This window comes from Psychrobacter sp. H26 (genome assembly GCF_059073035.1).
Map to the genome: position 1 here is coordinate 1095758 of NZ_JCACRW010000001.1, position 461373 is coordinate 1557130.

374 protein-coding genes, 7 tRNA genes, 1 other RNA gene, 3 pseudogenes and 2 riboswitches (2 of these 387 only partly in view) are annotated in these 461373 nt (G+C 44.1%); of the genes and pseudogenes, 185 read left to right on the plus strand and 200 right to left on the minus strand.

All coding sequences use genetic code 11. From position 1 onward, the window contains the following. On the minus strand, positions 1-1510 hold the 5' portion of the coding sequence (locus AC5JPT_RS04455) for an acyl-CoA dehydrogenase family protein (RefSeq protein ID WP_493857260.1). It extends 296 nt beyond the left edge of the window; 1510 of the gene's 1806 nt are visible here — the first part of the coding sequence; its start codon is at positions 1508-1510; the stop codon falls past the left edge of the window. A 182-nt stretch (positions 1511-1692) separates the two neighbouring features. On the opposite strand from AC5JPT_RS04455, the gene AC5JPT_RS04460 reads away from it, so the two are divergent. Next, positions 1693-2715 carry a GlxA family transcriptional regulator gene (locus tag AC5JPT_RS04460; protein ID WP_493842946.1) on the plus strand — a complete coding sequence of 341 codons (1023 nt, stop codon included), beginning with the start codon at positions 1693-1695 and terminating at the stop codon, positions 2713-2715. Positions 2716-2825: 110 nt separating this feature from the next. Here the strand turns inward: AC5JPT_RS04460 and AC5JPT_RS04465 are convergent, their stop codons facing one another. Beyond that, complete coding sequence (locus AC5JPT_RS04465) at positions 2826-4100, minus strand: LD-carboxypeptidase (protein WP_493857261.1); 1275 nt, start codon at positions 4098-4100, stop codon at positions 2826-2828. Positions 4101-4362: 262 nt separating this feature from the next. Here AC5JPT_RS04465 and AC5JPT_RS04470 point away from each other — a divergent pair, with 262 nt between their 5' ends. Next, a complete protein-coding gene (locus tag AC5JPT_RS04470; RefSeq protein WP_443526318.1) occupies positions 4363-4875 on the plus strand; it encodes a YkvA family protein in 513 nt (170 codons plus the stop codon). A 159-nt stretch (positions 4876-5034) separates the two neighbouring features. On the opposite strand, the gene AC5JPT_RS04475 is transcribed toward AC5JPT_RS04470, so the two are convergent. Both AC5JPT_RS04475 and AC5JPT_RS04480 read right to left on the minus strand, forming a co-directional pair. Further along, on the minus strand, positions 5035-5340 hold the full coding sequence (locus AC5JPT_RS04475) for a hypothetical protein (RefSeq protein ID WP_493853011.1): 306 nt from the start codon (positions 5338-5340) through the stop codon (positions 5035-5037). 100 nt (positions 5341-5440) lie between these two features. After that, complete coding sequence (locus AC5JPT_RS04480) at positions 5441-5986, minus strand: hypothetical protein (protein ID WP_493857262.1); 546 nt, start codon at positions 5984-5986, stop codon at positions 5441-5443. Between the two features lie 405 nt (positions 5987-6391). Here AC5JPT_RS04480 and dnaQ point away from each other — a divergent pair, with 405 nt between their 5' ends. The 3 genes from dnaQ to nudC all read left to right on the plus strand — a co-directional run bounded on the left by dnaQ (position 6392) and on the right by nudC (position 11004). After that, positions 6392-8005 (plus strand): DNA polymerase III subunit epsilon, encoded by a 1614-nt coding sequence (gene dnaQ, locus AC5JPT_RS04485; RefSeq protein WP_493857263.1) that lies wholly within the window; start codon positions 6392-6394, stop codon positions 8003-8005. A gap of 259 nt (positions 8006-8264) precedes the next feature. Beyond that, the gene (locus tag AC5JPT_RS04490) at positions 8265-9947 is read left to right on the plus strand and encodes a hypothetical protein (RefSeq protein ID WP_319050476.1); all 1683 of its coding nucleotides are present in this window, start codon (positions 8265-8267) and stop codon (positions 9945-9947) included. A gap of 136 nt (positions 9948-10083) precedes the next feature. Next, a complete protein-coding gene (nudC, locus tag AC5JPT_RS04495) occupies positions 10084-11004 on the plus strand; it encodes an NAD(+) diphosphatase (protein ID WP_493857264.1) in 921 nt (306 codons plus the stop codon). 52 nt (positions 11005-11056) lie between these two features. On the opposite strand, the gene AC5JPT_RS04500 is transcribed toward nudC, so the two are convergent. Continuing rightward, positions 11057-11986 (minus strand): DMT family transporter, encoded by a 930-nt coding sequence (locus AC5JPT_RS04500; protein WP_493857265.1) that lies wholly within the window; start codon positions 11984-11986, stop codon positions 11057-11059. Between the two features lie 93 nt (positions 11987-12079). Here AC5JPT_RS04500 and AC5JPT_RS04505 point away from each other — a divergent pair, with 93 nt between their 5' ends. The 7 genes and pseudogenes from AC5JPT_RS04505 (at position 12080) to AC5JPT_RS04535 (ending at position 18124) form a co-directional block, all read left to right on the plus strand. Continuing rightward, positions 12080-12970: a LysR family transcriptional regulator gene (locus AC5JPT_RS04505; protein WP_493857266.1), complete on the plus strand. Its 891-nt coding sequence runs from the start codon at positions 12080-12082 to the stop codon at positions 12968-12970. 408 nt (positions 12971-13378) lie between these two features. Then, positions 13379-14266 (plus strand): RnfABCDGE type electron transport complex subunit B, encoded by an 888-nt coding sequence (locus tag AC5JPT_RS04510; protein ID WP_493857267.1) that lies wholly within the window; start codon positions 13379-13381, stop codon positions 14264-14266. A 91-nt stretch (positions 14267-14357) separates the two neighbouring features. Next, on the plus strand, positions 14358-15053 hold the full coding sequence (gene nth / locus AC5JPT_RS04515; protein WP_493857268.1) for an endonuclease III: 696 nt from the start codon (positions 14358-14360) through the stop codon (positions 15051-15053). Positions 15054-15207: 154 nt separating this feature from the next. Next, positions 15208-15804, plus strand: a pseudogene (locus tag AC5JPT_RS04520) (DJ-1/PfpI family protein). 162 nt (positions 15805-15966) lie between these two features. After that, positions 15967-17133 (plus strand): methionine adenosyltransferase, encoded by a 1167-nt coding sequence (gene metK, locus AC5JPT_RS04525; RefSeq protein ID WP_493857269.1) that lies wholly within the window; start codon positions 15967-15969, stop codon positions 17131-17133. 75 nt (positions 17134-17208) lie between these two features. After that, positions 17209-17568: a DUF3144 domain-containing protein gene (locus tag AC5JPT_RS04530; protein WP_493857270.1), complete on the plus strand. Its 360-nt coding sequence runs from the start codon at positions 17209-17211 to the stop codon at positions 17566-17568. Positions 17569-17779: 211 nt separating this feature from the next. Then, a complete protein-coding gene (locus tag AC5JPT_RS04535) occupies positions 17780-18124 on the plus strand; it encodes a hypothetical protein (RefSeq protein WP_493857271.1) in 345 nt (114 codons plus the stop codon). A gap of 129 nt (positions 18125-18253) precedes the next feature. Here the strand turns inward: AC5JPT_RS04535 and AC5JPT_RS04540 are convergent, their stop codons facing one another. From AC5JPT_RS04540 to AC5JPT_RS04595, 12 genes are all read right to left on the minus strand, one after another. Beyond that, positions 18254-19906: a BCCT family transporter gene (locus AC5JPT_RS04540; RefSeq protein ID WP_493857272.1), complete on the minus strand. Its 1653-nt coding sequence runs from the start codon at positions 19904-19906 to the stop codon at positions 18254-18256. Between the two features lie 228 nt (positions 19907-20134). Further along, positions 20135-21778: a BCCT family transporter gene (locus AC5JPT_RS04545; protein WP_319050486.1), complete on the minus strand. Its 1644-nt coding sequence runs from the start codon at positions 21776-21778 to the stop codon at positions 20135-20137. 166 nt (positions 21779-21944) lie between these two features. Then, entirely contained in the window at positions 21945-23210 is a 1266-nt protein-coding gene (locus AC5JPT_RS04550; RefSeq protein WP_493857273.1) for a PQQ-dependent sugar dehydrogenase, read from the minus strand. A gap of 203 nt (positions 23211-23413) precedes the next feature. Next, a complete protein-coding gene (clpB, locus tag AC5JPT_RS04555; protein WP_493857274.1) occupies positions 23414-26011 on the minus strand; it encodes an ATP-dependent chaperone ClpB in 2598 nt (865 codons plus the stop codon). A gap of 215 nt (positions 26012-26226) precedes the next feature. Next, positions 26227-26808 carry a L,D-transpeptidase family protein gene (locus AC5JPT_RS04560; RefSeq protein WP_493857275.1) on the minus strand — a complete coding sequence of 194 codons (582 nt, stop codon included), beginning with the start codon at positions 26806-26808 and terminating at the stop codon, positions 26227-26229. Positions 26809-26919: 111 nt separating this feature from the next. Beyond that, positions 26920-27726 (minus strand): SDR family NAD(P)-dependent oxidoreductase, encoded by an 807-nt coding sequence (locus tag AC5JPT_RS04565; RefSeq protein WP_493857276.1) that lies wholly within the window; start codon positions 27724-27726, stop codon positions 26920-26922. 71 nt (positions 27727-27797) lie between these two features. Next, on the minus strand, positions 27798-29513 hold the full coding sequence (locus AC5JPT_RS04570) for an AMP-binding protein (RefSeq protein ID WP_493857277.1): 1716 nt from the start codon (positions 29511-29513) through the stop codon (positions 27798-27800). Between the two features lie 345 nt (positions 29514-29858). Beyond that, positions 29859-30989 carry a DNA topoisomerase IB gene (locus tag AC5JPT_RS04575; RefSeq protein ID WP_493857278.1) on the minus strand — a complete coding sequence of 377 codons (1131 nt, stop codon included), beginning with the start codon at positions 30987-30989 and terminating at the stop codon, positions 29859-29861. Between the two features lie 211 nt (positions 30990-31200). Next, positions 31201-31485, minus strand: coding sequence for a pyrimidine/purine nucleoside phosphorylase (ppnP, locus tag AC5JPT_RS04580; protein WP_493857279.1), 285 nt, complete (start codon positions 31483-31485; stop codon positions 31201-31203). A 61-nt stretch (positions 31486-31546) separates the two neighbouring features. After that, positions 31547-32642, minus strand: a protein-coding gene (prfB, locus tag AC5JPT_RS04585) for a peptide chain release factor 2 (protein WP_102078362.1) whose coding sequence is annotated in 2 segments (ribosomal slippage) — positions 31547-32569 and positions 32571-32642 — 1095 coding nt in all. Because the reading frame shifts where the segments join, the coding sequence is not laid out codon by codon here. A 115-nt stretch (positions 32643-32757) separates the two neighbouring features. Continuing rightward, complete coding sequence (locus AC5JPT_RS04590) at positions 32758-33459, minus strand: HAD family hydrolase (RefSeq protein ID WP_493857280.1); 702 nt, start codon at positions 33457-33459, stop codon at positions 32758-32760. A gap of 182 nt (positions 33460-33641) precedes the next feature. Then, positions 33642-34178, minus strand: coding sequence for a gamma carbonic anhydrase family protein (locus AC5JPT_RS04595; RefSeq protein WP_319050497.1), 537 nt, complete (start codon positions 34176-34178; stop codon positions 33642-33644). A 521-nt stretch (positions 34179-34699) separates the two neighbouring features. Here AC5JPT_RS04595 and carA point away from each other — a divergent pair. The 7 genes from carA (at position 34700) to AC5JPT_RS04630 (ending at position 45678) form a co-directional block, all read left to right on the plus strand. After that, the gene (carA, locus tag AC5JPT_RS04600) at positions 34700-35941 is read left to right on the plus strand and encodes a glutamine-hydrolyzing carbamoyl-phosphate synthase small subunit (protein WP_493857281.1); all 1242 of its coding nucleotides are present in this window, start codon (positions 34700-34702) and stop codon (positions 35939-35941) included. A gap of 159 nt (positions 35942-36100) precedes the next feature. Further along, complete coding sequence (carB, locus tag AC5JPT_RS04605) at positions 36101-39355, plus strand: carbamoyl-phosphate synthase large subunit (RefSeq protein ID WP_493857282.1); 3255 nt, start codon at positions 36101-36103, stop codon at positions 39353-39355. 342 nt (positions 39356-39697) lie between these two features. Continuing rightward, on the plus strand, positions 39698-40174 hold the full coding sequence (gene greA, locus AC5JPT_RS04610; protein WP_057760725.1) for a transcription elongation factor GreA: 477 nt from the start codon (positions 39698-39700) through the stop codon (positions 40172-40174). A 551-nt stretch (positions 40175-40725) separates the two neighbouring features. Further along, positions 40726-41628, plus strand: a complete 903-nt coding sequence (locus AC5JPT_RS04615; protein WP_493857283.1) for a hypothetical protein — start codon at positions 40726-40728, stop codon at positions 41626-41628. A 304-nt stretch (positions 41629-41932) separates the two neighbouring features. Beyond that, positions 41933-43201: a putative DNA modification/repair radical SAM protein gene (locus AC5JPT_RS04620; protein ID WP_493857284.1), complete on the plus strand. Its 1269-nt coding sequence runs from the start codon at positions 41933-41935 to the stop codon at positions 43199-43201. Positions 43202-43291: 90 nt separating this feature from the next. Further along, positions 43292-44164: a TIGR03915 family putative DNA repair protein gene (locus AC5JPT_RS04625; protein WP_493857285.1), complete on the plus strand. Its 873-nt coding sequence runs from the start codon at positions 43292-43294 to the stop codon at positions 44162-44164. A gap of 149 nt (positions 44165-44313) precedes the next feature. Further along, positions 44314-45678, plus strand: coding sequence for a glycosyltransferase (locus tag AC5JPT_RS04630; protein WP_493842915.1), 1365 nt, complete (start codon positions 44314-44316; stop codon positions 45676-45678). 130 nt (positions 45679-45808) lie between these two features. On the opposite strand, the gene AC5JPT_RS04635 is transcribed toward AC5JPT_RS04630, so the two are convergent. From AC5JPT_RS04635 to AC5JPT_RS04645, 3 genes are all read right to left on the minus strand, one after another. Next, the gene (locus AC5JPT_RS04635) at positions 45809-47251 is read right to left on the minus strand and encodes an APC family permease (RefSeq protein WP_319050507.1); all 1443 of its coding nucleotides are present in this window, start codon (positions 47249-47251) and stop codon (positions 45809-45811) included. A 292-nt stretch (positions 47252-47543) separates the two neighbouring features. After that, on the minus strand, positions 47544-48803 hold the full coding sequence (gabT, locus tag AC5JPT_RS04640; protein ID WP_493842914.1) for a 4-aminobutyrate--2-oxoglutarate transaminase: 1260 nt from the start codon (positions 48801-48803) through the stop codon (positions 47544-47546). A gap of 136 nt (positions 48804-48939) precedes the next feature. Then, complete coding sequence (locus AC5JPT_RS04645; RefSeq protein WP_493857286.1) at positions 48940-50403, minus strand: NAD-dependent succinate-semialdehyde dehydrogenase; 1464 nt, start codon at positions 50401-50403, stop codon at positions 48940-48942. A gap of 214 nt (positions 50404-50617) precedes the next feature. Between AC5JPT_RS04645 and AC5JPT_RS04650 the strand changes: the two genes are divergently transcribed. Further along, entirely contained in the window at positions 50618-51388 is a 771-nt protein-coding gene (locus AC5JPT_RS04650; protein WP_493857287.1) for an IclR family transcriptional regulator, read from the plus strand. Positions 51389-51439: 51 nt separating this feature from the next. On the opposite strand, the gene AC5JPT_RS04655 is transcribed toward AC5JPT_RS04650, so the two are convergent. Both AC5JPT_RS04655 and AC5JPT_RS04660 read right to left on the minus strand, forming a co-directional pair. Then, a complete protein-coding gene (locus tag AC5JPT_RS04655) occupies positions 51440-52648 on the minus strand; it encodes a CaiB/BaiF CoA transferase family protein (RefSeq protein WP_493858429.1) in 1209 nt (402 codons plus the stop codon). Positions 52649-52853: 205 nt separating this feature from the next. After that, positions 52854-54038: an acyl-CoA dehydrogenase gene (locus AC5JPT_RS04660; protein WP_493857288.1), complete on the minus strand. Its 1185-nt coding sequence runs from the start codon at positions 54036-54038 to the stop codon at positions 52854-52856. A 205-nt stretch (positions 54039-54243) separates the two neighbouring features. Here AC5JPT_RS04660 and AC5JPT_RS04665 point away from each other — a divergent pair, with 205 nt between their 5' ends. After that, positions 54244-55071, plus strand: coding sequence for an IclR family transcriptional regulator (locus AC5JPT_RS04665; protein WP_493857289.1), 828 nt, complete (start codon positions 54244-54246; stop codon positions 55069-55071). Between the two features lie 75 nt (positions 55072-55146). Here the strand turns inward: AC5JPT_RS04665 and AC5JPT_RS04670 are convergent, their stop codons facing one another. The 3 genes from AC5JPT_RS04670 to AC5JPT_RS04680 are packed head-to-tail and all read right to left on the minus strand — an operon-like array spanning position 55147 to position 57361. Next, positions 55147-56139 carry a hypothetical protein gene (locus tag AC5JPT_RS04670; RefSeq protein ID WP_493857290.1) on the minus strand — a complete coding sequence of 331 codons (993 nt, stop codon included), beginning with the start codon at positions 56137-56139 and terminating at the stop codon, positions 55147-55149. Positions 56140-56163: 24 nt separating this feature from the next. After that, the gene (locus AC5JPT_RS04675) at positions 56164-57027 is read right to left on the minus strand and encodes a hypothetical protein (RefSeq protein WP_493857291.1); all 864 of its coding nucleotides are present in this window, start codon (positions 57025-57027) and stop codon (positions 56164-56166) included. Positions 57028-57073: 46 nt separating this feature from the next. Then, on the minus strand, positions 57074-57361 hold the full coding sequence (locus AC5JPT_RS04680; protein ID WP_493857292.1) for a hypothetical protein: 288 nt from the start codon (positions 57359-57361) through the stop codon (positions 57074-57076). A 177-nt stretch (positions 57362-57538) separates the two neighbouring features. Here AC5JPT_RS04680 and AC5JPT_RS04685 point away from each other — a divergent pair, with 177 nt between their 5' ends. Both AC5JPT_RS04685 and AC5JPT_RS04690 read left to right on the plus strand, forming a co-directional pair. Beyond that, positions 57539-59362, plus strand: a complete 1824-nt coding sequence (locus AC5JPT_RS04685; protein WP_493857293.1) for an FMN-binding glutamate synthase family protein — start codon at positions 57539-57541, stop codon at positions 59360-59362. A gap of 109 nt (positions 59363-59471) precedes the next feature. After that, entirely contained in the window at positions 59472-60284 is an 813-nt protein-coding gene (locus tag AC5JPT_RS04690) for a phosphodiester glycosidase family protein (RefSeq protein ID WP_493857294.1), read from the plus strand. A 130-nt stretch (positions 60285-60414) separates the two neighbouring features. On the opposite strand, the gene AC5JPT_RS04695 is transcribed toward AC5JPT_RS04690, so the two are convergent. From AC5JPT_RS04695 to AC5JPT_RS04710, 4 genes are all read right to left on the minus strand, one after another. Continuing rightward, positions 60415-61638, minus strand: a complete 1224-nt coding sequence (locus tag AC5JPT_RS04695; RefSeq protein ID WP_443526265.1) for a vWA domain-containing protein — start codon at positions 61636-61638, stop codon at positions 60415-60417. 56 nt (positions 61639-61694) lie between these two features. Beyond that, positions 61695-62543 carry an AAA family ATPase gene (locus tag AC5JPT_RS04700; protein ID WP_493857295.1) on the minus strand — a complete coding sequence of 283 codons (849 nt, stop codon included), beginning with the start codon at positions 62541-62543 and terminating at the stop codon, positions 61695-61697. 376 nt (positions 62544-62919) lie between these two features. Further along, complete coding sequence (locus AC5JPT_RS04705) at positions 62920-63597, minus strand: hypothetical protein (protein WP_493857296.1); 678 nt, start codon at positions 63595-63597, stop codon at positions 62920-62922. 269 nt (positions 63598-63866) lie between these two features. Further along, positions 63867-64187 (minus strand): YcgL domain-containing protein, encoded by a 321-nt coding sequence (locus AC5JPT_RS04710; RefSeq protein ID WP_319050517.1) that lies wholly within the window; start codon positions 64185-64187, stop codon positions 63867-63869. Between the two features lie 261 nt (positions 64188-64448). Beyond that, positions 64449-64600: riboswitch (glycine riboswitch) on the plus strand. A 76-nt stretch (positions 64601-64676) separates the two neighbouring features. Continuing rightward, positions 64677-64825: riboswitch (glycine riboswitch) on the plus strand. Positions 64826-64993: 168 nt separating this feature from the next. Here AC5JPT_RS04710 and gcvT point away from each other — a divergent pair. From gcvT to AC5JPT_RS04735, 5 genes are all read left to right on the plus strand, one after another. After that, on the plus strand, positions 64994-66166 hold the full coding sequence (gcvT, locus tag AC5JPT_RS04715; protein ID WP_493857297.1) for a glycine cleavage system aminomethyltransferase GcvT: 1173 nt from the start codon (positions 64994-64996) through the stop codon (positions 66164-66166). Between the two features lie 117 nt (positions 66167-66283). Then, on the plus strand, positions 66284-66664 hold the full coding sequence (gene gcvH / locus AC5JPT_RS04720; protein WP_057760766.1) for a glycine cleavage system protein GcvH: 381 nt from the start codon (positions 66284-66286) through the stop codon (positions 66662-66664). A 318-nt stretch (positions 66665-66982) separates the two neighbouring features. Beyond that, positions 66983-67756 carry a nitroreductase family protein gene (locus AC5JPT_RS04725; RefSeq protein ID WP_493857298.1) on the plus strand — a complete coding sequence of 258 codons (774 nt, stop codon included), beginning with the start codon at positions 66983-66985 and terminating at the stop codon, positions 67754-67756. A 64-nt stretch (positions 67757-67820) separates the two neighbouring features. Beyond that, the gene (gene gcvP / locus AC5JPT_RS04730) at positions 67821-70718 is read left to right on the plus strand and encodes an aminomethyl-transferring glycine dehydrogenase (RefSeq protein WP_493857299.1); all 2898 of its coding nucleotides are present in this window, start codon (positions 67821-67823) and stop codon (positions 70716-70718) included. 194 nt (positions 70719-70912) lie between these two features. Continuing rightward, positions 70913-71602, plus strand: coding sequence for an esterase/lipase family protein (locus tag AC5JPT_RS04735; protein WP_493857300.1), 690 nt, complete (start codon positions 70913-70915; stop codon positions 71600-71602). 48 nt (positions 71603-71650) lie between these two features. Here the strand turns inward: AC5JPT_RS04735 and AC5JPT_RS04740 are convergent, their stop codons facing one another. From AC5JPT_RS04740 to AC5JPT_RS04755, 4 genes are all read right to left on the minus strand, one after another. Then, positions 71651-72961: a ribonuclease D gene (locus tag AC5JPT_RS04740; RefSeq protein ID WP_493857301.1), complete on the minus strand. Its 1311-nt coding sequence runs from the start codon at positions 72959-72961 to the stop codon at positions 71651-71653. 124 nt (positions 72962-73085) lie between these two features. Beyond that, positions 73086-73679: a recombination mediator RecR gene (gene recR / locus AC5JPT_RS04745; RefSeq protein ID WP_319050523.1), complete on the minus strand. Its 594-nt coding sequence runs from the start codon at positions 73677-73679 to the stop codon at positions 73086-73088. Between the two features lie 118 nt (positions 73680-73797). After that, entirely contained in the window at positions 73798-74127 is a 330-nt protein-coding gene (locus AC5JPT_RS04750; RefSeq protein ID WP_319050524.1) for a YbaB/EbfC family nucleoid-associated protein, read from the minus strand. 111 nt (positions 74128-74238) lie between these two features. Beyond that, positions 74239-75546, minus strand: coding sequence for an O-succinylhomoserine sulfhydrylase (locus AC5JPT_RS04755; RefSeq protein WP_493857302.1), 1308 nt, complete (start codon positions 75544-75546; stop codon positions 74239-74241). A gap of 422 nt (positions 75547-75968) precedes the next feature. Here AC5JPT_RS04755 and AC5JPT_RS04760 point away from each other — a divergent pair, with 422 nt between their 5' ends. The 3 genes from AC5JPT_RS04760 (at position 75969) to dusA (ending at position 80238) form a co-directional block, all read left to right on the plus strand. Continuing rightward, positions 75969-77612, plus strand: coding sequence for a phospholipase D family protein (locus AC5JPT_RS04760; RefSeq protein ID WP_493857303.1), 1644 nt, complete (start codon positions 75969-75971; stop codon positions 77610-77612). A 224-nt stretch (positions 77613-77836) separates the two neighbouring features. Continuing rightward, entirely contained in the window at positions 77837-79141 is a 1305-nt protein-coding gene (locus AC5JPT_RS04765) for an MFS transporter (protein ID WP_427620360.1), read from the plus strand. 113 nt (positions 79142-79254) lie between these two features. Further along, positions 79255-80238 carry a tRNA dihydrouridine(20/20a) synthase DusA gene (gene dusA / locus AC5JPT_RS04770; protein WP_319050528.1) on the plus strand — a complete coding sequence of 328 codons (984 nt, stop codon included), beginning with the start codon at positions 79255-79257 and terminating at the stop codon, positions 80236-80238. 84 nt (positions 80239-80322) lie between these two features. Here the strand turns inward: dusA and AC5JPT_RS04775 are convergent, their stop codons facing one another. From AC5JPT_RS04775 to AC5JPT_RS04790, 4 genes are all read right to left on the minus strand, one after another. Further along, a complete protein-coding gene (locus tag AC5JPT_RS04775) occupies positions 80323-81126 on the minus strand; it encodes a CPBP family intramembrane glutamic endopeptidase (protein ID WP_493858430.1) in 804 nt (267 codons plus the stop codon). 100 nt (positions 81127-81226) lie between these two features. Next, complete coding sequence (locus tag AC5JPT_RS04780) at positions 81227-82117, minus strand: alpha/beta fold hydrolase (protein WP_493857304.1); 891 nt, start codon at positions 82115-82117, stop codon at positions 81227-81229. 264 nt (positions 82118-82381) lie between these two features. After that, complete coding sequence (sppA, locus tag AC5JPT_RS04785) at positions 82382-83437, minus strand: signal peptide peptidase SppA (protein ID WP_493852105.1); 1056 nt, start codon at positions 83435-83437, stop codon at positions 82382-82384. A gap of 190 nt (positions 83438-83627) precedes the next feature. Beyond that, the gene (locus AC5JPT_RS04790) at positions 83628-86549 is read right to left on the minus strand and encodes a ComEC/Rec2 family competence protein (RefSeq protein ID WP_493857305.1); all 2922 of its coding nucleotides are present in this window, start codon (positions 86547-86549) and stop codon (positions 83628-83630) included. Positions 86550-86848: 299 nt separating this feature from the next. Between AC5JPT_RS04790 and AC5JPT_RS04795 the strand changes: the two genes are divergently transcribed. Further along, positions 86849-87424, plus strand: a complete 576-nt coding sequence (locus AC5JPT_RS04795; protein WP_493857306.1) for a DUF2062 domain-containing protein — start codon at positions 86849-86851, stop codon at positions 87422-87424. A gap of 50 nt (positions 87425-87474) precedes the next feature. Here AC5JPT_RS04795 and AC5JPT_RS04800 read toward each other — a convergent pair whose 3' ends face one another. The 3 genes from AC5JPT_RS04800 to AC5JPT_RS04810 all read right to left on the minus strand — a co-directional run bounded on the left by AC5JPT_RS04800 (position 87475) and on the right by AC5JPT_RS04810 (position 89909). Next, a complete protein-coding gene (locus tag AC5JPT_RS04800) occupies positions 87475-87783 on the minus strand; it encodes a hypothetical protein (RefSeq protein ID WP_493857307.1) in 309 nt (102 codons plus the stop codon). A gap of 165 nt (positions 87784-87948) precedes the next feature. Continuing rightward, positions 87949-88629 carry a lipoprotein-releasing ABC transporter ATP-binding protein LolD gene (gene lolD, locus AC5JPT_RS04805; RefSeq protein WP_493842893.1) on the minus strand — a complete coding sequence of 227 codons (681 nt, stop codon included), beginning with the start codon at positions 88627-88629 and terminating at the stop codon, positions 87949-87951. A gap of 44 nt (positions 88630-88673) precedes the next feature. Continuing rightward, complete coding sequence (locus AC5JPT_RS04810) at positions 88674-89909, minus strand: lipoprotein-releasing ABC transporter permease subunit (protein ID WP_319050535.1); 1236 nt, start codon at positions 89907-89909, stop codon at positions 88674-88676. 443 nt (positions 89910-90352) lie between these two features. Here AC5JPT_RS04810 and AC5JPT_RS04815 point away from each other — a divergent pair, with 443 nt between their 5' ends. Then, complete coding sequence (locus AC5JPT_RS04815) at positions 90353-91327, plus strand: hypothetical protein (protein ID WP_493857308.1); 975 nt, start codon at positions 90353-90355, stop codon at positions 91325-91327. 140 nt (positions 91328-91467) lie between these two features. Here AC5JPT_RS04815 and AC5JPT_RS04820 read toward each other — a convergent pair whose 3' ends face one another. Continuing rightward, positions 91468-91857, minus strand: a complete 390-nt coding sequence (locus tag AC5JPT_RS04820) for an SCP2 sterol-binding domain-containing protein (protein ID WP_493857309.1) — start codon at positions 91855-91857, stop codon at positions 91468-91470. Positions 91858-92711: 854 nt separating this feature from the next. On the opposite strand from AC5JPT_RS04820, the gene ccoN reads away from it, so the two are divergent. The 7 genes from ccoN (at position 92712) to AC5JPT_RS04855 (ending at position 98760) form a co-directional block, all read left to right on the plus strand. Then, a complete protein-coding gene (gene ccoN, locus AC5JPT_RS04825; RefSeq protein WP_319050538.1) occupies positions 92712-94193 on the plus strand; it encodes a cytochrome-c oxidase, cbb3-type subunit I in 1482 nt (493 codons plus the stop codon). 9 nt (positions 94194-94202) lie between these two features. Next, a complete protein-coding gene (gene ccoO, locus AC5JPT_RS04830) occupies positions 94203-94841 on the plus strand; it encodes a cytochrome-c oxidase, cbb3-type subunit II (RefSeq protein WP_493857310.1) in 639 nt (212 codons plus the stop codon). After that, on the plus strand, positions 94841-95023 hold the full coding sequence (locus AC5JPT_RS04835; RefSeq protein WP_194197257.1) for a cbb3-type cytochrome oxidase subunit 3: 183 nt from the start codon (positions 94841-94843) through the stop codon (positions 95021-95023). The genes ccoO and AC5JPT_RS04835 overlap by 1 nt, the downstream gene beginning before the upstream one ends. Beyond that, a complete protein-coding gene (gene ccoP, locus AC5JPT_RS04840; protein WP_493842891.1) occupies positions 95020-96165 on the plus strand; it encodes a cytochrome-c oxidase, cbb3-type subunit III in 1146 nt (381 codons plus the stop codon). The genes AC5JPT_RS04835 and ccoP overlap by 4 nt, the downstream gene beginning before the upstream one ends. Before the next feature lie 142 nt (positions 96166-96307). Continuing rightward, the gene (locus AC5JPT_RS04845; protein ID WP_493852724.1) at positions 96308-96358 is read left to right on the plus strand and encodes a type I addiction module toxin, Fst family; all 51 of its coding nucleotides are present in this window, start codon (positions 96308-96310) and stop codon (positions 96356-96358) included. A gap of 229 nt (positions 96359-96587) precedes the next feature. Beyond that, entirely contained in the window at positions 96588-98000 is a 1413-nt protein-coding gene (gene ccoG, locus AC5JPT_RS04850) for a cytochrome c oxidase accessory protein CcoG (RefSeq protein ID WP_493857311.1), read from the plus strand. A gap of 178 nt (positions 98001-98178) precedes the next feature. Beyond that, positions 98179-98760 carry a FixH family protein gene (locus tag AC5JPT_RS04855; RefSeq protein WP_319050541.1) on the plus strand — a complete coding sequence of 194 codons (582 nt, stop codon included), beginning with the start codon at positions 98179-98181 and terminating at the stop codon, positions 98758-98760. A gap of 121 nt (positions 98761-98881) precedes the next feature. Here AC5JPT_RS04855 and ttcA read toward each other — a convergent pair whose 3' ends face one another. Next, a complete protein-coding gene (ttcA, locus tag AC5JPT_RS04860) occupies positions 98882-100060 on the minus strand; it encodes a tRNA 2-thiocytidine(32) synthetase TtcA (protein ID WP_493857312.1) in 1179 nt (392 codons plus the stop codon). Between the two features lie 279 nt (positions 100061-100339). On the opposite strand from ttcA, the gene queC reads away from it, so the two are divergent. The 12 genes from queC to AC5JPT_RS04920 all read left to right on the plus strand — a co-directional run bounded on the left by queC (position 100340) and on the right by AC5JPT_RS04920 (position 113534). Beyond that, entirely contained in the window at positions 100340-101122 is a 783-nt protein-coding gene (gene queC / locus AC5JPT_RS04865) for a 7-cyano-7-deazaguanine synthase QueC (protein ID WP_493857313.1), read from the plus strand. A gap of 230 nt (positions 101123-101352) precedes the next feature. Next, positions 101353-101682: a hypothetical protein gene (locus AC5JPT_RS04870; protein WP_493857314.1), complete on the plus strand. Its 330-nt coding sequence runs from the start codon at positions 101353-101355 to the stop codon at positions 101680-101682. A 163-nt stretch (positions 101683-101845) separates the two neighbouring features. Then, positions 101846-102343, plus strand: coding sequence for a peroxiredoxin (locus tag AC5JPT_RS04875; RefSeq protein WP_319050544.1), 498 nt, complete (start codon positions 101846-101848; stop codon positions 102341-102343). A gap of 136 nt (positions 102344-102479) precedes the next feature. Next, positions 102480-103967 (plus strand): dihydrolipoyl dehydrogenase, encoded by a 1488-nt coding sequence (locus tag AC5JPT_RS04880; RefSeq protein ID WP_493857315.1) that lies wholly within the window; start codon positions 102480-102482, stop codon positions 103965-103967. A 161-nt stretch (positions 103968-104128) separates the two neighbouring features. After that, positions 104129-105292 carry a mechanosensitive ion channel family protein gene (locus AC5JPT_RS04885; protein WP_493857316.1) on the plus strand — a complete coding sequence of 388 codons (1164 nt, stop codon included), beginning with the start codon at positions 104129-104131 and terminating at the stop codon, positions 105290-105292. Positions 105293-105486: 194 nt separating this feature from the next. Then, positions 105487-107793 (plus strand): bifunctional 23S rRNA (guanine(2069)-N(7))-methyltransferase RlmK/23S rRNA (guanine(2445)-N(2))-methyltransferase RlmL, encoded by a 2307-nt coding sequence (rlmKL, locus tag AC5JPT_RS04890; protein WP_493857317.1) that lies wholly within the window; start codon positions 105487-105489, stop codon positions 107791-107793. A gap of 233 nt (positions 107794-108026) precedes the next feature. After that, positions 108027-108602: a TerD family protein gene (locus AC5JPT_RS04895; protein WP_057760825.1), complete on the plus strand. Its 576-nt coding sequence runs from the start codon at positions 108027-108029 to the stop codon at positions 108600-108602. A gap of 237 nt (positions 108603-108839) precedes the next feature. Further along, the gene (locus AC5JPT_RS04900) at positions 108840-109907 is read left to right on the plus strand and encodes a DUF475 domain-containing protein (protein WP_493857318.1); all 1068 of its coding nucleotides are present in this window, start codon (positions 108840-108842) and stop codon (positions 109905-109907) included. A gap of 224 nt (positions 109908-110131) precedes the next feature. Beyond that, positions 110132-111061 carry a glutaminase gene (locus tag AC5JPT_RS04905; RefSeq protein WP_493842882.1) on the plus strand — a complete coding sequence of 310 codons (930 nt, stop codon included), beginning with the start codon at positions 110132-110134 and terminating at the stop codon, positions 111059-111061. 307 nt (positions 111062-111368) lie between these two features. After that, positions 111369-111944 carry a TerD family protein gene (locus AC5JPT_RS04910; protein WP_319050551.1) on the plus strand — a complete coding sequence of 192 codons (576 nt, stop codon included), beginning with the start codon at positions 111369-111371 and terminating at the stop codon, positions 111942-111944. 168 nt (positions 111945-112112) lie between these two features. Then, on the plus strand, positions 112113-112865 hold the full coding sequence (locus tag AC5JPT_RS04915) for a TIGR00266 family protein (RefSeq protein WP_319050552.1): 753 nt from the start codon (positions 112113-112115) through the stop codon (positions 112863-112865). 60 nt (positions 112866-112925) lie between these two features. Then, positions 112926-113534: a TerD family protein gene (locus AC5JPT_RS04920; RefSeq protein ID WP_319050553.1), complete on the plus strand. Its 609-nt coding sequence runs from the start codon at positions 112926-112928 to the stop codon at positions 113532-113534. Between the two features lie 150 nt (positions 113535-113684). On the opposite strand, the gene AC5JPT_RS04925 is transcribed toward AC5JPT_RS04920, so the two are convergent. After that, positions 113685-114959 carry a TerD family protein gene (locus AC5JPT_RS04925; protein ID WP_493857319.1) on the minus strand — a complete coding sequence of 425 codons (1275 nt, stop codon included), beginning with the start codon at positions 114957-114959 and terminating at the stop codon, positions 113685-113687. Between the two features lie 294 nt (positions 114960-115253). Between AC5JPT_RS04925 and AC5JPT_RS04930 the strand changes: the two genes are divergently transcribed. Next, entirely contained in the window at positions 115254-116393 is a 1140-nt protein-coding gene (locus AC5JPT_RS04930) for an ATP-grasp domain-containing protein (RefSeq protein WP_493857320.1), read from the plus strand. Positions 116394-116557: 164 nt separating this feature from the next. On the opposite strand, the gene AC5JPT_RS04935 is transcribed toward AC5JPT_RS04930, so the two are convergent. After that, positions 116558-117298, minus strand: coding sequence for an MHYT domain-containing protein (locus AC5JPT_RS04935; protein ID WP_493842879.1), 741 nt, complete (start codon positions 117296-117298; stop codon positions 116558-116560). 122 nt (positions 117299-117420) lie between these two features. Next, a complete protein-coding gene (locus AC5JPT_RS04940; protein WP_493842878.1) occupies positions 117421-118128 on the minus strand; it encodes a hypothetical protein in 708 nt (235 codons plus the stop codon). Between the two features lie 790 nt (positions 118129-118918). Between AC5JPT_RS04940 and AC5JPT_RS04945 the strand changes: the two genes are divergently transcribed. The 6 genes from AC5JPT_RS04945 (at position 118919) to AC5JPT_RS04970 (ending at position 126265) form a co-directional block, all read left to right on the plus strand. Continuing rightward, the gene (locus AC5JPT_RS04945; protein ID WP_493857321.1) at positions 118919-120145 is read left to right on the plus strand and encodes a S1 family peptidase; all 1227 of its coding nucleotides are present in this window, start codon (positions 118919-118921) and stop codon (positions 120143-120145) included. Positions 120146-120205: 60 nt separating this feature from the next. Beyond that, positions 120206-121663: an NYN domain-containing protein gene (locus AC5JPT_RS04950; protein ID WP_493857322.1), complete on the plus strand. Its 1458-nt coding sequence runs from the start codon at positions 120206-120208 to the stop codon at positions 121661-121663. After that, positions 121656-122999, plus strand: a complete 1344-nt coding sequence (locus AC5JPT_RS04955) for a phosphoribosyltransferase domain-containing protein (protein WP_493857323.1) — start codon at positions 121656-121658, stop codon at positions 122997-122999. Before AC5JPT_RS04950 ends, AC5JPT_RS04955 begins: the two co-directional genes overlap by 8 nt. Before the next feature lie 42 nt (positions 123000-123041). Beyond that, positions 123042-123872, plus strand: a complete 831-nt coding sequence (locus AC5JPT_RS04960) for an HAD hydrolase family protein (RefSeq protein WP_493857324.1) — start codon at positions 123042-123044, stop codon at positions 123870-123872. A 76-nt stretch (positions 123873-123948) separates the two neighbouring features. Then, positions 123949-125130 (plus strand): cysteine protease StiP domain-containing protein, encoded by a 1182-nt coding sequence (locus AC5JPT_RS04965; RefSeq protein ID WP_493857325.1) that lies wholly within the window; start codon positions 123949-123951, stop codon positions 125128-125130. A 70-nt stretch (positions 125131-125200) separates the two neighbouring features. Beyond that, a complete protein-coding gene (locus AC5JPT_RS04970) occupies positions 125201-126265 on the plus strand; it encodes an HpcH/HpaI aldolase/citrate lyase family protein (protein WP_493857326.1) in 1065 nt (354 codons plus the stop codon). A 146-nt stretch (positions 126266-126411) separates the two neighbouring features. On the opposite strand, the gene AC5JPT_RS04975 is transcribed toward AC5JPT_RS04970, so the two are convergent. Further along, a complete protein-coding gene (locus AC5JPT_RS04975) occupies positions 126412-127224 on the minus strand; it encodes an alpha/beta fold hydrolase (protein ID WP_319050565.1) in 813 nt (270 codons plus the stop codon). A 327-nt stretch (positions 127225-127551) separates the two neighbouring features. Between AC5JPT_RS04975 and AC5JPT_RS04980 the strand changes: the two genes are divergently transcribed. Continuing rightward, the gene (locus tag AC5JPT_RS04980; protein ID WP_493857327.1) at positions 127552-128349 is read left to right on the plus strand and encodes an enoyl-CoA hydratase/isomerase family protein; all 798 of its coding nucleotides are present in this window, start codon (positions 127552-127554) and stop codon (positions 128347-128349) included. A 157-nt stretch (positions 128350-128506) separates the two neighbouring features. On the opposite strand, the gene AC5JPT_RS04985 is transcribed toward AC5JPT_RS04980, so the two are convergent. From AC5JPT_RS04985 to acnB, 3 genes are all read right to left on the minus strand, one after another. Then, positions 128507-128950 carry a PACE efflux transporter gene (locus AC5JPT_RS04985; protein ID WP_493857328.1) on the minus strand — a complete coding sequence of 148 codons (444 nt, stop codon included), beginning with the start codon at positions 128948-128950 and terminating at the stop codon, positions 128507-128509. A 279-nt stretch (positions 128951-129229) separates the two neighbouring features. Beyond that, a complete protein-coding gene (locus tag AC5JPT_RS04990) occupies positions 129230-130180 on the minus strand; it encodes a hypothetical protein (protein ID WP_493857329.1) in 951 nt (316 codons plus the stop codon). A gap of 205 nt (positions 130181-130385) precedes the next feature. Further along, a complete protein-coding gene (acnB, locus tag AC5JPT_RS04995; protein WP_493857330.1) occupies positions 130386-132989 on the minus strand; it encodes a bifunctional aconitate hydratase 2/2-methylisocitrate dehydratase in 2604 nt (867 codons plus the stop codon). 325 nt (positions 132990-133314) lie between these two features. Between acnB and AC5JPT_RS05000 the strand changes: the two genes are divergently transcribed. Further along, entirely contained in the window at positions 133315-133725 is a 411-nt protein-coding gene (locus AC5JPT_RS05000) for a carboxymuconolactone decarboxylase family protein (protein WP_372887394.1), read from the plus strand. A 148-nt stretch (positions 133726-133873) separates the two neighbouring features. Next, complete coding sequence (gene lipA / locus AC5JPT_RS05005; protein WP_372887392.1) at positions 133874-134917, plus strand: lipoyl synthase; 1044 nt, start codon at positions 133874-133876, stop codon at positions 134915-134917. Between the two features lie 146 nt (positions 134918-135063). Here lipA and AC5JPT_RS05010 read toward each other — a convergent pair whose 3' ends face one another. Genes AC5JPT_RS05010 through AC5JPT_RS05020 form a run of 3 tightly spaced genes read right to left on the minus strand, consistent with a single transcriptional unit; the run spans position 135064 to position 138632 of the window. Next, the gene (locus tag AC5JPT_RS05010; protein WP_493857331.1) at positions 135064-137100 is read right to left on the minus strand and encodes a TRAP transporter permease; all 2037 of its coding nucleotides are present in this window, start codon (positions 137098-137100) and stop codon (positions 135064-135066) included. Beyond that, positions 137072-137632 (minus strand): DUF1850 domain-containing protein, encoded by a 561-nt coding sequence (locus tag AC5JPT_RS05015; protein ID WP_493857332.1) that lies wholly within the window; start codon positions 137630-137632, stop codon positions 137072-137074. Before AC5JPT_RS05015 ends, AC5JPT_RS05010 begins: the two co-directional genes overlap by 29 nt. After that, the gene (locus tag AC5JPT_RS05020) at positions 137610-138632 is read right to left on the minus strand and encodes a TAXI family TRAP transporter solute-binding subunit (protein ID WP_493857333.1); all 1023 of its coding nucleotides are present in this window, start codon (positions 138630-138632) and stop codon (positions 137610-137612) included. The genes AC5JPT_RS05015 and AC5JPT_RS05020 overlap by 23 nt, the downstream gene beginning before the upstream one ends. Before the next feature lie 493 nt (positions 138633-139125). Here AC5JPT_RS05020 and mtnP point away from each other — a divergent pair, with 493 nt between their 5' ends. Next, the gene (gene mtnP / locus AC5JPT_RS05025) at positions 139126-140019 is read left to right on the plus strand and encodes an S-methyl-5'-thioadenosine phosphorylase (protein WP_493857334.1); all 894 of its coding nucleotides are present in this window, start codon (positions 139126-139128) and stop codon (positions 140017-140019) included. Positions 140020-140148: 129 nt separating this feature from the next. Here mtnP and AC5JPT_RS05030 read toward each other — a convergent pair whose 3' ends face one another. The 6 genes from AC5JPT_RS05030 to AC5JPT_RS05055 form a co-directional block, all read right to left on the minus strand. Further along, positions 140149-141192, minus strand: a complete 1044-nt coding sequence (locus AC5JPT_RS05030) for a methyltransferase domain-containing protein (protein WP_493857335.1) — start codon at positions 141190-141192, stop codon at positions 140149-140151. A gap of 72 nt (positions 141193-141264) precedes the next feature. Further along, positions 141265-141942 (minus strand): TIGR04282 family arsenosugar biosynthesis glycosyltransferase, encoded by a 678-nt coding sequence (locus AC5JPT_RS05035; protein ID WP_493857336.1) that lies wholly within the window; start codon positions 141940-141942, stop codon positions 141265-141267. 106 nt (positions 141943-142048) lie between these two features. Next, complete coding sequence (locus AC5JPT_RS05040) at positions 142049-142780, minus strand: TIGR04283 family arsenosugar biosynthesis glycosyltransferase (RefSeq protein ID WP_493857337.1); 732 nt, start codon at positions 142778-142780, stop codon at positions 142049-142051. Positions 142781-142819: 39 nt separating this feature from the next. Then, positions 142820-143641, minus strand: coding sequence for a DUF547 domain-containing protein (locus AC5JPT_RS05045; protein WP_493857338.1), 822 nt, complete (start codon positions 143639-143641; stop codon positions 142820-142822). A gap of 210 nt (positions 143642-143851) precedes the next feature. Continuing rightward, a complete protein-coding gene (arsS, locus tag AC5JPT_RS05050) occupies positions 143852-144847 on the minus strand; it encodes an arsenosugar biosynthesis radical SAM (seleno)protein ArsS (RefSeq protein WP_493857339.1) in 996 nt (331 codons plus the stop codon). Between the two features lie 221 nt (positions 144848-145068). Then, entirely contained in the window at positions 145069-146223 is a 1155-nt protein-coding gene (locus tag AC5JPT_RS05055) for an FAD-dependent oxidoreductase (RefSeq protein ID WP_493857340.1), read from the minus strand. A 554-nt stretch (positions 146224-146777) separates the two neighbouring features. On the opposite strand from AC5JPT_RS05055, the gene AC5JPT_RS05060 reads away from it, so the two are divergent. The 6 genes from AC5JPT_RS05060 to AC5JPT_RS05085 all read left to right on the plus strand — a co-directional run bounded on the left by AC5JPT_RS05060 (position 146778) and on the right by AC5JPT_RS05085 (position 152486). After that, complete coding sequence (locus AC5JPT_RS05060) at positions 146778-147734, plus strand: alpha/beta fold hydrolase (RefSeq protein WP_493857341.1); 957 nt, start codon at positions 146778-146780, stop codon at positions 147732-147734. Between the two features lie 263 nt (positions 147735-147997). Continuing rightward, positions 147998-148819: a 2,3,4,5-tetrahydropyridine-2,6-dicarboxylate N-succinyltransferase gene (gene dapD / locus AC5JPT_RS05065; protein ID WP_319050581.1), complete on the plus strand. Its 822-nt coding sequence runs from the start codon at positions 147998-148000 to the stop codon at positions 148817-148819. Positions 148820-149054: 235 nt separating this feature from the next. Next, complete coding sequence (gene queE / locus AC5JPT_RS05070; protein WP_493857342.1) at positions 149055-149786, plus strand: 7-carboxy-7-deazaguanine synthase QueE; 732 nt, start codon at positions 149055-149057, stop codon at positions 149784-149786. Between the two features lie 69 nt (positions 149787-149855). Then, positions 149856-150956 carry a multidrug resistance efflux transporter family protein gene (locus tag AC5JPT_RS05075; protein WP_493857343.1) on the plus strand — a complete coding sequence of 367 codons (1101 nt, stop codon included), beginning with the start codon at positions 149856-149858 and terminating at the stop codon, positions 150954-150956. Between the two features lie 105 nt (positions 150957-151061). Next, the gene (locus AC5JPT_RS05080) at positions 151062-151697 is read left to right on the plus strand and encodes a trimeric intracellular cation channel family protein (RefSeq protein ID WP_319050584.1); all 636 of its coding nucleotides are present in this window, start codon (positions 151062-151064) and stop codon (positions 151695-151697) included. Positions 151698-151820: 123 nt separating this feature from the next. Then, positions 151821-152486, plus strand: coding sequence for a trimeric intracellular cation channel family protein (locus AC5JPT_RS05085; RefSeq protein WP_319050585.1), 666 nt, complete (start codon positions 151821-151823; stop codon positions 152484-152486). A 68-nt stretch (positions 152487-152554) separates the two neighbouring features. On the opposite strand, the gene recJ is transcribed toward AC5JPT_RS05085, so the two are convergent. Beyond that, positions 152555-154423, minus strand: coding sequence for a single-stranded-DNA-specific exonuclease RecJ (gene recJ, locus AC5JPT_RS05090; protein WP_493857344.1), 1869 nt, complete (start codon positions 154421-154423; stop codon positions 152555-152557). Between the two features lie 339 nt (positions 154424-154762). Between recJ and AC5JPT_RS05095 the strand changes: the two genes are divergently transcribed. Beyond that, positions 154763-155278 (plus strand): hypothetical protein, encoded by a 516-nt coding sequence (locus AC5JPT_RS05095; RefSeq protein WP_319050587.1) that lies wholly within the window; start codon positions 154763-154765, stop codon positions 155276-155278. A 169-nt stretch (positions 155279-155447) separates the two neighbouring features. Beyond that, a complete protein-coding gene (locus AC5JPT_RS05100) occupies positions 155448-155837 on the plus strand; it encodes a hypothetical protein (protein WP_493857345.1) in 390 nt (129 codons plus the stop codon). An 89-nt stretch (positions 155838-155926) separates the two neighbouring features. Here the strand turns inward: AC5JPT_RS05100 and AC5JPT_RS05105 are convergent, their stop codons facing one another. The 3 genes from AC5JPT_RS05105 to uvrB form a co-directional block, all read right to left on the minus strand. Beyond that, the gene (locus tag AC5JPT_RS05105; RefSeq protein WP_319050589.1) at positions 155927-156304 is read right to left on the minus strand and encodes a hypothetical protein; all 378 of its coding nucleotides are present in this window, start codon (positions 156302-156304) and stop codon (positions 155927-155929) included. A 288-nt stretch (positions 156305-156592) separates the two neighbouring features. Beyond that, the gene (locus AC5JPT_RS05110) at positions 156593-157645 is read right to left on the minus strand and encodes a pyridoxal phosphate-dependent aminotransferase (protein ID WP_493857346.1); all 1053 of its coding nucleotides are present in this window, start codon (positions 157643-157645) and stop codon (positions 156593-156595) included. A 229-nt stretch (positions 157646-157874) separates the two neighbouring features. Further along, positions 157875-159986 carry an excinuclease ABC subunit UvrB gene (gene uvrB, locus AC5JPT_RS05115; protein ID WP_319050591.1) on the minus strand — a complete coding sequence of 704 codons (2112 nt, stop codon included), beginning with the start codon at positions 159984-159986 and terminating at the stop codon, positions 157875-157877. Positions 159987-160430: 444 nt separating this feature from the next. Here uvrB and dps point away from each other — a divergent pair, with 444 nt between their 5' ends. Then, on the plus strand, positions 160431-160913 hold the full coding sequence (dps, locus tag AC5JPT_RS05120; protein WP_319050592.1) for a DNA starvation/stationary phase protection protein Dps: 483 nt from the start codon (positions 160431-160433) through the stop codon (positions 160911-160913). 143 nt (positions 160914-161056) lie between these two features. Here the strand turns inward: dps and AC5JPT_RS05125 are convergent, their stop codons facing one another. The 5 genes from AC5JPT_RS05125 to AC5JPT_RS05145 form a co-directional block, all read right to left on the minus strand. Further along, on the minus strand, positions 161057-161614 hold the full coding sequence (locus AC5JPT_RS05125; RefSeq protein ID WP_493857347.1) for a DUF2059 domain-containing protein: 558 nt from the start codon (positions 161612-161614) through the stop codon (positions 161057-161059). 30 nt (positions 161615-161644) lie between these two features. Then, on the minus strand, positions 161645-162739 hold the full coding sequence (locus tag AC5JPT_RS05130; RefSeq protein WP_493857348.1) for a cation diffusion facilitator family transporter: 1095 nt from the start codon (positions 162737-162739) through the stop codon (positions 161645-161647). 184 nt (positions 162740-162923) lie between these two features. Further along, a complete protein-coding gene (locus AC5JPT_RS05135) occupies positions 162924-163475 on the minus strand; it encodes an acyl-CoA thioesterase (RefSeq protein ID WP_443526156.1) in 552 nt (183 codons plus the stop codon). A 184-nt stretch (positions 163476-163659) separates the two neighbouring features. Further along, a complete protein-coding gene (locus AC5JPT_RS05140) occupies positions 163660-164070 on the minus strand; it encodes a DUF2177 family protein (protein WP_319050595.1) in 411 nt (136 codons plus the stop codon). A 29-nt stretch (positions 164071-164099) separates the two neighbouring features. Beyond that, entirely contained in the window at positions 164100-164987 is an 888-nt protein-coding gene (locus AC5JPT_RS05145) for a LysR substrate-binding domain-containing protein (RefSeq protein ID WP_493857349.1), read from the minus strand. 108 nt (positions 164988-165095) lie between these two features. Between AC5JPT_RS05145 and AC5JPT_RS05150 the strand changes: the two genes are divergently transcribed. Continuing rightward, positions 165096-166268 carry an MFS transporter gene (locus AC5JPT_RS05150; protein ID WP_443526153.1) on the plus strand — a complete coding sequence of 391 codons (1173 nt, stop codon included), beginning with the start codon at positions 165096-165098 and terminating at the stop codon, positions 166266-166268. Positions 166269-166343: 75 nt separating this feature from the next. Here AC5JPT_RS05150 and AC5JPT_RS05155 read toward each other — a convergent pair whose 3' ends face one another. From AC5JPT_RS05155 to AC5JPT_RS05170, 4 genes are all read right to left on the minus strand, one after another. Continuing rightward, the gene (locus AC5JPT_RS05155) at positions 166344-167798 is read right to left on the minus strand and encodes a class I SAM-dependent methyltransferase (RefSeq protein ID WP_493857350.1); all 1455 of its coding nucleotides are present in this window, start codon (positions 167796-167798) and stop codon (positions 166344-166346) included. 144 nt (positions 167799-167942) lie between these two features. Beyond that, positions 167943-168962 (minus strand): DUF1365 domain-containing protein, encoded by a 1020-nt coding sequence (locus tag AC5JPT_RS05160; RefSeq protein WP_493857351.1) that lies wholly within the window; start codon positions 168960-168962, stop codon positions 167943-167945. A gap of 60 nt (positions 168963-169022) precedes the next feature. Next, the gene (locus AC5JPT_RS05165) at positions 169023-170726 is read right to left on the minus strand and encodes an NAD(P)/FAD-dependent oxidoreductase (protein ID WP_493857352.1); all 1704 of its coding nucleotides are present in this window, start codon (positions 170724-170726) and stop codon (positions 169023-169025) included. Between the two features lie 57 nt (positions 170727-170783). Continuing rightward, entirely contained in the window at positions 170784-171521 is a 738-nt protein-coding gene (locus AC5JPT_RS05170; RefSeq protein ID WP_319050600.1) for an SDR family NAD(P)-dependent oxidoreductase, read from the minus strand. 619 nt (positions 171522-172140) lie between these two features. Here AC5JPT_RS05170 and AC5JPT_RS05175 point away from each other — a divergent pair. Beyond that, the gene (locus AC5JPT_RS05175; protein ID WP_493857353.1) at positions 172141-173343 is read left to right on the plus strand and encodes a pyridoxal phosphate-dependent aminotransferase; all 1203 of its coding nucleotides are present in this window, start codon (positions 172141-172143) and stop codon (positions 173341-173343) included. 277 nt (positions 173344-173620) lie between these two features. Then, positions 173621-173696: transfer RNA gene (locus tag AC5JPT_RS05180), tRNA-Asn, on the plus strand. A gap of 114 nt (positions 173697-173810) precedes the next feature. On the opposite strand, the gene AC5JPT_RS05185 is transcribed toward AC5JPT_RS05180, so the two are convergent. The 7 genes from AC5JPT_RS05185 to AC5JPT_RS05215 form a co-directional block, all read right to left on the minus strand. Continuing rightward, entirely contained in the window at positions 173811-174278 is a 468-nt protein-coding gene (locus AC5JPT_RS05185) for a DUF305 domain-containing protein (RefSeq protein ID WP_493857354.1), read from the minus strand. An 81-nt stretch (positions 174279-174359) separates the two neighbouring features. After that, on the minus strand, positions 174360-174929 hold the full coding sequence (locus AC5JPT_RS05190; RefSeq protein WP_493858431.1) for a DUF411 domain-containing protein: 570 nt from the start codon (positions 174927-174929) through the stop codon (positions 174360-174362). Positions 174930-175103: 174 nt separating this feature from the next. Next, positions 175104-176411: an arsenic transporter gene (locus AC5JPT_RS05195; RefSeq protein WP_493857355.1), complete on the minus strand. Its 1308-nt coding sequence runs from the start codon at positions 176409-176411 to the stop codon at positions 175104-175106. Between the two features lie 50 nt (positions 176412-176461). Next, on the minus strand, positions 176462-177187 hold the full coding sequence (gene arsH, locus AC5JPT_RS05200; protein WP_493857356.1) for an arsenical resistance protein ArsH: 726 nt from the start codon (positions 177185-177187) through the stop codon (positions 176462-176464). Positions 177188-177203: 16 nt separating this feature from the next. Continuing rightward, complete coding sequence (gene arsC / locus AC5JPT_RS05205; protein ID WP_493842841.1) at positions 177204-177611, minus strand: arsenate reductase (glutaredoxin); 408 nt, start codon at positions 177609-177611, stop codon at positions 177204-177206. Positions 177612-177689: 78 nt separating this feature from the next. Continuing rightward, positions 177690-178052 carry an ArsR/SmtB family transcription factor gene (locus tag AC5JPT_RS05210; protein ID WP_493857357.1) on the minus strand — a complete coding sequence of 121 codons (363 nt, stop codon included), beginning with the start codon at positions 178050-178052 and terminating at the stop codon, positions 177690-177692. Positions 178053-178275: 223 nt separating this feature from the next. Continuing rightward, complete coding sequence (locus AC5JPT_RS05215; RefSeq protein ID WP_493857358.1) at positions 178276-178539, minus strand: YrhK family protein; 264 nt, start codon at positions 178537-178539, stop codon at positions 178276-178278. A 376-nt stretch (positions 178540-178915) separates the two neighbouring features. On the opposite strand from AC5JPT_RS05215, the gene AC5JPT_RS05220 reads away from it, so the two are divergent. Next, on the plus strand, positions 178916-180265 hold the full coding sequence (locus AC5JPT_RS05220; RefSeq protein WP_493857359.1) for an MBL fold metallo-hydrolase: 1350 nt from the start codon (positions 178916-178918) through the stop codon (positions 180263-180265). Positions 180266-180617: 352 nt separating this feature from the next. On the opposite strand, the gene AC5JPT_RS05225 is transcribed toward AC5JPT_RS05220, so the two are convergent. The 4 genes from AC5JPT_RS05225 to msrB form a co-directional block, all read right to left on the minus strand. Further along, a tRNA-Asp gene (locus AC5JPT_RS05225) sits at positions 180618-180694 on the minus strand. Between the two features lie 52 nt (positions 180695-180746). Next, positions 180747-180822: transfer RNA gene (locus AC5JPT_RS05230), tRNA-Val, on the minus strand. Between the two features lie 223 nt (positions 180823-181045). Then, positions 181046-181531 (minus strand): glutathione peroxidase, encoded by a 486-nt coding sequence (locus tag AC5JPT_RS05235; protein ID WP_443526142.1) that lies wholly within the window; start codon positions 181529-181531, stop codon positions 181046-181048. Between the two features lie 135 nt (positions 181532-181666). Next, positions 181667-182092: a peptide-methionine (R)-S-oxide reductase MsrB gene (msrB, locus tag AC5JPT_RS05240; RefSeq protein WP_319050608.1), complete on the minus strand. Its 426-nt coding sequence runs from the start codon at positions 182090-182092 to the stop codon at positions 181667-181669. A 430-nt stretch (positions 182093-182522) separates the two neighbouring features. On the opposite strand from msrB, the gene AC5JPT_RS05245 reads away from it, so the two are divergent. Next, a complete protein-coding gene (locus AC5JPT_RS05245; protein WP_493857360.1) occupies positions 182523-184196 on the plus strand; it encodes an aminotransferase class I/II-fold pyridoxal phosphate-dependent enzyme in 1674 nt (557 codons plus the stop codon). 108 nt (positions 184197-184304) lie between these two features. Here AC5JPT_RS05245 and AC5JPT_RS05250 read toward each other — a convergent pair whose 3' ends face one another. After that, positions 184305-185912, minus strand: a complete 1608-nt coding sequence (locus AC5JPT_RS05250) for an inorganic phosphate transporter (RefSeq protein WP_493857361.1) — start codon at positions 185910-185912, stop codon at positions 184305-184307. Between the two features lie 788 nt (positions 185913-186700). Next, on the minus strand, positions 186701-188371 hold the full coding sequence (locus AC5JPT_RS05255; protein ID WP_493857362.1) for an ATPase: 1671 nt from the start codon (positions 188369-188371) through the stop codon (positions 186701-186703). Positions 188372-188799: 428 nt separating this feature from the next. Between AC5JPT_RS05255 and AC5JPT_RS05260 the strand changes: the two genes are divergently transcribed. The 5 genes from AC5JPT_RS05260 (at position 188800) to AC5JPT_RS05280 (ending at position 194776) form a co-directional block, all read left to right on the plus strand. After that, the gene (locus tag AC5JPT_RS05260) at positions 188800-189504 is read left to right on the plus strand and encodes an FFLEELY motif protein (RefSeq protein WP_493857363.1); all 705 of its coding nucleotides are present in this window, start codon (positions 188800-188802) and stop codon (positions 189502-189504) included. An 80-nt stretch (positions 189505-189584) separates the two neighbouring features. Beyond that, positions 189585-190685 (plus strand): bifunctional demethylmenaquinone methyltransferase/2-methoxy-6-polyprenyl-1,4-benzoquinol methylase UbiE, encoded by a 1101-nt coding sequence (ubiE, locus tag AC5JPT_RS05265; RefSeq protein ID WP_493857364.1) that lies wholly within the window; start codon positions 189585-189587, stop codon positions 190683-190685. A gap of 89 nt (positions 190686-190774) precedes the next feature. Further along, on the plus strand, positions 190775-191479 hold the full coding sequence (locus AC5JPT_RS05270) for a ubiquinone biosynthesis accessory factor UbiJ (RefSeq protein ID WP_493842832.1): 705 nt from the start codon (positions 190775-190777) through the stop codon (positions 191477-191479). A 115-nt stretch (positions 191480-191594) separates the two neighbouring features. Beyond that, on the plus strand, positions 191595-193253 hold the full coding sequence (locus tag AC5JPT_RS05275; RefSeq protein ID WP_493857365.1) for an ABC1 kinase family protein: 1659 nt from the start codon (positions 191595-191597) through the stop codon (positions 193251-193253). Positions 193254-193348: 95 nt separating this feature from the next. Next, the gene (locus AC5JPT_RS05280; protein ID WP_493857366.1) at positions 193349-194776 is read left to right on the plus strand and encodes an FAD-binding oxidoreductase; all 1428 of its coding nucleotides are present in this window, start codon (positions 193349-193351) and stop codon (positions 194774-194776) included. Positions 194777-194874: 98 nt separating this feature from the next. Here the strand turns inward: AC5JPT_RS05280 and ruvB are convergent, their stop codons facing one another. The 5 genes from ruvB to AC5JPT_RS05305 form a co-directional block, all read right to left on the minus strand. Beyond that, the gene (ruvB, locus tag AC5JPT_RS05285) at positions 194875-195855 is read right to left on the minus strand and encodes a Holliday junction branch migration DNA helicase RuvB (protein WP_493858432.1); all 981 of its coding nucleotides are present in this window, start codon (positions 195853-195855) and stop codon (positions 194875-194877) included. 170 nt (positions 195856-196025) lie between these two features. Continuing rightward, a complete protein-coding gene (gene ruvA, locus AC5JPT_RS05290; protein WP_493857367.1) occupies positions 196026-196646 on the minus strand; it encodes a Holliday junction branch migration protein RuvA in 621 nt (206 codons plus the stop codon). Between the two features lie 87 nt (positions 196647-196733). Continuing rightward, positions 196734-197771: a class II fructose-bisphosphate aldolase gene (fba, locus tag AC5JPT_RS05295; protein ID WP_443526129.1), complete on the minus strand. Its 1038-nt coding sequence runs from the start codon at positions 197769-197771 to the stop codon at positions 196734-196736. Between the two features lie 438 nt (positions 197772-198209). Next, entirely contained in the window at positions 198210-198596 is a 387-nt protein-coding gene (locus AC5JPT_RS05300; protein WP_443526127.1) for a hypothetical protein, read from the minus strand. A 254-nt stretch (positions 198597-198850) separates the two neighbouring features. Beyond that, complete coding sequence (locus tag AC5JPT_RS05305; RefSeq protein WP_493857368.1) at positions 198851-200065, minus strand: phosphoglycerate kinase; 1215 nt, start codon at positions 200063-200065, stop codon at positions 198851-198853. A gap of 439 nt (positions 200066-200504) precedes the next feature. Between AC5JPT_RS05305 and AC5JPT_RS05310 the strand changes: the two genes are divergently transcribed. Beyond that, a complete protein-coding gene (locus AC5JPT_RS05310) occupies positions 200505-200834 on the plus strand; it encodes a TraR/DksA family transcriptional regulator (RefSeq protein ID WP_493857369.1) in 330 nt (109 codons plus the stop codon). Between the two features lie 72 nt (positions 200835-200906). Here the strand turns inward: AC5JPT_RS05310 and AC5JPT_RS05315 are convergent, their stop codons facing one another. Further along, on the minus strand, positions 200907-201566 hold the full coding sequence (locus AC5JPT_RS05315) for a thiamine phosphate synthase (RefSeq protein WP_493857370.1): 660 nt from the start codon (positions 201564-201566) through the stop codon (positions 200907-200909). A gap of 88 nt (positions 201567-201654) precedes the next feature. Beyond that, on the minus strand, positions 201655-202737 hold the full coding sequence (locus tag AC5JPT_RS05320; RefSeq protein ID WP_493842825.1) for a serine hydrolase: 1083 nt from the start codon (positions 202735-202737) through the stop codon (positions 201655-201657). 437 nt (positions 202738-203174) lie between these two features. Between AC5JPT_RS05320 and AC5JPT_RS05325 the strand changes: the two genes are divergently transcribed. From AC5JPT_RS05325 to AC5JPT_RS05335, 3 genes are all read left to right on the plus strand, one after another. Continuing rightward, the gene (locus tag AC5JPT_RS05325; RefSeq protein ID WP_319050626.1) at positions 203175-203810 is read left to right on the plus strand and encodes a response regulator; all 636 of its coding nucleotides are present in this window, start codon (positions 203175-203177) and stop codon (positions 203808-203810) included. A gap of 35 nt (positions 203811-203845) precedes the next feature. Then, the gene (locus AC5JPT_RS05330) at positions 203846-205591 is read left to right on the plus strand and encodes a sensor histidine kinase (RefSeq protein ID WP_493857371.1); all 1746 of its coding nucleotides are present in this window, start codon (positions 203846-203848) and stop codon (positions 205589-205591) included. A gap of 174 nt (positions 205592-205765) precedes the next feature. After that, a complete protein-coding gene (locus AC5JPT_RS05335) occupies positions 205766-207511 on the plus strand; it encodes a sigma 54-interacting transcriptional regulator (protein WP_493857372.1) in 1746 nt (581 codons plus the stop codon). 102 nt (positions 207512-207613) lie between these two features. On the opposite strand, the gene AC5JPT_RS05340 is transcribed toward AC5JPT_RS05335, so the two are convergent. After that, positions 207614-209092: a S41 family peptidase gene (locus AC5JPT_RS05340; protein WP_493857373.1), complete on the minus strand. Its 1479-nt coding sequence runs from the start codon at positions 209090-209092 to the stop codon at positions 207614-207616. A gap of 231 nt (positions 209093-209323) precedes the next feature. Continuing rightward, the gene (gpmI, locus tag AC5JPT_RS05345) at positions 209324-210982 is read right to left on the minus strand and encodes a 2,3-bisphosphoglycerate-independent phosphoglycerate mutase (protein ID WP_493857374.1); all 1659 of its coding nucleotides are present in this window, start codon (positions 210980-210982) and stop codon (positions 209324-209326) included. 246 nt (positions 210983-211228) lie between these two features. Between gpmI and ssrS the strand changes: the two genes are divergently transcribed. Then, positions 211229-211424, plus strand: a non-coding RNA gene (gene ssrS, locus AC5JPT_RS05350) — 6S RNA. Positions 211425-211543: 119 nt separating this feature from the next. Here the strand turns inward: ssrS and AC5JPT_RS05355 are convergent. Further along, positions 211544-212167: an FxsA family protein gene (locus AC5JPT_RS05355; RefSeq protein WP_443526112.1), complete on the minus strand. Its 624-nt coding sequence runs from the start codon at positions 212165-212167 to the stop codon at positions 211544-211546. Between the two features lie 153 nt (positions 212168-212320). On the opposite strand from AC5JPT_RS05355, the gene ruvC reads away from it, so the two are divergent. Next, a complete protein-coding gene (gene ruvC, locus AC5JPT_RS05360; RefSeq protein ID WP_443526110.1) occupies positions 212321-212905 on the plus strand; it encodes a crossover junction endodeoxyribonuclease RuvC in 585 nt (194 codons plus the stop codon). Positions 212906-213141: 236 nt separating this feature from the next. Here the strand turns inward: ruvC and AC5JPT_RS05365 are convergent, their stop codons facing one another. The 5 genes from AC5JPT_RS05365 to AC5JPT_RS05385 all read right to left on the minus strand — a co-directional run bounded on the left by AC5JPT_RS05365 (position 213142) and on the right by AC5JPT_RS05385 (position 218777). Then, positions 213142-214023, minus strand: coding sequence for an META domain-containing protein (locus AC5JPT_RS05365; protein WP_493857375.1), 882 nt, complete (start codon positions 214021-214023; stop codon positions 213142-213144). Positions 214024-214398: 375 nt separating this feature from the next. After that, entirely contained in the window at positions 214399-215049 is a 651-nt protein-coding gene (locus AC5JPT_RS05370) for a glutathione S-transferase family protein (protein ID WP_493857376.1), read from the minus strand. A gap of 221 nt (positions 215050-215270) precedes the next feature. After that, a complete protein-coding gene (locus AC5JPT_RS05375) occupies positions 215271-215909 on the minus strand; it encodes a peroxiredoxin (protein ID WP_443526107.1) in 639 nt (212 codons plus the stop codon). 211 nt (positions 215910-216120) lie between these two features. Beyond that, entirely contained in the window at positions 216121-216873 is a 753-nt protein-coding gene (locus AC5JPT_RS05380; RefSeq protein WP_493857377.1) for a phospholipase D family protein, read from the minus strand. Positions 216874-217037: 164 nt separating this feature from the next. Then, positions 217038-218777 (minus strand): glutamine--tRNA ligase/YqeY domain fusion protein, encoded by a 1740-nt coding sequence (locus tag AC5JPT_RS05385; RefSeq protein WP_493857378.1) that lies wholly within the window; start codon positions 218775-218777, stop codon positions 217038-217040. Positions 218778-219089: 312 nt separating this feature from the next. Between AC5JPT_RS05385 and AC5JPT_RS05390 the strand changes: the two genes are divergently transcribed. Both AC5JPT_RS05390 and AC5JPT_RS05395 read left to right on the plus strand, forming a co-directional pair. Further along, entirely contained in the window at positions 219090-219605 is a 516-nt protein-coding gene (locus AC5JPT_RS05390; protein ID WP_057760980.1) for a peptidylprolyl isomerase, read from the plus strand. Positions 219606-219728: 123 nt separating this feature from the next. Beyond that, positions 219729-220616, plus strand: a complete 888-nt coding sequence (locus tag AC5JPT_RS05395) for a UDP-2,3-diacylglucosamine diphosphatase (protein WP_493857379.1) — start codon at positions 219729-219731, stop codon at positions 220614-220616. Between the two features lie 145 nt (positions 220617-220761). Here the strand turns inward: AC5JPT_RS05395 and orn are convergent, their stop codons facing one another. Beyond that, positions 220762-221349, minus strand: coding sequence for an oligoribonuclease (gene orn / locus AC5JPT_RS05400; RefSeq protein ID WP_493857380.1), 588 nt, complete (start codon positions 221347-221349; stop codon positions 220762-220764). A 233-nt stretch (positions 221350-221582) separates the two neighbouring features. Here orn and rsgA point away from each other — a divergent pair, with 233 nt between their 5' ends. From rsgA to secB, 4 genes are all read left to right on the plus strand, one after another. Beyond that, entirely contained in the window at positions 221583-222686 is a 1104-nt protein-coding gene (rsgA, locus tag AC5JPT_RS05405; protein ID WP_493857381.1) for a ribosome small subunit-dependent GTPase A, read from the plus strand. Positions 222687-222907: 221 nt separating this feature from the next. Further along, positions 222908-223360, plus strand: coding sequence for a rhodanese-like domain-containing protein (locus AC5JPT_RS05410; RefSeq protein WP_493857382.1), 453 nt, complete (start codon positions 222908-222910; stop codon positions 223358-223360). 330 nt (positions 223361-223690) lie between these two features. Further along, entirely contained in the window at positions 223691-223954 is a 264-nt protein-coding gene (grxC, locus tag AC5JPT_RS05415; RefSeq protein WP_319050641.1) for a glutaredoxin 3, read from the plus strand. 216 nt (positions 223955-224170) lie between these two features. Further along, a complete protein-coding gene (gene secB / locus AC5JPT_RS05420; protein WP_493857383.1) occupies positions 224171-224623 on the plus strand; it encodes a protein-export chaperone SecB in 453 nt (150 codons plus the stop codon). A gap of 209 nt (positions 224624-224832) precedes the next feature. On the opposite strand, the gene adk is transcribed toward secB, so the two are convergent. The 6 genes from adk to AC5JPT_RS05450 all read right to left on the minus strand — a co-directional run bounded on the left by adk (position 224833) and on the right by AC5JPT_RS05450 (position 232055). After that, entirely contained in the window at positions 224833-225486 is a 654-nt protein-coding gene (gene adk / locus AC5JPT_RS05425; protein WP_319050671.1) for an adenylate kinase, read from the minus strand. A gap of 338 nt (positions 225487-225824) precedes the next feature. Next, the gene (gene ccmI / locus AC5JPT_RS05430) at positions 225825-227105 is read right to left on the minus strand and encodes a c-type cytochrome biogenesis protein CcmI (RefSeq protein WP_493857384.1); all 1281 of its coding nucleotides are present in this window, start codon (positions 227103-227105) and stop codon (positions 225825-225827) included. Further along, entirely contained in the window at positions 227102-227590 is a 489-nt protein-coding gene (locus AC5JPT_RS05435) for a cytochrome c-type biogenesis protein (RefSeq protein WP_442967645.1), read from the minus strand. The genes ccmI and AC5JPT_RS05435 overlap by 4 nt, the downstream gene beginning before the upstream one ends. Positions 227591-227655: 65 nt before the next feature. Beyond that, positions 227656-228321, minus strand: a complete 666-nt coding sequence (locus tag AC5JPT_RS05440) for a DsbE family thiol:disulfide interchange protein (protein ID WP_493857385.1) — start codon at positions 228319-228321, stop codon at positions 227656-227658. A gap of 1 nt (position 228322) precedes the next feature. Continuing rightward, on the minus strand, positions 228323-230353 hold the full coding sequence (locus AC5JPT_RS05445; RefSeq protein ID WP_493857386.1) for a heme lyase CcmF/NrfE family subunit: 2031 nt from the start codon (positions 230351-230353) through the stop codon (positions 228323-228325). Between the two features lie 367 nt (positions 230354-230720). Next, positions 230721-232055 carry a DUF445 domain-containing protein gene (locus tag AC5JPT_RS05450; protein WP_319050646.1) on the minus strand — a complete coding sequence of 445 codons (1335 nt, stop codon included), beginning with the start codon at positions 232053-232055 and terminating at the stop codon, positions 230721-230723. Positions 232056-232560: 505 nt separating this feature from the next. On the opposite strand from AC5JPT_RS05450, the gene mrdA reads away from it, so the two are divergent. From mrdA to scpB, 8 genes are all read left to right on the plus strand, one after another. Beyond that, positions 232561-234558: a penicillin-binding protein 2 gene (gene mrdA, locus AC5JPT_RS05455; RefSeq protein WP_493857387.1), complete on the plus strand. Its 1998-nt coding sequence runs from the start codon at positions 232561-232563 to the stop codon at positions 234556-234558. Positions 234559-234663: 105 nt separating this feature from the next. Beyond that, the gene (gene rsmD / locus AC5JPT_RS05460; RefSeq protein WP_493857388.1) at positions 234664-235365 is read left to right on the plus strand and encodes a 16S rRNA (guanine(966)-N(2))-methyltransferase RsmD; all 702 of its coding nucleotides are present in this window, start codon (positions 234664-234666) and stop codon (positions 235363-235365) included. A gap of 253 nt (positions 235366-235618) precedes the next feature. Beyond that, positions 235619-236047, plus strand: a complete 429-nt coding sequence (gene rplM, locus AC5JPT_RS05465; protein ID WP_057761004.1) for a 50S ribosomal protein L13 — start codon at positions 235619-235621, stop codon at positions 236045-236047. A gap of 10 nt (positions 236048-236057) precedes the next feature. Beyond that, the gene (gene rpsI / locus AC5JPT_RS05470) at positions 236058-236444 is read left to right on the plus strand and encodes a 30S ribosomal protein S9 (protein WP_021813618.1); all 387 of its coding nucleotides are present in this window, start codon (positions 236058-236060) and stop codon (positions 236442-236444) included. A gap of 375 nt (positions 236445-236819) precedes the next feature. After that, positions 236820-237911, plus strand: a complete 1092-nt coding sequence (locus tag AC5JPT_RS05475) for an LpxL/LpxP family acyltransferase (protein WP_493857389.1) — start codon at positions 236820-236822, stop codon at positions 237909-237911. A 116-nt stretch (positions 237912-238027) separates the two neighbouring features. After that, a complete protein-coding gene (locus AC5JPT_RS05480) occupies positions 238028-239113 on the plus strand; it encodes a tryptophan--tRNA ligase (RefSeq protein WP_493857390.1) in 1086 nt (361 codons plus the stop codon). Between the two features lie 141 nt (positions 239114-239254). Further along, entirely contained in the window at positions 239255-240115 is an 861-nt protein-coding gene (locus AC5JPT_RS05485) for a segregation and condensation protein A (protein WP_493858433.1), read from the plus strand. A gap of 62 nt (positions 240116-240177) precedes the next feature. Next, the gene (gene scpB / locus AC5JPT_RS05490; RefSeq protein ID WP_493857391.1) at positions 240178-240789 is read left to right on the plus strand and encodes an SMC-Scp complex subunit ScpB; all 612 of its coding nucleotides are present in this window, start codon (positions 240178-240180) and stop codon (positions 240787-240789) included. A gap of 143 nt (positions 240790-240932) precedes the next feature. On the opposite strand, the gene lolA is transcribed toward scpB, so the two are convergent. The 3 genes from lolA to rplU all read right to left on the minus strand — a co-directional run bounded on the left by lolA (position 240933) and on the right by rplU (position 242777). Beyond that, positions 240933-241577 carry an outer membrane lipoprotein periplasmic chaperone LolA gene (lolA, locus tag AC5JPT_RS05495; RefSeq protein WP_493844410.1) on the minus strand — a complete coding sequence of 215 codons (645 nt, stop codon included), beginning with the start codon at positions 241575-241577 and terminating at the stop codon, positions 240933-240935. A gap of 539 nt (positions 241578-242116) precedes the next feature. After that, entirely contained in the window at positions 242117-242374 is a 258-nt protein-coding gene (gene rpmA, locus AC5JPT_RS05500) for a 50S ribosomal protein L27 (protein WP_319050653.1), read from the minus strand. A gap of 91 nt (positions 242375-242465) precedes the next feature. Beyond that, complete coding sequence (rplU, locus tag AC5JPT_RS05505; RefSeq protein WP_057761012.1) at positions 242466-242777, minus strand: 50S ribosomal protein L21; 312 nt, start codon at positions 242775-242777, stop codon at positions 242466-242468. A 569-nt stretch (positions 242778-243346) separates the two neighbouring features. Here rplU and AC5JPT_RS05510 point away from each other — a divergent pair. The 5 genes from AC5JPT_RS05510 to hemB all read left to right on the plus strand — a co-directional run bounded on the left by AC5JPT_RS05510 (position 243347) and on the right by hemB (position 252963). After that, positions 243347-244372, plus strand: coding sequence for a polyprenyl synthetase family protein (locus tag AC5JPT_RS05510; protein WP_493857392.1), 1026 nt, complete (start codon positions 243347-243349; stop codon positions 244370-244372). An 822-nt stretch (positions 244373-245194) separates the two neighbouring features. Then, entirely contained in the window at positions 245195-246598 is a 1404-nt protein-coding gene (locus AC5JPT_RS05515; RefSeq protein WP_493857393.1) for an efflux RND transporter periplasmic adaptor subunit, read from the plus strand. A gap of 35 nt (positions 246599-246633) precedes the next feature. After that, a complete protein-coding gene (locus AC5JPT_RS05520; RefSeq protein ID WP_493857394.1) occupies positions 246634-249873 on the plus strand; it encodes an efflux RND transporter permease subunit in 3240 nt (1079 codons plus the stop codon). Beyond that, positions 249873-251687 carry an efflux transporter outer membrane subunit gene (locus AC5JPT_RS05525; protein ID WP_493857395.1) on the plus strand — a complete coding sequence of 605 codons (1815 nt, stop codon included), beginning with the start codon at positions 249873-249875 and terminating at the stop codon, positions 251685-251687. Before AC5JPT_RS05520 ends, AC5JPT_RS05525 begins: the two co-directional genes overlap by 1 nt. A gap of 268 nt (positions 251688-251955) precedes the next feature. Next, complete coding sequence (hemB, locus tag AC5JPT_RS05530) at positions 251956-252963, plus strand: porphobilinogen synthase (RefSeq protein ID WP_493857396.1); 1008 nt, start codon at positions 251956-251958, stop codon at positions 252961-252963. 169 nt (positions 252964-253132) lie between these two features. On the opposite strand, the gene AC5JPT_RS05535 is transcribed toward hemB, so the two are convergent. Continuing rightward, on the minus strand, positions 253133-254110 hold the full coding sequence (locus AC5JPT_RS05535; protein WP_493857397.1) for a glutathione S-transferase family protein: 978 nt from the start codon (positions 254108-254110) through the stop codon (positions 253133-253135). Between the two features lie 284 nt (positions 254111-254394). Here AC5JPT_RS05535 and AC5JPT_RS05540 point away from each other — a divergent pair. The 3 genes from AC5JPT_RS05540 (at position 254395) to AC5JPT_RS05550 (ending at position 255812) form a co-directional block, all read left to right on the plus strand. Beyond that, a tRNA-Val gene (locus AC5JPT_RS05540) sits at positions 254395-254471 on the plus strand. Positions 254472-254795: 324 nt separating this feature from the next. Further along, a complete protein-coding gene (locus AC5JPT_RS05545) occupies positions 254796-255212 on the plus strand; it encodes a hypothetical protein (RefSeq protein ID WP_493857398.1) in 417 nt (138 codons plus the stop codon). 39 nt (positions 255213-255251) lie between these two features. Continuing rightward, on the plus strand, positions 255252-255812 hold the full coding sequence (locus AC5JPT_RS05550) for a hypothetical protein (protein WP_493857399.1): 561 nt from the start codon (positions 255252-255254) through the stop codon (positions 255810-255812). 439 nt (positions 255813-256251) lie between these two features. On the opposite strand, the gene AC5JPT_RS05555 is transcribed toward AC5JPT_RS05550, so the two are convergent. Then, entirely contained in the window at positions 256252-256689 is a 438-nt protein-coding gene (locus AC5JPT_RS05555) for a hypothetical protein (RefSeq protein ID WP_201549437.1), read from the minus strand. A gap of 248 nt (positions 256690-256937) precedes the next feature. Between AC5JPT_RS05555 and AC5JPT_RS05560 the strand changes: the two genes are divergently transcribed. Further along, on the plus strand, positions 256938-258044 hold the full coding sequence (locus AC5JPT_RS05560; RefSeq protein ID WP_201578822.1) for a Hint domain-containing protein: 1107 nt from the start codon (positions 256938-256940) through the stop codon (positions 258042-258044). Positions 258045-258391: 347 nt separating this feature from the next. Here AC5JPT_RS05560 and cobA read toward each other — a convergent pair whose 3' ends face one another. From cobA to AC5JPT_RS05585, 5 genes are all read right to left on the minus strand, one after another. Further along, positions 258392-259324, minus strand: a complete 933-nt coding sequence (gene cobA, locus AC5JPT_RS05565; protein WP_493857400.1) for a uroporphyrinogen-III C-methyltransferase — start codon at positions 259322-259324, stop codon at positions 258392-258394. 137 nt (positions 259325-259461) lie between these two features. Further along, a complete protein-coding gene (locus tag AC5JPT_RS05570) occupies positions 259462-262641 on the minus strand; it encodes a molybdopterin-dependent oxidoreductase (RefSeq protein WP_493857401.1) in 3180 nt (1059 codons plus the stop codon). After that, positions 262638-264065 carry an NAD(P)/FAD-dependent oxidoreductase gene (locus tag AC5JPT_RS05575; RefSeq protein WP_493857402.1) on the minus strand — a complete coding sequence of 476 codons (1428 nt, stop codon included), beginning with the start codon at positions 264063-264065 and terminating at the stop codon, positions 262638-262640. The genes AC5JPT_RS05570 and AC5JPT_RS05575 overlap by 4 nt, the downstream gene beginning before the upstream one ends. A 76-nt stretch (positions 264066-264141) precedes the next feature. Continuing rightward, positions 264142-266256, minus strand: a complete 2115-nt coding sequence (locus tag AC5JPT_RS05580) for a bifunctional protein-serine/threonine kinase/phosphatase (protein ID WP_493857403.1) — start codon at positions 266254-266256, stop codon at positions 264142-264144. A 3-nt stretch (positions 266257-266259) separates the two neighbouring features. Continuing rightward, positions 266260-267762 (minus strand): NarK family nitrate/nitrite MFS transporter, encoded by a 1503-nt coding sequence (locus tag AC5JPT_RS05585; protein WP_493857404.1) that lies wholly within the window; start codon positions 267760-267762, stop codon positions 266260-266262. A 610-nt stretch (positions 267763-268372) separates the two neighbouring features. Here AC5JPT_RS05585 and nirB point away from each other — a divergent pair. Further along, positions 268373-270958 (plus strand): nitrite reductase large subunit NirB, encoded by a 2586-nt coding sequence (gene nirB, locus AC5JPT_RS05590; protein ID WP_493857405.1) that lies wholly within the window; start codon positions 268373-268375, stop codon positions 270956-270958. A gap of 90 nt (positions 270959-271048) precedes the next feature. Further along, complete coding sequence (nirD, locus tag AC5JPT_RS05595; protein WP_238036651.1) at positions 271049-271399, plus strand: nitrite reductase small subunit NirD; 351 nt, start codon at positions 271049-271051, stop codon at positions 271397-271399. 522 nt (positions 271400-271921) lie between these two features. On the opposite strand, the gene AC5JPT_RS05600 is transcribed toward nirD, so the two are convergent. The 3 genes from AC5JPT_RS05600 to AC5JPT_RS05610 form a co-directional block, all read right to left on the minus strand. Further along, positions 271922-272731 (minus strand): Fic family protein, encoded by an 810-nt coding sequence (locus AC5JPT_RS05600; protein ID WP_493857406.1) that lies wholly within the window; start codon positions 272729-272731, stop codon positions 271922-271924. After that, positions 272732-273043 carry a DUF4172 domain-containing protein gene (locus AC5JPT_RS05605; RefSeq protein WP_493857407.1) on the minus strand — a complete coding sequence of 104 codons (312 nt, stop codon included), beginning with the start codon at positions 273041-273043 and terminating at the stop codon, positions 272732-272734. Positions 273044-273570: 527 nt separating this feature from the next. Next, on the minus strand, positions 273571-274671 hold the full coding sequence (locus AC5JPT_RS05610) for an L-dopachrome tautomerase-related protein (protein ID WP_493857408.1): 1101 nt from the start codon (positions 274669-274671) through the stop codon (positions 273571-273573). A gap of 436 nt (positions 274672-275107) precedes the next feature. Between AC5JPT_RS05610 and AC5JPT_RS05615 the strand changes: the two genes are divergently transcribed. Then, positions 275108-275446: a hypothetical protein gene (locus AC5JPT_RS05615; protein ID WP_493857409.1), complete on the plus strand. Its 339-nt coding sequence runs from the start codon at positions 275108-275110 to the stop codon at positions 275444-275446. A 188-nt stretch (positions 275447-275634) separates the two neighbouring features. On the opposite strand, the gene AC5JPT_RS05620 is transcribed toward AC5JPT_RS05615, so the two are convergent. The 3 genes from AC5JPT_RS05620 to ocd all read right to left on the minus strand — a co-directional run bounded on the left by AC5JPT_RS05620 (position 275635) and on the right by ocd (position 279246). Continuing rightward, positions 275635-277038 (minus strand): YjiH family protein, encoded by a 1404-nt coding sequence (locus AC5JPT_RS05620; protein ID WP_493857410.1) that lies wholly within the window; start codon positions 277036-277038, stop codon positions 275635-275637. An 86-nt stretch (positions 277039-277124) separates the two neighbouring features. Beyond that, positions 277125-278084, minus strand: coding sequence for an arginase (locus AC5JPT_RS05625; protein WP_493852166.1), 960 nt, complete (start codon positions 278082-278084; stop codon positions 277125-277127). Between the two features lie 67 nt (positions 278085-278151). Beyond that, a complete protein-coding gene (gene ocd / locus AC5JPT_RS05630) occupies positions 278152-279246 on the minus strand; it encodes an ornithine cyclodeaminase (RefSeq protein ID WP_493857411.1) in 1095 nt (364 codons plus the stop codon). 169 nt (positions 279247-279415) lie between these two features. Here ocd and AC5JPT_RS05635 point away from each other — a divergent pair, with 169 nt between their 5' ends. From AC5JPT_RS05635 to AC5JPT_RS05670, 8 genes and pseudogenes are all read left to right on the plus strand, one after another. Next, complete coding sequence (locus AC5JPT_RS05635; protein WP_443527125.1) at positions 279416-279847, plus strand: Lrp/AsnC family transcriptional regulator; 432 nt, start codon at positions 279416-279418, stop codon at positions 279845-279847. A 178-nt stretch (positions 279848-280025) separates the two neighbouring features. Beyond that, a pseudogene (locus AC5JPT_RS05640) lies at positions 280026-280145 on the plus strand (TetR/AcrR family transcriptional regulator); the annotation flags it as partial. 150 nt (positions 280146-280295) lie between these two features. Continuing rightward, a complete protein-coding gene (locus tag AC5JPT_RS05645) occupies positions 280296-280523 on the plus strand; it encodes a hypothetical protein (RefSeq protein WP_493852168.1) in 228 nt (75 codons plus the stop codon). Then, a complete protein-coding gene (locus AC5JPT_RS05650) occupies positions 280520-281578 on the plus strand; it encodes an alcohol dehydrogenase family protein (RefSeq protein WP_493857412.1) in 1059 nt (352 codons plus the stop codon). The genes AC5JPT_RS05645 and AC5JPT_RS05650 overlap by 4 nt, the downstream gene beginning before the upstream one ends. Positions 281579-281835: 257 nt before the next feature. Continuing rightward, on the plus strand, positions 281836-282021 hold the full coding sequence (locus tag AC5JPT_RS05655; protein ID WP_493857413.1) for a hypothetical protein: 186 nt from the start codon (positions 281836-281838) through the stop codon (positions 282019-282021). 46 nt (positions 282022-282067) lie between these two features. After that, positions 282068-282709: an alpha/beta fold hydrolase gene (locus AC5JPT_RS05660; RefSeq protein ID WP_493857414.1), complete on the plus strand. Its 642-nt coding sequence runs from the start codon at positions 282068-282070 to the stop codon at positions 282707-282709. Between the two features lie 3 nt (positions 282710-282712). Beyond that, complete coding sequence (locus tag AC5JPT_RS05665; RefSeq protein WP_493857415.1) at positions 282713-282961, plus strand: alpha/beta fold hydrolase; 249 nt, start codon at positions 282713-282715, stop codon at positions 282959-282961. 281 nt (positions 282962-283242) lie between these two features. Beyond that, complete coding sequence (locus AC5JPT_RS05670; RefSeq protein ID WP_493857416.1) at positions 283243-283842, plus strand: BLUF domain-containing protein; 600 nt, start codon at positions 283243-283245, stop codon at positions 283840-283842. A 231-nt stretch (positions 283843-284073) separates the two neighbouring features. On the opposite strand, the gene AC5JPT_RS05675 is transcribed toward AC5JPT_RS05670, so the two are convergent. Continuing rightward, the gene (locus AC5JPT_RS05675; RefSeq protein ID WP_493857417.1) at positions 284074-284799 is read right to left on the minus strand and encodes a GntR family transcriptional regulator; all 726 of its coding nucleotides are present in this window, start codon (positions 284797-284799) and stop codon (positions 284074-284076) included. Between the two features lie 333 nt (positions 284800-285132). On the opposite strand from AC5JPT_RS05675, the gene AC5JPT_RS05680 reads away from it, so the two are divergent. From AC5JPT_RS05680 to AC5JPT_RS05705, 6 genes are all read left to right on the plus strand, one after another. Beyond that, positions 285133-286422, plus strand: a complete 1290-nt coding sequence (locus AC5JPT_RS05680; protein ID WP_493857418.1) for an SLC13 family permease — start codon at positions 285133-285135, stop codon at positions 286420-286422. A 565-nt stretch (positions 286423-286987) separates the two neighbouring features. Next, complete coding sequence (locus AC5JPT_RS05685; protein ID WP_493857419.1) at positions 286988-288001, plus strand: Bug family tripartite tricarboxylate transporter substrate binding protein; 1014 nt, start codon at positions 286988-286990, stop codon at positions 287999-288001. Positions 288002-288117: 116 nt separating this feature from the next. Continuing rightward, entirely contained in the window at positions 288118-288573 is a 456-nt protein-coding gene (locus AC5JPT_RS05690) for a tripartite tricarboxylate transporter TctB family protein (RefSeq protein WP_443527117.1), read from the plus strand. A gap of 5 nt (positions 288574-288578) precedes the next feature. Next, on the plus strand, positions 288579-290084 hold the full coding sequence (locus tag AC5JPT_RS05695; RefSeq protein ID WP_443527116.1) for a tripartite tricarboxylate transporter permease: 1506 nt from the start codon (positions 288579-288581) through the stop codon (positions 290082-290084). A 185-nt stretch (positions 290085-290269) separates the two neighbouring features. After that, positions 290270-291043, plus strand: a complete 774-nt coding sequence (locus AC5JPT_RS05700) for a sulfite exporter TauE/SafE family protein (protein ID WP_493852174.1) — start codon at positions 290270-290272, stop codon at positions 291041-291043. 115 nt (positions 291044-291158) lie between these two features. Then, entirely contained in the window at positions 291159-291437 is a 279-nt protein-coding gene (locus tag AC5JPT_RS05705; protein ID WP_493857420.1) for a peptidylprolyl isomerase, read from the plus strand. A 227-nt stretch (positions 291438-291664) separates the two neighbouring features. Here AC5JPT_RS05705 and AC5JPT_RS05710 read toward each other — a convergent pair whose 3' ends face one another. The 9 genes and pseudogenes from AC5JPT_RS05710 to rutA all read right to left on the minus strand — a co-directional run bounded on the left by AC5JPT_RS05710 (position 291665) and on the right by rutA (position 299906). Further along, positions 291665-292261: a malonic semialdehyde reductase gene (locus AC5JPT_RS05710; protein ID WP_493852175.1), complete on the minus strand. Its 597-nt coding sequence runs from the start codon at positions 292259-292261 to the stop codon at positions 291665-291667. A gap of 18 nt (positions 292262-292279) precedes the next feature. Next, positions 292280-293056, minus strand: coding sequence for a pyrimidine utilization protein D (rutD, locus tag AC5JPT_RS05715; protein WP_493857421.1), 777 nt, complete (start codon positions 293054-293056; stop codon positions 292280-292282). Positions 293057-293238: 182 nt separating this feature from the next. Then, positions 293239-293847: pseudogene (ribB, locus tag AC5JPT_RS05720) on the minus strand (3,4-dihydroxy-2-butanone-4-phosphate synthase); the annotation flags it as partial. A 119-nt stretch (positions 293848-293966) separates the two neighbouring features. Next, positions 293967-295466 carry a CoA-acylating methylmalonate-semialdehyde dehydrogenase gene (locus AC5JPT_RS05725; RefSeq protein ID WP_493857422.1) on the minus strand — a complete coding sequence of 500 codons (1500 nt, stop codon included), beginning with the start codon at positions 295464-295466 and terminating at the stop codon, positions 293967-293969. A 40-nt stretch (positions 295467-295506) separates the two neighbouring features. After that, on the minus strand, positions 295507-296865 hold the full coding sequence (locus tag AC5JPT_RS05730) for a solute carrier family 23 protein (protein ID WP_493857423.1): 1359 nt from the start codon (positions 296863-296865) through the stop codon (positions 295507-295509). 33 nt (positions 296866-296898) lie between these two features. Further along, positions 296899-297480, minus strand: a complete 582-nt coding sequence (gene rutF / locus AC5JPT_RS05735; RefSeq protein WP_493857424.1) for an NADH-dependent FMN reductase RutF — start codon at positions 297478-297480, stop codon at positions 296899-296901. Positions 297481-297610: 130 nt separating this feature from the next. Then, positions 297611-297994: a pyrimidine utilization protein C gene (gene rutC, locus AC5JPT_RS05740; protein WP_493852178.1), complete on the minus strand. Its 384-nt coding sequence runs from the start codon at positions 297992-297994 to the stop codon at positions 297611-297613. Positions 297995-298068: 74 nt separating this feature from the next. Continuing rightward, on the minus strand, positions 298069-298788 hold the full coding sequence (rutB, locus tag AC5JPT_RS05745; protein ID WP_493852179.1) for a pyrimidine utilization protein B: 720 nt from the start codon (positions 298786-298788) through the stop codon (positions 298069-298071). A gap of 14 nt (positions 298789-298802) precedes the next feature. Next, the gene (gene rutA / locus AC5JPT_RS05750) at positions 298803-299906 is read right to left on the minus strand and encodes a pyrimidine utilization protein A (RefSeq protein ID WP_493857425.1); all 1104 of its coding nucleotides are present in this window, start codon (positions 299904-299906) and stop codon (positions 298803-298805) included. A 473-nt stretch (positions 299907-300379) separates the two neighbouring features. Between rutA and AC5JPT_RS05755 the strand changes: the two genes are divergently transcribed. Next, positions 300380-301015, plus strand: coding sequence for a TetR family transcriptional regulator C-terminal domain-containing protein (locus AC5JPT_RS05755; protein WP_493857426.1), 636 nt, complete (start codon positions 300380-300382; stop codon positions 301013-301015). Between the two features lie 185 nt (positions 301016-301200). Here AC5JPT_RS05755 and AC5JPT_RS05760 read toward each other — a convergent pair whose 3' ends face one another. Together AC5JPT_RS05760 and AC5JPT_RS05765 are read right to left on the minus strand one after the other, a co-directional pair. Next, positions 301201-302070: an alpha/beta fold hydrolase gene (locus AC5JPT_RS05760; RefSeq protein ID WP_493857427.1), complete on the minus strand. Its 870-nt coding sequence runs from the start codon at positions 302068-302070 to the stop codon at positions 301201-301203. A gap of 7 nt (positions 302071-302077) precedes the next feature. Next, entirely contained in the window at positions 302078-302869 is a 792-nt protein-coding gene (locus AC5JPT_RS05765) for a class II aldolase/adducin family protein (protein WP_493857428.1), read from the minus strand. Positions 302870-302954: 85 nt separating this feature from the next. Here AC5JPT_RS05765 and AC5JPT_RS05770 point away from each other — a divergent pair, with 85 nt between their 5' ends. From AC5JPT_RS05770 to AC5JPT_RS05815, 10 genes are all read left to right on the plus strand, one after another. After that, positions 302955-303644, plus strand: a complete 690-nt coding sequence (locus AC5JPT_RS05770) for a Crp/Fnr family transcriptional regulator (RefSeq protein ID WP_493852184.1) — start codon at positions 302955-302957, stop codon at positions 303642-303644. A 173-nt stretch (positions 303645-303817) separates the two neighbouring features. Beyond that, positions 303818-305506, plus strand: a complete 1689-nt coding sequence (locus tag AC5JPT_RS05775) for a phosphoethanolamine transferase (RefSeq protein ID WP_493857429.1) — start codon at positions 303818-303820, stop codon at positions 305504-305506. 55 nt (positions 305507-305561) lie between these two features. Then, positions 305562-306242 (plus strand): response regulator transcription factor, encoded by a 681-nt coding sequence (locus tag AC5JPT_RS05780; protein WP_493857430.1) that lies wholly within the window; start codon positions 305562-305564, stop codon positions 306240-306242. A 94-nt stretch (positions 306243-306336) separates the two neighbouring features. Then, positions 306337-307698 (plus strand): sensor histidine kinase, encoded by a 1362-nt coding sequence (locus AC5JPT_RS05785; protein WP_493857431.1) that lies wholly within the window; start codon positions 306337-306339, stop codon positions 307696-307698. Between the two features lie 222 nt (positions 307699-307920). After that, positions 307921-308382, plus strand: a complete 462-nt coding sequence (locus tag AC5JPT_RS05790) for a diacylglycerol kinase (protein WP_493858434.1) — start codon at positions 307921-307923, stop codon at positions 308380-308382. Between the two features lie 211 nt (positions 308383-308593). After that, the gene (locus tag AC5JPT_RS05795) at positions 308594-309328 is read left to right on the plus strand and encodes a PAP2 family lipid A phosphatase (protein WP_493857432.1); all 735 of its coding nucleotides are present in this window, start codon (positions 308594-308596) and stop codon (positions 309326-309328) included. Positions 309329-309509: 181 nt separating this feature from the next. Continuing rightward, positions 309510-310121, plus strand: coding sequence for a YceI family protein (locus AC5JPT_RS05800; RefSeq protein ID WP_493857433.1), 612 nt, complete (start codon positions 309510-309512; stop codon positions 310119-310121). Between the two features lie 111 nt (positions 310122-310232). Further along, positions 310233-311657 carry a c-type cytochrome gene (locus AC5JPT_RS05805; protein WP_493857434.1) on the plus strand — a complete coding sequence of 475 codons (1425 nt, stop codon included), beginning with the start codon at positions 310233-310235 and terminating at the stop codon, positions 311655-311657. 94 nt (positions 311658-311751) lie between these two features. Continuing rightward, positions 311752-313371, plus strand: coding sequence for a flavin monoamine oxidase family protein (locus AC5JPT_RS05810; RefSeq protein WP_493857435.1), 1620 nt, complete (start codon positions 311752-311754; stop codon positions 313369-313371). Positions 313372-313443: 72 nt separating this feature from the next. Next, entirely contained in the window at positions 313444-314124 is a 681-nt protein-coding gene (locus AC5JPT_RS05815) for a c-type cytochrome (protein ID WP_493853959.1), read from the plus strand. A gap of 147 nt (positions 314125-314271) precedes the next feature. On the opposite strand, the gene AC5JPT_RS05820 is transcribed toward AC5JPT_RS05815, so the two are convergent. From AC5JPT_RS05820 to AC5JPT_RS05890, 15 genes are all read right to left on the minus strand, one after another. Further along, on the minus strand, positions 314272-332718 hold the full coding sequence (locus AC5JPT_RS05820; RefSeq protein ID WP_493857436.1) for a Calx-beta domain-containing protein: 18447 nt from the start codon (positions 332716-332718) through the stop codon (positions 314272-314274). A gap of 141 nt (positions 332719-332859) precedes the next feature. Then, positions 332860-333831, minus strand: coding sequence for an OmpA family protein (locus AC5JPT_RS05825; RefSeq protein ID WP_493857437.1), 972 nt, complete (start codon positions 333829-333831; stop codon positions 332860-332862). A 612-nt stretch (positions 333832-334443) separates the two neighbouring features. Beyond that, complete coding sequence (locus AC5JPT_RS05830; RefSeq protein ID WP_493852192.1) at positions 334444-334857, minus strand: PaaI family thioesterase; 414 nt, start codon at positions 334855-334857, stop codon at positions 334444-334446. A 137-nt stretch (positions 334858-334994) separates the two neighbouring features. Beyond that, entirely contained in the window at positions 334995-335537 is a 543-nt protein-coding gene (locus AC5JPT_RS05835) for a DUF3124 domain-containing protein (protein ID WP_493857438.1), read from the minus strand. A 43-nt stretch (positions 335538-335580) separates the two neighbouring features. Continuing rightward, positions 335581-336282: a potassium channel family protein gene (locus AC5JPT_RS05840; protein ID WP_290175978.1), complete on the minus strand. Its 702-nt coding sequence runs from the start codon at positions 336280-336282 to the stop codon at positions 335581-335583. A gap of 67 nt (positions 336283-336349) precedes the next feature. Next, a complete protein-coding gene (locus AC5JPT_RS05845; protein WP_493857439.1) occupies positions 336350-338110 on the minus strand; it encodes a TrkH family potassium uptake protein in 1761 nt (586 codons plus the stop codon). A gap of 200 nt (positions 338111-338310) precedes the next feature. Further along, positions 338311-339252 carry a DMT family transporter gene (locus tag AC5JPT_RS05850; RefSeq protein ID WP_493857440.1) on the minus strand — a complete coding sequence of 314 codons (942 nt, stop codon included), beginning with the start codon at positions 339250-339252 and terminating at the stop codon, positions 338311-338313. Positions 339253-339308: 56 nt separating this feature from the next. Next, on the minus strand, positions 339309-340457 hold the full coding sequence (locus tag AC5JPT_RS05855; protein ID WP_493857441.1) for a flavin monoamine oxidase family protein: 1149 nt from the start codon (positions 340455-340457) through the stop codon (positions 339309-339311). A 41-nt stretch (positions 340458-340498) separates the two neighbouring features. Further along, positions 340499-340921, minus strand: coding sequence for a tetratricopeptide repeat protein (locus tag AC5JPT_RS05860; protein WP_493857442.1), 423 nt, complete (start codon positions 340919-340921; stop codon positions 340499-340501). Positions 340922-341097: 176 nt separating this feature from the next. Continuing rightward, positions 341098-341586 carry a M48 family metallopeptidase gene (locus AC5JPT_RS05865; RefSeq protein WP_319052195.1) on the minus strand — a complete coding sequence of 163 codons (489 nt, stop codon included), beginning with the start codon at positions 341584-341586 and terminating at the stop codon, positions 341098-341100. A 258-nt stretch (positions 341587-341844) separates the two neighbouring features. Next, the gene (gene betT / locus AC5JPT_RS05870; protein ID WP_493857443.1) at positions 341845-343890 is read right to left on the minus strand and encodes a choline BCCT transporter BetT; all 2046 of its coding nucleotides are present in this window, start codon (positions 343888-343890) and stop codon (positions 341845-341847) included. A 280-nt stretch (positions 343891-344170) separates the two neighbouring features. After that, the gene (gene betA / locus AC5JPT_RS05875) at positions 344171-345871 is read right to left on the minus strand and encodes a choline dehydrogenase (RefSeq protein WP_493857444.1); all 1701 of its coding nucleotides are present in this window, start codon (positions 345869-345871) and stop codon (positions 344171-344173) included. Between the two features lie 104 nt (positions 345872-345975). After that, entirely contained in the window at positions 345976-347478 is a 1503-nt protein-coding gene (gene betB, locus AC5JPT_RS05880) for a betaine-aldehyde dehydrogenase (protein ID WP_493857445.1), read from the minus strand. A gap of 117 nt (positions 347479-347595) precedes the next feature. Further along, positions 347596-348186 carry a TetR/AcrR family transcriptional regulator gene (locus AC5JPT_RS05885; protein ID WP_493857446.1) on the minus strand — a complete coding sequence of 197 codons (591 nt, stop codon included), beginning with the start codon at positions 348184-348186 and terminating at the stop codon, positions 347596-347598. Between the two features lies 1 nt (position 348187). Further along, on the minus strand, positions 348188-348553 hold the full coding sequence (locus tag AC5JPT_RS05890) for a DMT family transporter (protein ID WP_443526030.1): 366 nt from the start codon (positions 348551-348553) through the stop codon (positions 348188-348190). A 464-nt stretch (positions 348554-349017) separates the two neighbouring features. Here AC5JPT_RS05890 and AC5JPT_RS05895 point away from each other — a divergent pair. The 3 genes from AC5JPT_RS05895 (at position 349018) to AC5JPT_RS05905 (ending at position 350738) form a co-directional block, all read left to right on the plus strand. Then, a tRNA-Asn gene (locus AC5JPT_RS05895) sits at positions 349018-349093 on the plus strand. 217 nt (positions 349094-349310) lie between these two features. Beyond that, complete coding sequence (locus AC5JPT_RS05900; RefSeq protein ID WP_319052189.1) at positions 349311-349643, plus strand: CopG family transcriptional regulator; 333 nt, start codon at positions 349311-349313, stop codon at positions 349641-349643. 363 nt (positions 349644-350006) lie between these two features. Next, the gene (locus AC5JPT_RS05905) at positions 350007-350738 is read left to right on the plus strand and encodes a hypothetical protein (protein ID WP_493857447.1); all 732 of its coding nucleotides are present in this window, start codon (positions 350007-350009) and stop codon (positions 350736-350738) included. Between the two features lie 100 nt (positions 350739-350838). On the opposite strand, the gene AC5JPT_RS05910 is transcribed toward AC5JPT_RS05905, so the two are convergent. The 3 genes from AC5JPT_RS05910 to AC5JPT_RS05920 form a co-directional block, all read right to left on the minus strand. After that, positions 350839-350929 (minus strand) — tRNA-Ser (locus AC5JPT_RS05910). A gap of 92 nt (positions 350930-351021) precedes the next feature. Continuing rightward, entirely contained in the window at positions 351022-352119 is a 1098-nt protein-coding gene (locus AC5JPT_RS05915; protein WP_493858435.1) for a type I glyceraldehyde-3-phosphate dehydrogenase, read from the minus strand. 200 nt (positions 352120-352319) lie between these two features. Next, complete coding sequence (locus tag AC5JPT_RS05920) at positions 352320-354260, minus strand: AAA family ATPase (RefSeq protein ID WP_493857448.1); 1941 nt, start codon at positions 354258-354260, stop codon at positions 352320-352322. A gap of 324 nt (positions 354261-354584) precedes the next feature. On the opposite strand from AC5JPT_RS05920, the gene exaC reads away from it, so the two are divergent. The 8 genes from exaC to AC5JPT_RS05960 all read left to right on the plus strand — a co-directional run bounded on the left by exaC (position 354585) and on the right by AC5JPT_RS05960 (position 364912). Then, on the plus strand, positions 354585-356111 hold the full coding sequence (gene exaC, locus AC5JPT_RS05925) for an acetaldehyde dehydrogenase ExaC (RefSeq protein WP_493857449.1): 1527 nt from the start codon (positions 354585-354587) through the stop codon (positions 356109-356111). A gap of 177 nt (positions 356112-356288) precedes the next feature. Further along, positions 356289-356618 carry a DUF779 domain-containing protein gene (locus AC5JPT_RS05930; RefSeq protein ID WP_493857450.1) on the plus strand — a complete coding sequence of 110 codons (330 nt, stop codon included), beginning with the start codon at positions 356289-356291 and terminating at the stop codon, positions 356616-356618. A gap of 211 nt (positions 356619-356829) precedes the next feature. Then, entirely contained in the window at positions 356830-358473 is a 1644-nt protein-coding gene (locus AC5JPT_RS05935; protein WP_493842731.1) for a GMC family oxidoreductase, read from the plus strand. 485 nt (positions 358474-358958) lie between these two features. After that, a complete protein-coding gene (locus AC5JPT_RS05940) occupies positions 358959-360599 on the plus strand; it encodes an ABC transporter substrate-binding protein (protein ID WP_493857451.1) in 1641 nt (546 codons plus the stop codon). Positions 360600-360798: 199 nt separating this feature from the next. Beyond that, positions 360799-361815: an ABC transporter permease gene (locus tag AC5JPT_RS05945; protein WP_493857452.1), complete on the plus strand. Its 1017-nt coding sequence runs from the start codon at positions 360799-360801 to the stop codon at positions 361813-361815. Between the two features lie 139 nt (positions 361816-361954). Then, positions 361955-362869 carry an ABC transporter permease gene (locus AC5JPT_RS05950; protein WP_319052179.1) on the plus strand — a complete coding sequence of 305 codons (915 nt, stop codon included), beginning with the start codon at positions 361955-361957 and terminating at the stop codon, positions 362867-362869. Between the two features lies 1 nt (position 362870). After that, entirely contained in the window at positions 362871-363944 is a 1074-nt protein-coding gene (locus AC5JPT_RS05955; RefSeq protein ID WP_493857453.1) for an ABC transporter ATP-binding protein, read from the plus strand. Then, a complete protein-coding gene (locus tag AC5JPT_RS05960; RefSeq protein ID WP_443526012.1) occupies positions 363941-364912 on the plus strand; it encodes a peptide ABC transporter ATP-binding protein in 972 nt (323 codons plus the stop codon). Before AC5JPT_RS05955 ends, AC5JPT_RS05960 begins: the two co-directional genes overlap by 4 nt. Positions 364913-364939: 27 nt before the next feature. Here the strand turns inward: AC5JPT_RS05960 and AC5JPT_RS05965 are convergent, their stop codons facing one another. From AC5JPT_RS05965 to serS, 6 genes are all read right to left on the minus strand, one after another. Beyond that, positions 364940-365935, minus strand: coding sequence for an NERD domain-containing protein (locus tag AC5JPT_RS05965; RefSeq protein ID WP_493857454.1), 996 nt, complete (start codon positions 365933-365935; stop codon positions 364940-364942). A gap of 40 nt (positions 365936-365975) precedes the next feature. Further along, complete coding sequence (locus tag AC5JPT_RS05970) at positions 365976-366725, minus strand: DUF3239 domain-containing protein (RefSeq protein WP_493857455.1); 750 nt, start codon at positions 366723-366725, stop codon at positions 365976-365978. 153 nt (positions 366726-366878) lie between these two features. Further along, positions 366879-368222: a hypothetical protein gene (locus AC5JPT_RS05975; protein WP_493857456.1), complete on the minus strand. Its 1344-nt coding sequence runs from the start codon at positions 368220-368222 to the stop codon at positions 366879-366881. Positions 368223-368439: 217 nt separating this feature from the next. Then, complete coding sequence (gene tkt, locus AC5JPT_RS05980; RefSeq protein WP_493857457.1) at positions 368440-370437, minus strand: transketolase; 1998 nt, start codon at positions 370435-370437, stop codon at positions 368440-368442. Between the two features lie 93 nt (positions 370438-370530). Continuing rightward, entirely contained in the window at positions 370531-370911 is a 381-nt protein-coding gene (locus AC5JPT_RS05985) for a hypothetical protein (RefSeq protein WP_474726158.1), read from the minus strand. 13 nt (positions 370912-370924) lie between these two features. Continuing rightward, positions 370925-372211, minus strand: coding sequence for a serine--tRNA ligase (gene serS / locus AC5JPT_RS05990; RefSeq protein ID WP_493857458.1), 1287 nt, complete (start codon positions 372209-372211; stop codon positions 370925-370927). Between the two features lie 467 nt (positions 372212-372678). On the opposite strand from serS, the gene AC5JPT_RS05995 reads away from it, so the two are divergent. Further along, on the plus strand, positions 372679-373338 hold the full coding sequence (locus AC5JPT_RS05995; RefSeq protein ID WP_319051247.1) for a YcxB family protein: 660 nt from the start codon (positions 372679-372681) through the stop codon (positions 373336-373338). 279 nt (positions 373339-373617) lie between these two features. Then, the gene (locus AC5JPT_RS06000) at positions 373618-374103 is read left to right on the plus strand and encodes a Dps family protein (RefSeq protein WP_319051248.1); all 486 of its coding nucleotides are present in this window, start codon (positions 373618-373620) and stop codon (positions 374101-374103) included. A gap of 97 nt (positions 374104-374200) precedes the next feature. On the opposite strand, the gene AC5JPT_RS06005 is transcribed toward AC5JPT_RS06000, so the two are convergent. From AC5JPT_RS06005 to AC5JPT_RS06015, 3 genes are all read right to left on the minus strand, one after another. Beyond that, positions 374201-374911: a DUF2057 family protein gene (locus tag AC5JPT_RS06005; RefSeq protein WP_493857459.1), complete on the minus strand. Its 711-nt coding sequence runs from the start codon at positions 374909-374911 to the stop codon at positions 374201-374203. A gap of 103 nt (positions 374912-375014) precedes the next feature. Then, entirely contained in the window at positions 375015-375818 is an 804-nt protein-coding gene (gene hda, locus AC5JPT_RS06010) for a DnaA regulatory inactivator Hda (protein WP_319051250.1), read from the minus strand. A gap of 358 nt (positions 375819-376176) precedes the next feature. Beyond that, entirely contained in the window at positions 376177-377283 is a 1107-nt protein-coding gene (locus AC5JPT_RS06015; RefSeq protein ID WP_319051251.1) for an AI-2E family transporter, read from the minus strand. Positions 377284-377750: 467 nt separating this feature from the next. Here AC5JPT_RS06015 and purM point away from each other — a divergent pair, with 467 nt between their 5' ends. Beyond that, positions 377751-378812, plus strand: coding sequence for a phosphoribosylformylglycinamidine cyclo-ligase (gene purM / locus AC5JPT_RS06020; RefSeq protein ID WP_493857460.1), 1062 nt, complete (start codon positions 377751-377753; stop codon positions 378810-378812). Then, a complete protein-coding gene (gene purN / locus AC5JPT_RS06025) occupies positions 378812-379504 on the plus strand; it encodes a phosphoribosylglycinamide formyltransferase (RefSeq protein WP_493857461.1) in 693 nt (230 codons plus the stop codon). Before purM ends, purN begins: the two co-directional genes overlap by 1 nt. Positions 379505-379666: 162 nt before the next feature. Here the strand turns inward: purN and AC5JPT_RS06030 are convergent, their stop codons facing one another. Together AC5JPT_RS06030 and AC5JPT_RS06035 are read right to left on the minus strand one after the other, a co-directional pair. Beyond that, complete coding sequence (locus AC5JPT_RS06030) at positions 379667-381040, minus strand: NAD-dependent succinate-semialdehyde dehydrogenase (protein WP_493857462.1); 1374 nt, start codon at positions 381038-381040, stop codon at positions 379667-379669. Between the two features lie 322 nt (positions 381041-381362). Further along, positions 381363-382352 (minus strand): LysR family transcriptional regulator, encoded by a 990-nt coding sequence (locus AC5JPT_RS06035; RefSeq protein WP_058025743.1) that lies wholly within the window; start codon positions 382350-382352, stop codon positions 381363-381365. A gap of 706 nt (positions 382353-383058) precedes the next feature. On the opposite strand from AC5JPT_RS06035, the gene AC5JPT_RS06040 reads away from it, so the two are divergent. Both AC5JPT_RS06040 and AC5JPT_RS06045 read left to right on the plus strand, forming a co-directional pair. Next, positions 383059-384645, plus strand: coding sequence for an isocitrate lyase (locus AC5JPT_RS06040; RefSeq protein WP_319051255.1), 1587 nt, complete (start codon positions 383059-383061; stop codon positions 384643-384645). A 148-nt stretch (positions 384646-384793) separates the two neighbouring features. Then, positions 384794-386371: a CYTH and CHAD domain-containing protein gene (locus tag AC5JPT_RS06045; RefSeq protein ID WP_493857463.1), complete on the plus strand. Its 1578-nt coding sequence runs from the start codon at positions 384794-384796 to the stop codon at positions 386369-386371. A gap of 201 nt (positions 386372-386572) precedes the next feature. Here AC5JPT_RS06045 and AC5JPT_RS06050 read toward each other — a convergent pair whose 3' ends face one another. Then, positions 386573-387088 carry a L,D-transpeptidase family protein gene (locus AC5JPT_RS06050; protein ID WP_493857464.1) on the minus strand — a complete coding sequence of 172 codons (516 nt, stop codon included), beginning with the start codon at positions 387086-387088 and terminating at the stop codon, positions 386573-386575. Between the two features lie 140 nt (positions 387089-387228). Between AC5JPT_RS06050 and AC5JPT_RS06055 the strand changes: the two genes are divergently transcribed. Continuing rightward, positions 387229-388482, plus strand: a complete 1254-nt coding sequence (locus tag AC5JPT_RS06055; protein ID WP_493852221.1) for a hypothetical protein — start codon at positions 387229-387231, stop codon at positions 388480-388482. A gap of 154 nt (positions 388483-388636) precedes the next feature. Here the strand turns inward: AC5JPT_RS06055 and AC5JPT_RS06060 are convergent, their stop codons facing one another. Next, the gene (locus AC5JPT_RS06060) at positions 388637-389875 is read right to left on the minus strand and encodes an argininosuccinate synthase (protein WP_443525990.1); all 1239 of its coding nucleotides are present in this window, start codon (positions 389873-389875) and stop codon (positions 388637-388639) included. Positions 389876-390213: 338 nt separating this feature from the next. On the opposite strand from AC5JPT_RS06060, the gene pyrC reads away from it, so the two are divergent. From pyrC to AC5JPT_RS06080, 4 genes are all read left to right on the plus strand, one after another. After that, a complete protein-coding gene (pyrC, locus tag AC5JPT_RS06065) occupies positions 390214-391284 on the plus strand; it encodes a dihydroorotase (RefSeq protein ID WP_443525989.1) in 1071 nt (356 codons plus the stop codon). 281 nt (positions 391285-391565) lie between these two features. Next, the gene (rnt, locus tag AC5JPT_RS06070; protein WP_493858436.1) at positions 391566-392225 is read left to right on the plus strand and encodes a ribonuclease T; all 660 of its coding nucleotides are present in this window, start codon (positions 391566-391568) and stop codon (positions 392223-392225) included. A gap of 282 nt (positions 392226-392507) precedes the next feature. After that, positions 392508-392705: a hypothetical protein gene (locus AC5JPT_RS06075; protein ID WP_319051261.1), complete on the plus strand. Its 198-nt coding sequence runs from the start codon at positions 392508-392510 to the stop codon at positions 392703-392705. Between the two features lie 52 nt (positions 392706-392757). Beyond that, a tRNA-Glu gene (locus AC5JPT_RS06080) sits at positions 392758-392833 on the plus strand. Positions 392834-393053: 220 nt separating this feature from the next. Here the strand turns inward: AC5JPT_RS06080 and AC5JPT_RS06085 are convergent. The 12 genes from AC5JPT_RS06085 to AC5JPT_RS06140 form a co-directional block, all read right to left on the minus strand. Continuing rightward, complete coding sequence (locus tag AC5JPT_RS06085; protein WP_493842714.1) at positions 393054-393662, minus strand: BLUF domain-containing protein; 609 nt, start codon at positions 393660-393662, stop codon at positions 393054-393056. Positions 393663-394081: 419 nt separating this feature from the next. Further along, entirely contained in the window at positions 394082-394813 is a 732-nt protein-coding gene (gene ispD, locus AC5JPT_RS06090) for a 2-C-methyl-D-erythritol 4-phosphate cytidylyltransferase (protein ID WP_493857465.1), read from the minus strand. Positions 394814-394929: 116 nt separating this feature from the next. Further along, positions 394930-395238 (minus strand): septum formation initiator family protein, encoded by a 309-nt coding sequence (locus AC5JPT_RS06095; protein WP_319051264.1) that lies wholly within the window; start codon positions 395236-395238, stop codon positions 394930-394932. 161 nt (positions 395239-395399) lie between these two features. Continuing rightward, positions 395400-396716, minus strand: a complete 1317-nt coding sequence (eno, locus tag AC5JPT_RS06100) for a phosphopyruvate hydratase (RefSeq protein ID WP_493857466.1) — start codon at positions 396714-396716, stop codon at positions 395400-395402. Positions 396717-397050: 334 nt separating this feature from the next. Next, positions 397051-399411, minus strand: a complete 2361-nt coding sequence (locus tag AC5JPT_RS06105) for a heavy metal translocating P-type ATPase (protein WP_493857467.1) — start codon at positions 399409-399411, stop codon at positions 397051-397053. 338 nt (positions 399412-399749) lie between these two features. Further along, positions 399750-399974 (minus strand): heavy-metal-associated domain-containing protein, encoded by a 225-nt coding sequence (locus tag AC5JPT_RS06110; protein ID WP_493857468.1) that lies wholly within the window; start codon positions 399972-399974, stop codon positions 399750-399752. Positions 399975-400237: 263 nt separating this feature from the next. Further along, positions 400238-400492 (minus strand): heavy-metal-associated domain-containing protein, encoded by a 255-nt coding sequence (locus AC5JPT_RS06115; protein ID WP_493842709.1) that lies wholly within the window; start codon positions 400490-400492, stop codon positions 400238-400240. Positions 400493-400518: 26 nt separating this feature from the next. Then, positions 400519-401394: a 3-deoxy-8-phosphooctulonate synthase gene (kdsA, locus tag AC5JPT_RS06120; protein WP_493857469.1), complete on the minus strand. Its 876-nt coding sequence runs from the start codon at positions 401392-401394 to the stop codon at positions 400519-400521. Positions 401395-401635: 241 nt separating this feature from the next. Next, positions 401636-403270, minus strand: coding sequence for a CTP synthase (gene pyrG / locus AC5JPT_RS06125; RefSeq protein WP_493857470.1), 1635 nt, complete (start codon positions 403268-403270; stop codon positions 401636-401638). Positions 403271-403476: 206 nt separating this feature from the next. After that, the gene (locus AC5JPT_RS06130) at positions 403477-404601 is read right to left on the minus strand and encodes a porin (RefSeq protein ID WP_493857471.1); all 1125 of its coding nucleotides are present in this window, start codon (positions 404599-404601) and stop codon (positions 403477-403479) included. A 303-nt stretch (positions 404602-404904) separates the two neighbouring features. After that, entirely contained in the window at positions 404905-406014 is a 1110-nt protein-coding gene (locus AC5JPT_RS06135; RefSeq protein WP_493857472.1) for a porin, read from the minus strand. A 591-nt stretch (positions 406015-406605) separates the two neighbouring features. Further along, positions 406606-408804 carry a malate synthase G gene (locus AC5JPT_RS06140; protein ID WP_493857473.1) on the minus strand — a complete coding sequence of 733 codons (2199 nt, stop codon included), beginning with the start codon at positions 408802-408804 and terminating at the stop codon, positions 406606-406608. Positions 408805-409540: 736 nt separating this feature from the next. Here AC5JPT_RS06140 and AC5JPT_RS06145 point away from each other — a divergent pair. Next, positions 409541-410191, plus strand: a complete 651-nt coding sequence (locus AC5JPT_RS06145) for a MiaE family protein (protein ID WP_493858437.1) — start codon at positions 409541-409543, stop codon at positions 410189-410191. A 198-nt stretch (positions 410192-410389) separates the two neighbouring features. On the opposite strand, the gene AC5JPT_RS06150 is transcribed toward AC5JPT_RS06145, so the two are convergent. The 6 genes from AC5JPT_RS06150 to mtgA all read right to left on the minus strand — a co-directional run bounded on the left by AC5JPT_RS06150 (position 410390) and on the right by mtgA (position 415230). Beyond that, entirely contained in the window at positions 410390-410590 is a 201-nt protein-coding gene (locus AC5JPT_RS06150; protein WP_493852233.1) for a hypothetical protein, read from the minus strand. Between the two features lie 145 nt (positions 410591-410735). Next, on the minus strand, positions 410736-411095 hold the full coding sequence (locus AC5JPT_RS06155) for a hypothetical protein (RefSeq protein WP_493857474.1): 360 nt from the start codon (positions 411093-411095) through the stop codon (positions 410736-410738). 106 nt (positions 411096-411201) lie between these two features. Next, positions 411202-411450, minus strand: coding sequence for a hypothetical protein (locus AC5JPT_RS06160; RefSeq protein ID WP_493857475.1), 249 nt, complete (start codon positions 411448-411450; stop codon positions 411202-411204). 73 nt (positions 411451-411523) lie between these two features. After that, positions 411524-411694 carry a hypothetical protein gene (locus AC5JPT_RS06165; protein WP_319051273.1) on the minus strand — a complete coding sequence of 57 codons (171 nt, stop codon included), beginning with the start codon at positions 411692-411694 and terminating at the stop codon, positions 411524-411526. 361 nt (positions 411695-412055) lie between these two features. Continuing rightward, on the minus strand, positions 412056-414200 hold the full coding sequence (gene ppk1, locus AC5JPT_RS06170; protein ID WP_493858438.1) for a polyphosphate kinase 1: 2145 nt from the start codon (positions 414198-414200) through the stop codon (positions 412056-412058). Positions 414201-414543: 343 nt separating this feature from the next. Further along, complete coding sequence (gene mtgA / locus AC5JPT_RS06175; protein ID WP_443525961.1) at positions 414544-415230, minus strand: monofunctional biosynthetic peptidoglycan transglycosylase; 687 nt, start codon at positions 415228-415230, stop codon at positions 414544-414546. Between the two features lie 326 nt (positions 415231-415556). On the opposite strand from mtgA, the gene AC5JPT_RS06180 reads away from it, so the two are divergent. The 5 genes from AC5JPT_RS06180 (at position 415557) to AC5JPT_RS06200 (ending at position 420569) form a co-directional block, all read left to right on the plus strand. Beyond that, the gene (locus tag AC5JPT_RS06180; protein WP_493857476.1) at positions 415557-415916 is read left to right on the plus strand and encodes a glutaredoxin family protein; all 360 of its coding nucleotides are present in this window, start codon (positions 415557-415559) and stop codon (positions 415914-415916) included. 56 nt (positions 415917-415972) lie between these two features. Further along, complete coding sequence (locus tag AC5JPT_RS06185; RefSeq protein ID WP_493857477.1) at positions 415973-417160, plus strand: alpha-hydroxy acid oxidase; 1188 nt, start codon at positions 415973-415975, stop codon at positions 417158-417160. 184 nt (positions 417161-417344) lie between these two features. After that, complete coding sequence (locus AC5JPT_RS06190; RefSeq protein ID WP_493857478.1) at positions 417345-418481, plus strand: rhomboid family intramembrane serine protease; 1137 nt, start codon at positions 417345-417347, stop codon at positions 418479-418481. Between the two features lie 142 nt (positions 418482-418623). Further along, a complete protein-coding gene (locus AC5JPT_RS06195; RefSeq protein WP_493857479.1) occupies positions 418624-419433 on the plus strand; it encodes a MipA/OmpV family protein in 810 nt (269 codons plus the stop codon). 215 nt (positions 419434-419648) lie between these two features. Beyond that, the gene (locus AC5JPT_RS06200; protein WP_493857480.1) at positions 419649-420569 is read left to right on the plus strand and encodes a hypothetical protein; all 921 of its coding nucleotides are present in this window, start codon (positions 419649-419651) and stop codon (positions 420567-420569) included. Positions 420570-420754: 185 nt separating this feature from the next. Here AC5JPT_RS06200 and fumC read toward each other — a convergent pair whose 3' ends face one another. Then, positions 420755-422158, minus strand: a complete 1404-nt coding sequence (fumC, locus tag AC5JPT_RS06205; protein WP_290176021.1) for a class II fumarate hydratase — start codon at positions 422156-422158, stop codon at positions 420755-420757. A gap of 207 nt (positions 422159-422365) precedes the next feature. Between fumC and AC5JPT_RS06210 the strand changes: the two genes are divergently transcribed. Continuing rightward, positions 422366-423016, plus strand: coding sequence for a 5-formyltetrahydrofolate cyclo-ligase (locus tag AC5JPT_RS06210; RefSeq protein ID WP_493857481.1), 651 nt, complete (start codon positions 422366-422368; stop codon positions 423014-423016). Then, a complete protein-coding gene (locus tag AC5JPT_RS06215) occupies positions 423016-423270 on the plus strand; it encodes a hypothetical protein (RefSeq protein ID WP_493857482.1) in 255 nt (84 codons plus the stop codon). The genes AC5JPT_RS06210 and AC5JPT_RS06215 overlap by 1 nt, the downstream gene beginning before the upstream one ends. A gap of 113 nt (positions 423271-423383) precedes the next feature. On the opposite strand, the gene AC5JPT_RS06220 is transcribed toward AC5JPT_RS06215, so the two are convergent. After that, on the minus strand, positions 423384-424745 hold the full coding sequence (locus tag AC5JPT_RS06220) for a Na+/H+ antiporter family protein (RefSeq protein WP_493857483.1): 1362 nt from the start codon (positions 424743-424745) through the stop codon (positions 423384-423386). A 450-nt stretch (positions 424746-425195) separates the two neighbouring features. Here AC5JPT_RS06220 and lon point away from each other — a divergent pair, with 450 nt between their 5' ends. Both lon and AC5JPT_RS06230 read left to right on the plus strand, forming a co-directional pair. Beyond that, on the plus strand, positions 425196-427832 hold the full coding sequence (lon, locus tag AC5JPT_RS06225; RefSeq protein WP_493857484.1) for an endopeptidase La: 2637 nt from the start codon (positions 425196-425198) through the stop codon (positions 427830-427832). A gap of 387 nt (positions 427833-428219) precedes the next feature. After that, positions 428220-428777 (plus strand): superoxide dismutase family protein, encoded by a 558-nt coding sequence (locus AC5JPT_RS06230; protein WP_493857485.1) that lies wholly within the window; start codon positions 428220-428222, stop codon positions 428775-428777. Between the two features lie 83 nt (positions 428778-428860). Here the strand turns inward: AC5JPT_RS06230 and topA are convergent, their stop codons facing one another. Both topA and AC5JPT_RS06240 read right to left on the minus strand, forming a co-directional pair. Continuing rightward, the gene (gene topA, locus AC5JPT_RS06235; protein WP_493857486.1) at positions 428861-431527 is read right to left on the minus strand and encodes a type I DNA topoisomerase; all 2667 of its coding nucleotides are present in this window, start codon (positions 431525-431527) and stop codon (positions 428861-428863) included. Between the two features lie 276 nt (positions 431528-431803). After that, on the minus strand, positions 431804-432397 hold the full coding sequence (locus tag AC5JPT_RS06240; RefSeq protein ID WP_493857487.1) for a hypothetical protein: 594 nt from the start codon (positions 432395-432397) through the stop codon (positions 431804-431806). Positions 432398-432802: 405 nt separating this feature from the next. Between AC5JPT_RS06240 and AC5JPT_RS06245 the strand changes: the two genes are divergently transcribed. Continuing rightward, the gene (locus tag AC5JPT_RS06245; protein WP_493857488.1) at positions 432803-433342 is read left to right on the plus strand and encodes a DUF2799 domain-containing protein; all 540 of its coding nucleotides are present in this window, start codon (positions 432803-432805) and stop codon (positions 433340-433342) included. A 349-nt stretch (positions 433343-433691) separates the two neighbouring features. On the opposite strand, the gene AC5JPT_RS06250 is transcribed toward AC5JPT_RS06245, so the two are convergent. From AC5JPT_RS06250 to AC5JPT_RS06260, 3 genes are all read right to left on the minus strand, one after another. Further along, positions 433692-434093, minus strand: coding sequence for an ExbD/TolR family protein (locus AC5JPT_RS06250; RefSeq protein WP_493857489.1), 402 nt, complete (start codon positions 434091-434093; stop codon positions 433692-433694). Positions 434094-434226: 133 nt separating this feature from the next. Then, positions 434227-434898 (minus strand): MotA/TolQ/ExbB proton channel family protein, encoded by a 672-nt coding sequence (locus tag AC5JPT_RS06255; protein ID WP_493857490.1) that lies wholly within the window; start codon positions 434896-434898, stop codon positions 434227-434229. A gap of 108 nt (positions 434899-435006) precedes the next feature. Then, complete coding sequence (locus AC5JPT_RS06260) at positions 435007-436008, minus strand: energy transducer TonB (protein WP_493857491.1); 1002 nt, start codon at positions 436006-436008, stop codon at positions 435007-435009. Between the two features lie 565 nt (positions 436009-436573). Between AC5JPT_RS06260 and AC5JPT_RS06265 the strand changes: the two genes are divergently transcribed. The 4 genes from AC5JPT_RS06265 (at position 436574) to AC5JPT_RS06280 (ending at position 440833) form a co-directional block, all read left to right on the plus strand. Then, a complete protein-coding gene (locus AC5JPT_RS06265; RefSeq protein ID WP_493857492.1) occupies positions 436574-437629 on the plus strand; it encodes a siderophore ABC transporter substrate-binding protein in 1056 nt (351 codons plus the stop codon). Positions 437630-437741: 112 nt separating this feature from the next. Continuing rightward, a complete protein-coding gene (locus AC5JPT_RS06270; RefSeq protein WP_493857493.1) occupies positions 437742-438836 on the plus strand; it encodes an ABC transporter permease in 1095 nt (364 codons plus the stop codon). A 92-nt stretch (positions 438837-438928) separates the two neighbouring features. After that, a complete protein-coding gene (locus AC5JPT_RS06275; RefSeq protein ID WP_493857494.1) occupies positions 438929-440014 on the plus strand; it encodes an iron chelate uptake ABC transporter family permease subunit in 1086 nt (361 codons plus the stop codon). A gap of 60 nt (positions 440015-440074) precedes the next feature. Then, positions 440075-440833 carry an iron ABC transporter ATP-binding protein gene (locus AC5JPT_RS06280; protein WP_493857495.1) on the plus strand — a complete coding sequence of 253 codons (759 nt, stop codon included), beginning with the start codon at positions 440075-440077 and terminating at the stop codon, positions 440831-440833. Between the two features lie 145 nt (positions 440834-440978). Here AC5JPT_RS06280 and AC5JPT_RS06285 read toward each other — a convergent pair whose 3' ends face one another. Continuing rightward, complete coding sequence (locus AC5JPT_RS06285) at positions 440979-442310, minus strand: PepSY-associated TM helix domain-containing protein (RefSeq protein ID WP_493857496.1); 1332 nt, start codon at positions 442308-442310, stop codon at positions 440979-440981. 228 nt (positions 442311-442538) lie between these two features. Next, the gene (locus AC5JPT_RS06290; protein ID WP_493857497.1) at positions 442539-444626 is read right to left on the minus strand and encodes a TonB-dependent receptor domain-containing protein; all 2088 of its coding nucleotides are present in this window, start codon (positions 444624-444626) and stop codon (positions 442539-442541) included. Positions 444627-445171: 545 nt separating this feature from the next. Here AC5JPT_RS06290 and AC5JPT_RS06295 point away from each other — a divergent pair. The 4 genes from AC5JPT_RS06295 (at position 445172) to AC5JPT_RS06310 (ending at position 447968) form a co-directional block, all read left to right on the plus strand. Further along, positions 445172-445447: a Trp family transcriptional regulator gene (locus tag AC5JPT_RS06295; protein WP_493857498.1), complete on the plus strand. Its 276-nt coding sequence runs from the start codon at positions 445172-445174 to the stop codon at positions 445445-445447. 103 nt (positions 445448-445550) lie between these two features. Further along, positions 445551-446969, plus strand: a complete 1419-nt coding sequence (locus AC5JPT_RS06300) for an anthranilate synthase component I family protein (RefSeq protein WP_493857499.1) — start codon at positions 445551-445553, stop codon at positions 446967-446969. A gap of 33 nt (positions 446970-447002) precedes the next feature. Further along, complete coding sequence (locus tag AC5JPT_RS06305; protein ID WP_493857500.1) at positions 447003-447650, plus strand: anthranilate synthase component II; 648 nt, start codon at positions 447003-447005, stop codon at positions 447648-447650. 117 nt (positions 447651-447767) lie between these two features. Beyond that, entirely contained in the window at positions 447768-447968 is a 201-nt protein-coding gene (locus AC5JPT_RS06310) for a hypothetical protein (protein WP_493857501.1), read from the plus strand. A 222-nt stretch (positions 447969-448190) separates the two neighbouring features. Here the strand turns inward: AC5JPT_RS06310 and AC5JPT_RS06315 are convergent, their stop codons facing one another. The 4 genes from AC5JPT_RS06315 to AC5JPT_RS06330 all read right to left on the minus strand — a co-directional run bounded on the left by AC5JPT_RS06315 (position 448191) and on the right by AC5JPT_RS06330 (position 451065). Beyond that, positions 448191-448721: a hypothetical protein gene (locus AC5JPT_RS06315; RefSeq protein WP_493857502.1), complete on the minus strand. Its 531-nt coding sequence runs from the start codon at positions 448719-448721 to the stop codon at positions 448191-448193. Positions 448722-449042: 321 nt separating this feature from the next. After that, positions 449043-449693: a hypothetical protein gene (locus tag AC5JPT_RS06320; protein ID WP_493857503.1), complete on the minus strand. Its 651-nt coding sequence runs from the start codon at positions 449691-449693 to the stop codon at positions 449043-449045. A gap of 121 nt (positions 449694-449814) precedes the next feature. Next, on the minus strand, positions 449815-450465 hold the full coding sequence (locus AC5JPT_RS06325) for a hypothetical protein (protein WP_493857504.1): 651 nt from the start codon (positions 450463-450465) through the stop codon (positions 449815-449817). A gap of 165 nt (positions 450466-450630) precedes the next feature. Further along, positions 450631-451065 (minus strand): hypothetical protein, encoded by a 435-nt coding sequence (locus AC5JPT_RS06330; protein WP_493857505.1) that lies wholly within the window; start codon positions 451063-451065, stop codon positions 450631-450633. Positions 451066-451318: 253 nt separating this feature from the next. On the opposite strand from AC5JPT_RS06330, the gene AC5JPT_RS06335 reads away from it, so the two are divergent. Next, a complete protein-coding gene (locus AC5JPT_RS06335) occupies positions 451319-452275 on the plus strand; it encodes a DMT family transporter (protein WP_493857506.1) in 957 nt (318 codons plus the stop codon). Between the two features lie 200 nt (positions 452276-452475). On the opposite strand, the gene AC5JPT_RS06340 is transcribed toward AC5JPT_RS06335, so the two are convergent. The 4 genes from AC5JPT_RS06340 to AC5JPT_RS06355 all read right to left on the minus strand — a co-directional run bounded on the left by AC5JPT_RS06340 (position 452476) and on the right by AC5JPT_RS06355 (position 455947). Beyond that, positions 452476-453222 carry an amino acid ABC transporter ATP-binding protein gene (locus tag AC5JPT_RS06340; protein ID WP_493857507.1) on the minus strand — a complete coding sequence of 249 codons (747 nt, stop codon included), beginning with the start codon at positions 453220-453222 and terminating at the stop codon, positions 452476-452478. A gap of 69 nt (positions 453223-453291) precedes the next feature. Continuing rightward, the gene (locus AC5JPT_RS06345; protein WP_319051306.1) at positions 453292-454029 is read right to left on the minus strand and encodes an amino acid ABC transporter permease; all 738 of its coding nucleotides are present in this window, start codon (positions 454027-454029) and stop codon (positions 453292-453294) included. After that, a complete protein-coding gene (locus AC5JPT_RS06350; protein WP_319051307.1) occupies positions 454029-454865 on the minus strand; it encodes an amino acid ABC transporter substrate-binding protein in 837 nt (278 codons plus the stop codon). Before AC5JPT_RS06350 ends, AC5JPT_RS06345 begins: the two co-directional genes overlap by 1 nt. Positions 454866-455152: 287 nt before the next feature. Next, positions 455153-455947 carry a UTRA domain-containing protein gene (locus AC5JPT_RS06355; RefSeq protein ID WP_493857508.1) on the minus strand — a complete coding sequence of 265 codons (795 nt, stop codon included), beginning with the start codon at positions 455945-455947 and terminating at the stop codon, positions 455153-455155. Between the two features lie 305 nt (positions 455948-456252). On the opposite strand from AC5JPT_RS06355, the gene hutU reads away from it, so the two are divergent. The 4 genes from hutU to hutI form a co-directional block, all read left to right on the plus strand. Beyond that, a complete protein-coding gene (hutU, locus tag AC5JPT_RS06360; protein WP_493857509.1) occupies positions 456253-457974 on the plus strand; it encodes a urocanate hydratase in 1722 nt (573 codons plus the stop codon). A 63-nt stretch (positions 457975-458037) separates the two neighbouring features. Further along, complete coding sequence (gene hutH / locus AC5JPT_RS06365) at positions 458038-459600, plus strand: histidine ammonia-lyase (protein WP_493857510.1); 1563 nt, start codon at positions 458038-458040, stop codon at positions 459598-459600. 27 nt (positions 459601-459627) lie between these two features. Continuing rightward, a complete protein-coding gene (gene hutG, locus AC5JPT_RS06370) occupies positions 459628-460668 on the plus strand; it encodes a formimidoylglutamase (protein WP_493857511.1) in 1041 nt (346 codons plus the stop codon). Positions 460669-460727: 59 nt separating this feature from the next. After that, positions 460728-461373 carry the 5' portion of an imidazolonepropionase gene (gene hutI, locus AC5JPT_RS06375; RefSeq protein WP_493857512.1) on the plus strand. It continues 680 nt past the right edge of the window, so 646 of the gene's 1326 nt are visible here — the first part of the coding sequence; the start codon lies at positions 460728-460730; its stop codon lies off the right edge, out of view.

A 461373-nucleotide genomic window follows, 5' to 3' on the forward strand; every position in this document is an offset into this window, starting at 1 on the left:
CCAGTACTTCGTGCAGATGACCCATATAAGGTGTCAGTTTACCCGCAAGCGCTGCACTCTCAGGCGTGGTGATACTCTCTAGGTCTTGAGTGATTTCACGCTTTAGGATTTGAATACCCAAACCACCTTTTTGCCACAACTTACGAAATGACAAATCTAATGCCTGTACACCATTTGTGCCTTCATGAATCGGATTTAGGCGATTGTCACGCCAAAACTGCTCAGCATGATATTCACGCGTATAGCCTGCTCCGCCTAGTACTTGAATACCTAAGTCATTGGCTTTTGGGCCATATTCAGATGGCCATGCTTTTAGTACTGGCGTTAGCAAATCTAATAGTTCGGTGAGCTCATTTTTTAGTGTTTCATCTTCACAGGTATTGATACGGTCAATCAGATTTGAGCCGTATAGACATAATGAAATACCACCTTCAGAATAGGCTTTTTGTGCCAGTAGCATACGCTTGACATCGCCATGCTGAATGATAGCAGTGGCGTCGTCTTCAGGCTTGTTGTTCGGTGCGATGCGGCCTTGGGTACGGTCTTTGGCATAATCTAGCGAATACTGATAACCGCGATAGCCGATCATCGACGCACCAAAACCAACAGCAATACGGGCCTCATTCATCATCTTGAACATATAGCGCAAACCAAAGTGCTCATCACCAATCAGATAACCATAGCACTCGCCTTCATCACCGAAGCTCAATGCGGTAGAAGTCGCCCCTCTATAACCAAGCTTATGAATCAGTCCTGTCAGATGCACATCGTTACGCTCGCCAACAGACAAGTCATCGTTCAAGCGATATTTCGGTACTGCAAATAAAGAGATGCCTTTGACCCCACCTGGACCGCCTGGGATTTTGGCCAACACCAAATGCACGATATTGTCAGACAGTTCGTGATCGCCGCCTGAGATATAAATTTTGCTACCTTTGACTCGATATGAGCCGTCGTCTTGTTTGACTGCGGTGGTCTTGATATCAGCAAGTGATGAACCAGCATGTGGCTCTGTCAGCGCCATGGTTCCAGTGAACTCACCTGTCAGCATACGCGGCATAAAGGCAGCTTTTATCTCGTCGCTAGCAAAATGGGAGATAACGTTGATTGCGGCAGTGGTCAAAAATGGATAAGCCGTTGTCGACGGGTTGGCTGCCATGAAGTAGCCTGCCACGGCAGTCATGACGGTTTCAGGCAATTGCATGCCGCCATCTTCGAAACTATAACGACCGGCGATAAAGCCAGATTCGCGAAAGGCGTCAAAAGCAACTTTGACATCGCTTATCATGCTGACTTTTTTGCCATCGAACTGCGGCTCGTCCTTGTCTGCAATATGATTGTGCGGCAAAAACAAATCGGTTGCGATTTTGTTTGCGGTCTCTAATACTGCGTCAAACGTCTCGCGGCTATGTTCTGAAAACTTTGAGTGTTCGGTGAGTGTTTCAGTGCCTAGTACATCATACAACTGGAACGGTAACTCAAAATCATTGAGGAGTGTATCTGCTGCCATAGTGTTCTCGCTAACGAATTAAATGTGGTTATCAATTGATATTAATCTAATTTGACCTGCCTCCGTATTGTCATTTATGACATAATTATGGTCAAATAAGACATATATGGCGTATACAGTTGGACAAAAACACCAACCAAACGGCTGTTTTGGTACATATATCAATGGAGAATTAGTGACTGATGCCTTACTTCAAACCTTTTAAAATGATTATCCTTGGCTTCGATGGCGTACTTGGTAGTGTCCTCTCTGGCGCATTGGATTTATTTTCGTTTACAGGCGTTAGCTGGCAACGGTTCTCGAATGAGTCTGTAGAGCCTCGGTTTAACGTGCAGATAGCAAGTCTAGGCGGCGGGGATATTAGATGTAGTAACCGTTTGATCATGCAAGCTCACTGCGATATTCAAGATGTGACAGAGTGCGATTTATTGCTCGTCCCTACCATTGGAGATTCTATTGACAAAGTATTGACGCAAAACAGCGAGCTGCTACCACACCTAGTGCGGCTTGCAAATACCAATGCTGATATTGCGAGTAATTGTAGCGGGGCGTTTTTTTTGGCAAAGGCGGGATTATTGGATCACAAAGTAGCCACCACTCACTGGGGCTATGCCAACAAGTTTAAGGCAGATTTTCCACTGGTCGATTTGCAAGAAAACCAGTTTGTCACACAGTCAAGAAGTCAGTCGAGTACTCAATCAGGCAATATATTCTGTGCGGCAGGTGGTAGTGCTTTTTATGACCTAGGGCTTTTATTAATAGAGCGCTACTGTGGCCGTGAGATGTCTACGCAAGTGGCAAAGACCCAAATTATCGATAGTAAAAGAGGCAGTCAAAACAGCTATACCAATGTGACTTTACACAAACCACATTCGGATCATTTGATTAAACAAGTCCAAGACTACATAGAAGAAAACTTCCGCCAACCGTTACAGATCAGTAGCCTAGCTGCCATGATAAACATCACACCGCGGACGTTGAACAGACGCTTTCAGTCTTGCGTCGCGATGCGACCGATTGAGTATATTCAAGCTGTCAGAATCGAACAGGCCAAACGCTTACTAGAGTTGGGCGACGTCTCGATAAAATCACTGGCCTATCAAGTTGGTTATGAGGACATCTCGTCATTTACCCGACTATTCAAACGTGCAACAGAGCTCACTCCTAAGGAGTATCAAGATAAGTTTTCACGGTTGGCGATTTAGTAATGCTAATGATTATTGGTTTAAAGTTAGTAGTGAGAGACTAATGCCCAATGCTTAGTATAAGTACTTAATGCTTAGTCCTTAGTGCTAAGCGATCAAGGGCTCAAGGGCTAAGTAGGCTGCCACAAGCCCTCTACATGAATAGCGTCAGCCTTGATAGTTGGATAGTCGCTAAATACCAGCTGATAGCCACCATCTGTATCAGGGTTGAGCTGGCACGTGGCACCAAGTGGGAAGCTGTGCTTTTGGCCGATATGACCAAAACGCATACCACTATAAACCGGCAATCCTGTTAGTTCATGCAGTTGGCGAATGACTGTAGCAACATCATAGCGCTTGTCATAACTGTCCTCGCCTGCACCAGACAACGCCCCAAGTACAATCGCTTGTTGATGTTTGAAGACACCTGCTAGGTACAAGTCATACAACATACGCTCAATACGATATGCCTGCTCCCCCACATCTTCTAAGAACACAATACCACCATCAATGCGAGGCAGATACTCACTACCTGCCAATGCAGATACCACGCTCAAATTACCACCCCAGATAGTACCTGTTATTGGTTTTGGCTCACCGCTAGCTAAGATACTAGGCAAATTTTGACTGGTCAAAGATGCGTCTTGTATGCTGATGGTTAAGCGAGGATTGATTAGCGCTTCAGCAAACTGCCGACAACTGACATGGTCGGGCGCTGATTTGCCAAACTCACTATAGAGCATGGGGGCCGCCAGCGAGCTCATTGACCCTTTTGCCAGTAATGCACACTGAAGAGCTGTCACATCGCTAAACCCTGCGAGTATCGTGCCGCGCTCTTTTGTGATACGACCAAGTGTCACCCAGTCAACCATGGGCAATAGTCGCATCGCACCGTAACCACCGCGGACACCAAGTAGGAGTTTTGGTGCCGCTATCGCACCAGTAGCAATATTTTGAAAGTCACTTGCCCGCTGGAAGTCCGTACCCGAAAAGCGCAAATACTGACGATTGGTAATTGTAGGATTATTTACTTTAAACCCCGCACAAGCCATACGATCCAATGCCAATTGGTTACGATCGTCACTGCCGCCCACATTGGAGCTGGCAAAAATCCGTGTCTCAATAGTTGGGGTAATACAGCGCGTTTGGGTTAGTGACGACTGTGAGGGTAATGATGAGTGCTCATCCGATAGTGCCATCGGTAAATCGTCTTTGGTCAGCTGCGATATATTATTAGCATCGGCAGTACTCGCGGCAAGTACTTGAGAGATGCCTTGAGTCGCTAATGCAACTGTGCCCGCACCGATACCCACTTGACGCAAAAACTGCCGGCGGTTTAGTCTGGCGCTGATACTAGTCACTAGTTTTGAGCGCTCATTTCTAGCTAATAGAGTGTTTGAACCCATACGTTACTACTGCCTATATACTTTTATTTTTGTTGTTTATCTATGCTGTGCGATTTTGTACTGATATATATTTATCGCAAGACATACTTATGTCCATACCCGTTACTATAGTCGTGCGCTCATATTGTAACGTATCTCACCAGCAGACAAGTTGCCCAACCTTTACCTATATTTACTTTTTCGCTACCGAGACACACAATATAGGTTGATTGAATTTGTTACTGTAAATACGAATTCATCGAAAATAAAAAAGGCAAAATTTATGTTTAATAAAAAAACGAACAAAGATAAAGCGCTTGACTCTAATTTGGAATATTTACTTAGTAAAGAAAGCAAACTAAAAGAAAAGCTAGAAGACAGCGGATACCTTGAACCTTTTAGTGATGATCTGATGCTATTTATGAGTCTTGTCAAAGACTATTACAAAGGTGACTACCGTAAGATTCCTTTTAAAACCATTTCAGCTGGCGTTGTTGGTGCGATATATACGTTAAACCCAATTGATTTGATTCCTGATTCTATTCCATTCATCGGTCATATCGATGATGCACTGGTACTTAGATTTTGCTTAAAACAAGCCAAAAAAGATCTGCAAAAATACAAAGAATGGAAACAAGAACAATCAGATGCCAAAGCTAAGTCAGAAGCCAAAAAAGATGCCGATAAAAATAGTGACGACAAGGCTATTACTGATAAAGAAACTAACAGTGATAAGAAAGATGGCGACAAGAAAGACAGTGATGAAAACAGCGCCGACCTAAAAAAAGCATCATAGCCATTAATTAACTAATCCAAGTAATCAATCGATCAAGTTTTGTGACACATTAAATGCTAATAAAACTGTATTATCGAACAAGCTGATAAACCAAAGCCACGACCGTTCATTTAAGATTCGGTCGTGGCTTTTTGCTGTCAGCCCATCTACTGGCATGCTTTAATCAGGGACATCGTATCTCGCTTTTTCTGGATTGAGTCCGAACGAATAGACAAAGGTTGCCACCAAACTATTGATAATAATAAAAGGTAAATCAATCGAAGCATGACCAAGTGCATAACGACCAATCAACCACGAAACAATGAGCATAATGATAAAAAACCCACCCAAATATGCCAAAATAGCAGGGTGCTTTAGATTGTAGGGCTGTTCAGGTGTCGGCTGTTTTTCTAATACATAGGTTCTTATCGCCCAGCCCGCTGCATAAGAAAATCCGCCTAACACGACATAACTGAAAAAATTCATATTGCTTAACTCTAATGGTATGACTGTTTATAGCAAAATACGGTTTTAAGATACGATCTAAAAATACTGTCTTTTATCAATAATGCTGAAGGACATCGTTTTAGATACTCTCATTGACATTATCGATAATAATATCAGCATGGGGATTACCTAAAATATCCGTATTGATATCATCACACTCTACTCGGTAGATAGTGTTGGCACCTCGGTAAATATAAGACAAGTACTCACTGTCTAACAGTGGGTCGATATTTGCATAGGAGGGCTTGACATGGGCCAGTACCAGCACTCGATCAGGACGACCAATAACCGCATCAACGTTGTCAGGGTCAATAGAGAAGAACTGCGGTATATCACTATTTTCAATCACCTCTAATGTCTCAGGATTATCCCAAACACGTTTGGCTGTGGCCGGCTCTTTCATCTGCATCACCCAAGCGCCTTCTCGTTGACTAACCTTTATCTGGGCAGGCTCGTCTTGGCTCACGGTATAGCAACCCTCAAAGACAGACAGGTCTGTCGCAACCTCACTATCTGCTTGAGTACTGCTATCATTACAAGCACTCAAAAAGAGCGCGCTACTGGCAGTCACACTGAGCATCAGATAAGTCAGTCTTTTATAAGAAATGTTTGAGCGTAAGGACATAATAGGGTTACCCTGCAGTTATGTGTTAAAAGCTGTCTTTGAGCGAATCATTATTGCATAATCATCAAAGCGACGTTATCAAAGCAATATCAAGGAGCCATCTAGAACCAGTTACCTATAACTGGTCATCTATAACTAGTTATCTACAACTTAGTTTCGCTACTTTTTGCTACGGCGCTTGTGTGTGATGTTGCTGGCAGTACGCTAATGTTATTTTAACAGAAAACAATCAGGTTACTATTATGTTGTGAGTAGACAGAAGGGTTTTGCGATTTTGTGCGTGGTGATTGCCCCTATTTATTATAGATTTGCTATACTCACAACGTCAGCACTTGGTACATATAGCATGAACAAGATGCTTTAGCACAATGCTATGCCTATCCTTTATCAGGTCAATATTCTTTTATGTCAGACAACGGTAGTAACCCTATGCCATCCATCACAGACAATGCAACCAATCCACTAGCCGCCAAAGCAAATACCACCGTCGCCTATACTGATGGCGCCTGCAAAGGTAATCCTGGCGCTGGCGGTTGGGGCGCGCATCTTATATTCAGTGATGGCAATACACAAGACCTATATGGCGGCGATACCGAAACCACCAACAACCGCATGGAGCTAATGGGTGCGATACAGGCCCTGACGCATAGTCCACATGAGCAGAGGCTTGAGATTTGGACAGACTCCAGTTATGTCCAAAAAGGCATTACCGAATGGATTGAAGGTTGGAAGAAAAAAGGCTGGAAAACAGCCAGCAAAAAGCCCGTCGCGAACAAAGACCTATGGCAGCAACTAGATAAACTGTGCCAGATGCGCGATGTGAGCTGGAACTGGGTCAAGGGTCATGCTGGACATGCTGGTAACGAAAAAGCAGATGAGCTGGCAAATTTAGGAGTCACATCAGATAGTGGTCATACAGCAATAGCTGAATCGGACATCACTAAAAAAAAAGACCACGTGACGTCTGATAAGACCCAGAACTCATCTAATGATGATTGGCTGAAGTTCGACCCATTGGGTTTAGATATGGCAGACGATGAGTATGAAGAAGACACATTAGAGGATGAGTCGCCGGTTCATGACTCCCATCAAGCTACTACCAGCACTACCACAAATAAAGATGATCGCGCGCAGGCTACGCATCATCACAGCAACAGCAATACCCCGACGATTATCAATGATATGCCAGAGGTCAAAACATCTATGACTGATACCACCATAAATAGCGACACAATGAGTATAGATCCTGATGCTCCTAAGTTTGATGGGGATACGAGCCGTGCCAACCCTCATTTCAAACCGCTGCTACCAAAACCAATACATCGTCATGAGGCAGATCGCCAGCTCATTATGGATACGGAGACCACAGGACTTGATGCCCTAAAAGGTGACCGAGTCATTGAGGTGGGTATCGTAGAGATGGTTGGACGTAAATTCACTGGTGAGAAACTACACGTCTACATCAACCCGCAGCGCGGCATGGATGAAGAAGTCATTCGTATTCATGGTATCTCTGAGGCGTTTTTGACTGATAAGCCTACTTTTGATCAAGTGGCACAGGCCTTATATGATTTCATGGATGGCGCTGAGATTATCGCTCATAACGCCACGTTTGATATGAACTTCTTAAATATGGAGTTTGCGAAAGTTGGTTTGAATGACTTTGCCAATCGGGTACAAGTCACTGACTCCCTGGTCATGGCAAAGCAACAATACCCTGGGCAAAAGAACACCCTAGATGCCCTAGTGCGTCGCCTAAACGTTGGCAAGCAAGACCGTACCTTTCACGGCGCCTTACTGGATTCAGAGATTTTAGCCGAAGTGTATTTGGCAATGACAGGTGGACAGGTCACCCTCGCCATTGAAGAGGATACTCAAACAGATGGTGGACAGACCGCTCATGCAAATTTCGCTGATTTGGCAAATTTATTGCTAGCATCATCTACAGACGAGACCGCCAATCAAAGCTGGTATAGCGCTTTGGCAGAAGACTACCCTGCACTCAACGCCAATCTCTAGCTGATGTCTAGTTGACGTTTGGCAGCTGATCGTCGTTAACTCAGCGCAAACAAATATAGGCAGTCAAGTGCCGAAGCACGATGCATACTGTAAACAAAATTGTCTAATATTCTGTTGCCGTCGACTGACTCCACATCAACAATTGTACAATATAGTCTTGATTATTATTAAATAAAACGTTAAAACATCACTAACAACTATTTTATAATTCGAATTTATACCATTGTTATTCTCATCAGTACATTATGGAAAAATACTTATGGACCAGTCTGCGCAAATGAAGTTAACCGCCCCTACGCTTAGTGTTACTGATTTTAATCTACCCTCCCTTCATTTGTTGCATGATGAGGTTGTCGCCACACTTAAGGATACTGAGATTCACTTAAGTGAGTTCAACGACGATAACAGTCAAGCCCCTTTATTATTAGACTCTATTGGTGTCCTAAAACAGCTGTCCCGTATTTTTAAACTGATCTCTTTGGTCGGTGCAGAGCTGTTGAACGATGCCATCGTTGATGGTCTACAGCGTCTTTATGATAGTGGCGATAATAATGATGTCGATCTAATCATGGATCTATCAGAAGCCATCATGACGTTGGATCGCTATATCGAGTTTGTCCTACTAACTGAATCGGTAGAGCCGACTTTATTATTACCCGTGGTCAACAAGCTTAATGCTCACGGGCAGAAACCGCCTATGGTTGTCGAAGACTTTGCTGCCTTTGGCAGCAGTAGCGTCATTATCGCCAATCCGGAACAAAATTTCGAACCGCTCAGCTCACTTAATTTGGATACAGAACTACTCACTGATGCGTATCGCAGTGGTCTTGGAGTAGCGCTACTGAATCAAGATGGCGATATCGATGCCAACGAGCAGCAAAGACTCGATGCGATGAGCGCTGCCTGTGCATTGATAGCGTCACAGACCAATAGTTTATTTTGGCAAGCAGCGACGACTGCTGTTACTGATCTTGCAGCGGTTATGCCATTAAGTTTGAGCCAAAAACATACGTTAATTTATTTAGAGCAGCAATTTCACAGCTATTTACCAGTGATGGACACACGCTTTGCTGATTTGGTTAGCTTTGCCTGCCAGCGTGATAGCGCAGCGGCACAGCACTTGCGTGAGCAGTATGCAAGTAACCATTTAGAAGGTACTCAGCTTGATGAAATGAAGCGTTTCTTGTTTGGTCCCAATCGCGCGCTTACCGATACCTTAAATACTATTATTCAAACGCAGATTGGTTCGATCAAAGAAAATGTGGACAGCTATGCACGTGGTGACTCGATCAATCCAATCGATATGCATACCGCACAGATAATCGAAGCTTTGACTGAGCTTAGCTCAGCGCTACGTCTGCTTGGACTGTCAAATGCTGCCAATAGCCTTAGCACCGCAGCAGACGCTGTCAGTCATTGGCAAGCGCCGTCACCAGATGATTTTGACCATTTATTATTGGCATTAATGCATGCAGAGAACGCAGCCATTGCCATGGCAGAGATGCATACACCAGGGGCGATTTATCTACCGCTAAACAACCCTCACATCTCATTGCATCAGCTCAATACAGCCAACGATACGCTGATACAAGAGAGTCGTACTGCTATCGCAAGTGTCGAGCAAGCCATCAATGACTACTTGGCAGAGCCTGAGCGTGATATGTTAAATATTCAAAACGTCCCTGGCATGATGCGTCAAGTCGCAGGTGCAGTACGCTTCTTACAGCTGCCTACTCCTGCTAGTATGCTGAGTCAATTGGCTAACTATATCGAGCAACGTATAGAAAGCGAACGACGCATTGAAGACAGCACATTGGCCTGCATCGCTGATGTCATTATGGCCGTCGATCATCATTTAGATGGCTTTGAGAATAACCGTCCTGTTAGCAAGCAAGCCCTTGATATTGGTCAGCAAAGCCTGAGCCACTTACTTGCTGCGTGATAAAGTGGTCTGAATGTCATGGTTATAACGTTACCGCCATGACATTTATCTTAACTATCATCGATAAGATCATTTACTTTAAATAAGTCTGTATCTAAGCCGATGCAGGTTTATCTCAAACTGTTTGGAAAACTTTATGGCACATGCTTTTGTACTGAGTGGCGACACTGTTCTATGTCGTCAAATGCCAGATGGCTGGTGGCCGTGGCAAATTGAACTGCCCTCAAGTCGCAATAACTCAGATGAGCCTGGTTATCAGGTTGGTCATGTCACGCTACACGAAAGCCTGTCGCCGCATCATTGGCTGTCCAATAGTACTGCTGATAACGAAGACGCTCAAACTTTTACTGCCCAAGCAACCACTGCCATGACTTATAATTATGCAGTCGCGCACGGCGTAACGCTGCCTATCATCGCTGAAAGCAGTGATAGTGTATTTGTCCCTTATCGCCAGCTGATGACTCATTTGCCAGTTGCTTTGTCAGATCAGATTAGCCAAGCCATACAATTATTGGGCTGGCAAGCAGATACACGATTTTGTAGTCGCTGTGCTAGCCCTACGGTGCATGCCAACCAAGGCGAACGTGCTATGGTTTGCCCTGTATGTAGGCTGCGCCAGTATCCTCGCGTACAGCCGTGCGTCATTACTGCCATTACTCGCCCAAACCCAGTGACCGGCGAGCTACAAATCCTATTGGCTCATCACCATCGCCATGGACAGCAAAAACTGCCACCCATGTATGGTTTGATCGCAGGATTCGTAGAAGTTGGAGAGAGTCTAGAGCATGCAGTCGTCCGCGAAGTGGCAGAAGAGGTGCATATTAGCGTTTCAGACATCCGCTATGTGAGCAGTCAACCATGGCCGTTTCCCTCTAACTTAATGCTAGGGTTTCGCGCGTCTTATGCCGATGGTGATATCATCATTCAAGAAGAAGAGTTATCACATGCTGACTTTTTTGATCTATCTAATCTACCTAGAATCCCGCCAAAAGGTAGCATCGCTCGAGATTTGATCGATCAAATTGCTACCGAGCAAGGCGTCTTACTATTAGATTAGAATGCGCTGATATCAGCGTGATGCTGCATTATATTGAGAGTTCTGTAGTGGCTCATGCATTGCGCAAGCCCACACGCTGATACTGCCATTCTACCAGTCTAGGTATCAACAATCCTGCAATCACAATCGCCATGCCTAACAATTGCAAAGCAGTCACTTGCTGACCATAAGCAAACGCGGTGAGCGCGGCAAATACGGGTACAAAATTGAAAAATAAAGAGGCATTGGTAGCGCCTACTTGCTTAACACCAGAAATCCATAGTAGATAACCACCAACCGTACCAAAGATACCAATGAACATCAGGTCACCAAAGACACTGCGACTGATCGCTAGGCTCTCTTGTATAGGGTGCACATCTGCGCTAAACAATACCATAAGTGAGATCACCCCAAGCCCTGATAACATACCAACCAAAGTATAAGGAATCATTGGCATCCAGCGACTGATACCTTGGGTCAGATAGGTATATAGACTCCAGCACAGCATGCCCAAAAAGATAATTTGATCACCATGATTGAACTCAAACCCTAATAGTTTGGTAAATGCGCCATCGGTCAGTACCAGTAGTACCCCAGAGAGACAGACCACCAAACTAAACAATGCGCCTCTCGTAGGGAACTGGCGCTGCGCCACAGAACCAATCAAAGAAGTAACCAACGGACTCAGCGCCATAATCAAGGCGCCGTTGTTGGCATTGGTCTGCGCCAAGCCTGTGAATAGCCCCAAGTTTAAGCCGCCAACACCGATGATAGAGACGCCAATCGCCCATGCCCATTGTTTTGGTGTGAGCGTTGGCAGTGGCATGTGCTTGTATTTTGCATAGAGGTACAGACATACCGAGGCAATACCGAAACGCCACACGACCAAAGTCAAGGCATCGACCTCATTCAAAGCGTGTTTGCCAACGGGAAAACTTGCACCCCAAAAGAAAGTGCACAGTAGCAAACACAATACGGCGGTGGTATTCGCTGAACGGCTCATATGACTTCCAAAAAACTTGCGAAAAGATAAGCACCAGTGTATATATTTTAAATACGGTATAAACAAGCAATAACGAGAGCATAGATTCCGAATATGAAATTTAACTACTCCCTTGACGATATGCGCAGCTTTTGTGCGGTTGTACGCTATGGTAGCTTTCGCCAAGCCTCAGTGATGCTTGATATGCCACTATCCACCTTGAGCCGCCGCATTGCCAAATTAGAGACCGATCTGGGACTGAGATTGCTCAATCGTGATGCACATCGTGTCCAGCTAACCCATGCCGGACAGCTGTATTATAAAAGCAGTGCTCATCTCTTTGACGAGCTAGAAAATGTCGCATCTTGCTTGCTACAAGATAAAGACCAAGCCAAAGGCACTATCAGAATCAGTGCCCCTGTCAATTTTGGTAGTGATATTTTAGCGCCGCATTTCAACGCCTTTTTGAAGCAATATCCAGATATCAACTTAGATTTACGTTTGTCCAATCAAACCATTGATATTGATGCGCAGGCAATTGATATTGCTTTTCGTATTGGTGAGCATAGTGCCGATCACTGGATTGGACGACAGTTGACCCATATTCGTTTTATGATTTGTGCCGCTAGCAATATCGATGTATCTGATATCCAAGTGCCTAGCGATTTGGCGAAGCATCCTACGGTACTGTGCACGCCTATGTCGACTTGGCATCTACAACATCGTATGACTGGAGAAGTACACACATACCAGCCCATGAACGATGTACGTCTAAGGGTTGATAATATCAGCCTATTGACTGGAGCTATTGCTGATGGTATCGGTCTAGGCTTTATTCCTGATTATGATGCAAATCCTTTGATCAACTCAGGCAGTTTGCAATGGGTACTGCCTGAATGGAATAATCAGCCAAGAGGCTGCCAGATGCTCTATCGTGACCGTGATAACATGCCTCATCGTATGCATTTATTAATTGATTTTATCCTCAAACGTTTTGGCAAATAAGTGCTACGCAAACACTCGTTTTGTAATACCTACTAGTATTATTAGGTTTGAGCCGATGGCACTAAGTCGTAATCGTTAGGTTTGGGCTTATAATTTTTGAGGATACTGTGGCTTTAAGGCAGTGCTGTTTTTTTGATAATGCTGTCTTTTTAATGTTGCTATTTTGGTATTTGATCATGATGTTTTACGACTGCAAATATGTTAATCTTTTGCGGCGCAAGACAAGAGCGATTATTATAGATTGTGCAGATAAACCGTATAGATAGACTGGTTAGCTATTAAACGTATGATGCTGCTAGTTAGACCTGTGATATATCTATAGCACATCCGGCAAGTCACTACTTATCTACATATTGATCCCTATCAGTGACACTACTGACAATGACTGACATTAAGGCCAGTAATACCATGTCTCAGACCGACGACTATCCACAAGCAGCATCACGTGTCACTAAAAATGCTGAGCAGACACGTTTGACAGACTTACCGATTTTGTTTAAATCACTACATATCGATACCCTGCCCGCTGAGATACAGACAAAAATTGCACGCGTGGATGCTTGTCTACCGCAAACACAATGCGGACTTTGTGAGCATCCAGACGGATGCCTGCCGTATGCAGCTGCTATCGTATTGGAGGGAGAGGCGTACAACAAATGCGTGCCTGGTGGTCAGCCAGTGACTGATGCGATCGCTCAGACGATTGGGATAGACACTCAGAGCCATACCCTGAGCGCTGCGCCCTCACAGTGGCCGATAGATATGAAATCTGGTCGTCCAACAGAGGTTCGTGCGGTCATCCGTGAGGACGACTGTATTGGCTGCACCAAGTGTATCCCAGCGTGCCCAGTCGACGCTATTGTCGGTACGGGCAAACACATGCATACGATCTTTACCGATTTGTGTACGGGCTGCGAGCTGTGTATCGCGCCCTGCCCTGTCGACTGCATCGATTTGGTCACTATTGATCGCGAAGTATCTGCACCTGAAAGACTGGCCGAACAAGAAGATTTGAGACAGCGCTACCACACGCATCTCAAACGTGTGACAGAGCAACTGGCTGATACCAGCAATAGCAGACCTGTGGTCAGTATGGTCGAAGCCAAACTGAATAATGCAGCGAGCCAGTCTCTAAACATCAGCGAAGCACAAGCAAAAAACACCATTGCAGCTGCCAAACTACGTACCAAAATCAAAAAGTTAGAGAAACAGCTTAGCGTCCGTGCTAATGACAAAAAGCAAGTAGAGCTTGAGGCGCTACAAGCAGAACTCGACTCACTGCAAGTAGCCCTATGATTACGTGATTGATACCTTAATAAGCAATATAATTGGTCTCACTATCATATAATTTTGCATACTCACTTCATTAGATAATAGCCATAACACCATGAGTAAAACGGTCAAACATAAGACAGCTGATACCCCACCTTCACGGCGAATGCCCAACCGCGATGTGCGTCCATTCTTCGAAAAGTTAGAAGCGGCCATCGATGAGCCCGTCACTGAACTGCATTATAAAAGCAACTTTGAGCTGCTGATTGCGGTCATTTTATCCGCACAGGCTACCGATGTGAGCGTTAATATTGCCACTCAGCAACTATATCCTGTGGCAAATACACCTGAGGCGATACTCGCGCTAGGTGAAGAGGGTGTCAAATCTTATATCAAAAATATTGGTTTATATAATGCCAAGGCCAAAAACGTCATCAAAACCTGCCGCGATTTGATTGAGAAATTCAATAGCACCGTCCCTGATAATCGCAAAGATTTAGAATCACTAGCCGGCGTTGGACGTAAAACCGCCAATGTGGTGTTGAACACCGCTTTTGGTCAACCTACTATGGCGGTTGATACGCATATTTTTCGGGTGGGTAATCGTACCGGTCTTGCTACTGGTAAAAACGTGCTAATCGTCGAAAATAAGCTGGTTGAACGTATACCCGATGACTTCATAGTTGACGCCCATCATTATCTTATTTTACACGGGCGTTATACCTGTCAAGCACGCACACCCAAATGCGGTGCTTGCCCTGTCTATGAGGAGTGCATGTTCAAAGACAAAGCTAAATTTTTAGAACTATAATGACCATTGATTGTTTGCCGTTTGATCACTGTGTTTTACTTTTATGGACCGATAAAGTATTGATGGTGTGATGACATGTCATGATATGGTGTGACAAGCTGCCATAATACGATAGCTGTACTTTATAAGAGATACTTTCAAATAAGGGTGCCACATGCGTACGATTACCGCGCTAGTGTTCGATGATTTTGAGACCTTGGATTTATTCGGACCCGTTGAGATGTTTGGGAGCTTGCCTGAGCATTATCGTATCCAATTTGCCTCAATGGCTGGTGGCATCATCCGCAGTAAGCATAACGTACCTATGCAAACAGTCGCTGTCAGCGAATTAGCCTGTCAGACGGATATTGTTTTGGTACCAGGCGGGTTTGGTACACGCCAGCTAGTCTACGATTCATCCTTTTTGCAAACGCTAACAACTCTCACTGATGAGGCTGATTGGGTACTGAGCGTCTGTACTGGTAGCGCCTTGTTAGCAAAAAGCGGCGTGTTAAATGGCAAGCGAGCAACCTCTAATAAAATGGCATGGCAATGGGTGACTTGTCAGTCGGATCAAGTGAATTGGATCAAGCAAGCACGCTGAGTCATTGATGGTAAGTTTTATACCTCATCAGGGGTTAGCGCAGGCATGGATATGGCACTTGGTTTTATCGCTGATAGACATGGCGTCGAGAAAGCCTACCAAGTGGCGCAACATACTGAATTTCGTTGGCAAGAAAATAGCGACATTGATGACTTTTACCGCCCTTAATCCATCACCAGTTACCTCACAACACCATACATTGCTAGAGTTTTACCTCGATACACGGTAAAATATGCTAATTTTTTGATTCGTTTTCGTCTTTCATTTTTCTATACATTTAATAATGACTGAGTTTGTCGACTACAGTCCCTGCAATTAAGCGACCCCATTATGCGTGAATACAACTTATTTACCTCAGAATCTGTGAGCGAAGGTCATCCTGATAAAATGGCTGACCAAATATCAGACGCTATCCTCGATGCTATCTTACGTGAAGACCTACATGCCCGCGTAGCTTGCGAAACTTTAGTAAAAACAGGCGCGGTCATCCTTGCTGGCGAAATCACCACAACAGCAAACATCGATTTAGAGCGTCTGGTTCGTGATACGGTTAATGGTATTGGCTATCATCATTCAGATTTAGGGTTTGATGGCGAGACTTGTGCCGTCATCAACATGCTGGGCAAGCAGTCTCCTGAGATCGCTCAAGGTGTCGATCGTAGCGATCCTGAAGAGCAAGGTGCAGGCGATCAGGGCTTAATGTTCGGTTATGCCAGTAATGAAACGGACGTATTGATGCCCGCCCCTATCGAATATGCTCACCGTCTGATGGAGCGTCAGTCTGAGCTGCGCCGTGCAGGCGATCTACCGTGGTTGCGCCCCGATGCCAAAGCACAGGTCACTCTAAAATACGATGGCAATCGTCCTGTCGCTATCGATGCAGTCGTTCTATCGACACAGCATGACCCAAGTATCTCGCAATCAGATCTACAAGAAGCGGTGATGGAGTCTATTATCAAGCAGGTATTACCAGCTGATCTGTTACATGCTGGTACACGCTATCATATCAATCCAACAGGCAAATTTGTCATCGGTGGTCCTGTGGGTGATGCTGGTCTAACTGGACGTAAGATCATTGTTGATACATACGGCGGTATGGCACGTCATGGTGGCGGTGCATTCAGTGGTAAAGATCCCTCAAAAGTAGATCGCAGCGCCGCTTACGCAGTACGTTATGTGGCGAAGAACATCGTCGCCGCGGGTCTTGCTGATCGTTGTGAGATACAGGTCAGTTACGCCATTGGTGTGGCTGAGCCAACCTCTATCTCAGTCAATACTTTTGGGACGAATAAAATCAGCAACGATGAGATCATCCGCCTGATTCGTACCCATTTTGACTTGCGCCCATATGGCATCACTCGTATGTTGAACTTACTACAACCCATGTATCAGCAAACGTCTACCTTTGGTCATTTTGGTCGTCAAGGCTCAGAGACTGCCTTTACGTGGGAAAAAACAGACAAAGCTGACATCTTAAAAACTGACGCTGGATTATAAGCGTCACTGCCTTAGAGTCTTTACAACCCATTTTATATACTAAAAATTACCGACACTTATTACTAGGAGCAGCTTATGCCTCAGGACAATATTCAAGATGGCAACACTCAAGACAGCAATGTCGAAATCACTCCTGAAATGCAGGCGTTTTATCAGCGTGCTGACGCCATTATCGGCATCGCAAACAGTCAGTTAGGTCCTGATGCTCATTCAGGACAGGTAGGCGCTTCTCTGTTGTATGCAGCTGCTCGCTATAGCGCATCAGTTGCTTCTATTGGCTTTGTTAAAGGCGATGATTTTGCCAAAGAAAAAGACGATATTGTTGAGTTTTATGTTAAACAGTATCGCCAGATGCTAAGCGACAACTTGACAGATTATGCGCAAAACTTCGATAAGTATGTGCAGCTAAACCAAGATGATAAGCCAACTGAATAAGTAGGTCTTATCCTCTTAGGAACTTATATCTAAGCATGGCAGTAACCATCTTTATCAAATAAAAACCCAAGCTCATTAGGCTTGGGTTTTTTGTGAAAGATTATTGAGTAGACAGCTATAGATTGGCTATTATATGATTTAGCAGTCTCACTATATAGCTCATAGGCGATAACAGGACGCTATTGGACGACATAAACAAGGAATTAGCCTCATGCAACATAACCTACCTCAATTACCACTCTTAGCATTCGTTAACCCGTTTAAGTCATCATGGCTTATTTTGTCCCTCGCTCTTACATCGGTACTAATACTAACAGGTTGTAGCTATACTCCTGATAGCGTCAACCCTATTCAGTCAGGCACGGACAATATCGCAGATACGCTTACCCAGTGCCCAGCTTCTCCCTCTAACAACACCATATGCACCATGCAATATGAGCCTGTCTGCGTGAAAACTCAAACCGGTTCAGTGATAAACTACCGTACTGCGGGCAATGCCTGTTCAGCATGCAACCTACCTGAAGCCATCGGTTATACAGAAGGCGAGTGTCATTAACCATTAGGGCATTATTAGTAGCAACATCTACTCAAGCACACATAAAAATACCCAACTGTCATAAGCTGGGTATTTTTATGGCGGCGAAGACTAATGGCACCATTAACATTAAAACATTCGATTTAAGAATTAAACTTCTTTTTCAATGGCTGGTGGTCCTTTTAACAACTCTTCATCACGGAACTCATTGGCAGAGTTGTGCTCTGCTGACTCTTCGGTAGTGAACCACTGCTGATTGCGATACAGTATCAAACGATCTCGGCTCAGGCCACGTAATAAAGAATACATCATCACGACGATCACAATAGCGAACGGGAAACCTGAGACAATAGAGGCGGCTTGTAGTGCACTCAGTCCACCTGCTGCTAATAATACTGCAGCGATAACGCCTTCAGAGCCTGCCCAAAATAAACGCTGGATTTTTGGCGGGTTGGTATCGCCACCTGATGTCAACATATCGATAACGAAACTGGCTGAATCTGATGACGTGACAAACCACAATACAATCATTATTACGATAAGCAAATTGACCGCGCCCGTTAGCGGATAAGACTCCATCAACTTAAAGATAGCACTACCTGTATCTGCTTGTACCGCCTCGATAAGTCCTGGACTAGCAATACTGGGATCTGCTGCTGCCATAAGTTCCATATTTACTGCAGAACCACCAAACGCAGTAAACCATAAAAATAAAATCGTAACAGGAATGAACAGCACTCCTAATATGAACTCACGAATGGTGCGTCCTCGAGAGATACGGGCAATAAACACCCCAACGAATGGTGACCAGCTGATCCACCATGCCCAATAAAATATCGTCCAAGAGGACTGCCAGTTTTCTTCGCCCTTATAAGACTCTGTCCAAAGACCTAACGGCACAATTTGATGCAAATAATTACCAATATTCTCTATTAGACTATTAAAAATAAATTGAGTGGGCCCAAAAATAATCACAAAACTCAGTAATATAATAGTGAATAATATATTAATATCACTTAGGCGTTTGATACCTTTATCAAGTCCTACAAACAGAGACAACCCTGCTAGCATCGTGATAATACCTATCAAGATAATCTGCACCGTAATACTATTAGGAATACCAAATAAGGTCTCAAGACCTGAATTGATCTGTAGGACACCAAGACCTAACGTCGTGACCACCCCAAACATCGTACCGAATACTGCTAGTGTATCTACCGTATGACCCCAACCACCGTAGATCTTTTTACCCAACATTGGATATAGTGTCGAGCGTATCGCCAGTGGTAAGCCTACCCGGTAATGGAAATATGCCAGTGATAGCGCGACCATGCCATAAAGCCCCCATACATGAAAACAGTAATGAAGGAACGAGATGTTCATCGCTTGTTTTGCTGCAGTAACAGTTTCTGGTTCTCCTAATGGTGGCGCCATAAAGTGATACAGTGGCTCAGCGGTACCCCAATAGAGCAGGCCAATACCAATACCTGCCGAAAACAGCATACCAACCCAAGAAACAAGATTGTACGCAGGTCTCTCATTTTGATGACCAAGCCTGATATCGCCGTAGCGGCTAAATATCATATAAATACTCATGGCCAATGTTAAATTGACCACGACAATAAAGAACCAGCCAAAGCGCAAAGAAACAAATGCTTTTGCTTGATTAAATACTATTTCTGCTTGCTCGTTGAATAACGCGCCAAAGATAATAAAAGCAAGTATCAATATTGCTGACGTCAAAAATACAGGTTTGCTTACCCGCGGAAAAGGGCCTACTCGGCCAACTTTTACATGATCCATAGGTATTCCCCAAAAAAAAGTGCGTAACCATACCAAGGTATGAGCCAATTATCAAATATAACACTCAAAAAACAGTCGCTAATGTATAGGTATGGTATCGACACTTTGACAGCTGTTTTGACTAACGTTCATTTATTCTAAATAGTCCTCATTTATAGAGTCCAATAAAGAAGCCCCAATTTATTAAATTGGGGCTTCTTTGAACAAACTGAATAACAACTTTAGTGCTTAGTCACCTTTTACGATCTTAGGTGGACCTTTTAGTAAATGCTCATCGACGAACTCGTTAGCAGAGTTATGATCTGCTGACTCATCTGTGATAAATCGCTGCTGCGCACGGTACAAAATCAAACGATCTCGGCTAAGTCCGCGCAATAGCGCATACATAATGACAAATATCACTAGAGCAAACGGTAAGCCTGCGACAATAGCCGCCGCCTGTAGGGCAGAAAGTCCACCAGCTGCTAACAATATAGCAGCAATAATGCCTTCTGTCGTTGCCCAAAACAAGCGCTGGATTTTTGGTGGATTGGTATCACCACCAGCCGTCAGCATATCGATAACAAAACTGGCCGAATCCGATGACGTCACAAACCATAGCATGATCATAACCACAATTAATAGCGTGATAGGTTTTGCCAACGGATAGTACTCAACCAATTTGAAGATGGCACTACCACTGTCTGCTTGTACCGCTTCAACCAACCCTGGGCTAATACCTGTCACAGCAGAAGCAAGTTCCATGTGAATAGCAACGCCGCCAAAAGTCGTAAACCAGAAGAACAAGATAAGCATTGGGATTAACAATACCCCAAGCGTAAATTCACGAATGGTACGACCACGAGAAATACGGGCGATAAAGATACCAACGAATGGTGCCCAGCTAACCCACCATGCCCAGTAGAATACTGTCCAGCCGCTCTGCCAATCGGTTTCACTGTAAGACTCACCCCATGTACCTAGTGGTACAATCGCAGTCAGATAATTACCGATGTTTTCGATGAAGCTATCGAAGATAAAGAGCGTTGGTCCTAAAATGACCATAAACGCGAGCAATACAACTGTAAAACCGATGTTGATGTCACTAAGGCGCTTGATACCTTTGTCCAGTCCCATCATGACGGAAGCCGCTGCTAGCGCTGTGATGAAAGCGATCAGACCAAACTGTACTGTCAGACTATTTGGCGTACCAAATAGCTTTTCTAGTCCAGAGTTGATCTGCATGACGCCAAGTCCAAGTGAGGTAACCACACCAAACATCGTACCGAACACGGCCAAGATATCAACAGTGTGACCCCATCGGCCATAAATTCTTTTACCCAGTAAAGGATATAAAGTAGAGCGAATCGATAACGGTAGACCGCGGCGGAAATGGAAATATGCCAACGATAGCGCTACGATTGTATAGATCGCCCAAGCATGTAGTCCCCAATGCATAAACGAGATATTCATCGCTTGCTTGGCTGCTTCTACTGTCTCAGCCTCACCCAGTGGCGGTGCCATAAAGTGATATAGCGGCTCCGCTGTACCCCAATATACTAGGCCAATACCAATACCTGCGGAGAACAACATACCAATCCAAGAAAACAGATTGTACTGTGGTCGCTCCGTTTGGTTACCAAGCCTAATGTCACCATAACGACTCATCGCCAAGTAAATACAAAGTATAAGCGCGACGTTGACCAATATAATAAATAGCCAACCGAACTTATCAGTAATAAAGTTCTGTAAAAAACTAAAGACAGCCCCTGCTGTTTCGGTGAAAAGCGCACCGAAAATAATAAATCCAACAATCAACAGTGACGATGTAATAAACACAGGTTTGCTCACCCGTGGAAAAGGCCCTAATCTACCTACTTTTACTTCTTCCATGTGCAAGTCTCAAAATTCAAGGAATATTACCTTAACAAAATAGGCTTTAACTATCAATCAATTACAAAATAAAACTTGATAAAGCCTCTCGTTTATCCTAAATGATTTTATGCTTATTTTAGAATAACTACATAAAATCATGATAATAAGCCATCTGGTTCAGTGACTATTTCGGCATTAATCTGAGTAATTGCCCGCCATCACCATCCTCCAGCGCCCACACTTGTCCATCGACTGCCATCACGCTACGAATACGCTCGCCCATATCATAACGATAACGCTCAGTAGCACTATTATCTTCATCGACACTCACTACGATGAGCGCTTTTGAGGACAAACCACTGATTAGGAAATCACCTTGCAATGCTGGGAAGTCATTATGGCTACCTGCGGTATATAGACTTAGTGAAGATGGTGAGATAACAGGCGTCCATGTGATTTTAGGCATCTCGAACTCAGGACGAGTATCATGGTCTGGGATTGGTGTCCCTGAATAATTGCGACCATTTGAGACAATAGGCCAGCCGTAATTCTTCCCTTTTTCAATCAGATTAAATTCATCACCACCCTTTGGTCCCATCTCGTTAGCCCAAAGCCTGCCATTTTCATCGAATCTGATGCCGAGCACATTGCGATTGCCCATTGTCCAGAACTGAGAGGCAATATCATTGCTGTCACTGACAAATGGATTGTCCTTTGGTACAGAACCATCAGCATAAAGCCTAATGATTTTACCCAAATTCATACTCATATCTTGTGCTGGTTCTTTGTCTTGGCGTTCGCCTGAGCTGATATATAGATAGCGTCCATCTGGTGAAAATAGCAATCGATGACTGTAATGCCCTTGTCCTGTCACTTTTGGAAACTGCTCCCAAATGGGCGTGATGGATTGCAGCATGGGTGCGTTAGTACCTAGTCCTGCGAGCGTCGCCTTGATAACTTTTGCGCCAAATGTATTGCTCTCGCTTCCCATCCCCGCTTCTGCGTAGCTCAAATACACCGCATTAGAAGTCGCAAAATCTGGTGCTAGTATAATGTCTCCTAACCCACCTTGCCCACCATAAGCAACTTCAGGTACGCCTCCGACCTTTGTTTTGCTACCTGTTGCGGTATCCACAATGAATAACTCGCCTGTTTTTTGGGTGACCAGTAGCTGTGGCGATTTGTTGGTGGTACTGGGTAGTGCGGTCATGGCCCAAGGCTCATCAAAGGTGGCCACTGACTTTGTTGTAAACTCAGGCTTTTCTAGACTGACCTGAGCATCGCTTACCTGCATATCCGCTTTAGGCACTTGCACTTCTTTATACTCTGTCACTTTGTTGCTGGTGTTTACTGTTGAAGAGTTAGAGCAAGCTGCAGTGCTGAACAGTAAAGCTGCGATTACTAGTGGCAATGCTAAAGGTTTATTAATACGCTCGATATGAGTTGTCATTGTTTTTCCTCTTTATTCGGTTTGCACTTATATTGCTAGTCATTTATTTATAGCACAGTCCTGATAGTTAAGAGAGATTTAAAACGTAAAAGAATCGTAGCGTAAAATAATTGTCTAAACGAAAAACCCCTTACCTACGATTGTAGATAAGGGGTTGATTTAGCGTATATAGTAAGGTCAAACAGACATTAACGATAAAGTGGTTAGCTCATTCTTAGCTTATCAAAAGTTAATTTGTCATCGGCACCCACATCGACTTTGATAATGTCACCAGCGACAAAATCACCTGCTAATAGTTTCAATGACAATGGGTTTTCGATCTCTTGTTGAATGGCACGCTTGAGTGGACGCGCACCATAAACAGGATCGTAACCGACTGCCACGAGCTTATTCATGGCATCTGCCGACAGCTCAATATCCATCTCACGCTCTTGGATACGCTGACGCAAGCGATCTAATTGAATGTCGGCAATACCTGCCATCTGCGACATACCAAGCGGATGGAAGACTACAATTTCATCAATACGGTTGACGAACTCTGGACGGAAATGCTGCCCAACCGAATCCATCACTTCTGCCTTGATATCGTCATAGCTCTCACCTACCATCTCTTGAATCTTATGCGACCCTAAGTTACTGGTCATGATAATAACGGTGTTTTTGAAGTCTATCACCCGTCCTTGTGAGTCAGTCAAGCGACCATCGTCCAATACTTGCAGTAAGATATTAAACACATCGGGATGGGCTTTCTCCACTTCATCGAAGAGTATGACGCTATACGGCTTACGGCGTACCGCTTCCGTCAATGTACCGCCCTCTTCGTAACCGACATAACCTGGAGGCGCACCAACTAGGCGACTGACGCTGTGTTTTTCCATATATTCACTCATATCGATACGTACGATCGCATCCTCAGAATCAAATAGGAAGTTTGCCAGTGATTTGGTGAGCTCAGTTTTACCAACACCTGTAGGTCCCAAGAACAAGAACGAACCAGAAGGGCGATTGGGGTCAGACAAGCCTGCACGGCTACGACGTACCGCGTTTGCAACGGCTTCGACCGCTTCGTTCTGACCGATGACACGCTCATGGAGCTTTTCTTCCATGGCTATCATCTTATCACGCTCACCTTGCATCATTTTGCTGACTGGAATGCCCGTTGCCGCTGCCACGACTTCTGCGATTTCGTTGTCTGTTACCTTATTCCGTAGTAATTTGACACCGCTACCTTCACCTGTCTGCTCTTTTTGCTCAGCCAAGTCGGACTCATGGATACGGCGCTCAAGCTGCGGAATGGTCTCGTATTGCAGCTTACTCATGGTCTCGTAGTCACCTTCGCGGCTAGCCTTATCATAGGCAATACGAGCCTTATCCAACTCGTCTTTGAGCTGTTGACTGCCTTTGACCAGCGCCTTCTCTGCCTGCCACACTTCATTAAGATCGGCATATTCTTTTTCTAGCTCTGCGATTTGGGCATCGAGCACTTTGCGCTCGGCTTGCGCGCCAGCATCTTCCTCATTTTTGAGCACTTCGCGCTGCATTTTTAGCTGAATCAGGCGGCTATCAAGTTTGCCTAATGATTCAGGCTTGCTATCCATTTCCATACGCAAGCGACTGGCCGCCTCATCAATTAAATCAATCGCTTTATCAGGTAGCTTGCGATCCGTAATATAGCGATGACTCATACGTGCCGCCGCGATAATGGCACTGTCTTGAATATCGACGCCATGATGCAGCTCGTAACGCTCTTTTAGACCCCGTAATATCGCGATGGTATCTTCGACCGTTGGCTCATCGACTAGAACCTTTTGGAAACGACGCTCAAGTGCCGCATCTTTTTCGATGTACTTGCGATATTCATCTAACGTCGTGGCTCCAACACAATGTAGCTCACCGCGTGCTAGTGCTGGCTTTAGCATATTACCTGCATCCATCGCGCCGTCGCTTTTGCCCGCTCCAACCATGGTATGCAGCTCATCGATAAATAAGATGACGTTACCTTCTTGCTTTGCCAAGTCGCTCAATACGCTTTTGAGTCGCTCTTCGAATTCACCGCGGAATTTTGCCCCTGCAATGAGCGCTCCTAAATCTAACGACAGCACTTCTTTGCGGCGCAGACCCTCTGGTACGTCACCATTAATGATTTTTTGTGCCAAGCCTTCGACGATGGCGGTTTTACCAACGCCCGGCTCACCGATGAGCACTGGGTTATTTTTGGTACGGCGCGACAGTACTTGGATGGTACGGCGTATCTCTTCATCGCGGCCAATCACTGGATCCAACTTGCCAAGCTCTGCTTGTTCAGTCAGATTGATCGTATACTTATTGAGTGCATCGCGCTGATCTTCTGCGTTTTGGTTATTGACCGTATCATCACCGCGTAGCTGCTCAATGACCGCTTTTAGTTTGCTAGCCGTTACGCCGGCACTTTCAAATATCTTTTTGGTTTCGCCTTGCTCAGCGAGTGCCAACATCACCCATTCAGTAGCAATGAAATCATCGCCTTCTTTTTGAGCCTGACGATCTGCCAAGTTCAAGATTTTAACCGAGTTTGGGTTTAGATTAACATCTCCTGTTGGTTCCGCAATAGTCGCCTGATTGTCTAATGCTTTGGCAACGCCATTTTTTAACGCGGGTACAGAAGCACCCGCTTGTTGGCAAATAGATAAGTTAGATTCATCTTGCAGTAGTACGCCAAGCAAATGCACAGGATCGATACCCGTATGATCACGACCTAACGCTAGGCTTTGTGCTTCTTGAATTGCCGATTGCAGTTTTTGAGTAAATTTCTCAAATCTCATATGTATATCCTTTTATAATTCGTATTATCAGAGGTCATTTTAGACGCTAGTGCCCTCTGTTATCTGTCATTTATATAAGGTATATATACAATTATTTCAAGACAGTTACGCCATAAAACCTTACTAAAAACAATGATATTTAAAATAGGGAAAACTATCCTTTATAAAGCATCAATTTATACTTACATCTTATAATTATCATAAACTTAAACCGTTTACTCAACGATTTCAATTAAGGTGCCAACCTTAACGGCTGCCATAATGGTGTCCATCTCGTCATTGGTAACCGCGATACAGCCATCGGTCCAATCTCGGCTTTGGTTCAACCAGCCCAAATGCCCAAAGCCATTCATTTGTCCATGAATCATGATATCGCCGCCTGGGCTAACGCCTAGCGACTTTGCGTGTGCTTTGTCCGCCGCATTTGGATAGCTAATATGAATGGAACGATACGCAATAGAGTTCTCGTTTTTGTAATCTAAGGTATAAATACCTATCGGCGTACGCTGATCACCTTCTTGCTGTTTATGACCAACTGGGCTGTCGCCAAGCGCGATACGATATGACCGTATGACATTGCCCCGTGCCATGAGCTGTAAGACTCGATCTGATTTATCCACAAAAACTTTATCAATAACTGTCGAGGATGGCATAGGCTCATTGGGTGTTGAGGTGCTTTCACTATAGGCAATAGCGCTAGTGCTCGAAAAGAAAATGAGGCTAATACTGATAAGTATTAGCAACGAGCGCGGATATGATTCACTTAATTGGTAAGATTTTTTGCAAAAAAATGACATGAAACTTGATCCTTATCATCAACTCTCAAGAGTAATTAATAATACTGTATCAAAGAATCATGCCATATTATGTAGATCAATTTTGTGTGAAAATAATGAAAGCAACGAGAGCTAGACCATACGAATGGCACCATCTAAGCGAATGACTTCACCATTTAGATAGGCATTATCAATAATATGGGTCACCAATTTGGCAAACTCATTGGGAGCGCCCAAACGTTTAGGATAAGGCACGCCCGCCTCCAACTGTTCACGGGCTTTTTCTGGAATAGATTCCATCATCGGCGTAGCGAAGACACCCGGTGCGATAGTCATCACGCGTATACCGTGACGAGCCAGCTCGCGAGCAAGTGGTAAAGTTAATCCAACCACGCCTGCCTTGGACGATGAGTAACTGGCTTGGCCCACTTGACCATCAAAGGCGGCGATAGAGGCTGTGTTGATAATAATACCTTGATCCGCATTTTTTCCTACATGGTTCTTTTCTGCATTGGCATCTGTAGTGCTGTCACTAGCCAAACGCTTAGCAATACTTGCTGCGACCAAACGGGCAACATTGAATGAACCGACCAAATTAATATTGACCCCGCGGCTAAATGCTTCAAGGTCTGCCGGATTGTTATCACGATCTAGCAGCTTTTGTACGACTACGATACCAGCACAGTTGATTGAGCCTTGTAAGCCGCCAAAAGCTGACTCTGCCATCTCAACCGCTAATTGCACTTCATCACCGTTGGTGATATCACAACGCACAAAACGTGCACTATCACCTAGCTCAGTGACCAATGCTTGCCCTGCTGACTCATTCAGGTCAGCGATGACGACGTTACCACCTTGATCTACAATCGCTCGAGCCACTGACTCGCCCAAACCTGATGCACCGCCTGTGACCAAAAAGCTGTTTTGTTTAACTTGCATGATTATTCCTTTAGATTTTGCTTCTTATTAGATATTTTTCTATTAAATTTATGGATGCTTTATCAACTTATTTATGCAGCAGACAGACTACGTAGCAAAAAGCGTTGAATCTTACCGCTTGGCGTTTTGGGCAGTTCTGTCACAAACTCGACCTCACGCGGATACGCATGAGTAGATAAGCGTTTGCGTACTAACTCTTGGATTTCTTTGGCAATCTCATCGCTACCTTCGACACCGTCTTTTAGCACCACATAAGACTTGATGGTATGACCACGCACTTCATCCGGCACGCCCACGGCCGCAGACTCTGCAACGGCGTCATGCTCTAAGACGGTGTTTTCGACATCCGTAGGTCCGACGCGGTAACCTGCGGTAATAATAATGTCATCATCACGGCCTGAGAACCAGTAACTACCGTCACTATGACGCTCGACCACATCGCCTGTTAGATAGTAATCCTCTACAAAGGCTTGTTTTTCATTCCAGCTATAACCACGGAAATAGAACGCAGGCGACTGACTGACCACGACTGCTAACTGTCCTTGCTCACCATCTGGCAGTACAGTCATATCATCACCTAATACCACTAACGTATGACCTGGTAGTGCCATTCCCATTGATCCCACTGGAGACTCGTGCGTTAACGCATGATGCGCACAGCAAGTCATGCCTGTTTCTGTTTGCCCATATTGATCTTTTACCTGACAGCTCAAATAGGTCTCGACCCAGTTGACAACTTCGGTATTCAGTGTCTCCCCTGCTGAGTTGGCACAGCGCAAAGACAGCTTGGCATTATCATCTCTATAAGCACCTTCATCAACATTATCGAAAACGCCGCTGGATTTCATCATACGAAATGCGGTGGGTGAAGACGCTAAGTTGGTAATTTTATGACGCACCATAAAGTCACGAGTATTGGTCGCATCGAATCCTGCTTCATTAAAATAAGTGGTGATGCCCAGTAACATAGGTCCCGTGATGGCATAGTACAAACCATATGCCCAGCCGGGATCTGCCATGTTCCAGTACTGATCATCTTCGCGCAGATCGATGGCGTAACGCATATATAGATAAAAAGCAGGCAGTGCCGCTAACGGAACACTAACGCCTTTTGATTTACCGACTGTACCTGAGGTAAACATCTGCAAAAATGGCGCATCCGTATCGAGCGTGACTGCCTCTATCATTTGCGGTTGTGCTGCCATAGACTGGCTATAGTGATCATCACCCCATGTCTGAGCGTCCTCAGTACCACCAACCAATACCATTTTGGTTTGCGCGGCTAAGTCTTCAAACTTGCTGCGGTTCTCTAGATTGGTAAAAACAACTTTGGTGTCAGCCTTATCCATGCGGTATTTGATTGAGTCATAACCAAAAGCGGTGAATAATGGCTGATATACCGCGCCGATGCGCCATGTTGCCAATACAACGGTTAGTAGCTCGGGTGTACGCGGTAGCATTGTCGCCACCTTGTCTCCCGCTTTTACGCCGTACGACTGTAGCAAGTTAGCGATTTGAGCGCTTGCTTTGTCAAGCTCACCAAAGCTCATGCGCGTGATATTGCCTGCCGTATCTTCGTGTACTAGCGCAGCATGGTCAGCGCGGCCATCGCGTACATGACGACCACAGCACGCCATATAAGCATTTAGTCGATCGTCTACATGCTCGCTAAAGATTTCTGACAGCAGCGCATTCATATCAAAATTATTATAGTAATCGGTATAACTCTTTGGTGTGCTGGTAGTGTCTGTATCAACATTCGTAGGAGTTTGAGTGGCGGTATTCATAAGCTAATCCTTTAGCAATAGCAGGTAACTGTTAAAATGGTATGTATGATTGCAAAATGGTCACATCCTATAGACCGTTTTATACGTTCGTATTTATCATGCTCTATTAGTAACGCATTTTTACGCTTATTTCAATACATAACGTATCATTTTTATTTTATATAGATAAAATTTAACCATAGCTCATTATTATTAATGAGTTATGGTCTAGTGCTAAATACCTCAATAGTTATAGGTTATAGCTGTTTTTGAACCCTTTAGCTCGAAGCCTTCAGAAAGACATTGATACTGCAATATTAAGGCTTGAGCACCCGTATCCAAATACTTATCTATAAATGGCAATACTTAAACGGCAGCACTCAGAAAACCTAACAATGCTTTTTCTTCGCAGCTTTGGTACTTTTTCGTTCGGCCGCGACGCGCTTGCTTATAGCACTCAAAGAACTGCCCTGCTAAAAAACGCTGAATGACAATAGGATGAATATAAGACGCGCGGCAAACGGTTGGCGTGTTGCCCAGCTCTGCTGCCACACTTTTTACCATATCAACAACCAACTGCTGACGCTCAGTACTTTCTGGAGCACTTGCCAATATGCGCGCGCCTGTGGACGTTTGCAGCTCGTCATATAGGTAGCTTGCTGCAAGCACACTTGCCATCCACGTGCGAAAATCCTTTGCACTGTATAGCTTACTCTCACAATCTGTACCGCATGTATGCATGCGCAGATATTCGTTGATGTCGCTACTATCAACGACTTGTTTATGTCCGTCATCATCTAAGTATTTGAATATCTGATAACCCGGCAACTCTGAGCAGGCTTGTACGATATCAATCAATCGCTCATCTTGTAGCTCAATGTGATGCTCTTTTGCGCTCTTTCCTACAAAATCAAACGCGAGTCCAGTATCCGTTTCGCTCACATGCTTGCTACGTAGCGTACTCAGACCATAGCTTTTATTTTGCTTGGCATAGCGGCTATTACCGATACGAATCAGTGTCGTCTCAAGTAGTTTGACGATGGCTGCCAGTACATTGGTGCGTGACAGCGACTCGGCCTCTAGATCTATCTCAACTTGTGCGCGTAGGTTAGGTAGCACTTCTGCAAATCCTATCATCGCGTCAAATTTGGCTTGGTCACGAATATTATTCCATGAGGGATGATATAAGTATTGCTTACGTGACTTTTCGTCTCGTCCTGTTGATTGCAGATGTCCTTTTTCGTCTTGGCAGATCCACACCTCCGACCACATGGGCGGTATCACTAACGCATCAAAACGTTGACGCAGCGCTTTGTCTTTGACGGTCTTGCCTGTGGCATCACGATAAGTAAAACCGCGACCCCAGCGTCTACGCTCGTAGCCTGGTTCATCGTCACTCACATAGCGCAAATTAGCACGGCGTGCCAGATGCTCGTAATCGTGGCGCGCATCTTTTGTAATCGTCTGCTGACCTGCCTTTTCTGTTTCCTTTGTCATAACACTATATACCTTCGAGAATTCATGGTTTTAGCATAATTAATGACCGCTTTTTTTGCTGTTTGTTTGGCACAGACAAAGTGTAATGCTGTGTAAAATAGGGTTTTTAAAATGGTAGCTTGAACCTCATTTAAAATACGACACATAAAAAAACGCCAAGCATAAAATACTTGGCGTTTTTCGTTTTGATACTGCTATAACTTAGAGCTTACTATTTACCATACACGCATAAGTAAGCGGTTTCGACCTCTACTTTTACTTGGAACTTTTGATTGGCTTCAACCGTGAATTGCTCACCAGCATTAAACGTTTGCCACTCATCACTCTCTGGTAACTTGACGGTTAATGCACCGCTTACCACACTCATGGTTTCAAATTCGCTGGTGCCAAACTCATACTCACCACTTTCCATAACACCGACTGTCGCAGGTTTGGTCGCTGTTTGAAAGGCGATAGAAGTCACTTTATCATCAAAATAGTTATTAACGCTTGGCATAATTTTCCTTAATTAAATGTGGGTAGATATATTAAACAGTTATGAATATCTCGATTCTGTTTTATAGTCCTGCTTTTAGACTGGCTTCGATAAATTGATCGAGGTCGCCATCTAGCACAGCACCAGTATTGAAGGTTTCAACACCAGTGCGCAAGTCTTTGATACGAGAGTCATCGAGCACGTATGAGCGAATTTGACTGCCCCAGCCGACGTCAGACTTACCATCTTCGACCGCTTGCTGTGACTCCATACGTTTTTGCATCTCAAGCTCATAGAGCTTAGCCCGTAGCATCTTCATTGCGGTTGCTTTGTTGCCATGCTGACTACGCTCATTCTGACAGGTTACTACCACGCCCGACGGCTCATGGGTAATACGTACCGCAGAATCTGTGGTGTTTACGTGCTGACCACCCGCGCCAGATGAACGATAGGTATCGATACGCAAATCAGCTGGATTGATATCAATTTCGACATTATCGTCAATCTCAGGCGACACGAACACCGCAGCAAACGAGGTATGACGACCATTATTACTATCAAATGGTGACTTACGTACCAAACGATGGACACCAATTTCGGTGCGCAACCAACCAAAGGCATAATCGCCTTTGATCTCAATCGTCGCCGACTTAATACCAGCCACACTACCTGATGACACTTCAATCACGTCGACCTTAAAGCCATGCGCTTCCGCCCAGCGTGTATACATACGCAGTAGCATTTCTGCCCAATCTTGTGCTTCAGTGCCGCCACTGCCCGATTGGATATCCAAGTAGCAGTTGTTTGGATCCATCTCACCGCTGAACATTCGGCGGAACTCTAGATCAGCCACGCGTTTCTCAGCGCTATCTAGCTCGCTCTGCACGTCAGCTAGCAGTGACTCATCTTCTGCTTCGACAGCCAGCTCTAGCATGGCAGACGCGTCTTCTAGTGTGGTTTCAAGAGAGACTACCACATCGATGACACCATCAAGGTGACTCTTTTCTTTATTAATTTTGGTCGCGCGCTCTGGATCATTCCATAGCTCAGGGTTTTCTAATTCCAAATTAACTTCTTCTAAGCGTTCTTGCTTACCATCGAAGTCAAAGATACCTCCGTAAGTCCTGTCCACGCTCAGATAAGTCTTTGATCTGTTCTTGATACGGATTAATTTCCATAAATGTTCCTGTTTTTTCTAAAAAATAAATAACGAATACGGCGCTATTTTAAATGAGATTGAGACTAAATGGTTCGCTAATTATCGCTATTGCTAATATGGCTAGCTTAAATAATCTAGATTGACCAATCTTCTACTGCCCAGCGATGTGCCAAGGCATGCGCATGTAACGCATCATCAGGCGACACACAAACGGCCACATCAGCCCATTCGAGCAATGGGATATCATTTTTGGAATCTGAATAGGCGTATGTTTTTTCAAAGGTGATGCCAGCAGCTTGTTTATTATTCAGCCACTTGTCTAAATGGTAGATTTTGCCTGCTTGAAAGTTTGGTTTGTCAGTGAGCTTACCTGTATAGCGATCATCTTTAATCTCAAGCGGCGTTGCCAATACATTGGCGGCTTCAATACCAAAACGCTTGGCAATGGCGGATACCACAAAGTCATTGGTCGCAGAAATAATCACCACATGGTGCCCTTGCTCGATATGCTGACACAATACTTCCATCGCTTTTGGACGAATATGTGGCTCGATTTCGCTCTTGATATAATCTTCTCTTAACTCATCAAGTCGATCAAGTGGCAAACTGCTCAAAAATTGCGCGACAAACTCATTGTATTCTGTTGCGTCTAGCGTGCCCTCTATATAATCATTATAAAATTTCTGATTGGCAGTTCGGTACTGAGCCTCATCGACAAGGTCATGCTTGACGATATATTCGCCCCAGAGATAATCGCTATCGACATCGAGTAACGTATGATCTAAATCAAATAACGCCAGTTGCTTTTGTTGTTTTTGTGCTGGATCTGCCTGCATAGTGAGACCTTATCGTTAATTGCGAAAAAATATGAGTGATTTGATAAAAGTGATCTAATAAAAAAGTACAAGAAATGAGGGTGGTCACTAATTAAGAATGACAGCATCAAGCAAGCCCAGCTGCCACCTTATAATATTTTTTTAGAGTCTGCTTCGTCTATATAGACTGGTTTTGTCTGTCTTTAATCAGGCATCGCCACTTCTGTCAGTCCTGTTTTGAACTTCTGGCAACGCTCAGCATAATGTAGCGCTGACATTTTTAGCATAGCAGCTTGCTCATCGGTTAGTGTTTTGACAACTTTTGCAGGCGCGCCCATCACCAGAGAGTTATCTGGAATGACCTGCCCTTCAGTAACCAAGGCCTTTGCCCCTATGAGGCAGTTTTTACCAATCTTGACATTATTGAGCACCACGGCACCAATACCAATAAGACTGTTATCACCAATCTCACAGCCGTGTAGCATCGCCAGATGGCCGATGGTAACATAATTGCCAACTGTGACCTTTATGCCTGCATCAGTATGAATCACACTGTTCTCTTGAACATTACTATAATCACCGATATGAATGCGATCATTGTCACCGCGTATCACGGCACCAAACCAAACATTGGCTTGATGACCCAGATACACATCACCCATCACTTGCGCTGAATCTGCTACCCAACCATTGAATGGTGCGGCAAACTCAGGGGTTTTGTCCAAATACTGATAAATCATAACGACTCCTTGTTATCTTAATTGTTATCTTCATTATTGTTATAACAAACGATCATAAAAATTGAGTATATCGCTGCGCTGTTCATTGTGGCAAAGCCAACTGCTAAAATCCAGCGCTATTAATGGCTGATGAATATCAATGTTATTGAAGATGGTGCAAATTTGTTTTTTTAGTGCTTAGGCTATTTTACTCAGTCTGTATTTCTCATAAAAGCTCAATTTTCCTTTATGTAATGACTATTAATCCAAAGAATCGGCTAGCCATACTCGTCTATTTTATATATAATACGCAAAATCTGTGCCTAAGCGAGCGGACATGATGCAAGTTACCTATTCACTATCTAGTGGGTTTTGTAGTTTTCATCAATAATGTCTTCTCGCTTTTTTGTGGAAAATTTTTGTGTATCGCCCTTTTACAAGCTTTATGTGACAGTCGTCAGATGCCGTAAATAAAAGGATACGGAGCAATATATTGACTAGCGAAACATGATGGCACTCACCAATAATAGCGGAGGCAATCCTTGAATTCATCAGCAGAAACACAAGCAATTTTGGCACTAGCAGACGGTACAATTTTTCGCGGTGTCAGTATAGGCAGCCTAGGTCATCGTGTTGGTGAGGTCGTATTTAATACCGCCATGACAGGATACCAAGAAATCCTAACTGACCCAAGTTATGCACGCCAGCTGGTGACCCTAACGTATCCGCATATCGGTAACACAGGTACCAACGCTGAGGATACTGAGTCTGGTAATGGTCACAAGGTGTGGGCTGAAGGTCTAATCATTCGTGATGCAACGATGGTCACCTCTAATTTTCGCAACTCAGAATCTGTAAGCGACTATCTACAGCGTAATGAGACCGTTGCTATCGCTGAGATTGACACGCGTCAGTTGACACGCCTGTTACGTGATAAGGGTGCGCAAAGTGGCTGTATCATGACCGCATCAGATGGCGAGACTATCAGCACTGATGATGAGCAAAAAGCAATTGAGTTGGCTCAAGGCTTTGCTGGTCTAAAAGGTATGGATCTAGCAAAAGAATGCTGCACCACAGACCGTTTTGAGTGGACGGCAGGCACATGGGATCTATCAGATACCCTACTCAATCGTGATATTCCTGGTAGCCATGACAGCGGTACGGGCGGCTTCTTTAAGCAACTTGGCACCCATATTGATGCCAAATACAATGTCGTCGCTTATGACTTCGGTAGCAAAACCAATATCCTACGTATGCTCGTCGACCGTGGCTGTCACGTAACGGTTGTCCCAGCACAGACGCCTATTGCAGACGTGCTCGCTATGAACCCAGATGGCATCTTCTTATCAAATGGCCCTGGTGATCCTGCAGCTTGTGATTACGCGATCGATAGCGTGCGTCACATCATTGAAGAGACCGATGTGCCAACGTTTGGCATCTGCTTAGGTCATCAGCTGATTGGTCTGGCTAGCGGTGCAAATACCATCAAGATGAAAACGGGCCATCATGGTGCCAACCATCCCGTACAAGATCTAGCGACTGGCACGGTCATGATCACCAGTCAGAACCATGGTTTTGCCGTTGATGAAGACACGCTACCTGATAACGTTAAATCTACCCATCGCTCACTATTCGATGGTACTAACCAAGGTATCGAGCTGACCAACAAGCCTGTCTTTAGCTTCCAAGGTCACCCAGAAGCCAGCCCTGGTCCACATGACTGCGCGCCATTGTTTGATAAGTTTGCTGAGATGATGGAAGCGGCTAAAACTGCGAAAGCTTGAGTGGTTGCTTATTAATAAATAGTAAATGAAACCTTGAATCGCACATTGCGATTCAAGCGACACTGAATAAAAGTAAAACACTACAAGCATAAAACGCTAGACGCGTTATTGAAAATATAGATTACTCAAAATATCACCCAAACGAAGGTAGCTCTAATTATGCCAAAACGTACCGACATAAAAAGCATTCTTATCATTGGCGCAGGCCCTATCGTCATCGGCCAAGCATGTGAGTTTGACTACTCAGGCGCACAGGCGTGTAAAGCACTAAAAGAAGAAGGCTACCGTGTCATCTTGGTCAACTCAAACCCTGCGACCATCATGACCGATCCTGTCATGGCGGATGCCACCTATATCGAGCCGATCACGTGGCAGACGGTTGAGCAAATCATTGCCAAAGAGCGCCCTGATGCGATCTTACCAACCATGGGCGGACAGACTGCCCTAAACTGCGCACTAGACCTAGACAAGCACGGCGTATTAACCAAATATGACTGCGAGCTAATTGGCGCGACCAAAGACTCAATCGAGATGGCAGAAGATCGCGACTTATTTGACAAAGCGATGAAGCGTATCGGCCTTGAGTGTCCACGCGCTGAAACCGCTGAAACGATGGAAGAAGCCTTCGCAACCCAAGAAAAAATGGGTTATCCCTGTATCATTCGCCCTTCATTCACTATGGGCGGCTCGGGCGGCGGTATCGCCTATAACCGCGATGAGTTCATCGAGATTTGCGAGCGCGGTTTTGATCTATCACCAAACCATCAGCTGCTTATCGATGAGTCGTTAATCGGTTGGAAAGAGTACGAGATGGAAGTCGTTCGTGACAAAAACGATAACTGTATCATCATCTGTGCCATCGAAAACTTTGACCCAATGGGTGTGCATACAGGCGACTCAATTACTGTTGCTCCAGCACAGACATTGACGGATAAAGAATACCAAATCATGCGTAACGCATCGCTCGCGGTACTGCGTGAGATCGGTGTAGAAACAGGCGGCTCAAACGTACAGTTCGGTATCAACCCTGATACGGGCCGCATGGTCGTCATCGAGATGAACCCACGCGTATCGCGCTCATCTGCTCTCGCTTCAAAAGCCACTGGTTTCCCGATTGCCAAAATTGCAGCAAAACTGGCGATTGGTTATACGCTAGATGAATTGCAAAATGATATCACGGGTGGTAAAACGCCAGCCAGCTTTGAGCCTGCGCTTGATTATGTCGTGACCAAGATACCTCGCTTTAACTTTGAAAAATTCCCACAAGCAGACAATATCCTATCGACTCAGATGAAGTCAGTTGGCGAAGTGATGGCGATTGGTCGTAATTTCCAAGAGTCTATGCAAAAAGCCCTACGTGGTATGGAAACAGGCGCGGACGGTTTTGATGAGCAAGTGGATTTATCCAAAGTAGGTGCTGAGAAGGCTCGTAGCGAAATTATCAATCGCTTAACCATTCCAACCCCTGAACGCATCTACTATATCGCTGACGCCTTCCGCGTTGGTATGAGTGTCGATGAGGTATTTAATTATACCAAGATTGATCCATGGTTCTTGGTACAGATTGAAGACATCGTGAAAACTGAAGCAATCGTAAAATCACTCGGCTTTGGCGGGTTAACCGAGAAAAACCTACGTAGCTTTAAACGTAAAGGTTTATCAGATTTGCGTTTGGCTAAATTGCTTGGTATCTCACAAAAGCAACTACGTAAGAAACGCTGGGATCTGAACATTTACCCCGTCTATAAGCGTGTTGATACTTGTGCTGCAGAGTTTGCTACCAGCACCGCTTATATGTACTCAACCTATGATAACGAATGTGAAGCCAACCCAACCGACAAGAAAAAAATCATGGTTATCGGTGGCGGCCCTAACCGTATCGGTCAAGGTATTGAGTTTGATTACTGCTGTGTCCATGCAGCGCTTGCCATGCGTGAAGATGGTTTTGAAACCATCATGGTCAACTGTAACCCTGAAACGGTTTCAACCGATTATGACACTTCTGACCGTCTATACTTTGAGCCAATCACGTTAGAAGACGTGCTAGAAATCGTCCGTATCGAAAACCCAGACGGTGTGATTGTCCAGTTCGGTGGTCAAACGCCATTGAAACTGGCGCGCGCGTTAGAATCAGCAGGTGTAAAAATCATCGGTACGAGTCCTGATGCGATCGACCGCGCCGAAGACCGTGAGCGCTTCCAGCACATGATCCAACAGCTAAATCTTGTGCAACCTTCGAACGCCTTAGCAACGAGCTTGGAAGACGGCTTGGTTAAAGCAAAAGACGTGGGTTATCCATTGGTTGTACGTCCGTCGTATGTCCTTGGTGGCCGCGCGATGGAAATCGTCTATAACGAAGACGAGCTAAGACATTACCTACGTACCGCAGTTCAGGCTTCAAACGAAGCACCTGTCCTACTCGATCGTTTCTTAGACGATGCCATCGAAGTCGATGTTGACTGTGTATGTGACGGTACTGATGTCGTCATCGGCGGCATCATGCAGCATATCGAACAGGCGGGTGTCCACTCAGGTGACTCAGCATGTTCACTACCGCCATACTCACTATCTGACGAGCTATGTGACGTGATGCGCGCGCAAACAGTTGCAATGGCAAAAGAGCTTGGTGTTGTCGGTCTGATGAACGTTCAGTTTGCTGTCAAAGGTGAAACCGTATATATCCTAGAAGTGAACCCACGCGCTGCCCGTACCGTACCGTTTGTCTCTAAGTGCATCGGCACCTCATTAGCGCAGGTTGCGGCTCGCTGTATGGCAGGTACGTCGCTTAAAGACCAAGGCTTTACAACTGAGATTGTGCCTGCATTTTACGCCGTCAAAGAAGCAGTATTCCCGTTTGCTAAGTTCCCTGGTGTTGATCCAATCTTGAGTCCTGAGATGAAATCAACGGGCGAAGTCATGGGCGTGGGCAAGACCTTTGGCGAAGCATTCTACAAGGCCATTATCGGTAGTAACGAGCGTCTGCCAGGTCTGCCTACTGAAGGCGAGACAAAAACGGTCTTTATCTCAGTTCGTGATAGTGACAAAGCGCAAATCGCTCCAATCGCTCGTCAGCTGGTAGACTTTGGCTTCAAAATCGTCACAACGACTGGCACGAAAAAGGTACTGAGCGACGCTGGTATCGAATGTCAGCAAATCAACAAGGTCACTGAAGGTCGCCCGCATATCGTTGACGCCTTGAAAAACGGCAAAATTGACCTTATCATCAATACGACTGAAGGCAAGCAGGCACAAGAGGATTCGTTCTCTATTCGCCGCAGTGCGCTACAGGGCAAAGTATTCTATGTCACGACACTAGGTGCGGCAGATGCTGTTTGTAAATCTTACGCGATTGACTTACCGTTTGATGTCTATAAGTTACAAGATTTGCATGAGCAAGCAAAGTCTATTGGCTAGTTCTATTGACTTGGTAGAATAATTTCAGTAGATTAAGCATAACCATTAGGCTTGCCTAATCGCTCATAAAGGCATTGCTAAATACAACCGAGCGCTGCCAGAGAGCGACACCTTTATCATGATAGACCCAAAAGCATAGTGGCAATATTGCGACTATGCTTTTTATTACGTAAGCTTAAGTGTGGCTATGCTTGAATTGAGGTGAGATACACTCATAGATGATAGTCAGCTTACTTATTACGACGTCTTAATTATCATTCTTTTATATTTTATATCCATTGCAACAGCACTAACACCATCTCATTATGAGGTGGTGTGGTGTTATTGGTTTAAGGAAAAAACATGCAACGTTACCCAATGACTCCGCAAGGACATGCGGCTTTAGAAGCCGAATTAAAACAGTTAAAAAGTGTCGACCGTCCACGCATCACAGCATCAATTGCTGAAGCGCGTGAACATGGCGATCTAAAAGAGAACGCTGAATACCATGCTGCCCGCGAGCAACAAGGGTTTTGTGAAGCACGTATTCGTGATATCGAAGCCAAACTTGGTGGCGCTCAAGTCATCGATCCTTCAACACTACCAAAAGAAGGTCGTATTGTCTTTGGTGTCAGTGTCGTGATCGAAAATATGGACACTGAAGAAGAAAAGCAGTACAAAATCGTTGGTGATGATGAGGCTGATTTTAAAGCAGGTAAAATCTCAGTCAACTCACCAATCGCGCGCGGTCTGATTGGTAAGTTTGAAGGCGACGAAGTACGCATCGAAACACCAAAAGGCGTGGTTGAATACGAAGTTATGAAAGTTATCTACGATTAATCATACGCTCTGAATGGCAGGCAATTTAAGCAGTACATTATTAGTTAAGGCTTTATATTGCCAGACAATAAACATTTACTTTGTAAGTAGCCGCTCGATTCAATTGTAGACATTTTTCATCATCATAGATGCGACTTTCGATCTAGTGCATGTCCTCAATGCAACCCATGTCATAACGCAAAATGACATTACGCATTGATAGCATTTATACCGCTTTGGTTACACAATGCAGCTTTTATACATGATTTGTTTTGGCGCATAATTATTTGAGTTTATGAGTGCGCAATTATTGTGATATTGGGCATCGTTGATATTGAACACAGTCGACGATACGTCACATCTATGAGCTTTCGAATAAGTTCATACTGCGTTGCTTATTACTCAAGATAATGATGGTCTGATCATAGACACCGGCTATCGTCAGTACTGATACCCTCGTTATTTGGCATACTTTGTGGTGTCAATTGGCGAGGGTTTCGCTTATCTGGGCATTATTTATTACTGCTTTACTTACTGCTACTTTGTTTATTGATACTGCTAAGGAGTCTATCATGACCGTGAGAACTTATATACCAACAGCGCTAACCTCCACTGTATCTGCCATATTCGCAGGTACGATACTTGCCGCCTCTTCAGCACATGCTGCGCCTGAAATCGCTATCAGCTCATCTGTGGGCAGTAGCACTACCGTGGTTGAGCAATACTCCAATGGTCAAACAGCCACTATCACGGCAACACCGAACGGTATTACAATGCAAGATGGCATGCCTTATGCGGTGACGCAGGTCACGAACGTGCCACGCTATATCGTTCGCCAAGGTGCCAACAGCGCAGTCATCACTCAAGGCAGCACGACGGTGACAAGCGTACCCGTCACCAATCGAATGACCAACAGTGTTACTAAAGTAGATGTCATCGCCACACCTATCAATACCGTGACACAAGTATTACCTGTAACCAGAGCCACTCAGCTACCAGTCATAAACGCGCCAGCGACCACCGTCATTACCAATCAACCTACAACGAGTCAAGTAACTACGACTACCTTAGATACCCTGCAGTTGACCCCTACCTTTAGTACCCCTGGTATCGTAAACGCGAACACCAAAGTGATGAAAATCATGAAAAATGGTACTGGACGTGAAGTTGCTGTGCCTGCCAATCATATTGCTCCTGGCGATGTTATCGAGTATCACACCACCTATACCAATACCACAGCGCAGCCCGTTAATGATATCAATGCTATGATCTCACTCCCTAGCGGCGTGCAGTTGGTATCGTTGAATAGCCCGCTACCGACATTTGCCACCACTGGCGGCGACACCTATCAAACCATCCAGCAAGTTGGCAATACGGTCACCATACAAGAAAATTACTCTGGTCTGAAATGGAACTTGGCAAATCTTAATGCCAATGGCAATCAAACCGTCGTCATACGTGCGAAGGTTCAGTAAGCGTCTGCCTCGACTATAGCGTATGTTTTTTATACGTATCGCTCTAAAACAGGTCTTGGATGTTCAAGACCTGTTTTAACATATGACTCTTCTACTATTGGCATGGTATAACTGACTCTTAATCCTCTTTCCATAATTTACATCAATCAGTATTGATAATTACACCCATCACCTCCCTCCTAATCCCATTGTCGTATACGACACTATCTGTCGTGTTATTTTATTAATTTTCCTATTAATACAATGACTTAATACATATTTTGATAAAATAGTCGTTCATTAATTAATTGGTAATAACCGACTTATGGCAAACATCAATTATGAAAGATTACAGGGCAAACTCAATATTTTGGCAGATGCAGCAAAATACGATGTGTCTTGCTCATCCTCGGCTGGTACGCGCAAAAATCAAGGCGGCGGCTTAGGCGATGCCTCAGCTACTGGTATTTGCCACAGCTATACCGAAGACGGTCGCTGCGTCAGCTTGCTAAAGATTCTGTTGACCAACCACTGCATTTATGACTGCGCATACTGTACCTCACGTAAAAGCAACGACACCCCGCGTGCGGCGTTTAGTGTCGAAGAGGTCGTGGACTTGACCATGCAGTTTTATCGTCGCAACTATATCGAAGGCCTGTTCTTGAGCTCAGGTATCTTCAAAAATGGTGACTATACGATGGAGCGACTGGTCGAAGTCGCCAAACTCCTACGTACCCGCGAGCGTTTCAACGGTTATATTCATCTAAAGACCATCCCTGGCGCGTCAAAGGAACTGCTATTAGAGGCAGGGCTATATGCTGACCGCCTGAGCGTCAATATCGAGATTCCAACCAAATCAGGATTGGCTTTGCTTGCGCCAGAAAAATCACATGAGCAATTAAAAGCACCGATGGAAACGGTTAAAGAAGAGATTATCACTATCCGTGAGAGTCGTAAAACCCACAAAAAAGCACCTAAATTTACGCCCGCAGGTCAGACCAGTCAAATGATTGTTGGTGCGAGTAATGAGACTGACTTACAGGTGATACAGCTATCGAGTCATTTTTACAAAACCTATGATCTAAAGCGTGTCTACTATTCAGGTTATGTACCGATGCTCTCTGACAACCGCTTGCCTGCAATTGGCACCCCTGTGCCCATGGTACGAGAGAACCGCCTATATCAAGCAGATTGGTTAATGCGTTTTTATGGGTTTGGCGCACACGAGATTGTCGAGCCAGAGTCACCATTCTTGGATTTAGATTGTGATCCAAAACTGGCTTGGGCGATACGTCATCGCGAGCATTTCCCAGTCAATATTCAGACAGCGACCTATGAGATGATTGTACGTATACCAGGTATCGGTACCAAAACTGCCAAGAAAATTGTGAAGGCGCGCCGGTTCAACCAATTGACCATACATCACCTAAAAAAGATGGGCGCTGCGGTCAACCGTGCCAAATACTTTATCGCCACCACTGGCAAAAACGAGCATTTGGCTCACTTGACGCGCGATAATTTTCGTCAATATGTACTGGCACAAACACAGACCAAGTTTAAAGATCAACGTAGCGGACAGTTGGCTTTGTTTTAGATAGTGTTTGCTAAAAAAACAGCCTTTCCGCTACGGTATTTATGATGGTTATTTGCGATAACTATTTACCATAAAAACTTAGGACCAACCATGTCAGCACTTATGCAAAACGACGCTTACGCTATCGGTCAGTTAACGCCTAGTATCGTGCTATATGAACCAAGTTTTGAGGGGTGGCTCAGTGCGGTATTTTATGTCTATGCCAACCGATTGCAAAACGACATTTCATTAAAGCTCACCGCTCAAGATTGCTATGTGCCTTCATTGATAGCACAAGCGACTAGCGTTGCTATGGATGCAGACAACGCTGAGCGCGTGTTGGTAAAGCTAAATACGTTGCTAGGACGCTCTGGTATGCGCAATCTTTTATGGGGGTTCTTGTCGGAGAAGAATGATATCGGTACGACGTTGTTTCGTGTGGTCAAGTATGCCATCGACTACCCTAGCCGTCAGATCATGCAAGATTTAGGTCATTTAGACGTTCTAGAGTTAGCACAAACGGTCAAGTCGGTCGGGCGCGAAAAGCATCGTATGGAGGCATTTGTACGCTTTGAGCACACGACTGATGATATCTATTTTGCGCGGGTCGAGCCTGATTTTAATGTATTACCATTGATTGGTGAGCACTTTCGCCAGCGCTATCAAGACCAACACTGGGCCATCTATGATCTGACTCGTGGTTATGGCATTTATTATGATAAAAGTAATAGCACGCCTACTCGCCCTGCAGAGCTACAAACCATTACCGACCTCGATGATGCCGTCCTACGCAATCCTGCCAGTATTCATAGCCCTGATGAGCAGCGCTATCAAAAATTTTGGCAGGGTTATTTTACCAACGTCAATATCAAAGAGCGCAAAAACCCCAAGCTACATAGACAGTATCTCCCGCAGCGCTATTGGAAGTACTTGAGCGAGAAGCAAGTACTGCCTAATGCTGAACATCTACAAAAGCGTCGTTAATGAGTGTTAAGCATGTCGACCAGACAGGTATACTGATATATTTTAAGAAACCAAACCTCTTAGTCATGTTTGTATCTTGATGGTTGAGTTTTAATCGCTTTTAACTGACAATAGCAGCTCAATATTCTTAACCGGTGACCAACGCTATTATGAAGATTATGCGCTTACTGTCGTCTCTGAAGCATGATGAATCCGAGCGCGGTATTTTTCACCTTGGGCGTGCATTGGTCAAAAACGAGCATACCTCTATCATCGTCTCTAGTGCAGATGAGAGCAATGATCTGGTCAGACGGCTCAAGCGCGATGGTAATATCTATCATCAGCTACATATGAATAAAAAGTCTTGGTTGTCATTGCTGCAAGTCTCAGCACTACGGCACCTGATCGAAAAGTATGAACCTGATGTTATTCATATACATTCGCGTACCCCTGCATGGATACTGCATTTAGCGCTGCGACGTGCACGAGTTAAGCATTTCCCAAAGCTGGTCTCCACCATGTATGGGTTCTACCCCATCAATAAGTACTCCCAAGCGCTACTCAATGTCGATACCATTATTACCGTCTCTGATAGTGTCACCCAATATCTACACAAAGGCCTGCGCCGAGAAGAAGTAGACCCAAAAAAAGTCGTACGTATTCATCGCGGCATTGATACTCGGCGTTATCCTTATCGGCACAATCCTTCGGTCTATTGGCTACGTCATACGTTTGCCGAATATCCTGAGCTTGAGCACAAGAAGTGGCTCGTTTTTCCAACAGTTATCGGAAATGAGTATGGTCAAGAGTGGCTGATTGATATTTTGGGCAACCTGCAAGAGCAGTTTCCCAATATTCATGTCATTATTATGGATGATGATTACAGAGATGGTGATGTCATTCATGAAGACTTTCGTCAGCGTACCAATAGCTTGGGACTCTCTGAACGTATTACCTATGTGGGCAGCAAGCGTAATGACATGCGCGAATGGCTCTCAGCCGCCAACATCGTTATGGCGCTTGCCAATGAACCTGAATCAATTGGTATCAACGCCCTACAAGCGATCCACTTGGGCACACCTGTGATTGGTTGGGATCAGGCAGCTTTTAGTGAGATCCTACAACCGCTCTATCCGCAAGGACTGGTCAAAAAACACAATGCTAACTCGCTATGCAAAGCGGTACGCAATCAGTTAGAAAGTGTGACTCGTCCTGAAATGACCAACCAATTTACAATGCGTGAGATGATCGAAAAAACGCTTGCGGTCTATCAAAGCTTACATGAGGCGGCGATAGCGGAAGAGCAAGCCAGAGCCGATGCAATCGCCGTACGGCGAATCAAAAAAGTACTTAAAAAACCTGCTGTTGGTGCAGCGGTCAAGCATGTCGAACCTATCCCTAAGCGTCCAAAAGTCAAACTAATTAAGAAAAAATCAGATACAGCAGAACCAGATGCAGTAGAACCAAATAAAGTAGAAGCACCATCTAAAATAGACATAAACCCAGAAGCCTCTAAAGACAGTGAGAAGTCATAAGCTGATCGTGATAATTACCTTACACACAAACTCATTTATCCTGACTTTAAGAGACATGATTATTTGATTGAACAAATAAAAAGCCTAACGTTTGACGTTAGGCTTTTTTATATAGCGAATTCAGATACAACTAGTTTTTATATGGGTTTTCTTTTAGCCACTGCTGGTTAGCAATTTTTAGTTCATGTAGTTCATGATCCATGATCTCTTTACTCTTGCCAGGGTTTTTCATCGTAGCATAGCCATATAATGCAGCCCCTAAAACTGTCCAGCCAAGGAAGATCCACCACTCAATAGCGACGAGTGCTGACGGCATACCTGGTAGATAGAGTGCCAGCATACCCAGACTAAGCAGAATAGTAATGACGCCGACCAGCTTACCCGCTGGTACTTTAAACGGACGTACCATATTAGGTTCGCGGTAACGCAGCACTAAGAATGAAAGCGCCACACAAGTATAGGCGATGACGATACCGAATCCGCCCGCATCCACAATCCACACGAGCATTTTACGACCAAAGAGTGGCGCTAGTGTTGCAAGGCCACCGATCAACAAGATGGCATTGACTGGGGTGTTGTACTTAGGATGCAGTTTGCATAAGAACTGCGGTAGCATGTGCGTTTTACCCATTGCATATAGCAGACGACTACCACCAATAAGAAACGCATTCCAACTTGACAAAATACCAAGCACACCGCCAATAACCAGTAGCGTACCTGCCCATTTACCATTCCAAGCATTGGTCATCGCATCAGCGGTTGCCAATGTCGAATCTTGCGCTTGTAGTAGTGGCAAGGTTTTGCCCACACTCCATGCGACAGCAACGTACCAAAGCACGGCGATGATAATAGACACAATCAAGAACTTGCCGATGTTTGGACGAGATAAATTAATCTCTTCTGCAGCTTGCGGGATAACGTCGAAGCCCACAAACAAAAACGGTACCATTACCATCACCGTCATGATGCCGCCTATACCACCGATAAAGTTAGGCGCTTGCACGGTAGTAGACGTCTCAGCATTAAACAATAACGCCCCAACGAACAGTAATATGCCGACAAGAAAAATACCTACGACGGCGAGCTTTTGGAACCAAGCACTGACTTCTAGACCGCGAATATTGAGCCAGGTGACAATCACTGAGCCGAGCATACCGACAGCGACCCACGTGGCATAGACATCCCAGCCAGCGATATTCCAGAGATAGCCTTGGCTATAATTTGGAATAATATATTCAACAACGGTAGGCAATGCGACCGCCTCAAAAGCCACGACAGAGAAGTAACCGAATAAAATACTCCATGAGCAAATAAAGGAGATGTTTACTCCTAAGGCACGGTGGGTATATGTATGCTCGCCCCCAGTGATAGGCATGGATGCAGCCAACTCAGCATAGGTCACACCGATGAGCACAACGACCAAACCACCGATTAAAAAGGCACTGATGGCCCCCCATATGCCTGCCGAGATGATCCAACTGCCTGCCAGTACTACCCAGCCCCAACCAACCATCGCACCGAATGCAAGTGCAATGATGTCAAAAACACCTAACGATTTCTTTAATTCAGACATAACCTACTCCTTGTCTGTGTGTCATCCGTGTACGCCTTTTATAGCTACACTATTTCGATTTATTGGGATAAACCCATCATATTTACTGGTTTGCCCAGACCTTATCGTTTGATATTTTCTAATATTCAAAAAACAAAAACGGCGTCTTGACTGGCAAGACGCCGTTCAGAAACACACCATAAGTGAGTGCTACGAGGGCGGCCTTGCCATTATCTTAAATATAACTTTTTGACCAAAATCCGTGTTTGGTCAAAAGCGATCCATCGCTACAGTAAATGACACTCGGTAACTATTAAGCCGTTAGGATGTCTTTGATGATATCAAGACCTTCTTGTAGCACTTCATCTTCAACCGTTAATGGCACCATGACGCGAATGGCATTGCCATACATACCACAAGACGCTAATAGGAGACCTTTTTCAAATGATTTTGCTTTTAGGTTGGCTGCTGCTGCAGCATCGGGCTTGCCTTCGCTATCGATCAATTCAAACGCTAGCATAGCGCCTTTATAGCGGATATGACCGATACTGCTTAGGTTCAAACCTTTTAAGAACTCAGCAATAGTATCGCCAATCTCCACACTACGCTCTAGTAGGTTTTCTTCTTCAATCACTTCCATGACAGCAAGCGCAGCCACACAAGCCAGTGGGTTACCAGAGTACGTACCACCCAAACCGCCAACTTGCGGCGCATCCATTATATCAGCACGGCCGATGACCGCAGAGATAGGATAACCACCTGCCAAACTCTTCGCAGCCGTCATCAAGTCAGGCTCAACACCTAGCTGCTCAGTGGCAAACAACGTACCTGTACGGGCAAAACCACACTGTACTTCGTCAAAAATAAGCACGATGCCATGCTCATCACAGATTTCGCGTAGTGCCTTGGCAAATGATGGTGTCACCTGATGGAAACCGCCCTCGCCTTGGACTGGCTCAACGATCATTGCGGCCACTTCACTAGGATCGATGTCTGCTTGGAAGATCATATCAAGGCTATGTAGTGCTTGTGCTTCTGTGACGTTCAACTCTTCTGCAGGGAATAGCGCATGGAATACAGGTCCTGGCATCGGGCCAAAGTTCTTTTTGTATGGCAATACTTTACCAGTCAAGCTCATACACATCATCGTACGACCATGCCAGCCACCGACAAAAGAAATTACGCCTGGACGACGGGTTTTAGCACGCGCAATCTTGATGCAGTTTTCGACCGCTTCTGCGCCAGTGGTCAAAAAGAATGCCTTTGTATCACCGCTGATTGGCGCTTTTTCGCACAGCTTTTCTGCCAAGTCCACATAGCACTCATAGTTGATCATTTGTGCCGCAGTGTGCGTAAACTTGTCGAGCTGCTCATGGACACGCTGGGTGATTTTTGGATGGCTGTGACCGGTGTTCAATACTGAGATACCACCGACAAAGTCGATATAACGCTTGCCTTCGATGTCCCAAATTTCTGAGTTCTTTGCTCGTTCTGCAAAGATAGGAAAGGCAACCCCAAGTCCTGTTGGTAAAACAGCTTTGCGGCGCTCAAGTAATGATTGATTGGTAGTCATGGGAATGTCCTTTTCTGTGTTCGTAACATAGATGCCATCTAGGGATTGGCGGTTTGTAGTAAGGGGTGACTTAATTCATCCTTGTTGACTATCGAATGGCACCTTTTTTAAGGCACCAAAGATATTCAAAACTTTATTAGCTGATATCAGAGCACCAGTATTTGGTCGTGATATAGTCTTCGATACCGTATTTTGAGCCTTCACGGCCAAAGCCAGATTGCTTCACACCGCCAAATGGGGCAACTTCTGTAGAAATCAAACCAGTGTTGTGGCCGATGATGCCGTACTCCAGACCTTCGGTAACGCGCCATGAGCGGGCATAGTCACTACTATAAAAGTAAGCGGCCAAGCCATAAATCGTATCGTTAGCAGCACGGATAACTTCTGCATCGTCTTTGAACGTGAAGATTGTGGCAATCGGGCCAAAGATTTCTTCAGACGCAATGTCCATATCACTGCTGATATCAGTGATCACGGTTGGGTTATACGTCAGTTCCGAAGCATCATTGACACTACCGCCAGTAACCAGTTTGGCACCTTTGTCTAGAGCATCCTTGAGCAGGGCTTGTACTTTGTCCAATGCTTTTTGGTTGATTAGCGGGCCAATATCGACGCCCTCTTCCAAGCCATTGCCCACTTTTAGCGCAGCGACTTTTTTGACAAAGATATCTAAGAACTCGTCTTTAATGCTGTCCTGCACGTAGACACGGTTGGCGCACACACAGGTCTGACCTGCATTGCGGTATTTGGAAGCTATGAGACCTGCAGCGGCTTTCTCAAGATCGGCATCATCAAAAACGATAAATGGCGCGTTGCCACCCAGCTCTAATGACAGCTTTTTGATCGTTGGTGCGCATTGCGCCATGAGCGTACGACCGACTTCTGTAGAACCAGTGAATGACAATTTATAAATACGAGCGTCGCCCGTTAGGATTTCGCCAATGGTTGATGATTTGCCTGTCACGATCTGTAGTACGCCTGCAGGAATACCTGCTTGCTCTGCTAATGCGCCGAGCGCTAATGCTGAAAACGGTGTTTCGGTGGCAGGTTTGACGATAATCGTACAGCCTGCTGCCATTGCGGGTGCAACTTTGCGCGTGATCATTGCTGCTGGGAAGTTCCAAGGAGTGATCGCAGCACAAACACCGACTGGCTGCTTGAGCACAACGTGGCGAAGCTGGGTACTGTTGGCAGGAATAACATCACCATAAACACGCTTGCCTTCCTCGCTGAACCAGCGAATAAAGCTATTGGCATAGCCAATCTCACCACGTGACTCAGTGAGCGGCTTGCCTTGCTCAGCAGTCATAATGATTGCAAGATCTTCTTTATTGGCATCAATGAGATCTGCCCACTTTTGCAATAATTCCGCGCGCTCTTTAGCAGTTTTTGCAGCCCATTCTGCTTGTGCTTCATGTGCATAAGCAACGGCTTCATTGACATCATCGGTCGTGAGGCTTGGTACTGTACCGATGAGCTCGTCGTTGAAAGGATTGTTTACATCGAGTGAGGCGTTATCGCTAGCAGTATGCCAGCCGTCTTTAACGAAGCAAGATTGTTTGAGTAAATCTGGATTTGATAACTGTAGCGTATTTGACATGTTGACGCTCCTTGTCATATAGGTGGTATGTTTGTAAGAATAGGTATAATCGTAAATACTTATTGATAATTTTATTATTGTTCAATATACTGAACAGGTATTCTATATACGAGACATCATTATAAGAACGATAAGATGCGATTTGCAACCTTTAATCTCATTATTTTAATAATTACCTTGTATTTTTCTTTTATTTCACTGCTATAGGTTACTTATGAGCTCAACTGCCGTGCCTGCACTAGATAAAACGTTTCAGATTTTGGATTTGATTACCGATAGCTCACAGCCACTCACTGCGGCTCATATCGCAAAAGAGCTTGGGCTACCGCGCAGCTCCACCCACAATATTTTGCAGAGTCTGCTGACCAAGCATGTCATCTATAAAGATACTGACAGCCGCTTTCACCTTGGCTCTTATTTGATGTATTGGGCAGGTAAGTATGAGCAGCAGCAGGGTGTTGTACAGTTATTTAAAGATTTGATTGTGCAGTATCCAGTGCTACTGCAACACACGGTCACGTTGTCAAAGCTGGATTTGGGAGAAGTGGTGTTTTTGGCTTGTCATGAATCACCCGCCCCGCTTGGCTTTACGTTTCGTGCCGGCGTGCGCGTGCCTGCGGTGTTTTCAGCGACAGGTAAAGCCATGCTATCTACATTGTCTATGGGCAGCATAAAATCATTGTATGAAGAGAAGTTTCCGGTACCTATGACTCAGCATGGGGTCAATAATTTTGCGGACTTATCCGCTGAGCTTGAGGCAATTCGAGAGAGTCGAATATCACTCGATGATGGGCAACTGCGTGATGGGATGTATTGTTTGGGTACTTATATCCGCAATGCGTCAGGTACAGCGGTTGCCGGTATGGCAGTGAGTTTTTTGCAAGGAGAGTATGAGTCCAAACGAGCTGAGGTCAGTGCGGTACTGATAGAATTGGCGGAGCAGATTGAGCAGTGTTTGGGCTTTAATCCTAACGCTGAAAGATAGCGTTAGGGTTAAGTATCGGTGCAAAACTCAAAAACAATCTAAAAAATGCTATTAAACAATACCGTCGGCTTTTAGCTTAGCAATCATCCCACTATCATAACCCAAATCAGTAAGTGTACTGTCAGTATGCTCACTGAGCTGCGGTGGCGGTGTACGATACGTGACTGGCGATGCAGATAATTTGATAGGATTGCCGAGTGCTCTGACTGGGCTACCTTGCTCGGTGAAATTAACGATCATCTCTCGTGCTTGTGCTTGCGGCATTGCCAGTGCTTCAGCGACATTATGGATGGCGCCGCACGGAATACCCGCCTGATCCAGCACTTCTAGCCAGTATGTACGCGGTTGCTTGGCGAATTGCTGAGTCAATTCACCGCACAACAATTCTCGATTGGTCACACGTGTTGGGTTGGTCGCAAAACGCTCATCGGTATGCCAGTCAACTGCGAGCACATCGCACAGTTTGGCAAACTGACGGTCATTGCCGCAAGCTAGGATAAAGTGCTGCTCACCCTGACCGGCAAACACCTGATACGGCACGATATTGGGATGTTGATTGCCCAGTCTTGGCGGTATCTTACCTGATGCCAAATGATTCATACCGACATTGGCTAGCATAGACAGCGCACTGTCGAGCAACGCGACGTCTACGTGTTGTCCAGTGCCAGTATGTTGACGCGCCAATAGTGCCGCTTGAATACCAATTGTCAGCTGTAACCCTGCAAACAGATCAACAACTGCGACGCCAACTTTGTGCGGTTCGCCATCGCTAGGACCCGTGATACTCATCAGCCCTGACAACCCTTGAATAATATAATCATAACCCGGACGCGCCGCATCTGGTCCTGTCTGACCAAACCCTGTCAATGAGGCATAAATCAAACGCGGATGGTCTTGCTTGAGACTGTCATAGTCTAAGCCGTATTTTTTCAGACCACCAACTTTAAAGTTCTCGACCAAAATATCACTCTCAGCGATGAGCTGCTTAATAATGGTTTGCCCTATGGGCGTCGTGATATCTACCGTCAGTGATTTCTTATTGCGGTTAATGGTCGCGTAATAAGCTGAGGTATCGTCACTGAATACTGGCGGTGCCCAGTGCCGCGTCTCATCACCAATGTGTGGACGCTCAACTTTGATAACGTCTGCGCCCAGATCAGCCAGCACTTGCGTACAAGAAGGTCCTGCCAGTACTCTCGATAAATCAAGCACTTTTATACCGTGCAATGCGCCCTCTGGCATATTAGCTATATCAGTCATATCTGCCATAAAACTCCCTTATTGTGTCGCGTATTTTTTGATTTTTTAATCATAAAATTGTTATTCAGGATGTGATTACCAAGCAGTTATATCCCGAATAACAACTGAAAAACGTACGCTACTGCTTATATATGCTTCGTGAAAAGCCAAGCAGCAACGTACGTTAGGGCATGTTCCAAATCTGAACGTTTAACTTAAAGTCAGTTTAAAAGAACGCTTGGATACCTGTCTGTGCACGGCCTAGGATAAGCGCGTGGATATCATGTGTGCCTTCATAAGTATTGACCGCTTCCAAGTTCATCACGTGACGGATGATATGGAACTCATCAGAGATACCATTACCGCCATGCATATCACGAGCGATACGAGCGATATCTAAAGCCTTACCGCAGTTATTACGCTTGATCATGGAGATCATCTCAGGGGCGACATTGTTCTCATCCATCAGACGACCCACACGTAGCGCGGCTTGTAGACCTAGACTGATTTCTGTCTGCATATTGGCGAGCTTCAACTGTACCAACTGTGTTGCAGCAAGTGGACGACCGAACTGCTTACGATCTAGCGTATACTGGCGAGCAGCTTTCCAGCAGAATTCTGCTGCGCCCATCGAGCCCCAAGCGATACCATAACGGGCCTTGTTCAAGCAGCCAAATGGCCCTTTTAGACCACGGATGTCTGGGAAAGCATTGGCTTCAGGGACGAATACTTTGTCCATGACAATCTCACCAGTGACCGACGCACGTAGCGAGAATTTGCCTTCGATCTTGGGCGCAGATAATCCTTTCATGCCTTTGTCTAAAACAAAACCGCGAATCTCACCAGCATCATCTTTTGCCCACACGACAAACACATCAGCGATAGGACTGTTGGTAATCCACATTTTATTGCCCGTCAGCTCGTAACCACCATCAACGGCGCGCGCACGCGTTGACATCGATGACGGATCTGATCCTGAATCCGGCTCAGTCAGACCGAAGCAGCCGACATACTCACCTGTGGCAAGCTTTGGCAAATACTTCTCTCTCTGCTCTTCTGTGCCATACGCCCAAATAGGATGCATGACCAAGCTTGACTGTACGCTCATCGCTGAACGGTAGCCCGAATCAACGGCTTCTACTTCCTTAGCAATTAGGCCATAAGCAACACTCGATAAACCAGCACAGCCATAACCTTCAATCGTGACGCCAAGCAGACCCATCTCGCCCATTTGACGCATGATATTGCGATCAAAATTCTCATTACGATTGGCTTCAACGATGCCTGGCATCAGCTCTTTTTGAAAAAATTGGCGGGCGCTGTCGGTGACCATGCGTTCTTCTTCAGTGAGCTGGTCACGTAATAAAAAAGGATCTTCCCAATCAAAGCGCGGGCTGGTAGATGTTGCCATTTGGATCTCCTTGGTATCAGTCATCCTGACTGACAAATAGTGATTGATACATCATTTGGTTTAACAAGTGGTTGACTTCGTTATTCCGCTGTGCGAAACTTAGTTTCATAAATTAAAACTATTAAAACAAACTTTTGCCGCCCTGTAAACCCTTATCAAAAAATAGACATCAAAAGAGATAATCATTAAGACAAATGGAAATAAAATGACAAAACCCTTATCGACAGCTACGCCACTATTAGAACGCATGCATGGCATCATGAATCAGAGCAAAAAAGATAACGATCGCCAGTTTGTGATGGCACTAGGTCGTGGATTGGTCATCTTGGCTGCTTTTGAACATGATGAGCAACTCACCCATCAGCAATTGTGTCAGATGACAGATCTACCAAAAGCAACCATCACTCGCCTTATCCATACTTTGATTACGCTTGGGTTATTGCGTACGAATAAATACGGACAGTATCAATTGGGCAGTAGTGCGGTACGTCTTAGTGCGACTGCATGGAGTCGTCATGACATGGTGGCATACGCTGAGCCACTATTACGTCAGTTCGCTAGTGAAAATGAAGTATCAGTGAATCTAGCGACCGAAGTCGAAGGAGAAATGCGCTATCACGCCTGCTGTCGTAGCCCTGCTCGACTATCGGTCAACTTACAGGTTGGCTCCGCTGTACCCGTCGCACGCACTGCCATTGGACGTGCTTTTTATGCGGTAAGCTCGCAAGCGAGACAGACGGTCATTATTAGCAATCTACAAGAGAATTTATCTGTTGAGGAATTCAACCATGCACAAAGCGCTCTATCTAGCGCAGCGGAGCATTATGAAAAATACGGCTATACCGTGTCTGATGGAGAGTTTTCTACTGACATATTGGCAGTCGCGGTTGGGGTATATGATGTCGCTACGGGGCAATACGCGTATTCGCTCAATGCCAGTGTGCCAAGTGCCAACTGGGAAGCGGATGACTATGCTGCTATGATAGTGCCAAAGTTACAGATATTGGCTGAGCGGATTGGTGGCGGGGTTTAAAACAGTGACATGATGAAGATATAAGCCTTTTAGCCAGTCATAACACTTTTTTATTGATATAGGATAAAGGGCTGGTTAATTGGCTAGCTCTTTATCGTCCAACACCCACACCGCATCATGTCCAACAAAATACGTATGATGATCTGCCACTTCTATATTGTAGACATAGTCCTCATAAGGATTGGGGCAGACATCGTTATAGCGTCGCATCTGCTTATGAATACTTTCATCTGTTAATCCCATTGAATCGCCATACTTTTTGATACTGGCTAAAGCTTTTTTGAATAAACCTTCATCACCAATTCTATTTTCTTTGATTATTTTTCCCTCAAAGATTAGAGGTGAGTGCATCTCTCTTACAAACCTTTCTGCACTATGTGTCTTAGGCGCTATGTCTTGACGTAATCTTACATTCAATGTTTTATAAAGATCAGGGTCTATAATAAAGGGTGCCTTTTCATTGATGAGCAACTTGGCATCAGAAGTTTGCATATTGACGGTTTTGATCTCTTCTTTGAACGCTTCTTCTGTATTAGCTAAACTAACAAACTGATAGCCATTATCTGCAAACTTCACAAATTGAACCAGACCGTCCGTTTCCCATAAGTCATGTTCCTCAATACTCTGAGTATACGCTGTACCTTCGAGGAAGTTAGGTAAGGTGCGTACAGGGATAAACGAATAATCATCAAGCGCAATCGTATCACCATGAGCAGACGTTAGATATCCAGATGGCAAACACTCCGCCGATAGCCATTCACCTTCCTTATCTTCAGGCTGGCGAGTTACCCAGAATAGGTGATTGCTGGTACAAAAGATATAATTCCTACCCTTCTCACCTTGCTTGGCTACCGTTTCGTTAAAGTATTCAACTTTAAAGATTCTTTCCTTTTTCGGGGATGTAAACGTACTTATGACAGGCTGATACTCTATGTCACCACGACCACTTTCAAGCTTGGAGAGCACAGGTTTTGTTAAAATTAAGTCGCCCACTTTGATATCCTGAATCGGTACTAAACCTTTATCCGTATGGACTAAAGTACCTGAGGCAAATCCTGTGTTGTTCATCAACTTTCCTTTTTGCTTCTTTTATTATTCGTGGGACTGGTTGACCACGTTGGTGTTATGTACCCATAGTCCTGCTCGACCAATGAAGTAGGTATGGTTGTCTGCCACCTCAAAGTTATAGACGGTTGCCTGATATAAAATGTGCTCACCTTGCGCGTTGGTCAATTGATTGAACATCCGCATGGTGCCTCCATTATCTTCAATATGTTGGCCCAAATAGCCTTTCTCCTGATAAAAGCTAATGTCATCAACATATCCCATACCCTTATATTCTACTTCGCTGTAGTCGAGCATATGCGCTTCGGCATCTTGTACATAATCATCGTAGTAGTCTTCATGATAATGCTTTTTATACCAGTAATAATTTGGATTGGCTTCTAAGTTATCATTAGCGACTTGATAGGTAGGTTGCACACGCTCAACGGTATACATTACGCCATCAGTATTCACAGCAATTTCATACTGCTGTAGTTCGTCCACACGTTTAAAGTGAGGCCGGTCATAGAACTCAATATCTTCCTGTGGGTTCTCCATGGCACCGACTACCCAAACAGGGTGATTGGGCGTCGCTAGAAAATCACTGAAGCGACTAGCTGATTGAATTTTTTTATCAGCAAGCAGATAATTTTGAATATCAAAGTTTTCATCACCTGGTTTTAATCTATAAGGCGAAGTATTGTTTTTTTCTAGGCGCACGATCCACATCTCTTTGTCTTCATGCACAAAGGTCTTGACCACAGGCTTATACTCTATATCACCACTACCATCTTCAGGCTTGGAGAGTACAGGCTTTGATAAAACTAAGTCGCCCACTTTAATATCCTGAATCGGTACTAAACCTTTATCCGTATGAACGAGCGTGCCTGCCACGAATCCTGTGTTATTCATTGATTTTCCTTTTTTAAAAACTATTATTTAATCATCATGCATAATGTTAACTTAGCTCATCAAACCGCAGTCCAAATTTCATTAGATACTTACGCAATCTATCGCTATCGTTAGGGCTTTTTAGCTTATCGCGTGAATTAGCGTATAAATAACGCCCCACCGCTGCTTGGTTTTTATGACTAATACAAACTTCAATCATATACGCTAATTGCACCGCATCAAACGGATCAATAGTCGTCAGCATGTCTTCATCGAGATATTTTATTAAAATATTATGGCTACCCTTCTCAATGGTTTCACTATTTAAAGTAGTATATGGGCTATTTTTAATCACTTTATTGCATCTACTATCATTACTTGTTTATGCAACCGAACTAACGCAGCTCCTAACAACAATGATTTGGACAACCCTGTTACCCATTGATACCGACGTCGCGACCTCATACGTGTATGATGTACGCGACAAATGTAAGCATCTTATCTATCCAAAGAATAACTATTGAGCCTCGTTATGCCTGAATCTCGCACCAACCTAAATCCTGAAGTCAAAACCAGCTCACCGTATTTTATCGGATTATTGCTGCGTTATAGTATGTTTGGGGCAGCCATCTGTCTACTATTAGCAGGGTTGCTACTGATGCATGGCTGGCTGATTCTGATTGGCGGCTTAGGAGTTGCATTAGGCATTTATGATTTGACTCAATCCAAGCATTCAGTGCTAAAAAACTACCCAATAGCTGGACATATTCGCTATGTATTAGAAGATTTTCGCCCTGAGATTCGTCAGTATTTGCTTGAGGATGACAAAGAACAAGTACCGTTTTCACGCCAGCAGCGCGCTCTAGTCTATCAACGGGCAAAGAACGTCAGCGACACCAATGCGTTTGGTACGTTGGATAACCTCTATACTCATGGCAAAGAATGGTTTTTGCAGTCTGCTATCAGTGCCCCACTAGAAAGCAAAGACTTTCGTATCACAGTAGGCGGCGAGCGTTGTCAGCAGCCACACGATATGTCGGTATTTAATATCTCAGCGATGAGTTTTGGTAGTCTATCAGCGAACGCCATCATGGCGCTCAATCAAGGTGCAAAAATAGGCGGCTTTACGCATGATACGGGCGAAGGAGCTATCAGTCCTCATCATCGTAAGTTCGGTGGTGATTTGATTTGGGAGTTGGGCACTGGGTATTTTGGCTGTCGTGATGCCGAAGGTAATTTTGATCCACAGTCTTTTGCCGAAAAAGCCATCGATCCACAAGTTAAAATGATCGAAATCAAGCTGTCACAAGGCGCTAAGCCTGGTAAAGGTGGCGTGTTGCCATCGAGCAAAATCACGCAAGAGATTGCGGATACCCGTCAAGTGCCGACGGGTCAAGATTGCATCTCGCCCTCCTCGCACACTGCATTTAGCACACCGCGCGAGCTTGTCGCCTTTTGGCAGCAGCTACGTGACTTATCTGGCGGCAAGCCTGTTGGTTTTAAGCTATGTGTGGGTCAACCTTGGCAGTTTATGGCAATTGTCAAAGCCATGATTGAGACAGATAACTATCCTGATTTTATTGTCATTGATGGGGCTGAAGGCGGTACAGGTGCCGCGCCCGTCGAGTTCATGGACAATGTCGGTATGCCAATGGTTGAAGGGTTTCTGCTCGTTCATAATACTTTAGTCGGTGCAGGTATCCGTGACAAGATCAAGCTTGGCGTCAGTGGCAAGATTGTCTCAGGTTTTGATATTGCACGCATGATTGCGCTGGGTGCAGACTGGTGTAACTCAGCACGCGGCTTTATGTTTGCGGTTGGCTGTATCCAGTCGCGCTCTTGTCACACCAATACGTGTCCGACAGGTGTGGCAACTCAAGACCCATACCGTCAACAAGCACTCGATGTCCCAAGCAAAGCAGAACGCGTTGCCAGCTTCCACAAAAATACGCTAAAATCGCTCGCTAGCATCGTCGGTGCTGTTGGTTTACAGCATCCTAGCCAATTACAGCCTTATCATATCGCTCGTCGTCTCGATGATGGACAGATCAAGCTATTGTCCAAGTTTTTCTACTTTGCGGACAAAGACGCCCTGCTCGATCATAGCGCCCGTGCCGATATTTTTAATCAAATGTGGGTCATGGCAAACCCTGATAGCTTCTTAGCCAATAACGATGCGCTCATTGCTTATAACAAGGACTCACGTGATAAAGGTAAGGAGACGAGCGCGCCAACAGAGCATAGTACTGGATATAACGCTGAATACGACTCTGAACACTCGGATGCTACTAACGGCGGACAACTCATCGGCAATGTCAACAATACCTTTCGTAACTTCCCACCGACTGGCGATTGATAATTAATGATTAAAAGATGCTGATTATTGATAAGCGCCAATAAAAATTCGATATGCCAGCGAACCTTAGTAATCCCATACAACCACCCTGTTAAAAGACGCGTGATCGATGCCGACCTCTATTTTTACTCTATCGCTATCATTGGCAGTGCTTACGCTCAGCCTTAGTGCTTGTCAGCAAGAAGACACTGTTGTCTTGAGCACTGATACGGACAGCTGGTCTTGTCAGACAGCAGACTATCCCTTTACTTATAGCGTCTGCCGTGTGAATGCTAGCGCGTTGACAAGCGCCCGTTATTCGTTACAGTTATTTTGGCAGTCCACCAATAGTGCTCAGCCGCTATTGACCTTTGATGGATTGTTGGCAGCATTACCAGAAGACAAAACCCTCAATTTTGCGATGAATGCCGGTATGTATGATGAGCGATATGCGCCGATTGGCTACACTATCATTGAGGGCAAAGAGGTCAAGTCACTAAACCTAAAAGAAGGTGGCGGCAATTTTCATCTATTGCCTAATGGGGTGATGTGGTGGGACAAAGCTGGCAACGTGCAAATCACCGAAAGTAACGCGTTAAATGAACAGCTAAACAATGGTGATGTGCAGCCTTGGTATGCGACGCAATCTGGCCCCATGCTGGTCATCAATGATGAGATACATCCGCAATTCAACCCTGATAGTAGCTCAGTCAAACTGCGTAATGGCGCAGGCGTTTGTACTGATGGCAGCATACAATTTGTCAATAGCGATGCACCTGTGACCTTTTATCAGTTTGCAGAATTATTCAAGGATGAGCTGAGTTGTCCAAACGCACTGTTTTTAGATGGCGGCATTGCTTCAGCGTTATATGCGCCTAGTATCGACAAGCAAGACAAAAAAGAGATGGGCGTGATGATTGGACTGGTTGAAAACAAGAAATAGCCATAGTACTTATTATAAAATATGAACTTGCCATTTTTTATCACTATTTGTCACTCATTAAAAAAGCACTTAAGACGATGCTATCGTTCTAAGTGCTTTTTATTTTGCGCATACGAGCGTAGCAATAGCATTACCGCGCCATGTATTGAGTCATCTCCTCAACACCATGCAAGGTCATCGGGTACATTTTGTTTTCAAACAGCTTTTTGATCTCAACGATGGTTTGGGTGTACTGCCAGTAGCTTGGATTTTCAGGATTGAGCCAAGTTACTTTATCAAAATGCTCAAGTACGCGCTTGAGCCATACGATACCCGCCTCGTCATTCATATACTCGACACTGCCGCCTACTGTCATCAGCTCATAGGGTGACATAGAGGCATCACCGACGAAGATGACTCGATACTCGCGACCATATTTATTAAGTAACTCAAAAGTCGGCATCGGGGCGCTATGTCGACGGTTGTTATCCTTCCACACATAGTCATACAAGCAGTTATGAAAATAAAAGAACTCTAACGTTTGAAATTCATTCTTTGCTGCAGAAAACAGTTTTTCTAGTGCTTCAACGTGGATATCCATACTCCCACCCACATCGAACAGCATCAGTACTTTGACGCGGTTACGACGCTCCGCTTGCATATGAATATCAAGCACGCCCTTTTTTGCGGTACGTTTGATCGTTTCATGAATATCGAGCTCATCTGCACTGCCCGTACGTGCAAACTGACGTAGGTTACGTAGTGCCATCTGGATTTGACGGGTACCAAGCTGATTGTTGTCATCGAGGTTACGGTATTTACGCTGCTCCCAGACTTTTGCGGCGCTGCGTTTGCGAGATTCACCGCCGACACGTACGCCTTCTGGATGGTCGCCGTAAGCCCCAAATGGCGAAGTGCCACCTGTGCCGACCCATTTACTACCACCTTGGTGACGCTCTTTTTGCTCTTTTAACCGCTCTTCTAGCGCCTTCATCAACTCTTCTAATGAGCCATACTTCTTAAGCAGACGTCTTTGCTCTTCGGTTAGGTTTTTTGGATCCAGCTTTAGATCAAGCCATTCTTTGGGTACGTCTGTCAGTTTTGCCAAAAGCGCATCCATATCAAGGCTATCTACCCCTTCAAAGTAATCTGCCATTGCCCGATCAAATTTATCAAAATGACGCTCGTCTTTGACCATACACAGCCGAATCAACCGGTACATGTCTTCACGACTCGCAAAAGTAGTGAGTGCTGGGTCTTCAGGATGCGTCTGCATCATCAGCCCTTTATCTAAAGCGGCATTGAGATCAAGCAGTTCACGCGTACTGACTGGCACGCCATAGGTCCGCAAAGTATAGAATAGTTTTATAAACATAAGCACTGCACCACTAATTGACGTAAAACAAAAAAAGCATCTTCACCTATATGCGCTTAACGGCGCATCATATTGGCAAAACGCTGCAATAAATTCACATCCGCTTCGTTTTTGAGCAGCGCGCCATATAGCGGTGGAATAGACTTTTCGCCACGTAGGTTTTCTTCTAGCTCCTCTTGTGCCATGTCATCGGCCAGCAACAAGGTCAACCAATCAACCAATTCAGACGTTGATGGTGGTTTTTTGAGGCCTTGAATATTACGTAATTTATAGAATATATCCAAAGCATCGTTGACCAGTTTTTCTTGAATACCAGGGAAATGCACCTCGATGATTTGGCGCATGGTTTGCTCTTCTGGGAAGTCGATATAATGGAAAAAACAACGACGCAAAAAGGCATCTGGTAGCTCTTTTTCATTGTTTGAGGTGATGATCACGACAGGACGCTGCTCTGCGGTGATGGTCTCGCCCGTCTCATAAACATAAAAAGACATCTTATCCAGCTCATGTAGCAAATCATTTGGGAATTCAATATCTGCTTTATCGATCTCATCGATCAATAGTACGCTACGCTCTTTACTGGTAAAGGCATCCCATAGCTTGCCTGGCTTGATATAGTTACCAATCTCATAAACCTTGTCATCACCCAACTGCGAATCACGCAGGCGCGATACCGCATCATACTCATACAGACCTTGCTCGGCTTTGGTGGTCGACTTGATATGCCACGTAATCAGCGGCATACCTAAGCTTTCTGCGACCTCCTCGGCCAGCAGAGTCTTACCAGTCCCTGGCTCACCTTTGATCAGTAGTGGCTTTTGTAGTGTCATAGCCGCATTCACTGCCAGTTGCAGGTCATCTGTTGCGATATAGTTTTGTGTGCCTGTAAAGGTTTTGTCGGTCATAGTCAGATCTCGATTGTTGTTATAAATGAGGGGTTATAGATGAATGGATATGAAAAGTGGATAACAAATCAATATAATAAATTAGATTAGCACAGCCTGACGTATTGCCAAAATACTCATGCGTTCGCAGTTATTAACAATTGTTATGTGTGCCTAATAATGTGCCTAATAAAATGTCATTGTTGATATAACCTATAAATAGTCTTGCACACAAATAGTCTAGCGCGAAAGTAATATGCCACAAAATCAATCTGACACAAAAAAAGACACGCCTTGGTGTCTTTTTTATTTAATCTTTATATTCTGAACGTATGAGTCCATTGTGTAAGCAGGCACTACCTTTATGTCGCTTTCCAGATCTGTCACTTTCCAGATTTTATCGCTTTTCAGAGATTTTATTATCTGCTTTTTTGGACAGTGTACTGTCTTTCGTTAGACTAACATTATCTGCTTTTTCACTAACACCGTCTTTATAAATATTGTCTTTACGATGACTGGTTTCAGTATTAGCAGACAGTGTAGATTCATCAGACGGTTCACTCAGCGTAGCGCTGTCCGCCAAATAGCTGCCTGTCGTCAGTTGCATCGTCGCCTGTGTATCTTCTGCGCTGCGGCTACGTGCTTTATCCAGACTGGAGGCAAAAGCACCGCGTATCAGCTGCCACAAAAAACCGATGAATAATCCGAAAACCAATACCACTAATATCGGTAACATATTGGCAATCGCACCTGCAAAATCTTTCATCATGATAGCGTAGACCACACTGATGCTAGCTGGTGCAAGCTCACTGGCATCACCAAGCGCTGTACCTGGCGCTAATAGCACGGCAAACAATATCATCCAACTCATACCGCCTAGAGGCTTTGGTAGTACGCGTGCGACCAGTAGCCACAATACCAGCACCACAATAGCACCGCCAAGATAAGCATACATTGGCAGATCCGCGGGCGGTACGTTCTTCACCATCTGACCCCACCAAATAGCAATCTCGCCGAGAATGTCACTGATAGATTCTAATGGTAAGCTGTGTAAGATATTTTTTAACCAGTCCATGCGTGTGTTGTTACCTGCGTTTATCACCGATGACACATTGTGCCTAGCAGTGTATGGTGCGTGCTATCGTACCAAAATAAGACTCAATAAATAATCGATACATATCATCGGTGCCGATTATTTAATTCTCTATATAGATGTCGCGGACTGTCAGTTTATCACGACTCTCTACCCAAATGCATGTGAACGAATGTGTCACGGACGCTTTAACCATACCGCTGTAGAGACCACACTCTGGATCACTTTGCCATCATACCTCAACCAGCACACTAATCATAAATGCTGTCTTGTGCCTCGCGAGCGCGTAGCTCTGCTTGGCGACGCATCACATCTTGCGGTGGTAGCTGTACAAAATAGCCTTGAGACTGCAGTTTTGCCAGTACTTCCGCTTTATCAACACGTGCAAGTGTTGGCGTCGCTGCCAAATCCAAATGCATGACAAACTTACTACGACCTAACCCTGCACGAAAATCTTTTGGTAACACCCCAAGCCAGTCTTTTATTTCGTCAGTATCATCAGGATAATCAGGACGCGCAATGTAGACATACATGTCGTCATGTTTGGGAAATTTATAAATATCGCAATGCATAAAAACCACCTATCAGAAACTATGGGCGTAGGTTAGCATATTTCAGGTAAATACCAGTAGTTGCTTTGCGTTTTGCTATGGTAATTTTTGCGGTTATATATGGTTTGAAAGGGTTTAAAAACTGCTGATAGAGACAGAAAATACAATACTAACGCTCGCATACTGTCAGTAAACTGCCCAAACAAAATATAATTTTTGCTAAATTTATTGATTTTAATGGCGCGGATGACTTGTAAAAGCGCTTTGAACCTTTCATAATAAAAGCGTTTTTCAGGAGAGAGTTTGTGGGCATCCATTTTGTAGTGAACCGCATTGGTCATACAAATGGTGATATGAAAATCATAACTGCCACACAACCACCGAAGGCGCATCCACCCTGCCAATCGCTCAGGTAAAAGGACTGAAAAACGCATGTCACTGTTGTTTGATAGTGTCTGGTAGCATCACGCTCATAGCGCACTACCCCTTCAAAACACTTTAAACATAAGGCATAACAAATCTGGAGAGTGGTAAGAACGGACGACGTCTTACCCACCGAAGGGAAGAAAATACGCTATCATCGATTGTAGGGTTTATATCATTACCCATAAATGATGATTCGTGTTGAAAATCTCAGGTCACAGGACAGATGGGGCTTTAGCTCAAATTGACGTTCAGCGTCTATTTGGCTTACGTCTTTATCTTTGCTTTCTGTGTCACCCTTTGATGTAATATTTGCACCTTGCAGTATTGCTTCTCGCTACTTTTACGTTGCGCATTATGCCCAGCTCTACTGAGCTTGACTGATGTACACATAAGGATTTGTTATGACTGATACCCAAGATATTCACTCTAAAGCGCCTCAGCGTACCCCTTTTTACCAGTCTCACATTGATAGTGAAGGCAAACTGGTCGACTTCTCTGGTTGGGAATTGCCCATCAATTACGGTTCACAAATCGAAGAGCATGACGCTGTACGTACAGACGCAGGTATGTTTGATGTCTCACATATGGTTGTGACTGATATCAAAGGTGCTGATACTAAAGCATGGCTACAAAAGCTACTCGCCAACGATGTCAATAAACTCACTACCACTGGTAAAGCGCTGTATTCTGGTATGCTCAATGAGCAAGGCGGCGTCATTGATGATTTGATCGTCTATCTCATGAATGCAGAGGAAACTGAGTACCGTATTGTTTCTAACGCTGCCACTCGTGACAAAGACTTAGCACAGTTCAATAAAGTCGCTGCAGGTTTTGATATCGTGATTACTGAGCGTCCTGAACTTGCTATGCTTGCTGTTCAAGGTCCAAATGCTATTGCAAAACTGGCTCAAGCCAAACCAAGCTGGGCAGATACCTTAGCAGGACTAAAACCTTTCGTCGGTGCTGATTTAACAGACATTGAAGGTTCTGATTGGTTTGTGGCTCGTACTGGCTATACTGGTGAAGATGGCGTTGAAGTCATCATGCATGCTGACGACGCCCCTGCCTTCTTTGAGCAATTAAAAGCAAATGGTATCAAGCCTGCTGGTCTTGGCGCGCGTGATACGCTGCGTATGGAAGCTGGCATGAACCTGTATGGTCATGACATGGACGAGACCATCAGCCCTTACGAGTGCAACATGGGCTGGACGCTAGCACTAAAAGACGATCGCGACTTTGTCGGCCGTGAAGCACTGGTCAGCAAACGTAAGCAGTCAAGAGAAGACAACACCGCTATGAAGCAAGTGGGTCTGCTATTGACCACGCGTGGCGTATTGCGTGAAGGCATGACGGTGACTATCAATCAAGGCACTGATAACGAGCAAACTGGTATTATCACCAGCGGCACATTCTCCCCTAGCCTAAAAAATTCAATCGCGATTGCCCGTGTACCTGCCAGCCTATCAGAAGATGACAGCGTACAAGTCGATCTACGCGGCAAAGGTAAGTTCGTCGATGTACGCGTATTGAAGCTACCTTTTGTCCGCAACGGCAAGCAACAGTTTGACTCTTAGGTCTTATAAATTCTATCATTAGAGCGCGTTGTCATTTTGCACACGATTATAAAAATGACAACACGCCCAGCCTCCATTACTTTTGTTAATTAACCTCTATCATTTAGGAGAGAGACCATGAGCAACATCCCAGCAGAGCTAAAATATATTGCGAGCCATGAGTGGTTACGCTTAGAAGACGACGGTACGATCACTGTTGGTATCACTGACCATGCTCAAGACCTATTGGGTGATGTGGTATTCGTTGAGCTACCAGATGTGGGCGACATCATCGCTGTTGATGACGAAATCTCAGTGGTAGAGTCTGTAAAAGCGGCTTCTGACGTATATGCGCCTATCTCAGGTGAAGTTATTGCGATCAACGAAGCACTAGAAGATGATCCAGAAATCATCAACTCTGACCCATATGGCGAAGGTTGGTTCTTTAGAATGAAGCCTGACAATATCGCTGACTACGAAGCACTAATGACTGCTGATGAATACGAAAGCGACTTGTAAGACCTTAGAACTTATAAAATATTAGCTCATACAAATTATCAGCTCCGACTAAACGTTATAGATACTGGCACCAGCTGGTATCTATATTCTCTACTTCGATACCCTGTCTCATCAAAAGCGCTTAGTCGTTTTATGCGTTTGTTATATGAGAATAGTTGTACATAGATCATATAGACCGTCACAAATCATGATCGCTCGATGTTATTGCTCTCAAGCGTTATCTTATTGGCTCGTATTGCTCACATGTTTGACCTCTATTATAGATGTGCCTCAATACCGACTCGGACAGATGACCCAATTCCCAGCATGGATCCTAATATGAACTCAGACGCCGCCACCTTAGAGACCGACAATAAAGACCTCGTTGCCACGCCTACTCATACGCCAAACTTACAAGCGTTTCGCGATATTGTAGAGTCACGCCGTTCAGTACGCCGCTTCACTGACACACCTATTCCTGACAACGTATTGGCAGACTGTCTGCGCTTGGCCATGCTAGCGCCGAACTCTAGCAACCTGCAGCCGTGGGAGTTTTATGTTATCGATGATGCTGACAATAAGACACGTGCCATCAAAAACTGCATGAATCAAAACGCAGCAAAAACATCAGCACGTTTGATAGCCATCGTTGCCCGTACTGACATTTGGCACGACCACGCTCAGCAAGTACTGCGCGAATACCCTGACCAGCCAGTCCCAAAGAAAGTGAAAGACTACTACAACAAAGTCGTCACGATGGACTTTTTGCGCGGTCCAGCCAACGTAGTCTCAGCAGCCAAATGGGGCGCGACGCAAGTGGTCAGACGCGTAAAAGGGCCAATAAAATCGCCTTATTATACGTTTGAAGATACCAAAAACTGGGCAACCAATAACACCTCACTTGCTGCCGAAAACCTCATGCTAGCATTACGCGCTCATGGGTTTGATAGCTGTGCCATGGGCGGCTTTGATGAGCCTGCGATGAAACGCTTACTAGGCTTGGGCGACGATCAACACATCATTATGATGATTGGTGCTGGCGAGCGCGCTGACAATGGCGTGTACAACACTCAGTTCCGCTTTGATCAGACTCAGTTTGTGCATTACGTATAACGTACCGCTCACATTATTCCCTTAATTGCTATTTTGTTTATTACTCCCTTAACCAAGGATTGTCATGACTATCTCTCAAAACCCATCGTTTGATACCTTCCAAGGATTGTTCAACGAAGCTGAATTTGTCTATCGCCACTTAGGCTCAAATGAGACCAAGCAAGCTGACCTACTCAGCGCTGTTGGTTATAAAGATATGCAAAGCTTTATCAATGACACAGTGCCTGAACCAGTGCGCTTGCACAAAGAGTTGGATTTGCCAGTGGCGATGAGTGAGCATGCTGCACTTGCCAAACTGCGCACGATGGCAGACGACATCACTGTTAATAAAAGCTATATCGGCCAAGGCTACTCGCCTGTCCGTATGCCTGCTGTTATTCAGCGTAATGTCCTTGAAAATCCAGGTTGGTATACGGCTTATACGCCTTATCAAGCGGAAATCGCTCAAGGTCGTCTAGAAGCATTGCTAAACTTCCAGCAAGTATGTATCGATTTGACTGGTCTGGAGTTAGCTGGTGCCTCATTGCTTGATGAAGCGACGGCCGCTGCAGAAGCGATGGCCATGTCAAAGCGCGTAAGCAAAAGTAAATCAACACAGTATTTCGTTGATGAACGTGTCTATCCGCAGACGCTAGATGTGATTCATACGCGTGCGAAATACTTCGGTTGGGACGTGGTTGTTGGTGATTTTGAAACGGCTAAATCTGGTGATTATTTTGGCGCATTATTCCAGTATGTTGGCGTAGAAGGCGACGTTAAAGATTTAACAGATGTCATCAGTGCCGTAAAAGAAAACAAAACCTATGTGAGTGTCGTCAGCGACATCATGAGCTTGGTGCTACTTAAGTCACCTGCCGATATGGGTGCAGACGTGGCACTAGGTAGCACGCAGCGTTTTGGTATTCCAATGGGCTTTGGTGGTCCACATGCTGCTTTCTTTGCATTTTCTGATAAAGCCAAACGCTCAGCGCCTGGTCGTATCATTGGTGTATCAAAAGACTCGCAAGGCAATACCGCACTGCGTATGGCACTACAAACACGTGAGCAGCATATCCGCCGCGAAAAAGCCAACTCAAACATCTGTACGTCACAGGTATTACTAGCCAATCTCGCTGGTATGTACGCGGTCTATCATGGTCCAGGCGGCGTCAAACGCATTGCCACGCGTATTCATGCCTTTGCGACTGCTTTCGCTGATGCTATCAAAGAAGCCAATGACAGCAGCCTAAATGTAGTACACGATCAATTCTTTGATACCGTTGTGATTGATTGCGGTTCAGAAAAACTCGCTACTCAAATCTTCAAAAACGCAGACAACGTGGGCTACAACTTATGGCGTCTAAGCGACACCAAATTAAGCGTTGCTTTTAGTGAAACCAGCGATCAGCAAGATTTCAAAATCTTGACTCAGCTTTTTGTAAGTAAGTCTCACGAGCTACCTGAAACCGCTCGCGTTTCTCTCGATAGTGCGCATCTGCGTACAGATGATATCTTGTCACATCCAGTATTCAACTCGCATCATACCGAGCATGAAATGCTGCGTTATCTCAAGTCGCTCGAAGACAAAGATCTAGCGATGAACCGTAGCATGATTTCACTGGGCAGCTGCACCATGAAATTGAATGCCACCAGTGAGATGCTACCAATCACTTGGCCTGAATTTGCTAATGTGCATCCTTTTGCACCGCGTGACCAAGTCACAGGCTATATTGCGATGATTGATAGCTTGCAAGATCAATTAAAAGCAATCACTGGGTTTGATGATGTCTCTATGCAGCCAAACTCTGGCGCTTCTGGTGAATATGCTGGTCTACTCGCTATTCGCCGTTATCACGCGTCACTCGGCGAGACCGATCGCGATGTGTGCCTGATTCCAATGTCAGCACACGGTACCAACCCTGCTACTGCCATGATGATGGGCATGAAAGTCGTCGTCGTCAAAACCGATGAGAATGGCAACGTTGATATTGATGATCTGACAGCCAAATGTGAAGAGCACAGTGATCGTCTAGGTGCGCTAATGATCACTTATCCATCGACGCATGGTGTGTTTGAAGAAGGCATTCGCAATATCTGTGATTTGACTCATAAGCATGGCGGTCAGGTCTATATGGATGGCGCTAACATGAATGCTCAGGTTGGTATGATGCAGCCTGCAGACGTTGGTGCTGATGTCTTACATATGAACCTGCACAAAACCTTCTGTATCCCGCATGGTGGCGGTGGTCCAGGTATGGGTCCTATCGGTATGAAGGCGCATTTGGCACCATTTATGGCCAATCATACCTTGAGCCCTGTACACAATGCGCAAAAAGACTGCTCAGCAGTATCGGCAGCCCCTTATGGTTCAGCGAGCATCTTGCCTATCTCGTGGATGTACATTGCTATGATGGGCCGTGATGGTCTGCTAAAAGCGACAGAACTGGCATTACTAAACGCCAATTACGTAGCAGCCGAGCTAAAAGGCCACTACCCTGTCCTATATGCGGGTAAAAACGGCCGCGTGGCTCACGAATGTATTATTGATATTCGTCCGCTAAAAGAAGAGACTGGTATCACTGAAAGCGATATCGCTAAGCGCTTGATGGATTATGGTTTCCATTCACCAACGATGAGCTTCCCAGTCGCTGGTACGCTGATGATTGAACCGACAGAGTCTGAGTCAAAAGAAGAATTGGATCGCTTTATTAGCGCGCTAAAATCTATCAAAGCTGAAGCAATCAAAGCCAAAGCGGGCGAAGATAACTGGACGCTAGAAGACAACCCATTAGTCAATGCACCGCATACTGCTGCTATGATTACTGGCGAAGAGTGGACGCATCCATATAGCCGTGATACTGCTGCATTCCCGCTGCCATACATCCGCGCAAACAAGTTCTGGCCAAGTGTGGCACGCGTTGATGATGCATACGGTGATAAGAACCTAATGTGCTCTTGCCCAAGTATCGAAAACTATATGTAATCGTTACTGTTTAAACGCTACATGTATAAAAAACCTCCAAGCCAGCTACTGGCTTGGAGGTTTTTATTTTGCTGACTTTTTATATACTCGATTAACAGGTACTATTACTGATAGTAGTATTTATAAAAATGGAAAATGTATCCACAACGAGACACTTAACTTAGATTTTTCGAAGCAGTTAATTGGGCAATACTATGCAGCATAAATCACCTAAACGAAAGACGCGTGTCATCCTGATACATGGTTTACACCAGACAGCTTGGGTAATGCGCCCACTTGCCAAACGTTTGCAAGCCGCGGGGTTTGATACCTATCAATATAGCTACCGGAGCATGCGTGATAGTATCAAAACCAATAGCGCACGCTTAAACCACTGGTTAGAGAAAAACCATCATCCAGACCATCCTATAGATCTGGTCGGACACAGTTTGGGCGGTCTAATCATTCGTGATTTTGTCGCTCAATATCCTAAATGGCAGATTGGCCATTGTGTGACGCTAGGTACGCCGCATGTCGGCAGTGTTTGTGCCGATTATATCTGGCGACTGACCCCTGCTGTCGTTGGTCGCTCCTACATTGATGCCTTAGATGGTACTGTCGCACCACTACCACAGCATGTGACCCTTGGCGTGATCGCTGGCAATCGTCCTTATGGTTTGGGTCAAATGTTTTTGCAGTATCACAATCGCAAGCTGCGTAAATCAGATAAGCCACCACTCAAAGAGCATCTGGCACATGACGGAACCGTCTATATAGAGGAAACTAAGATTGAGGCGGCAGCAGATCATATCACCCTGCCTGTCTCTCATACTGGTATGCTCGTAAACCCAGAGGTCGCTGAGCAGACCAAATACTTCTTAGTGCACGGCATCTTTAAACGCTAACGATTAAACGCCATCTTAGATATCGGCTCTTAGCTTTACTAGACGTTATTAGGCATTGATGCCCATGCCTTGACGCAACTCAGTTTTGTGCTTTTCGATCACTGGTATCAAGGTTTGTATGACCCAGTCATTACGCCAGCCCTTCAGCCCTTGTGGCAATTGGCTAACATCTTTATCAAGAGCGACGACTTCATACAATTGTCCTAGCCATTTTTTGCGCATTAGTACGCTAGCAGGTACACCAGTCTCTCGTGCTTGCTCATCAATCGCTTGTTGCACCGCTTTGGACAGCACTTTATTTTTTGAGCGATATGGCGGCACTAGGCAGTCTGGATGCTCCGTGAGTGGCAAGCTTTTTGCCTCTCTTATTACTTTTAGCAACTCTTCACCATACAGACGCAGCATACTGCGGTGCATTGTTGTTTTGTGCGACAGCTCACGCATGCTGTTCGGTTTTTCGGTGACGATCTCACGTACCGCTTGTTTCTTAATGATAAAGGTACGCGGTTGATTGGTCGCACGTGCCAACTCTTCTCGCCACGTCGCCACTCCTTTGAGGATAGCCATTTGCTGTGATGTATAGCGATAGTCGGCCATCGTAAGATACATCGCATCGTCTTCGACATGCTGCGCATCATACAAGTCACTGGCATAGAGCTGACAATCAGCCCAGACATACTCGTACAGTCCTTGTGATTTTAGTGCATGCTCAATACTCAGATATAGTGCTGGCAAGTAGCGCACGTCATCAATTGCATACTGCTCTTGCTCATCTGTCAACGGGCGCTGTAGCCAGTCAGATTGACTGTGCTCTTTATCAATATGCATATCCAGTTGGTCGGCGAGCGCCTGCTGGTAGCCCATTTGCAATTGACCTGTTAAATAAGACAAGGCAATTTGCGTATCAAAGATATTGGTCAGTGGCGGACAACCAGACAGCAGATAAAAAATACCTAGATCTTCACCGCAAGCATGCCAAATAGCCACATCGACTTTACGCAGTGCTTCCCATAACTCTGCCAGCTGTAATTGCGGGGCATCCAGTAGATACACATGATCGCCAGTATTGAGTTGTACCAGTGCCAAACGTGGATAATAAGTGTCACGCTTGATAAATTCAGTATCTAATGCCACACGTCCGCAAGTCGCTAAGGCGTCAATAACCTCAACTAATTGATTCTGCTCACGCACCCAAGTAATCGCAACGTCATCAGCAATATCCAGCAATGCGTCAATGTCTAGTATATCAACGTCTAACGCTGCTGGTATCGTTTCAGTGCGAGCTGATTGCTCTGAGACATCAGTAGTCATGCTATCTGGATCAGGATGGGCTGAAGCGTTTGGAACATTATTGGACACGGGCAGATACCTGCATATATAAGAGAAAATAAAACGCTAACATGCATCTTATTAAGATTAAAGGAGAATACAATTATAACAACTTCATGAAACAAAGTGGCTAAGACTTAGTCTTTGTTAAATACTATAAAAAAGAGCGGTTCTGCATGGCTTGACCAAGTGTCATACTATCAAGATATTCAAGCTCGCCGCCCATCGGCACACCTTGTGCCAAACGCGTGACTCGGCTCACATGACGATTGACGGCTTCGCTAATAAAATGAGCAGTGGTCTGACCTTCAACGGTTGTGCCCGTTGCCAATATAATCTCTTCTACGGGTTCTTGCTTGACTCGCCACACCAGTTGGTCAATATTTAGATCATCAGCACTGATACCATCGATAGGTGATAAATGCCCGCCCAGCACAAAATAACGACCACGGTACCCTGCTGTCTGCTCAATGGCCATCACATCTGCCGCCGTCTCAACCACACATAGCAGACTGTCATCGCGCCTAGGGTCTTGGCACAGAGGACATACCTCTTCATCACTAAAGCTATGACAGCGCTGACACTCAACGATATCGCGCATGGCTTCATCGAGTGCTTGGGCAAGTGCCATACCCTGCGGGCGTTTTTTGCTGAGCAGATGTAACGCCATTCGCTGGGCGCTTTTTTGACCGACACCTGGCAAAATACGCAGCTGCTTGACTAGCTGATCAAATTTGGCTGTAAGCAAAGTGACTTTCCTTTAGTTGACTTTATTTAACTGAATTTATAAATCGTAGCTATAAAAATGGGGTCGTATCGTGTCGATAACAACCCCATTTTTGACTTCAGTACGACATATTTAGCGCTTAGAACATGCCTTGCATACCTGGTGGTAGACCCATACCTGAGGTCGCGCCTGCCATTGTTTCTTCATACAACTCGTCCGCTTGACGAACCGCATCATTGATGGCTGCCGCAATAAGATCTTCGATCATATCAGGCTCGTCTTCTAGCAAACTTGGATCAATAGTCAAACGCTTGACCACATGACGACCCGTCATGGTAACTTTAACCAGACCACTGCCCGCTTCGGCTTGTACTTCTTTGTTAGCCAGCTCTTTTTTAGCCGACTCGACGTTTGCTTCTACTTTCTTTTGCATCGTTTGTGCTTGTTGCATCAATGCTTGAATGTTCATAGTTGCCTCTTTATCTTTTATATTTGAATGTTATACGGTGCGCATCGTAATTAGTAGTCATGAACCACGTAAAGTTCATGTCATGCGTGAACAGTGATTATACCGCTATCTTTACAAACTGTCTAAACCGCGTGCCAAGTCTTTGATGATATCTTCGACATCTTCCAAACCGACTGATAGACGAATCAGACCATCTTTAACCCCCGCTTCAGCACGAGCTTCAGGAGTCAGGCGGAAATGCGTGGTCGTTGCAGGATGAGTAATCGTGGTTTTGGCATCACCCAAATTATTGGTGATAGAGACCATTTGGGTCGAGTCAATCACATGCCACGCTGCTTCTTTTGTATCGCGGCTGTTTGACTCACTACTATCAGACGCTTTGACTTCAAAACCCATGATAGCACCATAGCCACCTTTCATATGATGCTGACGTGTGGCAAGTTCGTGTGCGCTATGATCGATCAAGCCTGAGAAATGCACGGTGCTGACATTAGGATGATTGACCAAAAACTCTGCGACTTTATTAGCATTGTGACAATGCGCCTGCATACGTAATTTAAGTGTCTCAAGTCCTTTAGTAAATACCCATGCATTAAACGGGCTCATGCTGATACCGCCTGAGCGTACCACGGTAAATGCGTCTTGCATCAGCTTATCACTACCAACCAACGCACCGCCCAATACTCGCCCTTGTCCATCTAAATACTTAGTCGCCGAGTGAATAACCACGTCCGCACCCAAGTCTAGTGGGCGCTGTAATGCTGGCGTGGCAAAGCAGTTATCAACAACCAGTAAGATATCATTGGCTTTGCATAGCTCACTCAAGTAACCGATGTCACAAATCTGCGCTAGCGGATTGCTGGGACTTTCGCAATAAATAACTTTGGTGTTTGGTTGAACAGCATTTGCCCATGCGTCATTGTCAAAACAATCCACATAGCTGACTTCCACACCGAACTTGGCCATATAGTTGTTAAATAGGCCAATAGATGAGCCAAATAATTGATTGGCTGCGAGTAGATGATCGCCTGCTTTAAGGTACGCCAAACACATGGTCAAGATCGCGCCCATACCAGAGGCCGTCGCAACAGCACGCTCACCATTTTCTAATGCAGCCAACCGACGCTCAAAAGTACGTACACTTGGGTTGGTATGACGAGAGTAGACATTACCAGTTTTTGTACCGTCAAAATGAGCAGCAGCATCAGCAGCTGATTGGTAGACATAAGAGCTGGTAGTAAAGATAGGCTCTGAATGCTCACCCTCATCGGTACGGTGTTGACCTGCCCGTACAGCAATGGTTTGCATACCATAGTCAAGACCCAAATCTAAGGCATCATTGCGCCAGTTTGGATCCAACCCGTTGGTTGAGGCTTTTTGGTTCAAACTGCTTTCATCTTTCGTTTGCGACTGACTCATAGACGTTCCGTTGCTTTACTTTGGTTGGTATAAAATGACTGCTTATTTTTCTGATTATCAAGCAAATTCATCAAGGTTATCATATCATGTCGCCTTATTCTGCACATCTGGTTTCAGAGCACCCTGAAATATTATTATCATATACTGCACTGCTCACGTATACAGATTCTGTTATCGCGATATAAATTGGCTAGATTATAGTAAAAGCAGCCATTTCATCTAACAAAAATAACGTATTTATAATAGGCAGATATGCAAACAGCTGCTAAGCTGAGCGGCGATTTGGGTTTTGCCTTGGTGATATGATGATAGAGCATCCAATCAATGCTATCATCTCTAAAATAGCTGAACGATTTCAGCACATTACTTATTCATACATTTTATTTATCAGCATTATTTAGACTCACTAAGGTAAACTCGTTATGTCGACGTTCAGTATAAAAGCAAACACCTTATCGCTCAGTCTAACGCTTGGTCTGACTTTGGGTCTAAGTGCTTGCCAGAGTCTACCTGAGCAGCCGCACCTGTCTGATAGCCAAGAGCTATCTGCCCGAGTCAATGCATTATACCAACAGTCAGATAGCCCAGACTCTGAACCAGAAATTACAGCAGAGCCAAGTCCCACTGATCTGGTGACCGCCATCACTGCCCAGAATGAGATCCACCCTGACTTATCAGGCTACCATCCGATTGTTACTGGGGCAAATGCGTTTGCAGCGCGTAGTATCTTGACAGGTATGGCCACGCGCAATATCGATGCGCAGTACTATATTTGGCACAATGACCAAGCTGGGCAGTTACTTTTGAAAGACTTATGGGAAGCCGCTGAACGCGGTATCATCGTGCGTTTGTTGTTAGATGATTTTAATAACAGTGCAAAGTTTGATCAGCACTTGCTACGTTTTGCTAGCCACCCTAATATCGCAGTGCGCATCATCAACCCTTTGATGCACCGCAAAATGCCGACCTTAAACTACGTCACTGGTTTGCCGCGTATCAATCGCCGTATGCACAATAAGAGCATGACTTTTGATAAGCAAATCACCATCATTGGCGGACGTAATATCGGCAACGAATACCTAAGTAACGATCAAAGCAGTCAGTTTGCAGATTTGGATGTTTTGCTTATCGGAAAGGTGGTCGCAGACATTGACAATAGCTTTGGCAGTTACTGGTCATCTCCTTTGGCGTTTGATATTGAGACCTTAGCCGAATTTGATACTGACGTTACGCCTGACTTTTTAAAGGCTTTGGACAAGCTCGGTATCGATGAGCAAAACAACGAAGGCAGCAGTTTGACTGTCTATAAGGCTGCTATCGAAGACTCTACCATTGATACTGATCTGATCAACAAACAGGTGCCCTTTCGTTGGACGGACATGCAGTTCTTGAGTGATGATGTGGGCAAACTGTCTAAAAGCGTCTCCTCTGAAACCAATTTGGTTCACCAACTGCGTACGTTACTTGGTAGCCCAACCAAACAGCTGACCATTATCTCTTCTTATTTTGTGCCGACCAAAGATGGTGTCGATACGTTGGTGAAACTGGCTGAATCTGGTGTTGATATCAAAATCTTAACCAATTCATTTGATGCCACTGATGTCACTGCCGTTCACTCTGGCTATAGCCAATGGCGCCCTAACCTACTTCGCTCAGGTGTCAAAATATACGAGTTAAAATCAACGGCTGGTGAAGAAAAACGCGATAATAAACTGTGGCGAGCACGTAGCCAGTCATCGACCAGTTTGCATGCAAAAACCTTTGCAGTTGATGATTATCAAGTGTTTATTGGCTCATACAACGTTGACCCTCGCTCGGCCAATATCAACACCGAAATGGGTGTCATTATCAATGATGACGAGCTAGCAAGACAGCTACACGGTGCGCTTAGTGATGATTTGTTAAATCAGGCTTATGAGGTCAAGCTGCTAGACAATGGCAGTTTAGAGTGGCACACGATGGAAGATGGCAAAGAGGTCGTTTACGAGTCAGAGCCACGAGTTGATATGGGTGATCATATTTGGCTTACTATCATGTCTTGGCTACCCATCGATTGGCTGCTGTAGTATGTAAATTCTTTTCTAAATAGTCCTTAAAAGTACAGGATGTGCAGTTTCGCTTCTGGTAAAAGCCAGATCCTGTAATCAAAGTTCTTATTACAACACACACAAAATTACTGTTTCGGCAAATCATTGTTTATATACTTTGATTTGCCGGTTTTTATCATGGCCGATTATCTAAACGATGATCGTCTTAATGGCCACTTTACCCTGTGGAAGCGTGATCTATTATGCCGTCTCGTTCTCAATACGCCTTGATGTCTACAAAAGACAAAAATACCGTTATGTTCGTAAGCTTCATCAGTGCGATCGTCTTTTTTGACTTTTTGATTTACTTATACATTGCAGATATCGTGACCGCTGCGTTTTTTCCTGTTGATACTGACCCCAATGTCGCCAAACTACAAGGACTGGGGCTTTTTGTCATTGGTTACTTAGCTCGTCCGCTTGGGGGTATTCTGTTCGGGCGTTATGGTGATCTCAAAGGTCGAAAACCTACCCTTTTTCTGAGCATAATCGTCACGGCAGGTAGCTTGCTTGCGATGGCCTGTCTGCCTACTTATGCGCAGTGGGGCGCGCTTGCACCTGCGTTATTCATACTGCTGAGAATCATACAGGGCATGGCATTTGGTCTTTACGTACCGTTATCTTGGGTGTTTGTGGCGGAGCATGTGCCTAGACAGTATTTGTCAGTGGCTTGTAGCTACATTACCGCTAGCTTTTTGGTAGGGGTACTCTTCTCTAATGCGTTTTTTCTGTGGCTGACTGGCTTTATGACCACCGTACAGTTGACTGACTATGGCTGGCGTTTGCCGTTTTTTGTTGGTGCCTTACTAACCTGTCTACCATTGTTGGTATGGCGACTGGTTAAAGAGACCCCATTTTTCTTGGCGTTAGATAAGCCAAAAACTGGTAAGAATTTGGGTAGACCATTTACGGTGTTATTCAAGCGCTGCAAGCATTCTATCTTTGTCAGTATGGTACTGACTCTAGTGATATCTAGCATTACCTCTGTTATTGTCCTACTACTGCCAGATTTAATAGAAATCAACTTTACTTTAGACAGTGATTTGTTTAGCTTCTCTCACAGTTTGGGCATCGTATTTATGATTCTTGGCTGTGTCTTTTATGGCATGATCTCGACCCATGAGAACTTTGGTAAAATTTTGGTCATTGGTTCTGTTCTACTTATCGCTCAAACGTTGGCGTTCTTTTATCATTTGCAGGCGGGTGGCGATTATATATTGATTATGTATGCACTTTTGGGATTCTGTGCCGGTATCGTGGGCATGGTCCCTGCCATTTTAGTGCAGCTATTTCCGACCAATGTACGTCTCACAGGTATCGCTTTTTGTTATAATATTACCTACGGTATCGTTGGTGTACTGATCCCCTTTGGTCTTGGTTACGCCACGACGCTTATCAGCTTCTCACCAGCGCTATATATTGCCTTTGTAGGCTCTATCGGTATTATCATGGGGCTTTACTTCTATAATTTGCCCGAATTCAAAAAAATTGATCATGTTATTTTATAAATAATGGATCAGTCACTGATTTGAACAAAGTTTAAAACTAAGGTGCAATGGGATGTCTCGTCCATTGCACCTTATCCATTTATTTAAGACACAAATATTAAGGCTCAATAATCATGGTTGATATGACCAACAAACGCCTCTCCGTTGCGCCAATGATCGACTGGACAACGACAGATTATCGCTACTTTGCACGACTGTTCAATCCGCATACGTATCTATATACCGAGATGATCAGTACTGGTGCATTGATACATGGTAACCGAGCACGGCATCTACGTTTTGATACGCTCGAGCACCCGCTTGTATTACAGCTTGGCGGTGCAGACATCGATGAGATGACGCAGTGTGCTGAGTTTGCTCAGCAGTATGGCTATGACGAGGTCAATATCAATGTCGGCTGCCCCTCTGATCGCGTACAACATAATAAGATAGGTGCTTGTCTGATGGCAGAGCCCAAAACGGTTGCCGACTTGGTCAAGCACATGCAAGCAGCTGTCGACATTCCAGTGACAGTCAAACACCGTATTGGTATTGATGACTTTGACAGCTACGAGTTTATGGTCGATTTTGTGCAGACAGTAGCCGCTTCTGGCTGTACACGTTTTATTGTTCATGCACGTACGGCATGGCTACAAGGTCTTAGTCCTAAGCAAAATCGCGAGATACCACCGCTACGTTATGATGATGTCTATCGCTTAAAGCAAGACTTTCCTGAGCTAGATATCGAAATCAATGGCGGTATCGACACGATAGAAGACATCAAAATGCACCTGCAGCATATCGATGGCGTGATGATAGGACGAGCGTTTTATCATAACCCGTACCTATTAGCAGAGGCCAATAGCTTGTGGGGCGAGACAACACCCGAGACTATCCCTAAGCGCTCAGAAATCTTGGCACGGCTATATCCATATCTAGAAGAACAAATTGAAAAAGGCGAAGCACTCCCAACAATGACGCGACATTATTTGGGATTATTTCAGGGGTTGATGGGCGCACGTAAATGGCGACAAGCACTAAGCGGCAAACCTCAGCTTACTCTCGATGATGTCAAAAGAGCGGCAGATGAGGTATTGTTGTTAAATCCTGACGCATAGCACAGATTGGCATGCAGTCAATTTAACAGACTATAGATTTTAGTCACTACTGTCATATTGTCACTATTACAATGTCAATTTTGACTACGATACTTGTGAGAGATACTGCCACATCGCTGCCCCATTATTAATGATATGTAGTGCGATTGGCAGTAATAGTGACCCTGACTTAATACGGGCATAGCAAAATATCAGTGCCAGTACAGCAATAGTGCTGATCTCATAAATACCGTACTGCACATGGATAATAGCAAATATCAAACTTGTCACGATACTTGCTACTATCGCGCCGTGATGCACAGAGTATGACGGCGCTGTGAACTGCTCTGCAATCGCTGACCATAAGATGCCCCGAAAAATAACTTCTTCGTAAATTGGGGCAACGACTACCATCGCAAAGACCAACAGCCATATTGAGCTTACCGATTGATATAGTGGATCGACAAAAACCAGCGGTGTCATATCTAGCATATAGGTCAGCGCTTGACTGGCAATCATAAATATCAATAGCACGCCCAGCATACCCATACCTACCGCAAATGAAAACGGCTTCAATGTTAGGTACTGACGCACCTTACCGCCTCGTAGACGAATAACGAGAATACTGGTCGCTACCAACAGTATGCAGCCTATGACTATCGAGATACTTACGACCGTCCCATCATTACTACCAAAAAAGAATATATCCCCCATCGATGCATTTTTTGTAGCAGGTAATACCAGCTTGCCAGCAATATATACGCCTACCAATTGACTGATAAAAAACGCAAATACCATACCTACTGTTAATACAAATACTCCTAAGCGTGAAAACAATGGCGCACGATGAGGCAAGCGTTGCCTATCAGACGGTTCAGCTAGGTTATTTGGCGTAGAGTTTTTTGGCATAGGTTTGTTGGACACAGGGTTCTTGGACATATCAATATCACTTAGCAAATAGACAGTCAGCTCAGATCCAAGAGCCTGACGAGTTGATGGTACCTTACTTTTATTTTGGCAGTTGCTGCTCGATCAAGGCGAGCACCTGCATTGAGACAGACTCTGGATGCTCTAACGGGAACATATGACCCCCTTTATGAGTCTCATAAGGAATGCCTAAGCGCGACTGTATCTGCTGGGGAAAGCGGCGTTTTAAGAAGATACTGTCTTGACCTATAATTAAGGTAACAGGCACCTTCGGACCACGATTTGGGGCTAGCCAATACCAAGAAGGATTGGTGCGAAACACTTCGACTTCACTGGCTTTAGGAATGGCCAATGTGACCTTACCGTCTGCACGCTCGTGCAAGCCATGATTGATATACCCTTGAAAACTGCGTTCATCAAAGTTTTTAAAAAATCCTTTGTGGCGCATCTTTTCATAGGCCTCATCTCGGCTATCCCATACATCGCGGCGATGTTTGGACACACCTGCTGGTGATAGTTTGTCCATCAAGCGGTTATTCATAAGTGGCAATCTATCTGCTGTTTTTGCCAAATGCCACAATAAACTGACTTTGCCATAAATCCAAGGCGGATCCATCAGTACGGCTTGAGCAAATAGTTCTGGCCGACGGTACGTTGCCTGCAAGGTACACATGGCTCCTAGCGAATGCCCCACACCTACGACCTGCGCGACGCCATGCTTGTCACAGGCATCTTTTACACTGTCAATAATCTGCTGCGTTAGGCTACGCCAATGATCGTCTACGGGGTAATCGGGGGTATCGCCCAACATGGCGATATACTCAATCGTAAAGAACGCTGATAATTTCTCAAAGAATGGCTCGTAGACAGCGCTTGGCATCCCATTGGCATGGGCAAAATGTAGCACAGGTTTATTGGTGATCTTGGAGACAGGTAGCACCGCAAAGGTCTGCGAATTTATTTCATCACTCATAACAGGCTCTCGTTGAATCGTTTGGTTTGTCTATTATTTTTAATGGCTGTCATACTATTGCATTGTCGTATTGTTGCATTGCCAACATAAATACCAGACATGCTCTATAGCAAGTCTGATAATTGGCATATATGCGTCGCTTATCTGGTAATTCTTATAACTTTAAACCATATGTTTTATTTAAGGTTGCACAAAATTAAGGCTGAGCATAATTATATGCCCAGCCTTAACAATCATACACACTATATCTAAAACATAAAACGCTTAACGCATTTTTGCATCACCATCTTCTTGCGGTAAGAAACCATCAAGGCTGACGCTTGAGCCGATACCTGCCCCTAGTTTTACGGCAAAACGGTCCATAAACATTTGGAACGGGTCAGTTGGACTATAGCTGATTACAGTATCTAGCTCTAACTGACGACTCAAACTGGTAATGCTACCGTTGTCGTCCGCTAGTCCTAGCTCGATAGACTGCTCACCTGTCCAAAACAGCCCTGAAAACAGTTTGTTTTGTTCAGGGTTTTTGAGACGGTCGCCGCGACCTTCTTTTACTGCATTGATGAAATGCTTATGCGTATTAGCCAGCACTCCTTCAACATGCTTTTCTTCATAATCAGTCAATGGACGTGACAAGCTTAAGATGTCTTTATACTCACCAGCGGTAATCGTACGATCTTCTACACCAACTTTGTCCATCAGACCTTCGACATTGTAGCTTGGCATAATGACACCGATAGAGCCGACCAAGCTCGATGGGTTGACATAAATCTCATCTGCTGCAGAAGCAATATAGTAAGCACCTGATGCGCCGATATCACCGATCACTGCATAAAGCTTTTTGTCCGGATACTCTTCACGTAATTCCATCATAGTCTGCCAAATTTCATCAGACTGTACAGGTGAACCACCAGGTGAGTTAATATCTAATGCAACGGCTTTGGAGTTGCTGTTTTCAAAGGCACTTCTTAGCGCATCATTGACATCATAGGCGTTGGCTACATCATCGCTACTGATCACACCTTGCAGCTCCACTACAGCTAAATGCGGCGAGCTGGTATCTACGGCATCCATACCTGTTGGCGCGCTACTGCACCCGCGACCTAGGGTCAAAAATATCAATAAAATATAACCAAAGGTTAATAATTTAAAGAAAATGCTCCAGCGACGAGCGCGGCGCTGCTCGACCACACTAGCTAATAAGGTGTTTTCTAGCACCTTCCATTCTTGTCCACTCGGCGCGTTTGGTTGCTGCATTTGTGTTGGCTGATGTGGCGAATTATCAGGACGTTTGTTAGGGTCTGGTGGCCAGTTGGGCATATAACTTCCTAAGTCAGAAACAAGCTAAAACAATAAAAAGATGAGGTTGACAGATACCACTAGAAGTAATGGTCTCTATGTCAAATCAGTCATTGGTATTCATGGGGTGCTAAGTATGGTTGTATTTCGACCATGGTTCAATAGTATAACTGTGAAATATCACTATATTGTAACGCTGGTAGTATCAGCATTATTCTTGAGGGCGAACAGCTTCAATATCAACACTATTATCAAGCGTGTTCAACGACAATGCCACTGGTAATGGTTTATTATCGTAGGTCATGACAGTATCAACGCTTTGACGAACCATGACATCGGCTGCCACCTGAGAGGTACTATGACCTAGCCAGGTTGTATTTTTAAATACTGCGCGCTCGTCAGCCAGATCGGCCGTACATAGTAGCGACCACATTTGCCAGACGTGCTGGTGTGTATCGGTATCTAAAATCAGTCGTGAGCGAGAAGTGTCTATACGACTATCACCCAGATAGCTATTGGCCAATTGCAGGTGAGGATTTATAGGTGATGACTTGAGTGGATCAGCTGCATTGTATCTTCGTACTTGTATAGGTGTGCGGCTATCGATGGCAATTGTACAGTCCCAAACACTAGTGTCACCTATCTGACTCCAGCCTGTCATTGCCTGTATTGATATATCTCCGTTTGCAAGCTGCCATACACTTCCCTGCTCGCAGTTTTGGGCAATGATATTTGTTTGACTCTTGACACCGCTTGTTGTTTTGTATGCTTGCTGAAACGTAAGCCAATGCTCAGAGCGCCCTGCTTGCCAATATCGACTGATCGGTAGGCGCTCTCCCAAATGAATGACTGTTTTCGGTAATAACTCAGAGTTGTTGGTGCTAGAAATCATGCGTTGATTATCAGAGGTCAGCGTATCCGTCAGTCCGACGCTACTGCTCTGCACTATGACACTCTCCAAACGATTAACCGATAAGCTCCCCAGTTGCTGCTCTAAAGAAGCAGACAGTGTATCTGCTGTCAAGCTATTTGGCGTGGTTCGTGTAGAAGCGGGTCTGTGATCAGCTAAGAATAACCAGTTACTACTTTCCTTGTTTACGATAGGATATGTCAGCAATGCTGCCGTTGTATATGAATCACCCGTCGGTAGGACATACAGTGTCGGCACTATGGTCAGCGACTGCTGATTGGCATACACCGTCATCATTAATAGCGTCAATGGTGGCAGTATCAACCAACGACTGAGCAGACCTCTAGGCAATAACCAAGGCAAAATACTCAATACTACCATAAGCAATATAGCCATACTCACTGGTGTATAGAGCCATGCCTCTGACAGTGCTGGTAATGATGTTAGCCAATCAATCAGCTCATGTAAGCTGCTGACAATAGTAATCACTAGCGACCAAATACTATCGGCTACCATAGGTGATAACAGATAACACAGTCCTGCTAGTAGATTAAGCGGTACAATCACCCAACCAAAAAGCCCAATGGCAAATAAATTGACCACCAATCCCCATAATGAGGCCTTGCCAAATAAGACCAAGGTGATAGGCAATAAAGTAAAGAATAGCCAGAACTGTAGCTTAAGAATATGCCGGACAGCTCGCAAAGCATGCTTCAATAGCGCCGTGCTTACGTGAGTGCTTTTATTATTCGTATATGGCCCTGCCAACTCAGCGGTACTGTGCTGATGTAACGTATCGTCATATTTGAGCAATAGCGCTACTGCAATAAAGGACAACCAGTATCCTGCCTGCCAGAGCACATAAGGATCATACCATGCCATCAGTATGGCCAGCGCCAATAGTACTCGCATTGTACTAATAGGTAGCAATGTCACTCTCACAAGCCCAATCGCTAGTAGCATCCAAGCCGTACGAGCAGCAGGTACATCAAAACCTGTAAACAACGCGTAGATAAAGGCTGCGCCAATCATTGCCCACCAACGCACTTGCCAGCGCGGAATATAACGATAAAGCGCTGGACATAACTGATTAAGCAGCAGCACAATGAGACCACCTAGTACAATAGCCAAGAACAATACGTGCGTCCCTGAGATAGCCAGTAAATGAGAAATACCTGCCAGTTGATACAAATCTTTGGTATCTCGATTAATTAGACTACGATCGCCTGTGAGTAAGCTCAACGTGACAGCTTTAGCCTGCTGTTCTGCTGTCGTTTGTGCTGACCAGTCTCTATAAAAATGCTGTCTTAATTGCCAGCGCCCTATATCAATATGCAAGCGCAAGCGCTCAAGATACGAGTCAGAAGTCGGATCTTGATGTGACGCCTCATTCAGGCTAGCTTTGTTATTACTTACGGTTAGTGGGCTGATAGCCAAGATATTTGCGCTGCCATCAATATGCCGACCTCGCAACCAGCGATAGCTATCAAAACCAGAAGCGTTGTTGACTGCCTGATCGGAGTTCACCAATGGCGCCATTGCTAAGCTCATAAACAGCGTATCACCAGGCTGCAGATCATTTAGGATTGAGAGTGAGTTATCAGTCGATGTGCTTTTTGGATAAGCATGAAGTAATGCTCGGTACGTGACGTTACTGTCGTTATCTTGGTTAGAACGATTGGTATTGTTATTGCTTAGGCTATTTTTTGCTATATAGTCTCTTGTACTATTTGCCAAATCTTGAGGCGTTAATTCAGTTATTAATGGCGTTACATTTGCTAGCACGGCTACTTGTCGATACCCACTATCTGCGGTTGGACTATAGACACTATCGCTTAGCCCTTCAATACGAACAAGCGCTTGCACACGTATAGGATCGGTGATTTCTGCGGCTGCAGCTTTATGATGTGTCACTAACGCCTGTAGCGCGCTACCTGCTACCAACAAAGTGGCTAATATGGTAAATAAAAAGTACTTAACGATACGAGATGAGCGTTCAGCATTTTTTAATATGCTGCTTGAGGTGTGATGATTTGTTGCTGAGGAGACATGACACTGGGTAAGTGTCAGTAGAATAATAGAAAATAATATAAGTAAGATGAACAAACCAGACGTACTAGCCAGCCCTATCGAAAACAGTTCAGTAGGGATCGCCACCTTGTCTGCGACTGTCAAAGTCCCCATCATAGCAATAACGACGAGGCTGCCAATTAACCAATACACCAGCACTCCTTGCTTGATGGGCAAAATAAGATAACGTCGTTCGCTATGGTTATTTATGCCAATAAAGGCATAGACATAACTGCATTCGTAGACATATTGGAAGCAACTGAATGAGCATAGTTATGATGCAATAGCATTTATATTTATATTACCCTATACTGATGAGAAATACGAAGGTGATGCCTGTCTGACATCACTGCCCTATGTATACTCACTATTACTTTTTATCCATAATATTACTCTATACCAGCCCCTCAACATCATTGAGCGGACTGTGGTTAACGATTAAAGGCGATCCTGTGCCCCAAAAACGTCTAAAAGACTTACTTCCTACACCAGAAAAAGTCCTAGAAAGTCGCACCTTAAAATTATTCGCGCCGCATTTAGCAGACCCACGTTTATGGCATTTTAATCGCCATAGTCTCAACAAGGCGGTTTATATTGGTGTGCTCAGCGCGTTTTTTCCATTGCCAGGGCAGATGTTATTGGCCTTAATTGGCTCGCTTATTTTTCGAGCCAATGTGCCTATGGCGCTCGGTCTGACATGGATTACCAATCCACTGACTAGTCTACCAATCTTTTATGCTGGATATTATATCGGCGCAAAAATTATTGACGCACCTGTGATCAGTTTGCGGTTTATCGGTAGGATGATTGCAGACTTTAGCTTATGGGCGCTATCAGATGGTGCCAATCCATTTATTACCTATAAAGGCACAGTATCGCTGACAGCATTTTGTATCGGATTAACGCTTTTGGCGGTTGTAACCAGCATTATTTGTGGACTTGCCTTTAAGGCAGTGTGGCGCTATAAAACCGTTGCAAGTTGGCAAAAACGTCAGAAAAAACCCACTGACAAATTTTTTGAGCCTTAATACCGCTTATGTCAGTCCAGCGGTACTAAGGTTGTTTTTGATTGATACCGCTACTCTGCTTTGTTCTTATCTATGGCGGCTTTGAGCTTATCTGTAAAGTCTTTGTCCATAGAGACAATCTCAATAACTTCATCGTTTTTGCATAGCGTATAACGTTTACCAGTTGCGCTGTCTTGAACCTTGAGATCGAAATCAACCCCAGCTAGAGTAATCGCATCAAACACTGGCGAGATTAAATCCTTTTGCTCTTGTCTATCAATAGTCTCAAACACAGACGGATCGATATAAGGCTTTAATGGCTCATCACCTTCTTCAGCACTACCAAAAGCAGCGATTGGATCGTCATCTAAATTCATCATATGTGTTCCTATAAAATAGATACAGCAGCTGATTGGTAGCCGCCTCAGTATCTCTTGCTATTAAATATCTACTCGATAATACAACAATACATTTCGCTAGAATAGCCCTTATTAGCGCCAATAGACAATACTTATGTCAATCTGACATTCTCGTCATATGGAGGGTTAATACTGCTCCCAATGACCATTGCGCAGTAACAATTGACGGTCAGCAAGCGCCGCTAGATTGCGATCATGTGTGACCATCAATAATGCCGTTTGCATCGTGCTCTGTAGCTCTGACAACAGTCCAAAGACGCTTTGCGCATTGTCGTAGTCCAAGTTACCAGTTGGCTCATCTGCCAAGATAAGCGAGGGCTTGGTCACTAGCGCACGCGCAATCGCCACACGTTGACGCTCACCACCTGACAGCTCACCTGGTCTGTGCATCAGTCGATGCTCAAGACCGACATTCTCCAAAATCTCAATCGCTTGGGTGCGTGCCTGGGTCGTTGAGACTTCTGGACGCATGAGCAGCGGCATCGCAACGTTTTCAACAGCGGTAAACTCTGCCAACAAATGATGAAACTGGTAAATAAACCCCAAATGCTTGTTGCGCATGGCACCGCGTTCAGTCTCATTCATGCTATTTAGTAGCTGACCATGTAGCCATACTTCACCGCTGGTTGGTGTATCGAGACCACCAAGTAAATGCAGTAAGGTACTTTTTCCTGAGCCACTGGTGCCAACGATAGCGATGCGCTCACCTGCGTGAACCGTTAGATCGAGACCCGTCAATACTTGTGTACTGACTGCACCCTCATCATATATCTTGTTGATATTGGTCGCCTTCAAAATGGCAGACATAGCGCTTCCTTTATTTTATTTATTTTGATATTTGTGCGTTTAGGCTATTCGTAGCGTAGCGTTTGAGCTGGCTGAATCTTGGCCGCACGACGTGCTGGATAAATAGTGGCCAAAAAGCTCAGTACAAACGATGCCCCTGTAATCAATAACACATCAAGCAAACGCAGCTGTGAAGGCAAATAATTCACAAAATAAGCGTCAAAAAGATTCAGATTAAAGACTTGATTGATAAAGCCCAAAATATCGCTGACGGTCAGTGCAAATATCACACCCAATATCGTACCAGCAACCGTACCGATCACACCGATAACCACGCCTTGAACCATAAACACTTGGGTAATCAGTCGAGGTGATGCGCCAAAGGTCTTCAAGATCGCAATATCGGCTTTTTTATCAGTAACGAGCATCACAAGACTTGAGACAATATTGAAAGCGGCCACTAAGATGATCAAAAACAGCAGCAAACCGACCATAGCTTTTTCCATTTGAATCGCCCCAAATAGATTACCATGCGTCTGTGTCCAGTCGTTAGGATACAGTTGCTGAGGGGCAATAGCAGCGGCTTTCTCTGCTGCAGCTGGTGCCGTAAAGATGTCGTCCAGTTTCATACGTACGCCCTGCGCACCCTCAGGCAGACGTAATAGTTTGGCGGCATCACCCATCGGGATAAATGCCATGAGACTATCGACTTCTGGGCTAATAGTGAAGATGCCTGTCAAGGTGAAGCGCTTAAATCTCGGTATTACGCCTGCGGGTGACGGTGAGGCCTCTGGAAGCACTAGAGTCACCTTATCCCCTATCTGCAAGCCCAAAGACTGCACCATCTCCTCGCCCAAAACGATACTAAAGTCACCGCTTTGCAAGGTATCAATACTGCCTTCAATCATGTGCTCATTTATGATGGAGACATCTTTTTCGTATTCAGGCTCGACGCCAGTCACCATGATGCCTGCGACTTGACCGTTAGATGTCAGCATGCCCTGTAATTGGATAAAGGGTGCCACCGCCGCCACTTCTGGATCTTCTTTTATTTTATCCGCCAATTGTTCCCAATCGCCGATGATCTCAGTAGATACCACCGTGGCCTGCGGCACCATACCCAAAATACGGGTTTTTAGCTCGCGATCAAACCCATTCATGACTGATAGTACCGTAATCAATACGGCAACCCCAAGCGTCAAACCGATCATTGAGATGAGTGATATAAAGGAGATAAAGCCATTACTGCGCTCTGCTCGGGTGTATCGTAAGCCGATAAATAACGCTAAAGGACGAAACATATTCAAACTCTTTATCTTATCTACGTGCGACTTTATATAGGTTGGATAATGAGCAGCAGTCAATGCATCAGACATTTGCTACTGCTCACATATAAATCGAACACAAAAACAGGGTTTCAGACGAGCCAAAGACAGCCGTCAAAAGGGAGCTAGTTTGACACAATTTGGCTGATATGTGCCAGTCATTAGCAAGTACTGAGAGGATTTTTTACCAAAAAACCGGTTTCTGTTATTATTTTTGAGAGAGGGCTTGCTATTAGCCGTGTCCATACCTATATATTATATGCTAAAGACAATTGTCATTAACCCCACATTGTGATTTGTTCATGCTTTGCTGATCATATCGCTGACATCATAAACCAGTAATTTGAAATACTGAATGGTGTGTAAGTAACAGCAGTATTAGATACAAACCTCACGCTGACTTAATTTTGAGTATTTTCATGACCATAAATTATCAATATAAAAACATTCAATCTCCTACCAAGATCACGTTGACCGATGAGCAGTCTGCAGGTCACGGTGATCACTGGCGTATTTTGACCGATGACATGAGTCAAGATGTGCCAGAGTGGCTACAAAAAATGATTGAAGTCGCCGCCATGCCCAAAGGCCTGAATAACAATGTCAGTGCAAAAGACAGCTGTTTGTTGTTATCAGAAGATCAGCCTTGTCATATTAATCAAGTGCTAGCGATGAAAGATGGCAAGCCTGAGCGCTTTATCAATGCATATCCTTGCGTCGATAGCCCTTATGGTCTTGGCTGCAAAATCGAGCGCGTCATTGCCAATGACAACTCGCACGATGCAGTGTTACGCCTGCGTACTGCTGATGGCAGTATCATTTATGCATTTGATCAGCTCTATACGACCAACCGCCATCTGTATCAGCGCGATACCTCTTATTTTGTGAATTTTAGCGCATGGGCACATGAGATTAAGCTAAGCGAACAAAATGAGGTAATCATGGTAGAAGATCAAGAATCTATCCGCTATCACCGTGCCTTTAACGATATCGTTGCAGCAAATGACGGAAAAATTCCAGATGACTTACAAGCGCAAATCAGTGAGTGGAAACCTGAAACCAAAGAACAAATGGCGCCTGTCGAAATAAATCTAGGTCATATGTGCGCTTACTTGTTTGGCGATACCTTAGGACAAGAAGACGAGGCTTGGTGTCAAGGTCAAGTCCTTGGTAAACAAGAGACTGAATTTAATGGTAAATCCATTATTTTGTTTGATGTGGTGACGCTACGTGAGCAGGATGCAGATCCGTTTGTGGTGCGTATCGGTGCTCTAAACACACCAGAGACCGCCAGTATCAAAGTACACGACTATGTACAAGCCAATGTGTGGTTACAAGCAGCGATATATAAAGAAAATCAGCAAAGCGCAAAACAGCCATCAAAAGCCAGCTAATTACTAGATAGCTGACTGTATTACATGCTACGACTTGTCTTCACACAACAAAAATCCCCTAATTAGTATTAGGGGATTTTTTGTGTCTTATCGACTTTTGCCATTCAAAACTCTAGATTAAAAGTCGTACAAATACGTGATTAAGCCATTGTCGTCATTGATTTGATACGAGTATATAGCTCTTTTTGCTCTGCACTTGGGCGAGCAGTTTGTACTGCCATCAACTGTGACATATCACCTTCAACACGAATTTTGCCACTCATAAAGGCACCCATGATTTGGTTAGTGTCAAAATCAGTGATGATGGATTGTAGAATGCTGCGATCCAATAGCAATGTCGTGGTCGCATCGCTATTCAAACCGCGATGCAATAAGCCATTAGCAAAATTGGCTTCGATATCTTTTTCCGTATCAGATACTTTTAGGTTGATGATCATATTAGCCAGTGCTGGTGGCAAGTTTAACTCACCCGCTTCACTACCCATCTTCTCTACTTGCTCAAACCATTCATCTGTCAAAAAAACTGCCATGTTATTATCCTTAATTGGTATTTTGTTGGGTTAATACTACTATTTAGCGTATTGACCTCATTATCAATTTATTGAAATGATTGTTATTGATAGACTTATAAGACGTCGCTATCACTGATGTTCAGGCTCATTATAAGGGGCGATTTGATAATAAGTAAAACCTATTTGTATCGCTTGTAAGCCCATTGTTACAAAATTATTTTAGAAGCGCGTATTTACCTCTAATGAAGTTTGTCTTGGTTTGACACAGATACACATCTAGAATCGTGATAAAATTGAGTATAAAATAGGCAAATAGCGCAATAATAATAAGTTGCTTGCGAATTTTTATACCAAAGAGTTTGTATTTTGGCGCATAGTTCTGATGATATTTGATTAGGATTGCGTTACAATACCCTTAAACAGAGTCGGGAGTTTTAACCTAACATTACATAAAAATATTTTTTGTCAGCCGCCGCTAGCATACATCTATGGTCAGTGCGTTTTTATAGCCCTATAGTATGGGTATCTATCTTCATTAGTACCGATTTTTTCGTAATAATTAAGATATATATTTAGCCTTACAAGATGTTTGATGCTCAAAAACGGCGCGTCTTCTTATTTATCTCGATAATCTATTAACAATCCTACTATCGATTGGCTGTAAACAAGGTGCACAAAGCGCCTCTTTTTATCCATCAGTACCTACTGATATAAAACACCAGCCCATATTGATAGTTAATGAGATTATGGTGATAAGCACGGCAAAGAACAGTATGTACCGCAGCTATTATAGTTTATCAGTTTTTATAATACCTATAGCGCGGACTGTTGGTTAATTCTGTTGATAATTCGGGCTGTAAAGGAATCATCCAATGAGTTTACAAAACACAGCAGTCGCCCCAGTTGACCGTGAGTACGAAATTACTGTCGTAAGATTTTTTACGATTATGGCTGTCGTTTGGGGCATCTTCGGCATGAGTCTTGGTGTGTTCATTGCTTCACAGTTAGCATGGCCAGGACTCAACTTTGACATTCCATGGCTGACCTTTAGTCATCTAAGACCACTGCATACCAATGCGGTGATTTTTGCGTTCGGTGGTTCTGCCCTGTTCGCAACGTCTTATTACATCGTCCAGCGTACCTGTAAGACACGCTTATTTGCGCCGTATTTGGCGTGGTTCACCTTTTGGGGATGGCAGGCAGTTATTGTCGCAGCCATCATCACCCTACCGCTAGGTTTGACCACAAGTAAAGAGTACGCTGAGCTTGAGTGGCCTATCGATATCTTGATTGCTTTGGTATGGATCTCTTATGCCATTGTATTTTTTGGTACGCTCATCAAACGTAAAACCTCACATATCTATGTGGCTAACTGGTTCTTTGCCGCTTTCATCATTACGATTGCCCTACTACACATCGTAAACAGCATGGCGATTCCGGTTAGTGCGTTCAAATCTTATTCGCTATTTGGCGGTGCAACTGATGCGATGGTGCAGTGGTGGTACGGGCATAACGCGGTAGGTTTTTACTTAACGGCCGCCTTCCTTGGAATGATGTATTATTTCGTTCCTGTACAGATTGGTCGTCCTATCTATTCGTATCGTTTGTCTATCGTTCACTTTTGGGCATTGATTGCTTCATATATGTGGGCTGGTGGTCACCATTTGCATTATTCAGCGCTTCCTGATTGGACGCAGTCATTGGCAATGGTATTCTCTATCATTCTATTCGCGCCATCTTGGGGTGGTATGATTAATGGTGTACTCACGTTATCAGGCAGTTGGGATAAGTTGCGCACCGATCCGATCATCCGCTTTATGATTGTGGCATTGTCGTTCTACGCAATGTCGACGTTCGAAGGCCCAATGATGTCTATTAAGACAGTCAATGCGCTATCGCACAACACGGACTGGACAATTGGTCACGTACACTCAGGTGCACTTGGCTGGGTTGGTATGATTACTATTGGTTCGCTATACGTATTGTTACCACGTATTTATAACAAACCAAAGATGTACTCTATTAGCTTGATCACCACGCATTTTTGGCTGGCGACTGCAGGAACGATTTTCTATATCGTATCTATGTGGATCTCAGGTATTGGTCAAGGCATGATGTGGCTTGCTACGAACCCAGACGGTACTTTGGTATATAGCTTCGTTGATACTGTTGAATTCTCGCATTTCCCATATATCGGTCGTGCTTTTGGTGGCTTCTTGTATGTATCGGGTATGTTTGTTATGGCTTATAACTGCTATAAAACACTCAAGATGCCAGAAGGTAAGCCTGTAGATGTCGCTGATCCAACGGATCATGAACCTAGTGTCGAAAAACCTTCGACAGCTAACGTATAAGGAGCGATCATGGCTGGTACACCGCATGAAATTATTGAAAAAAATACAGGCTTGTTAGTCATTGGTATCGTGATTGCTATTAGTTTTGCAACGCTGGTTGAAATCGTACCATTGATCTATGATAACAAAGGCCCTGAAGAAGGTGGGGTGAATGCTCCCCTACCTGCTATGGAGCCTTGGACAGCGCTTGAATTCGAAGGTCGTGATATTTATATCCGTGAAGGATGTCACGTTTGTCATACGCAAATGGTTCGTCCACTACGCGCAGAAGTCGAACGTTATGGACCGTATTCGCGTGCCGCTGAGTCAACGTGGGATCACCCGTTCTTATGGGGATCGAAACGTACTGGACCAGATTTAGCACGTGTAGGTGGTCGTTATTCTGAAGACTGGCAAAGGCAGCATTTGATTGCGCCACGTTCGCTAGTGCCTGAATCAGTGATGCCTGGATTCCCCTGGCTTGCTGAAAATGAAGTAGATGGTGAAGACATTCAAGCTAAAATGCGTCTATTCCGCGATCGTTTTGGTGTTCCTTACACTGAAGAAGACATCGAAGGTGCTCCAGATGCTGTACTTGGTGCCACTGAGCTTGACGCTTTGGTTGCCTATCTACAGCAGTTAGGTACCGCAATGGAAGGACAGCGCTAATGGGTATTGGTGAATTACAAACAATTGCGACCGTTTCTGCCTTTATTGCCTTCGTAGGCGTTGCATGGTGGGCGTATTCGCCAAAAAACAAAAAACGCTTCGAAGAAGATGCACAACTTGCGCTTGATGACGAGGATATTAAATCCTTGTCTGAAGAGCAGCGCAATAAGGATAAACGATGACATTTTTTTGGAGTTCTTGGATCACGCTAATCAGTATCGGCTGCTGGGCTTTTATTCTTGGTGTCTTGTTGTTTGTTATCAAATACAAACCGAGCCTAGAAGACGACGGTACGACTGGTCATGAGTATGATGGCATCCGAGAATACGACAAAGCACTCCCTAAATGGTGGTTGGTAATCTTTTTTGGTTCAATCATTTGGGGCGTTGCTTATTGGGTATTTTTCCCAGCCATGTTCCCTAAACACTGGGAAGGTATCGCAACCGTAGAAGTCGATGGCGAAACAGTGCCTTGGACCTCTAAGAACGAGCTATTTAGTGAGCTTGAGAGCAACAACAAAGTATTTACAGATAACTTTGAAAAGAATATTTTGGTCAAAGCCGATGCAGCAGGTGCAACCGCGACGCTAGGGACACTGAATGAGTTGCAAGCGACTATGCGTCGTAGTGACAACCCACCAGCAGACTTACAGACTCAAATCGATGGTAAAGTAGCAGAACTTGCCCCCTATGTCGAAAAACTGTCTGAAAATCCAAATGCATTGAAAGTCGGTAGCCGTTTGTTCTTGCAGAACTGTGCGGTATGTCACGGCTCAAACGCTAAAGGTGCCACAGGCTACCCTAATCTGACCGACAATGATTGGTTATATGGTGGTGAAGCCAGCAATATCCTAACGACGTTACATAACGGGCGTGTCGGTGGTATGGCAGCATGGCGTGATCAGCTTGGTGAAGATGGCATACGTGCTGTTGCTGAATACGTCTTAGCGATGTCGGGCAACCAAAATGATTATGAACTTGATCAAACGAAAGTGGCTCAAGGTAAGGTTATTTTCAATGAGCCTACCAACTGTGTTCTTTGTCATGGACCAGATGGTAAAGGTATGATTTCAGCGGGTGCACCGAATTTGACTGATAACATCTGGCTATATGGTGGTGACCGCGAGACTATTCGTGAGACACTACGTTATGGTCGTGCTGGTGTGATGCCTAAGTGGGATACTAAACTAGGTAATGAGCGTATTATGCTGCTTGCTGCTTATATCTACTCACTATCAGACAAGACTGGTAAATCGCCTGAAGGCTCAATGGTTACTGCAGCAGCGACTCAGCCTGTAGCAACTGAAGAAGCAACTGCTAACTAAAATATAGTACTGTACATGGACGAGATTTAATGAAGGGAGAACTGTCATTACAGTTCTCCCTTTTTATATATCCTTGCAGAATTTTATTCAGAATGACTATGATAATTAATCATAGATAGTAAACATTATCACGATATAGTAATTGCTTTTCACGATTATAACCCCATTATTAGTAGGGATAATGTTAGAATAGCTGTCGTTCAAAATAGCCTGTTAAGTATGACGCTATAAAGTCCTAACTTAGTCTCTACTAATTTGATCTCTATAATCGACTATTTGGTAAGTGGATGAGACTGGTATTTGTCCAGTTCTCTACCCTCTATTTACTGACATTGATAACATCGTACACTCATATACTTCAACGCTAGAGGTATTTGTTCATCATGCCAGCAGACTGATTCTTTTTTTAAAGAGGCACGTTTATGTCAGCACAACAACCACCCAATAAAATTCCTGTCCAACAGATTGATCTTGATGCGACCAAGCATCGTGTCCACCCGAGGTTTGTCACAGGTTTTTATCAAAACATTCGTGTCATCACGATGTATGCGCTCTTAGCCGCTTTTTTACTTTTGCCGTGGCTGCGCTATAATGGTAGACAAGCAATATGGTTCGATGTGCCCTCACAGCACTACTATATTTTTGGCATGACTTTTTTGACTCAAGATTTTTATTTTATTGCCGCATTTGCCATCATTGCAGCGTTCACTTTGTTTATGGTGACTGTCTATGCAGGCCGTGTTTGGTGTGGTTATGCTTGTCCGCAAACGATTTGGACACATCTGTATCAGTATGTTGAAAAATGGGTCATTGGTGATCGCAATAAACGCATGAAATTTGACAAGGCACCCCTGAGTGCGAGTAAAATCTTCAAACGTACGGTGGTCTATTCGATTTGGTTTTTGCTTTCAGTTATCACAGCAGCGACTTTCGTCAGTTATGTGGCGGGCACAGAATCTCTGTATCATAGCTGGCAGACAGTAGGACTGATCCCTATACCTGATTGGCCTACATGGGTATGGGTATCGATGTTTATCTTTACCTTTGCCACTTATGCCAATGCAGGCTATATGCGTGAGCAGATGTGTGTACAGATTTGTCCTTATGGGCGTTTTCAGAGCGTGATGTTTGATAAAGATACCTTGATTGTCTCTTATGACTATGAGCGCGGTGAGCCGCGCGGTGCCCGCAAAAAAGGCACAAATCCTGAGCATCTAGGTGACTGTATCGAGTGTACTATGTGCGTACAGGTCTGCCCCACTGGTATCGATATTCGTGATGGCCTGCAAGTCGCCTGTATCCAATGCGCAGCCTGTATTGATGCGTGTAATGAGATCATGGATAAGGTTGGCTACCCGCGCGGGCTGATTCGTTATACAACCGAGCGTCAACTGGCAGAAAAAGAGCCTAGCCGCGTACTTCGCCCCAGACTGTTTGCTTATTTGGCTTTATTAGCGGTACTGTGTGGTGGGGTCATATATGCTCTAACAGATCGCGTGCCGTTAGAGATTGATATTCGCCGTGACCGCAATCAATTATCTTCCGTCAATACTGAAGGCATGATAGAAAACAGCTATATCGTTAAACTGACCAATAAAACACAAGATGCGCATGCTTATAAAATCACGCTAGCACCGCAAGATGGACTGAGTCTAGAGCTACGCTTTAATGATGTGCCATTAGAAGCAGGCGAAAGCTTTGATATGCCCGTTAGTATTTATGGTGACCCTGATGTGATTGAGTTTGGTCAAACGCCAGTGACCCTAAATGTGGTCAGTGAAGACGGTAAGTATCAGGTCAGTAAACAGAATGTCTTTACCACCCAAGGGCAGTAAACCTTTGGATTTTATATATTTCATTCGATAGTTAGCGATGCAGCCTATTATAAGCTATCGAATGAGGAATTTATTATTGAACTGGCAGCGCTTAGCCGTCAAATTATCCGTTGATACCTTTTATAGATATCTGATGTATAGATTTCTGATAAATAAGTATCTGATGAATAGGTATTTTATGTCTAATCAAGCACCGAACTTTAAGCATCAAGATACTCAGCCATGGTACAAGAACTATATGGTTGTTATCTTTGTCATAGGCATGCCAGCTGCGGTGGTAATCGCGTGCATCTGGTTCGTTTATTATTCCTACCAAATCCGTGACAGCGTGGTACGTGATGACTGGTATATGGATGGTAAGACGCTCTACCACGATGTATCACGTGACAAGCTCACTTATGATTTAGACTTGCATGGCGAAATGCAATTTGCAGATAATGGCGATATTGTGTTTTATCTTAATTATCCTGAGCAAAGCGTGCAGTCAGGCAAGCTACTAAACGGTGCACCACTCACCTATCCTGATACGCTGGATTTGTCTATCTCGCATGCAACCGATGTCAAAAAAGACCACGACGTCGTGCTACAGCATATCGAGGACAATAAATACAGCGCGCAAGTAGATCTTGATGTGGTAAAAGCCAAGTATTATTTGCAAGTGAGCAACGATGGTGAGGATGACTGGCGTATGCAAGATGTGGCAAAACTACCGCGCTCAACAGTTAGCTTTGACCCATTACCAGTCTTCGCTAAGAGTTAATGTTATTAAGTTATATCCTAGCTCTACTATCCATACGCAAAAAAACCAGCCACTCATAACAGTGGCTGGTTTTTTATGGTTTACTCAATGAGTATTTATTTATAAAGGTTAAATAATAAGGCTAAATAATAGGGTTAATCGTTGGGATTTTTTGGGCGGTACGCTCACTTTTTGAGGTACTGTCTGACGCTGAGTCCGACGCTACCGAATGTAACTTGTCGCTGGCGAACTTTGGATTGAACGTCTGCGTTCTTGGTGATACTGGCAAACCAATATCCGCCAAGCTATCAGTCTGCCCTGCCTGAATATTGTCACCCTCAAACAGACGCTCATCATTATCACGATCAAGACTCAGTGTTTCAAAGTCAAACAACTCACGGTCAGCTAATTGCGATGGCGCTACGTTTTGCATGGCCTTAAAGATAGAAGCCAAACGCTGCGGATGCGCATCATCCCATTCACGTAACATGTCATTAATAATAGCGCGTTGTAGATTGGTCTGACTACCACACAAATTACAAGGAATGATCGGAAATTCTTTTAATTTGGCATATTCAATGATGTCTTTTTCTTCGACATAGGCTAGCGGGCGAATCAGCATGTTTTGCTTGTCATCGCTCAACAATTTAGGTGGCATTGATTTGAGTGCACCGCCATGGAATAGGTTTAAAAAGAAAGTCGCAAGCATGTCGTCGCGATGATGCCCAAGCGCAATTTTGGTAGCACCGATTTGTTTGGCAAAACCATATAGTGAGCCTCGGCGCAGACGTGAGCACGCTGAACAGTAAGTTTTACCCTCTGGTACCACGCTTTTGACGATACTGTAGGTGTCTTTTTCTAAAATATAATGGGCAATGCCTTGCTCATTGAGATATGCAGGTAAAATATCTTCAGGGTAGCCAGGCTGCTTTTGATCCAGATTGACCGCGACGATGTCAAAATGAATGGGGGCAATGCGTTTTAATAACAATAAAATATCCAGTAAGGTATAGCTGTCTTTACCGCCTGAGACGCAGACCATCACCACATCACCATCTTCGATCATATTAAAATCACGAATGGCCCATGATACTTGACGGCGTAGCTTCTTTTGAAGCTTACGAAAGTATGCAGACGCAGTAGGCGCCTGAGTATCGGCAGCTTGCTTAGCAACGACATCCTCATTGCTAGACGCTTTAGCATCCGTGTCGGTATCGTCCTCTAGAACATAGCTACTAAATCCTGTTTCACCAGACATATGATCAGACATCTCATCAGAACTAGGAGCGATGTTTGGCGTAAATAAAGTTGCTGCGGTCATAAGTTACTCAATATCTTTATAAGAAGGGTTTTGCGATAAAACAGTTTGCAGTAAAGCACAGTGAATGATCTGTGGTGGCTAGTGCTTTTAAAGCGGCAATTATAGCAAATATTGCTAACAGATTGAAAAGAGGACAGTCATTTGGACTTTATTTTTATCAGCATACTGACCACGTTCGCCTTGGCTGCTTAATGATGCCTGATTGGTCGCTTCATGGTTCTGTAGTCGCTGGATTTTTGCTAAAATAGCCGTTTTCGTAAACCAATAATAGATATCACTATGACTAACGTTACTTTGCAGGATACTTCTCTCCCTCAATCCTCTGATACTGAGCTGGACGCTACTAACAAAAACCAAAACGCTGTTGTCCTATTATCGGGTGGTCTTGATTCGGTCACTTGTTTGTATTGGGCAAAAGCACGCTATGCCTCTGTAACAGCGGTCAGCTTTAATTATGGTCAACGTCACAACAGCGAGCTTGTCGCAGCAAAGACCATCGCAGAGACAGCGGGTGTTAATCATAGAATCATTGATATCGACATCGCTCAACTTGGTGGGTCGTCACTTACTGACCATAGCATGATCGTACCAGATGGTGACTCAGATAAGTTCCCTAGCAAAAAGCGTGACGAGATTGACAATGACGCTATCCCAAACACTTATGTGCCTGCACGTAATACTATTTTCTTGTCTTATGCACTAGCCGTTGCAGAAGTAACGGATGCCAACCATATTGTCATTGGGGTCAGCTCAGTCGACTACTCTGGCTACCCAGACTGTCGTCCAGAGTACATAGAAGCCTTTGAGCACATGGCCAATCTTGCCACAAAGGCTGGCGTTACCGGTCATCGCCTGTCTATTCAAACGCCACTACAGCAACTGTCTAAAGCACAAACGATTGAGCTTGGTCTGTCGTTGGGTGTCGATTATGGACAAACGATTTCTTGTTATCGTGCAGATGCGAATGGTTTGGCTTGCGGGGTTTGTGACAGCTGTGCATTACGTCGCCAAGGGTTTAGCCAAGCTGGCGTCACTGATCCTACTCATTATCAAGCAGGATAGAGACGACAGACTGCGGATCAAACAGTGCGATCAATCAACATTAGCGAAACATTCGCTTGCATTAACACAGCACGTCGCCATTGTATTTCAATCGATATAATTGCTATGGTATGAACGATTATCTTTGTCATCAGATGCAATTGATCGTTACAGTCAGCCATATACCGATGAGCTGATGACGCACTGAATACCAAATCTACAAAACTGACGCTACCTGTAAGAGGAAATTTATGAAGTTATTGCCAGTATTACCCCTAGCCTTGGCTGCCGTATTTGCCATGCCACAAGCCAATGCTACCGATATCAAGCAGGATAATATCAACTCTTGTGTCAATGGCGCAGTCAAATATAAAGTTGCTAGTAAAAACGACGCTACTAAACTGTGTAATTGTACTATCGGCGTGCGTAGTAATATGACGATTGGTCAGATGTGGGAAATCGAAAGCTACGCAAAAGACAAAAAGGACCCCTCTGGCTTGCCTTATGTAAAAATCATGCAAAAAGACTTGCAACAGTGTACGGTCGGGTTGGATTTGAAGCAGCCACAGAAACCTGCTTAACCGACTACTTATTTGATATACAAAAGACTGGCCATTGCCAGTCTTTTTTGTTGGCAATGAATGAGCAAAGTGTAAAACTGATTATTTATTTCTATTAATCTGCCTATAATAAGAACACGATAAATAAAACCAACATATAATCAAAACCAACAAGGATTTTACAATGGCCAAGCCAACCACAGAAACCATCGACCTACCTGACTTTCCAGTAACAATAGTACGCAAGCTCGCTGGTAACTTCATCCATGATGAAATCAGTCTAAAAGAGATGGTTGCCAATACGGACAAAGGTCTTATTCTCTATTTTTATCCAAAAGACAGCACCCCTGGCTGTACTACTCAAGCGACTGAGTTTACCGCTCATCTCCACGAATTTGATGATTTAGGTTATGACATCATTGGTGTCTCTCGTGATAGCGTCGAGTCTCACGAAAAGTTCATCGACAAGTATGATCTACAAATCCCGCTTATCAGTGACACTGATGAGCAGCTCTGCCAGTATTTTGAAGTTATTAAAGAAAAAAATATGTATGGCAAGATTACTTTAGGTCTAGTGCGCTCTGCATTTGTATTTGATAAAGACAGTCAATTGACTCATGCGCAGCGAAACCTACGTGCCAAAGACTACACCAGTCGCTTACTGACTATATTAGCATCATAAATTAGCCCCATAATCTATAAGCTGAGCCATTTAATCAGCAGTTACGCACTATCCATAAACATGATAGTCGCGTAAATAAAAAGGTCTTTGCCAATAAAACGCACTGCTACTACAACCCTTCCTACTAGAGAATAATATGAATAAACCGTCTGATACTGCTGATAATGCACCACATAACATCACACGCCACGTTTCTGTTGCCGTTATCGGCGCTGGTACCGCAGGTCAAAATGCATTTCGCCAAGCGAGCAAAATAAAGGACGACGTCGTCATTATCAATGAAGGGTTTTGGACAACAACTTGTATCGCAGTCGGTTGTATGCCCAGCAAGCTACTTATTGCGGCGGCTGATCGCGCACATGATGCCAATAACTCTAGCGAGTTCGGTGTTCATGCAACAGCAAAAATTGACGGCAAGCAGGTCATGCAGCGTGTGCGTGACGAGCGCAGTCATTTTGCCAGCTACATCAAAAAACAAGTAGACAGCTGGCCCGATCACAAAAAAATCGATGGACGTGCTCGTATTAATGAGCATGGATTGATTGAGGTAAATGACGAGATCATCTCAGCTGAACAAATCATTGTGGCGACAGGTAGCTCACCGTTTATTCCTGATGGCTGGGCAGACAAGCTTGGCGATACCATGCTCACCTCTAATAGCGTTTTTGAGCTGACAGATTTGCCCAAATCTATGGCCGTCGTCGGTGCTGGCGCTATCGGTCTAGAGCTTGCGCAGGCATTCACGCGTTTGGGCGTAGAGGTCACGCTCCTAAACCGAGTCAAGCAAGTAGCTGGTCTCAAAGATGAGGATATTAACCACAAAGCCATCGACTGCTTGAGTAGTGAGCTCACCATGCATTTGGGAAGCACCATCAACAATGTCGGTACAACATCAGATAGCGGTAACACGAGTGCGTTTATCGAATATGAGGATAGTGCAGGCACATCTCAGCGATGGCAAGGTGAGTATGTGCTGGTCGCTACTGGTCGCCGCAATAATATCAAGCAGCTCGGAGTCGAGAACTTAGGCGTTGAGCTTGATGATAAAAACCGTCCAAAAGACTTAAGTAAAAAGACGGGGCAAATTGGTGACTTGGATATCTATATTGTCGGTGACGCCAATGCCAATATTCCGCTGCTACATGTCGCTAGTGACGAAGGCTATAGTGCAGGCAATATGGTCTGCGAAAATACAGAAAACGCATATATCCGTCCACCTGCCCCGCCTTTTTCTATTGTTTTTTGCTCACCGCAAATCGTCAATATCGGTATGTCATTACCAGAAATCCAAAACGACTCAGAGCTTGAGTTTGTTATCGGTAGCGTGAGCTTTGACAATCAGGGCCGTAGCCGAGTGATGGGTGTCAATTGCGGATTGCTACATATCTATGGGTGCAAAAAAACCGATAGAATCTTGGGTGCTAGTATGGTCGGCCCTGATGCTGAATATATCGGTCATATATTAGCCACTGCGATTACCAATGATTTGTGTATCAAACAACTGTTAGACACGCCTTTTTATCATCCTACGATACTAGAGGGACTACGTACGGCGCTGCGTGATGTTCAGGATAAAATGAAAATTCCATATCAGTCTCAAGACACTCAGGAAGACAATTTTTAATTGATGACCAAGCAATCCTATGTAGTCATGAGCAGCATCTTATTAGATATAAGTCATGTTCAGTAGTAATATATTTGATTGCTTTGACCACTTGAGGTAATTTATTAGTAGATACCTCATATATAAAAATTTGTACAAACACACCCTGCATGGATGAGACAATGCCGATCGCCAGTGTTACCGACTTTTTTAAAGAGATCATTCGTGACCTGCATACTAGCCTCTACCTTGCTCTGGGTGGCTCTATAGATGAAGAGTCCCTTAACTGGTCTTCTCAGGCGGTAGAGCTGACAAGTACTGGCATCAAAATCCTAATACTGCTTGCAGTATTGGGGTTTTTTTATTGGTTGGCCAACTATATATTGAGACAAAGCAGAGCCAAAATTCATCTGAACGAGCGCCGTACCAAAATCGCTCGCTCAACACTACGTTACGTGTGGATTGTGGCGAGCCTGATTGCAATCATGAGTCAAATAAACTTTGAACCGGAAACGATCAAAGCCACAGTAAAAGCAAGCACTTGGGCTGGTATATACTACGTGCTCTGGGCATCATCAGGTCAAATCATTCATAAAGTATTGCAGCATTACGGTCTCAACGCCTCGATAGAGCAGCTGCTCAAAAATATTTTATCGGTGCTCATATTGGTACTCGGTCTTGCCAGCGTGATGGCACAATTTGGCTTTGATATCGTATCATTGGTTGCTGGTTTGGGCATTGTTGGCTTAGCAGTCGGCTTTGCAGCTCAGTCAACCCTTGCCAACTTTATTGCAGGTATTACGATTTTGCTAGAGCAGTCCTTTCAGGTTGGCGACTGGATTCATATCAATGATAACGAAGGGCGCGTGGTACTCATTGCTTTACGCACAACCCATATCCTGACGCGAGACAATATCACGGTCATTATCCCAAACTCCAACGTTGCCTCCTCTGAGGTAATCAATTTAACTTCCAAAAATTTCATCCGTTTTGATATACGTGTGCGTATTGCCTTCGAAGACGACATCGAGATGGCGCGCAAAGAGATTTTGCAAGTGCTCAGCAATACCGATGCGGTGCTCAATCGTCCTGAGACTTCCGCCACAGTGGCCGAAATCGGAGAATATGGCATATTTTTTATTGTACGTTTTTGGGTCAAACCAGCAGCCGTCGCCCGTATACCCAAGATAAAAGAAGTATTGCAAGAAGAGATCAAAGTTGCTTTTGATGCCGCTGAAATCTCGACGCCCTACCCGCATATGCGCCTGCTCATGCCAAAAGACGTTGACTACCCTATCGCAACCAAACCTTTTGCCACTACTACCCAAGTGGTGTCAGAAGAGTGACCTCTAGCAACAGATGAGTAGACACGTGACGTCTATAGACACATAACGTTATATGCCTGATCCGATTCTATGGGTTTGATCATATAGGTACGTCCTCATTTTGAACTATCCCACCGCGAATTATGGTAAAATTGCGGGTTACACCGTCCCTCTTATGATTTGCTTTTTTGTCAATTTAGCCCACAGGTATCCGTATGACCGAACAAACTGCCCCCGCATCTCTAGCAACCGCTACACCAGAGTTGATGCTTGATCTTATCATTACCTGTGCCGATGGGCTTGAGGCACCGCTGCAGACTGAGCTGACCAGCTTTGGTATTGAGAGCGACATCAAGAGTACGGGACGTCTTGCTGTCACTGGCAACTTGCGTGACTTATATACTATTTGCCTATGGTCCCGTGTCGCCTCACGAGTATTGATGCTCATCAAACGTCGAAACATCAACGCAGAATATGATGTCGCAGAGCAGCTCTATGGTTTGGCAAAATCGGTCAATTGGACAGAGCAGTTTAGCTTAGAGCAAACCTTTGCGATTCGTCTCTCTGTCGATAAGCGTGTCGCAGTAAGCCAGCAGTTTGCCATGCTACGTGTCAAAGATGCTATTGCAGACACTTTCAATGAAGTTTACGACAGCCGCCCTAATGTCGATAGTAAAAACCCAGATTTTTCTATTTTTGCGACCATCAATGACAAGCAAGCCGAGTTGTATCTAGATTTGTCAGGCACCAGTTTGCATCGCCGCGGTTATCGTGTGGCCATGACAGAAGCCCCACTAAAAGAAAACCTAGCGGCCGCCCTACTTTATAGTGCGGGCTGGCATAAGAAAAACGAGGCAGGCGATGCGCCTTACTACAATGCCTTGATCGATCCTATGTGCGGCTCTGGGACGTTTCTGATCGAAGCACTACTCATGCACTGCGATTACGCTGTGGGTATCGACAAAGCCGCCAATCAATTTGGATTTTATGAGTGGCAGCATCATGATGAGACGCTATGGCAAGAGATGATCGATGACGCTCAAACACGCTTTCGTGATGCCTTAGACATTGCCAATGAGCAACCAGATACCTTACCTCTTATACTAGGGTTTGATGCCGACAATGGCGCAATCATCGCCACCGAAAAAAACCTCATCGCCGCAGGATTACAAGACTTACTCCCGCTACTCGATATCGAAACCCGCGCCCTTGATCAACTGGGCAGCACGCTAAAACCACTAGTGAATGATGGGCGATTGAGTAATCCTCTAATCATTACCAACCCACCTTATGGTGAGCGTCTGGGTGATGAGGAAATGATTAAACCGTTATACCAAGCGATTGGGCTTATTGTACAAGACAGCTTTGCTGGTAGCGGTATCGACCCAATGCTCGGCATCCTAGCGTCTCGCGTTGAGCAAGTAGACATACTCCCTATCAAAGAGCCGCGTACCCTGCGCTGTCATAATGGTGCGATTACGGTTTATTTCCGTTACGGAACACTGATCTCTGGGCAAACGGGGCATCTTGTTAGTCAATTCGAGAAGCGTGAAATCGAAGTGGAAGAAGGACAGGATTTCATCAATCGTCTACAAAAGAATCTTGGCAAACTTAAAAAGCTTGCCAAGAAAGGCAACGTGAGTAACATTCGCGTATACGATGCTGATTTACCTGATTTCAAAGTAGCTATCGACTTATATGGTGATTACGCCCATGTACAAGAGTATGCACCGCCAAAAACTATCCCACCTGAGACGGCCAAAAAGCGCTTCAACTTGGCATTGATGGGTATTCGTGAAGTGTTTGATATTAACCGCGAACAAATCTTTATCAAAACACGGGCACGCCAGTCAGGTAATGATCAGTACAGCAAACAGAACACCACTGAAAAACGTGGCAAGTTTCATGTTGCCCGTGAAGATGGTGCCTATTTCTATGTTAACTTTACCGATTATTTAGATACAGGCTTGTTCATCGATCACCGTAATATGCGCGCACGCATCAAAGACAACAGTCGCGGTAAAGCTGTCCTCAATCTATTTGCTTACACGTGTACCGCTAGTGTCCATGCCGCTCTCGCTGGCGCTAAAAAAGTCACCAGCGTTGATTTGTCACAGAATTACCTAGATTGGGGCAAACAAAACTTTGTATTGAATGGTCTGGACGTTAGTCGAAACAAGTATCAATTTGTCGCGGCTGATATCTTTGAATGGATCAAAGACAATACCGAGCAATTCGACGTTATCTTTATTGATCCGCCGACATTTTCGAACTCTAAAAAATTCCAAGGTACCTTTGATGTGCAACGCGATCATGCCGCACTAATCAATCGTGCGATGAATCGTCTGACCTCCGATGGCGTCTTATACTTTTCTAATAACTTCACGCGCTTTGAGCTAGATGAGCAGTTGATAGAGCGCTACGATATCGTCGATATTACGCAAAAAACCATTGGCTTTGATTTTAATATCAAAAAGCCTATTCATCAGAGCTTTGAGATTCGTCATCGCCAGAGCCTATAATGTAGCAAATACGAAGGTTCTTTATATGAGTGGAGCAATGAGCAGTAGTCACATAACTGTCTGAAACGTAAGTTTTTTGCTCAATGTATATGAAATATAACCATGACCCAATCGGCTTTGATTGGGTCATTTTTTGTTGTTATGATAGAGCGTTACTAGGCGATGGGTTTGCGCAAATATAGCGTAACCATCGCCTTTTATTTCATAGTACTTCAAATAACAAGGATAACATTATGGCTTTATCACTCAATAAAGGCGGCAATCTATCACTCACAAAGACGGATCCAAACTTAACCAAGTTACTTATTGGTCTAGGTTGGGATGAGCGCGCCACCTCTGGTGCTGAATTTGATCTTGATGCCAGTGTGTTTTTGCTAAATGGTGCTGGCAAAGTACGCGGCGATCATGACTTTATCTTTTACAATCAGCTCAAATCTGACAATGGCGCGGTCGAGCACACCGGTGACAACCGTACTGGCGAGGGTGATGGCGATGATGAAGTCATCAAAGTCAATCTAACCCAAGTCCCTGCTGACGTAGACAAAGTGGTTGTGACTGTAACCATCCATGACGCTGCTGCGCGTAGCCAAAACTTTGGTCAGGTGGCAAACGCCTTTATCCGCGTAGTCAATGAAGAAACGGGCACCGAAGTGGTTCGTTTTGATCTAGCAGAAGATTATTCTGTTGAGACCGCAATGGTGTTTGGTGAAGTATATCGCCATAACGGCGAATGGAAATTCCGCGCGGTAGGTCAAGGTTACTCAGGTGGCCTACAAGCGATGTGTCAGCAGTACGGTGTCGACATCTAAAGGCATATCCGTAAAAGGCGTATCTATATTGGCATTTAGACCCTCATCGGTCCTAAGTATGACGTCCAAAACGTAGAGCAATCATCGTTGCAAATAGTCACAATTTTTAATGCTCAAATGACTAGTAATGCTTTACGTTTCGTTTAAAATTATGCATAAAAAGTGGTTAGCAATAACCACTTTTTTGCGGCTTGTGTCTATACTAGACCAGCTTTACGCAACCAGACAGGATGTGTCATGAGACATTTTTATTTAGATTTTATCTTTACCGCAATTGCGTTGGCAATCGCAGCATGGTGGGGATATTCACATGGCGGTATGGGTGGCTTGATAGCCACGCTCTCGATTACCGCTATTTTGGCCGTCATGGAGATTTCGTTGTCTTTTGATAACGCGGTGGTCAACGCCTCAGTCCTCAAAGGCTGGGACGAGTTTTGGAAAAAGATATTTTTGACCGTTGGTATTTTGATCGCAGTTTTCGGTATGCGCTTGGTATTCCCTATTGTCATCGTCGCTGTTACTGCTGACCTTGGTATGATGCAAGTAATCGATTTGGCATTGAACAACCCTCAAGAGTACTCAGCCAGACTGATGGCACATCATGCTGAAATATCAGCATTTGGTGGTATATTCTTATTACTGGTCTTCTTGAACTTTATATTTGATGACAAAGACGTACATTGGTTTAATTGGCTTGAGAGCCGCCTAGCAAAGCTTGGCAAAGTTGATGCTATGAGTGTGTTTGTTGCGCTTATCGTCTTGATGATTGCCGTATCGTGGGCTTCTGCTGAGCAATCAAGTGCTGTCTTGATCGCTGGTGTTTGGGGTATCTTGGTATACCTTGGTGTGCAAGTCGTATCAGGTATGCTTGAGGGTGACCTTGAAGCCGACTTAGAGAACGAAGAGAATGGCTCAGGTGCAGCTGCAACCAGCGCTATTATGAAAGGCGGTATCATTGGTTTCTTATACTTAGAAGTCCTTGATGCTTCATTCAGTTTCGATGGTGTGATTGGCGCATTCGCCATTACCAATGACGTTATCGTTATCATGCTGGGTCTTGCGATTGGTGCGATGTTCGTACGTTCTATGACTATCTTCTTAGTGGACAAAGGCACGCTTGATGAGTTTATCTATCTTGAGCATGGTGCACACTACGCTATCGGTGCCTTAGCAATCATCATGTTGTTGTCAGTCAAGTTCCATGTTCCAGAGATTATTACTGGTCTTATTGGTATTGCCTTTATTGGTTGGGCGCTGCTGGCATCACTGCAGCACCGTAAAGCTGAAAGAGCAAGCTTAAACTAAGACAGATTATTAGTATTGTATCTACTGTTACGCATTTAGGCAGGTCATATCATCAGGTATGACCTGCTTTTTTTCGTCACTTTTAGCGCGATATAACCCCATCCTTTATTCATGTATGCGTATACTACGAGTACGTCATTCTGTATGATGAGCGCTTGACTATAGGCACCCCGCTTCATTACCAAATGCCTCATCCTTCAACAATACGACAAAAATAAGACCTCATGATTGATATACAGCAAATTCTTGATGATATCGCCGCAGAAATGGCAGTTGAAACCGATCGCGGAAAAGTAGCAGACTACATACCTCAGCTGGCACATGTAGATGCAGACCAGTTTGGTATGGCAGTCGCTACCCCCGATGGACAGCTCTATACTGCAGGAGATGCTAGTACACTCTTCTCAATCCAAAGTATCTCTAAGGTATTTACCCTGACTATTGGTCTTGGCAAGCTAGGTGATGGGCTATGGACGCACGTTGGACGCGAACCATCTGGCGACCCCTTTAATTCGATTGTGATGCTCGAACATGAGACTGGTCGACCGCGCAATCCATTTATCAATGCCGGCGCTATTGCGGTAGTGGATGCTATTATGATGGGTCATAAACCCAAAGAGACATTGGGTGAGATTCTTCAATTTGTTCACCTCATTGCAGATGACGAGTCAATTCGCTTTGATCATAAAGTAGCGGCGTCTGAGATGGCGCACAAAGACCGGAACGCCTCTTTAGCACACTTTATGAAATCCTTTGGTCGTCTAAAACATGAGGTGGACAATGTATTAGGTACCTATTTTCATCAATGCTCGATTGCCATGAATTGCCAACAGTTAGCCAGTGCCGGTCTATACTTAGTCTCCAATGGGGTTGATAAGCACTCAGGAGTACGGGTGATCAATGAACACCGAGCACGGCGTATCAACTCACTAATGATGATGTGTGGTCATTACGATGGTTCTGGAGAGTTTGCTTACCGTGTGGGCTTACCTGGTAAAAGTGGTGTTGGTGGCGGTATTTTGACCATAGCGCCCGGTAAAGGCTCTATCGCGGTATGGTCACCAGGGCTTGATCATATAGGCAACTCTAAACTTGGATTAAAAGCGCTAGAGCGTTTTGTGCAGGAAACTGGTTGGTCAGTTTTTGCAGAATAAGCACGACATCTATACTTGCTTAGATTAGACATTTACTTTTCATAACAATGTCTTATCCACTATTGCTAAGATGATTAAAAAGTATCAAGTTTGCAGGGTTATTATGTCCCTTGGTAAGCATATAGTAAGCGCACAAAATACGCCTTGCTTAGTGAGCGAACGCTTAGTATAGTAAAACGTAATGATATACAGCATATAGCGTACAGCTCAGTTTTTTGCTGTTCTGGCTGATATATCAGTCACTGCACAACTTTTAATTTATTTTTTATAATTAATCCACTTAACTATTAATCCAAAGGATATTTGTATGGCTATTAGCTTAACAAAAGGCGGCAACGTAAACTTATCAAAAGAAGCGCCAGGTTTAACTAACATTACAGTCGGTCTAGGCTGGGATCCACGCGCAACTGACGGTCAAGAGTTTGACTTAGATGCCATTGGCTTTTTGATCAATGAAGCAGGAAAAGTCCGTAATGACCAAGATTTTATCTTTTTTAACAACCTAAAATCAGATAATGGCGCTGTTGAGCACACTGGTGACAACCGCACTGGTGAAGGCGATGGCGATGACGAAAAAATCAAAATCAATCTTGCTAACATCCCATCTGATGTAAACAAAGTAGCCATTTGTGCCATCATTTATGAAGGTCAGGCACGCAACCAAAACTTTGGTCAAGTTGGCGATGCTTATATCCGTGTCGTAAACGATAATGGCGAATCTGAAATCGCTCGTTACGACCTATCGGAAGATGGTAGTACTGAAACGGCTATGATCTTTGGTGAGTTATATCGTCATAACGGCGACTGGAAATTCCGTGCTGTTGGTCAAGGCTTCAGTGGTGGTCTTGGACCATTAGCAGCCTCTTATGGCGTCAACGTATAATATCAAAATAACGTAAACGTCTGACCAGCCAATTATCGCAATCACATGATTGCTTGCGATAATTATGAGCCATCAAGTGTGCCCTTTTAACGCATTTGATGGCTTTAAATTTAATTGGCTGACTAAAAAGCTATTTAAAAAAGATACTAGAATAAGGATTTGCCACCCATGTCCGCAACATTCAGTTTGATCGGTACTATTGAGCCTTTTTTACACTGTAATCTTAAAAAAGGTGATTCGATATATTGTGAAGCCAATGCAATGGTAATGATGGAGTCTAACCTTGAGTTAAAAGGTAAGCTCCAAGGTGGACTTATGCAGTCACTCATGCGCCGTTTCGCCAATGATGAATCATTGTTTCAGCAGCAGATTGAAGCGGTCAATGGTGAAGGCGATTGTCTGCTCGCGCCTACGCTAGATGGCGATATGCAAATCATCGAGGTCGGCAAACAACAATATACGCTCAGCGATGGTGCGTTTGTTGCCGCGCAGACAGGTGTCGATATTAGAGCCAATATTCAGCGTAATCTGGGCGGTGCCGTATTTGGGGATACTGGTGGCTTCATGGTCATGCAGACGCAAGGTCAAGGACAGGTCGTGGTATCTGGCTTTGGCTCACTATTTGAGATTGAGGTGACGCCAGACAAAGATGTCATTATTGATAACGGTCATGTCGTTTGCTGGGACTCGAACCTTGAGTATAAACTATCAGTTTCGACCAGTAAGAAAAAAGGCATTATGAGCAATATCATCAACTCTGTAACCAGTGGCGAAGGTATGGTTCTGAACTTTTCAGGAACGGGCAAAGTGATTATTTGCTCGCGCAATCGCGATAGCTATCAAGGTTGGTTACAGAGCGTACTAGGCAGTAGCTCAGGTGGACGCGGCGGCGGTGGCGGATTTTTAGATAATATTTTATAGCATTTTTTAATCACGTTTTTATTCGCAGTTTTTACTCACAATTATTATAAGGATACTCACATGGCAGTTAGTCTACAAAAAGGGCAGAAAATCTCCCTAAGCAAAGAAGCTGGCGGCGATCTGACTCAGGTTAAATTAGGTCTGGGCTGGGATGTCGCTCAAGGTCCACAAGATAAAAAAGGTGGCTTTTTAGGCAAACTATTCGGCGGCGGTAGTGGCGGCGACTCTATCGACTTAGATGCTTCATGCATTATGTTCGATGCCAATAAACAAGCAGTTGACGCTATTTGGTTCAGTCAGCTGAAGTCAAAAGATGGCAGTATCGTCCATACAGGTGATAACCGTACTGGTGACGGCGATGGTGATGATGAAGTTATCAATGTTGATCTCTCAAGAGTCCCTGCCAATGTAGTCTCTCTAGTATTCACGGTCAATAGCTTTACCGGTCAAACCTTTGAAACGGTAGAGAATGCATTTTGCCGTATCGTTAACGCTAACAATAATAGCGAAGTAGCACGTTATAATCTGTCAGCACAAGGTGGACATACCGCGATGGTAATGGCAAAAGTTTATCGTCATAACAACGAATGGAAAATGCATGCGATTGGTGAAACTGCCTCTGGTCGTACCTTCCATGACTTGATGCCTGCTATCACACCACATGCATAATTGACTTGATATTTTGATTGGATAATAATTTATCTGATTTATTGACTCATTTTATAATAAGAAAGCCCGTCTATTCACAGATGGGCTTTCTTATTTGCCCAGTCGCTTTTGTAGCGACGAGGGGTTTTTCGAGTAGTATGGTTCAAGCCATTACTTACGTCCACGCTTCCAACTAAAACCCCAGTTGAAGGCTTTATCCATTTCTTGATGACCTTTAAAGTATTGATTGATGCGCTCTACATTGATGCTGCCTTGTTGATTAACAAGGCGCGCAATGGCACACATTGGTAGATTACCCGCGCCTTCGGTCAAGCGGGTCTCAATCGGTGACTGGTCCGGTACATGAATGGTCACAACACCATCGGTTTTTTCCCAGTTTGGCGCGCCTTCATAAATAAAGGCGAAAATAAACACCTCTTCAATCTGTGACCACTGCTGACCATTGATATCGAGCCACTCACCGCCGCTCACCTGCCCCGTTCTATCATCGGCTCGCAAGCACACATACGGCGCTGTTTGCAGACTACCAAAACGGTCACCCAACGCTTGAATCAAAGTTTTTTCGCCGTTCTTTAGATGAATCATCGCGCCAACATCGAGATCAATACCGCTCGCTTGATGCTGTTTAAATAGATCTCCTAGGATGCCTTTTTTGGGAGCTGACTTGTTACTCTCTGGACGTTGGTTCCAATCTAAGTTCACTGAAATCTTACCAAAATTATCGCGTTTTTTAAGATTGATGCTTGATTGGTTTTTGGTTAACGTAATTTTGCTTAGATTAATCGACGGACTGGTAGGAATCGGTGGCGGAGTACTCGCTTGAGAGGTGTTGCCTGCTTTTTGCGTATTGATAGGTCGCTGCGTATTGATCGGTTGCGACTGATTTTGTACAGGGTTTTGCTGCTGCGCTGGCGCCTCATCTGCGATTTCGACTCCGAAATGTTCAGACAACGGTTTTAACCCACCCTCAAATCCTTGAGCAATAAAACGAAACTTCCAACTACCCTGACGACGGTAGCACTCCGCCAAAATAATGGCTTTTTCGTTACGCCCAGCAGCACTCAATTGGCAACTCATGAGTACCTGACTGTCTTGTAGGACTTGAATATCCACGTCGCCAACTTGGGCCAATGTCTGCGCGCTAGAAAATGCCAAAGCGATTTTTTCGACACTCGTAGGTTGTGCAGGTAAGTTGATATCAAAAAACCCATCACTATCGTGACCACGAAAGCTAACGCTGCCATCATCGCTACGGGTCTGTCCATAAAATATCATATCGCCATCGCCGCGTACTTTGCCATCTGTGGTTAGGCGATACGCCGCGCAGTCGATAGCGCTTTGGCTCAAGATACGAATACTGATATTGTCAGTTGGTAGCGGTGCATTGGCACCTGCCACCAATGTTTGGGGTTGCACTTGACTCATTATCTGTCCTTTGGATTATTTATTATTTCACTGTCGTTTTGATTACTATGTCCATCATCGTCATATAGTAGCATGGATATTATGAGAGTTTTGAACCGAGCAATCATACTTTGAGTCATAAAAACACTCTGAAAAACCCATGTGACTATTTCATGAGAGGCATTTATAAGAGGCGCCATTTGTATATAATACATGCTGCTAGATGATATCGTCTTGCCCTTATTGCTACCAGTTTTGCGGTAGCAATGCTGATTGATCCTGTTCCCTACACACAACGATAACGCTGAGAAAATTATGAATAACCTTGCTAACGATAGCGTCCACTCCACACCAGTAGCTGCTTGGTTAGCTGAAGGTCAGTCCAGCCAGCGCGATATGTTAGAGAGCCTGCAGACTCTAAAAAACCAGTTGAACGACTCTTTTAATATTATTGCCTCACACCGTCACAACCGTCCTGAGATTTTTGAATTTGCTGATAGCATCTATCGTGAGCCGTCTGAATCATTTATCAACGATGAAGCGCAAGCAATGAGTGCACCAGCTACGCCGCGCTGGCAATTTGTCTTAGAGCACGCCAAAGCAAAAAATGTCAAAGTATTGCTGACTGGGCGTAATGGCATTAATTACGAAGCACACCGTGAGATATTTGATGCGGTGGGTATTCGTTTGCTAACAGGAGCAACGAGCGTTGCAGCATTGGAGTCAATCGAAGATAAATTTGCCTTTATGCAGCAGTGTCATGAGCACAGTATTCCTGTCGCTGATGCTTGGCGCTTTGACAATACCGCTGAGCTTGAGGCTTTACTCGCTGAGCACGGTCATCAGCCCCTATGCGTCAAACCTGTCGTCGGTATTTTTGCCCAAGGATTTTGGCGCTTGGATACAGGTAAGTCTGAAGACAGTGCTTACGATAGCTTTGAGCATTTATACTTTACTGAAGAGAAAAAGATAAATACCGCGCAGTTTATCAATGCTTACAACAATAGCGTAATGGTACATAAGCGCCCTATTCCTATGTTGCTTATGCCTTATCTATCAGGGCAAGAGTACTCAATCGATGTGGTCTGTGAATACGGTGAAGTACTAGCGGCCGTTACTCGCTATAAGACAGGCAAGATCCAGCATATTGGCTATGAGCAATCAGTCATGGATGTGGTTATTCCATTGATTAAAGCCTTTGGCTGTGATGGTATCGTGAGTGTACAAACCAAAGCCGATGATGACGGACAGCACCGCGTCCTTGAGATTAATAGCCGCCCATCTGGTGGTATTGGTTACACCACGCATAGCGGGATCGATTTGACGCAGGTCGGTTTTGGCTATTGGCTTGGTTTAACCGAGAAACCAAAGCTGGCTGATATCACGCAGCAAATAGAACCGTGTCAAGTACGCTCTATCATGGTGAGTGTCAAAATTGAAGACACTACTGAGTAACTGAAGATGCTGCTGAATGCCTGATTGCATACTTAAAAATACGACGTGTCAATAACCACATGAGCAGGCTCAAAAAGTAGCCACAAAAAAAGGGTTTTAGATGATTATCTAAAACCCTTTATGCTGTATTCTTGTTATATCAATAGCAAAACAGCAACTTAAAACTAGTCACCAAATACCAGTGTTGCTTTTTTAGGTGCATTCTTAGATGCAATAAACCACAACAAGCCCAATACGATAGCCGAACCGATAAAAATCATAATCGATGAAGATATAGCACTGTCATGCGTATAACCCATATCCATCATATGACCAGTCATGTTCATCTCCATCGCTGCCATACCAACGTAATGCATACCGCAAACGGCGATACCCATAATAAACGCACTACCAAAACGCTGTAGCGTACCGCGTAGATTGAAGGCCAGCCATAGTGCCGCAATGGCAGCCACGATAGCAATCACAATAGATGTAATCAGAAGCGGTATGTTGTATGACATAGTCGCATCCATTTGCATCGAAGCCATACCAGTATAGTGCATGGCTGCAACACCCAAACCTGTCAAAACACCACCACCGATCAATCTACCGGTGCTAGAGTCGCCGCGTCCTACAATGATAATTCCTACAGCCACAAAGCCAACAGCCAGCAACATCGAGACAATCGTCAGACCTAAATCATACGTAACTGGCATTTTCATATCGACTGCCATCATGCCAATATAATGCATCGACCAAATAGCACCACCAATCGCAATCGAAGATAGCGCAACCCAAAAATAAAGGTCTGAACCTGGTTTTGCAGAGGGTACTCGAATGGCAAGGTTTAAACCAACATAAGAGCCAAATACTGCAATGGCATAAGAGACCAGTACCAAAAGTAAGTTATATTCAACTTCAATCATTTTTTTGCCTTTTGTGTTTAATAAAAACTGAGCCATATAACACTGATTTGGATCAACTGCAGGACATCATACGCTCGTTATTGGTTTACATAGACAGTGAGTTATCTATGCGTCGTGCTGACCTACCCGATGGTAAATTCGCAAATATTGGTACTACTGGCGCCGCAATTAGTCTCTTCGACTTGCACTCTATCTACAGCAGGGTTGCTTGCCAAAAACCCTTCTATGTATCCCACAACAAAGTGGCACCCTGAATGGTTGTGGTTTGCCGACTTGCAAAATGGACATTTGATTAAATAAATGACATTGTCTTTTGCTTTAATTTTGGACAACCCCTTCAGTGCTGGGACAAGCTCACGACTGATTGTCTTGGGCATTTTTAATGGGCTGCCCAGTGAGTAATCTCGCTGATAAATACCGCCACCCACCTTGCGTCCCAACTCTTGCAACGCTGTTACACGGCGATCAAAAGGTAGGCTTGCCTCATACTCACTAACAATGTCTGCTATCTTAGGATAATAGGCACCAATGGCGGATAGAACACTTTTTTCGTCTAAAACCTTTTGTGCAGGCGCGGTTGATGAGCTACTCTCGTCATCTATTTCTAAATTAAAAAGCGTGCACCCTTCAATCGAAGAAAGATCATCGATTAGTTCTTCTTGTGTCTTGGAGCCCATACTTCTCGCAATGACGTGGATGATATTGCCACCATTTCCTGATGACTCTTGTCTTTGGGAGACAAGTTGATAACCCGCTTTGATAAGTGGCGAGATGACATTAACCAAACGGACACGTTCAGAAGACGTCTCTAATGCACAAGAAAATTTCAAAGGTCACTCCTTTTCTAAAATACGACTAAGCTGCTATACCGAACCATTTATATATCAGGCAGCATGTCTGATGGAAGCATCGAGCTTCTATACCATTGACTATTGTGCAATATAGATATTATGGAAAGGCGATATGTAAAATTCTTTTTTAACCATGCTATTCAGCATAGAATGACTAAACCGTCTTATTTTTAATAACTGATAAACGTGTAGGCATAGTTATCAAACATGGTATTACTTGCAGCTGGGCAACTTTTAGCTTTTCGTATATTTAAAGATAAAAAGTGAGCTTTAAGATAAGATTGGAACGGCTGGTCTTGAGTACTTCAAGTACGTGGTTAATTAGTACTTAGTAAGTGGTTACTTTATAGCTTCTTCATTTACTTTGTTAACAGTAATCTGCAATAAAGTTACTAAACAGTAATGAATTTTAATCGCATTATCATGATATTTATCTAGTCAAGCAAGACTTATTGATAGATTGTCCGATGGATGGTGACTATATCCGATAGATGGCTATCTATTATATAAACAAACATTAGTCTGCTTAATACAACGTTTTAGCATTATCATTATGCTGTCTTCTATATATACTCTGATCTCTGTCATTTGTGCTTGCCACAGATCACCGTTGCTAGTAGATAAACATGCTGCTTATTCTAAAATATAGCGATACTTTTAATTTTCTATTTGTATCATGATGTATGAGCACTACTTTTTATGTCACTAGTACAACTACATTCAACACTATAATGACCGTGTGGATAAATAAAAAATCAATTAGGACTATATGATGACAGCACAGACCGCGCTCGTGTTAGGCGCCAACACCTTTATCACAAACGCGCAGTGCTCGATTACCTTCTCTACCGCCACTCCGCTTAAATTTGGACAGCAGCTTGGGCTACTATGGCTGCCTCTAGATGCGAATCGCAAAGCGGTTTGTAGCCCAGCCTATCTGCATGAACCGAAAGATTGGGCGACAATAAATAATTCAAAAGACCCAAATATATGGCAGCTTGACTTACCTACATTATTTGATAAAAAAGGCGTTTGTTTTTTACAGCTGATTGCTTATGTTTATCATGATCCTAATCTCAACCTACCTGCAGTTGAGCTAAAGGATGTTTGCTTAACGATCGATGATGGTGCCTTTCGCTATGACTTTACGGCGCGCGAACGTCACGTGAAAGCCGCTATCATCTTAGAGATATATCAGCGTAATGGACAATTCAAATGTCGGGCGCTTGGTGAATCATCGACCCAAGGATTGGCAAGTCTTGAGCGGCGCGCACAGGTCAGTCTCGATATGCGACCACCTGATACACATACACGTATTATGGAGGCCCAGCAACAGCACGCGCGTCCTAATAACGAAGTGCGTACGCCTCGTCAAGTGCAGTCAGGTGAGACGTGGACAGGCACGGCATTTGCCATTGATCCGTATCACCTGCTTACCTGTTATCATGTAATCGAGTCAGCCCAAATGATTGGTATACGCCAGCAGGGTCAGCCCGACCGCGAGGCACAAGTGGTACTCAGCGATATCGGTAGCGACTCCGCTATTATCAGAGTTAGCGACCCATTGCCTCACCATATTCCATTGGCGCAGCAGTGTAGTGATATATTGGGTGAAACCATTACAACGCTGGGATTCCCACTATCGGGACTCAGCAGTCAACTACAAGTGACGCAAGGCTGTATCTCAGGGCTAACGGGTTTGAATGATGATATCCGTTATCTTCAGTTTACCGCGCCCATTCAACCCGGCTCTAGTGGTAGTCCATTATTGCTACCAACTGGCGAGGTCGTCGGTATGGTGACTGCCAGTCTGGTCCATGAACACGCACAAAACATGAACTATGCGGTAAAATTTCAGTTATTATCTGCGCTGCTTGCAAGCGCTGGTATCAGCTTGGAGAATAGGACTGATAGATCAAGCGATATGACTTTAACCACACCGCAACTCAGCAAGCAAAGCCGTAGCGCGTTATGGCTGGTTGGCTGTCAGGGTTAATGGTCTACTACAATGATAAACTCAAAAGAAAAACGGTATTAAGAAAGGACTGTTATATCAATGAAACTCAAAAGCATAGCCGTTCTTATCGATGCCGATAATGCTTCAGCTAATAACATTAATTATATTTTACATAAGATAGAGGGCATTGGTCACATTGCTTGTAAAAAAATCTATGGTGACTGGGGCAACGTACATATTCAAGGTTGGCAAGAAGCACTGCTAAAGCATGCTATCGACCCAATACAACATTTCGCCTATGCTAAAGGTAAAAATACGACTGATATTGGTCTGGTTATTGAAGCTATGGACTTACTACATAGTAGACACTACGACGGTTTCTGCTTAGTATCTAGCGATAGTGATTTCACCGCTTTGGCGCTACGCATAAGAAAAAACGGTATTAAAGTCTTTGGTTTTGGCAAACAACAGACCGTCAAAGCGTTCACACAAGCCTGTGACAGTTTTTACTACGTGGAGGATCTAGTACCTTTACCAAAAGCACTACCCGTTAGCGAGCACAAAGATACGCCTAGCCTTGATATTAAGACAAAACCATTGCTGCCTGTCGCCGAATCCAAAACATCACCCGAAAAATGGACAACCAAAGCACTTCAGAAGCAGACACATCTTATTAGCGTTTTAAACAAGCTGATAAAAGAAGACCCAAATTCTGCCAAAGGCTGGTCAAATTTATCTTATCTTGCTAGCCATATTAAACAACACCATACAAATATCAAGTTAGATAGATACGGCTATGCAAAGTTTTCAGAATTAATTACCGCAATGGCGTTATATGACATCCGCACTGTGAACAAAGTGATGTCTATTAAACTAAAAGACGATTCACTGCCAACCTCGAGTGTAGCACCAAACGACAATGCCGCATCAGTATGTTCAAAAAAATCTAGAAATATAACGAATAGTAAAAAAATAGAGCGTCAACTGCCTAGTAAAAATAAGCAGGATAGTAATATAGAATCTAAAATTCATGCACCATTAATTATACCTCCATTTTTAACAAGCATTAAAATCCAAGCATCTAATATTATTGACGTTGCTTTATTCAAGCTTTATATGAAAGGACAGGCTAAGGATAATGATGACCTAATTTTTTGCGGTCAAACTCATGATAGATCTCATACTATAGAGCTGCGACAACAAAGCTGTTCTTCTATACTAATGACCCAAATTGAATGTGCTTTACATAAAATACCTAAAGAAGTAACTCAATTAATGGTTGTCTTGTCGACAAATGCACATCGTATATCAATAGATCAAAAAAACCCTCTTATTCATGTGCAGATACAAAACTATTGTCGAAATAATAAAGGTAGTACGGGTGATATTTTGTTTGAAAGTGACTTCGATATCAGTCAGAAAGATGGAAAAGGACTGAAACTATTTAACCTCACAAAAGTAAATGACGGGTGGAATTTTTCTGCTATTAATCAGGATGTAAAATACGGACTAAGACAAATGTGCGAACAATATGGAATAGAAATTAGCGATGAATAATCAATTATCAAAACCAGAACAAGCAAAACAAAGCACTTCCATCACCCTACCTCGTGGCACCCTTGATCTGGCCTATCAGACCAACTCAATGGCTAACAAGAGTAGCTTGGAACACAGCGACCACTATCAGCTAGAAGATCTGCTTGGATTTGCCCAGCGCATTAACCCAAAACGGGCGTTTTTGTTTGTCTCAAAAGTATTGGGTCGTCATATTCCCGTGGCACCCAGCACCATGCGGAATGCGTTTACTGATTTGGCCAATTTAGTTCCTAATGATTTGCCCGAGCCAATTTTAGTCATCGGTATGGCAGAGACTGCGGTTGGTCTATCGGCAGGCGTGCATCAAGCGCTACAAACACGCTATCCGCAGGCGCTGCTACTGAACTCTACTCGTCATGCCCAACATGATGAAAGCCTTGATCAGGGTAAACAAAGCGATACTAATGATGCTAATTCGTTATTAACGACTTTTTGTGAAGACCACAGTCATGCCAGCCAGCATTTGATTTATCAAAGTACAGATAGCATCACACAAGCACAGCTGCTCGCTAGCAGAACGCTAATCATGGTCGATGACGAAGCGTCAACAGGCAATACCTGTGTTAACGTCGTCACAGCCTTACGTAATGCAGGGCTGACACAATTAGAGCAAGTGCATCTAACGACTTTGGTTGATTGGTCATTGGATCAAGAGAATACAAACCAGCAGACAGATGACGCTCAGCCTGGGTGTATGGCGGATCGTTTGATTGGCATTGAGTTTCATCGTCATCACTTACTGTCTGGTGCATGGCAATGGACAGACGCGCCCAACCCAGAGCCTATCACTATGCCATCGGTTGATACTACCGCAGCAGGTAGTCAGGCGCTTGGGTTTACGGGCAACTGGGGACGCTTTCCTACATTAAATAGCACAGATGGCTTTGATAACTATCTTTCAAGTTTTAAGGCTACATTTGCACGCTTTCATGATCAAGACAGTTTTGATGTGAGTCAACTGCCCAAAAAAATATTGGTATTGGGCAGCAATGAGTTTGTTTGGTTGCCATTTTTATTGGCGGAATGGCTTGAGACAACATATCAAAACCTCAAAGCTGACACGGATACTATCGTGAAATTTAGTGCATTGACTCGCTCACCGATTGCGCTTGGCGGGGCCATCACTACCATGCTGAGCTTTCATGATAATTACGGATTGGGTATGACCAACTTTTCTTATAATGTTGGTCCCAATGAGTGGGACTTGATTGTGTTGTGTGTAGAAACGGCTGCTGATAGCGTCGATGCGATGTGGCGCGGTTTGGATAATGTTTTGGTGGTCAGTCCGACGACTTAAACCATTCTTTCACCTTCATATTTCCTGTTTATGGACGACGTCATGACTATCCCATTTTTCAAGCCCAACCACGATATTATCAAACCATATGCCTTAATGGATTTGGACGACACCCTTTTTCAAACCCAGCGTAAAATCGATGCATGGGACTTGCCTACTGCTGAGGCTGAAAACTTAGTATGTGCGACGGTTAATAAGCAAAACGAGCCACTCAGTTTTATGAGTCAACGCCAATCGGGCTTTTTTAACTGGTTATTGGCTAGTACCGACCTAATAGTCGTGACGGCACGTGACCGCAGTGAAATTAAGCGTGTTAAATTACCGTTCGACAGTTGGCAAGTATTGACTCATGGTGCCATTATTTTGACGGCTGATGGGCAGCTATTAAGCGCGTGGCAACAACATATGTATAACAAGCTTGCACCATTGCAAGATAAGTTAAACCAACTGAGCGAGCTGTTTGCTAGTCATAGCAAAAGTGAGCAGAGCCAGTTAGTATTTACGCCGCACATCGACCACTTTAACGATGGCTTTAACGATAAAAAATTAACGATTTATCTGGCGATCAAACACGCGCAAAAAGACTATCAAGCGTTAATAGATCTGGCTAAAAAACTGCCCACGTTAATACGTGATTTTGAGCAAGATTTTTATGTGCATGTCAATGCCAATAATCTAGCGATATTGCCCCATGCGGTTCACAAGCATCATGCCGTACAGTTTTTGTTAGACAATTATTTAGATCATCAGCGTCCCAGTTTTGGCTTTGGTGATAGCTTGGCGGACTTACCTTTTCTGCAACTGCTTGACTGGTACGGTATGCCAAGCCGCGGTCAGATGCATGAACACTATCAGTCTGAGCCATCTATTTAATTTTTTGGGCTAAACAATCAGTTCAAAAAAACAGACACATAACCTCATTATCATCACAAGTGCCATTATTCATACTATGACTTTACCTAATATACAGACCCATAGAGCCAATCTAAACAATTACGGCTCAGGTAGCTATCTTGACAGCGATGTGACGGTCCTACTCAATATCGTCGATAAAGACGCTGTTGCCGATGTGCCGGTCAGTCAAAAAGAAGCACTCATTCAAAGCGGGCAGCGTCACTACTCTGATATGTTGACCTTAGAGCAAGCGCCTACCGCGATGCACGAGCAGCTATACCGTCAAGCGTTGGCGCAAGGTGGTGAGAGAGCCGCAACTGATATTGCATACTTAGCGCACACCATACATGATGTCTTTGGTCATGATGTCAGTGATGAGGATCCGCTGGTCTTGGTGAGCTTGGTAAGGGCAGGTCTACCGATTGGCGTGCTATTGCAGCGCGCGTTGTCGGACACAGAGAGTAGCTACTATTTGCCGAGTATACATTATGGTATCAGTATCATTCGTGATCGCGGGCTTGATCCTGCGGCGCTGCAAATGCTGCTGGACGCGTACCCAAACAGTCCGATTGTATTCGTCGATGGCTGGACAGGCAAAGGCGCGATTTATCAGGAACTTGCGCGCAGCTTAGACGTATTTAATGACACGGCTCATCCTAGCTTTGCCAATATTTTTCACCAAGGCGCGAATGTTATTCCGCTATTGACTCTTGCCGATCCGGCGGGCGTTGCTTGGCTCGCAGCTAGCGCAGAAGATTGGTTGATTCCGTCTGGTCTGTTAAACAGCACCGTATCAGGGCTGATTTCGCGCAGCTTATATACCGAGCCGCAATCAGGTCTTCATCGCAGTGTTTTTTATGAGGATTTGATAGAGGCAGATCATAGCTTGGCATTTATCGATCATGTCGATGCAGCGAGACGCTCACTGACCGCGCCACCAGAGCCTTTGCCAACCTATCAGCAGCCGCGCTACCAGACAGCTGCATTGATAGATACGCTCGCAGCAGACTATAACATCACTAATCGCAACCGTATTAAGCCAACTATCGCCGAGGCGACGCGCGCTATCTTGCGCCGTGATCCGGAGCGTATATTGCTCGCGACCGCGGCGCATCCCGATACCGTACTACTGCGTCATTTATGTGAGCAACGAGGCATCACTATTGATGTATTAGGTGATAAAATACTGCCTTATCAAGCCATCACTCTGATCAAGCAACGCACGAAAGACAGTTAGTACCTGTAGCACAAATTCATCTCGCATGATTGAACGCTTGCCCCTTATTCCTCTATTTATGATGCCAACTATGTCAGATACCAAACACAATGAGTCAGAGCTTTACCACGATACCCAGTCTTATGCGCATCTGATTACTGAGCGTCATGCGATGGTCAGACCGCATACGCATCATCCCTATCAACTGGGTGCTAGCCTATACATGCCTGCTACTCGGCAAGATATTTGGCAAGTCATCAAGCGCGACAAGCTACCTACGATCAACAGTATTATTATTTGCCTAGAGGATGCTGTCAGTCATGAGGACGTTGAGCTAGCACTTGAGCGATTGCGTATATTGCTGGATACTTGGGCTGAACATGTCAACAGTATCAATGCGCCCTCTAGAGCCGCTGCTATTCGCGCACAGCATCCAACGCGACCATTGGTCTTTATACGTCCGCGTAGTCCATCGATGCTACAACAACTGGCGGACTATGCTCATATCGACCTGATCGACGGTTTTGTCATGCCAAAGGTCGATATGTATAGCTTATCGAACTGGCGGATGGCTTGTCAGAGCCTCAGTATCGACCACCTACTCATGCCCACACTCGAAACTGCCGCGCTGTTTAGTCCGCATCACAACCAAGAGCTGGCCATTGCTTTTAAGGAGGCCTTTAGTCAGCCTGTATTTGCACTCCGTATTGGTGGTAATGATCTATTTGCAGCGCTGCGTCTACGTCGGCCAAAAAGCAGCATTATCTATGATACGCCTATCGGCACCCTAGCCTATCAGCTGCTTGGCTGTTTCGTGCCGCATGGGTTTTATCTGAGCGCCCCTGTATTTGAATATCTGGATCAGCCAACACTGTTCATGCAAGAGCTAAACCATGATGTCAGCTTAGGTCTAGTGGGCAAAACGGTCATTCATCCAAGCCAAATCGCCTTAGTACAACAAGCCTACTGCGTGCCCCTCAGTACATTAGATGAAGCACAAGCCATTCTACATACTGACGCAAAAGCAGTATTTAAATACAACAACACCATGCTAGAGCCCGCGACCCATCGGGCATGGGCCACCGAAGTTGTCAACCGTGCAGAAGCTTTTGGCACTATTGATGATGGACATACGCCATATAGCTCGCGACGCTAGCCATCTGCTGATTATCATATCTACAGTACAAAAAGCCGATATCACATAAGCGATAGCGGCTTTTTTGTTAGGTTATTGAGTACTTTTCAATCAGCAAAGTACTGCCGTGCATCTGCTCGTTATCTATACTCTACTCGTTGTTTATACTAAGCACAACTTTCCAAGAACTTATTAAGCACTCGGTTGACCTGATCAGGCTCCTCTACTGTTGAGGTATGACCTGCTCCTTTGATAACCGCAAGCTTAGATCCAGCAATGGCAAAATGCATTCGTTCAGACTTATCATAAGGCGTTGCTGCGTCTTCATCCCCAACGATGATGAGTGTCGGTGTCGTAATCTCACCCAGTTGCTCATAGGTGCCTGTCCGCTCGATGACGCCCATGGTCGCCTTAACCACACCGCCTTTACGGTTACCCTGCAACATAGTGAGCCAGTGCTTACGGTCGGACTTGCGTAGCTTGTCCGTCAAAAACGTACTGCCAAACATAATCGGCATGACTTTGCTACTCACACGCTTTATACCGAGCCAACGAATAGCTTTTACCAGTTTACGATACTGCGGTATGTTTTTTGGATCTTCGGCGTCAGATGATGTCTCTAGTAAGCTGAGCGATAGCAGTAGTTCAGGACGCTTTATGGCGATACGCTGAGCCACAAACCCGCCCATGGATAGACCAACAAAATGACAGCGATCAATACCAAGCGCGTCGATTAGCCCAAGCGTATCTTCGGTCAGTGTCTCCATATCATAGCCAGATTTGGTAATCTGTGACTGACCCTGCCCGCGGAAGTCAAAAGCAATGCAGCGATAATCTGATTTAAAATATGCTACTTGTTTTTCGTACATCTGCGAGCTCCACAGCAGACCATGAGCAAACACAATGACAGGCTTTTGCGTATCGTTAGGCGCGCTGTCTTCGTAATAGATATCAGCATTATTGATATTGATAGTTGGCATAATCACATCCTTGTTTGATTCATTGAAAATTTATATGTCACATGACATTCTTCTATGCTCAGCTTAGAATATTAGCATAGTCTATAAATGCATTCGGCAATGACCTCCTTGCTAGATAATCACGTCCTTGGATAATCCTTATCAATTTATACGACAAAACAGCACTCTTGACCAGTGTATAGATGTGTCTTGAGCGCTCATAAAATGCCCTTTTATAATCCGAGCAAGCTGCTATAGTAATTGGCATTGAATCATTTTTACCTTTATCTTATAGCATTCTCACTGATACAAAATATTAAAACCGTCATTTAAATAAGGAAATCTATAATGTCAGAGCCTTTAGTCGATTATCAAGTTGAAAAACACATTGCGACCATTACCTTTAACGATCCAAAAAGCCTAAATGCTTTTGGTACCCCCCTAAAAAACCAAGTCTTGGTAGCACTAGACAAGGCTGAAGCAGACGATCAGGTACGAGTGATTATCTTGCAAGGCGCTGGCGGTAATTTCTCAAGTGGCGGCGATATCAAAGAGATGCTCTCTGAAGGGCTGGATAAAGAGGTTGTCTCTACCAAACTAAGAGGTATGGTAGAGGGTGCAGGAGAGGTCAGCTTAAAGCTACGCCATGTGCATAAACCTATCATTGCCAAACTAGAAGGCGCTGTAGCTGGTGCTGGTATGAACTTGGCACTTACTTGTGACTTCCGAATTGCCGCAGACAACGCAAAATTTGTACAAGCCTTTGTCAATATTGGCCTAGTGCCAGATGCAGGTGGTATTTATTTACTGAATCAATTGGTCGGTGCCGCAAAAGCAACTGAACTTGTGATGCTAGGTGATAAGTTAAAAGCAGAAGATATGGCGCGCTTAAATCTAGTAAATAACGTGGTGAGTGCTGATGAGCTAGATGCTACCGTACAAGCATTGGCGCTACGATTGAGCCAACTGCCAGGCAAAGCATTGGCTGCTATGAAAGAGAGCTTCAACGTACACGCCTTTGCTGGTTTGAGCGCAGCGCTAGATACGGAAGTAGAGCAACAGACAGTAATGGCAAAAACCGATGACTTTATAGAAGGGGTTAGCGCATTTATAGCAAAACGCAAACCTGTTTATCAAGGTAAGTAACAGGGTCAATGGCTAGGCAAGCTAAACGCCAAGTTAAATAACGAGACTGTAAGCACTTTAATCTGACAACTGAGTTTGTTTTGCTTAGATGGACTATAAGGATACTATCAAAAAAGGGCTGCCACTATGGCAGCCCTTTTCTATTCAGCGCCCTTTATCAAGAGGCCGTCGCGGGGTCATAATGATAAGGCAAGGTAAATATTTTATCGAAAATAAAGGTAAATACAAAGTTATATATTAAGAAGAAAACCATCAAAGCTGCCTCCATCATAAATGCTTCGATCAAGCCGACATCGTACCAGATGATGTATATTGGTAAGCAAATCAATACCAGACCGATTTCAAAAACTAGCGCATGCGCACTACGAATTAGCAGCGTACGCTCAGCTATACGCCTGCGCTGCTCCCAAGTCTCAAAAGCGGTGTTGTATAAGAAGTTCCAAATAATCGCAGCGAGCGATATCATCATAGCAGCGGGCAGCGATTCTGATGCATCACTATTGCTAAGCTTCATGAGTACAAAGGTAGAGGATATGATTGCCAGAATTTCAAACACAATCACATAGACAATACGGCGTTTAACTGGGGATAAGGTAATCAACCAAGACTCCAAAGCACCTGTATTTAAACAGCAAAGTGCATATCAAAGTATCGGTCCGTCCCGAGATAAAAAAGAGAGGTGAAATGCAGAGCCACGGTTTCCGCCTGCACTTATATTATACATAAGATGGAGAGAGAAGCCAGTTTTTGGTTATATTGAGAAGGCACTAGTTAAAAAGCGCTTTTATTTTTATGGTAACAAGCATTAGATTAGTGTAATACAACTCTTCGACATCGCTTTCAAATTGAATCTTTATCATAATTTTTAGATAATTTTAAATTATCTATCATCATTGATTTTATAAGTATGATTGAGTAGCAAAAAATTAATAAATCTATTGAATCTAGACTCAACATAAATCTCTTTATTTTTACTGAAATCTTGTATGTAGTCAAGGAGACTACTTCTAACTTCTGGGAAAATATAATACATCTCATAACCTAAAACTAATAAACTAAAACCTAAAGTAAAAAGCTGTTTGTATAGAACAGTAAAGTTTGACTCTATATTTCCTATAACTGAGCTGGGTTCTACAGTTTTTGCAATTAAAACGGCTACAAGTGAAAAGAGTGCAATCAATAGTGAAAGTATACGCACTAATGAGTTTCTATTAGCTACCATACTAAAAATATTAAACTTTCTAGTATCTGTAGAGTTTTCATAAATTGATTTCCAGTTAGCTACTTCTTTAGCAAATATAAACTTATCATTATTTATAAATATATTATCTAACCATATTTTTTTTATAATTTTTATATCCTCAATCCTTTTTTCGTAAGTACTTGAATACTCTTTAACATTTTCCCTAGAGTTATTATTACTCAAATCCTCTAAAATATAAGAGAATCTTTTTATTACTAATTTTTTATGATCTTCTTTTATACTTATATACATTACAAAAAGGCATAAGCATAAAGTAATAGTCAATATAATCGCACTAATTGAAGGAATTTTTGATATAACACTCATCTCTTTATCATATAGCAATAAGAAAGGTCTAATAATCATACAAATAAATATAATTAGTGTAGAAAAATACATTGCAACGAAAGTGCATTCTTTATATTTCTTTATCTCATAATCTCTCCATGAGATAAAATTATAATGATACTCATTTACAATTTCTGTTATTTTTATAGTTCTGTATTCACTTATTTCTGAGGTAAATTCCCCACCTTTTGGATCCTTTTCTTGCTCTTCTCTCATACGGTAATATTCTTCGAAATTCACAGAAAATCCCTCTAAAGGTAAAACTCTAGAACTACATTTTGAGGATGTGATTTTACTAGGTTATCTTCTGCCTAACAAGCAAACAAATATTGATTTAATCATTATATAATAAAGAAAACCCCGCATCATAACGATACGGGGTTATTTTTTACGTATAAAGTTTTTAGTATAAAGCTCTTAATTCTAAAAGCTTATGTACTCAAGACTAGCTCAATTGAGCAACGTTAATCTTATCTGCTTCTTCAGTATAGTCTTCCATACGGTCGAAGTTCATGTATTGATAGACTTCATCACCCATGCTGTTTAGCATGCCAGCATACTGCTGATACTCATCGTTGGTTGGCAATTTACCAAGTACCGCTGCAACTGCGGCAAGCTCTGCAGAAGCGAGATATACGTTAGCGCCTTGACCTAGACGGTTCGGGAAGTTACGAGTTGAGGTCGATACCGCAGTAGATTTCGGTGCGATACGTGCTTGGTTACCCATACATAGTGAACACCCTGGCATTTCAGTACGAGCGCCGGCTTGTGCATAGATATTGTAGTAACCTTCTTCCATCAACTGGCGTGCATCCATCTTAGTTGGTGGTGCAATCCATAGACGAGTTTTTAAGCTACCTGCTGGTACGTCTTGTAGCAGTTTACCAGCGGCACGGAAATGACCGATGTTGGTCATACATGAACCAATGAATACTTCATCAATGGTATCACCAGCGACGTCTGCTAGCGTTTTTGCATCATCTGGATCGTTCGGGCAGCAAAGAATTGGCTCTTTGATTTCGCTCATATCGATAGTGATGTCGATAGCGTATTCAGCATCATCATCAGCACGCATGAGGCTTGGGTTAGCCAACCACTCTTGCATTTGCTCAACACGGCGACTGATCGTACGCGCATCGCCATAGCCTTCTGAAATCATCCACTTAAGTAGCGTGATGTTTGAGTTTAGGTACTCAGTCACTGATGCTTCAGATAGCGTGATAGTACAACCAGCAGCACTACGCTCAGCTGAGGCATCAGACAATTCGAACGCTTGCTCAGCGGTCAAATCTTCTAGACCTTCGATTTCAAGAATACGACCGTTAAACTCGTTGATTTTGCCTTTCTTATCAACCGTCAAGTACCCTTCTTTGATCGCTTGATAAGGGATCGCATGTACGAGATCACGTAGGGTGATACCCGCTTGACGTTCACCAACGAAGCGAACACGAACAGATTCAGGCATATCAAGTGGCATGACACCAGTTGCAGCTGCGAACGCAACCAGGCCAGAACCCGCTGGGAACGAGATACCCATTGGGAAACGAGTATGCGAGTCACCACCAGTACCAACGGTATCTGGCAATAGCATACGGTTCAACCATGAGTGAATGATACCATCACCTGGACGTAAGCTGACGCCGCCACGGTTCATGATAAAGTCAGGTAGTGTATGCTGAGTCTCAACGTCAACTGGCTTTGGATAAGCAGCAGTATGGCAGAATGACTGCATGACTAGGTCTGCTTGGAAACCCAAACATGCCAAGTCTTTTAGCTCGTCACGCGTCATTGGACCAGTGGTATCCTGAGAGCCGACCGTAGTCATCTTAGGCTCACAGTACATACCTGGACGTACGCCTGTTAGACCACACGCTTTACCAACCATTTTCTGCGCTAGCGTAAAGCCTTTACCCGTATCGGCTGGCTCTTCTGGCTTAGCAAATACGTCTGAATGACCAAGACCCATATATTCACGAGCACGGTTAGTCAGGCCACGACCAACGATCAATGGGATACGGCCACCAGCACGTACTTCATCAAGCAATGTTGGCGAGTTTAATGCAAACGTTGATAGCACTTCGTCAGAATCATGCTTAGTGATTTTGCCTTCGTATGGATAGATGTCAAACACATCACCCATGTTTAGGTTATCAACGGCAACTTTTTCGATTGGCAATGCGCCAGAATCTTCCATGGTGTTAAAGAAGATAGGAGCGATATTGTTACCCAATACTAGACCGCCGCCACGTTTGTTTGGCACGTTAGGAATGTCTTCACCCATCAACCACAATACTGAGTTGGTGGCAGACTTACGGCTAGAACCCGTACCAACGACATCACCAACATAAGCTAGCGGATGGCCTTTTTCTTTTAATGCTTCGATTTGCTTCATTGGACCAACAACACCCTCTTCGTCAGCAGTGATGCCGTCGCGAGAGTTTTTGTGCATGGCTAGTGAATGCAATGGAATATCAGGACGGCTCCATGCGTCTTGCGCAGGCGACAAGTCATCTGTATTAGTCTCCCCAGTGACTTTGAACGTCGTATAAGTGGTTTTTTCTGGTACTGCATCACGGTTCAAGAACCATTCTGCGTCAGCCCAAGATTGAACCACTTCTTTAGCAATGGTGTTGCCCGCTTCAGCTTTTTCAGTCACGTCATTGAATGCGTCAAATACCAATAGCGTTTTCTTCAATGCTTCAGCAGCGTCTTGTGCAACTTCACTGTCATCAAGGGCAGCAACTAGTGGCTGAACGTTGTAGCCACCTTGCATCGTACCTAGGATTTCAACCGCTTTTTGCTTGCTAATAAGTGGCGATGACGTCTCACCCTTTAGGATAGCAGCCAAAAACGCAGCTTTTACGTAGGCTGCTTGGTCAACACCAGCAGGGATACGGTTTTCTAACAAGTTCATCAAAAATGCATCTTCGCCTGCTGGCGGGTTCTTTAGTAATTCAACCAACTCTGCTACTTGTTTTTCGTTCAATGGTAGCGGAACCGTTCCTAGCTCAGCACGTTCTTCGACATGTTTACGATAAGCTTCTAACACAATAGTCGTCCTCGTCAGTTGGGGTTTAGCACATTGCGTGGGTAGTCAGCATGACTGCCTGCGTCTATATACTATAGGGAATAATTATCCGTGCAATCATAGCTTAAATCGCTCTAAATGTTAATGGCTCAGTCCTGAAAAGGCGCATAGTAAGGCCATATCGAACATTTATTATAAAAATAGTGCCATCAATAATATGATTGTCATGCTCATTATAACTGGCATTTACTCAGGCACACGTATCAATAGGTGCTTGCTTTATGACTGAACAGACACCATATGACTGTTATACGCTTTTATAAGACATTATTAAGGACGACGAGATATGAACGATAGCAATACGGACAACAATACCAACTATGACAACGGTCTCAAAGTACGTACAGAGGTGATGGGTGAGCAGCATGTGAAGCGCTCGCTTGACGCGGCAACAGGATTTACTCAGCCACTACAAGACTGGATTATTGAACATGCTTGGGGCAGCACATGGCAAGATGATTCAGTGCTACCGCGCAAGTACCGCTCATTAATTACCATTGCCTTTTTGATTGCACAAAAAAGCCCGACCGAGCTAAAAGGACACATACGCGGTGCCATCAATAATGGGGCTAGTGTCGCTGAGATTCGAGAAGTCCTCATGCATAGCTTGCCATACTGCGGTGCACCTGCCACACAAGAAGCATTTCGTGCAGCCATAGATACCCTAAATGAGATGGAAATCGACATAGATATTTAAAACTATGGTCGCTAGAGCAATCGTAGTAACCTTAACGATATTGTACAAAAAATACCTGTTAAATTTCTGCTATAATATCGCCACTCATAAAACATTTTGATAATTCCATAAACCCTTATAATATAAAGGGTTAAGAGATAATTCTATTATGACAACTGCCGTACAAACACATGTACCTGCTGCTAAGGTCAAACCAAAAAAAGCCATCCAAGGCGAAAAGCTACGTGGCTACGATAAAGTTGCCCGTATCCCAATTAAAGTGATCCCGACCGTTGAGGCAAAGAAAAAGCCAGATTGGATTCGGGTAAAAATGTCATCACCTGCTGAAGTGGCACGTATCAAAGCCACTTTGCGTGAGCAAAAGCTCTACACCGTCTGTGAAGAAGCCGCCTGCCCTAACCTGCCACAGTGCTTCGCGGATGGTACAGCAACCTTTATGATTATGGGTGATATCTGTACCCGTCGCTGCCCGTTCTGTGATGTCGGTCACGGTCGACCTAACGAGCTAGATAAGGATGAGCCGCGTCATACCGCTGAGACCATCGAAGGTCTAAAGCTCAAATACGCGGTAATCACTTCTGTCGATCGTGATGATCTAAAAGATGGCGGTGCTGGACACTTCGTTGAAGTACTAAACGAATCAAGAGCCCTTAGCCCAAACTGCTTGATTGAAATCCTAGTACCCGATTTCCGTGGTCGTATGGATATCGCTTTGGACTTACTGACAGAGACCGCGCCTGATGTGTTCAACCACAATATCGAAACCGTGCCACGTCTCTATAAAGCCTTCCGTCCAGGCTCTGATTATCAGCATTCACTCGACTTGCTTAAAATTTACAAAGAGCGTCGTCCTGATATCGCAACCAAATGCGGCTTTATGGTCGGTCTTGGTGAGACTGAAGAAGAGATCTATGCCCTACTTGATGACCTAAAAGCGCATGACGTAGACATGATCACCATTGGTCAGTACTTACAGCCTAGTAAAAACCACGCGCCCGTCGATCGTTACGTCCATCCAGACGAGTTCCAGCGTTATATGGACTACGGCAAAAAAATTGGCTTCTTTAGCATTTGGGCAGGTCCAATGGTGCGCTCAAGCTACTTTGCGGATCGTCAGTACTACGGCGAAGATTGCCCAGCGCCTATCCGTAGCAAAAAAGCATTAGAAGCTGAAGGCAAACTTGGCTGCTAATCTAGCTACAAAGCGATGTAAAAGTAGTTATTAATAACATTTACTAAGAACAGTTTTTGAGAATACGAAAAAAGGGTGAATAACAAATTTGTTATTCACCCTTTTTTTCGCCTTGATAGATTATCAAAGGATTCAAACCCAACGTTTTACACGGTTAAAGTTGGCGTTGGCTTTCCAGCTGTTTTTATGTTGAGTACCGCAATACCTAGTACGATGATACCGCCGATGATACCCGTCAACATCTCAGGATAAATTAATAGCAAAGCACCAATCGCTAAGATGACACGAGTTACGGTATTCATCTGACCTCTAAAATACCCCTCAAGTGCTGAGCTTAGTGCAATCACACCTGTTACTGAGGTCACAACCACCGTGATGATATCTACAATAGGCGGTAGTGGGAAGTCTTTTGCCGTAACAGCGAGTCCAGTTGGGTCAATCATCAGCATCGTAGGATTATAGATGAACATAAACGGTACGATAAATCCAGCGAGTGCCAGTTTGAGTGACAAGAATCCTGTCTTCATCGGATCGCCGCCCGATATACCCGCACCAGCAAAGGCCGCTAGACACACAGGCGGAGTGATATTGGCAAAAATACCAAAATAAAAGACAAACATATGCGCTGACAAAATTGGAATATCAAAACCAGCCAACGCTGGCGCCGCCATCGTCGCCGTAATGATATAGGCAGGAATAGACGGTAATCCCATGCCTAATACCATAGATGCTAGCATGGTTAAAATAAGCGTAAAGAACAACGATCCCGCACCTAGCGTGACGATAGAGGATGTCATGACCGTACCGAAACTGGTCAGACTCACCACCCCAATGATAATACCAACGACCGCACAGGCCGCCATGACCGCAAGCGACTGACGCGCACCATCTTCTAATGCACCCAAAATATCAGAAAAGCTCATGCGTGTCTCAGCACGTAGCATACTGATGACAACCGTAAAACCAATGGTATAAGCGGCAGCATAACCGACAGGTACATTTTTGATTAACAAGAAAACCAAAAAAACAATCGGCAATAGCATATGACCACGTGCTTTTAGGACTGCTTTTACTGCTGGTAGGTTTTCTTTAGCGATACCTTTTAGATCGCGGCGACCAGCGCGGAAGTGTACCTGTGCAATCACACCCAAATAGTACAGCACGGCTGGTAATAAGGCTGCAAGCGCAATCGTACTATAAGGCAAACCTGTGGTCTCTGCCATGATGAACGCACTGGCACCCATAATTGGTGGCAAAATCTGCCCACCTACAGACGCACTCGCCTCAACTGCACCCGCGAAATCTTTGTGGTAGCCGACTTTTTTCATCAGCGGAATCGTAAAGGCACCAGTACTTACTACATTTGATAATGCAGAGCCGTTGATACTGCCCATAAAGCCACTAGAGATGACCGCTACTTTTGCAGGCCCGCCTTTCTTATGACCCGCAATGGCCAATGCCAGATCATTAAACAGCTGCCCCATCCCTGAGCGTGCTAAGAACGCACCGAATAAGATAAACAAGAAAATAAACGTCACTGACGCACCGATCGCTACAGAATATAAACCTTCTGTTTTTAGGAATAATTGACCAAAAATATCACCCATATCATAAGGGCGAGTCAAAAGCCTGTCAGGCATAAAATCCATGTGACTGACAAACGGATAGGCTAAGAATATCCCTGCCAATATCGGCAAAATCCAACCTGTAATACGGCGACTGCCCTCTAGCACACAGACCACAGTGATCAATGAGAATATCACGTCCATCTGGTTTGCCATACCGCCGCGTGAGGTCACAATGTCTTGATACTCGTAAATCAAGTAACCCATGCCAGATAAGGATAGCGCAAACCAAAGCCAGTCATACCATGCGACTCGACTGCGACTGCTTTTTTTGCTAGCTGGAAAAATCAAGAAAATCAATGCAAAACCAACACCCACGTGTACAGAGCGCTGTAGCAACGCTGGCATCGGGTTAAAGGTGATATACAAATGAAAGAGCGAATAAAGGATACAAATACCAGCGATAAAGTACTTCACTGGTCCTTGCGTGATATGACGTGTGATTGACTCTCGGTCGTATTTTTCCAATACCGCTCGGTTGACAGCCTCAGCATTTTTATCAACGTCAGCATCTGGCGTGGTATTCACGCTATCGTGATCCGTCACTTGGGAGTTCATGACAAAAGTCCTTTTTAAATCTATCAATTAAACCATACGTCTTAGGCATGATTACCACTTCAGAATAGTCTGGCACCCACTGGTGAATCAAGAAACGATGACCACCGTAATCGATCTCACCCTTGGTCAGTCTAGACACGACCCAATTGAGATTGGGCAGTTCTTCATTAATTTGATACCCAAGATAGCCAGGTTTTTGTATGGGAGCGAGTGGTTCAGTAGAGGGTGTACCAGCACCGAACGCTTCAAAGTAAGTGGTGGTGAGTAATAGCGTAGCACCCTCTGTACTGGTTTTATCTAGACGCTGATACTGCTCTTCCCACCACTGCTTTTCTACAGAATGTATCCAGCGCAGCTGAAAATCAGAGTCGGCGAAATAACAAACCTTGTCATCATCACCCTCGACGGCAACTCGCACTTCCACGACAGGTTGGAGCATCAAACCCATCCACAGCATAAAAAAAACCAGCGCTACAATGAATGCGGCGCCAGTTGATAACCACCATGAATTACTTGGCTGCTTGTTCGTCATAGTACTTCTTAGCACCAGGATGGATTGGAGCAACCATACCCTCACGAGCCGTTTCTAAGCTAATGTCATTAGCCGCTTGGTGTGCTGTTTTTAGACCGTCCAAATTATCAAACAAAGCCTTGGTTAGTTTGTAACCATCAGCTTCAGACAGATCAGAGCTAACCAACAACGCATTCATTATTGCTGCAGTTGGAATATCGGCTTCATTGCCATAAGTGCCCGCAGGAATTGCAAAGGTTTTGAAATAAGGCTTAGCCGCAATGATTTCTTTTAGCTTGTCTTGGTTGATAGTCACAATCTGTAAATCGAGGCCCTGCTCTAGCTCCATCAGAGACGAGTTTGGTAGACCACTACTAAAGAATGCCGCTTCAATCTTACCTGCTTTCATGCCATCAGCTGCTTCAGCAAACCCTAGATAATCAACAGTAACATCATCATAGGTGATACCAAACCCTTCTAGTAAGGTGCGAGCGTTTACTTCCGTACCAGATCCTTGATCACCAACAGCGATACGCTTACCGCGCAAGTCTTCAATGTTTTTGATACCCGATTTTTTCGAGGTGACGATTTGCACGACGTTAGGATATAGGACCGCAATCTGTTGAATGTTTGTGATTGGCTGCTCAAAGTTGTTTTTACCTTCGACTGCATCGGTAACCACATCACTCAATGCCAATACCATATCGACTTTGCCTTGGGTCAATAGATTAACGTTTTCAACCGATGCACCAGTGGTTTGGGTTTTTGAGTTAACGCCAAAGTTTTTGACATACACTTCAGACAGTGACGTACCGATGATGTTGTAAGGACCAGAGGCACCGCCGGTCGCGATAGTTACAAACTTTGTATCAAGCGTATCAGTGGCAGTAGCCTCAGTTGCCGTACTATCTGCCGCAGCGGTATCATCACCTTCTGAGCTTGGTGATGAGCATGCGGTTAGGCCTAGTGTGGCACTTAGCATGGCTGATAAAAGTAATGGAGACTTTAGAGAATTGAGCATTGAATTCATCCTTGAAGTAATCGATTTGATACATCTAACGGTATTAATAAACTGGCATTAATCCGTTACAGCTGAGTCATAATATAGCAATTTTTGTCATAAATAAACTAAAGTATTTTTTCTCTTTTGCTTTCAATGCCTTATATACAAAGCGCTTTGAGAAATTAGTCTTACTTTATTGTCTGGTTTATACCTTACAATGTTTCGCTAAGTGAAACCGTGTTTCATATATTTAATCAAAGTTTGTTTGCGTTGTAAACCTCTATCGCTATCAATTATTGCTATTAAACCAACAGCCTACCCTTATCTCATATTATTTATAACAAAATAATCGATACTAGCGCTTGGGTCAGATTTTCCGATTTATTTTTATTACTATTCAAGTTCTGCTATATTTCGTACAGACCTTTTTTATTGATGCAGCGTCTAAGATATATGCTTTATCAGCTAAAACAACATCATTGCTTTTTATAACCCAACTTGGATAACCTTTATGACAATATCTACAATAGAAGCATCAGAACCTTTGTCTGCTGATATCGCTATCATTGGCGGTAGTGGTCTTTATCAGATCCAAGCATTGACCAATAAACGCAGCATTACGATACAGACGCCTTATGGCAGTCCATCTGATGATATTGTTTTGGGTGAGCTAGAAGGTGTGACGGTTGCTTTTTTGACAAGGCATGGTCAAGGTCATAGATTAACCCCATCTGAAGTCCCGTATCGCGCCAATGTTTATGCCCTAAAGACACTGGGCGTACGCTATATCGTCTCGGTATCAGCCGTTGGCTCTCTACGAGAAACACTCAAACCGCTAGATATGGTCGTGCCCGATCAAATGATTGATATGACCAAGCAGCGAGTAAGTACGTTCTTTGGCGAAGGCGCAGTTGCTCATGTATCGATGGCAGATCCACTCTGCCCTGCTTTATCGGATATATTGACACGTGCCTATCACCAAGCAGATATTATTGAGGGTGACTGTCACTCGCAGGCAACTTATATCTGTATTGAAGGACCTCAGTTCTCAACTCGTGCGGAGTCAGAATGGTATCGTCAAATGCAAGCAGATATCATTGGCATGACCAACATGCCCGAAGCCAAATTGGCACGTGAAGCCAGCATGGCTTATGCAACATTGGCGTTAGTAACCGATTTTGATTGTTGGCACCCGACCGAAGAAGCTGTCAGTGCAGACTATGCGATAAAAAATCTGATGAAAAATGCTGAAAATGCTCAACAGGTGATCCAAAAAGCCGTTGCTTTGATTGCTGCTGAAATGCCTGAATCCATCGCTCATAGTGCCCTTGCACAAGCATTGGTCACCCCTATAGATATGATGGATGAACATACCAAAATCAGATTGGCAGCGTTACTAGCGTAGTCTTAAAGCGTATCCTCCATTGTGAACTGACTACTTCCAATCAAAAGAAAGGCTATTATCTCAAATAATAGCCTTTCTTTTGATTTAGCATATAGGTCTGAAATTTATACTAAATACACGCCTTTACTCTTAACAACAGCCGCCCATACCAGACGATGGCATCATAGCCTGATCAAATGGCATCAGTTCACCGCACCCTGCAAAAATACCATAGTGGCGACTGTCATCACCAATAAATTCAAAATGCGGTGCAAAGCGAGATTCTTGTAGCATCCGAAAGGTATTGCCGCAGACAGGAAATACCCGACCAGCCTCAATCGCATGATGCTTGTCTAGATCAAACCGATGCGGGGATTGCTCGATAGATCCTTTGTATATCACCGCTTGTCCATGATCTTCACAGGCATCTTCTAGCGCGGCAATCTTAAACAGGCGATAAGTGGCTGAGAAAAACTGTATATCACCGATTTTGGCAGCCAGTACTGGATCTGTAATCTCAAGCGGGCGATCTTCGACCAGACGTGGGTCTAAAAACCCTGCGCCTCTTGATAAACGAACAAAATCTTTCCAGTATAAAGCGCCACTTAAACACTCTCCATATAAGACAGGGTCATCGATTAGATGCTGCGGGATACGGCGATCAGCATAGACGTCAGAAAAATAAAATTCGCCGCCAGGCTTGAGCAGTCTCTGCACGCTCGCCATCACGGCAGCCTTATCTGGTGATAAATTGATAACACAGTTTGAGACGATAATATCAAAGCTACCATCAGCAAGATCCAATTCATCTAGTTTTTCGATATAACCATGCAAAAACGTCACATTGTCATAGCCAAACTGCTCAACATGATAGGCTTGATGTTCCTTTGCAACGGCTAATTGCTCGTCAGTCATGTCTACACCGACCACATGACCGCTCTCACCAACCAGTTGCGCGAGTGCATAGACATCGCGACCTGAACCACTGCCTAAATCCAAAATTCGGCAGCCCTCGAGCAATGCAGGACATACCAGACCGCAGCCGTAATAACGATTCAATACTTCATCATGGATGTTTGCGAGCAATGGCTTTAACCACACAGGCATATTGCTAATATCACAACATGCTGAGGTTTTTAGATCATCGGTACCTTGCAGCTCTTTTCCATAGTAATTTTGCACGACATCATGCATGACAATATCCTTATTAGTAGTAAGATCCAATTAAAAGTTAAGTGAATAACGGTAGAAAATCATATTTTATTTTTAGATTTTGTTGAGCGTATTGCACCAACCTGACGGTAAATTCTGTAAGTCTTCAGGCTCATCGATATCATGCAACGCTGGCAATAGCGCCAGTGTCCACCCTAATGCTGCGATACGTTGCTTGGTGACGTCAGCGACGCTCGCCGTACTCCAGCTGATGTCTGAAAAAAGGCTGCTATCAATCTGCTTGAACCCAAGCAACACATAACCTCCATCGGTTGCAGGAATCATCACCGTGTCATATTTCTCCAGCTGCTGTACGGCAGTCTGTATACGCTCTGCCGTGAGACTAGGACAGTCTGTCCCAATTAAGACAACTTTTTTATATTTTTCTAATACGTTCTGACTGGCTGTCAACATACGCATGCCCAAATCGCCCTCTGCCTGAGCAGACCATTGCATTGACTCGGGTAAGTCAAACGCTTGCCAGCAAGGGTTGTCTGGCGCGGGACTCACGCATAACTCGACCGCAAAGTCGGTAGCAACCGCTTGCTCTATACTATGTAGTAGCAGATTTTTTGCCATATGTGCAGCGCCATCAACACCTAATGCAGGCTGTAGACGAGTCTTTGCCATATTTGGTGCAGGATATTTAGCAAATAGAATAATGCCTATTTTTTGCTGGCGTGCTTGCGAGTCAGTTCTCGCGGTGTGAACAGTGCGAGGGCTTGAGTGCATCAGTAAAAGTCCCTTTCTTTTCTTGTCTACAATATCGATAAATTAAGTTGTTTTCTTTCGATTTAAATACTTATCGCAACCTCGATGTTGAATGCTTATCGCCATATTATCTGTGCTGCTTGTAATAGCGCTGTTTCAAAACATCAGGCGATACGCCGCGCCAGTAATCAAAACGCAAATGCCACATCAAAACAACCGTACGAACATTTCCATGTTGCTGCCAGCGCCGCGCTGATGTCGTCACTTTACTCTTTAGGCAAGCAGGTCTACTGATATTTTTTAGGCGCTTACATAGCTCAATATCTTCCATTAACGGCTGATCAACGTAACCTCCGAATTGTTCAAACACGGATCTTTTGACAAAGATGGCTTGATCACCTGTTGCAACACTGACCAAACGTGAGCGCTTATTAATCATTGCACCAACGACTTTAAGAAGCGGATGAGTGCTGTCCAAGCGCACATCAAAACGCCCCCATTTATGCTGACGCATTGCTATCTCTACCTTATCTATCGCGTCAGTCGGTAGCTGAGTATCTGCATGCAAAAACAGCAATACCTCACCCGTCGCTTGCCCAGCACCAGCATTCATTTGCCGCGCGCGTCCAGCGATAGACTCAATAACAAGCCAGTCAGTCAATGAGTGCGTCCTACTTGACACATCTTTTAGCAACTCTCTAGCGATAGAGACTGAACCATCATTTGAGCCACCATCGACTAGGATAACTTGCTGCGGAACCGGCCTAAGTCTACTGATATGACCAATAAGCTGCGGCAAGTTATCCGCTTCATTTAACAATGGAACAATGATAGAGAGGTTCAATGTATGTACCGTCATAGTAGGCAACTGCTAACCAATATCAATTGGAGCCTCGTCTTATTTTTTGTTCAGATTCCAATCATAATCAGTGTAGCTGATTTTTATCTTGCCCTGCTTTAGATCTGCTGTTTGCGCTTTGTTCAGCCCTAGAGATGAGCCATAACGACCCAAAAACCCTTCTAGATCATTGGTGCCACGCCAATTGGTAGCAAAGTCTTCTTTATACCATTTAAAAATCGGCGACACGCTTAGCGTACTTCCCTTTAGGCGGTTACGGCTACTGTCTGCCAAAAACTTAGAAGTTGCCTGCTCTAATTGACTGTTTAGACGTTTACCAGTAAAAGCATCATCTTGCAGTGCAGGACAGCCAATGCTGGCACAGTTGACCGCAAAATGAATACGCGGATCGTTGTAACGCTTGGAGCCACGAATGAGATTGTGCTCGATATCATCAAGCGAGCGTGTCTTACCTAATAGCGGAATAAAATCCTGTTTCCACGGCGAACCAAACAGACCACCGATATCTTTGATGGATTTAATATTCGGATATTTCGTCAATACCAAGTCGACCGTACCAGCATTATAGACATTGATCAAAAATGCCAACTGCTCGTTTTTGCTCCATCGATTAAACTCTGCTTGAGACACTTTACTCGTCGCCTCAAGGTAACTTGTCAGCTTACTCTTATCCGCCTTCATACCAGCATAATTGACCACAGAGGCTTTGCCACCATTGGTCATGGTCACATGTTTGTTTAATAAACTGTCCCAGCTTTGATGGTTAAAGTCAGCATAAGCGGCTGCACTTGATGATAAGATCGCGACCGCAAGGACTGGTTGCACGATTACCGTTTTCGCTGAAAAATTTAATCTTGACATAAAGCTAACTCCATTTGAGTCGATGATATTCTTTGTATAATTCTTTCGATGTGCTTTTTACAATTGTGTATATAAACGACAGACAGTATTGACTGCCAATAAGATCTTACTGCACGTAGATATTTACGGTACATAAGTGCTTATTACAGATAGGTGCTTATCTTTGCTAATCACTTCTGACCAGTTGTCATCTATTATGGGTATAGAATACTAAACAGCGGTATCTACTATCGTTTGATCTGTAATCTCTTCCTCTAGCGCACCGCCGCAACTACTGCCCTGTCCTGCTGTACAGCCGTAGCAATGATCAGCAATGGCAATGGCATCTCCAGAGGGGTCTTGAGTCAATAGATCACGTAGGTGCCGACGCGATTTATTGGGTACAGGAATCTCTAGTTGTTGATTGAAATCACAGTCAAACAATTCACCAAGCCAGTTGACACTGATGGTCGAGCGACACATCACCTCGGCTAAGTTGTCTGCCACGTAGTTTTCTTTGAGCAAGTCCATATAGGGATGAAATTCATTTTTGGCCAGTAGTACTGCACCAAAGCGCTGGATAGGCATATTGGTCAATGCAAACAGATGATTGAACTCGATATCGAAGTGCTCTTTTAGCTCACGCTTATAATCCGCTTCAAGCTGTTGCTGATTGGGCGGCAGCGTAGCACCTTGCGGATTATAGACCAGATTCAACGTTAGGTTTGAATCGGACTTACCGTAGCCTAACTGGTTGAGCTTTTGTAGCCCCAATATACTGTCGTCAAACGCACCCTTACCGCGCTGCTTATCTACGTTTTCTAGGGAGTAGCACGGCAGAGATGCGACTACCTCCACTTGATTGTCTGCTAAGAACTGCGCCATATCCTCATAGCCATCCTCCATGAGAATAGTCAGATTACAGCGATCTATCACTTTAACACCCAATGCACGAGCTGCTTTTACCAGATACTTAAAATCTTCATGCATCTCAGGCGCACCGCCCGTCAAATCAAGCGTATCTATATTTTGTGCTTGTAGCACCTTGGGTATCAACTCAACCAACTCACGCGACATCATTTCTGTACGATAAGGGCTGGCTGCCACATGGCAGTGCACGCAGGACATATTGCATAAATAGCCCATGTTGACTTGTAGTATTGTCAGTTCACGGCGTTTGATAGCTGGAAAGTCAGTATGCTCAAGTAATTCGATAGTCGATTTCATAATGGTATAAAACCCTGTTAGTCACACAACTAAAAAATAATAGCGCAAAGTCAAAAAAGCTTTAGACAAATACAAGTTACTGCTTTCGCTTACTATTTAAAAAATAGCACCTTGTATACTTCCCCGTTACTTTACGGTTTACCTAACCAATCATACCTCATTGTGAATCAATATTGACAACCAATATTATGGATATTATCTTTTATTCCAAATGAGCATGACTACGAATAGGATTTTACAAAGCGCTTATCAATATACCGTTTGAGATACCATAGCCCGCGACCTTGTAAGCTCCAGTCTCCCCAACTGGCAATGGCGTATTTGTCACCGCAAGACAATAGATACAACGTGCGTGCTTTTGGTTGATACTCTTGCATAGACTCGCCTTTTAGATATGCAAATAAATTATCAGCTTCTACCGCCCCGCCATGTACCGCATGAACACCTGAATGCGTCACCTCTTTATCTACGCGCGTGGCGACATCACCAACTGCAAACACATTGGGATGAGAGATGCTTTGTTGCAGATTATTAACTGCGACAAAGCCTCTATCTACTGTCTGAAGATCCGTGTTAGTCGTCCATGCAGCACCCACTACGCCAGTTGCAGCGATCACAGCATTCATCGGCAACGAGTCATGTGTCGTCGATAGGCAACCATTACGATAGTCAATCGCTCGCTCACGGACTATCTTAATACCGTGGCGCTGCAGCTGCTTAATAACGCGCTCTTGAAACCGTGTATTGAACCCTGACAGCAGCTGCTTACCGCACACCAAGGTCACTTGATGGTTATTGTTGATATGCTGTAGCGCGACTTGAGCGGCCATAACCAACTCGGTCGCGGCAGCCCCTGCGCCAACGATAGCCAGTTGATAGTTATCAGACTGCTGAGCATCCGCCAATATCTGCTGCCAGTGTGTGATGAATGCTGACAATGGACGAATAGCAATCACGCCTGCTGACGACTCTAACCACCTGATATCCGTATCTGCACCCGTGTTGAGTGACAGCACATCATAGTCGAGCGCTAACGCCTTATCATCAGCTAACGTCTCGTCACCAGTCGACATATCATTACCATCAGTCACTACAGTATTTGATGCGGCATGGACCTGAGTAATTGCCTGCTGAATAAATCGTACACCCGCACGCGCGCACAGTGATTTTGTATCGATACTGATGTCATCAAGTTGGTAATGTCCTGCCATCCAACCAGGTAGCATCCCAGAGTATATGGTCTGCGTCTGCTCACTAACCAAACAAATATCAATATCGCTCGTGTCTAGAGATGCGTCACTAATTTGGCGCAGCATACCAATATGAGCGTGACCCGCCCCTGCTAATAAGAGTTTCTTTATCGGTGAAGGTTTCATAGGCAACTTATCAAGGCTGACGGTGTGTTTAAGGGGTGTCTTAATAGACGACTTTAGGGCATATGGTTATTAGATATTTTCTAAAAGTAACATATAATTGAGAGTCTTCTGTTACGGGCAGACAGTAAGAGCGTAAACGGCTTAAAAAGCTCAACGTCTTTTAACAATATTGACCACACTTAGCTTTGTCGTTAAATTGTCCATGGCGTTTGTCCGGCTAACCATGAATTTTGTAAGCATACTGCTCGAAATAATATAAAATTATTTACCTACGCTGATGACAAAACACTTAGTATAGTGAGTCATAATAGAAGCCACGTGATAGAGTGATTTTTTAGAATGCTATTTTTCAAGTTTTCAAGTAGCTATTTTTGAGACATTATTTTGGAGCATTATTTTAAGATTTTTTCTTTAAAACATAGCTCTTTAAGATCTAACTCTTTGTGACCCTGCTTTGTAAGATACTGCTCTGTGAGATATTGCCCAATGCATTGTCACTCTCAAAACATATCAACAAAAAGTACAGACAATCAAAACCTGTCAAGGAACCTTATATGAGTACCCCTCTCGATACCAATAATCACCACATTCTCTCATCCGATAACACCCATTATTTACATCATGACTTCTTTGAACCTCGTGACAAAGGCATCGATATTCGCGCAACGTTACTGATCGTGCATGGAATGGCAGAGCATGGTGGTCGTTATGCAGATTTTGCGCAGTTTTTGGCGGACAATGGTATTGCGGTAGCAACCTATGATCACTTGGGTCATGGGCAAACTATCAAAACCGACGCGGATTTAGGTTTTTTTGGTGAAGAGCATCCCGTGCAGTCGCTATTAAAAGACGTAATTGTGATGGCAGACAACCTAAAAGCCCGCCATCCCGATGTGCCGCATTTTGTTATGGGTCATTCTATGGGCTCTTTTATCGTGCGCAACGTGCTCAAACATCACGCACATAACTTTACTGGGGCGATACTAATGGGCTCGGCAGACGCCAACCCACTGACCAAAGTTTTGCTTCCTATCAATAAGATATTAGCAAAAATAGCACCAAGACAGCCCAATACAGTGCTGGCAAATACCATGAATAAGATACTCAATAGCCAACTGAAAGATCGTACTGCATCATCGAAGTTTGCGTGGTTGAGTGAAAACACGGCTAACATTGAGGCCTATGAAGCCGACCCAAAAACAGGTTTTGACTTTACTAATAATGGCTTTATGACCCTATTTACCCTAATGGATACAGGACTAAATAAAGGCTGGGCAACCACCATCGCCAAGAATTTTCCAATGCTGTTTATTAGCGGTGAGGATGACCCTATTGGTAATATGGGACGCGGTATCCGCAAAGTTGTTGGCCGATTACACAAGCAAAAATTCAATCGTGTTGATATTCAGCTGTATCCCACTATGCGCCATGAAGTGCTACACGAAACAGACCACCAGACTGTTTATCAAGATATTTTAGCGTGGATAGACAACACCACGCCAGATGCTTAACAGTGGTAGCTGATTCTTTTTTACAGCATGTTTCAGGGATTTTATCGTCCGTACTTTCATCACGAGACACTGAACTTATTTGCTAAACGCTGCCAAATTAGCGACAATACGGCAAGTAAGTTTTTGACCCAGTGAATCCTATAAATAAGCCACACCTCAAAATCAATTATATTGTGAGGTATGGCCTATTTGAGATCGGGTCAAACCCGTTATATCACTATAATACTGAGTTACCTCCCCTTTCACTTATCTTAGGAATTTTTATGTCGTTACAACAAACTATCGAACAGGCTTTTGAAAATCGCAATGAGTATAGCCCAAGCACTATGCCACAAGACGTACGTGATGCTATCAGTCAAGTGCTTGAGCAGTTAGATAACGGTAGCCTACGCGTCGCAGAAAAGAAAGATGGCGAATGGGTCGTCAACCAATGGGCAAAAAAAGCCGTACTACTATCATTCCGCATGAACGACAACTATGTCCAGGCAGCAGGCGAGCATGTGCAGTTTTATGACAAAGTACCAACTAAGTTTGCTGACTGGACTGAAGCACAGTTCAAAGAAGCAGGCGTACGTGTGGTACCGCCAGCAGTTGCCCGTAAAGGCTCATATATCGCAGCAGGTGCAGTATTGATGCCATCATACGTCAACATTGGTGCCTATGTTGATCAAGGCGCTATGGTTGATACCTGGGCAACCGTTGGTTCATGTGCCCAAATCGGTAAAAACGTCCATCTATCAGGTGGCGTTGGTATCGGCGGCGTATTAGAGCCATTACAAGCCAACCCTACTATCATCGAAGACAACTGCTTCATCGGTGCACGCTCTGAGATCGTTGAAGGCGTGATCGTCGAAGAAGGCGCTGTTATCTCTATGGGTGTCTACATCGGTCAATCTACACGCATCTATGATCGCGAAACTGGTGAGATTCATCGTGGCCGTGTACCAGCAGGTTCTGTTGTCGTACCGGGTAGCTTGCCTTCAGAAGACGGCACGCACAGCTTGTACGCTGCAATCATCGTAAAAAAAGTCGATGCACAAACTCGTGCAAAAACATCAGTAAATGAGCTATTACGTTTAGCCTAGTATTTTTCATACTTATATTCTCGTACCCGAACGGTACAGACAGTAATAAATCTTCTTTATCAAAGACGCTGAAGCAAACTTCAGCGTCTTTTTTGCACCTTAATAGATACTGTTGCGTTATAATCCATTTTTTGGCTTTGTCCAAACAAAATCATCTATAACAAAACCTGCCTTTTTTACTACGATTGACAACGGCTTAATCGCTTTGTCAGCCTTTAACTGTATTTGACATATTATGAGTGAATCACTATTACGCAACGCCGCTATTCCTGTTACTGATCCTGAAGCCGGACTGCGTCTGACCGAGATTTTTTATTCTTTACAAGGTGAAGCAATAACATCAGGCTTACCGACGATATTTGTCCGTCTCACAGGCTGTCCGCTGCGCTGCGTTTATTGTGATACTGAATATGCTTTTACTGGTGGCGAACGTCAGTCTTTAGAGACGATTGTAGAAACCATCAAAAGCTATCCATGTAAGCGCATCTGCCTGACAGGCGGTGAACCATTAGCGCAGCCGAATGCTATCGAGCTGATGAAACGCTTGCTGAGCGATGGTTACGAGATATCTCTTGAGACAGCAGGTGCCCTCACCGTAGAGAATGTGCCGCCAGCAATTAGTAAAGTCATGGATCTCAAAACGCCTAGCTCAGGCGAAGTCGACAAAAACCTATGGTCAAACCTCGACTACCTCACCGAACATGACCAAATCAAATTTGTCATCATGAATCGTAAAGATTACGACTGGGCCAAAGAAAAATTAATAGAGCATAAGCTAGATGAGCTGGTCGGAACCGTTTGGTTTTCGCCAATGTTCAACGTTGCAGATGATATTGATGAGCAGCTTAGCCCTGAAGTACCTGTATTGGCACGGGAGCTTGCTGAGTGGATGTTGGCAGATGCCCTGCCTGTGCGCTTTCAGTTGCAACTACACAAGATTATCTGGGCGGACGCCAAAGGCAAATAGCATAACCACAGATGACATATCGTCTGCCTAAAACCAGATACAAACCGCAAGCATTTTCAAGGAGGAAATATGATAAGACTGATCTTACTGGGGCTACTATCAGGTGCGTTTTTTAGCTCAACGTTTGTGTTAAATGAGCTGATGAGCGCGGCTGGTGGGCATTGGTTTTGGTCAGCGAGCTTGCGCTACGTATTTATGTTGCTGCTACTGACGGCAATGATTGCTGTTCAGCACGGTATGGGACGCATCAAAGAGCTTTGGACGATTTTCTGTCAGCATATAGGCTTTTGGTGCATCACTGGCAGTATTGGTTTTGGTTTGTTTTATACCGGTATTTGCTATGCAGGTGATCATGCTAGCGGCTGGGTTGTCGCGGCAACCTTTATGTTTACGGTCGTCACCAGCTTGCTCGTCTTATTGGCATTTGGGCAGCGCTTTGACAAAAAATTCATCGTCTATGCGCTGATTGTCTTCGTTGGCGTCGTGCTGGTCAATATCAGTGAGGGTCTACACGCGCCTGCTGATACCAATGCTATTCCACTGACCCAAATGCTGCTATATGGTGCACTACCGGCGCTAATCGCTGCATTTAGCTACCCTATTGGTAATCAGTTGGTCTGGCAGGCCTCTTATAATGCCAAGCAGCATAAAATTAAAGAACAAGACAGCCAGCAACAGGCGCAGCCAATGCGTGCTGAGACCGCATTATTAGCCAGTGCTCATGATACCGCTGATACCCATAGTACTCAGCATGACACTACCGGTAGCTCCACCCTTCAGACTCTAATCGGACGCATCCCTGTTATCGATACAGACTTACTGCAGAACGCCTTTAACAAAGTATGGTTAATGACCGTAGGGAGTTTGCCATTTTGGCTTGTGTTAGGCATTATAGTCCGCCCTGAGTTGCCAGGCGGCGCGCAGGTATTCAATACGCTACTGGTTGCTTTACTATCAGGCGTGGCTGCGACCAGCCTGTTCTTATATGCACGTGAGCAAGCGGTGACCTCAAGCGAGGTAGCGGGCGTCGACTCGACTCAGGCAAGTGAAATTATCTTTGCTTTGATCGGTGGTATGATCCTGCTGGGCAACCCACTCCCATCAATCTTAGGATTGGTCGGTATTGTGCTGATTATTATCGGACTGATACTGTTTGCAAAAGATGGCTAAATGATGATCTAACAGCAAAATAGCTTTAGTTTAGGTCATCATCGTCATACCCGCTTTAACAACACATTTAATTATTTTTGATGATCAAGATTTGGCAATATAACCATGGTTAATGATTTAATTTTTCCTGATATTCTATTATATTTATTAGATATGGTAGGTATCATCGCTTGTGCGATTGCAGGAACGCTACTCGCGCAGCACAAAGGCTTTGATATTGCTGGTTGCATATTGGTCTCTATGGTCAATGCCATCGGCGGTGGAACCCTACGTGACATGGCACTAGACCGTCATCCCCTATTTTGGATGACTGATCTCAATTATGTGATTGTGATCACTGTAACGTCTCTTATCCTGCAGATATTTTTCCATCTTTATCATAAGATTGATAATGCACTGAAGCTTTTTGATGCTATTGGTTTGGCGGCGTTTAGTGTTATTGGCTTTAAGGTTGCATTGACACAAGACATGTCTCCTATTATCGCGATAATGATGGGCGTTTGGACGGCCATTATTGGCGGGATGCTACGTGATATTATCTGTAATGAGATACCCCTAGTGCTACAACGTGAAATTTATATCACTGCCAGTATCGCAGGATCTGTGACTTATTTATGTCTACAGTACTTGGGCGTAAGTGCTAGTATCAATGAGTTTATTATGCTCTTTGTGATTTTTGCCGTGCGTATGCTAGCACTTAGATATGACTGGCATCTGCCCTCTATTCGTTTGGTTGCTTAGTTATTAGCTGCTTAGTTGCTAATTACTTAGTTGCTAGCTACTGCATTTGCGATGGCAGGCTTATGGTAGTTTATTGACTAAGACAGTTCCGATGACGATCATTGAAAATAGTGAGAATGACTTATGTTGGCTATCGCACTGGATCCTGCCGTCCTAATCACTACTTTTGATCCGCGCTCTTTGATATATTTTTTTGATATGATCGGCATTGTCGCCTGTAGTGTTTCAGGAACGATTCTGGCGAAGCACAAAAACTTTGACGTCTTTGGTTGTTTGCTGGTTTCAATTGTCACCGCTATTGGCGGCGGCACGGTACGTGATGTGATTTTGGACCGTCATCCGCTATTTTGGATGGTAGATATGAGCTATCTGACGCTCATTACTATCTCGTCACTGGTGATGCAAATCTTTTTTCACCCGAACTCAAGGCGCGTCGACAAGTTTCTCAAGCTATCCGATACCATCGGTTTATCTGCATTCACATTGATAGGTATCAAGGTCGCTGATAGCATGGGCGCCAATGTACCGGTAGCACTATTATTGGGTGTGATTACCATTATTGTTGGCGGCATTATCCGCGATATGATCTGCAACGAGATTCCACTGGTGCTACAGCAAGAGATTTATATTACTGCCGCATTAACTGGTGGTATTCTCTACTTTGCGCTCAGAAACCTAGGCGTGACAGACTGGATCGTTGATATCTCTACCATGAGTACGATATTTACTTTACGTATGCTGGCTATCCGCTATGACTGGCAGTTTCCGACACTCGAATGGAAATACTAATCCGAAATCAAAAGATGGCGACTGGTATGAGTGCCCTCAAGCTTGATCGCACTCACACTATTTTAGTCTTAGCCCTGTTCTACTACCGCTAGATCTTTTATCATCAGCTGTAGGCTTTGCTTGCCATTCCATTCATTAATATCTAACTGAAACAGCAAATGTACTTTTTTGGCACGGTAATCCCAAGCATCATTGTCAAAATTAAAGCAAATTGCATCAATTGGATACTGAACGTCTGGATAGCGCAGCGACAGCTTCAGATGCTTGTCTTTTAATATTTTAAAGCTGAGCACTTCAAAGACACCATCAAACAGTGGCGGTGCAAACCCATGACCCCAAATACTGGCATCTGCGAGATGTTCAGCAAACCATAGACTAAAGTCACTCGCCTGCAAAGACCCATCAGTGAATTTTTGCTCTGCAAACACGTCGTCGTTCATTTGAGCCATTACTTCATTGAATGCGGTAACAAATGCTTCAAAGTTACGGCGTTTGAGGGTCAAGCCTGCTGCCATCGCGTGACCACCAAAATGGCTGATCAAATCCGGATATCGCTCGGCGACTTGTTCAATCGCATCACGAATATGGATGCCGGGGATAGACCGTGCCGAGCCTTTGATGGCACTGTCTGCATCCGTATGCTCAGTATCTGCTGGCGCAAAAACGATACTAGGTAGATAGTGGCTTTCTTTCAATCGACCAGCGACAATGCCAATGACACCTTGATGCCAGTCATCTTGATACAGAACGATACTACGAGCACTTGTTTTACTCGTCAGATCAGAGGTGACATCTGACCTGACTGTATCATCATGACTCTCATTCTGGTTATCGCCTATATGCTCATCAGTATTAACATCAGTCTCAATATTGACACCGCTATCATGAATATTGTCAGTGGTTAATGCCTGCACAATACTATCTGCTTGTGCCCGCATCTCGCCTTCTACATGACGACGTGTACGATTCAGCTGTTCAAGCTCTTGCGCCAGACGCTGTGCTGTGCTCCAATCTTCGGTTAATAAGCACTCAATCCCAATACGCATGTTATCCATACGTCCAGCAGCATTAATACGTGGTCCTAACACAAAACCAAAATCCTGTGCCTGAAGCTGTTTCGGGTCACGGCCTGCTTGCTCAAGTAATGCCAATATACCCATACAGCAGCGACCTTGACGAATAGCAGACAATCCATGATGTACCAAGATACGGTTATTCTTATCGAGTACGCCAACATCTGCAATGGTTCCAAGCGCAACTAAGTCCAGATACTGACTGACCTGTACTGTAGACTTGCCCGCTTGGCGGCGCAGCTTTGCCAGTCGTCCAAGGACATAAAATGCCACGCCAACCCCTACCAGTGCTTTACTAGTAAAGTCACAAGCAAGTTGATTAGGGTTTACGACGGCCTCAGCAGGTGGTGTCTCTTTAGTCGTGAGATGATGGTCAGTGATAATCACCGTAATACCATCAGCTTGGGCGCGCGCCACGCCTTCATGGCTAGAAATACCGTTATCGACTGTCACTATCAGATCTGGACGATAAGTCTCAATCCCTAGCTCAACAATCTCTGGCGTGAGTCCATAACCATACTTAAATCGATCTGGCACTAAAAAATCAACAACCGCATCCATCGCAGTCAGCGCACGCATCATCAGTGCGGTACTGGTTGCGCCATCGCAGTCAAAATCCCCAACAATGAGGATTCGCTTACGCTCATCGATAGCAGTATCTAATAGATGGACAGCGTCAGTAACACCGTGCAGCATATCAGCTGGCAACAGACCAGACAAAGCTGTCTCGAGCTCATCAGGCTCCATGATACCTCGCCCTGCATACAGTCGGGCAAGTGTGAAAGATTGGGCGGCAAGTGGTTGCAACGCAGTGGGTAGCTCGTCGATGCGAGTACCAGTATAACGGGAGGTTAAATTTAGCATGAACGTATTCTACTGGCTTTAGAGCGTGCTCACAACGACAATTTATAATGCCTCTGTATACTATTCATGGTTGCATATGCTTATCAAAATATTAGCTTCGCAAACACTTTAGATAGGTGATTGATTTGTATTTTCATCATCATGTAAAAACTGACATGTATAGGCACAGGCAGTCCTGTATTTACAAAAAGGGTGCATAGTGACAGTACTTTTCTGCATTTTGCTACAAAGCAATGATTGTATGCCGCTGATAAATACATAGAATAGTAAACAACTGAGAGACTTGCTATTTATTGAAATTTTAATTATCAATATTTTAACCATTTATAAGGACACTTTATGAAAACCACCCCAGCTGCTGAAAAACTACCGAATACAATCGATCCTAGCTTGGATCTTGATCAAGTCAAAAAAGAATGCCTAGGCATGGTAAAAAAGCGCGCCAGAGTATCTGCAGGTGTTGCTGTTATTCCTGTACCGTTTTTTGATGTGGCGGTCGATGCTGGTATGTTGACGCAATTGATTCCTGAAATCAGTGAGCGCTTTGGTTTGATTGAAGACCGTCAGTCAGCTATTAATTTAGAATCACGTGAAGTTCATTGGAGCGCTGTTAAAGACCGTACGGTAGATTTTGCTGGTCTGATGGCAACGCGTGGTATCGTTAAAAAGACAATTCAAGGGTTTGGTGGTCGTATCGCTGCAAAACAGGTTACCAAATTTATCCCATTGGGCGGTCAATTGGTTGCTGCTACTATGGGCTATACTATCTTTAAGAAGATTGCTACTGACCATATCAATGAATGCTACAAGCTAGCAAAAGACATTCAGCAAAAAGAACACGGCAAAAACGTCTAATATTAGTCAGATTTTGCAAAAAGCCAGCTGAGAGATATTCTCTTAGCTGGCTTTTTTATGCATGATTTAATTGAAAGCTGACCCCAGCTATTGGTTCATGATGTCATTGCGATGTTTTACTGATAATATGTAGCTTTAGAGACTACCCAACACCTTAAAGGATTAATTCATGAAAAAATTTTTGGCTTCAACAGTCATACTAGCCACTTTTGCGCTAGCTGGATGTACCACAACAGGTGCTACAAATAGCGGTACAGGTACAGCAATCGGCACCGCAAACGAGATTGGCATGAATGTCTTTAGAGCTGCGATCGACAACCAATGCCGTAGCCAAATTGAAAAACAAACCGCTTGGCGTGTTGCAAGCGTCGCCATGACAGAAGCACAGCAAGAATCTGTTAAAACCAACGTTTGTGGTTGTGTCAGCGAGCAAGCACCACAGCAGGTCACCATTGTTGAGTTGGGCAATGCCGCTATTGACTCTCAGTATCGTACTCAGTTGGTAGCGCAAGTAGTCGCAAAATCACTGCAGAGCTGCTATGCAAGTTTTGTTCAGTAGAATATATAAGCGTTAAAAAATAGAGAAAAAAAGGGGTGCACTATAAGTAATGCACCCCTTTTTTTCTACTCAGCTCTATACTACGCAGCCTAGAACTTGTTTTCGTCCACTGGATTTTGTGATATAGCAGCAGTAAAAGGAAGCACTTGGCTACGACGAAAGTACTTAGAAGAGCTATCAATAATTTTATCTACTTCCTTGATTAAATCATCGATTACATCATCATAGATACCATGATACAGCTCTTTCTCAAATGCTGTAAATGGGTGCTTACGCGATGCCGAACCTACTTCTGTCACCCCTTCTTTGCTATAAAAAATATCTACGCGGCCGTCACTATTTAGTACACAGTTCAATCGACCCCCTTCAAGCTCCATCTCTACCCGCTCAGGCATAAAAATATAATCATCCACGTTGATGAGCTTTTTTTCTACTTCTCTTTTAAAAAACGACTTGATATCAAACATAGTACAGTACATCCCTAACTTTATAATTATCAGATAAGTGAGCATGCCCAGTTGTATATTATTTATACGACATTTATATATGTGCTTATCGGGTCATGCATTACTGAACCATCCTATAAGATAGACAAAAGCTATTTAAGGTACAATATGTAAAACTGCGTTTGATGTTGGTAAAAACCCGCGGTCAATTTTGGTGTCGGAACATAGATGAATAGATATAAAGCAGAAAATGAAATTGCTCAGTGGCAACTTCCCTACTGCATTATCAAACTACCTTAACGAATCCAACTAAACCCAGCCTTTATCACGAAATGATTTGAGCACTTTTACAAATACTGCCATCTCATCAGGTCTGCCAAGCGTTAGCCGATTAAATCCAGTGATTGGCGCAAACTCCCGACCGACTGCGATACCATGATCTCGCATTCTATCGATGTAGGTTTGTACGTCTCCTTTTATCTCATGAAATATAAAGCTGGCTTGCGATGGCAGGTAGCATAAGCCCAGCTCATCTAACGTCTGCTCAACTAACTTACGCGATTGGTTGGCCGTATGTAGACTCAATGACAAGAACGCATCATCATCGAGAGTCGCTAACGCAGCTACAGCGCCTGACAAGTTGGTATTATCAATCGAGATAAACGCCTCTAGTTTGGCTATCATTTGCGGGCTAGCCACTGCATAGCCGATACGCATGCCAGCGAGCGCACATAGTTTTGAGAAAGTACGCACAACAACCAGATTATCCGATTGCTGCTGGCTGAGCCAGCCAATACCACTCTCAAAGCTAGAGTCTATCACATACTCCGAATAAGCTTCGTCTAATAAAAAATAGTGATCGGCTGGCGCAGACCCTACCCAATTTTTTAATACTGCAGTATTGATAATAGTCGCTGTTGGGTTATTTGGATTGCATAAATAAAATAAGCTAATACCGTCAAAGTCGTCAGCGACTTTTTGCATGTTTTGTAAGTCGAAATCGTAGTTTTCAGGGGCCAAAGGCACTTTTACCACGGGTATATCAATGGACGTTGCATATAGCTCAGCATAGGCAAAAGTTGGATGCGGCACGATGACTTGAAAGTTTTTACCTTCTATTAAGGACTTATTTTTTAGCATTTGGACAACGGTACGGATGTTCTCACTAGAGCCGCTGCCTAGTGAGATCTGGTTCTCTGCTACGCCGTTTATCTCAGCGACTTTGGTGATCAGTGCTGCACGCTGATCGTCTGGATAACGAAAGCCGATATCTAAAGAGTCGATAACAGCTTTTTTGGCAGCCGCTGACATACCCAGTGAGTTTTCATTGGAGTTAAGTTCTATCAAATGGTTAATAAGCACAGTGAATAATACGCCTAGTTTATGACCATTCCAAAAATTCAGTCTTGGATGACAAGCTTATCTATAAAGCCTGGTACAAGCTTTGGAATGCGATGTGGATAGTAAGAATGGTGCGCATATGGTAAGTGGCATTAAAACGTATTACAAGCGCCCTACTATTGAAAAAGCCATAAAAAAGGTGAGGTACTCAATAAGCACGTCACCTTTTTTTATTTATCAAACCAAACTATCAGATTAAATGTGCTTTTAACTCAAGCACTTTATCACGTGTTTTTGCTGCTTCTTCAAACTTCAAATCGCGCGACATTTGCTGCATCTGTTTCTCTAGACGTTTTATTTCTTTAGCAAGCAAATCAGGACTACGTAATATATTGATGTCGACATCTGGTAGGTTACTCTTAACAGGGATAGCCTGATTATCATTGGCATCCAAGCTTTCACCCGTATCAATCTTATCAGTAATACTGCGGCGAGCGCCTTTTGGCGTGATGTTATGCTCGACATTAAAGGCAATCTGCTTATCACGACGACGATCCGTCTCGTCTATCGCTTTTTGCATACTTGGCGTAATACGATCAGCATAAAGAATGGCTTTACCATTTAAATGACGTGCGGCACGACCAATCGTCTGAATAAGTGAACGCTCAGAACGCAAAAAACCTTCCTTATCAGCATCAAATATCGCCACTAGCGACACCTCAGGCATATCTAAGCCTTCACGTAATAGGTTGATACCGACCAACACATCATGTACGCCTGTGCGTAGCTCATGAATGATCTGCATACGTTCGACCGTATCAATATCTGAATGTAGATAAGCGACTTTTACATCGTACTCTTTAAGATAGCTGGTCAAATCCTCTGACATGCGTTTGGTCAATGTGGTAATCAAGACACGCTCGTCTTTTTCTCGGCGTTTGGTAATTTCTGATAGCACATCATCAACCTGCGTCAATACGGGACGTATTTCAATCTCAGGATCGATCAGACCAGTTGGACGGACGACCTGCTCTACTACTTGCTCACTGTGTTCAAGCTCATACAATGCTGGCGTCGCACTGACGTAAATCGTCTTAGGCTTGATACGCTCCCACTCTTCAAACTTCATCGGGCGGTTATTCATTGCACTTGGCAATCTAAAACCATAATTGACCAAGTTTTCTTTACGTGATCTATCGCCTTTATACATCGCCCCAATCTGAGAGACCGTGACATGTGATTCATCAAGGAACAATAACGCATCCTCTGGAATATAATCAAACAATGTCGGAGGCGCCTCTCCTGATGGGCGACCAGAGAGATGCTGTGAGTAGTTTTCGATACCATTGCAGTAGCCCAGCTGCTGAATCATCTCAAGATCATACTGAGTACGTTCTTTGAGACGCTGTGCTTCAATCAGCTTGTTGTTATCACGGAAGTATTCTAGCCGTGGCTCTAGTTCCTCGCGGATGGTATGACTTGCTGCCTCTAGTTTATTGCGCGGAGTCACATAGTGCGATTTTGGATAAATCGTAATACGTGGCACGCTGCGTACTGTTTTCCCTGTTAAAGGATCAAACCACGTAATCTTCTCGACTTCGTTGTCAAATAAATGCACACGTACGGCTAGCTGCTCAGACTCAGCAGGATAAATGTCAAGCAGCTCACCACGTAGTCGATACGTACCACGGCCAAAATCTAACTCGTTACGTGTGTACTGCATTTCTACCAAACGCTTGATAGTCGCCGTACGGTCTATGTTGTCGCCCACCACAACATGCAATAACATTTTTAGATAGCTCTCTGGGTCACCCAAACCGTAGATACAAGATACCGAGGCCACAATAATGGCATCACGGCGCTCTAAAAGTGCACGCGTAGCAGACAGACGCATCTGATCAATATGATCATTGATGGCACTGTCTTTTTCGATAAAAGTATCACTGGCAGCAACATAGGCTTCTGGCTGATAATAGTCGTAATAACTAACAAAGTACTCGACAGCATTGTTAGGGAAAAACGATTTAAACTCACCATATAGCTGAGCGGCCAGTGTTTTGTTGTGCGCCATGATAATGGTCGGACGCTGGGTCTCAGAGATAACCTTTGCCATGGTATAAGTCTTACCAGAGCCTGTTACACCTAACAATAGCTGCTCATCCATATCAGAGTTGATACCATTGACCAGTTTTTTTATCGCTTGCGGCTGATCGCCTGCCGGCTCAAAATCGGTAACCATCTCAAAAGCACGACTCGATATTTGCGTCCCTGACGCATTGACACCAGTGATTTCAGCTTCACCTTGGAGCTGTGTGGCCAACTGGTTTAACTGACGCGATGAACGCGGTTCAGGCATTCGCATAATTGATTTCTTCTTATTAACGTTTATAACAATATGGGGTTCAAACGGCGGATTTTAAAGGACAATAACGCCACTTATCTAGGGCTTACAAAGATTATTTCTAAATGAAGCGCAAGTATATAAAAGTGCTATTTGCTATATGTATAGCTTCAATAGTAGCGGATAAATATTGCATCGTTATAAAAAACGCACACAGCCTCTAATAAATTTACAAAGATTTTCACGGTTAACAAACCCTTTACACGACCACCTAACAAAGCCTAACACTGAGGGGTTCCATCATCAGTTTAAGCTGTTATTATCGATCATGAATTAACAAGCAAGTAGATGGCACTTGATCAAATAACGAAATTAATTTATCAAGTGTCATCAAACAAGAACTAATAAAAATACATTGGATATTTAATTCAATATAATAATTTTAAACAAATAATGGAGTACAATATGAGAGAACGTTACGCAAGTGGAATTTCGGACGAGACTGCAAAGAAAATGATTGATTTGCTAAACGCAAACCTAGCAAATGTTATTGATTTAACTCTGGATGGCAAGCAGTGCCATTGGAACCTACAAGGTACTGGGTTTATCGGTGTGCATCAGTTATTAGATGAAACATCAGATCGTATTCTTGAAGTGTCAGACACGATTGCTGAGCGCATTGTTATCCTAGGTGGTCAGCCGAATGGTCTAGCTAGTCGTGTGGCAAAAGAGTCTATCTTGGATGATTATCCAACTGATATTACTGAAGTAGATCAACACGTTCGTGAGCTAACTGGTCGTTATAAAAAAGTAGCAGAGACCTTAAGAGAAGCAATCGCTACTGCTGGTGATGCAGGTGATGAAGATACTGCTGATTTGTTTACCGAAGCAAGTCGTATTGTTGATAAAGATGCATGGTTCATTGGTGCCAACGCGCCAAAGAAATAACAATTTCATTGTTTTTGATGATTTTAGATAGATATTCCAAATTGAGAAAGGCCACCAATATTGGTGGCCTTTTTTGTGCTTTTGGTATTTTTCAACGACTAATTTATTGTATGTACAATCTTTTAATCTCATAGTGACTCGAACTACTTTTCAAGCTGGAGAGCCTTAATCTCTGCTACCATTTTCGGTACAGTGCTTTTCACTTTTTTCATAGTGGACTCCATAGCAATAGGCATCACTTTTTCCATATAATCGTTAAGCATAGCAGGTTGTTTCTCGATGATGCTTTGACCTATTTCACTACTATAGAAGGCTATCTGAGCGTCAACTTCTCTTTGGTCAAAGTGTTGTTTCGCTGTCTGCATATAGACGTTGATAATCTGCTTGTTCATATCTCCTATTTGGCTACTATTTGTCATTTCTTTACTATACTTACTAACAATCTCATCGAAACGTTGGCGTTTTTCTTGGCTTATGTTATCACTAGATATCGAAGATAGTATTGACTGCGTCACCTGTTCTGCCATACCACTGCTATTAGAAATATCGTTCGCTCGCTCTACAACCTTAGTCACTTCTGCCAATCGTACTAAAGAACTGTCCGTTGGCACAGCGGCTTGTGTGGATAGCATAGGTATGAGTATCAGTCCTACGGCACTCAATGACATAGAAAATATGGTATTTCTTGAAAAAGCTTTCATATGATTTCACTTGATTGTTGTGGATTAAGTTTATAATGAAATATCTGATAAAGTCAAAAGCTCAGCATTTGGCACCGATAGTGTCAAAATAGCTTCCTGAAATATAGGATTGGCTCGAAATAGGTTTTCAATTTCTTCGAATTTCTGCGCAATCTGCTCTTCTTTTTGGTTACCTTTGATATCTACAGCCGCAACCATAAACATTTTTTTGGGACCGACCCACTCTAGGTGTAGATATGACACACTATCGATATCTGGATGATTGAGTAGTTCGCCCAAGACGTACTCATGCATGCGTTCAGCAACTCGATGTCCTACCAAAAAGTCTCGGTTACGACTGATCAAAAAGATAGCGACCACTCCCAGTAGCAAACCTACAATGATAGAGCCTAGCGCATCCCAATAAGGCTCTCCTGTATAAGCATGCATACCCATCGCGGCAGCCGCAATCACCAAGCCAACAACAGCTGCCAAATCTTCAAAAAACACTCCGCGCAGCGTTGGGTTAGAGGTATCTACCACATAGCCAATCGCGCTGATATCTAATGCCTCTCCATGTTTTTTACTTTGTCTATAGGCCTGAATCAGTGAGAACCCTTCAAGCACAAATGCTACTGCTAGCACAATAAAAGCGACCGTATAATTGGTCTCAGACTCCGTAGTATTCCACTCTTTGATACCAGTATAGATAGAGACAATTGAACCTGCGGTAAATACACCAAACGCAGCAATCATCGACCAAACATAGGATTCTTTGCCATAGCCTAATGGATGGCTCTTATCTGCAGGTTTTATAGACTTTTTTTCTGCCACAATGAGTAATGTGCCGTTACCGGCATCTGCCCACGAATGAGCGGCTTCAGCAATCATCGAGGCGGAGCCTGTCATAAAAGCGGCAACTGATTTTGCAATTGCGATAATAAGATTGGCACCAACCGCTATCAATACCGTGACGAGTGAGCTTGAGTGTTCACTATCAGTTTCGGAATGGTTGTTGGTATTAGAGTTTAGGCTGGTATCATCTGATACTTTTGGATGACTGGCACCGCGAGCACGAGAGGGCTGTGCTTTAGGAGAGGATGATAGATGACGCTGGGGATTAGCGATAGATGGTTTTAGGCTCATGCTGGACTCACTAAAGAACAGGTTGATACTGAACGTATTTACTATAGATGAATAAATTGGAATACACATCAGCTTAAAGTAAGCGCGCTACAATATCAGTGTCTTTTTAGTGAGTCGTTACACAGGGTAATGATGGCTGAATATTCAGAATTGAAAAGCTATTCGTTCTGTTTAGTTTCTTGTTTTATTTAGCCTCATTATCATGCTTATCGAATTTTTGGCTTATGCTCTCAAAGTCGCAGCTTGGGCGATGTGAGCTTTCCATACGTTGCTGTTTGCGCTCTTTTGCTGCGTCAGCTCGGCACTGCTGCATTTCGTTTTTTATATCGAGTGGCGGCGCAGGGGTTGGTTTACCATTATCATCGATAGCTACCATCGTAAAGTAACAACTGTTGGTATGGCGCACTGTACGAGCACGTACGTCTTCTGCCTCAACGCGAATACCTACTTCCATCGAAGTGTTACCTACATAGTTGACACTCGCTGCAAAAGTAACCAACTCACCCACATAAATAGGCTCACGGAACATCACTTGATCGACAGACAGTGTCACTACATAGTTCCCGCTATAGCGACTGGCACAAGCGTAAGCGACCTGATCAAGCATCTTGAGCAAGTCACCACCGTGTACATTACCGATGAAGTTTGCCATATCAGGCGTCATCAATATCGACATATACAACTCGTGGTTTAGTGGGGCTTTTTTGGCAGTTGAGCTGGTATTGTATTGTGGCATAATATTCCTTAATGGGTTTGACATTTATTATGCCTACCATTTATACAGTAGGTCAGCCTATAGCACAAACAGCCCTCTGTCAGTAAACAGTCTATGTTATGTAAATCACCGCTCTACAAGTAGAGCGATATGTCAGTACTATATATATACGACATCATAGAGAGCAAGACGATATACCTTAACCTTAGCTCAACCAATGAAAACGATAAGCAAGCCAAGCAACAATCGCACTGACGGAACCTGTCAAAACACCGCCCCACACAAAATCAACCAGCGCCGTATCTAATGTAAATCCTTTATAAAGTGCCAAGTTGGTAAAGTCATAGGTACCATAAGCCATCAAACCAATCAAACCGCCAAGTAAAAAGATATGACCAACTGATGCGCCTGCTTTAATTTGTGGATATAAAACCAATATACAAAGTGCCAGTATATAGAACATATAGAACACACCAGCAGCCATCATATTTGGCTCATCAGCCAAAAGATGACCAATGCGCGACTCATAAAAAGCGCCTTTCATGGTCGTCAACCAAACAGCGTCAACACCCAAGAAAATAACCACAGCGGCAAGATAGATAAAAACGTAGCCCATAATGATATCCCTTATCAAATGAATAAAAACTATAATGTCAGCCGCGGCTGAATGAAATCTAGAAATGCTAAAATACGCGACGATACAGCACTGTTTCTATAATAAACCGCCTGTATCGATTCGCGATTGTTCGGTCTGTCTACCGCCTCAGGCAGTACCTCAACCAGTCGTCCAGACTCTATGTCTTTGCCAATCATAAAATGAGACAACAACGCGATGCCTTGATGCGCCAAGCATAGCTGCCGCAGGGTCTCGCCACTACTCGCGGTCATATAAAAACTAAGATCCACGGAAGACGTCAATGGCCAACTCGCCAATTTAGATGCGTCATTAAAATTGATCAATTTGTGATGGATCAAGTCTGCGACATCAGTGACTTGATTATGGCGATATAAATATTCAGGACTGGCTACCAGACGCAGTTTACTTCTGCCTAGCATACGCGCGTGCAAGTTCGAGTCTTTTAAGTTACCGATTCTGATCGCAAGGTCAGTTTTGTACTCAAGTAAATCGATAATATTGTCATGCGATGTCAAATCAAGCGTAATGTGCGGATACTGCTGCACAAACTCACCTACCAATGGCGTGAGTTGATGCAAGACAAACGGACTGGCTGCATCGATTCGTAAGTGTCCGCTTGGCGCTTGCTTTAACAACTTAATCGCCTCTTCACCAGTATGCAGAGTATTTAAACTCTCACGCGCATATCGGATAAAGACAATCCCTTCCTCTGTCAACTCTAAACGTCGCGTCGTTCTATTTAGCAGTGTGCATTGCAGCGTATCTTCGAGTCTGGACACAGCACGAGATACTTTAGCGACCTGCTGATTCAACAAGTTAGCAGCGCCAGTAAAACTGCCCGTATCCACTACCGTCAAAAATATCTCTATATCTTCTGTTCTAGCATGTCCTGTCATTACTGCTACCTTTACAAAACTGACAAAAGTATTTTGTCATTTGTGCTGTTTTTTGCAAACTATAATTCGGTCAAACTACGCCCATCATTTAATGCTTAGGATGTCATTATGCCACTCGCTTTATGGGCGCTCACGCTGAGCGCATTTGCAATCGGGACAACCGAATTTGTCATTGTTGGGTTAGTACCAACTATCGCAGCTGATCTGGGCGTCAGCTTGCCTTCTGCAGGGCTACTGGTCAGCTTATATGCGGTGGGCGTCGCTATTGGCGCGCCCATACTCACTGCACTCACTGGTCGTTGGAATCGCAAAATAGTGCTCATGAGTCTCATGGGTTTATTTGTCATCGGCAACTTGCTGGCTTGGCAAGCGCCCAGTTACGAGACGCTGATACTTGCACGTATATTGACCGGTCTGGCTCACGGCGTGTTTTTCTCCATTGGCTCTATGATCGCCACTAGTTTAGTGAGTAAAGAAAAAGAGGCCAGTGCAATTGCCATTATGTTTACCGGACTCACTGTTGCGCTAGTCACTGGTGTACCACTCGGCACATGGATCGGTCAGCATTTTGGCTGGCGTGCCACGTTTTTGGTCGTCTCGGTACTGGGCGTCATCGCTTTGATTGGCAGCGCTTTACTGGTACCCAAAAACCTCAAACAATCCATTCCTGCAACATTTAAAGAACAACTGCAAGTCATCGTAAAACCACAATTGCTGCTGGTGTATCTGATGACTATTCTTGGCTATGGTGGTACGTTCACAGCGTTTACTTACCTTGCCCCTATTCTGGAACAACAGACCAAATTTGCACCCTCTGCTGTTGCCCTCATCATGCTGGTATATGGCGTATCCGTTGCCATCGGCAATATCTGGGGCGGCAAACTTGCCGACAAACGTGGTCCCATCAGTGCGCTTAGTATCATATTTAGCGCACTTAGCATTGTCTTATTGCTGTTTACCTTTACGATGCAGTCAAAAGTTGCAGCGGTGCTGACTATCTTAGTATGGGGTGCTTTTGCCTTTGGAAACGTGCCTGGTCTCCAGATCTACGTCGTCAAACAAGCTGAAAAATATACGCCGAACGCTGTCGATGTCGCCTCTGGTCTCAACATTGCTGCATTCAATATCGGTATCGCGCTCGGCTCTATTATCGGCGGCAGCGTGGTCGAAAACTTGAGCTTGCAAGATACCGCTTGGATCGGTGCTGTTATCTCTTTGATGGCATTGGCAGTGACACGCTATTCGGGCGCCCTTGATAGACGGTCTGCACTAGCTTCCTAAGTCTGTCAGCACATCGGTCTCATACTTTACTGGTAGTATGAGACCGCACAAGCTCGACGGCAAAATCTTATATACTTATACCGAGACTGTGTCTGTCACATCTGCATCGTTAAATGTTCCTTCATTATCTGAGGCCGTTTTATTATTCAAAACAGCAGCTGGCAAATCAGAAAAATGTAAGGTATCGATATTGTTTGGTTTTACTGCAGTGACCTGCACCACACCAATGGTGCGCTCCAAAAACCCACCTTCACAGTAGCAGAAGTAAAACTCCCATAAGCGTATAAAGGCATCATCATAGCCAAGCGCTTGGATCTCTGTACGCTGTGCCAAAAACGCAGCACGCCAATCACGTAATGTATAAGCGTAGTCAAAGCCATAGTCGTGTAGTTGCTTGATGACCATGTCCGTCTGCTCAGTGAACTGAGTGGTCAGCTCTTGGTTAGATAGCAGACAGCCACCTGGGAAGATATGCGTCTGGATAAAATCAACCGAACCGATGTAATCTTGGTAGTTTTGATCATTGAAAGTGATCGCTTGTAGTACCATAAGACCCGTTGGTTTAAGTAGGCTGTCACACTTAGCAAAAAACGTTGGCAAGTACTCATGCCCTACCGCTTCAATCATCTCAATACTGACTAGCTTGTCGTATTGTCCCGTCAGCTCGCGGTAGTCTTGCTTGAGTAGGGTAATCTTATCTGACAGACCTGCTGCCATGACGCGCCGCTGTGCCTCATCGTACTGAGCATCCGAGATGGTCGTGGTCGTCACATGACAGCCATAATGTTTGGCTGCATAGATAGCAAACCCACCCCAACCTGTGCCAATTTCAATCACATTGTCATCAGCGCTGAGCTGTAGACGCTGGCATATGAGTGACAGCTTATGTTGCTGAGCATCACTAAGTGTCATGTCAGGCGTGGGATATACCGCCGATGAGTACATCATCGTATCGTCCAAAAACCGCTGATACATGTCATTACCCAAATCATAATGCGCTAAAATATTAGACTTAGAACCTGATTTATCATTGCTACGTAGCTGATGCTTGGCTTTTTCGAACGCCTTACTAATACCTGCAAAACGATTTTCAAGCTTGTTGAGCACGGCTAAGTTGCGAGCCGCCAAGCGAATCAAACCTGTCAAATCATCCGTATCCCATTCGCCATTGATATAGCTGTCCGCAAGCGCGATTGAGCCGCCTAACAATAGCTGGCGATATACGGCGCTATCATGGATTTTTAAGGTGACATGTAGCGGATGGCGACCCACTGCCGAGCTGCTTGCTGCATTGGACTCGACCTTGCCAAAACTGCTCGTCTTTGATTCGGGCTCAGCAAATGTTTCAATTAAAGTAAGACTGCCAAACTGAATATGCTGCAGTGCACGAAATATAAGTTTTCGAGCGACATTGTTTACGCCATCGCTTACTGGCTGTAGCACAGCGCTTTCATTGACGACTTTGCTCATGCGAGCGCTTAATTTCTCTAGTGTTGTGACTGGTGCTCTGTCGGTCGGTCGTGCTGACATCGTATGGTTGTCCTTGTCTAAGTGCTTTGTATTTTGGAATTGAGTATATAAAGGGTATGGCTACGTTTTAAGTTGATGCATCTTAAGATTCTTGATTTTAAAGTTATGGATGTTAAGGTTATGGATCGTTAACTTTCTAATCGCTCAGGGTTTTTTATGATGCGTACTTTTCTGCTGGCTGTCAGCTAGTTTTTCGTCATAATTGACGTAAGGTACTTTTTTGATCGCATATAGCTTAAAAGCATGCCAATAGATACGTACTAAAGACGTGGTATTCATCAATGGATTTTTGCGCAAGCTATTACGCACAGAGCGATCTGTCATCGGTATGCCCGATATTTTTATACCCGTTTTTAGGACTTCGCCGCGCTCATCACTGATATTAATCGCGATACGAACCTGTAATCCAGTAGTTGATTGCTCATCTGCCATATCTGTACTGCTACGCTTAACTGTGACCTGCCAGCGATACAACTGATCGATAGGGTTAAAAGGTGACACATGGAAGTTTTTATCATGACAGAACTCGGTATCCTCCCCTTCTAACAAAAACCCATAGTAATGACGCTTATCCCACGGCGTATTGGAAACTTCAGCTAGCAAATGCGTCGGTGTCTGCTGCTCGTCAAACCCTAAATAGAAATTGACTGGGCTAAAATACATACCTGCATTGCGGCAAACGAGCAATCCCAACATATCCCCTGTAGGTGTACTGCCTGCATGCTTTAAAAATGCTTGGCTCAGACGCTGCTCTAATGCTTGATCAGGCTGAATGCTGTCATCTATGCTTTTAACATTACTTAGGCTATTAGAATGCTGCAAATAATCATCAGGGCAGAACCGTTGTAGCGCCTTTGATTTTGCAGAAAACAAAGGCAGCGCTTTTGCCAGTAACTGCTTTGGCAATATCGTACTTAAAGGTGATGTTTTGACAGTCTTATGATCGCTGAAGGCTGCTGTACTGATTTCAGGTAGCGCGCGACCTGCTGCCAGTGCGCTAATATTGACCCCCCAATAGCGATACGGATAAACAAACTTATTGATACTGGGTAGCAAGCGACTGTGCCATGTCGTACCCTCAAATAACTGATGCGGCACTATAGGACGCTTACGAGTTAGATCATGCGCGGGCATAGTATTAGCAGATTGAATGGGTGTGGCCATAGACAGTCTCATTTTTAACGTCATATTTTTATAACATACATTCTTTAAAATATCGTGATATTACTTGGCTTTACGGCGACCAAATAAACCACGTTTTTTAGGTTGGTTGCTATTTCCAGTCTCACTCTGTAGACGCGCAGCGTATTCAACCAGCTCTTGATTGGTGGTCGCAATAATCACCTGACGTTTATCTAGCTTGCGCTGTTTTGTGTCAGCCTTTACTGGCAGGTCTTTATAGCGAAACGGCGTATGTGCACTCGTAGCGTCAGGCAAGTGTGCTGGATCAACCTCATCTTTGATATCGATATCATGACCGAGTGCCTGACAGACACGTAGACCACTGCGTACGCCATCTTCATGAAATCCATTGAACCAATAGGCACCGCAAAAATGAGTGTGCAAGCCGGCACCAGATATACTTGACCACTTGGTTTGCGCATCAACCATTGTGAGATCAAATATCGGATGACTATAATCAATACTTTTAATGATTTGTTTGTCATCTATATCATGGTTAAGCGTAACCAAATAATTGTGCTTTTTGGTTAGACGTTGCAAGATATTCATATGGTAGGTCAGCACGGGCTTTGCAGGTGTTTTCGTATTTACGTCAGTTTGTTTATCACCTGTTTTAGTACCTGAAATACTCTCATCTATCAGGTAATTCCAACTTGCCCATGCCAATGGCTTCTTGGGTAAAATACTGGTATCGGTATGTAGTACAGCGGTGTTTTTGGTGAAGCGGAAATGACTCAGCACCTCTGATTCATTAGTGCTGGCATCTTTTAAAATACTCAGTGCCGTATCTGCATGACAGGCAAAGACAACTTCGTCAAATACAAGGTGTTCGGTATCGCTATCATCACCTTTGTTCTGGACAGTCAATAACACTTGCTTACCATCACGCGCCACAGACTGGACTGGGCTGTTTACTCGCACTTTACCGCCCGACTTGATAAAACGTGGAATCAACTTATTGACGTATTGTTTTGAACCACCTTTGATTGTAAACCACTGTGGACGATTGACCACATCGAGTAAACCATGATTGTCAAAGAACTGCGCAAAAAACACCAGCGGGAAATCTTGCACTTCATCCAAGCTGGTCGACCAAATAGCAGAGACCATCGGCAGCAGATAGTTATCGGTGAACAGCTTACCGTAGCTTTCTTGCGCTAGGTAGCCGCCAAGGGTTTGCGTGGTAAAACCACTAACATCCTCTCCTTGTACGCGTGCATTATCATAGTCTTGACGCAACTGCTTGATATGCTTATTGAACTGTAAGATATCTTTTATAAATTGCCAAAACTTTGGATTAAGTACGTTTTTGCGCTGTGACAATAAGGTGTTGAGCGTATGACCGTTGTATTCAAATCGACGCGCCGTGTTTTTTACCGAAAAGCTCATGTCCGTCGATTGAAACGGTACTTGTAGGTCGTGAAGTAAACGAAAGAAATTCGGATAGGTACGCTCATTAAAAACAATGAAACCGGTGTCTATTGCACTACTCTCTTCATTACCGCTCTTTGCTTTTTTGCCATCCTGTAGTGCCACATCAATGGTATTTACATGCCCGCCGATATAATCGTTGGCTTCAAAAACGGTCACCTCATGTTGCATGCCCAAGTAATGCGCACAAGTCAGTCCTGATACCCCTGAGCCAATGATGGCAATACGTTTTTGCACTGGCTGACCGCCTGAATTTTTTATGTTGCTGTTATCGGTTTTTTGGCTGGTTGCACGCTTGGCGCGAATAAACGGCATAAAGGCATTCCCTGTTATATTTTTACTATGTTAGTGAATCATATATTCTATGATAAATTATTTTTTATTCAGCTTTTCACTGACTTGCTGCCAGACCAGATCAGGCAGCGTACCCAATGCTTTTAGTGGCATAGTAAGTTTTTTGGGAAACTCGATAACCTCATGACCGCTATCGATACCATCACGGATGGCTTGACTTGCTTGCTTTGGCGTCTGGATAAACGGCATAGGAAAGTCATTTTGCTTGGTCATTGGCGTCTCGACAAAACCAGGTACGACAAGGCTGACCGACACCTCATGTGGCGCCAAGCTAATTTGTAGCGTTTTCATCAGGTAATGTATCGCCGCTTTTGAGCTACCATAAGCTTCAGCACGCGCAAAAGGCACATAAGCAGATGCAGAGCCGATACCGACAAGGCGACCTTTTGAAGCAATCAGATGTGGTAATACTCCTTCGATAGCATGAGACAACGTACCCATATTGACTGACATGACTTTCATAAAGGCGCTGCTATCGAAATTTGGCATGTCCAGATATTCACACATGCCAGCACCGCAAATCGCGAGATCAACCGTTTCGATTTTCGCAAAAGCTTCAACGACTTTATCTCGATCCATCAGATCCAAATCAATCGTTTCTGCACCCAATGACTTAAGTTCGGCTAATGCCTCATCATCCCGGCCAACGGCGTAGACGGTGTGTCCTTCTAACAGGTAATCCTTTGTTAACTGATTACCGATACCAGATGTCGCACCCGTAATGAGAATATGTAGATTTTCAGTAGAATTTGTCATGGTAATTGTCCTTTTTAATATTCTTATAGTATGAAATATATATTGTAAAGTGTGCCCTTCATCTAGAATCTAAGGAGACTTATCTTGGAAAACCACACGAGACTCTTCAATGAAGATTATTTGTCTTGCTTGCCTTTGACCGACTGTCTTATTTCTAACATGCCGTATTGACTCACGCACCGTATTGATTGATTTTTATTAAGCTATAAGCCATCTTATTTAACAAACCTAAATAATTATAGTGTATGGCGATAGGTTTATTGTTGTGACTTCGCAATTGCTGATATAAAAGTGCAATATCTTCGCAAAGCTTTAGCCATTCAGATAGGCAACAACATTAACAGATGGTACGGTTCGCGATATCGCAACCGTTTACTATCGTTTTGTTATCGAGGTGATAAGACAGCTCTATACGGGCATGCTACAATATCAAAATAGCCATACGTACATTAACGAATGGGTTCGTTGATGGGCTGAAAAAGGCTATCTTCATGACAACATGAGACTGGCGTGATTATTGTTTAAGCCGCTTCGCATCTTGTCGTGACAGCAATAAAAACATTAAATAATTCATATCAGATTTTCTCCAATCCCACTCCCATATAAAAAAGGATCTCTCATGAGCGAGTTGCAACTGTCTGACCGCGTCAATAGCATCAAACCTTCTCCTACACTAGCGATTACTAACAAGGCCAAAGAGCTAAAAGCAGCTGGTAAAGACATTATCGGTTTGGGCGCTGGCGAACCTGATTTTGATACCCCTGATCACATCAAAAAAGCAGCAATCGATGCAATCAATGACGGCTTCACCAAGTATACTGCTGTCGATGGTACGCCAGAGCTAAAAGCCGCTATCATAGAAAAATTCAAGCGTGACAACGATATCAGCTACGAGCCAAACGAGATCCTAGTATCGGTCGGTGGTAAGCAGTCATTCTTCAACCTTGCCCAAGCCTTTATCAACCCTGGCGACGAAGTCATCATCCCAGCACCATACTGGGTCAGCTATCCTGACATGGTTATCATCGCAGAAGGCGTACCAGTCATCGTTAAGTGCCCAGCTGAACAAGACTTTAAAATCACCCCTGAACAGCTAGAAGATGCCATCACTGACAAAACCAAAATGCTGGTACTGAACAGTCCTTCTAACCCGACTGGTATGATTTATACGCTAGATGAGCTAAAATCCATTGCTGAAGTATTGAAAAAGTACCCACACGTCTATGTGGCGTCTGATGATATGTATGAACACATCCGCTGGACAGGTGATAAGTTCTACAATATTTTAAATGCAGCGCCTGAGCTAAAAGACCGTGCCATTATCTTGAATGGTGTGTCTAAGGCCTATGCCATGACCGGCTGGCGTATTGGTTATGCTGGCGGCCCTGCAAAACTCATCGGTGCGATGAAAAAAGTACAGTCACAGTCTACTTCATGTCCAACGTCTATTAGCCAAGTTGCTGCAACCGCAGCGATCAACGGTGATCAAAGTGTACTTGAGCCAATGATTGAGGCGTTTGAGCAGCGTTGTGACTTGGTTGTAGATGGTCTAAATGCTATCAAAGGTATTACTTGCCTGCGTCCTGATGGCGCATTTTATGTGTATCCAAACATTGTGCCACTTATCAAAGCGGCTGGTTTGTCTTCTTGTACTGAGTTTTCAGCTTGGTTATTAGATAAAGTTGGTGTGGCAGTCGTACCTGGTGATGCTTTCGGTCTTGGTGGCTATATGCGTATCTCTTACGCGACTGACGAGGCTACTTTAAAAGATGCTTTGTCACGTATCGAAAAAGCCGTTGCTGATTTAGACGTTGCCGAGTAACTTAATCAACGCCAATTAGTATTGCCAGTATTCTAGTAGATCTCGTATCTTGACAAACAAAGACGCCACATATTCTCTATATGGCGTCTTTTTTAGGCAGTCTTTAGTTAGTTTTTGACAAAAATCTTCTCTCAAGCTATTAAAATGATAATTTTTACTAATTATGCAAAAAAACGCTTGACGTATTTTTTATCTTTGCTAGAATACGCCCCACTTAGCAAGAACTCGTTAGAGGCTTCTAAGGCTCGTTGTAAGCGATCAAATACTTACAGCCTATTCTCCAATAGCTCAGTTGGTAGAGCAACGGACTGTTAATCCGTGTGTCCCTGGTTCGAGCCCAGGTTGGAGAGCCACATTTTAGTAGTAAACCTTTTGAGTCACTATAGATTCAATTATGGCATTTGCCAAAACCCCCATCAGTTTGATGGGGGTTTTTTTATGGCTATAATATGAGGGAAACTCTACCCTTATTCCAACGCTTCGATCAGCGCCTGCATTTCTTTTATCTCACGTTTTTGGGCTTCAATAATATCATCGGCAAGCTGTTGTACACGTGGATCTTCAATATCAGCACGACTACTGGTGAGAATAGCAATAGAGTGATGCGGTATCATGGCTTGCATCCAGTCGACTTGGTTGACCGTTGCTTGCGACCTGACACCCCAAATACCAACAGCAAACATCAATATGCTTAGACCATAAATCATCAAGTTGATCTTAGTTTTCTTGTACATGTTGGTCATAAATGCCAACATCACCACTGCCATACCCGCACCCATATATAGCGCCATATAGGCCCTAGTCTCACTAAAATAAACATGATCCCATTGGTAAGTGTTGAAGTACATCATGATATACATCACGGCAGTAGATGTCAGAATCATAAGCGTAAATTTCACATAAGGATTCATGCCTTTGTGCTCTGAAGCATTCATTAGTCAGTCTCCGTCACCGCTTAAACCAAAAAAACATGGTTGTAAGACGTATAGTTATCAATGTATCTATATAACTACAGGCTATAGCTGCTGAGCAATGGACTCAATATCTGCATATACTTGATTTGTACCGTCTTTGTTCATTTGCATAATCTGATAAGGCGAAAACTGGTCTTGATACTCCATACCTGGGCTACCGACTGGCATACCAGGTACAGCGAGCCCAATAGCTTGCTCTGGTGGGTTCTGTAAAAACTCTGCCACATATTTCGCCGGGACATGGCCTTCAAAGATGTAGCCATCGGTCGTCACTGCCGTGTGACAAGAACGCATCTCATCAGGTACGCTATAGCGGTCTTTAATCAATGACAAATCAGCTAGGTGCTGGGCTGTCGAGACTAACCCGTGCGTCTGTGCATGATCTATCCACTCTTTACAGCAACCACAATTGGCATCTTTGTAGACGGTTGCAGATACATTCTTCAAAATACCAGTCTGGCTCGCTTGCGTCTCTGCTGTAGACTCTACTACCGCTTTAACGTTTGCCTCTTTAGCACTGGTATTGACACTTACGTCATCAGTATTATCAGACTCTGCGCATGCCGACAATAGAAGCGCAGTAACCAATACAGCTGCCCCGCGGATTGGCATTAGCAAATACTGACGAGGTTGGATGATGGTGTTCACAGTAAGCATTGTCATTTTATACTCTCATTTTAGATAAAACACTGCTCGCATTTAGACCTTATCATGCCCAAACAAAGCTGAGCATCGATACGCTTATCAAATTGGCGTTCTAGTAAAGCGGGCTTGCTAATGCTTTGATTAGCTTGGCAGCATAGGTAACCAAACAACCAAAGCTAACAATGTTACGAATAGCACAGGAGGCGTAATCAACAAGCCTATTTTTATATACTGTCCCCAGCTGATTTTATAGTCTTTTTCTGCCAGTACATGCAACCATAATAAAGTGGCAAGACTACCAATCGGTGTAAACTTGGGGCCCAAATCATTGCCGATCACATTGGCATAAATCATCAGCTCTCGCGTCGCTGCGGGCACTTCTGCCTGATCAATCGCTAGCGCGCCGACCAAAGTCGCTGGCATATTGTTCATGATAGACGCGACAATAGCAGATAAAAACCCAGTTCCTACTGTGCCAATGACTGCGCCCTGCTCTCCCAACCAATTAAGGATTTGTGCGCCATATACAGTGAGACCTGCATTACCCAAACCATAAACTACCAAATACATACCGATGGAGAATAACACGATTTGCCAAGGTGCATTACGTAACACCTCACTCACAGAAACGACTGCACCGCGCCCGCCTTGCCACAAGCGACCAGCAATGGCCATCAAAACAAGGGCGGCCGCACCAGTGACAAGTGAAATCGGCAGCCCTAACGGTTCAGTCGCAAAGTAGGCAAGAAGCAGCAAGCCCAATAACGGAAATGCAGCCCGAAACACCAATGGATCTGTGATAGCAGACTCTGGAGCACTTAAGTTATCAACTGGATAGCGTTTTGGGATATGACGCGCGTAAACAACCCATAACACCAGTAGTGTCGCCAATACAGACACGATATTGACGGGTACCATGACCGCCGCATAACGACCAAATCCAATATCGAAATAATTGGCACTGACGATATTAACCAAGTTTGATGTAACCAAGGGCAAACTTGCCGTATCAGCGATAAAGCCTGTTGCGATGATAAATGCCAAAGCTGACGGTGGCGAAAAATTCAAACGCAGCAAGATAGCAATCACAATGGGTGTCAGTAGTAGCGCTGCCCCGTCGTTGGCAAAAAATGCAGAAATAAAGGCGCCGAGCACTATAATCATAGGAAACAGTAAGCGCCCTTGACCATTACCGAGCCTTGCCACATGTAGTGCCGCCCAGCCAAAAAATCCCGCCCGATCTAGGATAAGCGAAATGATAATCAGCGCCACAAAAGTAAAGGTTGCATCCCAGACAATATCCCAAACAATACCGACATCTGATAGCTGCACCACACCGAACACCAACGCGACAAGTGCGCCACCCATAGCGCTCCAGCCGATACCCAATCCTTTAGGCTGCCATATAACCAATACTAAAGTAACCACAAAAATAGCAAATGCAAGCATGATGCAACCTTACTTAAACTGACTTTGTTCAGCCGATTTTGTATAAAAAACTAGATCGATTTTTGATTAACGCGATTTGATACTTGCTCAGCACTTTCAACGCGTTCTGAATAGCGATCGGTAAGGTATGCTGAGCGTCCGCGTGTGAGCCAAGTAAATTTCACCAGCTCTTCACAGACGTCAACCAGACGCAGGTATAAAGGCGACATATCCATACGATTGTCGTCATTGAATTCCAAAAATGCTTTAGGGATCGAAGATTGATTAGGGATAGTAATCATCCGCATCCAGCGTCCGAGAATACGCATTTGATTGACCGTATTAAAGCTCTGACTACCACCACTGACTTGCATCAGCGCTAGTGTTTTGCCTTGAGTGGGTCGCACGCCACCTAGTGACAATGGTATCCAGTCGATTTGTGCTTTCATGATACTAGTGATACTGCCATGGCGCTCTGGACTCACCCACAGCATGCCTTCAGACCACTGCGCCAGCTCTCGCAGCTCTTGTACTTTGGGATGGTCTGAATCTACATCGTCAGGCAACGGCAAGCCAGATGGATCAAACATCCGCACCTCACAACCATACCAACGCAGCAACCGGCTCGACTCTTCAGCGGCCAACCTAGAGAACGAGCGCGCACGCACAGAACCATATAGCACCAGTATTTTGGGTGGGTGACGTGAATCATTTGGTGCAATAAGAGACTCGATGTCGATAGGCTGTAGATTATCGATATCAATATTGGGCAAGTCATCAATATTAGAGGTCGTCATAGATGGCTGCGTAACCTTAGCGTTTACCATGAGAGACAACCTCGCCATCTTCTTTGGTAAAGCTGCTTACTGGGTTATCTAACAGCTCAAAAACTCGCTCTGAAGGACGACATAAAGCTGCACCCTTATCAGTTACCACGATAGGACGGTTGATTAAGATAGGATGCGCGATCATCGCATCGATAATGTGATCGTCAGAGAGTTCAGGATTATCTAGCCCTAGCTCATCATTGATAGCTTCTTTGCTTCTTAATAGTTCTCTCGGAGAGATTTGCATTTGCGCTAATAGCTCAACTAAGCGATCGCGCGTCGGTGTATTTTTTAGGTACTCTACCACTTCTGGCGTTTCGCCTGATGCCTTAATAATAGCGAGGGTGTTACGAGAGGTACCGCAATTAGGGTTATGAAAAATCAATGGCTTCATAGTGATATTACCTATTAAGTGACTGTCGTTTAAGTGAGAGGCGTTTAAGTGAGGGTCGTTATTGAATTGATAATCGGTTTAATGACGGCTTTGTTCGACAGACGCAGCCACTCGGCAGCCACTCAAACTATCCATAAGTGAGGCACATAGCTCTGGATGCCCTGCACAGCAGTCTTGGAGTAAGAATTGAATGACGCTGTCCATATGGGAGAGTGATGCTCGATAAATGATTTGCCGACTGTGTCGTTGAGAGACTACCCAGCCTGCTCGTGCTAGCACCGCTAGATGAGCTGACATCGTATTGTGCGGCACACCAAGCTGACGGGCTATTTCGCCCGCAGGGAGACCTTCAGGCTCGTGGCTGACCAGCAGCTTAAAAGCCTTTAATCGAGTATCTTGAGAGAGCGCAGCAAAGCTTGCAATAGCATTAGTTATTTCCATATGTCCAATAATACAGACATATTAAAAATAGTTCAATGTTTTTTGAACGAGGTTTTCATTTCTTAGAGGCATCAGGCATTATTCATCATGGCATGATAAATCAAACCAACGCACCTTAGTAATGCACCACAAGCATTAGCAATTATCAGTTTCAGAAGTAAGACTGGATAGGAAATAATTTGATGCTACGGCTTGATATAGTATTACCTACCTTGGCAACTTATTATTTTTTTGCGCGTTTAAATATCCTACCAACATGAATCAAGCTAATTAGCTTAATTAGCGGTTTGATAAGTAGTTGTGCGCTGCCAAGGATGAATAGCCATGTACCGTCCGTCGTCAACGATTCTTTCAAAAAGAAAAAGCTACCAATCAAAAACCAAACAGCAATGAGTAAATCATTCACTGCACCCAAAGCGTCATATCGTCGCTGTATGACAATATGCTCTTGCCCAACATCAACATCTAACGCCTTATGGTCACTCAAAATTTATCCTTTACTTGCATGTATTTGAGTCATAGATATATCAATTGGCCAGCACCTCTGTCAACAAGCTACTGTAGAAAACCTATTAATTAAGACGTCTATTTTTAACCTCACTATCTACCGTTTAAGAGCTTTATTTCACCTATAGAATATTTAGACCTGAAAACAGCATAAATGAGACGCTAAATATCGATCCAAAGAATCGCTACTTATTGGATGAACACCTATATAAATATAAAGTTAATATATGTTATTGTATATTGATAGATATTCAGAGAATCTCAGTGAATAAAAATTCAATCAGACAAATCAATGTAACTAGTAAGATGCTACTGGCAAAAATCTCATTTGAAATAATTATAATAAGGAAAAAACCATGCTATTAGAAAAAATTAAAACACCTGGGCTGTCTCACCTATCCTATTTGGTAGGCTCTGGTGGTAAGGCAGCGGTGATTGATCCGCGTCGTGACTGCGCGATGTATATAGAAAAAACGCGTGCAGCAGGGCTTGAAATCACACATATTTTTGAGACGCATCGTAATGAGGATTTGGTCTCTGGCGCCCCTATTTTAGCAGCCTTGACAGGGGCTATCGTCTTGCACGGACCAAACCCAGAACAACCCGTTGTCTACGCTCAGACAGCACGTAATGGTGACTGCTTTGCCATCGGTCAACTCGAAATCCGTACTCTAGAGACTCCTGGCCATACCGATGATCATCTGGCTTATGCCCTGTTTGATACCGCATATCCAGACAAAGCCGTCGGAGTCTTTACAGGCGATGCACTATTCGTCGGTGATGTGGGCCGTACCGACTTCTATCCCGATCGTCGCAGGGAAGTGGCAGGTCTACTTTATGACTCGTTGCAAGACATTCTAGCACTTGGAGATCAGGCCATTATTTATCCCGCTCACGGTGCTGGCTCAGTATGTGGCTCAGGTATGGCGGAGCGTGAGTTTTCTACTGTTGGTCATGAACGAATAAACAACCCGCGCTTGCAGATTACTGATCGAGAAGCATTTATTGACTTTAAGACCAACGAAAACCATTATCAACCACCCTACTTTAGGTTGATGGAGCGTCTCAACATGGAGGGCGGTGAGGCGCCTCCTACTGTTATGCGTCCGTGTAACCTCTCGCTAAAGCAGCTGCATGACTGCAATGCGGATCATCTCATCGATATTCGTGAGCCAATGGCCTATGCATCCGGACACTTGCCTGGATCGATGAGCTTACCTGTCAATATGCTACCTGCATTTGCTGGGTGGTTTATTGAGGAAGGACAAAGCTTGGCACTGATTGCTTCTGATGAAGAGCAACTAGCGACTGCAATGGAGCATCTGGTACGTATTGCTTTTGATAATATTGTCGGGGGCTATGTGGGTGTCGTGCCAGCTGCTGCGCAAGGCGCGCGGATGCAGCGAACCCCTATGATTGACACCTCTGAAGTAAAAGATCGTCTGGACAATGCTCAGAACTGGACCTTGCTAGATGTGCGCGATATCGACGAGAGAAACGATAGTGCGATTGAAGGCTCACAGCATATCTATGTTGGTCACCTGAACGAGCGTTGGCGTGAGCTCGACCAGAGTCGCCACTATACATTGATGTGTGCCAGCGGCGCTCGAGCAACGATAGCAGCAGGATGGCTCGCTAGTCGAGGTTTTGAGCATATTGATATCTATCTAGGATCAATGGGCGCATGGCAAGCAGCGTATGACTAACCCGCTATCCGTAGCTAAAGCCTACAATGAGCCAAACGCATCACAAATTATAGATAATACACTTTAAGCAAAGCTCCTTTAAGACGCTGTATCTAAAATAAATATGACGACCCTTCTTTTATATCAGTCTTATATTGAGTAAAAGAAGGGTTCACGTTTTAGCCAACTTTTAATTGATATGACTTAACTACATATAAATCATAACTTTAGATTCTAACTCTTACTATATTTTCTTATCTGACTTATAACTCATAAAATATAGATAAAAACACAGACACAAAAAAACCTCAAACAATTAGATTGTTTGAGGCGAAACTTGCTTAAACCCGAAAGTCTAAATTCGTTTTAAATATGGCGCAGCGGACGGGACTCGAACCCGCGACCCCCGGCGTGACAGGCCGGTATTCTAACCAACTGAACTACCGCTGCTTAGGTCGTCTTAGCTTTTTGCTCCTATTTAAGGAGCCCACTTGCTAAGAAGTGGTGGGTGATGACGGATTCGAACCGCCGACATTCTGCGTGTAAGGCAGACGCTCTACCAACTGAGCTAATCACCCTTCGAACAATTGCAATGCAATTTATTCAACATCAACTGAGCCCTAAGTTTGTCACTAAGCTCTGCTGCTGTGGGTGTGTATTATATAGATTTACACATGGGTGTCAAACGCTATTTTCTACTTTTTGAGATATTTTTGACTTTTTTATCCAAATATTTAGCAAGCATATGTTTTTGTTGATTTTATATTTTTCCAAAAAATCAAAGTTTTTGGTAGATGCCATTTATTTATTCGCTAGTGCCTGCTCAATATCACTTTTGATTGCTTCTGGCTTAGTTGTTGGAGCATAGCGGTCAATAACCTGTCCTTTACTATCGACCAAAAACTTCGTGAAGTTCCATTTAATACCGTCGGTCAGCACACCACCTTTCTGATCCTTGAGCCATTCGTAGATAGGATGAGCGTCTGATCCGTTGACATCGGTTTTTGCCATCATAGGAAAACTGACACCATAGTTCTTTTGGCAAAACGCGCCAATTTCGTCATTACTGCCTGGGTCTTGGCTACCAAATTGATTACAAGGAAAGCCGACAACCACCAGCCCTTGATCCTTGTACTGTTGATATAACGATTCCAACCCTTCGAACTGCGGCGTAAAACCACATTTGCTTGCCGTATTGACGATTAGCAATACGTTATCTTTATAATCAGAGAATGCTTGCGAGCTACCGTCCATACGCTCAGCGGTAAAATCATAAATAGTACTCATTATTCATCCTTAAATTGAGGTTTGGTTATTTCTAGTGTTGGTTTAAAAGCTTTATCTTCGTAATGATATGAACAGTAGAAAATATTAAAAAGGAAGCACTCTGTACTTCCTTCTCACACTGCTAATAATAAAACCCTACTTCTCAGACTTATCTAAATCAATAGATACTGAGTTGATGCAGTAGCGCATACCTGTCGTCTCAGTAGGTCCATCTGGGAATACGTGACCCAAATGGGCACCACAGTTGCTGCAGGTGACTTCTGTGCGAGTCATGCCAAGCGAGTTGTCAACGTGCTCGTCAATCGCGCTGTTGTCGATACCTTGATCAAAACTTGGCCAGCCGCAGCTAGCATCAAACTTGCTGCTTGAATCAAACAAGCTAGCACCGCAGCCCTTACAGCGATAGACGCCATCATCAGTTGCATCGTTGTACACACCTGTGAATGGACGCTCCGTACCTTTCTCACGCATCACGTGGTATTCATCAGCACTTAGACGCTCTTTCCAGTCAGCTTCAGTCAATTGGCTGATCTCTTCTTTGCTTAATTGATTATCTTGCATAATTTATCCTTATTCGAGTATTTATTGTCTAATCTCGATAACTGTTTTATCGCCATATAATTATGAAAACGATGTGCCCTATCTGTTGGTTATTGCCTCACTATTCAAGGTATAAACAAAGGGAGTGCTGCTAATATTACGAGATACGTAGCATTGCTAATGAGATTGATTAAGCAAAATATAGCAAATTACCTCTACATAATAATGGGTAAAGATGTAATTTTGATACGCCCAACGCCTATTATTGATATACAAACATTCCTAATCGAAGAGTTGTTTATAGCTAATGCAAGTATAACTTGCATATAAGATTATTTGTTTAAAACTATTTGCAAAACACTTTTGAATGCAATAATATCTTGCATTAGTATTAAGTAAAAACACGTATCTCAGGTTATGAGTTTACTAATCAATGAAGGTTCCAACAACAATGTCTGATGATAAGAATAGAAGCACGCAAGCAGAACGGTTGGTCCAGTTGCGACATGACAAAGGGTTCACCGCTGAACAATTGGCACAAGCCATGACAGCTGCTGGTGCCAAGGTCAGTCGCGGCGCTATCTCAAACTGGGAACGTGGCACCAATGGCATCGTCTCATCAAAGCTGCCCACACTCGCCCGTATTTTGGGGTGTAGCGAAGGCTACCTGCTACGCGGAGAGCTAAAGGGCGAAGGCACTGACAACAATGAATTAACTGCACCTACAAAACAGATTACGCAAGATACAGATGCCGACATAGCTACTGAAATAGCTACTGACATAAATGCGACGTCACATAATCAAATAAATACCAAAACAGACACTATTCAACCTGCTATGTCTTCTCATACTGGCAAACACACACACACTCATTCGACGAACGGTCACGCTATGAACACCATCAAAAAATCTGACAAACTGCAGAACGTCTGCTACGACATTCGTGGCCCACTATTACAGACTGCCAATAAAATGGAGGCTGAAGGCAAGCGCATATTGAAGCTTAATGTCGGTAATCCAGCTCCGTTTGGTTTAGAAGCGCCCCATGAAATTTTGCGTGATGTTGCCATGAACCTATCTGAAGCTACTGGCTACTCAGATTCGCAAGGTATTTTTTCAGCGCGCAAAGCCATCTTACAGTACTACCAATCTAAAGGTCTGCTGTCAGCAGTGGATGTGCGTGACGTTTATCTAGGTAACGGGGTCTCTGAGCTGATTGTGATGACCATGCAGGCGCTGATGAATGATGGCGATGAGGTACTGATTCCGATGCCAGACTATCCGCTTTGGACAGCGGCTGCTAACCTCGCTGGTGGCACCGCTGTACACTATCGCTGTAACGAAGAAGACAACTGGCACCCTGATATTGAAGATATCAAATCTAAAATTACCAGCAAAACAAAAGGCATCGTGGTTATCAACCCCAATAACCCAACAGGTTCTCTTTATAGCGATGAGCTCCTAAAACAGATTATTGAGGTTGCCAAAGAGTACAACTTGATCATCATGGCAGATGAGATTTATGATCGTATTCTTTATGATGATCACGTGCACACCCCTATGAGCACCTTAACTGACGAAGTACTGGTGCTCTCATACAATGGCTTGTCAAAATCACACCGTATTGCAGGGTTTCGCTCAGGCTGGATGATGGTATCTGGTCGCAAGCAGCACGCTACTGACTTCATTGAAGGCTTGGATATGTTAGCCTCTATGCGCCTTTGTTCTAATGTTCAGGGACAATACGCTATTCAAACCGCTATGGGTGGTCACCAAAGTATGCAAGAGCTAACCTCTGAAAAAGGTCGCCTATATAAGCAGCGCGAAATGGCGGTCTCACGTCTTAACGCAATTAAAGGCATTTCTTGCACCATGCCCCAAGGCGCATTTTATTGTTTTCCAAAAATGGATCCAGAGATCTACCCTATCGACGACGACATGAACTTTATGATGGACTTACTTGTCGAAGAAAACGTATTGATGGTGCAAGGAACAGGGTTTAATTGGGACAAACCGGATCATTTCCGCTTGGTATTTTTACCTAACCTGCACGACTTAGAAAACGCGATGGATAGACTGGATCGGTTTTTTGCAAAAAAACGCCAACAGTTCGGTACCGATTAAACATACAGTTAGTAAACAAATAAAAAAACGCTTATTAGCATAAAACTAATAAGCGTTTTTTGTTGTTATTAGTATGGTCGCAATCTAAATATCGCGACAAAGCACATACTAAAAGATATTTTTCAAAACAATATAGCTGATCGCTGATAGTCCAGCAGCAACTGGCAAGGTGATTACCCATGCAAGACCAATTGGCTTCATTAGCGCCCAATTAGTGTCTCTATTGACGATACCAATACCAAGTACAGCACCTACCAAAGTATGCGTACTAGATACCGGTAGACCTAATGTTGATGCACCCATAACAACCGCAGCAGCAGCAAGCTCTGCTGAGAATCCTGACGCAGGATGCATTTTTGCTAGATTAGTACCAACCGTTTGAATCACTTCTTTACCGATGAACCAAAGACCTACGATCAACGCAACACCAAAAGTCAGCATAACAGCTGGCGGTACTGCTGCTTGTGAGGCAATCTCATTGGTACGGATAACGTCCATGATGGCAGCAAAAGGACCAACCGCATTAGCGATATCGTTTGAACCATGACTAAAGGCAAAGGCTGATGCGGTAAATACCTGCATCCAGCTGAACATAATAAAAGTAGCCTTGGTCAGATCTTCTTTGTGCTTACCGCGAATACTCTTGGTGTAGATAAAGGTCGCTAGCCAAACTAAGGCTGCGATCATACCCATGATCAAGAAACCCTGCAGCGTGGTCAGATTACTATTAACGTTTTTAAGACCTTTAAACACGACCAAAGAAGTCATGACTGCGCCGCCCAATGCAGCAATAATAGGCACCCATTGCTTAAGCGCTTTTAGCGTATCAAGATTACTACGCTCGTTTTCGATTTCATAAAGCTCTTTGTAGTAATCGGTTTCCAAATCTGTGACGACACAATCATCATCTTTATAGATTTCTTGATCACGTAACATCGCTGAGGTATAAGCCAGCTGTTCTGACTCTGTCAAACCATCCAAAAACTCTTTATGATTTTGTTTTAATACCTTTTTATTGGCTTTTAGCTCGCCAATATGGGCTTCTGTTTGATCATTGTACGCAATGATATTTTTCTTAATGAGACCATATAGGATATACGCTAATACACCACCTAGCAGCGGTGATAGAACCCAAGAAATAGCGATGGTACCAACCGTACCCCAATCGACGGTAGATAGTGCTGTCGCGCTACCGCCCAAATCAAATCCTAGAACGATAGAACTACCAATGACACCGCCGATAATAGAATGAGTCGTCGATACTGGTAGCCCTCTGCGTGTGGCAAATAGCAGCCAAAATGCAGCAGCGATCAGTGCTGAGAGCATGACATAGATAAACTGGTTGGGCGTGACTGTCAGACCATCCAAGTCAACGATACCTTTACGAATGGTATCGGTAACCTCACCACCTGCCAATACCGCACCAGAAACCTCAAATATCGCGGCTACCCCTAGCGCTTGGGGAATTGTTAGCGTTCCTGCCCCTACCGAAGTACCGAAGGAGTTGGCAACATCGTTACCACCAATGTTGAATGCCATAAAGACACCAAACGCGGTTGCCACAATGAACAGCGTCGTTTGCTGACGCATGGTGTAATCTAAACCCCACCACAAAAAGTAGACGGTCATCGCAATTAATAAAATGGCGAAAAATAGATTTACTTTCATAGAGCCGACTGGTTGAGTTGGCTCTGTAGAACTGCTGCTAATACCCATACGTTGATACGTCCTGCGTAAGCTGATTGAAATTATATGCGATTAGGACATTGCGTAGCATTTAAGCAGATGATGCTAATCTGCATTTCGACTGCTTGATATGTGCGCAATGTGTTTTCTAAACAGTGAACTTAAAATAATGAACTTTTAACATGCTATTGCTGCCGTAATCCTAAATCTATCGTTGCTTTTGCACGTCTGATTTAGGTCGATAATAGTAGGTCAACAAGAAATACTCCCTACCAAAAACACATCACTCCATATATCACAAAGCCGCAAGGTATAGTGCTCAATCATTCGATTACAGCATCTCGCGGCTTACAACTCTGATAGTGGTACTGTTTTTATTTATCTCTAGTACGGCAGTAATATTGGTTGAATCTCTGCCCTAATCATAAAATATTCGTTTACTAGGAGACTTTATGACATAACAGAGGCAATTTTGCCCCTATTATATTAAATATAATCACATAATGCATAATGATATTGCAAGATTTGTAACTGGGAATGTGTACGTTTGATGTCACTCTTTCTCGATGACAGATTGAATTGAGTATGTTTTGTTCCATTAGCCTATTAATAGGCAACTTGTAGGCGCTATCAACAGCGAGCTGTCAGTATAAACCACTGTCAAAAATCACTATTCAAACCATGACCATCACAGGCCTAACTATTAAAGTCCAGACATTAAAGCGCAGACATTAAAGCGCAGACATTGAAGCCAAGTTATGAAAACCAAAACATCAAAACTCTAATAGTGAAACCTAATCATTAAAAATTAGTTATTTTTATTCAGCTACTGCTGATAGCTGCTCAATCGCATGATCTAACACATCCAAACGTGCTTGGCGTTTTTCATTGGTTGCAATAACACACCATGGCGCTATTTTTGTGTCTGTGCGTGCCAGCATATCCGCGGCAGACTGCACATAATCAGACCATTTATCACGGTTGCGCCAGTCATCATCAGTCAGCTTAAATTTCTTGTGCGGTGTGTCTTGGCGATCCTCAAAACGTTTAAGCTGCTCTTTTTTGTCAATAGCCAGCCAGTATTTGATAACCAACGTTCCTGCAGCTGCCAAATCTGACTCAAAGCAATTAATTTCATCATATGCGCGCTGCCATTCGTCACTGGTTGCAAACCCTTCAATACGCTCAACCAACACGCGCCCATACCAAGTGCGATCAAAAATAGCGATACGACTGATACGATTGGTTTGCTCAGCAGGCAACCTGGTCCAAAACCGCCATAAGTAAGGATGCTGGGTCTCGTATAACATCGGTGCGCCAATATTATAAACTTGATACTCGCGTGGATCGAGTGCTGCCACCAGCCTCTTAATCGCACCGCCTTTTCCAGCGGCATCCATGCCCTCAAAAGCAAAGACAACATGGCGACCTTTGCGCGCACGTAATAGCTCAGCAAGACGCGCTTGCTTCTCTGCCAATGCTTCGCGGTAATCAGACTTACTGATTTTTGAGTCGTCTATATCGGTCAATTTCTTAGGTATCTTGACAGGCTTAAAGGGCTTTTTTTCAGCATTTGACTGAGATTTTTTCTTCTTAGATTGAGATTTTTTAGCATTAGGATCACTTTTGCGACTACTTACCAGTGAGGCTTGCATGGCATGCAGGACTTCATGACAGAAATTATCAGCGGCTACAGACTTGTCGTCGCCATCAATAATAATCCAATCACCTTGCTGTTCGAGTAGCGTCGCTGCTACCTCATTAAATGTTTCGATGACTTTTTTACTGTTCCAGTCAATTTGATACAAAAACTGCGGATCCGCTTCATTATCTTCTAAGCGACTTTGCAGCGTGTCAGCGTCAACATGAAACCAGCATTTCAATACTCTAGTATGATTGGCCACAAGATCTTGTTCAAACGCTTTTAACACTTTTAATTGCTGCTGTAGATAGTCTTGCCACTGAGCAATAGGTAGTGCGTCTGTGTCGATACTATTACTCATTAACTGAGCATTCGTAGACTGATCTTGATCACTTTTATCATCCGATGCTGCCAATCGCATGACATTGTATAGCAAGTCAGCATACCAATTACCGAAATACACCATCACATCGCCATGGCGCGGCATCTCACTCGTATGGGCTTGCCAAATAGGCTGATAGCTTAGTGGCGCCTGACCAATGGTTGCTTCAACCTTGAGTAGTCTTGGATCAACCCACTGTCTGAGCTGCTTAACTGATGTGCCCTTACCTGCCTGCTCCATCCCATTGACAAGCACCAAGAGTCCTGTTGGTTTGTTGGTGGTTTGCTGACGCGTGGCTCTTAATGCATATTGCGCTGTCACTAACGCCAGTCTAAGCGCATCCTCATCCATAGAGAACTGACTCAAAGGATTGGGCGTTAGGCGCTGCTCGACGACTTGCTCACTAAATTGTGCACTCACCGCTTGTAGTGCCGCAGGTTCAGTAGTATCATTTTTTTGGGACATGATTGGACTCGCTTTTATTTATAGTAACTGTATTTTTGGTAGCTATATTATTGCTCGGTCATTTTATTGTCAGATACTATCAAACCCTTTGACCAAGAAGCCTGTCATGAAGAAGCTGTTAATTAAGAAGCTATGCGTTAAGAAGATTTCCGCTAAGTGCTTCTGTACACAGCGGATTTTGGTAGCAAAACGTTCTTTGGATTGTCTTTTCGACTGTTTTTATATCATTCAATCATAGCACCGCGCCAATCGAGTAAATAATAGTGCTATGTAACAGTTTGGCATTTGTATTCTTATTTATTTTCTTTTAAGGTGAACACAATTTTCAGTGCTTGTTAAAATAGATGCTCAAACACTCACTGACTCAAATCAACATACCTACTTTTTATAATTTTAAAATATTATTTACCTCTATAGGATTTATTGCCATGGCCGCTTTAGCTGATCTACAACAGCACTTGAACCGTTTTTGGGCACTACCTCATCATCAGGATGAGCAATTGAGCATTAAGCTCAAAGAAGTACAAACATGGCAGCAAGCACGCATACGTCATACTCATCGCGCACTGTTTGAGCAGCCAAAAAACCAGCTAATGGCAGATTATTTTTTGACCCAGTTGTATGGGGGTGATGAATTCAAGGTGTTGGCTGAACAGCTAGCACGTATATTGCCAAAAGCCAAAAAACTAGAACGTCTTGCCAAAGAGTCTGCGTTGGAAGCTGGTAGCATGGGTATCCAAGCCGCAATTTTAGCCATTGAGCTAGACTTGCACTTAGCACAGTGGCTGCTCGATCAAGACTTGCCAGTGAACGAAGACAACATGCTGGCTGCTTACCGCGCTGTGGACGAAGAGGCGGAGCGCCGAGTACAGATTGCCAATCTAAAAGAGGTATGCTATCGCACGGACAAACACCTAAACTCATTCATGCTGAAAAAGGCGTTTGGTTTGGCAAAGACCACAGCATATCGTCACGGTTATCAACCGCTTTATGACTTTATTGATACAGGCTTTAAAGCGATGAAACCTCTTAAGAGTGTCAGCGACTTTATTGAGCCGTTTTGCAAACGTGAACTGCTGATCGTCGATGAGGTGCATAATAGCGATAAGCCAGTAGGGTTTGGTGTATCATAGAATACATAATTTAGAGTTCAATCAGCTCTTATAATACATTAGGCTGTATATAGCCTAATAAAAAACGATAGGGAAACACGATGACCGATACTTCAAACAATAATAGTGCCCATATTGACCATACCATACCTACCAATAGTCACCTGCAAAACAAACTGGTAGAGGACAGTATCGCTCATAATCAGCAGATAAGCGCACAGATATTGCGTGCCCAGACAGCGGCATCTAATGCAGATAACAGCAATGCCGCTCATGATAGCAACAATGACTTTACCAAAGTTCAAGATCTACCAACCGGAACGCCGCAAGGCCAGCAAACGACTATGCCAAACAGCAATAAGAGTAGCAGCGCTAACAACAGTACCGCACAAACGATCAAGCAAGCACTATTTAACCAACGCGATGACATCAACAATCCGCATACGCCAGATACTGATGGTGACGAGCCAACGCATTTTGGGTACAAGACCGTCAATAAAGCTGAAAAACAAGCACGCGTGGCTGATGTCTTTACGTCTGTTGCCAAAAAATATGACATCATGAATGACTTGATGTCATTTGGTATTCATCGTCTATGGAAGCGCTATGCTATTAGCCTGTCAGGCGTTCGTGCAGGTCAACATGTACTAGATATCGCTGGCGGTACGGGCGACTTGGCTAAAGTATTTAGCCGTGAAGTCGGTAGAAACGGTCATGTTGTATTGTCAGATATCAACGCTGCTATGTTAGAGGTGGGCCGTGAACGTCTGATCAATGCTGGCTGTAATAACGTTGATTTTGTATTGGCAAATGCTGAGACATTGGCACCATTCGATGATGAAAGCTTTGATCTAGTGACTATTAGCTTTGGTCTACGTAACGTTACAGACAAAGACGCAGCGCTAAAAGCCATGTACCGTGTGCTAAAGCCAGGCGGTCGCTTGTTGATTCTGGAATTCTCAAAGCCCGTGTTTGAGCCATTATCAAAAGCCTATGATTTGTATTCGTTTACCGCCCTGCCAGTCATGGGCAAGCTGATTGCTAATGATTCTGAGAGCTATCAATACTTGGCGGAATCAATTCGCATGCACCCTGATCAGCAGACCCTAAAGCAAATGATGCAACAAGCTGGCTTTGAAAACTGTGATTATCACAATTTAACTGCTGGTATTGTTGCTGTTCACCGCGGCTTCAAGGCGTAGAGCACAACTGGCAGTACCCTATTGAACTGACGTTAATACTTAATATCCTATGCGCTAATCAAGCGCTCACTTAACGATGCGAGAGCCTTATGCTAACTGTATTACTATTGGCTGGTGCCGAAAAGCTGATTAATATTGCGATTGCTAGTGACGAGATTACCAAAGCAGGTTTGGCACCACTTGCAGGTAAAGTATTGCGTCTCAATATGGGCATGCCTGATATTGACTTAGATGTCCTGTTCTCTCATGAGCGTCTACGTTTTGAGCCAGTCATGACTGAAAGTGTGTTTGAGCCAAGTGGCCAGATGAGCGAACGTCAAAAAGCCAGTACAGAGCGCGCACGTTTTGGGCATAGCCGGCCAGACTGCACCATCACCGTAGACAATCCCGCGCAGCTGCTCAATCTGATGCGCGGCGCCGAAGGTAATTTACCAATCGCTGGCGATTACAAAGTACTGATGCAGCTAAAACAGCTGGTGGCAGGTTTTGATCCCGATGTAGCAGGTCAGCTTGAGCCACTGATTGGCAAACCAATGGCCAGTCAATTACATCTTCTTATCTCTCAACTCAAAGGCACTTGGCGTCACAATGCCAAACGTGCTTTTGACGATGTCAGTGATTGGGCCAATGACGTCGCTGGTAACAGCACACCTGACCCCGTCGAAGTCGCTGAAGCCAATGACCTTAAACAGCAACTCTTAAAACTGCGAGCTGATGTCGAACGTGAACAAGCCAAGCTTGCTGCTATTAAAGAAGAGCAGGCCCGTTTCCTCAACAACTCATTTCATCAGTAGTTTGTTTTATGAGTAGCATATTTGAACTATGATCAGCAGCTAGTCTTGCTGATCATACTTACTACACAACATAGCGCCTACCCTATTTTCGTTTTTGCCCAGAGTACCCTATCCCATGCTACTATCCCACCGCGCCCGTTTACTTGAGCTTTGGCGTATTGCCGCCACATATCGCCTCGATACCCATTTTTCTGTCGAAGAAGCGCCGCAGCTACAACCTTTAGTGCGCTTGATTCGTACGCATCCGGCAGCATGGGGCAAGAAGCACCAGCCAAATGCCATTAAATATGCGCTTGAGGAGATGGGTACGCTATTCCTCAAATTAGGCCAGCTACTCTCAACGCGTCGCGATCTGGTACCGCCTGAGATCATCGCTCAATTGGTGCAACTGCAGGACAAAGTTAAGCCTTTCGACGCGGACATTGCTGTCGCGCAAATTGAGCACACGAAACATGGTCTTGGGCAGCCTATTAACGCCTTATTTGCGCGATTCGATATCAAGCCACTGGCGGCAGCCTCTATTGCACAAGTCCATACTGCCGCCTTGCACGACGGACGTGAAGTCGTCGTAAAAGTTGTACGTCCTGATATTCGTAATGTGATTGTTTCTGATTTTGAATTGCTACGAGAACTGGCAAGTTGGGCATCTGCCCGTATCGAGGCGGCACGCGCCGTACATATCATTGATATCGTCGAAGACTATCGGCAAGTGATGCTCAATGAGCTGGATTTGACGCTTGAGGCTGACAATACCACGCAAATGCGCAACAACTTCTTGGGTTCGGCATTGATGTATGTGCCTGAAGTGTATGATGCTGCCAAAAACGTAATGGTCATGGAGCGTATCCAAGGGGTGCCCATCTCACAAGTTGAGATATTCGATCAGCTGGGTTATGACCGTGCAGCACTAGCAGAAAAAGGTCTAACGATATTTTTTACGCAAGTATTTCGTGATAACTTTTTCCACGCCGATATGCATCCGGGTAATGTGTTCGTTGAGACGCCGCCTGTGCAGACACTGCACAAAGGTATGGCAGCAGTTGATTTGGGGCATGAGCCACGCTATATCGGCCTTGATTGTGCCATTATGGGCACTCTGTCAAAAGATGATCAACTTATCGTGGCACGAATGCTACTTGCAGTCATGAACAATAACTTTACCGCGGTCGTCGATATCGTTAGCCGTGCAGGCTGGATACCACCAAATGCGGATAAGCATGCTCTAATGCGTGATATGAAACGCACCGTGGGCCCTATGCTACAAAAATCAATCAACGATATCGACTTTGCTGGCGTGCTGATGCAGATTTTAGACATTGCTCGTCGTCATCATATGAGCATCCCGCCACAGCTGATGCTGTTGCTTAAAACCTTGGTTCATGTAGAGGGGCTCGGTCGCGACTTATATCCTGATCTAGATATCTGGTCGCTTGCTAAACCTATCTTGAGCAGTTGGATTAAAGAGCAGTTAGATCCGATGCGTAATCTACAGCAACTACGTCAACAACTGCCTGAAATGCTACTGTCTACCACTGATATTCCAAAGCTACTTGACCAAGGTTTACAAAGCCTTGCCTCACAAGGATCACGTCAGGACAGTCAACTACGTGAGATACAGCAGATTCGTGCAGACATGCTCAATGACCGTCGCCGCGATTGGTTGGCATTGGCTGGATTTGGGATCAATATTGGTATTGCAACGCAAGTGGGCTGGTTTGCACCCTTATTTTATTTGTTAGCTGTTTTAGTCGTTGTATGGCGTATCCTAATGTAATTATAATAGAACAAATGCCTGTTATTAGCGATATTAAATAAATATCGATTATGTTAATTTAAGGCTGAATAGTCGCATTATTTATAGGATCCATCATGTCATCACTAGCATTGTCACAGACTCATAGCACTCTCAAACCAGACCATAGCTTGGCTATTGCAGCACTGCAGGAACGTTTTGGCAAACAATTGAGTGTGAATTCAACAGTGCGTGAGCAGCATGGCCATACGATGACGTGGCTGGTCAATCAGCCGCCAGATGCCGTACTAACGGTGCAAGATAAGCAAGAAGTTGCAGCAGCGGTCGAGATTTGTCATCAGTATGAGATGCCCGTGATCGCTTTTGGTATTGGCTCATCGTTAGAGGGTCAGCTGAATGCACCCCATGGCGGTTTATGCATCGATATGCATGCCATGGATGCTATCTTGCAGGTTCATAATGAAGATTTGACTGTAACAGTGCAACCTGGCGTGACGCGTGAGCAGTTAAATCACTACTTACGTGATACAGGGCTGTTTTTTCCGATAGATCCCGGTGCCAATGCCAGTCTTGGTGGTATGGTCGCCACTCGCGCCTCAGGTACCAATGCAGTGCGTTATGGCACTATGAAAGATGTGGTACTCGCGCTTGAAGTAGTAACGGCGAACGGAGATATCGTACGCACAGGTACGCGAGCCAAAAAATCTGCTGCAGGCTATGACCTGACGCGATTAATGATTGGGTCGGAAGGAACACTGGGGATTGTCACCGAGATCACGCTCAAGCTGTTTGGTATTAGCGAGTGTAACGGTAGCGGTATTTGTCATTTTTCGACCATTGAAGATGCCTGTAAGGCAGTGATGCTAACTATCCAGATGTGCTTACCTATTGCGCGTATCGAGCTACTAGATGCGATGCAAATCAGAGCATGTAATCAATATGACAATCTCAACCTTACTGAGACGCCAACACTGTTTGTCGAGTTTCATGGTACAGAAGCAGGCGTTGCTGAACAGGCTCAACTATTTAGTGATATTATCGCAGAATTTGGCGGCCGTGATTTTTCTTGGGATACGAACGAAGCTGAGCGTAAACGTCTCTGGCAGGCAAGACATAATGCATATCATGCCAGCTCCGCGCTACGACCTGAGGCCAGTGCGTTATCCACCGATGCCTGCGTGCCTATTTCACGACTTGCAGAATGCGTGAGTGCCACCGCAAAAGATATTGAAGACGCTGGTATGATTGGACCTATTGTCGGTCATGTTGGTGATGGCAACTTTCATGTCTTATTGTTAGTCGATACAGGCAATCCTGATGAAGTCGCCACCGCTGAGGGCATTATCGGGCGCCTAGCCACACGGGCTATTGAGATGGATGGCACTTGTACAGGGGAGCATGGTATTGGACAAGGTAAACAAAAATACATGCAACAAGAGCATGGCAGCGGTCTAATGCTGATGCAAGCTATCAAGTCAGCGCTCGATCCTAAAAATATTTTAAACCCAGGAAAAATATGGCCTGAAGCTTTGCCCATGTTTTAAAATTATTGTAAAAATCACAGCCGATACTGAAATCAAAGCGACAACCAAAAAAAAGCGCCTACTTTCGATTAAAAGTAGGCGCTTTTCTATTTCGATATTTATAGCATTTGATCAATCGCCATCTGTGTCAGTACCCGTCCGCGAGCAGTACGCAGTACATACCCTTGCTGAATCAGGTAAGGCTCAATCACGTCCTCCAGCGTCCCACGATCTTCAGCCATTGCCGCTGCTACTGCTTCGACCCCAGCAGGACCGCCATCAAAACGCTCATGTAAAATCTCGATATAACGTCTATCCAGATGATCAAGACCGCGTCTATCTACTGCCAACATATCTAGCGCACTACCCGCAATCGTGCCATTAATGCTGCCATCACCTTTTACCTCAGCATAATCACGCACTCGGCGTAGCAAACGATTGGCAATCCGCGGCGTACCACGAGCACGGCGAGCAATCTCAATCGCCCCATCTTCACTCATCGGTACACGCATCAGACGTGCTGCTCGACTGACAATCGTTGTGAGATCAGCAATATTATAAAATTCAAGACGCTGTACAATACCAAAACGATCACGTAGCGGTGACGTTAACAGCCCAGCTCTCGTCGTTGCTGCCACCAATGTGAATGGCGGTAAATCAAGCTTAATAGAGCGCGCAGCAGGCCCCTCACCAATCATAATATCCAGCTGGAAATCCTCCATTGCTGGATATAGTATCTCCTCGATGACCGAGCTCAATCTATGAATCTCATCGATGAACAGCACATCACCTTCCTCTAAATTGGTCAGCATGGCTGCAAGATCACCTGGACGTTCGAGCACAGGTCCTGAGGTAGAGCGTAGATTGCCCCCCATCTCACGGGCAATGATGTTGGCAAGGGTCGTCTTACCCAACCCTGGCGGACCAAATATAAGCGTATGATCCAACGCTTCGTTACGGCCACGAGCAGCACCGATAAACACTTCCATCTGTTCACGTACCACTGGCTGACCAATATACTCAGCCAATAGTGCTGGCCGGATGTTGGCATCGGGTGCATCACTGGCACCTTCTAATGGATTAATTAGGCGATCTTGCATCATAGAATTTATCGTTATATTAGAAATATTAGTTAATAAATAGCATAACCAAACGCTGCGCATAAGTCATGCAAAACATCATTAAACAGGTGCCAAAACGAAAATAAGCGACACTCAATGTCGCTTATTTGTTTACTACTTGATGATGCTATATTGATAGCTGGTATTACTCAAAAGCCAGACAGTTGCTGTAGTGTAGCTTTTAGCAAACCTTGAGTATCAGAGAAACCATCCCCTTTACTCTTGGCTGCTTTTATCGCTAATTGCGCTTCTTTTTCTTTGTACCCTAGACTGATCAGCGCACCCTCTACCTCAGCGATGATACTGCCTTCGTGAGAAACCGTCGTTTCTTGAGGCGTCAATTTAAACGCACCATTATCAACTTCGATATTTTTTAGCTTATCTTTTAGTTCAATTAATAAGCGCTGAGCTGTTTTTTTGCCGATACCTGGTATACGAGTCAAGGCCGTCTCCGACTCTTGCTCGACATGCATTTTAAGTTCAGCTGCTGACATTGCAGAGAGCATTGCCAATGCCATTTTTGCCCCAACGCCATTGATCTTGATCAGTTGACGAAAAACATCACGTTCTTTGCGGTCAATAAAACCATAAAGCAGTTGCGCATCTTCACGGACATGAAAGTGCGTCCAAATACTTGCCTGCTCATTGAGTTGTAACTGACAAAATGACGGCAATGGCAACTCGATATCATAACCCACACCAGAGGTTGTCATGATACAAGCCGTCGGCGCCATTAAGTACTGCACCTGTCCCGAAATCAATCCAATCATCACTTACTACCTTTTATGTGGGCTATTATAAAAAAGACATCAGCTACCATCTCGTTATTCGCGACTACCTTTTACCAGTATAGTATACTACTGGTAAAAACCAACCATGCCTTCAAGACTGGTTGGACGGATTTTGTGCGCTTGACCTGCTGAACCAAATGCTTCAAAACGATTGGTACAGATGTCTGACATCGCAACCATAGAGGCTTTGAAGTATTTACGTGGATCAAATTCACTTGGGTTTTTTGCAAGGAATTCACGGATAGCACCGGTTGATGCCAGACGTAAATCAGTATCGATATTGACTTTGCGCACACCATGCTTGATTGCTTCTACGATCTGCTCCACAGGCACACCATAAGTTTCGCCGATATCGCCGCCATTTTCGTTGATGACTTTTAGCCACTCTTGTGGCACTGATGAAGAGCCATGCATAACAAGATGGGTGTTAGGAATGCGGGCATGAATCTCTTTTACACGCTCAATCGACAAGATGTCGCCTGTTGGTGGACGTGTGAATTTGTAAGCACCATGGCTGGTACCGATAGCAATCGCTAGCGCATCAACATTAGTGTCTTTTACAAATTGCTCAGCTTCGTCCGCACTAGTCAATAGCTGTTCGTGATCTAGCACGCCTTCTGCGCCAGAGCCATCTTCTTCGCCAGCCATACCAGTTTCTAGACTACCTAAACAACCAATCTCGCCTTCTACAGAGACACCACATGCATGAGCCATCTTGACAACTTCGCGAGTGACGCTCGCATTGTAATCATAATCCATTGGCGTCTTGCCGTCTTCACCAAGCGAGCCATCCATCATGACTGATGAGAAGCCAAGCTGAATTGAGCGTTGGCAGATAGCTGGTGACATACCGTGGTCTTGATGCATTACCACCGGGATATGTGGCCACTCTTCGATAGCAGCAATGATCAAATGACGCAAAAATGCCGACCCTGCATAGTTACGTGCGCCTGCACTGGCTTGAACGATGACAGGTGAATCACAAGCATCCGCAGCCATCATGATTGCACGCATCTGCTCTAAGTTATTAACGTTAAAAGCAGGAACACCATAGCTGTGTTCAGCGGCATGATCTAGAAGTTGACGTAAGGATATTAGGGCCATAAGACGCTCTCTGATTGGATTTTGAATAGTATGTTAGAAATGACGACCACTCTACTGCCTATAAGACGACATGCAGAATGATAAAACCCTAAATAATTTTGGGCGTGGTCATCACGCGGTGATTATAGCAAAAATTGTCCTGTCTTCGTAGCGGTTACCTGACTATTTGTCAGTCTGATTAGTGCATCTGCGCCAACCACTTCTATCATACTTGTTCTGAGTCATATAGGCTTGGTGGCATAGATTGAGTGACATATACCAAATCAAATATGTTGAGTCACGCTATCCATTATCCTAATAGCGCACAACGCAAAAAGCCTTGGCAATCACCAAGGCTTTTCTAGTATTTCGAGGCTTATAAAGCAATGACTAATTAAAAGGATGATCTATCAGTTACTGATAATATCCAAACAGTCATCAAAGTACTTATTACTTTGCTTAGTACTGCTGTTCTGCATCAACTGCAACATCGTTAGCACCGTCAGCAACAGCGTTAGCGCCATCAGCAACAGCTTCAGCAGTGTTTTCGACCGCTGTGTTAGTACCTTCAGCGATAGCATCACCAGTGTTTTCTAGAGCGTCTGTTGCAGCAGCACCCGCAGTTTCAGCGCCTTCAGCAACTTCATCACCAGCGTTTTGTGCAGCAGCTTCGGCTTCGGCAGCAGCAGCGTCTGTTTCAGCTTCAGCAGCTTCAGCATTCATTGCAGCATCATCACCAGCTGACTCAACAGCAGCTTCAGTGTTTTCTTCAGTTTGTTGGCTACATGCAGTAACTGCAAAAGTACCAGCAAGTACGCTAGCAAGTAACAAATGACGTTTTAACATAATAAACCTCTCGTAAATAATGCATGTCAAGATACATGGTCGCGCTATTTTATAGAGTGCGAATGAGACATGCAATAATAATTTTCAGTATATAAACAAATAATTACCGCTTGATAATGAATGACTACCGTTCTCACTCATGTAAATAAAAATAAGAAAAACAACAGTCAAAATATTATTTTCACAGACTACCTTAGATACCTATTATTAGTTGTACGTCTAATGTTACTAAACTGCTGAGTAACGTTAACTTCTTAGGCGTCAGTTTGCAGCGCTGCAACTGCCGGGAGTACCTTCCCTTCGACAAACTCTAAAAACGCGCCGCCACCTGTGGACATATAACTGACACCATCAGCAACTTGGTACTTGTCAATAGCCGCCAATGTATCACCGCCACCAGCTATAGAGAAACCATCGCTGTCTCTTACGGCAGTTGCCAGTATTTGTGTGCCTTGACCAAAAGCATCAACTTCAAAAACACCTACCGGACCATTCCACAAGATTGTCTTTGCATTAATAATGGCATCAGCAAGCTGCTCTGCGCTTTGTGGCGCGATATCCAATATCATGTCATTTTCGCCGATTGCATCAACAGACTTGATGGTTGCTGCAGCTTTCTGTAAAGAACCTGTAAAATCAGCAAAATCGATATCGCCTTTATCGGCAACAACGACATATTCCGGTAGTAAGATCTCAGTTTTGGACATAATATCACGCGCAGTATCGAGCAAATCTGCCTCATATAGCGAAGCGCCAACACTATGCCCTTGTGCGGCCAAGAAAGTATTGGCAATACCGCCACCAACAATAATTTGTGAACACACTTCAGCTAGGCTATGTAGTACTTCTAATTTAGTAGACACTTTTGATCCGCCAACAATAGCAAGCATCGGTTGTGCTGGCGTTTCAAGCGCTAGGCTTAAGGCATCTAATTCAGCTGCCAGCAAAGGCCCTGCGCACACGCTTTTACCTGCTTGACGCATCGCTTGCGTAACCCCTTCTGTTGACGCCTGTGCACGGTGTGCGGTACCAAAGGCATCCATGACAAAAACATCGCATAAATCAGCGTACTGCTTGGCTAGAGTCGTATCGTTTTTCTTTTCACCATTGTTGAAGCGTACGTTTTCTAGTAGTACAACTTCGCCAGGTTTTGCTGCGGTACCTTGCGTCAGGTAGTCACTATTAAGGCGTACTGGCGTCGATATTTTCGAGCCCAGCTTGTCTGTCAAATAGTCAGCAACTGGTGCCAATGAGTAGATGGTCTCAGGGTTGCCTTCTGTTGGACGTCCTAGGTGTGAGCATACAATCACAGCAGCGCCCTTCTCTAACGCCATCTCGATAGTGGGTAAACTTGCTTGTAAGCGGGCATCACTCGTAACCTTACCGTCTTTGATAGGGACGTTTAAATCCTCTCGGATCAGTACTACTTTGTCCGTTAAGTTCAGCTCACTCATACGCAAAAAATTCATTACCTGCTCCTATGTATCAACATATTTGTTAATTTACGACTGCTATCATTATTAATAAGACCAATAGCCTTGTCTATCTATAAGCCATTATATGCACTCAACGATTTGGATTATCGATTTGCATACTTGTTATTTATGTCTTTATCGCTCAACGCTCAGGCTGTTTATCCATGTGTTTTGTTGGACTGGATAAGCAGGTAGAAATCAGCGGCGATATATTCTACCAGTTTTCTCTCATAGGCTCGCAAGCATCGCTACAAAAACCTGCGTAATGTTGATATAGCGAGCTATTATTTTTAGACGTCTATTTCAACGAAACGACTATATTTACTAGCGTTGAGTCGATTCAATAAACAGTAACATTTCGTGGTGGTACTCAGCAGTCAGGGTCTTTATGATAGGAGCGTTGACAATAACAATAACCCCTTAGGAGCACATTATGAGTATTGATTTAGACACTGCAAAACAGAATCTATTAAAATTAAAGGACGAATACGAGTCTCGAATCGACAAAATTGAAGACCATATCCAAAACCCACAAGATGATCTCAATGAGCACTGGGAGGATCAAGCCATCTCATATCGCCAGAACGATATGCGCAAGAACCTAATGGGCGAAGCACGTCAAAGTCTCATTTACGTTGACAATGCATTGAGTCGTATCGAAAACGGTACTTATGGCGAATGTGAAGTGTGCGGAGAGCAAATCGAAGAACAACGATTAGAAGCACTGCCCTACGCCACTTTATGTATGGAACATGCCGAATAGTTATTCAGCTTTTTTATCAGTTCTTTCAAAAAATGTTATCAAGTAAGTGTTTTCCCTTTAGGCGGGTATTTTCTATTTAGAAAGTGCCTGCTGCCACTCATAGCAACGCTCAGCAACTTTATCTACTGGCAATCCCATGATATCGTTCACTACTGCTATAAGAGCAATAGGTATATCCGCCAGCTCTGAAATATTTTCTGCAGTCAATCCACCTATGACACATATCGGTATGTCCTGTTGACACCCTTCAATTAGTTGCTGACGTGAGACAATATTCGCATTTGGCTTAGTGGTAGAAGCAAATACCGCACCCATTGCCGCATAGCTTGCTCCGTTCTTTTTCGCTTCTTTGATGAGTTCTATATCACCGTGGCAGGTACGTCCAATGATTTGGGATGGTGCTAGAACTTGCAAGGCATCACTAACCTTTCCATCTGTTTGACCCAGATGCACACCGACGCCAAGCTTTACTGCCAGTTCAATGTCATCATTAATGACGACTGGAACCTCATATATGTTAGCCAACTCGACAATTTGCTTCGCTTCCTCATAGAGCATCGCATCACCATTTGGTAAGCTCATGATCTGCTTGCGGCGAATCTGTAATAGCCCAATCAAACCTGTCGATAGCGCTGCTTCTAGCTTTTGGTACAATAGACCAAACTCATCATCATTGGTCAGCAAGTAGAGCTTCGGTGGCGCAATAGATTGAGATTGTGGCGATTGACTCATAGTAAACATCCTTGATTTATTATTCTTAAACACAATAAAAAGGCCGTTATGTAAAATAACAGCCCTTTATGTATTCAAAATAAACGTTTTATACCGTACGGCGTGTTGCTAAGCTATTTAGGATGTTTTTGGCATCTCCCCAACGTGTCGCTGAGCTGTTTGCCCCTAAGATAACGATAATCGCTGGACGATTATTAACACGTGTTTCCATTACAACGCAGCGCCCAGCTTCATTGATAAAACCTGTTTTTGAGATCCCGATTGGATAATCACCTGCACGAACTAAACTGCTGGTATTGTTGGCACTGTAAGTGCGATTACCGCTTGAGTAGTTCGAGACAAAGAAGTCATAGCTCTTAGTAGTAGAAAAACGACGAATGACATCGTAGTTGCCAGCTGCACGTACCATTTTTACCAAATCATTTGAGGAAGCAACATTACGTTTATCAAGTCCAGTTGGATCCCCAAAAAATGCCGTGCTCATACCCAAATCTTGTGCTTTTCGGTTCATTGCACGCATAAAAGAACTGTAGCCACCTGGATAATTACGCGCTAAGCTTTTTGCCGCTGGGTTCTCAGATTTCATCAAAGACATCAGCAGTAGCTCTGCACGGTTCATGCGGTCACCTGATTTTAGACGTGAGCTTGCACGCTTAGGACCAACAAAATCCTCTGGATCAAGTGTGATCTCTTCACGCATATCGAGACCAGCATCCAGCACTACCATAGCCGTCATTACTTTTGTAATACTGGCCATAGGGCGCGCAATATCTGCATCTTTTTCGTAGATAGATTCGCCAGTTTCGGCATCAATTACTGCAACACTGCGCGAGTCAGTGCTGATTGGGATCATGTTGCTGCTACCAAATGCACCGCGGTAAGTTGTATTGTAACGAGCGCCATTGGTGTTGCTACTGCTCGCAAAGCTATTGGTGTTTGTGATATTGGTCGTACCATAACCATTATCGACTTTTTTGATGGCTGAGCTGTTAGACTTATACATAATGTTGCGTGCTTCAGATAGGCTGTCAGCACCGCCCCAACTCATACGGGCACTAGAGGTTGTCTCAGTGCTACCATTAATTGTAAGTGCGGCTTGTGCAACACTGCCCAAACTCAATGAAATCATAGCAGCGATCAATTGCTGTTTGGTTAATGGTAGTTGCTTCATTATGCCTCCTGCTGTCGCTATCACGCCAGTTACATACTGTCTGACGCCAAAAACGTACGTAGCGTTTGTAGATGTGTTTGTAAGTACTCACATAGAGCTTTTGTATTTTTAGTGTATCATGGTTTACATTTAAGTTTAATCTATCAAACTGATTTAGTGGTTTTTTTTGACTCCATTCAAACTTTGACACAACCAGTTTATATTGTGGAAACATTGATTCACAATATAGAAATATAACTTAACTTAGAATGCTATGATTCTTGATACCTTTCTATATTAACTGATAGTTTTCAAACGGACTAAATACTGATATTTGCGTGGTGCACTATCAGTGTTTTTTATATTCGGAAACAAAATATACCTCACAACAGTTTCGTTTTTCCTACGATCTCATTCTTATAAAAAATTCATTCTGACAAACAACAAAGAGTATGGTTATGATTAAAGTATTGGTGGTGGATGATCATGATTTGGTGCGGATGGGTATTAGTCGCATGTTATCAGACAGCCCCGATATCGAAGTAGTGGGTGAAGCAGACAGCGGAGATATGGCGATAAAACAGGCCAAGCAGCTACGTCCTGATGTGGTATTGCTAGATGTCAATATGCCAAATATCGGCGGGCTTGAAGCCACCAAACGCCTGATTCAGCTCGATATGGGTATTAAGATTTTGGCAGTGAGTAGCATGTCAGCCCAGCCTTATCCTTCCATGTTGATAAAAGCTGGCGTAAATGGCTATATCACTAAAGGGACTCCGCTTGACGAGATGATACGCGCTGTCAAAAAAATCTATCAAGGAGGTCGTTATTTCAGTCAAGATGTTGCTGAGCAATTGGCCGATGTTTTGTTGTCTGATAATGCCACTTCACCTTTTGAGTTATTAAGTGATAGAGAAAAACAAGTCGCCATGATGGTCGTCAATTGCCAAAGCCCTCAGCAAATTGCTGATCAATTATTTGTCAGTGTCAAAACCATCAACACGTATCGCTACCGTATCTATGAAAAAGTCGGGGTTGATAGTGATGTGAAATTGACCCACCTTGCCATTCGCCATGGTTTGATTCAACCCTAAGCTGCTCAGCACCTCTTTTTTGTAATGGTCAATTTATGAAACCTGCTACCAGACTCGTCTCTGCCATCACACGCTACATCCATCAAGATGATACGATTCCTTTGCCGCAATTGCGTAGATTGGGCATCATTTATAGCAGTTATCGTTTTATCGTCAGCATATTTTCTATGCTGATGCTATATATCGCTGCTCGAGCTGATAACAACGACTCTCTCCCCAGCTTCTTGCAGCAAACCGCATTGAGTTTTTATGTGATGCTGAGTTTGATTTTGCTGGGCCTGTTTTATGTGGTGAACAAGCAAATGCGTCGGCAACTCGCATTTGGTCTGGTGCTCGACGTTATTATATTGAGTCTATTGCTCTATACCGCAGGGGAGCCTGATTTACAGCTGACCATGCTATATATGGTCGTCGTTGCCGCCAGTTTCATGCTACTCCACGGCTCTCAAGCCCTAGTCATTACCCTACTGGCTATTATTTTTGTCATTTACCAACAGTTTTTCTATGCCATTGCCAATAGTATGAGCTTAGCTAACTTGGGTGATGCGTTACTGATGTCAGCCAGCTTTTTGGCAGTGGGCGGTTTGAGTTGGTCCATCTCTCAGCGTTTGGTGCAACTTGAAAAAGTAGCTGCAACCCATGCCAAAGAAGTCGAACGACTCAATGTGATCAATCAAGAAGTCATCACGCAAATGGTCAACGGGGTTATCGTCATCGACAGACAGCATATTGTCCTTGCGAACCTGGCAGCTCACCAATTGCTCAGCATTGCACAGAGCTCTTCAATACAAGCACATAAGACCTTGACGGCTACAGGAGATGACCGTAGCCATGCCGTTTTGTCCAACTTTGAACAGCAACTGAGCAGACAACATACTCAGCTACTCAAAGCCTGCTTATCAGTGGCTACAGGACAATCGCGTACGTTTACTTATGATGTGCCTGAGGTAGCCAATGCTTCGATATTTGGTAAGCTGCGTGTACAAATCACTCCACTAAAAGATGACAGTAAATTAATTATTTTAGAAGACTTACGCCGTGAACAAGCCAGCGCACAGCAATTGAAACTGGCATCATTGGGTCAGCTGACAGCCAGTATCGCACATGAGATCAGAAATCCTCTCGCTGCTATCTCACAAGCCAGCCAGCTCTTAATGGAAGATTTTACTGAGTTTGAGACAGATGAAAGTCTATTGGCCAGTGCACCAAATGTGGATATGGCGGGCAATCATGAGCTCTATAAAATGATATTTTCACAAACGAAACGGGTGAACCGTATCATCGAAGATATTTTAAAACTGTCGCGCCAACAAGCCGCTTCTCAGCAATCAATTGTATTGGCTGAATGGATGCCCGCATTTTTAGAAAACTACTTCAAAGGACACGACATTTTTCTACGGGTAAAAACACAACCTACTATCCAATTTGATCCTCATCAATTAGAGCAAATATTGATAAACTTGATCAATAATGGCTTACGTTATAGTAGCTATAGCCACCCTCATGCTTATGTGGAAATTGAAATTTACTACGCCGACAACGATGTTATAATCGATGTATTAGATGACGGTAATGGTGTAAGCAATGAAGATCTAAAACATTTGTTTAACCCATTTTTTACAACAGACAAAACAGGGACTGGTCTAGGGTTGTATTTGTCACAAGCTTTTTGTGAGGCCAATCAGGCACGCTTGCTATATATTTCTGAACACGAAAAAACATGCTTTCGTTTAATTATACCCGCTATTGACTCTGATCATAATTTTCAAGCTGTTGAATAAAACCTCTATTAGCATCGCTTTAGATCAAAACCTTGTTTATTTGTAATTCTTGAGTAGTCAATATTGATCATTATAGAAGCCAGGTATGATTGACATACTCTTTTACAAAAAGCGCTACCCTATCTGGCCCTAGCTATTAATATTTTATAGCCATTAAACACAATGAGATAATGTATGACAACAAAAGCGCTGGTCGTTGATGATGAAGTGGATCTATGCCGATTAATGCAAATCACTTTAACCAAGATGGGCATCAAAAGTGATGTTGCTTATACGTTGGCGCAAGCAAGATCCTACTGGCAGGACAATGATTATGATTTTTGTCTGACTGATTTAAAGCTTCCTGACGGCTCAGGATTAGAGTTGGTAAAAGAAGTTAGCAATAGCTCCAACACTCCTATCGCAGTGATTACCGCTCATGGCAGTATGGATCTAGCGATTGAAGCATTGAAAATCGGTGCTTTTGATTTTGTGAATAAGCCACTTGAGCTGCCACGTCTACGTCAGTTGGTCGAAAATGCCCTGAAAGTTATTCATCAAGATAACGAAGCACAAACCACACCTGAGTGCTCGCCTGAACAAAAACTATTAGACACTAGACTGATTGGCAACTCTGCTGTGATGCACCCTCTAAAAAATACTATTTTAAAGTTGGCACGGTCACAGGCGCCCGTATTTTTGTCTGGTGCGTCGGGTACAGGTAAAGAAGTTGTTGCTAGACTGATTCATGACTTAAGCCCGCGACGTGATGGTAGCTTTGTACCGGTGAACTGCGGAGCTATTCCTTCTGAGCTGATGGAATCAGAGTTTTTTGGCCACAAAAAAGGCAGCTTTACAGGAGCGGTTGCCGATAAACAGGGACTGTTCCAGCAGGCAAATGGTGGCACATTATTCTTAGATGAGGTGGCAGACTTACCATTAGCCATGCAAGTAAAGCTATTACGGGCTATTCAAGAGAAAACGGTCAGAGCCATTGGTGATACCAAAGAAGTCCCTGTTGATATCCGTATACTATCCGCCACTCACAAAGATTTGAGTCAGTTGGTGACAGATGGCACGTTTCGACAAGATTTATACTATCGTATCAATGTGATTGAGCTCAAGCTACCAACGCTTAATGCTCGCCGTGATGACATCCCTGTCTTGGCAGAACATTTTTTGGCACTAATCTCTGAAGAATGGCAACTAGACACCCCGCCATCGTTGACGCGTGATGCTTGCGCGCGTCTGCAACGTCACGATTTTGCTGGTAACGTTCGCGAGCTTCGCAACTTACTTGAGCGTGCAGTGACCCTTGCTGAGACCTCAGAGATTGACACCCATCACTTGGGGCTTCCTGACCTTGAGCAAAATCTTGAAGATACACAGTCTGATGGCGAAAACACCAACCAGAACGATAGTCAAAGCGTTCATAAACATGTAAACGAGCTAAGCAAACCGCAACCAGCTACTCAATCAATATCTCAAGTAGCAGAAAATCATGAGCAGACCTTGCAGCCTAGCAATGGGGTAACCGCTGTACAGACCAAGCAAGAAACAACGAATCTACATCCTTATCGTACTAATATTCAGCATTATCCATCGGTGATACAGTCAACACCTAGCCAAGCAGCAGCATCAACCACTCAAACGGATACGGATGAGCAAGCGGATACGGATAAAACAGTATCGCTCACTCATACTATCCAGTCAGACAATACCAACAGCAATATCACAAGTACTCAAGAACCCCTCGATGGACAGTTGCCTCCTCAAGGCTTAGAGCATTATCTACAAGAACAAGAAAGACAGCTAATTATCACAGCACTCAAACAAACTGGTTGGAACAAAACTCAAGCAGCCGAACTATTAGGAACCACTTTTCGCTCATTGCGTTATCGCATGAAAAAGCTAGAGATAGCAGAAGAGCAATCCGAGTAGTTTATCTCAGCACTGAACTGTTATATTTTAAATGACACGATGTATTATGAAATGTTGTTAAGTCCCAGCCAAATTTTCAGCTACTAGCCAACAGCCGAAGGACTACTGTACCGTAGCCTTCCGAACAAAACGAATGCCAGAATCAAGCGCACGGGCTTTTAACACGCCTAGTGCCTGCTGCTCCCATGTACTCTCATTGCCTGATAGCGCAATATCAGGCTCGACCCCGATGCCGTCTATTTGCCTGCCTGATGCTGTCATATAGTTAGCTACTGTGAGCTTCACTGCTTGCTCATCGTTGAGCGGTATAACAGATTGCACAGATCCTTTGCCATAGCTTACTTCACCGACGATAGTCGCCCGTTTTTGCGCCTGTAAGCTACTGGCTAATACCTCCGCTGCGGATGCGGAGTAGCGGTTTTGTAGCACAACCATCGGTAAAGGCTTAAGTAACGCATTTCCTTGTGTCGGTAGTACGCGTGATTGGTATTGGCGTGCCTGTACTTGTACGACATCAGTATCACTCATAAATAAACTGGCAACGCTCACTGCTGATGTGAGTACCCCACCTGGATTGTCACGCATATCCAATAACACTCCTGAGATAGGCGCATCCAAATCAATCAAACCCTCCAACAGTTTTTCGCGACTGTTGTTTTGGAAGGCAGGCAGTTTAATAACCGCCATACCATCAACGAGTTTTGTTTGAATAACTTGGGGGTGACTATTATTGCGCTGTAACGTTGTGGTGTGCTTGCGGCGACCCGCCTTAGACGTAATGATATCTACTTGTGTACCCGCAATGCCTGTCAGCAGCTGATCAATATCGTTGCTTTTCCTATTCTCATCAAGCTTGAATTCATCAATTTGGTGCAGGTAATCACCAACGGCAATTCCTTTCTTGTCTGCAGGTGAGTCATCGATAACGTCTGTCACAACCCAATATCCTGCATCTGCTTGATAGGTGACTTTGATACCAATATCGCCGACGTCACCCTCTGTAAAAGCACGTAAGTTTTCGTAGGCTTCAGCATCCAAAAACTCAGCATGGCTATCAAGCTTGGTTAACATACCGCTCATCGCGTTGTTGAATAGCTCCTCATCATTAACCGCATCGATGTACTGACGACGTACCAAATCTACGACAGACACAAAGGTTTTTAGCGTCTCAGGAGAAATCGCATTTAATGATACTTGCTGGACCTCTGGTGGAATGCTTGTGTCAATGCTATCGGCATCATCCATTAACGCACTCTCGTCTGGGACACTATCTATAGAATCATCTGACTCATCAGCAGCGGCTAACATATCAATATCATCTTCAGTTATTACAGCATCTGCATTTAAACTGATCAGTTGTAGACTCGCTGTAGGACTATCGGTAGATGCATCAGTTGGCACTGCTGCTTGCGCACTCGTACTGGCAACATACCACCCTAGCAAACCCAGTGCTAATAAGCGTTTAGGATCTACAGAATTGAGAAGTCTAGGCTTGAGATTACTGTTTGCGATTAATGATCTAAGCGCCTTTTTTCCCAATTGTTTGGACAAAGATGAACGCATAAGAGAAATAGGAGGCATAAGAAACTCATTTAAATAATAGAATGTATAAAATTATTGTTATGTATTACCGTATAAGTTAACACCAAAAGCCTCTCTCGGACTAGAGCAGTTTTGCAAATCATAGGGCAAAACATGTCATAAAAAAAGGGAAAGATAATAAATATCTTTCCCTTTTCTAGTTTATATTATTAATCTAATGAGCCCTTTTTTACAGGTTATCTGATGTACAGATAACTTGAAACAACCGATTTACGATGCTGAAACCAATAGACTCTCACCAGTCATCTCAGCGGGTGCATCGACATTCATTAGTGCCAAGATAGTTGGCGCCACATCACTGAGCTTACCACCACGACGTACCTGTAGCTTTTGCGTGCCTACGTAGATTAGCGGTACATGCTCTGTCGTATGCTGAGTATGCACTTGACCACTCTCGTAGTCTTGCATTTGCTCACAGTTACCATGATCAGCAGTGATAAGCATATCGCCACCAGCGGCACGCACTGCTGACTCAATACGACCAACACACACATCTAGTGCCTCTACTGCTTTTACCGCAGCATCGAAGATACCAGTGTGCCCAACCATATCACCATTGGCGTAATTGACGACCAGCACATCATATTTGCCAGATTCAATCGCTTCTACCAACTTATCGGTGACTTCAGGCGCGCTCATCTCAGGCTTTAGATCATAAGTCGCGACATCGGGAGACGGTACTAAGATACGGGTCTCACCCTCGTACTCTTCTTCACGACCACCACTAAAGAAAAACGTTACGTGCGCGTATTTCTCAGTTTCTGCGATACGTAGCTGCGTTTTTTCTTGATCTTGTAAGTACTCTCCCAATGTGTTGGCCAGAGACGTTGGATAGTAGGCAATGCTGGTTTTTGCATTATTGGCCAAAATATCTGAGTACTTTGTTAGCATCACAAATGCCGAAAGTTTCGGTTGTTTTTGACGAGCAAATCCAGAAAACTCATGATCTGGCAGTACAAACGCTTGTGCAAGCTCACGAGCACGGTCAGCACGGAAATTCATAAAGATTAGTGCATCATTGTCTTCAACCGTATAAGGCACTTCGTCGCGTCCAATTACTGTGGTGGGGCTGATAAACTCGTCAGTCTCGCGCGCTTTGTAAGCAGCTTGAACAGCACCATCTGCTCTTGTTGATAGACGCTCAGCTTTGCCTTCTGTGATTAGCTCATATGCTTTTTGTACTCGATCCCAGCGATTGTCGCGGTCCATTGCATAGTAGCGACCGATGATGCTAGCAATCTGTACATGCCCGCCTTCATAATGGGCATTGAGCTTGTTGATATAGTCACGCAAGCGATTGATGTACTTATCAGCCGACTTAGGCGGCGTATCACGGCCATCTAAAAAGCAATGAATAAAGACATTTTTGGCGCCGTGAACCAGTGCCGAATGGCACATGCCTTCGATATGATCCTGATGAGAGTGAACACCGCCATCAGAAAGCAAACCCATAATATGTACATTACCACCGCGCTCATTGGCGACTTTAACTGCATTAACGAGCGCTTCGTTTTTGTAAAACTCACGATTGGCAAGTTCATTTGAGATACGAGTTGAGTCCTGATAAAGCACACGACCCGCACCCAGATTCATATGGCCAACTTCTGAATTACCAAATTGTCCATCTGGCAAGCCTACATCTTCTCCTGAAGCAGAGATAAGCCCATGAGGATACTGTTGATATATTTTATCCAAATTTGGCATATTGGCCGCAGCAATGGCATTATCTTTATCGTCTTCGCGATGACCAAAGCCGTCTAATATCATTAAAACATGCGGCGTTTTTTTATTCGGTACGCCGTCTTGCTTACTGTTAAGCTGCGCCTGATTGTCATCAATAGATTCTGATGCTTGCTGGGTATTGGTCATATATTACCGCTCCTCGAGTGAATGAACGCCTATCATGCTGTGTTAAGGTCTTGAAAGCTCACTATATTAACACATATCTTAAAATAGCTGAAAAACTGACAATTTTTTAGTAATAAATGAACGGTTTTGTATCGTTTTTATACCACCGTATTTGTAAGCAAACCTATACCAGTCATGTAATCAACGCTACTGAGTATCAATCTGTAAATCACACTTGCAATCACTCATTTCATTAGTTAAGATGAATCTATTCTGAAGTGTTGGCTAGTAGATGTTTATTCCCTGAGCCGATAATGCTTTACCAGGATGTGGTACCTATTGTCTCATTGTGTATGCCTGCACCGCTTGCGGTGTATCAGGAAACCTGCAGAGATGATGACGCATCCGCCCTGAACTTCACGGTTCATGGGTCACCATCTTACAGCGGCACTTCGGTTGTTTCATTCGGTCTGTAAATGCATCGTTTATATTAGATGTTTTTGCTGCCACCAAAAAGCCCCTTTCGTTAATGACGAAAGGGGCTTTTTTATGTCTTATGTTTGACTCATTAATCTCTAATAATCACTCATCATTAGCAGACTTAGTGATTTTTTTCACATCTTTAGGAACGTTTTTGGCAGTGCCATCAACCGTTGTATGTTGTTTGAACACATCACCAAATGGGTTTTGCTGTTGCTGACCAAATGGATTTTGATTGTTCATACCACCTGCTCCACCGAATGGGTTTTGACCACCCATACCGCCAAATGGGTTTTGTCCGCCGCCCATTTGACCACCCATCTGCTTTGCCATCATTTCCATCATTTTTTGCTGATTATTCATGACATAGTTATTAGCCACATCTTTAAGCTTCTTTTGTACAGGTGGTAGTACAACCAGTAGCGCAAGCAAATCGCTTAATACGCCTGGAATCAGCAATAAGATACCCGCTGCTGCCATAGCAATACTTTTGATCATCGTAGACTCTGGCGGACGCATTGCAGGGTTCATCATGCCACCCGCTTTCATTTGCTGGGCCATTGGGTTTAGAGAAGCCATACCTTTACGCACAAGAGAAATACCGATAACCGCTGCAACAATGAACCACATGAACACCCACCAGCCGCTCATAAATTGAGCAAGCAAATACCACAGTAGCATCTCGATAATAAACCAAACGATGGCTATACCAACTATCTGACCCATAAAGTGTCGTCCTATAAAATAAAAACCAATAAATTGAGTGCCATGTAAATTAAAATGGCTAACATATGATGTATATGGGGATTGGTTGCTATACTATCAAACTTACGGCTCATTTTTAAGCCATAAAACAAAATGTAAGCAAGACGGAATACTATGGCAATTATTATTGGAATCGATCCAGGGTCACGTATGACTGGTTATGGGATAGTCCAGCAAACGGGTGATAAACTTACCTATATCGATGCAGGTACGATTCGCACAGATACTAAAGAGATGCCTGAGCGTCTCAAACGTATTTTTAATGGATTGACTCGTATCACACAGCATCATTTGAAATATGCAGATGAACCCATTTATACGGCTATCGAACAGGTATTTATGGCAGAAAACCCTGATTCTGCGCTCAAACTGGGACAAGCCCGAGGTGCCGCGATTGCAGCGATGGTCGCACTGGATCTAGAGGTATCAGAATATACTGCTCGGCAGATCAAACAATCGGTATGTGGCTATGGTGCGGCGGCAAAAGAGCAAGTACAAGAGATGGTTTGCCGAATACTGAAGTTAGAGGTGGTACCACAACAAGATGCTGCTGACGGTCTTGCCTGCGCTATTTGTCATGCGCATTCAAGTCACTCTATGAATAAGATACTATCAAATAGCTCTATGAGAGGCCGTGGTGGCTCCAAGAAAAAAGGGCGCTGGCGTCTAACCGAAGAAGACTTGGGTAACTTACGTTAGAACAGATAAGTGCTGTTAAGATAAGTGCTGTTAAAGTCATTAAACACTGACACAAATAGATACTCAAGCATAAGATAGGCAATAAAGACATGCGCCATTGGACGCGTTCTTTTATTGCCTATATTCATCCTAACTTTCGATATCTAGTAACTTTCGATATCTAATCACTTTCGACATTTAAAATGCCTATTTGTTTTGAAATGTTCAGATGGGTTAATGGGTTACATTGTATTGAGTTATTCTGCAACTGAGCTTTCGATAACAGCGTCTAACACATAAGCATAGGCGTCATCATTCGTGTCACTCTCTAGTGGCTCGTCGTTCATTAGTAGCTCACTGGTACCTAGCTGATAACGCTGTAAGCGCAGTACCTCCTCGTGCGTGCCATCGTGATGGTAGCCATCAATCTCTCCAGCAAACGTTCTCCACTTTCCTTCGTGAGTTTTTATGCCTTGGTTATCGTAGGTGACCGGCTTAATTTGTAGACACTGTTTATCATTATTCATTTCACAGTCTACTTTTTTGGCATTTACTGCCCAAAACACTGCCTCACCCTTGCTGTTGTATTTCGCTTGAGGGGTGAGTCTACCGCTCCAGACCAAGGTAGCATTATCACTGGTAAACTGCGTCAATACTGGACTGTCGCTCTGAGTTACCTTTAACTCACTGTTACCTAGCATCAGTGTACTCAAAGTGTTTTCGGCGCTATCGAGTTCGTCACAAGACATTTTGGTGCTCATACCTTCATCGATGATTAGAGTATATCCTTGTAGTTGGTAGGCGGCACTAATTGTATTGCAACCAACACTATAACTGAGCGTGTTCTGTCCTTGATGCTCATTGAACACTAGGGTAACTTGGCTGTTGATATTTGCAAACTCGGTCACAGATTGATGGCTCACATCAGTGACACTATCAAGTGTCCAACGATGACGAGATAAGGTGTCAATCAGCTGCGCTTCAGCATTAGACATAGTTGATCTGACTGGGTCTGATGTAGAGCTCACATTGGACGTCAGGTTTTCGCTCGCTACCGAATCCAATGCGTCGTTGACTTCAGTGCTATCTGACGCACTCTCTTCGCTAGTTGCTGTTTCTTTTTGACAAGCACTTAGCATTAAACTTATTGCCAACACACTAGGCAATAAAAATACTCTCGTTATTGGTTTCCTTGCTCTACCTACCATATTTCATACCTCGTAGTAAGCGTGTATCACTTTTTTCTATGACTGGTTTTCATACTGGCTTTTATTAAATGATCGTGTGGAATGAGATTATTATAATCAATTTAGATTGACCACTATAGACTGAGGGATATTGCCTTATGTAATGAAATGTTGATTTTTATTATTATTTAAACCTATTGTTGTTTGATGCCATAAGTATTACGAAAAAAAGGATAGCCGATAAATATCAGCTATCCTCAATGTTATTTCAAATGTATTTTGTTCTCAGGTTAATAAGTTTCTGTGTACCTGTACTTTAGTATTAGTCTATGCAGACTTGGTTTTGGCTATATTTTTAATACTAAAACGCTCATTCATCATTCGATAAAAGCGTGCTAGGTTTTCACCTTGTTCGTTAGGATTAATCTTGAGTACTTTACCGAAGTCCAAGCTTAGATATAGCACGATATCTGCAAAGCTCAGTTGCTCGCCTACTAGATACTGACGATCCTCTAATATTGTCTCAAAATACTCCATTGCCTTGATAGCTCGAGCAATTGATGGCGCGACGAACTCTGGTACCTGTTCGACACGCTGTGCTTTAGACGGGTGACTGTGCTGGAATGCCAGCATCAAGTTGTACATCACTTCAAACTCAGCAACACGGCGCATAGAGCAAACCTGGGCACGTTGTACCACATCATTACCCATGACCGAACGCTCACCATAAACGCGATCTAAATACTCACAAACTGCCTGTGAATCATTGAGCACGGTACCATCATCTAGTGTTAAGACAGGCACGGTCTGCATTGGATTCATTTGAGTAAAGGCTTCTGACATTTGCTCGTTTGCAGCAAAATCAATATCAATCACATCGATGTCGTCCATATCATCGACATCAATACCTTTTGAAGCTAATAAAATAAGTGCTTTGCGCGGATTGGGTGCGGTACGAGTAACGTATAGTTTTTTCATAGTAAATTCCTTGTAATAATGATTGAACAACAGCTTAGCGTTAATACGCTTTATTATGATCGTGGTAGTACTGAGTACCAATCTATTGATACTTTATACCACAGTTATAGCCTACTCTGACCCTCATGGCAAAGGCTTATTGCTCATGAGTCAAAATATAAAAAGCCCCACGACATTGAGTCATGAGGCTCTATTTAATCATATCTATGCAACCAAGCTAATTATTTGTTTGGTGCAGGTGTCGTACGCAAGTACGGCTTGATTTCTTTATGACCTTTTGGATAGTTGGCAGCAATATCTTCGTTCTTGACGCTTGGTGGAATGATCACGTCATCACCTTCTTTCCAATCTACTGGCGTTGCGATATTGTATTCATCAGACAATTGCAGGGCATCAATAACGCGGATGATTTCATCAAAGTTACGACCACAGCTCGCAGGATATGTCAGCGTTAGGCGCACCTTCTTGTTCGGATCGATGATAAACACACTACGTACTGTATGCGTACTGTCTGCATTAGGATGCATCATGTCATATAATTCAGCGACTTCCTTGTTGGGGTCAGCGATGATTGGGAAGTTCATATCTGTCCCTTGAGTCTCACCGATATCACTTGCCCAAGACTTATGATCTTCTAGACTATCTACAGAAATACAAATCGGCTTCACATTGCGCTTTTGAAACTCGCCGTTCAATGCGGCTGCACGCCCAAGCTCAGTGGTACATACTGGCGTAAAATCTGCTGGATGCGAGAAAAAAACGACCCAGTTGTCACCTGCCCACTCATGAAAATTAATATCACCTTCTGTGGTTGCCGCGTCAAAATTGGGTGCGGTATCACCTAAACGTAAATGTGCCATGCTGTATTCCTTAGCTATGTTGATGAACGCTGTTATTGACACGTCGGTCTCGCGCTCTATTATTATCCTCGATGTGCTTAGTAGTAAAAACCAAGCACATCCCTAAAAACTGACTTTATAGTAACAAACTGGTTATGAATGTCTTGTGACGGATTGTAATGCGGTTATTCCATTTACCACTAAGTAAACAAGTAACTATTCTCACAGCTTCTTATACAACCATGCCTGCATCCCACAAGCAGAACTCACCAAACTTGCCCTTTTTACTAGTGCCACCAGCAGCACGTCCAGCATCGGTCAATACAAGCTCACCCTCTTGCTTTTCTAGATAACCCGCTGCCAGCAGCTTTTCATTCAACTCTTGAGTTTTCAAACCCAACTCTTTAGCAAGCTTGGCGGTGGTCAATTTAGAATAATTAGGTGTGGCATCTGTCGTTGACGCAGTCGACGTTGCTGGCGACTGAGATGCTGTACTTGCTATTTTGGTATTAGATTCAGACTGACTTTGGGTGTCACTTACCTTTTCAAGAGACATTCTAACCTCATCACTGATACGAATGATGCGCTGTGCTTCTTCGTAAGTATCGGCATAAAGTTTGGCATCATCATTACGATAAATCAGCACGCCCATTTCATTATTATTGACTTGGCTAAATTCATAAAGATTTAAACTGGTAATAATGCATTCGTTTTCATTCAGGTAGCATTTGGCATGCAAGTTTTTGCAAAAGCTAGTACGAATAAACGTTAAGTTTTTTAACCAATTTATTTCCTCTGGATGTAAATCATTCTTGCCATAAACAATGCGAATATCGATTTTAAGGCGGTTGCGGTCTTCTAGCAGCTCTTTAATGCGTTCATTAAGCTTTAAGTATGGGCTAATAATAATCAACCGATCAGATGCATTTTTAATCAATTCTTCTAGATGATAGGTCGTCCCACTGCTGTTCAAAAATTTTGCCATGCTCATTTCCTCAAATATTACTGTCAAAAACTTTATAGTTGTCCAAAAAAAGCCCATTCCTAGCGTACTAGAAATGGGCTTGCTTGCAAACTACTATTGTTCAGTATTATCTCAATACATCAGCTTTCGTAGTAATGCCTTTTATAGATTTAGTCAGTATCAGATTAAGCGGGCTTATAGCTGTCGCGTAAGCTAACGATTTGGTTAAATACTGGCTTATCAGTACTGTGATCTTCGCTATCAGAGATGAAATACCCTTCGCGCTCAAACTGGAAACGCGTGCCAGCATCAGCACTAGCTAAAGATGGCTCAACGACAACATTTAGCTCAGTTAATGAGTTAGCATTCAATGCCTGATGAACGTCAGCGACGCTACTTGGATCCTCAACGCTAAATAGCTGCTCATACATACGTACGATTGCTGGTACGCCTTGACTGGCAGATACCCAGTGAATCACGCCTTTAACCTTGCGACCCTCAGGGTTGTTGCCAAGAGTGGCAGGATCAATCGTTGCTTTTAGCTCGACGACATTGCCACTCTCGTCAGTGATATGCTCAGTGACGGCTAACACGTAGGTGTTCCGCAAACGAATCTCTGGCTTTTCTGGAGAGAGACGCTTATAACCTGCTGGTGGTTCAATCTCGTAATCACCTTGATCAATGTATAGCGTCTCGGTAAATGGGATCTCGCGCTCACCCATGTCGACGTTAGGATGTTTGGGCTGAGTCAACCAAAGCGTCTGCGCCTCATCATCAAAACGCGCGTTCACACTATCGGCTTTTTGTGTCTCCCAGCTGCTGACCGCTTCGCTAAAGTTAGTAATCGTCACTTTTAATGGCTTTAACACCGCCATACCGCGCGCAGTCATTGTCTCTAATGACTGACGAACACTAAACTCCAATAGACGAAAATCAACCACACTATCCGCTTTGGTCACACCCACACGCTCACAAAAATCACGCAAGCCCTCTGGCGTATAACCACGGCGGCGCATACCAGCGACGGTCGGCATACGTGGATCGTCCCAACCGCTCACAATGCCTTCATCGACAAGTTGCTTGAGCTTACGCTTACTGGTCAATGTGTGATCAACGTTTAAGCGACTAAATTCGTACTGGTGCGGCGGCACATCAAAGCCGATTTTTTCGATGACCCAGTCGTAGAACGGACGGTGATCCTCAAACTCAAGGGTACACAACGAATGAGTAATACCTTCAAGCGCATCAGAGAGCGGATGAGCAAAGTCATACATCGGATAGATACACCATTTATCACCCGTCTGATGATGAGATTGATGCATCACGCGGTAAATAACAGGATCACGCAAGTTCATATTTGGACTTGCCATATCAATCTTGGCGCGCAAAATAGCCTTACCTTCAGCGTATTTACCTTCTTTCATATCATTGAAAAGCGCTAGATTTTCTTCGACGCTGGCATCACGATATGGTGAAGGCGTGCCCGCTTCATTAAATGAGCCACGGTTATCGCGGATTTGCTCAGGCGACTGTAAATCAACATAGGCATCGCCTTGCTCAATCAACTGGATTGCCCATGCATGCAGCTGATCAAAATAACTTGATGCGTGGTACGCCTCGCCTGCCCACTCAAAACCGAGCCACTTCACATCATTTTCAATATTATCAATGAAATCTTGTTTTTCTGCGGTTGGGTTGGTGTCATCAAAACGCAGGTTGCATACACCGCCAAACTCTTCGGCCACCCCAAAGTTTAGGCAGATAGATTTGACATGACCTAAGTGTAAGTAGCCATTTGGCTCAGGCGGAAAACGCGTTACAATTTGCTGGTATTTTTGCGCATTGACATCGTCACGAATGATATTACGAATAAAATCGTTTTTTGCTTCGTCTTTTTGTGCATTGTTGCTTGAGTGATCACTCATCGGGCATTGCTCCTAACGCAAATTGTCAGTTCATGGTGCGTGCCATCACGCATCACGAAACGTTTAAACTAAAGTGTTAAAATAAAACGAGAATATTAAAATAAAGCGAGAATATTAAAACTTAGATAGTGCGACCGCATTATCAAAATTTGTCAAAAATGGGTAAAGTTGCGTTATTCTATCAGGTTTCGCAAACGCATTAACAGCCTGATACATGACACGGGATAAAAAAGCCGTTAGACTACCCGTAACTTTTTAACCACCACTCACAATAGTGCTATTTAAGGCGCTGCAATCAAAAAGGAATATCCCATGGTAGACATGCCACCAGTAGTAGAACTTGAAACCAATATGGGTGCGATCGTTATCGAACTCAACGAAGAAAAAGCACCAAAAACCGTAGAAAACTTTTTAAACTACGTAAAATCTGGTCAGTATGACGGTACAATTTTCCATCGCATCATTGATGGTTTCATGATTCAAGGCGGCGGAATGGACGCTGAGATGAATGAAAAACCAACCAATGCGCCTATCGAAAACGAAGCGGACAACGGCCTGAAAAATGACAAAGGTACTATCGCAATGGCGCGTACCCAAGATCCGCATTCAGCGACTAGCCAGTTCTTCATCAACGTAAAAGACAACGACTTCCTAAACCACTCTGGCAAAAACATGCAAGGTTGGGGTTACACCGTATTTGGTAAAGTAACAAGCGGTATGGACGTTATCGAAAAAATGCGCAGCGTACCAACGGGTCGTTTCGGCATGCATGCTGATGTGCCAAAAGAGCCAGTTGTTATCAACTCAGCAACCATCATTACTCAGTAATAGTCATTCAATAGCAGCTAGTCAGTAATAGTTACTTAGCGATAGCTGTGAATGAGCGAGCATTTTTTAATAGAGTTTATTAAATCATGCTCGCTATACGATAAGTCACGAGGACAAAGATAAATGCAAAGTTTTAATCACTTAATCACGACCCGCCCTCATCAAGTGCGGCAAGTATTGATTAGCGATTTGCATTTATCGCCTCAGGAGCCTGCCTTAGTGCAGGCTTTTTTGGCGCTATTAGATGACTGTCTTGCCCTACCTTCACTAAAACGCCTCTTTATATTGGGTGATTGGTTTGAGGTATGGCTAGGCGATGATATGTATTTATCCCTATTAAAAGAAAAGAAGTCAGAGAACGAACAAATAACGCATTGGCTAACGCCGCTTATCGCCAAACTCAAGCAGCTACGTATCAATGGCTGCGAGATATTGGTCATGCACGGCAATCGTGATTTTTTGTTGGGTCAGCCGTTTTGTAATCTATTCGGTGGTGAGCTGATCAGCGAACCGTATACTTTGGCTATTGGTCAACAGAATTACCGCTTGGAACACGGTGACGCACTCTGCACGGATGACAAGAAGTATCAGTTCTTTCGTAAAATCATGCGTAACCGTCTGACTCAGTGGTATCTGCTCAACAAGTCATTAGAAAAACGCTTAGCCATCGCAGATAATATGCGCAAAAAAAGCCAGAAAAATAATGCCAATAAAGCCGCTTACATCATGGATGTGAATGATAAAGCCGTATATCAAGCCATCACCAATAGCGATGCGCTATTGCACGGACATACCCATCGTCCCGATATCCATCAAGCCACCGCTGATAAAAAACGCTATGTGCTTGGCGACTGGCGATTATTAGATAAAGACACTCGCCAGCCAAAAGTCAGTGCGGTAATTGGAGCAATAACAGATGACGAGCATTCAAACGACCGTTTGCATAGTAACGATTTAGGCAGTAATGATGCTGAGTTTGAATTGTACGAGTTTGAATTTCTGATTCGCTAAAATGCGTGTAATGGCGTTTTAAACTTAATGGCATTTTAAACAATGCATCTTCAAAAATATCTTTTCAATATAAAAAGGGTCTGTCGATAGTTCAACAGACCCTTTTTATGTTTACTACATGCTTGAGCTACTTATCGCTTGCTCTCTAGTCCATCAATTTAAAGAAATGCTGACGATAGTGCTTTAGCTCACGAATAGAGTCACGAATATCGTCTAAAGCTAAATGACTGCCGCCTTTTTCAAAGTTCTTTAGAATGTCAGGACGCCAGCGGAAACACAGCTCTTTGATCGACGACACATCAAGATTACGATAATGAAAGAAGCGCTCAAGCTCTGGCATTTGGCGCGCCATAAAGCGACGATCTTGGCAGATAGAGTTACCGCACATTGGTGACTTACCACTATCAACCCATTTATTTAGGAACTTGATGGTCTCAGCTTCCGCTTCTGCCAGTGTCACCCTACTACGGCGGACACGGTCGACCAATCCTGACTGACCATGTTGCTTGGTATTCCAATCATCCATCTTATTTAAAACTTGATCCGACACCTTGATCGCAAACACAGGCCCTTCGGCAAGCACGTTCAAATCTTCGTCAGTCACGACAGTGGCAATCTCGATAATCTCATCGTTTAACGTATCGAGTCCGGTCATTTCTAGATCAATCCACACCAGCCCTTTTTTGCCTTGATTCTTGATCTTAATCTTATTGGGATGGTCACCGGTAGCCATAAAATATCCTATCATTCATAATTTTGGAAAAGCAACTTTAGAAAAACAATTGAAAAAACGTATTACACGTAGACATCCATGCTCGAGCAGTATTGCAACGCGCTATTTGGTTCAGAAAACCTTTAGAGTCGTACAATATTACAAAACCACTGTCTGCCGCAGACGCTTTAGGCTGTATGTTAGCAAATTTTCACGCTACACTTAGCAATATTTTTATAATAGGTCACAAAACCATGGCATTAATCCGGCAACGCAAACTGACCAAGCAACAGATTCGTCGCATCGACAAGCAGCAATTGTCTAATCAAGACAGCATCGATGACAGCCTGATGGATGGCGTGGTCATGGCGCATTACGGTAAGCAATTAGAAGTACAAGTAACGAGCCTGCCTGCAGTGATACCTGAACAGCCAGAAGTGGCCCCTGATGATCCTGAGCCGTTTTGGCAAGCACTAGCACTCGGCGATATCTGGCGCTGCCACGTACGTACCAATCTACCGATGCTAGCTGCTGGCGACCAAGTACGCTGGAATGCTGACTCAAATACTGGATTTGGACGTATCGAAGCGGTTAAACCACGTACGTCACTGGTCTCTCGCCCTGATCGCTATCATAAACTCAAACCCGTCGCCGCCAATGTCGATATTCTAGCTATCGTCTTTGCACCATTACCTGCTGCCGCCCCGACCCTAATTGATCGCTATCTCGTGGTATGCCACCATGCAGGCGTCAAACCATTACTTGTCCTCAACAAAGCCGATTTATTGGCAGAGGAAAACGGCGTGGATACTAATGAATTACTGGCGCAGTATGCCGCGCTTGGCTATGAGAGCGTGCTCACCTCAGTCGATTGTCCTGAAAACATCGCTGAGAGTGATGAGCAAGAAGGTCTTGATGAACTAAAACGCTATATAGATAAAAAGCTGGTTATCTTTGCTGGTCAATCTGGCGTTGGCAAAAGCAGTCTAATCAACGCCCTTCTGCCTGACTCTGGACAGAGCGTCAATGTCATTTCGCAAAACTCTAAGCTCGGTCAGCACACCACGACGACCAGTCGACTGCTGCCATTTAACCCAGAAGACCTCACTCAAGGCGGTATCGTTGATACACCAGGGATTCGTGAGTATGGTATTTGGCACCTTACTCCTGACGATATTATTTCAGGCTTCGTTGAGCTAGCACCATTGGCCGGTGACTGCCAATTCCGTGACTGTCGCCATACTCACAACAGCAAAGGCTGTGCACTATGGCAAGCGGTAGCTGATGGTGAGGTATTGCAGCGCCGCGTTGAAAACCTCGTCACGCTACGAGAAGAGGCAGATACGAAGCCTTATTAATATTTGGCTTGTTAGTGTCCGTCTGAATTAAAAGCGTTATTGTGAGTAGATACTTTTATTAGGCTGAGAAGCTCCATAGATAAGTACAATAATCGCCCAATTATTGCCTGTGTCATCGCCCGTTTACTATAGATGACCTTATCGGTATAATAGCGCCTTGTTCAATATCATTGGGCTGGCTTCTCAGCTCAATAGAACACCTATTTTTTTGGAGGTATGGTTTGGATCGTGCGCTGGAATTTGTGGGCAACCACCCGTTTTTATTTGGTATATTAGCCGTACTTGCTATCCTGTTTTTTACCATTGAAAACAAACGTAGCGGTAGAAAAATATCGCCCAACACCCTTGGCATGATGGTCAACTCTCAAAACGCGCAGCTGATCGATATTCGCGCCAAGAAGAAGTTTGAATCAGGTTATATTCAAGGCAGCCGCAACATACCTTTCACTGACCTCAAAGACCGCTTAACAGAGATTCGCGCGATTGAGCAGCCAGTGATTATTATCTGTGATATGGGCGTACAAGCAGGCGCAGCCATTCAAATGATTGGCAAAGATGACGTCTATCGTCTAGAGGGCGGTGTCGGTGGTTGGCAAGGTGCTGGCATGCCATTGGTTGGTGTGAAAGACACTAAATCAAAGAAAGGTAAGTCAAAGCCTAGTCTAAGCAAATAGCAGGCTTACTTAAACAATAAGCTTAGTTAGTGTTTACCACTTCCTGACTGAAGATCGAAAAATGAAAAGACACCTTATAAAGAGGTGTCTTTTTTTGTGCAGTACTTATAAGGCAGTAAAGTTAAGGTGACAAAGTTAATGCTGTAAGGCGTTTTAAACTGAGACGGCTTGAATTTGTCGTACCTATCCCCACTTTAGTAGTGAGCACAACCGAATACATTTGTACTTTACTCATTGATAACAGACTATACCCATACGTAGACTATGATAATCAATCAGGTTATCTATAATAGTGCTGTTGTCTCACAAATTTATAAATAAGGATTAACCATGACTGTACCAGTTAAAGTTTATACCACACCTATCTGCCCATACTGCTCAAACGCCAAACAATTATTAAAAACTAAAGGCGTTGATTATGAAGAGATCGGTATGCATGATATGAGCCGTGAAGATCGCCAAGCATTGATGCAAAAAACCAATAACTACCGTACTGTGCCACAAATTTTTGTTGGTGATACCTTTGTTGGTGGCTTTGATGAGCTTAACCAAATGAACCAGCAAGGCAAACTTGACGAGCTATTAGCAGGTTAATCTGCTACTTTACGCTACTGTCTGTTTTTATGCCTATAAAGACAGACAGCGGTGGGTTCAAACATAGCTTTTGATTCAAATGTAGTCCTTGATATAAATACAGTATCAAGAAGTAGTGATAAAAACATCGAGTTTTCGTCCCTATTTATATTACAATGAATTTCTATTAAAATGACCGTTTGCCCAATTATTTGATTTAATTTTAGAGGATTTATCATGGCTGAAGAACAAGCACAACCACAATTGGCATTAGAGCGCATCTACGTAAAAGATATGTCACTTGAAGTACCAGGCGCGAGCGTATTCACCAAAGAGTGGAACCCAGAGCTTGATATCAACTTGTCTAGCAATGCTGAAAAGCTAGATGATGACCATTATCAGATCATCCTTACCGTGAGCGTTACTGCCAAAAATGCGGAAGAAGCAGCGTTTATCGCTGAAGTGCATCAGGCAGGTATTTTCTTACTAAAAGACATCCCAGAAGACCAAATCGGTCAAATCTTAGGTGCATACTGCCCTAACGTGCTGTTCCCATACGCTCGTGAGGTCATCAGCGACATCGTGACGCGTGGTAGCTTCCCGCAATTGCTACTAGCACCTGTGAACTTTGATCAAGCGTACGCACAAAGTCAGCAGCAAGCGCAAGTTGATGCTGAAGGTAATGCGTAATTGTTAATCACGTAGTTGTTAATCAAAAGTATATGAGCTTTGTAAGTCATAAATTTTGATAGAAAGACCGTTTGCTTATAATGAGTAAGCGGTTTTTTTTGGAGGTTTTTTTGTAAGACATAAAATCACTAGCAATAAAAAACCCTGCTATTAAACAGGGTCTTCAATGACTACATCGACTGGCTAAATCAATTAGCTACAATCAATCGTTAGCCTTTTAGCGCTGATAAGATCTGCTGCTTAACCTCATCAATACCTTGCGTACCATCAAACTTATCATAGCTAGGTGCATCATCACCCTCAGTCGCTTTGTCTTGGTAAAAACCAACCAATGCTGACGTTTGCTCATGATACGTAGACAGACGGTCGCGGATAGTCGCTTCTTGGTCATCTTCACGCTGAATAAGCGCTTCGCCAGTGACATCATCGATACCATCAACCTTTGGTGGATTGTGATCCACATGGTAAACACGACCCGAACCTGGATGCTGACGACGGCCAGACAAACGGCTGACGATTTCGTCATCAGGTACGCTTATTTCGACCACATGATCGATGGCAACATCAGCATCTGCAAGTGCTTGCGCTTGAGGAATCGTACGCGGAAAACCATCCAAGATACAACCATTGACACAATCAGGCTTAGCGATACGCTCTTTGACTAGGTTGATAATAAGATCATCAGAAACCAAACCACCAGCATTCATAATATCTTTGGCTTTTTTGCCAAGCTCGCTACCTTCTTTGATTGCTGCGCGTAGCATGTCGCCAGTTGAGATCTGTGGAATGTCATATTCTTTAGAAATAAACTGGGCTTGAGTACCTTTACCGGCGCCTGGTGGTCCTAGCAAAATAATACGCATCATTACACGACTCTCCTTAATAGATAGGATTTTGGGATTAATAAAACTTAGGGATTAATGGTTTGCAAAGCTACCTTACCTTGTGGCTTTGCAAACCTCAAGTATTTTCATAATTACGGTTATGAGTTGCTATGACTTAGCTGTTCATACAACACTGTTGCGCCCTTATATAACGGACAGTGTCACTAAGGTGCTAGCGACTTATAGTAACAGACAAGTCTATAGTACAGCGAACTTAAAAGAGTATTAAAACCATCCGTTATCTAACCGCTGCAAAGCAATATAGCTCACCTACAACCAGAATGACGCTGCTACTCTTTTACAGTGAGTAGACTACTCTACGGTATTTGCTGATTGATTTCTACATTGGCCTGAGTTTGATCAGCACTAATCACTACGGGATTACCTGACAGGTCTCCAGACTCTGCGACTGCGTTACCACTGTGGCTGATACGGGCAATGACTGCCAACTGTACTTTGTCTCCTCGAGCAGATCCTATAGTACGTCCTGGCATCATAGCATCAAGATCGCTTAGGCTAATAGTAGCCTCGCCTTGCTTGATGGCGCTGATCGGTAAGCGCTTGGCGGCAAACGGTGGTCCACCATTGACATCACGAATCGCGACAAACAACACATCATCAGCTTTTACCAACGGTAGCAAGCTTGAATTGATCTTAACGGTCACCTCAACACCTTCAGAGGCTTGCTGCTGCTGGATAGCCACATTCGCACTCAGCTCATCTAGGCTTGAGAGCGCCTGCGTATGATCGCCTGGCTTGGCAGAAATACTAGCACGCAAGCGTTTTATCCAGCCTTGTGCTTGATCAAAATTATTCGCTCGAGCCTCGCCCATTGCCATGAGCATTTGTGCACCTTCATGCTCTGGGTTAGTTGCCAATAACTCTTCTAACACTCGGCGACTATTGGCATCTAGCTGACCTTGATTAGCAAAAAAACTGATCTGCGCATAAGTCGCTGCAATTTCTTCGTTGTCAGGTGATAGACGATAAGCACGTGATAGAGCCTCTAGCGCTGAATCAGTCGCTTCTAATGATAAAAATAGCTCTGATAGGCGCATCCAGCGATTGTAGTCATAGGCATGGCGATAGACATTGGTCTGCATGGCACTAATCAGCTGATTACCATCTTCGATAGCCCAAGCTGGAGGCTGATCAATTTTACCCGTTAATAAATCATCAGCCACTTGACCTACTTTGTCCTCAGCAGCCCATAGCTCAAACACAGGAGTACGATCAGCGACCATCAAGTAGGCCATGGCTGTAAGGACGGGGACCCAAACGATGATGATCAATCGACTTTTGATACCAGGCGTGACCATAGGGGCGACTTCACGCTGAGCATCTAAGAGCTGACGTTCTAGCTCTAGCTTTTGGTTTTGATAATGGTGATCATCAATGATGCCACTATCTTTATCTGTTTTTAGCTCAGCCAAACGCTCACGGAACACGGCAACGTTGATATCTAATAGCTGATTGTCCACAGGCTTACTGTGTTTGCGCGGTGCTTTTAGCCATGGCTTGATCGCGATAACACCAAGCAATAAGGTAATAAGTAAGCTTAGCGCAATAAATAAGCCAACCGTAGAGAATATGGTCATTTTTTGCCCCCAAGGCTTGTAATGTCATGATCGTCTTTATTATCAGCACGCGATAACAAACGCTCAAGCTCCGCTTTTTCGGTGGCAGATAATGCCTCAGTAGTATGCTCTACTGCCACGCCACTGTCGCCACTAGCGACCAGCTGACGCCGTTTGCTTTGCCAAAACCACCCAATGATCAAGATGATGAGCAATAATGGTGGGAAAAACCACAAGATCCATGTCGAAGGACGGACTGGTGGCTTATAACTGATAAAGTCGCCATAGCGTTCCTGCATATAAGCACGAATCTCACCATCACTTCGGCCGTCTTTGACCATGTTGTAAGTTTTTTGCTTTAAATCTTGAGCAATTGGTGCATCAGAGCCTGCTAGGTTTTGGTTTTGACATTTTGGACAACGTAGCTCTTCAATGAGACCGCGATACTGAGCTTCTTGTTGTACAGAGTCAAAGTCATAAACATCAATAGCAGCGAAACTGGTCATACTCAATAAACAAGCGATGAGTACGCTTGCTAGCTTTGTTGTCAGGATTTTTATTTTATAGGCTATCATTTACATGCCTCCGCAACCTGATTCGGATCTGGACTGGTACCGTTATTATTGGCTTCGTTTAGCACCATCAAACAAGGCGTGATACGACTTTGCCAATTGCTCTCATTGATCTCACCGATAATATGCTGACGAATAATTCCCTCACCATCCACAACGAAGGTCTCAGGTGCACCCGTCAAACCCAAATCTAAAGCAAATTGCCCTGATAGATCCTGAATAGACATCGAGAATGGATCGCCGCCCCTATTTAGATAGCCCAACGCATCGCCGATATCATCCTTGTAATTAATACCCACTAAGTTGACACCGCGCTCTTCTAGCGTCATCAAAAAAGGATGCTCAATGATACAAGTCGGACACCAAGAGCCCCAAATATTCATGAGGAATGGCTGATCTGGCAGGTTGTCATTGGTCATGATACGACTGGTATCTGACAACAATGGTAGCTCAAAAGCAGGCACCGGACGCTCAAGTGCGGTATTGGTCACAATATCGGTCGGTTTGCCCAGACGCATATATAACATAGCAAGCAAGCCAACAAAAATTACTAAAGGTATTAAAAACCCTATTTTTAGTGATTTTTTACTTTTGGCTTTTCTGTTGCCTTGTTGAGCATTACTTTGCTGCTTATTGTTGTCAGGTGTTTTGTTTGAGGCTGTCATATCAATGATCCCCTGTTTTTGTAACTGACGCATCCAAATCTGCAACCGTCGTAAACCCTGACTTTTTGGCAGCGATCTGTGCAGGTGTTCTGGTTTTTTTAATACGGTAACGATTATCTAGCATGCTGAGCAATCCACCAAACGCCATAATAAGCGCACCCAGCCATATCCAGCGGATGAGCGGTTTGACATAGATACGGAACGCCCACTCGTTGCTGTCCTCAGCAATTGGCTCACCAAGTGCCACATACACATCGCGCATCAGGCTGGCATCAATTGCTGCCTCTGTCATCGGCATCATACTGATAATATAGTTGCGTTTTTCAGGGTATAACGTGGTCACTTCTTGACCGTCTTTACTGACCGCAACCTCAGCTTGAGTAGCATCAAAGTTACTGCCTTTTACTTCGCTAAACCCTTGTACCGTAAAGTCATAACCTTGGACATTGACACTATCGTTTGGTCCGAGCGCCACATCACGTTCAATACTGAGCGTAGTGGTAAATGCCACACCAATAACTGCAACGAGCACCCCAATATGAGCAGTTTGTTGCCCCCAATAACTTAGGCGCAACTGACGCAGTCCACTTAGACGACTTGGTGCGTTTTTGGTCTTGTCTTTAAAGTCGACCACCATCCAGAACAGTACCCAAAAGCTGACTGCCAACGTAACACCAATATTTAGCATTGCTGATGGACTGGTGAAATAGGCAATGATCGCGGCCAACACCAGACTACTTACGGCGATAACCATACCAGCACCCAGTAATGGGCGGCTGTCTTGTTTCCAGCGGATATTAGAGCCCATACCCATTGCCACTAACAGTAGCCAGGTTAATGGCACAAATAGCGCATTGAAGTACGGAGGACCAACAGAAACCTGACCCAGATTAAATGAATCAGCGATTATGGGATACAACGTCCCTAGCAATACGACCAAAGTCGAAATCAAAATGATAACGTTGTTAATCACTAAGAAGGACTCGCGCGAAACCAGACGATACTGGCTCTCAACTGTCAGACGCCACCCACGTACCGCAAACATCAACAGTCCACCGCCAATAATCACCCCAAGAATGGCTAGAATCACCAGACCACGTGTTGGATCAGCAGCAAATGAATGCACTGAAGTGATAACACCTGAACGGACAAGGAATGTACCTAATAAACTGAGGGCAAAGGCGAAGATCGCTAGCATGATTGTCCATGCCTTGAATACGCCGCGCTTTTCAGTCACTGCAAGCGAGTGTAATAACGCCGTACCTGCCAGCCATGGCATTAGTGATGCGTTCTCCACAGGATCCCAGAACCACCAGCCACCCCAGCCAAGCTCATAATACGCCCACCATGAGCCAAGCGCGATACCAACCGTTAAGAAACCCCAAGCCGCCAGCGCCCACGGACGTGACCAACGTGTCCACACCGCGTCCAAGCGACCTTCCCACAGTGCTGCCATACAAAAAGCAAATGGCACAACCAAACCCACATAACCCATATAAAGCATCGGTGGATGAATGATTAGACCAAAATCTTGCAAGACAGGATTTAGATCCGCGCCATCGACGGGCAGATTGGGTAAGGTACGATCAAATGGTGATGAGGTAAAGATGAGCATCGCCAGCATCATCATCTGCACACCAGCCAATATGACAAGTACACGTGCACGCATAGTGAGAGGTAAACCGCGGCTAAAATAAGAGACCAGTGCACACCAGGTGGCCATAATGGTCATCCAAAGCAGCAAAGACCCTTCATGACCGCCCCACGTCGCAGATAACTTATAGTACCAAGGCAACAACGTATTAGAGTGCTGCGTGACGTAGACAAGACTAAAATCATTGTAATAAAAGCCTGCCATTAATGCTGCAAATGATGTGATCATGGCCGCAAATTGCGCCCATGCAAGACTTGGTGCTAGACGCTGCCAAGCGACATGGTCACGCATAACGCCAATAGTTGGTAGTACCACCTGCAAAATCGCCAGTATAAAAGCGGCCAGCAAGGCAAAATAACCCAATTCTGTGATTAACATACGGTCTAACCTTGTTTACCTTGGATACAATTAAAGGTTCACCGATGGCATTGCTAGCCACTGGCAAACGCTAAATAGTCCTTTATGCGGTCATAGTTTACGGTCAAAAACTGAGGTTTTAGTGGCTATAGACGCACCTAAAACCCGCTACTATCATTGAGAGGTATCAACATGAATGGTTGATACAAAATGCTTATCTGTCACTGGTCTTACATTACTTTATTGATTCAAACTGTATTAGATATTGCGGTGTGTGACTATTTGAAAATACTTATTATTGTATTCTTGCTCACAGTGCGCTCACGATAGAATAATGGCACCAAAATCATAGCGTCTAAATTACAGCATCGAAGTTATGGTATCAAAATCATGGCATCGAGGGGAAAAACACCAGAACCAGATGTAACCACCCTGCCAAGAATCCTGTCAGACCGCCCAATACAATCAAGGTCATCTCATCTTCACGAAAGGCAGGACGCAGTAGATTCTGAAACTCATTTGGCGTTAGCGCCCGTATCCTATCGCGAAACAGACCAAATATCTTACTGGCGCGACTTTCATTGAGCTCAGGATCACGCAGTGGTACCATCGTCGCTACAATTGACTTATCGATAATGGTGTTTTTGAGCTGCCCATAATCACGGCGACCCAACCCCACACGTAATGTCGTGCTGATTACGGGTGACTCTAGTACTGTATATAGATGTGACTTCATCAATTCACGAGTTTGCGCTGAACGATCACCATACATCATCTCATTCATGATGTTCTCAAGAGTGACCAAGTCTTTTACCACAATCTCAGCGAAAACTTCAGACACTTCCTCTTGGCGCTTCATAAAGCCGCCTTGCAAACGATACCTTGCGATATGCGGCATCACTGGCTTGATAAACGGGAAGCCGCTCTGTACCGTGAATAGCTTTAAGTAAGGTATAAAACGGGGCTCTACTGGATTGAATACCATCCAAATGGCAATCCAGTTGGTCAAAAATCCCCAAATCGCGGCAAAAAACGGTACGGTCCAATGCTGAGGCACCACCAAAAATATAAACATCTGAATAATACCAAACACCAAACCGATCAGTGCGCTGATATGCCAGATAAAATCGATCTCTTTTTGACCGACCCTTAGGAACATGTTAACCATCAGACGACGGTCGTTCTCCATCGTGTTAACGATCATCTTACGCATATCGACTAGATCTTCGACATGATAAGTCAAATCTGTCACCAGCGACTGCATGATACTGGGCAGCTCTTTGTGTGCTTGGGCATAGACACGGCGCTTTAGGGCGTAAGGCAGATTACCCCATAGGGCGGGCGAATGATCGAGCATAATCTCATCAATCAACGGCTCAAGGTTTTTGTCCACCGTGTCAGTGACAAATAGCGCCATTTGCTCCGGTTCCATCGCCTTAAAAAATTCATCAAGCGAACCAAGTTTTGATAGCGTCTGATCAACAATGACGCCCGATATCTTGCCTGCTTTTCGCGGCACGATACCCTGCCAGCCGATACCTGGCAACCCAAAAAACGGGAAGTTAGGAATACGAATACCCCGAAACTTAATCGGGTAAAACAGCATCTTGAGTGCCATCCACACATGTACCCAAGTGACGAATGCCGTCACTGGTGGAATGGTCAGCATGGCAAAAAACTCTGGATGTTCAGCGATTGTCTGCCACAATGAATTTACGTCCATGACTTCTCTAGTCCCTGACAGGTTGATTGTCGTTGCTACTATTGTCGTTACTGATAACAAGTGATTAGCAAATTAGAACGTTTCAAAAGACGCTCTGCCCGTAACAATTGCGATAAAATAAATCGCCTGATTTTAGCATACTTGCCATTTATTAGCACATATAGACCCTCAGCAAGTTGTGACTAAAGATGACATCTTTTATACGGTATCTTTAGTAGCAAAGATATCAATACAGCCTGTCGCTTATAGGACGTATGGTCAGAACAAAATCAGCAGCCAATTACTGCACCCTTTCATTTGTTCTGTTATAATTTGTAGTGAAACAACAAAGACTCCCTACGTAACAGTCGATCGTACCAATCAACGCCTCATAAATTTCTCTCGTACCACGCTATGTGATTGAAACCATTTGCATTATCCTTTAGACTCACCGCACTTTGGTTGACCAAGCCGCCCATTTATTCCTCTTTTACTGACTCACTGACCAATTGGGCTCTGATTTTCTATGAATAAACCGCTAACTCCCAATACTGAGCAGGTCAATAGCACCTTTACTAACCGTATTATTATCTTTGGGATTTTGATATTGATTGGTTTGGGCGGCTTGATAACGCGTTATGGTTATCTGCAAGTCTATGCTCATGATAAATACACCACGCAGGCTGATAACAATCGTATCAAGCTCATCTCTGCACCGCCTAGCCGTGGTTATATTTATGATCGTAATGGGATTATTTTGGCAGACAACCAACCCGTCTTTACTGCCATGTTAAGCCCCGATGAAGTCGACAATCCTGAGCGCACCTTGAGTTTGCTCGCGCCTATCTTTGACTTAACAGCAGAAGACATTACGGATATTCTGGCGCGTTTAAGCAAAAACAAAAACGATCCTGTCACCATCAAAATCGACTTAACGGAAGCGCAGCTGGCTCAGTTTAGCGAGCGCAAGCCTTTTTTTCGCGGGGTTTCTATTCAGAGTAAGCTGACACGCGACTACCCTTATGATGAGCTGTTTGCTCATGTTATCGGTTATGTTGGCCGTATCAATGATAAAGAATCTAAGCGTATAGACAAAGACCGCTATGCAGGTACTGACCTGATTGGCAAAATTGGCATCGAAGACTATTACGAAGATATTTTGCTCGGGCAACCAGGCTACCAGTCAGTAGAAACAGATGCTCATGGCAATATCTTGCGCCAATTGGACACCAAACCGCCAACCTCTGGTAATGATTTAACCCTGAGCTTGGACTATGGCTTACAGACCATCGCACAAAAGCAACTTGATGGTCGCCGCGGTGCAATTGTAGCGATAGATCCCAAAAACGGCGACGTACTGGCGTTTGTCAGTAACCCAAGCTACGACCCTAACCCGTTCATATCGGGCATCTCATTTAAGGACTACGACGCCCTGCGTGAGGACCTGGATCAGCCGTTATACAACCGCGCCTTACAAGGCACCTACCCGCCCGGCTCTACTATCAAACCGTTCGAAGGTTTGGGCGGTATCCATTATGGCCTAAGGGATTGGGAGAGTACCATCTACGACCCTGGTTACTTCAGCCTACCTGGTGACTCACATCGGTTCCGTGACTGGAAACGCGGGGGGCATGGTACGGTTGATTTAAAAAAATCTATCGCGATGTCAGTCGACACCTATTACTACAAGCTAGCATACGAGATGGGTATCCAGCGCTTGCACGACTGGATGGTACGTTTTGGTTTTGGTCAAGACACCGGTATCGACCTTCCTAATGAAAAATCAGGCATCATGCCCTCACCAAAATGGAAGCAAGACACTTATGATAAGAACTGGCTACCAGGTGAGACGATCTCTGTCAGTATTGGCCAAGGCTATTTCTTAGCCACACCGCTACAGATTGCTAACGCTACTGCCATGACCGCCAGTAAAGGGCAACATATTACCCCGCACTTACTAAAAAGCAGCGATGGTGCCGCAAAGGTAAAAGTAATCACCAAACCAGATGGCAAAATTGATTATAACGGTAAGCCTTCTGACTGGTTACGTATGCACGATGCCATGGAGAGTGTGATAGAAGACGGAACAGGACGCGGTATCTACACCCCGCGCTACCGTATCGCTGGTAAAACAGGTACCGCGCAGGTAAAGTCTATCGCTCAGGGCAAACGCTATGATAAGTCTGCGATAGATAAGCGCCACTGGGATCATGCTTGGTTTAATGGCTTTGCGCCAGTAGAAGATCCACAAATTGCGCTTGCCGTGCTGGTCGAAAATGGTGGCGGTGGTAGTACTACAGCCGCTCCTATTGGCCGTGCGTTATTTGACTATTGGATGGTACAACGCAAAACTGATCCTGTACTACCGCCGTCACCCGATGAGCTCAAAGTCATCAAGCGACAAAAGGCATTTGAAAAAGCATTGCAAGACGCACTGCGTGAAAAAGAAGCAAAAGCTCTAGAAGCGCAGGAAGCGGCAGAAGCAGAGGCAGAAATACAGGCAGCAGCGGCAACCTCTGAATAGTAGTATTTGACAGTTATTGCTAAAAAACTATTACTGAGTAAATACTGCTAGGTACACCAATCTACATAAAACGCTTAAGCAAGACAGAGTATACGAGACCCCATAATGAAAAAACCCGCAAACGGACGCGTATCAAAAAAACCCCATAGGGCAAAAAGTGCAGCGGCAGGTGACGTGCGTATCATTGGTGGACAGTTTAAGCGCCGTATTGTGAGCTTTATCGATGCAGAGGGGTTACGCCCCACCCCAGATCGCTTGCGTGAGACTCTGTTTAACTGGTTACTGGCTGATATTCATGGTGCACAGGTGCTTGACAGCTGTGCGGGCAGCGGCGTGTTAGGGTTTGAAGCCTTATCTCGCGGCGCGGCGCACACTACTTTTATCGAAGTGAATAGCGCCCAGAGCAACATGCTACGTCAGAGTGCCGAGCAGCTACGCCTTGATACCGCCACTTATAGCGTCATCACTGGCACTGCTGAGCAAGTACTGGGTCAAGCCCAACTAAAGCAAGACCAACCGGCTCAGCGACCTTTCGATATTGTATTCATCGATCCGCCATATGCTCAAGATTTGTGGCAGCCTATTTTGACCACGCTCATCACAAATGATTTGGTCGATACAAAGACGCTTATTTATTTAGAGGCAGATAAGGATTTAAGCGCTCAGCTTAAGCAGTTAGAAGAGACGCTAAATGAGAATTTAGACTCTCAATCAAGCGTTACTCAGCAACCAATCGCTTTTGAATGTCTGAAACAAACCAAAGTCGGTCAAGTTGTTGCTGGACTTTATCAGCTGTCATTGTCATAATTGTACGGTAATTGCTAAGCGCATCATTAGCGATTATTTGTTAAGATCCTTTAGCAAAATCAATCAATACCTGTAAAAAATGTTTAAAACCGCTTAAAAACTGGCCTAACGCTGCAGTTTAACGTATAAAGGCGAAAATAAACCCCAATGCAGCTTGCAAGCGTAGGCGCTACTGCTTATAATGTGCAGTCTGTTTTTTGAGAGCCCCGTTCCCAGCTAAACTCTCAACGAATTCTAATTTTAAGGTTTTATCATGAAAACACTTAGTGCAAAACCAGCTGAAGTGACCCATGACTGGTATGTCGTAGATGCTGACGGCAAAACCCTTGGTCGCTTAGCCACTCAAATCGCAACTCGCTTACGTGGCAAGCACAAGCCTTCTTTTACTCCGCACGTTGATACTGGTGACTTTATTGTTGTCATCAATGCTGACAAAATCACGGTAACGGGTAAAAAAGCACAAGACAAAAAGTACTATCGTCACAGTGGCTACCCAGGTGGTATCAAAGAAACTAACTTCAATAAGTTGCTTGCACATAAGCCTGAAGATGTTCTACATAAAGCAGTTAAGGGTATGCTTCCAAAGGGCCCTCTTGGCTATGCAATGATCAAGAAGCTAAAGCTATATGCGGGTACTGATCATCCACATACTGCACAGCAACCTAAAGAACTAGACATCTAAGGATATACTTATGGAACGCAATTACGGAACTGGTCGCCGCAAGACGTCTACCGCTCGTGTCTTTTTATCAAAAGGTACTGGTAGTATCGTTGTTAACGGTAAGCCACTAGACGAATACTTCAGCCGTGAAACTTCACGCATGGTTGTTCGCCAGCCATTAGAACTACTAGACTCAGCTAATGCATATGACTTGTATGTCACTGTTGCAGGCGGCGGTATTAGTGGTCAAGCTGGCGCAATCCGCCACGGCATCACACGTGCATTGATCGAAGCTGACGAAACTTTGAAGCCTGCCCTAAAAGCAGCTGGTTTTGTTACTCGTGACTCACGTCAAGTTGAACGTAAGAAACTTGGTCTACGTAAAGCACGTAAACGTCCACAGTTCTCAAAACGTTAATCAAAGCGCTCTCTTATATTTTTGTTGCTATTGTCTTTTTCTCGGAGCGATAGCAGCAATATTCAATAAGAGAATAGTTTTGCAAAACCTTATAAGCTGTTTACAGCTTATAAGGTTTTTTTATGTCTGTTGAAGGCGTACTACTCATGTGGCTATTTCTATATAACGGCTTTCACTGTACGACTCTCCTTATAGCGACACTCATTATCACTATTTCTCTTTGAGATTTCTTCATAGAAAAGTAATGCATATCAATACTGCATAGTAGACACCTTCTAAAAATTCTAACTTGCAAAGCGTTTGACGCTACCCCATCATATCAATAACTTTTTATCATTAGCCGCGATGTCATAGACAGTGCTGTAGAAGGATATTATGAAAGCGCCTGAACAATACGACCCCAGTAAACCCTCTAGCAATAGCAGCGTACCGTCACCAAGTATGCAGCAGTCGAACAAGTCGCCTAACATACCTGCTGGTACCCCAACGATTACGCAGAATCATAAGCGTACGGCGCAAGCAGATAAAAAGCCATTTCAGTGGCAGTTTTTAGCACCAAAATACTGGGGCATCTGGTTGTTATTCTTTATTATGTTGCCAATGATGTATCTACCGCTACGTTGGCAGTTTTGGCTCGGACGTCAGCTTGGTCGTTTGATTTATAATGCTGCGGGCTCACGTCGGCGTGACACCCTAATCAATCTCAAGCTGGCATTCCCAGAAAAACCAGAAGCTGAACGCGAATTGATGGCCAAGCAAGTTTTTGTCAATCAAGGCATTGGTGTATTTGAAACCTTGTGCGCTTGGTTTCGCCCCAATGTGTTTACTAGAACGGTATCTATCTCAGGACTACAGCATCTGGTGAATGCTCAAAACGAGCAGCGGCCCGTCATCTTATTAGGTGCACATTACACCATGCTCGATTTGGGTGGTTTGCTGAGCGCGCAGTTTTTCCCTGTGGACTGCATGTACCGTACGCAAAACAATCCACTGCTTGACTGGTTTATTTATAATGGTCGTACCAATATATTTGGTAAGCAAATCTCTAGCCGAGATATGCGCAGCTTGGTCACGTCAATCAAAGCAGGACACGTTATTTGGTATTCCCCTGATCAAGACTATGGTCTCAAGCAAGGTGTCATGGCACCATTCTTTGGCGTGCCAGCAGCGACGATTACGGCGTCACGCCGTATGGCAAAAATGGGTAACAAAGCCAAGCCACCTGCGGTTATGGCGCTGCACACTTACCGACAAACGCCAGACAGTCTACCGCGTGGTAAGCGTCCACATTATCATCTGACTATCACCCCAGAGTTGGACAACTACCCAAGTCATGACGAGGTCGCTGACGCCACTCGAGTCAATGAGACTTTAGAGAGCCTCATTCGTATCGATCCTACCCAGTGGATGTGGTTTCATCGCCGTTTTAAACATGGTCCGAATGGTCGTACGGACATCTACAAGTAGACTTAATATTTGAATGCTCAACAGACCCCAATAAATTTGCTATACTTTGCGGCTGATATTTTGCTTCTTTGACCCTATATTTATAATAACTTGATAAACAAAATAATGGATTTTTCATGAGTAATAACAGCACCACTGGCAGCCAAGCTTCTGACAATTCAACTGAAAAAAAACGCATCCTAACTGGGATCAAACCGACTGGTATTCCACATTTAGGCAATTACGTTGGCGCGATTCGTCCCGCAATTGAATCCATCCAAAATAGTGATCACGAAGCGTTTTTCTTTTTGGCAGACTATCACGGTATTATTGGTTGCTACGACCCTGCTATCATCCATGAATCAACTAGAGCAATTGCGGCCACTTGGATTGCTTGTGGTCTCGATCCTGAGCGTGTGACGTTCTATCGTCAGTCAGATGTGCCTGAAATTCCAGAGCTCGCTTGGGTTTTGAACTGCTCATGTGCTAAGGGTCTCATGAACCGCGCCCATGCCTATAAGGCAGCAGTGGATATCAATACAGAAAAAGCCGATGTCGATCCTGATCAGGGAGTCACGATGGGGCTGTTTGGTTATCCTGTACTAATGGCAGCTGACATTTTGATGTTCAATGCGACCCATGTACCTGTTGGCCGTGACCAGGTTCAACATATCGAGATGGCACGCGATATCGCAGGTACGTTCAATCATCGTTACAAAACACTCTTTACGCTACCGACAGCGGTTGTAGACAATGATATACCACTACTCACTGGCTTAGATGGTCGTAAGATGAGTAAAAGTTACAACAACACTATCCCCTTGTTTGGTGAGTCAAACCCACAGGTCAGCTCCGAGAAACAAATGCACAAAGCCATCATGAAAATTGTGACCAACTCACAACTGCCTGATGAGCCAAAAGACCCTGATGACTCTGCTCTGTTTGAGATTTATAAAGCATTTGCTACTCCTGAAAAAATTGCTGACATGCGTGCACAATATGCAGCCGGTATTGGCTGGGGCGATGCCAAGCAAGCGCTATTTGATAAGATCAATGATGAGATTGCGCCATTCCGCGCGCGTTACGAAGAGCTCATGGCCAATCCAAAAGAGCTAGAAGAAATCTTGCAGATGGGAGCAGATAAAGCCCGTCGTCATAGCCGCAAGCAATTAGACAAGACTCGTCGCGCTATTGGTATCCGACCGCTTGCCAAACTCAAGTAGTCGTTTGATTGTCGCCATTTATCACTACTAGAGCGGATACCAAACGTGCAGACTAAGCCAAACACCAAACAAGCGGTTTTATCAAAAGCCGCTTTGTTCTCACCAGTGGATAAAACATCTACTCATAAAATATCTCAGTCTATATATAGTCAAAGTGACTATGCTGAATCAGTCAGTCATGATACTGCTCTACGTATCTATCAGACGCCAATACAGCATCTACCAGACGATCTTTATGTCCCGCCACAAGCCTTTGCGATTTGGCTAGAGCAATTTGCAGGTCCATTAGATTTCTTATTGTATTTGGTCAAAAAGAACAACGTTGATTTGACCCAAATGCCAATATTACCAATCACTGAGCAGTACCTTGCCTATATCAGTGAGTTGGATACTGAGCACTTTGAATTGGCAGGTGATTATCTCTTGATGGCCTCCACGCTTATTGCCATAAAGACAGAATTGCTCCTACCGACGCCTGATACGCCTACTGATGAACGCGACCCAAAAGCCGAACTGATTGAGCGTCTTGAGGAATATGCGCAGATTAAAGTAGCCAGTCAGCGCTTAGATGATCTGGTACGTTTAGAGCGCGATGTGTTTTTGGCGATGGTCAGCATGCCGGGTCAAGAGATTATGAACGCTGAACTACCCAGCTACTCGCCAACATTATTGATTGAGAGCTTATTTAAGATGCAGCTGCAGCCAGACTATCACATGCATACTATCAAAGTTGACGCCGTACCACTCTCTGACCGTATTGCCAGTATCAGCAGGCAACTGAGCACTGATGGTGCGCGCTCCTTTTATGAGCTATTAGACAAATCACAGGGCAAGATAGGTGTTGTCGTCAGCTTTGTCGCTGTGCTTGAGCTGATCAAGCGGCAGCTGGTCGGTGTGATTAACTCTGAGTTAGATGGTGAGGTGATAGCATCTGCTACCCATACTGCTGGTCAACGGCATACAGATGAGTCCTCAACACTGACATTGCAGTGGCTAGCCTAATACGCGTTAAAGCTATTTACGAACATTGTTGATCAAAAAATTGAAATAAGAGTACGTTTTAGATGGTAGATATTGACGAATCAAAGCCACATGATAAAACAGAACTTACAAGTACTGCTGCTTCTACCTCTATTGAAGCAAATCATGCTCACCTTGAAGAGACGAGCAAACATATTGAGGTACTATTGCATGCTTCAGAAGCGCCGCTAACAGCGCATGCGCTAAAGAAGCATTTATCATTATCTACGAAAGAGCTCAAGCAAACCTTGGACGTATTACAACAACGTCTAGATACAGGTGTGCTCAAACTACACGAAACGGCTAGTGGCTATCGCTTGCAGATAGGTGATGATTACAGCCGTTTGATTCAGCGCGTCTTTCCGCAGCGTCAAGAACGCCTAAGCCAGGCACTGCTTGAGACATTAAGTGTCATTGCGTATAAGCAACCAGTAACGCGCAGTGATATTGAGCAAGTACGCGGTGTAACACTGTCCAGCAATATATTGCGCCAGCTGTTTGATAAAGGATGGATCTTAGAGAAAGGCTATAAAGATACTTTGGGACGTCCAGCACTGCTTCATACTACTGCGCAATTCTTAGATGCGTTTGGGCTGAGTCATCTAGATGAGCTACCACCGATGCCAGATATAGATACTATACGAGCCATGTCTTAATTTTTCTATTAGGCAACCCAAACTATTCTCATAAAAAAGGACAGACCCCGTAGGATCTGTCCTTTTTATTAAATGTTTAATCTTACTTATACTGAGGTAAAACCTATTGAGCCACTCACCTATTAGTATTTGGTGATTAGTCTTTACTGATTAATGACATCAACGCCTTTTGGTGGGTTGAATTTAAACTGGCTGCTACCGATGCTAGGGTTCATTTTGATACCACTGAACTTGATAGAAGTCGTTTGACCTAGGGTGTCGTTTAGTACCATCATGACAGGTTTACCACCGCTAAAGCTCATTGATAGGCTCTTAAAGCTAGCGCTGTCTGATTTTGGATACAGCACATAGTAGTTTTTGTTGCTGTATGGCTGAGTGATCTTGAAGTTCTGATCAATCTTGCTTGGATCACCTGATAATAACAACGCTGGCGTATTACCTACTTGGCTGTCTACATTTTGCTTAGTCGCTTGTTCTAAATCTTTATCATAGATCCACATAGAGTTACCGTTGGCCACGATCAGCTGCTCTGATGGTGACTTGGTCTCCCAGCGAAAGTTATTGGGACGCTGGACGCTCATAGAGCCTGTGAAAGTACCACTGCTAGCCCCTTTCGTTGTTTGGCTAAAATTCGCAGTCATACTTTTGGTATTGGTCAACAACTTGTTCAAGCGTTTGGCTGCCGTCATATTGTCAGCAGGTGCCGCTGTAGCAGACTGAGTCAATGCCATCATAGGGGCGGCGATACCAAGTGAGGTCATCAGCACCCCTGCCAAAGCACCACTCATTACTTTTTGTTTGGTCGTTTGTTTCGTAGATACGGTCATCATAAATCCTCTCTAAAAAAGCACAGTTGCTTTAAAAATAGTTGTTCTAAAAATAATCGCTTTAAAAATACTTACTTAAGATGAAACAGTTTATTGAAGTTTTTATTTTATAAAAATGCCTATGTTTGCCAGTACCGAACTGGTATCAATCAGCAATGGCAACAGTGTGCCAGTTTTTTTATTACGCGCCTAGTCATGATTTGCAATCATTACTACGCCTGCCATACACGCTTGTAACCAATACAGTTACACAGTGAGATATGTCTTTATCGTCATTAGCTATGAGTATTATTTTGAAAAAATAACTCAGATAGAGTTTCAGACCATTGAGACGGTTTGATGGTGGATAGTTCGTTAAGACTCAACTCTTGAGTATATAGCTTCTGTATCGGTTCATAGGACTCTATAAACGTAAAAAGCCCCTACTACCATCAGGTAGTAGGGGCTTTTTTAATTATCCGATCATTCTATCCAAAGAACAAAACGACCTAAATAGATAATTATGCGTTTTCAACCGTAACATAACGACGGTTAAACTTACCTTTGGTCTCAAACTTTACAACACCATCATTTAGTGCAAATAAAGTATGATCACGACCCATGCCAACGCCTTCGCCTGCGTGGAATTCTGTACCACGTTGACGAACGATGATGTTACCAGCTACGATAGCTTGGCCACCAAATATTTTTACGCCTAGCATTTTTGGGTTTGAATCACGACCGTTACGGCTCGAACCGGCAGCTTTTTTATGTGCCATGAGAAAATCTCCTTGTTAATGTGACTTATCGCTTATGCGACAACTCTTAAGCATTTAGTGCGCTATTTAGCAATGATTGCTAAATGGGTAATTAGGCATTAATGGCTTTGATTTTTAACAAGGTATACCATTGGCGGTGACCTTGCTCTTTGTGGTAATGCTTACGGCGGTTGTGCTTGATGATACGGATTTTTTCGCCGCGACCATGCTCAACAACTTCAACTTCTACGCTAGCGCCATCAACGACAGGCTGACCGATTTTGACGTTATCGCCGTCAACAACCATCAACACGTCTTCAAATTTGATTGTTTCGCCTTTTTCTGCTTTTAGCAATTCAACTTTAAGCAATTCATCGACGACTACACGGTGCTGTTTACCACCAGTTTTAATTACTGCGTACATTGTATGACTCCGTTTAACCCGTGTGCCGTGGCTGATGTTATACCAACGCTTTTACGACGAACACGACAGGGAAAAATTAAAGGCAAGATTTTACGGCTTTTTGCTCATAAAAGCAAGCCGCACCTCTTGTTTTTGTAAGGTGGTTACACTAAATCACCATCGCTTGTGTAACGACAAGTTCTATAGATGATCAGAACGCCATAGGCAACAGTTCTAATCAGATGCTAGAAGCAATCACTACAACCGATAGTTTGAACCTAACGGCGGTTATTATAACTTATACAATCAGTTACTTACAGCCCTTTATAGAGCCATTATGTGACTGTGCCATCATTTAATAAGTGAACCGCTGTATTGCCCAAGTATGTGATATCTTTTATCAATTACAAGCTACTCTTTATGCACAGTAATGCTTTTGTAGCGTAATACCGACCTCTTCTGTCATCTACTTTAACCCACAATCTTCGCAGACAGCTATGCTATTATAAGCCAAACGTTACCTTACCCATGGATGGACGACATCAAGGTTATAAAAACTCTCTTTATTCTTATTAATATGACTATTTATTATGACTATTACCTCTACAGATAACACCCTACCCACTGCTCAAGTAACGCCTAGCTATGCTGATATTCAACGTATCGTCGCCGATGATTTTGAGGTGATGGATAAGCAAGTATTCGGTAGTCTGAATTCAAAAGTACAGCTAGTAATGAGTGTCTCTCAGCATGTCATTAATGCGGGTGGCAAGCGTATGCGCCCGTTGATCACGCTCTTATGTGCTCGTATGTTTGATGATAACCCCTCAGAAAAAGCCATGCACTTAGCGGCCATTACTGAGATGCTACATACTGCAACCTTAGTCCATGATGATGTGATTGATGAATCGGGACAACGCCGCGGTAAACCAACTGCAAACGCCACCTGGGATAATGCCACTGCGGTATTAGTTGGCGATTATCTGATTGCACGCGCTTTCAATCTTTTAGTCGGTTTTCAGAGCTTGCCCCTATTGCAGATATTTTCAGATGGGACTTGCGACATTGCCGAGGGCGAGGTATTACAGCTACAGCATCAGCACAACCCTGCGGCGACAGAAGAGGATTACTTACGCATCATCGATGGTAAAACCTCACGGCTGTTTATGATGGCGACCCAAGGCGCTGCTATTTTGCAAGACAAAACCGAGTATATGGCTGCATTGGGCGCATTTGGACAGCATTTTGGTAATGCGTTCCAAATTATTGATGATGTGCTCGACTATAGTGGTGACAGTGAGATAATGGGTAAAAACCTAGGCGATGACCTTGCAGAAGGCAAGCCTACTCTACCCACTATCAAAGCACTTGAGCTGCTAAAAGACAGTGATACCGAAGGCTACGAGCAGCTTCGTATCGCTGTACAGACTGGCAAAACACCAAATGCCGAGCAGCTTATTAACTTAGTAAGACAATCAGGCTCATTAGATTATTGTAAGCAGCGTGCTTTAGAAGAGACTAGACTCGCCCAACAAGCGCTTAGTACGTTACCTGACAACCAGTATCGTCAAGGACTATATCAATTAACCGAACTTGCTAGCGCACGACTAGTATAATCAAATCTGAGTCGTCTTTACTTTTAGCCAATTAAAAAGACCAGCCAGCTGATAAAGACGACTCTTCTCTTAACGCTTGAACCGCTTTCTTTAATTGTCAATCAACAAGACGCCGATAATTTAAAAACGACTCTCTCGAAGAATCATCCTCTCAAAAACTACTGTGTCGGCCAAATAGTTACCTTTCTTTAAGTTTCATAAATCTTTGCAGTACTATAATCATGTAAAGAATTATTTGGTAGGCGCACGCTGTTTGATAATGCTCGGTAAAGACATACTAATGATTGTTTTTTCTGGCTATAATTAGGGGTTGCTAAATTTTTTATTTTGAGTACAAACATGGTTTTTGGGGTCTTAAATACCCTAGTGCTCATATGGCTTTACAATTATAACAAAAAATTACATTATGTTTTGGTAGTGGGTTGTATCTCGGCTTATTAGCTGTTAACTAATATGACGCTTACTATAGCGCCATTTTGTGTATTCATAAAACGTAATATTGCTACTCTTTGCCATTTCCCCATTTGTATATCACTTGACTGTGGGGTTACCCCAATAGTTTATAATAACCTACTAAGTTTACTAGTCCACTTTATGATCTGTCTACGTTCTTGATGCTAAATCAGCCAAAGAATCCTACTTTATTTAACTCACTATCAGATGTCCTACTAGTGAGTTTTCAATTAATAAGTATCATCAAAGGCTGGGTCGATAGCGATGGCATAGACTTGCAGGATTAGTAAACACTTTATATCTCATACGCCAACATTTATTGTTTAATTTTTATACTGTCATTATTTATATATATTGCCGAGGACATTGATGAAGCACTCTACTCTTGCGCTTGTAATAGCATCTGTACTATCTGGAACTGTACTGGTCGGCTGTGACAAAAGCGACGACGCTGCTGGCGAACAAGCGGCACAACAGCAAATGCCGCCTGCGGTTGTCAACGTTCAAACCGTTACGTTCGATACCATTCCACAGGTACAAACTTTTTCTGGACGTACTGCCGCCTACCAAACTGCCGATGTTCGCCCACAGGTCAATGGGGTCATTGATGAAGTGTTGTTCCGTGAAGGAAGCAATGTCAAAAAAGGTCAGCCACTGTATCGCATTAACACCGATAACTATGCGTCGTCTGTCAGCAGTGGTCAAGCAGCCGTACAACAATCACAGGCCAACTATCAAACTGCTGTAGCAAACAATGCTAATGCAAAAGCTGAACTGGTGAGCCGCCAAGCGTCATTGGCACAAGCACAAAACGATCTACAACGCCTACAAGGTCTTGTCAGTATCAATGCCATCTCACAGCAGCAGTATGAGCAAGCACAAACAGCGGTACGTACTGCACAAGCTGCTGTACAAAGTGCGGCGGCGGCTGTCGGACAGACCCAAGCTGGTATCGAAAGCGCAAAAGCTGGTATCCAAACTGCCCAAGCTGGTCTCGATGCAAGCACGTTGGATTTGAACCGTACTATCGTACGCGCCCCTCTTACCGGTCGTACTGATCGCTCAAGCGTGACTGCTGGTACGTTAGTGAGCGCCGGTCAAGCGGATCCTTTAGTTACGATCTCGCGCTTAGACCCTATCTATGTCGACATCAGCCAGTCTTCTTCTGAGCTACTCAAGCTGCGTCAGCAGATAGCAGACGGCTCTGCTCAAGCGGGTATGAACTCGGTTGAATTAGTACTAGAGGACGGTTCAGTCTATCCAGTACGCGGTAAGCTTGCTTTGTCTGAGGCCAAAGTTGATGAATCAACAGGCGCGGTCACTTTACGTGCAATCTTCCCGAACAGCAACAATATATTGCTACCCGGTATGTATGTCACAGCGCGTCTAACACAGAGCGTCATTACCAATGCCACTTTAGTCCCTCAGAGCGCGGTCACGCGTACGCCTAAGAGTGAGACGCAGGTGTATATCGTTGATGAAAACAACAAGATACAAGTACGTCCCGTCACTATCAATGGTACTTATGATGGTCAATGGGTTGTCACTGACGGCTTGCAAGCAGGGGACAAAGTGGTTGTGATTGGCGGTGCTAAGGTAAAACCTGAGCAAGAAGTGGTTGCTAAGCCCTTAGAGAGCGCAAATCCTGCGCCAGCTGCACAAAACGCGCCTAATGCCAAAACGCCGCAGCAAGCGGCAAAAACGATGGATAAAAAGCCAGCTAGCACTGCCGCTTCTAGTAGTGAGACATCAACAGAAGCTGCTGCTAACTAATTCCATTCAGAGACAAGAAGACTTAGGGATATACTATGTCACGTTTTTTTATTAATCGCCCTATCTTTGCTTGGGTGCTGGCTATTTTGGTCATGCTCATCGGGGTGTTATCGGTTCTCAACCTACCGATTGAACAGTATCCACGTATTGCGCCACCGACGATTTCGGTCAGTGCAAGCTATCCGGGTGCTAATGCTCAAACTGTTGAAAACTCAGTAGTACAGGTTATTGAGCAACGTATGAAAGGTCTAGACGGCCTCATGTATATGTCGTCATCGAGCTCATCAAATGGTAGTGCCTCAGTGACGCTAACGTTTGAAAACGGTACTGATTCTGATACCGCTCAGGTGCAGGTACAGAATAAATTACAGGCTGCGATGAGCGCCCTACCTGAATCGGTACAGCGACAAGGCGTCAACGTCAATAAGTCGTCTAGCAGCTTTATGATGGTGCAGGCGTTTATTTCTGAAGATGGCAGTATGGATCGTAGCGATATTGCCGATTACATCAACTCTAATGTCCTCGATTCGATCAGTCGTGTTGAAGGGGTTGGTGAGGTTCAGGTCTTTGGCTCTACTTATGCGATGCGTGTTTGGCTTGACCCTTCACGCTTGCGTAGCTACAACATGGTGCCATCCGATGTTGTCAGTGCGATACAAGCGCAGAACGCTCAAGTATCTGCTGGTCAGTTAGGACAAGCGCCCGCTGATGCAGATCAACAAGTTATCAATGCGACCGTTACTGTCCAAAGCTATCTACAAACACCTGAAGAGTTCCAAAACATTCTGTTAAAAACAGACACGTCTGGTGCTCAGGTGCGTTTGGGTGACGTCGCTGATGTCGAAATCGGTAGTGAAAACTATAGTATTTTATCGCAATATAATGGTCAAGAAGCCGCAGGTCTGGGTATCTCGCTTGCTGGCGGTGCCAACGCACTAGAAACTCGCGAAGCGGTCAGCGCGCGTATGACTGAGCTTGAGAAAAACTTCCCAACGGGACTGGCGTCAGTTGTACCTTACGACACAACTCCATTCGTGAAGCTCTCTATCGAGCAAGTCGTACATACACTTATTGAGGCTATTGTCTTAGTATTCATCGTCATGTTCATTTTTCTACAGAACTGGCGTGCAACGATTATCCCAACACTTGCGGTACCTGTCGTTCTATTGGGTACGTTTGCGGTACTCTATGTTGCAGGCTTTAGTATCAATGTGTTGACCATGTTTGCCATGGTACTCTCCATCGGTCTACTGGTCGATGATGCGATCGTCGTCGTAGAGAACGTCGAGCGTATATTAGAAGAAGATCCTCACATCTCTATCAAAGATGCGACCACCCAGTCTATGGGTGAAATCAGCAAGATCGTTATTGGTATTGCGCTTATTTTGTCCGCAGTATTCGTACCGATGGCCTTCTTTGGCGGTTCAACTGGTGTGATCTATCGTCAATTCTCTATCACACTGATTACGAGCATGGTGCTCTCTGCCATGGTGGCATTGATATTCACCCCTGCCCTATGTGTGACGCTGCTCAAACGTGGTAAGAGCCACGACAAAAGCAGTACTGAGACGCAAAAAGGTTTCTTTGGTTGGTTCAATCGCGGCTTCTTTAAACTTAGCCGTTCTTACGAGAACTTCGTCGGTAAAAGCATTCGTTTTAAATGGCTTTATATGATTGGCTATGCCGCCATTATCGGCATCATGGCGGTTGTGTTCTTACGTATTCCTGGCTCATTCTTACCAGAAGAAGATCAAGGTATTATGTTTACCTTGGTTCAGCTCCCTGCTGGGTCGACGTTAGATGAGACGCAAGACGTACTGGATAAAGTCAGAACCTATTATGATACCCAAGAGACTGACAATATCGAGTCTGTGTTTACCATTGCAGGATTTAGTTTTGCAGGTCAAGGTCAAAACATGGGTCTGGCATTTGTTCGTTTGTCAGATTGGGAGGAACGCTCTGGCGATGAAAACACCGCACAGGCAGTTGCTGGTCGAGCAATGGGATACTTCTTCACTCAGTTGAATGAAGCACAAGTATTTGCCATTGTACCACCAGCCATTACTGAGCTTGGTAATGCCAGTGGTTTTGACTTGATGCTCCAAGATAGTAGTAATTTGGGACATGAAGGGCTGCTTGAAGCCCGCAACATGCTCTTAGGTATGGCAGCGCAGAATGACCAGGTCTCAGGCGTACGTCCTAATGGTCAAGAAGACTCACCGCAATTAAAAGTCAATATCAATCAAGAACAAGCCGCGGCTTATGGCTTGTCATTGAGCAGTATCAACAGTGTTATCTCTACTGCGTGGGGCTCAAGCTACGTCAACGATTTTATCGACCGTGGTCGTATTAAGCGTGTGTATGTCCAAGGTGAAGCGAGCAGCCGTACTAACCCTGATGACATCGGCAAATGGTATGTACGCAACGATATGAACGATATGATCTCGTTCGATGCTTTCTCTAATAGTGAATGGCAATCAGGCTCACCGCGTCTGACTCGCTACAACAGCCTACCGTCAATGAACATTCAAGGTAGTGCAGCACCAGGACTCAGCACTGGTGAGGCAATGAGCTCGATGGAAGCCATGATAGAACAGCTGCCTGAAGGTATCAGTTATGAGTGGACTGGTATGTCATTGGAAGAGCAAAAGTCAGGTGCACAGGCGCCTATGCTGTATGCGCTTTCAATCCTAGTGGTATTCTTATGCTTGGCGGCGTTGTATGAGAGCTGGTCTATTCCTGTCTCAGTCCTATTGGTCATACCACTTGGGGTCTTAGGAGCCGTAATCTTTACATGGCTACGCGGTTTTGCCAACGATATTTACTTGCAGGTGGGTCTACTCACGGTCGTTGGTCTATCCGCCAAGAACGCTATTTTGATTATTGAATTTGCCAAAGAACACCAAGAGGAAGGCTACAGTCTAAGAGAAGCGGTCATGACAGCTGCACGTCAACGTCTGCGCCCGATTATTATGACCTCGCTTGCCTTTGGTCTAGGTGTTGTGCCATTATTCTTGGCGAGCGGTCCAGGTTCGGGCAGTCAGAATGCGATCGGTACTAGTGTTGTCGGTGGTGTGATAACTGCGACACTACTAGGTATCTTCTTTATTCCGATGTTCTATATCTGGGTGCGTAGTGCATTTCCGCATAAATATGAGAACAACAAACCAAACGATAGAGACGATGGCAACGGTACGCCTGACTCGCATACCCCAATGCCTTCTGATAACTATCAGCCTGCAGGCCAGCCTGCAAGTCTTGGAGACAACAGATAATGAGTGCTCACAACATGTTTACTACTAACTCAGCGGCGGTGGCAGTTTCTGCTACCGTGGCACAGCCAACTCTGTCGCGCTTACGTAAAAATAGCAGTCGCTTGCTGGGCCTTACCGCCTTAGCAATTAGTATGGCCGCTTGTAATACGATTCCAAAAGCTGATATGAGTCCTGTTTTGGCAGAGCCAAACCTTCCTATAGAACAAGCTTATGGTGCGTTCGATAAAGAAACGATCAGCACCCCTGAGCAAGCAAGTGTGGCAGGTCAACGCTGGCAGAACTTTTATAGCGATGAGCGTCTAAAAGGCTTAATCGCTCTAGGTCTTGATAACAACAAGAACTTTGAAAGCGCTCGTCTGGCAATCGAAAGAGCACGCGCACAGTATCAAATCACTGATATCAGCGACATACCTACTATCAATGGTAGTGCAGGCTATAGCCGTCAGGCGCAGAACAGTGTCAGTACCAGTCCAAACAGTAACTACAACGTACAGCTTGGTCTTGCCAGCTACGAGTTAGATTTTTGGGGCAGAATATCTAGCCTAAAAGATCAAGCGTTACAAAGCTTTTTGGCGACTACTGCTGCCAAAGATGCTACCCAGATCAGTCTGATTAGCAACATTGCACAAAGCTATGCTAACTTAAGCTACAGCTTGGCACAGCTACAACTGGCAGAAGCAACGGTGCAAAGTCGTGAGCAGTCATTGTTTATCGCCAGTAAGCGTTTTGAAGCTGGTATCGATCCTAAGCTTCCCTCACTACAGGCCAGCGCTTCACTTGAAAATGCTAAACTTGCTGTCCTACGTGCGCAAAGTAGTATTTTGCAGTCGCGTAATGCTTTGCAGTACTTAGTGGGCGGGACGATTCCAAACGAGCTTATCCCGACGCCTGCCGTTAGCAATATCACCAGCCAGCAAATATTTAGTGCTGGCCTGCCAAGCGAGCTGCTACGCTATCGTCCTGATGTATTGCAGGCTGAGTACAACCTAAAAGCTGCTGGTGCCAATATCGAAGTAGCACGTGCCTCTTACTACCCTTCTATTAGTCTTGCTAGTAGTGTTGGTGTGAGCAGTAGTAGCTTGGGTGATTTGTTCAAAAATAGCGGTATTGGCTGGTCATTTGGCCCTAATATCAGTGTACCTATCTTTGATGCTGGTCGCTTGGATGCCAACTACGATATCGCTCAAATCGAGCGTGATCAAACTCTTGCAAGCTATGAGGACTCGATTCAAACGGCCTTCCGTGAAGTATCAGATGTACTGGCCACGCGTGCCACACTTGGCGAGCAGCTCGAATCACAGTATCGCTTGCAAGACAATTTTGAGCAGACCTATCAGATTGCTGATGCCCGTTTTAAAGCCGGTCTTGATAACTATCTAGATGTGCTCGATGCACAGCGTTCATTGTTCTCTACTCAGCAAGGTATATTGGACTTAGAGCTGCAGAAAATTATTAGTCAAGTTGAGTTGTACCAAGCACTTGGTGGCGGTGCTAACTTAGATGTACCGACCGTGATTCCTGTACCGCAATACACCAATTTAGCTCAAATAGCGTCACTGCCTAGCAACACTGCAGAGGCCAAAGCTGCGGATGCCATACAAGCCGCCAGCTCAGCACGCGTAACCTCTCCTCGGGAGGCTATCGCTATTAAGCAGGCGCAAACGACAGAAACCACTACCTTTAATCCTACAGCTATCGTCGATGTCAATGATGATGGCAAAAAAGATGCTGCGGTGGGTGTAATCACAGAAGAGACTCGCTTTAGCGACAATAGCGTGGAGCAAGTTCCTGTCACACAGATCGTTGAGCCTTAAATGACATACTCATAATGTGATGATGCAGCACTATCATCATATCGACAGTCGATAAGTATCATCAGCCCTACCGACTTAACGTGGTGGGGCTTTTTGCTTTTACTGACATCTTTTGGTTATAGTAGGCTCGCTTTATACAAGCTCTTTTTATCTGTAGCCACTGATAAAGAACAGATTTTGATAAGCCAATTCTATAAAATACCGATTATAGTGATATTATTTTAGCCATGTAACATGATAACTATTAGAACAATCATAAGGAACTATTATGAGCTACACCTTTAACCGTCAATACCCTACCACTCGTTTACGTCGTCTGCGTTATAACGATAATGTACGATCAATGATTCGTGAAGTGGAACTCCACCCTAAGCACTTTATTGCGCCTGTATTTGTCTTAGAAGGCGAAAACCAGCGCGAAACCATCGCTAGTATGCCGGGTGTTGAACGCTTATCGATTGATTTGCTAATCAACTATGCCAAAGAATTGTTAGCAGAAGGGGTGACAACCATCGACCTTTTCCCAGTAATCGATAACGCTTTGAAAACACCAGACGGTAGAGCCGCTTATGACGAAAACGCCCTGACTGCACGTACGATAAAAGCAGTCAAAGACGCTGTACCAGAAATGGTCGTCATGACTGATGTGGCATTGGATCCTTATACTTCACACGGTCAAGACGGATTGCTTGATGACAGCGGCTACGTCATCAATGATGCCACTATTGAAGTATTGGTCAAACAAGCCCTCGTACATGCGCGTGCTGGCGCTGATATCATCTCTCCTAGTGACATGATGGATGGTCGTATCAAGGCCATGCGTGATGCGTTTGAAGCTGAAGGGTTTTTTAATACCGCTATTATGGCTTACTCTGCCAAATACGCTTCTGCTTACTACGGTCCATTCCGCGATGCTGTCGGTAGTGCGGGCAACCTAAAAGGCGGACACAAAAAGCAATACCAGATGGATTTTGGTAATCGTGCAGAGGCATTGCATGAAGTGGCCATGGATATCAACGAAGGCGCGGATATGGTCATGATTAAACCAGGTCAACCTTATCTAGACCTTATCCGTGAAGTTAAAGATACCTTTGGGGTACCAACCTTCGCCTATCAAGTATCGGGTGAGTATGCCATGCATATGGCCGCTATCCAAAATGGGTGGCTCAGTGATGCTGTGATTTTGGAGTCTTTGATTGGGTTCCGCCGTGCTGGTGCAGATGGTATTTTGACGTACTTTGCGCTAGAAGCTGCCCGTCAGTTAAATAATTCGTAGTGTGAGCTGAACAGCTCTTGATAGCATAAAAGCCCCAGCTGCCTCATAGGAGCTGGGGCTTTTTGCATTTGTGCTCTTCTAGAACGGTACTCTTCTAGAACGGTACTCTTCTAGAACAGTGCTATTCTAGAGCAGATAGCCTTTGACCACCCTTATGAGTCAGATGTATTTATAAGGATTCACGATGATGCGCGGCCGTAAAATCAATAATAGGCCCAGCAGGTATGATACGCGTGGGGTTGATATTGGCGTGGCTGGTGTAATAGTGCTGCTTGATGTGCTCCATGTTGACGGTCTCAGCAATACCCGGCACCTGATACAAATCACGTAGATAACCCCAAAGGTTTGGATAATCGACGATACGATGCAAGTTGCATTTAAAATGTCCAACATAAACGGCATCAAAACGAACCAATGTCGTAAACAGTCGCCAATCAGCCTCGGTAATGGTGTCACCTATCAGATAGCGCTGCTGAGCAAGGCGTGTCTCAAGTGTCTCTAATGCTGAAAACAGCTCATTCACCGCCTCCTCGTAAGCTTCTTGAGTAGTAGAAAACCCAGCCTTGTATACTCCATTGTTAATAGCAGTATAAACAAATGCATTGATATCATCAATTTCTTGCAATAGCTCTGCTGGTACAAAATCACCTGCTAGTGCACCAACGTCATCAAAGGCAGAGTTAAACATGCGAATGATTTCTGATGACTCATTACTCACGATCGTATTTGTTTTTTTGTCCCATAAAATGGGTACAGTGACACGGCCTGTATAGTCTGGCTTTGCTTTGGTATAAAGCTCATAGGCATAATCTGCATTGATCACGGGATCGGCAATCACGCCTTCGCCCTCTGTAAACGTCCAACCATTCTCACCCATATACGGATGAACCACAGATATCGGAATGATGTCCTCCAAACCTTTGAGCTTACGATAGATGAGTGTGCGGTGTGCCCAAGGGCATGCCAACGACACATACAAATGATAACGATCAGGTTCAGCCTTGAATCCGCCCACCCCTGTTGGTCCTGCACTACCATTTACTGTTACCCAGTTTCTAAACCCGGCATCTTCACGCTCAAACCGACCACCACTACCTTCTGTGTCGTACCACTTGTCCTGCCATTTACCATCGACTAATAAACCCATATCGTTGCCTTATATCTTTTGATTTATATTAAAAAACGTTTAATTGCGCTTAGCTATGCCATTTAGCGTTTATATTAACATCTCTGTATTGCCCTTCCTCAAATCTTCGTTGCAAGATTGGTATGGTTATAGATGTATTGCTTATCTAAGATGTTATCTGTTCCTTATGCTGAACATATAGAACCCTATAAAGGTAAAATCTCTAATATTTTGATAATAACTGCAGATAGTGATAGAAAAGGCTTGCAAAGTCTGAGAAACTTGCTAAAATGCTCAACCTAAATAGGCGTATAGCTCAGTTGGTTAGAGCGCTACCTTGACATGGTAGAGGTCGTTGGTTCGAATCCGATTACGCCTACCAGATTCGAAAAGCCCCAATCTTAAGATTGGGGCTTTTTTTATGCTTATAATATAAGGGCTGTAGCGAAAAATACTTGCTTATATCGACTCATAGTCATGATTATACAATCAGATTTAAATCATCTAAAAAATTGACGGTGACCAAAACGTGACCTGCCCTTAAAAACCATTAAAATTAAAACCCTTTTTTTGACCTCTACTTCAAATTCTAAGCTAAAACCTATTTCTGAGTATTTTCCTCTTTATCATCTTTTATATATTCAATACCCCTATACTGAGTCCACTGAACATTCAATACCAAAGTGATTTAAGATTACTATCACTCTTGTTAAGTAATGCCTACCGTCTACGAGAAAAGTCAGGAACTGACTGGACTTGGTTTATTGAGATATGTCGTGAAAAACTGTCTGTTAGCAGAGCATACCTACCATTTATAAAAGAAAATGAGAAGGAGTTGCAGCGGTTCATTGATATTGCTGAGAAATTGCTGCCTTTGAAACGTTGGCTGGTGAGTAGCAACGAATATTTGTTGATGGAAAATATGCCATCTACCGACTATCAAGACATTAAGCAGCAATCTAATGAGTCGAAAAATGCTCTCCATATCGGTATTGCTAGTCAGGACCATAGAGAGCAGACGAACAAATGGCAATACTCACCACTACTACTGTTTTTTGTGCATATGATGCTGATTACAGATGAAACATTATCTATTGGGATTTTTGACCAGACAGATGGATAAGGATTTAATGGCAGATTTGGTAAAAGGGCTTGATACTGAGTGAGACACTTAACAAGACGACTGAAGCAATTCAAAGTATTAACATTAACTAGAAAAGTTCAAATAGTCATTCTGCTATTAACTTGGATATGGCTAATAGCTTGGGCAATACTGAGTTGGCAAGGTAGAGACTTCCCTTTAGAGTCTGAGCTTAATTATAGTGAAGGTATTGTAGGCAGTTTGGACGTAGGTGAGGGAAATCACATTTTTATGTTGTTAGATCTCAGTAATCTTAACCGTAAAGAAGTATATGGGTGCAGCTATTCAGCTTTTGATACTGACTCCTCTTGTTTCGGCAAAGAATATTTAGAACCGATTGAAGCTAAAAAAGCCGTGATAGGGTGGTATATACAGAAAGATTTTCTAGGGTTCCATAATGGAGTTAGACAGATAGTAAGTCTTAATGTGGAAGATGTCGAAGCTGGAATTAAGGAGGTAATCACTTATCAGGGGACTTTAGACACTATAAAGGGTATGAATACGTATATGAATACGGGTTTTATTATGTTTATAGCATTCTTTTATTACTGGTTTTGGCGTTTTATGGATTTTATAGAGTGAAAAGGATGCGGTACCCTAGTGAGGACTTGAATGTTTGGCTGTAGCTAAGTGATTTCACTGTATATGAGATTTTAGGTTGAATCAATGTACATCTGAGTGTACTTAATGATCGAAACAATTAATTAGAATATTTTTTAGTGCTGGCAACCCAATGAAGACTTACATCTTCTTCTTTCAAAGGTACAGTTTCAATTGTACGACCCTAATCATCAGAAGGTTCAATTTCATATACGGGAGGAGTCACATCAAAGATATGTACTACAGTTCCCACATCACACGATCTGATATTCTCTTGAATATCTTTTGATACCTTAATAAAATCGTTTATATTCAACATACTGCTAATCCTTATTTGTCATAAACTCTGTTATAAGAAGGGTTTTTGGGAGTATATTTGCAAGCATCAAACTTACATAGGCTAGATGCTAATATCAACCGTTCAAACAAACCAGTTAATATTAGAAAGGTAGAAAAGCTCAGCAAATATAAGTTTCTCATCCTTGATTCCTGACTCTATAGAACTTTTAATTAACTTCTCATCAATATTATCACCTTCATGAACTCTACCAATTATAGTTCGAACTCTATTTTCAGTATCAAAATAGATAGCTAAGATATTTTGTTTGTTCTCAATAAAAATATCTGGGAAGGTATTAGTTGATATCATATTTCTTATACTACCCATAATATCTATTAACTCACAAGTATACTCCGGATATTGTATCCAGACCTCGCAACAGTCGATCAGCATAGGATAGCCCTGCTCATAATTAATATCCCGGACATGCTTATCATCAAAATCAGACATATACCACTCGTCAAGCTCGTGGAAATTCTCGGTAGACAATAAGAATTTTATCAGCTCTTCTTTAAACATAATTCAGTCTCTAAACCCATTTTCAAATTGGTGTATTTACTCAATAAGTTATCAGTATGTGTTCGATACCCTATACAGGCATCGAGCTATTAAGGGGTTGAGGTGTCTCAACATATTTATAATAATCTAAAAACAGGCTCAGTGGTTATGGGCGTAAGGATACGGCTCCCTAGCGAGAACTTCAGCTATAAGCTTCACAAGATAGTTGATACTATGGGCTGATTTAGTTTACTAATAAGGAAAATAGAATGAGTTTTGTCGCAGGTACATTAGTACATACAGATAAAGGTTTAATGCCAATACAAGATATTAAAGTTGGAGATCTTGTATTGTCAAAAATTAATGATGATGGTGAGCTGGTTTCAAGGAAGGTAACTAAAACAGTTACGTCTTCTGAACCTAAAAGAATATATAAAGTTGAATACCACAACGATTCGCTTGATGAAGATATTAACTTAGATGAAGATGAGAGACACAATGATAGCTATATTTTTTGCACGGACATTCAAAAGATTAGAGTTTCAACCAACAATCTCATTAGAATGGGTTGGCAACCTGCTAAAAATTTATTTTCTAGAGAGTTATTCAAGAAATGTATCGACGAGTACTTTAAATCTTATGAGGAAGGTATCAATCCTCCTGAAATAGTCTCTGTCAGTAAAGACAAAATACAGTTATCAAAATTTTCTTTTTTGCCTGTTCGTACGCTACCAAACTTTCCTCAGGACTGTGCGTATACTTACAGCATGCCGCCTATAAACTTTATTCTTGCTAACATTGATTGGAGTAGCGACTTTGATGTGAATGATTTTTTAGACAGCTATTGGGAAGAATATCGAAACATAGAGTTTGTTAGTTTCGATAAAGATAGTTACTGCTTAGTAAGCTTAGGAGAAGAGAAATATTATAACCATGATAAATACCAATTAAATTTACCAACTGCTGATTCATTTTCACATGTTAATAAGCAGGTACCGTTTAAAATTGATATTGACTTATATAAAAAATTGAACAATCGTCTGTTCCAAGATACAAATCCTTATGCGAATCGTGATATTGAAAGCTTTAAAGAATTCTATAATTCACCAAGTTACTATAATGGCAACATAATAGAAAAGAATAAACTGGGTTCTAGTAAAAACAAAAAGATCTATGAGAATGGATTAATTAATCTAGAAAAATATGGAAACGCCGAGGGGTTGTTAGACTCTAGCATTCATGAAAGTATGGCACGTTTTGATGATCCTTGTCCCAATCCATTTATGACACATGTCTACCAACTAGAAGTAGAGGAAACTCATAGTTATTTTGTTGGTCAGGATGGTATCTGGGTATCTGACGGTCATACAGAGTAACCATGTAAAAAACGGGCGTTATGACAAATAACTTTGGATAGAGAGATTCTTTTTTACTAGTTCCTTTGGGTTATACCCTAAGGGAACCAGCTAACTCACTCTCCAAACCTATTAACAGACCACTTAAAACAGACTGATATAATGGAACCACTTATAACAGACTGCTGCATTAGCTTGTGTTGCACTCAAAACAATAAAACTTTGCACCATACTCTGTTTATTTCATCGTCTGCTTTTTGCAGGCGTTTTAATATTTTGTAGTAATCATTACGCTGTTTAAGTGTTTGCGCTGACATATTACAAAATTACTGTGTATTGTTGTCGCTTTACGTTAGCTTTCATCTGCCCTACATAATGCTTTCCAAATTGGTTATTAGGTCTTCACTCGTGACAACGCTGTCAACGCTGATACATGCACTTTTGCCTAACGCACCAAGGTTGTAGCTTGCAAACTCATGATATAAAGCAACCACATCACCCATAATTAATAGTGCAGGTGTTGGTAGTTTTGCCTCAGCTTGCTGCTCAGCGATATTACCAAGCGTACCGATGAGCAGCTGCTGAGTTGGTAAACTGGCATGACTAATTACAGCAAAAGGTGTATTACTGTCGCGTCCTGCGGCAATTAACCCTTGGGTCATCTCATTTAGTCTATTCAACCCCATATAAAAGACAACGGTCTGCGTACTGTCTAAGAGTTCATCGTAGTCATTGTTAGGTGCGCCCAACTTTTTGCAGGCGGTCACAAATTTTACGGCTTGCGCATGATCACGGTGTGTCAAGGGAATACCTGCTCTACTTGAGGCCGCACTAGCAGCAGTGATACCAGGAATAGATTCAAAATGAATACCATGACGCACCACTTCTTGCAGTTCTTCACCACCTCGTCCAAAAATAAAGGGGTCGCCCCCTTTGAGCCTAACGACCGTTTTACCTGCTAGCGCATGTTTGACCAGTAGCTCATTGATACCTTCTTGTGGTAGCGCGTGATTGGCACGGCGCTTACCGACGAATATCTTCTCTGCCGTCAGCGCACACATATCTAAAATATCCTCTGAAACCAAACTATCATAGAGCACGACATCTGCTTTTTGCATTACTCGTAATGCTTTTAACGTGAGTAGCTCAGGATCACCAGAACCTGCACCAACCAAATGTACCGTGCCCGTTTTCACACTTTTTTCTATACCTAATGGCTCATCGCTCACTCTAATATGACAATTTATATTGGGTAAATTCTGTGAAGTTAATGCGGCAATGAAGGTAGATGAATCAGTCATGGTAATAACTCCTAATAACACTGTTAATAACGCGCAACTCTGCACCTAACAATGGCATACCTAAGAAAAGAAGAGCATATAAAATACGGTGCAAGCCCTATGCCATATTAATGATCAAACTTTGCAACAAGCATTACTTAGGACGCATACCTATCGATCAAGGCATTAATTTGACTCACACATGAACCGCAGTTAGTCCCTGCTCGGCATGCCTTTCCAACCGCGTGGGCACTCATACACTGCTGCTTGGTAATTGTCTCGATAATAATATTCTCTCCAACAGCCATACATGAACATACTAATGTACCTGGATCAACATACCCTGTCGCTGGACGACCTGCTAGCAACCACTTATAGCGTTGATTCTCTGGTATCGCATCAGTACTGGCGAAGCAGTTGTTAAGCCAATGAATACTGGGTAGCTGCACCACTTGCGGCGCAAAACAAACGCTGAGTAGTAGCTGATCGCTTGGTATGTCAGACTTTGACGTACTAATCGATGCCCGATCTATCACTTTATTATTTGCCTCTACCTGCGTCGAGACGAAGCGAAGCTGCTTTGCTTGCTTGCTGCAAGTAAAGGCACTATTGATCGATTTATCGGTGAGAAATGCTTGATAGGTATTGATAAAATTTTGCCAGTACTCAGGGTTAAGCAGTTTACTGATGACTTTGTCTACAGGGCTGGCTAAAGTAATCAAGACGCTATTGGTTTGACGACTTGAACTCCATGTCAATGCGGGTAATGAGTTTGATCTTTCAGAAGCTGTATTTGTATCAGAAGAAGATATCAGCACTCCTTGATCCTCAGACTCTTCCTCAAAATCCAATAAAGTCTCACGCAGATGCACTATCATGGTGTCTTGTAGATCAGGATGCACCAAAATCTTGCCATAAGTTTTCATCGGCACAGGTATCACGCTGATTGCAGAATTTTTTAATTCAGGCTGTCCTGAATGCGGATCAACGACCGTTGGAATAAGCGCACCTACGCGAGCAAAACGAGCAAAGGCGTTGCTCCAATGCATCGGCATAAAGGCATCGCCTGCACTCATACTGTCGCTGATGGCAACTTGGGCGAGCACCTGACTGTCTGTAGTGGTGCTCGCGACCGTACGCGGCGGCTGGCTCTGTATTGATAAGTTTTTCTCATAGCAGGGACGTAGCTGTACATAATCGCCTTGGTCAACACCGAGCTGCTTGGCATCATTTGGATGCACGGTGAGCGTTGGTACAGATTCGTGTTGGTTGAGCTGCGGTGCAAGTCCTGTGCGCGTCATCGTATGCCACTGATCGCGAAGCCTACCTGTAATCAGCCGTAAGTCTACTGCCCCTGAGTCATCCTGATAAAACATACGACTGCCGTTATTTTTTTTACTATCAGTGCTTTTTGATCTTAATCGTCGCGGATGCCTGTTGGGTATACTCACGTGACTGGGCGGCGTAATGGCAATGAAACGTGTTTTGATTGGTGCGATACGTGCGCCGCCCCACTGAAATGGTGTCATGGCATCATATGCGTCACGACTGAAAGAAACGACGTCTTTATTTTGCTGCTCAAGATGGTTTGGGCTTTCCTCTATCGATGCTATCGAACCGACTACCATTGGAGAAAGATCTTTTGCTAAATTAAGATAGCGCGGTTGATTGCTATCTGACAGAGCTTGGCTGGCATCATTTCTATAAGCAGTTAGGGCGATATGCTCATTAAATATATCCCTAGGATGCTGATAATCAAACCCTGCCAAACCCATGCGTTTAGCGACTTGCGACAGTATCCACCAGTCAGGCTTTGCTTGTCCGAGTGCAGGCATTAAAGCCCGCTGGCGCGAGATGCGGCGCTCCGAATTGGTCACTGTGCCTGATTTCTCCCCCCAACCCTGTGCGGGCAAAACAATATCTGCACACTTAACCGTGTCGCTGTCGACGGAGCAGTCAGATACTATCACCAAATCACAGGTAGCCAGTGCGCGGCGAAACTTATCAGCCTCAGGCAAGCTGACGACAGGGTTGGTCGCCATAATCCAGATGGCTTTGATACGGCCATCTAGTATGGCATCAGCAGCATCGCAAGCTTTTACCCCAACCTCTGCGGCAAGCGGTTGCGGCGCTTGCCAAAAATCAGCCACCAAGTGACGATGCTGCTCGTTATCTAGGTCTAGATGCGCGGCAAGTAGGTTCGATAACGCGCCAACTTCGCGCCCGCCCATCGCATTTGGCTGACCGGTGAGTGAAAATGGACTTGCACCTACCCGACCCACTCGCCCAGTAAACAAGTGAGTATTGATGATGGCATTGACCTTGTCGGTACCACTCGCAGACTGGTTGACGCCCATACTAAATGCTGTGATTGTTTTATCGTTTGCAGCGACCAGCTCATAAAACTCCCTTACAAGTTCCTCACTGATACCGCATGCCGTCGCCACTTTATCAGTCGTCCATGTTTTCGCGGCCTCTAAGGCGGGCGTGACATCCTGACACTGCTTAAGATAGTCCTTATCACCACAGCCTTCTTGCTCAAGATAATGCAGCAGTCCGTTATATAAGTGGGTATCCGTGCCGACAGTGATGGGCACATGTAAATCGGCAAATTCACAAGAATCAGTACGACGCGGATCAATCACGATTAGTTTTTTATTAGGATCACGCTTTTTGGCGGCTAAAAACCGTCCGAATAAGATAGGATGACACCACGCCATATTAGAGCCCACCAACACCAATAAATCACAAGACTCTAAATCTTCATAATTACTAGGCACTAAGTCTGCACCAAAAGCACGCTTATGCCCTGCAACCGCTGAGGACATACAAAGACGCGAATTGGAATCGATATTATTATTACCAATAAAGCCTTTAATAAACTTATTGGCAACGTAATAATCCTCAGTAAGCAGCTGCCCTGACACATAAAACATTACGCTGTCACGCCCGTGTGTCGCGATAGTGTTATTCAAACGACTGGCAATATCATCCAATACTACCTCCCACTCGGCAGGCTGCGTATCTGTCGGTTGTCCTTTTGCCATTGATCGCTGTTTGTCTTGATAATAAGGCTGAGTCAACCTGCGCTCAGTGCCCAATGTTTGTGCCAATGCGCTGCCTTTTGAGCAGAGTTTACCGAAGTTTGCTGGATGATCAGGATCACCTATCACGCTGACCATCCCTGCCTCATCGATGTTTGCTAGCACGCCGCAGCCTACACCGCAGTAAGGACAAGTGGTACGAATCGGACTGACCAAATCCTCAGTGTAAATCGTAATACGAGATGACGGTACAACATTGAGGTCTTGCTCATCATTTGAGATGGTGCTGCTCATGAGGCCTCTCCTATTAGGTGTGCATCACTTGGCAAGACCGATTCGGGCTCAGCTGCTTCTATTTTCTCTAAATCGCAATAGGCTTCGCCAAAGATAAGGTCTTCTTTTATCGAGGATATGTCACTGCCATCAGTGATCAGTTGACTATAAAACCCGCTTTCACTCACATCACCGTACAGTACCGTGCCAATAATTTTGCTTGCTTTAATATAGAGACAAAGATAATGATTGAGGCTCGTTTGCTGATAGACCACGCGCTCTATCCGCATCATTTCACTATCATCAAAAGCAATCTGACCTGCTGAAAAAGCGGCGATGCCAGATACTTTTAATTTTAAAGATAAAGGTTTACTTATAAAGGGACGCCAGTGGTTTTTAGATTTATTTAGTTGTGAGTCACTATTGGCTGTCTTGCGACTTGAGATGCGTGGCGTTTTTAAGACAGACACCAAAGTATCGACCTGTTGATTGACAGGAGCCACCATCCCGAATAGCTCCCCGTCCAGCTCGACACACTCACCGATCGCATAGACATGAGGACAGCTTGTATGCATAAAGTTATCTACAAGGATACCTCGGTTAACCTCAAGACCACTTTGCTGTGCCAGTGTCATATTGGGGATGACGCCAACTGCCATGACAATAAAGTCTGCTGGCAGTGTGCGGCCATCCTTTAACAACAGACCATTAACCTCGTGTTGATCATTGACCGTAATACACTCTGTGTTGGCTAATACCTCCAGCTTGACACTTCGACTGAAGAGTTCTGCTTGTAGCAGATGAGCGGCGGGCATATCAAGCTGTCGGTTGAGAACATGACTATCGACATGAACCACTGTCATATCTGCCCCTTGAGACGCCAAAGCGCAAGCGGCTTCCAGACCCAGCACCCCGCCACCAATAACGAGACCCTTTTTTGCTTGGCGCGCGTACTCCGTCAATACCTGCACATCAGCAATATCTCGAAATACATGAACACCCTTAGCATCATGATTGGCAAAAGGGATGACGCGAGCTTGTGAGCCAGTAGCCAGCACCAGCTCGGTATAATCTAGGACTTGTCCATCACTCAATTCAATACACTGTTGCTTGGTATCGATGGCATCTACCGACGTGCCAGCCAATACCGTGATACCCAATTGCTCATATTCTGCTAGCTCGTATAAATATGTCTCTTCAAAAACCGACTCTCCCGAAAGTACTGGTGACAGCATGATACGGTTATAGCCAACTTGCGGTTCTTTGCTAATCAGTGTGATGGGTAAATGAGCTGCGCCTTTTTCTTGGCTGCTTTGCTGCTGGGCACGTGCCAGCTCAATGGCAAAACGACTGCCTGCCATCCCAGCACCTATAATAACGATGCCCGCAGTAGTCCGACGTTTAGAAAAAGAAGTATGGGTTGGTTCTGGTGAATCAAGTGACATAGGAAAATCATTCCTTAGCCGCAACACGCAGCGTTGAATAAAATGGCTTGTCGTACTATTTACGTTTAACAAGGTTTTATGAAAAATAAATCAGCAACGATATAATAATGACAAATTGAATAAAGCAAATGCTGTGCCAAACCAATAAGGGACGTCGTACAATCAGCGGTTCAGGATCTCTGATATCGTTACTGTTATCAGGGCTGAAGTCTTGTAAGAACTCACCAATCGCTTGATATCTTGCCTGCGTACTAGCATGTAGCGCACGCATCAACGCTTGTTGGCTAGCAGCTGGCACTCGGTTTTGACGCAGGCGTTCTGCAGGTACGATCAGTGAGGCAGATGGGTTCATCAAATCTTGCGAGCTAAATGGCAGCTCACCTGTGAGTAACTCATAACCAATCACGGCGATAGAAAACAAATCAGAATGCACGCCTTTTGGGGCATCGGTGTAATATTCTGGTGCAGCGTAGTGCAAATCGCCATTAGGAGGACGCGTACTGTCTTTTAGTATGGAGGAGCCAGCAGAGCCAAAGTCGATTAACTTGACCGCACCTGATTGAGTTAATAATATATTTTCAGGCTTGATATCTTGATGCAGTAGATAGTTCCGATGCATCACACGGACCGCCATGCCGATCTTAGTAAGTAAATCGTAAGTTTGCCAAATATCACAAGGGGCTTGACGATCCATAAACACTCGTAGGCTCTCCCCTTCGATATATTCCGTTAAATGATATAAATAAGTGCTACTGGCAGGCACTGGGTAGTAGCGCAAAAGCCCCGACGCATTAGACGCATTGAAAGTAGCACTCAGTTTTTTAGAGACATCACTGGTTAAAAGTGGATCATGGGAGGATACGCTATTGGGGTCCACTTGATTGTAAGCGGGCTCACCAATGCGTTTGTGCTTGGACAGGCTCAAACCGATTTTGCGTTCCTTTAAAAACTCACGTAGATAATGCCCATCAGCAATGACGTTGAGACTTGGTGACTTCAAAACAAATGCATGCTGGTCATCATCCTCTACTAAATACACCTCACTGCGAGCCGTGCGCGCGATGATTTTTTTGACCACAAAATTATCAATCTGTGCCCCTACTGCCAAGCCCGTTGGTAAGCGATAGTGATTGATATCCTGAGCGTGACTACTGTCGCTATCCACACTTTGATCAAGAGCAATGCCGTTGTCGGTTTCTCTGTGCGTTTTGCTCTTTGTGATTGCATCGTTCATACCCAGCATGATCACACTGAGGTTATCGTAACTGCCCTCGCTAAAGGCATGCTCACACAAACGCTGGCTTATCTGAAGATGGTCGATGATTTGATTGGGACATCCCACTGATTGGTGCATAACCTGTACCGCAGTACACAGCTCAAACTGTAACTCTGCTGGCGCGATAGACTCATAAACCCCATCAGTCATGAGCGCCAAACACTCGTTTTGATGCAAGGTAAACACCGACTGTTGCAGCTCAACTCGGGTATCAGCACCGATAGCAGCAGACAACGCCCCTTTGTCTCGTCCGTGGTGAATGTGATGGTCTTTGGTCAATAGCACCATACTGTCGATACCGATACGATAGATACGAGAGTCGCCTGTATGAAACAGATGAATACGGTCGCCTATGCATAGCAGTCCTGATAAGGTGGATAATAAAGCTGGCAGGCGCTCATACGCCTGCGGGAAATAAAGCGCATCATTGGCTTGGTGCACCGCCTCCTTAATCACGATGGCAATTTGATTGTCATCAAAGCTATAGAATGAATTTTGTACCTGATCCTGCGGTTTGCTCAATGAGTGATCTTGAGATTCGCTTGATGCCTCATTTGCTTGCACCCTATCTGTCTGTACCATCTCTGCAAGTTTTGAGGTGATATAGTGTGTCACTGTGTTTATCACTGACTGACTGGCTTGTTTGGGAAACTGGCAAGCACTGACCCCATCAGCCATTAGCACTAATAAAGGCGCTGTAAAAGAGGTATGATCGCCACTATGCGCTGACGATGATGAAAAGGATGATAACGATGGGAACCCATAAGGCAAGCAGGTCGTTATGAGTAGGCTATCTTGGTTCTCAGCTTTGCGCCCTGCCATCGTACAAAAATCAGGCAGCCACAATGCAACGTCCGCATCATGACTGCTTACTTGACTTGTCTCTTTAGGAGCTTGTTTGACGCTCTCATACATAATTTAGCTCACTTGTATTTGAGCAAAGCTGCCATCTGGCATCTCTTCAATAATAACGCCTTCAGGCTCTTTTAATAAAAACAGCGCCAAGAAGCCAATCACTGCTGTTGCGGCAATCACAAAGAAGAATGCCTGATACGATACCAGACTCAGTACAGTTAGATAGACCACTGACCCGACGTTACCGTAAGCACCCGTCATTCCTGCAAACTGACCTGTCATACTACGTTTAATCAAAGGAATCACAGCAAACACTGCTCCCTCACCCGCCTGTACAAAGAAAGAGCAGAACATGGTAATCAACAGCGCAAGTGCGATCGGCCATGAAGAGTCAACGACACCCATCAACAGATAACCAACGGCCAAACCTGCAGTGAGAATCAAAAGTGTGATTTTGCGACCAAATTTATCACTCAACCAGCCGCCGCCTGGACGTGACATGAGGTTCATAAAGGCGTAGCTTGATGCCAAGACACCTGCCATGACAATCGATAAGTTAAAGGTTTCTTGATAGAAAAGTGGCAGCATAGAGACCACAGCTAACTCTGAGCCAAAAGTCGCAAAGTATAAAATATTCAAAATACCGACTTGCTTAAAGTCATATCGGTGAGCTTTTGGCACAGGCGTGGTAAATACTTCCTTATTAAAACGATAACTACTGATAAATTCATAAACGTATAACACCACCAACGCAATATAGACGATGTTGACACTTGCCTGACTCAGTAAACTCACACCAGCTGGTGATAATTTCCACGCCAATAAGGCCAATGCCAAATACATCGGCAGTTTAAATACCATCATGAGCCAGAAGTCACCTGATGAAGTCACCATCATGGCACCCGATTTTTTAGGTTTGAAATACGTAGCACCCTTAGGGGTATCACGTACCATCTTATAAAAAATCACACTATAGAGCATCATAACCACCCCTGAGGTAGCCGTTGCATAACGCCAACCTTCCTCACCGCCAAAGATGGCAGCGGCCACAATAGCGACTGTCGGTAGTAGCAGTGCCGCGGCGGCAGAGCCGAAATTTCCCCAGCCCCCATAGATACCTTCAGCTGTACCCAGCTCATTAGCAGGGAACCAGTCACTCATGAGACGAATACCAACCACAAACCCTGCACCAACGAAACCTAATAAAAAGCGTGATAGCGCTAACGTGTTGTAATCTTGCGCAAAAGCGAAGGTGAAACAAGGAATAGCGCCAATGGCTAAAATTGCAGTGTAAACAAGCCGCGGACCAAAGCGATCGGTCAACATACCGATGATGACTCGGGCTGGAATAGTCAAGGCAACATTTAATATCAATAAGGTTTTTACCTGGTCTTTGGTGAGGTTCAAGCTCTCCCCTATCGCAGATAAGAATGGTGCATGGTTAAACCATACAAAAAAAGTGAAAAAAAACGCCATCCACCCAAGATGGAGAATTTTGTTTTTACCGCTAAAAGAAAAGATATTCAGCTTGTTTTTATTTGGCACATCAGGTTTCGATGAAGGCATAGACGATTTCCTCAAATGGCTAACATTAAAGTTATAAAAACACGTTATGAGTCAAAAACTTATCAGTTGCGACCATTAAGAGAGTGCAATGGATGTGCCAGCTACAAATATAAAATTGATATAGATATAAAACGTCATCTTTTTTAATAGGGCTACGCTTTGTACCAGATGGCTCTAAAGGCATCCCAATTAAATAATATTGCTTAGATAAAACCAAGTTACCTCTCGGTTAAGTAAAGTAAGCGATGCACCTTTAAAGTAACAATCGAAACCAATTTGGTGCATTTTTGTAACTATTTTGGTGCATAGGATATAAATGACAATTGTTAAAAAGATTATATTAAGCAACTACTTACAACAGAAAATAGCATCACCGAAAGTACTGGCATGACCTTATAAACTGGTAAAGCTACATATCTTTTAACTATATAAGGGTTCGATAATTGAATGTCATTAATTGTGTTTGGCACGATTATTGAGGGCTTAATAGTTATAGCCATATAAGTATTAACGACTATCTATCACTGAATCATCTAAAAATTAACTTGCGACTTTTGGATGGGACATTAGATGAAAGTATTTAAGCAAACCCATTACTGAGGATAGGCATATGAGTAGCACTATAGTAAGTACGATGAATAAAGCTAAATTAGTGGTGATTGGTAACGGTATGGTGGGACATCACTTTATCGAGAGAGCCATAGAGAAAGGCTTACACGATCAGTTTGAGATTCACGTATTTGCTGAAGAGGATCGCCCAGCTTATGACCGGGTGTATCTATCGAGCTATTTTGAACATAAAGATGTGAGTAAACTAAACTTAGTGGACTTGAGTAGGTATGAGGATGCTCAGATTCAGTTGCATCTTAATCAGCGAATCACAAACATCGATGCCGCCAATCAATGTATCAGCACGGAAGACGGTACCCAGATAGACTATGCTGAATTGGTACTAGCAACAGGCTCCTATCCGTTTGTGCCGCCGATTCCAGGGCGCGAGCATCCGCACTGTCATGTCTATCGTACGATTAAAGATTTGGATGATATTCTCAGTACTGCTGAGCAGCCAAAAGTCAAAAGAGGCGTCGTGGTCGGTGGTGGTCTGCTGGGTCTTGAGGCAGCTAAGGCCCTAGTCACACTAGGACTAGAGACTTACGTGGTAGAGTTTGCGCCTCAGCTGATGGGCGTACAGCTCGATGCTGCTGGCGGTGATATTTTAAAACGTAAAATTGAAGCCCTTGGTGTCAAAGTACTAATAGGTAAGAATACTAAGGCCATTATCGACAATACACTGTCGGATGAAGCATCATGTCATCTAACCATGCAGTTCGCTGATGATACGTCGTTGGATACTGACATGATCGTCTTTAGTGCGGGTATTCGTCCGCAAGATGGCATTATCAAAAGCAACCCTGAATGCGGTATCGAAATCGGCACCCGTGGCGGTATTCTGATTGATGAAGCCTGTCGTACCAATGCGCCGCATGTCTATGCCATTGGAGAATGCGCCGTATGGGACAACACCGTTTTTGGCCTGGTCGCGCCAGGCTATAGCATGGCCAGTATTTGCGCCGCTCAAATCGCGGGCGATCACGCTCAGACCTTTACAGGCGCTGATATGAGCACCAAGCTCAAATTAATGGGCGTCGATGTGGGTAGTATCGGTGACGCCCATGGCACAACAGAAAACAGCTTGAGCTACTTATACCAAAACCCTGCTGAGGGTATCTATAAAAAACTGGTAACCACAGCAGACAATAAACGGCTACTGGGCGCTGTACTGGTAGGCGACACTGAGGACTACAACAATCTCTTGCAGCTATTTCTAAACGATATTGACCTGCCTGCCCATCCTGAAAGCCTGATCCTACCCAACGTAGAAAAACCCACCATGGGTATCGAGAACCTGCCCGATAGCGCCACGATTTGCTCTTGTTACAACGTCACCAAAGGTGCTATTTGTGCCGCCGTTGAAGACGGTGCCTATACCATGGCAGAGGTGAAATCATGTACCAGTGCTGGTACCGGCTGTGGCGGCTGCGCACCTATGGTAAAAGACACATTAGGCTATCAGCTAACCGCGCTTGGTTTTGAAGTCAATAATGATCTGTGTGAGCATTTTGCTTACTCACGTCAGGAGTTGTATAGCTTGATTCGAGTACAAGGCATTAAGACATTTGATGCGCTACTGGACGAGCACGGTAGTGGTCATGGCTGCGAGATTTGCAAACCAACCGTCGCCTCTATTTTGGCGTCTTGTTGGAATGATTATGTACTCAAGCCCGAACTCACGCCACTGCAAGACAGCAACGATTACTATCTAGGTAATATTCAAAAAGATGGCACTTATTCGGTCGTGCCACGCGTGCCTGGCGGTGAAATCACTGCAGATAAACTCATCATCCTCGGACAAGTCGCCAAAGAGTTCAATCTATATACCAAAATCACTGGCGGTCAGCGCGTCGACTTATTTGGCGCACGTTTAGACCAACTGCCCGATATCTGGACCCAACTGGTCGATGCTGGATTTGAGACGGGCCATGCTTATGGTAAATCTCTGCGTACAGTGAAATCTTGTGTGGGCAACAACTGGTGTCGCTACGGTGTCGATGACAGTGTGGGTTTAGCACTTAGACTAGAAGACCGCTACAAAGGCGTGCGCTCACCACACAAAATAAAAATGGGCGTATCTGGATGTACCCGTGAGTGCGCTGAAGCGCAAAGCAAAGATTTTGGGATTATTGCCACTGAAAACGGCTGGAATCTCTTTGTCTGCGGTAATGGTGGCATGACCCCACGTCATGGCGAGCTATTCGCAACGGATCTTGATACGGATACAGTTGTCAAATATATCGACCGTATTATCATGTTTTATATCAAGACCGCAGATAAGCTTCAGCGTACATCCAAATGGCGCGAGAGCCTTGAAGGTGGACTTGAGTATCTACAGGCAGTCATTATTGAAGACAGTTTAGGTATCGCTGAGGAGCTAGAGTCACAGATGCAATTACTCATCGACAACTATGTTTGTGAATGGAAAGCCACCATTACTGATAGCGAAAAACTCAAACGTTTCCGTCATTTTGTTAATAGTGAGCAAGGCGATGACAATGTGGTATTCGTCACTGAGCGAGAGCAGATTCGCCCTGCAACCGATATCGAAAAGACGCAAATAAAAGTGACCGAATTGGCGTAATCTTAACGTGTCAGCGTCTATTAATATTAGACGCTAAAAAGCATTTTTTGTTGTTGGTCTCATTTATATTTTACTATTAAGGATCTTCTGATGACTCAGCTCACTGTGTGCAAAATCAATGATATTATTCCCGAGACAGGTGTCTGTGCGCTCGTAAACGGCAAACAAGTGGCTATTTTTTGCACCAAGCAAACACAGTTATTTGCGCTTGATAATTATGACCCGTTCAGTCAAGCCAACGTCTTGTCTAGAGGTCTGATTGGCGGCACCACTATTACTAACGAGGATGGCTCTGATGAAAATGTACTATATGTCGCCTCACCTATTTATAAGCAACGCTTTAATCTTGTCACAGGTCAATGTTTAGATGATAAAAGCATTATACTCGACACGTATAAAGTCGAGCTTGAGGGTAGCGATGTCATCGTAAAATATAACTAGGTATTTGTGTGTCTAGTACATACTACCTTCTAGACTATTGAAGCAGCCTTTGACTTTAAGAGTCGAAGGCCATTTTATTCTTCATCAAACCTTTTGTCATCCCCTAATAATTAATGAGATTGATGTCTGCTAGTAAGTTATCGATATTAAATAAGATTAGAAAAGCTATTTGTGATCATTCATAAATCAACACTAAAATGATAATGCACATTTATCACACAGGAATAAGACATCTTGCTTTATTTTTCTACAATCAATAACTGCACAGTAGATATATAGCAAAGTCTAAGCGCTTTTATCATCTTGAACAATCAGCTTGGACTCTATGTTGATCCCTTGTACATACAAAGAAGACTTTCTAAATGCAACCCTCTTATAAAGTTAAGACTTCCTTATCGTATCGAATATTTTAGACCTTCATAATGGGACCACTCATATTATGTCACTGAATGGGTTGTATCTCTTGCAGTTTGTTCGAATACTTTCTTGCTGTCATAGCGGAATTGAAAAATACTATTTTTATCATAAAACCAACTTATAACTCGTACTGCGCCCTGATGCTACAGATTTTTGCATCATACCCTTCTCTGCTAAATCATTCATATCTCGTAGCGCCGTGTCTATAGAGCACTTGGTCATGGCCGCCCATTTTTTAGTGGTGAGCTTGCCATAAAAATCAGTCAGCAAAATATTTAGCATTTTTACTTGCCTTTCATTTAAAGCATGCTGTCGATGCGTCTGCCAAAAGCCTGCTTTACTGATAACTTTATCCGTAGTTTCTTGAGCTACAATGAGGGATCGCTCTAGCGTTTGTAAAAACCACACTAACCAATCCGTGATATCTTTATCGCCTTTTTGCGTACGTTCTAGTATTTTGTAATAGTCATTACGCTGTTTAAGAATTTGCGCTGACATACTATAAAAGCGCTGGACACTATTATCACTTTTTGCCAGCATTCGTTCTGTGAGTGCTCGTGTTAGTCGTCCATTTCCATCATCAAATGGATGCAAAGTCACAAACCATAAATGAGCAATACCTGCTTTTATGACCAAATCTATATCGTCTTGCTCATTCGACGAAGTGTTAAACCACAATAAAAATCTATCTAGCTCATTTAGCAACCTATCTGCACTCGGGGCAAAAAAATGAACCCACTCACGACCATACCCACCAGACACTACTTGAATCGGCCCTTTACTATCATCACGGATACTGCCTGCTTGAATGCGATAAAGCCCACTATATCCATCTGGAAATAATGCTCGATGCCATCCGAGTAGATCATCTAATAATAGCGGCTGTTGATAACGATAGGTGGCACTTAGCATCATCTATACCACCGCATCGATCTTGCGAGTAGTGGTTGGCATACTGGTATTATCCAGCCCTAAATGCCGCGCAACTGAAGAACGAACTTGCTCATCATTTAGCGTCTCACCTTCTATCTCAGAAGTTTTGATAATCTCTAAGGTCACCGCATCCAATTGCGCCTCAACATTCAGATCGAATCCTAGTGTTAGCAGCTTTCCTAGTAAATGGCCTTGTAATATCCGCACACGACTGACGAGTGGCAATAGCTTTTTGTCCAACCATTGCCATTCAGTCCAGTTTGGATGTTCATGGATATAAGTAACATGCTTCATATGTTCCTCAGAAATATGCAGAGATTAGGACAGTAATCTCCTTATATCATGCAGAGAATAAGTAGTAGAGGCAATACGCAAAAAATCAAAAATGACAATAGTAGATGCAATAGGAATAGATTCTCAACGAACACACATGTTTTTTTGTTTTAAGAAGAGCTTGAGTAGAGGTAAAAACACTATAAAAATACAGTGCCTAAATACGAGTTAAATTTTATTAAACTATAATTTACATCGTGATTATTAAATCGTATAATATGTACAGGCTATTAATATCGGTGTATGTAAGATAATATCATTTTTTACACGTTCGTTGACCTACCTTGACATGGTAGAGGTCGTTGATTCGAATCCGATTACGCCTACCAGATTCGAAAAGCCCCAATCTTAAGATTGGGGCTTTTTTTTGTCCGTGAAATATGGGCTATCTCGATTACTGTTTTTCATTACCAAGTTTGCGCCTCAAGGTATGCAAACACAGTCGATGCCGAAATGGCGCCTGTCACGCCACATCGACTGTATTGCTATTATTGGTTCCCTACCCACACTCTATAAATATAGTAAGGCGGCTGGCCTTTATCGACGGTGCCGGTGAACTGCGGCGTTTTGTGTAATTGATTTACTGCAACATACAACCAACCATTCGTATCTAAAGACACATTATCAGGCCAGTCAAATCGGCTGTCTCGTACTAACGATGTTAGCTGTCCTTTCGTATCAAGCACATCTAGGCCATTATCGTTTAAGTTGGTAAAGTAGTGATTTCCATAACTGTCTGTAGTAGCGCCATCTGAAACGGGTTTATCACCAACACGTATAATGCTCTTGCCAATCTGTTCATCACTGGCTTTAGTTCTAAATAAGGTAGCATCTAAGCTATACCAAGAATTACCATTCATCGCGCCAAAATAAATTGTATTATTATCAGCGGACATCGTAATTGGGTTTATCCCATTGTTTGTCGGCTTGCCACCCATCATAATCTCAACACCATTGATTACCATTTTTGCATCAGCTTCAGGTTGTAAAGCGATATGATTGCCAAAACGACGCACTTCATTGGTGTTCATATCAATAGCAATAATGGCTGGATTGGGAATATCCGCTAAATAAATCCATCCATTTTCTCTATCAACCACCAAGTCTTGCACAAAACTATTTTTTGGTGCGATATCTGTCGGTATATCGATTTTGCTAATTACTGCGCCAGTGTCAATATCAAATCCCCAAACACGAGTTTTACCAATATGTTGACCCATATCGACAATCCATAACCCACCTTGATCGTCTTTGGTAATACCTAATGGTGTATCAATGGTCGCTTCACCATACTGACCTTTAGGAGATTGAAATTTGTTTGAAGGCCATGGCTGATAGCGGTTAGGTCCAGTCACTTCAAATAACTGTATCCCCTGTTCACCATCGTTAGGATGCACGGTAGAAAACACCCGACCGCCACTCGTAGCCATAACATTGCCTGGGCGGATAGGTAAACCGATAACCGTTTCTATCTCTCCCACTGTAGCTACATCGCTTTTTACTTGCGTGACGGACATAGCATCGCGCTCAACTAAACTACACCCTGCTAAAGCTGTCATGATTAAACCAATAATAAAAATATTTTTCATCGTGAATTCCTGAGTATTTAAAGAAGCCTATAACGATGTCCATTTTAACTTTTCTACCAAATATTTCTGTTCTTTTCATGATACCTCTAAAGTCATCAGTTCAAAGATAAAATTGGAAAATAGAAAGTTCTCTTATTTTTAATGCCAGTTTGATTTAACATCAGCTTGATTAGTCATTACATATTTTTGAGAGACATAGCGCTTCATCAGGGTAGTCAATATAGCCTGTTATCAAAGCTGTAATAAACATGGGCAGATAGGCGTAAGTCGTTACTCTTCTTAAATTTTCATCAAACTACGCAACGTTTTAATCCCTTATCATTCTTGTTGTCGGAAAGGGGTCAATAAAAAGACGCCTTATCTAATCGAAATCGCTAATGTTAGATGATTTTGCAAACTTGTTTATTCAACCAAGATATATAAATAGGATAACACCATGAAAAAGTTACTATTAGGCTCACTATTAGCTGCATCAACTTGTGTCGCGATGATTGCTCCTGCAACAGCCGCTACCAATACTGCCGCGCCAAGTTCAGCACAAATGCAACATAAAGGCGGTACGCACAAAGGACCACTTTCAAAAATCAATCTAACGGCTAAACAGCAAGCACAAGTTAAATCTATTCACGATAAGTATCGCAGCCAAGGCAAAGATGGTCGCCAACAGGCTCGAGCTGAGATTGCAAAAGTCCTAACAGCACAGCAACGTTCGCAATTAGAGAAAATGAAGGCTGAACATGAAGGCAGTGGTGAGCATCGCGGTCGTGGACATTAATACTAGATAGCTAAAGCAAATCCTCCAAAAAGTAAAAATAGCCCATCTACCATAGATGGGCTATTTTGCTATGCAACAGCGAGAACTATTGGAGGCTTTTGCTCCTAAGTAGCACTGAGTTTACTGGCTTATGCTTTTCATGACTCCTGCTGTCAACCCTGTAGTCTTAAACTTGGGAGATAATCCTGTTAAAAAATCATATGAGCACACAAGGCAATGATTGGTAATGAAATAAGTGTTCTTAATAGAAAAATGACTAATAACTGAAAAAAGCTCACTGGAATTTTGGTTCCTAAAATCAATCCGCCGACTTCTGACATGTAGATCAATTGAGACACTGACAAACAAGCGATGACAAAGCGAGTCAATTCTGATTCTATTGAAGAGCCTATGATGGCAGGCAAAAACATGTCTGCAAAACCTACCATAATCGTTTTTGACATTTCTGCGGCAAACGGTATGTTCAAGAGCTCTAAGAGCGGAATAAACGGCATACCCAAATAATCAAATACAGGCGTCTCTTCTGCAACGATTAAGCCCATGGTCCCTATCGCCATGACGACAGGTAATATCCCAATCCACATGTCCAAGATGTTTTTTAGCCCCTCTTTTAAGAAAGTAGCAAAGCTTGGACTCTTATCTGCCTTGTGGACGGCTTTGTGTAGACTGTGAGTGAATAACGTCTTCCCTTCGGGAATGGTTTCATGATCTCTATCACTGTTCTCTATCGTGTAAGTATCTTCAATTCTAGACAACGGTAACAGTCTCGGTACTATCAAGGCACAAACAATTCCACATAAAGCAACAACCCCAATCATATTGAGAAAGTAATTTTCTAGTTTGACCTGAGAGATGACGACCAAACAGAACGTAATCGAAACGGCTGAAAAGCTGGTGGCAATAACGGCTGCTTCTTTTTTAGTATAGAACCCGCCTTCTAATTGCTTATCTGTTAATAGGACGCCGATCGTTCCATCACCTAGCCATGATGTCAGGCAGTCGACAGATGACCTACCGGGTAAACCAAATAAAGGTCGCATTACTTTACTCAATAAAACTCCAAAAAATTCTAATAAGCCAAAATCGAGCAATAGTGGTAGTAATAACCCAGCTAAGAAAAATACGATAAACAGTATTGGCATTAGTTCATATAATATTAAGCCGCCAATATTATCTGAATATATTGCCTCAAACCCAAATTTAAAATAGGTCACGACAACAAAGAACGCACCAAGCATTCTAATCACAAGCCAAGGTGTCGTAACGTTCAGCAAATTATTTAGAAACGCATTATTCAAAATCAATGAAGGTTTCATAACTTTGGTATACAACGTAGCACACAAGGTAATCATGATTGAGGTGACAACGAGTAAGGGCAAGAGGTCACCGATATACCCTTGGATATAATCCTTTAACACAGATATAGGAATGGTAAATCCCTCTGCATAGGTGACAAACTTACCATCTACATAAGGAATGGGAAATACGAACAGCATCAAACCTATGATAGATGGTATGAAGAACTTTAAAAACTGTCTGATATTGATGCTGCTGGCCTCTTTGCTTGAGGCATTAGTCTTAATAATGTCCATATTATTTTTTGACTCCCTGTCAATTTCAACTACTATAAATAATGTCGTTCAGATTGGTTTTTGTGAGTTATTCCAAATTTTCTATACTAGTAATTATTTAAAAGGGAGTGCGTCACTTCTTCTAAAATTTTAAATATTCTGGTTGAGTCATCTTTTGAATTGTTGTACAAAGGATTGATCTCTGCCATCTCCCAGCAGCATACTTTTTCATTCTTAATTAACTCTATGTTGAGCTGCATGGCCTGCTCATAAGACAGACCATTCATTGCTGGCGTACCTGTCCCTGGCACATATAAGGGATCAACACTATCGACATCAAATGAGACATAAATATGATCACAATACTCTAGTTTTTTGAATATTTCGGCTACTGTGGCGCTGATGCCTTTTTTGGTTATTTCAGCCACACTATATAACGGAATTTTGTGTCTTTTGATTAACTCCATCTCCTCTTCTTGATAGTCTCTAACGGCACAAAACACGACGTTTTCTGGCTTGATTGATGGCTCATCAGATGCCATAAATTTCAATCGCTCCCAATATTCCTTCTCTTTTTCAGAGAGGTCATTACGTTTGCATTCCAAGTTGTCAATCGCACACGCCATGGCCAAAGGCATGCCATGCATGTTGCCTGATCCACTGGTATATGGTGAATGAAAATCAGCATGGGCGTCTATATACACCACACCGATCTCAGCATCAGGATGTGCCATTTTGAGACCATGCATGGTTCCTGCACAGCTAGAATGATCACCTGCGATAACGATCGGAAATTGATTATCTTCTCTAATCTCTTTTATTTTATGTGCCAATTTAGAGATAACAGGCTCAATCACATCAGCGTATTTCGCATGTTTAAATGACGACTCTTCTTCGTGTATGTATTCATTTTTGATACTGTCAAGTTGCAGTTTTTCATAGTAGTCTGCATTCATCTCTTTTGATGATGCGCGCAATGCATCAATGCCTAGTGACGCGCCTTTCTTGTGCCCTGCGACATCTGAATACACTTCTACTATTCGCACGTTTTTCATTAAGTCGTTCATTATGTTGTCTCCATTAAGTAAAGCAATTCTTTCATTATTCAAATTTATAATTGATCTTTTTAACCACTTACGCCATAGATGCAGCTTCAGTCGTCGCTATGCTACGATCTTTGTTGTGAGCTTTCACCACCGAATAAAGGTTTTTAGGATCTTGTTGATGAGGGATCAAATCAAGCAGCTCATAGGTATCTTGTTTTCTGATCAAATCACGCAAAAACACTAGAGCTGTAAAGTCTTCTGAGGCAAAACCAACGCCGTCAAATACGACTAAGTTATTGTCGTTGGTACGCGCTTCTTTCTCACCGTTTACGATGCGATGGAACTCTGTCACAGGAAAGTCTTGAGAGAGCTGTTGAATATCGCCTTCGATACGGGTTTGTGGTTCAAACTCTACAACGACATGATCGGCTCTTAGTAAAATATTGGCATCCAGCTCGGTTTTGCCAGGGCAATCGCCACCGATAGCGTTGATATAGACACCTTTGTTGACCATATCATCACGCAGGATGGTGGCGTTTTTCTTATCTGCCGTACAGGTCGTGATGATATCTGCGCCTTCAACGGCTTCTTCTGCGGTTTTACAGATAGTAATATCCAAACCTGAATCGGCAAGGTTATGCGCTACTTTTTCAGACGCAGCTGGATCAACATCATAGAGACGTACTTTTGAGATACCCACCACTGCTTTCATGCCCATTGCTTGGAACTCTCCTTGCGCACCATTACCAACAAGCGCCAAGGTTTTAGCGTTTTTAGGCGCACAGTGTTTGGCAACCAGTGCCGAGGTCGCCGCCGTACGTAGTGCGGTCAAGATGCACATCTCTGTTAATAAAATCGGATAGCCTGTGTCAACATCAGACAATACGCCAAAAGCGGCTACCGTCTGTAAATCCCGTTTGGTATTGATAGGATGGCCATTGACATACTTGCATGCAAACATGTCACCATCGCTGACAGGCATGAGCTCTATGACACCATCTTTGGAATGAGAGGCAAAACGACTGGATTTTTCGAATTGCTCCCAGCGAGAAAAATCCTGCTCTAGAGCATCTACCAATTCTTTTATGGTCTGTTCGATACCATGATTACTGATGATTTCAGCCATCGCCTGTACACTAACAAAGGGTACACCCTGCTTTTGAGATACGATAAATTTAGACATTCGTTTTGCTCCATTCCATGAATATTGTTTGTTGAATCGACAATTAATATGCTACCAACTATAAATGTCAGTTAAAATGTCAATAAGTTATTAAATATTGATATATTTTTGACATATTGATAGGTACTACTTATCACAATGTCAAAAAACCAATGAAGAAGGCATTTTTATGGCGTACTACACTTATGACTCTTTAGACAGCGAGCTGATATCTGAGCTGCGACAAGACGGCCGCGCAACCATCTCAATCCTTGCAAAAAAACTTAAAGTCTCTCGTGCCACTGTCCAAAACAGATTGGATAGACTGATTCATAATGGCGCTATTTTAGGCTTTACGATTCGAGTGCATGAAGCACTAGATAACGAAACGGTCAAAGCGATGATGATGATCGAGGTTACAGGAAAGTCTACGTCACAAGTGATTAGAAAGCTGCGCGGTATCCCGCAATTGATCAAGCTGCATACGACCAATGGGGCGTGGGACTTAGTAGCAGAGATACACACGACAAGCTTGAGAGAGTTTGATGAAGTGCTGCGGCAAGTAAGAGAGATCGATGGCATTCTTAATAGCGAAACCAGTGTTTTGCTGTCGAGTTTATGATGCAAGAGTACCTCAGAAGATATATTTAACACCGTCTAAAAATACCTTCCTGGTGAGGACGCAAGATTATCGCTATCATCAAATAGACTGCCTTGACAAAGGTAGAATGAATGCTTTACCCTTTAAGTAGAACATTCATTCTACCTTTGGGAGTTTTGTTATCAAAGAAGATATTGCTATTAAGCTCGAAAAGGCATTTAGCCAATATGGTTTTGCCGAACCAAGTGTTGCTCAGCTCAAGACGGCATGTAATGTAAGCCTGCGAACACTGTATAAGTATTATCCCTCTAAAGAGATGATGGTCGTTGCCGCCTTGGACTATCGCCACCAAAGATATCTCGACTTTTTACTCAATGAATCACCTCCTCCTGGCATGGCCTCTATTTTTCATATTTTTGACAGACTCGAACAATGGATGAAAGCGTTTGCACCACATGGCTGCATGTCTATGAGTGCCGTGGCAGCTTTTCCTGATGATCCAGTGATTGCAAGCTCAGTGCAGAAGCACAAACAAGAAGTCAGGCACTTTTTGGGACAACAAAGTCAGAGAGAAGATCTTGCGACAGCCATCTTTTTGTTACACGAAGGCGTTACGAGTTCATGGCCTGTATTAGGAACAAAGGCCATTATCTCAGCCCAGCGCACACTATCAACACTTTTAGAGGAAGACAAATGATGCAACCGATTCCAAAAACAATGACAGGTGTCCAGCTTATCGGTCATGGTGGACCAGAGATGCTTAAATACTGTGATGATATTCCTATCCCCACTGTCACTTCAGATGATGTGCTCATCCGAGTTTCTGCAGCAGCGGTCAATAATACGGATATCAATACCAGAACGGCATGGTACTCAAAAGGCGATAGCAGTAGCGCTGATGCCAGTTGGTCTGGCACTGCAATGAGCTTCCCTCGTGTCCAAGGTGCAGATGTCTGCGGTACGATAGTAGCAGTCGGTGATAATATTAGTCGTGAACGTATTGGGGAACGGGTTCTTGTTGAACCTTGTATCCATGAAATCGATGGTCAACCATTGAAATCAGCTGGTTACTACGGCTCAGAATGTGACGGTGGATTTGCTGAATATACAGTAGTCGCTGCCAAACATGCCTATGCCATAAATAGTACGCTCTCTGATGTCGAGCTGGCTTCGTTCCCATGTTCGTATTCTACTGCTGAGAATATGCTCACGCGAGCGAATGTCTCGTCGTATGATAAGGTATTGATATCCGGTGCTTCAGGCGGTGTTGGATCAGCAGCAGTCCAGCTGGCAAAAGCGCGCGGCGCTTATGTTATTGCTATCACCAGTCCAAGTAAAAACCAACAGCTGCTAGAACTTGGAGCGGATCAAGTGATATCTCGAGATGATGACTTGGTTGATGCAATAGGCGAAAACTGCATTGATGTCGTGATTGATTTGGTTGCAGGAAGGCAATGGCCTGAATTTTTACAATTGCTAAAACCAAGAGGTCGGTACGCTGTGTCTGGCGCGATTGGAGGCGCATTGGTTGAGCTAGATATCAGAACATTTTATCTAAAAGACTTAACTTTTTATGGCTGTACTGTACTTCAACCTGAAGTCTTCCAAAACCTCGTTAACTGCATCGAGCAACGTAAAATAGCCCCAATCATTGCGCGTACCTTTCCGTTAAAAGAGATACATACTGCTCAAGAGGTTTTCTTAGAAAAGAAACACGTCGGTAAAATCGTTTTAAAAGTTGCTCAAGAATAACCACTTGTCTCTCTTAACTTATTTAAAGTAGTCTGTTCTAAGTGCAGCCAAATCAATACAACTGCGGAGCATATATTCGTTTACTACATAGAGGATTCCTTACATAGGTATCTAACCTATTGATAAATCCTCTAGCATAACAATAATAAAGTTATCAAACGTGCCAATAAATAATACATGAGTGTGGTTGTCACTCCTGCCTCAAGTCGTTCAGGGTCGACTAGGTCAACACCATTACAATTCATTGAGCAGCGTACATGGCAATTGGTCGTGCTGAGACTGATATCATCCATGTCAGGAAACAAACCGCAATGGCTGAAGATCGTATCGTTGGGCCTGATGGCAAACTATACGCGCATGTCACAGCGACTTTTTTGATATGCAATAATCAGCTGATAGGCAGTAATGAGCGTAAAGATAGTTTTTACTCGACCTGCTTTTGATAATTGATGAAAATTTTGGTAGTTAACAAATAATAAGGCCAATACTATGCAAGCATTTGAACGGGCAATGACTCTAGGTGATAAAAAAGCCCGCTATTATGACTTATCCGCTTTATTTAATAATGATGCAAACGTCCCATTACCTCCTGCACATTTTTATGGTGGCAACGGTTTTGCAGTTGGTGTCTATCTGCCGCTATTAACCACGCTCAGTGAACAGTTTACTATCAACAGTCTCTCCATGCGTGGTTATTGGTACGATCTACCATCCCTCAAAAAACTGACTCGCGAGCAAGATGCTGATATATTGATTGATTTTTTGGAGAAGACACAGGATAAACCTGTCGTAGGTATTGGGCACTCTCAAGGCGCGACTGCTACCGCTATTGCAGCAGCCAAACGTCCAGAACTATTTTCGCAGTTATATTTGATAGAGCCCGTTACTTTTACCAAATCGCAGATGCTCACGATGAACTCAGCACCTGACGACTTAAAAATAAGTCGAGAGCCCTTCAAAAGTACACTAGCTAAACAAGTACAATGGCAAAGCGTCGAATCCTACTATGACTATCTACGGGCTCATCGCGCCTTCAAACGCATCAATAATAGCAATCTTTATGTCTTTGCAAAAAATAGTCTTGTCGAAAACAAGCAAGGGCAATACAGTTTGCTTTTCACCCCTGAGTAAGAATTGGCGAGCTACTTCGACACGCCTTTTGTCAATGACGCCTTAAAAAAGCTTAATACGATTGATTTGCCTTACACCATTATCGTTGGCAAACCTTCCATGTTTATCAGCGACGATGTTCGTAAAGTTTGGCAGCATCTGGTGCCCATCAACAAGATCATTGAGCTGCCAGATAATGGACATTTGCTACCGATGGAAGCACCTGAGCAATGTGCTGATATCATCATAAAAAATTTAGCGCTATGTCATTGAGGGATTTATAGCAGCAGCCTAAAAGAGTACGTATGAAGACCCGCTATACATCTAAGATAGTGAATCGCTAGAAGTAATGTTCGTAGAACCAACGACTTAGCCAGACATTTTATACCTTAATCTTAAAAATATGGACGGAAAAGCAGACTTTTCACACGGTAAAACAAACCTATAATGCAAAAATCATTTAAAATAAGAGGCAATTTGAATAAAAAATTAAAATATATTATTAAAAGAGGGCATGAATGAAGATAGAAAGCCATAGGAGACTAGAAAAATCTATGAAGGGTGTTCCATCAAACTCCCTTGTAAGACTCATCTATGTTAGTAAAGTAAATACTCTAGACAGGTCTGTATTTGAGCATATTCAGAGCCATTCAGATGTCTATAACAGAGACAATAAAATATCGGGATTTCTATGCAATGACGAAAAAAGTTTTCTTCAATGCTTAGAAGGCGGAAAAGATGTTGTGTTTTCTCTTATGCGAAGAATATTTAAAGATAACAATCATAAAAAAGTAGGCGTCGTTGCTGTTGAACAAGTCAGTCAGTGCCGCTTTGAAGATTGGCGTATGCACAGTCTCAACTTGAGCGCTAGTAATTGGCATAGACTGTCTGATCATGCTCAATTAGGAGAGATATCACCATTCAAACCTGAGCAATGGCCTTATTGGTTCGTTGAGCACTTCATCGAATGTGTGAGGAATTTTGACTACTCTAACCTCAGTCGTGACGAGGATTACATTACCTTCGATAATTTAGGTTACTCTGAGCTTGAAGAAAAGCTAACCCACAATAATATTTTGCTATTTATATTTCTTGGACTATTGGTCGCATCAACGGCAGCTGTGTTATTGTTCAGATATGACGTCATTACTTGATACCTAAGTTGGATGACTTATGACTCACTTGAACATATCTCAAGGGAATAGGAAATTAGGTATTTCATCCTCTTAATCGATGAATAACTTGTTTTAATGGGACTACTTGCCATAGGCTCGCGGTCAGTAAAAAGCCTCTACAAATCTTGTAGTCTTACCATAAAGTTAGCTTACGAAATGTTTTTCTAGATAACCTAAATCGTCTATTTCCTCTCGACCACTTCTTATCTATTAGACAATATTAACTTCATAACTGAACTTTTCTGCGAGTCCATATGACTCTCTATATTCGATGGGATCGCCTTCTAGATTTTTGGCAATGCGGCATACCTTTACTAAGTTTTCTTCCTTAGTGTTGGCTAGGTAGGTATCTATATGATTGGTTATGAAGAATAGGGTTTCTACAGCAGACGAAACGAACTGACCGCATTTTGTGTAATAAAATGGATAAAGAAGATTCTCGAAATCTTCTGGCGCCAAGTCAATAAATGCTTTGAAACGGCTCTTAGGTAACCAAATTTTCTCACTCAGTAACACTTTATCTTCAATAATACGCATACGCTCTATGTAAATGAGTGCTTTATTCTTACCAATATCTAGCTTTTGGTTAATATCATCAATACCTTCTATGACGATCACCTTTTTGACTACTCCGTTCGGTGTCGCATAACCAGCATCTTGGTCACGAAATTTAAAAAACCTTAATAAAGAACTTTCAAAATCTGGTCGTTTCAAAAAAGTACCCCTACCCTGGTATTTAGTTAATACGCCATCCTCTACTAGTTTTTCAACCGCTTTGCGAACCGTTCCGACTGATACTTGATATTTATCTGCAAATTCTTGCTCTGTTGGTAAGGGTGTATTTTCATCCCACTTACTTTCTGTCAGTAGCGTCAGAATATGCCATCTTACTTGCTCGTATCTTGGCATTTTAAAGTTTTCTAAATTTTTTAACATTTTGTCACCGCTATTTGGAAAGGTTTATATACCACAATATTCTCTTAGAGCACGCTCTAACCTTAGAGATTGAGACAGGGCTTATTACCCACTCAACATCTAAAAATCTTCTATAGTATTACCATACTAACGCTTGTCTTGCTTTTTACGGTTAATCTTAGCCAATCTGCATTGCTTTTTTGCTATTATTCTACTCAGTCAAACGTAAATTCCAAACTTACACGATTCTCTAATCTAGAACGTCGTTTGTCAATATCATCGTGCTGCTCGTTACTCTATAAAAATTGGTATGAGTTTTTGTAGAATTCATATATTTGAGACCAAGGAGCAGCTATGACTCTCTATGTTCTAGCCGCTATTGTAATATCTATCGCGCTCGGCTATACCACCAAAATTAATATCGGCTTATTTGCCATTGTGTTCTCATACCTGATTGGGTGTTTTGGTATGGGTCTTAGCGCTTATGAAATTATTGAGCTGTGGCCTCTCAAGATTTTCTTTGTCATTTTTGCCGTTACACTCTTTTATAACTTTCCTCTAGCCAATGGTGCTTTAGAGAAACTATGCAGTAATCTGATCTATAAATGCAGACATTTCCCATCCTCATTACCTTTGGCTATTTTCTTTGTTGCTACAATTGTTGCAGGCCTAGGGGCTGGTTATTACACTGTCTTAGCCACCATGGCGCCTATGATTCTATTGTTGTCCAAAAGAACCAACCTCAATATTGTGGTGGCCACCCTTTCAGTCAACTATGGTGCCCTAGCCGGAGCTAACTTTGTCACTTCACAAAGTGGCGTTATTTTTAGAGAGCTCATGCGCGGAGCAGGCGTCGCCAATGACAATACGTTCACTTATGCTTTGGGTATCTTTGTGGTTACCTTTTTGACACCAGTAGTAGTATTAGGTATTTATAGTTTTATTAATACCAAAAATAGCAAGATAGCGATCCAAGCTATAGCACCCGAGCCCTTAGATCGTAAGCAAAAACAATCTATTGTACTTGTATTTATTATGGTGGCCACGGTGCTTATTGCACCTATCCTAAACCTACTAATACCAAACGTAGAGGCCATCGAGTTTTTGAACGCTAGAATCGACATCGGTTTTATCGCTATTTTTTTCGCCATGGTTAGCTTGTTTTTGAAACTAGGTGACGAAAAAACAATCATTGCTTTAGTACCTTGGAATACGCTGATCATGATCTGCGGGGTCGGAATGTTGATCAGCCTTGGTGTGGAGGTAGGCGTTATTTATGAGCTAACAGAATGGCTCAGTACCAATGTACCTATCTGGATGATACCGATTTTAGTATTCATCATCAGCGCAATCATGTCAGTATTTGCCAGTACGCTTGGCGTGGTCGCCCCAACTCTATTCCCTATGGTTCCTGCCCTAGCCATTGCCTCTGGATTAAATCCTTTATTACTATTTATTTGCATTGTGATAGGTGCGCAAAGCTCATCTATTTCTCCTTTTTCGTCAGGAGGTAGCCTGATACTTGGCGCCGCCCAAGTACATATAGACAAAGATCAGCTTTTGAATACGCTATTATTTAAAGCCGTCCCCCTAGGTATCATTGTTGGAATGCTAGCAGTTTTAGTCATACAGCTCGTATTTTAGTATCTTATCTCTTAGCTTTCACTCATTTCTTGACCTGCTATTATCTTCATTGAACAACTATATTATAAGAGTCTTCAATACCCTTAGGCTTTCTATCTTATATGTGACTCAATTTTCTTATTATACTTTTCAAAATAATTACTAACTAAGTAATCACTAATTAAGCAATCCTTTATATCTTGCTATAGCACAGCAGTGCATGTAGGTATCACTATCACCTACGTGCACTGCTGTGCTCATATTTAAACATATCTATTTGTTTTTACTGTCTTAATTATCCACTTATAAACACTAATAATATTTTTATTAGTGTTTAGTATTGGTGCAATAGAGTCTTGATTAGCGAATCCTTGAACCACTATATCAAAATAAAATTCATATATACATACATATGTTTCTTGTTATTCTTAAAATATTCTGTTACTTTTGCAAAACGCTAAAAAGCGCACTGTTATGAAATTCAGCAACCTATATCGGTGTGACCTGAATTTCTTTTGCAATAACGCTATAGCTTCGCTCAGAATTTTATTGAGTTTTAATTGAAAATACACACAAGGAGTGTCGTGTGAGAAAACTATCCTATCTGGCTCTTGTCCTCTCAGTACTAACCCTCACCGCCTGTAATAAGACCGAAACGACAGCATCTGATGCCGGTTTTGATGCCCCTTCACGTCCAGAATGTATTGCCCCTGCAAAACCAGGTGGCGGCTTTGATTTGACGTGCAAGCTTGCTCAGGCTGGTCTAAGAGATACTGGTCTATTAGAAGATCCAATGCGAGTCACTTATATGCCAGGCGGTGTTGGCGCTGTTGCTTACAACAAAATCGTTGCCAATGATCGCGCTAACAACGACGCCATTATTGCCTTCTCAACGGGGTCTATCCTCAATTTATCACAGGGTAAATTCGGCAAATTCACTGAAAAAGACGTGAAATGGCTCGCAGCGGTTGGTACTGATTATGGTGCCATCGCTGTCAATGCTGACTCACCAATCAAGGATCTAGCAGGATTGGTCGCTGAGCTCAAGTCAGATCCCAAAGCAGTTAGTTTCGCCGCTGGTGGTAGTGTTGGTGGTCAAGACTGGATGCAGACCGCTATTTTGGCTAAAGCAGTGGGGGTAAAGCCTAGCGACATGACTTATGTTGCTATGGAAGGTGGCGGCGAAGCTATTACTGCCGTGATGGGTAACCATATTACCGTCGTTAGTGCGGGTATTGCTGAGATCATGCCGCAAGCCACTGCTGGTAAATTACGTGTATTAGCTGTGTTTGCAGATGAAAGACTGGGCGGTACGATGGCCGATATTCCTACTGCTGTAGAGCAAGGCTACGACGTTACTTGGCCAGTAGTCCGTGGCTATTACATGGGTCCAGATGTCAGTCCTGCCGCTTACGACTGGTGGAAATCCTCATTTGACACCATGTTGGCCGATCCAAAATTTGCTGAGTTACGCGAGCAGCAAGAGCTTCTACCATTCTCTATGACTGGCGATGAGCTAGAAGCATACGTTTATAAGCGTACAGGTGAGCTACGTGAGTTGTCTGCTGAGTACGGTCTTACTGATGCTGCGGCTAAATAGCCTCATTCAGATCATATTCCCTTAATGATTGAATACTGAATTTTCTAGTATTTATCGAAGGTTGACAGATGAGATATCTATCAACCTTTTTATTTTAAAATTTAAGGAGTACTCCTATGACAATGGAACGTGCGTTCTCTGGGTTGATGGGACTGTTTAGCTTATTTTTGATCTATTTAGCGATCGGTTATGTCGCTCCCATTGCCTATGACCCTATCGGTCCTCGGCCCTATCCTATTTTAATTTTTTCACTGATGGCACTTTTGACCCTAGTGATTGCTTTTCGTCCAGCACGGTTTACGAAAGTACTTGATTTGGGCTACAACAATGTAGTGATTCGAAACCTTGTTTTATGTGTCAGCACATTGTTGATTTATAGTCTGATTTTTGAGCCTTTAGGTTTTGTGGTTGCTACGACACTGATGTGTTTTGCGCTTGGTTTACTGTTTGCTGGCAACCCTATTAAAAGCCTTATCTTTTCAATTGTGATCAGTATTGCCTTGTATGCCTTATTTGACATGGCATTGGATGTAATTCTACCACTTGGCATACTATCAGGAATAATGGGATAGCGATTATGGAAACTTTTGATTTTTTAATGCACGGTTTTGCGGTCGCTACCCTACCCAAAAACTTACTGATTGCCTTAATTGGTGCCTTTATTGGTACTATCGTGGGTATGTTGCCTGGTCTGGGTCCTATCAATGGTGTGGCGATACTGTTGCCTTTTGCCTTTGCGCTGGGTCTACCACCAGAGAGTGCTCTTATTTTGCTCGCAGCAGTATATCTCGGTTGTGAGTATGGTGGACGTATCTCTGCTATCTTGCTCAACGTACCAGGATCTGCCGCGGCAGTTATGACCTCATTGGATGGCAACCCACTCGCCACACAAGGCAAAGCAGGTATCGCCTTGTCCATCTCTGCAGTAGCCTCTTTCTTCGGCTCTACGATTGCGACCATTGGTGTGGTCTTGTTCGCACCTCTATTAGCCAAATGGGCGGTGTCTTTCGGCCCTGCTGAATACTTTGTATTAATGGTATTCGCCATTACTTGCTTGAGTGGTTTGGTCGGCGATCAACCGATTAAGACGGCAGTCTCAGCATTGATCGGCTTAGGTCTGGCCACTGTTGGTGTCGATGCAGTGACTGGTATTTACCGCTTTACCTTTGATTCAGTCAATCTGTCGGATGGTATCCAGTTCACGACCATCGTTATTGGTTTTTTTAGTGTCAGTGAGATCTTAATCCTACTTGAGAGAACCAGTACTGGTGGGAAAATCATCGAGCAAGGTAAACGCAGTCTATTCAATCTAAAAGAGTTCACGTTTGCTTTTGGTGCCATGATACGTAGTGGCATTATGGGGTTTTTCGTCGGTATTTTGCCTGGTGCAGGTGCGACGATCGCCAGTGCGATGACCTATGCTAGTGAGCGCAAAATTGCGGGTGATAGTGGTAAGTTTGGTGAAGGCGATCTGCGTGGTCTGGCATCTCCAGAAGCGGCTAATAATGCCTCAGCTTGTGGTTCATTTGTACCGATGTTGACTTTAGGTGTCCCCGGCTCTGGTACGACTGCGGTTATGATGGGTGCATTGACCTTGTACAATATCACACCAGGTCCGCAACTATTTACAGAGCAGCCTGATATTGTTTGGGGTCTTATTGCCTCCTTGTTCATCTGTAACGTCATTTTGTTAGTAATGAATATTCCGCTAGTTGGCCTGTTCTCTAAACTACTTAATGTACCAAACTATATCCTAATACCATCGATCGCCGCTATTAGTTTCGTTGGGGTCTACTCTATTAATAGCACCACGTTTGACATGGTGTTCATGGTAGGGCTTGGGATATTTGGTTATTTCTTACGTAAGCTACACTTCCCTCTATCAGCGCTTATTCTAGGTTATGTACTGGGAGAAATGATGGAATCCAACCTACGTCGCGCTCTTTCTATCTCTCAAGGTGAGATGTCTATTCTATGGAGTAGCCCAATCACCATGTCACTATGGGTACTTGCTTTACTGATGGTATTTATGCCAATTATTCGCAAAATCTATCGTAAACGCTTCAAAAAGACTGCTGCATAAATTATTGCTAGTACGTCTCTAAATGTCTCTCCGGCGGTGGTTATACTCTATGTATGACCACCGTTTTTTTAGAGATATTTTTACTCTACTTTCAACAGTTATTTAACACTCCTAGCTCTTTTGTCAGCTGACCAAAATCAGCAAAACATCACTACTTGATGTCACTTATAAAATAGGATTTTATAGTGCTCTTTGTTTTAGACTTACTACAACCCATCCCAACTTGGCACTTATCAGGCTTATTTTTCGCTGGTATAGTCGCTTTTATTATCTCCACCATATCAGGTGGTGGCGGTGCTATGCTGCTGATACCAGTCACCTCTTCGATGATAGGGACAGCGGTTGCACCTCCTGTGATCAACGTGGCTACCTTTATGAGTAATGCCTCGCGGCTTTATCTATTCTGGCATGATATTGATTGGTCATTGACCAAATATTATGTCCCAAGCGCTGTCGTAGGCGCGTGGCTTGCCGCATTGGTGTTTAGTCGTTTGGACGCAGGCTGGATTCAATTATTGGTTGGTGCATTTTTAGTCTCTACTATTTTCCAATACAAATTTGGCAAAGTAAGTAAAACATTTGATATGCCAAAAGTAGGTTTTGTACCTGTAGGCTTTGCCATTGCTTTTATGAGCACATTAGTAGGTGGTCTCGGCCCTATTCTTAATCCTTTTTATATGAATGCTGGACTAGAAAAAGAAAGCCTTATTGCGACCAAAACGGCGAATTCTTTCTTCGTAGGTATTGTACAAATCGTCAGCTACACCTTTTTTGGGATACTTACCGTCAAGATATGGGTGTATGCTCTTGTATTAGGATTGGGCGCTGTGATTGGCAATGTTATTGGCAAACGCTTTTTGGCAGGCATTAGCATTAGTCAGTTTAGAGTAATGCTGCTGATTTTGATGGTGATTAGTGGTCTAATAATGATAGCAACAAATGCTAAAATCCTATTATAAACGACTCATTACCACTCCTACTCTTGAGCAATATCCATATTAAGTTCAACTTAGTAACCAAAGTAAGTAATGCTATAATATCCTGACAATCGATATTTTATGCAGGGTTTAGATTATGGCTCGTACCGCTAGCGCACTACACATTTTAGTAAAAGACCAAGAACTGGCTAAAGACATTATAGCCAAACTTAAAAAAGGCGCTGCATTTGATGTGCTGGCGAAAAAACACTCGACCTGCCCGTCGGGTAAAAAAGGCGGCAGCTTAGGTGAGTTCAAAAAAGGTCAAATGGTAGGGCCGTTTGATAAGGTTTGTTTCAACGGTGAGCTATTCACTCCGCATCTAGTCAAAACCAAATTTGGATGGCATGTGGTAAAAGTGCTTTACAGAACTTAGGAACTTGAGTTTAAGCACAGGAACTTGAGAGCGCGAGTTTAAGCACAGCAACTACAGTCACTGCCTTAGCGACAAGCCAGCTGTGCTATGCCTCATAAATAAGCCACCTGCTAAGTATAAACAGGTGGCTTATTTTTTGGATAACCAAAATAAAAATAGCTCTCTCTACAACTGTCATCGACTCAGTCTACTCGTGGCAAGACAGCACACTGTATGAATAACAGGCTTTATAAGACCTGACAAGCCTCATCAAAATCTAATCTTGGCAAGCGCTGATACAACTGATCGGGTTCACCATAGCCTATATTGATGAGTAGATTTGAGGACCAGTTACTGTCTTTGAGAAAGGTTTTATCCACTAGATCGTTATCGAACCCAGACATGGGACCCGTATCTAACCCCAACCCTCTGCACGCCAAGATAAGATACGCCGCTTGCATAGAGCTGTTTCTAAACGCTGTTTCCTTTACAAGTTCGGTACTAGACGTAAACCATGATCTGGCATCCGTATGCGGGAATAGTTTGGGAAGCTCTTCGTAAAACGCTTCATCATGAGCGACAATGACAGTGATGGGTGCTGTCATGGTTTTTTCGATATTGCCTGATGATAGTGCAGGCTCTAAGCGCGCTTTCGCTTCATCAGATTTGAGAAATATAAACCGTGCAGGTGAGCAATTGGCTGAGGTAGGCGCCATTTTAACCAAGTGATAGATCTCTTCAAGTAACGCATCTGGCACGTCTTTTTGCTGCCAAGCGTTAAAGGATCTGGCCTTACCAAACAGTTGATCAAGATCTTCTGAAGATAACGATAGTGAATCAGTCATAATACTTCCTCATTGACTTTAGTTTTTGGATAGGAATTGCAGGATTTTGCTATTGGTTGAGCAGGTCTCAGTGACTGTACTACCATGTCCACCTGTCAGCATTAACTCAAACTGGGTGTTTTGCATACTACCGGCTAACGCCAGACCACGTTGCCATGGCACCAAAACATCGTCAAGGTTGCTCAACACTAGCGTTTTGTTTTTAATATGTTTGGCATTTATGAGGGGCTGATAAGCCTGCAAAGCTTTTAATCTCGCTAGCACGTTCTCAATTGGTGCAAAGTTGACGATGGCTTTATCTTCTTTTTGTGTGAGTGCTTCTATGTTGTCTGAGATCCAGATCGGTGGGTACAAGAATATCGCTTGCGCGCGTACAAACGCCTCTACCCCTGTATCTTGTAGCAAGCTGGTTCGCATACTAAAACATTTGATAGTGTGAGGGTCTAGGCTCTCCCAACCATTCAAGATAACTAACTTGTCTAATAGCTCTGGTGCCTTATGAGCGACTTCCATACCAATGAACCCACCAAGCGCATGACCGACGAAATGACAATTAGACAGCCCTTCTGCTTCTAAAATTCCAATTAACTGCGCTGCCAAATCTTGCATAGAATAATTATCAGGTAAGCGTTCGCTATTAAGCAATACCCCTTCTTGTTCGTAACAAACCACATGATAATGTTCGGTAAAACGCTCAATTTGAGGTAACCAAAAGTCAGCACGTCCGCCTAAACCTGAACTAAATACGATCGTTTTTGACGAGTCGTTCTTACAAGGATATTTTTTGACTAACATAGGTGACCGTCCAATTGTAGTGAAATTTAAATGGCTATAAAAACAGCTAATGGCTTTACTATTCTAGGGTTACGTTGGGTTTACTAACTTGGCTCAGCGATACGCTCATCGCTTTCACAATACTCATGTGCCAGCGCTTCTTCGATATATTCAACGTTGCCTTTGCCTTTACTATCGACACTCTCATGAGACTTAATATATTTGATTAACTCATCTATGGTCCCGACTTTTAGGTTGTGGGTATCGGCAAATTTGATAAGATCATTTCTACGAGCCATTTCACCATCTTGATTGATGATCTCTACGATGACGGCAGCAGGCTCGAGGCCAGCCAGTCTCGTCAGATCGCAACCTGCTTCAGTATGACCCGCACGCTCTAGGACACCGCCTTTTTTAGCCATAAGTGGGAAAATATGTCCTGGGGTTACAACATCATCACAGGTAACGTCTTGGGACACAGCGGTTCTGATAGTCTGAGCTCTGTCTGCCGTTGATATGCCAGTACTGACGCCTTTTGCGGCATCAATTGAAACGGTAAAATTTGTACTGTAAGGTGCTTTATTGTTTTTACACATCAAAGGTAAGTTTAATTGTTTGCAGCGCTCAGAGGTCAGTGTCAAACAAACCAAACCCCTTGCATGTGTAATCATAAAGTTAATATCTTCAGGTTTAGCAAGACTTGCTGCCATAATGAGGTCACCTTCATTTTCTCTATCCTCATCATCCATGAGTATGACCATTTTTCCTGCTTTAATATCTTCAATGATTTCTGGTATCGTATTGATGTTCATAAAATCCACCATTTGCATTTATATTTGCTTTTGTATGTTGTCATGTAGGGCGCGCCATTTTTAGGGCTTAATTAATGACACGCTCTGACATGGTTTTCTAGGTTTGCTATGCCGTAGGTCTAGCTCATAGAAATAGTCGTATTGACACCTTTGCTCGCATCTTCATCGAACCAGCGCGAGATCACGGTTTTGGTCTGTGTATAGAACTGTACCGCTTGCTTGCCATACGGACCTAAATCGCCGAGCTTACTGGCTCTAGACCCTGTGAACGAGAACATAGGTAGCGGTACTGGAATCGGTAGATTGATACCTACTTGTCCGACGTCTATGTCTTGTTGGAACTTATGTGCATGGGCTCCAGACTGGGTAAAAATCGCGGTACCATTACCGTTTGGATTTGCATTGATGATTTGGATTGCTTCCTCAAGCGTGTCAGCGTATACAATACATAAGACAGGGCCAAATATTTCTTCGGTATAGCAGCTCATATCAGTGGTTACGTTGTCCAAGATAGTCGGACCAACAAAGTTGCCGTCCTCGTAACCTTCTACCTGACAGCCGCGACCATCTAGTCTGAGGGTTGCGCCTTCATCCACGCCTGCTTGGATTAAGCGCTCAACGCGGGCTTTGGCCTGTTTAGATATGAGAGGACCTAAGTCTTTGTCGTCCTTGCCAGCAGCAACCACCAGTTGTGATGACTTTTCTACAATATCATCGACCCATTGTTTAGACGCGCCAACCATGACGACAACAGACAGTGCCATACATCGCTGCCCTGCTGCCCCAAACGCTGCCCCTGCTAACTGGTTCAAACATTGTTCTTTGTTGGCATCTGGCATAATAACGGCATGGTTTTTTGCACCCATCATGCACTGTACACGCTTGCCCGCTTGACCTGCTCGATCATAGACATGCTTACCCACTGCGGTTGACCCAACAAAGGACATCGCTTTTATGTCTGGATGATCACATAGGGCATCCACGGTATCTTTGCCACCATGAACCACATTTAATACGCCTTTTGGTATACCTGCCTCAAGCGCCAACTCAACCAGTCTCATGGTGACAATTGGGTTTTGTTCAGATGGCTTTAAGATAAAAGTATTGCCGGTAGCGATGGCCATTGGGAACATCCATAGCGGGATCATGGCAGGGAAATTAAAAGGCGTAATGCCTGCGCAGACGCCTATCGGCTGCTGGACGGTATACATGTCAACGCTGCTGGCAACGTTTTCGATGTAGCCACCTTGCTGCAAATTACCGATACCTGCTGCATGTTCTACAACCTCAAGACCTCTAAACACATCGCCTCTAGCATCTGCCAGCGTTTTTCCTTGCTCTTCGGTCAGTAGCGCCGCCAGCTCATCCATATGTGCGCGTATCAACTCTTGATACTTCAAAAAGACGCGAGCTCGTTTGCTGATCGGTGTGGTACGCCAGCTCTGAAACGCCTCAGATGCTGTTTTGATAGCTTGTTCAATTTCATCAGGTGTGGACTGTGGTACCTTAGCGATCACTTCTTGAGTGGCTGGATTAGTGATATCAATCCATTGGGTGGTAGTTGACTCTCTAAATTCGCCATTGATTAGTTGTTGTACGTTGTGTGGTTGTGCATTCATGACACGATTCCTCAAATTGATATAAAACAGGGTTTTAAAATTATGTGTTGAGCTTTAGGAGCGGCTCTGTTGTAGCGGTTTCTTTATCAGTGGTTACGCTTGCCGCTTTTGGTTTGTTTCTAAAGTTGAAAACGAGGTTCATAAGAATGGCTAAGAAAGTAGCGGTTCCGATACCGCCCAAATCAAAGCCGGCAATATTTAATGAATAGTTGCCAGTACCTAAAATCACTGGCACTGCAGCGACCAACATATTGCCATTCTTACTGAAATCGATTTTTGCGTTCATCCAAATGCGCGCACCAGCGATCGTAATTAGACCAAAGACTACGATTGAAGCACCCGTCAAGATAGCCACAGGGATGGTGCTAATCAAGGTGCCAAACTTAGGGGATAAGCCCAATAAAATAGCAAAAACACCTGCTATGACAAAGACAACGGTAGAGTAGATTTTGGTCGCTGCCATCACGCCGATGTTTTCTGCATAAGTCGTCATACCAGTACCGCCTACCGAAGCCGAGAGCGTGGTACAGAGACCATCAGCGAAGAACGCTCTACCCATATACGGTGAGATACTTTTACCAGTCATGGCTTCTACTGCTTTGAAATGCCCAAGGTTTTCGGCGATCAGAATGATAAAGACAGGTGCGATGACTAATATGGCACTCATTTCAAATACAGGAGAATATAGTGTTGGCATACCGAACCAAGCCGCACTCGCTACTGGCGCAAAATCAATAGGCGTGCCCATTCCCATCACATTGGTTAAGAGGAAGTAAACAAAATATGCCGCTACCAGTCCTATTAACAGTAACAAGCGCCTTACCATACCTGTGGTAAATACGGCGACTGCACAGATACACAACACAGTGACTAACGCCATCCAAGAATCAAAGCTATTACCAATGACACTTTGTATGGTGACAGGCGCTAAGTGCAAACCGATAATCATGACGATGGACCCAGTGACCACAGGGGGCATCAAGTTCTCAATCCACTCTGCACCTGTCTTCATCACCAGTAGACCCATCAATGCGTATAAAATCCCGCAGACCACGGTACCACCAAGCGCAATGCCGATATTGGGGTTCATACCCGTGCCGCTATACCCTGTGACTGCTACTACCGCTCCGATAAATGCAAAGCTGGAACCTAAGTAACTGGGTACATGACCGCCCGTAATGAGGAAGAAAAGTATCGTGCCTATACCAGTAATCAACATGGTTAAGCTCGGATCAAATCCCATCAGCAACGGGGCTAAAATTGTCGCACCAAACATTGCGAATGAATGCTGTGCGCCCAAAACCACACTTTTACCCATTGGTAAGTACTCATTGATACCTACCGGTGTCGTTTCTAGGTTCCCAGTGTAGGGACGCCATTTAACAAACCATTTGTCCATTTCAAATATCCTTAAAAAGTAGAGGTGTGATACTTATTTTTTGCACTTACTTAGTCGATGGTAGTCTCGATTGAAATAGATGAGACTTTCACAATCGGGCTTGTGTTTGATATCCAATACTTCACAAATGAGAATATCGTGGGTTCCCACCGAGCTGATGAGTTTGATTTTGCAATCAAAAGAGATAATAGCGTCCTCTAATACGGGTGATCCTGTCGATAGCGTGGACCAACTACCTTGCTCAAACCTTTCTTCTGGAGCCGTCTTGCCGCCGAATACTCCGCTTAGATCTTGATGTTCAAGACCCAGTGTGTTGACGCATAGCACCATGTTTTCTTTAAAGGTATGGTATACAGAAGCGTTTCTGTTCAAACATACCAATAGGGTTGGCGGTGCGTCAGTGACACTGCATACCGCTGAGGCGGTAAATCCTGCACGCCCTGCTGGACCCTCAGTGGTGATAATATTGACGGCAGCCGCAAGCTTGCTCATTGCCTCTCTAAACGTCTTCTGCATGTCAGTTAAGTTATCTGCCGTAGGGGTGAATGATTCTTTAGACTTATGTTTCATTAATGAGGACTGCGTGGCTTGGCTTTCTTTAATTACTGTATTCATCTGTCATTTCCTTTTAAACAATATCTCACCACATATGTGGTCAACTAAATCGCCCTACTACCGTTACATGCTAGGGGGTTAAATGTTATGTAACTTAAACTCACTAACTGCAGTTTTTAAATAAGCTGTTTTATCCAACGTGTGCTATTGAAGCGATTTCGACTAGCGCGTCTGGTTTTACTAGTCCACATTGAATACAAAATCTTGCTGGCTTATCGTTGGGGAAGAACTCTGCATAGACTTGATTGACCGCGCCATAATCTGCCCAATCTTTTACAAAGATCGAATTAAAAGTCACATCATCCATATCGCCGCCAGCAGTTTGGATTACGTTTTTGATCGTCGTTAAGACATGGCGGGTTTGGGCGGCTGCATCACCCACATGTACGACATCGTTATTTTCATCAAAGGGTAGTGTGCCTGAGACATAAACAATGTTGTCAGCCTTGGTAGCGGGAACATAAGGGGCTAATGGTTTGCTGGTACCTTCAGGGATAATCACTTGTTTAGACATATCTATATTCCTATTAAGTTAGATTAAGTATGAAACGCTTGGTTTAGATTGCTAAAAACTGGCTAGGTAAAACGTTAGCTATCTGAAAAGCACTGCTGCATGCTGGCAACATCAGACACCCAACCAAAAAATGTTTTTACGTTATATACTGTGGCCTCATGAGCCTCTACTGGTCCTGCCTGATAACAAGCGTCATCTAACAACACCCCAAAATACTCAAGGAAAAACCCATCTCGAAGCGTAGATTCAACGCAGACGTTGGTTGCTATACCAGTGAGTAATAAGTTACGTATGCCACGTGATCGCAATACGCTGTCGAAGTTGGTGTTTGCAAAGCCGCTATATCGAGGCTTGTCTATAACGATGTCTTGAGGCGCAGGGCTCAGCTCGTCGACCAATTCGTAATCCCAGCCCCCTTTTGCTAATAACGTTCCCTCAAGCTCGGAGTTTTTACGCATGGTTTTTAGGGCGTTTGATTTGTGATAATTAGGCGATCCACTACCACCCGCCTCTACATATTTATTGTCCCAGCCATTTCTGAAGTAAATGACTTGTATGCCAGCTTGGTGCGCAATATCCACCGCTTGCTTGATTTTATCGATGACGGGTTTGGTTGCTGTGACATCGAACCCAGCCAAATCTAGATAACCGCCTTGGCTGGCATAAGCGTTTTGCATATCCACGACGATCAATGCCGTCTGTGAGGGGTCTAACTTGATAGGTTCAGGCAACGACTCTAAGACAGGAGAGGATTCCTTGGTAAAGTCTGCACAAATGGTATTAACCGAATTCATATCCACTCCTTTTATTAGGCTTCGCTGACAGCTTGGCTGGCAACTGGGGTATCGATATTGATGCGGCTCTTCATAAGGGGCTGAATCTTACTGCCAAAATCCTCAACACCTTGTACGAAGTCATCAAAAGTAAGTAAGACGCCATCAGTACCTTGTATCTCACCAACTTCGTCTAACATGCTGGCTACGTTTTCAAAAGAGCCGACCAGCGTACCCATATTGATATTGACTGGCGAAACGCTTGAGGCCATATGGCGAATATTGGTATCTTTGCCTGAGGTTTTGTCTTTACCGCCCTGTGACTGCAGCCAATCAATGGCTTCAAAATCCGCACCATCGTTGTACGATTGCCATTTTGCCTGCGCCTTTTCATCGGTCTCATCTGCAATAACCATAAAGAGCACATAGGTCGGAACATTACGGCCCGTCTTATCCGTGTGTACCTTTAATCGGTCATTGATACCAGCATAAGCGGTAGGTGTGTTTAGACCTTTACCAAAAACAAAGTTGTAATCAGCATGTTTTGCAGAAAACGCTAACCCTGTATCTGATTGACCCGCACAGATAATCTTCATATCCGCTTTTGGAATGGGCTTCACTTGACAGTCATTCATTTGAAAAAACTCACCCTTCAAATCAGATTGGCCTGTCGCCCACAGATCTCTTAAAATTTGGACATATTCAGATAGGTAGTCATAGCGCTTACCAAAATAATCGTCGCCTGGCCACATTCCCATTTGTCCATATTCTGCTTCTTGCCAGCCAGTCACGACATTCAATCCAAAACGTCCGTTTGAGATGCTATCAAGCGTCGATGCCATTCTCGCTACGATTGCGGGCGGCATGACTAACGTTGCTGATGTGGCATAGATTTTTATTTTGGACGTGACTGCCGCAAGCCCTGCCATCAAAGTAAAGCTTTCGAGGTTATAATCCCAAAACTCAGTCTCCCCGCCAAAGCCGCGTAGCTTGATCATTGAGAGCGCAAAATCAAAACCATAGTGCTCAGCACGCTGCACAATTTGCTTATTAAGCTCAAATGTTGGCTTGTACTGCGGCGCGTTTTTTGAAATTAACCAGCCATTGTTGCCAATCGGACAAAAAATACCTATTTCCATGAGGTCACCTATAAATTTCGAGAAGAAAGAAGATAGCTATAAAAGAAATAAAAATTCTTTTATGTTTTTTTATATAGCAAAACCTATGCCATATTTTTTTATTTATATTTATCAATAACTTATGTAATTTTATCCATAAATTTTTTAGACCATATGGTTTAAAAAAATGCATAGTGATAGTGCACCCTGTTATAAAACGGTGCAGTTTGTTATAAAATAGTGCAGAAACACTTGAAAAGTGAATTTTGATGGTAATCTGAATGGGGTGAGATTAATTAACGGTAAATAGGACACTCGTAAGGTCGATTTCTATAATCAACAGCCTTATAGACGAATAGGATATTCATCGCTGATAAGAGCGATATGTGGGCCAATAAGTGGCGCTTATCCCCGAGGGCTTCGCTCCTTTTTTAAATTCAATCAACGATCATCTACAATTCGATTTATGCAACTCTATAATGAAGGACATGACAGTGAAAGACAGCGTGCTAAAAGAAGAGACGGAAACAAGCTCAAAAGTACTAAAGAAAAAAGCGCATATTATCAATGCTGCATTGATTGTCTTTTCGCAAGAAGGACTAAATGGCGCGCGAATGGAGAGGATTGCTGAAGAAGCTGATATTTCTAAATCGAATATATTTTATTACTTCAAAAACAAAGAGGTTCTTTATATTGCTGCTCTAGAAACGGTACTCAGTGAGTGGTTGTCCCCTTTAAGCAATATCAACATCAACCAAGATCCAAAAGATGCACTAAAAACTTATATTGAAGAAAAATACAAGATTTCAAAGAAATCACCTGCAGCATCGAGACTATATGCATTAGAGATCATGCAAGGAGCACCTCACTTAATGGGGGTGCTGAAGGGACCTTTAAGATATTTGGTTCGAGAAAAGGTGGCAGTGATTGATGGGTGGATTGCAGATGAGAAAATTAAATCTGTTTCTGCTATTCATTTGATTTTTCATATTTGGGCAGTTACCCAGCACTACTCTGATTTTTCTACCCAAATTGAAGCGGTCTGTAGTCATAGCTTAAGAAACAAAAAATTCGCTAATGAGGCATTAAGTACGAGTATTCAACTGCTCGTAGACAGTTTGATTCCGTGATTGCGAGCAGATCATTTAACAGCAGTAATGAATCAAATCAGATTTAGAGATTTTTTGTACTTTTAACTCATACTTACCATACATAAGAAGCGCAGGGCATCATGTGATGACCTGCGCTTTTTGACAGTAATACTGTGTGACAAATACAACTGCTACTTAGACCACAGTGTTTTTAAATAGTATTTTTAAACAGAGTCTCTAAACTGTAGATAGGCATTGGTTATCGCCCCAGCATCCTCGATCTGCGGATAATGACCCAACACAGGCATTTCGGTGACATTAGCATTTGGAATCAACGTACGGTAATGATCCATCATGTGCTGACCTGATATCGGATCTTTAGCGCCAGCGATCAATTTAACCGGTATCGTACTCTTTATAATGGCACCTACCCAGCGCTCACGATATTGCTTACGCTGCGGCATATAGTTGATGAGTTTGTGCATCACTGCTAAACCCTCATTGTGAGTTAGTAGCTGCCATAAAGTATCGATGACATCCGGTGTAGGTGGCGTGCTGGGCCCAAAGACACGCTGCAGACTGCTCGCAAACTTCTGCTTAGTGATCAGTTTGGATACCAAAGGACCTACTGGCGAGATCAATAGTTTTTGAATTAGGATAGGTTTGTGCGTTTCAGGGAACAGACCACCGTTTAAAAAGCAAACGCTACCAATATAGAACTCATTATCGGTATGTACTTGCCTTGATAGCAGTTCTTGAGCCACGGTATCGCCATAGTCATGCGCCAATATATGATAGTCACTGACGCCGCATTGGCGCAAAACAGCCTGACAAATATCAGCTTGCTCACTGATTAAGTAGCGAGCATTCTTTGGTTTATCTGACAACCCAAACCCTAGCATGTCGAGTGTGATGACATAGTAGCGCTCAGTGAGCGCATCCCACATCCCTTCCCAATCCCAACTTGCACTAGGGTAACCATGAATCAGTAGCAATGCAGGCGCGCTTTTGTCCCCTGCATGCCGTATAAAAATCTGCTGACCATCAACAGTCAAATACTCTCCCTGTCGTTGCCATTCGTCCAAGGTCATCATTACTGGCTTACTCCTCAAATGATGGGTCAGTGCGACGTAGTTTTCTTAACAGTGCAGGCCATGCGATATCACCATTTGCGCCTCTCGTGACTTCCTCGGATGCCGCTTGAATACCTGCCAATATTTGAGCTGGTATCGGTGTCAATGCACCGCCCCCGCTCTGCGCTTTTATCTGAATCTCGCAAGCGCGTTGCATGATATACATATACAAAAACGCATTGGCCACGGTATCGGCACACGTCAGCAGACCATGATTACGTAAAATCATAAAGTGAGCGTCACCTAAATCAGCGACCAAACGAATTTTTTCTTCTGGGTTGAGCGCGACGCCTTCGTAGCCGTGGTACGCTAGATTAGACAAAGGAAATAGCGATTGTTGGGAGATGGGTAATAAGCCTTGCTCTTGTGCAGATACGGCAACACCGTCGTTTGTGTGCAAATGAATCACGCAGTGGGCATCGTCACGAGCTTCGTGCACCGCACTATGGATGATAAACCCTGCTGGATTGACATCGAATTCTGATGGCGCTAATTTTTCGCCAGCTTTGTTTACTTTGACTAGGCTAGAAGCGGTAATCTCTTCAAATAACATTCCGTACGGATTGATCAAGAATTCGTCTTCAGTACCCGGAACGCGGGCTGAGATATGCGTGAATACCAAATCATCCCAGCCATAAGAGGCAATGATGCGATAACAAGCTGCAAGATTGACGCGCATCTCCCACTCTTGCTCGCTCATGTTTTGGTGTACACTCGAGGTTGAATGCGTTTGTGTGGTGGTGTCCATAGCTGTTTGCATTGTATAGTCCTTTACAATTGTAGATATCCTGAAACATCACTCTACACTATTTTGTAACCCCAAATCTGTCAAAAACATTACACTTATGAATATCACTCATCATCTAGATAATGACCCTTGGTTTACTCACTTGCCAGCCGAAATCCAAACACAACTGGCACATAGCGCTGTGCTCAAAACGTATCAAAAAAACCAGATGATTCATGCGGTTGGTGATAATGATGATGCGGCCTTACACTTAGTTCTAGGAGGGACGATCAGGGTCTGTAATGTAAGCGCTAGCGGAAACGCCATGACCCTTACCCATCTGTCTAGTGGCGATTGGTTTGGTGAGATATCTATCATCGATGACAACCCTCGTACCCATGATGCGTGGACTACAAACAAGGTTACTTTACTGTCCATCCCTAGAAAAGCAGTGATCCACACCGCTGAGCAGCACCCAATTTTATACAAGCATCTCGCGCTCATTACCTGCGGGCGGATACGTAGAGCCTTTGACTGGATTGATAATGCGACCTCGCTAAATACATCCGCAAGACTAGCTAGTATGCTCATCGGGCTGATTGGCACTTATGGCAAGCAGGTAGGCGCTGATATAAAAATAGATCTACGCTTGTCGCAAGAGGAGCTTGGCTTCATGCTCGGCACCACCCGACAAACCATCAATAAGATCATCCAATCGTGGCAAAAACAGACCATTATCAATATGCACTATGGCTTTATTACCATAAAGAACAAGCCCCAGCTAATGGCTATGATGAACCCAGAATAATTTGAGTATGCTATAGCATCTATCAGTGAACGTCTTAACACACGTCTAAACGAACCATTCAACCTCTCTTCTATTGGCATAAGTATCAGAGATACCACCTTAACACCTTCTTAACAGCCCGTTTGGTATGGTAAGGAATGACGTTTCCTACCATTTTGTTGAGAAGTTCTTGTATGTCAATACCTCAAGCCGTCAAAATAAATACGCCCACAGCTCGTGGAAAAACCCATTTCCTAAGTCAGCTATATCATCGTGAAGTCAATCTCAGTTATCTTCTGATTACCACTGCCTTGTATTTGGTCGCGACTGCTAATACTGGATTTTTCGAGCAGGTGCTAAATGTCTATCCATTTAGCAAAAACATAGGTTTTATACTGTCTATTACGGGTGTGCTATTTGGACTGATGTGGCTGGTATTACAGCTGCTTTGCTGTCGCCAGATTGCCAAGCCAGTGTTGATAACGCTGCTGATTACTGCCGCCATCTGTGGTTATTTTACTGATGCTTACAGAACGATATTTGACACCAATATGCTAATCAATAGCATGGAGACCGATCAAGCAGAAGCGATGGGATTGTTCACACCCAGTCTGGTGATTCGAGTGCTGATATTGGGGGTGTTGCCAGCGTTTATTATTAGCAAAATTCGCTTAAAGCGCTTTACCTGGCAACTCAGCATTCTACAAAAAACAGTTACGCTGATATTATCTATCGCAGTCATCGCCGCTTGTCTCTTACCCTTTGGTGATCAGTACGCCAGCTTCTTTCGTCAGCATAAAGAAGTGCGCTCTTATGCCAACCCGATTACGCCTATTTACTCAATGTTAAAACTTGGCGAAAACTATATCAAGGAGTTGCGCCGTCCTGATACTTTCACGCTGCATGCGACAGATGCAAGGCGATTAACCCCTGACAACAGCATTGCAAAACCCAAACTGATGGTGTTTGTGGTTGGCGAAACTGCTCGAGCGGATCACTTTGGTTTAAATGGCTATACACGCAACACCACGCCGCTGCTCTCAAAGCAATCAAACCTTTATAGTTTTAAAAACGCGGTCTCTTGCGGCACATCGACCGCCTATTCCGTACCCTGTATGTTCAGTTATACCAATCGAGAAAACTACGACGTAGATACCGCTAAGTATAACGAAAACGTACTCGATACACTCAGCAAGCAAGGGATCAATGTCGTGTGGCGAGACAATAACTCTAGCTCTAAAGGTGTGGCTGATCGTGTGACTTTTGAGGACTACAAGACGGCTGATACCAATCCAAATTGTGATATTGAATGCCGAGATATTGGTATGCTTGATGGTTTTGATACACTGGTTAAGTCAGGCAGCTCACAGAAAGAGATGCCTAAAGACACGCTTATTTTGTTGCACCAAATGGGCAATCATGGCCCTGCTTATTACCAGCGTTATCCTAAAGAATTTGAAACCTATAGACCTGTCTGTATGACCAATGAGCTGTCGAAATGTGATGCCCAGTCTGTAATAAATGGCTATGATAACGCCATTCGCTACACTGATTATTTCTTGAATAACGTGATTGATACCTTAAAACCTTATGAACAAGATTATGATGTCGTCATGGTCTATATGAGTGACCATGGAGAAAGTTTGGGTGAAAATAATATTTACTTGCATGGTCTGCCTTATACATTTGCACCAGATACCCAAAAACATGTTCCTGCGGTAATTTGGTCACCGGACAGTAATAACATCGATGCAGATAGTCTCTCTAGTATGAGCAGTCAGCCGGTGTCACATGATTTTATTACGCCGACGTTGCTGAGCTTTTTTGGCATTACAACCAATGAGGTCAAAGGTGCACCAACCTTTTTTAACGTGCATCACTAACCTGTTTTTATATTGCGTTATCCTTTAAGCAACCACTATTTCTTAGGTCAGCATTATGTATAAGATACTCGTTATTGAAGACAATCCCGATATTGTCGCCAACATTTATGCGTTTTTTGAGCCCAAAGGCTTTGAGCTGGACAACGCACATCACGGCTATAGTGGGCTCACACTCGCCTCAAGCAATCATTATGACGTGATATTGCTCGATGTGATGCTACCAGGTATGAATGGCACGCAATTATGCAAAAAGCTCAGAGAAGAATTGCACGACAAGACACCAGTGCTGATGCTCACTGCGCGCGATACGCTTTTAGATAAAGTAGCAGGATTTGATAGCGGCGCTGATGATTATTTGGTCAAGCCTTTTTCGTTGATTGAGCTAGAATGTCGTATAAAAGCGCTCATACGTCGTCATGAGGATGATCATTTTGTACACAGTATCGCCGTGGGTGCGCTATTATTGAATAACAGCGAGCATACTATTATACGCGAAGGAAAATCCATTAGGCTCACACCAACTGGATTTAAAATACTGCATATCCTAATGAGTGCCGCACCAAGAGTCGTCAGCAAATACGAGATTGAAGAAAAAGTATGGGGGCAAGACATCCCAAGTAGTGATGCGCTACGCACCCATATGCATAGCGTGCGAGCGCAGGTCGATAAACCATTCGATAAACCTATGATTATCACCCTGCCTGGTGTAGGTTATCAGGTGATAGATCCCACTTAACTTCGAAAGCGCTCGTGCTCATTGAAGATATATCTTGTGCCACAAACCCTTACCCCCTATCGTTACTATACCGCTTTACTATATAAGTGCCTCTATGCTCAACATACACTCAATCGCCAATAAGTTTCGCTTCTCTTATTTTATATTTGCCTTACTACTATGCAGCGCTTTTGTCAGCATTTTTTTGTATGCAGAAAGCAGAATAGAGCGAGAATTGGTCAAAGCACGTCTATTGCAACAGCTGGAGATGAGTCAAGAAAAACATGGCGATCAGCCTATTTATACGGCTGACCCAGGCATTAAAATCTACCGCTATGATTATGCACCAGTCAGTCTGCAAGCCTCTGCGAATGACACCGTGCAAGAAACTGACGTTACTCTTAATAAAAGCATTGTTAACAAAGGCACTGATCAGAAGCGCACCCATCTACACTTTTTTGCGTATGAGCAAGGCGATCAAGCATATATTTTGACCTACATAGAAGGGGTTGAGATAGTGATGAGTCACTACCCTGTGTTAGAAATCTTTGAAAACTTAGAAGATATTTTTGCGGACACGCTCAAAGTGGCCGTAATACTGAGTTTACTTATCGCAGCTATATTCTCTCATCTGTCCTCCAAACAGATCATCAAGCCCCTACTCGATCTAAAACAAGCGGTTGAGAGCGATCATAAAAACTTAACGGAACTCACGCACTTGCCTTCTGAAGTCGGGGTGTTGGCGCGAGCGATCGATGAAAAAAACCAAAAACTCGAGCAATATCTAAAACGCGAGCAACTGTTTACAGGGGATGTCAGTCACGAGCTGCGCACGCCTTTGACCATCATTATGGGTGCCTCTGAGGTGCTAGCGTCGCAATTCCCAACAGACAGCCATCTAACCGAGTTTACCAATCGTATTGGTGATACCGCGCATGAGACTTCTGAGACTATCACAGCCTTGCTCTTACTCTCGCGCGCGCCTGAAAAGCTGAATGCACCGCAAACATCCATCAATAGCATTGTCTTAGCCGAGGTGCAGCGATTGACCTATTTGCTACGCTACAAGACTGTCACGTGTCAGGTAATCGCTGAGCAAGAATATAGTGCCTATGTGCGTCCTGAGCTATTAAAAATGGCATTGGGTAATTTGATAAAAAATGCGTTTCAGTATACCGATGATGGCGAAGTCACCATCACTATCGATGACGAAAAAATCATGGTCACTGATACGGGTCTTGGTATTCCTGAGGCGATGATGCCTCTACTCTACGAGCGATTTGAGCGATTGACTCATGACTATCAAGACGAGGGTAAAAGCACAGCCTTGTCACCGGAGCATGATATCAATCAAAAGGTTGAAGGCTCAGGTTTGGGGCTAAGCATTGTACAACGCATCATGTCTCATATGGGCTGGCAGCTGACCCATCAAGCCAATCATTCAGGCGGTAGCACTTTTAGTATTTATTACAAGTAGCACATGTTATAGCGCCAAAAAATCTCATCTAAAAAATACGCTCTTCTCTATTTAATGTTCATTACCACGTATCCTAGCCTCTTTATAGTCTCTTAACACTTTCTTAATCTCTCTCGTTTTATACTCAAGCTATATCGACTTTACCTGACTGTTTTTTTGGTCGTGCAAAGCCGAGAGTGCACCTTGATATTAATAGATCATTAAGAATTCTATATGAATAAAATTACTCCTATTAATCTTGAAAACAAGCCAGCCGAGCATTGCTCTATCAATCAGGTAGCACATCACAGTGCGCTCACGCCTAATAGCTTTGCAGAGAGCGCAAAAGGCAAAACGGGCTTTTATCGCATTGTAAAAGCTGCTGGCTATTCAATAGACGGCTTTAAAGCAGCTTACAAATTTGAGGCGGCTTTTAGACAAGTCGTGTGGCTCAATATTGCCCTATTTACTGCTGTCATTATTGTGCCTTTTTCAATTGGTATAAAAATGATGCTGGTAGTTGCTTCTTTTTTATCTTTGATTGTTGAGCTGCTAAACACGGGTATCGAAGCGTGCGTCGACCATACATCGACAGCCAAACACCCACTTGCCAAGATAGCAAAAGATGTCGGCTCGGCGGCGCAGTTCTTGTCGCTGTGTCTTTTAGCTACTTTATGGACAATGGCATTATCAGTCTTATGTTAATAAAGCATGATAAATACCTAGATAGCAGCACTGTAGATCGCAAAACATATGCCACATGAGACATCAATAACCAGACGAAACATCATTAAATAGTCATGCTGCAATCTATCATTATCTGACATACGTTACAGAGGTATCTATGACTGTAGAAGACCACTCAACAGCCTGGCTCTGGCTAAAATTACTGTGCGTAACCATCATTGCTACAATAATGTTTGAACATAGCCAGTTGGACCTACGCATCAGTGAGCTATTTTATAACAATGGACACTGGCTACTAGAAAAGGGCGCGCAGCCTTATGCTTTTATCTTTTATGATTTACCCAAAGCTCTATTAATTCTACTGGCAGTCTACCTCATAGTAGTGCTAATCATTAAGTATAGACAGCCTTTGCCCGACCTTGCCTCGCAGTATCGCCATAAGTTCGATAGATTTCTGCTACCGCTACCCGTTCGGGAGATTGGCTACTTACTGATTATAATGGTAATTGTACCGGCTACCATTGCCACGCTCAAAGGCTTTACCCATGTGAGCTGTCCAAACGACTTGGTTTCATTTAACGGTGATCTGCCCTACCTCAACCTGTGGCAAAACATCGTGGCTGCGACTCCTGCCAGATGTTTCCCAGCGGCTCACGCCAGCGCAGGGTTTTCTTTATATGGATTGGCGTTTTTACCATCGTTATACACATACCGTGACCGAATATTTACGATAGTGACGGGACTAGGTTGGACGATGGGACTGTATAAGATGCTCTTTGGCGACCATTTCTTTAGTCATACCTTAGTCTCGATGCTGCTATCGCTGACCATAGCCTGTGCGCTCGCTACTCTATTGTTTAGAGACACTATCATCAATAGCGTCAGTAGCGTCAGTAGCGCCAAAGGTAGCAATAGCAAACATGCTGATAGACGTCTGACTACTCTCGAAATACCGAACAACTAAAATAAATCTTTGGCTTTAAGTATAAGCGGATATAACCTCTATATATTTATCAAAATAATATGACTCATTATCTAAAAATACTGTATAAATAATGAAGAGCAATTGGTTTGTCACTGTTTAGCGCTATGGATAGTGCTTTTTGATGACATGCTTTATATATTACCCACAAAGGAATGTAGCCATGCGCTTCTTATGCATTGGACAAAAAATCCCGCATGTCTACTATTTATCGATTGTGCCATTACTGCTTGTCAGTACCATAAGTGACAGTCATGCCGCTACTTACTCTATTAATCCCACCAGTACGCACATAAAGTTTGCCATTGAACACTTCAAAAGCGCTGCCACCGCTGGCGGATTTTATAATATTAGCGGTCAACTACAATATGATCCAGATTTAAGAGCTGGCGACATCTCATTAATCATACCGATAGACTCTCTAAATACGGGCAATACCTCTTTTAATAAAAGCTTAACAGGCCCTGATTTCTTTGATGCAAAAATGCATCCTTCAGCGCGCTTTAAATCAACAAAATGGTACTTTAATAAGGCTAAGAAACCACAGGTAACACGAGTAGATGGCCAGCTTACATTGCATGGTGAGACGCATCCTATTAGCCTGACGGCCACCAAGTTTGAATGTGGCACAAGTGTTGGTTTCAAACAGGAAATTTGCGGTGGTAACTTTACCGCGATGATTGATCGCACAAAGTGGCATATAAACAAATTTGCATGGTTTGGACTGACCAAAAACCTAAAGTTAAATATCAAAGTGGAAGCGGCCAGACAGTAGCTGTTTCAATGCTACGACAGTCCCTTTTGAAAGTATCGGCTTTTATTGCTTTGCTTAATTTTAATAGAGATGACTAGTAACTATCAGGCATTTTGCTAGAAGGGAATATAGATGAGTTATAAGGATATTATAAAGACGCTTTGTAGAGCTATGCCAGTTGCGTCATTTTCTGCAGTAGTGGCATTAACATCAGGGCTGAGCGTACTTGCTACCGCTGCGATGGCAGAGACGGTCATTCTGCCGATGGACGCTTTACCTAGCAGAACAACCTTACCAAATGTCAGCCCAGCCAATAGTGGGCTTGCCAACCGCGGCGCTTACGTCGCCCGTACAGCAGACTGTATGGCCTGCCACCGTGAGGATTATAGTGGCGGCGTACCGATTGAGACGCCGATTGGCAATATCTATTCGACCAATATCACACCTTCTAAGAAATACGGTATCGGCAATTATACCGAGGCTGATTTCAAAAAGGCTTTGCGAAAAGGTCGTGCGCCAAATCATCAGATTTATCCTGCGATGCCCTATCCGTCCTATCATGGCATGACAGATGACGACATCAGTGCCTTGTTTGCTTATTTTCAGACCGTCCCTGTGGTAGACAATCCCCCTGAAAAAACCACGCACCTGCCTTTTCCATTAAATATCCGTAGCTTGATGCTGGCATGGAATGTCATCAACGTACCCTCTACCGAAAATCGCTCAGGGCTGACGACAACCCAGCAACGCGGTGAATATCTGGTCAATAATCTAGAACATTGTGGCACCTGTCATACGCCGCGCAATCTAACCCAAGGCCTCGATAAAGACCGCTACTTATCTGGTGCGCCACTCGGTAAATGGTTTGCACCAAATATCACCCCTGACAACGATACAGGTATCGGGCGTTGGAGCGAAATGGACATCGTGACTTACCTGCGTACAGGAACGCTTGATAAGCGCGCTTATGCGGGTGGACCGATGGCAGAAGCCGTGGCACATAGCACGCGCTATCTCACTGATGAAGATCTGATCGCGATGGCGTCTTATCTAAAAGTTGTCCCAGCCATTAAGACCGATGACTATCTCATACCTATCAATGTGTCTCGCCTACCGCAGCCAGCCAGCAACTCCATTACTTATGACTTATTAGAGCAAAAAGACTATCTGGCGCAGGCTAAAACGAATACTGTCAGCAGTGCCAACAATAGCGGCAGCAATAATAACTTGGGCAGCAACGCGCCAAAAGACTTATATCTAGCACATTGTGCCAGCTGTCACGGCGTGGACGGTTACGCTCAGCCTGATGCCCGTTATGCATCCATCGTTGGCCTGAGTAGTATTCGCCGCGTAAAGCCTGATGCACTCGTTGGCGTGATTGCCTTTGGGGCAAAAGGTGCCTTTAATACAGCACCGAAGATGCCAGGGTTTTCAAAAGATTTAAGCCCTGCACAGATTGCGAGCATCACGAACTATGTGCGCGTCACCTTTGGTGGTCTACCCAAAAACGATGTTAGCGCCGCCGACGTCACACGTGTGATAAAAGCAAAAAGCTAGCCCTAAGAATTGGCATTAGAAACAACTATAAAAAATGTACTTTAATCTTTGCCCTTTATCATATGGCAAAGACCAGCACGATAAGGATAAACCCATGAATGACCTGCTCCAATCTCCCACACGGCGACAACTACTCTCAATGATCGGCAAGACGGCAGGCGCGACCGCGATGTATCAAGCGATGACCACGTTGGGGTTTGCATCCGAGTCGAGCTTTAAAGAAGAGATGAATCTGAAAGGCGCACCAGCTGACGCCAGTATCGTGATATTAGGTGCAGGATTGGGCGGGCTGACTGCGGCCTATGAGCTACGCAAAGCGGGCTACAAAGTGACCGTGCTGGAGTACCAAAATCGGGGCGGCGGACGTAGTTGGACGCTCAATAGCGGTGATAAATATACAGAGCTGGGCGGTGCTGAGGTCACCTGCGACTTTAAAAAAGGCAATTACTTTAATGGTGGCCCATGGCGATTGCCAATTCATCACTACGCGGTTTTTCATTACTGCAAAAAGTTTGGCGTCGCATTGCAGCCCTTTATCCAAACCAATGACCGTGCTTATCTACATCGTACCAATCACTTCAACGGTGCGCCGCAGCGCTTGGGTGAAGTGCAAAACGATATCCGTGGTTATGTGTCAGAATTATTATCCAAAGCCGTTAATAAAGGCAGTCTCGATAGTACGGTTGATAAAGAGGACAAAGAAAAACTACTCGAAGGGCTAAAGGGTTGGGGTGTTCTGGATAATAACTATCGCTATGTCAAAAACCATGAAACGGGTAAGCATCGCGGCTATAGTGTGTATCCGGGTGGCGGCTTGATGCCAGATGCCAAGCCATCAACGCCGATACCAATGGATAAGCTACTAGACTCAGGCATGTGGTCAGACATTTATAGCAACTATACCGTGCATGTTCATCAACCAACCATGTTTCAGCCTGTCGGCGGTATGGGGAAAATCGGTGATGCGTTCACGCGTGAGTGCCGAGATATGATTACTTTTAATGCCAAAGTCACCAAAATCAATCAAGACGAGACGGGCGTCAGCGTCGAATATGTCGATAGCGATAGCGATAGCGATAGCGATAGCCCTAATAGTGCTGCCAAAACCGTGCGAGCAGATTGGTGCATTTGTACGATTCCGTTGTCCATACTGACTCAAATTGACATCAATGTGGCCGCACCCATGAAGCAAGCCATGGCAGCTGTCCCTTATGACAGCTCGTATAAAGTCGGTTTAGAATTCAAACGGCGCTTTTGGGAAGAAGATGAATGGATCTATGGTGGCATCACTTATACTGATCTGCCGATTACCCAAATCTCCTACCCTTCACAAGATATGTTTAGCACAGGCTCAGGTGTGTTGCTTGGCGCTTATGGATTTGGCGAGACTTCGTATAAGTTTAACTCCTTGACGCCCAAAGAGCGTATCAACGCGGCGCTCGCCTATGGCAAACAGATTCATCCGCAATATACCAAGGAGTTCCGCTCGGGCACATCCGTCGCATGGCACCGTATCCCTTGGTCGCTTGGCTGTTATGGTATCTGGAGCGAGTCGAGTCGTGAGCAGTATTACGAGACCCTCTGCGAGATTGATCACCGCATCGTACTGGCAGGTGAGCATTGTTCGCACATTCCTGCGTGGCAAGAAGGCGCGATATTATCTGGTATGGATGCCGCCAAACGCTTGCATCAAAAGGCCAAGAAACTTGGCTAAACTACTTTGTATAACCAGTCTGGCGCTGAATTAAGGATGATAACAATGAGACTAGGCACATTAGGGACAATCATGAATATAATGACAGCAAACCCGACAAAATCGTCTAGCTCAGGCAAGGCCGTAATAAAGCTCATAGTTGGCGGGTCGATCGCGTTGCTAACATTGTCAGGCTGTAGTCAGAATAGAACACAAGATGTAGCCACTATCGCCAATCCACAGACGACGCCTGTGATATCTAACAGCAGTTTTGACAATCAGGCCAGTCGCAATCAAGGCGCATGGGGCGGCGTATACATGTCCAAAAGTGAGTTGGCTGAACCCACTAGTAATATCGTCGATGTGCGCTCGATACCCAAAATGAGCGATGATGCCAGCATGCAGCAGTGGCTCGCCAAGTTTGAAGGCAGCACACAAGGTAAAACGGGATTTGCTACAACCAACGGTAAGAAACTCTATGACGACTCTTGTGCAGGTTGTCATATGCAAAAAGGTGACGGCGCGCAAGGCGCTGGTTACTATCCGCCACTGACCAATAACAGTAAGATGGAGTCAAAGTACTATATTATTGGCGTAATCATTAACGGCCTGCGCGGTATGCCGTCGTTTCACAGCATGATGAATGATGCGCAAATAGCTGCCGTCACACAATACGTGCATAGCGATCTCAATAACTTCACGGATACGGTCACAACGGATAATGTCGCACAATTACGCCATGACTTTCCACCAGGATCGGACCCGAGTGAGTAAGCAACTGAACAAGCAACTGAGTAAGGAGGGCTAGCCAGTTATTAAAGTATGCTATTTCGTAGACAACACTCAAAAAAACGCCACTGGATTTGATCCAATGGCGTTTTGTAGAAGATAAAAGTCAAACCCCGTACTAGTTGAATAGACCTATATAATAATATTGGTCGTAATATCAGTCTGAATCAACAGATCGTGCGTTCCATTGGTATCCGAGAAGCTATAAACATCGTAGCTAATACCATCCTGCGACACAGTAGTATTTGTATCCGTCCATTCATCGGTCAACGATACGCTATCAGAACTATCACCATTGATAATCAAATCTTTGTTAGTAAGTACCGTATCATTGATAATATCAAGCACATCATTAGTGGATAGATTGGTAAGCGCTTGAGCGCCATTACCTATCAGATTAATGGTTTCAATACTCTCAAACTTAGTTGAATTAAAAGTACCGAAGTCGATTGTCGTTCCTGCTACGTTAATGAGCAAAGTGTCGTCGTCATCACCACCATTGATGAGTAGGTCATCAGCGTCAAACACTATCGTATCATTACCCGCTCCGGCATCAATCGTATCTGCGCCTGCACCGCCGTTAATTGTATCATTGCCAATGCCGCCATTAATTATGTCGTTACCAGCATCGCCATTCAGGACATCGTTACCTGCGCCACCACTGATAGTATCATTACCGATGCCACCGTTAATGGTATCGTTACCGGCATTGCCAGTTAAAGTATCATTGCCAGCATCACCATTAAAAATATCGTTTCCACTACCACCGACAAACAAATCATCGCCTGCGCCACCAGTATATTTAAGCGCAGACGTCTGGTTTACTGAAATTAAAGCATCATCGTCAGGGGTGCCATTGAATACTAAAGTAGGCGCTACATCGATATTAATGGTACCTGGGTCTGTGACAAAAGTATCCCCATTGCCCGTTTCAACTGTTTCTAATGTAATGGTTAAAGGACCAACATAAGATGTCGCCGATTGTACACGCAAATTGTTAATACTTTCATAAGGTACTCCTTCGATAACGTAGGTTTGTATACTGGCATTCCACGTTACGTTCAATGGCGCGCCATCTCTGGTTGTTACCTGTAGTACATCACCATATAGATTGTCACCAGTCACAATGATATTAACGGTTTCACTGCCGTCAATATCTTCCATTGCAGCATTTAAGTTGAGCGTCGTCCACTTACCTTGGAAACCAACTAAGGTAGATGGATTGAATACGATTTCATCGGCCACAGGTGTCACATCTAAGGTCACTACAAGCGGGGTACTGGCCAAACCACTGTCACTGATGACGCTGACTTCAATACCTGAAACCGTGCCACTGACATTCTCAGGCGCTTGAATAAAGATATTATCCATCTCACCTACTTCACCACGATTAATGTTATTTAGCTGACTGGCATTGATTGACCATGAGTTATTGTTATTACCACCTGAGATGCCATTGTTACTGGCTAGAACTGTGTCTCCTGAGGTGTTGATGTAATACACCAGGTAACCATTAGGCACATCGTCTAAAGTGATCGCTGCTGCATCGTCTCCTTCATCTACTGGATTGATCTGATAAGGTATGGCTATGAGTGTATCCTCATCCCCCGTTGCAGTAACCATTAAATCATCATCATCTCTATCCAAAATAGCCAATGCATCTGGTTGTGCAGCAACTGCAATATCGTAACTGTGCTGATATGTCAATGTCACGCTATCATCACCACTGATCTCATCGACTTCATTGTGTGCTGCGTATACATTCACTACTGCCGTGCCATCTTCATTTTCGGCAGGGGTATAATTGACCGTGATCGTGTCAGCAGGGTTGATACCATCGATATCACTGTCTGTATCTGCAACATCAACGACGTAGTAAGTACCAGCAGGAATATCGCCCACTTCACCATCGGCCAACGTGATAGGTACTAGAGGGTTGTTACTACTATCAGTCAGCACACCAGCACCACCATTAACATCGGTCAAACCACTCTCATCGAGTTGTAGATAAAGCCTACCATCAACCAGAGAAACATAGTCTCCATCCGCACTATTGGTTAAGTTTATATTGATGGCGATAGGAGTATCCTCATTAACGGCCAATGCTGTGGTCTGACCATCGTTGTCGAAAGGATCAGTGACTGGTGTTATCTCTACATTAACGTCATCGATTCTCAAATTATCTTCTAAACCTTGGTCGTTCAGCGCAGTGAATTCAACATTAAAACTGAGCTCTTGACCAACATTAGCCTCATTGGTACTAAAGTTTTCAGGTGGTGTCAAAACAACATTACCTAGCGCTTGATTAGGTGTTAGCTCCTCGCTATCTTCAACGCTGATAATCCACTGACCTGCGACTTGCTGCACACTTACGTCTGGATTACTACTGCTCAACACTGTCCCTTCAGGTAGGTCGGTTAGTAAGAAGCTATAAGCACTAACTACATTTGTATCGCTCAACTCAGCATTTACTAAACTAGACAATAAAATAGCAGAATCTTCTGACTGAGGCGTAGGAGTGACATTGAGCGTATCAATCAGATCAACGGGGGCAGGATTACCGCCATTTCCATCTCTTGTTAAGGTAATAGGGAATATACCTACAACCGTCGCTTCACTACCATCGATACCCTCGCCATTGATATCCTGTGTGACACCTACTACAGTGACATTAAAGGTGCCCTCAGGGATATCGTTAGTGTTTGGGTTGCGAGCCAATACCAGTGTATATTCTGGCGCTGAGCCTGTAATGGCCGTATCTGGTACGTCGACATACCAGGTAGTACCCGCTAAGATACCGCCTTGTACAACAATACCATCAGGGACGTCGCGAACCTCTAAACGAGTAAAAGACTCAGTCCCATCTTGGTCAGGGGAGGATATGGCGATAATCGCTGATGCCGTATCATCTGTACCATTATTATTGATGCTGTTGTCTGTCACATCTACGCTTATTGTTGGCATGTCAGTCACTGCTTGGAACGTCACGTTTACATTAGCCGTTCCTGTTGGTGATTGACTGCTAATCGTAGCGTCGTCCTCAAGCAATGCGGTATCTGTATAAGTGTACTCAAAAGGCAATGTGACATTGTCATCGCTATGACGCTTGGTCTCATCGTACCTAATCTCAATCGTTTGATTGGGACCATATGAATACGTTTCACCTGCATTCAGAGGCACTTCGACATCATCGACACGTAGTGATAAGTCTCGATCTATCAGGTCGTCAGCTTTGATTGTTATGGTCTCAAGCGACTCATATCCAATATCGCTATTGCTTGGCACCACTGTATCGTCACTCACAAATGACGCAAGGAAATCGACAGTCGTCCACTCATCTTCAACCGCTAACACTTGCGGGTTGTTGACTACCCCATCAGCAGCATCAGGCGTAATTAATACAGAGACAACCTTAGCGTCATGAGTCGCACTATTGCCGGACACCACTTCCGTCGTCGTTCCTGTAATGGTCAGCTCGATATCACCAGCAAAGTTTTCAGGCGTTGTCAGTTTTGCTGAGCCGTCTTTGAGAGCGTCTAAAGATACAGACCAGCTACGAGTACCTTCACTTTCACTACCGCCTAAGAACACTGCTCCCGTGATGCCAAATCCTATAGGCACGCCTGTCACCTTGTAAGTGACCTGCTCTGCTGCTGGACTACCAGTATCATAAGCGGCAATATTGGCAGTATCAGCAAAGAACGCTGACAACGCTATGCTGTCATTGCCAGCGCCTTCGATACCAACATACGTATAATCTTTGGTGACAGACTGCTCATCGCTATCCACTATCGTTGCGGTCTCAGTTGCTAGGTTGTCGCTGACAATAAGATCTGCTAGGCCAACGACACTAATAGGTAAGTTCAATGTTGCGCTAGAAGCACTGATGTTTCCATCGCTCTCTCTACTGACTGCTGATACTTGGAGATTGGCTTTACCGCTGTAGTTTTCAGCTGGTACAAAGTATAAATCGCTCACTGTATTGGTATAGTCGGCAATGGTCACAGCGCCTCCTGTCGTGTCCAACAAAGTAACTGTCCCGTCATTGTCGACATATAGCTGAGCGCCTAGCGGAATGTCTGTAATAGTGACGTCATAAGATTCTGATCCATCATCGTCACGTGAGCTTGGGCGGATGTTCAAAGGAATACCATCGGTAGGAACAACAACTGCAACTGATGACCCATCACGATTATTGCCACCGCTAATTGCCTGATCCTCTAAACCTGTGGCAGGATCGACTCCTAGCGTAACTTGGTCAGCAACACCTGCAACTGTGAAAGTTAAGTAACTCTCACCACTCGTTACTGGCTCGATACTAGTATCTGTATCTTCATCATAGTCGATAGTCACAGCTTCTACTTTGACTGCTGTCTCAGCAGTAGCCGATACCGAAGTGACTGTATAATCGCTATAGTCTTGCGGCGGGGTCACAGTAACCGTATTCAGATAAGCGGCTGGGATATCGACACCCGTCCCATTATCTGTAAGCGACAAGGTATTACTACCGTTGTTATAGGTAAATACGGCGCCTTCAATGGCAGTAAACACACCATTGTCTCTACTACCAAACGTCAGATGAGCATAAGTCTGCTCAGAATCATTGAGGGCAGTAGTATGGCTTTCTTCTCCAAAATCAACCGTATCATCTTGGTTTGACCAGTTATCGAGTAATCTGAATGTACCGTCAACACCAAGGTCAAATGCAGCGTCTTCTTGCGCTACAGCAGTGTAAGTGTAGTCTGGATTAATGGTTAAGTCAGGCGTACCATCACCATCAATATCACTACCCACAACTTCGGCTACAGGCGTGATGTTAATCGTTTGGGTTAATGTGGTTGTTTCACTGATAGCAACGGCTACATCTCCATCATCATCCAAATCTGCACTGGTTACTTCAAAGTCGATATCAGTATCTGTTGAAGACTGCGCAGGTGGCGTAAGCGACAAGCTACCCAAGTCAGAGGTGTCGGTAATAACAATCACCGTACCGCCACTCGCGCCTACTGTATCGGTGGTACCATCGTTATATGTCCAACCTTCCGGCAAGGTAAATCGAATTGCAGTGATGATTTCGGCAACAGCTGAGCTGCCGTCTTGGTCATCAAGTACTGCAAAATTAAACTCATCAAGTGTGAAGGCTGTATCTTCAGTTGTACTAACATCATTCGCTACTACTTGACCAGCAACAGGTGTCACGGTCAGATTAACGTTAACAGTATCGATTAGCTCAACCGTTTTATTTCTTGGAGATGAGTCAGTATCGTGATCTTGGGTAAATAACGACACGGTAATATTACTCATATCTTGTGAGTTATATTCAGCTGATGTGATGCTAATTTGCGGCTCTGAGCCACCATTGACTCTCAAACTAGTAGATGTCGGTGCGGCAGCATTAACACCAATCAATACCTGACCGTTGGTATCAACAGTATACTCGGTCACCCTACTACTACCAGCAGGTATAAATGAGACAACAGCATCTGGCTGTAATCCGCTAATTACGAAACCATAGGTCTCTAGACTTCCACCTCTACCCACTAAGTCACCAAAATTGGTGGTAATAGGTAAATCAACAGACTCACCTTCATTTACAGTGACCGTTAAGGTATCTCCCGTTACCTCATTCTGGTCATAGCCAAAGGTACTATAGTCAATACTATTATCATCATTAGGGTTATTATTCGCAGCATTATTATCTTCAGTATCCGTCACAGCTTGGACTTCAATATCAATAGTAATGGTACTCTCTGCACCATCAACATCAGAACCATTTACTTGTGCAATATCGCCATTTTCATCCACTTCATATTCGGTCACTGACATCTCAAAAGAGATATCGGTGGCATCGTCGGCAGGTGGCGTTAGTGTCATCGCTTCAAATTCAGCACTGGTCATGGTGATGGTTGGTGTGCCTGCATTATTGATTATTTGGTCATTAGTCAAATAATCACTCAATAGTATGGTGATGTCAGCACCAGTTGATGCATAAGTATTACCCCCGTAGTTTAGGATTGCACCATCTGGTATATCCGCTAAGGTAATCAAACCAATACGTTCAGGGTTGTCAGTAGCATTCCCTATGCCATCTAAATCCGCATCATCACTAATAACAGGTGCTTGCAAACCTAAGCTAGCGGTAGTGTTATCTTCGTCAGTTGATAATGCAATATCATCACCAATATCTGGTGCATCTGATACTGGATTGACGGTGATCGTCAGTGTCTCTGTACCGCTTTCTGGAGTTGCGGCATTAGGACCATTATTGACAGCAATAGTGACCACTGGTACGGTGCCACTAAAGTTTTCAGCAGGATCAAAGATATAGCTTCCATCAGTGTTTATTGTCAGCTCACCAATGATAGAGCCGTCTATAGTGACGCTAGTAGCATCACCTACGTTGAATGTCCCCATCATACCAGCAACGGTATAACTATCGACAGTTAGCTCTGTATTGGCATCAGCATCTGCAGTATCGTTTGCAAAAATACCATTGGCAGCCGCCACTGATAATACTGTATCTTCATCGGTACTATCAGTATCATCTACAAGCGCGATACTATCATCAGTACCTGTAATGGTCACTTCAATGTAGCGAAGCTCACTGGTACTGATTTCGTTACCATTAGCAGCATTGGTGATACCTTCATTATCATTGACTTGTACGGCATAACGAATGGTGATAGTTTCCCCTTCAGGAAGGAAATCAATGACGTCAGCCTCAGCGTTAATACTCCAGCTACCCTCTTCAAAACTGCCTGCATTATTATCTGCTTCAAATATACTTGATAAGGCTGCTTTTTGAACATCTGTTAATGGGTTGGCATTGGTAAAGGTTGTGTTGTTTGAGTCATAGACATAGATGTTTTCTGCCGCGATTTCACTAATCGTCGGCTCATCACTGTCATCAGTATCCGCAAAGCTAAGGGTACCCGTTCGAACGATAGCAGTATCATCAGCCTGCTCGGTTATTGCTGCAGCAGTTTCGATGATGTTGTTACCGTTCGCAACGTTAGTGATGACAGGTCTATCGTTAGTACCATTGATAGTCACAGTCAAAGTGGTCGTACTGGTATCACCATCAGCATCTGTGATGGTGTAATTGAAGGTTTCGGTTAAAGGTTCATCATCGACAGCAAGATATTGTACTGCATCGTTATCAAGATCGTAACTGTAACTGCCATCTGCATTGAGCGAAAGCACACCATAGTCACCTTGTGTACTTCCGCCTACTGTACCCATCACCGTGGTAGATGTAACTGATTCTATCGCTGTGACAGATGTTGCGTCTACCCCTAAACTGTCGGCGACATCTGTTGCTGCTGCACCAGTAGTAATCAGTACATTACCTGATATGCTATCTATTTCTTCGGTAATACTGTTGGCATCTGGATTGGCAGTAGGCGCGGTATCAATGATACGAATATCTAACGTGTCAGATGAAGTCCCACCTGCACTATTGGTGAGATTGACAGTAAACTGGTCTAATACATTGTCACCAGCGGTGTTGTGCATTTCAGCACTGCCATCTTCGGTATATGCATAAGTGAGCGAGCCTGTGGCCGAGTTGTAATCCGTAATAACCAGTTGGCCTTCGCTACCATTTATAATCACAGGATTAGCAGCGGTGGCTGTGGTCACATCGACACTGTTGATAGTCAGCGCTGCGACACTTTGCGGGTTAGTGATATCGATAGCGCCAGTCACATTGTTACCTGTGCCTTCAACCACGCTGTTATCTTGTGGTGTTGTGGCTGCATCTGTATCTTCAATAGTGACGGTTGGCGCTATATCATTGTCAGTAATGGCGGTGGTAACACTTGCTTGCGTGCTATCAATACTGGCATTGAGTGATGGATTAGATAAAGCGATAGTATAGTTCTCAGAATTTTCAAACAGGGTGTCGTCAGTAATAGCAACCGTTACCGTTTTGGTTACCTCCCCTGGTGCAAAAATCAACGTACCTGAGTTTGCACCATAATCAGCCCCAGCAGTGGCTGTACCATTGCTGGTGGCATAATCAACCGTCACAGCCGTTGATGATGGGTTGGTTAAGCTAACGGTATAAGTGACCGTACCAGCATCTTCATTTACTAACGTAGCACCAACAATTGAAACAACAGGCGCATCATCGTTATCAATGATGGTACCAGTCGCTGTGCTTGGTGTGACTTGGTCAGTTGCGCTTGCTGTCAGTGTAATGGTTTCATCTGGCTCATCAACATTGTCATCAACAGTAGATACACGCACGATGATACCATCCGTACTATTAGCGGGAACATCCACACTAAAGGTACCATCTATAGCAACAGTAACCGTGCTAAAGGTGTTGCCACCATCTAAGCTTACTTCGACAGACGTATTCGTGTCTGTGCCAAGTACCGCTGTACCATTCGCTAACGTCAGCGCTACTGTTGTATCAGACTCAGATAGGTTGCTCAAATCAACGGTGAACTCAAGAGTATTCCCCTCAACCACACTGTCTCTAGTGACAATTGCAGTCGGCTTATCACCTGCTTGAGGTGTACCGTCTACCGCATCTTCGTCTAAAATAGTGCCAGTCGCAACAGCACTATCAATGTCTGCATTATCAGCACTAGTGACCACAAAGCTGAGCTGCTCACTGCTCTCAAAGATATCATCATTATTAGTAGTGACAATAATAGTAGGTGCTGTTTGGCTTCCTGCAGGAACTTTGAGCTCAAGTATAGTACTACCATCTAAAACTTCTGCTATGACCGTAGCATCGGTAATAACCACTTGATCACCAGTCGCATTGATATAGATAATCGAAGCAATATCTGCCGCTTCTACGTCACTACTTGGATCAACTGTCACTTGCACTGTAGTGTCAAAATTACTTTCACTATCTTGCTCAACCGTAAAGCTCAAGACATTGTCCACCCCTTCAATCGATTGAGCATCAGTGGCAGCAATGCTAACGCTCGGTTTGTCGCCCTCGTTGACGGTGCCGTCTGCTGCATTTTCATCGAAGATGGTGGCGACATCAGTGGCGGTGCCAATGCTGGCGTTGATCGGATTGCTGATGCTCATGCTTAGGGCTTCTGAGACCTCATAGATGGCATCGTCAGTTGGGCTGATGGTGAACGTTGGCAGGACACTGCTGCCCGCAGGAATGGTCACGCTAACCCCAGCAATGGCGTCCGCCACGCTGATGGTTTGCGTGCCATTGGCATCGGTAAAGGTGATGCTGTCAATGTCGCTGGCATCACTATCGCCAAGCACTAGGCTTGCGGTGACGGTACTGTCTTTGTCCGTTGCGCCCGTTTGGCTGATACTAAAGACGATGCTGTCGTCTGCCCCTTCGGTAGCGCTATCACTCACCGCGGCAATGCTCACCACGGGAATCGCGTCGCCGGCATCGATGATGGTGCCAGTGCCACTGTCATTGCCTATGGTAAGCTCGGTGGTTTCATCGTTCTCAAGGATGGCATCATTTGATGTCGGATAGCTGACGGTAAAGTCGGTCACCCCAGCAGGGACGGTGATGGTGCCATCATTATTGTTGATGACGCCGTTGCTAAAGACGGGGGCGTTGCTAAAGTCGGTGGCCTCGGTGGCGCTATTACCTGCCAAGTCAAAGTCATAGGTGACATCCGCTTCGGTGACGCCATTGACGGTGACTTGGTGAACCAGATTATCCCCTTCTGTGGCGCTGGTATTGCCCACGCTAACGCTCGGTTTGTCGCCCTCGTTGACGGTGCCGTCTGCTGCATTTTCATCGAAGATGGTGGCGACATCAGTGGCGGTGCCAATGCTGGCGTTGATCGGATTGCTGATGCTCATGCTTAGGGCTTCTGAGACCTCATAGATGGCATCGTCAGTTGGGCTGATGGTGAACGTTGGCAGGACACTGCTGCCCGCAGGAATGGTCACGCTAACCCCAGCAATGGCGTCCGCCACGCTGATGGTTTGCGTGCCATTGGCATCGGTAAAGGTGATGCTGTCAATGTCGCTGGCATCACTATCGCCAAGCACTAGGCTTGCGGTGACGGTACTGTCTTTGTCCGTTGCGCCCGTTTGGCTGATACTAAAGACGATGCTGTCGTCTGCCCCTTCGGTAGCGCTATCACTCACCGCGGCAATGCTCACCACGGGAATCGCGTCGCCGGCATCGATGATGGTGCCAGTGCCACTGTCATTGCCTATGGTAAGCTCGGTGGTTTCATCGTTCTCAAGGATGGCATCATTTGATGTCGGATAGCTGACGGTAAAGTCGGTCACCCCAGCAGGGACGGTGATGGTGCCATCATTATTGTTGATGACGCCGTTGCTAAAGACGGGGGCGTTGCTAAAGTCGGTGGCCTCGGTGGCGCTATTACCTGCCAAGTCAAAGTCATAGGTGACATCCGCTTCGGTGACGCCATTGACGGTGACTTGGTGAACCAGATTGTCCCCTTCTGTGGCGCTGGTATTGCCCACGCTAACGCTCGGTTTGTCGCCCTCGTTGACGGTGCCGTCTGCTGCATTTTCATCGAAGATGGTGGCGACATCAGTGGCGGTGCCAATGCTGGCGTTGATCGGATTGCTGATGCTCATGCTTAGGGCTTCTGAGACCTCATAGATGGCATCGTCAGTTGGGCTGATGGTGAACGTTGGCAGGACACTGCTGCCCGCAGGAATGGTCACGCTAACCCCAGCAATGGCGTCCGCCACGCTGATGGTTTGCGTGCCATTGGCATCGGTAAAGGTGATGCTGTCAATGTCGCTGGCATCACTATCGCCAAGCACTAGGCTTGCGGTGACGGTACTGTCTTTGTCCGTTGCGCCCGTTTGGCTGATACTAAAGACGATGCTGTCGTCTGCCCCTTCGGTAGCGCTATCACTCACCGCGGCAATGCTCACCACGGGAATCGCGTCGCCGGCATCGATGATGGTGCCAGTGCCACTGTCATTGCCTATGGTAAGCTCGGTGGTTTCATCGTTCTCAAGGATGGCATCATTTGATGTCGGATAGCTGACGGTAAAGTCGGTCACCCCAGCAGGGACGGTGATGGTGCCATCATTATTGTTGATGACGCCGTTGCTAAAGACGGGGGCGTTGCTAAAGTCGGTGGCCTCGGTGGCGCTATTACCTGCCAAGTCAAAGTCATAGGTGACATCCGCTTCGGTGACGCCATTGACGGTGACTTGGTGAACCAGATTGTCCCCTTCTGTGACGCTGGTATTGCCCACGCTAACGCTCGGTTTGTCGCCCTCGTTGACGGTGCCGTCTGCTGCATTTTCATCGAAGATGGTGGCGACATCAGTGGCGGTGCCAATGCTGGCGTTGATCGGATTGCTGATGCTCATGCTTAGGGCTTCTGAGACCTCATAGATGGCATCGTCAGTTGGGCTGATGGTGAACGTTGGCAGGACACTGCTGCCCGCAGGAATGGTCACGCTAACCCCAGCAATGGCGTCCGCCACGCTGATGGTTTGCGTGCCATTGGCATCGGTAAAGGTGATGCTGTCAATGTCGCTGGCATCACTATCGCCAAGCACTAGGCTTGCGGTGACGGTACTGTCTTTGTCCGTTGCGCCCGTTTGGCTGATACTAAAGACGATGCTGTCGTCTGCCCCTTCGGTAGCGCTATCACTCACCGCGGCAATGCTCACCACGGGAATCGCGTCGCCGGCATCGATGATGGTGCCAGTGCCACTGTCATTGCCTATGGTAAGCTCGGTGGTTTCATCGTTCTCAAGGATGGCATCATTTGATGTCGGATAGCTGACGGTAAAGTCGGTCACCCCAGCAGGGACGGTGATGGTGCCATCATTATTGTTGATGACGCCGTTGCTAAAGACGGGGGCGTTGCTAAAGTCGGTGGCCTCGGTGGCGCTATTACCTGCCAAGTCAAAGTCATAGGTGACATCCGCTTCGGTGACGCCATTGACGGTGACTTGGTGAACCAGATTATCCCCTTCTGTGGCGCTGGTATTGCCCACGCTAACGCTCGGTTTGTCGCCCTCGTTGACGGTGCCGTCTGCTGCATTTTCATCGAAGATGGTGGCGACATCAGTGGCGGTGCCAATGCTGGCGTTGATCGGATTACTGATGCTCATGCTTAGGGCTTCTGAGACCTCATAGATGGCATCGTCAGTTGGGCTGATGGTGAACGTTGGCAGGACACTGCTGCCCGCAGGAATGGTCACGCTAACCCCAGCAATGGCGTCCGCCACGCTGATGGTTTGCGTGCCATTGGCATCGGTAAAGGTGATGCTGTCAATGTCGCTGGCATCACTATCGCCAAGCACTAGGCTTGCGGTGACGGTACTGTCTTTGTCCGTTGCGCCCGTTTGGCTGATACTAAAGACGATGCTGTCGTCTGCCCCTTCGGTAGCGCTATCACTCACCGCGGCAATGCTCACCACGGGAATCGCGTCGCCGGCATCGATGATGGTGCCAGTGCCACTGTCATTGCCTATGGTAAGCTCGGTGGTTTCATCGTTCTCAAGGATGGCATCATTTGATGTCGGATAGCTGACGGTAAAGTCGGTCACCCCAGCAGGGACGGTGATGGTGCCATCATTATTGTTGATGACGCCGTTGCTAAAGACGGGGGCGTTGCTAAAGTCGGTGGCCTCGGTGGCGCTATTACCTGCCAAGTCAAAGTCATAGGTGACATCCGCTTCGGTGACGCCATTGACGGTGACTTGGTGAACCAGATTGTCCCCTTCTGTGACGCTGGTATTGCCCACGCTAACGCTCGGTTTGTCGCCCTCGTTGACGGTGCCGTCTGCTGCATTTTCATCGAAGATGGTGGCGACATCAGTGGCGGTGCCAATGCTGGCGTTGATCGGATTGCTGATGCTCATGCTTAGGGCTTCTGAGACCTCATAGATGGCATCGTCAGTTGGGCTGATGGTGAACGTTGGCAGGACACTGCTGCCCGCAGGAATGGTCACGCTAACCCCAGCAATGGCGTCCGCCACGCTGATGGTTTGCGTGCCATTGGCATCGGTAAAGGTGATGCTGTCAATGTCGCTGGCATCACTATCGCCAAGCACTAGGCTTGCGGTGACGGTACTGTCTTTGTCCGTTGCGCCCGTTTGGCTGATACTAAAGACGATGCTGTCGTCTGCCCCTTCGGTAGCGCTATCACTCACCGCGGCAATGCTCACCACGGGAATCGCGTCGCCGGCATCGATGATGGTGCCAGTGCCACTGTCATTGCCTATGGTAAGCTCGGTGGTTTCATCGTTCTCAAGGATGGCATCATTTGATGTCGGATAGCTGACGGTAAAGTCGGTCACCCCAGCAGGGACGGTGATGGTGCCATCATTATTGTTGATGACGCCGTTGCTAAAGACGGGGGCGTTGCTAAAGTCGGTGGCCTCGGTGGCGCTATTACCTGCCAAGTCAAAGTCATAGGTGACATCCGCTTCGGTGACGCCATTGACGGTGACTTGGTGAACCAGATTATCCCCTTCTGTGGCGCTGGTATTGCCCACGCTAACGCTCGGTTTGTCGCCCTCGTTGACGGTGCCGTCTGCTGCATTTTCATCGAAGATGGTGGCGACATCAGTGGCGGTGCCAATGCTGGCGTTGATCGGATTGCTGATGCTCATGCTTAGGGCTTCTGAGACCTCATAGATGGCATCGTCAGTTGGGCTGATGGTGAACGTTGGCAGGACACTGCTGCCCGCAGGAATGGTCACGCTAACCCCAGCAATGGCGTCCGCCACGCTGATGGTTTGCGTGCCATTGGCATCGGTAAAGGTGATGCTGTCAATGTCGCTGGCATCACTATCGCCAAGCACTAGGCTTGCGGTGACGGTACTGTCTTTGTCCGTTGCGCCCGTTTGGCTGATACTAAAGACGATGCTGTCGTCTGCCCCTTCGGTAGCGCTATCACTCACCGCGGCAATGCTCACCACGGGAATCGCGTCGCCGGCATCGATGATGGTGCCAGTGCCACTGTCATTGCCTATGGTAAGCTCGGTGGTTTCATCGTTCTCAAGGATGGCATCATTTGATGTCGGATAGCTGACGGTAAAGTCGGTCACCCCAGCAGGGACGGTGATGGTGCCATCATTATTGTTGATGACGCCGTTGCTAAAGACGGGGGCGTTGCTAAAGTCGGTGGCCTCGGTGGCGCTATTACCTGCCAAGTCAAAGTCATAGGTGACATCCGCTTCGGTGACGCCATTGACGGTGACTTGGTGAACCAGATTATCCCCTTCTGTGGCGCTGGTATTGCCCACGCTAACGCTCGGTTTGTCGCCCTCGTTGACGGTGCCGTCTGCTGCATTTTCATCGAAGATGGTGGCGACATCAGTGGCGGTGCCAATGCTGGCGTTGATCGGATTGCTGATGCTCATGCTTAGGGCTTCTGAGACCTCATAGATGGCATCGTCAGTTGGGCTGATGGTGAACGTTGGCAGGACACTGCTGCCCGCAGGAATGGTCACGCTAACCCCAGCAATGGCGTCCGCCACGCTGATGGTTTGCGTGCCATTGGCATCGGTAAAGGTGATGCTGTCAATGTCGCTGGCATCACTATCGCCAAGCACTAGGCTTGCGGTGACGGTACTGTCTTTGTCCGTTGCGCCCGTTTGGCTGATACTAAAGACGATGCTGTCGTCTGCCCCTTCGGTAGCGCTATCACTCACCGCGGCAATGCTCACCACGGGAATCGCGTCGCCGGCATCGATGATGGTGCCAGTGCCACTGTCATTGCCTATGGTAAGCTCGGTGGTTTCATCGTTCTCAAGGATGGCATCATTTGATGTCGGATAGCTGACGGTAAAGTCGGTCACCCCAGCAGGGACGGTGATGGTGCCATCATTATTGTTGATGACGCCGTTGCTAAAGACGGGGGCGTTGCTAAAGTCGGTGGCCTCGGTGGCGCTATTACCTGCCAAGTCAAAGTCATAGGTGACATCCGCTTCGGTGACGCCATTGACGGTGACTTGGTGAACCAGATTGTCCCCTTCTGTGGCGCTGGTATTGCCCACGCTAACGCTCGGTTTGTCGCCCTCGTTGACGGTGCCGTCTGCTGCATTTTCATCGAAGATGGTGGCGACATCAGTGGCGGTGCCAATGCTGGCGTTGATCGGATTACTGATGCTCATGCTTAGGGCTTCTGAGACCTCATAGATGGCATCGTCAGTTGGGCTGATGGTGAACGTTGGCAGGACACTGCTGCCCGCAGGAATGGTCACGCTAACCCCAGCAATGGCGTCCGCCACGCTGATGGTTTGCGTGCCATTGGCATCGGTAAAGGTGATGCTGTCAATGTCGCTGGCATCACTATCGCCAAGCACTAGGCTTGCGGTGACGGTACTGTCTTTGTCCGTTGCGCCCGTTTGGCTGATACTAAAGACGATGCTGTCGTCTGCCCCTTCGGTAGCGCTATCACTCACCGCGGCAATGCTCACCACGGGAATCGCGTCGCCGGCATCGATGATGGTGCCAGTGCCACTGTCATTGCCTATGGTAAGCTCGGTGGTTTCATCGTTCTCAAGGATGGCATCATTTGATGTCGGATAGCTGACGGTAAAGTCGGTCACCCCAGCAGGGACGGTGATGGTGCCATCATTATTGTTGATGACGCCGTTGCTAAAGACGGGGGCGTTGCTAAAGTCGGTGGCCTCGGTGGCGCTATTACCTGCCAAGTCAAAGTCATAGGTGACATCCGCTTCGGTGACGCCATTGACGGTGACTTGGTGAACCAGATTATCCCCTTCTGTGGCGCTGGTATTGCCCACGCTAACGCTCGGTTTGTCGCCCTCGTTGACGGTGCCGTCTGCTGCATTTTCATCGAAGATGGTGGCGACATCAGTGGCGGTGCCAATGCTGGCGTTGATCGGATTGCTGATGCTCATGCTTAGGGCTTCTGAGACCTCATAGATGGCATCGTCAGTTGGGCTGATGGTGAACGTTGGCAGGACACTGCTGCCCGCAGGAATGGTCACGCTAACCCCAGCAATGGCGTCCGCCACGCTGATGGTTTGCGTGCCATTGGCATCGGTAAAGGTGATGCTGTCAATGTCGCTGGCATCACTATCGCCAAGCACTAGGCTTGCGGTGACGGTACTGTCTTTGTCCGTTGCGCCCGTTTGGCTGATACTAAAGACGATGCTGTCGTCTGCCCCTTCGGTAGCGCTATCACTCACCGCGGCAATGCTCACCACGGGAATCGCGTCGCCGGCATCGATGATGGTGCCAGTGCCACTGTCATTGCCTATGGTAAGCTCGGTGGTTTCATCGTTCTCAAGGATGGCATCATTTGATGTCGGATAGCTGACGGTAAAGTCGGTCACCCCAGCAGGGACGGTGATGGTGCCATCATTATTGTTGATGACGCCGTTGCTAAAGACGGGGGCGTTGCTAAAGTCGGTGGCCTCGGTGGCGCTATTACCTGCCAAGTCAAAGTCATAGGTGACATCCGCTTCGGTGACGCCATTGACGGTGACTTGGTGAACCAGATTGTCCCCTTCTGTGGCGCTGGTATTGCCCACGCTAACGCTCGGTTTGTCGCCCTCGTTGACGGTGCCGTCTGCTGCATTTTCATCGAAGATGGTGGCGACATCAGTGGCGGTGCCAATGCTGGCGTTGATCGGATTGCTGATGCTCATGCTTAGGGCTTCTGAGACCTCATAGATGGCATCGTCAGTTGGGCTGATGGTGAACGTTGGCAGGACACTGCTGCCCGCAGGAATGGTCACGCTAACCCCAGCAATGGCGTCCGCCACGCTGATGGTTTGCGTGCCATTGGCATCGGTAAAGGTGATGCTGTCAATGTCGCTGGCATCACTATCGCCAAGCACTAGGCTTGCGGTGACGGTACTGTCTTTGTCCGTTGCGCCCGTTTGGCTGATACTAAAGACGATGCTGTCGTCTGCCCCTTCGGTAGCGCTATCACTCACCGCGGCAATGCTCACCACGGGAATCGCGTCGCCGGCATCGATGATGGTGCCAGTGCCACTGTCATTGCCTATGGTAAGCTCGGTGGTTTCATCGTTCTCAAGGATGGCATCATTTGATGTCGGATAGCTGACGGTAAAGTCGGTCACCCCAGCAGGGACGGTGATGGTGCCATCATTATTGTTGATGACGCCGTTGCTAAAGACGGGGGCGTTGCTAAAGTCGGTGGCCTCGGTGGCGCTATTACCTGCCAAGTCAAAGTCATAGGTGACATCCGCTTCGGTGACGCCATTGACGGTGACTTGGTGAACCAGATTGTCCCCTTCTGTGGCGCTGGTATTGCCCACGCTAACGCTCGGTTTGTCGCCCTCGTTGACGGTGCCGTCTGCTGCATTTTCATCGAAGATGGTGGCGACATCAGTGGCGGTGCCAATGCTGGCGTTGATCGGATTGCTGATGCTCATGCTTAGGGCTTCTGAGACCTCATAGATGGCATCGTCGACCACTGTGACATTAATGACTGGTGCCGAGCTCTGTCCTGCTGGTATTCTGACACTCGCTCCATTGATAAGAAAATCTTGGATATCATTTGCATTACTCAGAAATACAGTAACACCATCAATGTCAACATAACTAATAGAAGCAATATCTGCCAATTCGATACTGCTTGTATCACTAATTTTTACGTCAACTAAGGTGTTGAAGTTACTAATTTTGTTTTGTGATACAGCGAAAACTAACCCATTATCAATCCCTTCAATCGCTTGACCATCAGTTGCCACAATGCTGACCACGGGTATATCACTTCCTGTCATCGGATTGTTAGGATCGACTGGTGTACTACCATCAGTCGTACCATCATCATATACAGTCGTTTCTACAGTACTATTGGCAGTATCAATAGTAGCTCTGCCCGTGCTGACACTTGTGATCGCTACTTGAAAGCCTTCTGCTCCTTCATAGACATCATCATTGACAATCGGCACTCCAAAATCAACAGAGGTCTGTCCAGCCGGAATCGTGACTGTTTGCGTGGCTGGCGCACTATAGTCATCACCATCAGCAGATCCAGGTGTGATCGTTATCGTAACTGTAGTATCTGTCTCACTCACTTTATCCAGACTGACTGTGTACAACGCTGTATTCGCATTATCGGCAGCATCTGCTTCGCTTAGGTTCATCACCCCACTAAGGCTCACTATAGAAGCAGGTTCAGCTGACTCATTGTCATCATCACTGCCACTACTAAGGGCTGCTACTAGACCAGCTAAGCCAACTCCTGCTGCTGCAGGTATCCACCAAGGTATCGCAGCCGCCGCTATATATTCAGTGCCACCCAATGCCTGTCCTTCCACATCCCCTGTCTCTAGCTGCGTGACATAGTCGTAAGTCTCACCAGTATCTGGAATATAGTAATAGTACTCACCATCTTCGGCGATTCCGAGCAGTGCACTGTCTGCCTCGTCGTAGAATCCCTCTATTATAAGATCACTATCTTTACCATCCTTCTCGAACGAGACATGCAAATCATTTTTTAGACGCTTGGTAATAATATGATTGGGCGCACGACCGATTGCTGTATCATGAAACTCGTAATTAACCTTGTCCACAGCTTTAATAATAGTAGGCTTTCCATCTTCGGTGACTATTTGTACTTGCGCGACAGTCTGAGTTGCATTGTTAGTTTTTACTATAATCGTGTTCATATTTTTTACCTTCTATTTTTCAATTCAAATAATATAGATTACGATATAATTATATTAGGCAGCGTTAGTTGCCAAAGAGTAATTTCTTGAGGCTATCCTAAATGATTCAAATTCATTTAGGATAGCCCTTAGTCATCCATTTTATGGACGTTCTTCTACTACAGCGATGACGCGGCGATTAAGCTGTCTTCCTGCTGCAGTATCATTACTTGCTCTTGGCTGCGACTCGCCATAGCCAATAGCACTTATACGGTTGGGTGCAACACCGAACTCGTTAACTAGTATCTCTTTCACTGCGTTGACTCGGCGCTGTGATAATGCTTGATTGTAGTCATTTTGACCACGGCTATCTGTATGTCCCTCGATAGTTACCACAGTATTCGGGTACTGCTTCATAAACGTGACCAGTTCGGTCGTTTTTGCATAATAGGCTGGACGTACCATCGACTTGTCTGTCTCAAACAATATTTCAAGATCAATAGATATTCTTTCGGATAATGCTGGTGTCGGTGTTTTGATAACAGCAGGTGGATTAATTGGTGGTGCGGCTATGATAGGTAATGGGCAGTTAGGAACAACGCGACTGATTTGATGAGACTGATAACGCTTTTTCTCTAGTAGTTGCAATGCGCTAGCGGTAGTGATCTGCTCTAAGGTGCTTTGACCCTTTTGAGCCATATTCACATAAAAAAAGTAAGTTTGACCGCCTACTAACTCATACTCTTTTTTATTTTCCAGCAAGTTATTGTCCTTAAACCCCGTGGCATGAGCGCTTAATTGGTTTATACCAACACATGATTCAACAACCGTATAGTTGCCTGCATGGAGACTCACTTGAAACCGATTGTTTACTGCGATGTTGGCACTCGTTTGTTCAGAGTAACGGTCATTGGATCTAATAAATACCAAACGGGTTTTATCAGAAGATACATTTTGGTCTAATATATAGCTGATATCAGCATCAGTTTGGTTGTTCCATGCAACCTTACTCACATGGCGACTATCTCCATCGTTATCGATACTGTTGTTACCAGTCACAGAGCACGCTGTCATTCCTAATAACATGATCGGTAAGACAATGATATTGATAGACTTTCTGAGTATATTTTCCATGACTACTCCCTTACTTACTGTATTCCGAATCACCTTTGAACACTTATGTATACTTTTATGCTACCTGTTACTATAGTTGCATACCAGTACGGTCAAACCATCCAACCGACCGTACATCGCTTTTTACCTGAAAATTTTACCCTAAGTCATTAATTTTATTAATATAAATAAATTATCCGGATCGCTTTATCGTACAAAAACCTCTCATTCTTCTGAGCAGGTGCTATCTTACATGAAAATTCATCCCATAATTAAACAAACTATTGTTTATTTAAATATTTATAAAAATAATAGTTGCTGGTTCTTTAATGTTGCAAAATAAATGCCAACTCATACCACCTTTTAGAAATCCGTACTGCCATAAAATAAACCTCGCAAGCTGTTATGCTTGGCGAGGTTTTTTTTATGCAGAGTATTCTGTAGTAGTGACTACGCTAATGACTGTCATTCAATAACTCAAAGGTAATGATTAAATCATGACGATAAGTCATTTCGATGAGATCTAATATTGCAATATGATGGTCTGGATCTCTGAGTCTATAATACTCAATGCGTACTAATCTAACGATAAAAGACTTATTACTCAAGCAATATATACTATGAAGTAAAAGTTTATATACGCTGAGGCGGTACAGAATAGGTGCCGACTACGTGTGCGACAACGTCATCCGAGCCTTCCGAATACAGAGACACCTCACCCACTATCAGCGCTCGCCCTACTTTGAGTAAGGTGCATTCAGCGATAATACGAGCATCTGCTGATGGTTTACGCAAAAAATTAATCGTCAGGCTGGTCGTCACGGTCAAGGGCACGATGCCGATTTTTCCCAGTATCGCCACATAGATGGCGACATCAGCGACGGCCATCATGACAGGTCCCGACACGGTACCGCCGGGACGTAGCTCATTGATACCAATCTCGTGTGATAAGGTCGCGCCATGCGCGCTTACTGCTTCAACGACGCATTTTGTTTGGGGGAACTCCATTGCCATAAAGGCGTTAATTTCTTCTTTGGTTGCAGACATAATTCTTCCTTGAATGTCACTGTCTCGAATATCACTACCTTGAATATCGCTATATTAAATGTCGCTATATTAAATGGAACTACCGCTATTGCCGTTGTTAACACTGCCGACATTGCTATTTTCTTTAACACATCCGATTAATGTATCACAGGCGTGCCTTCGGTACTAAACGCAAATCCTTTATTGCTAAAATTCCCAATCATGACTGCTTCGATCACAGGTTTGACCGTCTCATCCACCCCTTCAACTTCGATAATAAAGTTAGCACCGGCGCCGCCTTCGTTCTCTTCTTTTTCAACGATATAGTTAAGCGTGGCCATCGCAGGTAGCTCGATTGGCTTGTCTATATAGGACTTGACAAGAGTGCCATCGGTATCGTAGTAATCAATTTTATTGATATATAGTGATTTTTCCAACGTGGTATTGCGTACGCTCAACGTCGCAGCCAGTAACACTTTACGATTGTCTTTATCGGTATAGATATCCGAATAAATGGGCACATAAAAGGTTTCTTTATAGCTGAACTCGCTACGATCCACATTGGACGTCACCTCTAACGCCTCAATCGGGTCCTGTTGATTCTCGGATAGGGTGACGTTCGGATCTTGCGCGGACGGATCACAGCCAGACAGTAGTGCCATAGCGGCAACCAATAGAGCGGCTACACTGCGCTTATTCATAAACTTCCCCTGTATCTTCTTATGCCACTACGCTGTTGAGCCGTTATTTGATTTTCACACCCACACTACGTAAAAACTGGTTGATGTGTTTGTTCGCGCCATAAATGACCAGTACATCGTGGTCTTTTAATACTTGCTCTGGCGTTGCCAATCCCTGAATGCTCGGTTTGCTCTGAGTACGACCAAAGCTGTCTTCATAATACTCATAGCGCAAGGTACTAAGCAATCGTATATTGAACTTTTGCTCCAATTGCAATTCATCGATGGTCTTACCGATCAATACACTTGGAATATTAATCTCTACCATACTGAAGTTATCGCTTAACTCAAACGAATCGACAAAATAACGTAGCGACAGTCGTTTGGCCCAGCGATTGGCCGCTTCTTTTTCAGGATGAATCAAATCGTCCACCCCAATAGCCTGTAGGACTTTTTCGTGCAGTGGGTTGATACTGCGGCTGATCAACCGCTTTGCTTTTAGGGTCTTAAATAACGCTGTTGCCATCACGTTTGCGCCCTGATCTTCGCCAACTGCCACGATGACGATGTCAGTATCAATGATGGGTAAGCCGCTTACGGTATACTCATCTGTGGCATCCATACAAAGCGTATGAGAGATAACTTCCTTATACGCTTCGACCCTTTGCATATTGCTATCAATGCCAATCACTTCATGCCCTTGGCTAGTCAATGCAGAGCCTAGTGACGCGCCAAAATTCCCCAATCCTACGATAATATACTTCATAACCTTGATGACCTTTTTTAAACTATATTTTTCGCTTCTGAACGTAAAATTATTTATGTATAAAAATTTAGTTAATCGTAATTTCCTCAGTTGGATAGCGATAATTGCGTTGGCGCATGTTTTTGAGTAGCGCAATAAATATCGTTAGCATACTGACCCGACCAACAAACATAATGACCGATATCACCACTTTGCTAAAATCTGACAAATCTGCTGTTAGATTCAAACTCAGCCCTACTGTACTGTATGCTGAAAAACACTCAAACACTACTTTGATCAAATCAAGCTCTGGCTGATCATAGCTAATGAGCGTCACACCCGTACCGATGACCAGCAGTGACAACCACATAATAGAAAATGCGCGGCGCACGGAGATCTCCGCAATTTGACGTTTGAATACCTCGATCTTTGTTTGCCCACGGGCTAGACTGAGTGTATTCAATAAGGCAATCGCAAAGGTACTGGTCTTAATACCGCCCCCTGTCGAGTTTGGTGACGCGCCAATCCACATCAAAAATATCGTCAGCATGATCGTTGGGAATGCAAGCTCACCCATATCAATCACATTGAATCCTGCGGTTCGCGGCGTGGCAGCGGTAAAGAATCCTGTGACAAGCTTACCAAAAATACTGGTATGGTCAGCGAGCACATTATCGTATTCAAATATCATCACTCCAATCAGACCGACCAGCAATAGCGCACCAGTCGTAATCAAGGTAATGCGGCTATTGATGTTGAGCAACCAAGGCTGATAAAAATAGCGCTGATCATGACGATACAGTAGTCGCTCGATGCGATGCCGTAGATAGCGCAGTACATTGACCACGATGGTAAAACCCATACCGCCAAAGATAAAGGTCATCGCCACGATCAGCTGTAGCGGGTAATTAAAGCGCAGCGAATCGTCATACATGCCCGCACTAAAGGTCGAAAACCCCGCATTACAAAAAGCTGAAATTGCATGAAAAATCGAAAAGAACAACTGCTCAGACCAATTCATATCGGGTATATCATAGATACTGATATAAATCAGTGCCGCTGCTACTGCTTCAACACCGAAAGTCACGTATAAGATTGACTTCAAGGTCGAGACTACGTTGCCCATACCGCGCATATACGACATCTCGCTGATACTCGCTTGCGTCTCATAACTGACGCCGCCCTTAAAAAAGTAACTAAAATAAGTCACGAATGTCAAAATACCTAAGCCACCGACTTGTATTAAGCCCATAATAATGGCCTGTCCAAACGTCGTAAAATGGGTCGCTGTATCCACGACAATAAGTCCTGTTACGCAAACCGCACTGGTCGCGGTAAAGAGCGCATCAATAAAGGATAACGGCTGCGTCGTTGCATTGGGCATCATTAGCAGCAGGGCACCTGCCAGCACCACCGCCAAAAAGCTTAGAATAAAAAACTGCGCAGGATGTAGAAAGGTACGATTAAGATTAAACTCGTGATCAGACAGTTCACGGATAAAGGTGACAAACACCGCTATTTTTATCGCGACGAAGCCATCAACAGCGGCAGACAACCCAAAACGCATCAGGTCAGTAAAGTGTGCCGCAAGTAAAATAATAATAGCGATACTGGTAAAGGCATCGAATACCGCCACTTTATTGAGCGTGAACGGCTTATTTGTGTAGATATAACGGCCAACCGTCACTACAAAGCTCAAAAAAATAATGACTAGATAAAAAATATGGAAACCTTGTTGTAGCCACATCGGCAGTGTAAAACCACTATCCAATAAAGCAACAACGACTCCGATGATGCTAATAAGAATCGTGACATTATTTAATAACCGATAACGCGTGGCTGCATTCATAGCCTGAATCCAAGACAACAATAACCCCGATACTTATACTCCTTTTTTGCCATATTCACAAAAATTGATTTGAGATAATCGTAACCAATTATGGGATCAATATAAGCTGTATGAGTAATTAAGATGGGTTATCAAATACTTACACGATTATAGATCTTTTATTGATGTACTTGCCCATTGGCGCGTTTACTAAGCGCCCTTCATTCTTCTTTCACTATGACCGTCGACATTTTTACGCCGCCCCATGTCACCAATGCGACGCCAATAGCAATCAGACAACCTCCCAACAGTAAACCCTCAGGTGGATGCTCTCCTTGCAAAAATATCGCAATAGGGACACCAAAGATGGCCCCGACCGCCCCCAGCAGACTGAGTAAAACAGGACCGCCTGTTTTCTGTAAAAGAAACAGTAATAAAAACTGACCAGCGAATACACCTGCCTGTACGGCTATTAATCCTAATGGTAGCCCACTCTCTAAAGGTATCGTGACAGAAAAGTTAAATACCGCACTAAATAAAGCCAGCAGTAGAGAGGCGGCGACTAGCATCCCCGGAGCGAGTGCACTAAATGCGGCATTATCAGGCCAGCGTAGTGTCCGGTATATGTTGCCGATGGCGAGTAGTACTGGTCCACACAGCGCGACCAAAATCCAAAACACGCTGGTATCTGGGGCGGAGAGCTTATGGATAGCCAACACTCCTGCTCCTAATAGTGCCGCAGCGACACCAAGCGCACGAGTGAGATAGAAGCGCTCTATGCGCAGCAGCAGTGCGCCAAGATACGTTAGCAATGGAGGTAAGGATATAATAAGAGCGACAAATCCTGCGCCAACATGAGGAATCGCTGAAAACAACAGTAAGTTGGCAGCCGCCACACTGACAAAGGCAGCAACGAAATAGTACTCGAAGCTTCTGGCACTAAAAGGAAGTGTTTCTTGTCTAATGAAGGCAACTATCATTAGGATAATAGCTGCACCAGTGATCGACCAAAACAAAAACGCTAGTGGCGTAAGACCGGTATCGACAGCATATTTGGCGAGATTGGTTGAGATACCTGTGAGCGCGCCACCGACCAGCAGGCAAGCAACAGGTACTAGCCAAGTCGCATTATGGTCAGGTTTTTGCTTGAGGGAGTCATTCATCAACTATCCTATTAGATGACGATGTTTTTGTATAACTATAGGTTTTCTGGCGATATTCACTCTTTGGACAATACTGTCGCAGGCAAGCTTTGTACTGCTATGGCTGCCGCATCAATAGCACCAGCAATATAACCAGGAAACTGTGCTGACCACTCACTACCGCAGCCTGTCAGATGGTCTTGCCATACGTCTGTTTTTGGTTTGGCTGGTGGTGCTACGGCATGTTGCCCGTTGCCATTAATATCAGCAGGCATCGCTGTTAGTGGGTCTTGCGCCCAGTCCTTGAGATACTCAGCTACCGGACTACTCGCCTGCGTACCAAACAGACGTACCAATTGCGCGCGGCAGTGTTGTTTTAGCACGATATCAGAGACACTTTGCCGTGCCTGCGCGGGTACACCAAAGAAGCCAAATAGGGCACCATGACTGTCTACAGTAGAAGCATCATGTATTTCGGTGAGTGGTCCTATCGCACTACGCGCTACCCCTGAGAGACCATTATCTCGCCAAAATGGCGTTTCATAGACTGCCACATATTTGGCATGGGGCGCCATCCACGTTGCTGTCTGTTGCCACAGTGTCATTAGCTCCTGTGGTAGTGCTGGCTCAAATGCTATCCGACCCGCTACCAGTCTAGGCGGTAGCGCAAGCAGGACATGCCGCGCTCGAGATATGGTCACTTGTCCAGAGGCATCTACGCTCTGTACGTTGATATACTCACCTACTCTACTTAACTGCTGCACAGTTTGATTGGTGATGATGCTTTTAGCGTCTAAGCGGGCATATAGCGCCTCAATCAAAGTCGTCATTCCACCGACTAGACGCATAGAAGACGGCGCGCTTTTGTAACCTTGCATTCGTACGGGCGGCTGATCAGTAGCACGCTCAACCATCATATCGCCAGCTTCAAACTGCGTAAAACGTGATAAATTTAGTGATTCAATGAGCGTACTTAACTGCGTCTGATAGTCAGGCCAAAACCAAGACGGTCCCAAATCAAATGCATCATCTTTATTAGCCATACCTGTGTCAGCAGCAGCCTGTCCATTATTGAGCGCGCCTGAGAAATTAGCGACTGCAATACGACCGCCTAATCTATCACGTGCTTCTAGCAGTCTATAGGCGATACCTTTTTGCTCCAACAAAAAGGCAGCATACAGTCCACTTAGCCCGCCGCCAACAATCACTACAGGTACGTCTTGCATATCAGATTACTCAATTCATAGAAGATTGATTATAGCTGAGACTACTCTGCCAATAGCTTGGTAAGCATCTCATCGATCTCAACCTTAAATTCTGTGTCTTCAATTTTGTTTGCCGTGACTTTAGCATTCTGCAAACTTTGGATGGCCGTTTCTTTCTCACCCATCTCAAGCTGTAGTACCGCCATAGAAAAAGCGATTGAGGACATATGATCTTTTGAGTTGATAGCAGTGGCTTTGATTAGTGCTTTGTCATAGATAACCAATGCCTCATCTAAATCCTCTGTAAAATCAGCCAGAGTTTCCCATTGCTCTGGATGGTCTTTATCCGTATTTTCGTTGTCGGTACAAATAGCTTTTAGCTCAGCATAAAGCTCGTCAAATTTCGCTTGATTGCCTCTACGATCGGCTTCTAATAGCTCTTCGGCTAACGTATAGATGGCTTTATAGATTTTGGTATTGATCATTTTTTTCTCTATTTTTAGTAAGGTGATAAAAGAGTACGTATGTGTATTTATGGTTTAATGGCGAATAGTTTGATGGCGAAAAATTTAATACAGGCAAGCTTAGCACGGTTACTGCTAATGATGAGTGTTTTCAGTTATCAGCAAACACATGGTATGGCTATATAACGTCCATGCCATCAGCGCTCTTGCCAATGTAACCATAAACGCATATCCAGCTCCAGTTGGTGATATTCAGGCTCCATATGACAGCACAACTGATAAAACGCCTTGTTGTGGTCATGCTCTTTAAAATGTGCAAGCTCATGCACCACTATCATGCGCAAAAAATCTGGTGGCGCGTCTTTGAACAGACTGGCCACCGTGATGCTATTGTGCGATTTAAGCTTACTGCCTTGTACCCGAGACTGTGTGGTATGCATTCCTAGCGCATGTTTTAAAACCTTTAACTTACTGCTATAGCTGACATTTGATAGCGGGCCAATCTTGCGCATGTATTGGTTTTTTATCTCATTAATATAGTGATAGAGCGCCTTATCACTTTGGATCTCATGCTGGGTGGGGTATTTGTTTTTGAGATATACCCCTAACCTGCCATCACTCATCATCTCTGCAACTTGAGTTTGAATGTGCTCTGGATAATGAGCAATGTATTTTAATGTAGTCACAACGATATCCTTTGCTTGAATGCTCAAATTTATTTGCTGATTAGCACAGTCTTAGTTAATTTTACCTTATACATGCTGCTTGTATTGACTTCTTGCTTTATTAATTCATTACTCTAACTGGTCATCATCTGCTTTCTGACTGAATTTTTGTCATAAAGAAACCCCATAAGCTGTCGTCAACTTATGGGGTGTTTTCTTATATAAGCGTTCAATGATGAGCTATCGTACCTATATAAATGGATAGCTATTTATAGTCAATTAACGCTCTAGATGTAGATACTGCAAGTGACGCTCGTACTGATTGAGAATATCGACCAGTACCTGCTCTTTGGTATAACCAACCAAGTCATACTCTTGCGACCCTTCTCTCAAGAATACCTCAGCACGATAATAGTACTCTGCATGCTTGCTTGACGTATTCAGCGTAAAGTTAGGACGCTCAGCTTTGATCAAATGTACTTCATAGATAAAGTCATCTTCATCACCATGACCGACACGCAGTTTTAGACCGTCAACTTGACCGCTGTCTTGATCCATACCAGCATCGATACCTTCACCAATACTCGCAAGATTATGGATATCTAGCGAGGTTTTTAGACCACCCGCTTCGAACTCTTTTTCGACATCACTCATGGCAGGCATCACCACAGTGTGCAAGAATTTTTCGACCTGCGCATGTCCTGGGAAGCTCACAATACGTTGCAAGCGGGCTTTCCAGCCTTTACCGTTATCAAGGACATTGGCAGTACCAACAGTACTCGCTTTGCGTTTGTTGCCTTCTTCTTTTAGTGACTTCCACATAGCTATCATGTAGAGCACAAGAATGATAGAGAATGGCAAGCCTGCGATCACAGAGACCGACTGCAATGAGCCAAAACCACCAGCAAACAATAAGCCTAGCGTAATAAGACCCGTTGCCGCTGCCCAGAACAAACGCAGCCATACCGGTGCATCAGTATCATTAGTCATGCCTCGTGAGCTCAAGTTTGCAAGTACTAATGCACCTGAATCCGCTGAGGTCACAAAGAATATCAGACCAATCACTACACCAGCAAATGACAGCACCTCGCTATAAGGGAAGTACTCAAATAACGCAAACATACCCATCGCAGCGTCATTAACAGCGATTTCGCCTAGCTCAGTTGCACCATTGGCAACCAAGTCTATTGCCGTGTTACCAAAGATAGAGAACCATGCAAAAATGAAACCCAGTGGAATAAACATCACGCCAAACACGAACTCTCGCAGCGTGCGACCACGGCTAATACGCGCAATAAATAGACCTACAAATGGTGCCCAAGCAACCCACCATGCCCAGAAAAATATCGTCCACCAAGATTTCCACTCGGCACCAGAAGCGCCATCATAAGCATAAACATCAAAAGTTTTATAAATAATGGTCTGAAAATATTGACCGATATTCTGGGTAAAGGTGTTCAATAGGTATACGGTATTGCCCATCACAAGTATGGCAAGCAATAGTAAAATTGATGACAACATGTTGAATTCAGACAGACGACGTACGCCTTTTTCGACACCTGTCATCGCAGAGATAGCAGCCGCCGCGACAACGCCCACGATGATAAGCGCCTGAACCATCTTGCTAGATTCAATGCCAAATACATGGGTCAAACCAGCGTTGGCTTGTAGCACACCAATACCTAAACTTGTCGCAATACCCATTAACGTACAGACGACACCAAAGGTATCAATACCATCGCCTAGCCAGCCCTTGATTAAGCGTTCACCAAATACTGGTGTCAGCGGCGAGCGTAGCGCTAGCGGCATGTTTTTGCGATAAGCAAAGTAAGCCAACGCCATACCAATTAAAGCATAAATACCCCAGCCATGCAGACCCCAATGCAAAAAGGTTTGCGCCAGTGCTTCGCGCATGGCCTCAGCACTAGCAGGTTCTAGACCTGTATGCGGGGTCAAATAATGCATCAATGGCTCTGATGCACCAAAGAACAATAGGTCGATACCGATACCTGCTGAGAACAGCATGGCCGCCCACGCCAAAAACGGAAATTGTGCTTTTTCGTGGTCTTGACCAAGCTTTATGTCGCCGTACTTAGAAAAACCAACAAACAATGCAAAGATACTATAAGCGGCAACCACCAACATGTAATACCAGCCAAACTTGTCTGACACCCAAGTCATGCTGGCGCTCAGCAAGGTTTCACTATAATCTGGAAAAGCAATGGTCCAGATTATCAATAAAATAGAAATAATAGCAGAGCCCAAAAACACCGTTTTGTTTAGGCTCAAAGGTTTCGTCACATCTTGTGATGGCGAACTGTACATAAAAGACCTCAATAGGTAAATTAAACAGGGTCCGATATTGCTTTGTCCGGCATAGTATTATGGATAATTGTCACACAATATATAAATCACCGCATGACGGACAAAGCAGTACCAATAAATAAAAAGCAAATAGAATTATAAACAGCTTCAACCATAACGATATTTATCGTACCAATACGTTAGCGCTGATGAAAAAGGCCTCTACTTAGAAAGGCCTTATAGTTAAAATTTTCTTATATTGTTATTTATTCAGTTACTGACATGTAGGTTTGTATTTAACTTAAATAGTCGAGAGATAGTCACGCATAGGCTCAGCGCGCAGCGGTGCACCATTGGCGACATAGTAATCTGCCGTTGATCGTGGCAACTGTACGCCTCGCATCTTGTCGACGATTTTTTCTGCCAACATGATCGTGGTGGCATTGAGATTGCCACTGATGATGTTGGGCATGATAGACGCATCGACGACGCGTAAGCCATCGATACCGTGTACCAGACCTTCACCATTGACGACGGAATCGTTGTCTTCGCCCATCGCACAAGTACAAGATGGGTGATACGCGGTCTCGCTATGGTTACGTACGTACTCATCCAACTGAGCGTCCGTTACCAAATCATCAGTCGGTGCAATAGCACGTCCACGATAAGGATCGAGCGCTGGCTGATGCATGATCTCACGCGTGATACGCATCGCTGCGCGGAACTCTTGCCAATCCTGATCATGAGACATGTAATTGAACAAAATGCTTGGATGCGCTTTTGGATCACGTGATGTGAGCTTGACGCGACCACGACTTGGTGAGCGTAACGACCCTACGTGTGCCTGAAAGCTATGCGATTTGACTGCACTACGTCCATCGTAACGTACCGCCAATGGCAAGAAATGATACTGAATATTTGGATGAGTGAACTTCTCATCAGTACGAATAAAACCGCCGCCCTCGAACTGGTTAGAGGCACCAAGACCGGTACCATTAAACAACCACTCAGCACCGATAGCAGGCTTATTCCACCATTTGTTTGCAGGGGCAATGGAGACAGGTAGCTTACATTCATACTGCATATACAGCTCTAAATGATCTTGTAGATTATTACCCACACCTGGCAACTCTAGTACTTCAGTCACGCCCGCGTCTTTTAACCACTGACCAGGGCCGATACCTGAGCGCTGCAATAGCTGAGGTGAGGCAATCGCACCAGACGAAACCACCACTTCACGAGAAGCATAAAACTTTTTGGTCTGACCGTCGTGCTCTACCTTGACACCAACGGCACGCTTACCATCAAACAAGATTACGTCAGTCAACGCCCCTGTCAAAATCGTAATATTGCTACGCGGCTTGGCACGGTCCAGATAACCGCGAGAGGTTGACGCGCGGCGACCATTAGGCGTCACGAATCGATCCATCGGACCGAAACCTTCTTGTTGATAGCCGTTTAAGTCTTCGGTACGCGGATAGCCTGCTTGTACGCCAGCTTCAATCATGGCTTGGAATAGAGGATTAACGCCTGGCTTTGAGGTAGTCATCTCAACAGGACCGCCAGCACCGTGATAGTCATTTTCGCCAACGTCGCGGTTTTCTGACTTTTTGAAATACGGTAGGCAATCCAAATACGTCCAATCTTCTAGACCTTTGATTTTTGCCCAATCATCATAATCCAGCGCATTGCCACGGATGTAGCACATACCATTGATAAGCGATGATCCGCCAAGCCCTTTACCGCGACCGCAGTCCATGACACGATTGTTCATATAGGGCTCAGGATCTGTCTTGTAGCCCCAATTATAAGTCGTGCCTTGCAATGGCATGGCAAGCGCGGCTGGCATTTGGGTGCGAAAGTCTAATCGATAATCTGGGCGACCTGCCTCTAGTAGCAATACTTTGATATTGGCATCTTGGGTCAAACGCGTGGCCAGCACATTGCCTGCCGATCCTGCACCAACAATAATATAATCGTACTCAGGTGTGGTTGATGTCATAACATACTCCATAATATTGAAAAATATAAATCGCTTGGTAGCAGTGAGGTCAAATGCACAGCGTCATCAGGCCCAAACTGCCCTCGTTTTCTCAATACCAATCATTAAAATACAGATTCAAACGCACCCAATTCTACTTGGATAGATTTGGTTTGAGTATAATGCTCAAGCGCTTCAACACCGTTTTCGCGACCAATACCTGAGTGCTTGTAACCACCGACTGGCATTTGCGCCGCTGACTCACCCCATGTGTTTAACCAGCAGATGCCTGCTTCGATCTGAGCGATGACGCGATGCGCGCGCTTCAGATCAGCCGTTACCACACCAGCTGCTAGGCCATAATCGGTATCATTAGCGCGGCGAATCACTTCCTCTTCGGTCTCATAGGTCAAGATAGACATCACTGGACCAAAGATTTCTTCACGGACAATAGTCATATCGTCGCTGCAATCAGTAAATACGGTCGGTTCGACAAAAGCACCGTTTGCAAGCTCGGCTGTCGTCACACGTGCGCCGCCCGTTAGCAGACGAGCACCGCTCTTTTTACCTTGCTCGATATAGCCAAGCACGCGCTCCATATGCGGGAAGCTGACTAATGGACCCATGTTGATGTCTTCATTCATCGGGTCACCCAGCTTGATACGATTCACACGCGTCAAGATGGCTTGCTCAAACTTTTCTTGTAGCGCTTTAGGGACAAATACTCGCGTACCATTAGTACATACTTGGCCGGTACTATAAAAGTTGGCCATCATCGCGATGTCAGCGGCGGTATCAATATCGGCATCTTCAAATATAATCAGCGGTGACTTACCACCAAGCTCTAAAGTCACGTCTTTTAAAGACGAGCTTGCTGCGCTTGACATAACTTTTTTACCTGTCGGTACGCCGCCTGTGAACGATACTTTGGCGATATCTGGATGATTGGTCAGTGCTTGACCTACTTCGTAATTACCTTGTACGACATTGAACACACCATCTGGCAATCCTGCTTCTGTAAAAATCTCAGCCAGTTTTAAGGCAGTCAGAGGAGTAACTTCTGACGGTTTAAAGATCATTGCATTGCCAGCAGCCAGTGCAGGTGCTGCTTTCCACATGGCGATCTGAATAGGATAGTTCCACGCACCGATACCAGCGACTACGCCTAACGGCTCGCGGCGAGTATAAACAAAGCTCGTATCACGCAATGGAATCTGACGACCCTCAATCATTGGTGCCAGCCCTGCATAGTACTCAACGACATCAGCACCAGTGACGATATCGACGTATTTTGTCTCGGAGTATGCTTTGCCCGTATCTTTTGTCTCAAGCAATGCCAGTACATCATTACGCGCACGTAATATCTCAACAGCCTTTGAGAGGATTCGACCACGTTCCACAGTCGTCATCGCGGCCCAGATTTTTTGACCTTTATGCGCGGCTTTTACCGCCTCATCAATCTGCTCATTGCTTGTTTGTTGGATGGTAGTCAATACCTCGCCAGTCGCTGGATTGATATCTTCAAAAGTAGTAAGCGTGTCATCGACCGCCAAGTAACGACCATTAACATAAGCAGTTTGTACTTGTTCTAGGTCAATAATGTCTGTCAAATTGTTGATATCTGTCATAAATTCTCCTTAGGACAATAGGCAAAAGCCGCCATATAAAGGCTCTTATCACATAATGTCGTCATTATTTAGTTTTGTGAATATAGTTTTCGTAGTTTTTCATTGATTAAATGTTGATTAACTCGAGCTCGTATCAAAATCACGCTGCGTCATTTTTATAAGTCGATCACGCAGCCTCTTTTTGTCTGCTATATCGACACCTGAAAAGTCCGAGAGCCAAATACCATCAGCAGTCAGACGGACCATGCATAGGGTTTCGGTATCGTCAGTTGCGGCATGTTTCTTTAATTGGGCATTGGCCCACTGAGCCCACATTTCACGTAATTCGCTATCCCCTAGCATCAACACATATAAGGTTGCTTGATTGTCATATTCTGCCTGCGCTTTTTCGCCCAGACTGATAGTGGCATCGATATAAGCACGGGTGAAAGCACCATAACTCACAGGATCCTTTGCCATAGCGGCATCTACTTCTGCCTCAAATTTGGCCATCGCATCATTGAACACTTCGATGACAAGGGCGTTTTTGGTAGCGAAATGATGCATAACGCCGCCTTTGGTTACCCCTACTGCATCAGCGACCGCCTGAAACGTTACCTTAGTCAGCCCTTGCTCTAGTGTTATCCGTGCCGCTTGATCCAGCAGCGCCCGACGAACCACTTCTGGCTGTTTTTTACGCTTATGAGCATTTTCCACTTCTATATTCATACTAATGCACCACAGAATTAGACAATAAGTTCATGACAACAACACCGCCAACAATCATAGCAATGCCGACTACTGCTGCCGTATCAAGGGTTTGCTTGAATAGCACCACACCCACAAGCGAGGTCAACACAATGCCTAGCCCGCCCCACAATGCATAGGCAATGCCCAGTGGTATGGTCTTGAGCGTCTGTGCCAATAAATAAAATGAGACTGTATAGAGCGCGCCCATCATGATGGTCGGCACCAGACGGGTGAACTGCTCTGACTTCATCAAAAAAGTCGTGCCAATCACTTCACATATGATGGCAATGGTCAGGTAACCGTAGGCAATTGTTGTAGGACTCATCTTTAGCACACCCGCCTTCATTCAAGCATTTACTAACAATGTACTTGTTAAATACATATTAAAGATACCGTATGGTAGGTATTTTATAGCAATACTCTAGCAATGTGAAGGCTGTCTTGCGTCTTTATTGTGTCAAATAGTGTAGTGACTGCTTTGATATTTAAAAAACCGTATATTTTTGCAGTAAATTAGCGTGCTGTTTTGATATCTATCTGAACTTGTCTGTATGCTGGACGAGATTTTTATAGATGTCCGTCATTGCTACAGCCAATTGCTACCTGTATTCGGTAAATATCAGTATCGAAATAGCTTATTTGGTAAGGGACAAACGCCTATTTTTGATAATTGTAATAATATTTCTGATTAATGGCATAATAAGGTTGACAGCCCCTAATGACTTGGCTAAAATGTGCCCCACATAACGCAAACAAGCCAAGAAATTGATTGGTAACAAAGCTAAAACGCTTAGTGTTATGACAGCTTATTCTCCAATAGCTCAGTTGGTAGAGCAACGGACTGTTAATCCGTGTGTCCCTGGTTCGAGCCCAGGTTGGAGAGCCATATACTAAAAACCTTCATCACTATTTGATGAAGGTTTTTTTATTGTTGCCTCTTTTATAGGCACTTATAATAATATTAATATGCACTTATAAGTTTAAGCGTATTGCATGGCTATAGTGTTATTTTAGGCGTTTTTGTTGTATGGTAAGATTAATTTGGATTGGGTTCGTTTTTGTTTGAGTGCTTTGCTCCTACTCACTAAAAGTAATGGTTTATTATGATACCTGTACGTATAAAAAATAAATTTTCTGATCATCCGCAAAAAATTATGCGCCCGATCAGTATTCGTTTGTCTGAAGAAATGATTGAGCTATTAGAAACAACGTCATCAGACTTAGGTTTCAAACGCATTCAAGGGCTTATTCGCTTATATATTCGCCAAGGTCTCGATCGTGACCATCAAGACTATACACTGGCTCATGATGAAGTTTTTATCGAGACACTACGCAAGCGCGGCGTGAGCCAACGTATCATTGATGAAGCTATTGTGGTTACTCACAACAATCATATCACGCACTCTTTGTCTGAGCTTCAAGACAACGATAAATAATACTCTCTATATTGAAATGAATATCGATCTGAAAACGACAGCTTGGACATCATGACTTGGCACATAAAGCCTAATAATGAGTGTCAAAAAAAAGACCACGTTTGCTGATGCGAACGTGGTCTTTTTTTGTCGATTGCTTTATCACTGTTAATGAACACTGCACCTTTTTTATTCTTGTACTCTCTTTTATTTATGCTGTTATCTGTCCTATTTAAAGGTATTCACTTTTTAGTACTTTGCACATTTTACTACCGCAGTTAGCCATAATTAAACACAACCTCTCCCTAAACGAGGTATATTAAGAAAATAGCCATCACTATTAGACAGGCTTTATCATAATAAAAATGCATAAGGGGGTGTACGATGAAAGGTTTACAGCGGCGTTTTAACAAGGCTTTGTATTTGACCATGACGGTTACGGTGCTCGCGCTTGCCTCTGGCTGCTCGTCGCCGCAAACAGATCCAAGCCAAAAAACCATACCTACTGATTCTGACCAGTGGCAAGACGAATTAGGACAAACCTTTGAACAACTACCTGCAGCCGATCAGCAAGTCCTCAGTCGCTATATGCTGCGTATGAAACTCAGCGATGCGTATGAGTCAGGTGCCATGCCGCGTACCACGATCAAGCAAGCCTTGATACAACAGCGTGAATACGAGCGCCTGCATCCTGATAATCCAACAGGTAAGAAAAGCCCTATTGTCTCTGGTGAGACAGCAAATGCGACAGCTCAGAAATACCCTGTCGCCCTGCTGCCCATCAAAACCAGTGATAGTGACAGTTTAAACCAAGTCAAAATGCAGTTTATGCTATCAAATCATGGGACAGTACCTATTGAGAGCTTCAAAGGTACGCTGACGATGCAAGACGATAACCTTGAGCAAGGCAAGAACTTCAATGTCCCTTTGATCACATTTGATCCTGCTATTGAGCCTGAGCAATCTGGAAAGATAGTCATCGATAGCAGTATCGAGGACATCAATGTCATGCGTGCGATCAAAAACACCACAGGCATGACCATTGAGATAAAAGAAGGCACCCTAGTATTAGTGGATGACCAGACCATCGAGTTTGGCAACTCATTAGCAAAATAGCTGTCCAAAGTAGACTAATAAAGACATCTATGAGATGTATGACTTAAACCTTTACAAATGCCCATAAAAAAATCCCCAATGATTGGGGATTTTTCGAATTTGGCGGAGACGGAGAGATTCGAACTCTCGAAGGGCTATTAACCCTTGTCGGTTTTCAAGACCGGTGCATTCAACCGCTCTGCCACGTCTCCATTGGTGCATCATTATATAGATATCATTTTATAATGCAAGCCCCTAATCTAAAAAAGTTCAATTAATTTTCAAATACGTTCTAATCAGATGATTATCGCTTGCTATAAGCCAGATGTAGGCACATATCTAGCAGCCTATTGGCATATCCCCACTCATTATCGTACCACGCAAAAACCTTGTACTGGTCGCCTACTTGCATGAGCTGCTGACCATCGATGATCAGCGACTCGGTCTGATGAATAAAATCACTAGAGACCAACGGCTCATCGGTATACGCCATGATGTCATGCAGATGTGCCTGACTGGCCGATTTGAGTGTCTCACGGATATCCTCAATACTGACATCTGGCGTATCAAATACAAAAGTCACATCAATGGCTGCCACATCGATAGTAGGTACACGTATCGAGTGCCCATTTATCTTGCCGACCATGGCTGGCAAGACACGCTCTGTTGCAGCGATACTACTGGACGTCGTTGGGATAATATTATAGCCAGAAGCACGTGCGCGTCTTGGGTCTCGATGCGCCTGATCGAGTACAGTCTGATCGGCAGTGACCGCATGAATCTCTGTCATCATGGCAGATCTTACACCAAATGCCTTGTCCAGTGTGTCAATCAGCGGCACCAATGCCTGCGTGGTACAAGACACGCTAGAGATAATCGGTAGCTCAAGTGTCAGCGCGTCTGTGTTGACGCCCATAACGATACAAGCGTCCACATCATCGAATGGTGCAGCACCAATAATGACCTGCTGCGCGCCTGCATTGATATGTAACATCGCCTGCTCGTAAGAGCGAAAATGACCGGTACACTCTAGTACCACATCGACGCCCAGCGACTGCCAAGATAGGTTTTGTGGATCAGGCTCTGATAGCATATTGATACAATATGTTAGATTGTTTTTGGTTAGACAAAGCTGGGTTTTGCCTCCATTATCCGCGTTACTTTCTATGATCTCAGCATCGACGCCCAATCGACTAAGGCGACCGTGTGTACTATCGAATTTTAGGAGGTGAAGCAAAATATCTGCCGGTGCCAAATCATTAATGGCGACGACATGGATAGCACGTCCCAATACCTCAAAGCGCTCTAGCAAGGCGCGCAGTACATTGCGTCCTATACGTCCAAAACCATTGATGGCGACTCTTAGTGGCTGTGAGTGCTCACCAGTCGTACGAAACGTCATCGCGATGGGATCGGAGGTCAACTGGTAAGTCGCATTAGAAAAATCAGGCATAACAAGGTATCGCTATCAAATAAGAAAGATAAAGAGTGAGCGCGGTCACTCTTGGCACGCTCTAATAGTGGGTTTGGTACTGTCGTACCATAAAATTTGCAATGACATTCTGTGCGGCAATAGATAGCTACCTGTGTAGCAACAAACACCTATGGCGTGATAAAAATCAGAGCCAAGCGAATGGTATTGTAGTCGATGCTCTGCTTGAGATGATCAAATATGGGGCGCAGCTTGATACTGCCATCATCATTGAAGTCATTTGGGTTGTTAGCGACCTTGATGGCGACATACGCATTGCCTACAGCTGTCATCACTTCATCGTCTGGACGCAGATGATCACAGGCAAGGCTGGGGTCTTGTGATTTTAGCTCACCGATATGACGCATGATGGTTGATTGTGACAGCTGACGCGCTTGTGAGATCTCTGCTATGGTCAGACTCTCCTCTAACAGCACTCTAGTCGCAAGCAAAGTACTCTCTGATTTATCAGAGACTTGATTGCCTAATTTTTGTTTTTTGTCTATTTGCGCTTGCTGCTGCTCGCGGCGCTTTTTTTGCAGCGCCGCATAGGCATCAATGACAGATTTACTCAGCGTTCCACCTGATTTTAAAACAAACTTCTTGTGTGCCTGCTGCATACTCTCCTCATCCAGCATGGCGTAGTTGACATCTGCCTCCGCAGACAGCACTAAGAATCGCTTGTCTGCCCCACGTGCTAGCGGGTCAAGTTGCAGACTCATGTCATTCATACCGAGCAGCTGTAACCCTGCCAGTGACTTGAGTCGTGACAATGCTACGTAGCCTTGACCCAACTCAAAGGTGCGTGACAGATCAATTTCAGCTGCATCAAGGGTCATGCCCTGTGATTTGTGAATCGTAATCGCCCATGCCAGACAGAGCGGAACTTGCAAGTAGCTTGCCAGCACATCGCCCGTTTCATCTTCGATGATCCATTCTTCAGGTTCAGCGATGACTTCACGTCCTGAGTTGAGCCGCACCACAGGCATTTTTTGCGTGGTTGTTTTCTTTGTTTTTGGTTTTTCTTTATCTTTCTTAGCAGTGGACTTCTTACTTTTTGTCGTTTTTTCGCCAGCAGCATCTTCATCAATGTCATCGCTGCTATCGTCTTCGATTAACGCATCATCATTTGCCTTACCATCATCAATCTTAACCGCTGCAAAACCGATCAGCTCACCCATCGTACCGTTAGAGACACCAAGCTCGGCATTGTTTTTGATAAACATGACCTTTGCACCAACTTTGAGGGTCAGCTCATCTTGAGTCCGTACGGTCTTTTTTAGGGTTTCAACCAGCTTACTGTCGCCTGTGGCAGTCGCCTCAAAGCGCATCGTCTCTCCCTCTAAAGAAGCAAGCTCTTTGTCATTGATTTTGTTGACATTGAGATTGTGCGTGTACAGACGCGTACGCTTGATATCGACGCTTTGATCATAAGTCGCCTCCAACGCCGCAATCGCCTCAAAGGTCACTTCTTGACGACGGATTTGGTTAAGGATATCGTCCAAATCTAGTCCGCCATTGGCCGCTTCGCTAACCTGTCTGTGTTGCTCTGATAGATAGCAAATATGAAATTTGGCATCGAGCCATGCCTCAGACATAAACGCGAACTTTTCACGATTGCTTTCGCCCTTGCTACCGATGGGCGGCAACTGAAAGAAGTCCCCTGCGACTACCACCTGAATACCACCAAAGGCTTTGTCAGTTTTGCGAATGTGCTTGAGCACTTGGCTGACTAGATTGAGCTGCTTGGCATGTAGCATCGATATCTCATCGATGACCAATACTGCCGTATCTTTTAGTCTGTCTGCCAAGAACTGCTTGCGTGATAAGGTGGTTAAATCCCGATCCGTCAGCTCATCTTTGATACCGATACCTGACCAGCTATGAATCGTTGTGCCATTCATATGTGTGGCTGCAATACCCGTACTTGCCGTTACCGCGACGGACACACGGCGTGCGCGCAAATAGTCGATGTATTGGTTGAGCGTATAAGTCTTGCCTGAGCCTGCTGAGCCAGTCAAAAAGACGTTTTGACCTGTTTTTAGGATATCAAGAGCAGAAGATTGACGCATAGACCCAAACCAACCAATATTATGAAAAAGAATAGTATACATACAAGGCTGCCACGGTTAACCCAATAACCATAGCCAGCCAAAATCGATGCTCACAATTATAGCAGCTGCAACCACTTTGCGGACTACTTTCACCCGCTCATATCACATAACTTAAAGTTATGTGATACAAAATATATCATTATAAAAAGTCATTATCGTTCTGCAAAAAAGCTCAGTACGATAGGATGATAACTTGGTTAGGAAGACCAAGGATTATTTTTAAATGGCCCTACACCAGTGACCATATTTTAGATAACCATAATACACAACAAGGAGTGGTTAATGTTATACGCTTATCCCAATACTGAAGACAGTCCCGTTCAATTCCGCGAAAAATACGACAACTTTATCAATGGTGAGTGGACGCCTCCTATCGATGGTGAGTACTTTGATAACTCCAGCCCAATCGATGGTAAAACCTTCTGTCAGATTGCCCGTTCGAAAGAAGCCGATGTAGAAGCGGCATTAGATGCAGCTCACGCAGCAAAAGAAGCCTGGGGCAAAACAAGTGTCACTGAACGCTCCAATATGTTACTCAAACTTGCTGACGGTATCGAAGCCAACCTAGAAGCCATCGCAATCGCCGAAAGTTACGAAAACGGTAAACCTGTACGTGAGACCCTCGCCGCTGATATTCCAATCGCCATTGACCATTTGCGTTATTTTGCTGGCGTTATCCGCGCACAAGAAGGCGGCATCAGTCAGATTGATGAAGATACGGTTGCCTATCACTTTCATGAGCCACTAGGTGTCGTCGGTCAAATCATTCCTTGGAACTTCCCTATTCTCATGGCAATTTGGAAAATTGCCCCAGCACTAGCGGCGGGCAACTGTATCGTCCTCAAGCCTGCTGAGCAAACTCCTGCTTCTGTCCTATATATGCTTGAATTGATAGGGGTAGCTGATATTCTGCCTAAAGGCGTACTAAACGTCGTCAACGGCTTCGGTGTTGAAGCCGGCAAGCCTATCGCTTCTAACCCACGTATCGATAAAGTCTCCTTCACTGGTGAGACTACGACTGGCCGCTTAATCATGCAGTATGCCAGCGAAAATATCATTCCGGTGACGCTAGAGCTGGGCGGCAAAAGTCCAAATATCTTCTTTGCTGATATTATGGATGAAGACGATGACTTCTTGGACAAAGCGGTCGAAGGTCTGGTGATGTTTGCCCTAAACCAAGGCGAAGTCTGTACCTGTCCCTCACGCGCGCTCGTTCACGAAAGCATCTATGATGAATTTATGAAACGCTGTATCGCTCGCGTCAAAGCCATCAAAATGGGCAATCCGCTTGATACCGATACCATGATTGGCGCACAAGCCAGCTCAGATCAATTAGAAAAAATCCTTTCTTATCTGGATATCGGCAAAAAAGAAGGTGCAAAAGTCCTGGTAGGTGGTGAGCTCGCCAAACATGATGGCGATATGGCAAACGGTTATTACGTACAGCCCACTATTTTTGAGGGCACCAATGACATGCGTGTGTTCCAAGAAGAAATCTTTGGTCCTGTACTCGCTGTCACTACTTTCAAAGACGATGAAGAAGCGATGACGCTTGCTAATGATACTTTGTACGGTCTCGGCGCTGGTATCTGGACACGTAATGGTACTCGCGCTTATCGTTTTGGCCGTGGCATCCAAGCCGGCCGCGTATGGACCAATTGCTATCACCTCTATCCTGCACATTCAGCATTTGGCGGTTACAAGCAATCTGGTATTGGCCGCGAAAACCATCTGATGATGCTCGATCATTACCAGCAGACCAAAAACATGCTGGTGTCGTACAGCCCTAAAGCGATGGGTTTTTTCTAAGCAGATTTTGACAACTCTTAATTTGTGACCATGCTAAAACAAGCATAAAAAATGCAATCTGTCGCAAGGTAGGTTGCATTTTTGCTTTAATAAACAATTAAAGTGCTGTTTTTGATAATTTATAGACTGGTCATTTATAGAACGGTAATTTATAGATAGAGGAAATATGAGGAGTTAATGATGAAAATTATGGCAACAGAAGCGTGTGAGGCGTTGATTGCGCTATTGAAGTCCAAGCACGGTGAGCTGATGTTTCACCAATCAGGTGGCTGCTGTGATGGTAGCTCGCCGATGTGTTATCCACTAGGAGAGTTTAAGGTAGGCGGTCAAGATGTGCTGGTTGGCAAGCTTGCTGGCTGTCCATTTTATATGGGCAAAGCACAGTACGATCTGTGGCAGCATACTGATCTGACTATCGATGTGGTCAATGGGCGCGGTGCGAGTTTTTCATTAGAGATCCCTGAAGGCAAGCGCTTCATCGTACGCTCAGAGATCTGTTCGGTATGAGACTATTCGGGACAAGATGAAAGGTTATTTGAAACAAGACAATATGGCATCAGTACTACGCCATGCACCCTGTGCTGCCCCATGGGCGGTTATACCCTACTGATATACACAGACACCGCCGAGTCATTTTTATTTTATTATTTCAGCAAAATAATAGATACTGTAAAGCATAGCCTATTTTAATTAGCATGGATGCTATAAGGAATATAAAATGGAATTTGACAAAACATTTGATTACGTCATTGTGGGCGGTGGCTCGGCAGGTTGTGTACTTGCAAGCCGTCTGACCGAAAACCCAGATATCAGTGTCTGCTTATTAGAGTACGGCGGTGATGGGAAAGATCTGGCTGTACGCGTACCTGCCGGACTGATTCTGATGGTGCCGGGCAAGCCGCTCAAACTGAACAACTGGTGCTTTCATACCACGCCCCAAAAGCATCTTAATAACCGTAAAGGTTTTCAACCACGTGGGCAATGCCTAGGCGGTTCATCAGCAATCAATGCCATGATCTACACACGCGGCAGCAAACTAGATTACGAGCGCTGGGTAGAAGAAGGCTGTACTGGCTGGGGGTTTGATGATGTGCTTCCTTACTTTATAAAAGCTGAAAACAACGTCCATGGTAGCGATGACTTACATGGCGATGGTGGACCACTGCATGTCAGCGATCTGCTCAGCCCGCGAGACATCTCAAAGGCTTTTGTCGAGGCGGCTATAGCGAACGGTTTGGACCATAACAAAGACTTCAATAGCGAAAAACAAGACGGTGCAGGGTTATATCAGGTCACCCACTTCCATGGTGAAAAACAAGGCCAACGCTGCTCCGCGGCTGCCGCCTATCTACATCCCGTACAAAACCGCTCAAACCTAACTGTCATCACACATGCCCAAGCCAATCGTGTCATTATTGAAGACGATCAAGCGACTGGTGTTGTCTACGAAAAAGACGGCGTAGAACACACGGTTCTGGCACGTCACGAAGTTCTCTTGTCAGGTGGTGCATTCGGTTCACCTAAGGTCCTTATGCTCTCAGGTATTGGTCCCGCCGAGCATTTACAGTCTCATGGTATTGAGGTCATAGTAGATGCCCCTGAAGTTGGCGGTAATTTACAAGACCATCTAGATGTGGTCTTTGATTACGAGGTCAATACCACGGATGTCATCGGTATCGGTATAGCAGCACTCTCGACATTGACCAAAAGCATTCGCCAATGGAGAAAGGACGGTACAGGCATACTCTCTACTAACTATGCAGAAGCAGGTGCGTTCTTTAGTGTGGGTGATGCGCCAAAAGAGTGGCCAAACACTCAGCTGCATTTTGTCATCTCACGTGTGATTGAGCATGGTCGAGACCTCAGACGTGGCTATGCGGTCTCTTGCCATAGCTGCTACTTACGACCTGAGAGTCGCGGTACGGTAAGACTGGACTCAGCGGACCCCTCTGCTGCCGTCTTGATCGATCCAAACTACCTCTCACATCCAAAAGACGTTGAGCAGATGGTGGCAGGCGCCGAGCGTACTCGAGCCATCATGCAAGAGTCAGCACTCGCCAAGTATATTACAGAAGACTACCCTGCCCCCTATCTCGAAAAAGATGGCATGCTCGGCTATATCCGCAATAAATCTGACACCATCTACCATCCAGTAGGCACCTGCCGGATGGGCTCAGATGATAGCTCGGTGGTTGACTTGGCGCTAAAAGTGCGCGGTGTAAAAGGACTACGGGTCATTGATGCCTCAGTGATGCCAACGCTTATCAGTGCCAACACCAATGCACCGACGATTATGATTGCCGAAAAAATAGCAGACCTTATCAAGGCAACTCATGATCATGCCAAAAATATCTCTGCATAAAATATAGCCAAAGATAATGTCGTCACATAGATAATTACCTTAAAAACATGTCATAACTGGTTACGTCAGATGCACGTAACCAGTTTATTTCTCGTCGTCTGTATTTAGTAAAAAATCATATAACACTGGATCTTAATCACTTTTTGGCACAAATTAGATGTATAGACAAAAATCAATAAAATTTAGCATATTCTACTAAATTCGTGCTATTGACAGCATAATGATGCAATTATTATCAAAATTAGTTCATTTATAGCTTGCACTACTGCAGATTAAGGGAGTATATTCGAACGACTTGTTTATATTTTTAGTTTCTATCGATATAAATTAAAGTTATAACAACCCATAATATGTTTCTTTTTGTATATACGAAAATATATAAATAAACATTCCAAGGTCATCAAACGCTTGCTCATGATATCCATAGTTGAACACCGCTATCTGGATATCATAAGTGACTACCTATCACTACATAGGATGTAATAATGCAAAAATCTCTCTTTAAACTTACCCTGTTGACGACACTCATCTTAGGCGTTAGTGCCTGTAGTGGAGACAATAAAACCACTGATGACTCTGCTGCCAGCTCTGATGCAAAAGCTGCCAAGACTTTGCTTTATTGTTCAGAAGGTAGCCCTGCTGGTTTTGATCCGGCGCAGTATACTTCGGGTACAGATTTTGATGCGAGTGCATTCCCTATTTATAACGGTTTGGTAGAGTTTAAAAGAGCGGAAACTGAGATTCAGCCAGGGTTGGCTGAGAGCTGGGAGATTAGCGATGATGGCAAAACCTATACGTTCAACCTACGTAAAGGCGTTAAATTTGGTAAGACTGATTACTTTACCCCGACTCGCGATTTCAATGCCGACGACATTGTCTTTACGCTAGAGCGTATCACCGACCCAGACTTTGAATTTAATAAATCTTATCCTGCTGAATTCCCTTATTCTGTTGGCATGGGGCTACCTGATATTATCTCTGATATCGAAAAGGTCGATGACTACACGGTAAAAATCACCCTGAGCGAAACCAACGCCCCATTTTTGCAGAACCTAGCGATGCCATTCGCTTACATCAACTCTGCTGAATATGCCAACACACTGATGGAAGCTGGTAATGCCGCTGATATCAATACCAAACCTGTTGGTACAGGACCATTTGTCTTTACCTCTTATCAAAAAGACGCACAAATTCGTTATACCAAAAACCCAGACTACTGGAATAAAGACGATATTCATATCGATAATCTTGTGTTTGTTATCACTAAAGACTCAGCAGTCCGTGCTCAAAAAGTACAAGCTGGTGAGTGTCATGTATCGGCCTATCCAAAACCTGCCGAGATTGAATCTGTCAAACAGTCTGGCAAGGCCACGGTTCTCGACCAACCTGGTTTCAACGTGGGCTATGTTGGTTACAACGTTGAAAAACCTCAGCTTAGTGATCTAAGAGTCCGTCAGGCATTAGATATGGCTGTGAATAAAGACGCGATTATCAACGCGGTTTATCAAAGCGAAGGTCTCAAAGCGACCAACCCAATGCCACCAACACAGTGGGGCTATGACGAGTCTCTAAAAGACGCACCTTATGACGTCGAAAAAGCAAAGGCCCTGATTAAAGAAGCTGGTGCAGACAATCTTTCTATCGACCTATGGTATATGCCAGTCCAACGACCATATAACCCAAATGCCAAGCTGATGGCTGAGATGCTACAAGCAGATTGGGCTAAGATCGGTGTCGATACCAAGCTGGTCACTTATGAGTGGGGCGAGTACCTCAAGCGCGCTGCTAAAGGCGAGCCTGATGTCATTTTAGCTGGCTGGACCGGTGATAATGGTGACCCAGACAACTGGCTAGGCTCATTACTGTCTTGTGACGCGGTCGGTGGCAATAACTACTCACGCTGGTGTAACAAAGACTTTGATAACTTAGTGACCAATGCCCGTCAGATCAATAATCAAGACGAGCGTGTCGCTGAATACGAGCAAGCACAGCAAATCTTCAAAGAACAACTTCCTTGGACGACAATGGCACACTCGGTCGTAACCGTATTCACTGCACCAAACGTCGTCGACTATAAGATTAGCCCACTTGGCTCAATACGCTTCGATGGCGTAAAAGTTGAATAACCTTGGCTGATTACGTCCTTGTATGACAAGCACTCTTAATTCATTAATATTTGTATTTATTGATATTCGGCTGGGTCAGATACTCTGCCCCGGCCGCACTTATATGAATGATATCAATAATATGGGTTGAATGCTTGGTCACGAATACGCTCATCACTGCTAATACTCTAATCATTGAACCACAACTATTGAGCAGCCCATGCTACTTTATATTCTGCGTCGCATCGCCATCCTAATACCTGTCTATCTTGGTCTCACCCTATCCACCTTTACTCTAATTCGCCTCGTCCCTGGAGATGCAGTCGAGATTATGATGGGTGAGCGTATGGTCGACCCTGAGCTACACGCTCGCGCGCTAGAGAGACTGGGACTAGATAAACCCCTCATCGCCCAGTATTGGGACTACCTAACGGGTATTTTGACAGGTGATTTCGGTCAGTCCTTCCGTACCCGTACCCCTGTACTGCAAGACTTCTTTGCACACTTTGTGCCCACGTTAGAGCTGGCGCTATGCGCTATTATCATTGCTAGCGTCGTTGGGATAAGTTTGGGTATTTTTGCAGCGCTACGCCGCGGCACATGGATTGACTACACACTCATGTCAGGGGCACTGGCAGGCTATTCTATGCCCATTTATTTGCTGGGGCCTATTTTGACTGGCATATTTGCCCACTACCTAGGACTTTTACCTGTCGCCGGGGTGATCTCTGTCGCACAGTTTTTGGATGTGCAGCCGCTATATGGCTCATGGCTACTCGGTTCCCTGACATCAGGCGAGCCTGGTGCGTTCTGGAACGTGGTCAAACACTTCATCCTGCCTTCTATTGCGCTATCGACCATTCCGTTAGCGATGATAGCGCGGATGACGCGCTCTGCGATGCTAGAGGTGTTAGATGAAGACTATGTACGTACCGCGCGTGCCAAAGGCTTGTCACCGCGCCGCGTGATACTGGTACACGTCATGCGTAATGCGTTAATCACTGTCGTTACAGTTGTTGGCTTACAGATGGCAACATTGCTCGCGGGTGCGATCATTACCGAGACAATCTTTAGTTGGCCAGGTGTTGGCAACTGGTTACTCGATGGGTTCTTCACACGTGACTACCCAATTGTACAAAACGGTATTCTACTGGTCGCCACTGCCCTGATTTTGGTCAGTTTATTTATTGATATTTTGTATGGTCTGATCAACCCACGCATTCGACATACGTCTTAATTCAACAGTGATAAATACACATATTATAAATAGTGAGGATTAGCGCTTATTTGGTTTTAAAGGTTTGTAGTAAATTTCTAATGATTGTTAGAAAAAGAAGCCTAAAAATCCAATGCACTAGCCACTATAGGAACTGCTCATGAAGCCTTCTGTTCTCCCCTCCGATGTCAAGCTTATGGCCGCCACACCGCCATCCTCTTGGCAACTATTTTTGTCGACGTTTTGCCGAAACAAAGGCGCGGTGCTTGGTTTTATCGTACTGGCACTAATGGTGCTTGTTGCCATACTCGCGCCCGCCATTGCACCCCATGACCCTTATGAGCTATTTACCGGTCAAGAGCAATTGCCCCCTGCTTTTTTGGATGGTGGCAATACGATGTTTTGGCTAGGTACTGATGATGCTGGCCGAGATACCTTGTCGCGAGTGATGTATGGCGCGCGTTATTCACTGTTTATCGGTTTGAGCGCGACCACCCTTGCTATGCTGGTCGGTATTTCTTTAGGACTTAGTGCTGCATTTTGGCCAAAGGTTTGGGGCAAGGCGGTCATGCTGGTTAATGATATTTTGATGTCCTATCCCAGCTTGCTTTTGGCCATCATTATTGCCGCTATCTTAGGCCCATCTATGACCAATACGATTATCACGATTGCACTGGTCTGTACACCGCCCTTTATTCGTCTGACTCGCGCCACTGCGATGGTAGAGCTACAGCGTGAGTACTTTATTGCCTCACAAGTCATGGGTGCTGGCGTACTGCGTCTACTGTTCGTGACCATTCTACCCAACTGTATGGCACCGCTTATCGTGCAGGCAACGATGATCTTCTCCTCTGCTATCTTAGAAGCAGGTGCGATTGGTTTCTTAGGCTTTGGCGTACAGCCACCAGATGCTGAATGGGGCGCGATGCTCGGTACGGCTCGTCAGTATATTCAAAGTAATGTTTGGCTCGCTATTTGGCCAGGTGTCGCTATTTTCTTAGCAGCATTGTCGATCAACTTGACGGGTGATGGCTTGCGTGACGCGCTAGACCCTAAACTCAAACAGGTGACCTAACATGACTGAATCATTACTTAAAACACCTACCAACCACACGTCTATGAATGGCGCATCAACAAAAGACTCACCGTTGCTGTTAGATATCGAAAATCTGTCAGTCACTTTTGGACAAGGTGTGCGTGCCTTTCGCGCAGTGGATGATGTGTCGTTAAAAATTACTCAAGGTGAGGTCATCGCTGTCGTAGGAGAGTCTGGCTCAGGTAAGTCGGTCACGATGATGGCGCTGATGGGACTACTGTCACCGTCTGCCACCGTGCGTGCTCAGCGGGTGATGTTTGATGGTAAAGACATGCTCGGTATGCCGCCGAAACAGAGACGCGGCATCGTTGGTAAAGACATCTCTATGATCTTTCAAAACGCCATGTCTTGTCTTAATCCAAGCTTTACCGTTGAAATGCAATTGGGTGAAGTTCTGCGCAAGCATCTTGGTTTGCGCGGCGCCGCCGTACAAACACGTATATTAGAGCTGTTAGAACTGGTCGAGATGCCTGACGCCAAAAACCGTCTCAAGGTCTATCCGCATCAACTATCAGGGGGAATGAGTCAGCGAGTCATGATTGCGATGGCGCTTGCTTGTGAGCCAAAACTACTGATCGCCGATGAACCGACCACTGCGCTTGATGTCACTGTACAAGCGCAGATCATGGACTTACTGAGCCGTTTGCAACGTGAAAAACAAATGGCGATGGTACTAATCACTCATGATTTGGGTCTGGTCGCTCAAAACTCGCGTGATGTCGCGGTTATGTATGCGGGACAAGTGGTTGAAACCAGTACCGTGCCAGAGATTTTTCAACATCCTGCACACCCTTATACAGAGGCGCTATTACAAGCCATCCCTGAGCTGGCTATCGGTCAGGACCGTCTGAATAGCTTACCAGGGGTTGTGCCCAGTCAATACGATCGCCCAACGGGTTGCCTATTGTCTCCACGCTGCCCGTATAAAGAATCCGCGTGTGATGTGCCACCGCCTATTTTGGATACACCAAATGGTAAGGTACGCTGTATTCATGCTGATCCTTCTTCTCGCACGTCTACCTCTCACACTGCTACTTTGGAGTCACAAGTATGAGTAATAAAGTGGTTTTAAAAGCAGACAATTTACACAAGCATTACCCAGTATCACAAGGTCTGGGCAAAGCAAAAGCATACGTGAAAGCGCTCAATGGTGTCTCATTTGAACTTGAAGCTGGTAAGACACTGGCAGTTGTTGGTGAGTCAGGCTGTGGCAAATCAACCCTTGCCCGCCAGCTAACATTGATCGAAGCGCCTACGCAGGGCGAGCTATTTATCAATGATGAAGGCACTACCGGCTATAGTAGAAAGGCGCTAAAAGAGTTGCGTACTGAAATACAAATGGTCTTCCAAAACCCGTATGGGAGCTTGAACCCACGCCACACCATTGGCTATCAATTGACTGAACCATTGGATATTCATACCAAACTGTCCAAAGAAGAGAAGCGCGACAAGATCAACGAGATGATGAGAAACGTGGGTCTACGTCCTGAACATGCAGGTCGTTTTCCGCATATGTTTTCAGGTGGTCAACGGCAGCGAATTGCCCTCGCCCGCGCCATGATGCTCAATCCAAAAATCGTCGTCGCTGATGAGCCAACTTCCGCGCTCGATGTGTCCATTCAAGCGCAAGTCTTGAATCTATTTATGGACTTGCAGGATGAATATCGTACTGCCTACGTCTTTATCTCGCACAATCTATCGGTCGTACGTCATGTTGCTGATGATGTGATGGTGATGTATTTGGGTCAAGCCGTCGAGCACGGCCCCAAAGAAGCCATTTATAATGCGCCAAAACATCCGTATACCATCGCGTTACTGGCAGCTGCACCCACGGTAAATGGACATAAAAACGATCTAACGTTACAAGGTGAGTTACCAAGTCCACTCAACCCGCCAAGTGGCTGCGCTCTGCATAAACGCTGCCCCTATGCCAAGCAGCAATGTAGCGAAGTAGAGCCACAACTGCGCGAATGGGATGGTCGACTGGTGGCTTGTCTACGCTTAGAAGAGATATATGGTTAAGGTGACTAAGGTTAGGATGATTAACGACTAATCAATATTCACTACGCCGCGACATTTAGGAAATTGGCTACAACCAAAAAAGGTCTGACCTGGATTCAGGCCTTTTTTTGCTACTCTCTTAATCATTTCACCGTTACATCTTGGACAAGTTGGTGTTTGGACGAGATTAGCGGTATTATCTGCCGCTTTAAGTATCGCAGGTTTATTCACTTTTGGCTCAGATTCTACAATCTCAAATGGCGTCACAAACACTTTATTGGCCATATCATGCGGCATACTGGTATGTGGTGTAATTGTTTGCTTGGTTTCCAGATTATTAACGGGTAACTCGCTAGATTCAATTTCAGTTTGACCAGACCATCGATGCACTTCTCTACTTTTTAGGATAGTTCTATCAACGGTTTCTTTTATTATAGGCTCAGGTGCGGGATTATCAGTACTCTCGCTTGGGTTACCATGCTTATCTTTTAGATAGGCTTTGTGCTGGCGTTTGGTGCGCCACGATTTGCTAAATCTATTGCTTTCTATCTGTTCAACGATAGATGTGACCTCGTCTTCAGTGAGTAGCTTATCTTGTTTCTTCTTTACATACGACACTATGCCACTGGTCAATACATGTTCGGGTAGCTCATCACGGGTTTTCAACTCACATTCACCGATAAAAGCAATCATCGAATGAAAGTAGCTCAGCTCCAATCCCAACAAATCAGCCAGTGTCTTTATGTGCAAATAGTTTTGGCGCAATGGGTTTTGGAATTTGAATTTACTTCCATTTGGGAATGATTGCGTCCACTGTCTTTGCTTCTCGCTACCATATATCCAGCCTTTATAGTTTTTGGTTTCAATGACAAAGATGCCGTATACAGAAACGATAATATGATCGATTTGGGTACTACCGCCATTGGCTAATGGCAAAGTAATACCGTTTAATCTATGGTAAACATCTTTTTCAAGCTTAAGCCACATGGCGACGTTGATAACGGTTTCACCTAGGAAACCTTTAAAGCTGGATTTTAGGGACATTGTAGATTTCTCGAGAAATAACTCATTAGGTTGATACCCGTTAAATGAAAATCTTTAGCCCATATAAAATAGCTATAAATACCATTACGCTAATTACAATCTTCATTAGATTAATTCGTCCACCTCCTCCTTCAAGTTCAATACTACTCAAAATACTTAGAGAGTCATTCAATTGCTCATTCCAATTACTCTGTTCTTTATCAACATGATATAAACCTGGCTTATATGGCTTCTCTAATTCTAATAAATATTTTTCCAATTCCTCCCACTGTTCGTTCGAATAACTTTGCATAGCTAACTTTATTATCTTTGCATCATTAGTTGCGTAGGATAAAGGAATAGGGTTGAAGTCTAGCCAATGTGCTAAATCGTCATTAGTTGAGGCAGTATAGAGCGCAACTGTTGGTACTCTATCGCCAACAGACACATTTTTTAATGAAGTACATTTCATTATTTTGACTACTGGGAAATGACCGTAACCTTTAGTTAAATTTGTATTAACTGCAATGAGAGTAGGATAAGTATCTACAACAATACCTCCATTTGAATCTCCACTTAGAAAATGCTCCTTTTTATTTACCCAGTAATAAAGGTTCATCACTACTGCAATAACAGTAACTAAGAAATACATAACATCGATGACCATCGTAGCTAATAATGAGCAAATTAGAAATAGTGTCAATAAGCTTACGAACATTTTATTATGACAAAACCATACCCATTTATTTAGCTCTGTATTACCGGGATTTGAAGCAATGCTATTGTCATCGACTGTATAATTATTGCTCATTTAATATCTCGCTCATCAAACCGCTCATCAAACTTGGTATGCAACTAAAAAGAGCTATTAGACTACTCTAACGGCTCTCTTATAAACTAAAAATTTAGTTTATGCTTAAATTACAGTAAACTCTTTATAGACATAACAATCTCAGATATATAGTTAGTCATAATAAGACTCTTTAATCATATCTGCGGTATATCTAGCATTCACTTTATTCAATAAACTAGTCGCAGTAGGAGCTCTATTATTAGATAATCCAAAATCTATAAATGTTGGCATATTAAACTTTAGTGGGACGCTTCCTTCATAGCTGTAAGTAATCTCTTGGTTGATTTTTCCATTTTGACTAACATCTACTAGAGTTTTAGTTAAGTATCCTGCATTATTATATTCAGCTTTATTAGTAACATTCTGAACGTTAGCTCTAAACCCTTCATATGTTTCCGTAGCACTAGTCGCTAAGCCTAAATTATTATAAGAAACTTCAATATCGATAACAGATGGTTCGTCATTAGTTGTCTTTCTAATAATATTTTTTTGATTATCATAGCTATAGGTAACAGCTCGAACACTTCCATAATCGATTGAGCTATCAACAACTTTTGTAACATTACCTTGATTATCGTAGCTGAGCTCTAAAGTATTACGCAATTCTCTAACATCATTATTAGTATTTTCATCAACTCTTACAAAAGATAGAGCAGACTTAGCTAGGTAATTATTAATATTAAAAGTTATATCTTCAACTCTGTCTATACTACCGTCGTTATATTCATCCGTCTCAATTTTTTCTAACTGATTAGAGCTATTATAAGTATATGTTCTTGTTGAATTATAGAAAAACCTCGAATCACTTGAATCCTTTTCTACTATCTGTTCGATATTACCGTTTGAATTATATTGATAAGTTACTGTTCTCTCAAAAATACTATCTCTATCAGAATTAGTATTGAACTCAGTTAGCTGACCTTTTTGATCATATACCCATACTTCGATACCATCATTTCGCTTATCGAGACCACGGGTTTGTTCGCGGCGAATTAGGCGATCTTTATTGTCGTAAGTAAACTGCGTTGAGGTATTAGCTCGATCAGGATTGCTAGATGATAGGTATTCTTGCTCAACCAGCTGATTTTTGCCATTAAAGTAAAAACTTTCAGTTGCATTTATATAGCCAAAACCGTCTCCTTTATAAGATTTAGTGCTGATGCCAGCAATAGTGGCATCCAAGGGTCTTGCATCTTTCTCGTTTTCAACGCCATCACCATCAACGTCTAAATCGCAGTCGTCAATGATTCCATCTTTATCTAAATCAGCTTGTCCAGAATTACTAGCGGTAACGTCTTTACATTTGTCACTAGGCGTAGTGACAGGCGGTTTATCAGGATTGTCATTACTCTGACTATCAGAATCAGAGCCTCCACCACAAGCCGTTAACGAAGTCGCGAGAAAAGCAATAGCAATGGCAGAGCTTGATTTTTTGATGGAATGGATGCTTGGCATGTAAGGACTCGCTTAAGAGGGTTGTTTAGTAGTTCATGCTATATACCAAACCACGTGTATTTGTTACATATTACAAACTTAAAATAACTTTTTATAACAAATATGATTATAGATTTTTATGAAAGCTAGTCAACATATTTTTATAGATTAAACAATAAAAAAAGCCACCAGATTTTTCCGGCAGCTCTTTTCTTAAACACTAACTAAGTCAGGTTTATTACACCAAACTATTTACCGCTTCAACCACTGCATTAGTCGTGATACCAAACTCTTTATACAAGTCACTTGCAGGAGCAGATTCGCCATAAGTGGTCATGCCAATGACTTTGCCATCTAGACCAACGAACTTATACCAGTAATCTACATGCGCGGCTTCTACTGCGACGCGAGCACGGATATTGGCAGGCAATACCGTTTCGCGATAGCTAGCATCTTGCTCCACAAAAATCTCAGCACATGGCATAGATACCACACGGACGCCAACACCATTCGCGCTAAGCGTCTCGTACGCTTCCATCGCTAGGCCAACTTCTGAGCCTGTCGCGATGATTATGGCTTTTAGCTCGCCTTGTTCTTTTGCCAGTACATAGCCACCTTTGGTGATGTTCGCTACTTGCTCACTATCACGTGCTTGATGTGGCAAACTCTGACGACTAAAGATCAATGCTGATGGGTTGTTTTCAGACTTAATAGCTTCTACCCAAGCACTGGCAGATTCAGTCGCATCACACGGACGCCATGTACGTAGGTTTGGCGTGGTACGTAGGCTAGTCAACTGCTCAACGGGCTGATGCGTTGGGCCGTCTTCACCCAGACCGATAGAATCGTGCGTATAGACATGGATGACGCGCTGCTTCATGAGTGCGCCCATGCGTACCGCGTTACGTGCATATTCCATAAACATGAGGAAAGTCGCTACGTAAGGGATAAAGCCGCCATGCAGTGCAATACCATTGGCAATCGCGGTCATACCGAATTCGCGTACGCCGTAATAGATGTAGTTGCCGTCGCTGTCTTTCTCGATGCCTTTCGCACCTTTAAATAGCGTGAGGTTCGATCCTGCGAGATCCGCTGAACCGCCTAATAGTTCTGGCAATAATGGCTGCAAGCTATTAATAGCGTTTTGGCTGGCTTTACGGCTAGCAACATCACCACCCGCTTCTTGAGTTTGCTGAATATAGGCTTGCGCTTGGCTAGCAAAGTCAGCAGGCAATTCGCCATTTAGACGACGTGACAATTCTGCAGCAAGCTCTGGATAGGCTTTTTTGTACGTTTCAAAGTCTGCGTCCCAGTTCTTTTGTTGTACATCACCTTTGGCTTTAGCATCCCACGCTTCATAGATTTCATCAGCTAATTCAAATGGCGCATGTTTCCAAGATAGCGCATCACGTGTCAAGGCGATTTCATCATCACCTAACGGGGCACCATGACTGGCCGCTAAACCTTGTTTGTTTGGGCTACCAGCACCGATCGTGGTTTTACAGATGATTAGACTTGGCTTGCCAGTCTCTGCAATCGCTTGCTCAGTCGCTTGGGTGATGGCATCAGTATCATGACCGTCAACTTTGATAACTTGCCAGCCATACGACTCAAATCGTGCTTCAGTATCATCGGTGAACCAACCTTCAACATTACCATCGATTGAGATACCGTTGTCATCATAGAAGAATACAAGTTTGCCAAGACCTAACGTGCCAGCGAGCGAGCACACTTCATGACTGATACCTTCCATCAAGCAGCCATCACCTAAAAATGCGTAGGTATGATGATCGACAACGTTATGACCGTCGCGGTTGAACTGAGCCGCGAGTGTCTTCTCTGCAATCGCAAAACCAACCGCATTAGCAATGCCTTGTCCTAGCGGACCAGTCGTCGTTTCTACACCAGGCGTGTAGCCAAGTTCAGGGTGACCTGGGGTTTTTGAATGCAGCTGACGGAAACCTTTAAGGTCATCAACGCTCACATCGTAACCTGATAAATGTAGCAATGAATAAATAAGCATCGAGCCATGACCGTTTGACAGTACAAAGCGATCACGGTTGTGCCAATTAGGATCAGCTGGATTGTGCTTCAAAAATTTGCGCCACAAAACTTCGGCAATATCAGCCATACCCATTGGCGCACCCGGATGTCCAGAGTTGGCTTTTTGAACCGCGTCAAACGACAGTACACGGATGGCATTGGCTAGTTTACGTTCGTTAATTGGGGTGGGCATAGCGTGTCCTAAGATTGAAGGAAAGTTTATTGGATTAAAAAAGGTTGTTGAACTGAATTTGCTTAGATATCTAAATAGGTGGCTCATTATAAACTAAGTAGCAACAATTTTCCCTGTTACTCCTAGTCCACAACTTGATCGGGTCACATAATAAAAAATCAATTGATCATTAACGACTTCAATATAGTGCTTCTCAAATTCTTGATAGCAAACATGCTCAAGCCATTTCTCCTCTAAATAATCTGCCATTTGCTGATAGCTTACGTTATTTGCAAATTTGCAGCATAACGTAAGCATGCAATTCGTCTCATCATGGCGTTCTTGATAAAGAAAATCACAACCAACATTATTTTCCATACAACAGAAAGATACATTGGCATCTATTTCAAATCCTAACAAGTCGTCGCCTATACTTTGGCCATAGATGAGAAATTGTGAGTAATTTAGCTCATCAATTATAGACAAAGTATTCATGATGTCATTACTCTCAGATTTCAATGCGCTCAGCACCGCCCATAAACGGACGTAATACTTCTGGAATCGTAATGCTGCCATCAGCGTTTTGATGATTTTCCATCACGGCTAGTAGTGTACGACCAACTGCCAAGCCTGAACCGTTTAGGGTATGCGCTAAGCTGGTTTGTTTGCCATCTTTAACACGGGTACCCATACGGCGCGCTTGGAAATCACCACAGTTAGAGCAGCTAGAGATTTCGCGATAAGTGTCTTGGCTTGGTAACCATACTTCAATGTCATAGGTTTTTTGTGCGGCAAAACCCATATCGCCCGTACATAGCTGTACAGTACGGTATGGCAACTCAAGCTGCTGCAAGATATATTCGGCCTGTCCTGTCATTGCCTCTAACAGGTCATCGGACTGTTCGCTAGTACCGACATTGACCATTTCAACTTTTTCAAACTGATGCTGACGAATCAGACCGCGCGTATCACGCCCGTGCGAGCCCGCTTCACTACGGAAACATGGTGTATGCGCGGTGAATTTCAATGGTAGCTCTTTGATATCCAAACGCTCGCCGCGCACCAAGTTGGTCATTGGCACTTCAGCGGTTGGAATGAGATAAAAATTCATTTCATCGTTATTCGTGTGATTGCTGAGTTTAAACAAATCATCTTCAAACTTAGGCAGCTGTCCTGTACCTTTGAGACTGTCTGAATTCACAATATAAGGCACGTACGTTTCAAGATAGCCGTACTTCATGGTATGGGTGTTAAGCATAAATTGGATTAATGCACGATGCAATTGTGCGAGCTTCCCTTTAAGCACGTTGAAACGGCTACCAGTCAACTTAGTCGCTGCTTCAAAATCCAGCATACCAAGCGTCTCACCAATATGCGTATGGTCTTGAATCTCAAAATCAAACGTACGCGGCGTGCCCCACTGACGCACTTCTACGTTATCGTCTTCTGACGTACCCACTGGCACATCTGCCGCCGGAATATTTGGAATCTGTAGCGCTGCTTGAGTGATGCGCTCTTGTAGCGTACGTAGCTCGTCTTCCGCAGCTTTGATCTCACCACTAACGCTTTGCATCTCAGCCAATAGCTCACTGGCATCTTCGCCTGATTTTTTTAGAGCACCTACTTGCTTAGCACCAGCGTTACGGCGCGATTGCAACTCTTCAGTTTTAACTTGTAGCGACTTACGCTCGTTTTCAATCGTCTGCCAGAACGCCATATCAAGCTCATAACCACGGGTGGCTAGCTGCTGCTGTAGGTCGCTCAAATCGCCGCGTAAGAGTTTCGGATCAATCATAGTAGTTGCCTGTAACACTAAAGGTGAATAAAAGGTTTATTAATATAATAGTTGCCCAACGTCTCGCTATCACTGTCTTTGTGACAACGGGCTATGGCGTTATGTCTTGTACCAACATATCTTGTAGCCGCTATAATACCAAGACCCAGCAGATTTGACCATGTTTTGGTCATTTTTGGCGGCTGTAGGTTTATTTTTGAGCGACCATTTCCGTTATGGTTAGCAGGTTGCATTTGTCTCAGGATCATATTCAAAGGTTTGACCGACCTAAACGCCCCTCGCTTACCCTTATAAAATCGTTAATATTACCCCTATCAGCGAACAGCCTTGCTTATATGTTTCATTTAAGAGTACTTTTCGGTAAGATAAGCGCATACCTTTATTCGCCTCCAGCCAAGTGGCGCATCATAGCTCGGCTTTGGCGATACAAACCCAACACTTTTAACACAAGTATTTGAGAAACCTTTATGGCCCTGTACCCTTACACGCTCCAACCTGTCGCCTTAAATCTGACTGAGGCGGAATTTCACCAAGCACAGTATGAACTGTTTGCCAGTGCCAGCCCTTCTTTTGGTTTATCAAGCTTTAAGACCAAAGAATGGATCATTATGGCAGTGGTTGTGATACTTGCCATTGCAGGACTCATCTTTGTGACCGGCTACTCAACCATTATATTTTGGTTAATGCTCGTTGGTGTAGTGATTTATCTATTGGCTCGTACGTTGGGTTTCAAATGGTATGTAAAAAGAGAGTTTGAAAAACAAGTCGCCGATCAAGAAATGCCAGATGAGATGCGTCAGATGAAGCTGGGTGTACAAAAGCATGGTTTAGTTATGGCAATGCCAAGCAACCAACCTGATATGATGAAAAACTCACAAATGCGCGGTATGCAGATGCGTGCAGGCGCAACTCAACAAGCCGTTATTCCTTGGACTGCTATCAAAAGCTGGGATGAGACTGACGACTATATCTTTATGATGTTTGAGTTGAAAGGTCAACAAGGCAGCCAAATCGTACCGAAACGCTTGCAAGCGCAGAAATTTCCAATCGACACTGTTCGTCAACATCTACAAGAAGTGGTTCCTGTGAAAGGATTGAACCCTGAAAACTTGCAGCCACCAGCATAGCTGTAATTAGGATTCTCTATCGTTTAGAAAAACGATAAAGAAATTTGATTTTACTTTTATAAAACCAATCGTAAAATTGCATTTATTAAATTTAACTTATTAATGATAGTTTGCTATTATTATAAGCATCAAAAGAAGACAGACATAGAGAAACAGCTGGTATGAACAGTGATTAGTAGAATTGAATCACTTTTTTTATCAACCTGATCTCTATTGATTTAAGCTACCAAAACTCTTCTTTATTACGTATCACAACACTCACATTATAAGGATAATACTATGAGTAATTCTAACAATGCTACTAACCAGATCGGCTTAGAAAAAGCAGACATGAGCGAAGTTATTGCGCAACTGAACAACCTACTATCAACATACCATGTATTTTATTTGAACGTACGTGGCTACCACTGGAATGTAAAAGGTGAGCACTTCTTTACGTTGCATCCTCAATTTGAAGAGCTATATACTGCTTTACAACTACAGATTGATGAGATTGCTGAGCGCATCCTAACATTAGGCGGCACACCACTTCACGCTTATAGCGATTTTTCTCAGCATACTAGCATCAGTGAAGACAAAAACGTTAAAGATGGGACAACTTGTGTAAAAGGCGTAGTAAATGGTTTGCAAGCCCTAATCACTGAACAGCGCCAAGTGTCTTCTCTAGCAGCAGAAAGCGATGACCAAGGTACAGCTGACCTTGTAGATGCCTACGTACAAGAGCAAGAAAAACTGGTGTGGATGTATAATGCATTTTTGGGTTAGTAATGATTAACTCTCACTAAATGACTACCAAAACCCAGACAATAAAAAAGCACCCTACGAGGTGCTTTTTTATTGTCAAAATTATGAAAGAAGAGATCTATTTTTGCATCCATTGACGCATTTTCTCACGTTCTGCAGGCGTTGCTTGTAGCCAAATTTGCATAAATGAGTCTAATGTATTGGTGGACGTATTTGCGCTCACAGCTGGCTGGATAGCTGTAGTCATTGTACTTGTATTAGCAGCGTTGTTGGTTCTTACAACTGGCTGATCCAATGACGCAATCGCACGCTGGTTCTGTAGCTCAGCATCGCCTGCACCGCCGAACACACCACCTATTGCTTTACCAAGACCTGAAAATAGGCCGCTTTTGTTACCAACCATGCCTTGCTGGCTGGCGATAACCGTATTATTTTGCTGTATAGCAAGCGTTGGTTGATCGGCATAATCTTTGGCTGCCTCATAGTCTTCTGGCTGATTAGGCATGGTCAAACGATACGTTTGGTTATCAGCCAGTTGTGCGGTCACACTAACATTACCTGAACGCAAGTAGTCATGCTCATCACGAGGTAAGTTATATAAGCGGTCGTATTTGGCCGTGATTGCGTGTTGACCTGGCTGGAGTGTAAATGTCTTCGTTAGTGGCTGAAACGCACTCTGTTTGATTTCCTGTCCATTAATGGCAGTGACTTTGATATTGTCATCAACCAATACTGTCACTGCTGCCTGTGACATCATAGAGACCGAAGTGGCACCTACCAATAACGACCCGATAGTTAATTTTTTTAGCAAAGAAATATTCGATTTCATAAGGCATTCCATTAATAGTAAAAGCATGTTGGATAAACAATTCGTATTCTTACGGTTATTCGTGTTCTGACTGCTAAAATTCTGACTACCAAAATTATAAATACTAAAAATCAAGCGGCATCGTATGTTGATCTTGATCCGTTGTCTCGTTGTCTACTTGTGTCTCTTGAGCGATATCAGCAAGCTCTGCTGCAAGCGTCTGCTCATCGATCGTTTTGAGCGCATCACTTATCACTGCTTTTGATATATTGCTACGTCCAAGATTAGAGAACATTGGCTGAATGTAGTTGAGCACGTCCATCATCGCACCAATCCGGTGTGGCCCTTCTGTCAATAAATAATCAATGATTCGATCATCAAACTGCCAACCGCGTCGACGCAAGATAGACTGTAGCAACGCTTGCCTGTCTGCCAAATCATGCCCAGTAGGCACCTTAAAGGTAGGCGCTTGTGCCAGACGCGTCAACAAGTCCCTCAATTGAAAGGGTAAATCATCAGCAGGTTTATTGGCAGCAAACAACAGCTGACGCTGTCCTTCGCGGCTACGATTGATCAGATGGAATAAGGCTTCTTGCCATTGACTGCTTTGCTCAAGCACTTCTAAATCATCGATAGCAATAAGATCAAAGTTTTCTAAAGAAGATAGTACATGGACATCGGTATGAATCAACTCATTAAGCGACAAGCAGATTGCTGACTTGTCCATCTCAATAAACGATTCGCAAATAGCAGAAAGCAGATGAGACTTACCTGTGGCAGGGCTACCAAACAGATATAGCTGACCAATCAGGCCGACATGTAACTGCCGTACTGCATCAATAATAGACATCCAACCAGGACCGGCAAAGTCGCTGAGACTTGCATCATGCTTAATGTCCAGATTGAGACTTAGCTGTGCTTCTGCCATGAATCATCAACTCGTGTTGCGTAGCGCAATATAAAAGTACAATAGAAAAAGGATAAACGGCTTTAACACTACATTAAGTGCTATCAGCGCCATCCGGTATAAATGTATGTGATAAATATAGTTTTTTGGTAGGTCAATTCAATGACTAAAAACCTAGTGATGAAAAGCCACTGATGAAATTCAATCTTTATGAAACAATTATCGTGGCGACTGATACTATCAACACTGCGCCTATATATAACATATTTGCAAAATGACTGACAAGTCTTTTACCTACTCAGCCTTTTCGTTGACTGCTCCATTATAACGTTGTGAGCATTTACACCCTATTTATCCAGAACATCCAACGTTATAGTATTTACTTCTTTTCAAACAACGCCAGCTGCTTGCGACCTCTATAAAAGTCAGTCGTACGATAATGGGCATACAAATGGCGGAACAATACATTCAAGACAGCAGATACAGGTAGCGCAATTAACATACCAACAAAACCCAATAAACTTGCCCCTGCTAATACCGCAAATATGACCCATAGTGGTGATAGTCCAATCTTATCACCTAATAGCAATGGTTGCAGAATATAGCCTTCTGCGGCTTGTCCAACCAAGAACGCCCCAACAACCAATGACAAATATGTCCAGTTGAGCCCAAACTGAAATAAGCAGGCAATGATAGCGGCGATAAACCCTATACCAAAACCTAAGTAAGGCACAAAACTAGCGATACCGGCTACCATACCGATAATAAGACCAAGCTCCAACCCAATGAGCTGTAACTGTATCGCATAAATAGCACCCAGTAGTACCATCACCAACAACTGACCTTTGATAAAAGCCATCAATGCTTGATCACATTCTTTTGCGATACCAATGACTTGTTTGCAATAAGGTCCTGGTATTGCCATCTTCCACGTATGCAAACGCTGATCCCAATTAAACAGGAAGTAAAAGGTCAAAATCGGCACCAATACAATAAGGCCTGCATTGTTAATGAAATTCATACTTGACGTTAAAATTTGGCTCATCATGGTACTGGCATCAGCAAACTTATAGTTCGTTTGCATATAGTCAACCAATGTATCAGAGAACTCTTTAGACTGTAATTGAGGCAATTGGACACGAGTATTGCTATTAAACCACTCTCGCACAACTTGGTTGTACCAATTAAATATCTTAGGCAGATAATCCCAGGCCGCTTGCAGCTGACTCCATAATGTCGGTATCAACCACCATAATAATAGCGCCATGCCCAATGTGATCGTCGAGTAGACAATAATAATCGCAACCCACCGCTTAAGATATCTCGATAGCCGCTTTACTAAAGGATTAAATAAGTAAGCGAGCATAAAGGCAAAGATGAATGGCACAATCACAGGCAGCATTAGATATAAGAGGAATACAGCCACCACCAGAACCACGACAATGAATAAACGTCGAAAAAAAGGATCTATTGACTGATTCATCATGCTGGATGCTCCTATTATTAAGCGGGTTTGAGATAGTGACAAAGCGTGAGACAACAGCGATTTATTAAATGATTGAGTACTTTTTGGTCAAAGAACTCGGTATGTAATCGACGAGCATCTTTAACAAGATTTTTTTGATATGGCTGTGTATTCTTTGGTACTCATCGACTGACATACTAATGATACTTAAATCATCATTTAGACAATCATTAGCAATAAATTTAGCGTTCTATTATCGCAGAATCCAACGAAGAATCAGTCATTTTTTGTTTCTTAGCAACTTATTTGCCACTTAATGCAAAACTTAGCCAAATATCGGTAAGTTGCTTTGCGAGTGCGGTCTATTTTTGGGTATAATGCGCCCACTGTTTGTAAACTTTGCCTTTAAACTTTATAGCGCTGATTGTAGCGTGATTGACTCCCTTACTTTTTAATCCCAATTATCTACCCCCAACTGTGAGATGACTATGAGTGACAAGCCTTCTTTAAGCTACAAAGACGCCGGCGTTGATATCGATGCAGGTGATGCTTTGGTTCAGCGTATCAAGTCCGTTGCAAAAGCCACTACTCGTCCTGAAGTCGTGGGTGGACTTGGCGGTTTTGGTGCGTTATGCCGTATCCCAACAGGTTATACCTCGCCACTATTAGTTTCTGGTACTGATGGCGTGGGCACCAAACTAAAACTAGCATTACAACTCAACCGTCATGACACTATTGGTATTGATTTGGTCGCGATGTGCGTCAATGATCTATTGGTTTGCGGTGCAGAGCCATTGTTCTTTTTAGATTATTATGCAACTGGCAAGCTGGATGTCGATGTTGCGGCGACGGTTGTGACTGGTATTGGTGATGGTTGCAAACTAGCTAACTGTGCGCTCATCGGTGGTGAAACTGCTGAAATGCCAGGTATGTATCAAGATGACGACTATGACCTCGCTGGATTTTGTGTGGGCGTGGTTGAAGAAGCAGAAGTCGTCACCGGTGAAAATGTCGCAGAAGGTGATGTACTGATTGCACTTGCCTCAAGTGGCGCACACTCAAACGGCTACTCACTGGTACGAAAAGTTATCGAAGTTAGTGGCATTGACGTGACCAATAGCGATGAGCAATTAGATGGTCAGCCTATTCAAGACGCTCTCATGGCGCCTACTCGTATCTATGTAAAAGCCATCAAGGCGCTACAAGGTACCCTTGGTAGCTCAGCGCTTCATGCGATGTCACATATCACAGGTGGCGGCTTAACAGATAACTTACCACGCGTATTGCCTGATGACCTAGCGGCTAGCATTGATACAAACAGCTGGCAGTTCTCAGAGCTGTTCACTTGGCTACAGACCCAAGGTAACATCGCGCAAAGTGAAATGTACCGCACATTCAACTGCGGCGTTGGTTTTGTCATCGTGGTTCCTAAAGACAAAGCAGAAGCAGCTATCAAGATATTGACTGACGCTGGTGAAAACGCTTGGCAATTGGGTGAAATGATCAAACGTAGCACTGATGACCAAGCGGATGCGGTGGTATACCGTTAATGTCTATTGATCAGACAAGCCAGCCTATCAAGCCATTACGTATTGCTGTTTTGGTATCAGGGAGTGGTAGTAACCTACAAGTGCTGATAGATGCTATTCAAGCAGGTGCGCTACCGATAGAAATTGTCGGCGTCATTAGTAATCGCGAAGATGCTTATGCATTGACACGTGCTAAAGATGCCAATATTCCAGTTGCTGTTTTGTCGCACGTTGCGAGTGGCAAACGCATGGGCATCAAGACCTTTGAAGCCCATGCCAATGAGCAGCTTGTCGCATGGCAACCAAATCTGATTGTTTTGGCTGGATTTATGCGGGTATTGAGCGGTTCATTTATCGATAATGCGCCTGCATCAATGATTAATTTACATCCATCTCTACTTCCCGTTTATAAAGGTTTAGATACTCATAAACGAGTCATACAAGCGGGTGATCGTTATCATGGCTGTAGTATCCACAAAGTGACAGCCGAGCTGGATGCAGGTCAAGTGCTGACGCAAGCAGTACTAAGTGTCGGTAACAGTGATACAGCGGAGTGTTTACAGTTACGGGTACAGAAGCTTGAGCATCAGCTACTACCGTGGACGATATTACTACTGGCAAAGAATGTATTATCCCTTGAAGCAAATGATACTTCATCACAAGCTAAGCAATATTTACCAACCCTACCATTGCAATTACTCATTGACGAATAAGAATGTTGGTGCATTGATATATAATAATATTAATTACTTGAGCTATTACTTTTGCATTACATAACGAAAAGCCCAGTCACTCACTATGAGTAACTGGGCTTTTTTTGATGACCATTTACAAACTAAATCATAAATGATCGCTTATCACGCTTACACGGCATTTTAAAATACGTGAACTGCTTTAATGTTTACAAACTCTTTGATACCAAATCCACCATGCTCACGACCATAGCCTGAGTCTTTCACACCACCAAATGGTAGTGCAGGATTTGCTAAGCCATAGCCATTGACGTAGACCATACCTGTATCGAATTGCTCACGGGCCAAGCGCACTGCTTTTTCTTCGTCTTTTGAGAATATTGCGCCGCCTAGACCGTAACGACTGTCGTTAGCAATACGCATTGCATCGTCTTCATCTTTCGCACGAATTAGTGATGCTACAGGGCCAAATAATTCGTCGTCGTAGGCAGGTTGGCCTTTCTCGACATTTTCTAAGATAGTTGCTGGATAGAAGCTACCTTTACCTTCTGGTACTTTACCGCCAACAGCAATCGTTGCACCTTTTGCTACGCTTTGTTCTACTTGCTCATGCAACTGATCTCGCAAGTCTGCACGTGCTAATGGACCGATGTCTGAACTGTCATCCATTGGGTCACCAGATTTGGTACCTTCAAACTTCTCTACGATACGCTTGCGAAATTCATCATATACGCTGTCAACTACAATGAAACGCTTCGCTGCTACGCAAGTTTCACCATTGTTGATCAAGCGAGCTTGAGTACAAGTTTCCACAGCGGTATCTATGTCTGCATCTTCTAAAACGATGAAAGCATCGTTAGAACCAAGCTCTAATACAGCTTTTTTGATTGCTTTGGCTGCTTGTTGTCCAACGATACGGCCGGCATCATCACTACCAGTCAGCGTCACACCGCGTACTTTATCGTTTCCGATTAGCTCTTCTGATTGATCATGATCAATCAAGATAGTGCGGAATAAATCATTCGGTAATTCTGATTCATGAAGAATCTTTTCGATCAATAAACCTGAGCCAGTGACGTTAGAAGCATGTTTTAGCAATACACTGTTACCAGCCATTAGGTTAGCAATCGTATAGCGGAACACCTGATACGCTGGGAAGTTCCAAGGCTGCATACCATAGATGATACCAATCGGTTGATAGGTCACAAGACCTTTTTTCATACCTTCGATATCACGTACATCATCAGCTAAAGAAGCAACACCGTTTTCAGCTGTGTAGTCGCAAATCGCTTTGCACAGACCTAACTCTTGTACGCTTTGGCTATATAGCTTACCGCGCTCTTCAGTCATGAGCTTAGACAGCTCTTCTTTATACTCCATCAGTTTGTCACCGATAGTTTTGATAATACGTCCACGCTCTTCGTGGCTCACAGTGCGCCACTCTAAAAATGCATTATGAGAAGCCTCAACGATTTTGTTGACTTCTTCATTGCTCATGTAGTCGTAGTTTTTTATGTCTTCACCAGTGGCTGGGTTTACAGTAGTAATATCTGACATATTATTGTCCTTGTTATTTGATTTTATGTGTTTGTATAGTTTTATGTGCTTGGTTATTCTGTATTTAGTAGCACTGCTACTTTTGATTCTTAATTATTTGTTGTTACATCGATAGCGGCGTTCGTTAATCACTCGTTCTCTATCTGCAGGTATATTACCAAGTGTGGGCGGCGAAAAGTTTTACAATATATTGTAAAGTGTGTTGAAGATGTTAAGAGTGTGACCGTCTTATTAAGAACGGCTAAATATTAGAAAAGACTTTATAGTAGCTCTAAACAAAAAGACCAGCCTAGTGGCTGGTCTATATAGAACAATCGAGTCTTTAAAACAGATGGTTGATAACAGGTATTTCCTGTGGTGGGTTTTCTTCTTCAGCTACCACTTGGCGTGCTACATGCATGATGAGCTGACGTAGCCATCGATGCGCTGGGTGATGCTGCAGCAGTGGTGACCAAGCCATCGTCAGCTCAAATTCAGGAATAAAAAACGGCGGCTCTTCCATCATAATGCTGTCGTTGTTAGCTTGCATTCTCGCCACACGGGTGGGCAATGTTGCTATCAAATCTTTATTTGCTGCAAGCATGGCTGGCATCTGATAATGACGAGTAAATACACTAATTTGGCGTTTTTGACCAAGGCGCTGCAAGGCCTGATCGATTGAGCCAAGTCCACCTGATTTTTCTGGATTAACACCGAAGCCTACACCCATACCTGTCTTAGATACCCAGACATGCTGCGCTTTTAGATAATTTTTTAGATTAAAACGGTTGGCATAAGGACTCTCAGAAGATAATAGACAACTAAACGTATCACGCCATACCAGCACCTGATGGAAGCTTTGCGGTATCTCATTAAAACGGTTGATTGCCAAATCAACACGCCCCTGCTCCATGTCACGATAAGAGACATCTGATGGGGTCAAAAAGTCCAAAATAACATTGGGGGCCTCAGAGCGTAGCGCTTTTACGAGCTTGGGTACCAAGGTCGCTTCGGCATAGTCTGAGGTCATGATACGAAACACACGTGACGTACTATAAGGACGGAACTCAGTACGTGGCTCTAGTACTTGAGTCAGGTCAGCGAGTATCTCCCGAATGCGCGGCTGTAGCTCAAGGGCGCGCTCAGTCGGTGTCATACCTTCAGATGAGCGTACCAGTAGCGGATCATTAAATAACTTGCGCAAACGCCGCAAAATATTACTCATGGCAGGCTGGGTAATACCAAGCTGCTCTGCTGCGCGAGTGACGTTTTTTTCTCGTAGCAACACATCTAAATGGACTAATAAATTTAAATCAACCCGCTGCAAATTCATATCTATTTCTCTTGGCTTTCGAATAAGTACCACTGCAAGTTTGGTATTCTCAATGCTGTAATGGCTAGTACTGTAATAGTTAATGCTGTGATGACAGATTGCAGTTTACAACAGCATCAGTCTTATAATTTTTTATTGATCTTGCTATACCAATCGCTAGTTATAACCCAATTTACCTATCGCAACATACTGTTATACATGCATTATAACCTATAAAAATACTAAAGATAACTATCATAAATTAGATAAATCTTGGTAAGACAGTTATAGTAAGTTCCATAAAGGATTTGCGAAAAAATAATCAAGTTGAGTCTTATGAGCTGATTGCAAACCAAAAAAACTCAATAGCAACTCAATAACTAAGTAGCATATTAATGGTTTTTATTGGCAGTGAAACATTACCAAGCGACTGTATTATTGTAACATCTCTTGTTACCCATTATGACATCGCTGCCCATTAAATACTGATATGCCTTAGCGATAAACGAATTATCATCTATAAGATAGTCATTATTTTCAACTGCTGAGTTTAGCAATTCCCTTGTATTAGTGCATCGGTTTGTTTAGGGTAAATAGAACTTAGACAGATTAGTAATGACCCAAATTCTACATATAGCTTTGTTAGTTTAATAAGAATCTTAGTAATAAACGTTTTTATTACTTTAATAATTAACTTATTTTTTACACCCCACCAAGGAGACTATAGATGTCAACTGCATATAAATCAGCGATCGACTTAGTACGTGAATTGAAGCAAAAGCACGGCAACTGGCAAAACATTAGCGAAGTTGATGCTGCACGTATGATGTCACAAAACCGTTTTAAGACGGGCTTGGATATCGCAAAATATACTGCAAAAATCATGCGTCAAGACATGGAAGATTATGACAATGATACGTCTCAGTACACGCAGTCTTTAGGTGCATGGCATGGTTTTGTAGCACAGCAAACTATGTATGCTAAGAAAAAATATTTCGGTACGACTTCTAAAACTTACATCTACCTTTCAGGTTGGATGGTAGCTGCTCTACGCTCTGAGTTTGGTCCTCTACCTGACCAATCTATGCACGAAAAAACGTCGGTACCTAAGCTAATCGAAGAGATCTACACGTTCTTACGTCAAGCTGATGCTAAAGTACTGAACGACTACTTCCGTGAGCTAAACGCTGCTGAAGAAGCGGGTCAAGATACTTCAGCCATCCTAGAAAAAATCGAAAACTTTGATTCACATGTAGTGCCAATCATTGCTGATATCGATGCAGGTTTCGGTAACGAAGAAGCCACTTACCTATTGACCAAGCAAATGATCGAAGCTGGTGCTTGTGCCATTCAGGTTGAAAACCAAGTATCTGATGCTAAGCAATGTGGTCACCAGGCTGGTAAAGTCACCGTACCACATGAAGACTTTATCTCTAAGCTAAACGCTATTCGTTATGCATTCCTAGAGCTTGGTGTTGAAGATGGTGTTATCGTTGCTCGTACTGACTCCGAAGGTGCATCACTAACGCAAAAAATCCCAGTATCAAATGAGCCAGGTGATCTTGCTTCTAAGTACATCGACTTCATCGAAATGGAAGAAGTATCTCTTGAAGATGCAAAAGAAAACGACAGCTTGCTTAAGCATAACGGTAAACTAGTACGTCCAGTTCGTTTGCCTAACGGTCTATATCAATTCCGTGAAGAAACTAACATCGACCGCGTTGTACTTGACTGTGTAACTGCTCTAGAAAACGGTGCTGATCTACTATGGATCGAAACACCTACGCCAGACGTTGCACATATCAAATCAATGGTTGACCGTATTAAAGAGCAACAGCCTAAAGCGAAGCTTGTATACAACAACAGCCCATCATTCAACTGGACGCTTAACTTCCGTAAGCAAGTTATTGCACAGTGGGAAGAAGAAGGTAAAGACATCTCTAGCTACAACAAAGATGACTTGATGAGTGCTGATTATGATGGTACAGAGCTTGATGCAGCAGCTGATGTTGCCGCTAAGAACTTCCAACGTGATGCATCACGTGAAGCTGGTGTATTCCATCACTTAATCACGCTACCAACTTATCACACGACTGCTCTTAGCGTTCATGAACTTGCTAAAGGTTACTTCGGTGAAGAAGGTATGCTTGCTTATGCAGCTGGCGTACAGCGTAAAGAAATCCGCGAAGGCATCTCTTGTGTTAAACATCAAGCAATGGCTGGTTCTGACCTTGGCGATGATCACAAAGAAATCTTCTCTGGTGACAACGCACTAAAAGCTGGTGGTGGCAAAAACACGATGAACCAGTTCTAATAACTGACAGATTAGCAGTATTTATCAAAAAACCGCCCTACGTCATGTAGGGCGGTTTTTTATTGCGGTTTAAATAATCAGAGAATGGTAGACTAATAGTAATAAAGCTATCAATCAGAGCCGTCAGTCAGAATTATTAGGAGCCAATATGCAAGAGATAGAGCTGAAGTTTTTGGTACCAGAGTCACGCCTAAAAGGTTTAATGCGTCAAGCAAAAGTTAAATCTTCCCAAGTGACGCAACTGGCTGCACATTACTATGATACGCCTGACCAGCAGCTTGCACAGGCAGGCATTGGTTTGCGCATTCGAAAAGAAAACGATACTTGGGTCCAAACCATCAAAGCCGCTGGTGACGGTATTGCTGCTCGCTTAGAGCACAATGCTGTACTCGATAATGAGCAAGTACAAACGATGCTTGACGATAATGAATTAATGCCTGATTTAACGATATATGAAGACACCTCGGTCGCCCCTGCACTGGCGGACTTTAAGCTCAAAAAACTACAAAAAGCACTGACGCGGTTGTATGTTACTGATGTACAGCGCACTACGCGATTACTGACAGAAAATAATGATGACGACATAAATAGCTGTATCGAAGTGGCCTATGATCAGGGAGAGATCATTCATGGCACTGATAAGACTCAGCGAAAAACCATTCAAGAAATAGAGTTCGAATTGGTGTCAGGAGATATAGATTTTTTGTTTATGACAGCAAAAACATGGTGTAAACGCTACAAGCTGTGTTTATCTACCGTAACCAAAGCTGAGAATGGTGGCTTATTGATCAATGAACAAGACCATAGTCCAGCCGTTGATGCCGATCTTAGCCAATTGCAAGTAGATAAAGACAGTAGCGCGCCCGCCTTCATAAGGTCTGTGGTACATAATTGTCTACTACAGATACTGCCCAATAGCAGTGCTATTATCGCTGGAAGCACTGATCACGAGCATATTTTACAGCTAAGAGTTGGAATAGATCGCCTGCATGCTGCCCTAAAAGCATTTGCTGATTTCTCTGATGAGATCAACCCTGAATGGCTGTCGATACTCGAACAGACGGCAAATTTGCTTGGCACTTATTATCAACTTGCTTATATTGGTTCACATATCGAGCCTGAGCTACAGGCACTCGGCGCACCTGCTGTTGACTGGACGACAGATATCGAAGATATAAAAATCACGCCTATCAATACGCTGCAAGCCAATGATTTTCAGATCACTTTGTTAGAGTTGATTGCTTTTACTATGAGTGATCCAAGCATTGAGCCTCACACTGATCAGCTTGCCTGCGATAAGTTGGCAAAGATTCTAACTAAACAGTATAAAAAGTGCATTAAAACCAGTAAAAAAATTGAGGCATTCAGCAGGCTTGATGACAATGACGATATAGATGAAGACGTGATTGATGACAGTCAATCAGAAGACAAGTTGTGCAATCATCTAAAAGAGCTGCGCTACGTTAGTGAATTTTCTATTCCCTTGCTAAGTAAGAAAAAATCTAAGAAAAAAACCAGACGTTGGCTAAAGCGGCTGGCAAAAGCGCAAGCAGCATTAGCACAGCGCAATGATGATAGCAAATATCATGCGTTTTATGCTCTAAAATCAGCCACAGATACAAACGCATTATATGGAGCAGGTTGGTTTGCCGCCATGCTTACTGATGACCCCACTTATATTGAAGCACGTTTGGCTAAATTCAGAGACAGCGCTACGTTTTGGTAAAGTTGTCATCTAGCACTGATGCTAATGACGATACTAACAACGATAAAAAAGACAGCTTACTCAATACGAGCTGTCTTTTTTATCGTCCATTTTTCCTGTTTAGTAGCCTCTCTCATCGTCGAATGCTCAGTATTAGTGGTTATAACTAGAATCATATGACTATAAGACTCTCTTATCTAAAGATAAGTTATCCACTGACAGTCAATTGGGCACGATGGTTACCGGCATGCCCTCTTCGACTTGTTCAAACAATTCAACAATATCTTCATTGCGCATACGCACACAACCATGTGACAACGGTATGCCCATCGGCTCGGTATCAGGTGTACCATGAATGTAGATGTACCGATCATAAGTATCACAGCCGCCTTGGCTGTTGCTGCCTTTGTTTGATCCTTCTTCCAATCCGCTTAACCATAGGATACGGCTCAGTATCCAATCGCGGTTGGGGTGACGCGTACCCAGCTCATCATCATATATTTCACCAGTTGGTACACGTCCTACAAACACGGCACTCATGGGCTCACTACCCCCTATTTTCATCTCGATAATATGCTTACCCAGTGGCGTACATCCACTATCTTGCTGACTTCCGATACCGTTTCTTGCAGTCGATATCGTGTATCGTGCAGTCTCAGCGTGCTGCTGATAAACCGTTAACGTTTGCTCAGCAATATTGATCACCAACTGCTGATCAGGTGTTTTGTTATGAGTCATAAATGTATCCAACGATCGGTCATTCATAAGATTACCATTAGCATAATCCGTAAAATGATTAAAAATTTCTATTATTAAGGGATTGTATCAAGGCATTGGGCACCGTAAGATAGGGGCACACTTTTTGATGCTAGCAGATTATGACGACTATTTCACCGACACGTGTGTCGATGTATGATTTTTTATATCATGATACCAAGCCAATGCTGTCGCTATTGGCTGATGCCTCACAGCTCTCGTTGCCACAAGCGCGCTTGGCAATGGATGCCAGCCTACAAGCAATTCTAAGTGCGCTACTTGCCTATCAGCAGCAGCATCAAGGACAGGTACTTAGCAAAAGGCTCTTCGGACGTGCTGCTGTCAAAGAATTGCGACAGTATAACTCTATGAATTTTGCAACCATGAAGGCAACACTATATCACCGTCACGATGCTGCAGATGCTGTATTTAGTGACAATGCACGTGTCATAAAAGCGAGCGATCATATTGCTGAAAAAATTGGTGCTACGACGCAACAAGTTCAGATTTTACTTACTTCTTTGTGCGTGATTGTGCTGCGCGAATTGGCGATTCTGGCAGAATATAGCCAACTTGATAATGACGAGCGAAATAAATGGTTTGCTATGCAGCCACAGTTTTTGTCAGCAGCAAGATTTAGTACAGATGAGGTGCAAGCAGTACCCGCTGAGACAGAAAATATCGATAATGAGCCTGATACGCTGACAGAGCGCTCAGATAATAGTGTAGATAGCGCCGCAGAGCTCACACTATTAAACACTGAACAGCTATCAGGTACGCCGCCGCCATTTGATACTTACTGGTACGAGTTGACTGGATTTAAGCCTGAAAACTATGAGCCTGTACAGGACATGCAGTTAGCGACTGGCAATTACTTAAAAGCCATTGGTCGCTCACCTGATAATTTACAGCAAGGTCGCCATAACGACATGCTGGTATTTACAGAGATGCATGCAGTTGTATTACCGCATCAACGCTGGCTATTACAATTGGCGAAGATCTCTGACATCTATCTTAGTCGGAATCGACTGCGTGTTAACTCTGAACCTGCCAACCCGCCCAAGCCGCCTTTGGTAAGTTTAGGTTTGATCGGTGGTAATCAAGATAACACTCCGACGACGACAAGTGAGAAGCCCATAGAGTATGAGAAATCTACACCGCTTTGGAAAAACCCTGTCATTCTCATCATCATACTGGTCATCGGTGTGCTTGGTGCGCTCGCTGCTCTCAAATATCAATCGCAAAAATCTGATGGACTCATATTGGCTACCGAAGAAGTACTAGAGCAAGATGCCATTGAAGAGCGTCAGCAGCAGGATGTCGCTATTGTCATGGTAGATGATGAAGATTCTGACACTGCAGTAGTGGCTGAGTAGGTATTTACTCTCGACAAATTTGTGTTCGAAAAACTCAAGGCAGAATCATGAGTAATATAATAAAAAGTGACTGTCAATAAAAAAGAGGCTCTATATTAATAGAGCCTCTTTTTTGTATGTCATTCAAATTAACCAATAGATATAACAGGCAAATCTATTTTGATAAATCGCGACCACGGCTGGCTTCGATAGCTAAGCGTAAACCATTTAGACGGATAAAGCCTTCTGCATCTTTTTGATCATAAGCGCCAGCATCATCTTCGAAAGTAGCGATTTTTTCGTCAAATAATGAATCGTTTGACTTACGGCCAACGACACTCACGCTACCTTTGTATAGTTTTACACGTACAGTACCGTTGACGTATTCTTGTGATTTGTCAATCAATGCCTGTAGCATCATACGCTCAGGGCTAAACCAGTAGCCATTATAGATAATTTTTGCATAGCGTGGCATGAGCTCATCTTTTAGATGTGCCGCCTCACGGTCAAGCGTTAACGACTCAATGCCGCGATGCGCTTTTAGCATAATTGTACCTGCTGGCGTCTCATAACAGCCACGTGATTTCATACCGACATAACGGTTTTCAACGATATCTAAACGACCGATACCATGTTTTCCGCCCAGTTCATTCAGCTTGATCATTACTTCATACGGCTTGAGCGTCTCACCATCGATAGCAACGATATCACCTTTTTCGTATTCTATTTCTAAATATTGTGCTTCATCAGGTGCTGCTTCTGGGCTAACAGACCAGCGCCACATGTCTTCTTCTGCTTCGGTATATGGCTCTTCTAAAATACCACCTTCAAAAGAGATGTGAAGTAGGTTGGCATCCATTGAATAAGGAGATTTTTTCTTGTTGCCAGCGTAATCAATAGCAATATTATGCTCTTCAGCATATTTCATTAAGCTTTCACGGCTTGACAAGTCCCACTCACGCCAAGGGGCAATGGTGACCACGTCTGGAGACAGAGCAACTGCCCCTAGCTCAAAACGAACCTGGTCATTACCTTTACCAGTTGCACCATGGCTGATAGCGTCGGCGTTGTGTTCTTTGGCAATCTCAACCAAACGCTTAGCAATCAATGGACGGGCGATAGACGTACCGAGTAAGTATTCACCTTCATAGATGGCATTGGCACGGAACATAGGGAATACATAGTCACGAGCGAACTCTTCGCGCAAGTCTTCAATATGAATATGCTTGATACCCATCGCTTGAGCTTTGGCTCGTGCTGGCTCAACTTCTTCGCCTTGTCCGATATCAGCGGTAAAAGTGATCACTTCCGCATCATAGGTTTCTTGCAGCCATTTAGCGATGATTGAGGTATCAAGACCACCTGAATATGCCAATACGATTTTATTAATATTTTTTGGATCAAGTTGAGCCATGAAAAACTCCTGTTATGAGAATGTAGTTTTGGAAAACGCGCTAAGATCAAATCGAAAGCAAATTGAAATACAATTACCCGCTCAGTGTACATCATATTTACTATAGGCAAAAGTCTAACTGCCACACAGCGTACGGTTTTAGCTCAATTTTCAAACCATACTATTTCCTAATCTCAGCACTTATATTTTATGTGATGAAAAAAACCAAATAACGTTCCCTAAATTATGTACAGATATTTAGCCTTATATTTAGTCAAGTGAGCAAATCTGTTATGATAGGCACACAGCATCACTCCCTTTTGTTTCCTTTATTTGACGATATAGAGCGCTTTGACACTATGACTGATTCGATTAGAGAATTGACCATCCTTCAACCAGATGACTGGCATATTCACTTGCGCGACGATCTAGCATTGAGCACGACCGTACCTCATGCAGCAAGTAGTTTCAACCGCGTGATCTGTATGCCAAATTTGGTACCACCTGTCAAAAATGCTCATGATGCGCGAGCCTACCGTGCGCGTATTATGGATCAGTTAGACGCCAGTGACTTGAGTCTGGAGCGAAAATCGGCTTTTGATCCACGTATGACTTTATATTTGACTGATAATACCACTGCTCAAGATATTGAGTTGGCAGCACAGTCAGGCATCGTACAAGCTGTCAAACTGTATCCAGCTGGGGCGACTACCAACTCTGCCGATGGCGTCACTAATATTAACGCTTGTGTCGATATATTTGAAGCATTAGAAAAGCACAACTTACCACTGTTGATACATGGCGAAGTCACCCAAGACCACGTAGATATCTTTGATCGCGAAAAACGTTTCTTAGATGAAGTGTTGGCTCAGATCATCGTCAAATTCCCCACACTAAAAATCGTGGTAGAGCATATCACCACCAGCGATGCTGCGGATTTTGTATTGTCTCAAGGCAACCATGTTGCAGCGACTATCACGCCGCAACATTTGATGTTCAATCGCAATCATCTGTTGGTTGGCGGTATCAAGCCACATTTTTATTGCTTGCCTATTTTGAAACGTGAAAGCCATCAAAAGGTGCTGCTGGATGTTGCAACCAGTGGTAATCCTAAATTCTTCCTAGGCACCGACTCTGCACCACATGCAACGGATAAAAAAGAAGCCGCTTGTGGCTGTGCTGGCTGCTATAGTGCAGCGACTGCCCTACCGTTATACGCCACTGCTTTTGATAGTGTGGGAAAAATAGACAAGCTAGAGGGGTTCGCCAGTCGTTTTGGTCCGCAATTCTATGGTCTACCTCTAAACGAGAGTACCATTACACTCGTTAACACCCCTATGCAAGTGCCAACTGACTATCCTTATTTTGATGGTGCTTCTCTGACGCCGCTTATGGCAGGTGAAACATTGCCTTGGTCTCTAAAGGCATAGTGCTCGCAGATTTTAGCACTTATAAAGAGATCTATTAACATCATGATATTAACGATGCCTTTGTACTATATTATTTAGTATTAAAGGCATTATTAATATCATAGGATGCTTATTTCTTATTCAATATACCAGTACGACTGATAAAAGTGATTTAACTTGATATGACCAACCAAAATACAGTAACTTTGCCAAGCGAAGAGTTATCAAACCCTACTGACACAAGCCTCAATGTGACTGCAAATACTGCGGCGGATGACAAGGTAGATGACGAACACGCACCTATGCGTTTAAAAGATCGTTTTCGCAAATTTTTACCTGTTGTCGTCGATGTTGAAACAGCGGGTTTTAATGCCCAGACTGATGCGCTACTAGAAATCGCCTGTATTCCTGTGCTACTTGATGAGCAAGGTGTATTTTATCCGAGCGAGGCATTTAATGCTCACGTTGAGCCGTTTGAAGGAGCAAATTTAGAACCAAGCGCTCTTGCCTTTACTGGTATTGATCCTAATAATCCCATGCGTAAAGCCATTGCTGAAGACGAAAAGTCTGCCTTGCGCCGTATTTTCAAGGGATTAAAAGATGTGCGGCGTGAGGAAGACTGTCGTCAGTGTGTCTTAATTGGTCACAATGCGCATTTTGACTTGGCATTTTTGAACGCTGCCGTATTACGTACCAATAGTAAGAACCACAATCCTTTTCACAACTTTTCGGTATTTGATACCGTGACCTTATCCGCACTGGCATTTGGTCAAACTGTGCTAGCACGTGCTTGCAAAGCAGCAGGGCTTGAATTCGATGGTAAAAATGCACACTCAGCACTATATGATACTCAAAAAACTGCTGAGCTGTTCTGCCACATACTCAACCATTACCCTATGTTGGCCAATGCCATGCATAATGAAGACGCCAAAGAAGAATCAGTCGACAATGATAGTGAATAAGTCACATATCATGTATTGCCAACCACACGTAATAGTGCTATTTGTAATACTTGATGACTTTGACATCTTGATTTGATAATCAATAGGGATATGATTGATATCACGATAAGCAGGCGGGATTACTTTTATGACAGTAAGTATCATATTCTAGGATGAACAATATGATTAACTTATAGTGAAACGTCGCTTTTGAGCGATGCAGTTATATCCTATAGATGCTTTGAGTTGCTCACACTGTCTTGGTAGCCAATACTACTAAGACCTAATTGGAGGGACTTCATTATGGATCCACAACTGAAACTATGGGGGACTATCATTGGTTATATGCTACTTGCTTTGACCATCAGCGCTTGTACTTCTTTATGGATTCGACATCATTTAAAGCGTAAAGACCTACATCCTCGCCGTGCAATTAAAAAAAGATATTTAATTTTAAAAAGACGTAGAAAAAGGCTTGACAGAAAGCGCCGACGCTATTAAAATACGCACCACTTCAGCATAAATGGTGAAAGCAGTTGAAGTGTTGTTACTAGTCCCCATCGTCTAGAGGCCTAGGACACCGCCCTTTCACGGCGGTAACGGGGGTTCGAATCCCCCTGGGGACGCCACTATTCGGCGTCATTTATTAGCACAAATACTTAGTATTCGATTAGACTAATAAGCGTACCACTAAAAGCCCTCTTCATAATCTATTATGGAGGGGGCTTTTTTTATGTTGATTTTTAGCGCTCAAACGATTCATTCAAACAAGAAAGCCAGCATCTAGTGCTGGCTTTCTTCGATTACATTCTAAGTTAAATATTACCTACTACAATATAGGTCTATCGATTACAGCATTAGCCACAACAATGTGGCAGCTATCATCAAACCCAGTACCGTCTGAATCAAAAAGAACGCCTGATGCTGACCAACAACTTTGCTCAAAGTTACCCCCAGAGTACTATACTTAACAGGTGGCGTATCGATTTCACCTGTTTTACTTCGTTCTTCGTAATAGCCCTGCAAAACATCTAAGAACCTCTCCCATTCACTAGTGTTCCAAGTCTGGGGCTTAAATGGCATGAGCTTTTTGAGTTCAGGGTCTTTGGTCATCCAACGCTCAAGTGTGATAGAGCGTAATGACCAGCTACCAAATCGGCGCTCAGTAATTTCCGAAAAATCTAAAATCTCTAAATCCTTGTGTCGATCATCTACTAACAAGCGATTTTTTAAGTTTGTTAGCGCCTGTTCTGAACCTTCTACGCATTGGAAAAAGTAACCGTTGCCGTAGCAAAGGATACCCGTAATATTATTGGTATGGTTACTATCAACTGCGGTCTCTGAAATGTCATTAAGCGTGCTAGGACTTGAAAGACCAGTAGAGGTAATCCGGCTTATATATACAAGACGGCAGAGATCTGTCGTTACTGGATTTGTCGAATCGTTGATTGTTGACAATCAGCTTCTCCCTATTATTAGGTAAATGTCGCTAAAACAATCATACTAACTTCAGAAAAATATAGAGACAACGCTTCTATGCGTGATGAATGAGTCTTATATATTATTGATTTTATAAGTTTTTATATTAATTGTATTAAGTTAGTTACATCATAGGTTAGTTTAGTCATCAAAGCAACCTCTTTCGATTGATAGTCTTATTTCTGTACAAAAAACATGTAACAACAATATATTATATTTCAAGTTAATATATGCGAGCTGATATATACCGTGATATAGGCTTTTTACTACTTACTATGATTTGATATTTGAGAAGGCATTAAGACACCAACTAATGATTGATGTTTATAGAATATGTGAATCGAGAATGGTAGCTGCCTTATATAAAAAGCAACTTGATCGTGTTGAGGGGAATGGAGTTAGGATTGAATAGTCAGAATTGCTGAGAGCAACACCGCATCATCGGGATACGTAAGCTTTATGTTTTGTCGACTACCAGACACTAGACGTATCGGTAACTCTAAATATTCAAAAGCACTGGCTTCGTCAGTAATACTGAGCTGGTGTTCCGATACATAATTTAGGACCCGTCTGAGCTGCCCTAAACGAAATACTTGCGGCGTTTGTGCTTGCCATATATTGCTACGGTCAATAGTACGCTTGGCATAAGGGCTTTTACTGCTGCCCTCTTCTATCGATACCGGCTTTGTATGAGAGGTTTTTAACGTATCTGCTACTGGTGTTGCCAAGATAGCGCCATAAGGCTCCCTCATCGCCGCTTCAATAACTTGATCTATATCAGCAACAGGCACTGCAGGACGAGCCGCGTCATGAATTAGTACCAGATCTGAATCATTCGCGCCTGTCTGACTGATTGACTCAACCCCTGCTTTTACCGACTGCCAGCGCTCTTCTCCGCCGACTGCGTAGTATGTAGGGATAGCAAACTCTAGCTGCTGCGCTGTATTATCATCTGCCGCTATAACCAACAGACACTTATCGATATAGGTACTACGACCGAGCCGTGCCACACTATGCTGCAATAATGTCTGATCTTGCAGTGTCGTATACTGTTTGGCGATAGACGCACCAAAGCGGCTGCCGCGACCAGCTGCGACAATCATAGCGTGAATGCTTGGGGGTTTATTCATAGTGGTGTACTCATGGTTGGGGCCATGACAGTATATTTAAAGGGGAACGCTGAAGAGGTGAAAGGTAATTACTGATTTTGTGATAGGTCATAACGTCCGGTAGTACTTCATACAAACTAGTAAGCGCTATGGGTCGTAGGTGCAGTAGACACTTGAACGAAGGTCTCATTGGGCTTAATCAGTCCCAGGTCTAGACGCGCATGTTCCTCTACCGCTTCAAGTCCGGTTTTTAAGTCTTGAACATCGGTACGTAATAGGTTGTTTGCTGCCACTTGATTGTCATTCATGCGCTGTTGATCTTCAATTTGAGTGGTCAACTTATTATGTTCAAACCGACCATTTTCACCCAGCCAATACTGATATTGCAATCCCAAAAGCACTGCAACAGCTAAAGCAAGTAGTATAAATTGGCTAAAGTATTTCATAAGATGATAACGCCAAACGACATAGAAAGAATGATAGTAGGGTTTTGAGCTGATCAGGCGATACATAAGTGATTATATACCGCCTGATTTTGACTGTCATCTCAGTTTACGATATCGGGATCTTTGACGCACAATACACATCAAAAATCCCAGTCAATCTCTTAACCACGTAAACCGATAAACTCTTCACGGCCACGATAGCTTGCACGTACTTGCTGCTCGATACGTAGCAACTGGTTGTACTTTGCAACGCGGTCTGAGCGGCATAGCGAGCCTGTTTTGATCTGACCTGCTGCCGTACCAACTGCTAAATCTGCGATAGTGCTATCTTCAGTCTCACCTGAACGATGCGAGATAATAGTAGCGTAGCCGTTTTTCTTCGCCATATAGATCGCATCTAGCGTCTCTGACAAGGTACCAATTTGATTAAACTTAATCAAAATAGCATTGGCAATATGCTTATCAATACCTTCTTGCAAGATCGCAGGATTGGTCACAAACAGATCATCACCAACCAACTGGACTTTATCACCGATCTGCTCGGTCAAATACTTCCAGCCATCCCAATCCGACTCATCAAGACCATCTTCGATAGAGATAATAGGATACTGGCGTGCCAGCCCAACTAGGTAGTCTGAAAATCCTTGGCTATCAAACGCTTTGTTGCCTTCGCCTGCCAAAACGTATTGACCTTCTTTATAAAACTCACTGGCTGCACAATCTAGCGCCAAATGGATATCTTCACCGGCTTTGTAACCGACTTGCTCGATCGCCTGCATAATGACGGTAATGGCTTCTTCGTTACTACGTAAGTTTGGTGCAAACCCACCTTCATCACCGACTGCTGTGTTTAGACCTTGTGATTTCAACACAGATTTTAAGCTGTGGAAAATCTCTGTACCAGCACGCAGCGCTTCTGAAAAGCTAGTAAAGCCTACAGGCTCAATCATAAATTCTTGGATATCAACCGTATTGTCTGCGTGCTCACCACCGTTCAAGATGTTCATCATCGGTACAGGCATAGTCAATGACGTCTGATTGCGCAGGTTGGCAATGTACTGATGTAATGGTAGATTTTGTGACTTAGCTGCCGCTTTGGCAGTAGCAAGTGACACCGCTAGCATGGCATTGGCGCCTAGGCTTTCTTTGTTTTCTGTGCCATCTAATGCAATCATGGCATCATCGATACCTTGCTGCTCAGTCACGTCTTTGTCCATCAAAGCACTACGAATTTGACTATTGACATTAGAGACGGCTTTTTTGACCCCTTTACCCATATAGCGAGCATTATCACCATCACGTAGCTCAAGCGCTTCACGTGAGCCTGTTGATGCGCCACTCGGAGCAGCAGCACGTCCGACAGTGCCATCAGCTAAGATCACATCAGCTTCGATAGTTGGGTTACCGCGTGAATCTAAAATTTCACGAGCGCGGATGTCTTTAATTGCGGTGACGTTGTTGGTTTCTTCAGCGTACATAATGTCTGTTAATTCCTTTGGTCATGCCAAGTTTGTGAGATAAATAACGGCAACTAGAATACAAAAAAGATAAAGCAAAATATCATATAGCACATACATCAAGAACACTCTAACCCTATATGTCATATAACTATACTGACATAGTAATGACAGGTTTTTTGAGCGCGTTAATGGTTGGCTATAGTGCTTGGCATCATAGCATATATTTTACCAAACTTCCCTTATCTTACACTGACTTGCGGTCATAAATATAATCGGAGATAAGCATATCTACTATAATGTTTCGGTCTGTATTCATACAACCCTACAGCCAAGCCAACACTTTTACTTATGCTTATGTTTTTATTAAAGGGTCTTTGTCCGTAGGGGAAACGGGTACTACCTGCTCAAGCTCAACGGCTGTCTGAAAACGTGTCAACCGTAGTGCATTCATTAAGACAGAGATGGAGCTCATCGCCATAGCAGCGGCGGCAATCATTGGATTCAAAAACCCAAGTGCAGCAAGCGGAATACCAAGACAGTTATAAACAAAAGCAAAAAATAGATTCTGTTTGATATTGCGTAGTGTTGCTTGAGCGATTTTTTGCGCCGCATCGATATGCATGAGCGACTCACCCATCAATCGTGCAGAGGCGCTGTGCTGCGCCACGTCCGTCCCCTCGAACATAGCAAAGCTGGCATCAGCGGTCGCCATCGCTGGCGCATCGTTAACCCCATCTCCTGCCATGGCTACTTTATGACCAGCAGTTTGCAACCGTGCAATTTGGCTAGCCTTGTCACGTGGACTCATCTTGCCATAAGCGTTGTCGATGCCAAGCTGTGCTGCCACATGATCGACGACAGATTGCTTATCACCACTCATCAAAATCACATTGATACCCGCATCTTGTAGCGCAGTGATTGCCTGCGGCGTATCTGCTTTTAAGTCGTCAGCGAGAGCGAATGCCCCTAACGGCTCATCGTTAATACTGATTGCAACCGTACTGGCAATTTGCCAGACCTTTGGCATCAGTTTAGGTAACGTTAAGTTAGCAAACTCTGGCGTACCAATTTTTATCAGCCCAAGCCCTTCGATATTTGCCTGTATGCCAGCACCTTTTACAACACTGATGTCGGTCACATCGAATAGTGACAGCTGACGGGCTTTGGCTGTATTGACTAACGCTGTCGCTAATGGATGACTGGCATGCGCCTCGACACTGGCAGCGATCTGCAACACATCATCAACAGCAAGCGATCGATCTACCATGACATGATCGACGATAGTCGGTCTACCGATGGTCAATGTACCCGTTTTATCAAGTACCACTGTGTCAATATCGCCTGCAGCCTCTAAACTTTGCGCATCTTTAAACCATACGCCATGACGCGCAGCCACACCCATACCAGCCATGATAGCCGCTGGTGTGGCTAGACCCAGGGCACAAGGGCACGCAATGACCAATACCGATAGTGCATGCATCAACGCAGTATCAATCATGCCTGTTAGCCACCACGTGACTCCAAAAGTAATCAACGCAATAGCAACCACGATTGGAACAAATACTGCGGTCACTCGATCAGCAAGACGAGCTAAGTTGGCTTTTGAACCTTGTGCATCACTTAATGCTCTTACCATGTCACCAAGCTTTGTGTCACTGCCCTTGGCACTAACGCGATAGAGCAAGCTGCCATTCTCTACCAATGCACCTGCTAGCAACTGATCACCCTGCTCTTTTTTGAGCGCTACTGATTCACCCGTTAGATGACTCTCCACACACCAGCCACTACCCGATATCACGGTGCCGTCAGTAGCGATACGGCTGCCTTGCTTAGCACGTAGGACGTCATCTACTTGCACATCAGATAACCCAATATTGTGAAAATCACCATTTGGCTGTTGCTGCTCGACGGTATCCGGTGTCAATGACAACAATAAATCAATACTGTTCAAACTGTGCTTTTTGGTACGTTCCTCCAAGTACTTACCTGTACGGACAAAAGCGATGACCATAACGCCTGCTTCGAAATATACTGCTGGGCTGTTACTCGCGCCGTGACCACCTGCATGTCCACTTTGCAATAGGCTACTTAAAGTCCCATCACCGTGCGTGAGCCACAGATAGGTCGAATACGCCCATATTGTGACAGTGCCAATAACTACCAATACATCCATATTGGCAAGACCACCTTTAATCGATGCCCAAGCACTTTTGTAGAACGGTAGCGCAAAGCCAAACTGCACAATCGTTGCTAAGAGAAACTGAACCCAGATAGGTGGCATCCACGCCATGCCAATACCTGTCAGCATGCCTGCCATACCAACCAAAAATGGTATCAGACAAATCCACAATCCAATTAAACGCCATGGATACTCAGTTGCCGTATCCTCATCTGTCTGTGCAAATAAGCTATCGCTGGCTTGTAGGTTGGCGACAAATCCCGTTTTGTTCACCCATTCTGTCACTTGTTCAGGTGTCGTCTCAGCTGGATCGTAGTCTACATTGGCAGTCTCACCAGCAAAACTCACGCTCGCCTCGTAGACCGACGGTTTCTTGTTAAGCACCTTTTCAATTCGTGACGCGCAGGCCTGACACGTCATACCATCAATGGCTAATTGTAGATGGGCACTTTGCGGCGTGATCGATGTGCTTGACTCCACGTCAGTATCGACGTCGTAAGGCTCTTCAGTGGCGGTATGGGCGTTCTTATTCATAGAAATAACTCGTCATAGCACCTATAACTACATAAGCGCCATCATACAATATCAGTGGATTAATAAAATATTCAAATAAAACAAGCACAGCAATGATTATAAAAGTGCTGTTTAGGGTCTATTCCTATAACGCAAATACATACAGCAATAGCCTCAAACAGTACGTTGTAGACAGTCATTATTACCCAGCTACTCAAACGAAGCACTGTTACTTAGTCAACAGCAGTAAGCTAAAGAAATCTGAAACACAGCCTTAAGTTCAGAAATGCTCACCATTAAAAAACCAGCTAACATGCTAGTAATAACAGGTTAGCTGGTTGTTTGAGAAATAACATGATCTACGAGTTGGCAACTGCTGCTTCAAATCCAGCATCACTGATAGCTGAGGCAATAGTCTCTGCGCTGGTTTTTCTATCATCAAAGGTGACCGTGGCTAAGCTGTCAGCCAAATCAACTGTGATGATATCTAAACCGTCAATGTCAGCGGTAGCCGCATGTACACTTGCCACACAGCCGCCACAAGTCATACCATCAATTTGAATAATACGTGTTTGGTCTGCCATATTAGGCTCCTTATTTTTATAAATAAAAATGGCTAATAGTGAAAATGACTCTAATCGTTGTCTCTCGACTATTTATTCTTGATACCTATCTTTAGAGACACTATAAGGTTTTTAGAAACACTATCAGAGTGGTGTTAAATAAGCATAAACGTTATCATTTTCACTAACAAGACTGTTTGGTTGTTACTTTATTACTGACACGATATTTCACTACTAAACAGGCAAGGACTAACCGTGCATTTAAACAAAATGATGCACACAAACTAATCGTGATGGTGCGGGTTCTGCGGTGCCTCAATAGGGAATGGCTGCGTCACATAGTCCACCATGCTGATTGCCGCTGTTAGAGCATGGATACTGGTATCCGTATCATCATAGCTCACTATGGCGACGTCATGAGCAGGATCAAGATCTATCTTGATCACGCCTGAGATATTTTTGAGCGCTGTCATTACGCTATCTAGACCTTGCTCATCATTTATATTTTCGATACTGACTTTCGCCATTTGAATTGCCATGGTACAACCCTCCTATTATTTCGATATCAATGAGTATCCAAGACATCAAAACCTTTTACCAAGCCATCAATTTGCTTGAGCTGGCGTAAGAACGGCTCTAGTTGGCTCATACGCAGCGCACAGGGTCCATCACACTTTGCAGTTTCTGGATTTGGATGCGCCTCCAAAAACAGCCCTGCCAATCCTGTCGCCATACCCGCACGGGCAAGCGTTGTGATCTGCTCACGGCGGCCGCCTGCACTATCACTACGCGCACCTGGCTGCTGCAAACTGTGCGTCACATCAAAGAATACAGGGATATCCATCTGCTTCATGGTATCAAAACCAAGCATGTCAACGACTAGGTTATTATAACCAAAGGCACTACCACGCTCACATAGTATGAGCTTATCATTGCCACCCTCTAAGCACTTATTGACGATATGACGCATCTCATGCGGCGCCAAGAATTGTGCCTTTTTGATATTGATAATCGCATCTGTCTTTGCCATCGCATGGACTAAGTCCGTCTGACGTGATAAAAAAGCTGGCAGCTGAATGATATCAGCGACCTCAGAGACTGGTGCGGCCTGATGCGGTTCATGCACATCGGTAATGATGGGTACTTGGAACTTTTCTTTTATTTGACCTAACCAATCAATTCCTTGCTCAAGTCCAGGGCCTCGGTACGAGTGCAGGCTTGAGCGGTTGGCTTTATCAAAGCTCGCTTTGAACACATAGCCGATACCTAGACGCTTGCAGATATCTACATACTGCTCTGCAATCTCGAATGCAAGCTCTTTAGACTCTAAGACGTTCATACCACCAAATAATACAAAAGGCTGGTCGTTACCAATGTTAATCGTACCGCCAGTAGGCGTGCTCAGTGCGATGTGTGATTGTGCTGTCAATAAATTTTCCATGAAGTCATTACCTCTTATATTGTTATTGATATTGATATACTTATCCCATATTGTAACCGATAGCCCAATTAAAAAAAGTATGTAAGCGTAATTAGCCATTATCGATAGAGAGTACTATAAGGCCGTTATTAGACAACCAAACTTATGAGCTGTCATTGCTTGTCATTGAGCAAAAAAAAGACCGATCCGAAGATCAGTCTTTTTAAGAATAGCGATTCTACTTTACACTACATGCCAAGCACTATTTAGCTTCGCTATGGTTTTTTGCTGCTTTTACAAAACTATTGAACAATGGGTGACCACCGCGTGGTGAGCTGGTGAACTCAGGATGGAACTGCACCGCGACAAACCATGGATGCTCACTAATCTCAACAGACTCTACCAAATGCTGCTTAGCAGAGTAACCAGAGATCGTCATCCCTGATTTCTCTAATGGCTCGATATAGCGATTATTCATCTCATAGCGATGGCGATGACGCTCAGTGATGTTGTTAGCGCCGTAGATCTGGGCAAGCTTACTACCGGGAACGAGTTCTGCTTGCTGTGCGCCTAGACGCATGGTACCGCCAAGGTCTGAGTCATCACTACGAATCTGTAGCTCGCCGCGCTCATCTAACCATTCGGTGATAAGCCCAATGATTGGCTCAGCTGTCTTACGATCAAACTCAGAAGAGTTAGCGTCGATACTCAGTACGTTGCGGGCGTATTCAATGACAGCCAGTTGCATACCAAGACAAATACCTAAATACGGCACATTGTTTTCGCGAGCATAAGTGATGGCTTTTATTTTACCCATCGTACCACGCTCGCCAAAGCCGCCTGGTACCAAGATGGCATTGGCATCATTAAGACGGGCAAATAACTGCTCATCACTTTCTAAGAGTTCAGCATCGATATAGTCGATCTTGACATCTACTTTGTGAGTGATACCTGCATGCAATAAGGCTTCATTGATAGACTTATAGGCATCTGGAAGTTCAACATACTTACCAACCATAGCTACCGTCAAGGTACCTTCAGGATTTAACTGTGCTTCGACAACCTTGTCCCAATCGCTCAAATCAGCTTCAGGCACATCCAAACTAAAACGCTCACAGATAAGATCATCTAGATCTTGCTCGTGTAGCGTACGCGGTATTTGATAGATACTTTGTGCGTCTTCACACATAATAACCGCGCGCTCTTCAACGTTAGTAAATAGCGCAATCTTGCGGCGGTTATCTTGAGAGATATGATGATCAGAGCGACAGATTAGAATATCAGGCTGTAGGCCAATAGAGCGCAGCTCTTTTACTGAATGCTGTGTCGGCTTGGTTTTGGTTTCACCTGCGCTAGCAATATACGGCACTAAAGTAAGATGCATCAACATAGCGCGATTGCGCCCCAGCTCTACTTGCATCTGACGTACAGCTTCCATAAAGGGAAGTGACTCAATATCACCAACCGTACCGCCAATCTCTATGATAGCGATATCATAGCCTTCGCCACTAGCCAGAATTTTGCTCTTGATCTCGTCAGTGATATGCGGGATAACCTGTACAGTACCGCCTAAGTACTCACCGCGGCGCTCTTTATTTAGAACGTTTTGATAAATACGACCACTGGTGAAGTTATTACTCTTACTCATTTTTGAATGACGTAAAAAGCGCTCGTAATAACCCAAATCCAAATCCGTCTCTGCACCATCTTCGGTAACGAAGACTTCACCATGCTGGAACGGACTCATCGTACCTGGATCGACGTTGATATACGGATCCATTTTGGTCATCGTGACGGTCACGCCACGTGCTTCTAATACCGCTGCAAGAGAGGCTGCGGTGATACCTTTTCCTAGTGAGGACACTACCCCACCGGTCACGAATATAAACTTGGTCATAGTACTCTGTCGGTAATTGGTAAAGAAGGATTTTACTAAAAAAACACCATAAAATATAGGGCAAAAATGCAAACTGTCTGAAACTCTTATTTTTTTGTATAGGTAACAAACATTCTTCTATCATTAGAACCCCATACAACAAAAAACCCACCCCGAAGGATGAGTTTTTCGATATTTACCGTAGTAGCTATACTAGAATAGCTATACTAGAATTTGTATTCTAAGCCGCCACCGATAGCGAATACATCTGCGTCACCGCGTGCCACAACTTCTTCAGAAGTATTGTCGTCGTAGTCTCTGACTACTAGGAGACCATTATCTAAATCTGCGGAGTTTTGACCGATATAGGCATGAGCGATAATGTTGTCTTTAAACATATATTTGCCGCCCAGTACAATCTGATCTGAATCATTACCATCAAGACCTGCTAGGTTTTCGGTCTTGTCATACTGTAGATAAATAGAGGCAGGACGTGCAAAATTGGTCAGGCCCATCTCAGCACTGACAACCAATCCTTTCTCTTCTTCGTCTTGCTGATCAAAATCTACTTGCTGATATAGCGCACCTAGTGTCACTGGATAAGCCATATATTTGCTCAAATCGATACTAGTAGTACCGCGAAGAATTTCGCCACCATCTGAGACAGACATGTCTTTGTCATAAGCCACACCAGCTGTAAACCCAGCACCTGGGTCAAACATCAAAGACGCACCAAAGCCACTGTCACGGTCATCGTTGTCAGAGACAAATGACTCATCAGCCCCATACTGTAGAGACAGCTCTAGCGGTAAACCATTGTATTTCGGTGCAATCCATACGATAGAGTTGTTGATACGGCCACCATCAGTAAGGGTCAATGCTTCGCTCAATGTCCCTTCATCAAGAGAGCTTGAGCCGATGTTATCCCAATAGCCTTGGTTCACGGTGACGTTGTTGATGTAGTCAGAGACTGAGTAGTTACGACCGAAGCGGAACTGACCATAGTTTTTGTTTTTTAGACCGAGATAAGTATCACGGCTTTTGAAGCCAATGTTGCTACTACCGCTGTCATCAATGCTAATGCCATATTCTAGTTGATAAATCACATCAGTATTGGCAGTAATGGCTTCAGACCCTTTGAACCCTATACGTGAAGAATGTGAATTGACCTGCACCGAACTATTATCTTCGTTGACGTTGATAGTATCACCAGGTAGATCCATAGACTGACGGTCAAGTTCAGCATTGACATAGTTAGCAGTCACGAATGCTTTACCATAGACAGTTGGCGCTGCCTGAGCGGCAGAAACTGATAGCGTTGCAATTGCCGAGGCTAAAAGTAATTTTTTCAAAGGGTATCTCCACTTTACGATTTGAGTGATAAATTGGCTAAGATTGGCTGATACATATAATGGTTGGGTGACTACCCTATAGAACATTTATATATATGAGCTAGAAGCATTACTTAGACACAACTTTACCAACCAAATATTACAGTAAGGTGAAAAAACCAAAATTTACACAAATGTTATTATTAATTTTACGGATTCTGTTATTTAAGACACGCTGTTGTTTAAAACACACTACTGATTATGGAACAAAAAAAACTCACCCCGAAGGATGAGTTTTTATATGCTATCTATTTATGTGTGATACTAGAATAAGTACTCTAGACCAGCACCGATAGCGAATACATCAGCATCGCCACGTGCAGCAATCGTGTCACCAACTTGATCAGTCTCAGCATCTCTTACAATGAATAGACCATTGTCTAGGTCAGCTGAGTTTTGACCGATATAAGCATGAGCAATCATGTTGTCTTTGAAAGAGTACGTGCCACCCAATACAACTTGGTCTGAGTCATTGCCGTTAAGGCCACTCAAGTTTTCAGTTTTGTTGTACTGAAGGTATACAGTTGCTGGACGAGCAAAGTTAGCAAGACCCATTTCAGCACTTAAGATTAAACCGTCTTCTTCGTCTAAACCATCATAATCAGCTTGCTGATATAAAGCACCCAATTTTACTGGATAAGCAACATACTTGCTCAAATCAAGAGTCGCACTACCACGTAAGATCTCACCATCGATACTCATATCGTCATCTAGTGCGATACCAGCAGTGAAGCCGTTACCTGGGTTGTACATCAATGATGCACCATAGCCATTGTTGCGATCATCGCTATCATCAACAAAACTCTCATCAGCGCCATACTGTAGTGCTAGCTCTAATGGTAGGTCATTGTATTTAGGAGCCATCCATACGATAGAGTTGTTTACACGGCCGCCATCAGTTAGTGTCAAAGCTTCAGCCACATCACCACTACTTAGTGAACTTACACCGATATTATCCCAGTAACCTTCAGTAACAGTTACGTTGTTGATGTAATCAGATACTGAGTAGTTACGACCAAAACGGAACTGACCAAAGTCTTTGTTTGCTAGACCAAGGTAAGTGTCACGGCTTTTGAAAGCGATGTTGTCTTCGCCAGTATCATCAATCTTGATGCCATACTCTAACTGATAGATAACATCAGTGTTAGCAGTCATTGCTTCAGAACCTTTAAAACCAAGGCGTGAGATGTTTGAGTTGATTTGTACTGAATCGCTATCTGTACTGATGCTAGTATCGCCGTCCATAGATTCACGATCAAGTTCAGCATTTACGTAGTCAGTAGTAACGAATGCTTTACCATATAAGGTAGGTGCTGCTTGTGCGGCAGATACAGATAGGGCTGCGATTGCTGTAGCTAAAAGTAGTTTTTTCATGGGGTATCTCCACTTTACAATTGTAGTAATGAGCAAGCTATAAGTAGCTGGCGCCCATAATGGTATCGTCACAAATCCTCAAAGATATAATGTGTAACTGGCTACCGAGATTAGTCAGAAACAAGTGTGGCGAATTTCTATTACAGTAAGATAAAAAACCATGACTCACATGACTGGGATTAAACAACGTAACTGCCATGTAAACTTAATTTTTTATTGCTCCGTGCGTAACATCCGTTACCAAACTCATACTTCGAATACAAGCATAACAACTTTGACATAATTTGCAACATGTTTTTTCGCTTTTTCGATACATCCAGTATCGAATACATAACCACTATCAAAATTTGGCCACTCACAAAAAAAAGCCCTATCTACTCAATTAGATAGGGCTTTCATTGGTTAATATCATTACCAACAATGTTAATAAATACGGCTAAATCAACCGTAATAAATGCTAATTATCGATAAATAATCAGCATTTATAGAAGGTCTATTGTCTTATTTTTGACATATTTGATAGTCACAAATAAGCAATATTGGCTTCTATACTTTAGGTATTAGAAGGTTTTGATATATCTAATTTGAAGCTTAAGCATCTGCTTTTAGATCAAGACGTGCTTGATGCAATAGTGGCTCTGTATAACCACTAGGCTGCTCGCGACCTTTAAATACCAAATCACATGCTGCTTTAAAGGCATAAGAGCTATCAAATTTATCTGCCATTGTCTGATAATCACTGTCGCCTGCATTTTGCTCATCAACGACTTTTGCCATGCGCTTCATGGTATCCATCACTTGCTGCTCGCTGACGACACCATGATGCAACCAATTGGCAATATGTTGACTAGAGATACGCAAGGTCGCGCGATCTTCCATTAGACCGACATCATTGATGTCAGGTACTTTAGAGCAGCCAACGCCCTGATTTACCCAGCGTACCACATATCCTAAGATACCTTGAGCATTGTTTTCAAGCTCTTGCTGCTTCTCTTCGTCAGTCCAATTGGTGTTCTTTGCCAATGGAATAGTCAAAATATCGTCTAAGCTGGCACGCTCACGTGATTTTAGATTGTCTTGTACGTCGGCTACGCTGACTTGATGATAGTGGATGCTATGCAAGGTAGCCCCTGTTGGTGATGGTACCCAAGCAGTGCTGGCACCAGACTTAGGATGAGCCGCCTTAGTCTCCATCATCTCTTTCATTTCATCAGGCTTCGCCCACATACCTTTACCAATCTGAGCATGTCCCTGTAGACCTGTCTCTAGACCGATATCCACATTCCATTGCTCGTAAGCTGGTTGCCATGCTTGCGATTTCATTTCACCTTTTGGTACAAATGGACCTGCATTCATACTGGTGTGCATCTCATCACCAGTACGATCTAGGAATCCTGTATTGATAAAGATAACGCGCTCTTTTGCTTGGCGAATGGCTTCTTTTAGGTTGACCGTCATACGGCGCTCTTCGTCCATGATACCGATTTTGAGCGTATTGCGCTCTAGACCGAGCAAGTCCTCTGACGCATTGAATAAGTCGTTGGCCATTTTAACTTCTTCAGGACCATGCATTTTTGGCTTAACAATATACATTGAGCCTTGACGTGAGTTTGATAGCTCGTTTTTGCCTTTGATGTCGTTAAGGGTCAGTAATGGCGTGATTAGACCATCCATTAGGCCTTCAAACACTTGCTCCTGACCGTCGCCCAAATCAACTAAGATTGCAGGGTTTTGCATCAAATGACCGACATTACGAATTAACAATAGCGAGCGACCTGGTAGGATAAGCTTACCGCCATCTGGTGTATTGTATTCACGGTCTGGGTTTTGTTTGCGAGTACGGGTTTTACCGCCTTTTTCGAAGGTTTCTTGTAGATCGCTATTCATTAAGCCAAGCCAGTTACGATAGACTTCAACTTTTTCTTCTGCATCTACAGCAGCCACTGAATCTTCACAATCTTGAATCGCGGTCATGGCTGACTCAAGTAGTACGTCTTTGATATTTGCTGGATCATCTTTGCCGACTGGGTGGTTGGCATCAATCTGAATCTCAGCATGCAAGCCATTGTTCTTTAACAGAACTCCCGTAGGCGCTTCAGCGTCACCAACGAAACCAACAAATTTACTGGTGTCTTGTAGCGCGGTAGTGCTATCGCCTTGTACAACCTCAAGCTGACCATCGACCACCTTAAAGCCAGTCACATCATTGTATGACCCCGATGCTAGTGTAAAGTGCTCGTCCAAGAATGCCTTAGCATAGGCAACAACGGCTGCCCCGCGAGTAGGGTTGTAGCTGCCTGTTGCTTCTTGACCATTTTCGTCACTGATCACATCAGTACCGTACAACGCATCATACAGACTGCCCCAACGTGCATTGGTCGCGTTAAGCGCGTAACGAGCGTTACGTACTGGTACAACTAGCTGCGGACCTGCAATATGAGCAATTTCATCATCGACGTTTTTTGTATCGACCGTAAAGTCATCGCCTTCTGGCAATAGATAACCGATCTCTTTTAAGAATTCTTTGTAAGCTGGGTAATCGATCTCGCCCTCTTTGGCAGGGTTTTGCAAGTGCCACTCGTCAATCTGCGCTTGAATCTTGTCTCGGGTCGCAAGCAGCGCTTTGTTACGTGGTGTGAATTCTTTAATAACTTTTTCAAAGCCCGACCAGTAACTGTCTGAGTCGACACCGACTTTTGGTAGCACTTCATTCTCAATAAAGTCATACAACTGCTGGTCGATGGCAAGAATACCTTTTTGAATACGATTGGCGTTAGAAGACTGGCCCATGTTGTTATCCTTATTTGTTTGTGAGGTGTGGTAATACTAAGTTGTAATGATCACTATTGAAAAATACGTGTTGCCAATGGCTATGTATATAAGTTAGCAATCAGCATATATACCAACATATAATGTATGTTCAATATCGTAGCAGGGATTTTTGACCATTTATAAAGAAAGACTGTATAAATCTTATATTTTGATACAGGATTAGCAGTTGCTATAATGCTCGCTACCCGCTACTAAATGACAATCAGTAGTAAGACACTATGCCTAAAAAGCAGAATATCATCCTACTATCAAATAATAAAATAAACAAGCAATCATCATTTAGTAGATAAATACTGAGGTTGTATAATAATGATACCGCACAGAGCGTAAGCTATAGAGGCTATGACTGCCCAACACAAACTTATGAATGCTCAGTTTCATCTGAATAGTAAGTAGCCATTACTATGTAAAGTAGTGTTCAAATACCCTCTATCATTCAATACATAGACTGGTAGATAGAAGTTAATATCAATCGTGTTGCAAGCGCTTGCCAACCAGTTGTCCTAAACCCACACTTATAAAAAAGTTCTTTTATACTATGACCACAAACCAGCCAGAACTCTCAACATTAATGCCGTCAGATACGATTAACAAATGCAAAGCTCATGATGATAGCTCTCAAGAAGCAGCTGAACACAGTATCTCTAAAGCAGATGTTTCCAAAACAGACGTTATCGCACAGGGCAATATCGAGATGGAGGAAGACAGTGTCGATATCGCGCATCTGCGCTCCCCTATCAAAGTAGATCTATCTCCTGTTTATAGTTTTTTGGGCGCGCGCACCACACAAGCTTGGGTAGATGCTGCCCTTAATAACTTGCCACTGATCATTCAAGATCATGCCAACTGTGAAAAGAAGGCTGCGGGTACCGCGATGAACTTAATATTCCGTTATGAGTTCTCCTATGACTTGCAGCGTAAATTGGCACAGCTGATACGTGAGGAGATGCTGCACTACGAGCAAGTTCTGGGCATCATGAATGAGCGCGGTCAGGACTGGAAATATTTGAGTGCTGGTCGCTATGCTAAGGGTATGCTAAAGCACAAGCGCACTTATGAGCCAGCAGCGATGGTAGATGTATTGATTATTGGCGCATTCATTGAGGCGCGTTCTTGCGAACGTTTTGCTGCATTGGCCGAGGTTATCGATGATGAACGCCTAGCAAAGTACTACCGCTACTTACTAAAGTCAGAGAGTCGTCACTTCGAGGATTACCTTGTGCTTGCTCAATCGTTATCAGAGGATAATATCGATGAGCGGGTTGCATTTTTTAAAGAGGTAGAGGCTGAACTGATAGACAGTCCTGATGCTGAACTGCGCTTTCATAGTGGCACGCCTACCTAGAGCCACTTGTATAACCGATATCTTATCGCTGATGTTTGTTTACCATCATATGCAATAATCGTAAAAAAAGGTACTGCAATTGCTAGAGTGATAGACTCTTCCAATTGCAGTACCTTTTTTGTTTTTAATACTAAATCTGATACTAGCTATTAGTACTTACTGTTGGTGCTCTATGTAGAAACTACCATATATTGAGTACTATTTATTATCTTCCATAAGCGAGCTGTCATATTGCTTATTGCTTTTGGCAACATTGTGCGGGTCATGATCTCCAGTTGCTTCGTCTGCTGCTGCTGGATTTACTTTCTGTAGCGCGTCGTCTGGCACGATACCGTTGTTGTCATCTGCATCTTTTAAACTATATTCGTCAGTAGCATGCTCATCATGTGATTTGGTCATCGGTATCCCCTATTATTTTTATTTGTTGCCGAGTACATCTTCGGCTCAGTGCAGTTTTGCTTGATACGTTAAATACAGCCAATGGCGTTATGGACGCCATTTGTCTTCACTTGGTTCTGCTCAGTGCATCTAGTTCTCAATGCAACTAGTCTTTGTCATCAGGGTTCAAAGTGCGCGTTTGGGCATTATCAATGTTTGCATAGCGATTCATATTATTGATTTTATCGCTATCAGGCCCTTCACTACGGACAGTTTCTTCATTGATATTATCATCAAAACCATTGCCTAGCTGATCACGGCGATCAGGCTGACGTGCTGGATTGTCATTTTTGTTGACATGTTCAGACGCTACCACACCTTCTTCAAACGTATCAGTGCCTTTATTTTCGCTAACGTTTTCTTCTAATTCATCGTGATTTTCGACTGTTTGAGAATCATCTAGTGTTTCATAAGTATCAGTTTCTGCTATTTTAGTTTTACTTAAAGCGGGATCTCTGGTTTCCATTGTCTTGTCCTTATTATAATTATCGTTTATGTCACTAAAATTTTAATGTACCATTTATGGCGATCTTAATATGCCATTTACAACGATTATCTATTTATAGCAATTATCAGTCGGCTTTTCTGCTTAAATCATGAACATTCAACTCTGCAACGTTTTTGCCACCCGCCGGTAAGTTCTCTTCTTTACGTGGGTCAGCGTATATTTCGTCAGTCTCTTGAGAGTCTTGTTCAGGACCATCTATTTCTGGCTCGTGCTTGCGTCCTTCGTAACTGTCTTTAGGGTTATCTGATACTGTTGCTGCTGGATCGTCCACAACCACTTTTTCTTCATTATTTTTCTGTCCTTGAATCGTCATGGTCTCTCCCTCGCACGATTATTATTTATTAGTTGCTAATTTGGTATTTTAGTTTGAGTGCCAATATGGACTGTTATTTATCGGTACGTAATGCATCATCAATAAAAGGTGTTTGCTCTTCTTCACTTAGCTGCTCAGGAGCATCAGTTTTACTACTGTCTTTTAGGTTCTTTTCTATTTCTTGACTGTTCACTTGATCAACCGCTTTTTTGATATCTGAGGTGTCATTGTCTGTAGTGCTCATAATATATTCCCTGTTCTTTATCGTTAGATTTTCTTTGTCATTAGATGACTTTAGAAGCTTTACGACACTATATGATTGAATAATAAATAAGTACGCAGTAGCATACAAATCAACGGCACGCCAATCAGTGATATGCCAAATAGCGTCATAATCGAAATTAATTATAAGTAGGACAACGTATATTGCACCAGTGTACTGCCGTATCAATATGTGAATAAATGTGAGGTTACAAGACAGTTTGTAACTTTTCCAGTTGGTCAGCACAAAAAAACCAAGCACCGGTATTCACCAGTGCTTGTTTGGATAGCTAATTAAATAGATAATTAAATTGCTAGAAATCTGCTAAATGCATTTTGACAAATTAGTTAGACTCTTCAACACGGTTGATCAGTTTCAATAACTGCTCTTGTGCGACGTGAGGCTCTTCGCCTGCCACTGGTTGTCGCTGCTGCCATACACCTGTGCCATTCAGTGTCCACGCTTGTACATTGTCTTGTAAGTAATTGATCAACCCATCCTGATAAATCTGCTTAAACAGCTTTTTATTTTCAATCGGGAATGCGACCTCAACCCTATGGAACAAGTTACGATCCATCCAGTCGGCACTACCACAATACAGACGCTCGTCACCGTCATTGTAGAAATAATAGATACGGGTATGCTCCAAAAACCGACCAATAACAGAGCGTACGGTGATGTTCTCAGACAGCCCTTTTACTTGCGGACGTAGACAGCACATAGACCGTAGTATCAGCTCGATTTTGACGCCTGCCTGCGACGCGTCATATAGTTTATCGATAAGACGACGCTCAGTCAGGGCGTTTGCCTTGATGATGATATGAGCGCGCTTGCCTGCTTTGGCATGAGCGATCTCATCATCGATAAAGCTCATCAGTTTGTCATGTAAGGTAAAAGGTGCATGTAGCAGCTTTTTGAGATTGGCAGGTTTACCCATACCTGTTAGCTCTTGAAAAATCTTATGTACGTCTTCTGAGATATCAGGGTCGGCGCTAAACAAACCATAATCCGTATAGACTTTAGCGTTAGCCGCATGATAGTTACCGGTTCCTAGATGTATATAGCGACGGATTCTATCTTCTTCACGGCGTACGATGAGCATGAGTTTGGCATGGGTTTTGTAGCCGACGATACCATAGACCACAACGGCCCCTGCCTCTTGCAAATAATTGGCAACAGCAATATTAGAAGCCTCATCGAAACGGGCACGCAACTCGATAACAGCCGTCACTTCTTTGCCGTTGCGGGCGGCCGCGGCTAGCGCTTTGACAATTTCTGAATTGGTACCTGAACGATATAGTGTCTGCTTAATCGCCAACACTTTGGGGTCGCTCGCTGCTTGCCAAAGCAAGTTGATAATGGGCGAGAAGGCATGAAAAGGATGATGCACGAGCACATCGCTCTTACGCAGCGCAGCAAACATACTGGTCGACTTGTCTGACTTGTCCATCTCTCGGCGGAATGCTTTTGGCACGACATGAGTAAATGGCTGATAGCGCAGTGCAGGAAGATTAAAATCAAAAAGCAAACGCGTCAGATTGACAGGACCGTTGACACGGTACAGCTGATTGTCATGCAACTCAAACTCATTGAGTAAATAATCGCTAATATGGGCAGGACAGTTTGTGGTCACCTCAAGACGAACCTTGTCACCAAAGCGGCGGTTTTCAAGCTCACCCTCCAATGCTTTGGCAATATCTTCAACGTCATCTGCCAAATCTAAATCGGCGTTGCGTGTGAGTCTGAACTGATGACAACCGGTCACGCTCATACCCGGGAACAACTCACCGATATGCTCATGAATAATAGCAGAGAGCATCACATGATGTTCTTTGCCGCCAGTCAGCTCATCAGGCAGACGAATGACACGCGGTAGACTGCGAGGTGCAGGTACAATGGCCAAGTTAATATCACGACCAAAGGCATCTTTGCCCTCTAGTGTCGCGATAAAGTTCAAGCTTTTATTAACTAAGCGCGGGAATGGATGGGCAGGATCAATACTGATGGGAGTCAATACAGGCAGTACTTGCTCGGTAAAATAACGCTTCATCCATGCAGATTGCTCAGCGTTTAGCTCATCACGCTTCAGATAGCGAATATCTTCGAGCGCAAGGGCGGGCAAGATATCTTCATTAAGAATACGATACTGCTCACTGATCGCAGCATGAGTAATAATGGATATCTCGTTTAGCACCTCGCTCGGACGCATACCGTGGGCGCTGGTTGATACATCACCGATATTGAGCTTTTGCATGATACCAGCGACACGAATCTCAAAGAACTCATCGAGGTTGGATGAAAAAATAATCAAAAAGAACAAACGCTCAAGCAACGGGTGGCGACTACTGGATGCCTGTGCCAACACACGTAGATGGAACTGTAATAGAGACAAATCTCGATTGATATAACTGCTGGGTGAATAGCTGCCATCTTCTGAGCGCTGCCACTCTATTTCGGCTAGTTCCTCACGATGACTGCTTACACTCATGTCTTGATTTGTATTTGCGCCCGTATCTTCGCTGTGATGATTGACATCAATCATCTCGCTCGCATCACCACTACCCTGATTGTTGTTTGTCTCTACCACGTTGTTACTCCTTTTGCGTTATCGATACGCCATCATCTTATGTCTATCTAAAATCATCTCGCCCACAATACGACTGAACTAATGGCTTATTAAAGGTCATCGGCTGTTGTTGTATTTTTAACCGATATCTCTTCTATTTTTCGTCATCCTTACTGCTTTACTCTGTCTACGATGGATTTACACTGCTATATAAACGACTGTAATGACAGTTCGGCTAATACGGTTGTTTATTTCCAATTTACTCCTAAGACGCTTGCGGCAATGCAGCGTTTTTCATTCGCTTCTTGATAATTGCCTGTTTGTTACGCAGACGTCTATCTCCTTGGTTGTCCTCGTAATACTTTGGGTTAGTGAGCATGGCAATCAGTAGCGCTGACTCATCTCGATTCAGATTGGCAGCTGACTTATCAAAATAATGATGCGCCGCCGCGTCGATACCATAAATGCCGTTGCCGAATTCTGCCACATTGAGATAAGCGGTCATAATACGCTGCTTATCCCACAGCGTTTCAATCATGATGGTGATGACAGCCTCTTCCGCTTTACGGACATAGGAGCGATGCGAGGTCAAAAATAGGTTTTTTGCCAGTTGCTGCGTAATGGTTGAGCCACCAGCAGACGTCGTGCCAGTCTCTTCGTTTTTCTTTTGTGCCGCCTTGATACCTTTTATATCAAAGCCATTGTGCTGACTGAACGTCGAGTCCTCACTCACGATTGCCGCTTGCTTGGCAGACTTGGCAATAGCATCATACTCAGCCCATGTCTGCGTCACCGTGCCACCCGTGAGACGATGAGTCAGCATAAACATGCTGTTATTGATCGGCTGAGTTTTCCAGATTAATAACAGCCCAGCGACCAAGACATGGAAGGCGACGAGTAATAACATGATTGCCAATAACAGTCGTTTGATAAATGTGCCAAAACTTGTCATGTGCGATATCCGAGTGATTAAAAAAGTAATAAATGAACGCTCTATTGATGACCAAGAAACAGCGACGAGCCCATCGTCATAAGTCTGTTTTTGCTCTTAGCCATGAACAGTCAGCTATTGGTCTTCAATAATGACCAATAGCAGGTCATCTTACCTAATCTCACAATCGCTGTCATTATTTACCCCACTTCTTTATGATGTAATAATCACTGGGGTATTTTAAATTTTAGCTCAGAGCGTACTACTAGCAGGTACTGTCAGCGCTTGCTATCAGCATGTACTAAGAGTAGGCGCCTTTTAACCAGTATTAAGATAAGAGAATAACCATGTCCGACAATAACAATTCTCATAATAGCTCACATAACAGCGCGCATAACGACTCACATAATAGTATAGAAATATTACGAGCGCGTGTTATTGCACAACATCCTAGCCTTGGGACTGCTGAAAACAGTCATAAATGGTGGCTACTGGGTACCTCTGGTTGTCATTTATGTGATATCGCTGCGCAAATACTCTTACAGTTTCAGGCGGTACAGCCGATCACTTACCATAATGTCGATATTGCAGACTTTGATGAGGCACTTATGATGGATTTTGCCACAACTATTCCCGTCATTTTGACGCCATCTAGACGATTAAACTATCCGTTTTCGGTGATGGATTTACAGCAATTACTTGTTTGATAGCAGTAGTCTTATAGTAAAGACACCGTATTACGATGATAGAGTGGTGAGAAACGATGCAAGATTTAAAGAAGGTAACCGAAATCGAAGATTTACGCCGTGTCGCCGAGCGTAAAGTACCTCGTATGTTCTATGATTATGTGGATTCCGGCTCATGGACTGAGACCACGTATCGTAGTAATGAGACTGACTTCGACCGTATCAAGCTGCGCCAACGGGTGCTGGTCGATATGGACAACCGCAGTCTGGCCACAACTATGATTGGCGAGCCTGCCAAGATGCCAGTAGCCATCGCCCCAACAGGATTTACGGGTATGATGTGGGCAGATGGCGAGATCCATGCAGCACGCGCAGCAGAAAAGTTCGGCGTGCCCTTCTCACTCTCTACCATGAGTATTTGCTCTATCGAAGATGTTGCCACGCATACCAGTGCGCCGTTTTGGTTTCAGCTCTATGTCATGCGCGATCAAGACTACGTCGCCAATCTGATCCGGCGGGCAAAAGAAGCCAATTGTTCGGCACTGATATTAACTGCCGACTTGCAAGTCATGGGACAACGTCATAAAGACATCAAAAATGGGCTATCTGCACCGCCCAAGCCGACCCTTACCAATATCATGAACCTAATGACCAAGCCGCAGTGGTGTATGAATATGCTGGGTACTAAGCGTCGCACGTTTGGTAACATCGTGGGTCATGCTAAGGGTGTCGAAGACTTGTCTTCTCTGAGTGCTTGGACGGAAGAGCAGTTTGATCCACGCTTGAGCTGGGACGATGTCGCACGTATCAAAGACATGTGGGGCGGCAAGCTCATCATCAAAGGCATTATGGAGCCTGAAGACGCCATTCTGGCAGCTCGCAGCGGCGCAGATGCGCTGGTCGTCTCAAACCACGGCGGTCGTCAACTAGATGGCGCACTCTCCTCTATATCGGCCCTGTCAGACATCGTGCAAGCCGTACAAGCCGAAAATAGTAATATCGAGGTCTGGCTAGACAGTGGTATCCGCTCTGGGCAAGATGTGCTAAAAGCCATTGCATTAGGTGCGAAAGGCACGATGATTGGTCGCTCCTTCCTTTATGGATTGGGGGCGTATGGTGAAGATGGTGTACGCCGAGCGCTCGAGATCATTTATAAAGAATGTGATATCTCAATGGCATTCTGCGGTCATACTGATATCAATAAAGTGACGGACGATATCTTGGTAAAAGGCACTTATGAGAATCTCAAAATTGGTCACTTTTAGAGCTATCCATTTTTAAGAACTTCCGATCTCTAAGAACTGTCTCTTCTTAAGAGCTAGCTAGTTTTAAGAGCTATCAGCCATTAAGGCTATATAAACTTGTGCCATGATGACTTGCGGATGCATAACATTATTTGGCCATACCCTTTATACTGTATATACAATATTTTGATGATATCTTGCGTTTATGACCATTTTGCAGTTATTAAAAACAGCCCCTATCACTACCCTGCTATTAGCCAGCTTTATTGGGCTATTTGTCTTGCAGATAGTGTCGGGGGTCGATGCCAATAACCCATCGACTGAAGCATTGCTCACATGGGGTGCCAATGCCCTACCTTTTACGATGAGTGATCAACCGTGGCGGTTGGTCAGCAGTGCGTTTTTGCATATTGGTCTCATGCATCTGCTATTTAACGGCTTTGCCATGTATTTCTTTGGGCAGATTGCCGAGCCGATGTTTGGCTCAGCCAAGTTTTTGGCATTGTTTTTGTTAGCGGCTATCGGTGGTAATTTGCTCAATAACTATGTCACATGGCAGGGTATTATAGACGGCACAGGACAGCCCGGCATATCAGCTGGTGCCTCTGGTGGTATCATGGGTATTGGGGCGGCGTTGCTGGTCGCAGCACTATTTAAGATATCGGTCAATGGCATGGTTCTCAATCTTAAGAGCTTGGTATTTATCATGGGTATCAACCTTGTTTACGGGTTTGCCGTACCAGGTATTGATAATGCCGGTCATATCGGTGGCGCAATTACAGGGCTTGTCATTGCCTTAGCTTTTGCGATTGGGTACCGTCAGCGATTGGCTGTCGCAATGCAAAACGCAGCGATTTATCAACAACGCAACGCTAACCCCTATCAAACCACCTATCATTATGGGAAGCAAGATAGCGGTCAGTACAACAGTAAGTACAATGCTCAACATAATGATCAATTCGATAATCAGGGTCTTTATGACAGCAGTGATGATGACCACTTACCTCCTCTGAATACTGATTTGAACGATCAAAATGCTGGGTTGGATAGCCATCATCCTACACTAGACCAATATGATCCCGAGATAGACAGCGATGATAGTAGTACGCGAGATATACGTAACAATGATATGAATCACAGCACAGTTAGGCATACCGCGTCACACGACCCAGATCATAGCAGTATTGTTCGGCCCACAGCCCCACCTAAAGAACCTATAAAGCCTGCAATCATTTGGCAACTATTACCCTGGCTTATGATGCTACTGATCAGCATCGGATTTGTCTGGTGGTGGCAAGATATTCATGAGCAGTTGCTACAAGTACTAAAATCCATTGAGTAAATACTCATACTTAACTATCATTGCTATATAGCTCTCACGCATAGCCTACTTATTTAAATTATTGCTTTTTTGCTTACGCTTTCAAGCACGTTTTATCTAATGCTATTACCCAGTTATCTATACTCACTCACGAGACCCAATTATGTCAAAACTTGCAGCGCTACCTCATATCTCGACACGCACTATGCTTAGCGCGTTGACTGCTACTGCGCTATTTAGCGTAGCAAGCCTCTCTAACGCCGCACTGTTCAAAAACCTACCTGCTGATCAAGACGCTGAGCTGAGCGTTGGGGTCAATGTGATGGCAGTTAACTCATCCTATGATCTAGAAGACAGCACTGAAGTACGTGTGCTGCCCGGTATTTTTTATGACAATAATAAGTTCTATGCTCGCGGTGCCCAAGCCGGCGCGTATTTAGTCAATGATGGTACCAATGAGTTGTCTATCTATGCGCAGCCATCGGGCAATAGCTTCGACCCTGACGACGCCAACGGTGACTTACAAGGTCTCGATGAGCGCAAACTCTCAGCAGCGGCTGGTCTGAGCTATCTGCGCCGCACGCCTATCGGTGGTATACGTGCTCAGTTTGACACCGATGTGTTGGACCGTAGTGGCGGTAACTCTGGTCGTTTGACCTACCTTGCTAGAATCAGCAAAGGCAAGCTGACAGTCTATCCAAGCATCGGCTTTGAGTATCATGATGCCGCCTATAACGAATACTACTACGGCGTCAGTGAAGAAGAGTCAGCGGAAACGGGCGTTGCCGCATATAAATCGAACTCAAGCTTGAACCCGTATGTCAGCGTTAGTGCCAACTACGACTTCAATGATAAATGGGCAGGATTTGCCAATCAAAGCGTGAGCTATGTGCCCAATGAGCAGTATGATAGCCCCATGGTCGACTCACGTACTGAAGCGGCGACGACGCTTGGTTTGCTATATAAGTTTTAATTAGGTTTGAGCTGTCGTAGTAAAAAGCCGAGCATTTTGCTTGGCTTTTTTTTGATATGAGACTAATATTAGGACGTTGCATTACATGTCTATGAACTACCTCTAATTATTATGAATTTATGTTTGGTTATTTTCGAGGTTGTTATTATTATGAAATTTAACTAATCTCTCAAAAATCATGGCTGATGGTCAGACTCTACAAGATAAGACAATTTATGGAAGACGAACAAGAAAAAAATGGTTTAATATCTAAAAGAGAAAAACCTGTAGCACTAAAACCTTATTCTTTTTCAGAAGAAATAAGAAACAGGGAAAGCTGGGCAAAAATAGTAATATCGATTATATTAACGGCTTTGGTGTCGTACAAAATAGCTACTATTGACGCTAACCTAGACTTCTCAAACTTTAATTTCAGTTTCACAGACCTACTCTCCTTAATACTTGCAATTTTTGCGATTTCTATGTCTGTAGCCCTTTATTTTAAAGCAACAGACACAAGCAATAGGTTCTACGATAATACCTTTAAATTTACAAAAGATATTTCAGAAATACTTGGGCGTATAGAAGCTGGGTTTGGAGCAAGACTAAAAAATCTAGATGAAGGTTATTCAGGCCTTAGAGATAAATTTGGAAGCGGGGTAAGCAGCTCTGAAGAATTAGATTCTAATAAAATTGAGCTAGAGCAAGAAAAAGTAAAGTTAGAAAAAGAGGTTTCGGAAAAGGATCAGATTTTATCCGACCTGATTAAAAAAGCAAAATTAAATGAAAATGAAAAAAGAGAGGTACTTAGCAGCCTTAAAAGTAAAGAAGATGAAATTCTAAACCTAAGTAAAGAGCTTAACTATCTTAAACGCGAAATCAATAACAGCGAACGCTCAAGAGAAAATGATTTAATTCATAGAGTACCACCTTCTGTTAGAAATATAATTATTAATATAATTCATTCAAATGACATCCCCATTGAAATGATTGTAGATGCACCAATACGAATTTTACAAAGAAGGCTAAGATTTGATAAGGACAAACACTCAAAGGCAGCTTATACATTATTGCTAAACTATGGAATAATTAATGGAGAGAGTGAATTTACGAAAGAAGGATTAGAGTATATTAAAATAGTAGCGAGAAGAATGTAGCTTAGGGTATTCCTAGCGCATATCTATAAGTAAAATACTTTCTGAAATTGGTGCATTGAACACAGCATAATTAAACTTTATTACCCTTAAAACACAATCTATACTAAATTTTCTAAACAATGCAAATCAAAAAAGACCTTGCCACATGACAAGGTCTTTTTCTACTCTAAGAAGTCTTTAATAGCTTATTTAGGATGTACCATATCAGCAGGAATGACCCACTCATCAAACTGCGCTTCAGTTAATAGCTCTAGCTCAACCGCTACTTGCTTTAACGTTTTGTTTTCTTTATACGCAGTCTTAGCGATTTTAGCTGCATTTTCATAGCCAACATGACGGTTCAATGACGTCACTAGCATCAGTGAATTGTGCAAGAAGTCATCGATTTTGTCTTTTACTGGCTCGATACCAACGGCACAGTTCTCATTAAAGCTGTTGCACGCATCGCCAAGCAGTTTGATAGACTGCAATAAGTTAAACGCGATAACTGGCTTATAGACGTTTAGCTCAAAGTTACCTGATGCGCCAGCCATGCTGATAGTCGTGTCGTTACCCATGACCTGAGCGACAACCATGGTCATTGCTTCTGACTGCGTTGGGTTTACTTTACCCGGCATGATAGAAGAGCCTGGCTCATTTTCAGGAATCGTCAACTCACCTAGACCACAACGAGGACCTGATGCCAACCAACGAACGTCGTTAGCGATTTTGTTTAAGCTAGCAGCTAGCGTTTTTAGTGCGCCAGAAGCAAATACTTCGGCATCACGAGCGGCTAGCGCTTCAAATTTGTTTGGTGACGTGACGAATGGCAAGCCAGTCAAGGTTGATAGCTGCTCAGCTGATTTTACCGCATAGTCAGGATGGGCGTTTAGACCAGTACCAACCGCAGTACCGCCTAGTGGCAATTCATATAGACCTTGTAGCGCGTTGTCGATACGAGTCAATGAATGGTCAAGTTGGCTCACATAGCCGCTGAACTCTTGGCCTAGCGTCAATGGCGTCGCGTCTTGCAAATGCGTACGACCGATTTTTACGATGCTGTCGAATTCTTTTGCTTTTTTGTCCAAAGTATCACGCAATGCTTGTACCGCTGGGATCAACAAGCTGTTGATCTGACGAGCAGCCGCCACACGAATCGCCGTTGGGAAGCTGTCATTGGTAGACTGTGCATGGTTCACATGGTCATTTGGGTGAATTGGCGTGTAGCTGCCACGCTCAGAACCCGCGATTTCATTGGCACGGTTAGCAAGCACTTCGTTCATGTTCATGTTTGACTGGGTGCCAGAACCTGTCTGCCATACGACTAATGGGAACTGATCGACCAGACCACCATTGATGATTTCGTCAGCGGCTTGCACGATCAGATCACGTTTGTCGCCTTCGATACGCTCTAGGCTTGCATTGGTAATCGCAGCGGCTTTTTTGACCAGTGCCATCGCTTCAATCATTGGACGCGGCAAGGTCTCGCCACCGATTTTGAAGTTTTCGCGGCTACGCTGTGTTTGCGCGCCCCAATAAGCATCAGCTGGGACTTCTACGTTACCCATAGTGTCTTTTTCGGTACGAGTTGCCTGATTCTGTGTCGACATAACTACCCTCTTTGCTGGTTTGTTGTTTTATAACTGCTCTAAAAAATGCAACATCTGCTGCACATAAAGGAGAATACGATATAAAGTGGCGTTATGATAGCATGACTAGAACGTGTTGAATATTCACAAATCGCCTCGGTCAATGCCTAAAAACGAATGTCTAAAAATGCCCTTTATCAATCTGATATCTCATTGGATAATCTACTTATGCACTCTGAAACCATACCCACTGAGCCAAAAACGCTTAACTCACAAGAATCGGCGTTAAGTAACCCTCCTAGACGGCACTTCACCCGCCAGCGTCGCCAGTTAAGCGACGGCGTACGTAGAAATTTAGCGCAAGCAGCGAGTTTGCATTTAAGCAAATTACAACAACGATTACCAGCAAATGCGCGTATTGGATTATATTACGATGGCTTTGGTGAATTACCCACTCAGCCACTGCTGGATTGGTGCGGACGCTTAGGCTATTTGCCTTATTTACCTGTGGTTGGTTCGCTCGGCAGTGATGATAAACGATTGCGCTTTGTCCCTGTTTACCATTCAAAACTGGTCAATATCCCTACTCGCATTCATCAGCTTGGTATGAAACAAAATCATAGTCGCACTCTGCTATGGGCAACAGAACTAGATGTGATTATTTGTCCGTTAGTCGCGGTCGATAAACGCGGCAACCGTATGGGTATGGGTGGCGGCTTTTATGATACGACGCTTGGCAAAAGCTATCGCTCAGGAGCTTCAAGGCCGTTAAAGATAGGCTGGTGCTATGATTTTCAGGTCGTTGAGCAATTAGCGCGTCAACCGTGGGATGTGCCGCTTGACGGCCTAATTACGCCAAATGGGATAAGGTGGTTTTGATGAAAGATAATAAACAATTTGAAAAAGACTCTAGCGCTGCTGATTCCAGTGCAGACAGTGTAGATGAGTATTTGCAAACGTTAGGCAAAGAGGACGCTAGAGAGCAACGTTACTACAGTCAAGAGCAACCATTTAGCGCTGATGAAATGACACGGCTAGTCAATGAAGATCGCTTAAATGCGTTGCTGGCGCAAAGTGATGCGTTTTTGAGTAGTTTGAATGGTGAGATTAAAGATTTTGATGAAGATTACTAGAAAACGCATCGATTGAGCGATTAGTAGAGATAGAAAAAAGGCGAGCATAGCTGCTATTCGTGATAGTTGCTATACCCGCCCTTTATATCAGACCCAACCATTCAAATCATTTTCTACAACACCATCGCCGCAATCCAACCAAACGCCAATAGCGGAATGTTGTAATGCAAGAATGTCGGCACCACACTGTCTTTGATATGGTCATGCTGTCCATCAATATTAAGACCAGAGGTTGGCCCCAATGTCGAATCTGACGCAGGAGAACCCGCATCGCCCAGCGCGCCAGCCGTACCAATAATCGCAACGGTTGCCAATGGCGAGAACCCTAAAGAGATACACAGCGGTACATAAATCGCGGCCAAAATAGGAATGGTTGAGAAGGACGAGCCGATACCCATGGTCACAATCAAACCGATCAATAGCATGATAAATGCTGCCATCGCTTTATTACCACCGAACAATGACGCCGCCCCATCAACGAGTGGCTGAATCTGCTCAGTGGCTTTCATCACTTCAGCGAATCCTTGAGCCGTAATCATGATAAAGCCAATCATTGCCATAAGCTTAATACCATCATTAAAGACACCATCAGCCTCATGCCATTTCACCACGCCCGTCGCCATAAACACACCAAAGCCAAACATCGAGCCTAAGAGTAGCGAGTCAGTATAGAGCTGTACCACAAACGCGGTGACAATCGCAGCCAATGCCACCAATGTTTTTAACTTACTTTGTGACTGAGCGCCAGCCGCGGTCTTGCTTAGAGCGTCCCCTTCGACAGCCGCATCATGTGCTTGTTTGTCTATCGCTATCTGCTGATAATTACGCGGTGCTCGGTAGCTAAAGAATACGGCGACGAGCAGACCAAGTAGCATACCAAGTGCAGGAATCGCCATGGCCTTCACCACAGAGATATTGGCGATATCAATGCCCGCTTCACCTACGTTTTTTAGCATAATCTGATTGAGGTAAATATCACCGAACCCGTAAGGGATAAACATATAGGTGGTGACCAGACCGAAGGTAATCAGACAGGCAATCAGGCGTCTATCAATGTGCATACGGTTGAACGCCAGTAGCAATGGCGGTACTAGCAATGGAATAAAGGCAATATGAATGGGGATTAAGTTTTGGCTAAAGCAGCTCATGGTGATAAGACCTGCAAACAGCATATATTTAATCATACCACTCGTGCCCGCGGCATCAATACGTCTAATCACCGTGCCTGCCAACGATTGCGGCAAGCCCGAATGCGCAATCGCTACCGCAAAAGCCCCCAGCAGTGCATACGATAGCGCGATCTGTGCGCCATTACGAATCCCTTCTTGAAAGGCATTTAACGTATCGGTAATACCAAGACCTGCTAACAGGCCACCTGCCAGCGCCCCGATTAATAAACTGAGCACCACGTGCACTCGCGAAAGTGACAGCCCTAGCATAATGATAACTGCCAGCAGTACCGCATTGATGGCCATGTGTTGCCCCTTGCTCTTTATAGCTTGGTCTCATTGAGACCGATGAATATTGACACTGATGAATAGCGCTATGCTGTCTAGAGCGTCTTAATATCGGATTGTTTTGCAGACACGTTTTTAGACGCGCGCCAGTTTACCTTATTTTAGGTATAAAGCCTATGTACAGAACCGAATAGACATCAACACCCAAATGGATCTTCATCTATCCCTTTCAGCTCTCCTTTACATTTATTGGCTTTATTTTTTGACCACATTTTTATGCTTATATTTTTATGATTATATTTATCACGCATCAATCACATTATGGACAACCGTACGTTCAGAAAGTCATTTAACAAAGATAACGATGCGACTTTGCCAATGAGCCTTGCAATTTTATATGCGGACACCATTTATCTAGACATGAACCACGAACTTGACTTTACAAGTCTGGGGAAAGAGGAAAAATATATGAGTGAACATAAAATAACCCAAGACAATATCGACATTGATGTCGACGTTTCAACGCCTACTGCAGAAAACAACGAGGCTGATACCTCGTCAAACGATGCACAAAAAGCCGCGTCAACCAATGATAAAGACATTGATCTTGATGATAATGATCTCGATGGCACTGATAATAACGACAGTGATGATAATAACGTAGACGATGACATAGACGATAAGCAAGATGAAAACTATCTGCCGTTACTGGCACTGCGTGACGTCGTCGTCTATCCGCATATGCAGATTGCTCTGTTTGTGGGACGTGCGCCCTCTGTAAAAGCGGTTGAGTTGGCACAAGCGGAGTATGGTAATAAGGTACTGGTCGTCGCCCAAAAAGACTCATTGACCGAAGATATTGATCAAGACAACTTGTATCAATACGGTACAGTATGCCGCATCGTCAGCACCATGCCGCATGACAGTGATGAAAACTGCATCAAAGTACTCATCGAAGGTCAGTACCGCGCCCGTGTCGATAATATCGAAAATCATGACGAGCTATTGATGGCAAGCTTTGAGCGTGCTGATCTTGATGTAGCAATGGATGAGAGCCAGCAAAAAAATACCATTCAAGCATTGACCACCCTGTTTGAAAGCTATGCCGATGCGCGTTTGCGTAATGCGCGTGAGCTGACCCGTGTGGCCAAGCGTATCGATGATTTGCTAGAGCTTGTGTACTTTATCTCAACTCGCGTGTCGATGGATCTTGATATCAAGCAGTCGTTCTTAGAAGAAAACGATATCAAAACGCACATCAATACCTTGACTGAGTATCTGGTCAAGCAAAGTGCTGAGCAAAACATCGAACAAGACATTCAAGATGCTGTCCGTCAGCAGATGGAAGACAATCAGCGCGAATACTTCTTGAACGAGAAGATGAAAGCCATCAAAAACGAGCTGTCAGATATGAATGACGGTGCGTTCGATGGTGAAGATGACGTGGCTGAGCTAGAGCAACGTCTCGAAGATGCTGATCTACCAGACGATGTACGCAAAAAAGCAGAGCAAGAGTTTAAAAAGCTCAAAATGATGCCACCTGCATCAAGCGAGTCGTCAGTCGTACGCAACTATATTGAGTGGATCTTAGATACGCCGTGGAATGCGACGACCAAGGTTTCAATCAATTTGGACAAAGCCAAAACCGTCTTGGACGAAGATCATTATGGTCTAAAAGATGTGAAAGACCGCATCTTAGAGTACCTCGCCGTACAATCACGCGTGAAAAAACTCCGTGGTCCGATTCTATGCCTCGTCGGTCCTCCAGGTGTCGGTAAAACCTCATTGGGTGAGTCAATTGCTCGTGCAACGGGGCGTAAGTTTGTGCGTATGGCGCTTGGCGGCGTCCGTGATGAAGCCGAGATTCGTGGTCATCGCCGCACCTATATCGGTGCGATGCCAGGTAAAATCGTCCAGTCATTGGCCAAAGTAGAAGTCAAAAACCCGCTATTCTTGTTGGATGAAATCGATAAGATGGCGCAAGACTTCCGCGGTGATCCAGCGTCGGCATTGCTTGAAGTATTAGACCCATCACAGAACGATACTTTTAACGACCATTACTTAGATATGGACTTAGATCTATCGCAAGTGATGTTTATCTGTACTGCCAACAGCATGGATATTCCTCCTGCCCTGCTTGACCGTATGGAAGTCATTCGTCTGCCGGGTTATACCGAAGAAGAAAAGGTCAATATCGCGCAGAAGTACCTGGTACCAAAAGCAATTAAGCAAAATGGTCTCAAAGAAGGTGAGATTGAGATTGTTGAGGCGGCATTACATAGTATCGTCCGTAGTTACACGCGTGAAGCAGGTGTACGTAACCTTGAGCGTGAAGTCAATAAAATCTGCCGCAAAGTAGTTCGCGGTTCAGTTGAAAACCACGGCGCGCGTGCTCCGAAAAAAGCGGAACGTCAGCTCGTCACAGTTGATGACAAGAACATTGATGACTATCTAGGCGTGCATCAGTATGACTACGGCCTAGCAGAAGAAGAGCCTGAGATCGGTCGTATCACTGGTCTGGCGTGGACACAGGTCGGTGGTGAGCTGCTCACTATTGAAGCGGTCGCTATGAAAGGTAAAGGCGAACTTAGCTTTACCGGTTCACTAGGGGATGTGATGAAAGAGTCGATTCGTGCGGCTATGAGCGTGGTACGTGCTCGCGGTGAAAGCCTCGGTATCGATTACGAGACGGTCAAAACCACGGACATTCACGTGCATATGCCAGAAGGCGCGACGCCAAAAGATGGTCCTTCTGCTGGTGGTGCATTAACGACAGCATTGGTATCTGCAATGACGGGGATTGCTATTCGTCCAGATATCGCGATGACAGGTGAGATTACCTTGCGTGGTAAGATCCTACGTATCGGTGGTCTCAAAGAGAAGCTACTTGCAGCGCATCGCGGCGGCATCAAGCACGTCTTGATCCCAGCAACCAATGAGCGTGATTTGGCGGATATCCCTGATAACGTCAAAGAAGGTTTGACCATTCAACCAGTCGCTACGATTGAAGAGATATTAAAGGTTGCCTTGGTCAGTATGCCAAAGCCACTGAAGCCTGCAAAAGTAACGGTTGATAAAACCTCAGGTAAAGCGCTACATAACTAATTGCGTATTTGTTAGTTAACTTGAAAAAGTGAAAAGCCGCTCATCACAATGATGGGTGGCTTTTTTATGCTTATTAGCCGTTCGTTTACTAATAGCTTATTCATTACCAACTCGTGTTTTTTGAGTAGTCCAATGTATTTTGTTATTCAATTAATTTCATAAGTTTTTTGTGCCATCTGATTTTGTAAACCCATACGAAACTTACATATATTAACTGATTGTTGCGCATTTGATGAATAACTACGAGCATCGCTTAGCTATACTGACCCTGTTGTTAACGAATATTGATACCTGTTTTAATACAAAAACAGTTCTGAATATTTGTGACTTTGACGACAGCTATAATGACGATAATTACAATAATGAATAAAACAATCGGAGATAATAATGAATAAGACAATGCTAGCAAGTGCCCTACTATGTGGATCAGCGTTGGCGATAACTGGTTGCCAAACGGTACAAGACCAAATGCAAACGGGCAACCCTTTGGCGCAGCCTACCCTAAAATCAACCATCAACACAGTAAGCGGTGACAAAAAAGAAGTCGGCCAAGTCTTTCTACGTCCTGTCGATGGCGGTGTACAGGTCTATGGTAAGCTGATGAACCTACAGCCAGGTCAAACAGTCGCACTCCATATTCATGAGACAGGCAGCTGTGCTGACATGGGTAAAGCAGCAGGTGGTCATTTCAACCCTGACAACAACCCACACTCTAATCCAGATGATATGAATGGTCATGCAGGCGATTTGCCTAACTTGACAGCCAATGAAGACGGCGTGGCAACTATCAATTATGTAAACAAAAAGATCACTGCTGATGAAGCAGGCAAATATAGTGTCAATCGCTTAGCCTTTATCGTTCATGCTGGTACTGATGACTATACCAGCCAGCCAGCAGGTGATGCAGGCGATCGCGTTGCTTGTGGTATTATCGAAAAGAACTAATAGCATCTACACTTAGCTATTATGGATAGCACAAAAAAACCTCTTAGCATCTAAGAGGTTTTTTTTATGCTCGATAGAAAAACTTATTCTTCTACCCATTCACCTTTACGCCAGTACACACCCCAGCGTGTGGCTTTGCCATTCTTTTCAGAGCCGATATACTGCTCTTTTTTCTTACGTGACCAACGCAAAATAGTTGGGTTACCATCTGGATCTTCATCTGGTCCTGCGAACAGATACTGGAACTTATCTTCCATCTTATCTTTAACATCGCGTAGCTCAGCGAGCTTTGGTGCGCGGGTCTCACGCACTTTTGGAAACTTAGAAGCCGCGAGGAACATGCCAGCCGCCCCTTCACGCAAGATGAAGTAATCATCATGCTTGGTTGATTTCAGTTCTGGGAGATGGATTGGATCCATACGCGGCGGCGCAGCTTCGCCTGTCTTTAGTACCTTGCGTGTGTTGTCACAATTCTGACAAGCAAAATAAGGACCAAAGCGACCTGTCTTTAGCTCCATTTGCCCATCACACTTATTACAGTCGATGGTTGGTGCATCTGAGCCTGGTACTTCAAATTTACCTTCTTCTAAGATATAGCCATCGCAATCAGGATTATTACCACAAATGTGTAACTTGAGACCGCCATCGACAATATAACCATTCATCGCTGTGCCGCATTTTGGACAGCGTTTTTTCTCCATCAAATCTTTAACTTCTGCCGCTTCATCATCACCTTCTGGATCATCCAAGTTGGCAAACGCTTCAACAGGCATCAAGTTTTTGGTGCCTTTACAGCGCTCTTTTGGCGGCAAGTTGTAGCCCGTACAGCCTAAGAATACACCAGTTGAACCTGTACGCAGCTGCATCGGACGATCACAAATATCACAATGAACATCTGGCACATCAGTCGGATCATTTGGACGCATACCGTCTTTTTCTTTGGCACGCTCAAGCGTTGTTTTGAACTCGCCATAGAAATTATCGAGCACATCTTTCCAATCTTGATCACCTTCTGCCACATGATCGAGCTTGTCTTCTAACGCCGCAGTAAAGGTATAGTCCATTAAGTCTGGGAAGCTAGCCGTCAATCTATCCGTGACGATATCACCCATTTTTTCGGCAAACAGGCGCTTATTCTCAAGCTTCACATAACCGCGATCTTGAATGGTTGAGATGATTGAAGCATAAGTCGATGGACGACCGATACCTTTTTTCTCAAGCTCCTTGACCAGACTCGCTTCGGTATAGCGAGGCGCAGGCTTGGTAAAGTGCTGACTTGGATCTAGTTTATCTAGGTTTAACTTATCGCCTTTTTTGACATCGGGCAATAAGGTATCGTCAGTCTTGGCTGGTGGCATCACTCTTGTATAGCCATCAAACACCATGGTACGACCACGGGCTTTTAGCTCGACGTCATCGGCACCAACAAATAGGTTCACTGATAGATATTTGGCAGGTAGCATCTGACACGCCACAAACTGACGCCAGATTAGCTCATATAGACGAATAGCATCACGCTCCACGCCTTTTAGCTGCGTTGACTTCATGTTGACGTTAGAGGGACGAATCGCTTCATGGGCCTCTTGTGCGCCTTGCTTGTTGCCATAGAAGTTTGGCTTTTCTGGCACATACTTTGCACCATAGCTGTCTTCGATATGACCGCGGACCGCAGCAAGTGCATCACCAGACAAAAATGTCGAGTCGGTACGCATATAAGTAATATGCCCCGCTTCATACAGACGCTGCGCCAAAATCATGGTCTTTTTAACAGAGAATCCCAAACGCGTACTGGCGGCTTGTTGCAAAGTTGAGGTGATAAAGGGCGCACTTGGACGCGACTGAGTTGGCTTCTCTTCACGCTCTTTGACAATAAAGTCACTGGCTTTGAGTATCTCTAAGATTTTATCGGTCTGCTCTTTATTGCCAAGTTTTAGAGTTTTGCCGCCTTGTTTGGTTGCCTCTAAACGTATACCGATTTGCTCAGCATCTGAGGTTTTTTTAGCCTTGTCATTAGCAATATGTGTATCGGCATGAATCTGCCAGTACTCTTCTGGAATGAACGCACGAATCTCATGCTCACGCTCAACGACCAAACGCATAGCGACTGACTGTACACGACCTGCTGATAGTCCGCGAGCAATCTTTTGCCATAACAGTGGCGATACCATAAAGCCAACCACACGGTCTAAGAACCTGCGCGCTTGCTGCGCATTGACACGATCGATATCGAGCTTCGATGGTTGTTTAAAGGCATTTTGGATGGCAGATTTGGTAATCTCATTAAACACCACACGCTGGTATTTGCTATCAGGGCCACCGATGACTTCTTTTAGATGCCAAGCAATCGCTTCCCCTTCTCTATCCATATCCGTTGCCAGATAGATTTTGTCCGCGTCTTTAGCCAGAGCTTTGAGCTCTTTAATGACTTTGGTTTTATTAGGCAGTACTTCATAGACTGCCGCCCAATCATGCTCTGGATCTACGCCCATACGGCGTACCAGTGCTTGCTGTGCTTTTTCTTCTTTTGTCAGGCTGTCATCTTTTTTGGCAGTTGTCGCTTTCTTTGCGCTCTTGCTTGCACTGACTGGCAAATCGCGGACGTGACCGATACTTGAACGTACGACAAAGTCATTACCAAGGTATTTATTGATCGTTTTTGCCTTGGCTGGTGATTCTACAATCACCAAGGACTTGCCCTTTGGGCTATCAGCAGTCGATGCTGCGGCTTTTTTGGTTGTGGTTTTTGCCATATTTGACGACACCATAATATAAGTAGATTAAAAGTAAATTTAGCAGCACGGTGATTTATGGAAGCAGATACTCATAGTTTTGCTATGGTTCAGCGATTTATAGTAATAAGTGCTGCTAATAAAAAAGGTTATAAAACAAATTATAACCATAAAATAAAGATATAGTTATAAAGACGTTACACTGCTAAGCGCCAAAATGTCAACTTTAAATAAATTGAATATGACGAATCGCATATATATTGCTCTTAATGGAGACAAACAAATACTTTTCTAGGTTTATGACTGCTGCTGCATTTGTAATGCCCATTTTTCAAGGTTTGCTTTGAGCACTAACAGATCTGCCTCAATCATTTTTTGCTGGTACGCAGGATTAGATGATGGACGCACATACGCAACGTCTTCCCAATAGATGACAATACTATTTGCTTTGGTCAATAGCCCTTTAACAAACGGCTCAATACTTACTGGCAAATCTAATGACGCTTTGTCCAGACTAAAATTGGTCTTACTAACCGTTACTTTCTTGCTTTGAGTAGAGCGAATGGCACTTGGAACAGTTAGTATCTTGTCATCAGTACTGGTATCGACAAAGCTACTATCTGGTCGCCACTGCCCATCAATCACTTGATAACGGGTGTGCGGCAGCTTGGTCTCTTCTAATATCAGGCAATACTGCCCTAGCATACCGCGGCCATACTCATTATCCTTTCCCTTTATCCAATCAGGACAAGTAACGAGCTTTGGGTTTAACTCTAACCGGCGCGCGGTCATACGTAGCTTATCCAAACGCTGGTCGATACCGTTCGGTTTGAGCGCCATCATACTCCCTAATACGAATAGTACAATGACAATACCAATCAATGTTCCCATGATGCTCTGACCTTTTGACTAAATAAAAGTGAAGCTAAACACTATAAGTGTACCTACCGCGACTGCTAGCTACTGTCTGTGCAGAGCGTAAAAACTATTGTCTTATAAATAGTGAACACATAAGCAATGTCGTACTGTTCTACTTGCTCAATACCGGACAACAGATAACGATATAGCAAGGCTTATAATGAGCCCTAACCTTGGAAAATCAAGCATAGTAGCTCATTCATGGTGCAACAGGCAGCGTTACGCCTCATTGCCTATCCGTTAATTATGCTGCTAAATCAAAAACTTAACGTATGCAGATACATACATCATAGTTCCATGCAAAAGCCAGATACAAAACGTGGTCGGCATAAAAAAGTGCTATGATAAACCATAATTTTAAACGCGCGCAGGTTTATTATGAATTATCTTATTAAGTCAAACTCATCAAGTACTTATAGCCCAAGCAAACTGGCGGGTAAGCTTTTTAACAAAACGGGTATGAGCTTGTCATTGCTCGGTGCCGTTGTACTGACACTATCGGGCTGTGCCACTACCCAAAGCCTGACCCCGCAGCAGTGTCAAAGCAGTAATTGGCAAGACGTTGGTTATGCTGATGGTCTACAAGGGCGCTCAGGCGCTTACTTTGGTCACTATACCAACAGCTGCGCCAGCGTAGGCGGCGCTAGTCCCAACCGCATACAGTGGGAGCAAGGGCGACAACAAGGGCTCAAAAATTACTGTACCGAGCTAAACGCCTATAAAATCGGCCGCGAAGGCTATGATTGGCAGCCCGTCTGTCCACTAGAAGGTATCGAGAAATTAGAAGAGGCTTACTCTCAAGGGCGCTACTACTATATCCGTCAGCGCGATCTAGACTACTTGCGCTCGTCTTATCCATTTGGCTATGGACATGGGGTCTTCGGCTACGGCTATCGCCCATTTGGTTATGGCTGGTAAGTGGCTAGTAAAAAGAAAACCTCACTGATGACTTAATTTGAGGTTTAAGTCGTCAATGAGGTTGGAGAAAAAATTATTATTTTAATTGTTCTTTTTATTGCGATTATGGTCGTTCTACTGATTGGCTTTTTATTCTATCTAGCCAGCTTTTTGCTATAGCTATGTGCTGTGTCAATAAACACTTTGGCATCGATACGGCACTTTATTATCGACGTCGTTTTATAGATATTACGACTTATAGACATTATGAGCCAAAGCTATGATTCTCAAATAGCTACAGCTTTTATAAGTATGGTAGCTTTTATAAGCATAGTTTCTACTGCCTACCCACCACTATTGAGCACCAAGATCATTCATTGACGAAAGCAATTTTGGTCAGTCCAGCGTTACTTGCCGCTGCCAAGACTTGAGCGACCGTATCGTACTTGCCTTCTTTATCTGCACGCAGCTGTACTGGAATATCCTCATCTGCTGCGCCTTGCTGTTGTAGACGCGTCTCTAGCGCTTCCATACTGATGGGATCACTGTCCCAAAACAGCCCTGCATCCTTATCAATACTAATCTGAATGGCTTCTGGCGGTGTCTGACTTACCTCAGCGCTGGTTTTTGGTAAGTCCAAAGGCACCGTCGGGTTCAGCACAGTTGCGGTCAATAAAAAGATAATCATCAATACCAGCATGATATCGATAAGCGGGATGAGGTTCATCTCATCCATACTGCGTACGTCATCATCACCCAATTGAAATGCCATAGTTACTCTCAATACTTATGTTTATTTTCATACTACTAAAAGGCTGCGGCGTACTTATTCGCCGTTTAGCATTTGTGCTTTGCGCCCAAATGCCACGCTGCTCTCACATTTCTGTCCCGTATCTCAATACTTCTTATAGCTGCTCTGGCACTGAGCTGTTGTAATGACTCGTTTGCTGAGGCTTTACTGTTGTCTCAAGCGTATTTGAGCGACTGGTTTTTGCGGCTTGCACTGACGTTACGCTAGCATTCGTATCGGTAGATACTGCCAGTAGGTCATGTGCTCTATCGTTGGCTTGGTACATGATGCGGCGATTGATCCGTACCGCTACGTTATAAAATATGACAGCTGGAATGGCGACAGCGATACCTAGACCCGTCATAATCAGTGCTTCACCGACTGGCCCTGCAACTTGTCCTAGCCCTGCCTGCCCACTCATACCGATATTGTGTAGCGCATGAAAAATACCCCACACAGTCCCAAATAGTCCAATAAATGGTGCGATGGCGGCCGTGGTACCAAGAATGGGTAAACCGCGCTCGCTCGCAAACCGGTAGCGACCTATGTGTTTGAGTAGCGTCTGCTCAGTGACCAAACGGCGAGTTGCCGCGTCAGTACCGACCAAGTCGGCTTGTCTAGCTTGTAGCTGCTGACTCAAATCGTCTGCCACACTATTCGCCAGTTTTCGGCTTTGCAGCACACGTACGATACCCGTCACCCAAGAGAGAATAGATAACGCAAGCAACAAAAAGAACAATGTTTTTGTCACCATGTCGCTGATTTGCCAGTATTGCATAAAGTCCATGTCAGACTCCTTAATGTGTAATGCAAGCACATGCTACTGAGATAAGTATCATGTTTAGTCTTATTATGAAAGATTATCAATAAATACGTTGTTATAAAATATAAACCATCAAGGAACCGCGTAGCTGATCGGCAAGGTTACATTACCCACGACCGGTACACCATTCTTGGTAAAGGGTTTGAACTTGCCAGAACGTACCTGACGCTGGGCTTCTCGATCTAGCAGTGAGTTACCTGATGACTGAACAACGCTAGCACTGTCTATCCCGCCTTGCTTATTGACTCGCAATACTAGAACCACGTTTAGTGTATCCCCTGATCGGGCGCGACGTGCCGCACGCTCAGGAAAACTAAAGTTTGGTGCAGACGCCCAATTGGCCGCGCTAGCAGTAAAGCTCACTGGCTCATTACTCTGAGCTGCAGCTTCTGCCTCGGCTTTCGCTCGTGCAGCCGCCTCTGCTGCATCTTTAGCAGCTTTTGCTTGTGCAGCGGCTTTGGCATTTGCAATGCTTCTGGCTTCTTGGGCAGCTCTCGCGGCTTTGAGCTCAGCTTCTTTGAGTTTAGCCTTTTCGATTTCAGCCGCTTTTGCTTCAGCGTCTTGAGCGGATTTTTTTGCTTGAGCGGCAGCTTCTTTGCGACGTTCATCAGCAGCTGACGTATCAACTATCGGTTCTGGGCTTGTCTTTTTTGGCACTGCTTGTTCTGGCAGAGGTTTTTGACTGCTGTCAGGAGCATTCTGCTCTGTTGCGATAACAGGCACCGCTGCAGGTACTTTCTTTTTCACAACAGGTTCTATGGGTGTCTCGACACGCTGTTTGGGCGGCGTCTCAGTTTTAGGCAGTGTTGTAGACTGCGGTTCTACTGTTGGTTGCGCTGTTTTTTGGTCGCTGACTTCTTGTGGCAATACTTCAGCTTTGGGCGCTGCGCTTTTTGTAGGTAACGTCACAAACTGAATTTCAACAGGTGGTGTCTCTGTTTCTGGCTCAGGTTTTATTGTAGGCGTTTTTATGGTTACCAATGCAAATGCTGTCAGCAGATGTAACCCTACCACTGTGATGATGACTAGCAGTATCGATCTGATTGGCGGCGCGTCTAACTCTGTTGAACTCATAACAGCCTAATATTTATTGTCCAAGACGGAATGGCGTAGATAATAATGCAAACGATAATTATTATCAATAATAATTTACAATATTTTCTCCTTAGAGCCATATTCATTAAGCTCTCTACACACCGCCCTAACATTGACTGAAGCATTTACTTTGGCTATGTACTGCAGTTATATCCAACCTTAAGTAAGCAAATATCCCTATCGGAAGGTGACATTAGCGATTCACTTTTTGGGCAACTGCCTATTTTTTAGGCAATCATTTATTGGTAATAAAAACCATTATCATTTTTATTGATAATGAGTCTCAATTAATTTATCATAACGGCTGTTTTATTATCCATATATTTTCGTAAAAAAGGGGTATAGCAATGCCCTATTTATAAGAACACAATTCGCTAAGAACAAAATAAGCCGAAAAATTAAATATCGATAGGAGCAGACATCCTATTGGCATACCTATACCCAGTCGATTCTTGTCATTTTTATTGTCATATATTGTTATGGTCTAATACTTGACGTTATCTTCTAAAAAGATCATCCAAACATCTGATATACCGAGTCCATTATGTCTATTAGTTCACTATCAACACGCCCTACCAGCCCTTTTTTTAAACGTCCCTTATTGACAGCTATGATAACCGCTTTAGTCGCGACTCTCAGCGTGACAGGTTGTAGCTCAAACGAAGCCAATGATTCTGAACCAGCCGATGCCAACACTACCAACCAGACGGCTGATGAATCATTAAATGTCGCCAATAATGATGCGGTCTCTGCCGAAAAGATTACGGTAAATACCGTAAAAGGTGATGTCGAGATGCCCATCAACCCATCACCACTTGTCGTGTACGACATGACGTTGATGCAGGATTTGGCGGCGCTGGACGTGGCTGTTGACGGGATGCCTGGCGGGATGCTTTTGGATAACTTACACTCCGACACGCAGCCTGAGCCAAAGTCAGTTGGTACGGTGTTTGAGCCAGATCTTGAAGCATTGAATGCGATGCGCCCGCAAGCTATTTTGGTCGGCTCACGTATGGCAGAAAAATACGATGAGCTATCCAGCATCGCGCCGACGTTGGATATGAGTATTGATACAGCCAATATCTATGAGTCCAGTAAGCAGCGTCTGCATGACTTGGGTGCTTTGTTTGGTAAAAGCGATCAGGCAGCCAAACTACAACAAAATATAGATGACCTCATCGACGAGACCAAAAATCTAACCGAAGAAAACAAAGGTACTGGTCTGGTCGTTATGGTCAATGGGAATAAAATGTCTGCTTATGGCGACAAGTCTCGCTATGGCTTTATCCATACTGTGCTAGGCGTACCAATGGCAGACAACCAAATTGCTGATGCGCCTCATGGTCAGCCAATATCTTTTGAATACTTACAAAAAGCCAATCCAGATTGGTTGTTTGTCATCGACCGTAGTGCGGCAATTGGCGAAGATGGTATCGGCGCCAAAGCCGTATTGGACAATCCATTGGTCGCCCAAACCAATGCGTGGAGCAAGCAGCAGGTAGTATACCTTAGCCCAGACTCTTACCTTGCGTTTGGTGGCTACTATCAATGGATGCAAGATCTGACCACTATTAAAGGTGCTTTTGCTAGCGCCCAATAACGGTTAATTAGACGTTCGTTCTTATTCAGTCATCCCTGTTCAGACAGTCACTAATTACAATCACTAAGCATAGTCACTGTAATGATCTTTTATTTTTTAGCCAGTAGAGATTATGTCGTTATTTTCACACCGTACTCACGCTAGGCTCAAACCTAACACTTCTTTGCCAACATCATCTTGGCGAAGAAGTGCCAGCCATAACCTAGGCACAGAAGCTCGACGTGCTGCCATACCACCATGGTTAATAAATACCGCAAGCCTCATTATTATGGGGCTTTTGGTGTTGTTAAGTTTATCTATCGGGGTGGCAGACTTTTCATGGTCAGGTATTTTGCAAAGTATTATTAGCCATAGTGCCAACTCTGATAGCTCATTGCTGATGGTCAGCCGTATACCACGCACCATTGCGATTATCTTGACTGGTGTTGCGATGGCAGTCGCGGGAATGATCATACAAGTAGTGCTAAAAAATCGTTTTGTAGAGCCGTCTATGGTTGGTGCCACCCAAAGTGCAGCACTTGGATTGCTGGTGGTCAGTCTGCTATTTCCTGCCAGTGCGCTCATTATAAAAATGGGCGTGGCGACCATGACCGCAGTAGTCGGTATGATGCTTTTTATGCTACTGATTCATCGTATACCGCCGACTGATTTTTTGATGATTCCGCTGATTGGGATTGTCTTTGGCGGCATCATTGAGGCGGTGACGACATTCATTGCTTATCAAACTGAATCGCTACAGATGCTCAGTGTGTGGCAGTTTGGTGATTTCTCTGGCGTATTGGCAGGTCGCTATGAGCTGCTATGGCTCACAGGCGGTCTATGTGTGCTCGCTTACATTATCGCAGACAAACTAACCATCATCGGACTGGGTGACAATATCGCGCTGAACCTAGGTATCAGCAAGCGGCAGGTCACATGGATCGGCGTGGGTATGGTAGCGATGATGAGCGCAGTTGTTGTCGTGACGGTGGGTATGATTCCTTTTATTGGCTTAATCGTACCTAATATCGTCAGTCGTCTGATGGGTGATAAATTACGTCGCAGCTTGCCAGCCGTTGCCCTACTCGGTGCTTCAGCGGTATTGCTGTGCGATATTATCGGTCGCTCTATTCGCTATCCGTTTGAAGTCCCTGTCGCCACGGTCTTTGGCGTGGTGGGTACGGTGCTGTTTTTGTGGTTGTTATTACGTGCGCCATCTGAGCGATAGCGGATTGAATACTCAGTGTTCAACGCCCTAAAAGCTGAATGACCATTGCTCATTTTTTATTACTACACAGGCTTGGCACCATAGGATTTTGTATGTTCTCATCGACTAAGCTTACTTCCATCAAGACTGATGCTACCAAAACTAGCACCGCGATAGATAACTCATCTTTAGCAAACGGTCAGTATTCAGCCGCTGCACAAGGTCAGTTGGCAAAATTTTGGGCATTCATAGCGGCACATCCAAAGTCTATAGCAGCTGTCACCCTACTGATCTCCATAACTTTATTTTTGACGTTGAATGTCAATGGCTACTGGGATTTTGCGCTACCACTACGGGGCAAGAAACTGTTGGCGTTGATGGTGGTTGGCTATGCCATTGGCGTATCAACCTTGCTGTTCCAGACATTGACGCATAACCCTATTTTAACGCCTTCCTTACTTGGGTTTGACTCACTTTATGTGCTGCTGCAAAGCTTGCTAGTGTTCTTTTTGGGTGCGATTAGTTTTACCAGTCTTGACCCTATCGCCAAATTCACGCTAGAGATTGTCCTAATGTTTGGGGCGTCTTTGTTATTATTTAAGCTCCTATTTTCTAAGAGCAGTCAGGATTTGACGCGCTTGATACTGGTGGGCGTTATCTTTGGCGTGTTGTTTCGCAGTTTATCAGCGCTTATTGCACGGCTGATAAACCCAGATGACTTTATAGTCGTACAGTCCGCAAGCTATGCTCAGTTCAACACGGTCAATGCGCAACTGCTTGGTATTAGCCTGATTATCTGTGCCATCACGGCAGTATTTGTCTGGCGCTGGCGCTATCAGTGCGATGTCCTGATGCTCGGTCAGTCGCAAGCCATCAATCTTGGTATTAATTATCAACGTCTGGCATTTGGTTTATTAACCATCATTGCCGTACTGGTCGCTACTGCCACCGCATTGGTCGGTCCAGTGACGTTCTTTGGGCTATTGGTCTGTGCGCTGACCAATCGTATGGCTCGTCATATGTATCATAGTGAGCGGCTGATCTTGGTTAGCTTGGTTGCTATGATTTGCTTGGTACTGGGGCAGACTATTTTTGAGCAAGTGCTAGACATGGCAGGCGTATTGTCCGTCGTCATAGAACTGGCAGGCGGCTTGATGTTCTTGGCATTGATATTTATGTCTCAGCGCCGTACGTCCTGATCGATTAGCCAGCATTATTATTTAAAGCTCATACAAGACCTTTTTGAGATAAGACGCATTATGATTCGACTAAATAACATCTCTCACCATATTGGTAAGCAGCAAATCCTACATGACATCACACTGTCCTTACCTACTGCGCAGGTCATTGCGTTGATTGGCCCTAACGGTGCGGGCAAATCAACGTTGTTTTCGGTGATGGCACGCCTGCAACCACTACAGTCTGGTCAAGTAAGCTTTGGCGAGCATGATATTGCCAGCTGTCAGGCGCGCACGCTTGCCAAGACCGTCGCCATGCTCGGACAAGACAATCAAGTACAAGGACGCCTGCGCGTACACGAGCTGTTGATGTTTGGTCGTTACCCTTATCATCAAGGACAACCAACCGCAGACGATGTGCAAAAAGTCCAAGAGATCCTCGAACGCTTTGAGCTTGAGCCCCTTGCCGAGCGTTTTTTGTCAACGCTATCAGGTGGACAGCGGCAGCGCGTGCTGATTGCCATGATTGTCTGTCAAGACACACCCTATTTGCTACTTGATGAACCACTCAACAACCTAGATATGTATCACGCTGGTCGCCTCATGCGTGAGCTGCGCACACTTAGTCATTCTCAGCAAAAAACCGTGGTGATCGTCCTGCATGATATCAACCAAGCAGCGCAGTTTGCCGATACGGTGGTGACGATGAAATCAGGTCAAGTGACTGCTATAGGTTGTCCTGCTGAGGTTATCACCCAAGAGACAATGAAAGATCTGTACAACGTCGATGTTACGGTTCTAAGCCATCAAGGTCGTCCCGTAATTGTCGATACAGTTTAGAGACTGGTAGTTGATTGTTTAGAGACTAGTAGTTGATTGCTCAGTAATCAGACGGCTCGTTACCCTGTCAGTACGCATACCGCTACATCTATATCGGCATTATATTTAGCCTATCAAACGTACTGACATATCTCAGTGATAACCACTATCTACTTTTTTGCAATGCCTTTAAACGCTGTTGTCTACCTTTCCACCACAGATAGACGCCTGTCCCTGACAGTACTGCAACGGCCAGTCCAATCATCGCCAAGAATACTTGGTACAGTCTATGTCCCCAGCCTTGACCGATATGACCCATATGCAGGGTAGATAACCATTGGTCTGCCTTAGTGCCAAAAGTAGTTTGATACCCAAAATTGACGCGCTCAACCCTGCCTGTCGCCGCATCAACCGTGATAGATGACGCCCCACCTTTTTCACCAATATCTTTATTTGTTTTAAAGCGCATCTGCCATTGTTTGTCTTCTTCAACCCAGCGGATACCTAATAGTCGCTGTACCAATACGCCGTTCTGCTTAGCAGCAATCTCGGCTTGCGTGCTTAGATAGGCAATGCTATTGGACTTGCCGACAACTTGCGTGCTTATATGCGCGTCATTTGTACTATTGCTGACAGGGGTATTCGAATTTTCCGCTCTCTCTGCTCTACCCTGCTGCCCTGCTGATTTATTCGGCTCAGATTTGGCAGGTCGCCCCTCTCTTGGCGTTAGCCCGACCACGGCTTGCATCACTGGTTGATAGACGGATTTTAGATTAAAGCCGACGCTCGACCATGCAATGACGAACAACATGACCCAAAGCCATAACCCAAACGCATGGTGCAAATCATAATTGAGCTTAAAGGTATTGGTCTTGCGACGAATCTTCCAAGCAGGTAGCCAACGCTTAAAGAATGACGCCCGTTTTTTGTTGGAAGGCGGCTTGTTTTTAGATGGTTTGATGGCTCGTGGAAAGGTCAGATAAAAGCCAATAAAGCAGTTAATCGTCCAGACCAATGAGACAACACCTAGCACCCATTTGCCAATATCACCAAGCAGTAAGTCGCGGTGTAACCAAAACACCTTCCACATGGTGTTGTTCCATGCCCACGCGTCTTTGTCACGTGTGCCAATGATATCGCTGGTATAGGGATTGATATATACTTCTTGGAATGCTGGTTTTAGTTTATTACCGCCTTTGCCTCGGCTCCTATCGACCGAAAACACAACCGCCTTATCAGGCTCTATAGATGTGGGCATACTGGAGAATTTTTGTGCGGGGTAGCTCGCTACAACCTTGTTATGCAGCGCTGCGATAGACATAAGCGGTGACTTTTGGGTGTCAATATTGACCAGCTTGCGATTGAATACATCGTCAAGCTCATGATGAAACGCCAGTAATGTCCCAGTGATGCTGGCAATGATCAAAAAGGCTGCCATAGCAAGCCCAGTATAACGGTGAATCCATAAACAGACTTGGCGCGGATTGAGTGAAGTCATGGGTCTTGGTTCTTTATTCATATAATATTTTAGTAGGTGCTTATCAATAAGTGCTTATCAATGAGCATTTGTCAGTAAGCACTTATCAGTGAGTGTTTATTAGCAAATACGTCATCGCTGTTGTGATAATTTAAAAGCTAACCACAATAAAAAGTCAGCTCTCATATATAGACAGCTGACTTTATTGATGCGATTAGATTTATATTAAATTAAACCAGATAAGTGAGATTAGAACTGATACGTTAATGAGGTTTTGATGTTGCGTCCCATCTCAAAGTCAGTATAGTCATCATCTATAGAGTTACGTGATGCGTGGCTGGCATAGGTCTCATCAAAGATATTGTATACCCCAAGCGTGGCTTTTAAGCCTTCAACTTGAGTTGGTGTGTAGCTCATAAAGATATCATGCACGTCATAGTTTGGTTTTTCGTTGTCATCGCCCGCGGTGTCCGGCGTCACTGAGGCGACGTAAGTGCTGCGCCAGCCAAGCTCAGTAGTCTCAGTGGGTGCATAGCCCAAGTTGACCATGTACTTGTCACCAGACTCAGAGCCACTACCGCTCACTGAAGCGATGTTATAACCAGTATCCTCACCCTCGCTGCGTGCACGCGCATAGCTTAGACCCATATTGAAGTTATCTACTCTATAATCCGCTGACAGCTCCACGCCTTTGATTTTGAAATCTTCGTCATTATTGATAACGCCTTGACACAGCTCAGGAGCAGCGCTCGTACCCAACTGTCCCGTCGTACAGTTCAGACCAGTTCTGCTACCGCCAGCACGTACAAACTCGATGTAGTTTTCGATATTGGTTTCAAAGTACTTACCGCTTAACTTCAACGAATCATTAGCTGTCGTCAGACCACGCAAAGTCGTTGCGATACCAATTTCAGCATTGTCGCCCTCTTCTGCTTTTAGATCATCATTGACATAGGTGCCAGCACCATCAGTATTGAAGATCGTTTGGCTCAGATCTGGACCGTTAAATAACTGGGTATAGCTTGCAAATAGCTGAGTGCGCGGTGCAATCTCATAACTGGCCGCTAGCGCGCCAACGACATTGTCATAAGTCTTGCCTGCCGATACAAACTCAGGAGACTCGTAGCGGTCGTAACGGACGCCTGGCGTTAAGCTAAGCTTACCCATTTGCCATTGGTCTTCTAAGTATACCGATGTGTTGGTTGCTTCATCGGTACTAGCATCCGCAAAGTCTCGTGACATCTCAGATTCTTTTTTGTAATGCTCAACACCTGCGATTAGCTTATGAGTGCCTTTGATACCATCAATGATGCTGCTATCAACAATACTGGTGTTTTGTACTTTTCCGCCAGTGGTTTTGACCTCTGCATCAAACTCGAACCCAGGCTCGCCGTCAGAGTTACGCAAGATCTGCGTACTGGTCTGATAGACATTAGTGTCTATATCAACCAATTGATTGGCAGGATTATAAGTATGATCCAGCGCATAAGTGTCGCGTTTTACTTCTTGCGGCAGGATTGGGTTCCAACCGCCAGCAGGGAAATCTGGACGCAATGGAAATAGCCCTTTGTTTTCGGTACGGCTAAAGCTTGCGCCCACATGATGATCTTGACCAACATATGCGCCCGCTTTTAGAAGGATGTTTTCGCCTTCACTGTCTTCGGTTTGGATTTTGCGGCCACTACCATCTTCGCCAGCATTGGCATCACGCTTGCCATAATAAGCAAGTAAGTCGATGTTTTCTGTTGGGGCGCCATAAACGGTCGCTGAGGTCAACAGCTCATCGTTATTGCTGCCATATCCTGCGTGGATTTTGGCGCCTACTGTTTGACCAGGCTTGAGTAGATCTGCTGCATCGACGGTTTCAAAAGCAACCGCGCCACCGATGGCATCGTTGCCAAGCGTTACTGAGTTATTACCCACTGACACTTCTGCTTGCTTGAGCAAGTCTGGATCGATAGTGACATCGCCCATATGATAGAACAGCGCACCCTCTTGACGGGCGCCATCGATAGTGACTTTCAGATTGGTATCATCAAGACCACGCACACGTATGCGCTGATTGACTGATGAGGTTCCGCCTACATCTACTCCTGGTACCACATCTAAAAAATCACTCAAATGGCTTGCTTGAGCAGCTGGGGTATAGTCATCTATATAGACAGAGTCCTCTTGCACACTATCGCGTACCGAGCTATTGGCCGTAACCGTAATAGTCTGTAGTGTGGTATTTGGCATATCATCTGCCGTAGCAGCGCTAACCGCTTGTGTCCACAATACCGCTGCCACGCCTACAGATAGCACAGTCAATGGGCTAGATAACCTTACTTCACGCATAACACACTCACTTTATTTACTATTAGAATTTTTAAGCCGTCGATAAACGGTTTTTTATAAAACTGCTCTTTGAGCCACACAAATTTGCACATATCTAAGCTAATATGCGAATAACATCATTAATGTTAATGATAATGATTAGCATTTAATTATGTGGGGCATAATAACGAAGTATTAACAATTTGGCAATAATTAATATGCAGAATTTATATGAATATTTTTGGGTGATGATAAATTTACGGTGAGAGATGTCTATACCAGATGGCATAGCTGTTCAATAGCTCGATTCACTATTCAATTCTATGCTCACTCATGCTCACTTGGCTTTAATTGTTCAGCCTTAATTGCTTGGTTCTGATGACATATGACAACGAAGAACAGCTCCAGACTGTATTGATGAATGACAGATTATATCGATGATATGATAGCAAGTTACCTAGCACTTGTTTTTCTTGTACTACTGTACTAGAATACTGAAACAAGGCAGTTCTTTGCAGAATAGCTGCTTGACGAGTGCGCTGTCTCCTTTTTTTAAGATGACTACTATGACTACCGATCCTTATCAGAGCTTACTAACCCATTTGACAAACTGTACTGATAGCGGAGACATCGATAAGCTGTTGAGTGCGCTACTGACAAATAAAGAGCAACACGATATTGCCAATCGTATTCGTATTTTTGACTTGCTCGAGCAAGGCGTTACACAACGTGATATCTCTGAGCAACTGGGCGTTGGTATTGCCACGGTCTCTCGCGGTGCTAGAGCCATGCAAAGCCATGATGTAAGCGCGTTACTTGCTACTCATAGAGCGCGCTCTTAAACCACTATATAGCGCATTTGCTACTCTTTTACTAATTACCTTCTTAATAACTACTTTATTAATTGCCTAATCGACACCTATTTGATGAATTTCGGACTTTGTTATGACTTCTAGTACACCTGCACAGACCCAGCCTGCACCTATCGATATCCCTAGCAAACCACAGCGCATTAAGCTCACACAGGATATTGACTTTTTTGCGTTATTTAAACGTATCGAGAGCGCGTTTGATACCTGTTATTTTCTCGAATCGTTGGGTGAAGACAGCCATATTTCGCGCCATCATGCGATCGGCTTTGACCCTGTAACTACCATCGCAGCGTTAGACCGCCATACACTTGCTATCACTGATAATAAAACGGCGACCACCACCAAGTATCAAACTGACAATCCTTATGAGCTACTACGCGCCATCACGCCGCAACATGTCATCGCCCGTGATCAAAGCGGCGGACTTGTCGGTTATTTGGGTTATGACTGTGTGAACTTTTTTGAGCCAAGCCTGACGGCAAAAGCCAGTGAAGACTTTGAGCCGTTTAAGTTTGGTGTGTATCTAGATGGATTGACGCTTGATAAGATGACAGGCGAGATTTTCTACTTTTACTATCCAACTGCGCAGCAAAACAACCGTATCGAACAGATCAAAGCGCTACTTAATGACCCGATTCCAAATTATGAAGCGCCTACCGTTGAGTTCTTGGGCGATGGTATGAGCCAAGAAGAACATGCCAACGTCGTCATGCAAGTCAAAGAAGACATCATCTCTGGCCGTATCTTTCAGTGTGAAGTTGGGTTCAAATCCAAATATCGTATCGCTGGTGACAAGATGCCTATCTACGAAAAACTGCGTGCGGTCAATCCATCACCGCACATGTATTTTATGAAATTTGCGCAGCAGTGCATCATTGGCGCGTCGCCTGAGCTGCTGTTCCGCTTGCGTCAAGGCGAGATGGAGACTTACCCACTAGCAGGGACGGCTAAGCGCGGCGTCGATGTAATAGAAGACCGTAAGCTTGCCCGCGCCCTACTCAACGATGACAAAGAAATTGCCGAGCACAACATGCTGGTCGACTTGCACCGCAATGATATCGGCCGTGTGGCGCGATTTGGTACGGTAAAAGTCCGTAGTCTCATGGATATCAAACGCTTCTCGCACGTACAGCATATCTCTTCTGAGATCGTTGGTATCTTGCATCCTGACGAAGATATGTTTAGCGCCCTTGCCAGCAACTTCCCTGCGGGCACACTATCAGGCGCACCTAAGGTAGAAGCCATCAAAGTCATCAATGAGCTAGAGCCAGATGGGCGCGGTGCTTATGGTGGCGCGCTCGGCTCTTTCAATTTCAATGGTGACTGTATCTTTGCCATTCCGATTCGTAGCCTGTTTATCAGCGGCGAGTCTGCCTACGCACAAACCTGCGGTGGCAACGTCTATGACTCAAATCCAGCCGATGAGTACCTAGAGATTCAGCGCAAACTGTCTGCGATGAAAGTCGTATTAGACAGCTTTATGCAACCATAATTATCCCTATTTTTATCAAAGAGTTTATGTCCCATGAATGTTTTAATTATTGATAACTACGACTCATTTACCTTTAATCTCTATCAATATGTTGGCGAGATTTTACAAACTTTGGATAGCAGCAATGAAGCCAAAGTCATTGTCAAACGTAATAACGAGATCACCCTAGCTGACGTACAAGCCATGAATTTAGATAGAATTATTATCTCACCTGGTCCTGGCTCCCCTGATGATCCGGCGTATTTTGGCATCTGTAGTGAGGTTATTGAGACATTAGGCAAGACTATCCCCCTACTAGGTGTCTGCTTGGGTATGCAAGGCATTGCTCATGCATTCGGCGGTGATGTGATACGCGCCAGTGTGCCGATGCACGGCAAAGTATCCTCTATTCGTCATGATGGTACAGGTATCTATCAAGGATTGCCTCAAGAGCTTGAAATCATGCGCTATCACTCACTGGTGGTAAAAGCAGATACCATTCCAGATTGTCTGACCATTACCTCAGTCGTCGCTAATGACGAACGCGCGGCATTGAGTTTTGACGAGTCTGCGCTGACGGGCGATGAGATTATGGGACTGGCGCACAAAGACTATCCAATACAAGGCGTACAATTTCACCCTGAATCTTTTGCCACTGAAGGTGCTAAGCGTTTGCTAAGTAATTTTTTATTGCAGGTGTAAGGTTCGCGTTTTATGTCTACCATTGTCAGTGACGAATGATAGCGAGGTAAAAGAAAAGCACAGACTACAATCTGTGCTTTTCTTGCATGGTTTTTATTATGGTTTCTGCCGACCAAGATGACCTTTAATGCCAAAGTAATCACTAACTATCAGCTAAATTTCGTCACTGATATTGGTACGGTATGGTTTGGTAAAGACAGCTATGTTGACTTTTGGATCAAGGATAAAGCAACAGAAAAACCTGTGACCAAGGTAGTGCGAACTGCGCTACCACCTGAGCCGAGGGTTGTTTCTTATCCTGTTATTATTAGTAGGTGATTTGGCAAATCCATAAAAATAACTCTGGTACGTGACCAGAGTTATTTTATTTTAAAGTTTAAACTTTTAGACAAGTTGTTTGTTAGACGTTTTAAGCTCAACCTTTATCTGCGCAAGATAATATTCATCGCTCAAGCACTGCTCAGAAACCTTTCGATGCCGCTTTGTATGAAAAATAAGCCTTTTAAATTGCTCTTTCTGATGGTACCTAAGTGCTACGTACTATTCACAAGAATATTTCTCGATGTGCACATTGTCTACAGGGTCAAGTATTTCTGATATTTCGAAATTTTCGTGTAGCTTGAGAATAAAACAGAATTCTGCATCTGTAGCCTTTATAGAACTTCCAGAGGATATCTCAAAAAAGTAGATCAAACACAACTCACGTATCCAACATTTCAATAAAAAGTCGATGTCATCTGTAGTCATGTAATTCATGTTCTGCTGAGCGAGTATATTTAGTCTTTCGTCAGCATTGTGTAAACCCCAATAATCAAACTCATTATTATAATTTTTATCTTCAACAATTATATGAGAAGCTAAAGAGCTAGAACCATAGGTTTCTTTACATTCTGTAGAGAAAGTTATATAAAACATTCTTAAAAATTTTATGAAATTTTCTTCGATACGAAGGTATTCATCAATGTTTTCTATACCACAATTACTTATGAAATTAGAAATATTTGTCCATTTTCTATTTGCAATAGCTTCACTGTCTTTAAACCTAGAAATCATGTAATTATTATAACTCATTAGTCTGCTACCCTGTTTAAATGAATGTCATAGCTACCAGCCCGTAGGTTGGGTGGAGCTTGCGACACCCAACATGATAAAACCCGTGAACGAGGTAGTACGAACTGCGCCACCACCCGAGCCGAGGGTTGTTTCTTATCCGATTATTATTAATAATTTACTTCCATACTTATTCAAGTAATTTTTTTCATGAAAAAGAGAAGGCTGGAAGTAATGTACAGCCTTCTCTTAATAGAAATATTATATAAGCCATCATCGACTCTAGTAAATCTTCCAGTCCAATTCAATAAATTGATGATTTTGTAATAGGTCTTATGATTATTATTTAATAAGCTTGGGATCTATAGAATCTATGTATCTTCCTCTCTTATCATAAATTACTAACTCATGGTCGATAGTTGCATAAGGATTGTCTATCCTAAATCCTTTGACTGTACCTATAACATCTGTTTCTTCGTCAGTATCTATTTCGTATTTATATTTTTCAAAGAAAAAATGCGATAGTGCTTTTTCTAGACGTGAAGCATTTTTTTCATAGTCATCATTTACTTTAGCTGTTCCAATAAAATGATAAGGTAGCCAGTCATCGTTACTTATTTTTAGGCAGGTCCACAAGAAACCCTCTGATATATCAAAATCTATTGTTATCCTCATAGCGTCAGTAAGGAAAACTGGTTTATTATTCCTATAAACCATCGTTTTTCCAAACAATTCAATTGTGGCACGATCCTCTTTTTTTAAAAAAATATTTAGCCAAAAATCATGGTCATAAGAATTTTTTGAATCAATTATATATTTATCAGTGTATAAACCATACTCTGAAATTTCAAAAATTTTATAATCACTTAATTTTTTAAGCATTTCAGTAAAATGACTTGTATATTTATCATAAAAAATATTCTCCTCACTTTCATAAATATAGTAAGAGGTTGACCATTTTCCAGTACAACGAACAAACGACTCAAATTGCATTTTATAGTCCTTAATTTTTAACAGACAAATACTAAACCTCTTACATAAGTCAGCGCTAGCCCTTACAAATTTTCCAGTCTAATTCAATGAACTGCTATTTTTGCAAGAGTTCTGATGATTATTACTTAATAAATTTTGGGTCTGTAGATTCTAAATAACTACCGTTTTCTTCATAAATTATTAAATTAGGATAACCTATTGTATACAGGTTATCTAAAGAAAAACCTTTTTGTATTGATTTGAGGTCTGAATCAGATGTAGGGTCTATATCATATTGATATTTTTCACAGAAAAAACCAGTTAAACATCTTTCTAAACGAGAATAATTAATTTCATAATCATTATTCACCTTAGCCTCTCGGATAAAATAATAAGGAAGCCAATCATCACTTTTCAATTTAAAAACGACATAAATATCTGGCTCTGAAGTACCAAATTCTAAACCAACTTCTACAGCTTGTTCTAACCATACAGGTTTATTATTCTTATAAACCATTGTCTTACCATACAAATCTAGAAAGTAAATATCTAGCTCTTTTAATTTTTGGATAAGCTTTAACCAAAAATTTTTAGTATATGACTCCTCGTTATCAGTATAAAACTCTTCTCTATTTAAAGTATAGCCTGTCATTTTAAAAATTTGATACTCATTTAAGTACGTAAGTAACTCAATTATATGGTTTGAGTAGATCTCATGAATGTTATGACTGACATCAAAACGTAATGTCAATGCCCAGTAGCCTGTATAGTATCCAGGATAAGTAAACTGCATAATAAAACCCCTTATCTCTTTCACCTGAACGACTAGTATTTGATCTAACCAGATAGGTCAGACAACTCTTTGAATTGAGTTGGAATAAAAGTCTTTATTTATTTCACACATTTTGTATAGTTTCATCTATCGATAACCTTAAACTCGTACGATTGTTATTAATCATTAAGTTATCAAGCTAAATGGCTCTACCGTTTTTCGCACAAAATCAAATGAATCTACTTCGTTAATATCAGCCTCTCTATAGACAGTGAAATCCTCAAATATCAAAATATCGCTGAGATCCCCTTGTACTTTAGTAGGTAAACCGCCTGAAATCACAATTTTGTTATCGACCGTATAACGAGAGATGAGCACCAACGTCTCAAGTTGAAACTGCGCATAATCGCCAGTACTGAGAAAGAGTCTGCTAAACTTTCTACTTCTATAAATCGTTACATAGTCACTGCCGCCGCCTACGCCTATTTTATTCTGTATCACAATGTCAATACAGGTGCTATCAACACAATAATGTGCAACAGATTTTGGATGAAACATAAAATATATGACGGTGCAAAAAGACATTAGAACGACTAAGATACCTATCGCTATATATTTCATATGATTTCCAGCTCAAATGATGACGTACTGGACGCCCATCATTTTAACAAAATATTATTATAAGAAGATTATAGTTAAATTGAAGACACTGCCCTAGTAGCGACTGACTATCTTTTAGTGATAAACTGAGAGAACCAACAAAAGACAGCCTTTAATCAGGTTGTCTTTTCTTATTTCAGTATTGCTCAGAGCGTTTGAATCACTGGTAATCTGACAAAACTTTGTGTCATTTAGATCGTAAGAAGACAACAGTATGGCAAACATCGACAGCGGAGCGACGATGCAACACTCGCATCAATCATGGATAGGCACTATTCAAATCATTACCGCAGCAATCTGCTGGGGCACGCTTGGTATATTTTCGACCTATCTTAATCAAATAGGCTTTAGTGGGTGGCAAGTAACGATATTACGCATCGTGACGGCAGCATTTATTATCTTAGCTATGCTACCAAAACTATGGCCAGACCTGATCAAATTACAACCCAAGCAATGGCTTGGACTCGCGATGCAGTCCTTGATCGGTGTGCTTGGTATGTCAGTGTGCTATTTTTTTGCCGTAATCTATGTCGGAGCAGGTCCTGCGGTGGCGCTGCTGTATACCGCGCCTGTGTTTAGCCTGCTGTTTTCGAAATTCTTACTGAGTGAGTCCATCACGCGCAAATCGCTCGCACTGGCACTGATGGCTGTATTTGGTGTTGGTTTGACGATGCTGGGTGAACAAGCACAAGTCAATTGGGGTATTTTACTCGGCTTGGCAGCAGGGATGTGCTATTCCTTATACGGGGTATTAGGCAAGCGGGCGATGCATTACGCGCATCCTGCTCCTTTGGTGTTTTTTACCTCTATCGTCATTAGTGCAGGCGGATTGCTACTCCTGCCTGAGACTTATCGTACTTATGGGCAGCTGTTAGATCTTCCTTTAATGACTTGGGGTTATGTCCTAGGGCTGTCCCTATTAGGTACTGTAGTCCCGTTTGGGCTATATATGAAAGCATTAGAAAAACTGCCTGCCACGCGTGCCTCCGTCTTTACTATTTTTGAGCCATTGACAGCTATTGCACTTGCAGTATTGTTATTGCAGCAGTCTTTATCTTGGATTCAGTACCTAGGTGTCGGACTTATCTTGCTAGCAGCGTTATTGAACGCGGTGCTAAACGGTACTGCCACTCGCGTACCTCGCTGGCTAAAACAACGGCAAAAGGTATAACGCCATTGCCTAATGTTTAAAACATATACTCGTTAAAATACGTGCTAACTAAAATACATTTTGGTTATATCGATAAAAAAGCCCCAACCATGATTACATGATTGGGGCTTTTTAGTTTATCGTTTTTTGCTTTAGCAACTGACTTAATAACAAATACTGTAAGCGCTAAAAATCCGGTAGACAGTTCGAGTGATTCGATTCTACTTCTGATCAATACGCTGTAAAAATGCCTGCGTACGCGGATGCTTGGAGTCTTCAAATAACTGCTTGGCACTGCCCTCTTCGACGACTACACCGCCTTCAATTAACACCACATGATCAGCAACGTCACGAGCAAAGTTAATTTCATGAGTCACCACGACCATCGTCCAGCCCTCAGACGCGAGCTGCTTCATGGTTTCAAGGACATCTTGTACCAGTTCAGGATCGAGCGCAGAGGTTGGCTCATCAAACAATAGCAACGACGGCTCAATCGCCAGCGCACGGGCGATGCCAATACGCTGCTGTTGACCACCGGATAGCTGAAATGGATAGAGATCGGCTTTGTCCGATAGCCCCACCTTATCGAGCAGTACCAATGCCTGCTCACGTGCTTGCGCTTTGCTTTGCCCCTGCACCACAGTAGGACCAAGCATGAGATTCTCAATGGCTGTCTTATGCGGGAACAAATTATAAGACTGAAAGACCATGCCAGATTTGCGCTGTAACGCTAGCAGCTTTTTTTTGTTTGGTTTAGTCGCAAAGTCGACACTTAAGCTGTCATCATCAAACGCAATCACGCCTTTATCAGGAATCTCTAGCGCATTAAGGCAACGCAAAAACGTGGTTTTGCCCGATCCTGAAGGCCCTAATATAACAACCACTTTGCCTTTATTGATAGTCAAATCAATGCCTTTGAGCACCTGATTGCTACCAAAGGTTTTATGGATATTAGTGACTTTGATCATAAAAATTCCTGTTGGGCTGGTCTATATTTGCGAGTATCTATTGAGCCATGATTTGTTTTGCCGCATGACTTATTTTGCCACGTAGCGATCAAGGCGGGTTTCAAGCTTACCCTGGATAAAGGTCAAGAATAGACAGATACCCCAATAAATAACCGCCGCTTCTGTGTACACCAGCATAAACTCGTAGTTACGAGCGGTAATGATTTGCGCTTGTTTAAACAGCTCAGTGACCAACACCAGTGACGCAAGCGAGGTATCTTTTACCAAACTGATAAAGGTATTAGACAATGGTGGCACCGACACGCGTAGTGCCTGCGGTAAGATCACATGACGAAACGTTTGCAAGTACGTCAAGCCAACGGTTGAACCTGCTTCCCACTGCCCCTTTGGAATCGACAAAATCGAAGCTCGTACTGTCTCTGAGGCGTATGCGCCAATATTTAGAGAGAACGCAATAATTGCTGAGGGAAACGGATCGAGCTTGACGCCGACACTAGGCAGACCATAAAAGATAATGAATAGCTGCACCAGCATCGGTGTACCGCGAATTGCAGACACATAGATACGCGCCAAGCGATAGACGATCTCATGAAACCAACCAGCACGCGGTACAATCCGAATCAGAGCAACCGTCAGAGCAATCGCCATACCAATCGCAAACGAGATCAACGCCAGTGGTATCGAATAATAAATACCACCTTTGAGCATTGGCCAAAACGATGAGATGACAATCTGCGCCCGATCAGGACTCATAAATGGCAATAATGCCAGTAGTTCAGCGAGCACAGCGGTGATAGACGCTAACATTATTTTTGTTGACTTACATCAGCACCAAAGAACTCTTCGCTAAGCTTGGTGAGGGTGCCATCAGCGGCAAGCGCTGCCATTGCTTCATCCAATTTTGCCACGACTTCGTCATCGCCTTTGATGAGTACTAGACCTGAGCCTGTTTGCTCACTAGCAGGTGCAGTCAGTTTGATCTCAAGATCAGAGTCTGGGAATTTCTTGAGATAATCGAGTACGGCAAGATTGTCGTTCATCGTAAAGTCAGCACGGTCTTGCTTAACCAATTGAATCGCTTGCGCCATACCATCGACAGGGACGATTTCTGCGCCATATTTTTCTGCCAGCTCGCCATAGTTACTGCTCAGTGATTGGGCGGTACGTAGGCCTTTTAGATTGTCCCAAGAGCTGTAACGATTGTCATCCGTTGGTGCTAGTGCAACCGCACCTGACCAGCTATAAGCCATAGACTTATCATATTTAGCCAGACGTTCAGGAGTCGTTAAGCTGACTTGGTTAGCAACCATATCAAAGCGTTTTGAATCCAAACCTGCCAGCATGGCATCCCACTGGGTCTCTTTGAACTCGACTTCTACGCCCAGCTTATCCGCAACGGCACGCGTCACTTCGACGTCATAGCCTGTCAGCTTGCCACTCTCATCATGATAGGTGAACGGAGGATACGTACCCTCTGTACCAACGTTGATGGTGCCGCCGTTATTGATACGTTGCAGCAAATCAGAACCGCCTGTCGCTGCACTGTCAGTTGCGGTAGTATCGGCTTCATTGGTAGATGACTGACCACAAGCGGCAAGGAATATAGTACTAGCGGCAAGGGCTAAAAGAGTACGACGTTTCATAAGACGTCCTTATAAGAATGAATAGAGTGAATATCAACAAATAGGAAAAAGCCGATACACAAGGACAGTACGATAGCTGCTCTATAATATTCGGCTTTGGCTGCTCGATTTGAGGTTACTCAGCATATTTTTCAATGCTGTTTGAATATTATTTTTCAAAAGTATGGATGTACAATTGCGGCTACATAAGAAGCCATGACGGCTCAATAAATAACAACTTATGGATATAGTAGCTCATTTTGGATAGCACAAACGTACAAAATCAGTGAGTATACGTAAGACAGTCACTATAACCTACCTGAGAACTGATAACGATCGCCAGCATGCCACATTTTGACAAAGGTCACTACTTGACCTGCTGAGTAAGTTTGCCTGCGTAGTACTAGGGTTGGGGATTGCGGGGTAATCTGCAGAGCGTCTGCCACCTCGTTTGGCGCGGCAAGGGCACGGATGGTATAGCTGCCGCTCTCTAGCGGTATTTTTTCAACCAGGTAATCACTAGTATTGACGACTGTAAAGTCCTGCTCGATGAACTCTGGTGCCCTCTTAGCATCAACCCAGCGCTCTTCAAACTGTATAGGCTGACCATCTGCGAAATGGATAATTTTTACCTCATAAAGAATAGCCGCATCGCCCAAGCTGTCTATACCAAGGCTACTAATACTACTGCCCGTCTCATTTGTATCAGCGCTTGGACTAACAGGCGACGCTACTTCATCAATACCGAATTTGCGACGTAATTTATCACCGATCATAGCAGCAGTCATCGCGCGTTTACTCACGACTTTGGCTTCATAGTCACGATTGGCTGATTTGAGGTCCTCTGCGATATTACGCACTTCTACAAAGGTATGGTTAAACTGCTGCTGCGCGACAAACGTACCTGAGCCTTGACGGCGTTCCAATACCCGCTCCTCACTCAGCTCTTTGAGCGCGCGATTGACCGTCATCCGTGATACGCCAAACTCTTCAGCCAATGCCATTTCAGTAGAAATCGCCTTACCTGCCTGCCACTTACCAGAATGAATGTTGTCTAATATGGCATTTTTTATACGTTGATATGCTGGAGTTGTCTTCGTCATGTTTGTCTTTAACCGTCAATTCTGCTCACAATAATGACAGCATAATATCATGAGACCACTGTGCAAACCTCAGCCAAAATGCCTGAGCAGTAAGCAATTTGATAAATCGATAACAAAAATAATGAGTGGGCAAATAAAAAATCCTTGCATGAAAAAATAATCTTTGATAATTTGTATATACAAATATATAGCAGCACTTAAAATATTAATTGAGCTACTCGATATTTCGATGAATTTATAGGCTGCTTGTCAAACACTGACTGTGACTACTCTATTGCCCTATTTGTTATTAAAAGGATACAACCATGACTACCGATAATGGAACCAACAACAAGCTAACTCGCCGTGATGAGTCTCGTGATATCGCCGCGCCTACTGGTAGCACACTACATTGCAAAAGCTGGCTGACCGAAGCGCCTTATCGCATGTTGCAAAACAACCTACATCCTGATGTCGCTGAAAACCCAAAAAGTCTGGTCGTCTACGGTGGTATCGGACGCGCTGCCCGTAATTGGGAAAGCTATGATCAAATCTTAGAGTCGCTAAAAGCGTTAGAAGATGATGAGACGTTGCTAGTACAGTCTGGTAAGCCTGTAGGTGTGTTTCAGACGCATGAAAACGCACCACGTGTGTTGATTGCCAACTCAAATCTTGTGCCACGCTGGGCAACGTGGGAGCATTTCAATGAGCTCGATCGCAAAGACTTATTTATGTATGGTCAGATGACCGCAGGTAGCTGGATTTATATCGGCACGCAAGGCATCGTGCAAGGCACTTACGAGACCTTTGTGGAAGCGGGTCGTCAGCATTATGACGGTAGCTGGGCAGGTCGTTGGATTTTGACTGCTGGACTTGGCGGTATGGGCGGCGCGCAGCCATTAGCCGCGACTTTTGCAGGCGCAACGTCACTGAACATCGAGTGTCAGCAGTCTAGTATCGATTTCCGCCTACGTACTGGTTATGTCGATAAGCAAGCAGATAACCTCGACCATGCTTATGAGTTAATCAAACAACATACCGATGCTGGCGAAGCTGTTTCTATCGCCTTACTTGGTAACGCTGCAGATATCCTGCCTGAGATGGTCAAGCGTGCCAAAGCAGGTGGCGCTGGTGGCATGAAGCCAGATTTGGTTACCGATCAAACCTCAGCGCATGATTTGATTAATGGCTATCTCCCAAGCGGCTGGACAGTAGAGGAATGGAGGTCCGCGCAAGAGGATCCAGAGCAACACGCCGCATTGACCAAAGCCGCTGCTCAATCTTGTGCCGTACACGTACAAGCGATTTTGGATCTGCAAGCGATGGATATCCCAGCGACTGATTACGGTAATAATATCCGTCAGGTTGCGTTTGATGAAGGGGTCAAAGATGCCTTTAATTTCCCAGGTTTTGTCCCTGCGTATATTCGTCCGCTATTTTGCCAAGGCAAAGGCCCATTCCGCTGGGTAGCACTCTCAGGCGATCCAGAAGACATCTATAAGACCGATCAAAAAATCAAAGAGCTGTTCCCTGAAAACCAACATATCCATCGTTGGCTCGATATGGCAAAAGAGCGTATTCAGTTCCAAGGCTTGCCTGCGCGTATCTGCTGGTTAGGTCTAGGCGAACGTGACAAAGCAGGTTTGGCATTTAATGAAATGGTTAAAAACGGTGAGCTAAAAGGCCCTATCGTCATTGGTCGTGACCACTTAGACACGGGTTCTGTTGCCAGTCCAAACCGCGAAACCGAAAGCATGAAAGATGGCTCAGATGCGGTATCTGATTGGGCATTATTGAATGGCATGCTCAATGTCGCGGGCGGCGCGACTTGGGTATCACTACATCATGGCGGCGGCGTGGGCATGGGCTACTCGCAGCACTCAGGCATGGTCATCGTCGCAGATGGTACCGACGCTGCAGCTAAACGCTTATCACGAGTACTGGTCAATGACTGTGGTTCAGGGGTTATGCGTCACGCTGATGCAGGTTATGAGCTGGCGATTAAAACCGCGAAAGATTACGGTTTGAATTTGCCAATGATTAGATAATAAGCACCGCCTTAACACCATAAAAATAATTAACTATACGACTATGCAACTAGGATTACCCTTATGAGCAACATCAAACAATTGACCCTACATCCACGCCAGCTTAGCTTTGAGATGCTACGTGAAATCTATGATCAGCCCGTGGTATTGAGCTTGCCTGAGAGCGCTTATGAGGCGATTGATGCCTCGCACGAAGATGTGCGCACGATCATTGCCCGTGATAAAAGCGCTTATGGCATCAATACTGGTTTTGGCTTACTTGCCAAGACACGTATCAGTGATGACCAGCTTGAGCTGCTACAGCGTAACCTGATCATTTCTCATTCGGTAGGTACTGGTGACGCGCTACCAGACGGTGTGGTACGACTGATTATGGTGATGAAGGTTGCTAGCCTAGCACAAGGCGTTTCTGGTGTACGCCGCGAGGTGGTTGATAGCTTACTTGGTTTGATCAACAATCAAATCACGCCAAACATTCCCGCCAAAGGATCGGTTGGTGCATCTGGTGACTTGGCGCCATTATCACACATGACACTTGCAATGATGGGTGAAGGTCACGTCTATGTCGATGGCAAAAAAGTCCTTGCCGTTGATGCGCTAGCCCAGCATGGACTAAAGCCAATCACATTGGCCGCCAAAGAAGGCCTTGCTCTCATCAACGGTACGCAAGTATCAACCGCACTAGCATTACGTGGTTATTTCTTAGCACGGGATTTGCTTGAGACAGCGACTATCGTCGGCTCGCTATCGATTGATGCTGCCAAAGGCTCAGATTCACCATTTGATGCCCGTATTCATGAAGTACGTGGTCATCATGGTCAGATAGAGATCGCCAAAGCGCATCGTCAATTGATCAAAGGCAGTGCTATTCGTGCCTCGCACGATGGCGAACAAGATGATCGCGTACAAGACCCTTACTGCTTACGATGTCAGCCGCAGGTCATGGGTGCTTGCCTTGATATCATCAACCAAGCAGGAAAAACGCTACTCATCGAATCCAATGCGGTGACAGACAATCCGCTTATCTTTAATAACGAAGATGGCCCGGTCGCCATATCAGGTGGTAACTTCCATGCCGAGCCAGTCGCTTTTGCCGCGGATATTTTAGCCTTGGCAATCGCTGAGATTGGCTCGATGTCTGAGCGCCGTGTGGCCTTGCTGATTGATGCAACGCTGTCAGGTGGCTTACCGCCATTCTTGGTCGATAACGCTGGGGTGAACTCAGGCTTTATGATTGCGCATGTGACCGCCGCAGCACTGGCATCGGAAAACAAATCTATCGCCCATCCAGGCAGCGTCGATAGTATCCCAACTTCTGCCAACCAAGAAGATCATGTATCCATGGCAACATATTGTGCACGCCGCCTATACGAGATGGCGCAAAACACGGCCACTATCATCGGTATTGAGCTGCTAGCTGCTGGTCAAGGCATTGACTTCCATCGAGGACTCGAGACGTCAGAGCCGTTGACAGTGGCACATCAGAAGCTACGTGAGAAAGTGACATTCTATGATAAAGACCGCTACCTAGCCCCAGATATCGAGGCAGCCAAGCAGCTAGTACTAGACGGTACACTTGCTGAGCATTGGCAAGAACTGCGTCGCGACTGGTACGAGTCTAAGTAACCGTTAATTGGTTAAAGGAGAGCAACGATGACAGTAGCAACCACACCCATTAACCATACACCTGCTGATATGACCCAGTGGACAGGCCGTGCTGAGCCGTTTGAGACTGCGCGCGCCCGCTACTGGTATCAGCTTGCCCAGCCTTATGAGGCTCAAAATATCGGGTTGGTTGGTTTTGCCTGTGACCAAGGCGTTAGACGCAATCAAGGCCGCGTGGGTGCTAGAGCTGCTCCGCCATTGATTCGTCACGCGTTCGCTGCATTGCCAGTCATTGCCGAGTTGCAACAACGCTTTGACGATCAACTACCATCCTTACTCGGTGATGCGGGTGATATTCACTGTCATGACAACGACGGCTTTGCCGAGCGTACACTTGAGCAAGCTCAGATCAAGTATGCCGATGCAGTCGGCACTATCATCAAACAAGGTGGACTACCCATCGGATTGGGCGGTGGTCATGCCATCGCTTACGGCAGCTTTTTGGGATTGTGGCAAGCGTTAAAAGAAACAAATGACACGACTGTCAGCACATCCGCAGCACCGACAATCGGAATCATTAATTTTGATGCCCATCTTGATATTCGTCAGTCTGATGTGGCGACCTCTGGGACACCGTTTCGTCAAATTGCTGAGCACCTTGACGCACACGAGCAGCCCTTTCATTATTGCTGTATAGGGGTTAGCCGGTTTTCTAATACTGCCGCACTTTTTGATCGCGCTGAGCAACTGGGCGTGCACGTCATCAGTGACGAAGACTGTCATTATCGGCCTTGGAATACAATTGCTGAGCAGGTCAAAAGCTTCATAGATCAGGTTGATATTATTTATCTCACCATCGATATGGATTGCCTCCCCTCTAGTGTCGTTCCAGGTGTCAGTGCGCCTGCCGCCTTTGGTATTGAGCTTGGTTTTGTTGAGCGTATAGTCAAGCTGATTATGTCATCAGATAAAGTAAAAATGGCCGATATTGCTGAGATCAACCCGACCTTTGATGTTGATAGTCGTAGCTGCAAAGTGGCTGCTCGACTGCTGGCAACGATTGTAGAACAGCACTTACTTGTCAGCTAGCTCTTACAAAAAAAAAGGGCTTAATAGGTTACTCGCCTCCCAATCATTAGGAGCATACTATGAATGAATCAGAAAATTTTAACGAGCAGACGCTCGACAAACCTACTATGAAATCGTTTGACCACCTCATTATCAATGCCAACATTGCGACGTTCTCGGCACAACATGGTTTTGATATTTACGAAAAAGAAGACACTGATAGCGTCCCATATGGTCAACTACATGACGCGACTATCGGTATTAAAGACGGCGAAATTGCTTGGCTTGGGGCACAGGAGCAAATTACTGCACATCTACCTCATTATCAAGAAAATCAAATTACAAACGTCGATGGCAAATGGATAACGCCTGGACTCATCGACTGTCATACACACATTGTCTATGGCGGCAACCGCAGCAATGAGTTCGAAGCACGTTTGCAAGGTGCCAGTTACCAAGACATCGCAGCACAAGGTGGCGGTATCGTCGCAACCGTGAGCGCCACCCGCGCCGCCAGCATTGAATCGCTATTTGCACAAAGTGAAAAGCGTTTAATCGCCCTCATTAAAGAAGGCATCACCAGTATCGAGATCAAGTCGGGCTATGGTTTGGACTTAGACACTGAGCGCAAAATGCTTACTGTCGCTCGCCAGCTTGGCGAAAAATATGACATTCATGTGAGTACCACTTATCTAGCGGCTCATGCCTTGCCACCTGAGTACAAGT

Coding starts and splice junctions, on each gene's coding strand:
- AC5JPT_RS04460 (WP_493842946.1), top strand. CDS start 1,693: ATGCCTTACTTCAAACCTTTTAAAATGATTATCCTTGGCTTCGATGGC.
- AC5JPT_RS04465 (WP_493857261.1), bottom strand. CDS start 4,100: ATGGGTTCAAACACTCTATTAGCTAGAAATGAGCGCTCAAAACTAGTG.
- AC5JPT_RS04470 (WP_443526318.1), top strand. CDS start 4,363: ATGTTTAATAAAAAAACGAACAAAGATAAAGCGCTTGACTCTAATTTG.
- AC5JPT_RS04475 (WP_493853011.1), bottom strand. CDS start 5,340: ATGAATTTTTTCAGTTATGTCGTGTTAGGCGGATTTTCTTATGCAGCG.
- AC5JPT_RS04480 (WP_493857262.1), bottom strand. CDS start 5,986: ATGTCCTTACGCTCAAACATTTCTTATAAAAGACTGACTTATCTGATG.
- dnaQ (WP_493857263.1), top strand. CDS start 6,392: ATGTCAGACAACGGTAGTAACCCTATGCCATCCATCACAGACAATGCA.
- AC5JPT_RS04490 (WP_319050476.1), top strand. CDS start 8,265: ATGGACCAGTCTGCGCAAATGAAGTTAACCGCCCCTACGCTTAGTGTT.
- nudC (WP_493857264.1), top strand. CDS start 10,084: ATGGCACATGCTTTTGTACTGAGTGGCGACACTGTTCTATGTCGTCAA.
- AC5JPT_RS04500 (WP_493857265.1), bottom strand. CDS start 11,986: ATGAGCCGTTCAGCGAATACCACCGCCGTATTGTGTTTGCTACTGTGC.
- AC5JPT_RS04505 (WP_493857266.1), top strand. CDS start 12,080: ATGAAATTTAACTACTCCCTTGACGATATGCGCAGCTTTTGTGCGGTT.
- AC5JPT_RS04510 (WP_493857267.1), top strand. CDS start 13,379: ATGTCTCAGACCGACGACTATCCACAAGCAGCATCACGTGTCACTAAA.
- nth (WP_493857268.1), top strand. CDS start 14,358: ATGAGTAAAACGGTCAAACATAAGACAGCTGATACCCCACCTTCACGG.
- metK (WP_493857269.1), top strand. CDS start 15,967: ATGCGTGAATACAACTTATTTACCTCAGAATCTGTGAGCGAAGGTCAT.
- AC5JPT_RS04530 (WP_493857270.1), top strand. CDS start 17,209: ATGCCTCAGGACAATATTCAAGATGGCAACACTCAAGACAGCAATGTC.
- AC5JPT_RS04535 (WP_493857271.1), top strand. CDS start 17,780: ATGCAACATAACCTACCTCAATTACCACTCTTAGCATTCGTTAACCCG.
- AC5JPT_RS04540 (WP_493857272.1), bottom strand. CDS start 19,906: ATGGATCATGTAAAAGTTGGCCGAGTAGGCCCTTTTCCGCGGGTAAGC.
- AC5JPT_RS04545 (WP_319050486.1), bottom strand. CDS start 21,778: ATGGAAGAAGTAAAAGTAGGTAGATTAGGGCCTTTTCCACGGGTGAGC.
- AC5JPT_RS04550 (WP_493857273.1), bottom strand. CDS start 23,210: ATGACAACTCATATCGAGCGTATTAATAAACCTTTAGCATTGCCACTA.
- clpB (WP_493857274.1), bottom strand. CDS start 26,011: ATGAGATTTGAGAAATTTACTCAAAAACTGCAATCGGCAATTCAAGAA.
- AC5JPT_RS04560 (WP_493857275.1), bottom strand. CDS start 26,808: ATGTCATTTTTTTGCAAAAAATCTTACCAATTAAGTGAATCATATCCG.
- AC5JPT_RS04565 (WP_493857276.1), bottom strand. CDS start 27,726: ATGCAAGTTAAACAAAACAGCTTTTTGGTCACAGGCGGTGCATCAGGT.
- AC5JPT_RS04570 (WP_493857277.1), bottom strand. CDS start 29,513: ATGAATACCGCCACTCAAACTCCTACGAATGTTGATACAGACACTACC.
- AC5JPT_RS04575 (WP_493857278.1), bottom strand. CDS start 30,989: ATGACAAAGGAAACAGAAAAGGCAGGTCAGCAGACGATTACAAAAGAT.
- ppnP (WP_493857279.1), bottom strand. CDS start 31,485: ATGCCAAGCGTTAATAACTATTTTGATGATAAAGTGACTTCTATCGCC.
- AC5JPT_RS04590 (WP_493857280.1), bottom strand. CDS start 33,459: ATGCAGGCAGATCCAGCACAAAAACAACAAAAGCAACTGGCGTTATTT.
- AC5JPT_RS04595 (WP_319050497.1), bottom strand. CDS start 34,178: ATGATTTATCAGTATTTGGACAAAACCCCTGAGTTTGCCGCACCATTC.
- carB (WP_493857282.1), top strand. CDS start 36,101: ATGCCAAAACGTACCGACATAAAAAGCATTCTTATCATTGGCGCAGGC.
- greA (WP_057760725.1), top strand. CDS start 39,698: ATGCAACGTTACCCAATGACTCCGCAAGGACATGCGGCTTTAGAAGCC.
- AC5JPT_RS04615 (WP_493857283.1), top strand. CDS start 40,726: ATGACCGTGAGAACTTATATACCAACAGCGCTAACCTCCACTGTATCT.
- AC5JPT_RS04620 (WP_493857284.1), top strand. CDS start 41,933: ATGGCAAACATCAATTATGAAAGATTACAGGGCAAACTCAATATTTTG.
- AC5JPT_RS04625 (WP_493857285.1), top strand. CDS start 43,292: ATGTCAGCACTTATGCAAAACGACGCTTACGCTATCGGTCAGTTAACG.
- AC5JPT_RS04630 (WP_493842915.1), top strand. CDS start 44,314: ATGAAGATTATGCGCTTACTGTCGTCTCTGAAGCATGATGAATCCGAG.
- AC5JPT_RS04635 (WP_319050507.1), bottom strand. CDS start 47,251: ATGTCTGAATTAAAGAAATCGTTAGGTGTTTTTGACATCATTGCACTT.
- gabT (WP_493842914.1), bottom strand. CDS start 48,803: ATGACTACCAATCAATCATTACTTGAGCGCCGCAAAGCTGTTTTACCA.
- AC5JPT_RS04645 (WP_493857286.1), bottom strand. CDS start 50,403: ATGTCAAATACGCTACAGTTATCAAATCCAGATTTACTCAAACAATCT.
- AC5JPT_RS04650 (WP_493857287.1), top strand. CDS start 50,618: ATGAGCTCAACTGCCGTGCCTGCACTAGATAAAACGTTTCAGATTTTG.
- AC5JPT_RS04655 (WP_493858429.1), bottom strand. CDS start 52,648: ATGACTGATATAGCTAATATGCCAGAGGGCGCATTGCACGGTATAAAA.
- AC5JPT_RS04660 (WP_493857288.1), bottom strand. CDS start 54,038: ATGGCAACATCTACCAGCCCGCGCTTTGATTGGGAAGATCCTTTTTTA.
- AC5JPT_RS04665 (WP_493857289.1), top strand. CDS start 54,244: ATGACAAAACCCTTATCGACAGCTACGCCACTATTAGAACGCATGCAT.
- AC5JPT_RS04670 (WP_493857290.1), bottom strand. CDS start 56,139: ATGAACAACACAGGATTTGCCTCAGGTACTTTAGTCCATACGGATAAA.
- AC5JPT_RS04675 (WP_493857291.1), bottom strand. CDS start 57,027: ATGAATAACACAGGATTCGTGGCAGGCACGCTCGTTCATACGGATAAA.
- AC5JPT_RS04685 (WP_493857293.1), top strand. CDS start 57,539: ATGCCTGAATCTCGCACCAACCTAAATCCTGAAGTCAAAACCAGCTCA.
- AC5JPT_RS04690 (WP_493857294.1), top strand. CDS start 59,472: ATGCCGACCTCTATTTTTACTCTATCGCTATCATTGGCAGTGCTTACG.
- AC5JPT_RS04695 (WP_443526265.1), bottom strand. CDS start 61,638: ATGTTTATAAAACTATTCTATACTTTGCGGACCTATGGCGTGCCAGTC.
- AC5JPT_RS04700 (WP_493857295.1), bottom strand. CDS start 62,543: ATGACCGACAAAACCTTTACAGGCACACAAAACTATATCGCAACAGAT.
- AC5JPT_RS04705 (WP_493857296.1), bottom strand. CDS start 63,597: ATGGACTGGTTAAAAAATATCTTACACAGCTTACCATTAGAATCTATC.
- AC5JPT_RS04710 (WP_319050517.1), bottom strand. CDS start 64,187: ATGCATTGCGATATTTATAAATTTCCCAAACATGACGACATGTATGTC.
- gcvT (WP_493857297.1), top strand. CDS start 64,994: ATGACTGATACCCAAGATATTCACTCTAAAGCGCCTCAGCGTACCCCT.
- gcvH (WP_057760766.1), top strand. CDS start 66,284: ATGAGCAACATCCCAGCAGAGCTAAAATATATTGCGAGCCATGAGTGG.
- AC5JPT_RS04725 (WP_493857298.1), top strand. CDS start 66,983: ATGAACTCAGACGCCGCCACCTTAGAGACCGACAATAAAGACCTCGTT.
- gcvP (WP_493857299.1), top strand. CDS start 67,821: ATGACTATCTCTCAAAACCCATCGTTTGATACCTTCCAAGGATTGTTC.
- AC5JPT_RS04735 (WP_493857300.1), top strand. CDS start 70,913: ATGCAGCATAAATCACCTAAACGAAAGACGCGTGTCATCCTGATACAT.
- AC5JPT_RS04750 (WP_319050524.1), bottom strand. CDS start 74,127: ATGAACATTCAAGCATTGATGCAACAAGCACAAACGATGCAAAAGAAA.
- AC5JPT_RS04755 (WP_493857302.1), bottom strand. CDS start 75,546: ATGAGTCAGTCGCAAACGAAAGATGAAAGCAGTTTGAACCAAAAAGCC.
- AC5JPT_RS04760 (WP_493857303.1), top strand. CDS start 75,969: ATGTCGACGTTCAGTATAAAAGCAAACACCTTATCGCTCAGTCTAACG.
- AC5JPT_RS04765 (WP_427620360.1), top strand. CDS start 77,837: ATGCCGTCTCGTTCTCAATACGCCTTGATGTCTACAAAAGACAAAAAT.
- dusA (WP_319050528.1), top strand. CDS start 79,255: ATGGTTGATATGACCAACAAACGCCTCTCCGTTGCGCCAATGATCGAC.
- AC5JPT_RS04775 (WP_493858430.1), bottom strand. CDS start 81,126: ATGCCAAAAAACTCTACGCCAAATAACCTAGCTGAACCGTCTGATAGG.
- AC5JPT_RS04780 (WP_493857304.1), bottom strand. CDS start 82,117: ATGAGTGATGAAATAAATTCGCAGACCTTTGCGGTGCTACCTGTCTCC.
- sppA (WP_493852105.1), bottom strand. CDS start 83,437: ATGCCCAACTGGCCACCAGACCCTAACAAACGTCCTGATAATTCGCCA.
- AC5JPT_RS04800 (WP_493857307.1), bottom strand. CDS start 87,783: ATGATGAATTTAGATGACGATCCAATCGCTGCTTTTGGTAGTGCTGAA.
- lolD (WP_493842893.1), bottom strand. CDS start 88,629: ATGTCTGCCATTTTGAAGGCGACCAATATCAACAAGATATATGATGAG.
- AC5JPT_RS04810 (WP_319050535.1), bottom strand. CDS start 89,909: ATGTTTCGTCCTTTAGCGTTATTTATCGGCTTACGATACACCCGAGCA.
- AC5JPT_RS04815 (WP_493857308.1), top strand. CDS start 90,353: ATGACCATAAATTATCAATATAAAAACATTCAATCTCCTACCAAGATC.
- AC5JPT_RS04820 (WP_493857309.1), bottom strand. CDS start 91,857: ATGGCAGTTTTTTTGACAGATGAATGGTTTGAGCAAGTAGAGAAGATG.
- ccoN (WP_319050538.1), top strand. CDS start 92,712: ATGAGTTTACAAAACACAGCAGTCGCCCCAGTTGACCGTGAGTACGAA.
- ccoO (WP_493857310.1), top strand. CDS start 94,203: ATGGCTGGTACACCGCATGAAATTATTGAAAAAAATACAGGCTTGTTA.
- AC5JPT_RS04835 (WP_194197257.1), top strand. CDS start 94,841: ATGGGTATTGGTGAATTACAAACAATTGCGACCGTTTCTGCCTTTATT.
- ccoP (WP_493842891.1), top strand. CDS start 95,020: ATGACATTTTTTTGGAGTTCTTGGATCACGCTAATCAGTATCGGCTGC.
- ccoG (WP_493857311.1), top strand. CDS start 96,588: ATGTCAGCACAACAACCACCCAATAAAATTCCTGTCCAACAGATTGAT.
- AC5JPT_RS04855 (WP_319050541.1), top strand. CDS start 98,179: ATGTCTAATCAAGCACCGAACTTTAAGCATCAAGATACTCAGCCATGG.
- ttcA (WP_493857312.1), bottom strand. CDS start 100,060: ATGACCGCAGCAACTTTATTTACGCCAAACATCGCTCCTAGTTCTGAT.
- queC (WP_493857313.1), top strand. CDS start 100,340: ATGACTAACGTTACTTTGCAGGATACTTCTCTCCCTCAATCCTCTGAT.
- AC5JPT_RS04870 (WP_493857314.1), top strand. CDS start 101,353: ATGAAGTTATTGCCAGTATTACCCCTAGCCTTGGCTGCCGTATTTGCC.
- AC5JPT_RS04875 (WP_319050544.1), top strand. CDS start 101,846: ATGGCCAAGCCAACCACAGAAACCATCGACCTACCTGACTTTCCAGTA.
- AC5JPT_RS04880 (WP_493857315.1), top strand. CDS start 102,480: ATGAATAAACCGTCTGATACTGCTGATAATGCACCACATAACATCACA.
- AC5JPT_RS04885 (WP_493857316.1), top strand. CDS start 104,129: ATGCCGATCGCCAGTGTTACCGACTTTTTTAAAGAGATCATTCGTGAC.
- rlmKL (WP_493857317.1), top strand. CDS start 105,487: ATGACCGAACAAACTGCCCCCGCATCTCTAGCAACCGCTACACCAGAG.
- AC5JPT_RS04895 (WP_057760825.1), top strand. CDS start 108,027: ATGGCTTTATCACTCAATAAAGGCGGCAATCTATCACTCACAAAGACG.
- AC5JPT_RS04900 (WP_493857318.1), top strand. CDS start 108,840: ATGAGACATTTTTATTTAGATTTTATCTTTACCGCAATTGCGTTGGCA.
- AC5JPT_RS04905 (WP_493842882.1), top strand. CDS start 110,132: ATGATTGATATACAGCAAATTCTTGATGATATCGCCGCAGAAATGGCA.
- AC5JPT_RS04910 (WP_319050551.1), top strand. CDS start 111,369: ATGGCTATTAGCTTAACAAAAGGCGGCAACGTAAACTTATCAAAAGAA.
- AC5JPT_RS04915 (WP_319050552.1), top strand. CDS start 112,113: ATGTCCGCAACATTCAGTTTGATCGGTACTATTGAGCCTTTTTTACAC.
- AC5JPT_RS04920 (WP_319050553.1), top strand. CDS start 112,926: ATGGCAGTTAGTCTACAAAAAGGGCAGAAAATCTCCCTAAGCAAAGAA.
- AC5JPT_RS04925 (WP_493857319.1), bottom strand. CDS start 114,959: ATGAGTCAAGTGCAACCCCAAACATTGGTGGCAGGTGCCAATGCACCG.
- AC5JPT_RS04930 (WP_493857320.1), top strand. CDS start 115,254: ATGAATAACCTTGCTAACGATAGCGTCCACTCCACACCAGTAGCTGCT.
- AC5JPT_RS04935 (WP_493842879.1), bottom strand. CDS start 117,298: ATGATTGAAGTTGAATATAACTTACTTTTGGTACTGGTCTCTTATGCC.
- AC5JPT_RS04945 (WP_493857321.1), top strand. CDS start 118,919: ATGATGACAGCACAGACCGCGCTCGTGTTAGGCGCCAACACCTTTATC.
- AC5JPT_RS04950 (WP_493857322.1), top strand. CDS start 120,206: ATGAAACTCAAAAGCATAGCCGTTCTTATCGATGCCGATAATGCTTCA.
- AC5JPT_RS04955 (WP_493857323.1), top strand. CDS start 121,656: ATGAATAATCAATTATCAAAACCAGAACAAGCAAAACAAAGCACTTCC.
- AC5JPT_RS04960 (WP_493857324.1), top strand. CDS start 123,042: ATGACTATCCCATTTTTCAAGCCCAACCACGATATTATCAAACCATAT.
- AC5JPT_RS04965 (WP_493857325.1), top strand. CDS start 123,949: ATGACTTTACCTAATATACAGACCCATAGAGCCAATCTAAACAATTAC.
- AC5JPT_RS04970 (WP_493857326.1), top strand. CDS start 125,201: ATGTCAGATACCAAACACAATGAGTCAGAGCTTTACCACGATACCCAG.
- AC5JPT_RS04975 (WP_319050565.1), bottom strand. CDS start 127,224: ATGCCAACTATCAATATCAATAATGCTGATATCTATTACGAAGACAGC.
- AC5JPT_RS04980 (WP_493857327.1), top strand. CDS start 127,552: ATGTCAGAGCCTTTAGTCGATTATCAAGTTGAAAAACACATTGCGACC.
- AC5JPT_RS05000 (WP_372887394.1), top strand. CDS start 133,315: ATGAACGATAGCAATACGGACAACAATACCAACTATGACAACGGTCTC.
- lipA (WP_372887392.1), top strand. CDS start 133,874: ATGACAACTGCCGTACAAACACATGTACCTGCTGCTAAGGTCAAACCA.
- AC5JPT_RS05010 (WP_493857331.1), bottom strand. CDS start 137,100: ATGAACTCCCAAGTGACGGATCACGATAGCGTGAATACCACGCCAGAT.
- AC5JPT_RS05015 (WP_493857332.1), bottom strand. CDS start 137,632: ATGACGAACAAGCAGCCAAGTAATTCATGGTGGTTATCAACTGGCGCC.
- AC5JPT_RS05020 (WP_493857333.1), bottom strand. CDS start 138,632: ATGCTCAATTCTCTAAAGTCTCCATTACTTTTATCAGCCATGCTAAGT.
- mtnP (WP_493857334.1), top strand. CDS start 139,126: ATGACAATATCTACAATAGAAGCATCAGAACCTTTGTCTGCTGATATC.
- AC5JPT_RS05030 (WP_493857335.1), bottom strand. CDS start 141,192: ATGCATGATGTCGTGCAAAATTACTATGGAAAAGAGCTGCAAGGTACC.
- AC5JPT_RS05035 (WP_493857336.1), bottom strand. CDS start 141,942: ATGCACTCAAGCCCTCGCACTGTTCACACCGCGAGAACTGACTCGCAA.
- AC5JPT_RS05040 (WP_493857337.1), bottom strand. CDS start 142,780: ATGACGGTACATACATTGAACCTCTCTATCATTGTTCCATTGTTAAAT.
- AC5JPT_RS05045 (WP_493857338.1), bottom strand. CDS start 143,641: ATGTCAAGATTAAATTTTTCAGCGAAAACGGTAATCGTGCAACCAGTC.
- arsS (WP_493857339.1), bottom strand. CDS start 144,847: ATGAAATCGACTATCGAATTACTTGAGCATACTGACTTTCCAGCTATC.
- AC5JPT_RS05055 (WP_493857340.1), bottom strand. CDS start 146,223: ATGAAACCTTCACCGATAAAGAAACTCTTATTAGCAGGGGCGGGTCAC.
- AC5JPT_RS05060 (WP_493857341.1), top strand. CDS start 146,778: ATGAGTACCCCTCTCGATACCAATAATCACCACATTCTCTCATCCGAT.
- dapD (WP_319050581.1), top strand. CDS start 147,998: ATGTCGTTACAACAAACTATCGAACAGGCTTTTGAAAATCGCAATGAG.
- queE (WP_493857342.1), top strand. CDS start 149,055: ATGAGTGAATCACTATTACGCAACGCCGCTATTCCTGTTACTGATCCT.
- AC5JPT_RS05075 (WP_493857343.1), top strand. CDS start 149,856: ATGATAAGACTGATCTTACTGGGGCTACTATCAGGTGCGTTTTTTAGC.
- AC5JPT_RS05080 (WP_319050584.1), top strand. CDS start 151,062: ATGGTTAATGATTTAATTTTTCCTGATATTCTATTATATTTATTAGAT.
- AC5JPT_RS05085 (WP_319050585.1), top strand. CDS start 151,821: ATGTTGGCTATCGCACTGGATCCTGCCGTCCTAATCACTACTTTTGAT.
- recJ (WP_493857344.1), bottom strand. CDS start 154,423: ATGCTAAATTTAACCTCCCGTTATACTGGTACTCGCATCGACGAGCTA.
- AC5JPT_RS05095 (WP_319050587.1), top strand. CDS start 154,763: ATGAAAACCACCCCAGCTGCTGAAAAACTACCGAATACAATCGATCCT.
- AC5JPT_RS05100 (WP_493857345.1), top strand. CDS start 155,448: ATGAAAAAATTTTTGGCTTCAACAGTCATACTAGCCACTTTTGCGCTA.
- AC5JPT_RS05105 (WP_319050589.1), bottom strand. CDS start 156,304: ATGTTTGATATCAAGTCGTTTTTTAAAAGAGAAGTAGAAAAAAAGCTC.
- uvrB (WP_319050591.1), bottom strand. CDS start 159,986: ATGCGAATGCCTGAACCGCGTTCATCGCGTCAGTTAAACCAGTTGGCC.
- dps (WP_319050592.1), top strand. CDS start 160,431: ATGAGAGAACGTTACGCAAGTGGAATTTCGGACGAGACTGCAAAGAAA.
- AC5JPT_RS05125 (WP_493857347.1), bottom strand. CDS start 161,614: ATGAAAGCTTTTTCAAGAAATACCATATTTTCTATGTCATTGAGTGCC.
- AC5JPT_RS05130 (WP_493857348.1), bottom strand. CDS start 162,739: ATGAGCCTAAAACCATCTATCGCTAATCCCCAGCGTCATCTATCATCC.
- AC5JPT_RS05135 (WP_443526156.1), bottom strand. CDS start 163,475: ATGCCACAATACAATACCAGCTCAACTGCCAAAAAAGCCCCACTAAAC.
- AC5JPT_RS05140 (WP_319050595.1), bottom strand. CDS start 164,070: ATGGGCTACGTTTTTATCTATCTTGCCGCTGTGGTTATTTTCTTGGGT.
- AC5JPT_RS05145 (WP_493857349.1), bottom strand. CDS start 164,987: ATGACAGGACATGCTAGAACAGAAGATATAGAGATATTTTTGACGGTA.
- AC5JPT_RS05150 (WP_443526153.1), top strand. CDS start 165,096: ATGCCACTCGCTTTATGGGCGCTCACGCTGAGCGCATTTGCAATCGGG.
- AC5JPT_RS05155 (WP_493857350.1), bottom strand. CDS start 167,798: ATGTCAGCACGACCGACCGACAGAGCACCAGTCACAACACTAGAGAAA.
- AC5JPT_RS05160 (WP_493857351.1), bottom strand. CDS start 168,962: ATGGCCACACCCATTCAATCTGCTAATACTATGCCCGCGCATGATCTA.
- AC5JPT_RS05165 (WP_493857352.1), bottom strand. CDS start 170,726: ATGCCGTTTATTCGCGCCAAGCGTGCAACCAGCCAAAAAACCGATAAC.
- AC5JPT_RS05170 (WP_319050600.1), bottom strand. CDS start 171,521: ATGACAAATTCTACTGAAAATCTACATATTCTCATTACGGGTGCGACA.
- AC5JPT_RS05175 (WP_493857353.1), top strand. CDS start 172,141: ATGAGCGAGTTGCAACTGTCTGACCGCGTCAATAGCATCAAACCTTCT.
- AC5JPT_RS05185 (WP_493857354.1), bottom strand. CDS start 174,278: ATGAATGCTTCAGAGCACAAAGGCATGAATCCTTATGTGAAATTTACG.
- AC5JPT_RS05190 (WP_493858431.1), bottom strand. CDS start 174,929: ATGCCAATCCGCGGGGCAGCTGTATTGGTTACTGCGCTTCTATTGTCG.
- AC5JPT_RS05195 (WP_493857355.1), bottom strand. CDS start 176,411: ATGCTTGCATTTGCTATTTTTGTGGTTACTTTAGTATTGGTTATATGG.
- arsH (WP_493857356.1), bottom strand. CDS start 177,187: ATGACGACCTCTAATATTGATGACTTGCCCAATATTGATATCGATAAT.
- arsC (WP_493842841.1), bottom strand. CDS start 177,611: ATGAAGCCATTGATTTTTCATAACCCTAATTGCGGTACCTCTCGTAAC.
- AC5JPT_RS05210 (WP_493857357.1), bottom strand. CDS start 178,052: ATGGAAATAACTAATGCTATTGCAAGCTTTGCTGCGCTCTCTCAAGAT.
- AC5JPT_RS05220 (WP_493857359.1), top strand. CDS start 178,916: ATGCTATTAGAAAAAATTAAAACACCTGGGCTGTCTCACCTATCCTAT.
- AC5JPT_RS05235 (WP_443526142.1), bottom strand. CDS start 181,531: ATGAGTACTATTTATGATTTTACCGCTGAGCGTATGGACGGTAGCTCG.
- msrB (WP_319050608.1), bottom strand. CDS start 182,092: ATGCAAGATAATCAATTAAGCAAAGAAGAGATCAGCCAATTGACTGAA.
- AC5JPT_RS05245 (WP_493857360.1), top strand. CDS start 182,523: ATGTCTGATGATAAGAATAGAAGCACGCAAGCAGAACGGTTGGTCCAG.
- AC5JPT_RS05250 (WP_493857361.1), bottom strand. CDS start 185,912: ATGGGTATTAGCAGCAGTTCTACAGAGCCAACTCAACCAGTCGGCTCT.
- AC5JPT_RS05255 (WP_493857362.1), bottom strand. CDS start 188,371: ATGTCCCAAAAAAATGATACTACTGAACCTGCGGCACTACAAGCGGTG.
- AC5JPT_RS05260 (WP_493857363.1), top strand. CDS start 188,800: ATGGCCGCTTTAGCTGATCTACAACAGCACTTGAACCGTTTTTGGGCA.
- ubiE (WP_493857364.1), top strand. CDS start 189,585: ATGACCGATACTTCAAACAATAATAGTGCCCATATTGACCATACCATA.
- AC5JPT_RS05270 (WP_493842832.1), top strand. CDS start 190,775: ATGCTAACTGTATTACTATTGGCTGGTGCCGAAAAGCTGATTAATATT.
- AC5JPT_RS05275 (WP_493857365.1), top strand. CDS start 191,595: ATGCTACTATCCCACCGCGCCCGTTTACTTGAGCTTTGGCGTATTGCC.
- AC5JPT_RS05280 (WP_493857366.1), top strand. CDS start 193,349: ATGTCATCACTAGCATTGTCACAGACTCATAGCACTCTCAAACCAGAC.
- ruvB (WP_493858432.1), bottom strand. CDS start 195,855: ATGCAAGATCGCCTAATTAATCCATTAGAAGGTGCCAGTGATGCACCC.
- ruvA (WP_493857367.1), bottom strand. CDS start 196,646: ATGATTGGATTGATTTCGGGACAGGTGCAGTACTTAATGGCGCCGACG.
- fba (WP_443526129.1), bottom strand. CDS start 197,771: ATGGCCCTAATATCCTTACGTCAACTTCTAGATCATGCCGCTGAACAC.
- AC5JPT_RS05300 (WP_443526127.1), bottom strand. CDS start 198,596: ATGTTAAAACGTCATTTGTTACTTGCTAGCGTACTTGCTGGTACTTTT.
- AC5JPT_RS05305 (WP_493857368.1), bottom strand. CDS start 200,065: ATGAATTTTTTGCGTATGAGTGAGCTGAACTTAACGGACAAAGTAGTA.
- AC5JPT_RS05310 (WP_493857369.1), top strand. CDS start 200,505: ATGAGTATTGATTTAGACACTGCAAAACAGAATCTATTAAAATTAAAG.
- AC5JPT_RS05315 (WP_493857370.1), bottom strand. CDS start 201,566: ATGAGTCAATCGCCACAATCTCAATCTATTGCGCCACCGAAGCTCTAC.
- AC5JPT_RS05320 (WP_493842825.1), bottom strand. CDS start 202,737: ATGAAGCAACTACCATTAACCAAACAGCAATTGATCGCTGCTATGATT.
- AC5JPT_RS05325 (WP_319050626.1), top strand. CDS start 203,175: ATGATTAAAGTATTGGTGGTGGATGATCATGATTTGGTGCGGATGGGT.
- AC5JPT_RS05330 (WP_493857371.1), top strand. CDS start 203,846: ATGAAACCTGCTACCAGACTCGTCTCTGCCATCACACGCTACATCCAT.
- AC5JPT_RS05335 (WP_493857372.1), top strand. CDS start 205,766: ATGACAACAAAAGCGCTGGTCGTTGATGATGAAGTGGATCTATGCCGA.
- AC5JPT_RS05340 (WP_493857373.1), bottom strand. CDS start 209,092: ATGCCTCCTATTTCTCTTATGCGTTCATCTTTGTCCAAACAATTGGGA.
- gpmI (WP_493857374.1), bottom strand. CDS start 210,982: ATGACCAATACCCAGCAAGCATCAGAATCTATTGATGACAATCAGGCG.
- AC5JPT_RS05355 (WP_443526112.1), bottom strand. CDS start 212,167: ATGGGTCAGATAGTTGGTATAGCCATCGTTTGGTTTATTATCGAGATG.
- ruvC (WP_443526110.1), top strand. CDS start 212,321: ATGGCAATTATTATTGGAATCGATCCAGGGTCACGTATGACTGGTTAT.
- AC5JPT_RS05365 (WP_493857375.1), bottom strand. CDS start 214,023: ATGCTAAGTGCTTGTCAAAAAGAAACAGCAACTAGCGAAGAGAGTGCG.
- AC5JPT_RS05370 (WP_493857376.1), bottom strand. CDS start 215,049: ATGAAAAAACTATACGTTACTCGTACCGCACCCAATCCGCGCAAAGCA.
- AC5JPT_RS05375 (WP_443526107.1), bottom strand. CDS start 215,909: ATGGCACATTTACGTTTAGGTGATACCGCACCCAATTTTGACGCGGCA.
- AC5JPT_RS05380 (WP_493857377.1), bottom strand. CDS start 216,873: ATGGCAAAATTTTTGAACAGCAGTGGGACGACCTATCATCTAGAAGAA.
- AC5JPT_RS05385 (WP_493857378.1), bottom strand. CDS start 218,777: ATGAGTGATCACTCAAGCAACAATGCACAAAAAGACGAAGCAAAAAAC.
- AC5JPT_RS05390 (WP_057760980.1), top strand. CDS start 219,090: ATGGTAGACATGCCACCAGTAGTAGAACTTGAAACCAATATGGGTGCG.
- AC5JPT_RS05395 (WP_493857379.1), top strand. CDS start 219,729: ATGCAAAGTTTTAATCACTTAATCACGACCCGCCCTCATCAAGTGCGG.
- orn (WP_493857380.1), bottom strand. CDS start 221,349: ATGGCTACCGGTGACCATCCCAATAAGATTAAGATCAAGAATCAAGGC.
- rsgA (WP_493857381.1), top strand. CDS start 221,583: ATGGCATTAATCCGGCAACGCAAACTGACCAAGCAACAGATTCGTCGC.
- grxC (WP_319050641.1), top strand. CDS start 223,691: ATGACTGTACCAGTTAAAGTTTATACCACACCTATCTGCCCATACTGC.
- secB (WP_493857383.1), top strand. CDS start 224,171: ATGGCTGAAGAACAAGCACAACCACAATTGGCATTAGAGCGCATCTAC.
- adk (WP_319050671.1), bottom strand. CDS start 225,486: ATGCGTATTATTTTGCTAGGACCACCAGGCGCCGGTAAAGGTACTCAA.
- ccmI (WP_493857384.1), bottom strand. CDS start 227,105: ATGACCATATTCTCTACGGTTGGCTTATTTATTGCGCTAAGCTTACTT.
- AC5JPT_RS05435 (WP_442967645.1), bottom strand. CDS start 227,590: ATGACCAGTTTCGCTGCTATTGATGTTTATGACTTTGACTCTGTACAA.
- AC5JPT_RS05440 (WP_493857385.1), bottom strand. CDS start 228,321: ATGACAGCCTCAAACAAAACACCTGACAACAATAAGCAGCAAAGTAAT.
- AC5JPT_RS05445 (WP_493857386.1), bottom strand. CDS start 230,353: ATGTTAATCACAGAATTGGGTTATTTTGCCTTGCTGGCCGCTTTTATA.
- AC5JPT_RS05450 (WP_319050646.1), bottom strand. CDS start 232,055: ATGGACGTAAATTCATTGTGGCAGACAATCGCTGAACATCCAGAGTTT.
- mrdA (WP_493857387.1), top strand. CDS start 232,561: ATGAATAAACCGCTAACTCCCAATACTGAGCAGGTCAATAGCACCTTT.
- rsmD (WP_493857388.1), top strand. CDS start 234,664: ATGAAAAAACCCGCAAACGGACGCGTATCAAAAAAACCCCATAGGGCA.
- rplM (WP_057761004.1), top strand. CDS start 235,619: ATGAAAACACTTAGTGCAAAACCAGCTGAAGTGACCCATGACTGGTAT.
- rpsI (WP_021813618.1), top strand. CDS start 236,058: ATGGAACGCAATTACGGAACTGGTCGCCGCAAGACGTCTACCGCTCGT.
- AC5JPT_RS05475 (WP_493857389.1), top strand. CDS start 236,820: ATGAAAGCGCCTGAACAATACGACCCCAGTAAACCCTCTAGCAATAGC.
- AC5JPT_RS05480 (WP_493857390.1), top strand. CDS start 238,028: ATGAGTAATAACAGCACCACTGGCAGCCAAGCTTCTGACAATTCAACT.
- scpB (WP_493857391.1), top strand. CDS start 240,178: ATGGTAGATATTGACGAATCAAAGCCACATGATAAAACAGAACTTACA.
- lolA (WP_493844410.1), bottom strand. CDS start 241,577: ATGAGTGGTGCTTTGGCAGGGGTGCTGATGACCTCACTTGGTATCGCC.
- rpmA (WP_319050653.1), bottom strand. CDS start 242,374: ATGGCACATAAAAAAGCTGCCGGTTCGAGCCGTAACGGTCGTGATTCA.
- rplU (WP_057761012.1), bottom strand. CDS start 242,777: ATGTACGCAGTAATTAAAACTGGTGGTAAACAGCACCGTGTAGTCGTC.
- AC5JPT_RS05510 (WP_493857392.1), top strand. CDS start 243,347: ATGACTATTACCTCTACAGATAACACCCTACCCACTGCTCAAGTAACG.
- AC5JPT_RS05515 (WP_493857393.1), top strand. CDS start 245,195: ATGAAGCACTCTACTCTTGCGCTTGTAATAGCATCTGTACTATCTGGA.
- AC5JPT_RS05520 (WP_493857394.1), top strand. CDS start 246,634: ATGTCACGTTTTTTTATTAATCGCCCTATCTTTGCTTGGGTGCTGGCT.
- AC5JPT_RS05525 (WP_493857395.1), top strand. CDS start 249,873: ATGAGTGCTCACAACATGTTTACTACTAACTCAGCGGCGGTGGCAGTT.
- hemB (WP_493857396.1), top strand. CDS start 251,956: ATGAGCTACACCTTTAACCGTCAATACCCTACCACTCGTTTACGTCGT.
- AC5JPT_RS05535 (WP_493857397.1), bottom strand. CDS start 254,110: ATGGGTTTATTAGTCGATGGTAAATGGCAGGACAAGTGGTACGACACA.
- AC5JPT_RS05555 (WP_201549437.1), bottom strand. CDS start 256,689: ATGTTTAAAGAAGAGCTGATAAAATTCTTATTGTCTACCGAGAATTTC.
- AC5JPT_RS05560 (WP_201578822.1), top strand. CDS start 256,938: ATGAGTTTTGTCGCAGGTACATTAGTACATACAGATAAAGGTTTAATG.
- cobA (WP_493857400.1), bottom strand. CDS start 259,324: ATGACTGATTCATCTACCTTCATTGCCGCATTAACTTCACAGAATTTA.
- AC5JPT_RS05570 (WP_493857401.1), bottom strand. CDS start 262,641: ATGAGCAGCACCATCTCAAATGATGAGCAAGACCTCAATGTTGTACCG.
- AC5JPT_RS05575 (WP_493857402.1), bottom strand. CDS start 264,065: ATGTCACTTGATTCACCAGAACCAACCCATACTTCTTTTTCTAAACGT.
- AC5JPT_RS05580 (WP_493857403.1), bottom strand. CDS start 266,256: ATGTATGAGAGCGTCAAACAAGCTCCTAAAGAGACAAGTCAAGTAAGC.
- AC5JPT_RS05585 (WP_493857404.1), bottom strand. CDS start 267,762: ATGCCTTCATCGAAACCTGATGTGCCAAATAAAAACAAGCTGAATATC.
- nirB (WP_493857405.1), top strand. CDS start 268,373: ATGAGTAGCACTATAGTAAGTACGATGAATAAAGCTAAATTAGTGGTG.
- nirD (WP_238036651.1), top strand. CDS start 271,049: ATGACTCAGCTCACTGTGTGCAAAATCAATGATATTATTCCCGAGACA.
- AC5JPT_RS05600 (WP_493857406.1), bottom strand. CDS start 272,731: ATGATGCTAAGTGCCACCTATCGTTATCAACAGCCGCTATTATTAGAT.
- AC5JPT_RS05605 (WP_493857407.1), bottom strand. CDS start 273,043: ATGAAGCATGTTACTTATATCCATGAACATCCAAACTGGACTGAATGG.
- AC5JPT_RS05610 (WP_493857408.1), bottom strand. CDS start 274,671: ATGAAAAATATTTTTATTATTGGTTTAATCATGACAGCTTTAGCAGGG.
- AC5JPT_RS05615 (WP_493857409.1), top strand. CDS start 275,108: ATGAAAAAGTTACTATTAGGCTCACTATTAGCTGCATCAACTTGTGTC.
- AC5JPT_RS05620 (WP_493857410.1), bottom strand. CDS start 277,038: ATGGACATTATTAAGACTAATGCCTCAAGCAAAGAGGCCAGCAGCATC.
- AC5JPT_RS05625 (WP_493852166.1), bottom strand. CDS start 278,084: ATGAACGACTTAATGAAAAACGTGCGAATAGTAGAAGTGTATTCAGAT.
- ocd (WP_493857411.1), bottom strand. CDS start 279,246: ATGTCTAAATTTATCGTATCTCAAAAGCAGGGTGTACCCTTTGTTAGT.
- AC5JPT_RS05635 (WP_443527125.1), top strand. CDS start 279,416: ATGGCGTACTACACTTATGACTCTTTAGACAGCGAGCTGATATCTGAG.
- AC5JPT_RS05645 (WP_493852168.1), top strand. CDS start 280,296: ATGAGTGCCGTGGCAGCTTTTCCTGATGATCCAGTGATTGCAAGCTCA.
- AC5JPT_RS05650 (WP_493857412.1), top strand. CDS start 280,520: ATGATGCAACCGATTCCAAAAACAATGACAGGTGTCCAGCTTATCGGT.
- AC5JPT_RS05655 (WP_493857413.1), top strand. CDS start 281,836: ATGGCAATTGGTCGTGCTGAGACTGATATCATCCATGTCAGGAAACAA.
- AC5JPT_RS05660 (WP_493857414.1), top strand. CDS start 282,068: ATGCAAGCATTTGAACGGGCAATGACTCTAGGTGATAAAAAAGCCCGC.
- AC5JPT_RS05670 (WP_493857416.1), top strand. CDS start 283,243: ATGAAGGGTGTTCCATCAAACTCCCTTGTAAGACTCATCTATGTTAGT.
- AC5JPT_RS05675 (WP_493857417.1), bottom strand. CDS start 284,799: ATGTTAAAAAATTTAGAAAACTTTAAAATGCCAAGATACGAGCAAGTA.
- AC5JPT_RS05680 (WP_493857418.1), top strand. CDS start 285,133: ATGACTCTCTATGTTCTAGCCGCTATTGTAATATCTATCGCGCTCGGC.
- AC5JPT_RS05690 (WP_443527117.1), top strand. CDS start 288,118: ATGACAATGGAACGTGCGTTCTCTGGGTTGATGGGACTGTTTAGCTTA.
- AC5JPT_RS05695 (WP_443527116.1), top strand. CDS start 288,579: ATGGAAACTTTTGATTTTTTAATGCACGGTTTTGCGGTCGCTACCCTA.
- AC5JPT_RS05705 (WP_493857420.1), top strand. CDS start 291,159: ATGGCTCGTACCGCTAGCGCACTACACATTTTAGTAAAAGACCAAGAA.
- AC5JPT_RS05710 (WP_493852175.1), bottom strand. CDS start 292,261: ATGACTGATTCACTATCGTTATCTTCAGAAGATCTTGATCAACTGTTT.
- rutD (WP_493857421.1), bottom strand. CDS start 293,056: ATGTTAGTCAAAAAATATCCTTGTAAGAACGACTCGTCAAAAACGATC.
- AC5JPT_RS05725 (WP_493857422.1), bottom strand. CDS start 295,466: ATGAATGCACAACCACACAACGTACAACAACTAATCAATGGCGAATTT.
- AC5JPT_RS05730 (WP_493857423.1), bottom strand. CDS start 296,865: ATGGACAAATGGTTTGTTAAATGGCGTCCCTACACTGGGAACCTAGAA.
- rutF (WP_493857424.1), bottom strand. CDS start 297,480: ATGAATACAGTAATTAAAGAAAGCCAAGCCACGCAGTCCTCATTAATG.
- rutC (WP_493852178.1), bottom strand. CDS start 297,994: ATGTCTAAACAAGTGATTATCCCTGAAGGTACCAGCAAACCATTAGCC.
- rutB (WP_493852179.1), bottom strand. CDS start 298,788: ATGAATTCGGTTAATACCATTTGTGCAGACTTTACCAAGGAATCCTCT.
- rutA (WP_493857425.1), bottom strand. CDS start 299,906: ATGGAAATAGGTATTTTTTGTCCGATTGGCAACAATGGCTGGTTAATT.
- AC5JPT_RS05760 (WP_493857427.1), bottom strand. CDS start 302,070: ATGATGACCTTGGACGAATGGCAACGACAGGGAGAGTATTTGACTGTT.
- AC5JPT_RS05765 (WP_493857428.1), bottom strand. CDS start 302,869: ATGCAAACAGCTATGGACACCACCACACAAACGCATTCAACCTCGAGT.
- AC5JPT_RS05770 (WP_493852184.1), top strand. CDS start 302,955: ATGAATATCACTCATCATCTAGATAATGACCCTTGGTTTACTCACTTG.
- AC5JPT_RS05775 (WP_493857429.1), top strand. CDS start 303,818: ATGTCAATACCTCAAGCCGTCAAAATAAATACGCCCACAGCTCGTGGA.
- AC5JPT_RS05780 (WP_493857430.1), top strand. CDS start 305,562: ATGTATAAGATACTCGTTATTGAAGACAATCCCGATATTGTCGCCAAC.
- AC5JPT_RS05785 (WP_493857431.1), top strand. CDS start 306,337: ATGCTCAACATACACTCAATCGCCAATAAGTTTCGCTTCTCTTATTTT.
- AC5JPT_RS05795 (WP_493857432.1), top strand. CDS start 308,594: ATGTTTGAACATAGCCAGTTGGACCTACGCATCAGTGAGCTATTTTAT.
- AC5JPT_RS05800 (WP_493857433.1), top strand. CDS start 309,510: ATGCGCTTCTTATGCATTGGACAAAAAATCCCGCATGTCTACTATTTA.
- AC5JPT_RS05805 (WP_493857434.1), top strand. CDS start 310,233: ATGAGTTATAAGGATATTATAAAGACGCTTTGTAGAGCTATGCCAGTT.
- AC5JPT_RS05810 (WP_493857435.1), top strand. CDS start 311,752: ATGAATGACCTGCTCCAATCTCCCACACGGCGACAACTACTCTCAATG.
- AC5JPT_RS05815 (WP_493853959.1), top strand. CDS start 313,444: ATGAATATAATGACAGCAAACCCGACAAAATCGTCTAGCTCAGGCAAG.
- AC5JPT_RS05820 (WP_493857436.1), bottom strand. CDS start 332,718: ATGAACACGATTATAGTAAAAACTAACAATGCAACTCAGACTGTCGCG.
- AC5JPT_RS05825 (WP_493857437.1), bottom strand. CDS start 333,831: ATGGAAAATATACTCAGAAAGTCTATCAATATCATTGTCTTACCGATC.
- AC5JPT_RS05830 (WP_493852192.1), bottom strand. CDS start 334,857: ATGTCTGCAACCAAAGAAGAAATTAACGCCTTTATGGCAATGGAGTTC.
- AC5JPT_RS05835 (WP_493857438.1), bottom strand. CDS start 335,537: ATGAATAAGCGCAGTGTAGCCGCTCTATTGGTTGCCGCTATGGCACTA.
- AC5JPT_RS05840 (WP_290175978.1), bottom strand. CDS start 336,282: ATGAAGTATATTATCGTAGGATTGGGGAATTTTGGCGCGTCACTAGGC.
- AC5JPT_RS05845 (WP_493857439.1), bottom strand. CDS start 338,110: ATGAATGCAGCCACGCGTTATCGGTTATTAAATAATGTCACGATTCTT.
- AC5JPT_RS05850 (WP_493857440.1), bottom strand. CDS start 339,252: ATGAATGACTCCCTCAAGCAAAAACCTGACCATAATGCGACTTGGCTA.
- AC5JPT_RS05855 (WP_493857441.1), bottom strand. CDS start 340,457: ATGCAAGACGTACCTGTAGTGATTGTTGGCGGCGGGCTAAGTGGACTG.
- AC5JPT_RS05860 (WP_493857442.1), bottom strand. CDS start 340,921: ATGATCAATACCAAAATCTATAAAGCCATCTATACGTTAGCCGAAGAG.
- betT (WP_493857443.1), bottom strand. CDS start 343,890: ATGTACAGTTCGCCATCACAAGATGTGACGAAACCTTTGAGCCTAAAC.
- betA (WP_493857444.1), bottom strand. CDS start 345,871: ATGACATCAACCACACCTGAGTACGATTATATTATTGTTGGTGCAGGA.
- betB (WP_493857445.1), bottom strand. CDS start 347,478: ATGACAGATATCAACAATTTGACAGACATTATTGACCTAGAACAAGTA.
- AC5JPT_RS05885 (WP_493857446.1), bottom strand. CDS start 348,186: ATGAATATAGAAGTGGAAAATGCTCATAAGCGTAAAAAACAGCCAGAA.
- AC5JPT_RS05890 (WP_443526030.1), bottom strand. CDS start 348,553: ATGAAGGCGGGTGTGCTAAAGATGAGTCCTACAACAATTGCCTACGGT.
- AC5JPT_RS05900 (WP_319052189.1), top strand. CDS start 349,311: ATGATACCTGTACGTATAAAAAATAAATTTTCTGATCATCCGCAAAAA.
- AC5JPT_RS05905 (WP_493857447.1), top strand. CDS start 350,007: ATGAAAGGTTTACAGCGGCGTTTTAACAAGGCTTTGTATTTGACCATG.
- AC5JPT_RS05915 (WP_493858435.1), bottom strand. CDS start 352,119: ATGACGTTTCGTACGACTGGTGAGCACTCACAGCCACTAAGAGTCGCC.
- AC5JPT_RS05920 (WP_493857448.1), bottom strand. CDS start 354,260: ATGCGTCAATCTTCTGCTCTTGATATCCTAAAAACAGGTCAAAACGTC.
- exaC (WP_493857449.1), top strand. CDS start 354,585: ATGTTATACGCTTATCCCAATACTGAAGACAGTCCCGTTCAATTCCGC.
- AC5JPT_RS05930 (WP_493857450.1), top strand. CDS start 356,289: ATGATGAAAATTATGGCAACAGAAGCGTGTGAGGCGTTGATTGCGCTA.
- AC5JPT_RS05935 (WP_493842731.1), top strand. CDS start 356,830: ATGGAATTTGACAAAACATTTGATTACGTCATTGTGGGCGGTGGCTCG.
- AC5JPT_RS05940 (WP_493857451.1), top strand. CDS start 358,959: ATGCAAAAATCTCTCTTTAAACTTACCCTGTTGACGACACTCATCTTA.
- AC5JPT_RS05945 (WP_493857452.1), top strand. CDS start 360,799: ATGCTACTTTATATTCTGCGTCGCATCGCCATCCTAATACCTGTCTAT.
- AC5JPT_RS05950 (WP_319052179.1), top strand. CDS start 361,955: ATGAAGCCTTCTGTTCTCCCCTCCGATGTCAAGCTTATGGCCGCCACA.
- AC5JPT_RS05955 (WP_493857453.1), top strand. CDS start 362,871: ATGACTGAATCATTACTTAAAACACCTACCAACCACACGTCTATGAAT.
- AC5JPT_RS05960 (WP_443526012.1), top strand. CDS start 363,941: ATGAGTAATAAAGTGGTTTTAAAAGCAGACAATTTACACAAGCATTAC.
- AC5JPT_RS05965 (WP_493857454.1), bottom strand. CDS start 365,935: ATGTCCCTAAAATCCAGCTTTAAAGGTTTCCTAGGTGAAACCGTTATC.
- AC5JPT_RS05970 (WP_493857455.1), bottom strand. CDS start 366,725: ATGAGCAATAATTATACAGTCGATGACAATAGCATTGCTTCAAATCCC.
- AC5JPT_RS05975 (WP_493857456.1), bottom strand. CDS start 368,222: ATGCCAAGCATCCATTCCATCAAAAAATCAAGCTCTGCCATTGCTATT.
- tkt (WP_493857457.1), bottom strand. CDS start 370,437: ATGCCCACCCCAATTAACGAACGTAAACTAGCCAATGCCATCCGTGTA.
- AC5JPT_RS05985 (WP_474726158.1), bottom strand. CDS start 370,911: ATGAATACTTTGTCTATAATTGATGAGCTAAATTACTCACAATTTCTC.
- serS (WP_493857458.1), bottom strand. CDS start 372,211: ATGATTGATCCGAAACTCTTACGCGGCGATTTGAGCGACCTACAGCAG.
- AC5JPT_RS05995 (WP_319051247.1), top strand. CDS start 372,679: ATGGCCCTGTACCCTTACACGCTCCAACCTGTCGCCTTAAATCTGACT.
- AC5JPT_RS06000 (WP_319051248.1), top strand. CDS start 373,618: ATGAGTAATTCTAACAATGCTACTAACCAGATCGGCTTAGAAAAAGCA.
- AC5JPT_RS06005 (WP_493857459.1), bottom strand. CDS start 374,911: ATGAAATCGAATATTTCTTTGCTAAAAAAATTAACTATCGGGTCGTTA.
- hda (WP_319051250.1), bottom strand. CDS start 375,818: ATGGCAGAAGCACAGCTAAGTCTCAATCTGGACATTAAGCATGATGCA.
- AC5JPT_RS06015 (WP_319051251.1), bottom strand. CDS start 377,283: ATGATGAATCAGTCAATAGATCCTTTTTTTCGACGTTTATTCATTGTC.
- purM (WP_493857460.1), top strand. CDS start 377,751: ATGAGTGACAAGCCTTCTTTAAGCTACAAAGACGCCGGCGTTGATATC.
- purN (WP_493857461.1), top strand. CDS start 378,812: ATGTCTATTGATCAGACAAGCCAGCCTATCAAGCCATTACGTATTGCT.
- AC5JPT_RS06030 (WP_493857462.1), bottom strand. CDS start 381,040: ATGTCAGATATTACTACTGTAAACCCAGCCACTGGTGAAGACATAAAA.
- AC5JPT_RS06035 (WP_058025743.1), bottom strand. CDS start 382,352: ATGAATTTGCAGCGGGTTGATTTAAATTTATTAGTCCATTTAGATGTG.
- AC5JPT_RS06040 (WP_319051255.1), top strand. CDS start 383,059: ATGTCAACTGCATATAAATCAGCGATCGACTTAGTACGTGAATTGAAG.
- AC5JPT_RS06045 (WP_493857463.1), top strand. CDS start 384,794: ATGCAAGAGATAGAGCTGAAGTTTTTGGTACCAGAGTCACGCCTAAAA.
- AC5JPT_RS06050 (WP_493857464.1), bottom strand. CDS start 387,088: ATGACTCATAACAAAACACCTGATCAGCAGTTGGTGATCAATATTGCT.
- AC5JPT_RS06055 (WP_493852221.1), top strand. CDS start 387,229: ATGACGACTATTTCACCGACACGTGTGTCGATGTATGATTTTTTATAT.
- AC5JPT_RS06060 (WP_443525990.1), bottom strand. CDS start 389,875: ATGGCTCAACTTGATCCAAAAAATATTAATAAAATCGTATTGGCATAT.
- pyrC (WP_443525989.1), top strand. CDS start 390,214: ATGACTGATTCGATTAGAGAATTGACCATCCTTCAACCAGATGACTGG.
- rnt (WP_493858436.1), top strand. CDS start 391,566: ATGCGTTTAAAAGATCGTTTTCGCAAATTTTTACCTGTTGTCGTCGAT.
- AC5JPT_RS06075 (WP_319051261.1), top strand. CDS start 392,508: ATGGATCCACAACTGAAACTATGGGGGACTATCATTGGTTATATGCTA.
- ispD (WP_493857465.1), bottom strand. CDS start 394,813: ATGAATAAACCCCCAAGCATTCACGCTATGATTGTCGCAGCTGGTCGC.
- AC5JPT_RS06095 (WP_319051264.1), bottom strand. CDS start 395,238: ATGAAATACTTTAGCCAATTTATACTACTTGCTTTAGCTGTTGCAGTG.
- eno (WP_493857466.1), bottom strand. CDS start 396,716: ATGTACGCTGAAGAAACCAACAACGTCACCGCAATTAAAGACATCCGC.
- AC5JPT_RS06105 (WP_493857467.1), bottom strand. CDS start 399,411: ATGAATAAGAACGCCCATACCGCCACTGAAGAGCCTTACGACGTCGAT.
- AC5JPT_RS06110 (WP_493857468.1), bottom strand. CDS start 399,974: ATGGCAGACCAAACACGTATTATTCAAATTGATGGTATGACTTGTGGC.
- AC5JPT_RS06115 (WP_493842709.1), bottom strand. CDS start 400,492: ATGGCAATTCAAATGGCGAAAGTCAGTATCGAAAATATAAATGATGAG.
- kdsA (WP_493857469.1), bottom strand. CDS start 401,394: ATGGAAAATTTATTGACAGCACAATCACACATCGCACTGAGCACGCCT.
- pyrG (WP_493857470.1), bottom strand. CDS start 403,270: ATGACCAAGTTTATATTCGTGACCGGTGGGGTAGTGTCCTCACTAGGA.
- AC5JPT_RS06135 (WP_493857472.1), bottom strand. CDS start 406,014: ATGAAAAAACTACTTTTAGCTACAGCAATCGCAGCCCTATCTGTATCT.
- AC5JPT_RS06140 (WP_493857473.1), bottom strand. CDS start 408,804: ATGGGCCAGTCTTCTAACGCCAATCGTATTCAAAAAGGTATTCTTGCC.
- AC5JPT_RS06145 (WP_493858437.1), top strand. CDS start 409,541: ATGGAGGAAGACAGTGTCGATATCGCGCATCTGCGCTCCCCTATCAAA.
- AC5JPT_RS06150 (WP_493852233.1), bottom strand. CDS start 410,590: ATGACCAAATCACATGATGAGCATGCTACTGACGAATATAGTTTAAAA.
- AC5JPT_RS06155 (WP_493857474.1), bottom strand. CDS start 411,095: ATGGAAACCAGAGATCCCGCTTTAAGTAAAACTAAAATAGCAGAAACT.
- AC5JPT_RS06160 (WP_493857475.1), bottom strand. CDS start 411,450: ATGACGATTCAAGGACAGAAAAATAATGAAGAAAAAGTGGTTGTGGAC.
- AC5JPT_RS06165 (WP_319051273.1), bottom strand. CDS start 411,694: ATGAGCACTACAGACAATGACACCTCAGATATCAAAAAAGCGGTTGAT.
- ppk1 (WP_493858438.1), bottom strand. CDS start 414,200: ATGAGTGTAAGCAGTCATCGTGAGGAACTAGCCGAAATAGAGTGGCAG.
- mtgA (WP_443525961.1), bottom strand. CDS start 415,230: ATGACAAGTTTTGGCACATTTATCAAACGACTGTTATTGGCAATCATG.
- AC5JPT_RS06180 (WP_493857476.1), top strand. CDS start 415,557: ATGTCCGACAATAACAATTCTCATAATAGCTCACATAACAGCGCGCAT.
- AC5JPT_RS06185 (WP_493857477.1), top strand. CDS start 415,973: ATGCAAGATTTAAAGAAGGTAACCGAAATCGAAGATTTACGCCGTGTC.
- AC5JPT_RS06190 (WP_493857478.1), top strand. CDS start 417,345: ATGACCATTTTGCAGTTATTAAAAACAGCCCCTATCACTACCCTGCTA.
- AC5JPT_RS06195 (WP_493857479.1), top strand. CDS start 418,624: ATGTCAAAACTTGCAGCGCTACCTCATATCTCGACACGCACTATGCTT.
- AC5JPT_RS06200 (WP_493857480.1), top strand. CDS start 419,649: ATGGAAGACGAACAAGAAAAAAATGGTTTAATATCTAAAAGAGAAAAA.
- fumC (WP_290176021.1), bottom strand. CDS start 422,158: ATGTCGACACAGAATCAGGCAACTCGTACCGAAAAAGACACTATGGGT.
- AC5JPT_RS06210 (WP_493857481.1), top strand. CDS start 422,366: ATGCACTCTGAAACCATACCCACTGAGCCAAAAACGCTTAACTCACAA.
- AC5JPT_RS06215 (WP_493857482.1), top strand. CDS start 423,016: ATGAAAGATAATAAACAATTTGAAAAAGACTCTAGCGCTGCTGATTCC.
- AC5JPT_RS06220 (WP_493857483.1), bottom strand. CDS start 424,745: ATGGCCATCAATGCGGTACTGCTGGCAGTTATCATTATGCTAGGGCTG.
- lon (WP_493857484.1), top strand. CDS start 425,196: ATGAGTGAACATAAAATAACCCAAGACAATATCGACATTGATGTCGAC.
- AC5JPT_RS06230 (WP_493857485.1), top strand. CDS start 428,220: ATGAATAAGACAATGCTAGCAAGTGCCCTACTATGTGGATCAGCGTTG.
- topA (WP_493857486.1), bottom strand. CDS start 431,527: ATGGCAAAAACCACAACCAAAAAAGCCGCAGCATCGACTGCTGATAGC.
- AC5JPT_RS06240 (WP_493857487.1), bottom strand. CDS start 432,397: ATGGGAACATTGATTGGTATTGTCATTGTACTATTCGTATTAGGGAGT.
- AC5JPT_RS06245 (WP_493857488.1), top strand. CDS start 432,803: ATGAATTATCTTATTAAGTCAAACTCATCAAGTACTTATAGCCCAAGC.
- AC5JPT_RS06250 (WP_493857489.1), bottom strand. CDS start 434,093: ATGGCATTTCAATTGGGTGATGATGACGTACGCAGTATGGATGAGATG.
- AC5JPT_RS06255 (WP_493857490.1), bottom strand. CDS start 434,898: ATGGACTTTATGCAATACTGGCAAATCAGCGACATGGTGACAAAAACA.
- AC5JPT_RS06260 (WP_493857491.1), bottom strand. CDS start 436,008: ATGAGTTCAACAGAGTTAGACGCGCCGCCAATCAGATCGATACTGCTA.
- AC5JPT_RS06265 (WP_493857492.1), top strand. CDS start 436,574: ATGTCTATTAGTTCACTATCAACACGCCCTACCAGCCCTTTTTTTAAA.
- AC5JPT_RS06270 (WP_493857493.1), top strand. CDS start 437,742: ATGTCGTTATTTTCACACCGTACTCACGCTAGGCTCAAACCTAACACT.
- AC5JPT_RS06275 (WP_493857494.1), top strand. CDS start 438,929: ATGTTCTCATCGACTAAGCTTACTTCCATCAAGACTGATGCTACCAAA.
- AC5JPT_RS06280 (WP_493857495.1), top strand. CDS start 440,075: ATGATTCGACTAAATAACATCTCTCACCATATTGGTAAGCAGCAAATC.
- AC5JPT_RS06285 (WP_493857496.1), bottom strand. CDS start 442,310: ATGACTTCACTCAATCCGCGCCAAGTCTGTTTATGGATTCACCGTTAT.
- AC5JPT_RS06290 (WP_493857497.1), bottom strand. CDS start 444,626: ATGCGTGAAGTAAGGTTATCTAGCCCATTGACTGTGCTATCTGTAGGC.
- AC5JPT_RS06295 (WP_493857498.1), top strand. CDS start 445,172: ATGACTACCGATCCTTATCAGAGCTTACTAACCCATTTGACAAACTGT.
- AC5JPT_RS06300 (WP_493857499.1), top strand. CDS start 445,551: ATGACTTCTAGTACACCTGCACAGACCCAGCCTGCACCTATCGATATC.
- AC5JPT_RS06305 (WP_493857500.1), top strand. CDS start 447,003: ATGAATGTTTTAATTATTGATAACTACGACTCATTTACCTTTAATCTC.
- AC5JPT_RS06310 (WP_493857501.1), top strand. CDS start 447,768: ATGACCTTTAATGCCAAAGTAATCACTAACTATCAGCTAAATTTCGTC.
- AC5JPT_RS06315 (WP_493857502.1), bottom strand. CDS start 448,721: ATGAGTTATAATAATTACATGATTTCTAGGTTTAAAGACAGTGAAGCT.
- AC5JPT_RS06320 (WP_493857503.1), bottom strand. CDS start 449,693: ATGCAATTTGAGTCGTTTGTTCGTTGTACTGGAAAATGGTCAACCTCT.
- AC5JPT_RS06325 (WP_493857504.1), bottom strand. CDS start 450,465: ATGCAGTTTACTTATCCTGGATACTATACAGGCTACTGGGCATTGACA.
- AC5JPT_RS06330 (WP_493857505.1), bottom strand. CDS start 451,065: ATGAAATATATAGCGATAGGTATCTTAGTCGTTCTAATGTCTTTTTGC.
- AC5JPT_RS06335 (WP_493857506.1), top strand. CDS start 451,319: ATGGCAAACATCGACAGCGGAGCGACGATGCAACACTCGCATCAATCA.
- AC5JPT_RS06340 (WP_493857507.1), bottom strand. CDS start 453,222: ATGATCAAAGTCACTAATATCCATAAAACCTTTGGTAGCAATCAGGTG.
- AC5JPT_RS06345 (WP_319051306.1), bottom strand. CDS start 454,029: ATGTTAGCGTCTATCACCGCTGTGCTCGCTGAACTACTGGCATTATTG.
- AC5JPT_RS06350 (WP_319051307.1), bottom strand. CDS start 454,865: ATGAAACGTCGTACTCTTTTAGCCCTTGCCGCTAGTACTATATTCCTT.
- AC5JPT_RS06355 (WP_493857508.1), bottom strand. CDS start 455,947: ATGACGAAGACAACTCCAGCATATCAACGTATAAAAAATGCCATATTA.
- hutU (WP_493857509.1), top strand. CDS start 456,253: ATGACTACCGATAATGGAACCAACAACAAGCTAACTCGCCGTGATGAG.
- hutH (WP_493857510.1), top strand. CDS start 458,038: ATGAGCAACATCAAACAATTGACCCTACATCCACGCCAGCTTAGCTTT.
- hutG (WP_493857511.1), top strand. CDS start 459,628: ATGACAGTAGCAACCACACCCATTAACCATACACCTGCTGATATGACC.